Source organism: Micromonospora polyrhachis, from assembly GCF_014203835.1.
Classification (GTDB): domain Bacteria; phylum Actinomycetota; class Actinomycetes; order Mycobacteriales; family Micromonosporaceae; genus Micromonospora_H; species Micromonospora_H polyrhachis.
Window position 1 is genome coordinate 3,714,526 of the sequence record NZ_JACHJW010000001.1, and the last position, 458,518, is coordinate 4,173,043.

Here is a 458,518-nt window from a genome sequence, read left to right on the forward strand (position 1 = left end):
CACATGCGCGGCGCCGGATGCGTCCGGCCGGACCGCGCCGGTGAGGACGAACCGGGCCGAGCCGCTGGTGAGGACGTACTCGGCGTAGTCGCGGTAGCCCTGCTCGGGACCGCGGTAGGCGACACAGGTCATCCCGAACGCGGTGGAGTAGTAGTGGGCGGCCTGCTTGGCGTTACCGACCATGAAGACGACATGGTCGAGACCCTTCACCGGGAAGGGGTCACGGTTGATGTCGTGGTCGACCGCGCCGATCAGCCGGTCGACGTCCACCTCGTCGGTGCTGTGGGGTCGGTCAAGCGCGCTGGTCATCGGCCACTCCCTCCATTTACCGCCCGCCGGGTCTCGGCGTCCGGTATGCGGTCTTGCGGGGAGGATCGCGGTGCCGGTGTGAGCTGTGCAACTGTCCAGTGAATCAATGGTCAGTTTGTACATTCAGTATGGTGGTTGGTCGTGAATCCTGTGCAGGATGTCCAGCTCGATCAGCTTGATGTCCAGTTGATCGAACTACTATCGGCGGAACCCCGGATCGGGGTGCTGGAATGCTCCCGGCGGCTGCGGGTGGCCCGAGGCACAGTCCAGGCCCGGCTGGACAAGCTGCTGGCCCGGGGCGTGATCTCCGGGTTCGGACCGGAACTCTCACCGGCCGCGATCGGCTTCGGGGTGACGTCGTTCGTCACGTTGGAGATCAGCCAACGGCACGGGCACCACGCGGTGGCAACTCACCTGTCGAAGATCCCGGAGGTGCTGGAGGCGCACACCATCACCGGGTCGAGCGACCTGCTCTGCCGGATCGTTGCCCGCTCCAACTCCGACCTGCAACGGGTGATCGACCAGATCCTGTCGTACGAGGGCATCGGCCGGGCCTCGACCATCATCGCGTTGGCCGAGCAGATCCCGTACCGGGTGCTGCCGCTGGCCCGGTCCACACTGTCGGCTGAATCCGCGAATGATGACAAAGCTCGCAAAGGTGACGACACGGGCAGCTGACCTTAGCGCTTCCGGACGTGGGCCGTCGTTACGGTGACCGGGTGGCGAAGGGGAGCGCCAGAAGCCGGCGCGTGAAGGGCTTTCTCGCCCTCGCGTTGGTGGCGCTCGTCGCCCTGGCCGCGACCGGCGTCTGGAACCCGTTTCCGGACGTATGGCAGTGGGTCAACCGCAGCGAGCCGCTCTCCGAGCCGGACGTCGTCTGGCAGCAGCGGGTGGACGGCACCCCGAAGAGCGTCACGATCGCCGGCAACACGGTCGTGGTCGAACACCGTACGTCGGTGGAGGCGCGCAGCCTGGCCACCGGCGTACGACTCTGGGACCGCAAGGCGGACTGGGTCGCGGTGGCCGGGGGCGAGCATGATCCGGTCATCGCCGTCGGGAAGCTGCTGGTCAAGGGCTACGAACTGATCGACCCGGAGACCGGTGCGGTACGCCGCAAGGACAACCGGGCGATCGCCGTCTGGACGTACCGCAACGCCCTGCTCGACGCCCGGTGCCCCGAAGCCCGGGAATGCACGCTGACCGCCTGGGACCCCCGGGGGGAGAAGCCGATCTGGACGGCCTTCCTGCCCGGGGTCAGCGCCGGACTCTTCGCCGACAACCCGGAGTTGCTGGGCACCCGACGACTCACCACGGACGGCGTACACCCGGCGGCCGGTGGTCCGGAGCCGATGCCGGCGCTGCTGGCCTTCCCCGTCGACGGCCGGGTACATGTCGTCGACACCGCCACCGGGCGGCTGGTCCAGGACCTGAAGGTCGGCAGCGATGCCCGGCTCGTGGCGGTCGGTGGCCGGGTGCTGCGTGTCGAGGCTCGCTCCGCGGACGGCACCTGCTATTTCATGGTCATCGCCCAGGACCCGATCACCGGTCAGGAGGTCTGGCGGCGGGCCGGGATCAACCTGCGTACCGCCAGCGGCGCCGGCTGCGTGCAGCGGGAGGACCCGCAGGGCGGCCGGAGCGTCATCGTCGGCGTCGGCCCGGACACCCGCGAGGCGGTCGTCGACGGCTACAACGGGCGTTATCTCTGGGTCGGGGTGGAAGGCGAGAAACTTCTCGCCGTCGACGACCGGTACGCGCTGGCCCGAAGCGCGGACAAGGCGGCGGTCACCGGACGCGCGCTGCCCAGCGGACGGTCCCAGTGGACCCGAACGATCAACCCCGATGGCGGGGCGGCGCTCGCCCGCGAGGTGGCGGTGATCGTGGACCGGAAACCCAACCGCATCGTCGTCCTGGATCCGCGTACCGGCCACGAGCTGCTGAACCTCCGCTCGTCGGCGGAAGTGCTCGCCGTGGGCCCGGCCGGGTTGGTGATCGGCGAGGGGCGGGACATCGGATACGCGCGGTTCGGCGCACCGGTCGCCCCACCCGACGGCCCCGAACCCGGTGCCGGGGTGCCCGACAACGGTTCGCCACCGGACGGCGGCGGTAAGGACGGCGGTGGCAAGGACGGCGGCGGTAAGGACGGCTGAGAGCGTCGTCCCAGGAGCGACCGGCGGGTACGACTCCTCCGGTAGCCTGCCCTAGGCTTTGCGGTTATGAGCAGTGCCGCCGACTTCTCCTACGCCCCCCTGCTGCCAGTGAGTGGCGACCAGACCGAATATCGCCTGGTCACTGATGAGGGCGTCGACGTGGTACACGGTCCGGGTGGCCGGCGGTTCCTCACCGTGGAGCCCGCCGCGCTGACCGCGCTGACCGCCGAAGCGATGCACGACATTGCCCACTACCTGCGTCCAGCGCACCTGGCCCAGCTCCGGGCCATCATCGACGACCCGGCCGCCTCGCCGAACGACCGCTTCGTCGCGCTCGACCTGCTGCGCAACGCCAACATCGCGGCTGGTGGTGTGCTGCCGATGTGCCAGGACACCGGCACCGCGATCGTGATGGGCAAGCGCGGCCGGCACGTGCTCACCGACGGCCTGGACGCCGAAGCCATCAGCCGGGGCGTCTACCAGGCGTACACCCGGCTCAACCTGCGCTACTCGCAGCTCGCCCCGATCACCATGTGGGAGGAGCGCAACACCGGCAGCAACCTGCCCGCGCAGGTGGAGATCTACGCCGAGGACCCGGACGGGCACCCCGACGCGTACAAGTTCCTCTTCATGGCCAAGGGCGGTGGCTCGGCCAACAAGTCGTACCTCTACCAGGAGACCAAGGCGCTGCTGAACCCCACCCGGATGATGCAGTTCCTGGAGGAGAAGCTGCGGCTGATTGGCACCTCGGCCTGCCCGCCGTACCACCTGGCGATCGTCATCGGTGGTACCTCGGCCGAGTTCGCGCTGAAGACCGCCAAGTACGCCAGCGCGAAGTATCTCGACAACCTGCCCACCTCCGGCTCGATGCAGGCGCACGGATTCCGGGACCTGGAGCTGGAGGCGCAGGTCCTGGAGCTGACCCGCCAGTTCGGCATCGGGGCACAGTTCGGCGGGCGTTACTTCTGCCACGACGTACGGGTGGTGCGGTTGCCCCGACACGGCGCGTCCTGCCCGGTGGCGATCGCCGTCTCCTGCTCGGCCGACCGTCAGGCGGTCGCGAAGATTACCCCGTCCGGGGTGTGGCTGGAGCGCCTCGAAACCGACCCGGCCCGCTTCCTGCCGGACGTCACCGACGCCCAACTGGACCACTCCGCCGAGGTGGTACGCGTCGACCTCAACCGGCCGATGGACGACATCCGGGCCGAGCTGTCCAAGTACCCGGTGAAGACCCGACTCTCGCTGACCGGACCGCTGGTCGTCGCCCGGGACATCGCCCACGCCAAGATCGCCGAGCGGCTGGACGCCGGCGAGCCGATGCCGCAGTACCTACGCGACCACGCGGTCTACTACGCCGGTCCGGCCAAGACGCCCGAGGGGTACGCCTCCGGCTCGTTCGGGCCGACCACCGCCGGGCGGATGGACGCCTACGTGGAGAAGTTCCAGGCGGCCGGCGGCTCGCAGGTGATGCTCGCCAAGGGCAACCGCTCGGCGCAGGTCACCCGCTCCTGCCAGCAGCACGGCGGCTTCTACCTCGGCTCCATCGGCGGCCCGGCGGCCCGGTTGGCCCAGGACTGCATCAAGCACGTCGAGGTCCTGGAATACCCGGAGCTCGGCATGGAGGCGGTGTGGAAGATCGAGGTGGAGGACTTCCCGGCCTTCATCGTGGTCGACGACAAGGGCAATGACTTCTTCGCCGAGGTCACCAAGCCGGTCCTGACCGTCGGCCGCCGCTGATCCGACTCTAAGTTCTTAAAGGAGGGGAGATTCTCCTCAGCGTTCGGCCTCCTCGACTGCTACCGTCCAGTGCGAGGAGGTGGTGTGATGCCGAAAATCGAGGTGGACGAGTCCACCGACAGCTACCTTGCCTTCGCGGCCGGTATCGCCGGGCTGACCAAGGGGCAGGTAGTGGCGCAACTGGTTGCGCAGGTCCAAGCCGCTGTGGTGCCGCCGATAGCTTCGGGCGACGGCGACGAACCGGTTCCGGTGCGGATCTACGCTGACTACGCCGGCCATCGGACCTATGCGTCCTTTGTGCCTGGCCCGGGACGCATCGAGATCGCATCCGGCCCGCTGACTGGTCGGTCCTTCCGGACCCCGAGCGAGGCGGCTCGGGAGATCGTCAAACACTACAAGCCGGAGGTCAGTCCGCACCGGAACGGATGGGACTTCTTCTATGTTGTCGCTACGGGGGTGCCGCTACAGAGCCTCAGGCGCCGGTCAGCCTGAGGAGGGACTGAGTGCGGCCGCACGTGTTCGTGGATGAGACAAGGAGCGGGGGGTTCCTGCTTGCCGCCGCAGCGGTCGCCTCAGGTCGACTCAATGAGGCGCGACAGGCGATCAAAGGGTTGATTCTTCCGGGGCAGCGCAGCATCCACTTCTGCAAGAAAAGGGACGACCGCCGCCGCATCCTCGGCGTCATTCGTAGCCTGGATGTGCAGGTAGTGATCTACAACGCGACCAGGTACGGGCATGTCAAGTTGGCCCGTGACGCATCCCTTGCCGGGCTGGTGACTGACGCCGCGAAGATAGACGCAGAGCGCTTGGTGTTCGAGCTCGACGACTCGGTCCTGAAAGCCGATCGGAGCCTGCTTAGGGAGAAGGTGCGGTCGGCGGGGGTTGAAAGCCGGCTCAGGTACGACCACATGCGTTCACACGAGGAGTGTTTGCTGTCGATACCGGACGCCGTCGCCTGGTCTTGGGCAAGGGGAGCGGAGTGGCGTGCCGGCGTTCGGCCGGTCGTTACGGATCTTCGGGAGGTGTGAGACGATCCGACGTGTGTGACACCGGTCTTGGAAACGCGAAACCCGGCCCACCCACCGTCCGGAAGGCTACCGGGTTCACTTCCACGGAGCCACTGCCCCGGGCAGCCTCGACGCTACCAGCGTGAGCGGGCGGGGGCAACGTGTTCGCGTCAAAGGAACTGGCTGACCTGCAGCGGTGGGCTTCGGCAAGGAGTTGGATGTGAACACCGGTCCGTGGGAGCTGATCTTCCAGGATGCGAGTACGGACAAGGCGACGCTGGCGAAGTACGACCGGCGGCCCGAGCTGGACTGAACCTCGCTCCGGCTGACGGTTGGCTGGCGGCGCTGACACGCGTACGTCACGCAGGGTGGTTGAATTTCGTTGGTGTGATTTAACGTGGCGCGGAGAAAACGTGGAAAGCGGCTCCATATGGAGGTCCAGCCTTGAAAAGCTAGGCCTGGTTTTCAAGTTTCTCGTGGTTTACTTCAAATCATGGACGACGCTATGTTCCGATCGTCACCAGCGGGTCACTTGTCCGGATAACCGGCTGGGATCCTCGGTTCAACGAAAGTTATGACTGCTCGGCCTTCGTCCCCGACCCGCTGCCAGCGAAGCTCGACCTGGCGCAGGAGACGTACCTGGCAGTCACCAACGCCGCAGTCGCGGTGGCTCGCCTCGACCAGGCAGCCTTTCGGCTACCAAACCCGGGGTTGCTCGCGCGTCCCGCGATCCGGCAGGAGGCCGTCAGTACATCGGCGCTTGAGGGCACCTATGCGGCGCTTGACGATGTCCTCGAAGCTGACTTCCTCAAGCGTAACCAGCTCACCGCGTCGGTCGCGGAGGTCCACAACTACGTCGAGGCTGCGGAGCTTGCGTTTGAGTGGATCAAGGAGCGGCCCATCACGGTGGGGGCGCTGGAGCAACTACAGAAGATCCTCGTGCGAGGGACCCGAGGGGATTCGCCTGAGGCCGGCCGTGTCCGGACGACTCAGGTTTTTATTGGTGCCGACGGAGGGCGAGTCACCGATGCGCGGTTTGTGCCGTCCCCTCCTGGCGATCAGTTACGTGCCGGTGTTGACGCCTGGGCGTCATGGCTCACGGCCGAGGACACCTTTCCCTTGGTGATCAAGATGGCTCTCGGTCACTACCAGTTCGAGACCCTGCATCCCTTCAACGACGGCAACGGCCGGCTCGGTCGCCTCGTCTGCGTCCTGCAACTGGCCTACCATGGCGAGTTGCGCGTGCCGGTGTTGAACCTCTCTCCCTGGCTCGAAGGCAGAAGGCGCCAGTACCAGGACCATCTGCTGTCGGTCAGTGCCACCGGCGACTTCGAACCCTGGGTCCGGTTCTTCTCCGAGGCCGTACGTGCGCAGGCGGTTCGCGGGGTGGAGAAGATCGACGCTCTGCACGACTGGCGAGATGAGGCGTTGACTCTGCTGCTCGGTGCTGACGTCCGCGGTGTGGCTGTGCGGATCGTCGAGGACCTGCTCGGGTACCCACTGATCACTGCGACGCCCACCGCCGAAAGATATGGGGTCTCGTATCAGGCCGCGAACACAGCGATCAGGCGCCTCGTCCAGTTGGGCATTCTGGAGGAACGCACGGGCCGACGGTACGGGCGCGTTTTCGCGGCACGCCGGGTCTTGAACATCATCAACGCCGCTTGATTTTCGAACTGGTGACAGTGGTACACCAAGCAGGCTGAGCAACCCTGCCGTGGCTGCACCACCCAAGTGTTGTCACCTTCCTGCGAGTCCTGGCCGGGCGGGGCAGGATGGAACGCGTGACGACTCCTGAGGCGACTGGCTACCGGATCGAACGCGACACGATGGGCGAGGTCGAGGTGCCCGCCGAGGCGCTGTGGCGGGCCCAGACCCAACGCGCCGTACAGAACTTCCCGATCTCCGGGCGTGGCCTGGAGCCGGCGCACATCCGGGCGCTGGCCCAGATCAAGGGGGCCGCCGCTCTGGTCAACGCCGAACTCGGCGTGATCGACACCGACGTGGCCGGGGCGATCGCCACCGCTGCCGCGCACGTGGCCGACGGCACGTACGACGACCACTTTCCGATCGACGTGTTCCAGACCGGCTCGGGAACCTCGTCGAACATGAACGCCAACGAGGTCATCGCCACCCTGGCCGCCCGGGAACTGGGCCGCGAGGTGCACCCCAACGATGACGTGAACGCCGCACAGTCCAGCAACGACGTCTTTCCGTCCTCGATCCACCTGGCGGCCACCCAGGCGGTCGTACATGATCTGTTGCCCGCGCTGCGTCATCTCGGTGACGCGCTGGCGACCAAGGCCGACGAGTTCGCCGTCGTGGTGAAGGCCGGGCGGACGCACCTGATGGACGCCACCCCGGTCACCCTCGGCCAGGAGTTCGGCGGGTACGCCACACAGGTGCGTTACGGCATCGAACGACTGGAGTCCTGCCTGCCCCGGCTGGCCGAGCTGCCGTTGGGTGGCACCGCCGTCGGCACCGGGATCAACACCCCGCTCGGCTTCGCCGCCCGGGTGGTCGCCAAGCTCCGCGAGGAGACCGGGCTGCCGGTGACCGAGGCGCGTAACCACTTCGAGGCGCAGGGGGCCAGGGACGCCCTGGTGGAGGCCTCCGGTCAGCTCCGTACCATCGCGGTCGGCCTCTACAAGATCGCCAACGACATCCGGTGGATGGGGTCTGGCCCGCGTACCGGCCTGCGCGAGTTGCAGATCCCCGACCTCCAGCCCGGATCATCGATCATGCCCGGCAAGGTGAACCCGGTGGTCTGCGAGGCCGTACGCCAGGTCTGCGCGCAGGTGATCGGTAACGACGCGACGATCGGGTTCGCCGGTTCGCAGGGCGACTTCGAGCTGAACGTGATGCTCCCGGTGATGGCCCGCAACCTGCTCGAATCCATCCGCCTGCTGGCCTCGTCGAGCCAGTTGCTCGCCGACCGCTGCGTGGTCGACCTGGTCGCCAACGCCGAGGTCTGCCTGGCGTACGCCGAGGGCTCACCCTCCATCGTGACCCCGCTCAACCGCCACCTCGGGTACGACGAGGCAGCCTCGATCGCCAAGGAGGCGTTGGCGAAGGAGGCGACCATCCGGTCCGTGGTGCTCGCCCGGGGCCATGTCGACAATGGACGCCTCACCGAGCGGCAGTTGGACGAGGCGCTGGACGTACTCCGGATGACCCATCCCTGACCGCGTTTGGTCCCTGATCACGTGGATCATCGATGGGTGCGCGTTCGGGTGGGCGGGTGGAAAGATTGATAATCCGGGCAGGCCCCTAGCGGACTGCGACCTGATCAGGTGTGATGCTCCCACTAACCCCCAACGAGAGGATCCTCTGTGGTGAGCAGAAGATTCACCGCCGGAGCCGTCGCTGCCGCAACGACTCTGGCCTTCCTGGTTACCGTGCCCGCCAACCCGGTCACTGCCGCCCCGACCACCGTCACCGAATACACCGTGGTGGCGGAGGACGGCGTCGCCGCCGACGCGGCCATCGCCGCCATCCAGGCGGCTGGTGGCACCGTGGTGTCCCGTACCGACGGTGTGGGCATGTACCAGGTCACCAGTGATCGCAGCGACTTCGCGAGCCGGGTCACCGCAGCTGACGCGCTGGTCGGTGCCGCGGAGAAGAAGCCCATCGGCTGGGCCCCGAAGAAGAAGATGGACCAGGTCACGCAGGAGAACCTGCGGGCTGCGGCGAAGGCCACGGGCACCAAGCCGGCCAAGGGCAAGAAGCCCGGCAGCAAGGTCGACCCGCTGGACGAGAAGCTGTGGGGCCTGGAGATGATGCGGGCCTTCGACGCCCGTAAGAAGGAGCCCGGCAAGCGCGGCGTCACCGTCGGCATCCTGGACACCGGAGTCGACGCCAGCAACCCGGACCTCGCCCCCAACTTCAGTTGGTCGCTGTCGCGTAACTTCGCGCCGGACATCGAGGAGATCGACGGTCCGTGTGAGGCGGCGGGCTGCCTCGACCCGGTCGGTACGGACGACGGCGGGCACGGCACGCACGTCGCGGGTAGCGTCGGTGCCGCCGCCAACGGCTTCGGCCTCTCCGGCGTCGCGCCGAACGTGACGCTGGTCGAACTCAAGGGTGGCCAGGACTCCGGCTACTTCTTCCTCGACCCGGTGGTCAACGCCCTGGTGCACGCAGCCGACGTCGGCCTCGACGTGGTCAACATGTCCTTCTACGTCGACCCGTGGGCGTACAACTGCCTGAACAACCCGGCGGACTCGCCGGAGGAGCAGGCGGCGCAGCGGGCGACCATCCGGGCGATGCACCGGGCGCTCGACTACGCGCACTACCGGGGCGTGACCCTGGTGGGCGCGCTCGGCAACAACAACGAGGACCTGGCCGCGCCGCGGGTGGACACCTCCAGCCCGAACTACGGCGGTACGCCGCGCCCCCGGCCGATCGACAACGCGACCTGCTGGGACCTGCCGATTGAGGGCCCGCACGTGATCGGGGTCTCCTCGGTCGGCCCGTCCAGCAAGAAGGCGGACTACTCCAACTACGGCACCGAGCAGATCTCGGTCGCCGCGCCGGGTGGCTGGTTCCGGGACGGGTACGGGACGCCGAGCTTCCGTACCGACGCCAACATGATCCTCTCGACCTACCCGAAGAAGGTCCTCCAGGAGGAGGGGTCGGTCGACGCGGACGGCAACATCGTGCCGGGCTTCGAGGAGTCGGTGTTCAAGGAGTGCAAGGCCAGTGGCGAGTGCGGCTACTACACCTATCTCCAGGGCACCTCGATGGCCGCACCGCACGCCTCGGGTGTAGCGGCGCTGATCGTCAGCAAGTTCGGCAAGCGTGACTTCCGGCGGGGCGGGTTGACCCTGGACCCGGACAAGGTGGAGAACCACCTCTACCGCACGGCTGCCGAGCACGCCTGCCCGACGCCGCGCCTCCAGCAGTACCGCAACGAGGGCCGGGACGAGACGTACGACGCGTACTGCGCCGGCGGCGAGAACTTCAACGGCTTCTACGGGTACGGCATCGTCGACGCGTACGCGGCGGTGACCACCCCGTTGCAGCCCTGGAAGCGGCCGTAGTACCACCGCTCTGAATAGTTGATCAGGAGGTTTGCGTCGCCGACGAGGGCTTCCGGTGACGCAAACCTCCTGATCAACGCGGGGCAGCGCAGGATCAACGCGGGGCAGTGCAGGTTCGACGCGAGAAGAAGGTCGGTCAGGACAGGGCGCGGCTGACCGCCTGCGCGGCCGACAGGACCTGCTCGCCGACCGTGGCGACGTCCAGTGGGGCGAGCGCCACCACGCCGACACTGGCCTCCAGGCCCGACACGCCCAGCACCGGTGCGGCCACCCCGTACGCGCCGGGTTGCAACTCGCCGCTGGTCGAGACCGGCCGGGACTGCCCGGCCCGCCCGGCCAGGATGGCCTGGCCCGCGGCCCCCCGGTCCAGCGGATGCCGCGACCCGGTCCGGTAGGCCACGTGGAACGCGGTCCAGGTCGGCTCGACCACCGCGAGCGCCACTCCCTCGCCGCCCTCCACCACCGTCAGGTGCGCGGTCGCGCCGGCCTGCTCGGCGAGCCGCCGCAGGGCCGGCAACGCACCCTCGGCGAGCAGCGGTTGAGCCCGTCGGGCCAGGTGCAGCACCCCGACCCCCAGCCGGAGCCGGCCAGCACCGTCCCGGCGGAGCATGCCGTGCCCGGTGAGCGGGCCGACGAGCCGGTAGACCACGGCCCGACCGACGCCGAGCCGGGCCGCCGCCTCGGTGACGGTGAGCCCGTTCGGTGCGTCGGCGACCAGGTGCAGCAGCCGTAACCCTCGGTCGAGGGTCTGGGCGGTCTCGCCGGCTCTGTCCGCGGTTTCCACAGCAGGCAGCGTACGACCGTGCAGGGCAATCATCGGAATGCGTGACCGTTACCCTTGTACGGTGACGCTACGCCTGTATGACACCGCCACCAGATCGGTGCGGGACTTCGTCCCGCAGGAACCCGGCAAGGTGGGGATCTACCTGTGTGGTCTCACCGTCCAGTCTCCGCCACACATCGGCCACCTTCGTTCCGGCGTGAACTACGACGTACTACGTCGCTGGTTCCTGCACACCGGTTACGAGGTCACGTTCATTCGCAACATCACCGACATCGACGACAAGATCCTGGCCAAGTCGGTGGAGCAGGGCCGACCGTTCTGGTCGATCGCCTACACCAACGAGGTGATCCTCGGTGCCGCCTACCGGACCCTCAACGTGCTTCCGCCGACGTACGAGCCGAGGGCGACCGGGCACATCCTGGAGATGCAGGAGCTGATCCAGAAGCTGATTGCCGACGGGCACGCCTACCCGGCCGAGGATGGCTCCGGCGACGTCTACTTCGACGTCCTGTCCTACCCCGAGTACGGTGCCCTCTCCGGCCAGCACCCGGAGGCGATGCTTTCCGCCGGTCAGCGCCCGGAGGCCATGCAGGCCGCCGGGGACGCTCCCGACCGGGGCAAACGGGACCCGCGTGACTTCGCGCTGTGGAAGGGGATCAAACCCGAGGAGCCGGCCGACGCCTCCTGGCCGTCGCCATGGGGACCCGGCCGACCGGGCTGGCACATCGAGTGCTCGGCGATGTGCCGCCGCTACCTCGGGGCCGAGTTCGACATCCACGGTGGCGGGGTCGACCTGACCTTCCCGCACCACGAGAACGAGATCGCCCAGTCGAAGGCGGCCGGGCTGCCGTTCGCCCGCTACTGGGTGCACCACGGGCTGCTCAACCTCGGCGAGACCAAGATGAGCAAATCCCTGGGCAACGTCCTCGACCTGGTGCACGTGGCCGCGCTCGGCATCCGCCCGGTCGAACTGCGCTACTACCTCGTCGCGCCGCACTACCGGTCCCGGATCGACTACTCGGACGAGTCACTACGCGAGGCCGCGGTCGCCTATCGGCGGATCGAGGGCTTCGTGCGCCGCGCGGCAGAACGCCTCGGCCCCGGCGAGATCGGCGGCGCTGAGGGCGTCGAAGGCTTCGGTGACCTTCCGGCCGCGTTCGGCGCGGCGCTGGACGACGATCTGAACACCTCGGCCGCGCTGGCCGTGCTGCACGACACCGTACGCGATGGCAATCTGGCGCTGGCCGATGGCGATGACGCCGCCGCCGGTACCGCGCTGGTGGCGGTCCGGGGGATGCTGGATATCCTCGGTGTCGACCCCCTCGACGAATCCTGGTCCGGTGACGGCCAGGAGGACAGCCTGCGCGGGGTGGTCGACGCGTTGATCGCGTTGGCGCTGGAGCAGCGTACCCAGGCTCGGGCCCGCAAGGACTGGGCTGCCGCCGATGCGGTGCGCGACCAGCTCAAGCAGGCCGGTGTGGTGGTCGAGGACACCCCGCAGGGACCCCGTTGGACAATCGGAGAGCAGGACTGATGGCCGGCAATTCGCAGCGCCGTGGCCGGCGTGCCACCCCCAAGAAGGGCGCCGCCGCCGGTTCCGGTGGCAAGAACCGGGCCAGCCTCGCCGGCCGGGGCAGGACTCTGCCCGCCGACGAGCGGCCGTGGCACAAGGGCTACTCGGGCACCGAGAAGCTGCCGCAGCGCACCGCCTGGAAGCAGGAGAAGGAGCGTCGCACGGCGGCCGAGGAGGGCCGGGCCCCGAAGATCGGCACGCCGGGTTCGAAGGACACCACCTGGGGTGCCGGCTCGGCCACCGGCAAGGGCGGTCGGGGTACGGGCGCTGGTCGTACCGGTGGTCGGGGTGCCGCGCCCACCCGGGGCGCGGGTGGCCGGGGTGCCGGTGGCAAGGTGCCCACCCGGACCGGGCCGCGGGTCGCACCCGGCCGTAAGTCCATGCCGCCCAGGGACGCCCCCGAGCTGCTCGTCGGGCGTAACCCTGTGCTGGAGGCGCTACGCGCGAACGTGCCAGCGACCGCACTGTACGTCGCTCAGGGCATCGAGATCGACGACCGGGTCAACGAGGTGGTCCGCACCTCGGCGGACCGGGGCATCGCGATCATGGAGATCAGCCGGGCCGAGCTGGACCGGATGACCGGTGGGGTGCTGCACCAGGGCCTGGGACTGCAGGTGCCGCCGTTCGCCTACGAGCAGTTCGAGGACCTGGTCGCGGCGGCCCTGGAACAGCCCGCCCCGCTGCTCGTCGCACTGGACGGGGTCACCGACCCGCGCAACCTCGGTGCGGTGATCCGCTCGGCGGCGGCCTTCGGTGCCCAGGGGGTCTTCGTACCGGAACGGCGGGCCGCCGGCATCACCGCCACCGCGTGGCGGACCAGCGCCGGTGCCGCCGCCCGGGTGCCGGTCAGTCAGGTGACCAACCTGACCCGGGCGATCAAGGCATGCCAGCAGGCCGGCTTCATCGTGGTCGGGTTGGACGCCGACGGCGAGACCGACCTCTACGACCTGGAGGTCGCGGTCGGTCCGCTCGTGGTGGTGGTCGGCTCGGAGGGCCGAGGGCTGTCCCGCCTGGTCGGGGAGACCTGTGACCTGCGGGTCGGCATCCCGATGGCCTCGACGGTGGAGTCGCTCAACGCCAGCGTCGCCGCCGCCGTGACGCTGGCCGAGGTGGCCCGCCGCCGTACCGCCTCCTGACCGTCACCGGCACCGGCCGCACCGGGTTCGTCACCTTCCGACGCTGACATTGCCGCCCTGCTCCGCCCACTGATCGAGATCGCTGGTTCTGATCAATGGGCTGGGCAGGGCGGGTGCGTCGTCCCCGTAACATGCAATGCCGGGCATCCCCTCGCCCCGGAGGAGACGGCACATGGCATGGCAGGCCGGCGGTTACGCGATCGGCGTCGACCTTGGTACGTCCAACATCGTGGCGGTGCTCCGCTGGCCGGACGGTCGTACCCGACCGCTGCTCTTCGACGGACAGCCGATCATGCCGGCCGGCGTCTACCTCGACGAACAGGGCCGGCTGCACGTCGGCCGCGATGCCGCCCGGCTTGCCCAGACCGACCCCGGGCGCTACGAGCCCAACCCGAAGCGGCGCGTCGACGAACCAGCCGTCCTGCTCGGCGACCATGAAGTGCCCACCGTGGACCTGCTCGGTGCGTTGCTGCGTGCGGTGGCGCAGGCAGCGGTCGAGGCGGTTGGCTTCCTCCCGCCCGCCGTGCTCACCTATCCGGCGAGCTGGGGCGTACGCCGTCGCGGGGTGCTGGCCACAGCGGTGAGCCGGGCCGGCTGGCCCCCGGCCGATCCGACCACGACCCCGAGTGGTGCGGCAGGTGCGCTCGGCGGCACCGTGCTGGTGCCCGAGCCGGTCGCGGCGGCCCGCTACTTCGCCGACGTGCTGCGCCGCCCGGTGCCGGTCGGGTCCGCCATCGCCGTCTACGACTTCGGCGGGGGCACCCTCGACATCGCGCTGGTTCGCAACGAGGGCGTCGACCAGACCGGCCGGGCCCGGTTCGCCGTCATCGGCTCCGGCGGGCTGGCCGAACTGGGCGGCCTCGACCTGGACGCGGCCATCGTCGAGCACCTGGGCACGCTGATCGCCGCCACCGATCCACAGGCGCGGCAGCGGCTGACCCTGCCGGAGACGACGACCCAGTGGCGGGACCGGCGTCGGTTCTGGGACGACGTACGGGGTGCCAAGGAGATGCTGTCCCGGGCCACCGTGGCCCCGATCGCGGTGCCCGGGGTGGAGCAGGCGTTCCATCTCACCCGCGACGAGTTGGAGCGGCTCGCCACGCCGCTGCTGCACCGGGGGGTGGCCGAGGCGGCCTCGGTGATCGCGCAGGCGGGACTGGTGCCGCACCAGCTCGCCGGCCTCTTCCTCGTCGGCGGTTCGAGTCGGGTGCCCCTGGTCGCGCGACTGTTGCATGCCGAGCTCGGTATCGCGCCGACCGTGCTGGAACAGCCGGAACTTCCGGTGGCCGAGGGGTCGCTGGCGGAGTTGGCCGTCCTGGCCGGCAGTCCACCAGCGGGGAGTGCCGCCCCGCCGGTCGGCGTGCCGCCGTCCGTACCGGCTGGTCCACACCCGGTCTCGCCTGGCGGCGTACCCCAGGTCCCGCCCGGCGGCCCGTCGTCGCTTGCCGCGGCCGGTCCGGGCTGGTCCGGCCCGCCCGCGCCGCCCCCTGCGCCACCGGCCGCCGGGCTGCGTGGCCTGGTCCGACGACGGTCGGTGTGGATCGGGGCCGGTGCCACGTTGGCGCTGGTCGGGGTGGTGGCCGCCGCCGTTCTCTACTTCACCCGGGGCGGCTACGCCGACATCGCCTTCCAGCCGTTCAGCGAGATCGGCTCGGTGCCGACCGGCGACCAGCAACCGACCCGGATGAGTACGACGCTCGCCGGCGACCGGGCCTATCTCGCCTACGAGCGCGACGACGACCGGTTGCAGGTGGTGGCCGCCGAGGCAGGCTCGGCCAAGGTGCTGTGGCAGTACGAGACGAGCAGCACCGCCGACCAGTGGGTCGGCATCTACGCGGTCCGGGACAAGGGCATCGGAATCCTCGCCGCCGCGTCGAACAGCCGGCAACCCCGTGACCTGATCGTCATAGACCCGACCAGCAAGGGCCGGGAGTTGTGGAAACGCAGTGTCACCGGCAACGACACCATCGCCTTCTACGACGAGCTGGTGGTGATCGCCGACCGGACCGCCCACCAGTTGGTCGGGCTCGACCTGCGTACCGGGAAACAGAAGTGGGCGACGGAGCTGCCGAAGGACAGCCGGGGCGAGGCCGACGTGTCGGTCTACCGGGTGACGACAACCGAGATGCTGGGCGGACCAAGTAATGTCGACAGTGGGACGCGCGACCCGTACCACGGCGACGAGCAGCGGCTCGTGCGGATCGGTGCGGACCGGTCGGTTGCGGTCATCGACGCGAAGACCGGTAAGGAACTGAAGAGCCGCCCCAACGTCGCCGACCGCGACGACTACGTGGTCGCTCACGACGGCCGGCTCTACGTCGCACCGAAGGACGGCGGCTACCGCCTGGTGTCGTACGACCTGGCGAGCATGGGCGAGCCGACGAGCCTGTACACCGCGCCGGACAAGGAACACACGGCAAAGGCGCTGGCACCCTGCGGCCAGGACCGGGTGTGCCTGCTGGAACGGAAGGGGTACGAGGCGGCCAACACCATGCTGGTGGCGGTCAGCACCGACAAGGACGTCAAGCCGTGGCGTAAGCCCACACCGTCGGCGGAGACGATCCTCTCCGTCGGCGAGCACGTTTCTACCCGTACGGCCGGGTCGCCGGCCAAGACCACCATCTTCAAGCCGGACGGCGGGCAGTTGCTGTCCCGGGAGGGCCGGACGGTACGTGTGGACGGGGGAAACCTGCTGCACTTCGCCGAGAACCTGTCGGACTACCCGGACAACGTCAGCGTTGCTGGCCTGCCGGTTGGTTCGGGCGAGAAACCGGTCGAGCTGGGGTCGTTGAAGGAGATCCGGTCGGCGAGCTGTTCCTGGAACACGTCGGTCATCGTCTGTGGTGCGAGGGCGAAGTTCGTCTTCGTCCGGTTTGCCGACGCCTGAGCCGACACCCGGGTTCGCCAGGACCCGACCGGGACACGGAAGAGGGCGGCCCGCCGATCGCGGACCGCCCTCCTGTCGTACGCCTGATCGTCAGATGCGCGTGCCGTTCACCGCGTGGAAGGCGTGGTTACGACCGGCGCGCGGCTTGACGTGGACGGTGTCGCCCATGTTGGGCATGTGCTGCCGGTCGGTACGGACGACGAACCGCTCCGAGGCACCGTCGAGCGCGGCGTGCCCGTAGATGTTGGCGTCCGAGCCGAGGTCCTCGACCAGCTCGACGACGACCGGCATGCCGCCCTCGGTCGGGCTGACCAGGTCGCAGTCCTCGGGACGGAAACCGACGGTCACCTTGCCGTTGCCACCGTCGGCCTTGGCGGCGGCCACCTGCTCGCGGGTGAGCGGAACGACCATCTCGGCGAAGAGAGCACCGTCGTCGGTCAGCGAAACCGTCTTGATGTTCATGGCGGGCGAGCCCATGAAGCCGGCGACGAAGACGTTGGCCGGGGTGTCGTAGAGCGCCCGGGGGGTGTCCACCTGCTGGAGTACGCCGTCGAGCATGACCGCGACCCGGTGACCCATGGTCATGGCCTCGATCTGGTCGTGCGTGACGTAGACCGTGGTGACGCCGAGCTTGGCCTGCAACGAGGCGATCTGGGTACGGGTCTGCACCCGGAGCTTGGCGTCGAGGTTGGACAGCGGCTCGTCCATGAGGAAGACCTGGGGCTCCCGGACGATGGCCCGGCCCATCGCGACTCGCTGGCGCTGACCGCCGGAGAGGGCCTTGGGCTTACGGCCGAGGTACTCCTCCAACTGGAGCAGGGCGGCGGCTTCCTTGACCCGCCGGTCGATTTCGGCCTTCGAGGTCTTGCGCAGCTTGAGTGCGAAGGCCATGTTCTCGTAGACCGTCATGTGCGGGTAGAGCGCGTAGTTCTGGAAGACCATGGCGATGTCGCGGGCCTTCGGCGGCAGGTGGGTGACGTCCCGGTCGTCGATGTGGATCGAGCCCTGGTCGACGTCCTCCAGGCCGGCGAGCATGCGCAGACTGGTGGACTTGCCGCAACCGGAGGGGCCGACGAGGACGAGGAACTCGCCGTCGCCGATTTCGAGGTCGAGTTCGTTGACCGCAGGCCGCTCGGAACCGGGGTAGATCCGGCTGGCCTTCGAGTAGGTGACCGTAGCCATCGCTGGGTGCTTCCTTTCACCGGCAGGAACGTGCCGGACGATCCGAGTGAAGGAGCGACCGGCACGACGTGTGCCGGTCCCACGGGACACCCCGGGCGACCGGGGGGCAGCTTCGGAGTGTCGTTCGTGTCACGTCACCGTAAACGGCATCGGCCCAACTGCCAAGGTCAGGTCCCGTTTCTGGGACGCACCGCATTCACAATTCGGTCATCCGAGCACGGCAGGACATCAATCGCCGTTGGGGGCGTAGCGCTGCGTAACTGGCGGCGACGTCGGCGGTGTGTCGTAGCAGATGATCTCGTTGGCCGGGGCCCCTGGTTGCCGTGATAATCGGACGTCAGTGGCTATGCTGACGTCGAACGCACGCCCCTGTAGCTCAGTTGGCCAGAGCACTCGCCTTGTAAGCGAGATGTCGCCGGTTCGATCCCGGCCGGGGGCTCCAACACCACCAGGCCTTCCGGCGTCCCGCCGGCCCGTCTCAGTGGCGTGACAGCAACGCTGACAGCAACCGGCTTCACGACAGCCGCCCGTCGAGCTTGCCGAGCTGAGCGCGTCGGCATTGCCCATGTCGCTGTGTGTGTACCGCGATGGAGGTCAGTGGCCGCTGCCATGGTGATGGGCGTTTCGGGCGCGAACGGCGGCCTCCAACCGTAGGCCAGTACCGACGAGGACGAGCAGCAAGGCCAGAATGAATGGACGGTCAGTGGTGGTGCCGAGGGTCAATACGGCGATGAGCAGTCCGACCACGATGGCAGCCGTGCCGACGTTCCGCAGAGTGATGGTGATCAACACGCCACCGAGTGTGCCAGAGCAGCAGTTCCTTCCCTTCTGCCGCTGACCGTGCGATTCGTCAATCATCTGGTCGGACGTGACTGTCGGGCATATCCCGCGACAGGGCCCTATGTCCGGAGCGTAGTGCGAACGATGGCGAGCGGCTGCAACCGAACGACCTGGGCCGTCCAGCAGTCAGACGATTGGGTCGCGAGTTCTGCCCCACAGCTACACACCAAGTTGGGGCCGTCGAGACCGTCGAGGCCACAGCAGCCGTTACGGCGACCGGCGTTCGGGTGCAGACGGCGTACAAGCAGGTCGGCTGGATTGATCAGGACAGTGTTACGGGGCCCTGCGGAAACTAGAAGCCGCTCATCCGTGGCGCTCGGCACGTGGGGCGGCCCGAACGGGTCGGGGTCGACGGCGAACTTGCCTGCTGGCAGCCATGCTGGACATGGTTCGCCGGGTTGTAGATCAGAAGGCGCGACGGGTTCCGGCAACTCCGCAAACTGCACCTCGTCCAGGTCCTTCGTCTGAGGAGTCTTGCAGCGAAGGCACGTGAACACCGTCATGGAACCACTGCCTCTGCTGTTGGTGATTGAAGTTTCGCGGCTGTCGCCTGAGACCAACCCAGATACGCAAAACAGGGCCGGAGGCGTACTCCGGCCCTACATCGCACGCGGGTCAGGCTAGCAGGCTGTGCGCAGTCGACGTACCGTCCGAAGCGGCACCAGCGCCGTACAGGCCTGGACCACCTCGTGTAGGAGGAACTCGCCATGCCAGCGCGCACTCGGACCATTGTCGACCCTCGATGGCATGCCATATTCGCCCGACTACGTCGACAACAGCGGCTCTCACTTCGGGACCTGGCCCGAAGCGTGCACTACAGCAAGAGCCATCTACACGACTTGGAGACCGGCCGACTCCGGCCCACCGTCGAAGCTGCTGAGGCGCTCGACGCAGTGCTTCAAGCGGACGGTGCTTTGGCGGCGCTTGTCGTTGACGCCACAGTCGAAACCACCCCGGATGATGACCAGCGGATCGCATACGCGATCTCTCACCCGGCGCGATTGGATGCCCAGGCAGTGAACCTGCTCGCGGACATCCTGGCAGCGCAGCGGCGGCTGGATGACACCGTGCCCGTAGCGATGATGCTGCCGTGGGCAGTGCCGCACTGGAGAGCAGTGCAAGACCTTGCGGCGTCCGCCCGAGGGCCGCACGCACCGGCAATCCGGGTGGTCGCTGCGGAGTCCACTCAGTTTGTTGGGTGGCTGTATGCCGAGGCTCGGTGTGACGCCGACGCGGTACGGATGCTGGTCGAGGCGGCGACCCAGGCGGACGCGGTGGACTGCGGGGTGCTGGCCGCCCAGGCGAGCAACTTTCGGGGCTACGTGGAGCGGCAGCGGGGGAACCCACGCGGGATCGTGAGGCACTTTCTGGCCGCCTACCAGACACCGGGGGCAGCGCCGCTCCAGCGTGTCGGAGATGCGGCGCAGGCCGCGCACGGGTATGCGCTGCTGGGTGAGCGCGCTTCTGCCCTGCGGTTGCTGGGTGACGCGAGCGAACTCGCCACAGCGGCGGCCGACACCGAGCCGCCGTCGACCGCGTACTGGTTGAGCACCACGTTCGGCTACTTGAACTTGGGGCTGGCGTACCTGGGGCTCGGCGATAGAAAGGCGGCGGCGGACAATCTCCGGGCTGGCCTGGACGGGCTACCTGCGGATCAGTGCGATGCCGAGTGGACCGTCGAGTATCGAGCAGCCCTCACCACCGCCCGGGCCGGCTAACGTCCGGAAGGTGTCCGGAAGGTGTCCGGACAGGTACTGGACACCATGTGTCTTTACCCCGTGTAATCGCTGCCCCACTCTGTGAGGGGCGGCGGTGCATCCATCTCGGCCACACCGAACCTGCACGCCGTGCCCACCACCAGCGGCGTGGTGCCTTAGCTCCCCCTTCCGTTAGGGCACCACGCTCCGAGCTGGGTGCGGCGGTCCGGTCCCTCCGCTTGACCGCCGCACCCTCTAAACCCGGAGGTATGCGCGATGAAGTGGCGGAAGAAGGCCAGCGACAACAGCGACGACACCATCCGTGAGGCGCGGCTGATGGAACTCGCTCGCGGAGCCGTTGCCGATCACGACAAACGCAGCCGTCCGTGGGCCCACCATCTCATCTGCCCGCAGTGCGACCCGGAGGGGTGCTTTGTCGACGACTGGGCACGCGAGGTCTTGAAGTTGCCATTGCGGTGGCGGCTGGCCCACCAGCCGGTCCGGCCGGCGTGGTCGTGTGACTCCTGCCCCGAACCGTGGCCCTGCCCGGCGGCCCGTTCCGACCTGGCCGTCGGGTACGCGGACGACCAGGTCACCCTGCTGGTCTACCTGTGCCACATGCTGAGTCAGGCCGCCGCTGACCTGGACGGCATCACCGCAGACGAGCTGCGCAGCCGCTTCCTGCCGCTACTCCTGCCCGAGGTTCCGGCCGGTACCCGTTTGTACCTGGCCCCGGCCGACTGGTACCACCCAGGCGGGGACCGGCCCGGAAGTCACTATCGGGACATCGTCGTCGCCCGGGTGCACACCGGGCAGGCCCACGCCACCCACCTGTCGGTCTGGGTCAGCGGTCACGAACTGGACTGCACCTGGCCCAACGCCGACCCGCACCCACCCTGTGTCGAGCTACGCGTCCGCGCCGACGCGATCCAGCGAGCGGTCCAAGCGGGGCCGCCGCCGTGATGGACGACGGCTACAGTCCGCACGTGGCGACTGCCGGAGCACGACGCGTGATCGCCACCCATCCGAACGGCCGGGCCCGTTGGTGTGAGGGCTGCACACGACATCCCGGGGCATGCGACCTGCTCCAGTGGGCACGCGATCACCTCGCCAGCCGGCAGGCCCGGGGGTGAGAGGGGGGTCAGGAGCCGAGCGCCGCCGCCGACCGGGACTATAGGCTGTATCGGCACTCTGAGCAGCCCAAATCCGCCACAAGATCGGGTCAGACGCGATGCGGGATGCTGAGCTGTTGGACTTTCTGGCCGCCCTGTTCCATGCCGCCGAACACGGGCTATCTGTCGATCGTGAAGCCCCAGGCCGGGGGCGATGATGCGCGTCGCTTGTTTGATCGTCGAGTGCACCAAGGAGCTGCTGGCTGCTGGTCAGCATCCCGATATCGCCAGCGTCGACACCCACTCCGATCCGGGTACGCAGATGAACCCCTACGGCCTGAAGGTCACGATGCGGGACGGCAGCGCCGTGTACCTGAAGTTCACCAGGACGTCGTCGCCGAGCGGCGACGACGTCCGCACGGGGGAGCACATCCCGTATCCGGACTACCTCGTCCCTGAGGGAGTCCGCACATGTCATCAGACAGTAGGTGCAGCTGGTACATGTCGGTAGTCTCGCCGGATGCGTGATCTACCGAAGGCCGAGTTCGGCTTTCCTGGCCCTCTGCGCGACAAGTTGGTCGCGGCGATCCTCTCCGGCGACAAGACCTCGACCACCGGCCTGCTCGCCGACTATGAGGTCGAGGGCGAGCCGCTGCCCGAGGTCGGCCAGCGTTCCGTGGTCGTCGACTCCGCCGACCAGGCTGTCGCCGTCATCGAGATCACCGAGGTGCGGGTGGTCCGGCTCGGCGACATCGACTTGGCCCACGCGGTGGACGAGGGAGAGGGGTACGAGAGTGTCGCCGCCTGGCGAGCCGGGCACGAGACGTTCTGGCACGGCCCCGAGTACCGGGCTTTCCGTGGTGACCACGCCTTCGTGGTGGACGACGACACGCTCGGGGTGGCCGAGCGGTTCCGGTTGGTCGAGCGACTGTGATCCGAAGCCGTGACCAATGAGCACGTACTCCTGGCGGAGTGTACGGATTCGTGGGTGACGAATGGGTGTGGATACTGCCGGGTTCAAGAACCGGCTCAACCTAGCTTTTCGAACTCTGTAGCGGGAGATCGGGTCCATTCCGGCGTCGCCGTGTCGGCTACGTAGCCGACCGGTCCTGGCGGTCGTCGTGGCCCGGGCGGCAGGATGCGCGGATGGCCGTGAGCTTCCAGCGTTCCCCGTGCCCGTGAACTGCCGGCCGGCGATCGGCTCGGGCACGCCTGGGCGGGCTGGCGGGAAACCTCGACGGACGACGAGTTGTGGGAACTTCCGGCCGAGACCTGGTTCATCGTCCGCCGGGAACGCCAGCACCCGGATTGCACGGGGGCGAGCGGCCTGGGGAACGGGCCGGGCGTATCCCGACACCACGCCCCAGGCCGACTCAACAGCTGTTGCGGAGGGCTGTTCGGGACGAGTTTTGTGGCAGCGCCCCGAACAGCCCCGGATGGATTAGACGCCGAATGGTGCCGGGTAGATGATGGTGCCGCTCGGGACTGGGAGGGTGTTGTCGAATACGAGCGCCATCATGGCCTCATCGGGCACCTCGAAAGACGGGCGGATCCCGTAGGCGGAGGCCCGGCTGAACCCGAACCGTGGGTAGTACTCGGGGTGGCCGAGTACGAGGACGAGGTTTTCGCCCATGGTGCGGGCGGCCTTCAGACCGGCCCGGATCGCGGCTGAGCCCGCGCCCTGCTTCTGGTAACGGGACAGGACGGCGCAGGGGCCGAGTGCCAGGGCCGGGGCGTCGCCGACGTGGCAGCGGGTGAATAGTGCGTATCCGCCGACGGTACCGTCGGCACCTTCGGCCACGATGGACAGCTCGGGTAGCCACGCTGGGTCGCTGCGCAGCGCCTCAATCAGGTCGGCTTCCAGCGGGGTGGGGAAGGCGTCGAGGGTGACCTCGCGGATCGCGGTGATGTCCTGGTCGGTTTCGGGTCGAGTGGTCCAGCTGTGGGACATGTTGGATATTCCTTCGGCGTTCTTAGGGATGGAAACGTAGGCGGTGCAGTGAGGTTCGGGCCGAGAAACATCGTGTTCTGCGGCCGACTGGCTCACGACTGTCTCTGCTGGTCGCGGAAGCTGTAGGTTTCGCGCAGAGATCGGGTAATGGCCTTCCTGTGATCCTCGCGTTGGGCGCGTAGCCGTGCGTCGCTGCGAGAAGTTGCCCAGGCGTTCTCCCGCTGGAGCTTGCGGTAGCTGTCCAGGCGACGCTCGCCCACCTCGCCGGCGGCGATCGCGGCTTGGACGGCGCAGCCGGGTTCGGAGTCGTGGCCGCAGTCGCTGAACCGACACTCCTGAGCGAGCTGCTCGATTTCGGCGAAGACCTGCTGCAGGCCATCGTCAGCGTCGAACAGGCCGATCCCGCGCAGGCCCGGGGTGTCGATGAGCACGCCGCCGTTTGGCAGCGGGACCATCTGACGGCGGACTGTCGTGTGGCGACCTTTGCCGTCTTGGGCTCGCACGGCGCCGGTCACCAGTACTTGAGTTCCCAGCAGTGCGTTGCCCAACGTCGACTTGCCGGCTCCGGACGGGCCGAGCAGTACCACCGTGCCGGTAAGCGCGGCCGTAAGTAGTTCCAGGCCGTCACCATTGGCGGCGCTGGTGGTGATGATCTCCACACCGGGGGCCAGTTGGGTCAGCTCGGCCGTGGCCGTGCTGGGGTCGGCTGACTGGTCGGCCTTGGTCAGCACGATTACCGGGAGCGCGCCACTCTCCCAGGCAAGGGCCAGCAGCCGTTCGATGCGGCCCAGGTTCAATGGGACCTCGATAGAGACGACCAAGGCGGCCGTGTCGATGTTGGCGGCCAGGGCCTGACCATGCGAGGAGCGTGAGGCCGAGGACCGGACGATGACACTGCGACGTGGCAGCAGAGCGGTCAGCTCGGGCTCATGGCCCGAGCGCAGGGCGGCCCAGTCGCCGGTACACGGAGCCGAGACAGGGTCCGATGTGCCCACCAATGAGGTGCCGGCCCGCAGCAGGCCGGTCTCGGTGATGACGTCACAACTGCCGCGATCGACGCCGATGATGCGTGCAGGGATGAGACCTGCGGCGCGATGCGATGTGAAGGACCGTTCGAGCTTTGTATCCCAGCCGTATGCGGAAAGGCCGCCGCCGGAAGATGGTCTAGGAGAAAAAGGATCGGAAGACAACAACGTAAAACCCTTGCGAAAAGGGACCCTGCGAAGCCCTGCGTTGCGTCCGCGAATTCGTCGCGGACGTCACGGAAGGATTCAGGCGAGGGGTCGGGACGTGAGGATGGACCGGACGCTGCAGGCAGCAGCCTTCATCGCGACGGTCATCAATCTCACCTCCCTCAAGAGTTTCCGGTTGTCCCCTAGGTGAGGAACAGCGGCTACTCTAGCACATGTCGCCGACTCTTTCTCAGCTCTGACAATCATGGCCGCAGTCCAGGCGCAGCGGGCGTCGCTCGACTCTCTATCGCGACCCTGCGCGCTTGCTCGCTCCAATCCGAACTTGCGGCGCCTTCGCCGCTGTCTGAGCAGGCCGGGCTGCTGGCGCTGGCACTGAGCCAGTGCCGGGTTGCGGTCAACATCCGCTCACTGCGATCCGCGCTCATCCCTCCGTCTTCCGGTGAGACAACGCAGTCTGTAGGTCATCGTGTACCTGGCTCTGCACTCCAAGCCGTACGCCGAAAGTGCTCCGGCTATTTAGCGCGGAGGCCGACGTAAGTGCCGCGCGTCGCGGCGGTGGCCTTGGACCACTTCGCGGCGGCACCAACCGACAGGCCGATCTGGTCGGCGAGCAGTGCTGGGGGGTAGTTGGTCGGCGAGGGCCGCGAGCGCGCTGTTGCGGGCATGGACTGCGTTCGTCAGTCCGAGCTTTGCGGCTCGGTCGCGGAGACGTTCTCCGGATAGAGGCCGGTTGCCCTGGCTGCTGGGGAACAGCCAGCGTGAGCCGGTCCTGCGGGAGTGGCCGGCAACCTCGCGGGCGAGTCCGGCGAGGGGTTCGCGGAGTCGGATGAGGGTGACGGCCAGAGTCAGGGTGGTCCGGCTGTCTGTCACGGTGACGGCGTCGACGTCGAGTGCAGCCAGGCGGGTGATGCGTTGGCCGAACAGTAGGACGAGGACGGCCGGGAGGCGTGCGGGTGGATCGTCGAGTTGGTCGCGCAGGAGGCGCTGGGCCAGGGCGAGGCGTTCCTCGTCGTCCAGCAGCGCGCGTTGTTCCCGGATGATGCTGGCGGGGACGTGTGCCGGATCAGGTTCAGCTCGTGCGTTACCCGCGCCGGCGTGGCGTCGAAGTGCGCGGGCGCCCACTCCCACGGCCACGCACCGGAGGCAGCCCGGAGCTGACGTGCCAGCCGTTCCCGACCACGCCGGGTGTCCGTGGCGGGCCTGCGTGCCGCCTGTTGGCGATCGAAGCCCTCCAACATCGCGTCGAACGCCGCTGCGGCAGGTCCATGTGCACAACGGATGAGTCCAGGAACTCCGCAGCGCCGAGGTTCGGCCCGGACGCGCACTGCGCCCGAGCGACGGTCAACGGCGACGCTCCTCGTACCACGCCACGCATCGTTGTCGCACCTGGTGCAACACCGTCTAGTTTCAGGACTGTGCGGCGGCCGGCAGCCGGACCAGGGTGACCGAGTAGGGCGGGAAGGTCTCGGCGAAGCCGTTCGCCGCCACCGGGCGTTGCCACTCGGACAGGGTGACCGCGCTCGGGGTCGCGACGTCGTTGTGGCTGGTGAAGTGGCTCGGGGCGACGCGCCGCACGGTGGCGGTGCCGGAGCCGACGAGGCCGTGGAGGACCACGTCGGCGGTGATCGCGTCGCCCTCCACCGGTGATCGGTTGACCACCATCAGGTAGACCGTACCGTCCGGTGCCCGGGTCGCCGTGACGTTGAGTTTCTCGTACGCTCCGGTGCACGACGCCGGTGCGCCGCCGTCGCACATCACGGCGTCCGGTGGGTCCCGCAGCGGGTTGCCGGCCACGATGTGCCGGATCCGCTTCCCTCGGGCCGCGAACATCGGCGTGACCGCCTCCCGGGCGACCGCTTCGGCGGAGCGGAGGAATCCGCCGCCGGCCGGGCCGAGCAGGGTGTACCAGGCGTGCGAGACGAAGTCGTTCCCCTCCGCCCAGGGGATGCCCAACTCCAGCCAGTGGATCCACTGACTGGCCATGTAGAGCACGTGGGTCATCGAATAGGCGTACTCGGGAAACGGGTTGCCGACCTCCGGACCCCACAGCGCGCCGTACTCGGAGATCGCGATGTACGGGTGCGGCGCGGAAGTGTTGGCGTTGACTGCCTGGCGCAGTTGTGCCACCGACTCCCGTTCGTCCCAGGCGCTCATCATGTGCCAGTCGTGCGCCTCCAGGGCACTGTCCCAGTCGGCCTTGCCACCCCCGGTGAAGTGGGTGTACGGGTGTGCGGCGAGGCAGTCGTACCGGCTGCCAGCCGGGGCCAGCTCCGCGAACAGCGCCGGGAAGTTGGCCCGATCCCAGGCGGCGCAGACGTCGATGGTCGGGTCGACCGCCTTCATCCGCCGGTAGAAGTGGACGAAGCCTCGGTGCTCGGAGGTGTAGTCCGCCACGACGTCCGCGCCGGCCGGCGGGATCGCGCCATGTGTCCCGTCGCCGAACTGCACCTCGCCGATGTGCGGACGCAGCAGGAACACCCGGTCGGCGGGGCCGGCGGAGGCGAGGTTCTCCACCCGCCGCCAGGTCACGCCGTCGACCCGTAGGGCGAAGGTGTCGACTGCCGCCGACGGATAGCGGAAGTTGAAGACCTGTCCCGGCGTGCCGTCGCTGGCGACCCCCGCCGTGGAGCCGGTGCAGCTACGGTTGCCCGCCGCGTCGCGCAGGGTCAGCTTGCCCAGTCGCTCGCCGGTGAGTCGCCGGCTGCCGCCGTTGACGTACTGGGTGATGGCGGCCCGAGCAGGCGGGTTGACGCCGGTCTGGTTCTGGGCCATCCAGTAGCGCTGGTTGGTGTGGTAGTTCTCGTTACCGAGTTCGAAGAACCGGACCCCGTACGGGGCGGGGTGCCCGTTCGCCGCGCGCACCTCGGCCCAGTCCGGACCGTCGTTGGGGTTGACCCCGTCCCCGGCGGGCGTGTTCAGGTATTCGACCAGATCGGCGGCGTCGATCGCGTTGCTGATCGCCATCGGCACCATGATCTGCGCTTCCGCCCCGACAGCGGTCACGAACGCCAGATGTTCGTCGAGGCCGTAGGCTGGGTAGCGGGCCGGCATCACGTCGTCGGCGGGGTTGCCCACCTCGCCCAGATCCGTGATCCGGCCGTCGCGTTGGCACATCCGGTCGGTGCCGATCGTGCCCTTCCACCAGACGGTGTTGCCGACCGTGCCACCCGGCCAGCGGAGCACCCGCATTCCCATCTGCCGCGTCTTGGCCACCACGTCGGGGCGTACCTGGCCGGCGGCCGGGTCCCAGGTGTCGTAACCGTTGAAGGTGTATCGATGATTGGCGCCGAGGATGTTGGCGAAGACACTGCCGACGTCGTCGCTCCCGCCTCCGGCGTAGACGGTGATGGTGGCGCTGGCCGCCGCGGCGGGCGACCCGCCGACCAGCGACGTCGCCGAGACGACGGCAGCGATGACGAGCGCGGCCAGCCTGAACCGGCGAGGTCTGATCGGTGGGTGCACCGTTGCCCGCACCGAAGCACCTCCTGGTGAAACGACGATCAGGACACGCGCAGGGTCACCCCTGTGGAATCGCCCAGCATACGGGAGATCAATCGATAATGATACATCTCTACATCTGGGACTCATCGGCTTAGCATCTCCTCAACTGATGCATGAGCATCGATCGATGCGCCGTCGGCGCTCGATCAGTCAGCAGAGGGGAACAGGGGAGATGACAGTTGCACGTACGTCCCGGCGCCACTGGCGCTACGGGGCGGTGGCCGCCGCGACGGTGGCCGTAGCGGCGTTCGGCACACCCGCCGTAGCCGCGCCCGCCGAGGGGCAGATCCTCCAGGCGGGCGGTGCTACCGCCATTGCCGATTCGTACATCGTGGTGCTGAAGGACCCCATGGTGGCGCGGGGGAACATCAGCAGCAGCGCCACGGCGCTAGCGGACCGGCATGGTGGCACGGTGGCCCGGACCTACCAGCACGCGCTGCGCGGGTTCGAGACGAAGATGACCGCCGAAGAGGCCCGGCGGTTGGCGGCCGAGCCGTCGGTGAAGTACGTCCAGCAGAACCACACCGTGAAGATCTCCGGTACCCAGAACCCGACCCCCTCCTGGGGGCTGGACCGGATCGACCAGCGGAACCTGCCGCTGAACAACTCCTACACCTACCCGAACACCGGAGCGGGTGTACGGGCGTACATCATCGACACCGGCATCCGCTTCTCACACAGTGACTTCGGCGGACGCGCGGTGACCGGCTTCGACGCGATCGACGGCGGATCCGCCGACGACGGCAACGGCCACGGCACCCACGTCGCCGGCACGGTCGGCGGCACCGCCCACGGCGTGGCCAAGACCGCGACCCTGGTTGGCGTACGGGTGCTGGACAACTCCGGTAGCGGCACCTACGCGCAGGTCATCGCCGGTATCGACTGGGTCACCGGCGACCATGACCCGGGTGAGGCCGCGGTGGCGAACATGAGCCTCGGCGGCGGCTTCGACCAGGCCACCAACGACGCGGTGACCGCCTCGATCGCCGACGGCGTCACCTACGGCCTCGCGGCCGGCAACGACTACTCCGCCGATGCCTGCAGCGGCTCGCCGGGCAGCACCCCCAACGCGATCACGGTGGGCGCGACCGAGTCCAACGACGCGAAGGCCGGCTACTCCAACATCGGCACCTGCCTGGACATCTTCGCCCCGGGCAGCGGGATCACCTCGGCGTGGAACACCAGCGACACCGCCACCAACACCATCAGCGGTACGTCGATGGCGACCCCGCACGTGGTCGGCGCGGCGGCGCTGGTCCTCGTCGCGAACCCGTCGTACACCCCGCAGCAGGTGCGCGACAAGCTCGTCAACGACGCCACCAACGGCGTGGTGACCAGCCCGGGCGCCGGCTCGCCGAACAAGCTGCTCTACGTCGGCAACATCACCCCGCCGACGCAGGACTTCTCGATCAGCGTCACGCCGAACTCCGGCACGGTCAACCCGGGTAGCTCGGTTACCGCGACGGTCGGCACGACCACCACGGTCGGCGGCGCGCAGACGGTCGCCCTCAGCGCCAGCGGCCTGCCCAGTGGCGCGACGGCGAGCTTCAGCCCGTCGTCGGTCACCTCCGGCAACTCCGCCAGCCTGACCATCAGCACCACCGGCAGCACCGCACCGGGCACCTACTCGGTGACCATCACCGGTACGGGCACGGTGACCACGCAGAGCACGACGTACACGCTGACGGTCAACGGCCCGCCGGGCTGCTCGCAGACCAACGGCACGGACGTCACCATCTCCGACAACAGCACGGTGGAAAGCTCGATCACCATCTCGGGCTGCGCCGGCAACGCCGGCTCGGGCAGCACCGTCGCGGTCGACATCGTGCACACCTACATCGGTGACCTGGTGGTCACCCTGGTCGCGCCGGACGGCAGCACCTACCCGCTGCACAACCGGACCGGCGGCTCCACCGACAACATCAACCAGACCTACACGGTGAACCTCTCCAGCGAGGTGGCCAACGGCACCTGGAAACTGCGGGTGCAGGATGCGGCCGGCGGCGACACCGGCTACATCAACAGCTGGACGCTGAACCTGACCGGCGGTGGGACCCCCGGCTGCACCGGCACCAACGGCACCGACGTCACGATCCCGGACAACAGCACGGTGAACAGCACCATCGCCATCACCGGCTGCTCTGGCACCGCCTCGGCGACCAGCACCGTGGCGGTGAACATCGTGCACACCTACATCGGTGACCTGGTGGTCAGCCTGATCGCCCCGGATGGCAGCGCGTACGTGCTGCACAACCGGACCGGCGGTGGGACCGACAACATCAACCAGACCTACACCGTCGACCTCTCCTCGGAGACCCGCAACGGCACCTGGACCCTGCGGGTGCAGGACGCCGCTTCGGCGGACACCGGCTACATCAACACCTGGACGCTGACCCTGTAACCCGAAACAGCGATCAGTGTCGCCGGGGCTCCGACCTATGGTCGGGGCCCCGGCTCTGTCGGTGGCCGATGGCGTTGGTAGTGCCGGGCAGCGCGAGCGCGGTTGCCGCAGGACGCCTTGCACCACTCCTGCCGACCGTGTTCCTTGACGAAGTAGCGCACACATCGGGGTGCGGTGCAGGCCCGCAGCAGGGTCCGCTGTGGACCGGTCAGGAAGTCGATGGCGGACCGGGCCAGGGTGGCGGTCAGTCGGATGACCGGATCCGGTTCGGTGGACCGGAGTATCGACTTCGGGGCACCGTCCTCGGGCCAGTCCAGCATCGGGGTGACCGGTTGCCGGGCGGTGGCCGTGTTGATCCGGGCGAGCGCCTGGTCGACCGGGAGTAGCCGGCTCGCGTCGGCCGGGCTCGGGGGACCGGGCCGCACCGCACGGGCGAACAGGGCGCGGACTGCCGCGCGTACCGCGACCACCTCCGACCGGGCCGCCTCGCCCACGGTGATGCTGTCGGTGTCGTTCCAGTCGGCCAGCAGATCCGCCTGGTCGCGGAGCCAGGTGGTCAGCCCCTGTGTGTCGGCCAGGTCGTCGATCACCCCACCGTGGCCGTCGTGGCGGATGGTGCTCGCCAGTTCGAGGGCCAGGTATTGGTTCACAGCCGTCCCCTCCGTCGGTGTCGTCCCTGCGGTGACTTGCCCGCCGCCTCGGCCTTAGTCTAGCGTTCTAACGGGTCAAGAAATTTTACCGTTAGAACGGGTGGTTCTCATGATCCTGCTGGCACAGATCAGCGACCTACATCTGGACGGCACCGAGCGTGCGACCAAGCGCGCCGCCCGGGTGATGAACTACCTTCGGGCGCTGCCCCGGCCGGTGGACGCGGTGCTGGTCACCGGCGACATCGCCGACAACGGCGACCCCGACGAGTACGCGGAGGCCGCACGACTGTTCGATGTGCCGTTCCCGGTGCTGCCCTGCCCGGGCAACCACGACATCCGGGCCGCCTACCGCGCGGCACTGTTGGGGGAGCCCGCCGCCGACGGACCGATCAACCGAGTGCACCGGATCAGCGACACGGCGATCCTGATGTGCGACTCCACCATCCCCGGCAACGACGAGGGGCGGCTCGACGCCGAAACCCTCGACTGGATCAACACCACGCTCGACGAGTTGAACGGCGGCTCGCCGGCCCTCATTGCCTTCCACCACCCGCCGGTCGACCTGCACCACCCGCTGCCCGACGCCGGTCGACTGCGGCCGACCGGCGAGTTCGCCGAACTGCTGGCCGACCATCCCGAGGTCGTCGCGGTCCTGACCGGGCACGCGCACACCCCGGCCGTATCCACCTTCGCCGGTCGACCCCTGCTGGTCGGACCTGCGATCACCTGGACCCTGCGCCTGCCCTGGGAAGGCGACAAGCCGGCGGACCTGGACCAGCCACCGGGGATCGCCTTCCACGTGCTCGACGACGAGCAGAGGTTCACCACCCACTACCGGGTCGTGCTCTGACCAGCACTCCGAACGAAAGCCGGAGGTACGTAGATGCGCGTCGCCGCCATCCTGGGATTCATGGCGGCGGTCCTGCCGTTCGTCGTGACCCCGGGAGCGAGTCTCACCCTGCTCACCCAGCGGGTCGGCAGCGTCGGCCGACGAGCTGGCCGACCGGTGATCCTGGGCGCCACCACCGGCCTGTACGTCCATGCGGCGCTCGCGGCGGTAGGCCTGTCCGCGCTGGTCATGCGCTCCAGTCAGATGTTCACGGCGGTCAAGCTGGTCGGCGCGGTCTACCTGGTGGGGCTCGGCATCTGGACCTTGCACCTGGCTGCCAGGTCCCGGAAACCCATGCGGGAACCGGCTGTGCCACCCCCGCCCCCGGAGTCGACCGAGGCACCCCGGACCGGTCGGGCCACCGTCACCCCGACCGGCCGGGCCACCGTCACCCGGGCCAGCCAGTCCACCTATCTCCAGGCACTGTTCGGCACGGTGCTCAACCCCAAGGCCGCCTCGATCTATCTCACCCTGGTTCCGCAGTTCCTCGACCCGGATCGTCCCGTGGTCGGTCCGGTCCTGGCCCTCGCCACGGTCCACGCGCTGCTCGTCGGCACCTGGCTACTGCTCTGGACCGTGCTGATCGGCCGAGCGACCCGGATCCTGAAGTCCCCGAAGTTCAAGGTGGTGCTCAACCGGATCACCGGCAGTGTGCTCATCGCGCTCGGGTTGCGTACGGCACTGGCCTGACCGGCTTGGATGTCGTGTTGACCGGACATGCGGAACCCGGAGATCCGTTCGGGGAACGGTCTCGGATCGGTGCCGATGATCCCTCCCGACCACCCGCACCGATCCGACGACTGCTCAGCCCACGGCGACCAGGGACCGGTGGTGCTTCGGAGTCAGGGCCTCGTCGACCAGGGCGACGGCGAGGTCGGCGTACGAGAATGGGGCCGAGTCCGCCTCGGCGGGCAGCACCTGGTTTCCACCGGTCCGGTACCGGCCGGTGCGCTCGGCCTCGGCGTCCAGCACGACCGGCGGTGGGGCGAGCACCAGCCAGTCGACCTCGGTGTCCGCCGCACGCAGCACCTCGAACTCGGCCGCGTGCCCGAGGGAGAACGCCCGACCTTCCGCCGGGAAGCCAGGCGCGTCGTGCACCGGCATGCCGGGCGCGGCCTCCAGCGTGGTGCCGATGCCGACCACCACCAGCCGGCCGACGCCAGCGCGCCCCAGACCGGCCAGCAGAGCGCGGGCCGCGCTCACGTAGAACTCCTCCGACGGGACGTCGAGTCGGGCGGCCGTACTGATGGCGGCGTCATGCTCGGCGGCGACGGTCGCGACGCTTTCCGCCTCGGTGACGTCACCGGCCACGACCGATACGCCGATGCCGGCCAGGTCGGCATGGCGGGCCGGGTCACGTACGACCGCAGTGACCTGGTGGCCCCGGGCGACCACCTCGGCGACCGTACGGCGGCCCGCCCGTCCACCGGCCCCGAAGACGACGATTCTGCTCATGGAGATGCTCCGTCCAGACAGTGCCGACGGCATCGTCGTCGGCGAGTGTCGGGACGGTAGCCCCGCAGGCCATGGTTTCCGCAACGAAAGTGTCGTAGCTTTGGCGCGGTGAGCCAGCCACTCGATTCCGACATGTTCGTCGGGTGCGCGTCCGGCACCCCGTTGATCCGGGTCGGCGACAAGTGGACCGCGAAGATAGTCGTCTGCCTGCGGGACGGGCCACGTCGGTTCTCGGAACTCCAGGTGCCGCTACGGGGCATCACCGCGAAGGTGCTGACCGAATCGCTGCGCTCGATGGAACGAGACGGCCTGCTCACCCGGACCGCGTACGCCGAGATCCCGCCCCGGGTCGAATACGCGTTGACTCCGCTCGGCCGTAGCCTGCTGGTGCCGATGGCGGTCGGCTGCGCCTGGAGTCGGGAACACCAACCGGAACTGCTCGATGCCCGCCGGGCGTACGACCACCAGACGCCGACCGGATAGTTGCCTAACCGAGGCGGCGGATTCTGAGCCGACCCTCGGTGTAGAACAGCCAACTCGGCGCGGGTTCGGCGGTGTGGCCGAGGTAGCCGACCCAGCCGTCGGCGGTGGACTGGGCCAGAATCCACTCGACCAGTTCCATGACATGTCCGAACTCGTCCTCGTGCACGCAACTGCGTACGGTCAGCAGCCAGTGCGGCCGTTCATCGGGGTACATCCGGTTGGTGGCGGGCACCATGGCGGTCACGTCGGCTCCGTCGAAGGCGTGGCTCTGCCCCGTGCCGGTGAACAGCGGGTACGGCGTCTCACCGCCCTCCTCCGGGAAGGCCGACGAGTGGAGGCGGGTGGGCGGTTCGTCGGTGAGCCGCAGATGCCACCGGATCTCGTGCATGACCTCGTCGGGCAGATCGGGCTTCAGTTCAAGCGACAGGAACAGGTCGTAGTAGTCGCTCATGCGAGGGCAGCCTAGCCCTCCGTCCACAGTGGTTGATAGCAGTACGTGACCTCGTTGCCGTTGGGAAGCGGTGGTGGTGGTATTGTCGACCGCGTAACTTAGGGGGCCTAAGTTATTTCCTAATCTAGGAAAGGTCCGCATGCCACGACAGGGATTGACGAGTGAGCGGGTCTCGGCCGCCGCCGCCGAGCTGGCAGACGCGGTCGGGTTGTCACGGTTGACCGTCGCGGCAGTCGCTCGGCACTTCGGGGTCTCGGACGCCGCGCTGTACACGCATGTCGGCAGTCGCGATGCCTTGATCGAGCAGGTCGCGGTTCGGGGGGCGGCCACCTTCGCCGACCGGCTTGCCCTCGCCGTGGCTGGCCGGGCGGGGCGGCAGGCCCTCAGTGGCTTTGCCGACGCCTATCGCGCTTTCGCGGTGTTGCATCCGGGGCAGTACGCCGCGACTCAGCTGCAACTGCCCCCCGAGGTCGGTACGAATTCGGGGGGGCATCTCCGCATGATCGAGCTGAGCTACGCGATGCTTCGCGGGTACGGGCTCGACGAACCGGGCCTGACCGACGCGGTGCGCTTCGTGCGCAGCACCTTCCACGGGTTCGCCACGCTCGAAACTACCGACGGATTCGGGCATCCCCGCGACGTCGACGCGTCGTGGAACCGCATCCTCGACGCGGTGCACGCCACCCTGAGCAACTGGCCGACCGGCACGAAGGAGGAGCAGGAATGAACAACCATCAGAGCCACGACCAGTACGTTTGGTCGGCCGACGGCACCCGTCTAGTGGTCCGGCGCATGGGTTCCGGTGACCCCGTCGTCCTCGTACACGGCTCGGGAGGTGGGCTGCATTCCTGGGGCATCGTCGCCGACCAACTCGCCGCCGGCTACGAGCTGTGGCTGCCGGCCAGGCGCGGCTATGGTCCCAGCGACGTCCCGTCCGGTATCAAGTCCTTCAAAGTCGAGGTCGCCGACCTGATCGCTGTCATCGAGGCGGCCCGTGAGTCCTCGGGTAGGCCGGTGCATCTCGTCGGGACCTCCTACGGAGCGACTCTGTCGTTGCACACCGCCGCGACAGAGTCGCGCGACCTGCGCTCGTTGGCCATCTTTGAGGCCCCGCTCTTCGCAGCCGGGCCGGAGATCGTACCCATGCTCGATCGATACCGTGCCGCCTTCGATCGGAACGATGACCAGGCGATGGCTGCGGCGTTGAACGAGGTGACGCGGGTTCCGGCCGAGATCGTCGCGGCATTCGCCGCCGCAGCGGGTGACCGGACCCCCGACCCGGCCGAGGCGCGACGCTCGGCAATCGGCTGGCTACACGACCTCGAAGCACTCGCCGAGGACAGCACCGACATCGCCCGGTGGTCCACGATCACCGTGCCGACCCTGCTGATGCAGGGTGCTGACACCTGGGAGCCGATGCCCACCACGATGAACGCCCTCGCCGAGACGATTCCAGGAGCGCGTCAAATCATCTGGCCGGGACAATCGCACTTCGCGACCATGACGGCACCTGCCCTGGTCGCCGACACCCTGGGGCAGTTCTTCACCGAAGTCCCCGCATAGCCGTTGCGGGGAGATCTGGCCCGAGGCCGGCGGGCCCCCCGTTCCCGCCGGCCGGCTCAGGTGTTCCCTGTGTTACGTCAGGAGGTGGACCAGCCCTCATCGAGCCAGCGCGGCCCAGGTGGGGACCGCCGGGTCGCCGTAACGGATGGGCATGCCCGCCTCGGCGGGGGTCCGGTCGCCCTTGCGCTGGTTGCAGTCGTAGCAGGCGGCGATCGTGTTCTGCCAGGTGTTCCGGCCGCCGCGCGAGCGGGGCAGGACGTGGTCGATGGTGGTGGCGGGTGCGGCGCAGTAGCCGCACCGGCGGTCGTCCCGGGTGTGTACGCCGGACCGGGACCAGGCTGGTCCCGACGAGAACCGCCAGCGGGGCACCAGGTAGCGGACGAGCCGGACGACGCGTGGCATCGGGAAGATACCGATGAGCCGGTCCGGCTCTGCCTCGTGTATTTCTGCCACCCGGCGGCACAGCATCCGGATGGCGTGCTTGACGCTGACCCGGTGCAGTGGGCCGAGATCGGCGTTGACTACGAGTACGGCGGTCATCGGGCCCTCCCTTCGATGTCTGGATACGAATGAGCCACCCGATTCGATCGTCGAATGGGTGGCTCCGTTGGTCGACGGAGTCCTATTCGTGGTGCTCGTTAAGTTCGTGCTGGTAGTGGCGTCGGCTGCCGGCCTGGGTCGCCAGACTTGGCCGGTCGTAGCTGGCCAGGTCAAGCGGTGACGATGCGTGGCGAGAACACGGCATTGACCGTGTCGATTCGCTCGACGTGTATCGCCACATGGCTTGCTCCGTTGTCGGTTAGGTGACCGTGCATGCGTACGGTAGATCGTTTTGCCGTTGTGGGGCAATGGATTTCAAACGACCCTTCCTTACATCTGGGCGGGGCGGCAGGTGGGTGGGCGGTCCGACGGGGGCCAGACGTACGGCAGGTCGTCGGGGAGGTCGCCGAAGAGGGGGCGGTAGAAGTCGGGGTCCTTGCGAAGCAGGGACGATCGGTGGCTCAGGTGAAGGTCCTCCCGGCCGAGCCAGGGTGGCAGTTCGTGGGCGGCGGCGAGTTCGGCCTGGGGGCGTACGAGGGTGGTGCCGCAGGCGGCGGCGTAGTCGCCGACGATGCTGGTCGCGCAGGTGTCGGCGCGTCCCGGCTCGACCCAGACCGAGCAGATGTCCAGGCCGTACCGGACCAGGCCCTCCTCGTATCCGGCCCACATCTTCACCGCGGGATGGTTTCGCCAGCCGTACTTCGGCCAGGTCAGGGCGCGGAGCACCTGCAGCGTCTCGACCCGCTGCTTGCCGAGCCGCCGAGGATCGAGACTCCGTGCGCTGAGTACGAAGTCCGAGTACGGCAGGAATGTCTGCATGGTTCGGTTTTACCCGATATAAGGGGCAGCATGCGCTCCGCAGGCTCATGATCGAACGGGCTGCGCGAGGATGATCTCAACGAATACGATTCGGACATGGTGGACCCCTGGCGCTTCCGGGCGCGGCGCGCGGTCGAGACGAAACTGCGCGACGGACTGCGCCCGAACGGCGACCCGCGTCCACATTATGTGGTCTGTGGACAGGATGCCCTGGCGTTCCACCTGGTCAACACGTTGCTCGGAGACGAGATGCAGGCAGGCTCGGTGCGGGTCACCGTCATCGTGCCGCATCGCCGCCGGGTGGACGGGCCGGACGTCCGGACCATCCGAGGCATCCGGCTGATCAAGTCGGACCGGCTGGACGAGGAGACCTTCCGGGCCGCCGGGCTGGTCGGGGCGAGTGGCCTCGCGCTGTTGCATCAGGACGACGTGGGCAACATCCATGCCGCGCTCTGCGCCCAGGAGGTCGAGCCCCGCCTGCGGGTGGTGATGCGCATGTTCAACACCAGTCTCGGCCACGGTATCCGCCAGCTCTTCCCGGACTGCGCCGTACTCTCCGATGCCTCGATGGCCGCCCCCGCCTTCGTCGCGGCAGCGCTGGGCGAGGTGGCCCCGACCTACTTCCGGCACGGTGGCCGGACGCTCTACGTCGCCCGGCGGGCGGACGTACGGCCCGAGCAGGTGGTCTGCGGCCTGGCCGACACCCGCGACAACAACAACCTGCGGGTGCTACCGGAGGACGAGGAACAGGACGACCTGGTGCTGGCCGAGGCAGTCGGCCAGCCCACCGGCACCGAGCTGGCCGCCCGCCGGATCTGGCTGCGGCGACAGCGCCGCCGCCGGCAACGACCGTGGAAGCTGTTTTGGCAGGCGGTACGGTCGTTCGCCACCCGCAAGATCGGCCTAGCCACCATCGTGGTGCTCGGGGTGGTCGCGCTCTTCGGTGTGGTGCTCTCCTGGGCCGAGCACGTAAACGTCTGGCAGGCGCTCTACCTGACCCTGGTGACCACGGTGAGCGGGGCCGACCCCGACGTGCAGAAGAGTGACGCCGGGCAGGTGATGCAGGTGGTGCTCACCCTCGCCGGCCTGGCGCTCATTCCACTGATCACCGCGGCCGTGGTGGACGGCATGGTCAACGCCCGGTTGGCGTTGGACGCCGGCCGGCTACAGACCCCGCGCGAGGGCCACGTGATCGTGGTGGGGCTGGGCAACGTCGGGACCCGGGTGATGGGCCAGCTCAACGACCTCGGCATCGAGGTGGTGGCGATCGACAAGGACCCGGCCGCCCGAGGCGCGGCGCGGGCCCAACGGTTGAACATCCCGCTGATCATCGGGGACGGTGCTCGGGAGGAAACCCTGCACGCCGCCTCGGTGAACACCTGCCATGCGCTGGTGGTGGTCTCCACCGACGACGTGACGAACCTCCAGGCAGCCCTCAACGGGCGGGCGGCCAACCCGGACCTGCGGGTGGTGCTGCGCCTGTTCGACGGTGACTTCGCCGCCCGGATCCAGAAGGCGTTCAACATCGGTACCTCGCGCAGCGTCTCCTACCTCGCCGCGCCGTCGTTCGCCGCCGCACTGCTGAACCGGGCAGTGATCGCCACCATCCCGGTCGACCGGCACGCCCTGCTGGTCGCCGAGGTGCCGGTTACGGCCGGCTCTCCGCTGGCCGGCGGCAAGCTCGGCGCGGTCAGCCAACCCCAGGGGGTACGCGTCATCGCGGTCACCCGGTCCGGTCAGTCCCGCCTCGACTGGTCACCGTCGGCCGAGGAACTGATCAACCCCGGTGACCGGCTGACCGTGGTGGCCCGTCGGGCCGGGCTGACCTGGCTGCTCCGGCAGGCGAGCCCGGCGCTGGTCGTACCGGCCCAGGCGAGGGGGCCCGCCGAGCCCGGTGACTCGTCTGGTCAGTAGACCGCCGCCCGGGGGCGAGTTGCTCGGTCAGTAGACCGGTGCCGGCACCTCGACGCCGAGGACGGCCTGCTCGTCCGGACGGTGCACCAGCACGTCGGAGAGGAACGACTGCACCGCCGGGGCCAGCCCGACGTCCCGGCCGGCCTGCTCGGAGAGCCGCCACCGGTGCTCGATGACCTGTGCGAACAGCTCCGCCGGCTCCAGCTTGCCGCGCAGGTGTGCCGGTACGGCCCGGACCACCGGCTCGAACACCTCGGTCAGCCAGCGGTGGGCGGCCTGCTGCTCGTCGGTCAGGTCGCTCTCCGCCCGGTAGGTGTCCAGGTCGTTGAGGAGTCGTCGGGCCTGGTTCTCCTCCGCGTCCAGGCCGGTCAGTCGGATCAGCCGGCGGCAGTGGTAGCCGGCGTCGACCACCTTGGGGCGGACCAGGTACCGCCCTTCGTCCATCATCGACATGGCAACCTCGGCGACGTCGAAGCCGAGTTCGTTGAGCCGGCGGATCCGGCCTTCGATGTCGTGCCGGGCCTGCCGTTCGACCTGCTGCTCGTAGGTGATCTCGTGCCACAGCCCCTCGTAGCGGCGTACCACCTCCTCGCAGACCACCTCGGGATCGATGGACTCGTGCAGCAGGCCGGCGGCCTGGAGGTCAAGTGCCTCCCCGAAGATGTTGACCCGGGCGATCTCCAGGTCCTCCCCGCGCTGGCCGTTGGAGAGTTGCCGGTGCAGGGCACCGGTCTCGGCGTCCACCAGGTAGGCGGCGAATGCCCCGGCGTCCCGTCGGAACAGCGTGTTGGAGAGCGAGCAGTCGCCCCAGAAGAAGCCCGTGAGATGCATCCGGACGATCAGGGCGGCGAGCGCGTCGAGTAGCCGGCTCATCGTCTCCGGGCGCAGCGTGCCGGAGAACAACGCCCGGTACGGCAGGGAGAACTGGAGGTGCCGGGTGATCAGCACCGGGTCGAGGGGTTCGCCGTCGGCGGTGTGTCGGTCGGCAACGATGGCGACCGCCTCCACCGACGGGAAGTCGATACGTTCCAGTGCGCGTAGCAGGTCGTACTCCCGCTCGGCGACTCGCTCGCCGGTTTCCTTGACCGCGTACACCGTGCCGGCTAGTCGGACGAATCTGACGATATGCCGTGAGATGCCTTGAGGGAGGGCCACCAGATGGTCTGCGGGCCACTCCTCCAACGGAGTCGACCACGGTAGGTCGAGCAGCGCCGGGTCAACGAGGGCCGATGTGATCCGCACGAGAACAAGCATGCCGGTTCATGTCTTCCGGCGCTCGTCGCCGTGGTTGGGCACACACCCTTCAAGGTCGGCGGATGTGGAGATCCTGGGGAGGAGGCGTGCGGACCTGCTGCGCGGATCGGGGTGGGCGGTAGCGTGGTCCGGGTGCGAAAGACCATGACAGCGCCACGACGGGTACGTCTCCGTCCGGTCCGGCCAGCCGGTTGGTGGTTCGACGGCCTGCTGCTGGTCGGGTTCGTGGCCCTGACCCTGGCCCTGGTCAATGGTTACCTGCTCGGAACCGACCTGGTGGTCCGTGACTGGGTGGATGCGCATCGTCCCGATGTCGCGTACTGGATCGCCCGGGTGTTCAACTACCTCGGCCAGGGTGGCTGGCTACTGACGCCGGTCGCCAGTGTCTTGGCCGTCCTGGTCTCCCTCCGGACCCGGTCGATCCGGCCGCTGCTCGTCGTGGCGGCCGCGTTCCTGTTGACCTACCTCACCATCGGACCGCTCAAGTTCCTGCTGGTCCGGGGCTATCCGCACAACTGGGACCTGGCCCACCCCGAGCAGTTGTTCAGCGACCCGGAGAACGGTTCAGCCTATCCGTCGGGGCACGTGGCCAACGCGATCGTCTGGTACGGGGTGATCGCGCTGCTGCTCGCCGCGCTGCTACGTACGCTGGGCCGCCCGGACGTTCCACCGAAGCTCTACCAGGCGATCCGGATCGCGCCACCGGCCATCGTCTTCGTCACCACCACCTACCTCGGCTTCCACTGGCTGACCGACTCGATCGCCGGCCTGCTGCTGGGATGGTTCCTGGACCGGCTGCTGGCCCGGGTGCCGTGGGACGACCTCCCCCTGCCGGCCCTGCCCAGAGGACTGGGCCGGGCCGGGGTTTTCACCACGGGAAGTTAGCCGACGCGGGGTCAGACCCAGGCGCCGGCCCGCATCACCCGGATGATGTTCAGGTCGTCGTCGAGCACCACCAGGTCGGCCCGGCAACCGGTGGCGAGCTTGCCGACCCGGTCGCCGAGCCCGATCGCCCGGGCCGGCGTGAGGGTCGACATCCGGATCGCGTCCGGGATGGACACCCCGGCACCGACCGCCTGGCGTACGGCGGCGTCCATGGTCAGCGTGCTGCCGGCGATCGCACCGTCCCGGGCCAGCCGGGCCACCCGGTCGGCGACCACGACGGCCTGCCCGCCGAGTTCGTACTCGCCGTCGGGCATCCCGGCGGCGGCCATCGCGTCGGTGATCAGGACGGCCCGGTCGGGGCCGGCGGTGGCGGCGACGAAGGCCAGCGTGCCGTCGTGCAGGTGGATCCCGTCGGCGATCAGTTCACAGGTCACGCCGGGTGCGCCGAGCAGGGTGAGCACCGGTCCGGGTTCGCGGTGGTGCGGGGGGCGCATGCCGTTGAAGAGGTGGGTGGCGACGGTCGCCCCGGCGTCGATCGCGGCTCGGGTCTGGTCGTACGTGGCGTCGGTGTGACCGACCGCCGCGACCACGCCCCGGGAGACCAGTAGCCGGATCGCGTCCAGCGCACCGGCGCGCTCCGGGGCGATGGTGACCATCCGAACCGCGCCGTTGCCGAGGTCGAGCAGTTCGGTCAGCTCGTCGAGGGACGGGTCGCGCAGGAAGTCCGGGTTCTGCGCCCCGCACCGCACCGCCGACAGGTACGGACCCTCGTAGTGGACGCCGGCCAGCACCCCCTTGTCGACCAGGGGCGCGAATGCGGCGGTGGCGTCCCGCATCAGCTCGTACGGGGAGCTGACCAGGCTGGCCAGCAGGGTGGTGGTGCCGTGGGCGAGGTGGAAGTCGGCGGCCTCCCGGGCCGCCTCGGCATCCCCGGTGGTGAAGGTGTGCCCGCCGCCACCGTGGGTGTGGATGTCGACGAAGCCCGGCACGATCCAGTGCCCGTCACGGTGGGACGGATACTCGGCGATCGCGGTGATCCGGTCTCCGTTGATTTCCACACAGCCCTGCTGGATGACTCCCGTCGGGGTCACCACCCGGCCACTGACCCGTACCGTCATCGGACCTCCACGTTGTCGAGCATGAGTAGATTGTCCAGGGCGAGTAGGGCGGCTCCGAGGCAGCCAGCCTCGTCGCCGAGGGTGGCCGGAACGAGTCGGGGTTCCCGGTGGAAGGTGAGCCGCTGACGGAGTGCGACGCGCAGCGGTTCGAGCAGGTCGTCGCCGGCCTCGGCGAGCCCGCCACCGATCACGATCCGCTCGACGTCGAAGAGGGCCTGGGCGATGAGCAGCCCGTCGGCGAGTGCGTCGATGGTCTCCCGCCATACCCGGGTGGCCAGCTTCTCCCGGCCGACCAGGCCAGCGACCTGGGCCGCGGTGGCCGGTACCCCGGCGAGTTCGGTGTACCGCCGCCCGACGGCGGCGGCGGACGCGACCGCTTCGAGGCAGCCGACCTGGCCGCAGCCGCAGCGCGGGCCGTCGGGACGTACGACGATGTGCCCGATCTCGCCAGCGGCACCGTGCGCGCCGGTGAGGGCCACGCCGTCGACCAGGTGCGCGGCGGCGATTCCGGTGCCGACGGCGACAAAGAGCAGGTGCCGGTCGTCCCGGCCGGAGCCGAGCCGCGCCTCCGCGATCCCACCCACGCGTACGTCGTGGCCGAGCGCCGCCGGTAGCCCGAGCCGCGTCGTCACCAACTCTCGCAGGGGTACGTCCCGGAAGCCCAGGTTGGCTGACCAGACGGCGGTGCCGGTGGTCTCGTCGACGACCCCCGGTACCGCGATGCCCACGGCTACCGGGGTGAGGCCGTCGGCGGTGGCCCTGCTGGCCAGTCCTTCGGCGATGCCGAGGATGGTTTCGATGACGGTTGCCGGCCCCTGTTCGGCCCGGGTCGGGTGCCGCTCGGTGTGGTGGCTGGTGCCGTCCCGGCCGACCAGGGCGCACTTGATTCCGGTCCCGCCGACGTCGAGCGCGACGACGACGTCGGTCTTGTTGCCGTCTCGGGTCAAGTCAGGACCACTGAGCGGGTGAGGTGCCGAGGGGCGTCCGGGTCCAGTCCCCGGCTGGTGGCGAGCGAGACGGCGAATCGCTGAGCCAGGATCAGGTCGGCCATCGGGTCGAGCGGGGTACGCCCGGCCGCCCAGCCGCCGATCATGGCGTGCCAACCGTGGGTACGACTGTGCACGAATGCGGCACCGGTGGCCATGATGTCCTCGGCCAGTCCGGGCGGGATCTCGCCGAACGCCCAGACCAACCGGCCGGGGCCGGCGACCGAGATCGGGCCGTGTCGATAGTCCATGGCGGGGTAGGCCTCGGACCAGAAGGTGGCCGCCTCACGGCACTTGAGTGCGGCCTCGTACGCGAGCCCGACGGTCCAACCTCGTCCGAGGAAGGTGACCTGCTCGATGCGGGCCGGGTCGATCGGTAGCGGTGTGCGTACGGCCACCTCGGCGTCGGCGGCCAGTGCGCCGACGTTCTCGCCGAGGTGGGCGCGGAGCAGCGCGAGGGCACTGGTGGCGAAGCGGGTCTGCACCACGGAACGCTCGTCGGCGAAGGGCATCGCGACCGCCTCGGTGGCGAGGTGGGCGGCGGGCGAGTCGCCGTCCCCGACGATGGCGATGCTGGTGGTCCCCGTGGGCAGCGCGGTGAGCAGGTCGACCACCTCGGTGGTGGTGCCGGATCGGGTGATCGCCATGACCCGGTCGTAGCGCCGGCCCGTGGGGAACTCGGAGGCCTGGAAGGCGTCGGTCTCGCCCTGACCGGCCTGTTCGCGAAGTGCGGCACACGCCATGGCGATGAACCAGGAGGTGCCGCAGCCGACGACGGCTACGCGCTCGCCGGGCTGCGGTAGGGCGGCGGCCCGTTCGACCGCGAGGGCGGCGGCCTGCCGCCAGCAGTCGGGTTGGCTGGTGATCTCCGTGTCGACGTATGCCATGGGTGCTCCTCGCGGACGAGATGCTGCGCAATACGGTTCGGTTGGACCTTCTTTCGAGCGTCATTCTGCGCGAAACAAGTAGGTCGTGGCAACAGTGTGCAGGATCGAGCAGGAAGTCGGTTTGCGTGGGGTAGTTTTGCGCACTATCGTGCAGCAAACTCATCACCGTACGCGCATGGAGGCCGCGGTGGACCGGTACGCGAGGTGGAACGCGCTGCTCGAACTGCTGACCGAGAGCGGTCGGGTCAGCGTGGAGGACGCGGCTGCCCGGCTGGACGTCTCCCAGGCCACCATCCGGCGGGACTTCGACCAGCTCGCCCAGCAGCAGATGATCACGCGCACCCGGGGTGGTGCGGTCGCCAACGGCGTCTCGTACGACCTACCGCTGCGCTACAAGACCGCCAAGCACTCCGCCGAGAAGCAGCGGATCGGGGCCGCCGCCGCCGCGCTGGTCTCCTCGGGGATGGTGGTCGGCCTCAACGGCGGCACCACCACCACCGAGGTCGCCCGGGCGTTGGCCATCCGGCCCGACCTGAACACCAGCGCCGACGGGGCACAGCTGACCGTGGTGACCAACGCGCTCAACATCGCCAACGAGCTGTTGGTCCGCTCCCGGATGAAGGTGGTGGTCGCCGGTGGGGTGGTCCGCCCCCAGTCGTTCGAGCTGGTCGGACCGCTCGGCGGGGCGCTGCTGCGGGAGGTGACTCTCGACGTGGCGCTGCTCGGGGTGGACGCCATCGACCCGCAGTTGGGGGCGGCGGCCCACCACGAGGGGGAGGCGTCGATGAACAACCTGATGGTGGCCCGGGCCAAGCGGGTCGTCATCATCGCCGACTCCTCCAAGCTGGGTGGCCACGCCTTTGCCCGGATCTGCCCGGTGGACAAGGTGGAGACCTTGGTCACCGACTCCAACGCCGACCCAACCGTGGTGGCCGCCTTCCGGGACGCCGGGGTGCACGTCGTCTGCGCCTGACCAGCCGGCCGCTGCTGCGCCTGGGCCGGGGTGGGTGCTGCTGTGTCCGACCCAGCCGCCGCTGCTGCGCCTGGGCCGGGGTGGATGGCACTGTGCCCGACCCAGCCGCCGCTGCTGCGCTTGGACCGGGGTGGGTGGCGCTCCGGTTATGAAGGTTTGGTGTGGATCGGCGCGTCGCCGTACCACTATTACGCATAGCGCAGTATCGTCTCTGGCGTCATACACGCCTGTGTCCATACGCATGAGCGGGGAGGCCAGCTTTGCCGGCGGTCTTGGAGATAGAAGGTCTACGTAAGACGTACAAGAGCAGACGTCGGGGTACCCGGCAGGCGCTTGACGGTTTCGACATGCGGGTCGAAGAGGGCCAGGTGCACGGCTTCCTCGGCCCCAACGGGTCGGGAAAGACGACGACCCTGCGTACGCTGCTCGGGTTGATCAAGCCCAACGGCGGTCGGATGGCGATTCTCGGCCAGGAGGTGCCCGTCGCCCTGCCGGTGGTCGCCGGCCAGGTCGGCGCGATCGTGGAGAGCCCACAGTTCTTCCCGAACTTCACGGCGCAGGACACCCTCTCGCTGCTGGCCGGTGCCGGCGAGGTGCCCCAGCAGCGGGTCACCGAGGTGCTGGAACTCGTCGGTCTGCGCGACCGGGCCAAGGATCGGGTCAAGACGTACTCGCTGGGCATGAAGCAACGGCTCGCCGTGGCGTCGGCCCTGTTGAAGAACCCGAAGCTGCTGATCCTCGACGAGCCGGCCAACGGACTCGACCCGGGCGGCATCCGGGAGATGCGGGCGTTGATGCGTAACCTCGCCGAGTCGGGAATGACCGTGGTGCTCTCCAGCCACATCCTCGGCGAGGTACAGCTGATCTGCGACTCGGTCACCATCATCTCGTTGGGCCGCCGGGTCGCGGCCGGTCCCGTGGCCGAGGTGCTCGCCCAGCACTCCGGCGGTGGCCTACGGGTACGCCTGGAGGCGGTCACCGACCTGCCGGCGGCCGCCGACGCGCTCACCCGGGCCGGCGGGCAGGTGACCACCCAGGACGACCACCTGATGGTTCGGGGCATCGACAAGCCGGCCCTGGTCACCCGTACGCTCGCCGGCCACGACCTCTACATCAGCGAGCTGGCACCGGTCACGGTGGACCTGGAGAGCGTCTTCCTGGAGTTGACCGCCACCGCCCCGGTGCCCGGTCAGCACCGCCAGGTCGACCAGTCCGCTGTGGTCGGCCAGCCAGGGGCTGGTGCCCCGTCCGACCCGTCCGCACCAGGCCAGGGAGGTTGGGGAGTATGAGCCTCTACGTCACCGAACTACGTCGGCTCTTCAAGCGCCGGGTGACCCGGGTCATGCTGGCCCTGCTCGTCCTCGGCCTCGCCGGGATCACGGTCTCCTTCTCGGTCGCCAGTCACAAGCTCGATCCAGCCAAGATCGCCACTGCCGAGGCGCGCGCCGAGCAGGAGTTCCAGCAGCAGCTGGTATACCACGAAAAGTCCGTGGCGGAGTGTGAGGCGGCCAAGGCCCGGGGGGAGAACGTCGACGACCGGTACGGCCCGGACTGTGGCAAGGAGTACCCGCCGCTGCGGGAGCACTTCCAGGCCGAGTGGTACCTGCCGTTCCAGTTCGAGTTCCGTAGCGGCTTCGGCATCTTCATCTCGGTCTTCTGCGGCATCCTGGCGCTCTTCGCCTTCATCGTCGGGGCCTCCTACGTGGGGGCCGAGTGGAACACCGGCGGAATGATGAACCTCCTGCTCTGGCGGCCGAAGCGGCTGTCGGTGCTCCTCACCAAGCTGGGTGCCCTGCTCAGTAGCGTGCTTGCGATCGGCGTGGTGCTCGGCGCCCTCTGGACGACCGCGTTCTGGCTCATCGGGAAGTACGACGGCATCACCGGCAAGATGACCCAGGGCGTGTGGGAGTCGTTCGCGATCAGCGGGGTGCGCGGGCTCGGCCTGGTCCTGGCGGTCGGGGCGATCGCCTTCGGACTCGCCTCGCTGGGTCGACACACGGCGATGGCGCTCGGGGTCGCGGTCGGCGTCGGTGTGGTCAGTGAGATCGGCCTGAGGATCGCGTTGCAGATCGCCGGGGTCCGGTTCGGCGACCGGTATGTCCTGTCGACCTATGCGATGGCCTGGTTCGAGAAGAAGTTCACGCTCTACGACTACCGCGCGTGCGACTACTCGATGGGCGGGTGTAATCCGGCCGAGTTCCTGATCACCTGGCAGGATTCCGCCCTGGTCTTCGGGGTCGGTACGGCGGTGGTGCTGGCAGCGGCCATCTGGGCGATGCGCCGACGGGACATCACCTGAGCGGTTAGGGCATTACCTGCGGCGGGGGGTCGCGACGGGCGGGGTGGAGCAGACTGCTCCACCCCGCCCGTCCAGTTGGTCCGCAGGGCGGTCCCAGGCGGAGAGATGTTTCCGACAGTTCTGCCCGGCAACCGTCCGATGCGCTCCTGAGCTGGTGCCGCTAGGCTGGTGGAGCCCGCTGGCACGTTCGTGCTTATCGATGTTTTGGGGAGCGCCATGAAGCCCGTCGTTGACGCTACGGCGGTCGACGGTCCTCCGGTGGTGCCGGCACCGCGCAGCGAGGCGCTACCGGTCGCCGACGAGGTTCCGGCCCTCGCCGACGAAGAAGATCTGTCCGCCCCGGCCGACGTCGAAGTCGCCCCCGGCGCGGCGTCACTATCCGGTGCCACTGCCCTGACCGAGCGGGAACGGGAGATCCTCGCGTTCGAGCGGCGCTGGTGGAAGCACGCTGGGGCCAAGGAGCAGGCGATCCGCGACGCGTTCGACCTTTCGGCCACCCGTTACTACCAGTTGCTCAACGGCCTGCTGGACAATCCGGCCGCGCTTGCCGCCGAGCCGATGCTGGTCGCCCGGCTGCGGAGGCTGCGCGCGTCTCGTACCCGCAACCGTCGGCGCTGAGCCGGGCGAGCCCAGGCTATTTTTCGTACGTGCGCAGGCCGTTGCCGAGCGCGAACAGGGTGGGTGCCCACTCGCCGACGAAGATGCCCCATCGGTCGGCGCGTTCCACCTCACCATTCTGGTGCTGTCGGCACACCGCCCAGCTCAGGAACGAGATGCCGATGCTGACCACGCCTGCCATGTAGCAGTGGTCGGATGTCAGGCCCATGTCGTGCAGCTTCTTCAACATCGTGCGATCCCCCTGTCGCCAGCCTGCCCGTACACCTGACGCTAACCCTTGGTGACGGGTCCCGTACGTGAGTTCGCCGAGTGTGTGCGCGGCGGCTGCCCCATCTTGCTGTTGACAAGATCTGCTTCTCCGGGGAATCTTGACGATGACAAGACCCTCTTGGTGTGTCGCCGTCACCGTCCCGCTCTCTTGGAAGGCAACCGAGATGTCCCCCGAAACCCGTGTCACTGTGGCCATCCTGCTGATCACCGTCTGCACGATCGCCTTTGGCGGACTGTCATTACTTATGCAGATCGTTCGGCGGATCCCGGGCTACCTGGACAATCCCGCTCGCCGCGCGCTCTGGACGGCCGGGCACGCCCACGCCGGCGTGCTGGTGCTCTTTGCCCTGGCCACACTGCCCTTCGTGGACCAGGCCGGCTACTCCGACGGGCTGCGTACGCTGATCCGCGTACTCCTGGTGGCCGCCCCGATCCTGATGCCGCTCGGCTTCTTCCTGTCGATCGTCCGGCCCACCGCCACCCGGCCCAACAAGCTGATCTGGCTCACCGGGGCCGGTGGCCTCTGCCTCGTCGTCGCCACGTTGCTGCTCGGCGTGGGCCTCCTGGTCTGAGTCGGCGCTGGCCGACCGCACCGGGTGTGCGATCGGCCAGCGCCGGTCGGGGAGGGGCGAAAATCATGCCTTCTGGTCGGCGGTCAGCGCCTTCGTGGTGGCGGCGGGCCGAGGAGACGGGTGGTGTCGATCCGCTCGACGCGCGTGCGGGTGCCGAGGCGGAGCGAGCCCCACCGGTTGCGCAGTGCCAGGCGGAATCTGGTCGGACGGTGGACGACGTAGTCGGGGTTGAGGGTCATGTCGCAGCGTCCCTTCGTCCGGGGCGGATGCGGCGGGTCGCTACCGCTGGCCGGGTCGCGCCGAGCCGCGTCCTGCGTCACCTCCATCGTCGCGAGGAATCAGGACAACCCCATGTCCGCGTTTCCGAAGCAGTCGAGACTGGTCCGAGCCGATCCGGAGTGCCGCAGGATGAACGGTCGGGCCGGGGCGACCTCGGCGGTCGGAACGGCCTGGCGGATCCGGTCCAGGCGGAACTCCCGTACGCCGGCCCGCAGCCGACACCAGCCGACCAGGTACCACTGGTTGTCGGAGCCCAGCAGCCCCAACGGCTCCACGTCCCGCCGCGACGGGGCACCCCGCTGGTCCACGTAGTCGAGCACCAGCACTGCGCGTCGGTGCAACGCCTGCTCGGCGACGGCCAGAATCCGCCGATGTGGACCGGGGGACGGGCTCGGAGTGGCGGTGAGTTGGATCCGAGCCGCGACCTCCCGGACCGCCTCGACGTCGTAACCGGGCAGCACGGTGATCAGTTTGTGCAGGGTCGAGCGGGCGGCGTCGAGGAACGGGGTGCCGGCGAGCGCGTGCAGCGCCACCGCCATGGCAATCGCCTCCCGGGGAGTGAAGTTGATCGGGGGCAGGGTGTGTCGCTTGTCGAGGACGTAGCCGCCGTACCGGCCCGGTTCCGCGTAGATCGGCACACCCGTCTGCTGTAACGCGTCGATGTCTCGTCGGATGGTGCGCTCACCGACCGTGAAGCGCTCCGCCAGCCAACGTGCGCTGCGGGGACGTGGTGCCACCGCACGCAGCTCCTCCACAAGGCCATAAAGCCGATCAGTTCGGTTCACAATGGAACATTAGTCGCGAGGTATGACATTTTCGGTCTCGCTTCGGCCGTCCCCGACGAGCACCGGCAGCCGACCCGACTGTGCTGCCGCAGCCAGTCGCAACACCAGCGAGGATAGGACCAGCGCGCGACTGTCCCGGCCCGCGACCAGCCGGGTGGCCTGCTGGCGGGCGGTGTCGGCGGACACCGGGTCGCCGAGCGTCCCGTACGCGTGGGCGAGCACCGCCAGGGTCGTGGCCTGCGCCGACCGGGAACCCATCGTCCGGAACGTGCGCAGACAGCGCCGCAGCGTCGCGACGGCCTCGTCGACCTGCCCGTCGCCGATCCGGCTTGCCGCGAGGTCCCGCTCCAGCCCGGTTGCCCCGATCCGGTCACCCAACTCGACGGCGATACCGTGGCCCTCGGCGAGCAGTCGTACCGCCTCCTCCCGACGATCGAGACCGGCGGCGGCCAGCGCGAGATGGTGCAACGCCGGGATGAGTACGTAGCGTTCGCCGCTGGCCCGCAGCAGGCGTACCGCCCGGTCCGCCGTCGTGTACGCCTCGGGCAACTGCCCGATGAGCAACCGGGTCAGGGCGAGTGCGTTCAGGCAGCGGGCCACCACCACAGGGGCGACGTCGAGTTGCACGGCGCGACCGGTGGCGGCCTGATCGATCACCAGCGCCTCGCTGAGCCGGCCCAGCTTTCGCAGGGCGGCAGAGAGCCCCGGGGCGGTCAGGATCGCAGCGAGCGGATCGCCCTCGGCCTCGAAGAGCTCGATCGCGCGTCGGGCCATCCGTACCGCCTCGTCGGCCCCGTCCTGGTAGTTGCTCCGCAACACCGCCTGATCGGCGAGTACGCAGGCCAGACCGTGCCGGTCGGCAAGCTGCTCGAACGCGCTCCGGCTGGCGGCGAGGCTGCCGTCGGCGGCGGTCACGTCCCCCGCGACGAGGCTGAGCACCCCGGCAACCAGATCCATCCGGGCCGTTTCCCGATCATTGCCGGTGCGCGCCGCGACCCGCCGGGTCACCCGCTGCACGCTGCGCAGGTCGGCCCAGTGACCGCCGATCCACAGGTACGGGGCCAGCTGCTCGGTCAACTGGAGAACGGCCCGGTCGGCTCCCTCGGTCTCGGCGGTGGCGACGACGGCCACCAGATACGCCCGTTCGGTGTCGAGCCAACCAAGCGGGTCGCCGGCCGGCTGCTCGGTCGTCTCGGCAGGCAGCGGTGCGCCGGTCGACTGCCGGGCCGTGTCCGCAGACAGTGGTGGGTCGGGCGGCGACTTGGTGGGGCGGGACCAGGTCAACGTACGCGGGAGTCGGGCGGCGGCCGTTCCGATCAGGAAGACGGTCGTGGCCAGCAGCCGCTCCAGCGCCGCGGTCCGGCCCACGTCGCTGTTCCGGCCAAGTTTGCCTGTCCGGCCAACGTCCAGCGCGTTGGCCCGACCAACCATGCCTGTCCGGCCAACGTCCAGCGCGTTGGCCCGACCAACGTCGTCCGTATCGTCGGCGTCGACCGTACCGGCCAGCTCGGCGCTGTAGACCCGGAGCAGGTCGTGCAGGCGGTATCGGGTCCCGCCGCCGTCAAGGTGGACCGGTTCCAGGAGGCTGGCCTCGACCAACTCGTCGAGGACCCGGTCCGCATCCGGTCGACCGAGCAGCGCCGCCACCGCCCAGCCGGCGAAACTGACCGGCCCGAGCAGGTGCAGCAGCCCGAACGCCTTCCGGGTCGGGCCGGTGAGTGCCTGCACGCTCAGCGCGAGGCTGGCGCGTACCTGCTGGTCGCTGACGGCCAACTCGGTGAGCCGGCGGTGCTGGTCGTCGAGCCGGTCGGCGAGGGTGGCGACGCTGGACATCCGGGTGGCCAGCCGGGTGCCGGCGATGCGCAGCGCGAGGGGCAGGTTTCCGCAGGCGGTGGCGATCCGAGCCGCCTGCCCGGGTTCCCCGGCGACCTGCTCCGGCCCGGCGACCTGGCGGAGTAACTGGTGGGCTTCGTCGTCGGTCAACGGCCCCAGTTGCAGGTGCGCGGCGTCGGTGAGCCCGGAGAGCCGGCTGCGGCTGGTCACCAGCACCGCGCTGCCGGGGGTGCCGGGCAGCAGGGCCCGGACCTGGGCCGGGTCGGCGGCGTCGTCCAGCACGACCAACACCCGGCGGTCGGCGAGCCGGGCACGGTAGGCGTTGGTCAGGGCCGGGAGGCTCTGGGGTACGGCCGCTGCCGGCACGCCGAGCGAGTGGAGCAGGTCGGTCAGCACCGCCGATGGATCGCGGCGGGCGGTGGCCCCGGTGAGCTGGGCGAAGATCTGCCCGTCCGGGAAGCTGGTCCGGAGCTGGTGGGCGACCCGGACGACCAGGGCACTCTTGCCGATGCCGGGCGGCCCCGAGATGGCCAACAGCGGTACGGCGTTCGCCCGGGGTGTCACCAGCCGGACCACCTGCTCGACCACCTCGGTACGTCCGACGAACCCTGCCACCGGTGGCGGAAGCTGGCACACCGGGAACACCGACTGGGGCCGGTGTGCCGGGCGACCGGACTGGATGGCGAATGTCACGTCCTCGCCGCGCAGGATCGCCTGGTGCAGTCGACGCAACTCCGGGCCGGGCTCGATACCCAACTCCGTGATCATCACGTTGCGGACGCTCTGGTAGGCCGCCAGGGCGTTGGCCCGCCGGCCGGCCAGGCAGAGCGCCACCATCAACTGCCCGTGCAACCGTTCCCGGAGCGGATGCTCCACGACCAGTCCGTGCAGCTCCGCCAGCAGCTCGCTGCGGTCGCCGCTGTCGGCCAGGGTGAGTTCGGCGTCCACACAGTCCTCGATCGCGCCGAGCCGTTCGGCCGAGAGCTGGGCGAACTGTGGGTCGAGCGGGTCGATGGAGAGGTCGGCGAGCGGCTCGCCGCGCCACAGGGCGAGACCCCGCCGGAACCGGACGATGGCCGCCGCCGGATCGTCCTCGGCCAGCGCCGCCCGGCCGGCGGCGAGTTCCTGCTGGAAGATCAGCAGGTCCAGGTCGTCGGGCTCGACCTGGATCCGGTACGCGCCGTTGACCTGCTCGATTGCGACGTCCGGCAGTCGGCTGCGCAGCCGGGACAGGTAGGTGTGCAAATTGGATAGATAAGATGCCGGCGGACGTTCCGACCATAGGGTCGCCACCAGCTGGTCGGCGGTGACCGGCTGTCCGACCCGGAACAGCAGGATGGCGAGCAGCGTGCGTTCGTGGCGACTACGAATCGGCACATCCGCCCCGGCCGGTGTACGGACTCGCATCGGGCCGAGGACCTCGAACCTCACGCGTCATTCCCCCCGGGTTTCGGCCGACCCAACCTACTACGGACCTCGGCTGGCCCCGCTCGACGTATGACGGCCATGTGGTGGCTGTGTGGCCACGATCCCCAGACTTCTTTACCTTGCGGATGGCGGCCGACGGATGCCCGTCGCGCCACCGCATGGTTCCTGGTCGGACGAGTCGCTGGTGCGCCAGTGGGAGAAAGGTAGTCGATGCATTCCCTTCCCGGAAACCCGTCGACCGTCGGGCGACCGGTTGGCGACCAACAGGGTCCGATGTCTGCCACCTACCGGGTAACGCTCTGTCGGAGTGGGGCACCGACCGACGGCCCGGCAGGAGACGGGACGGTGACCACGGACGACCGGTCGCCGGAAGGCATTGGGACAGCCCGCGAATTGGTGTTCTACATCGCGCCGATCGGGTAGCCGCACCGGGTACGGCACAGAGGGGGGCGGTACGGCGGCGTCGGGGAACCAGCGCCACCGTACCGGTGTCGAACGGATGCGTTCTGTGCCCGGGCTCGGGTCGGTTGCCATAGCATCGGGGCATGGCGGCCTACCGGGAGGCTTCTGCGCAGGGGGGAGCCATGAGCGAAGCTGACTGGTCCACGCTGCGCGACCGCCGGGCGTCCGATCCGGGGGTCGGTGACGCCTACGAGGCGGCCCGGCTCGCCGCCGAACTGGGGCAAGCCGTACGCGCACTGCGGGAAAGCCGGGGCTGGTCGCAGGCACAGCTTTCCCAACTGGCCGGGATGACCCAGTCGGCGCTCGCCCGGTTCGAGGCCGGTGGCACCATGCCGACCCTGCTGATCCTGGTCCGGTTGGCCCGCTCGTTGGATGCCGGCCTCGCCGTCCGGCTACAGAGCACGGGTCCAGCCAGGTGACCGGGTCGCTTCGGCCCCGCTCGCCGATGCGGGTCAGCGTGGCGACCGATCCCGCCCCGGACCAACTGGAGAACGAGGACCAGGTGTTCCAGTACGGCGAACTGGTCGGCGTACTGGATGGGGCGACCGTACCGGAGGGTTTCGAGACCGGATGTGTCCACGGACCGGCGTGGTACGTCCGGCAGCTCGCCGCGCGGATCGGGCTCGCCGCCGCCAGGCGGCCGGCAGCCACCCTGATGGGCAACCTCGCGGCGGCGATCCTGGCGGTCCGGGCCGATCACGACGGGCAGTGCGATCTCGATCATCCGGGCACCCCGTCGTCGACGGTCTGCCTGCTCCGGCACGGCGGCGACCACGTCGACTACCTGATCCTGTGCGACAGCCCGCTCGTGGTCGACCTCGGTGACGAGGTGCGGGTGATCTCCGACGACCGGCTGGTGGCGGCGATGGCCGAGCTGCGGCAGACGGCCGCCAGCGGTCCGGTGGGGTCCGCCGACGCCGATCCGGCGACCCGGTTCCACCGCAGCGTGCTGCTGCAACGGCAGCAGATGAACCAGACCCACGGCTACTGGGTGGCGGCGGCCAATCCGGATGCGGCGTACCACGCGGTGACCGGCACGTTTCCGCTGACGGGTCCGGGTCGTATCCGCCGCGCCGCGCTGCTGACCGACGGTGCCTCGGCCGCGGTCGAGGAGTTCGCCCTGCTGGACTGGGCCGGGCTGCTCGACATTCTGAGCCGCCACGGGCCGGACGAGTTGATCCGCCGGGTCCGGCGGGCCGAGGAGGACGGCCGGGGCCGCCGTCGACACAAGGCGTACGACGACGCGAGCGCCGTACTGTGCCACTTCGACGGCGACTGACCGACCGTCCTTCTCCGCTGGTGCTTGTCGAGGTCAGAACGCGGCCAGCACCGCGCCCTGGTACTTCTCCTCGATGAACTTCTTCACCTCGGCCGAGTGGAGCAGTTCCTCCAGCTTGACCACCCGGAGGTCGGTCTCCCCGCCGGTACGGACGACGAGCAGGTTGGCGTACGGGTTGTCCTGTCCCTGCTCCAGGGCGAGCGCGTCGGTGGCCGGCTTGAGGTTGGTCTCGATCGCGTAGTTGCCGTTGATCACGGCGAGCGCGGCGTCGTCCAGGCTGCGCGGCAGCTGCGCCGCCTCCAACTCCTTGAACTCCAGCTGCTTGGGGTTGTCGACGATGTCGCGCTGGGTGGCCTTGACCCCGACGCCGTCCTTCAGCTTGATCAGCCCGTTCTTCGCGAGCAGGTTCAGCGCCCGACCGGAGTTGGACGGGTCGTTCGGGATCGCGACGATGCTCTTGGCGGGCACGTCGGCCAGGCTCTGCACCTTCTTGGAGTAGACGCCCAGCGGCTCGATGTGCACCGGCTTCAGCGCGGTGAACTTGTAGCCCTTGGCGGCCTTCTCCTCCTCCAGGTAGGGCAGGTGCTGGAAGTAGTTGGCGTCCAGTTGCTTCTCGGCCAGCGCCCGGTTGGGCTGTACGTAGTCGGTGAACTCGACAAGGTCGATCTTCAGACCGGCCTTCTCGGCCAGGTTCTCCTTGACGTACTTGAGGATCTCGCCGTGGGGGACCGGGCTGACTCCCACCTTGAGCGCGGCGTCCGGCGGGGTCGCGGTGCCGTTGTCCTCGGCGTCCGCCCCGCAGGCCGCCAGGCCCAGGACGAGCGCGGCCGCGGTGAGCGTGACGGTTAGGGCGCGTCGCACGAGTTACTGCCTCTCTGTTCTTGCCGCCCACGGCTTGCCCCGCAGGCACGGCTTTGGTGTGAGGAGGGGCCCCTCTTGTCGCTTCCTGTGTAGGAAGGGCCCCTTCCTAACCCCCTCCGGCGATCACCGGTGGGACAGTCGACGGGCGACCAGGTCGCCCAGCATCTGGATGAGCTGTACGAAGATCACCAGCAGTACGACCGTGGCGATCATGACGTCGTCCTCGTAGCGCTGGTAGCCGTAGCGCAGGGCGAGGTCACCGAGGCCGCCGCCACCGACCACGCCCGCCATCGCGGAGTAGCCGACGAGCGCGACGATGGTGATCGTCAACCCCGCCACCAGGCCGGGTCGGGCCTCGCGGAGTAGGACCTTGACGACGATCTGCCAACGGGACGCTCCCATCGCCCGGGCTGCGGAGATCACATCCCGGTCGACCTCTCGGAGCGCCGTCTCGACGATGCGGGCGTAGAACGGGATGGCGCTCACGGTGAGCGGCACGATCGCCGCCGTGGTGCCGATGGTCGTACCGACCACGGTCCGGGTGAACGGGATGATCACCATCAGCAGGATGATGAACGGCAGGGAGCGGCCGACGTTGACGACAAGACCCAGGAGCGCGTTCACCGGCTTGGCCGCGAGCAGGCCGCCCCGGTCGGTCAGGACCAGCAGTACGCCGACCAGCAGGCCACCGACGGCAGCCAGCGCGGCGGAGGCGCCGACCATGTACGCCGTCTCCTCCAGCCCCTGCCAGAGCAGCGGGACCAGGTCCGGGGAGATCATCGGACCACCTCCACGGGCAGCCCGGCGTCGCGCAGGTGGCGCAGCGGTCCCTCGTGCTGTTCGGCAGCCCCCGGCAGCGCGACCCGGAGCCGACCGGCCCGGGTGCCGGCCAGGGTCTCGACGGCACCGCCGATGATCCGGACGTCCAGGTCGTACCGGCGGCTGAGGGTGGCGACGAACGACTCGTCGGCGGTCCCGGTCAGGGTGACGTCCAGGATCGTCGTGTCCGGCAGTTCCGGTACGGGGCCGAGCGGGAACAGGTCTCGGGCGAGTTCGGAGTCGGGGCGGGCGATCAGCTCCGGTACCGGACCGGACTCGACGATCCGACCGTCGCGCATGATCGCGACCGAGTCACAGAGCCGCTTCACCACGTCCATCTCGTGTGTGATCAGCAGGATGGTCAGGCCGAGCCGCTGGTTGAGTTCGCGCAGCAGGGCCAGCGTGGCGGCGGTGGTCTCCGGGTCGAGCGCCGAGGTGGCCTCGTCGGAGAGCAGCACCCGGGGGCGGCCGGCGAGGGCGCGGGCGATGCCGACCCGTTGCTTCTGGCCGCCGGACAACTGGGCGGGGTAGGAGTTGGCCCGGTCGGCGAGCCCGACCAGGTCGAGCAGTTCGCGCACCCGGGTGGCCCGCTCCCCGCGCGGCACGCCCATCACCTCCAGGGCGAATGCGACGTTGCCGGCGGCGGTACGGGAGCTGAGCAGGGCGAAGTGCTGGTGGACCATGCCGATCCGCTGTCGCGCCGTGCGTAGCTTGTCCTCCCGCAGCGCGGACAGTTCCACCCCGTCGACGGTGATCGTGCCGGTATCGGGGCGTTCGAGCAGGTTGACGCAGCGCAGCAGGGTGCTCTTGCCAGCGCCGCTCCGACCGACGACACCGAAGACCTCTCCATCACGTACGGTGAGGTCCACGTTGTCGACCGCGGTGACGGTACGGCCACGGGAACGGAAGGTCTTTCGGAGACCTTCGATGCGGATCACGATGGGTCCTTCTCGGGCGGGGAGGGGTGGGTTGACCGTGTTGCGGGTCCGGGTCTGCCCGTCATCTACGGTCGACGGTCAAGGATATGCGCTGCTCAGCAACATGCCGAGATTGTCTATTGTTTTGGTAGGTTAATGGCTTGCGTGGGTGGTGGCACCACAACGTGAGCCGAAACACTTTCCGGTCGGGTGCGCCAAACCGGTGGACGGAACCCTCCCGGGGCGGAAGACTCCGGCACGTGACGGGCAAGGTGTGGCTGGCGCCGGTTGATGAGCAGAACCTGGAGTCGTTGCTGTCCGTAGCTGTCGCGGAGGCCGAGCCGGATGAGGTGATGCCGCCCGTGACGGCCCCGGCCGGCTGGTCCCAGGCGCGTCGTGACGCGTTCCGTGAGTTCCACCGGGCCAGCTTCGGCGGATTGTCCGGCCCGACCGGCACGCTGATGTATGCCGTGGTCAGTGACGCAGGGGTGCTCGGCGTGATCCGGATGGCGCGCCGCGACCCGGAAACCGTGGAGACCGGTATCTGGCTGGGGCAGTCTGCCCGGGGTCAGGGCATCGCCGCGACCGCCCTGCGTCTGCTCTTCGTTGAGGCGGCCCAGATCGGCGCACGTCGAGTCGTCGCCGACACCACGGCGAACAATGCCGCCGCGCTCGGTGTGCTCCGCCGGGCGGGTGCGGTGCTCCAGTCGGACGACAGCGGCGCCGTACGCGCCGAGATCCACCTCCCCGCCTGATCCACCTCCCCGCCTGATCCACCTCCCTGGTTGACCCACCTCCCTGGTTGACCCACCTCCCCGCCTGATCCGCCTCCCTGGTCGATCAAGAGATTTGCGCCATCCGGAGGCCCCTCGGATGACGCAAATCTCTTGATCAACATGGCGCAAAAAGATCGTGGTGATCTGGCCGGTCCAGGCCGACCAGATCACCACGATGCAGGGGGAGGTCAGGCGAGGATCAGCTCGCCGTGTCGGTCAGTTCACCGGGACGTTCTTGAGGATCGCGGGGAACTGCTCGCCCTCGGCGAACCCGACGTACCCGCCGGCGAAGACGGTGTCGCTGCGCGGGTCGGTTGCCAGGTCCTTGATGCTCATGCCGTACGGGTTGTCGACCGCAGGGAAGGCCACCTCGCTCCACTGACCGTTGGTGAGCCGGTAGAACTGGGAGTAGGTGCCGACCCAGACGGTGCCGGCCCCGTACGCCACACCGTGGACGTACTTGGTGATGCCTGGCATCTGCTCGTGCACCCAGGTCGTCCCGTTGAAGCGCAGGTAGCCGGGGGCGGTGCTGGTGCCGAAGACGTAGAGGTTGTTGGCGGAAGCCGCCACCGTCTCGTGGAAGTACCCGGTGTAGGTGGTCGGCAGCGTGCCCTGCGTCCAGGTCGACCCGTTCCACCGGTACGCCACCTTGGTGCGGGACGAAGTCGACTGGTAGCCCAGCAGCCAGAAGTTGTTGGTCGCGGTGCCCACCATGACCTTCGGCTGGATCGTGGGCATGGTCACCGCCTGCCAGGTGGTGCCGTTGAAGCGGAACCCCTGGCCCTTGATCGTGTCGAAGGCCCAGATGTCGTTGGCGGCGAAGGCGCGGACGATTCCGATCGAATATTGACTGCCGGCCGCCGCATTCGACCAGGCGGTGCCGTTCCAGTGCCAACGCTGCGGAATGTCCTGTGCGTCGAACAGGTAGAAGTTCGTGCAGGAAACGCCGCCGAGCGCGGAATACCTTTCGGTTGTCGGAATGTTCGGCTGGGGAATCTGGGTCAATGAAGAACCATTCCAACAGCGGATGCCGGCCTGGTATTCGTCGGCGAACAGAACGTCACCGGAGAGGGTCGGCTCGACGTAGTCGTACCCGTTGGGCTTGGGTACCGTCGGCGCTGGACCCACCTCCGCCACCTGCCAGTTTCCGGGCTGTGCAGCCTGGATGGTGGGGGTTTCGGCGGCGTGGGCGGGAATGGAGAATGAGGCTAGTCCGACGAGTAGGCTGCCGGCGGTTGCCAGGCGGCCCCAATTCTGTAGACGCAAAATGCTTCCCCTCATTTGCGCAGGCCACGAAAGACCTGACTCAACAGGTCTTGTTGTGACTGATCCCCCGTGGCCCTCTTGTTTATCGGGCTAAACAAAATCCTAATCGGATGATGATCGAGATACCAGGGTTGACATTTGTCAGCGAGCGGCCTGCTTTTCGGCGTACGCGGCCAACCAGGCGACCTGCGCCGAATCGAGGGACGGCCGAACGCGTTCCCTGGCCGAGGCCACGTGCGCAGCGGTGACGGTGGACGCCTCCAGCGACTCCCGCATCGCGGCCAGCGCCGCCTCCCGGACCAGCGCGGCGCAGTCGGCCGCCGAGAAGCCGTCCAGCGACTCGGCCAGTGCTGGCAGGTCCACGTCCTCGGCCAGTGGCACGGCTCGCGACGCGGCGCGCAGGATCTCGCCCCGGGCGTCGCCGTCCGGCGGTGGCACGTAGACCAGCCGCTCCAGCCGTCCGGGCCGCAACAGCGCCGGGTCGACCAGGTCGGGCCGGTTGGTCGCCCCGATCACCACCACGTTGCGCAGCGACTCGATCCCGTCCAACTCGGTGAGCAGGGCGGCCACCACCCGGTCGGTGGTGCCACCGTCACTGGCCTGACCGCGTACCGGGGCGAGGGCGTCCACCTCGTCGAGGAAGATCAACGTCGGGGCGGCCTCCCGGGCCCGGCGGAACAGCTCGCGTACCGCACGCTCGCTCTCGCCGACCCACTTCGACAGCAGCTCCGCCCCCTTGACCGAGAGCACATTCGCCCGACCGGTACCGGCCAGCGCGGTGACCAGGAAGGTCTTGCCACAACCGGGCGGGCCATAGAGCAGCACGCCACGCGGCGGCTGCACGCCGAGCCGGGCGAAGGTGTCCGGGTAGGTCAACGGCCACAGCACCGACTCGGTCAGCACCTCCTTGACCGCCGCCATGTCGCCGACGTCGTCCAGCGTCACCGAGGCGACCTCCAGCGTGGACGACGCCATCGAGGTGGGGCGGACGACTTCGAGGGCCGCCGTGAAGTCCGCCATCGCCACCACCGGCGCGGAGGCGGACTTCTGCCGCAGCGCCGCCCGTACCCCGGCCTCCCGGACCAGCGCGGCCAGGTCGGCGGTGACGAACCCGGGCGTACGACCAGCCACCTCGTCCAGTCGTACGTCATCGGCGAGCGGCATCTCCCGGGTCAGTACGGCCAACTGCTCGCGGCGCAGCGCCGGATCCGGCAGGGGTACGGCGATCTCCAGGGACAGCAGGTCAGGGGCGCGCAGCGACGGGTCGACCGACTCCGGACGGCTGGTCGTGCAGACCACGGCGGTGCCGACGCGTACCGCCTCGGCCAGGGTCTGCCGGAACACGGTGGCCACGGGCCCCGGCTGGTCCCGGGGTGCCAACGCCTCGACATCGGAGATCAGCAGTACGCCCGCCCCGGCGGCCCGTACCGTTTCGGCGGCCTGCCGGAGTCGGCGGGCGGCCGCATCGTTGGTGAGCGCGGCGATCTCCGGGGCCCACAGCGTCTCCACCCGGGCCCCCACCTCCCCGGCGACCGCCCGGACCAGCGCCGACTTGCCCGAACCAGCCGGGCCGGTGATCAGCACGCCGAGGGAGACCGTGGTGCCCAGCCGGCCCAGCACCTCGCGGTGGTGGAAGCCGAGGTCGAGCAGTTCGGTCAACTCGTGTGCCTGTGCCTTCAGGCCGGGCAGGTCTTCCAGGCTGGGCGTCGGTTCGGCGGTCGGAGCCGGAGCCGGCCCAGCGACCGGGGTGCCGACGGTTCCCATGCCGGGCTCGGCCGTCGCTCCGACGCCCGACCCGGCCCCGCCTCCCGCTCCGGCCGTGGCTCCCGTAGGCGGGGCGACGGTGGTTCCGATGGCGGCCCGGGCCGGGTTGGCGGGGCGTACCTCGGCACCGGTGGAGCCGTGGGTGACCTGCCCGGCCTGCCAGCCGACGACGGTGTCCATGGTGACCAGGGCCGCCTGCGCCGGTTCGGCGGCGACGACGGTGAGCAGAGTGCTGGTCCAGGCGTAACCGAGGGTGTTGGAGAGGCTGCGTCGGGCTGCCTCGACCAGCGTACGGGCGGCCGCGTCGGGCAGGACGTCCTGCGGCAGCAGGGACACGTCGTCGCCGGCGGTGACCATCTTGCCGAGCAGCGCCAGGCGCAACATCTCCGGCGACACAACGGCGGTGATCTCTGGTGGTCCGGTCAGCGTCACCCGCTGGGCGGCGATCACCGGGGCGGGGCTGATCGTCACCTGACCGCCGTCCCGGATCCCGAGGTTGCCCAGGATCAGGTCGTCGGCGTAGAGCAGGGCCCGGCTGGCGGTCGCCTCGGCCCGGGCGGCGATCCCGGCGGTGACCCGTCGACCGGCGAGCCGCACGGGGGCACCCGGGTGCAGGCCCAGCGCGGCGAGTACCTCCGGGTGCAGCCGGACGATGCCCCGCCGGGCATCCAGGGCCGCTGGCCGCAGGTTCGCGGTGAGGGTGAGATCGGGATCCGCCACGCCGCCGAGCGTATCCGTCTGGGCCGACACCACCGGGTCACATCAGTCGACGGTGGTGAGTTCGGCGTACGGCGGGATCTCAGGCACTCCACAGCAAGCGGCCCGTAACGTGATCCCATGCCTTCCCCGCTGTCGGCGCGGCTTCGCCGTGCCCTGCCCCGGATGACCCGGCGTCGGGTCGTCACCGCCTCGGTGGTGACCGTCCTGCTCGCCGGGGCGGTCGTCTGGGCGGTGTGGCCCGAGAGTAAGAGCTTCGGCGTACGAGATCAGGTGATCACTGTGCGGTCTGGACCCGCCGGTGACCAGCCTGTCGATCTTGACACCCGGTTCTTCCTGCCGGATGGTGCCTCGGCCGAGCACCCCGTACCGGCGGTGTTGCTGGCGCACGGGTTCGGCGGGACGAAGGAGACGGTCCGCTCCGACGCGGAGGACCTGGCCGAGCTGGGGTACGCGGTGCTGACGTACACCGCGCGGGGGTTTGGCCGCAGCGGTGGGCAGATCCATCTGGACAACCCCGACTACGAGGTACGGGACGCGTCCCGGCTGCTCGACTGGCTGGCCGCCCGGCCGGACATCCGTACCGACGCTGCGGGTGACCCCCGGGTGGGTGTGGTCGGTAGCTCGTACGGCGGTGGTCTGGCCCTGATGCTCGCCGCGCAGGACCCCCGGGTCGACGCGATCGTCCCGATGATCACCTGGAACGACCTGCCGCGGGCGTTCCTGCCCGAGTCGACGGGCAGGTCCCCGGTCGACGGGGTGTTCAAGAAGGGCTGGGCGGGGCTGTTCTTCGGCAACGGCAGCAGCGTCGGCGGGCCGGGTATTCCGGGTGCCGGCGCGGACTCGGCTGACCAGCCCGGTGCCGGCGCCGACTCGGCGGGCGCACCGGATTCGGCTGGCGGACCGGACTCGGCGGGCGGCTCAGGCCAACCCGGCGCACCGGGAATCCCTGGTGTCGCGTCCGGCGGGCTCGACCCGGCGTGTGGCCGGTTCGCCGCCGACGTCTGCGCGGCGTACCTGGAGATCGCCGCCACCGGTCGGGCCACCGAGGCTTCGGTCGAGTTGCTGCGCCGGTCCAGCCCGGCCAGCGTGCTCGACAAGATCAAGGCCCCGACCCTGCTGATCCAGGGCACGGCGGACACCCTCTTTCCCCTGGCCGAGGCGGAGGCGAACGCCCGGGGCATCGCCGCCAACGGCACGCCGGTACGGGTCGCCTGGTTCACCGGTGGGCACGATGGCGGTTCTGGACCGGACACCGACCAGGACCGGCTCAAATTGCTCACCGCCCAGTGGCTCCACCACTACGTGAAGGGTGAAGGGGCCACCCCGGAGAACAGCTTCACCTGGTCGCGGATCGCCGGCTTCGACGCGATGGACCGGGGACTGGTGGCCACCGGCTACCGCACCGCCGACTATCCGGGCCTGGGCGGTCAGGCCACGACACCGGTGAGCGTGGCCGGTCCGCCGCAGCGGATCGCCAACCCGGCGGGTGGCAACCCGGCGGCCATCTCGTCGCTGCCGTTGGCCGGCGCGTTCTCCTCACTGCTCGACGGGGTCGCCGGTGACCTGCCCGGCCAGCACGCCCGGTTCGAGTCCGAGCCGTTGGCCGAGGCGGTGGACGTGGCCGGTGCGCCGACCGTGTCGATCCGGGCGGCGTCGCCGACCGGCGAGGCGGTGCTCTTCGTCAAGCTCTACGACGTCGACCCGAACGGCCCGGCAGCACTCTCCAACGGCCTGGTCGCCCCGGTACGCCTGACCGGCCTGCCCACCGACATCAACGCCGCCCAGCCGGTGCAGGTGACCCTGCCGGCGATCGTCCGCCGGTTCGAGGCCGGGCACCGGCTGCGGATCGTGGTCGCCACCTCCGACCAGGGCTACGCCACCCCGAACGCACCGACCGTCTACTCGGTGGCGCTCGGCGGTGGCCCGGTCACGCTGCCCACGGTCAGCGGAGAGCCGATCCCCACCACCGCCGCGCTGTGGCGCTGGGTCCTGGTCGGACTGCTTGCCGCGATCGTGGTCGGGCTCGTCGGGGTCGTCCTGGTGGTCCGCCGCCGGCACCGTCGCCACGACACCTCGGTGACCGCCGAGTACGCGGACACCCCGCTGGTCGTCCGGCAACTGCGCAAGGAGTACGCGGACGGCTTCGTCGCCGTATCCAACGTGGACTTCACGGTGGCACGGGGACAGGTGGTCGGCCTGCTCGGACCGAACGGTGCCGGCAAGACCACCACCCTGCGGGTACTGATGGGACTGACCCAACCGACAGCCGGGGAGATCTACGTCTTCGGGCATCGGCTGGTCCCCGGCTCCCCGGTGCTGTCCCGGATCGGGGCCCTGGTCGAGGGGCCCGGATTCCTGCCGCACCTGAGCGGCCTGGAGAACCTACGGGCGTACTGGCGGGCCACCGGACGACCGCTCGCCGACGCGCACTTCGACGAGGCGTTGGAGATCGCCGGCCTGGGCGACTCGGTCCACCGCAAGATCCGGACGTACAGCCACGGGATGCGGCAACGGCTCGCCATCGCGCAGGCCATGCTCGGTCTGCCCGAGCTACTGGTGCTCGACGAACCGACGGACGGCCTCGACCCACCACAGATCGCCGAGATGCGGCGGGTGCTCAAGCGGTACGCCACCGACGGCCGAGCGGTGCTGGTCTCCAGCCACCTGCTGGCCGAGGTGGAGCAGACCTGCACCCACGCCGTGGTGGTCAACAAGGGCACGATCGTCGCCGCCGGACCGGTCGAGGAGATCGTCGGTGAGTCGCCCAGCGTGCTGTTCGACGTCACCGACCCGGCCGCCGCGCGGGATGTGCTGGACCGGCTGGAAGGCGTACGGGTGCTGCCCGACGGGGACGGTGGGCTGGTGGTGGACACCAACGGCACCGCCCGCAGTGAGGTGGTGGCCGAACTCGTCCGGGCCGGGGTCGGAGTGGACCGGGTGGTGCCACGACGCCGCCTGGAGGACGCGTTCCTCGCCCTGGTCGGCGAGAACTCTCGGGGAAGCGGGGACCGCTGATGTCAACTGCCGCAGCCAAGCCGTCCGACCGGCCTGGCCCGGCCAACGGGTCCGGCCCGACCGATCCACTGGTGGCGGCCGGGGCCGCACCCGGCTACCGCCCCTCGGCGACCCTGCCCATCTGGGCCGAGTTCCGCCGGCAGGCGTCGCGTCGTCGTACGCAGTTGGCGCTGGCCTTCATGGTCCTGCTGCCACTGATCATCCTGATCGCGTTCCAGTTCCCGCAGGACGACGACGATGGCCGTAACGGTGGTGGCGAGTTCAGCAGCCTGGTCGACCTGGCCACCGCCGGTGGGCTCAACTTCACCCTCTTCGCGCTCTTCGTCTCGGCGTCGTTCCTGCTGGTCGTGGTGGTCGCGTTGTTCTGCGGGGACACCGTGGCCAGCGAGGCGAGCTGGGGCAGTCTGCGCTATCTGCTGGCCGTACCGGTGCCCCGGGCCCGGCTGCTGGCGGTGAAGCTGGTGGTCGCGTTGGCGTACTCGGGGTTGGCCCTGCTGTTGCTGGCCGGCACCGCGTTGCTCGCCGGCACCTTGCGGTACGGCTGGTCGCCGTTGCAGAGCACGGTGGCGGCGCAGATCCCGGCGGGTGACGGCCTGCTGCGCCTGCTCGCGATCCTGGGCTACCTGGCGGTGGTGCTACTCACGGTCGCCGGCCTGGCGTTCCTGCTGTCGGTGCTGACCGATGCGGCGCTGGGCGCGGTCGGTGGGGCGGTGCTGCTGTGGATCCTCTCCAGCATCCTCAACCAGATCGAGGCGCTCGGGGTGCTACGGGAGTTCCTACCGACGCACTACAGCAATGCCTGGCTGGGACTGCTCTCGACCCCGATGCAGACCGACGACATCGTCCGGGGCTGTATCTCGGCGATCTGTTACGCCACGCTCTTCTGGTCGCTCGCCTTCTGGCGGTTCACCCGCAAGGACGTCGTCTCCTGACCAACCCCAGGATCTCCGTGCCCGGCATACCGCTGCCGTTCGGTACGCCGGGCACGGAGATCCTGCAAGTGGTGACGCGGCTGCTCAGCCGCAGTTACCCCAGGTGTACCGGCCGTTTATGGCGTAATCCGACCCGGTGGTGATGATGCCGTCGTACTTGACGCACTTGCCGCTCGCCGAGACCCGCACTGCGGCGTAGTAGTTGTAGTACCCGGAGTCACGCTTCCAGTCGCTGGCACCCTGGACGTACACCCGGGCGTCCATGCTGCTTCCCGTGCCGAGGAACTTCGTCTTGACGGTGGTGACGCAGTTGGCACCGGTCGCCCGGTTGTACATCAGGTAGACGTCGCCCCACTTCGCGCCGGAGTATTCGGTCGTCAGCGTCCGGTGGCCGTCGGACGTCCGACTCCAGGTGCCGCCGAACTCGGCCGAGCAGGCGGCCTCCGGCGTGTACGCGGTGGCGGCGTGTCCCGGTGAGGCGACCGACAGTGTCAGCAGGACTGCCGAAGCGCTCACGATTCCCAGTCGACGTACAAGCTTTTTCACGCGGCGACCGTACGTGCCGGAGCGCTGCAGATGATCATCGCCAGCCGATTCTTGAGCTTTTCTTGAGATCTGATCCGGTTGTCGGCTGGTGCTGCCGAATAGACGTGGGACGGCCCGGCACTGGTGAAGTGCCGGGCCGTCCCACGTCGGGTGCCGTTACGAACAGCGAACCCAGACACCCTCGGAGGCGTCGTAGACACATGCGTTGAAGGCGAGCGTGCTGTCCTCGTAGTAGTTCTTGTTGCACACGCCCCACTTGCCACTGCCCAGGCCGTTGCGGCAGCCGCCCTTACGGTAGAGCGAGCCGTTACGGTAGTTGACCCAGTTCGCCACCGCGGATGCGCTGTCGCTGGAGGTGTCCTTCACCCACCACTTGTCGCCGTTGGCCTGGAAGCAGGCGATAGCCCCGGTGGTCGACACGCAGGGGATTCCGGACGGCGGGCTGCCCGCCTCGGCGGTGTTCCACTCGTACGACACCATCGGCTGGATGTCCGACGGCGAGGCCGACGCCGGTGCCGACGTCAACACGCCGCCGACGAGGATCGCCGAGGCGACGGTGGCGAGCGCCTTCATCGATCGTTTCATGGAGTTGGTTTCCTCTCTGTGGCGGTAAGGCTCAGCTTGGATTGGCCGGCTCCTCGCCCAGCATTTCCAGATCGATGACTTTGCGTCAATGATGGTCGATGCTTTACGTCTGTCGCATTAATTACTCATTGCGTAGAGCGATAGTGTCGATGGATTGGCCAAGATCGGTGGGCGCAGCGACGGTGCGGTGCTTGCCGAGAGCGGCGTCGGTGTGAGGGGGAGGCGGATCGGGCACGGGAGGAGCCCGATGGCCTCGGCCTCTTCGTTCGACCCCTGGTCGCGCTGGACCGATAGGCCGCCCATAGCGGATTACCGAAATGCTCACTCACTGGAACACCAGGTACGTCATCCGCGCCAGATGACGTACCTGGTGTTCCAGTCACGGCTGGTGCCGAGTCGTCGAGGGGCGAACAGCGACCGCTCGCGTACCTCCGTGAGTGCTGGAACAGAGCGGTAGTTATCGGCCGCTTCCAGTCCTCGTAGCGCGAGTCGAATGGTGTGTGCCGACCGTCTCCCCGCCGGTGAGCGCGACCTCATATCGGCCTAGCGCCGTCCGGTTCCAGACCGGGTTGGACCGGGGCCGTGATCGAGTTGGGCCGGGCCGGGATCGGGGTAGCGTGATCTCGTCCGCCTGCACCTCATCGGCCGTTTGGGAGAGTTGACGTGATCTTTATTGCCGCGAAGTTCCGGATCCTGCCCGAGTACGCGGAGCAGTGGCCGCAGATCGCCGACGGGTTCACCCAGGCGACCCGGGCCGAGCCGGGCTGCCTGTGGTTCGACTGGTCCCGCAGCGTCGACGACCCGACCGAGTACGTGCTGGTCGAGGCGTTCCGGGATGACGCGGCCGGCGCGGCGCACGTGCAGTCCGAGCACTTCAAGAAGGCGCAGCAGACCCTCCCGCCGTACCTGGTCGAGACGCCGCGCATCGTCAACACGACGGTTCCGCAGGACGACTGGTCGCTGCTCGGTGAGATGGCGGTGCCCGACCGGGCCTGAACCGGCTGTCACCCGTCAACCGGGGTACACCAGGGCTGAACGATCAGCCCTGCTCGGCAGGGACGGTGGCCAGGTTGGTCCTGACCCGGTCCAGCAGGCTGACGAGCTGTCCACGCTCGTCGGGGTCGAGTCCGGCGGTGGCGGTGTCGGCCAGCTTCTGCCACAGCGCCTCCACCTGCGGGACCACTGCTCGCCCTTTCTCGGTGAGCTGGATGCGCACCGCCCGTCGGTCTCCGGGCACCGGTTCCCGGGTGAACCAGCCGCCGGACTCAAGTCGGGCCAGGGTACGGGTGACGGTTGGCGGCTCGACGCCGAGCCGGTCGGCGATCTCGTTGACGAGTAGCCCCGCCGGTGCCTGGCCGAGGTGCCACAACACCACGTCCTGACCGGGGTGCAGACCGAGTTCTGCCAGCAGTGTGGCCTGTGCCCCGCGATAGAGCTTGGCCACCTTGACGAGGGCCTTGTTCGTGGCGATGACCTCGGCGAAGTCCATTCGATGAGTTTAGGAGTGGTTGACAGACTGTCCAGCGGTGATGCATAGTCGGCTAATAATTAGCCGGCTAATGAAAGGCTTCCTGTGGAGACAGACCTCAAGGGCAGGGTCGCGTTCGTCAGCGGCGGCTCGGGTGCGATCGGGCGAGCCGTCGCCATCGGCCTCGCCGCCGAAGGAGCGGCCGTCGCCGTGTCCTGGCACTCCGGCCAGGAACGGGCGCAGGAGGTGGTCGACACCATCTCGCAGGCTGGCGGCCACGCCATCGCGGTCCGCCTGGACCAGAGCGACCACTCGTCCGGGCACACCGCCCTCGACCAGGTACGACAGGAACTCGGCCCGGTGTCCGTACTGGTGGCCAACGCGGTGCAGTGGCCCTCCCGGGAACTCGGGGAGATCGAAGGGCTGACGGCATCACTGACCACCAACACCATCGGTACGGCGGCCCTGATCGACGCCGCGTTGCCCGAGATGCGTGCCGCTGGCTGGGGCCGGATCGTCATCGTCTCCACGGACATCGTGGAGCAGCCGATGGCCGGTCCGCTCAGCTACGCCGTCGCCAAGGGTGGGCTGGAGACGGCAGCCCGGGTGCTCGCGGTCCGGGAGGCGCGGCACGGCATCCTCACCAACGTCGTACGACCCGGGTTCACTCTCACCGAACGGGCTCTGACCACGCCCTTCCTCGGCCAGAAGGCGGTGGACAGCGAGTCGGCGAAGACACCCACCGGGCGGATCTGCACCCCGGAAGACGTCGCCTCGGCAGTGCTCTACCTCGGCTCCGGTGCCAACGGCCACGTCAACGGTCAGGTGCTCTCCGTCGCCGGCGGTCGGGAACTCGTCCGCTGACGGTCGGGAACTCGTCCGCCGACGGCCGGGGCGGAAGCCCTGGGAAATCGGTCACACCCCGGCCAGAAGGTGGGATGACCTTCCAGGGAAGCGGACGGTGAGTCGTAGACTCGTCGGCAACACAACTGAATACCTCATCCAGAGGGGCTGAGGGATACGGCCCGTTGACGCCCCGGCAACCACTTCGCGGACTCGATGATCGAGGCCAGGCGAGGCAGGTGCCAAATCCGTCCCCGTCGCACCGTGCGGCGTGGGAAAGATGAGAGGACGGCCTCGACATGACGTCGATCATCGACGCGACCCCCACCCAGCCCAGCACCGCCGCCAACCCCGCGCGGGCCCTCGTCTGTCGCGGCTGCGGTGCGGAGTATCCCCTGGTCGCCCAGCACGCCTGCTACGAGTGCTTCGGTCCGCTGGAGGTCGGCTACGACCAGGCGGCGCTGGCCCGGGTCACCCGCGCCGACATCGAGGCCGGCCCACAGAACCTGTGGCGGTACGCCGCACTGCTGCCCGCCGGGCAGGACCCGGCCAGCCGGGTCACCCTCGATCCCGGCCTCACCCCGCTGGTCGCCGCCCCCGGACTCGCCGCCGAGCTGGGCATCCGAGCCCCCCTCTGGGTCAAGGACGACAGCGCCAATCCCACCCACTCGTTCAAGGACCGGGTGGTCTCGGTCGCGCTGACCGCCGCCCGAGGGCTCGGCTTCACCCGGTTCGCCTGCGCCTCCACCGGCAACCTGGCCAACTCGGTCGCCGCCCACGCGGCCCGCGCCGGCGTACCGTCGATCGTCTTCATCCCCGGTGACCTGGAACAGGGCAAGGTGGTGACCACCGCCGTGTACGGCGGTGACCTGGTCGCCATCGACGGGTCGTACGACGACGTCAACCGGCTCTGTAGCGAACTGGTGGAGACCGACGAGTTCGAGGACACCGCGTTCGTCAACGTCAACGTGCGGCCGTACTACGCCGAGGGTTCCAAGACCCTCGGGTACGAGGTGGCCGAGCAGCTCGGCTGGCGGATTCCCGAGCAGGTCGTCATCCCGATGGCCAGCGGCGAGCTGCTGACCAAGATCGACAAGGCGTTCAGCGAGTTGGTCGAGATCGGACTGGTCGAGGCACCGGCCAACGGCTGGCGGGTCTTCGGGGCCCAGTCGGCGGGCTGCAACCCGATCGCCGCCGCCCTGCACGCCGGCACCGACGTGATCACCCCGGTCCGGCCGACCGGCATCGCGAAGTCGCTCAACATCGGTGACCCAGCCGCCGGGCTGTACGCGTTGGAGGCGGTGCGCCGTACCGGCGGCTGGATGGAGTACGCCGACGACGACGAGATCCGCGACGCGATCCAGCTGCTGGCGCGTACGACGGGGGTGTTCGCCGAGACCGCGGGCGGTGTCACCGTGGCGGTGCTGCGCAAGCTGGTGGCGAGCGGCAAGCTCGACCCGGAGGCCGAGACGGTGGTCTACAACACCGGTGAAGGGCTCAAGACCATCGACGCGGTGGCGGGTCAGGTCGGCCCGACGTACCGGGTGAAGCCGTCGTTGCGGGCGGTGCGCGACGTCGGTCTGCTCGGCTGAGTGTTCCGGCCGGCTCGGCTGGCGTTCCTGACTGTCCAGCCGGGAACGCAACTGTCCAGCCGGGAACGCAACTGTCCAGCCGGGAACGCAACTGTCCAGTTGAGTGCGCGGCTTCGCCCGGTTCACGTTAGAAGTTGCACAAAGCGAATGCCGTACGTAGTTGCTTCTTCTCCGTCGGTAGAAAAATAGCCCGCCGAGGGGTTGACGGTGGCACCTGCGCGGCGCAAGATGCTCGGTGCGGGGGGACGCATCGCCGTAGACTTTCGAGTTCTTACGACCCGACGCCGGAGGCGTTGTGCGAGCGTCCCCTCGACCAAACTTCTCAGAACTCCTACTGGCTCGGCCTCGTTGCCGCCAGGCCCAGCGCCGTCACTTCCATGGCCAGTTTCCCTGCACGCCCTTGTAGCCGGTCATCCGTACCGGCGGGCTGATGTAGCCCCAGATCAGCTTGTTCGCGCCCGCCCGGGCCGTTCTCGGGTCGATCCGCTGCTTCTTCACCGCGCCCGGCCGGCCGCGATTGCCGCCGATCGTGGTGATGGTGCCGTCCTTGTGGACCTTGGTAACGAACTCCACGTGGCCGTCGCTGCCCGGCTTGCCGAAGACCACGATGTCGCCGGGCCGGGGATCACTGTGTTTGCCCTTGTTCCTGCCCCAGTTGGTGGCCCAGGCGGCACTGCTCGACGGAAGATCCTTCGGGTTGACCCCGGCCTTGACCAGGACCCAGGTGGCGAAGACCGCACACCAGGCCGTCTCCGCATTCGCGTTCTTGAACCAGTCGCCGAACATCTTGGTGTAGAGCTTCTCACCGAGCATCTGCCGGAGTTCCTTGTAGTACTTGTCGAACTCGCGCTCGGGGATGTTCTCGAAACCGCCGTACTTCTTGGCCAGCTTCTGGGCTCGCTTCCACTCCTTCTCGGCGATCTTCACGATCCGCTCGCGTAGCTCCTGGTCCTTCTTCCCGACCAACCGCGGATCGGGCTTCGGTTCCGGCTTTTTGGCCTTCTTGCGGGCCGCACTGGTGGTCAGCAGGCCGTCCGGGTCGGTGAAGGTGGTCGGATTGTTGTTGGCGTAGGCGAAGCCGTCCATCTGCTGTGGATCGTCGGTGTCGATCAGCGGGTCGACCGAGATGAACCGTCCGGTCTCCGGGTCGTACTCGCGGGCACCGAGATGGGTCAGCCCGGTCGGATCGACGGTGCCGCCGACGAAGCCACGTTCCCCGGGCCAGTCCGGCACGGCACCGCCGCGTGGACCGCCGAACGGCAGCAGGTAGCGCCGGGTGACCTGGTGGGTGGTCGCGTCGATGGCGAGCTGCCCGGTGCCGTGCTGATCCGGCACCAGCCAGGTCAGCTTTCCGCCGGTACGCACCCCGACCGTGCCGCCGCCGAAGGTGTAGTAGCGGGTCCCGGCCACCGAGCCGTCGGCCAACCGCAGTTCGGTGTCGCCGAGGTAGACGGTGGTGCCCTCGGAATCACGGCGGATCAACCGGTTGCCGTCCGCGTCGTAGAGATACGACGTGGTGCGCCCCGCCTCGGTGACCGTGACGAGGTGCCCCTCCGCGTCCCAGGACAGCTGCTGCCCGATCCCGGCCACGGTACGGCTGGTGGTGTTGCCGTCCGGGTCGTAGGCGTAGCTGTCCGTCCGTGGGCCGCCCGTGCCGCTGGTGACGACCGTGCGCAGCGTATGCGGCTGGGGCTCGCCGGCGGCCGGATAGGTGTAGGACCGGGTGGTGTCCCCGCTGGTCGTGTGCCGGACCTCGGAGGTCCGGTTGCCGACCTTGTCGTAGCCGTACGAGTGCCAGTACGCCGCCGGCCCACCCAGCGCGGCGACACTCGGCTCCGCCGCACAGTCGCCCGAGGCGGGAGTCCAGGCCGCGACCAGCCGCCGAAGCGCGTCGGACCGGAAACACTGGACGTCGGAGACGGCGGTGTCGGCGATCCGGGTCACGTTGCCGGCCGGGTCGTAGTGGTAGCCGACCGAGGAGACCGTCGTCTGCGTGGTGCCGGTCGTCAACCTCGTCTGCGCCGTCGCCTGCCGTCGGGTGTCCGCCTCGTAGCTGAACTCCCGTACCACCTGCGCCGACGCGGCCCCCAGGGTCACCGACCGCAACTCGGCCAACTCGGTGTACGCCGCCGACTGGACGAGAGCGGTGGACCCCGTACCCAGGGTCGTCGGCAGGCTCACCGGCCCGGAGCTGTAGCCGTGTCGCAGGGTCTCCGCCGGCAGGTCACCGGCGGCCGGCAACTGCGCGGTGGTGAGTTGACCGGCCAGGTTGTAGCCGAACCGGGTCTCGTACCGCCCCGCCAGGGCCCCCTCCGCCGCCGGTATCACCACGGCGGTGCCGGTCGGCCGACCGGTCGCGTCGTAGCCGAGCACCTCGCTGCGGTAGGCGTTGCCACCGGAGTAGCGGACCGCGCCGGCGACCAGCCCCCTTCCACCCGGGGCCGTGTCGTAGCTCCACTCGGCCAACTTCGGCCCGGTCGTCGTGCCCTCGTGGGTGGCGGTCCGGCGACCGAGGGCGTCGTAGGTGTAGGCCAGGGTCCGACCCCGCCCGTCGGTGGCCGAGGTCATCCGATCCTCGTTGTCGTAGGTCGAGACGTTCACCCCGGCATCCGGGTCCTCGGAACGCACCTTACGGCCGCGCAGGTCGTAGAAGTGCCGCCATACGTTGCCGGCCGGATCGGTGACCGTCGCGATCTCTCCGGCCCGCGTGTACGTGTAGCGCGTCGCCTCGTACGGGCCGGTCGGCGTGCCGCCGGTGTACTGGCGTAGCTCGGTCACCCGATCCAACCCGTCGAGGATCTTCGTCGTCGCCGGCTCCCCGGCCGGTGGGGCGGTGGTCACCGAGTTGTGGCCGTACGAGGTGGTGGTCCGCCACTTCTCCACACCGGTGGCGAGGAGGATCTCCGCCACCTCGCGGTTCGCACCGTCGTAGAGGTACCTCGTCTGGGCCGGCACCGCCGAGTCCGCCACGTTCACCAGCGTGCCGCCCGGCCCGCCCTGGTTGTTCCAGTACGGCGCGTTGACCCGGTCCACCCGGCCGTAGTGGTCGTATCGGTGGTCGGTGACGATCCGCCCTCCGGACGGGGAGGGCGACTGCGTCTGTCGCTCCCTGAGCAGGCCGTCGTAGAGGGTGAAGCTGCTCTGGTAGCCGCTGCCGTCGGCCAGCAGTGCCTTCGTCTCCACCACCGAGGGGCCACTCGTCCGGATGGTGTAGACGAACTCCGTGGTGGGACTCTGGCTCGCCCGGATCCGCCCCGGTGCCCAGGCCCGGGACATCCGGCCGAGCGGGTCGTAGGTCATCTCGGTGACCTGGTTGTTCGCGTCGGTCGTCTTCACCGGCAGCCCGAGGAGCCGGTCGAAGGTGGTCGTGACGACGTGGCCGAGCGGGTTCGTGACCGTGGTGACCGTGGGCTGCGCGCCGGTCGCCGGCTGGTAGGTGGTAGTGGTCTTGTTGCCCACCCCGTCGTACTTCTCGACCACCCGACCGTGTGCGTCGTACGCCATCCGCTCGGTCTCGACGTAGACCGGCCCGTTGTCGTACGAGGTCGCCTCCTCGACCCGGGTCACGTCGCCGATGCTGGGTGGCGTGCCCCAGACGGTCGCCCCGTCGTAGTAGAAGCGGCTGTCGGCGACGAGGTCGGCGGGGTACGACGGGTCCTGGTCACACCGTACGCCCACCTTCTCGACCCGGGCCTCGGCGTCCAGGACCCAGCCGGTCGCGTTGTCCACGTAGGTCACCCGAATGCAGAGGTCGTCCTCGGCTACCGAGACGTCGCCCAGGTCGGTGGTGCGGATGAGCCGGCCGTGCGTGTCGTACTCGTTACGGACCTCGGTGGTCCGGGTGGAGTTGGCCGACGTGATCGTCTTCTGGCTCGTCTTCTCGCCGGTCAGGTAGGCGTCCAACGCGCCGATGCTGCGGTTACGGCTGGCCGTCCTGCGGATCTGCATCGGCTCGGAGAGCTGCCGCTCCACCGCGCTGCCGCCGACCCCGTTGAAGATGATCGTCTCTCGTACGGCACCCCGCCAGTACGGATGGTCGTCGACACTGCCGCCCTGCGAGTCGACGACCTTGACGTTCTTCACCGTCCCGTCGCGGTTGCGGTCGCCGTTCATCCCGCGCAGGAACAACTGCTCGGTGAGGGCCTGGGTGCCCAGGGCCGGGTTACCGGTGCGTACCCGTACCTTCTGGTATCCGCGCCACTGGTTCCAGTTCCGGTCGGCTGTGGCGGTGGTGTCCGAGTCGTCGTACCGCCATGCGGCGCCGCCGACGTACTCGTAGTCGGTCACCTGGTCCGGGTTGCCGCCCACCAGGTCCCGCTGCGTGACCCGGTTCACCACGTACTTGTAGAACACGTCCGGACCGCCGTAGGGCGCGGGGAGGTCGCTGTGGGGATAGCAGCGGCTCACGTTCTGGTCCGGGATGATGTACGGTTCGCCGCCGCACTGTGGGTTCGAGTAGGTCACCTCGACCCGTCCGCCGCTCTCGCTGTTGATCGCCGACACCCGCCACTTGTAGAGGGACGGAAAGCTCTCGTTGGAGTTGTGCCGGTTGGCCAGGGACACGCCAGCGAAGGTCACCTCGGGGAGACTCACGGTGCCGCCGACGTGTCCGGTGTGCACGATGCCGTTGAGCCACAACGACCGGCTCGCGTCGTTCTCCTCGCCCCAGGGCTCGCTGGCCGGGTACGGGTCGGGGTACGTCTGGCGCAGGGTCCACGAGTCGACGCTGGCGTAGCCGGAGCCGTCGTGCACCTGGGTGGTCACCGAGGCCAACCGCTTGCCGGTCCAGAAGGTCGGTTCCCAGTAGTACGTGCACGAGCTGGCACAGTGCTGGTCCCAGGGTGTGTCCGGCCAGTTCTTCCAGTTGGCCGAGTTCGCCGGGTCGCAGGCGGTGCCCGAGGTACGGCATCGGTCGGCCGCCGTGAACACCACCCGGGCCGGGGCCGTGGTCGTGTAGACCGCGCCGTCGCGCTGCCCGTAGTCGATCCGGGTCAGGTAGCCGCCCCGGGTGTAGGCGGTGGTCTGCCCGAAGTAGGGGTTGCCGTTCCAGCGGCCGTAGGAGTTGCTCTCCTTCTGGTAGTGGTACGAGAGCACGTCACCGTGCCGGTCCACCACGTAGTCCAGGTTCCACCGGTACGCCTGCTGACACCAGGAGGTGGCCGGGGTGCCCGTCCGGCACGGCTCGCCCGCGTGGTTGCCGAAGACCGGTGCGGTCCAGGTCGACTGGGTCTCCGGTCGACCACTGCTCCAACCCGGCAGGCGGTTCAGCCCGAAGTAGTACTGCGTGCCGTCCCGTGAGGTCAGCCGCCAGTACTCGCCGTCGTTGTCGCCGTTGGTGGCGCCGGTCAGCAGCTCGACCCGCCAGCCGCTGTCCTCCTGTGCGCGCCAGGTGCCGGTCGCGTCGTCGCGGACGAGTTCGCCGCCCACGCCGCTGAAGACCGCCGTGGCGTTGTGCGAGACCCAGCACTGGTCCTGCGTACCCGCATTGCCGCCGGTGTCCTTGTGGCACGGTCGGTACGACCGCTGGATGTAGCCGGGCGCGAGATCGAAGCCCTCGCCCACCCAGGAGGGCTGGTTGTTCGAGGAGCCCATCCGTCCGTCCACCCCGCCCGACGAGTACGACAGCGCGAGCTCGGGCTTCGGACCGGGCATGACCGGCACCTTGAGCGGGTAGGACCAGGTGAAGTCGCCGGACTGTAGACCGACCTGCCAGCGTGCCGACGGGGTCAGTTCGGCGGCGGAGAAGGAGCCGGTGCTGCCCGAGGGGGCGGCGAGTACGGCGTAGAGGACCGACCCGGTGTTGGGAACCTCCACCCCGGCGCTCAACCGGCTGGTGGTGAAATGGTTACGGGTCTCGACTTCGCTGGTCTCGCCGGTGCAGTTCGGGGTCAGGGGGCCGGCTGGGGTGTCGAGGATGGTCTGTAGCACGCAGCCGGGTAGTCGGATGAGTCGAAGCCGAGCAGCGAACTCGCCACCGACCGCCGCCCGGAAGGCGGAGTAGTCCACCTCCAGCGGGACGCGACTCGGCTTGTCGACGGTGGGAGTGGACTCGCCTGACCGGCTCAGCCCGATCAGCAGCCCGGTGATGCCGAGGCGACGCGACTGGTCCTGTCCGAACACCTCGACCCGGACCCGGACCTTTCCCGTGTCGGACGTACCCAGCCAGATCGGCAGGTCGCCGGCCCGGCTCCGCGAGGGAGTCCCTGCTCGGGTGGCTGCGGCTGGCGTCGTGAGTTCCGCCGTGCCCGCCCTGGGCCAGCTGGCTACCGGGCTGGGACCGTTGGCGGCCAGTCGGGCCGGGTCCGGCGGTACGGGTTTCGCGGGCAGGGTGGTGCCGGTCACCGGCATCATCGTGGGGATACGGGTCCCGTCGGTACGGGCGGTGGTGGGAGCGCCGAGGGCGGGCGCGCCGCCCAGCGCCAGCGCTAACGCTGTCACGATGCCGACAAATGATGATTTTCTACGTGTGGACTGACTCCCGACCATGCCGCATCCCCCGGAGGTGTCTCGAAAATATCCGCTCCGATCGATGCTATTGGTGTTGTTCGTGCTGCCTAGACGGCCAGTGCGGACAGGTGGCCACAAGTGGCCGCCGGGGAGACGTCGTCGTTCAGACCCAGCCTCGGCGACTCGCCTCTATGCCCAGGGTCAGCCGGTTGACGGCGCCGACTTCCCGTTCCAGCGCGTCGATGTGTCGCCGGACCGACCGGGTGCTCAGACCGAGAGTGCGAGCGATGGCCTCGTCCTTCAGTCCGGTTGCGGCGAGTCGGAGCACCTCCCGACGGCGGGCCGGAATCGTCCCTGTCTCGTCGGGCGGGCTGAGCGCGGCGGCGCGCTGCCACAGCATCTCGAAGTAGTCGCCCAGCGCGGCGACCACCACAGGTGCCTGGATCAGCATCGCCGCCTCTACGCCGATCGGTGTCAGGGCAACGAGGGCCGTGTCGTCGGCGAGCACCATCTTCATGGGTAGATCGGGGAGAACGCGGTACTCCTCGCCGGCGGCCAGAGCGTGCCGGATCAGTCCGCGACAGGTGTCGTCGGCCAACAGCGCGTCGGTGCAGATGCTGCGATGCCGTACGCCGCCGGTCCGGGCCGTGGCCGGTGCCGTCAGCGTCGCCCGGTCGGTGGGCCATACGGTGAAGTGATGGGTCTCCAGGTTGCGGCATTCGCGACGGGCACCCAGCACGAGTTCCCGCTGGATGCCGATGATCTCCGTACGGTCGACGTGCAGCGTCACCCCCAACCGGGTCTGGTCGGTCAGCCGGATCGCGGACCGCCCATCCAGACCCTCCAGCCAGGCGGCGTGCGCCAACATGCGGAACTGCTGTGCGGCGGCGTCCTGTCGCCACTGCACGAGCAGCCGCCGCAGCGCGGTCGACGGGGTGACCGGATGCACGACGACCGGCAGGTCCACCGATTCCCAGATCAGGCCGCGCTCGCGCAGTTCGGCCAACGCTTCACGCTCGACCGGATCAGTGATCTCTGCGAGTGTTCGTCCGCCGATCGTCAACAGTCGTTCATAGAACCGGCGGGCCTCCTCAGAGAACACCGTCTATTTATAGCTCAGACTTCGGTGGTTCCACCCCATCGTCGACCCGTCGACATCGGTGCGAAAACCGATCGCGATGGAGACGCCCAGGTGTCAGGCTCGGCCTGTGGAAATCCGTGTCGTTCCCCTGGACGTAACCGACGACGCTGCCGTCGAGCGGTCGTACGAGATCGTGGCGGCCAGTGATGCCACCGACATGCCCGACCTTCCCCCACTTTGTCGCCAAGGGTTCATTGCCGGACTACGACATCCGATGCCGGGTAACCAACCGTGGCACGGGCAGGCCCTGCTCGACGGGATGACGGTCGGCCACATCAGCGTCGAGTTGCCGACCATCGAGAACACCGACAACGCCGGATTCGAGCTGCGCGTACACCCGAACCATCGGCGGCAGGGCGTGGGCCGGGCGCTGTACGAGCACGCGCGCCGGTTGGTTCTCGCGCGAGGCCGGAAACGGATCGTCGGTTCGGTCGTCGCCGGGCTGCCCGGCGGGCCGGCGTGGTCCGAGGCGGGGTCGACGTTCGCGGCGGCCATGGGCGCGAAGGCGGTCCTCACCGAGGTACGCCGTCGACTCGACGTCACCGCCGTCGACCAGCCGGCGCTGGACCGGGTGTTGGCCGAGGCGCGACGCAAGGCCGAGGGATATTCCCTGGTCCAGTGGGCCGGGATGACCCCTGATGCGTACCTCGACGACGTCGCCTATCTCGACGGGCGACTGCTCCAGGACGCCCCGATGGGCGATCTGGAGTGGGAGCCGTCCAAGGTCGACGCGAACCGGATCCAGGCGGCGGAGCAGGTGCTCGCGCTGCGCGGCATCCGCCACTACCACAGCGGGATGCGACACGACGCCTCCGGTCGACTGGTCGCCTGGAGCCTGCTCAACTTCGCCGCTACCAGCCCGTGGCACGCGTACCAGCAGATCACCATCGTCGACCCCGCGCACCGTGGTCACCGACTGGGCGCGATCGTCAAGATCGAAAACCTGCGGTACGCCCTGGACGCCGAGCCCGAACTGTCAGTGGTGGACACCTGGAACGCGGCGGCCAACGATCACATGATCTCGATCAACGAGGCGATGGGTTTCCGACCGGTCGACAACTGGACCAACTGGCAACAGGCCCTCTAATCCCTGGTGGCGAGACCTTTTGGTCCCGGGTGGCAGGCACTCTGATCCCCTGCTGGCAGACCCTCCGATCTCGGGTGGCAGACCCTCCTATCCCGGGCCGACCTGCGGCATGATGGCGGCATGACGGAGACCCCGCACCCCCTGTATGCCAAGCATGCCGACACCCTGGCCAAGGCGCTGACCGCGATCAAGGATCGCGGCTACTGGTCCGCCTATCCGGAGTCGCCCAGCCCCCGGGTGTACGGCGAGACCGCCGCCGCCGAGGGGGAGGCGACCTTCCGGTCCTACCTGGATGGCGACTTCCCCCTCGACCAGCCCGGCACCGGGGAACGGGTCGCCACCGAGGTCAGCCCGTTCGGCATCGACCTCGATGTGCGCTACCCGCACGCCACCCCGGACGCCCTGCTGACCGCCGCCACCACTGCCCTGCCGGCATGGCGGGACGCCGGGCCGCAGACCCGGCTGGGCGTGTGCCTGGAGATCCTCGCCCGGCTGCACGCACACGTCTTCGAGATGGCCTACGCCGTACAGGCCACCAGCGGGCAGGCGTTCCTCATGGCTTTCCAGGCCGGTGGGGCGCACGCGCTCGACCGGGCACTCGAAGCCCTCGCCTACGCGTACGCCGAGATGACCCGGCACCCGGCCACCGCCGAGTGGGAGAAGCCGGCCGGCAAGGGTGATCCGCTGCGGATGACCAAGACGTTCCACGTCGTGCCCCGAGGGGTGGCGCTGGTGGTCGGCTGCAACACCTTCCCGACCTGGAACTCCTACCCGGGTCTCTTCGCCTCGCTGGCCACCGGCAACCCGGTGGTCGTCAAGCCCCACCCGCGAGCGGTCCTGCCGCTGGCGATCACCGTGCGCTACGCCCGGGAGGTGCTGGCCGAGGCCGGGTTCGATCCCAACCTGGTGCTGCTTGCCGCCGAGGCACCCGGCGAAGGGCTCGCTTCCACGCTGGCCGTACGCCCCGAGGTCAAGATCATCGACTTCACCGGCTCGACCGAGTACGGCGACTGGCTCGAAGCCAACGCCCGGCAGGCGGTCGTCTACACCGAGAAGGCCGGGGTCAACACCATCGTCGTCGACTCCACCGACGACTTCGTCGGCATGTGCCGCAACATCGGCTTCTCGCTGACCCTCTACAGCGGACAGATGTGCACCACCCCGCAGAACATCCTCATCCCGGCCGGCGGCATCAGCACCGACCAGGGACACAAGAGCTTCGACGAGGTCGCGGCCGGTATCGCCGCGACGGTCGGCAAACTGACCGTTGACCCGGCCCGCGCCGTGGAGATGACCGGCGCGATCGTCAACGACGGCGTACTCGGCCGGCTGGACGAGGTCGCCGGGCTCGGCGAGGCGGTGCTGGAGTCGCGGACGATCGAGCACCCGACCTACGTGGGGGCAGTGGTCCGTACCCCGACGATCGTGAAGCTCGGCGCGGACGCCGCGCAGACCTACGGCCGGGAGTGGTTCGGGCCCATCTCGTTCGTGATCGCCACCGACTCCACCGAGCACAGCCTGCGGATCTTCCGGGACACCGTCGGCGAGCGGGGCGCGTTGACCGCTGCGGCCTACGCCACCGACGAGAAGGTGCTGGATGCCGTCGAGACGGCAGCGGTGGAGACCGGCGTGCACCTGTCCTGCAACCTGACCGGGGGCGTCTTCGTCAACCAGTCGGCGGCCTTCTCCGACTTCCACGCCAGTGGTGCCAACCCGGCAGCGAACGCCGCTCTGACCGACGGCGCGTACGTGGCCAGCCGGTTCCGCGTCGTACAGTCCCGCCGGCACACCGCCTGAGGTGCCAGGACGGCCCCTTCCTATCGCTCTCTGCCGTGGAAGGGGCCCTTCCTGACGTCGAAGCGGGGCGGTCAGGCGCTTGCCGTACGGGCGGACCGGCCGTCGCTGCTCGGCTGCGGCGTCGAGTCGTACACCATCGGAGCGCGCCCGGTCGACGCCCGGTGAGACGGTCGAGTGCGGCCGACGTGGCGTCGTCGGCGGGGAGGTAGACGACCAGTTGCTGGCCATCAGCGCCAGGTGGGTCGAGCCTCTCGTAGGCCAGTCGCAACTCGCCCACCTCGGACGAACGCTGGCCTGTGTCCTCGGGCTAGTACTCCAACGTCACTTCGCCTGTCTGTGCTGGTAGTGGGATCGTCGGGCTCGGGCTTGCGATGTTCGCCGCCAGATCGACCAGCGCAGGGTGTGTGCTGGCGGTAGCGATACGGCGAGGACGAAAACGTTGAGGAGTCGGCGGATCTCGGGGACGGTCAACGCGATGAGCTCCGGATTGGCGTCGGACTGTTGCGCGGTGGCGGCGAGGATGGTCAGGACGGCCAAGGCGAGCATGGTCAGGGTGATGTGGCGGTGCCAGCCGGTCCAGCCGCGGACCTGGTAGTGGTCCAGGCCGACCTGCCCTTTGCCGGTCTGGAACAGTTCCTCGATGCTCCAACGGGAGCCGGCTACTCGTACAAGGGTGTGTAGCGGCACCGGGTGGGGCGTCCAGCACAGGTAGAAGGCCAGCTCACCGGTGGTGCGGTTGCGGCGGATGAGTAACCACCGATGCTCACCCTGGTTGGTGGCGGTGGTGATCCACGCCCACAGGTAGTCACGGGGACCTTTCGCCCCTGGCCCGCAACTGTGTAGCTGCCACTGGCTGGTGGGGATCCGTTCGGCGAGATCGTCGACGCGGACCAGGGTGCGGCCGTCGTTGACCGCCACGCGTCGGTCGCAGCCGACCGCCAGGACATAGCCGATTGCGCGGTGTTCCAGGTCAGCGCGTAGGCCGGGGTCGGCGCCGTAAACCTCGTCGCCGGTCACCCAGCCAGCCGGAACACCAGCGTCCAACGCGGCCGTGATCATCTGCCGGGCCAGGGTAGGTTTCGTAGCGAACCAGACCTCTCCCTCGGGGACACCAGCGGCGGCGAGACGGTCCGGCCGGTCACACCAGGTTGTCTCGGGTAGGTAGAGCCTGCGGTCGATCATCGCCCGCGTGGCAGGCGTCACGTAGGCCAGAAACACCCCGACCTGGCTGTTCTCCACCCGGCCGGCGGTGCCGGTGTACTGCCGCTGCACCCCGACCGAACACACGCCCTTCTTCAGGAACCCCGTCTCGTCGACGACCAGGACCGCATCGGGGTGTCCGAGATGCTCCACCAGCCAATCCCGCACGTCATCACGCACGGCGTCTGCGTCCCACACCGCCGTACGCAGCAGCCGCTGCATCGCCTGCGGATCAGCGTGACCAGCCCGTTCCGCCAACGACCAGCAGGTCTTACGTTCCACGTCCGACAGCAGCCCTTCCACGAACTGCCCGGCCGTCTGGCGTGGCTCCGCCCGCACGAACCGGCCCGCGACACGCGCCTTCGCCTCGTCCAGAATGACCCGCCACCCGGCAGGGTCTACGCTATGGCCCACGGCCACCGCACGATCTTCGATTGTCCTCACAAACCATCGATGATCTACGCGGTGGCCGTCCTCATACCCACGCCACGCCCAACGCCAAAGCCAAGTGACGTTGGAGTACTAGGCGGTACGGCGCATCTGGAGTTCGGTGAGTGTCGGCAACGTCGGGTGCGGTACGCGTACCCCGGTGTCGACGAAACCGAGCCGTTCATAGGCTCGGACCGCCCGGTCGTTGCCGACCACCACCTCCAGCATCAGATTCGGCCGCCCGACGGACCTGGACCAGGCCGCCACGTCCTCGATCAACTCGGCGAGCAGGCCTCGGCCCCGCCAGCGCGGAGTCAGATAGACGCCGAAGATGATGGCCAGTTCGGGATCGTCCGGTGCCGGGAAGCCGGCCGCGTGCCCCACGAGGCGACCGTCGTGCTCGGCGATCGACCGGACGGATCCACGGGCGGTCGAATCGTTGGCGATGCGGGCCGCGAACTCGTCATGCGGGCGTGCCGCCGCATCCGCCAGAGTCTCCAGGAAGGCGAGCGGCGAATCGGCGAGCATCTCCAGCCGCAGCGCCCGCATCCGGGCTGCGTCGGCTGGCCGGATCCGACGTACGACCACTCTGTCATCGGTGAGCCGCCCCCGCCCTTCGCTGGCCTCGATGACGGTTCGGGCCGAGTCGACGGTGCCGTCGGCCGGTTGGCTACGGCGGCGGTGTGTCGGGCCGATCGGCGCGGCGGCGTGCTCCGAAGCGGCAGCCCGTGTGCTTGTCATGAGGCATGCCTACCGGGACCCGGGGCAGCCGGCAACCTGATTCGGTAACGCCGTCCGGGCCGGTACGCACTTACAAAGACGAGCGCCAATAGGTGAGCCTGTTTTCTCAGGTAGAACGGGTGGTCGCGGGTGGCGCTGATGCTCTCATCGGAGAAGCGGATGGGGATGGCTTTATCAGGCGGATCGTCATGTCCGATTTGGGGTAGTGCGGAGCTGAGAGGGCTGGTGTACCGTGCGATTTCGACCGCTGATTCGACGGGTCGTACAGGTTTGCCGAACGGGCGGTCCCGGCAGGCGTACGCCGTGGTCGGGGGTTGTCGTTGACCCAGCACCAATCGAAGTGAGGAAGTGCACCGTGGCACAGGGCACCGTCAAGTGGTTCAACAGCGAAAAGGGCTACGGCTTCATCGCGGTCGACGGCGGGCAGGACGTCTTCGTCCACTTCTCCGCGATCCAGATGGACGGTTACAAGGCATTGGATGATGGGCAGCGGGTGGAGTTCGAGATTGCCCAGGGTGAGAAAGGCCCGCAGGCCGAGAAGGTACGCGTCATCGCCTGATCGATCTTGGTATCGCGCGACTCGGCGTCGCGTGCTTACTTGAATGAGATCTACCATCGGTTCATCCGTATCCGATCCGGCAGGACCGTGACCTGCTCCAGGTCACGGTCTGAGGATCATTGTCACGGCCGACGTGGGCTATTTCTGCCCGGTGCATCTGTGATGCCTACTCGGTGATCCGGGCGGCTGATTCCTGCGTAGCGATCTGTGGCACTCCGTCTGGCCGTTGCGGGTGCACCTCTGCGCCTCGGCCGTCTCTCTGCCCCTCGACCCCGGGCGAGCCTCTGCCCCTGGGTCCAGGGTGAGCCGCTGCCCCCGGGCCCCGGGAAGCCGCGTTTCCGATGCACTTCTCCGTGCCGGGTGTCTCCCGGGCCAGCGCGACTGCCCTGACGCGCTTGCACTCGGTAGGGGAGAGTGCTAAAAACAGGGTGTTGGCACTCGCACCCCGTGAGTGCCAAAGGTCGGGGCGGTAGGGCCACGGTCGCGCAGCCGATGGAGACGGATGTGCGGCACATGGCCGGTCGTCGCGGGCTGTCCGCCCGGCCGGCGGACGTCATTGTCGCCAGGTAGTGACGTCCGAAGGTGCGTAACCAGGCGGCCCATCCGTAGACCAATCGGGATCGGGTGGCCGTGAGTGTCCAGGAGGACAACGCCGTATGGCCAAGATGATCGCGTTCGACGAGGAGGCCCGTCGTGGCCTCGAGCGGGGCATGAACACCCTCGCTGACGCCGTAAAGGTGACGCTGGGCCCCAAGGGCCGCAACGTCGTGCTCGAGAAGAAGTGGGGCGCCCCCACCATCACCAACGATGGTGTGAGCATCGCCAAGGAGATCGAGCTCGAGGACCCGTACGAGAAGATCGGCGCTGAGCTGGTCAAGGAGGTCGCCAAGAAGACCGACGACGTGGCCGGTGACGGCACGACGACGGCGACCGTCCTGGCCCAGGCGCTGGTCCGCGAGGGCCTGCGCAACGTCGCGGCCGGTGCGAACCCGATGGCCCTGAAGCGGGGCATCGAGGCCGCCGTCGGCGCCGTGGCGGAGGAGCTGGCCAAGCTCGCCAAGGACGTCGAGACCAAGGAGCAGATCGCCTCCACCGCGTCGATCTCCGCCGGTGACACCACCGTCGGTGAGATCATCGCCGAGGCGATGGACAAGGTCGGCAAGGAAGGCGTCATCACCGTCGAGGAGAGCAACACCTTCGGGCTGGAGCTTGAGCTCACCGAGGGCATGCGCTTCGACAAGGGGTACGTCTCGGCGTACTTCATGACCGACCCGGAGCGGATGGAAGCGGTCTTCGACGACCCGTACATCCTGATCGCCAACAGCAAGATCTCCGCGGTCAAGGACCTGCTGCCGATCCTCGAGAAGGTCATGCAGGGCGGCAAGCCGCTGGTGATCATCGCCGAGGACGTCGAGGGCGAGGCGCTGGCCACCCTGATCGTCAACAAGGTGCGGGGCACCTTCAAGTCCGTCGCCGTCAAGGCCCCGGGCTTCGGCGACCGCCGCAAGGCCATGCTGGGTGACATCGCCATCCTCACCGGTGGCCAGGTCATCAGCGAGGAGATCGGCCTCAAGCTCGACGCCGCCAACCTGGACCTGCTGGGCCAGGCGCGCAAGGTCGTCATCACCAAGGACGAGACCACCATCGTCGACGGTGCCGGTGACGCCGAGCAGATCCAGGGTCGGGTCAACCAGATCCGGGCCGAGATCGAGAAGAGCGACTCCGACTACGACCGCGAGAAGCTGCAGGAGCGGCTGGCCAAGCTGGCCGGCGGCGTTGCGGTCATCAAGGTCGGCGCGGCCACCGAGGTCGAGCTGAAGGAGCGCAAGCACCGCATCGAGGACGCCGTCCGTAACGCCAAGGCGGCCGTCGAAGAGGGCATCGTCCCCGGTGGTGGTGTCGCGCTGGTGCAGGCCGGCAAGACCGCCTTCGACAAGTTGGACCTCACCGGTGACGAGGCGACCGGTGCGCAGATCGTCAAGATCGCGCTGGACGCCCCGCTGCGGCAGATCGCCGTCAACGCCGGCCTCGAGGGTGGCGTCGTCGTGGAGCGGGTCCGCAACCTGGACGCGGGCCACGGCCTCAACGCCGCCAACGGTGAGTACGTCGACCTGCTCAAGGCCGGCATCATCGACCCGGCCAAGGTGACCCGTTCGGCGCTGCAGAACGCATCGTCGATCGCGGCCCTGTTCCTGACCACCGAGGCTGTGGTGGCGGACAAGCCGGAGAAGACCCCGGCTGCCCCGGCCGCGCCGGGTGGCGGGGAGATGGACTTCTGAGTTCAGAGTCCACCACGTAGGACAAGGAAGGGGCGGGCCGCGCGAGCGGTCCGCCCCTTCGTCATGTCGGCGTCAGTTCGATGGCTCGGTCATGCTGCTGTCACGTCCTCGGTCGCCCCGGTCTCACGTCGGAAGTGGCCGTTGGTTCCGCCGCTTCTCGGCCCGGGTGAATGGTTGCCGGATCTGGATGGGCGCGTCGACCATTTCGATTGGCTCGTCGTACGGGTCGTCGACGCCGTTCATCTCGACGAGCTGGTCCGCGTCCCCGTAGTCGAGCCGGCTGATCGGAGCCTCTCCGGGCAGATCCGGCAACCGGGCCCAGGTGTCCGATTGGAGATCGTCACTAGCTTCCTCGTCGTTCGCCATGACCTCCTCCTCTCAGCCACACGGTAGGGCCTGGTTACGGAGGAGTACGGCAGAACGGGGTAATGTGCCGGTTTAGCCCATTACCTATTTGGTGTCGAACTGGCGGCTGGTCATCCGGTGTCAGAGTTGCTTGCGGTAGAGGAAGAACACCCGCTCGATCCGGGCCCCAGCACTGCCGGAATAGAACGGCACCGGACCGACCCAACCGATCTGCGCCCGCTCGTGGCCGGCTGCTCGCTGGTCACGCAGACAGCGCCGAAGCAGCACACCACCGATCCCCAGCCCTTCGGCAGCGGGGGCCGTACCCATCGGACCGAACCAGGTCGGCCGAGACGATCCGTACGCGGCGAAGCCGAGCAACTCGCCATCGCGTACGGCCAGGTGGCAGCCGCCCTCCGCCCGGCTGATCGCGTGCCTGACCTCGTCGGTCCATGCCCCGCCGAAGTGCTCCCCGATGAGCGCGGCGAGTGCCGGGACGTCCTCGGGCGTCGCCCGACGCACCGTGATGCCGGACGCGGCCAGCCGCTCCTCGGCCGCCCCGGTCGACCGCAGTGCCGGCGAATCGTCGTACGACAGGTCGGCGGTCATGTTCCACGCCGTACGGTCCTGCTCGTAGCCGAGCTTCAGAGCCGCGCAGACAGCCGGTGTGTATCGCACGTCGATGCCGGGCCAGGCGTAGTACGGCGGGTTGCCGGCGAGGCGTACCTCGGTCGCACCGCGCTTGGCCAACCCTTCCTCGGTGCGGGTGAGTAGTGCCCGGCCGATGCCCCGACGGCGGGCCGACCGTCGTACGGCGAGCAGGTCGACGTGTCCCCGGCCCGGATCCTTCGCGCTGATCGAGCTGAGCGCGACCCCGACGACGGTGTCGCCGACCATCGCGACGAGCCCGGCGGTACGCCCGTCGGTGGGGCGTTCGCGCAGCCGGGCGACGATCTGGGCCGCCTCGGCGGCGTCCTCCGGCAGGTCCAGCGCCTCGCGGCACAACTGCACCACGGCGGGGACGCCGTCGTCGGTCAACTCGACGAGCACGTGATCCACAAGCGCGACCCTAGGGCATTGCTTCGGTGTTAGGAAGGGACCCTTCCCATGCAGAAAACGATAGGAAGGGTCCCCTCCTTACGTCCGGGCGGCGCGGACGGCGGCGTACGCGTCGACCAGGCCGGCGCCTTCGACGTTGGCGGTAGCGTCCTTGGTGTTCGCGGGGGCACCGCAGCCGGTCGGGTCCGCGCCGGGACTCACCGGGCTCGTGGTGGAGAGCAGGATCTCCCAGGTGCGGTCCAGGTCGCCGATCAGCGCCGGATTCGCCGACCACATCAGGGCGACCACACCGGCCACGTGCGGGGTGGCCATCGACGTACCGTCCAGGGTGGCGTAACCGCCGTCGGGCATGGCCGACAGGATGCCCGCGCCCGGGGCGACCAGGTCGGGTTTGACCGTCCCGCCCGGGGCCGGTCCGCGACTGGAGAAGTCGGTGACCGTCCGCTGGCGGTCGACCGCGCCGACGGTGAAGACGTCGGGATAGGTGGCGGGCGGGTCGTCCACCGAGCCGCAGAACGGGCCGGTGTTGCCGGCGGCTGCCGTCACGAAGATGCCGGCGGCGGCCAGTGCGGCGGTGGCCGGGCGCAACGCGCCCGGGTCGCAGCCCTCGATCGTCGGGCAACCCCACGAGTTGGTCAGGATCTGCGGTGCCCGTTCTGGCCGTCCGTCGGTGAACGGGTTACCACCGGTCGGGAACGGCGCGAGCATGAACTGTAGGCAGTCCAGGTAGCGTGCCGGGTTGCCGAGATTACGGTCGAGGTTGACGCAGCCGACCCATTGGGCACCGGGGGCCACCCCGACGCTGTTCCCGCCAACGGCGGTGGCGAGGGTGTGCGTGCCGTGGCCGTTCTGGTCGTCGGGGGAGCGGGTGGCGTTCCACGGGTCGTACCAGGAGTCGTCGCCACCCCGGAAGCCGGCCGCCAGTGCCGGATGCTGGCCGTCCACACCGGAGTCCGAGCCGCCGACCACGATCCCGTCGCCCGTGACGCCAAGCTGTGACCAGACCCGGTCCGCGCCGATCAGGCTGAGATTCCACGGTACGGAGGTCGGGGCGGTCGCGTCGCCGTGGGTCACGCCGATCGGGGCGGGCAGGGGGCGTAGCCGTTGGCTCAGCAGTACCCGGGCAACCGCGTCGTGCCGGGACAACCAGGCCCGTACCGCCGGTCCACCGTCCACCTCGATCGCGTTGACCAGGTAGTACGGTGTGAAGTCCAGCCCCAGCCGGTCCAGGTCACGGCGCAGTCCCGCCTGGGAGCGGTCGGCGGTGGCGACCAGCCGCTGGTAGACCTCGCGAACCCGGGCGTCCCGTCCGGCCTGACCCGGTTGGCCGGTGACCGTACTCAGGTCGGCCTGTTCCTTGAGCACTACGAAGAGCCGTTCGCCGTGCAGTCCGGGTTGGCCGAGGCCGACGTACACGCCGGTGCCGGCGAGCAGGACGACGGCGGCGGTGATCGCACCGAGCCACCGCCGGGGGAGCCCGGCCCGGGGGCGGGCGAAGCTGAGGGCGTACCCGAGAGCGAGCAGCAGCGCGACGGCGAGTGAGCTGCCGGCGGCGACGGCGACCCAGAAGGGGACGTCCCGGCCGGTCACCAGCAGCAGGGAGATCTCCTCCGGGTCGGCGAAGGCCAGGGGCCCGAGGGCGGCCAGCCCGATCAGCCAGCCGCCCGGCGCCGATCCACTCGGGCCGGCACTCCGGTACGCGGCGTATCTGCGGGGCAGCCTGTTGCTGAGAGGCCGCAGCGCGGCAACGGCGAAGCCGGTCGGCGGTAGGACGAGCAGCAGGGCGAGCTGGGTGCCCGGTTGCCCGATCCCGGCGGCGAGCAGCACCAGCGCCACCCCCGCGACCAGGCCGCCGAGCAGCACCGGGCGGGCGCCGCTGGTCGGTCGGCCGGTGCCAGGCCGTTGGTACGCCGTCCAGAACCGCCCGTCGAGGAGGGTGGCGGCGAACCAGCCGGTAGCGGCTGCGACGGCGACCGCCAGTACGGTTTCCAGTAGCCCGCCCAGCGCGCCCACCCAGGCCCAGGGCAGCAGCAGTGCCAGCCCGGCGGCAATGCCGAACCCGACAGCGGGTGACTTGCCGGTGGGCTCGACGACGGCGGGCGACTCGGCCCGCGACTCGACGGCGGTGGACGGCTGCTGGGCCGCCCGCTTAGCGCGCCGGGTCAGCCAGCGGAGCAGGATACCGGCCAGGGCGATCGAGCTGGCCAGGACGGCCAGGTAGGCCTCGTGGTGCGGTAGCGGGATCGCCCGGAGCAGCCCGAAGACACCAAGCCCGATGCCGGTGAGCAGCCAGACCCGCCCGGCGGTCCGGACAGCGGGCGAGCGGGGTAGCGCGGCCAGCAGCCCGGCGGGGAGCGCGACCAGGGCCGCGTTGACCAATCCGACCAGCGGCCACAGCCAGGCCGGCTCGTCCACCCCGGAGGCGAGCAGCACCTGTGCGATCAGCCAGCCGATCGCCTGGGTGCCGACGGTCAGTCCGACCGCCCAAGACCCGACCAGTACGGCGGCTACCACCGGCCACGGTCCGGGGCCTGCCGGGGCTGGGGCCGGGGTGGGAGGCCACGGTGGTGGCCAGGGCTGAGGATGGCCGTGCGGTTGCCAGGGACCGGACTGCATTCCCGAAACAGTAGTCAGCCGCAGGGCGCTGCGGGAGCGCCGGAGAGCGGTCAGCCGGCACCGAAGCTGCGGACCACCAGCTCGAACACCTCGTCGATCTTCTCCGGGTTCTGGGCGTTGAACGCCTTACCTCCCGATGCCTTTGCGATCTTGTCCAACGCGGCCAGATCGGAGTCCTTGTCAAAGGCGATGCAGAAGACCTTTACCGGCCGCTCCGGGTCCAACCTGATGTCCCGGAGCAATGCGGCGAGGTCGTTGTCGACCGGGTCCGTGTTCTCGCCGTCGGTCAACACCACAACCGCGTTGATTCGGTTGGGATCGTACTTCTTGAGCAGGTGCTGGTGGGCTGCTCGCACCGTTGCGTAGAGCGCGGTATCGCCCTCGGCGCGTAGCTCTGCGAGTTTGCCGGCGAAGACCCCGTGGTCGAACTTCGAGAGCGGTATCCGCTCACTGTAGGGCGCCTTCGGGTGCTGCTTGGACGAGAACGACCACAGCGCGACCCGGTCCTCGGCGCCCAACAGGGCGAGACCCTTCCCCGCGGCTTCGGTCGCCTTCTGCAACCGGTACGGGTTGTTGGGATCCTTCATCGAACCAGAGGTGTCGATGGCGAAGAGGATGTTCGCCTTCTTGCTGAGCTTCTTCCAGTTTTCCAGGATCGCGTTTACCACAGCGGGGTCCGGCTCGGCGAAGTATGCCCGCGCCGGGGCACCGTACGCCTCCATCGACTTGATGGCGTCCGCCGAGGCGTTGCCGTTCCGATCACGGAGACCGCTGTCACGGACAACTTTCTGCTGCTGCTCCTCCTGTAGGAACTTCCGGAAATCGTCAGCGGCCAGCCGCTGCTCTTCGTTCAGCCCGGGCAGCACCACGTACGGATGGTTGAGCTGGTACGTCCCCTCCCGGGGATGGAGTACGGCCAGCGGCATCCTGGGCGGCACGCCCTCCGGGCTCAGTTTTCCCTTGTTGTACAGGTAGACCAGCGACTCCTGCATCACCATCGCGCTGATGTCGGCCCGGGTGCTGTCGTCCCCGCGCGACAGGTCCGCCTCGGCGCGACGCCTGAGCAGGTCGACGACGTCGTCGGTGTAGTGCGAGACGTTGGCCTCGATGCCGCGCACGAACTGGGTGACCTCGGGCCTGTTCAGGTCGTTCACGGTCAGGTCACGGGTCTTCTTGGTCGCCGCATAGTACGTCGCGATGGTGGCTGCCAGTCCAGAGGTGGACAGGGCGGGGTTGTCCTTGCTGAAGGCGAACTTTCCCCACTCGGGGTGCCCGAAAGTGGCCCAGCCGTCCTGGTTGGACACGCCTAGGACATCTCCCCAGCCGAACCCTCCGCTGTGCTTCTGGAGCGCGGCGCCCTGCTCCTTCGGGATGGCGATGACCAGTGGGCTGTTCGCTATCGACGGATAACTGCCGAGCGGAAGGGCGTCCGGGTTCCGTAGTGTCAACTGCTCGGTCCAGAGGGTGGAGGTCGGCAGCCAGACCTGTGGTCTGCCGTCCATCTCCGTGCCGTCCTTCTTCCACCCGACCGCCAGCGCCTCCATCGCTTCGCCCGAGTTGAGACCGTGCACGGTCACGGCGGCGCAATGCCCCCCGAAGCGTCGGTCCTTGCTGTTGTAGTCCTCGGCGATATCGCTGATCAGTGAGCTCTTCTCCGAAGAGGAACTGACCACCAGTGGAACGCATCCGGTCGGGTCCGGCCGGACGACCAGATAGGTCGCGGTGATGACCCCGAGCCCGGCGACCACGGCCACTACGTACGGCAGCCAGGAGCGAGTGGCTACTCTGCCGGAAACCATCGAACCTCCACTAGCTGGGTGTCGGGAACGAACACGGTCATCCGTCCCGCGAGTCAGGACCTGAGGTGGACGGCGGCGCGGAGGTGGTTTGCCTGGCGGTCGAAAGGGTGCTGGTGGAATCTGCCCGGCCGCCCAGCGCGGTGGCGACCAGGACGCGCACTCCGTAGACCACGGCGAACGTCACGGCGCCGGTAGTCGCCGCGGTGCTGGCCTCAACGGACGCGGCGTAGCCGACCGCCGTCCCGACCATTCCGAGGAAGATCGCGGTCGAGATGCCCCAGACGTCCGTGCACTCCCGACGCAACCGTCGGGACCAGGTGCTTCGTCGTACGGGCTCGGGCTGGGTCCGGATGGTCGGTGTCAGGGTCGGCGCCGGGGCGGTCTGTGCTGGTATCGGGGCCGGCATGGTCTGCGCCGGGGTGGTCCGCGCCGGCCGACTGGCCGTCGGGTGGGCGGGTACCGGTGCGGTGGCCCGGACGTTGCCTTCCCGGAGGACCGCGTCAAGCGGCATGGTCGTTGAGGATCGGGCGGTGTATCCGAGCAGCCGCAGCAGAACCTGCTCGGCGGTGGGGCGGAACTGTGGGTCCTTGTGCAGGCACTCCCTGATCAGCTCATGGAGCGCATCGGGTAGTCCGGGTAGGTCGGGCGGAGCGTAGAGCACCCGTTGCATCACGGCACTGATCGAGTCGTTGCCGAACGGCGGTCGGCCGGATGCCGCGTACGCCATGGTCGCCGCCCAGGCGAACACGTCACTCGCGGGACCGACATCGTGGTTGCGGAACCGCTCCGGGGCCATGTACGGCGCGGTGCCCATGATCTGCCTGGTCATCGTCTCGGTGAGGTCGAGAGCCCGGGCGATGCCGAAGTCGATGACCCGTGGGCCGTCCACGCCGAGAATGACGTTGTCCGGCTTCAGGTCGCAGTGGATCACGTCCGAGCGGTGGATCGTGGTGAGTGCGGTGGCGATGCCGACGGCCAACCGGTGCAACGCGTTCCCGGAGATCGGACCCTGCTCCCGGACGTGCCGGTGCAGCGTGGGCCCCTGGATGAACTCGCTGACCACATATGGTGAGTCCCCGTCCACCTCGGCGAAGAGGATCTGCGCGGTACAGAAGGACGCGACCCGCCGGGCAGCGGCGATCTCCCTGACGAACCGTGACCTGGCTCGGGGATCCGGGCCCAGGTTGTTGATCACCTTCACCGCGACGCGCTGCCCCGTGCCGTCCTGCCCCAGGTAGACGACGCCCTGTCCGCCCGCACCCAGCCGGCCGAGCAGGCGATATGGCCCGACCGACCGTGGATCATGCGAACTCAGCGGTGTGATATCCGGCATCGCCACCCCTGTCCGCCCGACCATCCAGGTCAATGTGTCCGTCGGCCAGGCAGGCCAAGCTGTGGACGACACGGGTATGGTGCCACGTTCGCGCCACTGACGAGAATATATGTGAGAGGGGTGGCGGCACCGGCTCAGCCGGGTCGGGGCCGAGGCGGAGAGCCCCGACGTCTGGATCACACTGCACTGCCCGACGGCCGGCGGGCTACCGTGGAGGGGTGCGTGACCCCAACGTCTCCCGGTACGTCGCTGGCCAGCTCTCCCCGACCCGACGCGCGGCCGATCTGCGGCGACTGCGCAGCGAACGTTTCGACGTGCTCGTCATCGGTGGCGGGGTGACCGGTGCCGGCGCGGCTCTGGACGCCGCCTCCCGGGGCCTGAAGGTTGCCCTGGTCGAGGCGCGTGACTACGCGGCTGGCACGTCCAGCCGGTCCAGCAAACTGATCCACGGCGGGCTGCGCTACCTGGAGCAGTTGGAGCTCGGGCTGGTCCACGAGGCGCTCACCGAGCGGGGGCTGCTGGCCACCCGGCTCGCCCCGCACCTGGTCCGCCCGGTGCCGATCCTGGTGCCGCTGCCCGCCCACGCCGGGGCGTCCGGGCTGGCCGCCCGCGCCTGGCAACGGTCCTACTACGGTGCCGGGGTGGCGGCCTACGACGCGTTCGCCGGGGTCTTCGGCGGAGGCCGGGGCATGCCGCTGCATCGCCACCTGACCCGCGAGGGGACCCGGCGCGTCTTCCCGGGCCTGCGGCCGGACGCGGTCGCCGGGGCGATCCGCTACTACGACGGTCAGGTCGACGACGCCCGGCTGGTGGTCACCCTGGCCCGTACCGCGGCGAGCCTCGGTGCGACCGTCGTGACCAGTGCCCGCGCCGTCGGCCTGCTGCGGCAGGCGCGCGAGGTGACCGGGGTGCGGGTCCGCGACATGGAGGCCCGGCCGGGCTCACCCGACGCCGAGTTCGAGGTGCGCGCCCGTACGGTGATCGCGGCCACCGGCGTCTGGACCGACGACATGTCGCGGATGCTCAACGACGTGGGGCTCCGCCCCGGCCTGCGGGTCCGGGCGTCCAAGGGGGTGCACCTGGTGGTGCCCCGTTCGGCGATCAGTGGCGAGGCGGGGCTGATCCTGCGTACGGCGACGTCGGTGCTCTTCGTCATCCCGTGGGGCGGGCACTGGATCATCGGCACCACGGACACCGACTGGCAACTCGACCGCTCCCACCCGGCGGCCTCGGCCCACGACATCGAATACCTGTTGAACCAGGTCAACCCGGTCCTCGAACGACCGTTGTCCACATCGGACATCGAAGGCGTGTACGCCGGGCTGCGTCCGCTGCTCGCCGGTGAGGCCGACTCGACCTCCAAGCTCTCCCGCGAGCACGCGGTCTTCGAGCCGATGCTCGGCCTGCTGCTGGTCGCCGGCGGCAAGTACACCACCTATCGGGTGATGGCCGCCGACGTGGTGGACCAGGCGGTTCGGCGGCTCGGTGCTGGACGCCCGTCGCGTACCGCCGATCTGCCGCTGTTGGGGGCGGACGGCTACGCCACGATGTGGCGGGACCGGGCCGACCTGGCTCGCCGGCACGGCACGCCGGTGGGCGTGGTGGAACACCTGCTGGAGCGCTACGGCACCCTCACCATCGAGTTGCTGGACCTGATCGCGGCCGAGCCGCTGTTGGGATCGCCGCTGGCCGGGGCACCGGAATACCTGGCCGCCGAGGTCGCGTACGCGGCTCGGGCCGAAGGGGCACTACACCTGGACGACGTGCTGACCCGGCGTACCCGGATCTCGTTCGAGACCACGCACCGGGGCACCGAGTCGGCCGAACACGCGGCCGAGATCATGGGAGCGGTGCTGGGCTGGGACGACACCGTACGGGCCCGGGAGGTCGAGCACTACCTGGCCCGGGTGGCGGCGGAACGGCAGTCGCAGCAGATGCCGGACGACGCCACCGCGGACGCGGCTCGGCTCGGTGCGCCGGATGTCCGGGGCTTCGCCGCCGACCGGGGAATCGAGGAGGGAGTGCCCGAGGGGCAGCAGCACTGAGTTGCCTCTCCACCCGTCCACGCGCCGGGCGGCACCGCACCGTCGACGAGTTGCCGTACGGTGGGCGAATGGGCATTCATCGCGGGCGATATCTTCTGCCGTTGGCCGTCACCGGCGCACTGCTGGTGCTCGTAACGGCCGGATGCACGGGGGGTGGGAACCCGTCGCCAGCGCCGGGTGGCTCCACTCCGACCCCCGAGCCGTCGACGAGTACCCCGTCCGGGCCGGTCGGGACCTCACCCGGTCAGCCGCCGGTCGGGACCTCACCCGGTCACCCGCCGGCCGGTGACGGCGCGGTCACGATCGTCCGTACCGGCGGTTTCGCGGGCGTCTGGCAGTCCCTGACCGTTGCCGGCGACGGTAGGTGGACCTACCACGATCGCCCGAACGACCGGGACGTGGAGACCGGTGCGCTCACCGCCGCACAGCGGACGCGACTGCGTACGCTGCTGGCCGACCCGGCCCTGGCTGCCGAGGCCACCCGCAAGCCCGGCCCGCCCGCCTGCGCTGACGGCTTCTCCTACACCCTGACCACCGGTTCGTCGACCGTCTCCTGGCTGGATTGCGGCGACGCCCCGAAGACCGCCGGCTCGGTGGTCCGGCTGTTGGAGGACGCTACCGCCCTGTAGCTCCAGCGCTGATGGATTAGAGAATCTTGCCCGGGTTGAACAGACCGGTCGGATCCAGCGCCGCCTTGATCGCCTGGTGCACGCGTACCCCCACCGGGCCGATCTCCTGGGCCAACCACTCCCGCTTGAGCAGGCCGACCCCGTGCTCGCCGGTACAGGTCCCGCCCATCGCGAGCGCGAGCCGCATGATCTCGTCAAAGGCCCGCCGGCCCCGCTCGACGCTGGCCGGGTCGGCCCGGTCGACCACGATGTTCGGGTGCATGTTGCCGTCCCCGGCGTGCCCCACCACCCCGATCGCCACGCCACACTCCTCGGCGATGCGCTCCACCCCGTCGAGCAGGGCGGCCAGCGACCCCCGGGGGACCGCCACATCGTCGATGATCAGGCCACCGTTGCCGCCGGGGAACGCCTCGGCGGCGAACCGCTCCATCGCCGGATGGGCCATCCGCCGGGCCTGCAACAACGCGGCGGCCTCGATCTGGTCGGTCGCCGCGAACACCTCGTCCGCCCCGGCCGCCTCGCACACCTCGGCCAGTCGTTCCAGGTCCGCCGCGGCCCGGGGACCGGTGTCGGACGCGGCGAGCAGCAGGGCACGGGCGTCCGTACGCAACCCCATCGGCTGATGTGCCTCGATTGCCCGCAGGTGGGTCTGGTCCAGCAACTCCAGCAGACTCGGGGTGAGGCCCCGGGCGGAGATCTCGGCCACCGCCGTCCCGGCCGCCGCCGTGGACGGGAAGACCGCGACCAGGGTCAGTGACTCCTCCGGGGCGGGCCGCAGGGCGACGGTGATCTCGGTGATCACCCCGAGGGTGCCCTCCGAGCCGACGAAGAGCCGGGTCAGGTCGTAGCCGGCGACCCCCTTGGCGGTACGACGGCCGGTGCGCAGCACCTCACCGGAGGCGAGCACCACCTCCAGCCCGAGCACGTACTCGGTGGTCACGCCGTACTTGACGCAGCACATGCCGCCGGCGTTGGTGGAGACGTTCCCGCCGATGGTGGACGACTCCCAGGAGCCCGGGTCGGGCGGGTAACGCAGGCCGAGCTTGCCGACCTCGCCCGCCAGCACGGCGTTGACCACGCCCGGCTGTACCACGGCGATGCGGTTGACCGGATCGATCTCCAGGATCTCGGCCATCGCGGCGGTGGAGAGGACCACCGCACCATCGACGGCGTTGGCCGCACCAGCCAACCCGGTCCGGGCCCCCTGGGGCACCACCGGAACCCCGTATCGCGCGGCGGTCTGGACCACCGCGACGACCTCGGCGGTGTTGCGGGGGCGGGTGACCACGGCCGGCATCCCGGCCACGCACAGATCCGCCTCGTCCCGCTGGTAGCCGCGGAGCAGGTCAGGATCGGTCAAGACGCCGTCGTCGCCGAGGGCAGCCCGGAGGTCGTCGAGCAGAGGGGTACCAGTCACGCCTGAAGAGGCTATCCGGCAGATACCGACTCGACCATCGCCGGTCCCGCCGGGGTCGTCGGCACTGTGGGGTTGCTTCCGTCCGGACCACCAGCTATCCGGTCCCGCCCGGACCACCAGCTATCCGGTCCCGCCCGGGGCACCAGCCTGTTGGTCCAGGCGGGCTGTCGAGGCAGGGACAGGCGTGGCTGACGATTCAGCCGGCTTAGGGCGGGTAGTCCCGGCTCATGGCCACGCGGAAGGAGTCGAGGGAGTCGAAGGAGCGGAAGGGCAGGTCGAGCAAACTACACATAGACGGAGTCGCGCTCGACACCGACGCCCAGCGCATCTCCGAGGCCGTGACGCAGTTGCGTCGTAGGTCCGTCCTGACACTGGAGGACCGGGTCTACCGGGTGCGGATCAATTTCGGCCTCGCCGCGCAGGCCGCTCTCGCCGCCGCGCTGGCCTGGACCGTCGGCCACGAGGTGCTGGGCAATCCGGAACCGGTCTTCGCCCCGATCGCGGCGGTCGGCACCATCGCCTCCTCACTCGGCCAGCGGCTGCGCCGGACCTTTGAACTGATCGTCGGGGTGGCGCTGGGCATCGCCGTCGGCGACGGACTGCTGATCGCCATCGGCACCGGGCCGTGGCAACTCGGTCTCATCGTCGGGCTCTCCATCATCGTCTCCATCGCGCTAGGTGGCGGCCCTGCGGTGGTGACCCAGGCGGCGGCCACCGGCGTGCTGATCGCCACGCTCAGCCCGACCACTCGGAACCTGGAGTTCCCCCGGGTCATTGACGCCCTGGTGGGCGGGATCGTCGGGCTGCTGGTGGTGGCGGTCCTGCTGCCGGCCAATCCGTTGCGGCTGGTGGACAAGACCGCGCGCCGAGCCCTCGACATCCTGACCAAACAGCTCTCGACAACGGCGGACGCGCTTTCCGCCGGGGATGCCAAGCAGGCGCAGCATGCCCTGGACTGCCTCCAGGAGGTCGAGGAGCGGATGGACGAGTTGCAGGACGCGCTGGAGGGCGGGCGGGAGACCGTACTCCTTTCTCCGGTCCGCTGGCACCGGCGCGGTGCCCTGGTGCGATACGTGGAGAGTGCCGAGTTCATCAACCACGCGGTGCACAACAGCGGCACCCTGGTCCGGCGGGCGGTCACCGTGCTGGAGGACGGTGAACCGGTGCCGCCGACCCTGCCGCTGGCGGTGTCCAACCTCGCCGACACGGTGCGCCAACTGGTCCAGGAACTGGGCCGGGGCGCCAGACCCGAGGCGACCCGGGAGTTGGCGCTGCGCGCGGTCAGCGAGGCCGGCCGGGCCTACGAAGACGGGGTCGGCTTCTCCGGCAGCGTGGTGGTGGCGCAGGTCCGGACCACCGCGAGCGACCTGCTCCGGGCCACCGGTCTGGAGCGGTCCGAGGCCAACCAACTGGTACGCCAGGCGATCGGCAACGCCACGCAGTCCACGGCGGAGATGTCCCCGCACACCCACACCGAGGACTTCTGACGGTGCGGCTCAGCCGACGGTGGGCAGCGCGTCGAGCAGCCGGTCGATCTCCTCGGCGGTGCTGCCCAGGCCGATGCTGGCCCGTAACGCGGTTGCCGGCAGGTCGGCGCGCCCGCTCCGGGCCGACGCTTCGGCGAGGAGTCGTCGGGCCAGCGGATGAGCGCAGAAGAGACCGTCCCGTACCCCGATGCCGTGTTCGTTGGCGAGTACGGCGGCCACCTCCGCGGAATCCCGACCGGCGACCACGAAGGACACGATGCCCACCCGGGGCGAGTCGGGGGCGAACGTGCTCAACTCCACCACGCCGGGGAGGGCGGTGAGACCGCTGCGAAGCCGACTGAGCAGGGCCTGCTCGCTGGCGCAGAGCGCGGCCCGGTCCGCCGTGTCGAGCGCGGCACAGACCGCGCCCAGGGCGACCGCGCCGAGCAGGTTGGGGGTGCCGGCTTCGTGCCGGCCCGGGCCGGTGTTCCACCGTACGTCGTGGGTCGCGGCACCGACGTACGCCGTGGCCCCGCCCCCGGCCAGGTACGGCGGTGCGGCGTCGAGCCAGTCCGCCCGTCCCACCAACGCACCGGTCCCGAACGGTGCGTAGAGCTTGTGTCCGGATATCGCCAGGTAGTCGACTTCGAGGTCGCTGACACTTACCGGCACGTGGGGGGCGAGTTGGGCCGCGTCGACCGCGATCCGTGCCCCGTGCCGCCGGGCGATCAGGGACAGTTCGGTGACTGGCCAGCACTCTCCGGTGACGTTGCTGGCCCCGGTCACGGCGACCAGGATCGGTGCCGTGCCGTCCGTACCCCGGCGTAGCTCGCGTAGCGCGGCGTCCAGCGCCCGGACGGCGGATCCCGGGGAGGCGGGCACCGGTAGCCGTACCGTGCCGATGGGCCAGGGCAGCAGGTTGGCGTGGTGCTCGCCGTCGAAGGTGACCACTCGGGTGCCGGTGGGCAGCACCCGGGCCAGCAGGTTCAGCGCGTCGGTGGTGTTGCGGGTGAAGACGACGTGGTCGTCGGGGCGGGCTCCCAGGAAGTCGCCTACGGTCTGTCGGGCCCGCTCGTAGGCGAGGGTGCAGCGTTGCGACAGCGCGCCAGCGCCCCGATGCACGCTGGCGTACCAGGGGAGTAGCTCGGCCACCGCGTCGGCCGCCACCTGCGCGCACGGCGCGGTGGCCGCGTAGTCGAGGTTGATCTGACCGGCGACCCCGAGGACGCCGAGCGCACCGGGTCGGGCGGGGGCCTTCGGACCGGTACGGCCGAGGCGGCGGCGCGGTGCCGTCCACGGTACGGACACAGCGGGCAGGGGGGAACGAGAAGTGCGCATCGGGGTGACCCTCCGGCAGTCCAGGGACCCCGGGTGCAAAGGGGACGGGGTCCGCGCTTGCCCAGCACACGGATCGGGCTGGGCCCGGTCATCACCCGGGGCACCCCACCGCGAACCTCTAGGAGGGTTGCCGGCCAGCAAGCCGGGGCTTCGACCACCGGCCGACAGGCGATGGGCCTGGGGGCGGTGATCGTTGGTCGCTGGCACTCGTGACCTGCGCTGGAGCATAGCGGGCATGGATGCGTCCCGGAAACCCGGTGGTGGGTGGATACGCTGACCGCATGGCCGACACCCCACCCGGCGGTGCCCCGCACCCGTCGCCGCCGCCCTCACCCGCCGGTCCGACGTATCCGTCGGCCGCACCGCAGCCGGCTACCGGCCCGGTGGTGGTGCAGGCGCGCAAGAGTGGACTGACCTGGTTGCGTGTCCTGGTCATGGTGGGCGCGATCCTGTTCATCGCCGCCTGCGCCGTCTACATGCTCTTCGAACTCGGTGAGAGTCTCGGGGTCACCGCGCTGCTGATCGGTCTCGGTGCGGCGATCCTCCCGGTTCCGGTACTGGTGGCCTGCTTCCTCTGGCTCGACCGGTATGAGCCCGAGCCGATGAAGTACCTCGTCTTCTGCTTCGCCTGGGGGGCGTTCGTCTCCACCGCCGCGTCGTTGAACGTCAACGGCTGGGCGGCGAGTCTCTTCTCCGACTGGGGACTGCCGGACGCGCTGGTGGCGGTGCTGGTCGCCCCGTTCATCGAGGAGCTGACCAAGACCCTCGGGCCGATCCTGCTGCTGATCTTCCGGCGGCGTGAATGGTCCGGCATCACCGACGGTCTTGTCTACTGTGGACTTTCGGCGGTCGGGTTCGCGATGGTGGAGAACATCCTCTACCTCGGCGGGCACGGCTACGCCGCCGGTGCGGAGCAGTACGGCCCGGCCACCGGGGCACAGCAGGTATTCCTCATCTTCATCATGCGGATCCTGCTGTCCGGGTTCGCCCATCCGCTGTTCACCTCGATGGCCGGGGTCGGACTGGGGATCGCCGCCCGGTCGGCCGACCGCCGGGTCCGGTTTCTCGCCCCGGTGGCCGGGCTGCTGCTGGCGATGATGCTGCACGGCACCTGGAACCTCGTGCCGTCACTGGTCCAGGCCACCGGCGAGGCGTTGATCCTGCTCTACGGCTACATCGGGCTGATGGTGCCGATCTTCTTCGGCATGGTCGGGCTGGCCATCTGGCTACGCGGTTGGGAGGGACGGCTCGTCGAACGCACCCTGCCCGACTACGTCCACGCCGGCTGGCTCACCCCGCCGGAGGTCGCCTCACTCGCCAGCCTCGGCCGGCGACACTCGGCCCGACGCTGGGCCCGCCGGGTAGCCGGGGACGCCGGTGCCAAGGCGATGCAGGGCTACCAACTCGCCGCGACCCGACTGGCCCTGCTCCGCGACGGGCTACGGCGGGGGCTGGACACCAAACCGGCCGCCCTCGCCCGGATCGCCCAGGAGGAGCAGCAGTTGCTGGCCGAGATATCCGCCTGCCGGCAGGTCTTCGTCGGCCGCGACCCACAGGCACCGGTCGGTATCTGGGACGGTGTCCGCTATCACCTGGTCTTCCCGGATGGCGTCAGGCGTGCGGTGGCCGCCCCGGAGGAGCCGGTGGTGCCGGTACCGGTCGTGCTGGCCCCACCGCCGATGCCAGCCACTCCCGGTGGCTACCGGCCACCGGCCGGGCCGTACGGTCCGCCGTACCGCGTCCCGCCGCCGGGCGGGCTACCCGTCTCGCGGCCCACCGGGAACTGGGGAGCCCCGCCGACATAGCGGTTACGGATCTCCACCACAGAGAAATCGAGAGCTGCTGTGCCAACCCATGAGCTGGTCATCTGCCCGGCGACAGCCGGGGATCTGGACGTGGTTGGCGACATCTACGCCCACTACGTCACCAGCAGCGTCGCCACGTTCGACGAGAATCCACCCGAGGCCTCCGACTGGCAGCGCAAGCTCGACGATCTGAACGCCCGCCACCTTCCGTTCCTGATCGCGAGAGCCGGCGACGAGATAGTCGGATTTGCCTACGCCGCTCCCTGGCGCGTGAAACCGGCCTATCGGTACTCGGTCGAGGACACGATCTACCTCGCACCCGACCGGACCGGCCGTGGAACGGGCCGTGCGTTGCTGGATGCCCTGCTGCGCCAATGTGCGGCAAGCGGCGTACGGCAGGTCATCGCGGTCATCGCCGACACCGGCAGCGACGCGTCGGTCACGCTGCACCGTTCCGTCGGTTTTCGCGAGGTGGGCAGACTGACCGGGGTGGGGCACAAACACGGTCGCTGGATCGACACCGTACTGATGCAACTCGACCTGACCGACCAGAGCTGACGGAGCTGACGTCTCCGCTGGGCCCGCTCACCGGCGTTGGTGAGGCACCGGCACGTCAGAGGTAGAGGCCGGTGGAGTCGGGCTCGACCCGGGCGGCGGCCACCGCGTGCACGTCCCGTTCCCGGAGCATGACGTAACCCCGCCCGTGCAGTTCGACCTCCGAGCGGTCGTCCGGGTCGAAGAGCACCCGGTCGCCGACCACGATGGAACGTACGTTGGGGCCCACGCCGACCGCCGACGCCCAGGACAGCCGGCGACCCATCGAGGCGGTCGCCGGAATGACGATGCCGGCGGTGGAGCGACGCTCACCCTCGTTGCCTTCGAGCTGGACCAGGACGCGGTCGTGCAGCAGGCGGATGGGCAGGCCAGCGTCGTCGTGGTGCGAAACGGCGGTCACGCCCCGAACGCTACCGTGTGCCCCGAGCGAACTCCGATCGTGGTCCGCTCCGACGACGGTCCGGCGGACTTGGCGCGGAAGCGATTACCCGACGGCGGCGCGGGGCAATGTCGGGGAGAAGTCAGGGTTGGCCAATTCCGTTCGGTTTGGCGCTGCCCAGTTAACGTAGGAAGGCCGCAATCAGCCAGGAGGTGCACTTGAGCCGCTTCGAGCAGCTGTGGGCGAGAGTCCGCCGTGCGTACCAGTCGAGTCGCGGCTCAGTGCAGAATGCCGCCCAGGCCCGTCGGCAAATTGGCGCATCTTCCACCGACGGTCCGTTACCGGCCACCCTTGAGGGAGCGGAATCGTCGCTCGCCGACGCGGAGCCGCCGGCCGAGGTTCATCCCTCCACCTCCAGTCGCGACGACGCCGACGTGCCCCACGGCCTGCGTATCGCCGCCGCCTGGGCCTGGCGGCTCGGGGTGATCGGCGTCGTGGGCTGGGCGCTGATCGAGGTGATCGGGACCATCCGGATCGTCGTGATCCCCCTGGCCATCGCAATGCTCCTCTCCGCCCTGCTCGCCCCGGCGGTGGGCTGGTTGCTGCGCGCCCGGTTCCCCCGTTCGCTGGCCACGGCGCTGGTGCTGGTCACCGGACTGGCCGCGGTGATCGGCACGCTCACCCTCGTGGTCAACGAGTTCATTCGGGGCGTCCCGGCGCTGAGCAAGGACGCCACCAAGGGCGTACGGCAGATCCAGGACTGGCTCAAGACCGGCCCCCTGCACCTGTCGGACCGGCAGCTCAACCAGTACATCGACCAGGGGCAGAAGTGGGTGGACGAGAACACCCAGTCGCTGACCAACGGGGCCCTCTCCACCGCCACCACCGTCTTCGAGGTGCTCACCGGCTCCCTGCTGGTGCTCTTCGCCACCTTCTTCTTCCTTCGCGACGGTGGCCGGATCTGGAAGTTCCTGGTCCGGCTCCTTCCCTCCGTCGCCCGTTGGCGGGTGCACGAGGCGGGCAAGGCGTCCTGGGAGACCCTGGTCGCCTACGTCCGAGCCACCGTGCTCGTCGCCTTCATCGACGCGGTCGGAATCGGCATCTTCCTGGTCGTCTTCGACATTCCATTCGCGCTTCCGCTCGCCGCGCTGGTCTTCCTCGGCGCGTTCATCCCGATCGTCGGGGCCACTCTCTCCGGCGCGGTGGCCGTACTGGTGGCGCTGGTCGACAGCGGCTGGGTCACCGCCCTGATCATCCTCGGCGTGGTGGTCGGCGTGCAGCAGATCGAGGGACACATCCTCCAGCCGTTGATCATGGGACGGGCGGTGGCACTGCACCCGCTCGCCGTGGTCATCGCGATCACCGCCGGAGTGGTGCTGGCGGGGGTCGTCGGCGCGTTGGTGTCCGTGCCGCTGCTCGCCGTACTCAACACCGCCATCCGACGGCTATCCGGTCAGCAACGGCCCACCCCGCCACCGGACTCGGTGGTGGTGGCCGCGAAGGCCCCCGGCAGCTGACTCGTCGCCACCGGGGGCGGACGATCACTCGCGTCCCAGCCGCTCCAGGGCACCCCGCGCGATGTCCGGCCGGGTCGTGTACCAGAACGGCGGCAGCGAGCGACGCAGGAACGCCCCGTAGCCGCGCGCGGTCTCCAGCCGGGAGTCGAGCACCGCCACCACGCCCTTGTCACTGGTGGCACGGATCAACCGGCCGACGCCCTGGGCCAGTCGGATCGCGGCGATCGGCACGCTCACCGCGGCGAACCCGGACCCACCGGCCGAGTCGACCGCCGCCGCGCGCGCCGCCGCCAGCGGCTCGTCCGGGCGCGGGAAGGGCAGCCGGTCGATGACCACCAGCTGGCAGGAGTCACCCGGCACATCCACCCCCTGCCAGAGCGACATCACCCCGAACAGGCAGCTCGACCGCTCCTCCCGGAACCGCCGGACGAGCAACGGAAGGGCCTCCTCGCCCTGGAGCAGCACGGGCAGGTCGGTGCGAGCGCGGAGCAGCTCCGCCGCCTGCTGCGCGGCCCGGCGGGACGAGAAGAGCCCAAGGGTACGACCACCGATCGCTTCGACCAGCGCGAGCAACTCCTCGCCGGCCGGCTCGGGCAGCCCGGAGGCGGCCGGTCGGGGCAGGTGCGCCGCGACGTAGAGAATGCCCTGCCGGCCGTAGTCGAACGGCGACCCCACGTCCAGCGACCGCCACCCCGGCCCCTCGTCGGCCCCGGTGGTGCTCGTGTCGGGCGCGGTGGCCTGCTTGGACCGGGTCGCCTTGGTCACCCGTCCGGTGGAAGCGCCGGCAGCGGTCGAGGCGGCCAGCGCCGCTGCCGCAGGGGACGGCTCCGGGGCGGGGGGTGCCTCCAGCCCGAGTGCTCGGGCGACCGTGTCGAACCGGCCGCCGAGGGTGAGCGTGGCGGAGGTGGCTACGACGGTGCGCTCGTCGTACAGGTGGGTGGCGAGCGTGCCCGCGACGGAGAGTGGGGCGACCACCAGCGCCCGGCGTCCGGTGCCGCCGATCTCCGTCTTCTCGACCCAGGCCACGTCGTGCTCGGCCTCCTCCAGCAGGCGCTGGGCGGTGCTGGACAGCTCGTCCAGCACCGCCTTGGCCTGCTGCTTGCGTACCGGGTCCGGGTCGTCGGACTTGATGTCGCCGATCTCGTCGAGCGCGGTGCGGGTGGCGGCGTCGAGCAGCGTGCAGGCCTCCTGCAACGGGGTGGGCAACCCGGTCACGAGCCGCCCGGCGCTCGCCTCGGTCAGCCCGACCGAGAGCGCGTCCCCCGCCTCGGTGAGCAGTTCGGCCGTTTCTGGCCGCAGCACCGGGCGGGCTCGGCGGGCCGCCCGGTCGATCGCCTCCGGGGTGAGTTCGGCCTGGGCGGCCGAGGAAACCCGGTCGGCCAGCTCGTGCGCCTCGTCGACGACCAGCAGTTTGTGCGGCGGCACGATGTGCCGGCCGGCGAGCATGTCCACGGCGAGCAGACTGTGGTTGGTCACCACGATGTCCGCCTCCCGGGCGCGCGCTCGGGACGCCTCGGCGAAGCACTCGTCGCCGTACGGGCAGCGGGCCGCGCCGACGCACTCGCGGGCCGGCATCGACGCCAGCCGCCAGGCTTGCTCGTCCACCCCCGGGTCGAGTTCGTCGCGGTCGCCGGTCACGGTCTCCAGGGCCCAGTCCCGCAGGCGCTGGACCTGTTTGCCCAACCGCCCCGCCTCGCCGAGCCATTTCGTGCCGCCCTGTGCCGATGTCTCGAAGAGGGTGTCCGTCGGCTCATCCTCTGTGGAGTTGTCCAGCCGGGCCAGACACAGATAGTGGTGGCGGCCCTTCAGGACCGCGAACGTGGGGCGGCGGCCCAGCACCGGCTCGACGGCGTCGGCCAGCCGGGGCAGATCATGCTCGACGAGCTGCGACTGTAGGGCCAGCGTGGCGGTGGAGATCACTACCGGACCGTCCACGGTGAGCGCCGGGGCCAGGTAGGCGAGGGACTTCCCGGTGCCGGTACCGGCCTGCACGAGCAGATGGTCGCCGGAGGCGATGCACTCCTCGATCGCCGTGGCCATCTGCTGCTGGCCGGGTCGGGCCGCCCCACCGGGGACCGCGCCGACGGCGGCGGTGAGCAGCTCACCGCTGCTCGGGCGGTCCGACCGGGCGCGGCGGGACTTCCTGACTGTCTTGGTCCCGGGGGTGGTCGAGGTGCTGGTGGCGGTGGTCGGCGCGGTCACCCTGCGACGGTACCGGGCCGTCCTGACAGCGCCGCGCTCATCTGTTGGGAGGGGTGCTTCCTATACAGAATCCGATAGCAAGGGCCCTTTCGTCAGGACGGTCGGGAGTGGCGGGAATCGGTTAGGGTGCGGGAATGCCGAGTGATGTGGTGCGAGTCGTCTACCGCAAGTACGACGGCACCCAACACCGGGACTACCCCGCCCGCCGACTCGCCGAGGACGACCTGGGCGTCTGGCTCGGAGTCGCCAAGGGGACGGAGTCGATCTATCACGGTCGACCGTCGGTGGAGATGATCCCGTTCGTGTTGCTGGTGCCACACGACGCCTGGTGGACCGGGATGTTCAACCCGCCGCCGAGGACCAGCGAGGTCTACTGCGACATCGCCAGTCCGGCCCGGTGGGAGGACGACACGGTCCACCTGGTCGACCTCGATCTTGACGTGGTGCGGCGCCGGACCACCGGCCTGGTCGAGTTGCGCGACGAGGACGAGTTCGCCGAGCACCGGGTGCGGTTCGGCTACCCGGATGATCTCGTCGAGCAGGCCGAGGCGGCGGCGGCCTGGCTGCACGACGCGCTGGGCGACGGCACCGAGCCCTTTGCCACCGCCTACCGGAAGTGGCTCGCTCTGATCGTCTGACCAGGGCATGATCGGCCAACCAGCCGTCAACGGGCTACCCCGTCGGCAGTCGTCCTGTCGTACCCTCACGTGATCTTGATTTTGGGCGTTCGGATCTTCGGCTTTCGCCCCTCCGGGACAGCCGACTGGCTTAGATGAACGTTAGGTGAACGATGGGTTAATCGGTTTTGACCAGGGGTAGGCCGCAGGAATCGGCGTTTTCGCGTTCCCTAGCATCTCCCGAGGCAGGCTCCTCCTATGGCCCGTCCCCCGTCCACCGACGCAACGAGGTCCGACCCGTGAAGTTTTCCTTCCGCCCCACCGAGGGCGCCTTCTACGAGCTCTTCACCAGGGCCGCGAAGAACCTGGTGCGGGGTACCGAGCTGCTCAACGAGCTGGCCCTGCCCGGAGTCGACGTGCAGTCGGTGAGCGAACGGCTGACCGAGGTCGAGCACGACAGCGACCAGATCACCCACGAGCTCTACAAGAAAATCAACTCCACCTTCATCACGCCGTTCGACCGGGAGGACATCTACCGGCTCGGGTCGTTGCTCGACGACGTGATGGACCACCTGGAGGCGGTCGGCAACCTGCTCTACCTCTACGGCCTCACCAAACTGCCCTCCCTGCCCCGGGAGATGCACGAGCTGGTCAACGTACTGGACCAGCAGGCGCGGCTCACCGCCGAGGCGATGCCCCGGCTGAAGTCGATGAAGGATCTTGAGGACTACTGGATCGAGTGCAACCGGCTGGAGAACGAGGGCGACCAGGCGTACCGGATGCTGCTGGTCCGCCTCTTCTCCGGCGAGTACGACGCGCTGACGGTGCTGAAGATGAAGGAGGTCGCCGACGAGCTGGAGGCCGCCTGCGACGCCTTCGAGCACGTGGCCAACACGGTCGAGACCATCGCGGTCAAGGAGTCCTGAGTTCGTGGACACCACCCTCATCGCCGTCATCGCGGTGATCATCGCGGCGATGGTGTTCGACTACACCAACGGCTTCCACGATGCGGCGAACGCCATCGCCACCAGCGTGTCGACCCGTGCGCTCACCCCGCGCCGCGCGCTCCTCCTCGCAGCCGTCGGTAACTTCGTCGGCGCGCACTTCGGCGCCGGGGTAGCCAAGACCGTCGGCGACGGTCTGGTGACCCTGCCCACCGGGGTGGAGAGCCTGGGTGTGGTCTTCGCCGGGGTCATCGGTGCCATCACCTGGAACCTGATCACCTGGTACTTCGGCCTGCCCTCGTCGTCGTCGCACGCCCTCTTCGGTGGTCTCGTCGGGGCGACCCTCTTCGCCGCTGGCGGCGTCGTCCAGTGGATGAACATCATCGAGAAGGTCATCATTCCGATGGTGGTCTCCCCGGTGGTCGGTCTGGTCCTGGGCTACCTGGTGATGCTCGCCATCCTGTGGATGTTCCGGAAGGGGAACCCGGGCAAGCTCGGACGGGGCTTCCGCTGGGCGCAGACCGCTTCGGCCGCCGCCATGGCGGTCGGACACGGCATGCAGGACGCCGCCAAGACCATGGGCATCGTCGTGCTGGCCCTGTACACCGGCGGCTACCAGAGCGACAAGGGGCACATCCCGGAATGGGTGTTCTGGACCTCGGCTGCGGCGCTCGCGCTCGGGACGTACGCCGGTGGTTGGCGGATCATCCGTACCCTCGGTCGGAAGATCATCGACCTCGGGCCGGCCGAGGGCTTCGCGGCCGAGACCGTGGCCAGCGCGGTCCTCTACTTCAACGCCCTGGTGCTGAAGGCGCCGATCTCGACCACCCATACGATCACCTCCGCGATCATGGGTGTCGGGTCGACCAAGCGGCTGTCGGCGGTGCGCTGGAACGTGGCCGGGAACATCCTGATCGCCTGGGTCACCACGTTCCCGGCGGCGGCCCTGATCTCCTGCATCGCCTACTTCATCGTCCGCCCGATCTTCGGCTGAGCGTCCTCGCCTCAACCGCACCCGATCCACGCTAAGAGCGGCCATCCCCGGCTGAGGGTGGCCGCTTTTACCGTCGCAGGCACGGTCATGAAACGGTGTAAATCCGGCGAAGCTCGGCTGCGCCGCGCAGCCGAACGCCGGAGGTCACTTCCGCGCGTCCGGTTGTCGCTTTTCCGCTAGTCTTCCGAGGCGCACGGTCGTTCGGTGCGCAGGTACCGTAATCGCTCGTGTCCAACGGTCCACAAAGTTTGATCGCCGATCGGTACCGGCTTGTCAGTCCCCTCGGGCAGGGGGGCATGGGACGGGTCTGGCTGGCCCGCGACGAAATGCTCCGCCGGGATGTGGCGATCAAGGAACTGGTGCCGCCACCGGGCCTGACGGACGACGAGCGGCGTGAGATGCGCGAGCGGTCCCTGCGCGAGGCGCGGGCGATCGCCCGGCTCGACCAGGGCAACGTGGTGCGCATCTTCGACGTGCTGCATGCGGACGGCGAGCCATGGATCGTGATGGAGTTCGTTCCATCCCGGTCGTTGCAGGCGGTGCTGGCCGAGAACGGCCCAATGCCGCCGGCCGAGGTGGCGCAGATCGGCCTGGCCGTGCTCGCCGCGCTACGCGCCGCACACCGCGCCGAACTGCTGCACCGCGACGTCAAGCCGGCGAACGTGCTGCTCGCCAATGATGGCCGGGTGGTGCTGACCGACTTTGGACTGGCCACCACGTCTGACGACCCGAGTATGACCCGAACCGGGGTCGTGCTCGGATCACCCTCGTACCTCGCGCCGGAGCGGCTCACCGAACGCGTCATCGGTCCCGAGGCCGACCTGTGGTCGCTCGGCGCGACGCTCTACGCCGCAGTGGAGGGGCGACCGCCGTACGCGCGATCGTCGGCGGTCGCGACGGTGGCCGCCATCGCGACCGATCCGCCGACGCCACCGGAGCGCGCGGGTGCGTTGACGCCGGTGCTGGAAGGTCTGCTGCGCAAGGACCCGAGCCAGCGGATCAGCGCGGAGGAGACCGCACGACTCCTGCGCCAGGCGATCACCGAGCAGCCCGCCCCGGCACCCGCAGCGGTGCCGACAGGTACGCCGCCCGCGGGTACGGCGCTGCCAGGTGAGCCGTCCCGAACACCGGCCGCCACCAGCACTGCCGTCCCCGCCACCAGCACTGCCGCCCCGGCCGACCCTGCCAGCGCCGCCACCAGCACTGCGACCGCCGCCAGCGCCGCGACCAAGAAGCGAAGGTACGGCTGGCTGATCGCCGCCGTCGTGGCGGTGGGTCTTGTCGGGGTCCTCGCGATTCAACCGCTCCTCAACAACGCCGTGGCCGACGACGGCAAACCCGACCCGGTACCCGGCACCTCGATGTCACCGACCCCAGCGACGAGGGCTGGTTGGCACTACTACACCCAGGATCCCCGCTTCTCGGTGCCGGTTCCGGACGGCTGGCAGCAGCTTCGCGACGGCAGGCGCGTCGAGTTCCGTGAACTGGAGGGCCGCCGGGTGCTGGTCGTCGAGGCGCTCGGCGCGCCCAAGGCCGACCTCCTGGCGGACGCCAGGGCCGCAGAGGCGGCGGACCGCAAGACCGAGAGGTATTCGAAGTACGAACGCGTCCACCTCCGCGAGGTGGACTACCGGGCGCGGGCGGTGGACCGCGAATGGACGTACACCGAACCCGACGGGACCCGGATGCATGCCCTCACTCGCAGCTTCGTCGCCGAGAACGGCCAGGCGTACAGGATCCAGTGGGTCACGCTGGATAGCGCGTGGACGGCCGGGCAGGGTGATCTCGCACTGGTCCTGGAGGGCTTCCGCGTGCCGCAGGCACCGGTGTCACCGAGCGCAGGATCGACGTCTGCCGGGCCACACAAGAGCGTTCCGGCCAAGACACCCGGTGCCACCAAGAGCAGCACGCTGGCAGCACCCCGGTTCACCGACCGACCCATCGTCAACAACGGCAGCGGCAAGTGCATCGACGTGCCCGACAGCAATCGGAACACCACCGCCGAAATCCAGATGTGGGACTGTCATGGCGTCGCTGGCGAGAAGTTCACCCTCGGCGCGGATTTCACGCTGCGGGTGTTGGGTAAGTGCCTTGAGCTCAGAGGCACCAGCAACGGCTCCAACCTACGGATCGCCACCTGTACGGGCAGCGCCACGCAGCGGTTCGACCTGAACCGCGCGGGCGACCTGGTCAGCCTCGGCCCAGTCAAGTGCGTTGAAGTGACTGACGCAAACCCGGGCAACGGTGTCTGGCTCCAGATCTGGGACTGCAACGGCCGCGACCACCAGAAGTGGCACCTTGGCTAGCCGCAACCCGTGTTCGCCGCCGTCAGCAGTTGATCAAAGAGGGGTGGCAACTGCCGCTAGGGGTAACTGACGCCGATCTGCTCCCGTACGGCGTCCAGCAGCCCCAGCACCTCCAGGGTGGCCGCGTGCGGCACCAGCGGGCTCTCCCGTAGACCCGCCGCGAGGCAGCGCTGCACCTCGGCCGCCTCGTACTGGTAGCCCCCACCGACCAGCGGATCGGCGAAGACCTCCGGCTCGGCGTCGACCCGGTGCAGGGTGAACTCGGCGGGGCGGAAGAAGAGGCTGGGCAGCTCGATCCGCCCCCGAGTGCCGGTGATCGTGGCGACCTGCGGCGTCGCGCCGAGCATGCCGCAGGTCAGCGAGGCGAGCGCGCCCGAGTCGTACCCGAGGATGATCGCGGTGTTCTCGTCGACCCCCTCGGGGCTCAGCTTCGCCCAGGCTTTCACCTCGTCGGGTGCGCCGAGCAGGAGGTGGGCCAGGCTGACCGGATAGATGCCGAGGTCCAGCAGCGCGCCGCCGCCCAGCGTCCGACTCCGCAGCCGGTGCTCCGGTGGGAACGGCCCGGCCAGACTGAAATCGGCCGCAACGGTGGTCACCTCGCCGATCGCCCCATCGGCTATCAACGCGAGCATGCGCAGGATGACCGGGTTGCAGCGCATCCACATCGCCTCCATCAGGAAGACGTCGTGGGTGCGGGCCGCCTCGACCAGCTCCATGCTGCTCGCCCGGTCCAGGGTCATCGGCTTCTCGCACAGCACCGCCTTGCCGGCGGTCAGGCAGGCCAGGGCCGCATCGTGGTGGGCGATGTGCGGGGTGGCGACGTACACGACGTCGAGGTCCGGGTCGGCGGCCAGTTCGGCCCATGATCCGTACGCCCGGGGGATCTGGTGCCGGTCGGCGAACGTCCGCGCCGCCTCGGCGGAGCGGGAGCCGACCGCGACGACCTCGGCGTCGGGCAGCAGGCGAAGATCTTGGACGAATCGTGCGGCGATGTTGCCGGTGGCCAGGATGCCCCAACGTGTCATGCCGGCACGCTAGCCGAGAGCGCTCCCAAGGTGCCCGCCTGCCCCGGTCGACTCGGCGTGCCCCGGTCGACTCGCCTGCCTTGGTCGACTCAGCCTGCCCCGCTGACTCGCCTGTCCCGATGGGCGGAGGCGCGAACTAAGCTCACGGGATGACGATCCGCGACTGGACCACGGCGCTCGACTGGTCCAAGGCCCCGGCACCGCTGGTCGAGCACGCCCGCCGCTTCCGGGCCGAGGGCGGTGTGCCGGCACCCGCGCGGGTTGCTGCCACCGTCCTGCTGTTGCGGCCCGCCACCACCGGCTTCGAGGTGTACGTCATCCGCCGGGTCGCCGCGATGGTCTTCGGCGGCATGTACGCGTTCCCGGGCGGCGGGGTGGACCCGTCCGACTCGCAGGTACGCCTCGACTGGTCCGGGCCTTCGCCGGTTTCCTGGGGCGAGCGGTTGGCCTTGGAGCCCAGCGCGGCGCAGGCGGTGGTCTGTGCGGCGGCGCGGGAGGTCTTCGAGGAGGCGGGGGTCCTGCTGGCTGGCCCGACGACGGACACGGTCGTCGGCGACGTGAGCGGGGACGACTGGGAAGCGGCCCGGTCGGCGCTGGTCAAGCGGCAACTCCACTTCGCCGACCTGCTCGCCGAGCGGGGATTGGCGCTCCGCTCCGACCTGTTGGTGCCGTGGAGCCGGTGGATCACCCCGGAGTTCGAGCCGCGCCGCTTCGACACGTATTTCTTCGTGGCGTTGCTGCCCGACGGGCAGCGGACCCGGGACGTCTCCGGCGAGGCGGACCACACAATGTGGATCAATCCGGAGGAGGCGCTGACCCGCGCTGTCGCCGGGGAGATCGCCATGCTGCCGCCGACCATGCTGACCCTGGCCGAGGTGGCCGCCTGCGCGGATCTGTCCGCCGTACCGGCGGCAGCCGCCGAGCGTGACCCCGCGAAGCCGATCATGCCCCGCCTGGAGTTCCCGTCCGACGGCAGCGAGCCCCGCTTCCTCCTCGACTGACCATCGCGGCAACGAACCTTCACCCCCCTTCCTGACATCTCAGCCGAAGCGGCCGGTGATGTAGTCCTCGGTCTTCTTCACGCTCGGGTTGCTGAAGATCTTTTGGGTGTCGTCGTACTCGATGAGTCGACCGGGGTCACCGGTGCGCTCGATGGAGAAGAACGCCGTACGGTCGGAGACCCGGGCCGCCTGCTGCATGTTGTGCGTGACGATGATGATCGTGAACCGGTCCTTCAGTTTGAACATCAGGTCCTCGATCGCGAGGGTGGAGATCGGGTCCAGTGCCGAGCAGGGCTCGTCCATCAGGACTACCTGCGGCTCGACCGCGATGGTCCGGGCGATGCAGAGCCGCTGCTGCTGACCACCGGAGAGACCGGCCCCCGGCTTGCCCAGCCGGTCCTTCACCTCGTCCCACAGGTTGGCTGAGCGCAGCGCCTTCTCGGCCGCCTCGGTCAGCACCGACTTCTTCTTCACGCCGTTGAGCCGCAGCCCGGCGACCACGTTCTCGAAGATGGACATGGTGGGGAACGGGTTGGGCCGCTGGAAGACCATGCCGATGGTGCGCCGGACCGCCGTGACGTCCACGTCGCGGTGGTAGATGTCCTGGTCGTCGATGGTCAGGCTGCCGTCGACCCGGGCACCGGGCAGCACCTCGTGCATCCGGTTGATGGACCGGAGGAAGGTGGACTTGCCGCAGCCCGAGGGGCCGATCAGGGCGGTGACCGTCTTCGGCTCGACGGTCAGGTTGATGTTCTCGATCGCCTTGAACGAGCCGTAGTAGGCGGTCACGTTCGTCGCTTCGATGCGCTTGGCCATGATTGCGTTACCTCCGAGGATCAGCGGCTCAGCCGGTTACGGCGGGCCAGCAGCTTCGCCGCGATCGTCAGGACGAGGACGAGGGCGACCAGGGTGAGCGCCGCCGACCAGGCCCGGTCCGGCGCGTACTTGGAGGCGTCTCCGGCCTGCTGGTAGACGAAGAGCGCCAGGGACGACTGGTTGTTCTCGAACGGGTTGAAGTTGATCGCCGCACCGCCGCCGGCGACCAGCAGTACGGGCGCGGTCTCGCCGGCCGCGCGGGCAATCGCCAGCATCACGCCGGTGACGATGCCGGGCAGCGCGGTGGGCAGCACGATCCGCAGGATGGTCTTCCACTTCGGCACCCCCAGGGCGTACGACCCTTCGCGCAGCGGGGCCGGCACCAGGCGCAGCATCTCCTCGGTGGAGCGCACGATGGTCGGCAGCATCAGCACGCTCAACGCCAGCGCGGCGGCGAAACCGGAGTAGCCGGGGCGGCCGTCGTTGAAGACGGGGGTCACGATCAGCACCCAGAAGGCGAGTACGAAGAGCCCGGAGACGATGGACGGGATGCCGGTCATCACGTCGACGAAGAACCGGATCGCGAAGGCGAACCGGCCCCGGCCGTACTCGACGATGTAGATCGCGGCGGCGATGCCGAGTGGCACGGTGATCAGCGCGGCGATGGCGACCTGTTGCAGGGTGCCGACGATCGCGTGGTACGCCCCGCCGTTCGGGTCCCGCGCCCCGATGTTGTTCATCGAGGTGAGGAAGAAGTCGGCGTCGAGGCGGGCGGCACCCTGGCTGACCAGGGTCCAGACCACCGAGGCCAACGGCAGGACGGCCAGCACGAAGGCAGAGTGGATCAGCGCGCTCCAGGTGCGGTTGCGTGCCTGCCGCCGACCCTCGACCGCGTGGCTGGCGGCGTAGAGGCCGACCAGGTAGAGCAGTGCGCCGAGGACGACGACCAGCACCGGCCCGCCGATGCCGGTGCCGTAGACGACGGCTGCCGAGACAGCCAGCGCGGCCACCGCGACACCCAGGATCGCGGGTACGGCCAGCCGGCGGGCCCGGAGGTCGCCGATCGGCGCAGGCAATGAGCTGGTGGTCATGTGGAGGGCTCCGTAACGGTCATGCGGCGGCCTCCGTGAACTCCCGGCGGCGGTAGAGGATCGCCCGCGCGGTGATGTTGACGATCAGCGTGATGGCGAAGAGCACCAGTCCGGAGGCGATGAGTGCACCGCGCCCGACGTCGTTGGCCTCGCCGAAGGCGTTGGCGATGTTGGCGGCGATGCTGTTGCCGCCGTTCTCGATCAGGTTGACCGAGATGCCGAAGGTCATGTTGAGGGTCAGCGCCAGGGCGATGGTCTCGCCCAGCGCCCGGCCCAGCCCGAGCATCACGGCGGCGACCACGCCTGGCCGCCCGTACGGCAGCACGGCGGTGCGGATCATCTCCCACCGGGTGGCTCCCAGGGCGAGTGCGGCCTCCTGGTTGGCGGTGGGGGTCTGGAGGAACACCTCCCGGGACAGGGAGGTGATGATCGGCAGCACCATGATCGCCAGGACCAGCGAGCCGAGCAGGACGGATCGGCCGAACGGGCCGTCGCCACCGAAGATCGGCAGCCAGTTGAAGTACTTGTTCAACCAGGCCGACAGGTCGCGTACCGGCTGGTAGAGCACCTCTCGACCCCAGAGGCCGAACACCACGCTCGGTACGGCGGCCAGCAGGTCCATCAGGAACCCGAGGCTTGTACCGATCCGGCGGGGGGCGTAGTGGCTGAGGTAGAGCGCGATGCCCAGCGCCACCGGCACGGCCATCAGCAGAGCCAGTACGGCGGAGAGCACCGTCCCGAACGCCAGCGCCCCGATGCCGAACTTCGGCTCGGGGTCGTTGGGGAACCAGCCCTGGAAGGTGAAGAAGTTGACGGTGTTGGCCCGCAACGCCGGGACCGCTCGGGCGACCAGGAAGATCGCGATGGCCACGATGATGGCCAACACGGTGGCACCAGCGGCCAGGGTGAGGATCCGGAACGCCCGCTCGGCCCCGAAGGCCCGGTGCCGGGGCAGCGCCCCGCCGCCGCCCAGCCCGCTCGGCACCGGATTGCCGGACGGCTCAGGGGCCACGATCGTGGTCACGGGTGCGTCGGCGGAGTTCGTGGTCACGGGTGTGTCGGCGGACGGCACCGAGGCGCCAGCGGGCCGAGCGTGACTGGTGGTCACGCCCGACCCGCCGACGCCGGGGCCGGCCGAGCGGGGAGCGTTGTCGCCCATCTGCGCTCGCTTAGGTTGACGGAGGTACGGGGACAGGGCTGGGGGACGCTTCAGGAGATGTTCTTGACCGCGGTCTCGACCTTGGCCCGTACCGACTCGGGCAGCGGGGCGTAGCCCAGCTCGGTCAGCTCCGCCTGGCCGGCGGTGCTGGCGGCGTGCGTGAGGAAGCCCTTGACCAGCGGCAGCTTGTCGGCGGGTAGGCCCTTGCTGCACACGATCTCGTAGGTCACCAGGACGATCGGGTAGGCCCCGGCCTCCTTGGTGTTGTAGTCGATCGACAGCTTGAGGTCGTCGCCCTCACCGGTCAGCTTCGCCCCGGCGATGGTCTTACCGGCCGACTCGGCGGTCAGCGCGGCGAACTCGCCCGCCCCGTTGCCGACCTTGGCCATCTTCAGGGCCGAGTTCTCGGCGTACGACCATTCGACGTACCCGATGGCGCCGTCGGCCTGCTTGACCGCGCTGGCCACACCGTCGGAGCCCTTGGCGCCGGTGCCACCGGGGGCCTTCCACGCCTTGGCCTTGCCGAAGGTCCAGTCGGCCTCGGCGGTCTTGGACAGGAAGTTGGTGAAGTTGTCGGTGGTGCCGGACTCGTCGGAGCGGTGCACCGCCTGGATCGTGGTCGACGGAAGCTTGGCACCCGGGTTGTCGGCCTGGATCGCCGCGTCGTCCCACTTGGTGACCTTGCCGGCGAAGATCTTCGCCAGGGTGGCCGGCTTGAGCTGGAGGTTGTCCACGCCGTCGAGGTGGTAGACGATGGCCACCGGGCCGATCACCATCGGCAGGTGGATGGCCTTGCCGCTGACGCACTTCGCGTCGGCCTTGGGCTGCTCGTCCTCCTTGAGTACGGAGTCGGAGCCGGCGAAGTCGGCGGTGCCCGCGATGAACGCCTGGATTCCGGCACCGGAGCCGGAAGCCTCGTAGTTGATCGTGGTGCCCTGGCACTTCTGCTGGTATGCCTTGATCCACTCGGCGACGGCGTTCTTCTGCGCGGACGAGCCCTGCGCGTTGAGCGTGCCGGTGGCGCAGTTGGCGGAATTGGTGGTCGAGGACCCGGTGGGCTCGTTGTTGTCCGAGCCGCACGCGCTGAGGGCGAGCGTCGCAGTCAGAGCGAGGCAGGCGAGGGTGCCGTGCCGCTGGAGCTTCACCTGAGGTGTTTCCCTTCACATGGACGGAAGCGCCGGGATCCCTGAGCACCCCGGGAGCCGACTGTCGAACCGGCTAGTAGGGAAGTTAGGAGTGCCAGGTAGCCGGCTTGCCGGTCACAAGTGAACGGGGGGTGAACAGGTGCGGCCGGGTAGGTGACCGTCAGCTAAGGGTGAGTTGTCCGTTTCGTGAACTGGCGTGACCTACGCGCCCGGTGTCGGGTCACGCCCTCCGGTAGCCGACGTCGATCGACCGGCGGGCGAAGCCGAGCCGGCTGTAGAGACGCACCGCCGAGGTGTTCGACTCGTCGACGTAGAGCATGGCCCGGGTCAGTCCCTGGTCGCGCAGGTGACGTAGGCCGGCGGTAGTGAGCGCCCGGCCCAGTCCCAGCCCGTGTGCGTCCGGCTCGACGCCCACCACGTACACCTCGCCGATCGGGACGGACCCGTCGCCGGCGTGCACCTTGGTCCAGTGGAAACCGAGCAGCCGCCCGGTGGCATCCTCGGTGGCCACCAGGAAACCGGCCGGGTCGAACCAGGGCTCGGCCATCCGGGCGTGTAGGTCAGCCAGGGTCCACCGGCCCTGTTCCGGGTGGCTGGCGAAGGCGCGTCGGTTGACCGCGACCCACGCCTCGTCGTCCACACCGGGGCGGAAGGCGCGGATCGACATCCCCGCGGCGAGCCGGGGCTCGGGTAGTGGGGTGGACAGCGGTAGGCGCATCTGCCACAGCACGCGGACCCGCTCGAATCCCAGGTCGAGCGCGAGGGCCGCGGCCGACGGGTGGTCGCCGTGTGCCCAGACGTACAGCGGTCCGCCAGCGTGCGCGGCGGTCGCGGTGACCAGCGCGCGGCCGAGACCACGACGGCGGCGGGCCGGGTGTACGACCAACTCCGCGGTCGCGTCGCCGGTACCGACCGCCTCGGCGGAGGAGGTCGGCTTGTCGTCGGACGGCGTGGTCGGCTCGTCGGTGCTGGCGGGTTCCAGGTGGGCGTATCCGGTCAGTTGGTCGTCCGGGCCGTGGATCAGCAGGTGGGTGCCGTGTCCCTGGCGGATCCGGAGCAGGGTGTGCTCAGAGAACGGGTTCGCACCATCGGTGACGGCAGCCGCCTCGGCCAGCGCCAGGACCTCGCGGACCAGGTCCTCGGTCAGCTCCCCGACAATTCCAACCTGGACACTCGTTACGGCGGCTCTGCTGGTCATTTCGTTACGGTAGCCCGCGTTACCGGCCCACTCGCCAGTGATCTGCGTCCAACCTGGAAGCGCGGTTGCTGTCGGTGCGTGGAGAGACGTGACACCGTCGACTATTCCGCCTCGATCCGGGACCGGGTGGGCAGAGCTTCGAGATAGAAACGTTGCAGCAGGTTGGGCAGGATCGCGTACAGCGCGGCCATGGTGCCGCGACGGTCGCCACCGGCATCGTGCAGCAGCACGATGTCCCCGGCGCTGGTGCTGCCGGTCACGGTGTCCACGATGCTGCTGGCACCTGGCAGCGTCCAGTCCCGGGGATCCACCGTCCAGTGCAGCGGGGTCATACCGAGTTCGACGGCAACTTGGACCAGCCCGGAAGTCCAGTTCCCGCCAGGCTGGCGGTAGTAGCCGATCCGGGCATCCGGTACGGCGGCCCGGATCGCCTCGTTGGTGCTGACCAGATCCGCCTCGATCTTCTGACGCGAACGGGCACCAAGACCGACGTCGTGGCTCCACGAGTGGTTGCAGAGGGTGTGCCCGTCGGCGACGATCGCACGCACCAGATCGGGATGGTTCAGGGCGTTCTGGCCGACCAGGCAGAAGGTCGCCTTGACGCCGTAGTAGCGCAGCAGGTCGAGTGCCTCCGGGGTGTAGTTCGGGTCGGGACCGTCGTCGAAGGTGAGGGCCACCTCCCGGGTACCGGTGGTCATCCGGCTGCCGAACGGGCCGCTCTCCTCCAACGGCAGCGGCAGGCCGAAGAAGCTCGGGTCCGGTGCGGAAGTGGGCGGTTGGCTCTCCGTCGGGGTGGGACTGGGCGACTCCGGCTCGGTGTCGTGGCCGAGGTGATCGCTGCCGACGACGTCAGGACGTGTGGTCGGCCCACCGGTGGTCGCCGTACGTGTCTGGTGGCGTTTGTCTGGATTGTGGTTGATGCCAAGCGCGTAACCACCGACCAGGATCGAGACCAGGAGCGTGGTGGCGACGCTGAGGACGCGTACGGCGGAGAGCTTGGCCGCCATCAAACTGCCCACAGTCTGCTGCTGGTCGGCCCACTCCGAGCCACATGATCCGTCGCCGACGCCACCGTCGCCCCCTTCGCACGTTCCTGAGCCGCCAGGATATGCGCGTATTTTGGGGATAAGGGAGGCTTTCTAGCATTCAGCCCTATTCGTTGGAGTGACCCGGAGGGCGGGCAGGGCGGACAGCAAGGACGCCACCCGGACGGTGGCCCAGAGTGGCGTCTGGCAGGGGCAGGTGCCCACGTGCCGGCTGGCTGGCGTGGTGCTGGCGTGGTGCTGGCGTGGCTCCGGCCAGCCTGCGATGGCTCGCGTCAGACCGGCAGGCGGGTTGAACCGTTGGCGGGCCGGCGGGCGGAGGTGGCCGGGCTGCCGGCCGGTTCGGCGTCGGGCAGGGACCGCGACGACGGTACGACGAACTTGTAACCCACCTGGCGGACCGTGCCGATCATCGACTCGTACTCGGAGCCGAGCTTGGCGCGTAGCCGGCGTACGTGCACGTCGACCGTACGCGTGCCGCCGAAGTAGTCGTAGCCCCAGACCTCACGGAGTAGTTGGTCACGAGTGAAGACCCGCCCCGGATGCTGAGCGAGGAACTTGAGGAGTTCGAACTCCTTGTAGGTGAGGTCGAGCGGGCGGCCCTTCAACTTGGCGGCGTAGGTGTCCGGGTCGATGGTCAACTCGCTGGCCCGGATCAGTCCGCTCGCCCCGGTGGTCGCGCTGTTGAGTCGACCAACGGTCAACCGCAGCCGTGCCTCGACCTCGGCCGGTCCGGCTCCGGTGAGGATCACGTCGTCCACGCCCCAGTCGGAGTTGAGGGCGATCAGCCCCGCTTCGGTGACCACCGCGATCAGCGGTACCCCGAGCCCGGTGGAGTGCAGCATCCGGCAGGTGGCGCGGGCGTCACTGAGTTCCGAGCGAGCGTCCACCAGCACGGCGTCCGGGCTCGGTCCGGAGACGAGGGTGCGGACGTCACGCGGAGCGGTACGCACCGAGTGGGGGAGTAGGTCGAGGGCCGGGAGTACGGCCGAAGGCTCGGCTGCCCGCGCGGTCACCAGTAGCAGGAGCTCCACGCAATCACCTCCGTCCCGGCGGCAGGGCCGCGCGGTGGCCAGCGGAGTTCCGGCTCGCGGGTGCCCGCTGGAGACTGGTGTGGGTCCCGGCGGCGCTGACGGGCAAGTCGGGCTGAGCTTAACCGATTCTCCGACCACCCCAGTGGTGAGAAATCGTCTTTGTCGTCTTTGTCGATTTGGCTGGGCAGGTTTTTACGTGGTGGAAACCGTGACCGGCGCGTACCCCGTCCGGTCTGGCACGATCAGGGCGTGCACCCCTCGATGCCCCCCGAGACCGGTCGCGACTCCTGGGCCGACGGCGGCCGACCCGAACCACCGGGTCGCGATCGGCCTGGAGCGCCTGGCCAGGATCGGCTCGGACCGCCCGGCCCGGACCGGCGGCCCGTACCCCCGGGCCGTGATCGGCCGGGCCCGCCCGGTGGTGATCGGTCCGTACCCCCGGGCCAGGGTCGGTCCGTACCCCCGGGCCAGGATCGACCCGGACCACCCGGCCAGGGTCGGTTCGGACCGCCCGGCCCGGAGCGACCCGTACCGCCCGGCGGTGATCGGCCCGTAGTGTCCGGTCCGGATCGGCGGCCTGGTCCGCCCGGCGGTGATCGGCCCGTACCTCCGGGTCGTGATCGACCCGTACCGCCCGGCGGTGATCGGCCCGTAGCGTCCGGTCCGGATCGGCCCGGCCCGCCCGGCCGCAGCCGCGTACCGGATTTCCACGGCCCGGCCGACGTCGGACCGGGTCGTCCGCCCCGAATGGTCGACCACCCGTCCGACCGGGTGGACGACGAGTGGAGTGAGTTCGGTGTCGGACGACGCACCCGGGGGGAACTGGTGCCCGGACCCCCGCCAGCCGACGACGAGCTGGACGAGGAAGAGATCGAGGTCGTTCCGGTCCGCCGCTCGCTGGCACTCGCCATCGGCGGTTTTGCCGCGCTGCTCGGGATCGGATTGGTCTTCGGGGCCCAGTTGGCTGGCCCGGGCAGCGCCCGGGTGCCCTTCGCCATCGTGGTCTTCGGGGTGCAGGTCCTCTTCGTTCTCGCCTGGACCATGGCGATGCGTCCACCCGCGTTGTTCCTGGTCGCCGGGATCGCCGTCGTGGCGGCGGCCATCGCCGACGTCGCCGCCGTCACGGCCGAGATCGCCGGCCTGGCCCCGCTCGGTTACGTGGCGGTGGGCGGCTTCGTCGCCGGGGTGCTCGGCCAACTCATCCGGCCCGCCGACCGCGCCCGTGTCACCGATTCCCTCGGCTCCACTCTGCTCATCGTGGTCGGTGTCGTAGCGCTGGGGACGCTCATCGTGCTCACCCGAGTGCCGATCGGTACTCAAGCGATCTTCGTGTGCCTCACAGCGGCCGGGGTTTCGTTGACGGTGGCCCGGTTGACCGACGCGGTGCTGCCATGGCCCAGGTTGGCTCCGCAGGTGCCCCGAGGGGCGGCCGGCGTGGTCATCGGCTCGATGGTCGGCACGCTCGCCGCCGGGATCATCGGGATATACCTGGTCGGTTTCACCCCGACCAGTGCCGCTGTGATCGGCCTGGTCACCGCAGCCGCCGCTGCCCTGACCGACCTGGCGGTCGGTTACGCGGAGGCGGGTCGGCTGATGGCCGGTGACCCCCCGACGATGTGGGTCGCCCGGCACATGCAGGGTCCACTGGGCGGGTTCGCGCTGGCCGCACCGGCCGCATACGCGATGAGCGTGCTCTTCCTCTGATCCGCACCGATGGGATCAGGCTGATCCGCACCGATTGCGGATCAGGGAAGTCGGGTACATGACGGTGCGGCGATCGGTGGCACCGGACGAGTCAGGAGGCGGCGTGGCAGACAGCTATCAGACGTACCCGGAGCAGCCGGTCCGGCGGCGGCGGCGGGGCCGCCGGCTGCTGATCACATTGTTCGTCCTGTTGCTCGTGCTGGCCGGTGTGCTGGTGGTGGCTGACCGGTTGGCCGTCGGGATCGCTGAGCGCGCCATCACCGAGCAGGCCGAGCGGGAACTCACCCGGCAGCAGATCACCTCGTCGCAGCCGGACGTCAGTGTGCACGGCTTCCCGTTCCTTACCCAGGTGGCCGGCGGCCGGTACGAGTCGATCACCATCAAGGTCCGGGACGCCGAGGGGCCGGTCCGGGGACAGAGCGTACGCCTGCCTGAGATCAACATTGATGCGCGTGACGTCGACGCGCCACTGGACACCCTGCGTTCCGGGCAGGGGACGATTACCGCCAAGACGGTGGTGGGCACCGGAACCGTCTCCTACGACACGGTCGCACAGTTCATGGGCAAGCCCGGGCTCACTCTCTCCGAGCAGGGCGGCAAACTTGCCGTGGCCGGGCCGTTGGAGATCCTCGGTCAGGAACGCATGCTGCGCGGCACGGCGGACCTGAGCATCGTGCAGGGACAGGTGGCGATCAAGTTCGACACCCTCGACGTCGAGGGCCTGACCGTGAATCCGCTGGCCGAGGCGCTGATCAAGTCGTACGCCCGGCAGATCTCCATCAAACTGCCGCTGCCGGCCATGCCGTTCCAGCTCGACGTGCAGGAGGTCCGGCCGGAGCCGGAGGGCCTGGCCGTCCGGGCGACCGCCACGAACGTGCCGCTCAACGGGGCCTAGCCGCGTACTGCCCAACGGGGCCTGGACGAAGGCGCACACCATCCGGGACGACTTGGACAGCGTCCCGGATGGTGGTCTGTCCTGGGGCAGTGGCCTGAACCGCTGGTAAGCTCCGTGGCCATGGGGACGCTCCTCACCAAACGGCGCGCGGTCGACCTGTGTCGCGTGGCCACCTGCCTGTGTCGCTCTGCCATCTGACGGCAGAGCTGCTCGTTGCGTACCCTCTGACATTCTCCCCACGCCCGGCAGCGGCGCCGTCGCACAACCCGTGATCCGTTCCGTTGGGTCCCGCGTGTGAAGTGCGACCAGTGCACAGCGTCCTACACGCGCTGACTCACACCACCATCCTCACCAGGGAGTGAACTGATGAGTCGCGACACCGCGCTCGTCTCGGCTGACTGGGCCGAGAAGAACATCGACACCCCGGGCGTCGTCTTCGTCGAGGTCGACGAGGACACCGCCGCCTACGACACCAACCACATCGCCGGTGCGGTCAAGCTCGACTGGCGGACCGACCTCCAGGACCCGGTCCGCCGGGACTTCGTCAACAAGTCGCAGTTCGAGGCGCTGCTCTCCGAGCGGGGCATCGCCAACGACGACACCGTCATCCTGTACGGCGGCAACAACAACTGGTTCGCCGCCTACGCGTACTGGTACTTCAAGCTCTACGGGCACGGCGACGTACGCCTGCTCGACGGTGGCCGCAAGAAGTGGGAGCTGGACGCCCGGCCGCTGGTCAGCGACCCGGTCTCCCGCCCCGCCACCCGGTACGTCGCGCAGGAACCGGACACGTCCATCCGGGCGTTCCGCGACGAGACAGTCGCTGCGATCGGCGTGCAGAACCTGGTCGACGTGCGCTCGCCCGACGAGTACGCCGGCCGACTGCTCGCCCCGGCCCACCTGCCGCAGGAGCAGGCCCAGCGGGCGGGGCACATCCCAACCGCGGTCAGCGTGCCGTGGTCCAAGGCGGCCAACGAGGACGGCACCTTCAAGTCCGACGACGAACTGCGGGCGATCTACGCGGCGGCCGGGCTGGACGACAGCTTGGACACCATCGCCTACTGCCGGATCGGCGAGCGTTCCTCGCACACCTGGTTTGTGCTCAAGGAACTGCTCGGCCACCAGAACGTGAAGAACTACGACGGATCCTGGACCGAGTACGGCTCGCTGGTTGGCGTGCCGGTCGTACTCGGCGACGAGCCTGGGGAGGCCTGAGCATGACTGCACCAGTTTCCGCTGCCACCACTGCCGCCGCTAGCACTGCCGCCGGTTGCGCGGCTCCGGACCAGTCCGCCCCGCTGCCCGCCAGCCTGGACCTGGAGAAGGAGACCGTCATCACCGGCGTCGTACGCATCGACTCTGGCGAGCCGGTGCCCGGGGCGTACGTCCGGCTGCTCGACTCCACCGGTGAGTTCACCGCCGAGGTGGTCACCTCGCCGGCCGGCCAGTTCCGGTTCTTCGCGGCTCCGGGGACCTGGACGCTGCGCGCCCTGTCCCGGCATGGCAACGGCGACCTGGCCGTCACCGCTGGCCGGGGCTTCAACGAGGTGGGCGTGACCGTCGTCGCCTGAGACATTTCTCTGTCGACAGTGGACGCCGTCCGGACCTGACTCGGTCCGGGCGGCGTCCACCCCCGTTGGCGGCGTCCACCCCCGTTGATCAAGAGATTTGCGTCGACCGGATCGCCCTGGCCTGACGCAGATCTCTTGATCAACGCGAGGGGGCGATCAACGCGAGGGGGTGGGGGCAAGCAGGTGGGTGATGAAGGTCGACCAGGCGGTGGGGGTGAAGGTGAGGATGGGACCGGTCTGGTCTTTGCTGTCGCGTACGGCGACGATGCTGGTGAGGATGTCGGCGACCTCGACGCACTCGCCACCGTTGCCGCCGCTGCGGGTGCTCTTGCGCCAGCGGGCCTGAGAAAGACTATCCATGGTGGACCTCCCCGATGATCCGCCACACCTTCTGCCGGGTGCACTCCAACGTGGCCGCCGCGCCGTCGAGCGTGGCACACGATTCGTCCCGAAGCGCGCGGAGCATCCGGCCCAGTTGTCGCCGGGGCACCGTAGAACCTGTTTCATCGGTCATCTGATCACTCCCGCCTCGATTCTTTTAACGTCGGCTGGTTGTCTTTTGCAACATGTGGTGACGGCTGGTTGGGGATTGGCGAAAGGTCAGCTCATCGACCATTTAGCTGTGCTGCTCGGACAATACAAGGCGGGCGTCGTCAACGGGATTAGCGTTGTCGCGAATACGATTTTCGCCGACGTACGTGGTCATTAATCAATCGACGGGTGGGGGCGCGTCCCAGGGCACGAGGCGAAGACTGCCTGTCCGCGCGAGGCAGTGCTCAGCCGCCATCCCGCCGCTGCCCAGCACAGTCCCCAGAGCAGGAAGAACGGCGACCACAGCAGCAGATCCCAACGCGCCAGCATATGAGCCAGCTCGGCGTGCTCGACCGACGCCGGGCGGACCCCGGTCAGTAGCAGTATGTCGCCGACGAAGCCGCCCCCCAGCGCCCCGATCGACCGGGCGATCATGAAGGTCGCCAGCGTCCAGGCGATCGTGAGCAGCAGCCGGCGCGGGACTCTCGTACCCCAGGGCCGTACGGTGGCCAGCGCGACGATGACACCGACCACCGCCGCACCGGCCAGCAACCAGTGGCTTGCCACGAACCAGGGATCACGGGCGAGGAGTTGTTCGCGCAGGTGTGGCGGCAGCGGGTCCTTGTCGGCCAGCGCATTGGCCCCCAGTGCCTGGGCGAGCTTCATCGATCCGTACGCCGCGGCGCACACCGCAGCCCCGTACCCACCCACCCGCGCCCGATCAGGCCGCGACATGTCTCGTCGCCGCCGCGTAGGACCGGACCATCTCCAGGAACAGTCCGATCACGAGGATGCCAAGGAGTCCGTGGTGCCACTGCCAGCCCACACCCATGCCGACGAACCCGTCCACGATCATGATTCCCGCGCCGCCGCCGACGGCCACCAGCATTCCGAGTAGCACGAGCAGCATCAGCTTCCGCGGCACCCGGCGCCCCAGTGCCGTGACCGTGGCGATGGCGACGCATGCCCCCAGCACGCCGGACGCGGTGGCGAACCACTGGGCGGTGGCCGCGTCCAGGAAATAGCTTTCCGTCTCGGCCGCCGACACCGGCGGACCGCCCGGGAATCCGAGCCGGGCCTGTAGCGCGAAGGCGGCCTTCCCCACGGCGTAACCGAGGAACAGCACCGCAACCGCGTAGGCCGGCCAGCGTCGCGGTCGATCAGTTTCAACCATGACTGCGACCGTAGGCGTCGTAGACTGGGCCTCCCTCCCCATCGCGAGGGAGGCGCTTCCCCTACCCGGGTGACTCTCCCTTCCCAGGTGGGCGGGCCACGCCGAACGGGTTGTCGATCACGTATCGCCAACGACCGTCGGAGCCACACCGGCCGACATCGGTGGCGGTGCCAGCGAGGCGCACCGGCTCGTCGGCGGGTGTCGTGCCCTCGATGACGTAGTCGACGATGAACAGTGCCAGGTCTCCGCTGACATAGATGTGGCGTGGCGCGACCCGGATCGGTACCCGCCACTCGAGGAACCGGGCGTTTGCCGCCAGCCGTTCGAGTCCGCTGACGGTCACGCCGGGTTGGGGCACGAAGACCCCCGCTGGCTCGTAGAACCGGTCGACGATCACGGGATCGAAGGTGTTGAAGGCCCGGGCGAACGCGTGGGGGTGCTCGGCGGCCTCGGTCGCCAGCGGCACACTGGTGGAATGGGTCATGCTGCCAGCCAAGCCGCTCCGGACGTAGGTCACCAAACGGAAACCTTCGGCACATGGGATCTGGAGCTGGTCCCGGACGGACGGGGTGCCACCGCTCGACCCGATCCGTCCTGTCCCGTCGAGGTCGCGCTCAGGGCCGTCTCCGGGCGTTGGACGACACTGCTGCTCCGTGAGCTGATGGACCGGCCGCTCGGCTTCACCGACCTGCGCGACCGCCTGCCCGCGTTGTCCGCCAAGGTGCTCGCCGATCGGCTTCGCGAGTTGCAGGGCCAGGGGTTGGTGGTGCTGCGCCGGCACCGAGGTTTTCCGGTGCGCTCGGAGTACGCCCTCACCGAAGCGGGGCGGGCCCTACGACCGCTGCTGGTCACCCTCTACACGACCGGCGACGCCCTACTCCGGATCGCCGAACACAATGGACGGACCCTACGCCACCAGTAGGTAGGTCGGGGTGGCGATCAGGATGCCGGCGATGAAGCCGGTGACGACCTGCATGGGAGTGTGGGCCCGGAGCTGGACACGGGACCAACCCACGGCGATGACGATCACGAACGCGGCGAGCAGCGCGGGACCGAACACGATCACCAGTACGCTGGCGCAGCCGGCCGCCACCGCCGTGTGCCCGCTCAGCTTCCAGAACATGTTGACCACGGCGATGATGAGCACCACGCCGAAGATCACCACGATCATGGCGATGAGCGGGCGGGGCGCACCGAGAAGGATCAACAGGGTCAGGCCGACGAGCACCGAGGCGAGGCCCAGGAGCAACGGCTTGCGGCGCTGTTCGCGCTTGCCGATGTGGTGGTCGGTGAGGTGGCCCCGCCGGACGCCGAGCCAGATGATGCCGTAGGGGATCACGGCGGAGAAGAACACCGCCAGAGCCGCCCAGCCGAGCCCGACCAGCAGGTCGGTGCTGGCGTGCAGGGCGATGATCAGGGGTAGCAGTGCGGCCAGGATGGCCGGCGCGAACGTCTCGGTGATGACCGAGGCGACCCGGTGGGTGGTCGGACGGATGGGCTGCTCGGGGGCGGTGCGGGTCGTCACAAATAGATCATTTTAGCTGGCGGGTGTGAGGAGGCGGGCCTTGCCGTCACTGAGCTGGTAGGACATGCCCACCACGGCGCATCGGCCCTCGGTGACCGCCTTGGCGAGCTTGTCGGAGAGGCGTACCAACTGCCCGACGGTGCGCTGGGTGTGGATGTCCACGATCTCGTCCACGTCGTGGACCTGCTGGCTCATCGCGTGCTGGACGCTGGGAACGACGGCGTCCACGACAGTCCCCAGGAAACCCGAGGGGGTGTCCCCGGTGGCGACGGCGTCGCAGGCGGCCCGTACCGCACCGCAGGAGTTGTGGCCGAGTACCACCACCAGCGGCGTGTTCAGGATGGTGACGGCGTACTCGATGCTGCCCAGCACCCCGGCGCCGGCGGTGTGTCCCGCGGTGCGGACCACGAACAGGTCACCCAGGCCCTGGTCGAAGATGATCTCGGCGGCCAGTCGGGAGTCCGAGCAGCCGAAGATCACCGCGAACGGGGTCTGCGTCCTGGCCAGGGCGGCCCGATGGTCGGCGTCCTGGTTCGGGTGTTTCGCCGTACCCGAGACGAAGCGTTCGTTGCCGGCGCGTAGTTCGGCGATGGCTTGGGCAGGTGTCGTGGGCCGCACGGTCATGATTCGCAGGGTACGGACAACACCCCGGAATTCTGGGTATTCGTCGCCGAGATCATGCGAGACGAGATTCACTCCGGTTAGCGGGGCGACCGGCTGGCAGACCTGGACACCAGGCTTCGCGTCGCCAACCACCCGTCCCCGGGCGGGGCCCACAACCCCTGGAGACAGGCGGTGGCCGCCGGACCCCGGGGGCGGGTCCGACGGCCACCAATCTGGTGTCAGGCGACAGGTCCGATCAGTTCAGATCAGATCCCGCCCACCCGGTTCCCGCACGGGGAGACCGGTTCGAGGGTGAAGTCGACGGTCGACACGAAGCCGGCGTCGAGCTGTACCCGCTGGACCTCGGGGATCCAGCCATCCTTGGCGACGATCACCTCGTACTTGCCCTTCGGCACCCAGTACGCGTACCGACCCTGGGCGTCAGCGGTCAGCGTGTAACCGTTGGCCCCCGAGTTGAGACGTACCGTCGCCTTGACCCCCACCGTGGCACCGGCGCAGGTCTTGCCGACCACGGTGCCCTGGATCTTGCCCCAGGTGGCGGGCGGCTGGACGTTCATCTTCACCGCCACCGACGGCGTCTGGTACGGGCTGTCCGACCGGATGCCCAGCTCGGCCGTGTAGGCACCGGGCTGGAGAACCCCGTTCTCGGCGGTGGCCGTCAGGGTGACGGTCACCGTCTTGCTGGCCCCCGGGGCCATGGTGAACGAGGTCGGGTTGGTGGAGAGCCAGGCCACGTCCGCACCACCGGCGTCGTCACACTGCTCAAGGCCACCGAGGAGTTCAGTCTCCTTGGAGCCGACGAACGACGACGGCGAACCACCGATCTTGTACGCGCCGCACGCGGCGGCACCCCGGTACCGGCTGAACTGGGCGTTCGGCAGGTCCCGCCAGGCTCCGGCGGCCGGGTCGTACGCCATGGTGCGGTTGGAGACGGCGGTCGAACCGTCGGTGACCCCACCGGCGAGCACGAGCAGGCCACCGGCGGCGGCGTACTGCGAGCCCCACAGTTCGGCCGGCATCACCGGCAGCGCCGTCCACTCGTTGGCAGCCGGTGAGTAGACGTAGCCGTCGGTGTACTCCGTCGCACCCGTGCCACCGGCGCAGTAGACGTTCTCGCCGATGCCACCACAGGCGATCCAGGACACCGGGTGCGGGTAGTTCGCACCGGTGCTGAACGAGCCAGCCGCCGGGTCGAAGACCACCAGCTTGTCGGAGTCGGTGCAGTTACCGTCCAGGCAGCCACCGGTCAGGTAGATCTTTCCGCCGGCCACGGCCGTACCCGCCGCCGAGGTGGGCGAGGGGTTGGTGACCCCGGACAGGGTGCTCCAGGTGCCCGCCGCCGGGTCGAAGACGTCGACCGTGGCGACCGGCGTGCCGCCGCTGGCCCAGCCACCGAGCACGTAGATCTTGCCGTTCACCGCCGCTGCGGACGGCTTCGCCCGCGCGCTCGGCATGTCGGGCAGGGCGCTCCACGTGTTGGCGTCCGGGTCGTACACCCAGATCTTCTTCTCGTTGCCGCTGCCGCTACCGCCACCGATGGAGTAGACCTTGCCATCGACGGTCACGGCCGCGTTGTCGAAGACCGCCGCCGGGAGGTCGGCGACCCGGGTCCAGGACTCGTCCGCGAGCGGTGCGGCCTGGGCCACGTTGCCCGCCGCGCCGTACGCCGTCCCGTGCTGGGTCTTGCTGATCCCCTTCACGGTGTGCTCGACCAGCGGCGCACCCTTGCGGGTGAAGAGCGGGCCGAACTGTCCGGTCCGCTCCAGCATCTCGACGTCGGTCGGGGCGCTACCGGTGTTCTTGATGGTCACCTTCGTGGTGCGGGTGCTGCCGTACGGCTGGTGCGACTCGACCGAGGTCGGGGTGACCGTCAGTCGACCCGCCTTGAGGGCGAAGTCCGCCTTCTTGGTGCCGTTCGCGACGACCGTCACCGACTTGGTCAGCGCCTGGTACGGCGCCTTCGTGGCGGTGAACGGGTGCGCCCCGACCTGGCTGGAGAACAACCAGTAGAAGCCGTCGGCGATGTTCGGGTCGTCCGGCGTCGCGACGGACGTGCCCTTCTCGGTCGGCGCGTCCCCACTGGTCACCGTCACGCCGTTGAGCGCCGCGCCGGTGTTCTTGTCGGTGGTGAAGCCGGTGACCAGGCCACCCGCCACCGTGCTGCAGAGCCGGTTGACGACCTGCACGTTGTCGACCTGCCACCACCAGGCGTAGGAGCCCTTGTAGCGGAAGCGCACCTGTGCGCTCGCCGCACCGGCGGCCGGGGTCAACGCGACCTCTTCGACGACCGGACCACGCCGGCTGGCGGTCTGGTTCCAGACGTTGGTCCAGGTCGCGCCGCCGTCGACAGTGACGTCGATGTCTGCCGGGCTGCTGAGCGCCCGGTAGTCGCTGTTGAAGCGCAGCAGCGGGGCGTTCACCCCGGTGAAGTCGAGCGCCGGGGTGACCAGGTCGGTGTCCTGGGTCTTGCCGCTGCCCAGCTTGTCACTGTCGATGTTGGCGAAGCCACCGGTGCCACCGGTCAGGTTGCCCCGGTTACCGATGTCCTGGAAGCCCCAGCCACCGCCCTCGGTCCGGTTCACCACCGACCAGCCGGCCGGGGTGCCCGTACCGTCGAAGGTCTCCGACAGCAGCGGGTCACTCAGGCTGGCCTGGTAGCCGGGCGCGGTGCAGCCCGCGTCGATCGGCACCGCGACGTTGAGGGTCTTGGCCGCCGCGCCGACCACCAGGTCACTGGTGACGGTCTGGTAGCCGGGAATGTTGGCCGTGGTGGTCAACTTGTAGGTGCTGTTGCCGGGGACCGTGAAGGAGTACTTGCCGGTCACCGGGTTGGTGTAGACCGGTGCGCCCGGTCGACCGGCCACCTCGATCTTGGCGTACAGCGGCCAACCGTGCCCGGAGCCGTCGGTCACCTTGCCGGTGACCGTGACCGTCGGCGACGCCACCAGAGCGAAGTTCTGGCTGACGGCGCTGCCTTCGGCGACGGTCACCGTGACGGTCTGGGTGGCGAAGCCGTATGCGCTGGCGACCACCTCGTGCTCGCCAGCCGGCACGGTCAGCCGGTACCGGCCGTCCGCACCGGTGGTGGCGCTACGGTTGTCCACGGTCACCGTCGCGCCGACGATGGCAGCGCCCCCGGCCGAGTTGGTGACGGCACCGGTGATCTGGCCGACCGCTCCGCGCGGGGCGGTGTTGACCGCCTGGTACGCGTTGAGCCGGCCCTCGCCGAAGACGTTGTTGTCGTCGACGGTGCCGCCGCAGGTCAGGGCGTTGACGTCGGTGGCGGTGTCGTCGAGCAGCGTCTCCGTGGCGGCGATGTCACCGCGCAGGCTCGGAGCCGCCGACCAGATCAGTGCCACCGTGCCGGAGACGTGCGGAGCCGCCATCGAGGTGCCGTTGAACGCCGAGTACCCGCCGCCCGGAACGCTCGACCGGACGCTGACACCGGGTGCCGAGATGTTCGGCTTGATCGCGCCGTCGACGCTGGACGCGCCCCGGCTGGAGAAACTGGCGATGTTGTTGTTCACGTCGTACGCGCCAACCCCGTACGCGTTGGGGTTGTCGCCGGGCGAACCGGCGGTGCCGCAGGCCGGGCCGTTGTTGCCGTTGGAGAAGCTGGGGAACATCCCGGCGGCCCGCCAGGCGGCGATGGTCTGCTCGTACCACAGGTCGCCGCCGCCGCCGCCCCACGAGTTGTTGACGATGTCGGCGTGCAGGTCCGGCCGGGGGTTCTGGCCGTTGAGGTCGGTGGGCGCGAGCACCCACTGTCCGGAGGCGAGCAGCGACGAGTCGGAGCAACTGTTGCTCTCGCAGCCCTTGGCGGCGATCCACTTGGCACCCGGCGCGACGCCGATCTGGTTTGCCGCGCCGTCGTCACCGACCATGGTGCCCATGGTGTGGGTGCCGTGGTCGTTGTTGTCACAGGGCGCGTCGCTGGAGCAGATGCCGGCCGGGTCGAACCAGTTGTAGTTGTGGTCGAAGGTCCCGTTGCCGAGGTTGCCCCGATACTTGCCGACCAGCGCCGGGTGCTCGTAGTCGACGCCGCTGTCGATGTTGGCGACGACGATGCCCTCACCGCGTACGCCGAACTCGCTCCAGACCCGGGGTGCCTCGATGTTGGTCAGGCCCCACTCGGCGGCGTTGGTGCCGGCCTTGGCGACGGCCGGTGCCGGCTGCGGCTTGATCAACTTGTAGCTGCGGACGTGGTCGATTCGTTCCACCTCGGGCCGGGCGGCGATCTCGTCCACCAGGGCCTTGTCGCCCTCGACCCGCAGTGCGTTGGCGATCCAGTATGCCGTGTACGGGCTCTTCCGCTCGTCCAGTTCGGCCCGCAGCCCCTGCTGGCTCCGCTGTGCGGTGCCGGTGAGCTGCTGGAACACCTCGGTGGCCCGGGCGTCCGAGCCGGTCTTCGTCGCCGCCTTGCTCAGGTCCCCGCGCTCACGCAGGTAGACCATGAAGCTGGTGGTGCCCTTGGTCGACAGCTCCGTGACGAGTTGCGGGCTCACCGTCGCCGACGCGCCGGGTTCGGCCGCAGTGGCGATGGCCGGTTGTGCCGAGATGCCGAGGACCACCGCCGCTGCCACGGCGAATGGTCGCCAGAATCTGGAACGCTTCGCGCTCCAGGGATCTGGGGATTTTGACATGCTTCCTCCCCACTGTTCCGGCGACCCGAATCGGGACGCCGACCGCAGCCCCGGGATGTCCGGACGCTGCCAGCCCATGTGGAAGCGCTCTCGGGTGACAGCTGGTGGCCCCCACATCAGCCTGGAGTCATGCTCGGCCAGTCCAGTGGAAGTGATCAATGGATGCGGCCGATCAGTATCCGATCAGTAACTGGGCGTAATTCGGGCCGCTGTCGGAAATTGGTCCGCATCGCTGTTGACTACCTTGATCTAAAGGCGTTGGCTTGTGCTCACTGGCAACGGGGGGAGGGCGCGGGTGACCACTGTCGAGATGCCGCTCGTCGTCTGCGTGTCGAACGACGCCAAGGTGCGCGAGCGGGTCGTACAACGGTTGAACGACTTTGGGCCGGTCCTGATCTGTGCTGACCTGTCCGAGTTGCGCGCCATGCTGTTCCCGCTCAAACCGGACGGGACGCGCTCGCCATCCGCACCGGTGAGTCTCGGCGAACTCTCGGTCGACCCGGCCGACCATCTCGTCACCTGGCGCGGCGAGCCCCTGGCCCTGACCCGGTTGGAGCGCGAACTACTCGCCCGGCTGGCCAGCCCACCGGTCGGTGTCTGGACGTACGAGCGGCTCTTCGGTTCGGTCTGGGGCGGTGCCTACCTCGGTGACACGGCGATTCTGCACTCCGCGGTGAAGCGGCTACGCCGCAAGCTGCGCGCCGTCGAGGACGGGCCGCAGGTGCACACCGTACGAGGGGTTGGCTATCGGCTCGCCCTCGCGCGCTGACCGCTTCCGGTACGTGTCACCATGGCGGCGTGACCGAGCCCAATGAGCGAGCCGGCCAGCCGGGTCAGGACCCACCGCCACCCCCACCGATCGCCGGTCCGCCGGTTCAGCCGGCTCAATCGTGGCCGGCTGGTCAGGGGGCGCAGGTCGATCCCCCGGTTCAGCCGTGGGTGGGCGATCACCCGGCGACGCCGCCGAACCGGAAGCGGCGGACCTGGCTGATCGCCGCCGTTGCCGCCTGGGCCGCGCTGCTGCTCGTGGTCACCTACCTCTCCGTACGCTGGGACGAGCCCACCGTGCGCGAGCAGCGCGACATCGCGCAGGCCGTCCCGGTCGTCAACCGGGCGCTCGGGGAACTCGTCGTAGCCGCCGGCCCGGACGTCGCCGTCGAACTCTCCGCCCCCCGCCTGACGCAGGGGTGCCGGCTCAGTCTGATCCGTGATGGCGCGACCCTGGAGCGGGACGTCGTCTTCCGTACCGTCGAAGCGCAGGAGCGGGCGCTGATCAGCCGGATCGCCCAGGGACTGCCCAAGGACTATCGCGCCCGGAGCCGGACAAGCCTGGGCACCCTACGGGCCGACGCGGGCGAGTTCGTCGGCATCAAGGGCGGCCTGACCGACCCGGGCACGGTCAAGCTGACCACGAGCACCGGATGTCGCCCCATGCCGGCCGGATATGCCATTGCCGATCCGTTGATAGGGCTACGGATCGACGACGAGCCGGGCCGGGTGCTCGTCGCGCTCGGGGTGTCGGAGCATGGCCCGGTCGACCGGACGAGTGTGCCGTGTCCGGGCAGCGGCTGGGTGCACACCGCCCGAGCTGTCGGCCGGGGAGCGGTGTCGAAACCGCTGGACGTGACGCTGCGCCCGGTGGCCGACGCCGTCGTGGTCGTCGACCAGACCGACCGGTACGCCTACCGCAGCGGGTCGCGCAGTGTCGTGGTGGAGGCGCTCGACGGCGAGATTCGGGTGGCGGTCACCGAGTCGGGCTGCGCCGTCTAGGTTTCTCGCCGCAGACCTTGGATCATCGCGGCCCACCCCGGGGCCACAAACGTCCAAGATCTGTGCGGCGGAACCGTTACCGGCAGCGGACGGGTTGGTGGCGGCCGAGATTAGTCAGTAGATGAGGGCCTGGACGCCGTCGGCCAGTGACTCCTCGACGAACACCGCTGCCCCGGCGATGCGTACGCCGGGCAGCAGGTCGGATTCGGTGATCTCGCGGCGGGCGGCGCACTGGGTGCAGACGGTCACCCGACCGCTGGTGAGGATCACGTGCAGCAGCTCCGCCAACGGTGCCGAATGTGGTAACTCGAACTCGGCGGCCCGGCCGGGCAATCCGAACCAGGAAGACTCGCCGGTCAGCCACAGGGAGACATCCACCCCGGAGGCGATCGCGGTGGCGGCGACGGTGAACGCCTGCGCGCAGCGCTCGGGGGAGTCCGTGCCAGCGGTGACCTTGATGACGAGAGAGCGTGCCATGCCGGCCAGCATAGGATGATCTGACGATGGTTACCGAGATTGGGTTCGTCAGCCTGCTGGTGGCAGGCTTCGGCGTGCTCGCCGGCGGCCTGGTCTATCTGGCGGTACGTGTGTCACGGGGCCGTTGGTGAGCGCGAGGAGTGAGCGAGCGCAGCGAGCGAGCCCCGCAGTTGCGAACGGATGGTTTGTTGGTGAGCGCGAGGAGTGAGCGAGCGCAGCGAGCGAGCCCCGCAGTTGCGAACGGATGGTTTGTTGGTGAGCGCGAGGAGTGAGCGTAGCGAGCCTCGCAGTCGCGAACGGAAGGTTTGTTGGTGAGTACGAGTCCGCAAGAGAACCCGTTGCAGCCGCCGTGGCTTAACGCGCCGCCGGTCGACCCGTACCCGTTCGAGGAGACCCACGATCTGCGGGTCGGTCCGGATCTGCACCCGGCTCTGCTGGGTCTGCTGCCGTATATCGGGGTGTGGCGGGGGCGTGGCCGGGGCGGCTACCCGACCATCGAGGACTTCGACTACGCGCAGGAGATCCGGATCAGCCACGACGGACGGCCGTTCCTGCTCTACGAGTCGCGGTCCTGGCTGCTGGACGAGCAGAGTCAGCCGATCCGGCAGTCGGCCCGGGAGGTCGGCTGGTGGCGACCGGTGATGAACGGCGACCGGGCTACCGACGATCTTGAGGCGATGATGACCAGCCCGACCGGCATCATGGAGCTTTACCTGGGCAAACTGACCGGCACTCGGGTCGAGTTGGCCACCGACGCGGTGGTGCGTACGGGCACCGCCAAGGAGGTCACCGGCGGGCATCGGCTCTTCGGCATCGTGGAGGGCGCGCTGCTCTACGCCCAGGAGATGGCCGCCATGGGGCACAGTCTTGCCCCGCATCTGTCCGCCCGGCTCATCCGCGTCGGCGGCTGACCAGACGGTGGCTGAAGATTCCGGCTCAGACGGTGGCTGAAGATTCCGGCTCAGACGGTGGCTGGAAACTTCGGCTCAGACGGTGACGGGCAGTCCGGCCGGGGCAGTGTGCCCCCGACCGGGCTGCCGGAAGTCAGAACAGCGTCTCGATCCGGGCTGCGCCGCCACGCTCCAGCCAGGTGGGGAAGTCGAGCAGGCCGGGGTGCTGCTTCCGTAGTGCGGGAATGTCCGCCCGCCAGAGGCCCTGCTCGCCAGTGAACTCCGCGACGATCGCGTCGCTGAGTCCCACTTCGGCAGCGGTGGCCTGTCGATAGGTGAGCGTCCGGTTCAGCGTCCGACCGATCAACGTGACCGTCTCGGTCGGGGTCAGTTCGTCGCCGGCCAGTTCGATCGCCTGCCCGAGATGGCGATGAGGGTCGGCGAAGGCCAGAGCGGCGAAGACACCGATGTCGTCGGCGGCGATGAGCTGCACCGGCGTGTCTGGTCCGAAGAGATGGACGAGGACACCGTCCACGATTCCGCCGAATGGTAGGCCTGGAATCGTGTGGTTCTCCATGAACCGGGCTGGCCGGAGCATCGTCGCGGGCAGCCCGACGGCGCGGATGTGTTCCTCGATCGCCCACTTGCTGCGGTAGACGGGGACGCTGCTGCGCTCGGCCGCTCCGACCGAGGCGAAGACGAAGTGTTCGACGTTGGCCGCCGCAGCGGCGTCGACCAGGTTTCGGCCTCGACGTACCTCCTGATCTGGGTCGGCGTTGTCGGGCGTGACACCGAAAACGCCGTACGTTCCGGCCACGGCGGCGTGGAGGGAGTCCGGGGCGTCCAGGTCGCCGAGAGCCAGCTCGGCCCCGGCTCGGCTCAGTTCCCGGGCGGCGGGGGCGTCTGGATCGCGTACAAGGGCACGCACTCGCCAGCCGTCGGCGAGCAGGTGACGGGCGGTGGCGCCGCCCTGTCGTCCGGTCGCGCCGGACACCAAGATGATCTTGCTCATGTGGCCCCTCTCGATCGGCGATGACCAGCCTCAAGCGATAAGATGAGGCGGCCTCCGAAATATAGTGAGGGTGCCTCCGTTTAGCAAGGAGACGTGAATGGCCACAGGCGGGACGCCAGCGCCGCAGCGGCAGATGCGGGCCGACGCTCGGCGCAACTACGAACGTCTGCTCGACGAAGCCCGGGCGGCCTTTGCCGAGCAGGGCGTCGGGACGTCACTTGAGGAGATTGCCCGGCGGGCCGAGGTGGCGATCGGCACGCTCTACCGGCATTTCCCGACCCGTCACGCCTTGCTGGAGGCCATACTGCGCGACAGCATGACCGGGCTCAGCGACCGGGCCCGGGAACTGCTCGACCATCCCTCCCCGGCGGCGGCCCTGACCCTCTGGTCCCGCGCCGCCCTGATCCACATCACCGTCTACCGTGACCTGGCCCCCACCCTGATGAGCAGCTTCGATGACGAGACGTCGCCGCTCCACTCCGGTTGCCAGGCGCTCGTCGCAGCCGGTGAGCAACTACTCGACCGAGCCCGGCAGGCGGGTGTCGTCCGTGCCGATGCCCAGGCGACAGACCTGTTTGCCCTGCTGAACGCCGTTGCCTGGGTCAGCGACCAGGTCCCCGATGAGCAGGCAGATCGACTGTTGTCCTTCGTCGTCGACGGGCTCCGGCCGCGGCAGGACCAGGCGTAGCCGAGCACCCCACCCGCGTCGCCGTGGCCAGCGTCACATGAGCCGAGTGGTGACCCCGGCGGGCCCGGTCTGGAAGTCCGAGACGGCGAAACCGAGCAGTTCCCGTAGGGCAGTCGTGTGCGGTGAGGCAGGCAGCGACATCCCGTCCAGGGCGCGTACCTCGGCCAGGCCCCGTACCGACGAGGTGAACCACACCCCGCCGATCGCTTCGCGGAGTTCGGCCGGCGTGACGAGCCGTTCGGCAGTGGAGAAGCCCAACTCGCCGGCGTGGGCCAGCAGCCAGCAGGCCGTCACACCGGGCAGGATTCCGGTGGAATCGGCCGGTACGGTGCACAGCGTGTCGCCGTCCAGCCAGACCACGCTCGCCGACGGGCCCTCCAGGGCGTAGCCCTCGGTGGAGGTCCACAGCACGTCGTCCACGTCGTTGGCGACCGCCCAACGTCGGGTGGCGGCGCTGACCCCGTACGAGATGGACTTGACCCCGGCCAGCAGCCAGGACGTACCGGCGCGGACGTTGGCAGCGACCCCCAGCGGCAGCGTGGCGACGGTGATGCCGGCCTGGCGGGCCCGGCGGATCGCCGGCGACACTTCGGTGAGCGTGGTGAAGACGGTAGCTGGTCCGCCACCCTCCGGCCCTCGGGTGCAGACCAGTCGCAGTGCACCCTCGGTGTCGGCCGGCCAGGCGGCGCAGGTCGCCTCGATCAGGTCGGTCAGTTCGGTGGTGTCGGGCAGCAGCAGGTCGAGGGTTTCGGCGGAGTGGGCCAACCGGGTCAGGTGCTCGTCGCGCAGCCACGGCTGACCGGCCCGGACATGCATGGTTTCGAAGAGTCCGTCGCCGTGTAGGACCCCGAGGTCGTCGGCGCGTACCACCGGCTGGTCGGCCGGGACGACACCCCGGCCCAGGACGGCGACGATCTGACGGCTCGACACGAGAACTGAGACTAACGAAACGGGTACGGCGTAGCCCGGAACTTCCGCAGTAGGTGCACCGGTTGGGGCCCGGCACGCTTCGTTGTATCCTCGGCGGCAGCGTCGCGTACCGGTGGCAGGCCGTGCCAGGTATGGAGGCGCCGAATCGAAGGGAATACGACGATGATGATCGTTGTCCCTTCGCCCTCCACCTGTGCGTGAGGGCGAGAAGCCCAGGCTGGTGGCCTGGAGCCGAGAAATGCGCAACGTCCATGACCGACTTCGCGCAGCGTTGGCGGTGACTCGGCAGGCCCTGGCAGATGGGGAGCCGGCGGAGCCAGCGACCAGAGACCTGCTGCTGTTCTGTCACGGGTTCTGCACCGCGTTGACCGCCCACCATCAGGGCGAGGACCGTGACCTGTTTCCTGCCATCGCAGCGCAGCACCCCGAACTGCGAGAAACGCTGCGCTACCTGCAACAGGACCATTCGATGATCGCGCACCTGCTGGCCGGGCTGAAGGCTGCCGTGGCCCGGACCGCCTCGGCAGCCGAGCTGGATCAGCATCTGGAGGGCCTGGCCGCGATCATGGAGTCGCACTTCAGCTACGAGGAGCGTCGACTCCTGACAGTGCTAGAGACGCTGGCCCTGGACGCGGACCCCGACGCCGTGCTGGGCCCGCTGTGACCGCCGGGCGCAGGGTGGTGCGCAAGCTTCACTCGGCTGGTACCGGGTCAGTCAGCCGGGCGGCTGCGGTCAGTCGGCCCGGCTGGTATCGGTTGCCGTGCGGGTACCATCGTCACCTTCGGCCTGGCTGGTACCGGTTTCCGTACGGGCATTGTCACCTTCGGCCCGGGTGAATCGGGCTCCCCAGTCGTGGACCTGGTGGAGCAGTTCAGGCGGGCTGATGACCTGGAAGTCGGCGCGAAGCGTGCCCAGTGCCAGGATCACCCAGTCCAGCGAGTCGGTGGTGAGGTTCACCCGGCAGTGCTCGGCATCGACCTCCTCGATCCTGCTCCAGTTGCCGATCCGCTCCTGCACACGCGCCGCTGGGGCGTTGACCAGGACCTCCACCCGGTATGACCGGGGCAGGCTGTCGAGGCGGGCGCGGACGAAGGCTGCGGCGTCGGTGGCGGGCAGGTCACGGGGGCGGAACCGGAACCCGGTGCCCTGCGGCGTGGTGAGCCGGTCGACTCGGAAGCTGCGCCAGTCGTGCCGGGTGAGGTCGTAGGCGACCAGGTACCAGCGGCGACCGAGCCACACCAGTCGATGTGGCTCGATGTGCCGGTCGCTGTGTCGGCCGTCGGCGGCGGTGTAGGAGAAGCGGAGCTGCTCACCGTCCCGGCAGGCGAGCGCGACCGCAGTGAGCACCGCCGGCTCGACACCGGCCCTGGCCGGGCCGTTCCAGGTGACGGGCTCGGTCATCGCGCGCAGCGCTTCGACGCGACGGCGCAGCCGGGCTGGCATTACCTGCACTACCTTGGCCAGCACCCGTACCGACGACTCGGCGATCCCCTCCACCGCGCTCTGGGCGGCGACCTGTAGGCCAATCGCCAGGGCGACCGCCTCCTCGTCGTCGATCACCAACGGTGGTAGTGCCGCCCCGGCGGCGAGCTGATAGCCGCCATCCACACCACGTTGGGTCTGGACCGGATAGCCCAGCCCGCGCAGCCGGTCGATGTCCCGACGCAGGGTACGGGCCGAGACGCCCAGCCGCTCAGCCAACTCGCGGCCCGGCCAGTAGCGCCGGGCCTGGAGTAGGGACAGCAGCCGGAGAGTTCGGGTGCTGGTGTTCGCCATGTTCTTATTCTGGTTCGCGATTCAGGTCAGAAAGTGGCCGCTACGGTCCCTAGCGTGGGTATCGATCGATGGAACACAACCGGAAGGCAGCGAACCCATGACCGTCAACGAGTTGACCACTGACGACAACACCGACGCGCCAACCGTGCACACCACCGCCGATGTCACCGGCGAGCACGCTGACCTGTTGGCGATGCTGGCCCAGTATCGACACTTCCTGCGCTTCACCACCCGAGACCTCACCGACGAGCAGGCCGGGCAGCGCACCACCGTCAGTGCGCTGTGCCTGGGTGGCCTGATCAAGCACGTTGCCGCCGTCGAGCGGAACTGGGTCGGCTTCATCCTGGATGGTCCAGCATCGATGGGCAACCTTGACGACATGACCGAGGCCGACTGGGCCCAGCGGGCCGACGAGTTCCGGATGCTGCCCGGTGAGACGCTGGCCGGGGTGCTGGCCGACTATGCCGACACGGCCCGTCGCACCGACGAACTGGTGGCCAGCCTGCCCGATCTGGGCGCCACGCAGCCGCTGCCGGAAGCCCCGTGGTTCGAGGCCGGTGCGCGGTGGTCGACCCGGCGGGTGTTGATGCACATCGTTGCCGAGACCGCGCAGCACGCCGGCCACGCCGACATCATCCGTGAGTCCCTTGACGGGGCCAAGACCATGGGCTGACAGCGGCCCGGCCAGGGCACGTCGCGACTCGGCTACCACGGCCTAGTATTGGTTCGGTGTCGGACTCATCCCTGGCTGAGATGCTGCGCTCCCGCGGGCTGCGGCTGACGGCTCAGCGGCAACTGATCCTCGAAGCCGTTCTCGACCTGAAGCACGCCACCCCGGAGCAGGTGCACAACGCGGTCCGCGAGGTCGCCGCCGGTGTGAACATCACCACGATCTACCGCACCCTGGAATTGCTGGAGCGGCTCGGTCTGGTTACCCATACACACCTGTCGCATGGGTCGCCGACCTATCACGCGGCCGGGCCGGACCAGCACGTCCATCTCGTCTGCCGCAACTGTGGGGCGGTGGAGGAGATAGAGCCGGAGCTGCTAGGCCCGCTCGCCGACCAGTTGGTCGACCAGCGTGGGTTCCTGGTCGACATCGGGCACGTCTCGTTGTTCGGTGTGTGCGGCAAGTGCGGGGAGCAGAAATGATCGAAATCGCGGGTGCGGTAGCAGTCGAGGCGATCGACGAGGAATCCCGGGACCAGCCCGAACCGGCGCACGCCGCTGCCGGCGTGGCCGGGGTGGCAGCCCACTACGGCGACCCGATGCGGGAACAGCGGATCCTCGCCACCGATGTGGGCCTGGTCGACCGGTCGCACCGGGGCGTACTGGCAGTGCCGGGCGTGGAGCGGGCGAGCTGGCTGCACACGGTGACCACCCAGCACCTTGCCGAGCTGGCCGACGGGCAGGGCACCGAACTGCTGGTGCTCTCCCCGCACGGGCACGTCGAGCAGCACGCCATGGTCGCCGAGGTCGACGACGCCGTCTGGCTGGACACCGAGCCGGGCGGCACCACCGACCTGCTGGCCTACCTGGAGAAGATGCGGTTCTTCAGCCAGGTCGATCCGCGTGACGTGACTGCCGACTGGGCGGTGCTCTCCCTGGTCGGGCCGGGTGCCGTCCGGGCGGCGGGCACGCTCGGCGTGGTCGATCTGGCCGAGCCGGACGTCGTCGAGGTGCCGGGTCCGAAGTTCGCCGCCGGGTCGGTGCCCCGCCGCCCCACCATCCGGTACGACGTACGACCGCTGCCCGGTGGCGGTTGGGCCCGTCGGGTCCGGCTCGGGGTCGACCTGCTGGTGCCCCGGGCCGACCTGGCCAAGGTGGTGGGCGAGTTGACCGACGCCGGGGTTCCGCTGGCCGGACTCTGGGCGTACGAGGCGATGCGGGTGGCCGCCCGGCTGCCCCGGGCCGGCTTCGAGACCGACCATCGCACCATTCCGGCCGAGGTGGACCTGATCGGGCCGGCAGTGCACCTGGACAAGGGCTGCTATCGCGGCCAGGAGACGGTGGCCCGGGTACACAACCTCGGCCGTCCGCCCCGACGACTCGTACTGCTGCACCTGGACGGGGTGACCACCGACGAGCTGCCGGCGGTCGGCGTGCCGGTCACCACCGACGACGGCCGTACGGTGGGCTTTGTCGGTACGGCGGTGCGCCACTTCGAGTGGGGGCCGATCGCGTTGGCAGTGGTCAAGCGCAACGTGGCCGACGACGCCCGGTTGCTGGTCGGGGAGAGCGCGGCAGCCATCGATCCGGCTATCGATCCAGCCTGAACTGGCGTTCAGTGGGGCTGACCGGACCGGCCGGGCAGCGTCTAGGATCGCCGACATGACGACAGGGACGTTGATCACGGTTGCTCCGACCGGCGCGGAGTCCACGAAGGCGGACGTACCAGCGTTGCCGGTGACCCTCGACGAGCTGGTGGTGACCGCCAAGGAGTGCGAGGCGCTCGGTGCCGCCGTGATCCACGTCCACATCCGGGACGACGAGGCGCGGCCGACCCTGGACCTGGGTCGGCTGCGGGAGACCGTGGCGGCACTGCGGGACAGCACCGACCTGATCGTGCAGCTCTCCAGCGGTGGTGCGGTGACCGACCCGGAGTCCGACCGGCTGGCCGTGCTCGACGCCGCGCCGGACATGGCTTCCTGCACCATGGGCACGGTCAACTTCGGTGACGACGTCTTCATGAACCGGTGGGAGTTCATCGTCGACCTGCACACCCGGATGCAGGAGCGGGGTGTCGTCCCCGAGTACGAGATCTTCGACCTGGGGCAGCTCACCTCGTTGCAGCGGCTGCTCAGCAAACACGGGTTGCCAGCCGGTGGGCACGTACACGTGGATTTCGTGATGAATGTCCCCGGCGGCCTGCCCGGTACGACGGAGGCCCTGGTCGCCTGCCGGCAGGCCCTGCGTGACCTGCCGGACGGTACGACGTTCTCGGCCACCGGCATCGGCCGGAGCACCATCCCGGTGCTGCTGGCCTCCCTCTCCGCCGGTGGTCACCTGCGGGTCGGTATGGAGGACACGATCACCTACGCCAAGGGTCGGCCGGTCGAGTCGAACATGCAGTTGGTCGCCCGGGCGGTCGGGTTCGCCCAGCTGGCCCAGCGCACCCCGCTGACGCCAGCGGAGGCCCGCGAGCTGCTGGGCATCCCGACCGCCGGGTAGGCGCGGCACCACCTGCCTACGCCGTCACGCCGTTCGCCTTGGCGCACCTTCGCGGCACGCGGCCAGCGCCTCGGTCAGCCAGGGGCGCAGCACCGGTAGGACACTGGCGGGCTGCATGGCCTGGGTGTGGTCGAGCCCGTCCAACACCTGGACCGTCCAGCCGTACGCTTCGATCTCCGCCCGGTGTCGGACGAGCGGGCCAGCCAGGTCGACGCGGACGTCTCCCCAGTTCTCGTCGTACTGGATGATGTCGGCGGAACCCGCGAAGCACAGCCGTGGGCAGGTGAGCCGAGCCTGGGCGGTGCGGTCGTCGAAGCCCTGTAGTGCCTGGTAGAGCGTGACGAACTGCCTGGTCTGCGCCTCGTTCAACGTCATCTCGACGGTGGACCAGTCCGGTTGGTCGGTCGAGGTGTCGGTGGTCGGGTCGGCTGTTCCTGCCGGTGCCGTTGCCGGGGTGGGCGTCGGCTCGGCCGATGCTGGCTTGTGCCGGGCTGCGATCGACATTTCGTAGGTGGTCATGGTGACCCGCAGCATTTCGGCATACGGCCCGTGTAGTGGTGGAAAGCCGCCCATCACCAGCGCGGAGAGCCGGTCGGTGCGCAGCGCCAGTTGCAGCCCGCTCAACGCCAGCCAGGAGTAGCCGTAGTAGGCGAACTGCTGGGCGTCGACCGCGTCGGCGACGGCGAGGAGGTCGCTCGCGAGGTTGTCGGGGGTCAGGGTGTCTGGTTTCGGGTTGGCCAGGACGTGTCCCTCGTAGTCGAACGCCACCACCCGGAAGTCGTTCCGCAGGCCGTCGATGAGTGTCCGCCCGAGGGCGGGATCCATGCCCCACCTGCGTAGTTCGTCGGCCCGGGAACCCTCGGCGGGATGCGGGTTCACCGGTAGGAGCAGGGTGGGGCCGGTGCCGTCGACCGTCAGGTCGATGACCGCCCCGTCGTGCAGTTCCGCTTCGGCCATCTTGTCTTCTCTCTTCTCTGTCGACGTCAACCTCGACGTTTGTGTCGGTGTCGGTGTCGGTGTTTGTGTCGGTACCGGCACGGCACCGGCACGCCATCTCCGTATCGGATAAAGTAATGCGTAAGGCAAGATAGCTTATATCGTAAGGAGTTGCCAGGAATGGTCGTCTACGCCGGGCAGAACGATCCCGCCTGGTCGATGTCCCGACTGTGGCGTTCGGCTCCTGCGGAGCGCTCCCGACCCGCGCCTGGGCCCAAACCCGGGCTGAGCCTGGAGGTGATCGTGGCCGCCGCCATCGACGTCGCCGACCGGGACGGCCTGGTCGGACTCTCCATGAAGGCGGTGGGGCAGCGGCTCGGCCGGACCGCGATGGCGCTGTACACCTACGTGCCCGGAAAGAACGAACTGATCGACCTGATGCACGACGCGGTGCACGCCGAACTGCCCGACGACTACGACCTCGGCGCGGGCTGGCGGGCGGCGACCACGACCTGGGCGCGTCAGCTACTGGCATTCCACCTGCGGCATCCGTGGACATTGCAGGTGTCGTATGCCCGGCCGGTGCTCGGCCCGTACGAGCAGAACGTCGTCGAGACCCTGACCCGCATACTTCGCGAGAGCGGACTGCCGGCCCGGACGATCCGACGCGTCAGCGGTGTCCTCCTGCACTTCGTACGCGGCACGGCGCAGACCATCGCCGAGGCGCGGCTCGCTGCTGCGGAGACCGGTACCTCGGATCAGGAATGGTGGTCCGCCCGGTCCGCCCAGTTGGCGGCGGTCGCCCCGGACTTCGCCACTCGTTTTCCGGCCCTGACCTGGCTGGCGAGCCAGGAACAGGCCGAGGGGGCGACGCGCCCCGCCGATGCCGCAGGCGGGTCGGCGGTCGACGGTGCCGGTGCGCCGGTGGTCGACGGTGTGGATCCGCAAGTTGGCGCTGGTGCGCCGGTGGTCGACGGTGTGGATCCGCAAGTTGGCGCTGGTGCGCCGGTGGTCGACGGTGTGGATCCGCAAGTCGGTGCTGCTGACGATTCGGCGATCGATGCGCGGCCGTATCTGGAGCATGAGACGGCGGAGATGTTCGCGACCGGGCTGGCCGTCCTGCTGGATGGGATCGAGGTGACCATCGGCCGGTCCGAATGAATGTCGGCGGCTCGTTCGTGGGGGTAGATCTCACTCCTGAGGGTTCCCTAAGGTCGGTCCGGCTCGGCTCGGTACCGTCCACGTCATGGGAAAGATCTACAGGGGTGGGGTGCCACTCGCCGAGGTGCTGCGCTCCGGTTTCGTGGAGGGCACACACCATGGCTCGGTCGTGGTGCTGGACTCGACCGGAGCGGTGCTGGCTGCGGCCGGCGACATCGAGTCGCCGATCTTCCCGCGTTCGGTCAACAAGCCGATGCAGGCGATCGGCATGCTGCGGTCCGGTCTGCGTCTGGCTGACGCCGCCGACCTCGCTCTGGTCTGCGCCAGCCACCACGGTGAGGACTTCCACCTGACCCGGGTGGAGACGCTGCTGCGCAGCGCCGGCCTGACCGAGGCAGCGCTGCACTGCCCGCCGGCCCTGCCCCTCGGGGAAGCGGCCAAGTTGGCTCTGTACCAGGCTGGCGGCCAGCCGAGCCGGTTACACATGAACTGCTCCGGTAAGCACGCCGGAATGCTCCTGACCTGCCTGGCGGCGGGCTGGCCGACGGAGGGTTACTGGCGTCCGGAGCACCCGTTGCAACAACGGGTACAAGCCGCCGTCGAGCAGTTGGCCGGGGAGGAGACCTCAGCGGTCGGCGTGGACGGCTGCGGTGCTCCGGTGCTGGCGGTCTCGCTGACCGGGCTGGCCGGGGCGTACCTGCGGTTGGTCTCGGCCGCCCCGGGGTCTGCGGAGCGGACCGTGGCGGACGCGATGCGTACCCACCCCCTGCTCGTGGCCGGCACCGGCGCGGAGGACGCCCGCCTGATGACCGGGATACCCGGGTTGCTGGCCAAGAGCGGGGCGGAGAGCGTGATCGCGGCTGCCCTGCCGGGCGTCGGTGCGGTCGCCGTCAAGGTCGATGATGGGGCCATGCGGGGCCGGTTGCCAGCACTGGTCGCCGGCCTGCGCCGGCTGGGCGTACGGGCCCCGGTCCTGGACGAACTGGCCGACGTGGTCCAGCCCGACGGCACCCACATCCTTGGTGCACGGAAGGGCCCCTTCTTATCGCTTTCCGTATAGGAAGGGCCTCTTTCTAACCACGTAGCGCAGGTGGGGTGCGCTGGATCGTGTGGCAGGCACGGGGTGTGCTGATCGTGTGGCAGGCACGGGTGCGCTGACCCGTGCGTGTCACGCCGGCGGCAGGAACGCCAGCAGCGCCTCGTTGACCGGGCCGGGGCGTTCCAGCGGCAGTAGATGCCCCGCATCCGGAACGTCGGGCAGCCGTACCGCACCCGGCACCTCGGTCACGATCTGATCGGCCAGCCGGGAGATGTCCGGGATGTCGGCCGCGCCGGCACCGACCAGCACCGGTACACGGATCTCGCCGAGCCGTCCGATGGCCGGCGGGTCGAGCTGGCGTACCGGCACCTCGGCCAGCGCATGCTCGGCGGCCAGTGCCCGGCGGTTCAGCTCCCGGGCGAAGTCGAGCAGGTCGGCGTCGATGTCCTCCGGCCGGCGGCCCGGACCGACCACCCAGAACCGCACCTCGGCGTCGGCGTTGGCCTCGATGTCGTCGTCGGCGATGTCCCCGTTCAGTGCGTCCCACAGGTCGTCCGCCTCGGCGGACCACTGGTGACCGGAGACGGCGGTGCCGAAGAGGGCGAGGGCCCAGACCCGGTCAGGGTGGGCGAGGGTGGTGTCGATCGCCACCGCCCCGCCGAAGGAACAGCCAACCAGCGCGGCCCTGGGCACTTCCAGCGCGTCGAGCAGCCCGGCCACGTCGTCGTGGTTGGCGAAGGCGGTGCCGGGCGCGTCGGACTCGCCGTATCCGGGAAGGTCCAGGTTGATGACCCGGTGGCGAGCAGCGAGCGCCTCGATCTGCCCGCGCCACATCCGCCGGTCGGCGATGCCGGCATGCAGGAGTACGACGACAGGTCCGTCGCCGCCGGTGTCGTCGTACGAGAGTGCGGTTCCGTTTACTTTGATCTTCGGCACAGGTCGACCGTAGGTAGTCGTGGCGACATATTGCAACAGTTTTACCTGATCGTCCGGTAAGCGCCTTGGAATGATCTGTGTGCTAGCTCTCGCAAGCATTTTGCTTGCAGAAGCTAGCAGTGCGACGTACGGTTGGCACATGGCCAACCCCAAGGATCTCCCTCGCGACATCGGGGGATTCATCCGTGATTTGCGCCGGAACGCCAAGATCTCGTTGCGGCAGCTCGCGGAGCAGGCCGGCGTCAGTAACCCGTACCTGAGTCAGGTCGAGCGGGGGCTGCGAAAGCCAAGCGCTGAGGTGTTGCAGCAGCTCGCCAACGCGCTGCGGGTTTCGACGCCGGTGATGTACCTGCGGGCCGGCCTGCTTGACGACAAGGACGGGCAGGGGGTTCTCGCCGCCATCGCGACCGATCCCGACCTGACCCTGGCGCAGAAACAGTCGCTGAGCCAGATCTACGAGACGTTCCGCCGAGAGAACATTCGGCACCGGGCCGAGGCTGCCGAGCCCAGCGCCGAGGCCGTCAGTCCCGAGGTTACGACCGGCTCGACGGGGCCTGCCGAGCCCACCGCAGCGGCTGGTGGCGCCGCCAGGACCACGGCCGGGATGCCGGTGGACGGCGTACTCGAATCCGTGACGGTCACCGAGACCAGTGCAACCCCGACCCCCCAAACCGAATCCGAGCCGGTGCGCACGGTTGGTGAGACCACGCCGGCACCCGAGGAGGAAAAGCGATGAGCCAGACCCGAATCCCCACCCCGCTCTATGCCGCCGCCGGTGTCGGCGACCTGGCCTACGAGCGGGTACGCCAACTGCCCGAGCTGGTCACCGAACTGACCGCGAAGACCAACGTCACCAGTGCCGAGCTGCGAGAGAAGGCCGCTGCCACCACCGTCGAGCTGCGCGAGAAGGCGGCAGCGACGCTGCGCTCGGCCAACACCGCCGCAGAGGGCCTGCGTACCCGGGCCGCTGCCGGCGAGATCGACCGCAAGTGGCTGCGTACGACCGCGATCCGCAACGCCGCCGTACTGGTCGCTGGCGCGCAGACCGCCCAGGAGCGGGCTCGTGCCGCGTACGACGCGATGGTGACCCGTGGCGAGAGGGTCATCGGATCCGGCGTCGTGCGGGCCGCCGACACAGTCAACGCCGACATGGAGGTCACTGAGCCGGCTGCGGTTACGGCGAACTCAGCCGAGCCCACTGCGGTGACGGCGACCCCGGCCGAAGTGGCCGAGGTGGAGCCGGTTTCGGCTGCCGAGCCAGCGGACGTGTCCGAGTCGGCGGACGTACCGACGGCCGAGCCGAAGTCGGCCCGGAAGCCGGCGGTGAAGGCCACCAAGCGGGTCGCCGCGAAGACGGTGAAGCCAGCGGTGAAGCCAGCGGTGAAGGTGGCCAAGCCGACCGTTTCCAAGACCCCCAAGCCGACCGTGGTGAAGGCGACCAAGCCGGCGGCGAAGGACACCCCACCGGCTGCCGAGTAACCAGCAACGTAGCCCACGAAGTAGCGCCAGTCGGTCGTCCCGGGAGCGGCATGCCAGCCGTACCCGGGACGACCGACATAAGCTTCAGGGCATGGTCTCTGCCGCGCCGCTGTTCTACGCCGATGTCCGGGGCATCATCGATCTGGTGCTGCTCGTCTTCGCCCTCGTCATCGAGAGCGTCGCGTTCGTGCACTGCCTCACCCAGCGGTCCGACGCGTTCCCGGCAATCGGCACACTGCCCAAGGCGGGGTGGCTGGCCATTCTGGGCATCTGCCTTCTCCTGACCCTGCTCGGCTTCGGCGTGATCAGCATCTTCGGTCTGATCGGCATCGCCGCCGGCATGATCTACATGCTCGACGTCCGACCCGGACTGCGGGACCTGAGTGACGGCAAGGGCTACTGGTGAGAGACTTTCGCTGGCCGCCGCCGCCCGATGCCGGCCCTCGGACGTACGGCCCCGGCCCGAGTGCGCCGCGCAGCGGTCGGCCAGCCCTGCCGGAGCCGGAGACCGAACTGGTCGCCACCCCACACGGCGTACGCCTTGAGCGGCTCGTCACCGGCAGCGGCGACCCGGTGACGGTGTTCGCCCACGGCCTGGGCAGTGGCATCGCGACCACCCGACCGCTGGGCAGTGCGGTGCACGGGCGCAAGGTCTTCTTCCAGTTCCGAGGGCACGGGCGGTCCGACGCCCCGACCGGACCGTGGAGCTACCTGGATCTGGCCCGGGACCTGCGGGCCATCGCCGACCTCGGCAGTGCCACCCGGGCCGTGGGGGTCAGCCTCGGTGCCGGCGCCCTGTGCCGGCTGCTGGTGGAGAGCCCGGAGCGCTTCGACCGTCTGGTGTTTTTCCTGCCAGCCGTGCTCGACCAGCCCCGGCCGCCGGCCGTACGGGAGCGGCTGTCCAATCTGCTCGACGCGATCGAGGCCGGGGACGCCTCCGCGCTGGCCGAAGAGGTCTCCTACGAACTGCCGCCAGCGGTGCGTAACACCCCGCCTGGATGGGCGTACCTGCGTCAGCGGTTGGACCAGTTGCTGCGCGACGGGCTCGCCCCGGCGCTGGCCACCCTGCCCGAGCAGGTGCCGGTCCGGGACCGGGCGGCGCTGGCCCGGGTCACCGTTCCGGCGCTGGTGATCGGCTGTGTCGCGGACGACCTGCACCCGGTCCCGGTCGCGGAACAGCTCGCCGCCGCTTTGCCGAACGCCACGCTGCACGTCTACGACAAGCCCGGGGTCCTCTGGACCGAGCGCGCCGACCTGCGTACCCGGATCTCCGACTTCCTGAACGGCTGAGCCCACTGCTTCCTAACTCCTCGGCAGGTGAGCGGCGCGTACGGCCAGCAGCCAGCGTTCCACCGTCGACTCGTCGGGGTGCTCCGGCAGGGGCGTACGGATCGTGTCGAAGTCCCGTTCTGTCTGGGCGAGCAAGTCGCGTGCCTCGGCGAGCTGACCGGCGGCGACCCGTTCGCCGAAGTCCAGGAAGGATCGTGGATCGTCGAGCCGGATCGGCAGGTGGCCGGTGGCGTACAGCTCGCGGCCCTGGTGCAGCAGTCGGGCCAGGTGGCGGGCGTGCTTGGCGGTACGGCGACGGGTGTCGGCCGAGAATGTGCCGTCGCCGCGCGACTCCAGTTTCCGAAACTGCTGGCCGGCATAGCCGAGGTAGGCGGCCCGTACCCGGGGCGCGGACAGGAATGCCGAGCGGATGGCGATCAGCTGGTCACCGAGTTCGGTCCGGGTCTCGTACAGCTCGTCCGGTAGCCAGGCCAGTTCGGTCGCGGTCGGGTTACCGGACAGCGCCAGCCGGCACCACTTGCCGGCCTCGTGATGGGTCACGTCCGGATCGGTGGTGACGATCGACTCCTGCGGCCCGCGCAGCCCGTGGAAGGCGACGGTCGGGGCGGCGAAGATGCCGATCCGGTCGACGTCGGAGTCGGGACCGGCCAAGCCGTACGCGGTGGAGCCGACGATGCCGGCGAGCAGCAGATGCACCCGGCCAGGATGCCGCAGCCGTGGTCAGGTACGACACAGGATTTCGCCGTGCAGGATGACGAACCAGCCGTCCTCCGCGTCGGCCCATTCTTGCCAGCTGGCCGCGATGCGATCGAGGTCGGCCGGGGTGGCCGCGCCGGTCGTCACCAACTGACGGGCCAGGTCGGATTCGCGGATCCGGTCGGCCCACATGCCGCCCCACCAATGTCGGTCCTCGGGCGTGGCGAAGCACCAGGTGCTGGCGGTGGCGGTGACGTCGGTGAACCCGGCGGTGCGGGCCCAGGAGAGTAGCCGGCGTCCGGCGTCCGGCTCGCCCTGGTTGGCGCGGGCGGCCTGCCGGTAGAGGTCGAGCCATTCGTCGAGCGCGGGTACGGCCGGGAACCAGGTGAACGCCGCGTAGTCGCTGTCCCGGGCGGCGACCAGTCCACCGGGGCGGCAGACCCGGCGCATCTCGCCTAGGGCCTGGACCGGGTCGGCGACGTGTTGCAGGACCTGATGCGCGTGGACCACGTCGAAGCTGTCGTCGGGAAAGTGCAGATCGTGTACGTCGGCGAGGGCGAAGTCGATACTCTCCAGGCCACGGGTGGCGGCCTCGGCGCGGGCGAGCCCGAGTGCGGCCTCGACGGGCTCGACGGCGGTGACCCGGCCGGGGGCCACGCGAGTGGCGAGGTCGGCGGTGATGGTGCCGGGGCCACAACCGACATCGAGCAGGGACATGCCGGGGGCGAGGTGGGGCAGAAGGTAGGCGGCGGAGTTTTCCGTCGTACGCCACCGGTGTGAGCGGAGTACGGACTCGTGGTGACCGTGGGTGTAGACGTTCGGGGTCGCCGTCATCCCCTGACCCTAACGCCGCGTCTCGAAATGCGGGAAGATTGTCTCGAAATATGAGACGGAACTAATTGGCCGAGGTGGCTGAGAAAATCAGACACCGGTTGTCAGGTTTTGTTGGCAGGGTCAGCCGCATGACGAAAGACATGGCGAAGGACATGGTGATTGACTCGGCGAAAGACATAACCGGAGCGCTGGCCGGGAAGGTGGCGCTGGTGGCCGGGGCGACCCGGGGGGCCGGCCGGCAGATCGCCGTACAACTGGGGGCGGCGGGTGCGACCGTCTACGCCACCGGACGCAGCACCCGGGAACAGCGCTCCGAGATGGACCGGCCGGAGACGATCGAGGAGACCGCCGAACTGGTCACCGCAGCCGGCGGGGTGGGCATCGCGGTGCCCGTCGACCACCTGGTCCCCGAGCAGGTACGCGCCCTGGTGGAGCGGATCGACGCCGAACAGGGGCGACTGGACGTACTGGTCAACGACATCTGGGGTGCCGATCCACTCATCACCTGGCACAAACCGGTGTGGGAGCAGCCGTTGGAAGCCGGGTTCCGTACCCTGCGACTGGCCATCGACACACACATCATCACCAGCCACTATGCGCTGCCGCTGCTGATCCGCAACCCGGGTGGGTTGGTAGTGGAGATGGGGGACGGCACCACCGAATACAACGCCACCAACTACCGGCTGTCGGTCTTCTACGACCTGGCGAAGACGTCGGTCAACCGGCTGGCCTACAGCCAGGCCCAGGAACTGCGCGAACACGGGGCCACGGCGGTGGCCCTCACGCCGGGGTGGATACGTTCGGAGTTGATGCTCGACCTGTTCGGCGTCACCGAGGAAAACTGGCGGGACGCGACGGTGAACGAGCCGCACTTCGTCATCTCGGAGTCCCCGGCGTTCGTCGGGCGGGCGGTCGCCGCGTTGGCCGCCGATCCGGACAAGGCACGCTGGTCCGGCCAGTCGCTCTCCAGCGCACAACTCGCCAAGGTGTACGGCTTCACCGACCTGGACGGCAGCCAGCCCGACGCCTGGCGTTACATCGTGGAGGTGCAGGACCCCGGCAAGCCGGCCGACGCGACCGGCTACCGCTGACCGGGCTACCGGTTGCCGGCTACCGCTGACCGGCCCGCTCAATTGGCGTACAGGCTGGTTAGTCGGCGTACAGGCTGGTCAGCCGGCGGGCGGCGGCGGCCATCCGGGCGCGTAGCTCCGGCGGGTCGAGTGCCTCCGCCTCCGGGCCGAGCTGGAGCAGTTGGTGGTAGGCGACCTCGATGGACTCGACGGGTAGCCGGGTGGTCACCCACCCCTGCCCGTCGGGCTCGCCAGCCCCCGCGATCGCCTCGGCGACGGCCGGCGGTTCGGTGACCGCCCACAGCGCCCGCAGTCCGGCCGGGCTCAGTCGTACGGTGACCTGATCGGCGAGCATCGTCCGAAGGAAGTCCGCCGCCCGATCCGCCCAGAAGCCCGCCAGGTCGAACGTCTCGTCGCGGACGAAGGTCGACTCCTCGACCTCGACGTCCTGCACCCGGTCGACCCGATAGGTACGGTGACTGTCGCCGACCCGGCCCACGAGATACCAGACACCGCCCTTGAGCACCAGGCCGTACGGCTCCAGTGTCCGGGTCACGGTCCGTTCACCCCGGCGGTAGTCCAGGCGTACGACGCGGTCCTGCCAGACCGCCTCGGCGAGGTCGGCGAGCGACGGTGGCGGATCGGCTTCCCGGAACCAGCCGGGGGCATCGAGATGGAATCGCTGGCCGGCGCGGGCCGAGGCATCCCGCAACCCGGGTGGCAGCGCCGCGAGCACCTTCAGTTGGGCGGCGGCCACCGGCCCAGCCAGTCCCATCTCCCCGGCCGGACCGGGCAGCCCGGACAGGAACAATGCGTCAGCCTCGGCTCGACTCAACCCGGTCAACCTGGTCCGGTAGCCGCCGAGCAGCCGGTAGCCACCGGCCCGGCCCCGGTCGGCGTACACCGGCACCCCGGCGGCCGAGAGCGCCAGCACGTCCCGGTAGACGGTCCGCTCGGAGACTTCCAGTTCGCCGGCCAGTTCGGTGGCGGTCATCGTCTCCCGGGACTGCAACAGGAGCACCAGGGAGATCAGCCGGGCAGCGCGCACCAGGCAATCCTGCCCCGAGGCTCGTTGGCAAGCTGGCAGTAGGCTTCCGGACCGTGGACGTTTCCAGGGTCACCGCACCGGCGATGAGTACGACCAGACAGTTCTTCTCCGGGGTCGGGCTGCTCCTGCGCGGGCTCAAGCTGTACGTCCGCAGCCCCAAGATGATGCTGCTCGGCATCATCCCGGCACTGATCTCCGGCGCGCTGTTCATCGGCGCGTACGTGACCCTGATCTACTTCTCCGGTGACCTGGCCGAGTGGGTCACCCCGTTCGCCGACGACTGGTCGGACGGGGTACGCCAGGCTACCCGCCTGATTGTCGCGATCGCCTTCCTCGCGGTCGGCGGGCTGCTCGCCGTACTCACCTTCACGGCGGTGACGCTGCTGATCGGCGACCCGTTCTACGAGAAGATCTCGGAACAGGTGGAGGCCCGGTACGGTGGCGTGCCGAACGAGGTCGAGCAGCCCTTCTGGCGCTCGCTCGGGCGGAGCATCGTCGACTCGTTGCGACTGGTGGGCCTGTCGGTTCTGATCGGACTGCCGCTCTTCCTCGGTGGGTTCATCCCGGTTGTCGGGCAGATCGTCATTCCGGTCATCGCCGCTGTCTTCGGCGGCTGGATCCTCGCCCTGGAACTGGTGGCGGTCCCGTTCCAGCGGCGCGGGCAGCGGTTGCCCGGCCGGCGGGAGGCGCTACGGGCCAACCGGCCCATCGCGATGGGCTTCGGGGTGGCGGTCTTCTGCTGTTTCCTGATTCCGCTCGGCGCGGTGTTGATCATGCCGGCGGCGGTGGCCGGCGGTGCGCTGCTCGCCCGCCGCTCCCTCGGTCTATCCATTGAGGAAAACGGGTCGGCGGTCTCTCGCGCCTGAACTCATCCGTGCTCGGCGGCCCGCTGCTGCAACGTGGCGAGGATCTGTCGGGCCTGTGTCCAGAGTAGGGAACTACCCTCGGCTGGGAGGAGATGGCGACGGGCGTTTGGCAGCCGGTTCACCAGTGTCTCGCCGAAGTCTGGTGAGTGCACAGGACTGGTGTCGAGTCCGCCGTACCAGAGGTCGACTGGCACGGTGACCTGCTCCACGGGGATCGGCCACGGGCGGATGACGATGGCGAGGTCCCGGGCGTAGCCGCCCGCGCCCTGGCTGAACCCTTCCGTCAGGGCGCGCCGGTAGGCGGACCCGAAGCCGCTCTCGGTGTAGTAGGCGCGGTCCCGCTCGCTGGACATGCCGATCACCATCTCCCACAGGCCATCGGCCGTGGCAAGCTCGGTGAAGCGGCGTTCGAATCTGGCCGGGTCCTGCTGCGCCGCCCGGACCATCCCGGCGACATCTTCGGAAAGCAGATGGGTCACTGTCGCCAGGTCGTCCTGGCCGGCGACCACCGCGACCGCCCGAGCGACCCCAGCCCCGCCGAGGGCGAGCGCGAACGGTGCCCCCTGGGAGAAGCCCACCGTCGTTACCCGGTCCAGCTTGTGCTGCTCGATGAGATGGCGAACGTCCGCGACCCAGGTCTCCAGGGTTTTGCCAGGGCACGGCGAGGAGCGGCTGAGCCCCGGCCGGTCGACGGCGATCAGTCGTAGCCCCAGCTCGGCCAGGGCCTCGGCACCGAAGCCGAGGGAACCGCTCATGCCCGCACCGGTACAGAAGATCACCGGTTGGCCGTCCAGCGGACCCCACTGGGACCAGGCGAGCTGGCGGTCGTCGGGCAAGGTGGTCGTACCGACCAGGTCGGCGGGAACAAGGCTGTCCACGAAGCGACGATATGAGCCTCGGCAACCGATTTACCGGGACGTCATCCAGCGTTGGGCCCGCCCGAGGAGGGCGGCGAAGCCGATCAATGCGGCGTACCACCAGACGTCGCCGTCGCGGGTGGTCAGCTCGCCGTACCGGTTGGCGAGGAAACCGGTGAAGACCAGGGCCGCGACGCCGGCCACGCCGATGGTCGCGCGAAGATCCGGTACGACTGCCGCGTACCCGCCGACGACCACCGCGACTATCAACAGTCGGCCCGGTATGGCATCCCCCGGGAAGACCGCGGCGGCGATGATTGCGGCGACTACGACGATCATGCAGCCACCGGCGAGGCCGATCCCGATCGGCGTACGACTGGTCTCCTGAGCGGCGTCGGTTCCGGTGGACACGTCGATACTTCCTTCACCAGCACTGGCCTCTTCGGTCTGGGCCGACTGAGGCAATGCCAGCGCGGAGCACGGTGTCCGGTCACGGATCTTGACACACCCGATACGCCCCGGTGGCAAACTCCTACGCGGCCGTAACAGCGGCCGTAACAGCGGCCGTAACGGCCGTCGGGTTGGGGGAGGCGTCGATGGGTGTCGCGCTGGTCCAGGGGGACATCACCGGGGAACAGGTGGATGCGATCGTCAACGCCGCCAACTCGTCCCTGCTGGGCGGTGGCGGAGTGGACGGGGCGATCCACCGACGCGGCGGGCCGGCGATCCTCGACGAGTGCCGGGCGCTGCGCGCCTCCCACTACGGTCGGGGTCTGCCGACCGGGAAGGCGGTGGCGACCACCGCCGGCAACCTGTCCGCCCGCTGGGTGATCCACACCGTCGGCCCGGTCTGGTCCGCTGCCGAGGACCGGTCGCAGTTGCTACGCGACTGCTATCGCAACAGTCTGCGGGTCGCCGACGAACTGGGTGCCACCACCGTCGCGTTCCCACTGATATCGGCCGGCGTCTACGGCTGGCCGGTCGACGACGCCGTACGACAGGCGCTGACCGTACTGCGGGAAGCGGCGTCGACCGAGGTGCGCCTGGTGCTGTTGGGAGCCGACGCGTTCGCCACGGCACAGAGAGTCGCCGCCACGTTCGTGACCGACTGACAGCGGCGTGGCGAAGACCGGCCAGCGAGGGTGGCCGTGCTGGGCGACGGTCGAACCGCTGACCGAGCCTGGCTGAGATCTCCGCAGGGGTGCTTCTCGGTCGACGCTGTCAGTGGGTGGCCCACATGGCCTCGTAGTGCCGAGGGTCCGGTGGAGGACTTGGTAGCGGCGTGGCGTTGTGGGCCCTGAGGCCGTCCACAGCGATTGCCAGCAGGCGGAACCGGGCTGCTTCCTCGGCTTGTTTCGAGGGAGCTGGCCCCGGCCGGCTGAACTGTCCGATGAGCAGCGAGATGTCCATGGTGGTCACATCGGCGCGAAGGGCTTTCGCGCGGTGGGCCCGGGTGATCAGAGCGTTGGTGAACCGCTGGGCTTGTTCGGCGGCCTCCTGCATCTGCGGTGTGATGTCGATGGTTCCCGCCAGCGGGGCCAAGGCGCCGAAGCCGAACCGCACGCATTCGACGATGTGGTGGATCAGGCCCTGCCACGGATCATCGATCGCCAGTGCGGCGCGAGCCGTCTCGGCGAGGTGTTGCAGGGAGTCGGCGCACAGTCGTTGGAGCAGTTCCTCCTTGGTGCGGTACCGGCGGTACAGGCTGCCCATTCCCACCCCGGCCCGCTCGGCGACGGCCGAGACCGGAGCGTCGAATCCCTGGGCGATGAAGACCTCGCGGGCCGCCTCGATCAGCGCCTGGTCGTTGCGTGCGGCGCGGGCTTGGGGCCCACGCTTGCGGGGCGTGTCGGACATACGCCAAGCGTACCTATTGCGGAGTGATCTTCTCCGAGTTAACTTATTCGGAGCGAGTTGCTCCGAATAAAGAGAGGGTATCCATGTCTGATTCCGATGTCATCCTGGTCACCGGCGCGACCGGCAACCAGGGCGGTGCCACGGCACGCCAACTGCTGGCCCGTGGCTGGCAGGTCCACGCGTTGGTACGCGATCCGGGCAAGCCGGCCGCCCAGGAGTTGCAGGACCAGGGCGCGGTACTGGTCCAGGGCGATCTGGAGGACCCTGACTCCCTCCGCAGGGCGATGGACGGCGTACACGGGGTCTTCAGCGTCCAGGCGCTGGCGTACGAGCCGCACACCCTGGCCGCAGAGGTGCGTCAGGGCAAGGCAGTGGCCGACATCGCCAGCGAGATTGGCCTCGCGCACCTGGTCTACAGCTCCGTCGGCGGTGCCGAACGCAACACCGGCATCGACCACTTCGAAAGCAAGGCCGAGATCGAGCGACACATACTGAACCTCGATCTGCCCGCCACCATCGTGCGCCCGGTGTTCTTCATGAACAACCTGCTGCACTACGCCGACGCGCGAGGCGAGCGGGTCCTGTCGCTGCCGGTCGATCCCCACAAGCCGATGCAGGTCATCGCCGTCGACGACATCGGTGTCTTCGTCGCCGACGCCTTCGACCACCCGGGCCGGTCCATCGGCCGCCAGATCGAGCTCGCCGGTGACGAACTCACCTTCCCCCAGGTCGCCGAGATCTACCAACGGGTCACCGGTACACCAACCCGTCTTGAGGTGCTGCCCATCGAAGAGCGCATGTTCCAGTGGTTCGCCGAAGCCGGCTACCAGGCCGATATTCCCGCACTGCGCCGCCAGCATCCGGAACTGCTGACCTTCGAGCAGTTCCTGAGCCGACGACTCGCAGCACCCACGCATACCAATGGACGACAGGGAGCCGATCGATGAACAGGCAGAGCGACGAAGACCGGATCGCCGCCATCAGGCAGGTGGTGGCCGACGCCGAGAAGTACCAGAACGATCCTGAGCCGTTTCTCGCCCTGCACACCGCCGAAACGATCATTGTCAACATTGCTGGCCGGCGGGTCCTGGGCCGGGACGCCCTGCGAGCAGCCATGACGGCAGCCCTGGCGAGCCCGCTGGCGCAGGTGCGCACCAGGCAGGAGATCGTGGACGTGCGCTTTCCCGCCCCCGGGGTCGCGCTCGTCAGTTGCACCAAGCACGTGTCCGATGACCGGGATGCAGTGGTGAAGGACGCCAGCGGTGCTGGTCTGCCGAAGTCGGGCAGCCTCACCTACATCCTGGTCGAGGAAGCGGACGCCTGGCGCATTGCTCTTGCGCAGACAACTCCGATCATGGCTAGCTAGCTAGCCGGCGGGGCGGCCAGGCGGCGGAAGGTTGACGCGGTGAACTCGTCGAGTGGATAGAACAACTCGATCCCCAGCTCCGACAGTGTCACGTCGGCTGGGGCGCCGAAGGTGGTCATGGTGCCGAACATCGACAGCTCGCCCAACGGCGTACGGACCCGGAGCGGCACCTGCACCGGACACGGTCGGGTCGCCGGTACATCCGCCCCGGCGCTCGGCTCGGTGACGACGGGATAGCCGCACACCTCGTCGTACAGTTTGCCCAGCTCGGCGTCCCCGGTGGCCTGGACCTGGCGGAGCAGCCGCTCCAGGAAGAGGGCGCGGACCTGGCTGAGGTTGACCAGGCGCGCGGCGAGCCCGTCGGGATGCAGGGTCAGCCGGAACACGTTCGGCCGTGGCTCCAGGACGTGCGCCGGGATGCCGTCCATGAGTACGGACATCGCCCGGTTACCGGCCACCACGTTCCAGAGCCGGTCGACCACGACGGCCGGATACGGCTCGTGCGTCGTCAGCATCGTGTCGAGCGCGGACCGGATCGAGGCCATGCCCTCGTCGTCCAGGCTGCTCTCCTGGTACGCCGGGGCGTAGTCGGCGGCCAACAGCAGAGTGTTGCGTTCCCGCAGTGGTACGTCCAGGACGGCGGCCAGATGCAGCAGCATTGCCCGGCTCGGTCGGGCCCGACCGGTCTCCACGCAGGACAGATGCCGGGCCGAGCTGTCCGCCCGGATGGCGAGTTCGAGTTGGCTGAGCCGACGGCGCTGACGCCACTCCCGTAGCAGGGTGCCCACCCGGGACGGCTGGTCGGAGTTCATGGCGGGAAGGGTAGTCATCGTTGGATCAGCGGGGCCATGACCTCTGAGGTCATTGAAGTCATGGTCCCGGGCTGCCACGGTCTCCACAACAGCCGGGCCAGCGCAGGCCAGGGCTGACCGAGTGAGGAGACCGAAATGACCACCCCAACCATGACCGCCCAGTACGCGGTGGACGGCAGACCACCATCGTCCCTGCTGCGTACCGTCCTGCTGATCGACGCCTGGAGCACCCTCGTCTTCGGTGTCTTCCTGCTGGCTGGTGGCTCGTGGCTCGGCGGCCCGCTCGGTCTGCCGATCACCTGGTCGGTTCCGATCGGCGTGGCGATGCTGGGCGGGGCCGCCGCGCTCGGCCTCATCGCGGGCTATCCGCGGATCCCGGCCCGGCTTGCCCTGACCGTCGTCGCGGGCAATCTGCTCGGCGGGGTGGCGCTCGTGCTGCTCACGGTCTCGGACCTGCTGCCGCTGACCGGGTTCGGCACTGTCTTCGTGTTGTTCGGTGCGGTGTTGGTCGTGGTGGGCGCGGCGCTGGAGTTCATCGGCTACCGGCGTTACCAGGCGGACGGTCGTTGACCGATGCTGATCACCGTGTTCGGGGCCACCGGGGGCACCGGCCGGCTCGTCGTCATGCAGGCGCTGGAAGCGGGACACGAGGTACGGGCGGTCGTCCGCGACCCGGCCCGAGTCCCGTTGGAGCACCGGAACCTGCACGTCCACCAGGCCGACGTCTTCGATCCGGCGGCCATCCGGCCGGCCCTTGCCGACGTCGATGCGGTCGTCTCCGCACTCGGTGCGCCGAGCCGCAAGGACACCTCGATGGTCTGCGCGAGGGGCGTACGCAGCATCCTGACCGCCATGGAGGCGACCGACGTACGCCGGATCGTGGCGATCAGCGCCCAGCCGGTGCTGCGGAACGGGAGCGGGGATCCGCTCTGGTTTCGTAGCACGGTGCTTCCGATCGTGCGGGCGCTCCACAAGAACGTCTACGTCGACCTGGCCCGCATGGAGCAGATCCTGGTCGCCAGCGCTGTTGAGTGGACGATCGTGCGGCCGCCGATGTTGACCGACAAGCCTGGCACCGGTCGCTACCGTTCAGCGATCGAGGCCAACATCGCCGGCTCCAGCCTGACCCGCGCCGACCTGGCCACGGCACTACTCGACGTATTGGCCGACCCGACCACCATCCGAGCCGCGATCGGCGTCACCGGTCCGTGAGGGCCAGTTGTCTATTCCGGGATCAGCCTGTGGCTGGTGGAGTTTGGGTGCATCCAGTGCGGCTCTGCGGGCTGTTGCGAAATGAAGTTGGGGGCGGTTGATCTCCTTTTTGTGCATATTTAGATAGAATGGTGGTATGGCAAAGGGGTACCGACCCGTTGATCGTGATCAACAGTTTCTGATGCCGCCGGATATGCGGCAGTGGCTGCGGGCTGATCATCCGGTGTGGGTGCTGATCGAGGCGGTGCGGCTGTTGGACACCACGCAGATACATGCCCGGTGTCGCACGGGTGGGGTGGGTCGGGCGGGCTTCGACCCGGACATGATGCTGACATTGTTGTTCTATGCCTACGCGCGGGGGATCCGCTCGTCACGGCGGATTGAGCGGCTGTGCTGGGAGGACGTGGGGTTCCGGGTGATCTGCGCGCAGGACGTGCCGGATCACACGACGATCTGGCGGTTCGCTGACATGGCCCCGCAGTTGGTGGAGAACTTGTTCGCCGAGGTGCTGCTGCTGTGCGCGAAGGCGGGGATGGGGCGGCTGGAGACGATCACGCTGGATGGGATGAAGATCGGCGCGAACGCGTCGATGAAGGCCAACCGCAGCGAGGAACGGATTCGCGCCGAGTTGGCCGAGGTGGCCGCCGAGGCGGTGGCCGAGCACCGGGCCACGGACACGGCCGAGGATGCGCTGTTCGGCGGCGCCTGCGGCGGTGACCAGCTGCCCGAGGAGTTGGCCGATGAGCGCTGTCGTGGGCCGCGGCTGCGGCGGGCATTGGCCGAGCTGGAGGCCGAGCGGACCGCCGGACAGGCCGAGGCTGGGGCTAAGGCGGATCAGTATCTGCAGCGTCAACGTCGCGGTGAGCGTATCCGCGGTAACGTGCCGGTCAACGCGGAGGTTGCCTCGGCCAGGCTACGGCTGGAACAGGCCATCGCCGCTCGGCAAGCCACGATCGCCGAGTGGGAGCAGCGCAACGCCGACAAGATCGCCGCGACGGGTAGCGGGCTGGTCGGTGCGCGGCCCCGCCCGGTCGATGAACACTTCGCGGTCGTGCGGGCGCGTACGTGGTTGGACAAGGCGCTGGCGCGGGCGGCCGAGCGGGAACGCCAGGTGGCCGATCAACGGCCGCGGGTGCGTAACGTCACCGACCCGGACAGTCGGCTCATGCCGACCAAGTCCGGGTTCATCCAGGGCTACAACCCGCAAAACGTGGTCTCGGCCGACCATCTGATCATCGCCACCGAACTGACCCAGGACACCGGTGATGTTGAACAGGCAAAGCCGATGATGGCCGCCGCCGAAGACGCCGCCAACCTCATCACCGGTGCCCATCGCGACCAGGCCGAAGCAGCGCAACTGACCTGCACCTGCCCACCAAAAGACAGCCAGGACTCACCGCCAACACCAACCGCCTCGCCGGCCACCGGTGCGACCCGCCGATCCTGTCCGCGCCACCCGAACGGGATCGGCACAATGGTCATGGACGCCGGCTACCTGTCCGAGGAGAATCTCACCGCCGCCGGACCCGACCGGCTCATCGCCACCGGCAAAAGCCACGACGTGGAGAAATCGGCCCGTACCCAACCCGCCGACCCGCCACCGGATCCCGACCAGCCCCACCACACCGATCCGGTCCAGCAGATGGCCCAGCGGTTACGCACCCCCGAAGGCATCGCCACCTACCGCCAACGCGGACACATCGCCGAGACCCCCCACGGCCACATCAAACACAACACAGGCATCCGCACCCTCACCCGCCGCGGTCTGGACCGTGCTACCGCCGAATGGAAGTTCATCTGCGCCACCTACAACATCAACCGGCTGGTACACACCCTCCGCACCACCGGCCATCTCCTACCCGGCAAGGCATAGCGCAGCCAGTCCACGAACCACCCCAACCCGCCGGCCACACCCCACAGGCCCCAACAACATCAAACCCCGAATACCACCAGCACCCGCTAACACCCCCCAACTTCATTTCGCAACAGCCCGTCTGGCAGCAATGGATGCACCCAAATCCGGCTGTTGTCGTCGGTCTGCTCGGCTCAGTGGAGCTTTCGGGCATGGACTCGTTCGATCACACCCCTGGCCAATCGCTCGGTCTCCTCGATGGTGACGTCAAGCCCGCGCAGGATGGTGACCGGCCGGCGGGTGTAGTGCTCGCCCTGTAGGGGGATGCTGGCCAGGTCGACGACGTGTTGCAGGGCGCGTAGCGGCCAGAAGGAAGCGGCGACGTGGTCGACCAGCAGCAGGCGTCCGCCTGGCCTTAGGACGCGGAGCGCCTCGACGAGAGCCGCGCGTTCGTCGGGGATGCAGCAGAGGGCGAAGGTGCTGACAACGGTGTCGAACGTCGCCGTCGGAAACGGAAGTGCAGTTGCGTCGGTCCGGCTGAGGGCGACCGCCCGACGGACCCGTTCGGCCTGGTGACGTGCGATGTGAAGCATGGCGGGGCTCCAGTCGATGCCGGTCAGGTCGACATCGCCAGGGTAGTGGGGGAGATTGGCACCGGTGCCAATGGCAATCTCCAGCGTGGTGCCGTGCGCCCGGCGGCATACCCAGGTTCGGCTGTCGGCGAAGAACCGGCGTTCAAGCCAGGCCATTCGTGTGTCGTAGCTGGGTGCCTGCCGGTTCCAGCAGCCGACAAGCCTTCCGGTTGATCGAGTCACGGCGTGACGGCTTTCGGTGAGTTGGTGATGGCGGGCGTCGATCCAGATCGTTGAAGCGTAGTCCCGGTCCTGTTAGGTCTGCGGTGAATCCCGCAGAGCCCGGAACGGCTGGCAGCGTTTGTTCCCCGACGAGATCCTGCCTCACGCCACTTGCCAACGAGACGCAGACGACAATCCCAGAAGCAGCCGGTGTGCCGATGCTCGTGACGGCCACCGGCACACCGGGATTTCGCATCGACAACCGTTTCAGGCCGCCTACGTCATGCCACGGCGATGGCCACCTGCAACTCCGCGTCGACCAGGGTCAGCTGGCGTAACCTAGCCCCGGGTCTTCACCAGGAACGCGTAGCCGACGACCTTCTCGCCCTTCCAGTCGTACATCTTGTAGCACGGCCCAGGCACCGTCCACGACGAGTAGTACGTCGGGCGGGCGTTGTTGCACGCCTTCAACGTCGAGTAGAGCGGGCTGGTGTAATCAGCGGAAGCGGGCGTGGCCATGGTCAGCACCAGACCGCCAGCTACCGCAGCGGCGGCGATGAAGCTACGGGCGCGCGGCCGGCGCAGGATCTTCCTCATCTTGTCTCCGTTCCTCACTGGCCGGTTCAAGCAGGAACCGGCTGTCAAGATCGTAAACGGGTCTGTCCAGTCCCATACATCGAGCGATCACGGTCGATTAGCTGGGTCAGGGGCGGCTGCCTCGGCGCTCCTCGGGCGCCGCCCACGAGGCTTCCCAGGGCAGCGTCCTACGCGTGCTCGAAGTGCTCGGCGATCTCGTCGCTGGTGGTCAGCCAAATGTCAGGCTGCGCTGCGAGGAACTCCAGCGCCTGGTCGAGGTACTTGTGCCGGAAGGGCTGGCCGATCGAGAACGGGTGCAGGGCCAACGCCATCACCCGGCCGCTGTGCTCGGAGTCGGCGCGCAGTTGCTCGTACTGGTCCTTGACGATCTGTACGAACTCTGGCCCGGTGGTTCCCTTGCCGAACAACATCAGGTCGTTGAGCTCGACCGAGTACGGAACGCTGATCATGTCGGGCACGTTCAGCCGGTACGGCTGGTCGTCGTTGGTCCAGTCGAGCAGGTAGCTCAGGCCGAGTTCGGCCAGCAACTTCGGGGTGTTGAAGGTCTCGGTCAGTCCAGGCCCCATCCAGCCGTGCGGCCGCTGCCCGGTGGCGTCGGCGATGGTGTCGACGACGTCGGTGAGGAACCGGCGCTCTTCGTCGATGGGCATGTTGGCCTGGAGGATCGAGTTGGTTCGCCCGTGCGCGAGCCAGGCCCAGTTGCGGCTCAGGCCGGCCTTGATGATCTGGGGGTAGTGGGTGGCGACATCAGAGTTCAGCAATACGCTTGCCCGGATACCGTGCCGGTCCAGGCTCTCGATGGTGCGCCAGATTCCGACTCGGGCTCCGTAGTCGCGCCATCCGTAATTCAGCGCATCGGGAACCAGGTCCACCGTGCCCGGCCAGATGCTGGTTGACGGGCGGTCGAGCAGGAAGTGCTCCACGTTGAGCCCGAGATAGAAGGCGACCTTGGCGCCACCGGGCCAGTTGATGGCTGGACGCTCGGTGATCGGGCGGTAATCGAAAAGGGCGTTCTCCACGGTGCTTGGCATGCCGGTACGGTAATAGTTGACACCAATGTCACGTTCAATGGTCGAGTCGGATGCGAGTGCGAAATGCGGATTGGCGAGCTGGCGCGACGTACCGGGGTCAGCGAGCGGTCGCTGCGCTACTACGAGCAGCAGGGCCTGCTACCGGCCGACCGTACGTCCGGTGGTCAGCGGGAGTATCCCCCAACGGCGGTCGACCGGGTGATCCGTATCCAGGAGCTCTTCGCTGCTGGTCTGAACAGCAAGAAGATCGCTGTGCTGCTCCCATGCATGCGCGACGCAGACGGGGGTCCCTCCGAGATCGCCACTCCACGGCTGGTCGCAGACCTTGTCGCCGAGCGGAACCGGATCGACCGGATGATCGTCGAACTCGCCAACTCTCGTACCGTGCTCGACGACGTGATCAACTCAGCGTCGGAGCAAGTTCGGTAGCCCAAGCGAATATTTCGATTACCTGTCAAAAGGCCACCCAGGGCTTTGGCCGGGTGATCCGGCGGCGTGACTGGCCCACCCACCAGGGGTGGGCCAGGCTCGACGGCTGCCAGCTCGACTCGACCATGATCGCAACGCCCGCCCGGCTCCTGCCAGGCAGATCCAGGTGCTCCGAAGCGACCGTGAGCGTGGCTACCGACGTTCATGCGGGACGCCTACCAGCGCGGCATCCTGCGCCAGGCCGGTGCGGTCTACCAGTTCCGGCACAGCCGGCTGCAAACCTATCTGGCCCAGCAACACGTTCCGCAATCGGCACCAACGCGATGACCGCCCCGCTCGGCTGATCACGGAAACATCGATGAGCCGTGCGGTTGGGCCTTCCGGGCTGCCGCAGCGGAAGTGCTGGCGTCGTTCCAGTCGTCGCCGATCTCCGGAGCGGTACCTTCAACTACGCGTACTCGTCGGACACGCACGGGGTGCAGGACACCTGGTACACCGATGTGGAGTGGCGCGAGCAGGCGCCTGCTTGTGGTGTTCGTCAGGCGGAGTCGCGTAGGACGAGTTCGGTGGAGAGCACCACGGGTGCCTCGGTCGGCTCGTCGGCGGTCAGCCGCAGCAGCATTCGGGTCAGCTCCCGGCCGATGTCCTGGATTGGCTGACGCACGGTGGTCAGCGGCGGATCGGTGTAACGGGCCATCCCGATGTCGTCGAAGCCGATCACGGCCACGTCGTCGGGCACCCGCCGTCCAGCCTGCCGCAGCGTACGCAATGCCCCGTGCGCCATCAGGTCGGAGGCGACGAAGACCGCGTCCAGGTCGGGTGCATCATCGAGCAGTTGGCGCATTGCCAGCAGCCCGGACTCCCGGGTGAAGTCGCCGTACGCCACGATCGGGTGACCACCGGCGGCCCGCAGCTCCCGCCGGTAGCCGGTGAGCCGTTCGATACCGGCGACCATGTCCTGCGGACCGGCGATGGTGGCGATCCGCTGCCGACCCGAGTCGAGCAGGTGCCGGACCGCCCGGGACACCCCGCCGACATGGTCGACGTCCACGTACGGCACCGTGATGTCGCCGAGCGGACGACCGCTGCACACCACCGGCACACCGGCCCGGACGATCCTGCTGGGCAGCGGGTCGGCCCCGTGCAGCGAGGCGAGCAGCACCCCGTCGACGTGCCCGCCGGTGACGTACCGTTCGACCCGCTCGTGCCCTGCCGGTGACCCGGCCAGCATCAACACCAGTTGCTTACCGGCGGCCTCCAACTCCTGACTGACTCCCCGGATGATGCCGGGGAAGACCTGGTCGTCGGAGAAGACCCGGGTGGCGGCCTCCGGCAGGATCAGCGCGATCGAGTCGGTCCGTTGGGTGACCAGGGCACGGGCCGCCTGGTTGGGCACGTAACCCAGTTCGCGAACCGCCCGGCGGACTGCCTCCTGGATCGGCCCGGCCACCGTGGTGGCGCCGTTGACCACCCGGGACACGGTCGCCCGGGACACCCCGGCCCGCCGGGCCACCGCCTCCAGGGTGGGCCGCTGCCGGGCCATGGTCATGCCGCGCTCCTTGCCGCTCCTCGCCGGTCCGGTCGTCACAGACCGTTGCGCCGGATCACTTCCCGATACCAGTGGGCGCTGTCCTTGAGCACCCGGCGTTGGCTCGGGTAGTCGACGTAGACGATGCCGAAGCGCTTGCGGTAGCCCTCGGCCCACTCGAAGTTGTCCAGCAACGACCAGACCAGGTAGCCGCGTAGGTCCACCCCGCGCGCGATGGCCGCGTGCGCGGCGCGCAGATGACCGTCGAGATAGGCGATCCGGTCGGCGTCCGGGACCGCCCCATCACCAGTGACGGTGTCCGGGGCGAGTTTGTCGGCGAAGGCGGCACCGTTCTCGGTGATCATCAGCGGTACGCCGGGGTAGTCCCGGGCGATCCGTGCCAGCAGGGCGGTCAGACTGTCGGGCTCGATCATCCAGCCCATCTCGGTGAGCGGCCCGGTCGGCTCCGGAAACTCGATCCCCTCGGTGCCCGGATAGGCCCCACCACCCCCGGCCGCGCCCGGCCGGTCCGCCACGTAGGTGGGCGAGTAGTAGTTGACGCCGAGCAGGTCGATCGGGGCGGCGATGGTCTGCTCGTCGCCGTCGCGCAGATGCGCCAGGTCGGTGAAGCGGGCGACGTGCTCCAGCACGTCCGCCGGGTAGCGTCCGCGCAGCAGCGGATCGAGGAAGATCCGGTTGTGCAGGCCGTCGACGAGGCGTACCGCTGCCTGGTCGGCGGCGCTGTCCGGGTCGACGGGGCGGACCGCGGCCGGGTTGAGGGTGATCCCGACGGTGGACGCGCCGGCCGCGCGCAGCGCCCGCGCGGCCAGCCCGTGCCCGAGCAACAGATGGTGTACGGCGGTGAAAGCCGCCGCCGGGTCCTGCCGTCCCGGTGCGTGCACGCCACTGCCGTAGCCCAGGTAGGCCGCGCACCACGGCTCGTTGAGCGTGGTCCACGTTCCGACCCGGTCGCCGAGTCGCCGATGCACCACGGCCGCGTAGTCGGCGAACCGCTCGGCGGTCTCCCGGGCGGTCCACCCGCCCCGGTCTTCGAGCGCCTGCGGCAGGTCCCAGTGGTAGAGCGTGATGATCGGATCGATGCCCTGGCCGCGTAGCTCGTCGACAAGCCGGTCGTAGAAGTCGAGCCCGCGCGGCTCGACAGCCCCGGAGCCGGCGGGCTGGATCCGGGGCCAGGCAACCGAGAAGCGGTACGCCCGCAGCCCCAACTCGGCCATCAACGCCACGTCCGAGGGATAGCGGTGGTAGTGGTCGCAGGCCATGTCGCCGGTGTCTCCGGCGTACACCTTTCCTGGCGTACGGCTGAAGGTGTCCCAGATCGAAGGCCCCCGGCCGTCCTCGCCGGTCGCGCCCTCGATCTGGTACGCGGCGGTGGCCGCACCCCAGACGAAACCCTCGGGGAACGTGATCGGCTTCGGGTCGAGACTGTTCAAGGGGTGACCACGCCTTTCGTCGGTCAGTTGGCGGGTTGTCCGACGCGCAGACCCTCCAGCAGACTCGCGTCACCGGTCACGTCCAGGACGTCCAGGCCGATCCGGCCCCAGAGTGCGAGCATGAGATCGCTGGCCGTGCCGGTGGCGTGCACCCGGGCGCGTGGGTCGTGGGTGTCCAGGATCGTGTCGGTGTCGAGCAGCGCGATGCCACTGCCACGCAGCCGCAGATACCACCGCTGGTCGGTGTCCGCGGCGACGAGTTGCACCACGCCGTGGAACTGCTGGTCGGAGGAGCGCCGTCCGGCCGGCAGGAAGGTGTCCACCACCTCGCTCACCCCGTCGGCCGCGAGCTTGGCCTCGATCGGGTCACCGGCCGCGATCGCCATCTGGGCATCCCACCGGTGGATCACCGTCTCGTGGGCCATCCGGCGGGGCCAGAAGCCGGCCTTCTTCGGTTGGGGAGCCCAGTTCCACGCGGGTGCCTCCGGGTCGAGCTCGTCGAGCAGCATGATGAGCTGGTCGAACTCCCGTTGCCACAGGTCCAGGGCAGAAACCCCCGGCGCCGGGTCTTCGAGTTGCCGGAAGGCGGACGGCTGCTCGGTGCTGCCCGAGGTGACGAAGCCGCGTACCCCGTAGTAGACCTGGGCGAGGTGGCGGACCAGATCGGTCACGGTCCAGCCGGGACAGGAGAGCACCGGTGTGTCGGGGGGAGCCTCGGCGACGGCGGCCCGGAAGGCCGGTCCTTCGACCCGCAACGCCCCGATCCAGAAGTCCTTGCTGCCATGGGGTCTGCTCATGATGTCCTCCCGTGCGACCGGTCTACCAGTGGGCGATCCGGCTGTCCCTCAGCCTAGGGTGAAGGGTGTGCCAGACGTTAGTGCCCAATTGGGCTTCGCCGTAGACCCTGCCGAGCCGGGATTGCTGGCGAGGTTCACGACGCTGGGCCTCGGGGGAACGCCGCGCCAGCTCGTCGTGGCGGAATATGCGGATGAAATCGCACAAAGTGTAAGGGAAGCCAAGCGTCAGAATCAGCCAGTGCTGATTCTGGCCGGCGGTAGCAACGTGATCATCGGCGACGCCGGCTTTCCCGGCACCGTTGTTTTGGTTCGCTCCCGAGGCTTCCGGATCGTCGCCGAAGACGAGACGACGGTGACCGTACGGGTCGAGGCCGGCGAACCCTGGGACGACCTCGTCGCCGCCACCGTAGAGGCCGGCTGGTCCGGACTGGAATGCCTCTCCGGCATCCCCGGCTCGGCCGGGGCCACTCCGATCCAGAACGTCGGAGCGTACGGCCAGGAAGTCGCCGAGACGGTCGTCTCCGTCGAGGCGTACGACCGGGTCACCGACGAGATCGTCGAGCTGACCGCCGAGCAGTGCGGCTTCGCCTACCGGTCCAGCATCTTCCGACACAGCGACCGCTGGGCCGTGCTCACCGTCGACTTCAAACTGGTCCGCTCACCACTCTCCACCCCGATCCGCTACGCCGAACTGGCCCGCGCGCTCGGCGTCGAGGTCGGCGACCGGGTGCCGCTCGCCGACGCCCGCGCCACCGTCCGTCGGCTGCGCGCCGGCAAGGGCATGGTGCTGGACCCGAACGACCCCGACACCCGCTCGGTCGGCTCGTTCTTCACCAACCCGGTGCTCGACGACGCGGCGTACGTGGCACTGGTCGCCCGCGCCGAGGTGCTGGGAGTCGGCGAACCGCCGTCCTGGCCCGGTGCCGGGGGCGTGGTCAAGGTCAGCGCCGCCTGGCTGATCGACAAGGCCGGGTTCAGCAAGGGCTATCGGGGCGCGGGCGGAGTGGCGATCTCCTCCAAGCACACGCTCGCCCTGACCAATCGGGGCAGCGGTACGACCGAAGCACTGCTCGGGCTGGCCCGGGAGATCCGCGGCGGCGTACACGACCGGTTCGGCGTCACCCTGCACCCGGAACCGATCATGGTCAACTGCCAGATCTGACCGCTGGTTGGTCGTCGACCGTCGGCCTGTCGTTGGTGGCCGTCGGCTCGACCGGGCGGTGCCAGTCGGGTTCGGCGCGGCCCTGGGCGAGGCTGTCCTCGTACATCTGCACCTTGCGGTTGATCAGGGCCAGGCATTCGGTGAGTGCGTCGATCTGTCGGCGTACGTCCGCCCGGTGCTGGCGTAGGACGGCGAGCCGGTCCAGCTCGTTGCCCGCACCGCGCCGGACGAGTTCGGCGTAACCACGGATCGCGGGCAGTGGCATGCCGGAGGCGCGGAGCCGGGTACAGAAGACCAGCCAGTCCACGTCCTGCTCGGTGTAGACGCGGTGACCGCCGGGTCCGCGTTGTACGGGACCCGCGAAGATCTGCTCGCGCTCGTAGAAGCGCAGAGCATGCACGCTCAACCCGGTGCGCTCGGCTACCTGGCCGATGCTCAGCCCCGGTGTGATCTCAGCCATGGCGGCCAGCCTAACGGCTTGACCTAGAGTCGACTCTAGCTCCTAGGGTCTGCGCCCATGACCAACTCTCCTGTCACCCTGATCACCGGCGGCTCCAGCGGAATCGGCGCGGCAACCGCCCGGAAACTGCTGGACCAGGGGCATCGGGTAGCCGTCACCGGACGTGACCAGGGCCGGCTCGACCGGTTCGCCGAGTCGCTCGACCGACCAGCCGACCTGCTGACCTTCGCTGGCGATGCGGCCGACTACGACGCGGTGGCGTCGGCGGTCGAGGCCACCGTCAAGAAGTTCGGCCGGCTGGACACGGCCGTCGCCAATGCCGGCTTCGCCACCCACGACGACGTGGCCACCGGTGACCCGGCTGGCTGGCGCGAGATGGTGCTGACCAACGTGCTCGGGCCGGCGTTGCTGATCAGGGCGGCCCTGCCCGCCCTGAAAGAGACCCGTGGGCGGATCATCCTTGTCGGCAGCGTCGCCGGTTTCATCCACACGCCGGGCAACATCTACGGGGCGACCAAGTGGGCGGTGACCGGCCTCGCCGAGAACACCCGGCGCATGGTTACCGGCGACGGGGTCGGCGTGACCCTGATCGCGCCGGGTCGGGTGGAGACGCCATTCTGGGACGGTCTCGGCAGTTTGCCCGACGGCGCGTTGCTGACCGCCGAACACCTCGCCGACTCGATCACCTGGGCGATCAACCAGCCGAGCGGCGTCGACGTCAACACAATGGTGGTCCGGCCGATCGGGCAGCCGCGCTGACCAGCGGCTTACGCGGGCGCGACGGCGGGTCGCACCGTTGTGGCGGCGGTGGATCAGCGGGGTGCGACGGCGGACCAGTCGACGGTGATCTCGCCGAGCCGCCACCGGTTCGGTCGGTCCCGCACCGGCCAGCCAGCCACCCGTACGGCTGTGACGGCGTGCAGCCAGCGTTGACGCGGGCCGAAGGTGGCGTACGGGGCGGCGTCGCGCCAGCCGTCGTCGAGCGCCCGGAGCAGGGCATGCACTCCCTCGCCGGGTACGTTGCGGTGGATCAGTGCCTTGGGTAGCCGCTCGGCCAGGGCCGCCGGACTGTCGAGTGTGGACAGCCTGGCAGCCAGGGTCAGCGAGCGTGGGCCGGTGGCGTCGATGAGCAGCCAACTGGCCAGCCGGCCCAGCTCGTCGCAGGTGCCCTCGACGATTACCCCGTCGGGCGCGAGCGCGTCGATCATCGTCTGCCACGCCGAGGCGACCTGCGACTCGTCGTACTGGCGGAGGACGTTGAAGGTACGGACGAGGGCAGGACGGAGCCCGGCCAGCTCGAAGCCGCCCCGGGCGAAGGTCAGGCCGGGTGGGTCGGCGGCGGGCGCGGCGGCGGCGACGCGTACCGGATCGATCTCCAGCCCGACCACCCGGATGTCCGGGCGGACCGCGGCGGCCAGCCGGCCGCGCAGCTCCACGGCGGTGATCGGGGTGGCGCCGTAGCCGAGATCCACCACCAGCGGGTCGGTGGCGTCGCGTAGCAGGTCACCGCAGCGCCACGCGATCCAGTTGTCCACCCGGCGCAGCCGGTTGGGGTTGGTGGTGCCTCGGGTGACCACTCCCATCGGCCGGCGGGTGGTCACGTCAGCGCACCCGGTGCACCTTGTGCTGGGCGGCCTGGGCCAGTGGGCGGACCACCAACCGGTCCACGTTGACGTGGTGCGGCCGGGTGGCACACCAGGCCACGCAGTCCGCCACGTCCTCGGCGACCAGCGGCTCGGCGACCCCGTCGTAGACGGCCGCCGCCCGCTGCGCGTCACCGTCGAAGCGGACCAGCGAGAACTCGTCGGTCTGGACCATGCCCGGGTCGATTTCGATCACCCGGACGGGTCGCCCGCAGAGTTCCAGCCGCAGGGTGCCGGCCACCGCCGTCTGCGCGTGCTTGGCGGCCGTGTAGCCGCCACCGCCCTCGTAGACGGTGAAACCGGCGGTCGAGCTGATCACCACGATGGCGCCGGCTCCGGACGCCTCCAGGGCGGGCAGCAGTGCCTGGGTGACCCGGAGCGTGCCGAGCACGTTCACGTCGTACATCCACTGCCAGTCGCCGATCGAGCCCGACTCGACCGGGTCCAGCCCACGTGCCCCACCGGCGTTGTTGACCAGCAGGGTGACCGGGCCGGGCAGGCTGCGCGCGGTTTCGGCCAGTGCGGCCACCGACTCGTCCGAGGTCACGTCACACACCACTGCGGTCGCCGTGCCACCGGCCGAAGTGATCTCCTCGACCAGGATGTCGAGCCGGTCCTTGCGGCGGGCGGCGGCGAGCACGTGGAAACCCTCGGCTGCCAGCCGGCGGGCGGTCGCGGCACCGATCCCGCTGGAAGCGCCGGTGACGATCGCGATAGGGATCATCGGACCATTCTTTACCACCGGTTGCTGCCCCCCGGCCATCTGGCGTCGGGATGAGGTCGGTCACCTCCCGCGGACGCCCGGAAGCATGCTCATCACTCGATCGGGAAGATGACGTCCGGCTGCGAGGTTGATTCAGAACGCCGGTCGTGCGAACGGCATATCACGTGACAAGAGGAGCGGATGTGTTGGAGAAGCACACCGGCGTAGCCCGTCAGCGGGGCACCCAGCCATGGCCGACGCCCCGACGGATCGCCACGATCTCCGTACACACCTCGCCGCTGGATCAGCCCGGCACCGGGGACGCGGGGGGCATGAACGTCTACGTCGTCGAGGTCGCCCGTCGACTGGCGGATGCCGGCGTCGAGGTGGAGATCTTCACCCGGGCCACCGCGAGTGACCTGCCGCCCCTGGTGGAGATGGCCCCTGGCGTACATGTCCGGCATGTCACCGCCGGCCCGTTCGAAGGGCTGGCCAAGGAGGAGCTGCCCGGCCAGCTCTGCGCCTTCACGGCCGGGGTACTGCGGGCCGAGGCGGCCCGGCCGCCCGGCTTCTACGACCTGATCCACTCACACTACTGGCTCTCCGGGCAGGTCGGCTGGCTGGCCAAGGAACGGTGGGGGGTGCCGCTGGTGCACACCGCGCACACCCTCGCCAAGGTCAAGAACGCGCAGCTCGCCGCCGGGGACCGGCCCGAACCGAAGGCCCGGCTGATCGGCGAGGAACAGGTGGTGGCCGAGGCCGACCGGCTGGTCGCCAACACCGGCAGCGAGGCCGACGAGCTGATCAAGCACTATGGTGCCGACCCGGCCGAGGTGACAGTGGTCGAGCCGGGTGTGGACCTGGACCGGTTTACCCCACCCCCCGCCGGGGACCGGGCCGTTGCCCGGCTCGTCGCCCGCCGTCGGCTCGGGCTGCCACCCCACGGGTACGTCGTCGCGTTCGTCGGCCGGATTCAGCCGCTCAAGGCACCCGATGTGCTGCTCCGGGCCGTTGCCGCACTGCGCCGACGTGACCCACGGCTGGCGGCGGAGTTGACCGTGGCGATCGTCGGCGGCCCCAGCGGCAGTGGACTGGATCGACCCACCGCGTTGATCGAGTTGGCCGCCTCGCTGGGGATCTCGGACACCGTACGGTTCCTGCCGCCGCAGACCGGCGACGACCTGCCGGCCGTCTACCGCGCGGCGGACGTGGTGGCGGTGCCGTCGTACAACGAGTCCTTCGGGCTGGTCGCCTTGGAGGCGCAGGCGTGCGGTACTCCGGTGCTCGCCGCTGCGGTGGGTGGTCTGGTCACCGCCGTCCGGGATGGGGTCAGCGGGGTGCTCGTCGACGGCCACGATGCGGAGGACTGGGCCCGGGCGCTCGGCACCCTGCTCACCGAGCCGCGTCGCCGGGCGGAACTGTCCCGTGGGGCGGTTCGGCACGCGAGTGACTTCTCCTGGGCCCGTACCGCCTCCGGGCTGCTGACCGTCTACCGTGAGGCGGTGGCGGAGCACCGGAGCAGACTCGTGTCGAAGTTCTCCGATGGCTCGACCGTGCAGCCGGCAGGTGCCTGTTGACCGGGTCGGCGAGCAGGGGCGAGGTTGCCGGGCGGCGGGGCGAGGTTGCCGCGCTCATCGAGGCGGTCTGTGCCGACCGGGAGTTGGCGTGCGAGTCGACCGGAGAGTTCTCCTACGCGGTCACCCTGCCCGGTACGCACAAGCTGAAGACCGTCTGCAACCTGATCGTCGGTGAGCACGCGGTACGGGTCGAGGCGTTCGTCATGCGGCAGCCGGACGAGCGGCGCGAGGAGCTGTGGGCGTGGCTGCTACGCCGCAACTCCCGGATGTACGGGGTGGCGTTCTCGATCGATGGCGTCGGCGACGTCTATCTGACCGGTCGGGTCGGGCTGACCGGTTTTGGGGAGGATGAGCTGGACCGGCTGCTCGGTGCGGTCCTCACCTACGCCGACGAGTCCTTCGACTCGATGCTGGAAATCGGTTTCGGTACGGCGATCCGCCGCGAATGGGAATGGCGGGTGAAGCGTGGTGAGTCGACCGCGAACCTCGCCGCTTTCGCGCACCTCTTCGAGTCGCCGGAGCCGTCCGGTCCGGGTTTGGACGAGACCTGACGGGTAACCGACGGTAGCGGCGTGGGTGGGTCGGACCTGTTCCGATGGCCTCTGTTCCCCGCCGCCTTGCCGAGGACAGACTGTCGAGGGAGCGTGAGCAGTCATGGCCGCTCAGCGGAGCAGTTCAGGTCGCGGCGGGGCCGCCACCGCGATGAAGAATCGGACAGGTAACCGGACTCCGGACACGCCGATGATCTCGGAAACCGAGATCGGGCGGCTCAAGGTCGACGACATTCGCGGTCGACTCAAGAAGCACGGGGTTTCTGGCATTTCCGCCATGCGCAAGGACGAACTGGTCAAGACGCTCGTGAAGACGTTGCGGGCGGAGGGACGACGTACGGCGTCCGGCAAGCCGAGCCCCGGTCGGGCGGGCAAGACCGGTCCAGCGCGCGGCAGCGCCACGCGAGCGAATACCACGCGAACGAGTGCGGCGCGAACGAGTGCGGCGCGAGCGAATACCACGCGAGCGAGTGCGGCGCGAGCGAGTACGGCGCGAGCGAGTACGGCGCGAGCGAGTACGGCGAAGCCAGGGGCGGCGAAGCCGAGTGCGGCGAGGTCAGGGGCCGCGAAGCAGAGCGTGGCGAAGCCGGGTGCGGCGAAGTCGGCTGGCACCCGACGCAGCACGGCCAAGCCGACGGTGGCGAAGCAGGGCAAGGCCACGACCGGCGCGGGTGGTATCCGCCAGGGCGGGAACATGTCCAGGTCCCTGAAGTACGCCCAGGTGATCTCGTCGCCGTCCGACCGGCCGGAGCGTCCAGGGCGGAGTCTGGTGACCACGAACCATGATGTGATCCAGCGTTGGGCTCGGGCGCGCAACGCCAAACCGGCCACCATCCAGGGCACGGAGCATGACGGCCGTCCCGGTGTATTGACTTTCAACTTTCCCGGATGGCGGGAAGGTGGAAAGATTCAGCAGATCACCTGGGATGACTGGTTTAAGACATTCGATGCCCGTCGGGTCAATTTCATCTACCAGGAGCAGAAGTCCGACGGCCGGCAGAGCAACTTTTTCCGGACCGAATCCCCGGACCGGCAGGATGCTTGACCACCTGTCGGGAATGTCGGGACGTTCGGCGTGGTTGGACCAAGCATGGCTGGTCACGCACAGTGTGATCGGTAAAACATGCGCTGAAGTTGTGTCGGCAAAGGGCCGCGATCTAACGTTATTGCACGCGCCGCGCTCGTAAATGTTCGGGGGAGCAGCGGATCGATCAGATCTGCGCATCGAGCTGGGCGCATAGGGGACGGGTGGCAGACGTCGGGGGACGTTGTCACCTGTAGAACCGGCGGTGTGTGCGGGTGACGCTTACGGGGGTGAGCGTCACCCGCCGCCGTCGGGGCGTTCGTACCGCGCCCGGAGCCGTGAGTTTCGATCCCTACGCGGCCGACAGGGACGTGTCCGGTGTGACCGACCGGATCTTCGTCATCCGCCGTTCCCGGAATGGGCCGGCGAGCAGGTGCCCGCCGACGGCGAGCAGACCCATCCCGGCCGTGATCACCCAGTGCCAGTCGCCCAGGTGCTTCAGGCTGACTCCGCCGAGCGCCGGGGCGACGAATGCCGCCATCGGGAAGACCAGGTAGAAGACCGACTGGTAGCGAGCCCTGAGGGTCGGCGGCGCAAGCTCGGCGTTGATTTCCGCGTTGGGGGGTGCCGCGAGCATCGAGCCGATCGTCCAGATCGCCGAGGCGGCGAGGTAGAAGGCGAGATGGTCGGCGAAGGCCAGCGCGCCGAAGCCTGCTGCGAGGAGTCCGGTCGACACGGCCAGCACCCGGTGCTTGACGTATCCGTCGATCAGTCGGGGCACGAAGAGTTGGCCCACCACGATCAGCGCGCCGCCGAGCGCCACGACTGTCCCGTACGCCGACGGGCTGAGGCCGTCCGCCCGCATCGACAGCGGCATGATGGTCGAGGTCTGCGCGGTCATTACGGCCTGGACCAGGGTGAGCCCGACGAAGACCAGGAACGTCCGGTCGGTCAACGCGGTGCGTAGTCCGGGCCGACGCTGCCTGGCCCGGTCGGTCTTCTGGGCGGACTTCTGCGGCGTGCGATGGCGGACCAGGGTCTCCCGTACCTTCCAGGCGACGATCAGCGCGGTGGCGAGGGTCGCCGCAGCGTCCACGAGGAACAGTGCGGTGAAGCTGGCCCGGGAGAGCAGTCCGGCCAGCAGCGCCGCCGCCGCCATGCCCAGGTTGTGCGCCCAGAATTGCAGGTTGAACGCTCGGGAGCGGCGCTCGATCGGCACCACGTCGACGATCGCGGCGACGAACGCCGGGCCAGGCATGCTGTGTGCGATACCGACCAGGGTGGCGAGGACCGCGATGGTGGCGAGGCTGCTGGTGAAGGCGAGAGCGACCATGAGCGCCACCGTGGCCAGGTGGGACGCGAGCAGGGTGGCCCGGCGCCCCCAACCATCGGCCAGCACTCCACCGAGCAGGACGCCGGCCACCCCGCCGGCACCGTACGCCCCGACCACCAACCCGGCCAGCGCCGTGTCCGCGCCGCGTACCTCGGTGAGGTAGAGCGAGAGGTACAGCATCGCGAACGCGCCGGTCCGGTTGATCAACAGTCCGGACCAGAGGTACCAGAAGGTGGCCGGAAGGCCACCCGCGGTGTCGTGCAGCCAGATCCGCATGCCCCGCACGAATCCTCCAGGAAGGATTATTTACAGTCGATTTGTCGCTGATGACCGTAGGGGCGAGTGGATCTATACGCCAGTGTGTCCCTCGTCACGGGACGCTGGTGAGCCTGCTGGTCGGCGGCTGTTGGTTGGCGGCGATCTCCGGCAGCGTCGCGTCCGGGGCGGGGTGCGCCGTCAATGGCTCCTCGTCCGTCGTCGACGACTCCGGAGCCCGGGTGGTGGGAGCGAGCGGGGTGGCGGTCACCGAACGCAGAACCGCCGCCCGCCGTTCCCAGACGTGCCCGAAGGACAGGTAGCAGACGGCGGCGACGCCGGTGACCACCGCGCAGCCGAGCCAGAGAGCAGAGTTGCCGAGATGTTCGCGGGTCAGGCCGCCGAGCACCGGGGCGAACGCGCTCGCGCCCTGCCAGGAGAGGGAGAAGACGCCCTGGTAGCGACCGCGCAGCGCGGCCGGGGAGAGTTCCGCGACCAGGCTGGAGTTGGACGGGGAGCTGAGCATCTCGCCCATCGTCCAGATCAGCACGGTGCCGGCGTAGAGCCAGGCGCTGCCGGCGAAGGCGGTCAGCCCGAATCCGAGGCCGGTGATGACCGCCGCCAGCGCCAACACCTGGGGCCGGCCCCGGTCCTTGATCAACCGGGGGATGAAGAGCTGGCCGAGGACGATCAGTACGCCGTTGAGTGCGATCACCGAGCCGAAGGTGGTCGGGCTCAGGCCGTCGTCACTCATCGCGATCGGCAGCATCGAGATGTGCTGGAGGAACACCATCGCGATGAGGAAGTTGAGCAGCATGAAGCTGACGAACGCCCGGTCCCGTAGCGGGGTCAGCATGTTGCCGCTGGACTTCGTACCGGACTTCGTGGCCGTGGCCGTGGCTGCGGCCCGGCGCGGTTCGCGGACCTTGACGAAGATGATGAGCGCGGTGATCAGGATGGTGGCCGCGTCGATGGTGAAGACCAGCAGGTAATCGGCCTTGGCGGCGAGCCCGGCCAGCAGCGCGGCGCAGGCGAAGCCGACGTTGATCGCCCAGTAGTTGAGCGAGAAGGCACGCAACCGGTCCTTCTCCGGCACCACGTCGATCATCATCGCGCTGAACGCCGGCCGGGTGCCCTCGGCGAAGAAACCGAGGAGCAGCGCGGCGGCGATCACCATCGGCAGGTCCCGGGCGAAGCCGAGCGCCACCATGAGCACCGCAGCGCCGAGGTGGGCGGTGAGCAGGGTGGGGCGACGGCCCCACCGGTCGGCGAGTACCCCGCCCAGCATGGTGCCGACGGCACCTCCGACACCCCAGGCGCCCAGCGCCAGACCGGCCTGCGACTCCGAGAAGCCGCGCTCCTTGGTCAGGTACATGGCCAGGAGGATCAGGACGAACGAGCCGAGTCGGTTGATCAACGTCCCGGTCCAGAGGTACCAGAATGTCTTCGGTAACCCGCCGAAGGTCTCCGCCAACCAGCCCTGTACTGTCCGCATTGCCCTGTCCCCCGTGTGTAATGACCTACTGCTTTAAAGCGCCTTACAACCTAGTGGTGGCACTTCACGCTGGTCATGCGCTTTACCACGTGGTGGTCGTCACGACGGGTCTGCGCGTGCCCGGCCGCGCGGTCGGGCAGGATGATCCCCATGACTGCGAGCGCGAGGAGTGAGCCCGTCGCGGGCGAGGGGGCCACGGTGGGGACCCTGGTCCTGCTGCGGCACGGCGAGAGCGACTGGAATGCCAAGAACCTCTTCACCGGCTGGGTCGACGTGGACCTGACCGCCAAGGGGGAGTCCGAGGCCCGGCGCGGCGGGGAACTGCTGCGCGAGCATGGGCTGCTACCCGACGTGGTGCACACCAGCGTGCTGCGGCGGGCCATCCGTACCGCCGAGTTAGCGCTGAACGCCGCCGACCGGCACTGGATCGCCGTCCGCCGGTCGTGGCGGCTCAACGAGCGGCACTACGGCGCCCTCCAGGGCAAGAACAAGAAGCAGACCCTCGACGAGTACGGCGAGGAGCAGTTCACCCTCTGGCGCCGGTCGTACGACACGCCGCCCCCGCCGATCGCCGACGGCGACGAGTGGTCCCAGGTGGGCGACCCGCGGTATGCGCTGCTGCCGCCCGAGGTGATGCCCCGCACCGAGTGCCTCAAGGACGTCGTCGAGCGGATGCTGCCCTACTGGTACGACTCGATCGTGCCGGACATCCTCGCCGGTCGTACCGTCCTGGTGGCGGCGCACGGCAACTCGCTGCGGGCACTGGTCAAGCACCTGGACCAGATCTCCGACGAGGCGATCGCCAAGCTGAACATCCCCACCGGCATCCCGCTGCGCTACGACCTGGACGCGTCGCTGAGTCCGCTGGTCACCGGCGGCAGCTACCTCGACCCGGAGGCCGCGAAGGAGGCCGCTGCCGCGGTCGCCAACCAGGGCCGCTGACGTGTTGGAGGGCCCCTTCCTGTCGCATCTTGCCGTGGAAGGGGCCCTTCCTGACACTCAGATGGTGTCGCCGGTGACCCGGTAGACGACCTGCCGGCCCGCGTTGACGGCGTGGTCGGCGTACCGCTCGTAGAAACGGCCGAGCAGGGCGCCGTCGATGGCGGTCTCCGCCCCGTACGGCCAGTCGTCGTGCAGCAGCACCGCGAAGAGTTCCCGGTGCAGGGCGTCCATCGCGTCGTCGTCCCGGTCGAGTTCGGCCGCGAGGTCGGCGTCGGGCCTGGAGAGCACCTTGGCGATCTTCTCGGCGATCCGGTCGGCGACCTCGGCCATCTCCGTGAACACACCCCGCAGTTCGGCCGGCACCGCCGGCGAGGGGTGCCGGCGCAGTGCGGTCTTCGCCACGTGGTCGGCGAGATCACCCATCCGCTCCAGATCGGCGGCGACCTGGAGCGCCGTCACCACGGTACGCAGGTCGGAGGCGACCGGTGCCTGCCGGGCGAGCAGGTCGTAGACCCGGTCGTCCACCTGTCGGTAGAGACCGTCGACCTCGGCGTCCCGGGCGATCACCGCCTCGGCGGCGTCCCGATCCGCGGTCAGCAGCGCCTTGGTCGCCTTCCGCATCGCGGCCCGTACCGCCTCCGCCATGTCCACCAACAACTGGCTGACGATCTGTAGGTCGGCCCGGAACTCGTCGCGCATCATCACATCCTGTGGTCGTCGGGCGGCCCGCAACCCGGCAGGTGCCCTGGTTGCGGGCCAACCGTAGGGCGCTGGAGCGGCTACGAGGTAAACAGTGGTGAACGCCATCGGGCCGGATGGTGAACTCTCGCCGCCGCGCGTCCGTTTTGCCGTTGTTCGCCGGGTCGGTCGGTCAACCCTGGCCCTACGATCGCCACGTGCAATGGGAGATCGTCGCCGGTGTGGCGGGAGGCTTGGCGGTGGGACTCTCCGCTGGTCCGGTCCTGGTGCGTCGTTGGCGGCGGCCACCGCCAGCAGAACCGGCCGTCGGCCGCACCCCCGATGACGCGCGGCCGGAGGTGACTGGTCCCGCCGACCAGGTACGGCCGGCGGCGACTGGCCACCCCACCGATCACGTACGACCAGTCGAGGCCATCTCGACCGCTCAGACCGGGCCGCCCGAGGAGAGCAGTAACAGGGGAAGACCGGCGATGGCCAGCGGTCGGCAGGTCACCCTCACCAACCTGGGTCGTAAGACGATCGACGCGTTGCGGGTCGGAGTCGTGGTGCTCGACCACGACGACAGCCCGATCCTGGTCAACCCGGCCGCCCGTGCGATGGGTCTGCTCCGCGCCGGAGGCGGCCCAGGTACGGTCGCCGCGCACCCGATCGTCCGTACCCTGGCCGGCCAGGTGCGTCGCACGGGCGTGCGTCGCGAGATCGAACTCGACCTGCCCCGGGGCCGCGAGGGGGTTTCCCACGACCCGCTCGGCGTGCACCTGCGGGCGATGGGGCTGGGCGGTGGTTTCGTCGCCGTCGAGGCGTCGGACGCGACCGAGTCGCACCGGGTCGCCCGGGTACGGCGGGACTTCGTCGCCAACGTCAGCCACGAGCTGAAGACCCCGATCGGCGCGCTTCAACTGCTGGCCGAGGCCCTCCTGGACGCCACCGAGCCCGCCCTGCACGCCACCGAATCCGCCCTACTGGATGCCACCAAGCCAACTGGTGCGGATGGCGGGGAGGTGGGACCCACCCCGTCCGAGGACGTCCGGGCGGCCCGTCGGTTCGCCGAACGGATCCAGCACGAGTCGACCCGACTCGGTCGGCTGGTCAACGAACTGCTCGAACTGACCCGGCTTCAGGGGGCCGAACCACTACCCGCGCCCGACCCGGTCGCCGTTGACTGGGTGTTGGCCGAGGTGGTCGACCGGACCCGGACCACCGCCACCGCGCGCCGGATCGAGGTCACCGTCTCCGGGCAGGCCGGGCTCACCGCGTACGGCAGTGACAGCCAACTCGCCACGGCCGTGGCCAATCTGGTGGAGAACGCCATCGCCTACTCGGACGAGGGCACCACCGTCGCGGTGGTGACCCGCGGGAACGTCGAGCACATCGAGATCGCCGTCACGGACCAGGGCCCCGGTATCGCCCCGGACGACGTGGAGCGGATCTTCGAACGGTTCTACCGGGCCGACCAGGCCCGCTCCCGGACGACCGGCGGTACGGGGCTCGGGCTGGCCATCGTCAAGCACATAGCGACGAATCATGGCGGTCGAGTGGAAGTATCCAGCACTCTCGGGGGAGGATCGACGTTTACCCTGCGGCTGCCGGCACGTCCACCGGACGCCTTCCTGCCGCCAACGCCGCCTGTTGAGATCGAGACCGGTCCGGCCGAACAGAGCCAGATCTGACAGTCGATCGACCTGACCGTCAGACTCCGTTCACATCCGTTCCGGCGGAGGAAAGGAAGAACCGTTGAGCCGCGTTCTTGTGGTTGAGGATGAAGAGTCGTTCTCCGATGCCCTCTCCTACATGCTGCGCAAGGAAGGGTTCGAGGTGTCCGTCGCGGCCACCGGGCCGGAGGCACTTACCGAGTTCGACCGGACCGGCGCGGACATCGTGCTGCTCGACCTGATGCTGCCTGAGATGTCCGGTACTGAGGTGTGTCGTGAGCTTCGGCAACGGTCGCGCGTGCCGATCATCATGGTCACCGCCCGGGACAGCGAGATCGACAAGGTGGTCGGGCTGGAGATCGGAGCCGACGACTACGTCACGAAGCCGTACTCGCCGCGCGAACTGGTGGCCCGGATCCGGGCGGTACTGCGTCGGCACTCCACCGAGGCGGCCGACGCCACCCCGACCCTGGCAGCCGGCCCGGTACGGATGGACGTCGAGCGGCATGTGGTGACCGTCGACGGCAGCGTCGTACAGCTTCCGCTCAAGGAGTTCGAGCTGCTGGAGTTGCTGCTGCGCAACGCCGGCCGGGTGTTGACCCGGGGGCAGCTCATCGACCGGGTCTGGGGGGCCGACTACGTCGGCGACACCAAGACCCTCGACGTACACGTCAAGCGACTGCGTTCCAAGATCGAGCCGGAGCCGTCCGCGCCGCGCTTCATCGTCACCGTCCGGGGGCTGGGCTACAAGTTCGAGCCGTGAGCCGTGAGCCGTGAGCCGTGAGCCGGGGTGCAGGGGTGTGGTGAGCGGTGAGCCGGGGTGCGGGTGAGGTGTAGGGAAGGGCCCTTTCCCAGACGGAAAGCGATCGGAAGGGGCCTTCCCCCCTACAGCTCAGTGGTGGCGGGGTGTGGGGCTACCAGGCCCAGGCGGGCGCGTTCGGCGCAGAGATCGGCCAGTTTGGCGTACGCCGCCGCGCCGATCAGCGCCGTCAACTCCGGCCCGTACGACAGGTACATGGCCTCCGTACCGACGTGCGCCTCCGGCGACGAGGTGCACCACCAGTCGAGGTCGTGGCCGCCCGACCCCCAGCCCCGTCGGTCGAACTCGGACAGCGTCGAGACCAGCACCTTCGTGCCGTCGGGGCGCTCGGACCAGTCCTGGTCCCGGCGTACCGGCAGCTGCCAGCAGACATCCGGCTTGTATTCCAGCGGGTGTACGCCGTCGCGCAGCGCCTGGGCGTGCAGCGCGCAGCCCCCACCACCGACGAAGTCGGCGTCGTTGAGGAACACGCACGGCCCCTCCTCACCCTGGGTGGCGGTACGCCGGGCCGGGCTCTTCCCGTCGATCGTGTCCAGTTCCGTGTAGTTGCTGAACCCGCGCCGGTAGTGCTGCCAGGTCTTCGAGGTGAGCCGCTTGGCAGCGGCCCGTACCCGCTTCTCGTCGTCCGCGTCGGTGAAGAACGCACCGTGTGAGCAGCAACCGTCGGCCGCCCGGCCCGCGATGATGCCGTGGCACGCCTTCCCGAAGACGCACGTCCACCGGGACAGCAGCCAGGTCAGGTCGGCGCGGATCAGGTGCTCGCCGTCGGCCGGATCGACGAACTCGATCCACTCCCGGGGAAAGTCGAGGGCCACCTCCCGGCTCCGGGGATCCCCTGGATCCTCGACGAGTACGCGGAGCTGCTTGCGGCTGGACACCTGGTCAGCGTACGCCCGGAGGGTCCTCGGAGCCCGCTGGCTGGGGTTTCGTGGCGAGCTGTTCGCCAATCGTCGCCACGGGCGTAACCGGTCGGCGCTTCGGTCGCTCTGGTCGGTGAGGCCGGCTGGCTAGTCTGCTCGGATGCGGCTGGGTGTGCTCGACGTCGGCTCCAACACGGTCCATCTGCTGGTGGTGGAGGCCCGTCCCGGTGCTCATCCGTGGCCCGCGCACTCGGAGAAGAGCATGCCGCGCCTGGCCGAACGGATCGGGCCGGACGGGGCGTTGACCCCGGCGGGCATCGACGCCCTGGTGACCGCGGTCGCCGAGGCGAAGGCGTCGGCGGACCGGCTGGACATCGAGGACCTGGTCGCGTTCGCCACGTCGGCGGTGCGGGACGCCACCAACTCGGCGTGGGTCCTGGACCGGGTACGCGGAGAGACCGGTGTGCACCTGCGGGTGCTCTCCGGTGCGGACGAGGCGCGGATGACCTTCCTCGCGGCCCGGCGCTGGTTCGGGTGGTCGGCCGGTCGGCTGCTGGTGCTGGACATCGGCGGCGGCTCGCTGGAGGGAGCGGCGGGTATCGACGAGGACCCCGCTGTGGCACTGTCGCTGCCGCTCGGTGCCGGGCGGTTGACCCGGGAATGGCTCGGGCCGGAACCCGGCGGGGGCGCGCCGTCGGCCAAGGCCGTCGAAGACCTTCGGGAGTACGTCGACGCGGCGCTGCGGCCGATGGTGACGGAGCTGACCCGGGTCGGCTGGGACAGGCCGGTGGCCACCTCGAAGACGTTCCGCATGTTGGCCCGGTTGGCCGGGGCGGCACCTTCCGGGGCGGGACTCTGGGTCCGACGGAAGCTGACCCGGAGTGATCTGCGTCAGGTGCTCGACTTCACCCGGCACATCCCACCCGCCCGACTGGTCGAGCTGGACGGGGTGAACGCCGGTCGGGCTCCCCAACTGCTGGCTGGTGCGGTGGTGGCCGAGACCGTCATGCGCCGGCTCGGCGTGCAGTCGTTGGACATCTGCCCGTGGGCGTTGCGGGAGGGCATGATCCTGGATCGGCTGGCGCACCTCGCCGCGCCGTGACGGCGGCTGCGCTCTGTCAACCCGTGACGGCCACCACGTATGGTGGGGTCGACCTGCGCCGGGAGGATCCCTGAACGGTAGGTAGTGGCCGTTTTAGGATGATCATTCCGGTGCTGCGAGCGGATCAGAGCTACCCTGATAACCGTGACTTCTCGTGTGCCCTTCGCAGATTCCGAGGCGGCCGCAGACCACCCTCGCCGCCCCCGTATTCCCGTTCTCCTCTCCAGCTCGTCGGTGTTCCCCGAACCGACGGCGGCTGCCTTCGAGATGGCCGCCACCCTCGGCTACGACGGCGTCGAGGTCATGGTGTGGACCGACAAGGTCAGCCAGGACGCGGGCGCGCTGCGCGGACTCGCCGACCATTACGGCGTGTCGATCGGCTCGATCCACGCCCCGTGCCTGCTGGTGACGCAACGAGTCTGGAGTTCCGACCCGTGGGAGCGGCTGCGCCGGTCGGCTGTGTTGGCCGAGACGCTGGGCGCCCCCACCGTCGTCGTACATCCGCCGTTCAGCTGGCAGCGGGACTATGCCCGCACCTTCGCAGACGGGCTGAACCGGCTCACCGCCCAGCATCCGGACGTACGGTTCGCGGTGGAGAACATGTTTCCGGTCCGGATGGCGGGCCGGACGTTCGTGCCGTACCAGCCGGGCTGGGATCCGACCGACATCGGATACGACGCCTACACCCTCGACCTGTCGCACTGCGCCGCGGCGCATACCGACGCGTTCGAGCTGGCCGACCGGATGGGGGACCGGCTGACCCACATCCACCTCGGCGATGGCACCGGCGAGGGGCGGGACGAGCACCTGGTGCCCGGCCGGGGCAACCAACCCTGTGGTGAGCTGCTGGCGTCGCTTGCCGGGCGGGGCTTCACCGGGTCGGTGGCGGTCGAGGTGGCGACCCGTCGGGCGAAGAGCCGGGCGGTCCGGGAGGCAGACCTGGCGGCGGCGCTGGAGTTCGCCCGGCAGCATCTCGACGTGCCCGCGCCGGTGGCGGCCAACTGACCGCCGCCGGCGCGGGCACGAACCCGGTGTCGGTGGGTCGGGAACCCGAGTGTCAGCCGGTTGGGAACCCGGGTGTCGGAGGGTCGGGAACCGGTACTGGCCGCTAGGACAGTAGGTCGATCAACGCTCAGCCGACCGGGGTCAGCGGTGGCGGCTCGACCATGGCGGCACGCTTGCGGGCCCGATGGGCGGCCACGTGCGACCGGGTTGCACAGCGTTCCGAGCAGAAGCGACGGCAGCAGTTCGACGAGGTGTCCAGGTAGACGTTGCCGCACCGGCGGTCGGCGCAGACCCCGAACCGGGCACTGCCGTATTCGCACAGCCACACCGAGAGCCCCCACACGGCACCCGCGAGATACTCCGAGCTGACCGAGGCACCCCGGCTGGTCACGTGCATGTGCCAGTCGCTGGAATCGTGCCCGGAGATCCGGGGCTGTACGGGAAACGCCTCCAGGAGCGCGTTCAGTTCGGTCACCGCCTCGGCGTCCCGGCCCGAGGTGCCGTACTCGAAGACATCTCTGAGGCGCTTCTGCGCGCGGCGGAAGATCGCCACGTCCCGATCCGAGACTTCGTCCCGCATCCAGGCCTGTTCGTCGGTGAAGAGGGCCTTCAAGTCGTCGAGGTCGTCCAGCGGCGCGTTGACGAGGTCAACTCCGGTCCGGGCGTACGCGTCGAAGTTCACGCGTTCAACCGTAGACGACTTCCGCTGCTCCGGCTCGGTCGCGTAGCCGAGGGGAAACCAGGCGTAGCCATCGGTATCCGGACATGCGGTGCCCGCCGTCCGGCCTGATCCGGGCCTGATCCGGGAGCATCCGGCTGACCCGCTGCCCGATTCTCGACACCCGGTCCGCGTTACGCTCCCTGCATGCTGCGTTCGGTCATTCTTGCCGCTTCCCGGTCATCTCGGATGGAACGCCTTGTCGAAACGGCCCCGTACACCCGAGGCGTCGTACGCCGGTTCGTCGCCGGTACGACCAACACTGACGCGTTGAGTGTGACCCGGACTCTGGTCGATGACGGTATGACCGTAAGCCTCGACTATCTGAGCGAGGACACGGTCACCCCCGAGCAGGCGGTTGCCGCCCGGGACGAATACCTTGCCCTGCTGGCCGCCCTCGCCACTGCCGGGCAGACGCCAGCGGCCGAGGTCAGCCTGAAACTGTCCGCCCTGGGTCAGGGGTTCGACGAGCAGTTGGCCTACGAACACGCCAGGGCGATCTGTGCGGCGGCCGTCGAGGCGGGCACCACGGTCACCCTGGACATGGAGGACCACACCACCATCGACTCGACGTTGGACACCCTGGTCCGGCTGCGGCACGACTACCCGTCGACGGGGGTGGCCCTGCAGGCGTACCTGCGGCGTACCGAGTCCGACTGTCGGGAGCTGGCCACCGTTGGTTCCCGGGTACGACTGTGCAAGGGCGCCTACCGGGAGCCTGAGTCGGTGGCCTACCAGTCGATGCGGGACGTGAACAAGTCCTACGTACGGTGCATGAACATCCTCATGTCCGGCCCGGGCTACCCGATGGTGGCCACCCACGATTCCCGCCTGATCGCCATCGGCGAGGACCGGGCCCGCTGGTTCGACCGCGGGGCGGACGAGTTCGAGTTCCAGATGCTCTACGGGATTCGCCCCGACGAGCAGGCCCGGCTGGCGGCCGAGGGCTACACGGTGCGGCTCTACCTGCCGTATGGCACCGACTGGTACGGCTATCTGATGCGTCGGATCGCCGAGCGGCCCAGCAACCTGGTGTTCTTCGCCCGTGCCCTGACCATGAAGGGGTAGCGCTGGGCAGGATTAGCACCGCGTAGAGATAGCACGTAGAGATAGCACCGGGCAGGGGTAGCGCCACGAAGGAGTGCAGTGCCGCTCGGCGCGGGGGAGTCCCCCGAGAGAGCCGACGCGGGGCTCAGGGCAGCGGCCGTACCCGGGTGTTCTGGAAGGACGTGAACAACCACTTCCCGTGCTGCTTGACCGCCACGTTGGTGTTGATGGACAGTGCCTCCGCCGTGCAGGTCACGTCACCGGGCCAGAGCACACAGCCGGTACGGACGATGACGGCCAGATCCGGCTGCGGGAACCGGACCTGTTCGGTGACGGTGGTGAGTCGGGTGCCCTGCAGGTAGGTGTCGAAGTAGCGCTGCATGCCGGTGGCGATGCCGTTTCTCGTGCGCAAATGGTCCCCGCTGAAGGTGACCACGTCGGCGTCGAGGGTGTGGATGGCGGCGTACGCCGTCCCGTCTCCGCGTGCCCAGGCGTCCTCCTGCTGGTCGCGGAGCTGCCGCAGCGCGGCCAGGTCACGATCGTGACCCGCCGCCGACTCGGCGACGGTGGAACCGGCCGTCGTGATGCCTGGCGTCGTGGTGGCCGGTGTCGTGGCGGTCGCCGACGCCGCGTTGCCCGTGATGGCCAGGCCGACGACGGACACCAGGCCGACGACGGCCAGCAGGCTGCCCAGCCCGGTACGGCGCAAGTGTGCACTGTTCATCGCATCCTCCGAGGTCAACTGGTTTCTCGACGGAGGACACGGTATGGATGATGATCGCTTGCTGGCGACGCCCGAGAGGAGGATCTGGCCGTACCTCCGAGGGGGTAGCCCGGTTTGCGAGAATTGTGATTATCTACAGCAATCAGTGAGCTTTTCGCGATTTAAGGTGTTAGCGAGGTGAAAAACGTATGGTGAGGTAGTGCGTCCCGTTTCGTCAGACCGGATCTCTGCCGTGACCCGTCCCCGGCTGTCCGCCCTCCTCGTGGCCGGGGTCGTCCTGATCGGCTTCGTGACCACCCTCGTCGTCGACGATGACCGACTGCCCGTCACGCTGACCGGGGCCACCCGGGGAACGATCGCCGAGACGGTCGACATACCGGGAAACGTGACAGCGCGCGCCTCGGCCACGCTCACCGCTCCTGCCGACGGCACCCTGACCGCGTTGCGGGTCCGCGCCGGGGACACCGTCCGGGCTGGTCAGGTCCTTGCCATCATTGACTCGCCGGTCGCCCGGAAGCGGCTCGACCAGGCCCGGCAGGCGCTCGACGACGCGAAGCGGGCGAGCCGGGGGCTGCGGAACAGCGGTGACCTCCGCCGCCGGCACGGAGCAACCGACAAGGCAGCGACAGTGGCCTTCGCGGACGCCCGTCGGGCGATCGACGAGATCTCCGACCCGGAGGTACGGGCTGCCCTGCTGGCCCAGTTGGCGGCCGCACATCGGCAGTACGAGGTGGCGACAAGGGCCGCCGACGACGCGGTCCGGGCGGTCCAGCGTGGCGTCGCCGGCGTGAACTCGGCGGTCGGTGCGCTCACCGCCGCCCAACGTGTGCAGGCCCAACAGGCGTACGACCTGACGAAGGCCACCGTGGACGCGTTGACGCTGCGGGCACCGATCGACGGCGTGGTCCAGATCGGTGGCGGCGCGGCACCCAGTGCTCCCACCGACGGGCTCGCCGGCCTGCTGCGCTCGGCCGGCGCGCTGACCGGTGGGGCGAGTCTGCTGGCCGGGAGCGGAATCGGAGGAGCCGTCGCGGCCGAGGGCAGGCCGGTCGGCGGCGACGGAATGGTCGGCGGAGGCGGGACGGCCCAGGTGGGCGACCGGGTCGGCGCCGGGACCGCCATCGTGACCGTGGTCGACGTCTCGGAACTGGGCCTGATCGCAGAGATCGACGAGACCGACGTGCTTTCGGTGGCGCCCGGGATGACGGCGACGGCGGAACTGGACGCGGTGCCCGGGGCGACCTACCCGGCTCAGGTGCGCTCGGTGGACCTGCTGCCGGGCACGTCCGCGCGGGGCGGGGTCGCCTATCGGGTACGCCTCTCGCTGGCCGCCGGTCGATTCGCCGCCGGCCACGCTACCGCCGGTCGACTCGCCGACGCGAGCGATGCGCCCACCCCGCGCCCCGGCATGAGCGCCCTGATCCACCTGCGGGTCCGGGAAGCGGCCGACGCGGTGACCGTACCGTCGGCCGCCGTCCGGTCGGTCGCCGGCCGGGACGTGGTGTGGGTGGCCCGCGCCGGCCGGGCCGAGCAGGTGCCCGTGACGCTCGGGGTGCAGGGCGAGGAGCTGGTGCAGATCGTCGACGGCGTGCAACCGGGCGACCAGGTGGTGGTACGCGGTGCCGACCGCGTTCGTATCGGGCAGCAGTTGCCGTGACCGGCCGTGGAGCCGCTGCCGGGCGGCCCGGTTCCGAACCCCGACAGGCCGACCCCGCCACCTTGCCGGCGGTCGAGGCGGTGGAACTCACCCGGACGTATCGGACGGACGGCTTCTCCGTGGCCGCGCTGCGCGGCGTGTCGCTGACCATCGCGCGGGGCGACCACGTCGCGATCGTCGGACCGTCCGGTTCCGGAAAGTCGACCCTGATGCACCTGCTGGGCGGCCTGGACCGGCCCAGCGGAGGGCGGCTCGTGATCGACGGCCGGGACGTCGCCACCCTGACCCCGGCGGAGCTGGCGACGCTGCGCAACGAGACCATCGGCTTCGTCTTCCAGCAGTTCCACCTGCTCCCTCGTACGTCGTCGGTGGAGAACGTGGCGTTGCCGCTGGTCTACCGGGGGGTGGGGGCCCGCCGCCGCCGGGCGTTGGCGGTGGCGATGCTCGACCGGGTCGGGCTTGGCCATCGCCTCGACCACTGGCCCAACCAGCTCTCCGGCGGCGAGCAGCAGCGGGTGGCCATCGCTCGGGCACTGGTCACCGAACCGGCGTTGCTGCTCGCCGACGAGCCGACCGGCAATCTGGACAGCGAGACCGGACGCGCGGTGCTGGCGCTACTCGAAGAACTCAACGCCGCCTCGGGGGTGGCGGTCGTGCTGGTGACCCACGATCGGGAGGTGGCGGCCCGGGCCCGGCGGCAGATCGTCATGCGGGACGGGGTGATCGTGCCGGAGGAGCCGGTGGTGGCGGGAGCCCGACCGGGACCTGAGATAGTTGACGTCGCTCCCAGCGCGGAGCCCCGGTTCGCGTCCGGAAGCGACCCGGGGCACCCGCCCGGTGGCTCCGGTGGCGCCGCCGGAGCCACCGGGCGCCTTCCGCGCCAGTCGGTCGAACCACCCCGGGACCTGAGGTGAGATTCACCGAGGCCGGGCGGGTGGCCCGGGACGCGTTACGCGCCAACCGACTGCGCAGCGGACTCACCATGTTCGGGGTGGTCATCGGGGTGGCCGCGGTGGTGCTGCTGGTGGCGATCGGCAGTGGCACCCGCCGTGAGGTGGAGCGGCAGGTCGAGGGACTCGGATCCAATCTGCTGGTGGTGGTGCCCGGCCGACTCGACTTCGGTTCGGCCCCTGCGGCATCCCGGCTCTCGCTGGCGGACGTGGACGCGGTCTCCCGGATGGTGGGTGATCCGACGCGGGTCGCGGTGACGGTGACCTCCGGCGAGACGGTACGCGCCGGTGCCCGCTCGGCGTTCGGCACGGTGCAGGGGGTCCTGGAGACCACCCCGCGTGTCTTCGTCCGGGACGTGGCCCAGGGGGCGTACCTGTCGGCATCCGACGTGGCTGCCGCCCGGCGGGTCGTGGTGCTCGGCGCGACGGTGGCGCGTACGTTGTTCGGCGACCGGGATCCGGTCGGTCAACGGGTTACCGTGGCCGGGGCCCGGTTCCGGGTCGTCGGGGTGTTCGCCCCGATGGGTCGCAGCCTCGGGGTGGACCGGGACGGTGAGGTGCACATCCCGGTGACCGCCGCGCATCGGCTCTATGGCACGCAACGGATCGACGGGATCGCGGTACGGGCGCCGGACCGGGAACGGATTCCGGAGCTGGGCGACCGGATCGTCGAGGAGTTGTCCCGCCGCCATCCGGACACCGACTTCAGCGCGGTCTCCCAGGACCAGGTGCTCGGGGTGCTGGGCAACATCCTCGGGATGCTGACCGGAGTGCTGGCCGCCATCGCCGGCATCTCGCTCTTCGTCGGTGGGGTGGGTGTCTCCAACGTCATGTTGATGTCGGTGCGGGAACGCACCCGGGAGATCGGCCTGCGAAAGGCGGTGGGTGCCCGATCCCAGGACGTCGGTAGGCAGTTCCTGATCGAGGCGGTGCTGTTGACCACGCTCGGCGGGCTGACCGGCATGCTTCTGGGGGTGGCGGCGGCGTGGCTGCTGGCGGCCGTCTCGCCGGTCCCGGTGGCGGTCACCTGGTGGTCGCTGGCGCTGGCCTTCGGCGTGGCCACGATCGTGGGCATCGTCTTCGGTGTGGTGCCGGCTCGACGGGCTGCCCGGCTGGATCCGGTGGTCGCGTTGCGTACCGACTGAGTCGGCTCGACACCGATTGGGTCTCCTCGACCCTGTCATCCGCTATTTCGGCAGAAGCGAAGGATCATCGGATCGATCTAGATGTGCGATCGTCCAGACAATGATCAACTGTACGAAGGGATCGCGCCGGTAACAGCCGCCCCGCTACCGTACTGGTAACACGCGCGTTGACCGGCGCGGTGCGGACGCATCCCGCCGCGCGGCACGCGCCGGGGATGGGATTGGTTGGTGAGCCATGGCAGGATCACCACAGGCCGACGGCCGGCTGTCGGAGGTCAGGTTCCTGACCGTCGCCGAGGTGGCGACGCTGATGCGGGTGTCGAAGATGACCGTCTATCGCCTGGTGCACTCGGGTGAACTCACCGCGGTCCGGGTCGGGCGGTCGTTCCGAGTGCCCGAGCACGTGGTGCACGAATACCTGCGGGGTGCCTTTCAGGAGTCCGCCTGACCCGCTCGGGTGAACCATCGGAACCGAGCCACCCGAATGCCGGTGGTTGATGGAAACCTGGCGTGACAGGTGTCCATGGCACCCGCGTTGGTCCGGCACATCGGCTAGGGCTACCCTGGACCGCGACCGTTTTCCCACTCAGGTGCGTCCGACACCAGCAGGCGGGTCCGGTCCGTTGTCCAGATCGGTTTCCGGCACCACCCCCGAGGGTAGGTTCCGGTCCGACCCGCAGGTTTGTATCGAAAGGCTGTCGTATGGGCTCGGTGGTCAAGAAGCGCCGCAAGCGCATGGCTAAGAAGAAGCACCGCAAGCTGCTGCGCAAGACCCGCGTCCAGCGTCGCCGTCTCGGCAAGTAGTCCCCGGCCGGGCTCCCGCCCGAGCCGCGCGGACCACTTGCCGCCTGTCGACCCTCGGAGGCCAGGTGAGGCCCAAGTGCTGAGGTCGCGACGATCCAGGGCCGTGCTGTGCCCTCCGTCGAGGGGTCTGAGATGACCCCCGGTAGTGCCTATGGCGCTCCGGGGGTTGTCGTGGTTACCGGAATCAGTCGCTACCTCGGTGCCAACGTTGCCGCCCGCCTCGCCGCCGATCCCACGATTCGGCGCGTCGTCGGATTGGACGCCACCGATCCGCCCGCCGAGCTGGCAGGCCTGCTGGACGGCGTCGAGCGGGTACGCGCCGACACCGAGATGGCGGGCACGGTGATCGACGACCTCGCCGCCGACTCGGTGGTGCATCTCGCCCTGGTCACCGCCCCCGACCAGCGGGCTGGCGGCCGGGCGGCGATGAAGGAACAGAACGTCATCGGCACCATGCAGGTACTGGCCGCCTGCCAACGGGCACCCCGGCTACGCAAGCTGGTCATGCGTTCCTCCACGGCGGCGTACGGTGCGTCGTTCCGCGATCCCGCCATATTCACCGAGGACACCGAACCCCGTGAGGTGCCCCGGGGCGGGTTCGCCCGGGACATCCTCGACATCGAGGGCTACGTACGCGGCTTCCGTCGGCGTCGCCCGGACGTCACCGCGACGGTGCTGCGCTTCGCGCCGTTCATCGGGTCGACGGCCAACACCACGTTGACCCGCTACTTCCGGCAACCGGTCGTGCCGACCGTGCTGGGCCGGGACCCCCGGCTCCAGTTCCTGCACATCGACGACGCCCTTGAGGTGGTGCACCGGTCGGTGGTCGAGGACCATCCGGGCACCTACAACGTCGCCGGCCCCGGTGTGCTGACGCTCTCCCAGGCGATCCGCCGCGCCGGTCGAGTGGCGGTGCCCGTACTGGAACTCGGTCTCTCCGGGGCGGCCGGTCTCGCCCGGGCGCTCAACGTGGGCCGGTACGGGCTGGACCAGGTTGACCTGTTCGTGTACGGCCGGGTCGTCGACACCACCCGCCTCACCACCGAGTACGGCTTCACCCCACGATCCACCGCCGTGGCGTTCGACGACTTCATCAAGGGCCACAGCAGCGGTACGGTGCTCACCGCCGACCATCTCGCCAACGCCGAGGCGTTGATCCGCGAGGGCATCCGGCAGGTGCGGGCCGCAGCCAGGAGCGACGATGACTGACGACGGCAATCCGCCGCCGATCGGGCCGGTGGTGGCCGACCAGCCTGGCGACGTCTGGGACCGGCGGGTGGCCTCGGCGCTGGCGTTCCTGCGACGGCGGCTCTCCGGCGACTACGAGATCGACGAGTTCGGCTTCGACCCGGAGATGACCGAGAAGGTCTTCCACCCGATACTGCGTCAGCTCTACCGCGACTGGTTCCGTACCGAGATCACCGGAGTGGAGCACCTGCCGGCGGAGGGTGCGGGCCTGGTGGTGGGCAACCACTCCGGTGCCATCGCGCTGGACGCGCTGATCCTGTCGGCGGTGCTGCACGACGAGCATCCCGCTCATCGCTACCTTCGGTTGCTCGGCGCGGACCTGGTCTTCCGGCTGCCGGTGGTCTCCGAGTTGGCCCGTAAGACCGGCGGCACGATGGCGTGCACCCCGGATGCGGAGCGGCTACTGCGTCGGGGTGACCTGGTCGGGGTGTTTCCGGAGGGGTTCAAGGGCGTTGGCAAGCTCTACGCCGACCGCTACAAGCTGCAACGCTTCGGGAGGGGCGGTTTCGTCTCCGCCGCGCTGCGCACCGGCACCCCGATCATCCCGGTGGCGATCGTCGGCGCCGAGGAGATCTATCCGATGCTCGCCGACATCAAGCCCCTGGCCCGCCTGCTCAAACTGCCCTACTTCCCGGTGACCCCGACGTTCCCGTGGCTTGGGCCGCTCGGGATGGTGCCGCTGCCGAGCAAGTGGCTGATCGAGTTCTGCCCGCCGATCCCCACCGTCGATCTGATGGATTCCGCCGACGATCCGATGGTCGTGTTCAACCTGGCCGACCAGGTACGGGAGACCATCCAGCAGACGCTGCACCGGCTGCTGGAGCGCCGTCCCGACGCGTTCGGCCCGTGACCGGGCCCTAGTCACTCGTGGCTTGCGGGGTCAGCCCAGGGTGCGCAGGTCCAGCGTGTGCCAGGCGGTGGTCTCGTTGTTGCCGGTCGACCACCAGAGCACCCCGCCCCGGCAGAACACTGAACCGACCCCCTCGGCCACCACCACCGTCTGGTTACGCCGCAGGTCGTACAGGAGCAGTTGCTGGGTGTTGGTGACCGTCCGCTGTACGTCGGAGAGGGACAGCACCTCAAACCGGTCCAGCACCGCGACGTCGATCACGGAGGCGGTGGCGGCACCATCGGCGATCCGTCGCCGATCTTGGCCGTCGGGACGCATCAGATCGATCCGGGACGGTCCGTCGTTCCCGAGCACGAGCACCCGGCACCAGGTGGGGCTACAGCTGACCAACTCGGCACCGGCGTCGACGTCGACCACCTCGCGGGCGTCGAGGTTGCGTAGCCGGATCGGGCCGCTGGCCCCGCCGCCGGCGCTGGCCAGCCACGGCCAGGCCGACATCGCCCACGCGCCCGGCTCACGGCGTACCTGGACCGGGCCGCCGGCCAGCGCCACCGAGCGCACCTCGGTCACCGGCTCCGCTCCGGTGGTCACCGCTGCCGGGGACGCCTCGGGAGGTGCCGCCGCCCAGTAGAGCCGATCTTCGTGGATCACCATGTCGTACTGCGAGTTGAAGAACAACACGTCGCCGGTGTCGCGGGTGAGCCGTTGCGCCGGGTGGTTCGCGGTCAGGTCGACCGTCCACATCTCGGTCCGGGTCCGGCCGTCCTCGGTCGAGGTGGACTCTGCCCAGGCGAGCCGACTGCCGGTGGTGGTCAGGGCGCTGAACTGGGGCGTACCGGTGAGCGGCAGCCGGCGCAGCTCGTGCACCGCGCCGTCGGCGGACCGCACCACCAGGCGCAGGTGGGTGCCGCCGGGATTGGGGGCGGTGCCGACCGAGGTGCGGGCGTCGAGGAAGAGAGCGGGACTGTACGCCGGACCGTCCACCAGCCCGACCGGGAAGTCCGCCCGATGGGCGTCCGGCCAGACCTCGTCGACGCCGGCCGGTTGGGTCTGGTCGGGCGCTCGGGGGGTGGCCCGGGGCAGCGCGAGGAGGGCGATCGATGCGGCGAGGGCGGCCCCGAGCGCCACCAGTCGGCCGATCCGGTGTCGTTGCTCGGGGCGGCGCTGCTCGGGGACGGTCACTGGACGCGTCGCCGACGACGTACCGCCAGGGCCGTGGTCACCACGCCGGCCAGCAACCCGATTGCGGCTGTCGACGGTACGGCGATTCGGGCGGCCCGCCGGCCGGTACGAAAGTCGCGCACCGCCCAGCCCCGCAGCCGGGCCTCCCGGCGCAGGGCAGCGTCCGGGTTGACCGCGACGGCCCGACCGACGGCCGACAGCATCGGCAGGTCGTTGGCGGAGTCGCTGTAGGCGGCGCAGCGGTCGAGGTCGAGCCCTTCCACCTCGGCGAGCTGGGTGACCGCATCGGCCTTGGCGGGACCGTGCATCAGGTCACCGACCAGCCGACCGGTGTACGCGCCGTCGCGGATCTCGGCGACCGTCCCGATTGCGCCGGTCAACCCGAGTCGCGCGGCGATGATCCGGCCGATCTCGACCGGTGCGGCGGTGACCAGCCACACCCGCTCACCAGCGTCGAGGTGTGCCTGGGCCAGGGCCCGGGTGCCGGGCCAGATTCGGGGGGCCATCAGCTCGTCGAAGATCTCCGAGGTGAGTCGTTCGATGTCGTCGACCCGCCAACCTTCCACGAAGGCGAGTGCGGCCTCCTTGGCGTGCGACATGTCGCCGGCGTGCTCGGTGGCGAGCAGCCGGAAGCGCAGTTGCTGCCAGGCGAACCGGGCCAGGTCGCTGGAGGTGAAGTACTTGCGGGCGGCCAGGCCTCGGGCGAACCAGTAGATGGAGGCGCCCTGCATCATCGTGTTGTCGACGTCGAAGAAGGCGGCACCGTTGTCGTCCGGTGGTGCGGCTGGTGCGCTCGCCAGTCCGGTATCGGCCCAGCCGGCGGTGTGACCCTCCGCGTCCGTACTGACGGTCACCTTTCGGGTACGGGCCAACGCGCGGACCTCCCTCCACTCGATGAACGCGACGCGTCTCCAGCGAGGGTAGCCGGACCGAAGCAGTGGTAGGCAGGTTGCCGAAGAGCCGGTGGAGGCGAGAACGGTGGCGGCGAGAACGGTGGCGGCATGGCCCCAGGAAGGCCCGACCGGTGCGCGAACCTATGGGCCGATCGATCAGTCGGCCGGCCGACTGATGATGGGTTCGGTGAGTTTGCCCGGGTCGGTGTCCACCGGTGTCGACGGGGTGATTCCCGGCAGGCGGCGCGACCCAGCCGGCTCGCCGGTGACCTGCGAACCGGGCTGCGGCGTGTGCGGAGTACGACCAGTGGGCCGGGATCCCTCGCCAGCCCCTGCGGGCTGCCCGTTCTGCAACCCTCTGCCGGCCGGACAACCCGCCGGCACCGGCCCGAGGTCGTCGCTCCGCATCGCGGCGACCGAGGCGCAGCGCAGTGCGGTACGCAGGTTGTCGGTCCGCTTCCCGATCGATTCGAGCAGGGCGAGCGAGGCGCCGGTGCGGTGGCGTTCGGTGGCGCTCGTCGACTCGTCGAGCAACCTTGACACCTGGCCGCGCTGGCCGGTCAGAAAGCTGCCGATGGCGTCGAGAGCTGCCTCGTCCCGGTGCTGGAGCGCCGAGGTGGTGAGCAGCTTGACGCCCTGCCGGGTGTGTGCGTCCATGTCGTCGAGCGCGGCGGTGAAGTCGTCAGGTTTACCCCGTACCGCCTCGGCCTCGGTGAGCCTGGTCCGGGCGAAGTCGAGGAAGAGCTGCCCCCGGCTCAGGTCGGAGTTGGTCAGGGCGAGCTGGGCCCGCTCGGTGGAGCGTTTGACCGCGTAGAGCGCGTCGCCGGGAACGGCGCTGGCCGCCGCCATACCGGACAACGCGATGGCCCCGACGGCTGCCCCGATCGTGAAGGCACCCCGGGCCCGGGACTGTCGGTTGCCCAGGGTTGGCCGGAGCAGTTCCTGAGCGGGCTGTCGGACCGGTGGGGACGGCTTGGGTGGTGCCGCCACCGGTTCGGTGCTGGCGGTGACGCCGATTCCGTCCCGTTCGGCGGTCGCGATCAGCATCGCCCGCAGCCCGGTACGAAAGTCGGGGTGGACCTCGGCCGGCGGTTGGGCGGCGGATATCTGGTCGCTGAGCGACACCAACCCGGCCAGCTCCTGGTCGAAGTGGGAACGGACATGGTGGCGACGGCCGCCGTTGGCTTCGTCGAGAAGTTGCGCGAAGCGCTCGGCGCGCCGGCGGTAGAAGACGGTAGTGGTCACCGCCGGCACCTCCTCTCGCTGGTCACGGCCAAGCGGCCGGCGTCTTGCCGGCGGGCGGATGGGCGGCTCGACATCCGACCGCGACAGTCGTAGCCGGATGAGCTGCCCGGCTCGCCGGGCCCGGAGGGATGCCGAGGCAATCACCGGTCGCATCGAGAGAAACGGTTAAGGGGGTCAACTGGTTACGGTACGGCAGGCCGCGAAAACTTGAACCATTCGGGTCTTGCCAGACGACCTACCGGGTTCTCCTGCTCATCGGTACGACAGCGGACCGAGCTGTGCCTGCTCATCGTCGGGTCCGACAGCACCCGAGCTATGCCTGGAAGCCGTCGGGCAGCAGTCGGGCCAGAGCGCGGACGGCGCGGTACTGCAATGCCTTGATCGCGCCCTCGTTCTTGCCCATGGCCCGCGCCGTCTCCGCCACCGAGAAACCCTGGAGAAACCGGAGCACGATGCACTCCTGCTGCTCGGCGTTCAACTGCTTGACCGCGGTGAGCAGGGCGACGTTGGTGATGTGCTCGACGACCGCCGCCTCGGGACTGCCCTCCGGACCTCGGTCCTCGCGGTCGGCGTCGAGTACGTCCCCGGTGGTGACCTCCAGGCGGTAGCGCCCGGACTTGAAGTGGTCCGCGACGAGGTTCCGGGCGATGGTGACGAGCCATGCGCCGAGGTCTCGGCCCTGCCAGGTGAAGCTGCCGATCCGTTTCAGCGCCCGAAGGAAGGTGTCCGAGGTCAGGTCCTCGGCCAGTTGCCGGTTGCCGACCCGGAAGTAGACGAAGCGGAAGACGGTATCGACGTACCGGTCGTAGATCAGCCCGAACGCCTCCGACTCGCCCGCCTGCGCCCGTTCGACCAGTGTCCACACCTCGGTCGCTGGATCCGACGGGTCAGGGCGGCTCGGGTAGCCGGTCGGCGAGCGGTCGGGGGTGGGCGGCTGTGGTGTCGGGGAAACCGCCGGCAGGATGGCGGTCTCGGTGTTGGTGGCGTCCGGCGCGTTCGGCGGCTCGGTGGCCGTTGGGGTGTCCGCTTCGGCGGGTGGGCTCTGCCCCGGGCCGGGCTGTTGAGCCGGCATGGCGGGGCGGGTTGGCGCCGCCAACCGACCGCCACCGCTGGCCGGTTTGCCATTGCCGCCGGGTGACACCTGTCGGGCACCGGTCTCGCTGGCGTGCGGCCGGTCGCCGGTCTCGTTGGTGTGCGGCCGGCTGCGAGTGTGCCGGTCGCCTCCCACGCCGCGTACGGCGACGCTCAGCATGTCGTCCACCGACGACCGGAGCAGCGTCAGTCCGTTGGTCAGTGCGACCTGGACGTCCCGTAGGTCGCTATCGGCTGGTCCGTCGTAGCCGTAAACAGTCACTGGCCCTCCCCAACCCACATCTGCACCGGCTGGTCCGTCCCGTGGGACCCGGCGGCGGTAACGGCCCGTGGGTCCAGCCGGGCATGGCCGGCCACGGCTCGGGCGGGGTGCGCCGTTGGACGGCACACACCCTTGAGGTGCTGGTGCAGTGCGCTGACAGGCACTGGCTGCCTCCTCGGGCTGAGGGGTGTCGACTCACGGCAAAAGGGGTGAGCCGACCCGAGTGATGATAGGGCCAACGTCACCCATGCGTGGCGAGTCCGTTACAGAGAGCCAAAGTATTTCCCAGATCTGCCCAACCGGGTCGCACAGGTTGTGCGCTGTCAGGGACCCGACAGTCGTTAGGGCAGCGCTCCCACGCAGGAGAAACACCATCGACACGCCGAAATGCGACACGGCTTTGGCGTGTCGCGGGTAGGAGTGCTATGGGGCGCTTATGGCGGAACTGTGTCTGCGGCAGGGTGCGTAGCGGTGTCGACCGAGGTCACCCGCGTGAGAGGTCCTACCGTCGTCCGGGCCGACCGTGGACCACGATCGCGCCGATGGCGATCGGGAAATGCCGGCCAGGGCGAGCCCTACGGGATGAGTCCCGTCAACGGTACCGTGGAAGTTGCATAGAAGTCGAGAATCCTCGGATGGCGGTGCCAGCGTAGGCGGGACCATGCCCGCTGTGCCAGACTCAGCGACCGTGCAGGACCACACCAGCACCCCCACCCCCGATGGCGTCCCGCCCTTCGCCACCCTGGCGGATCGGGTGCGTCATGCCGCAGCCGCCCGCCCCGACCAGCCGGCACTGATCTGGCAGGGACGGTCGATTACCTGGGCCGAGCTGGACGACAGCATCGACCAGGCAGCCGACGGCCTGTCGGACGCGGTGCGTCCGGCTTCCGCCGGACTGTCGGACCGGGTGTGTCCGGCTTCCGCCGGACTGTCGGACATGGTGCCTTCTGACTTCACCGGCCATCCTCCCCGGATCGCCATCGCCCTGACGAACACCCCCGACTTCGTGGTCGCGTACCTGGCCACCCTCCGGTCCGGCTTGGTCGCCGTACCGGTGGATCCGGCGTCCAGCGCGCGCGAGTTGCGGCACGTGCTCGCCGACTCCGCGGCGGCGCTGCTCATCGGCACCGAACGGGTCCGCGACCTGGCCGCCGGTCTCGTCGGCGAGCTGCCGGCGCTGCGCGCCGTAACCGATGCGGCACCGACCGGGCCCGGCCGTCAGCCGACGCGGGACTCCCGCCCCGGCAGCGACGACCTGGCGGTACTGCTCTACACATCCGGCACCGAGGGGCGGCCGAAGGGCGCGATGCTGTCGCACCGGGCGCTACTGGCCAACCACGAGCAGATCAGCCAGATCGAGCCGGCCGTGGTCGGGCCGGACGACGTCGTTCTGCTCGCCCTGCCGCTGTTCCACGTCTATGGCCTCAACACCGGGCTGGGCTCGGTCATCTACCAGGGGGCCTGTGGCGTGCTGGTCGACCGGTTCGATCCGGACGCGACGTTGGAGATCGTCACCGGGCGGCGGGTCAGCGTGCTGGTTGGCGTACCCACGATGTACCTGGAGTGGTCGACCCGGCCCGAGCTCGAAGCGGCGATGGGTACGGTCCGGACCGCGGTGTGTGGCGCCGCGCCACTCGATCCCGCCGTCGGCGAGCGCTTCGTCGCCGCGAGTCACCGTCCGCTGCACGTGGGGTACGGCCTGACCGAGACCGCGCCGGTGCTGACCTCCACCCTGGCCAGCGGTACGACGAAACCCGGGTCGATCGGGGCCCCGCTGCCCGGTGTCGAGGTCCGCCTGGTCGGCGCCACCGGGGAACTCCTCTGGCAGGGAGACGGCACCACCGGTTCGGTCGAGGAAGACGACGGCGACGACCTCGACTTCGACCTTTCCTCGCCGGGTACCGATCCGGGCGAGATCGTGGTACGCGGCGCGAACCTCTTCTCGGGTTACTGGCCCGACGGGCGGGACGGCCCCGACTCGGCGGGCTGGTGGGCGACCGGTGACGTCGCCTACGCTGACCCGGACGGGGACCTCTTTCTGGTCGACCGGTTGGGCGAGCTGATCCTGGTGCACGGCTTCAACGTCTATCCGCGTGAGGTCGAACTGGTGCTCGACGCCCATCCGGAGGTGGTCGAGTCGGCGGTGCTGGGCCACCCGCATCCGCACAGCGGGCAAGCCGTCACGGCCTATGTCGTACGGGTCCCGGCCGGCACGGTCACCGACCAGGAGTTGCGCGCACACTGTGCGCGTAACCTGGCCCGGTTCAAGTGCCCCAGCGTCGTGGAGTTCGTCGAGGAACTACCGCACTCGTTGCTGGGCAGGGTACGCAAGACGTTGCTCCGACCGGTATCGGAGCGCGGTGCGGGAGGAGATGTGACCGATGGATGAGCCCCGGTTGACCCTGATCACCCGGCCGGGTTGCCACCTCTGTGAGGTCGCGAAGGAGGCCATCGACCGGGTGGTGGCGGCCACCGGTGACCGGTGGGTCGAGGTGGACGTCACCGGTGACCTCGAACTGGAGCGGGACTACGGCGACCGGCTGCCGGTCGTACTGCTCGACGGCCGGGAGCATGGCTACTGGCGGGTCGAGGAGGAGCGGCTACTGCGGGACCTGGCAGCGCCCCGACGCCCGGTGGGGTCCTGACATGACGGCCACCGGCACCCACCTGGTCTGGGACTGGAACGGCACCCTCCTCGACGACCTGCACCTGGTGGTCGACTCCACCAACCGGGTCTTCGCCAGCGTGGGCGGAACCGCGGTCACCCTGGCCGAGCACCGGGTACGGTTCCGCCGGCCGGTCGCCGACTACTACGCCGACGTGCTGGGCCGCTCGGTGACCGAGGAGGAGTTCGGCCGGCTCGACATGATCTTCCATGACGTCTACCGACTCGGGTTGACCACCTGCCAACTGGCGGCCGACGCCGACGCCGCGATCCGCTCCTGGACCGGCACCCAGTCGCTGCTGTCCATGTGGTTCCACGACGAGTTGGTCCCGACCGTCGAGACGTACGGGTTGACCGGCTCGTTCAACCGGATCGACGGATTCCGGGGCACCACCGCGGGCGACCGCAAGGCCGCCCACCTGGCCCGGCACCTGACGGAGTTGGGCATCGACGGCGGTTCCGTGGTGCTCATCGGCGACTCGCTCGACGATGCGGACGCCGCCGAGGCGGTGGGTGCCCGCTGCGTTCTCTACACCGGCGGATTCACCGACCCGGACCGGCTGCGCGCCTCCGGCCTTCCGGTGGCCGACACGCTCGCCGAGGCGGTCCGCCTGGCCGGGCCGGCGGCGCACCCGCTGGGCCCAGCCCCGCCGGTGTACCCGCCGGACCCCGCCTTGTCGTGAGATCTCGCTGGGCTCAGCCCTGTAGGTAGGCCAGCACGGCGAGCACGCGCCGATGCTGCTCCTCGTCCGGGGGGAGCTGCAACTTGGTGAAGATGTTGCGGACGTGCTTCTCCACCGCCCCGTCGCTGACCACCAGGGCACGTGCGATAGCGGTGTTGGACCTTCCCTCGGCCATCAGGCCCAGTACCTCCCGTTCCCGGGGAGTCAGCCCGCGCAGCGGGTCGTCGCGGCGTCGCCGGACGAGCAGCTGGCCGACCACCTCCGGGTCGAGGACGGTGCCGCCGTTGGCCACCCGGCGTACCGCGTCGAGGAAGTCGTCGATGGCGGCGACCCGGTCCTTGAGTAGGTAGCCGATCCCGCCCCCGGCGGTACCGCCGGTCGGCTTGACGGTGGCCAGCAGGTCGTCGGCGTACGACACCTCGACGTACTGGGAGAGGACCAGGATTGGTGTACGGGGCACCAGTCGCCGGGCCTCGACCGCTGCCCGCAGCCCCTCGTCGGTGTGTGACGGGGGCATCCGTACGTCGACGATCGACACGTCGGGTTGGTGTGCCACCACGGCCTCGACCAGGGCGGTCCCGTCACCGACGGCGGCGACCACCTCGTGGCCGTTCTCGGTCAGGAGCCGGACGATGCCTTCCCGGAGGAGGACCGCGTCGTCGGCGATTACTACGCGCATGGGACCGGTGTCTACCACCTCATCGACCCACATTCCAGCGCCGCCGGGCCGTGCCGGCTGGTGTGACCCGTTTCCCACCTGGGGCGATCCGTCCAGGGGATGATCGACATCCGGGTTGTCCGGCGGGGGACTGCCGATCAGCATGGCAGCTCGGCCCGGACCTCGGTGGGGCCGCCGGCCGGGCTGACCACACTCAGCGTGCCGCCGTTGGCGCGTACCCGATCGGCGAGGCCGGCCAGGCCGTGGCCCTTGGACACGTGTGCGCCACCCTCGCCGTCATCGGCCACCACGATCACGATCCGGCTGTTGGTACGGGTGACGGTCAGCCAGCATTCGGTGGCCCGACTGTGCTTGGCGACGTTGGTCAGCGACTCCGCCACGACGAAGTAGGCGGTGCTCTCCACCGCCGGGTCGAGGCGGCCGCCGGGGGTGCCCAACTGTGGGTCGACGGTGAGATCGATCGGGATGAGCCCGCGACCGGCCAGCGCGGCCAGGGCGCTGGGCAGGCCCCGGTCGACCAGGATCGGGGGTGCGATCCCCCGGGACAGGGATCGGAGTTCGGCGAGCGTGTCCCGGGTCTGGGTGAGTGCCTCGTCGATGGTCTGCCGGGCCAGGTCCGGGTTGGAGTTCAGTTGCTGCTGGGCCCGGCCGAGGTCCATGGCGAGTCGGACCAGTCGCTGTTGCGGGCCGTCGTGGATGTCCCGTTCGAGCTTGCGCAGCGCGGTGGCCTCGGCGGAGGCGGCGGCGCGCTTCTGTTCTTCGAGCACGATGATCCGGTTGCGCATCTCGGCGACGCCGGTGAGCAGCGTCCGGCTGAACCGGGCCCGCAGCAGGGCGCAGCCTCGGACCACGATCGGCAGGGTGAGTAGGAAGAAGATGCCGATTGCGCTGTTCAGCACGATCCGGGCACCGGCCGAGTCACCGAGACCGAGCAGTTCGGTGAGTTCGATGTTGTCCGGGTCGTACGGCAGCATCCAGTCGTACGCCCAGTAGAGCGATCCGGCGGCGGCGGCGACCCACCAGACCAGCGTGAACGCGAAGGCGATGAGTGAGGTGATCAGGTTGAGTACGCCGTGGGCCAGGTCGAGCCAGGACTGCGCGTCGGTGATCGGGGTGAAGATCCGCCGCCAAACGCTGGCCCCGGGCTCGGCGGTGCGGTAGACCGGGCGGATCCGGGGCTGGCGCAGCACCGGAGCCATCCGGAGTCGTTCGATGTCGGCCCAGACCCGCGCCATCCGGAGCGTGCCGGCGAGGATCGGTAGACCGATCACCACCACCGCCAGTCCGACACCGGCGGCGAAACCGACGACGAGTACGACGAAGCTGGCCAGCGCCAGGGGAAAGCCGAGAAGGACGTATCCGGAATCGGTCCCCAATTGGCGCAGGAGCCCTCGGCTGCCCACGTTGGTGGTGGCGGTTGCGGTGGTCATGGCATCGAGCCTAGGTTTCCGCCGGTCGTGCTCCCATCCCGGCGGCCTGCCTCTCGGTGGTAGGGCTGTCCCCACCCCGCAGAACCGGCCCGCCCTCGGGGCTGATTCCGCCCCGGGGCGTGGTCGACCGCCACACCGAAGGCTCTATCGACGCTCGGCGGTTGGTCAGAGAAGTCGGAATTGAGCAATAATCGCCAGACGGTCATCTGCCGTTACGAAAGCGATCTTGTGAATGGAGTTGCTGGTGAAGCCGTGTGGCGGTCTTACAAGATCGCGATTTGTGCACGTCTTCACAAGCGCCTACTCTGATACTCCGACGAGGCCCGTTAACACAGCCGGTTATCGACGCTGTCGGCGGGATTACCACAACGACCCGCTTGTCCGGCTGGTCGAGGATCGCACCGCACGGAGTCACATGAGTCAGCACCGCCCGACAGGCGCGCCCGGCCGCGCCAGCGTCGTACCGGCGCTCCCGGATCTTCCCGAGGCGACGGTTGCCCGGCTCCCCGAGTATCTCCGTGCCCTGCACCACCTCGCCGAGCAGGGCAACGACACCGTCTCCAGTGAGGGACTGGCCGCGGCGGCCGGCGTCAACTCCGCCAAGCTCCGCAAGGACCTCTCCCACCTCGGCTCCTACGGCACTCGGGGTGTGGGCTACGACGTCGCCCTGTTGATCGAGCAGATCGAATTCGTGCTCGGTCTCACCCAACGCCGGGCGGTCGCGCTCGTTGGCGTGGGTAACCTTGGTCACGCCCTGGCGGGATATGCCGGCTTCGCCAGTCGCGGGTTCCGCATCGTCGCGCTTCTCGACGCCGACCGCGAGCGGGTCGGCGAGGAGATCAACGGTCTGGTCGTCCGACACATCGACGACCTGCCACGGATCGCCGCCGAGGAGCCGATCGCGATCGGCGTGATCGCCACCCCCGCCACCGCCGCGCAGAGCGTCGCCGACCAGTTGGTCGCCGCCGGGGTGACGAGCATCCTCAACTTCGCCCCGTGCGTACTCTCCGTCCCCGAGGGGGTGGACGTACGCAAGGTGGACCTCGCCATCGAGTTGCAGATCCTCTCCTTCCACGAGCACCGCAAGGCCTCCCTCACCGCCCTGCCGGCCACCCCCGGACCGGGGTTGCCGTCGGTGCCGATCGGGCTCACCGGCACCGGGGCACAGGAAGCGGTCGCCACGTGAAACTGCTCGTCGTCGGCGCGTCCTACCGCGCCACCCCGGTCGCCACGCTGGAACGGCTGGCGGTTCCTCCGGGAGACCTTCCCGACATGCTGCACCGACTGGTCGCCCAGCCGTACGTGGGCGAGGCGGTAGTGGTCTCCACCTGTAACCGGGTGGAGGTCTACGCGGCCGTCTCCGGCTTCCACGGTGGCCTCGGCGACATCTGCGCGGTACTCGCCGCCCAGGCCGGCTGCGCCCCGGCGGTGCTGGCCAACCACCTCTACGTGCACTACGACGGTGCTGCGGTCGACCATGTCTTCCGGGTCGCCGCCGGGCTCGACTCGATGGTGGTCGGCGAGGCGCAGATCCTCGGCCAGCTTCGGGACGCCTACCACGTCGCCACCGCCGCCGACTCGGCCGGCCGCCTGCTGCACGAACTCATGCAACAGGCGCTGCGGGTGGGGAAGCGGGCCCATGCCGAGACAGACATCGACCGGGCCGGCCAGAGCGTCGTCACCGCCGCGCTCGACGTCGCCGCCACCCACTTCGCCGACGGGCTCGCCGGTCGTCCCGCGCTGGTGATCGGTGCCGGCGCGATGGGCGCGTTGACCGTCGCCACCCTCTCCCGGCTCGGCGTCGGCCCGCTGACCGTCACCAACCGGGGGGCCGACCGGGCCGCTCGGCTGGCCGAGTCGTACGGGGCGACGGCGATACCGTTCACCGAACTGTCCGGCGCGCTGTCCACTGTAGACATCATAGTGGCGGCCACCGCGTCCACGGAACCGGTGCTCACCCAGGAGTTGATGGCTGAGGCGGTGAGTCGACGCACCGCCCACGGCGCGGCTCCGCTGGTCGTCATCGACCTCGCACTGCCCCGCGACGTCGAGCCCGGGGTCGGCACCCTGCCCGGCGTTGCCGTCGTCGACATCGACGGGCTGGCCAGCCAACTCGCCGACAGCCCGGCCACCGCCGACACCAGCGCCGTCGCCCAGATCGTCACCAGTGAGGTGGAAACCTTCCTGGCCTGGCTGCGGGGTGCCGACGTGGCGCCGACCGTGGCCGCCCTGCGGGGTCGGGCCGACGACGTGGTCAGCGCCGAACTGCGCCGACTCCACCAACGTCGACCGGATCTGACCGACGACCAGCGGGCCGAGGTGACGCGTACCGTGCACCGGGTGGTGCAGCGGTTGCTGCACTCGCCGACCGTGCGGGTCCGGCAACTCGCCGCCGAACCCGGTGGTGACCAGTACACCGCGCTGCTGCGCGAACTGTTCGACCTTGAAGTGCCGCAGAGCGCACCGGCCGACACCGTTCCCGACCTCGGGATCGGCACCGTCTCCGGCTTTGCGCCCGGCACCGCTCCAGACCAGTCCGGAGGTGGACGATGAGAGCACTTCGGCTCGGTACCCGAGGCAGCGCATTGGCAGTGGCCCAGTCGCAGCGGGTCGCCGACGCGGTTCACGCCGCCACCGGCCGGGAGGTCGAGCTGGTGACCGTCCTCACCGCCGGTGACCAGTCCAGCGCACCCGTGCACCGGTTGGGCGTCGGGGTGTTCGTCTCGGCGCTGCGCGACGCGCTGGTCGCCCAGGAGATCGACTTCGCGGTCCACTCGTACAAGGACCTGCCCACCGCCGGTCACCCGGGTCTGCACATCGCCGCCGTGCCGCACCGGGAGGACCCGCGCGACGCACTGGTCGCCCGCGACGGCCGTACCCTGGCCGAACTGCCCCCGGGAGCCACGATCGGCACCGGGGCGCTCCGCCGGATCGCCCAACTGCACGCGCTCGGGATGCAACTGTCGGTCACCCCGATCCGAGGTAACGTCGATAGTCGGCTCGGCCGGGTGCTCGGCCCGGACGCCGACCTCGACGCGGTGGTGCTGGCCCGTGCCGGCCTGACCCGGCTCGGCCGTACCGGCGTGATCACCGAAACGCTCGATCCGATGCTGATGCTGCCCGCGCCGGCCCAAGGCGCGCTCGCGGTGGAGTGCCGGATCGACGAACCTGACCTGGTCGAGCTGCTGGCCGTACTCGACCATGCACCGACCCGGGCCGCGGTCACCGCGGAGCGGGCGATGCTGGCCACCCTGGAGGCCGGGTGCAGCGCACCGGTCGCCGCATTCGCCGAAGTCGCCGAGGGCGACGACGGCGATGAGATCTACCTGCGCGGGGCGGTGATCAGCCCGGATGGGGCTCGTGACCTCCGGCTGTCCCGCACCGGAACGCCCGCCGAAGCGGCGGAGATCGGCAAGGCACTCGCCGCCGAACTCCTCGACCTCGGCGCCGACTCGATCCTCGACCCGCACAACGACGCCGGCGCGAGGACCCAGCAGTTTGGGAGCACAGAATGACCCGCACCACCCGTAAGCCCGCAGGTCGCATCGCGTTCGTCGGGGCCGGCCCCGGCGACCCGGGCCTGCTGACCCGCCGGGCGCACGACGCCCTGGTCGAAGCGGACCAGGTGGTGTACGACCGGGGCGTACCCGAGTCGCTGCTCGACGCCATCCGCGCCCAGGCCAAGGAGGACGCGCAGTTCACGCCGGCCGAAGGCGCCCCCGGCGACGTGGCGAAGGTGCTGCTCTCGGCGGCCCGCTCCGGCCTGTCGGCCGTGCACCTGGTCGCCGGTGACCCGTTCGGCCACGACGCGGTGGTCAAGGAGGTGCAGGCGGTCGCCCGTACCGCCGCGCACTTCGAGGTGGTGCCGGGTGTCGGCCAGGCCGAGGGCGTCGCCACCTACGCCGGGGTGCCGCTGCCGGGCGTACGGACGGTGGCCGACGTCGACGACGTCGCCGGACTGGACTTCGAGGCGCTGGCCGCGGCGATCGGCCGAGGTTCGCTCGCCCTGGCGGTGGACGCCGGTGACCTCGCCGCGATCCGGGACGGCCTGCTGGCCGTCGGGGTCGACGGCTCGACCCCGGTCGGCGTGACCGGCGACGGCACCGGCGAGACGCAATACACCACCACGTCGGTCGTGGACAGCTTCGTGGCCGCCGCGCTCGGTTTCACCGGTCGCGTCGTGCTCACCCTCGGCGAGGGCGTCACCGAACGCGACAAGCTGAGCTGGTGGGAGAACCGCCCGCTGTACGGCTGGAAGGTGCTGGTGCCCCGCACCAAGGAGCAGGCCGGCGTGATGAGCGCCCGGCTGCGGGCGTACGGGGCGATCCCGTGCGAGGTGCCGACCATCGCGGTCGAGCCGCCCCGGACCCCGGCCCAGATGGAGCGGGCGGTCAAGGGCCTGGTCGACGGCCGGTACGCCTGGGTGGTCTTCACCTCGGTCAACGCCGTACGCGCGGTGTGGGAGAAGTTCGCCGAGCACGGGCTGGACGCCCGACACTTCGGCGGCGTCAAGATCGCCTGTATCGGTGAGGCTACCGCCGAGGCGGTCCGCGCCTTCGGTATCCAGCCGGAGCTGATCCCCTCCGGTGAGCAGTCCTCCGAAGGGCTGCTGGCCGAGTTCTCGCCGCACGACGAGATCCTCGACCCGGTTGGTCGGGTGCTGCTGCCACGCGCCGACATCGCGACCGAGACCCTGGCCGCCGGGCTCACCGAGCGGGGCTGGGAGGTCGACGACGTGACCGCCTACCGCACCGTACGGGCTGCCCCGCCGCCGGCCGAGATCCGCGACGCGATCAAGTCGGGCGGGTTCGACGCGGTGCTCTTCACCTCGTCCTCGACCGTACGGAACCTGGTTGGCATCGCCGGCAAGCCGCACGCCCGTACCGTGGTCGCGGTGATCGGCCCGAAGACGGCCGAGACGGCTACCGAGTTCGGTCTGCGGGTCGACGTCCAGCCAGGGCACGCGTCCGTGCCCGACCTGGTCGAGGCGCTCGCGTCGTACGCGGTGGAACTGCGGGAGAAGCTGGCGGCGATGCCGGCCAAGCAGCGCCGTGGCTCCAAGGTGCAGGGCCCGACCGCACTGCGATTCCGCTAGGAACCCTTGTTGTAGGAGGCGCATCACCATGTCCTACCCGGACATCCGACCCCGTCGGCTACGTCGTAGCCCGGCGATCCGGCGGCTGGTCGAGGAGACCCGGGTGGCGCCGGCCGAGTTGGTGCTGCCGATGTTCGTCCGGGAGGGGCTGACTGAGGCTCGGCCGGTCGCCTCCCTGCCGGGCGTCGTGCAGCACTCCCGGGACTCGCTGCGCAAGGCCGCCGTCGAGGCGGTGCAGGCCGGCGTCGGCGGCATCATGCTCTTCGGCGTACCGGAGACCCGGGACGAGACCGGCTCGGCCGGCTGCGACCCGAACGGCATTCTCAACGTGGCCATCCGGGATGTGGTCGCCGAGGTCGGCGACGCCACCGTGGTGATGAGTGACCTGTGCCTGGACGAGTTCACCTCGCACGGGCACTGCGGGCTGCTCACCCCGGACGGTGGCGTGGACAACGACGCGACGTTGGCCGCGTACGCCGAGATGGCGGTGGCCCAGGCCGCCGCCGGGGTTCATGTGGTCGGGCCCTCCGGCATGATGGACGGCCAGGTCGGCGTGGTACGCCGGGCACTGGACGCCGCCGGCCACCAGGACGTCTCCATCCTGGCGTACGCGGCGAAGTACGCCTCGGCGTTCTATGGACCGTTCCGTGACGCGGTCGAGTCGGCGTTGGAGGGCGACCGGCGCAGCTACCAGCAGGATCCGGCCAACCTCCGGGAGTCGCTGCGTGAGGTGCGGCTGGACGTCGCCGAGGGTGCCGACCTGGTGATGGTGAAGCCGGCCCTGCCCTACCTCGACGTGCTCGCCGCGGTGCGGGCCGAGGTGGACGTTCCGGTCGCCGCCTACCAGGTCTCCGGGGAATACGCGATGGTCGAGGCGGCTGCCGCGAACGGCTGGATAGACCGGGAGCGGGTCATTCTGGAGACACTGACCTCGATCCGCCGGGCCGGGGCGCAGATCATCCTCACCTACTGGGCGATCGAGGCCGCCCGCCTGCTGCGCGAGCGCTACTGACCGCCTCTGGCCCCGATGGTCGGGGACCGGCCGGTCAGCTCTGGAGCGAGCGCACGTCGCGGACCACCTCCGAGATGCCGACCGGGTCCAGGGTGGCGACGTCACCGCGAAGCCCGGTTAGATACTGGGGAAGGTCCGGTTCCTGCCAGTGGTAGCCCGGCCTGAACCCGACCTTGATCGTGACGCCGCCCGGCCAGTCCCGCAGCAGCGATTCGTGACCATCACCGAAGCGCCAGCCGCGGGCGGCCAGCGCGTACAGCCGGCGGCTCTCGACCTGGCGGCCGACGGCGGCATACAGGTCGAGGTCGGCGAGGCCGAACAGTTCCCGGCCGATCTGCGGGAACGGCTGGATGATCGCGTAGTCGGCGAAGGTCTCCGCCCAGGCCGTCCGGTCGGCGTCGAAGTGCCACGGGTGGGCCAGGCCGACCGTCGCGGCCGGTTCGAGCGTCCAGGTCTTGTCGTCGACGTCGGCGAGGCTACGGTCCTCAGCTACGCGGAACGTCGTCACCACCCGGCCCTGCTCGTCGAAGGTGGCCCACACCAGCCGGCGGGTGAGTTGCCAGTGCAGGGGGTGGTCGACGAAGAACCGCCGGAAGTCGACGCCAGTCCAGCGCCGGTTCGAGGCCATCGCCTCTTCGAGCGCCCGGGCGCGTTCCCCGGCGATGGTCTTCACGTCCTTCTTCAGCTCGGCGAACCGGCGGTGGGCGGCCGGCGCGAGGGCCGGGTCGTCCGCAGCGGCCGGCCGGGGAAGCCGGGCTAGACGCCGGCCCTGCTGCTCGGTGATCGTCGGTTGGAACTGCTCGTCGAAGCCGACGGTGAACCGCCGCGGACCGTAGTCGAGCACGATTCGGCCGTCCAGGTCGAGGCCGAGGTCGGGCACGATCCGGTCGGTGAGCTGGGCGGGTTCCAGCCCGCGCGCTGCTGCCGCGTCGTTGAGGCGCTGCTCGGCGAACCCGCGGATACCGGTGGTCTTCGCCTTTCGGGCCAGCCGGCCGAGCTGGGTGAGCGCGACGTCGGTGCCGATCGCGGCGAGCACGTCCATGCCGGTACGCACCCGCATGCTGACGTTCGCCCAGTCCGGGAAGAGCGCGACCAGCGGCGGCACCGTGTTGTCGTCGCCGAGCACGGCCAGCGCCACCATCGCCAGGTTGCTCTTCGTCGGGTAGTGCGCCGCCTGCCACTGCTCGAAGATCGCCCAGGCGAAGGTAGCGAGATCGCGCTGCTCGCCGATCGTGCGGACCTCGGCGACCCCGGGGTGCGCCTCCGCGATCCTGGAGACGGCAAGCAACTCACACAGGTGGCGAACGGCGTCGGCGGAGAGCGGGTCGCCGCCGACGCGCAGGGTCACCGGCGGCAGGGTGGCCAGGACCAGCCAGTCTGGCAGGTCGGGTACGCGCATCGGCTTGCCGTCGGCGCGGCGGGGTGGCCCGGCGAGTACCGGCGGCGTCGTGCCCGTCGCCGCTGCCGCCGGCTGCGCCAGCCCGCTGATCGCCTCCACCCGGGCCCGGGCCTCGCCGTCGAGGCTCGGCAGGGTCTCCGCGACCGCCTGCGGGTAGGCGAGCACGTGGTTGCGCAACAGCTCGGCGACGGTCTCGTTGGTGGCCTTGGCCGCCAGCACCCGCAGCGCCAGGGCGGGGTCCCGCTGGGCGGCGGTGAGCAGCGCCGGCCGGAAGTTCTTGCGCTCGATGCGGTCCACGACCAGGCCCAGTGCCTCCTCGGTCGGGATCGCGGCCAGTGCGACAACCGCCCGTTTCTGCTCTTCGGCGTTGGCGAGGTGCGGCCCGTTCCAGCGCTCGTGGTCGTCGAGCGTCTGCGCCCAGGCGGCGCCGATGCCCACGCCGCCGGCCGCGATCTGCTTCGCCCGCTCGCGCGGCGCGGCCGGCAGGGACTCCGCGACGGCCGGCAGCAGCCTCGGCTCGGCCAGCACGTGGCTGCCCAGCACGGCGGTGTACAGCGGGTTGTCCCGTTCCGCTTCCATCTCGGCGAGGATCCGCAGCGCCCGTACCGGGAAGCGGGTCAGCACCTTGGACTTCAGCACCAGTGCCGGTCGCCGCGTCTTGCCTTCGAGGGTCTCCTGGAACAGTAGCCGCAGCGCGTCGTCGGTCGGGACCTCCGCGAGCAGCCGGATCGCGTCCGCGTTGAGCCGCTCGCTGGTCTTCCAATTGTCGTCGTTGAGGTAGAACAGACTGCGGTAGGACGCGTCGTCAAGGACGGCGGGGACGGCAGCCGTGCCGACCCCGTCCAGGATGGTCCCCACCAGACCGTGGTCCTTGTACCCGACGAACTTGTTCATGATCTTGCCGCGGAGCTGATCGAGATGTTCGACCGTGCTGGCGGCGGCGAGCAGAATCCCGCTCAGGGCCCGATGGTCACCCCAACTGAAATCCTCGCCGCGATCCGGTACGCCCGGCCAGCCGGCCGTGGTTGCCGCGCAGTCCTCGTCGACCCACGCCACCTGCGTCGGCACCAGGAACGACGTCAGGATGCGGCCCACCGGCGTCGTCCGGTATCCGGCAAGGGTTTCGCAGGCCCACCGATACTCGCTGTCGGACGCGACGGCCAGCAGGCTCCGCAGCACCCGGGCCACCGCCACGAGGTCCGCGAGGTCGTCGCCGCGCCACAGCCGTTCGTAGTTCTTCTCCGGAGCCGGGTCGATCACCCACAGTGCGCCGTCGGCAACCAGCCGGCTCATCTCCCCGGTGGCCCGCACCGCGAACTCCAGTCCGAACCGGAACACCCACGCATGGACGAGCCGCCGGTCCATGTCGTAGATCGAGGGACGAACCAGCAGCGCGGCTGCCGCCGCCGCGCGCGGGTCCGGTGTGCCCTCGGAACCGCCGACTGCCCGCCAGCCGTCCAGGTGGTTCTCCCCGGCGGCGAGCAACTCCGGGTCGAGGATCACCGTCCGCTCGCGGACCCTGGCCATGCTCTTCACCACGTCCGGGTCCGCCAGCCCGGTGCGTAACTCGTCGGCTGCGTCGGCCGCAACAACGCCCTGGCCCGGCGCGGTCAGCCCGCCCCGGCGGGGACGCAGCCTCGCACGCCACAGCGTCGGCAACGTCCAGGCATGTTCGTCCGGCAACACGAACCTACGCACCAAACTTCTCCCCTGGTCGATCCTCAGCGCGCAGGGAAGGTTAGCCCATGTGCACGACAGAATCGCCCGTTACCTAATGAATCCGAACGGCCCGTCGCGGCTCGCGGGATGCCTGCCCTTACCTGACCTATGAGGTCTGCAAAAAGATCGGGAGAGGGCCGAGACGAACCGTGACGGTGGTGGTCCGGCCCGCTGCGTGTATGCCTACACACCTCTGGGCCTGCGAGGCCTCGTGCAAGACCGGCGGACCCGCGTGGTAGCCGGACCACCACCGTGACGGGCAGCATGTTGATCGTGGTCGCAGCCCGCCTGCACGGGCACACACCTCGCGAACCGGGAGCCGACGAGCTCTGACAGCGAAGACCAGCACCGTGCGGGTCGCTGGGATCGCGAACGGCTCATCGGAGGGTAGGCCACAGAGCCTCGTCATTAGGGCGCCGCGCGTTCCTGCCAGGGTCGCCACCAGCAGTAGAAGGGAGAGGAGTGCAAGTTGACAGTGTTCTGTGGCATCGACTGGTCCGAGCGACACCACGACGTCGCCCTCGTTGATGAGCACGGCCAGTTGGTTGGTAAGCGCCGCATCAGCGATGACCTGGAGGGCTTTACGACGCCGCTCGGGATGCTGGACGCCGCGGGCGACAACGGCGACGAGCCGCTCCCAGTAGCAATCGAGACTCCGCGAGGGCTGCTGGTCGCGGCTCTGTGTGCCACCAGCAGGATGGTGTACTCGATCAACCCGATGGCGGTTGTCCGCTACCGGGAGCGGCACTCGGTGTCGCGGAAGAAGTCCGACCACGTCGACGCGATGGTTCTTGCCAACATTCTGCGTATCGACGCTCACGTGCACCGGCCGCTGCCCGCTGACAGTGAGCTCGTGCAGGCTGTCGCGGTGCTCGCTCGTGCCCATCAGGACGCCACGTGGCGGCGTACCCGGGCGTCCAACGAGCTGCGGTCGCTGCTGCGAGAGTGCTTTCCCGTCTTCCTCGCCGCGTTTGCCGGCCGGAAGGGGCACCTGACCAGCCCCGAGGCCCGCGCCGTGCTAGCCATCGCTCCCACGCCGGCGGTCGCCGCTACGCTGTCCCGGGCCCGGATCGACTTGCCGCCGCCGGCTACCTCTGGGCCTTCGTCGCCGCCACCCACGCCCCACCAGCCAAGCAGCACTACCAACGCCGGCGCGACCATGGTGATCGTGATCGCCACCCAGATGCGTTCCGCAACCTGTTCAACCGCCTGCCTGCACCACTGTCTCGCGGCCGGCCAGCTCTACGACCCGGCCAAGGCGTTCATCCTGACGCAGCCCTGCACATAGCTGAGCCGCATACGGCGGCGTCTAACCTTCCAGGTGACCTCGCGCCTCCCGCCACAGCTTCTCGAACTCAGTGACCGACACAACCTGCCAGTCGATCAGCTCATCCGGTGCCAGCGGCACTTCGGCCACGACGCCGTACGTCGTCTGATACTGCTGGATACGGCCCGCGTCGAGCTCGCGCATCCACTCCTGCAGCGACGCCGCTACTATCGGCACCCGGCCGGAACCCTGCAGCTCAAGATGGCGGGTCACCCAGCCGTCATCATCCAGCTCGAGGTAGAACCAGATGTCTTCCTCATTCCAGTGCCGCCGCACAAACCGAGCCACGGATCAGATCCTTCCACCAGGATCAGGCTTGACCGCTGGGGAGATCGGAGGTCTTTTTGATCATCCCTGGCCGGACTGCTCAGTCGCTCGGGCTGGTACGACCTACCCGGCCGATCGGGACGCGCGACGTGGCCGGAACCAGTGGTGGGGGCAGGTCGCGCAGATTCGCCGCGTCCCGCCCCCACCACGGATGGATCTGGGTTACTTGTCCTCGTTGAGGATGAGCTGGCTAGTCGTCGTTCACGATGGTGCCGAAGGCCAGTGGGTCGGTCAGCCGCAACGACGGCTCACCGACGACGGTGAAGAGCAGCTTCTCGTTCACCTCGCGCTTGCGATCACCCTGGACCGTCACCGTGAAGGTGACCGAGGTCTGCCCGGCGGGCAGCGTGCGGCACTCGGCGAACCACTTGAAGTCAATGCCGGGCAGGGCGGTCACCCCCAGTGCCGTCGCGCAGAGGCGTACCGGCTGGGACAGTGGGCGCGACACCTCGACCGTGAAGACCATCGGGGTGCTGCCCTGGTCGCCCTCGACCACCGAGACGTCGGCCACCGACAGCGCCGGCCGGGAGTGGAACCGGGCCACCTGCGGATCGTGGTCGCTGGAACCCCGGGACCCGTCACCCGCATGCTCGGCTGGCCAGTCGGCGTTGACGTGGGCGGCCCGCATCTCGATCAGGTCGCCGTACAGGGGACCGTTGACGAACAGGTGGTCCAGGGTCTGTGCGTGCCCGTCGAAGACGTACGAGTAGGCCGAGGCCGGGGCGTCGGCGGCCAGGTCGTCCCAGAGGTTACGCAGGCCCGCGTCGTAGAGCGGGGCGAGCTGGTCGGACGGGGTCGGGTTGGTGGCGGTAGCAATGGGATCGTCCGGGCGGGGGAAGACGTTCAGGTCCCCGCCATACACCACCCGGGCGTGCGCGTCCGCCGCCTCGATCGCCTGCACGATCGCCGTGCCGTACGCCGCCTGCTCGCGGCGCTGCCCCACCCGGCTGTCCGGCCCGGACGAGTAGTGGTTGCTCACCGCCCAGAGGGTGAACCGGTCGGCTGAGCCGGGAGCGGCGGCCACCGAGAACCTGGCCACCTGGGGTGCCCGGGTGAAGACGTTGGAGCCGTCCACCCCGGTCGAGCGGTCCACATCCTCCGGCAGGACCGCGTTGAGGGTCTTCGGGTTCTGCACCTCGGCGTTGCTGGGCAGGCCGGCGGACCGGTACTGCACCGTCGGCGTCGCGCCGAGCACCGGGTCGGCCGCGTCGGCCGGGGCCAGCGACAGCCGGTCGGTGCGGTAGAGGAATCCCGAGGTGATACCCCGGGCGTCAGCGCCGCTGCGGTCGTACGTCGCCGCGTAGGCAGGTCCGCCCGCAGCCGCCACGGCCAGCGCCAACTCCTGGAGGGTGTCCGGCGCACCGTCGGCGTCGTTGGTGTCCCCGCAGACCAGCGTCGTCCCGGAGACCGAGCAGATGTCCTGGTCCTCGGCCTCCTGTACCAGCAGCAGATCCGGCGCGTGCAGGTCCTTGACGATCTGGTCGGCGAGCGCGGCCAACTGTGCGGCGTACTCCTCGGCACTGGCCGGGACGTAGTCGAACGGCGGACGTACCCCGGGGCATCCGCTGTTGCCGGTGAAGTCACAGCCGTCGAACGGGTCGTCGCGGTAGTCGTACAGGTTCTCCACGTTGTACGTCGCGACGGCCAGCTCGCGGTTGCGGTCGGCCGGGCGCGGCGGGTGGTTGGCGGCGGGGTCGGCCCCGGCGCCGAAGTTCGCCTGCTCGACCTGTACGCCGTACTTCTCGAACGAGTAGTAGAGCCCGCCCACCGCGTCGGCGGTGAGCTTGTCGAAGGTACGGGCCGGCGGGAGAAGCGTCGTGTTGTCCCCGGTACGACCCTTCACACCCATGCTGCCCAGCATGATCCGCTGACCGTTGCCGTCGTCGAAGAGGCGGCTCGGGTCGTTGTCCAGCGGATGGGCGTCCCGGAAGACCCGGGCGGCGTACGGATCGGCCCGGTCCAGCAGCGGATCGTCCCGGTCGACCAGCCAGATCTCCGCGTCAGCGGTGGACGCGAAGACGTTCCGGCCACTGACCGCGCCACTGCCGGCGCGGACCCGGAGCCGGGCCCCCTCGTGCCGTTCCCAGAACCGCTCGGCGGCGGCCAGGTCGGCCGGCGGCACCGTGTCGGTCACCTCGACCTCGGTGTCCACGTCGAGGCCGGTAGCGAGCCGGTTCACCAACGAGGCGCCGGAGAGCTGGGTCATGTTGTAGTACTCGGACACCCGGGCACGCAGCACCACCTCGTCACCGACTGTCGGCACGTAGCCGCCGATCAGGCTGGTGTTGGCGCCCATGAAGACGTAGATGCCGTCCGAGGTGGTCGGGTCACCGTCCCGGTCGGAGAGCCGGCTCTGCAGGAAGAACCCGTGCTGGTCGACCCCGGCCGAGGTGCGGGCCAGGGTGCGCTGGGTGATGACGCCCCGGACGTCGTAGCGGTCGCTGCTGCTGCCGTTACCCGAGGCGGGGGCCAACGGGGAACGGTCGGCCGGGCCGGACTCGGTGTCCAGGGTCTGCCCCTGCACCTCGCCGACGGTCAGCACCGTCGTCACCTGGACGGTCAGCGGACAGCTGCTGGTCGTACCGTCGGCGTCGGTCGCGGTCACGGTCACCGCGTAGGAGCCGGCGGGCAGGTCGGCGCTCGCGGTGAGCACCGCCCGCGCCGTGCCACCGACCCGGTCGGCGGGGGTGAGCGAGGTACGGGAGATCGAGCCGGTGGCGGGCGTCGGGGTCACGGCGGTGACCGCCAGGTCGACGATGGTGTCGTCCGGGTCGGTCGCGGTGACCTCGCGGGTCGCCGCGGTGCCCAGCGACGTGACCAGGGTGTCGCCGCAGATCAGGGTGGCCGGCTGGTCGACCGGACCACCGTTGTCGATCGTGTGCGTGCCCAGGCCGTCGAAGGTGTCAGCCGGCAGACCGGTCCACTGCGTTGCCGGGTCGAAGGCGTCGGTCGGGTCGGTGTCGCCGGTGGTGACCGAGGACTTCCGGCGCAGTGTGTTGTCGGCGGTGCTGGTCAACCCGCTGCCCCACTCGCTGCCCGGGTCGGTGCCCACCTGGCCGAGCGAGTCCACCAGCCGGTCGCCGGCCCGCAGTACGACAGCGTCGTCCCCGTTGAACAGGCCGGTCCCGGTGGTCTGGTCGGCTTGGGCCAGGATGGCCCCCGCCGAGGCGGAGTGTGCGAAGACGAACACGTCACCGGCGGCGACCGTGCCGGTGAGTGGAAAGTCGGTCGGGTTGGTGGACCCGTTGAAGTAGAGCTGCAACCGGTACCCGGCGGCGGCGAGGTCGATGGCGGCACCGGTGCCGTTGTACAGCTCGATGGCCTTGTTGTTGGAAGAGCCTTCGACGTACTCGGAGATGAACAGATCGGTCGGGGCGGCGCTGGCCGCGACCGGGCTCAGTCCCACGACGGTGAGACTGGCGGCGGTGACGGTGGCCAGCGCGGTGAGCGTTCGGCTCGGACGTCTGGATGACGTACGTCGCCCGGACAGCGACGAGTGGGTATGGCGACGCGGGCGCATACGGCCTCCACAGGGTACGGACAAAACCTAGAGCACGTTAAGGCGTGGCTTCAGTCGACGTCCATCCCTGGGCGGTGCCGGTGGGGCGGTGTCGGGGTCAGCGGGTGGCGCCCAGGTGGTGTACCAGGACGGCGACGTCGGCGGCGTACTCGCACCAGTCCCGATCTGGCTGGAAGCCGAGTTCGGCGTTGACCTGGATCATCGCCTCGTTGGACTGGGCGTTCCAGGTCTGCACCTCTGCCAGTTCCGGTTCGGCCGAGCGGAGTTCGAGCAGCATCCGTGCCTTGATCGCTCGGTCGATGCCGTGCCCGCGGTGCTGCCGGACGACGATCGTGTCGTACTGGTCGGCTCGGGTGGGATGCTGGGCCGGTACGACGACCTCGGTCAGGCCGGCCACCACGCCGCTGCTCTCCTCGATGGCGAGCACGATGTAGGGCTTCATGCCCCGGCGGTGCAGGCAGTCGAGGCTGTCCCGCAACCGTTCCGGGTCGACCGAACTCGGCCGGAGGTCGAGGTCACCATCGTCGACGTCGCGCAGCTCCGCCTTGGCCCGGGCGTACGCCTCGACCAGTGGGTCGGGTGGGCCGCCGGGGTAGAACTCGACCCGATATCCATCGCCGATGCCGCCGGCCATCTTTTCCAGTGCCGGCCAGTCCACGCTGGACAGCTGAAGGACGCTGCGGGTCTCCAGGAATTCCCGGTCGAAGCCGAGGGCTTCATAGAAGCTGACGGCCGGAGTGCCGCCGACCACCTCCACGCCGAGCGCGGAAAACCCCTCCTGGTAGGCCCGTCGGGCAGCGGTGGCAAGCAGTTGCCGACCCAGTCCCTGGCGTCTCACCTCGGGGTGCACCAGCACCTCGATGACCCCGATGTCCCCGAGTAGTAGGACGTGGACGTAGCCAAGGATGCGGCAGCCCACTTGTTGCGGCTCTGGTTCCTTCTCGGCGATCCAGGCGATCCGTCGGGAACCGGGCATCACCTCGACGAGGTACTCCCGTAGCGAGCTTGCCTGCCAGGGGGGATCGTCTGGAAGGTCCGCCGCCAGCGCCGCGTTGAAAGTGTGCAGCAATGACTCGATCGCGTCCGACGACGCGGTCCGAGGGTCCCACTCGCGCACCATCACCAGTACAGCTTGCCGCTAACCGGAGCCGGGCGGAAGTGCCCAGTTCTCCAAGGTGTGCGAGTGTTCACGCTAAGTGCGGCTGGCTATGCCGTACCGGTTGGCGGTATCGAACACCGACTGGGCGTATGCCCGCACGTCGTTGTAGGAGAGGATGGCGTTCCACCAGTCCCGAGCGGTGGAAAGGTCACGGCCACCGGTGCACAGATAGTTACCGGCCGCAAGCGCCGCATCGTTGATGTTGTGCGGGTCCTTCAGCCCGTCGTTGTCGGCGTCGGCACCGTTTGACTGCCAGGTGGTGGGGATGAACTGCATCGGACCGACGGCCCGGTCGTAGGTGGTGTCACCGTCCAGAAGACCACGATCGGTGTCCATGATCTTCTGGGTGCCGCCGGTGCCGGTCAGCGGCGGGCCGAAGATCTTGGGCAGCGCCTGTCCGTTGGGCTGGAGCTGGGCGTTGTTGTGTTGGCCGTGGTTGGACTCGACCGAGCCGATCGCCGCCAGCGTGGTCCAGCTCAGCCGGCACGAGGGGGTGGTCCGGGCGAGGGCCAGTTCGGCGTACCCGTACGCCTGCATCGCGATCGGCGAGACGTTGATCCGATTACCGATCTGCTGGGCCCAGCTGGCGAGCAGGTCGATGCTACGGCCGCTGGTCCCGCCGGTGGGCAGGGCACTGGGCGACCCGGTCGGACCCACCGGCCCGGGGGACAGGTCGGGGTCCAGCGGTACCGGCCACTGGGCACCAGCGTCGGTCGCGGTGGGGCTGGCCGCGATCCTGGGCGCGGAGGCGGTGGCCGGGACGAGGACCGCGCCGGCCGTGCCGGTCGCCGCGACGAGCGCGAGCAGCATGAGGGCGGGTAGGGTCAGCCGGCCGCTGGGCCGTCGGGACCAGGCGCGTACGGCCCGGCCGGTGGTGACGGCGGCCTGTCGTGGCGGCGGGATCCGGCGTACGGCATGGGCGAAGGGCACCCGGACGCGCCGACGGCGTCCACCGGCTGCCGAATCCGCAACGGGCGCTACGTCCGGAGCCGCTGCTGCCTCGGCTGGCTTGCCGTCGTTCGACTCAACGCCGGCCGACTCGGGTTCGGCCGGCTTTTCTTCGTCCGGCTTGCTGCTGTCCGGCTCTGTTTTGGCCGGCTTCGCGTCATCCGGCTCTGATTTGGCTGGCTCGGCACCAGCCGGCTTTACTTCGTCCGGCTTTACTTCGTCCGGCTTGCTGCCGGCCGGTTTCGGGTCCGCCCGCTTGGTGTCGTGCTCGGTGCTGCCAGGATCGGGATTCGCTCTGACCACTGTCGCATCGGCTGCCGGTGCGCTGGGACGCAGGTGCCGAACCTTCGGGGTCTCCTCGCCGTCCGCCACGCGTCGAGTATTACCTATTGCGGCGATGCCGTCAGGTCCGGTCGTACCCTTGTGGGCATGCCCCGGTACGAGTTCCGCTGCCGAGCCTGCGGCGACACCTTCGAAATCGAACGTCCGATGGCGCAGTCATCCGCGCCGGCAACCTGCCCGCAGGGGCATGCCGACACCGTCAAGCTGCTTTCCACGGTTGCCGTGACCGGTCGGGGCGGTGTCGGACGGGAGTCGACACCACGTGGCGGCGGTGGTTGTTGTGGTGGAGGTTGTGGCTGCTGACAGCGCGACGCCGGTCGGTCAATGGCCGTAGCGTTCCGAACACAGTGGGTTGATTCCAATTCGCTCTGTCCGCACGTCGTCACCGGTTGGCACCTTGGGTCGGGCCCGCGCGTCCGTTCTTACGATGCGTAATCGCATGGTCATGCGGCAGCATGAACGCGACTCCAGGGGCGGAGGTTCCACGCATGTCGGCACGGATCCACCTGCCGAGTGGGCTGGTGACATTTATGTTCACCGACATCGAAGGCTCCACCAGGCTGGCCCAGATGCTCGGTACGGGCTATCGCCCGGTGCTCAGCGAGCATCGGCGACTGCTCCGTGACACGTTGACCGCGACCGAGGGCACGGAGCTGCTGACCGAGGGCGACTCCTTCTTCGTCGCGTTCGACCAGGCCACCGCCGCACTCGACGCGTGTCTGGCCGCGCAGCGGGCACTGTCCAACCACGAATGGCCGACGCCGGAGGCAGCTCCCCGGGTCCGGATGGGACTGCACACCGGCCACGCCGAGCCGCTGGCCGGTGAGTACGCCAGCGCCGAGGTACACCGGGCTGCCCGGATCGCCGCCGCCGCCCACGGCGGGCAGGTGCTCTGTTCCGGTGCGACCGCCCGGCACGCCGCACCACTGCCGGCCGGTGCCACCCTGCTCGACCTCGGCCTGCACCGGCTACGTGGTTTCGACGACCGGGAACGGCTCTTCCAACTGGTCGCACCGGGCCTGGAACGACGGTTTCCCCGACCCCGTACCGCCGAGTCGGTGCCGCACAACCTGCCGATCCAGGTCACCTCGTTCGTTGGTTGGCAGGCGGAACGGATCGAACTTGCGCGGCTGGTGAACGACCACCGCCTGGTCACCGTCGTCGGTGCGGGTGGGGCCGGCAAGACCCGGCTGGCGGTCGAGCTGGCCAGCGGAGTCGTCGACACGTACCCGGATGGGGTCTGGTTCGTCGACATCGCGACGGTGACCGACCCGGGGCTGGTCGCCTTCGCGATCGCCGCCGTGCTCGGCCTGCGCCCGGAACCGGGTCGGCCGATGGCCGAAACCCTCGTGGAATACGTAGCGTCCCGGCGGATGCTCATCCTGCTGGACACCTGCGACGCGCAGCCTGCGGCATCGGCCGAGGTCGCCGCGCGGCTGCTCACCGGTGGTAGCGGGGTGCGAGTGTTGGCCACCAGCAGGGAGCCGCTCGGCCTGCCCGGGGAGGTGGTGTGGCGGATCCCGCCGCTGTCGGTGCACCCCGGACCGGGCGGTACGCCGAGTGACGCGATCGCGTTGCTGCTGGACCGTACGGCGGCGGCCCGGGGCGGCCGACGAGCCGGCCCCGCCGAGGCGGTCGACCTGCAACGGGTGGTGGCCCGCCTGGACGGGCTGCCGTTGGCGATCGAACTCGCCGCCGCCCGACTACGGGTGCTTTCCGCCAGTCAGCTCGCCGAACGGCTGGACGACGTGCTGGGCACGTTGGACGCCGGGCGGGAGGAGCCAGAGCCGCCACCGGCGGCCAATGGTCGATGGGTGGCCAATCAGCATGACACGGTCGAGCTGACCGCTGCGGCGTTCGGTGCGGTGCCCCCGCCGGACGCCCGAGCCGCCCATCGGACCGCAACCCAGCGGCACGTCACGATGGAGGCGACCGTCACCTGGTCGTACCGCACCCTGGGGCCGCGTGCCGCTCGGCTGCTGCGCTGGCTGGCGGTCTTTTCCGGGCCGGTCGATCTGGCGACGGTGGAGTGGTTGCTGAACGACGATCCACTCGACCCACTCTCGGTGCTGGTGGACAAGTCGATGCTCCAGGCCGAGCCGACCGCCTCCGGCATCACCTATCGGATGCTCGACCCGATCCGGGCCTACGCCGCCCGCCGGCTGGTCGACGCAGGTGAGGAGAAGACCGCCCGGGACCGACACGTGGCCTGGTCGCTGAATGCCGCACAACGGGCCTACCTCGGCCCGGACGAGCGGCCGGTGACGCTGTCGTTGTACGCGCTCGATCCGCTCGCCGACGAGCTGCGGGCCGCGCTGCGGTGGACGACCACCGGCGGCAGCGCCCGGTACGGGTTGCAGCTGGCCGGGGTGCTGGATCAGTGGTGGCGGGAACGTGGGCTGGCCCGGGAGGGACGGTTGTGGTTGTTCCGGCTCTACGGGCGGATCGCCGAGACCCGGGAATCGATTCCCGACGCGGAACTGGCGATGGCGTACCACATGCATTCGATGCACGCCGGGGCCGACGGCGAGTTCGCCGAGGAACTGCGCTTTTCGAAGCGGGCGGAGAGTGCCGCTCGGCAGGCGGATGATGCCGGTCTACTCGCCCGGGTGCTCGCCGGTCGCGCCTCGCCATTGATCGACATGGGGCAGCGGGTCGAGGCGGAGCGGGTCTGTCGGGAGGTCATCGACTGGGGGCGGCGCAACGACGTCTCCGGGGACGCGCTCTTCGCCGTCTACAGCCTCGCCGAGTTGCTCTGGCATCGGGGTGCGCTGGACGAGGCGGCCGAGTTGCTGGGGGCGGCCCGCCCGGTGGAGGCGGCCCGGCCGGTGGAACGGGCCCGGCGCTCGGTCGACATGCTGCTCGGCATGGTGGCGCTGGCCCGGGGGGACCTGGTGGCCGCACACGACCATCTGGTGGTCGCGTTGCGCTCCCGGATGAGCCACGGCTTCCACGGGCGGGCCTGCGACACGGTCAACGCGATCGCGGTGCGGTGTGCGGCCGGCGGTGAGCCGGTGACGGCCGCCCGGCTGTTCGGGGCGGCTGCCCGGACCCGGTCGGTGATGCACCGCAGACCGGGGGTGTTCGGTGCCTACTGGTTGGCGGAGCAGGCCAAACTTCGTACGGAGTTGGGAGACCTGACCTTCGACGCCGCCTACGCCGAGGGTATGGAGCTGAGCCTGGCCGAGGCGGCGGCCGTCGCGCTGGCGGTGGAGCATCCCGACCTGGTGCCCGGCTCCATCCGGTTCTCCGTGGTCGAGCCACCAGCTCCCCGGTCGCGGCCCTCGTCGGACGTGCCGCCTCGGGTCGCCGAGCGGCGGGAGCACAAGGAACCACGTTGAGGCCGGACCAGCCAGGACGGGCGGCCAACTCCGACACCCGGGGAATATCCAGATCGCTCAGGCCGGTATCAGGAGGTGGGCCGGGCCGGGCCCCGGGACTTCACAAATCTCGGGGTCCGGCCCGGCGTCGGTCAGCGGACGAAGCGCGGCAGGCTCGGCGTGCTCTCGTTGTAGAGCCGGTCGAGCGTGGTCACCTGGTAGGTGTAGCGCTTGCCCGGTTCGGCGGTGGCGTCCAGGTAGGACTGTGCGCCCGTGCCGGTGGCCCGTACGGTGCCGACCAGGTGCGCGGCGTCGGCGAAGCCGCACTTGCCGGGCACGGTGATGCCGTCGAACCGGTAGACCGCGTACGAGGTGGCCTTGCCGAACGGGCCCAGCCCGTCGGCCGGCTGCTGCCAACGCAGCCGGACCCCGTCGGCCTGCCGGGTCGCCCCGGTGACGACCGGGAACAGCAGCGGCTTCGCGGCCAGGCGCGGCATGGTCGGCACGAGTGCCGGCCGGGAGTAGTGCTCGGCGGCGTAGACGTCGGTCGCGCCCAGCTTGTTCATCCGGATCTGCGTGGCGTTGAAGTGGATGTTGCCAGCCACCTCGGGGTAGTCCCGGTTGAAGGTCAGGTGCCGGGACATCTCGGCCGGGTCCTGCCAGGCGGCCGGCTGGCCGGGCTCACCGATCTTGTAGTCGGCCTGTCCGATGTAGAGCTGGACCTTGGTGCCGCGGACCACCTCGGACCACCACGGTACGAGCTTGGCGTAGTCGGCGACGGCCAGGCCGATGTTCCAGTAGACCTGCGGCACGATGTAGTCGATCCACTCCTCCTTGACCCACTTGCGGGTGTCGGCGAAGTTGGCGTCGTAGGACTGGGTGCCGTTGGTCTCCGAGCCGAGCGGGTCGGTGCCCTTGTTACGCCAGATGCCGAACGGGCTGACCCCGAACTTCACCCACGGCTTGGCGGCCTTGATCTTCTGGCCCATCTCCTGCACCAGCAGGTCGATGTTGTGCCGCCGCCAGTCCGCCTTGTTGGTGAAGTCGCCGCCGTGCTGCTCGAAGGTGGCCTGGTCGGCGAAGTCCTGCCCGGCCGCCGGGTACGGGTAGAAGTAGTCGTCGAAGTGCACGCCGTCGATGTCGTACCGGTTGACGGCGTCCATCATCGCGGTCTGCACGAACTGTCGTACCTCGGGAATGCCCGGGTTGTAGTAGAGCCGCGAGCCGGCGGCGTTGACCGGGTAGGCGACCGCCCAGTTTGGGTTCTGCCGGGCCGGGTGGCCGGGGGCGAGCTTGTCGAGGTCGGCACCGGCACCGTCCGGCATCGAGATCCGGTACGGGTTGAACCAGGCGTGGAACTCCAGGTTGCGCTTGTGTGCCTCGTCGACCAGGTAGGCCAGCGGGTCCCAGCCCGGGTCCTGGCCGCGTACCCCGGTCAGGAACTCCGACCAGGGCTCGTGCGGCGACGGCCAGAACGCGTCGGCGGTGGGGCGGACCTGCACGACCACGGCGTTGTGGTTGAGCTGCTGGGCGAGGTCGAGCCAGCCGGAGTACTCGGCCTTCTGGGTGGCGATCCGGTCCGGCGCGGTGTAGGACGCCTTGGTCGGCCAGTCGATGTTGACCACCGAGGCGATCCACATGGCCCGGAACTGCCGCTTCGGCGTGGCCGGGTCAGGCTGGCAGGTGGTGCTGTTGCTGCTCGGGTCCGGTGCCGCGGGCGCGGGGGCGGCGCTCGCGGGCGTGGCGGCGACGAGCGCGCCGAGGAGCGCTACGGCCACCCCGGCGGCTCTGAGCCGATTTGCCTTCATGCGGTGTGTCCCTTCATTGGGGCTCCCGGTCAGGGTTGGGCGCGGCGGGCCGGCTGGACCGGAGGTCGACCCCGGGCTGCCGGGCCGACTCGGCAAGATTCGCCGTTCGGCAACCATCGCTCAGAAGGAAATTTTCATAGAGTTCGGTGGAACGCAAGCCCTCCTCGGTGTGACCCGGCCGGCTGAACGCGGCTTGCGACACGGGTACGGACTATGGTGTGCACGTGCAGGCGCGAGCGGGGGCGGAGCGGGACGAGAAGTGATCCACTTTCCGGTCGTACGCAAGGGGCCCCTACGCGCGTTGAGCCTGCGGCTCTTCGCGGCGCTCGTCCTGGTGCTGGTCATCGTCGGGGTCGTCTACCTCGACCGAGACGGCTATCGGGACGTCAACGAAGACGGCATGACCCTGCTCGACTGCTTCTACTACGCCGTGGTCACGCTCTCGACCACCGGGTACGGCGACATCACCCCGGTGTCGGACAGCGCCCGATGGGTGAACGTCCTGATAGTTACCCCCGCCCGGGTGCTCTTCCTGATCATCCTGGTCGGCACCACCCTGGAAGTCCTGACCGAGCAGTACCGCACCAGCCTGCGCACGACGCGGTGGAGGAGGAACGTGAAGGACCACGTCATCGTCTGCGGCTACGGGACCAAGGGCCGCAGCGCCATCTCCGCCCTGCTGGAGACAGGCTTCGACAAGTCACGCATCATCGTGGTCGAGCGCAACCCCACCGTCGTACGACAGGCCACCTCGGCTGGGCTGGTCGCGATCGAAGGATCAGCCACCCGGTCGGCGGTGCTCGACGAGGCCCATGTCCGCAACGCCAAGGCGGTGATTATCGCGGCGGACTCCGACGACGCGTCCGTGCTGGTCACGTTGACCGTACGGCAGCTCACCGTCGGGCAGGTCCGGATCATCGCCGCCGTACGGGAGGCGGAGAACGCGCCACTGCTCAAGCAGAGCGGGGCGCACCACGTCATCGTCTCCTCGGCGACCGCCGGTCGACTGTTGGGGCTGTCCACCTCGGCACCGCCGCTCATCGACGTCGTCGAGGACCTGCTCTCCCCCGGCCAGGGCATGGCGCTGGCCATGCGCTCGGCCAACCGGGACGAGGTCGGCCGCTCCCCCCGGGAGTTGGAGACCCTGGTCATCGCCCTGGTTCGGCGCGGCAAGGTGGTCTCGCTGGCCGATCCGGGCGGTGGGGCGATCGAGACCGGCGACATGCTGGTCTACGTCCGCGACGACCGTTCACCCGCCCCGGCCGCCAGCTGATCCACCCCTGCCGAGTTGACCAAGAGGTTTGCGTCCGGTCCGAGCAGGGACCATGACGCAAACCTCTTGATCAACGCTGCGGTTCGGAGTTAGTTGATCGTCCAGGTGTCGCCGGAATGCAGCAACTCGGTGAGCAGTTCTTCCGGCGTACCGGTGGCCTCGGCCTTGGCGGTCTCCACCTGCTCCTGCACCACCTCGTCGTAGGAGGGGCGTTCGACCTGCCGGAACACGCCGATCGGGGTGTTCCGCAGGTCGAGGTCGGGTAGCCGGGACAGGGCGAAGGCGTACGCCGGGTCGGCCACCGCCGCGTCGTGGGTGAGGATCTCGTCGGGTGACACCGAGGCGGTCTCGCGGACCGCCAGGCCGAACCCGCCCGGTGGGTGCACCACGCAGAACTGCCCGTCCTTGCCGAAGGTTATCGGCTGGCCGTGCTCCAGGCGGATCAGGTAGTCGTCCCGGGTCGCCGGCTCCTTGAGCTGGTCGAAGGCACCGTCGTTGAAGATGTTGCAGTTCTGGTAGATCTCCACGAACGCCGAGCCCTTGTGCTCGGCCGCCGCCCGCAGCACCGACTGGAGGTGCTTACGGTCCGAGTCGACGGTGCGGGCCACGAAGGTGGCCTCCGCGCCCAACGCCAACGACAACGGGTTGAACGGGGCGTCCGCCGAACCGACCGGAGTCGACTTGGTGATCTTCCCGACCTCGGAGGTGGGGGAGTACTGGCCCTTGGTCAGCCCGTAGATCCGGTTGTTGAAGAGCAGGATCTTCAGGTTGACGTTACGACGCAACGCGTGGATCAGGTGGTTGCCACCGATCGACAGCGCGTCGCCGTCACCGGTCACCACCCAGACCGACAGGTCCGGCCGGGACACCGACAGCCCGGTGGCGATGGCCGGCGCGCGGCCGTGGATCGAGTGCATCCCGTACGTGTTCATGTAGTACGGGAAGCGCGACGAGCAACCAATTCCGGAGACGAAGGTGATCCGCTCGCGGGGGATGCCCAACTCCGGCAGGAACGACTGCACCGCGGCGAGGATCGCGTAGTCACCGCAGCCGGGGCACCAGCGCACCTCCTGGTCGGACTTGAAGTCCTTGGTGGTGAGCTTGACAGCGACAGGCTCAGGCATTCTTCACGACCTCCTCCAGCATCGTCTCCAGCTCGGTGGCGGTGAACGGCAGACCACGGACCTGGTTGTAGCCGACCGCGTCGACCAGGTAACGGGCCCGGATCACCTGAGCCAGCTGGCCGAGGTTCATCTCCGGGATCACCACCCGGTCGTACGACCCCAGCACGTCACCGAGGTTGGCCGGCAGCGGCGAGAGATGCCGCAGATGGGCCTGGGCGATCGCCGAGCCCCGCTGCCGCAGCGCCCGGCAGGCCGCACCGATCGGTCCGTAGGTCGAGCCCCAACCGAGCACCAGGACACGGGCGTCACCGTCCGGGTCCTCCACCTCGACGTCCGGCACCGGGATCGACTCGATCCGGGCGGCCCGGGTCCGCACCATGAAGTCGTGGTTGGCCGGGTCGTACGAGATGTCGCCGGTCTTGTCGGCCTTCTCCAGGCCACCGATGCGGTGCTCCAGCCCCGGCGTGCCGGGAATGGCCCACGGCCGGGCCAGGGTGACCGGATCGCGCAGGTAGGGCAGGAACGTCTTGCCGTCCTCGCCGTTGGGCTCGGTGGCGAACTCGACCGTCAGCTCGGGCAGGGAGGCCACGTCGGGCAGCAGCCACGGCTCGGAACCGTTGGCCACGTAGTTGTCCGACAGCAGGATCACCGGCGTGCGGTAGGTCAGCGCGATCCGGGCAGCTTCCAGTGCCGCGTAGAAGCAGTCGGCCGGTGACCTCGGGGCGATGACCGCGATCGGTGCCTCACCGTGCCGGCCGAAGAGCGCCATGTTGAGGTCGGCCTGCTCGGTCTTGGTGGGCATGCCGGTCGACGGTCCGGCCCGTTGCACGTCCACGATGACCAGCGGCAGTTCGAGCGCCACCGCCAGGGAGATGGTCTCGCCCTTGAGCGCGACGCCGGGGCCGCTGGTGGTGGTCACGCCGAGCGCGCCACCGTACGACGCGCCCAGGGCCGCCCCGACGGCGGCGATCTCGTCCTCGGCCTGGACGGTGGTGATGCCGAACCGCTTGTGCTTGCTCAGCTCGTGCAGGATGTCCGAGGCAGGGGTGATCGGGTAGGCACCCAGGAACACCGGCAGCTTCGACCGTACGCCGGCCGCGACCAGCCCCAGGGAGAGGGCCGCGTTACCGGTGATGTTGCGGTAGGTGCCGGTCTGCATCCGAGCTGGCTTGACCTCGTAGCGCACCGCGAAGTCCTCGGTGGTCTCACCGAAGTTCCAGCCGGCCTTGAAGGCGGCGGTGTTCGCCGCGACCAGTTCCGGCCGCTTGGCGAACTTGCGTTCCAGGAACCGGATCGTGGAGGCGTACGGCCGGGAGTACATCCAGGAGAGCAGGCCGAGGGCGAACATGTTCTTGGCCCGCTCGGCGTCCTTCTTGGAGATGGCGTGTTCGGCCAACGCGCCCACGGTCATCGAGGTCAACGCGACCGGATGCACCGCGTAACCGTCGAGTGAGCCGTCGTCCAGGGGACTGACCTGGTAGCCGACCTTGGCCAGGTTGCGCTTGGTGAACTCGTCGGTGTTGACGATGATGTCCGCGCCTCGGGGCAGGTCGACCAGGTTGGCCTTCAGCGCCGCCGGGTTCATCGCCACCAGCACGTTGGGCGAGTCACCGGGGGTGAGAATGTCGTAGTCGGCGAAGTGCACCTGGAAGCTGGACACTCCGGGTAGGGTGCCGGCGGGGGCCCGGATCTCCGCCGGGAAGTTCGGCAGGGTCGAGATGTCGTTGCCGAGTTGGGCGGTTTCCGAGGTGAATCGGTCCCCGGTCAGCTGCATACCATCACCGGAGTCGCCTGCGAACCGGATGACCACCCGATCCAATTGCCGGACCTGCTTGGTCACAGTCGCACCTCGCTCCGCTCGGCTCCGCCCCGGTGGGGGAGCCCGACGGTGACCTCGCGTTGCTCGGTCACATGACCTCCTTGAGCACTGGCGGCGGCGGGGTGACGCGCTCGCGGCCCGCTCTGCCCTTCACCCCAGAGCCTACGTCGGATCCTTAGGTAATCCTTCCCCCAGGTCCGCCGTGTGGGAAGCAAGAATCGATGCATTTGTCGGTTATCTAGCATGTGATCCCGCTGGTGTCGTAACTCAGATCACCACCATGGGCCGATTGATCGACCGGATACGGTGGCTTTCACCGTACGGGCGTACGGCACGAGCCGACCGCGATCCGGCTGTGCGTGGCGGCCGTGGATCCGACTACGCGTGGCGGCCCACGGCCAGTGCCGGGCGGGTAGGCTGCCGCCCATGGATGGGTATCTGGGGTCATACGCGACACTCGGGATCCTCCTTCTGGTCAGCGTCGTGTTCTTCGTCGTCGCGTTCGGCGCGAACCGGCTGCTCCAGCCGGCCCGGCCCGCCGAGCCACCGGGTAAGCGGGCGACCTACGAATGCGGGCTCGACCCGGTCGGTGGCGACTGGGCGCAGATGCAGATCCGCTACTACGTCTACGCGTACCTCTACGTGCTCTTCGCCGTGGAGTCCGTCTTTCTCTTCCCCTGGGCGGTGGTCTTCGATCGGCCCGGATTCGGTCTGGTGACCGTGGCCGAGATGGGGATCTTCGTTGCGGTGCTCGCGCTGGGCATCCTCTACGCGTGGCGCAAGAACATCCTCCGCTGGACCGACTGAACCCGTACTCGACAAGATCGATGGGCTCGACTGCGGTTGGCAAGATCGATGTAGGGTTCGATCGATGTGTGCGCGATGGGTCAGTGAACTGACCGGCGCAGCGGCTGCGGATGGGAGTACCCCTTGACCTTCAAACATCGAGTACGCACGGCCGCCCTCCTCGGAGTCGTGGCCGTGACCGCCCTTCCCGCCACCTCTGTCGCAGCCCGGGACGTGGCACCAGCGTCCCTGGCTGGCGATGCCGCGTCAGTGGAGGTGGTGACCGCAGCTGCCGACCGGGTTCTGCGGGTCTACAACAACAACATCGAGAACCTGGTGACGAACAACTCGGACGGGACGTGCACCCGCATCTCCGGTCCGGACCACCTCACCTCGATGCTGGTGGACGACGCCGGAAAGACCGGGACCACCGGCGTGGCGGCCCCCGACATCCTGATCGTGCAGCAGGTGCGGGGCACCGGGCAGGCTGAGGCGTACGCGGACCAACTGGCGGCCAAGTTCGGCTATCCGGCGGGCACCTACGGGGCGATCGTGGCGTGGAGCGACCCGGAGCCCTGGGGGAGTTCGCACCATTGCAGTTCCCAGGCGCTCGGCGACCTGAAGAAGAAGCAGACCAACGCGATCATCTACAACACCCGGACGCTCAGCCTGGCCGCCGGCGACATCTCGAAATACTGGAGTGCCGGCTGGTTGAAGCCCGGGACGGCCTACAACAACGGGGCCGGATGCACGCTCTACAAGCCGCCGAACAGCGACCCGGACAGCACCGACTACTACAAGTGGAAGCGGACCAGTGCCATCGCGGCACGGTTCACCATCAAGGCGACCGGCACCACGGTGTTCGCCGCGACCATGCACCTGCCGCAGGAGAACCGGCAGAACGCCTGCGCCGGCGCTGGTTACACCGGCATCGCGAACACCGGAATCCACATCGGGGCGGACGCCACCAGCCTGATGAACGCCTCGACGATCCGGGTGGTGGGGATCGACGCGAACCGTACCGGGATCGCGGCCAGCACGCTGAGCGGCTTCGGCATGACCGGCTACGGCACGGCGGCGACGCACGGCTCAAGCAAGATCGATTACTTGTTCATCAAGGGCAGCGTGCAGCCGTCGAGCGTCGGGCACACCGTCACCGGCACCAAGTCGAACCACCGGGCCCTGTACGGCTTCATCACCTACTGACGCCACACCGGTGTGGTCCGGGGCCGGATCTGGACCCGGGCCACACCGGCCGGCGTCGGGGACGGTACGACTACACGGTTGCCATCACGTTCAGAATCCAGTCCCGGCTGTCCGGCACGGTGGCCCAGTAGTCACCGTTGCCCGCGCACGACGAGTCGCCCCAGGAGAGGACGCCCACCTGGTAGCGCAGGCCGTCCACGAGCTTGAACAGCGGCCCGCCGGAGTCGCCGAAGCACACGTTGCCGTTCGCGCCCAGCGTGCGGATGGCCCGGCCGCCGTACAAGTCCAGCTGCCCGTTGATGTGGGTCACCCCCTGGGTCGCCCGCCGCACGATGGGGGCCGGTGTGCAGGACAGGCAGGTACGACCCCAGCCGAAGGCGTACGTGGTGGCTCCCACCGTCGTCGTTGCGGTCGGCAGCCGCACCGACTCGGCGTTCGCCGATCGGTTGAGCTTCAGCATGGCGATGTCGTGGTTGGCGCGCACCCGGGAGGTGGCGACCTGGACGACCCCGCCCCCCGTGTACCAGTGGATACTCTTGACCCGGACGCTGATGCGACTGTCGGCGATCCGGGTGCTGCCGGAGTAGAGGCAGTGCCGGGCGGTGAGAATCCAGTAGTTGCTCACAATGGATCCCGTGCACTGGTAGCCGCCGTCGATCAGCACGGCGGCGAGACCGTCGGCGTCGGTCTGGTTCTCACCCCCGACGATCGGGGCGGGAGCCGCCGCTGCGGGTGCGCCCGCCAGGGGAATGGTCACCAGGAGCGCGGCGAGCACGGCCGCGAGGCGGGCGATGCGCCCACCCCCGGTGCGGTTGCTCCTCGCTGACGTGTCGAACACCGTCGTCAACCAGTTCATCGACCCTCCATCGATCAAATAGATTTTGAAGATTTTCGATTGAACTGATCGTGGCGGACAACCCGGTTTACGGCGCGATCCCAAAAAGATCGAAGAGTGTCGACAGGTCCTGCCGCTACGGCCGCGACTGATCTTCCACATGCCGGGAAGGCGGCTGACCAGGCTTGGCCGACGCGCGCAGGAAACCAGCCCCGTGCCACAATCGGCTCTCAGGGTCGATCACGCCCCCGTCCGTAGACGACGTAGAGGGCGCTCCATGACCGAGAATTCCCCCAAATCGCGTTCCCGTTGGTCTCCGTGGAGCCTGCACGGCGACGGCCGGTCCGTCCGCCCGGGTGACGTGGTGCATCCCGACGAGCGGCTCTCCTGGCCCCGTACCCTCGGCATCGGTGTGCAGCACGTCGTGGCGATGTTCGGTGCCACCTTCACCGTGCCGCTGATCACCGGCTTCCCGCCGGCGACCACGCTCTTCTTCTCCGGGCTCGGCACCCTGTTGTTCCTGGTGATCACCGGCAACCGGCTGCCGTCGTACCTCGGCTCGTCGTTCGCCTTCATCGCCCCGGTGCTGGCCGCCAAGGCCGGCGGGGACATCGGCCCGGCGCTCGGGGGGATCGTCGTCGCCGGCATCGCGCTGGCCCTCGTCGGGTTGGTGGTGCAACTCGCCGGATCGCGCTGGATCGACGCGCTGATGCCACCGGTGGTCACCGGCGCGATCGTCGCGCTGATCGGTCTCAACCTCGCCCCGGTCGCCTGGGACGGCGACGGCAGCGGCACCGGCGTCAAGGCCCAGCCGCTGATCGCGGTCGTGACACTGGCGGCGATCCTGCTCACCACCGTGGTCTTCCGGGGCTTCCTGGCCCGGCTCTCCATCCTGCTCGGGGTGGCCGTCGGCTGGGCGCTCACCGCCGCCCTCGGCAAGCTGGACCCGGCCGCGGTCACCACCCTGCGTGAGGCGGCCTGGATCGGGCTGCCGGAGTTCCACACTCCCGAGTTCAGCATGCGCGCCGTCATCCTGGTGATCCCGGTGATCCTGGTGCTGATCGCCGAGAACGCCGGGCACGTCAAGGCGGTGGCCGCGATGACCGGCCGCAACCTGGACAAGGACATGGGACGGGCGTTCATGGGCGACGGCCTGGCCACCATCCTCGCCGGCTCCGCCGGTGGCTCCGGCACCACGACGTACGCCGAGAACATCGGCGTGATGGCGGCGACCCGGGTCTACTCCACCGCCGCGTACTGGGTGGCCGGGTTGGCTGCCGTGCTGCTCGGGTTGAGCCCGAAGTTCGGCGCGCTGATCCTCACCGTGCCGGCCGGGGTGCTCGGCGGTGCCACCACCGCGCTGTACGGCCTGATCGCCATCCTCGGTGCGCGGATCTGGATCGAGAACCGGGTGGACTTCCACGACCCGGTCAACCTGATGACCGCCGCCATCGCGGTGATCATCGGCGCGGCCAACTACACCCTCACCGCCGGGGACCTGTCGTTCAACGGCATCGCGCTGGGAACCGCCGCCGCTCTGCTCGCCTACCACGGCATGCGGCTGATCGCCCGCCTGCGTGGCACCACCCCGGCCACCCGCCAGGGGCCCGACGCCGAACTCTGAACCGCTGCCGCTCCGGACGGGGCCCGTCACCGCTCAGGTGCGGGCCCCGCTGCCATGCGGCGTCGACCAGGCGCAGATACGGGTCCGGCTGCCATGCGGCGTCGACCAGGCGCAGGTACGGGTCGGTTCAGGCGAGGGCCCGGCGGGACAGCGCGGGAGGCCGGACCCCCTGGATCGAGGCGACCATGTCGAGCACTCGACGGGTTGGTCGTACCTGGTGGGCCCGGAACACCCGCGCGCCGAGCCAGGCCGAGACGGCGGTCGCGGCGAGAGTTCCCTCCAGTCGTTGGTCCACCGGCAGGTCGAGGGTCTCGCCGACGAAGTCCTTGTTCGACAGTGCCACCAGCACCGGCCAACCGGTGGCGGTCAACTCACCCAACCGGCGCGTGATTTCCAGCGAGTGTCGGGTGTTCTTGCCGAAGTCGTGCGCCGGGTCGATCAGGATCCCGTCGGGACGTACGCCGAGCGCCACCGCGCGGTCGGCCAGTCCGGTGACCGTCGTGACGACATCGGCCACGACGTCGTCGAAGGCGGTCCGATGCGGCCGAGTACGGGGGGTGAGCCCACCCGCGTGCGAACAGACCAGCCCAGCGCCGGTCTCGGCGGCGACCTGGGCGAGGGCCGGGTCGGCCCCGGCCCAGGTGTCGTTGAGCAGGTCCGCCCCGGCGGCCACCGCCTCGACGGCGACCTCGGCCCGCCAGGTGTCGATGGAGATCACCACGTCCGGGAATGCGGCCCGTACGGCGGCGATGGTGCCCACCGTCCGGCGGATCTCCTCGGCGATGTCCACCTCGGCGCCCGGCCCGGCCTTGACACCGCCGATGTCGACGATGTCGGCCCCCTCGGTGACGGCCTGATCGACCGCGCGTAACGCGGCGTCCTCGGCAAACGTCGCGCCCCGATCGAAGAACGAATCCGGCGTACGGTTCACGATCGCCATCACCGCCAGCTCACCCGGCGCGAACGTACGCCCACCGAGTCGTAGCGCTCCCGCCATCTGTGCCTCCTCGTCCCGCCGCTTCGCGGGTCGACGCTAACCCTGCCGTACCGCCGTAACGAGCAAGGGCCGGGACGGCCGCGTGGCGGGGTCGCCCGGTACCCGGCCGGCGTGCCACGATCGGCCCCATGGATCAGCTACTGCTCCTCCTGGTCGTGGCGTTGACGGTCGCGGCGGTGGTCTTCGGCGTCACGGTGTTGGTAACCGGCGGTGACTCGGGGCTGGTGCCGGCCGAGCCAGACGGCCGGGCGGTGCCGCTGCCCGGTGGTCGGCCGCTGGTGGAGGACGACGTGTCCGATGTCCGTTTCGACACCACGTTCCGGGGGTACCGGATGGCCCAGGTCGATCAGGCGTTGCGCCGGGCGGCCTACGACATCGGCTACAAGGACGAGCTGATTGGTGTGCTGGAGGCGGAGGTCATCGCGTTGCGTGAGGGACGTACCGCCGATGCCGACGTGCTGCGGCAGGCGCGGGAGGCCGCGCTCGCCCCGGCCGGGGCGGCGACTCGCCAGCCGAGCGAACCGGCCCGATCCGCGGACCAGCCGAGCGAATCGACCCGATCCGCGGACCAGCCGGCCGTGTTGGGCCCGGCCGAGGACGGACCGCGTGACGTGCCGCCGGCGACCGGGGGACTGCCGACGATCGGTCGGCTGCCGCAGATGGGACGGCAACCCGAGTCCGCTGCCGGCGGCCAGACCGTCGGAGACTCCGCTACAGCCGAGGACTCGGCGGCGGTGGAGGTCGCGCAGGATCGGCAACGCACGCAGGAGCGGGAGGGCGCAGAACCGCAGGACGTCGCGCGGCAACCGGAGACCAAGCAGCAGCCGGCGACCGGACCGGTCGAGCGGGCCGACGGATCGGTGGCGGAGCCGGACCCGACCGCGACCCGGTCGGAGCGGGCGTGAACCGACCGGCGGATGACGACCGGGGTCCGGTCGGGCCGGACGACGACCCGGGTCGGACCGAGGCGGATGGTGCGGAGGGGCTCCGTTCGGCAGCCCAGCCCGGTGCCGGCGAGGTAACCGCCACGGTCATCGTCCACGCGCCGGCCGATCGGGTGTTCGCCGCCTTCACCGCCTGGGAGCGCCAGTCGGACTGGATCCCGTTCACCCGGGTACGGGTGGTCGACGGCGACGGCGGTGAGGGCAGCCTGGTGGAGGCGGTCACCGCGATCGGACCGGTGGTGGTACGTGACGAGATGCGGGTGGTCCGGCTGGATGTCCCGTACGAGGTTCGAGTCGTCCACTGTGGTCAGATACTCCGCGGGCCGGGCGTACTGCGCTGCACCCAGATGGACCGGAACCGTACCCAGGTGGTGTGGCACGAGTGGTTCCACCTGCCCGGGGGCGCGGCCGGCCGGATGGCCTGGCCAGTGCTGTGGCCCGGTTCCAAGTTCGGCCTGACCCAGGCGTTGAAGAGATTCGCCCGACTGGTGGAGCAGGGAGCCCTGCCCTGAGCTGTACCGCCCTGAGCTGTGTCGCCGTGAGCCGTCCCGGCCGGACCTGTGCCGTGCCCTGACCGTCCGGGGCGTACGCCTCGCCATCGGCCAACCCGGCGGACACCGCCGCCGGTCGGCCGCCTACCGTTGGTGACGTGACTGACCTGGTGATCGGAGCCGACGGGCGGGCCCGCTGCGGGTGGGGGGCGAGCACGCCGGACTACGCGACCTACCACGACGAGGAGTGGGGCCAGCCGGTACGCGGTGACGACGCGCTCTACGAGCGGCTGACCCTGGAGGCCTTCCAGTCCGGCCTCTCCTGGCTCACCATCCTGCGCAAACGGCCGGCGTTCCGGGCGGCGTTCGACCAGTTCGACATCGCCACCGTCGCCGGGTACGGCCCGGCGGAGGTGACCCGGCTCATGGGTGACGTCGGTATCGTCCGGAATCGGGCCAAGATCGAGGCGGCGATCGCCAATGCCCGGGCCGCGCTGGAGCTGCCGGACGGCCTGGCCGCCCTGCTCTGGTCGTACGCGCCCGAGTCCCGACCGGCCCGACCCGGATCCGGGGCTGACGTGCCCGCCCTCACGCCGGAGTCGACCGCCCTGGCCAAGGCGCTGAAGAAGCGCGGCTTCCGGTTCGTCGGCCCGACCACCGCGTACGCGTTGATGCAGGCCACCGGGATGGTCGACGATCACCTCGCCGGTTGCCACGTGATCCGTGCCGCCGCACAACCCGTGATGGGATAGAGAAATGACCGAGTCAATCAGCCGGATCGGCACATGGGCCGTGCTCCTGCCGACCGGACGGTACGAGGCGGAGCGGCTCTTCCACCACGACACGCTGGAGTTGACCGGTGTCGAGGCGGACCGTTGCCCGGCCCCCGGCGACCAGGTCCTGGTGGTGGTCGAGGAGGAGCAGCCCCTCGTGGTGGCCCTGGGGCGGGTCACCCAAGCGCCCGGCGGGGTGACCGATCCGGACGATCCGCAGGCCGGCGAGGTCGAGGAGACGCCGCTCGTCGTGACGTACACCCAGCGGGCCTTTGACGAGCCGGTGCCGGCTGACCAACTAGCTCTGGTCGGGCCGGTGACCCCGATCGACGCGGTGACCTATCGCGAGCTGGCGGCCCGGATCGGTCCGGCTCTCGACCGTCGGGCCTGGCTGGTCAGCCTGGATCTGCCGATCGAGGCAGCCACCCCCGCCGAGGCGGTCCGCCTGTTCTGGTCGTACGTGATGGAGCTGGGGCCGCGCGAGCTGCCCACTTTCGTTTCGCCGGTCGGCAACGAGCTGGCCATGCAGGCGTTCGTGCTGGGGGTGGAGGCGAACCAGGACCCGGAGGAAGACGACTGAGCGGTCAGGAAGAGCCCCTTCCCGAGGCAGAATCCGATAGGAAGCGGCTCTTCCCCACACTCAACGCCCCTCGTAGACCGCCTTCTGCTTGTTGACGAAGGCGAGCGTGGCGGCCCGGTGGTCGGCGGTAGCGCCGCAGATCGACTGGGCCCGCGCCTCGGCGGCCAGCGCCTCCGACAGCGTGCCGGCGTCGCCGATCGAGAGCTGTCGCTTTATCGCCCCGTAGGACACCGTCGGACCGGCCGCGAGTCGGGCGGCCAGTTCCTGGGCGGTCGGCAGCACCTGCTCGTCGTCGTCCACCCGCCGGGTGAACAGACCGAGCCGGTCGGCCTCGTCGACGCCGACGGGCTCGGCCAACATCAGCAGCTCGACCGCCTTGGCGTGGCCGACGAGCCGGGGCAGCGACCACGAGGCGCCGGTGTCGGCGGCCAGCCCGACCCGGGCGAAGGCCATCAGGAAGCTGGTCCGCGGGCCGCCCACCCGGAAGTCGGCCAGGAAGGCCAGCGACGCGCCGGCCCCGGCGGCCATGCCGCGTACCGCCGCGACCACCGGCTTGGGCAGGTTGGCCAGCCGTGCCGCGATCGGGTTGTAGTGGGCATGCACGGTACTGAGCGGATCCTGGCTGCCGGACTCCAGGATCTCGACGTGTTCCCGCAGGTCCTGCCCGGCGCAGAAGTTGTTCCCGGCACCGGTGAGCACCACCGCCCGGCAGGAGCGGTCGGTCTCCAACTCGGCCAGGGTCTCCCGCAACGCCTCCTTGAGGGCGACGTCCAGCGCGTTCATCGCGGCAGGCCGGTTCAGGGTGAGGGTGACGACGGCGTCGGTACGGTCGACCAGCAGCGGCTCGGTCACGGTTTGCGGCCCTTCTTTTGTCCGGCTCGGTTACCGGTGTCGAGGCAACGCTCGACATACCGGTCGGCAGCGGGGCGCAGTCGGGCGGCGTGCCGATCGAAGAATGCCGCCGCGCTGGTGCCGGGCCATCGTTCGGGAAGCAGCGCCGGTGGTAACTGCGGATCCCGGAAGAGGAACGTACGCCACGCGTGTACCAGCCGGAACCGGGCGGCGTACGCCTCCATGTCCCCGCTGCGGGCGGTCACGGCGGCCAGCAGCGGTCGCTGCTGCGTCACGAAGCGTTCGTAGGCCCTGCCGATCTCGGCGAGGTCCCAGGCGCGTCGGACCAGCGCCATCGCACCGGAGGTGCCGGCGGCATGGGTCGCGGTGAACCGCTCGTAGCGCATCCCGGTCTCGGCGAGCAGCCCGTCGATGTCCTCGCCGGTCCGGGTGGCGACCCAGGTCTGCTCGTCGAGTGTCCCGTAGCCGAGGAAGGCGAGGTGGGAGGCGAGACGCTGCCGTTCGCGGCGGGCGGCTGGCGGCTGGAGCACGATCAGGTCGAATCGGCCGTCCCAGCCGATGCGGGTTGTCCGGTAGATCCGGGCCGCCGCCTCGTCCAATCGACGGGCGGCTTTCGGGGTGATTAGATATCCCGGTCCGGCGGCGAGCCGGAGCGGGTGCAACCAGCCTTGCCGCACCATCCGAGAAACCGCCGTACGCACCGCCGGGGGGGCGATCCCGAGGGGGGAGAGCAGTTTCACCAGGGCGGCGACCGGTGCGCGGCCACCCCGGGAACGGAGGTGGTCGCCGTACAGGTCGAAGAGCGCCGACCGTGCCTGCATGACCGCACATTGTGACAGCCCAGTGCAAGATATGCTAGACGCTGTTACAGACGTGCTGGTTCGGTTTGGGTCCGGCGGTGTTTATCAGGGAAAATCGTTGGTCGACACCACAGGGCTTGCGCGCGGTGGTGCTGACGAAGTGGCTGTGGGGTAATCCACCGACCCTGCTATAGGTCTGAGGGGAGACAACATGGCGGCGATGAAGCCGCGGACGGGCGACGGTCCGCTGGAAGTCACCAAGGAGGGCCGGGGCATCGTCATGCGGGTTCCGCTGGAGGGTGGTGGCCGACTCGTCGTCGAGATGACTCCCGACGAGGCCAACGCGCTCGGCGACGCGCTGAAGAACGTCGTCGGCTAATCGATCCATCACGGTCCGGGTGCGAACAGCGCCCGGACCGTTTCGTCACCCCTGGACCAGCGACTCGTTGCTGGTGCAGGGTTTGCTCCGGGTAGCTGGGTCCGGTGGGATCCACTGGCGGCCCGGTTCGTCCAAGAACCTGGAGGTACGGTCGGCGTGCTGGCCATTCGTCTCGTGGTCGATCCGACCGGAATCGACGCGCTCGCCCTGCCGGTCCGCCCCGTCGAGGGGGCGGTTGTCGGTGAACCGTCGGCCGAGGTCGTCTCGACCGCGCTGGCCGTTTCGGCCGATCTTCTCAGCGAGGCCGCCGCGCTGCTGCCCGAGGTCGATCACACCGGCGCATCAGGGGTGTCGCATCGGTCGATCCGACCGTTGGGTAGCCCGAGCCGGCTCTTGCTGATCGGGGTCGGTGCCGGCGAGGAGGCCGACTGGCGAGCCGCCGGAGCGGCGATCGCGCGGACTGGCGTACGTGAGAGTTCAATCACTTTAGCGATGTCGGCCGATGCTTCCCCGGCTGCTGTGCGGGGCGTGGCCGAAGGGCTGTGGCTGGCGTCGTACCGGTTCCGGATGCCGGACCAGCCGGCGGCGGCCGAGGATGACGCGCCAACCCTTGGTGAGGTGCTGCTGGCGGTAGCCGACCCAGAACGCTACGAGGCGGCACTGGCCACGGCCCAGGCCACCGCCGAGGCGACCCGCTTCGCCCGGGACCTGACCAACATGCCCTCCTCGGTAAAGAGCCCGCAGTGGTTCGCCGAGCAGGTGGCCGCGGCTGCCGCCGGTCACGACGGGCTGACCGTCCGGGTCCGGGAGCCCGAACAGCTCGCCGCCGAGGGCTTCGGAGGCATCCTCGCCGTCGGTGGCGGTTCGGCCCGGGGACCGCGTCTCGTGGAGCTCACCTGGCAGCCGGCCGACGCCCAGACGCACGTGGTGCTGGTCGGCAAGGGCATCACCTTCGACACCGGGGGCATCTCCATCAAGCCCCGTGACGCGATGAAGCTGATGCGCAAGGACATGGGCGGGGCGGCGGCCGTCATCGCCGCCACCATCGGAGCCGCGGCCCTACGCCTACCGGTACGGGTCACCGCGCTCGCCCCGCTCGCCGAGAACATGCTCAGCGGTTCGGCGTTCCGCCCCGGTGACGTGGTGCGCCACTACGGCGGGCTGACCAGCGAGACCACCAACTCCGACGCGGAAGGTCGACTGGTCCTCGCCGACGCGATGGCGTACGCGGTGGAGCAACTCGCGCCCGACCTGCTCATCGACCTGGCCACCCTGACCGGGGCCAACGCGGTGGCGTTGGGCAAGCGCACCGGAGCCCTCTACAGCGACAGCGACGAGTTGGCCGACGCGATGCTGGCGTCCATCCGCGAAGCCGGTGAGTCGGCCTGGCGAATGCCGTTGCCGACGGACTACGTCGAATACCTCGGCAGCGAGTTGGCCGACTTCTACAGCACCCCCACCCAGGGGGCGGGTTCGGTGCTCGCCGCGCTCTATCTGCGGGAGTTCGCCGGTAAGCTGCGCGACCGCTGGCTGCACATCGACATGTCCGCGCCGTCCTGGGCGGAGGCCGACTCGGCCGAGCTGACCAAGGGAGCCACCGGCTGGGGCGTCCGTACGCTGCTGCGCTGGCTGGCCACCTCACCGACGGCCGGCTGACGAGAGACCAGTGGTGGAGCGGGCAGCCCGGCTGATCCCGCTCCACGCAGCGGTCGACGTGCCCCGGCTAGGCCCGCTTCACGGCGGCGAGTAGGCCCTCACCAGTGGGCAGCAGCGCCGGAACCCATTCCTCCGACTCGCGTACCGCCTTGATCATTTCCCGTACGGTGATCGTCTCCAGGTCCCGGGCGGCCGGGTCGGCGATCCGGCCACCCACCAGCGTGCCGTTGACCGCGAGCACCCCACCGGGGCGCAGCAGCCGGAGGGCCTCGTCGACACAGGCGGTGTTCTCGGCGGCGTCGGCGTCGATGAAGACGAGGTCGTAGACCCCGTCGGCCAATCGGGGCAGCACGTCGAGCGCCCGGCCGGCGATGATCCGGGTACGCCCGGAGGGGAACCCGGCCTCCAGGAAGATCCGTCGGGCGATCCGCTGGTGCTCGGCCTCCAGGTCGATCGTGGTGAGTACGCCGTCGGGGCGCATGCCGCGCAGCAGCCAGACGCCGCTCACCCCGGTACCGGTGCCGATCTCCACCACCGCCCGGGCACTGCCGGCGGCGGCCAGCAACCGCAGGGCGGCACCGACGCCGGGGGTGACGGCATCGAGGCCCACCTCGTTGGCGAGACTTCGTGCGGTGCGAAGGACCAGGTCCTCGGCGACGTACGTCTCGGTGAACTGGAGTGCCTGCGTGGTCATCGGATTGACTGACCGGGCGACCGTGGCGATGGGACACCTCCGGGCGGCGGGAAGGGGAGTGGGACGGGTTGCGAGTATGAGCCTAGAGGCGGCGCGACGAGATCGGCAGCCTGTCGTACGGGCACCGGTCTACAGGCGAGGCAAGCATCGAATGCTTTCCGGGTATCCGTGTAATCCTGGATGCGGAGATCCGACCGCCCGACCGCCGGGGGAGATGCCACCGGCGGCGAACGGCGTCCGGTATCTGGGACGGACTGGGAGGCCCTTGACGTGACCGACGGCTGGAACTGGCGCCAGCCCGACGGAACCCCGATGCCGGCGTATCCGCCGACCTCGGTACCCCCGTCGGCCGCCCCACCCGCAGCGACTCCGGGTGCTCCGGCTCCCGGGGCCTCACCCTGGTGGTCCGACGCGCTCAGCGACCCGTGGCGTGATCCACGGACCCCGGCGGCGGTGGTGGTGACCCCGGTAAGACCGAGCGGCAGCATCGACCCGGAGCCGGTCGTGGACCCGGATGTCGGCCCGCGTCGGGGACTGGCCCAGATTCTCCTGGTGCCGTTGATCACTGCCCTGCTGGCCGGTGCCCTGGGCGGTGCGCTGGGGTACGGCTTTTCGGTCCGAAATGGAGCCGGCGGGGGTGCCGTACTCGGCGCGCAGGGCAGTGAGGCGCCGGCCGCCGCGCAGCGCCGGCCCGACTCGTTGGCGGGGGTCGCCGAGCGGCTGCGACCCAGCGTCGTGACGGTACGGGTCGGGGGACGCGGCGGGTCGAGCCTCGGGTCCGGTTTCGTGGCCAGCGCCGACGGTTACGTGATCACCAACGACCATGTAGTCGCCGGGGGGTCAGGTTCGGCGACAATCGTCTTCAGCGACGGTTCGACCTCCCCGGCCAAGTTGGTCGGCCAGGACCCGGAGTCGGACATCGCGGTGCTCAAGACGTCCCGGACCGGGCTGTCCCCGGTCGAGTTCGGTGACTCGGACGCGATCGCGGTGGGGGATCCGGTGCTGGCCTTCGGGTCTCCGCTCTCGCTCGCCAACACGGTCACCGCCGGCATCGTCAGCGCGCTGGACCGGACCATCCAGGCCGGGGAGCCGGGTGGGACCACCCGCTACTACGCCGCCATCCAGACCGACGCGGCGGTCAACCAGGGCAACTCGGGTGGACCGCTGGTCGACGGGGCCGGACGGGTGATCGGCGTCAACTCGGTGATCAAGTCGTTGGCCAGCGACGAGCAGGAGGCGGGCAACATCGGCCTGGCCTTCGCCATCCCGATCAACCAGGCCAAGCGGCTGACGCAGGAGATCATCGACACGGGCAAGGCCCGGCGTACCGTGATCGGTGCCCAGGTCACCAACGCCGGAGCCGGTGCCGCTGTCGGCGTACGCCTCTCCGCCGTCGACCGGAGCGGCCCGGCGGCGGCGGCCGGACTGCGGACCGGCGACGTGATCCTCAAGTTCGACGGCCGGCCCCTCACGGAGCCGGGTGATCTGATCGCTCTGGTCCGCAAGTACGCACCCGGCTCGGTGGTGACCGTCGAGTACCGGCGGGGCAGCGCCCAGCAGAACGTGTCGGTGACGCTCGCGGCGGACGTCAAATAGTGGTCATGCGTCGGGTTGGCCGGCGCGCACCCTCTCCCATGATCGGTGGCGACGTGCGTACTCTTGCGCAGGGGGATGGCATGAGGAGGGTCGGCAGGTGTTCGAGAACCTGAACATGTGGGAGGTCGGCGGGCTGCTGCTCGTCGCCCTGCTGATCTTCGGCGACCGACTGCCCCAGGTGATCGGCGACGGGCTGCGGATGCTGCGCAACCTGCGGAACATGGCCCGCAACGCGACCACCGACCTGAGCCGGGAACTGGGCACCGACATCCAACTGGAGGACCTGCACCCAAAGGCGTTCATCCGTAAGCACCTGCTCAGCGAGGAGGACGAGGAGGCGCTGCGGAAGCCGTTGCAGAGCGTCTACAACAACGTACGCTCCGACATCGAGGGGGTGCGGGGCGAGTTGAAGGACGTCGCCTCGGGGATGGACCTGAAGTCGGCAGAGGGTTCCTCAGCCAAGGCAGGCCCGGTGGATGGTGGCGGTACGACCGCACCCGCACCGCGCGGTGCCGCCGTCGACCTCGACGCCACCTGACCACGCCTGACACTGATACGTCTGCCTGTAAGAAAGGCCCCCTCCTGCAGGAGGGGGCCTTTCCGGACAGCTCAGCGACCGGCGGGGCGCAGCCCCAGCGGCTTGCCGAGCAGCGACTCGCGCCGGACCGCGAGGCGGTCGGCCACCTGGTTCAACGCGACGGCGGCCGGGGCGGACGGCTCGGCCAACACGATCGGCGTACCAGCGTCGCCGGCCTCGCGTACCCGGGTGTCGAGCGGGATCTGGCCCAGCAGCGGCACCTGCGCGCCGACGACCTGGGTCAGTGACTCGGCAACCGTGGCACCGCCACCCGAACCGAAGATCTCCATCCGGGAGCCGTCGGGCATCTCCAGCCACGACATGTTCTCCACCACGCCGACGAGACGCTGATGGGTCTGTAGGGCGATCGCGCCGGCCCGCTCGGCGACCTCGGCGGCGGCGGCCTGCGGGGTGGTCACCACCAGGATCTCGGCGTTGGGCAGGAGTTGGGCCAGGGAGATGGCCACGTCGCCGGTGCCCGGCGGCAGGTCGAGCAGGAGTACGTCCAGCTCGCCCCAGTAGACGTCGGCGAGGAACTGCTGCAACGCGCGGTGCAGCATCGGCCCCCGCCAGACGACCGCCGCGTTTCCGGCGGTGAACATGCCGATCGAGATGACCTTCACGCCGTGCGACTGCGGCGGCATGATCATGTCCTCGACCCGGGTCGGGCGGGCCTCGGTACCGAGCATGCGCGGCACGGAGTGACCGTAGATGTCCGCGTCGACCACGCCGACCGAGAGTCCCCGGGCGGCCAGGGCGGCGGCCAGGTTGACCGTCACGCTCGACTTGCCGACGCCGCCCTTACCACTGGCCACGGCGTAGACCCGGGTCCGCGAACCGGGCTGGGCGAACGGGATGACCGGCTCATCGGTCGCGCCGCCACCGCGCAGTTTCGCCTGGAGGGACTGGCGCTGTTCCGGGCTCATCACGCCGAACTCGATCTCCACCCCGGTTATCCCGGGTACCGCGCCGACGGCGGCGGTGATGTCCGTGCGCAGCTTGTCCTTCAACGGGCAGCCGGCCACGGTGAGTAGGAGTTCCACCCGTACCACGCCGTCCGGGCCGATCACGGCGGAGCGCACCATGCCCAGATCGGTGATGGGACGGCGGATCTCCGGGTCGTTGACGGTGGCCAGGGCGGCCTGGACCGCTTCCTCGACGGTGCTGGCAGGTGCAGACATGCCCGCAATGTTACGTCGCGACCCCGGCCAGACCGCCGTTCACCGGCGACCGGGGGGAGTGATGACCACGACCCTCCCGGCCCGGCACGGTGCCCGCTTCCGCTGCCGTTGAGTAGGAGGTGGCCGTTCGTAAGTAGTCTGTCCGATCTGCGTAGGCAGCTGGGGGTGCTGATTTGAGGCTGGACGCCGTACCAGGGGGGTGCGACGATCGTTCAGGATCGCCGCGCGCCTGGCCCCTTGAGGCGCGCGGCGACTTCTCTCGGGTAGCCAAGGTCACACCGGCGGTGGGTCGCCGTCGACCTCGTCTCGCGGCTCGTCGATCGGGTCCGCCCCGGTCTCCGTACGCCTCCTCGTCTGACCGGTCCCGGTCTCCGTACGCCCCGTTGTCTGACCCGCCCGCAGCTTCCGCCGGTCGAGCCGCTGTCGACGCTGGGCCTGCTCGTCGAGTTCCTCGGCGAGCCGGGACAGCTCCGAACGGACGAAGTCGCGGGTGGCCACCTCGCCGAGCGCGATCCGAAGCGCGGCGATCTCCCGGGTCAGATACTCGGTGTCCGCCTTCTGCAGGGTCGCCCGCCGCCGGTCCTCCTCCGCCGCGACGCGGTCCCGGTCGGCCTGCCGGTTCTGTGCCAGCAGGATCAACGGTGCCGCGTAGGAGGCCTGGAGGGAGAGCACCAGGGTCAGGAAGGTGAAGGTGTACGGGTCGAAGCGCCAGTGCGCCGGAGCCAACGTGTTCCACCCCAACCAGGCCAGGATCACGATGCTCATGTAGACGATGAACTTCGCGGTGCCCATGTACCGGGCGATCCCCTCCGACCAGCGGCCGAAAGCCTCCGGGTCGAACCGGGGCAGCCTGATCCGGCGCGGCTCCCGGGGCTGGTCGAGACGTTCCATCCGGCGCGGCTCAGCCATCGGGGCCGCCCGTCGGTCCGGCCCCGGGGGCCTGGCCCGGGGTCGTCCCCCCGCCCGACTGGTCGTCGTCACCGGTCCGGTCCCGCCAGTCCCGAGGCAGCGACTGATCGAGTACGTCGTCGACGGTGACCGCGCCGACCAGCCGGTTGTTGGTGTCCACGACCGGCATCGCCACCAGGTCGTACATCGCCATCCGGCGGGTGATCTCCGGCAGCGGGGTGCCCGGCTGGAGCGGGTCGAGATCGTTGACCACCATGGCACCGAGCAGTTCGGCCGGGGGCTCCCGCAGCAGCCGCTGGAAGTGCACGATGCCGAGGTAGCGGCCGGTGGGGGTGGCCATCGGGGCGCGGACCACGAAGACCTGGGCCGCGACCGCCGGGGAGAGCTGCGGCTCTCGAATCCGGGCCAGCGCCTCGGCGACCGTGGCGTCCGGGGGCAGGATCACCGGTTCGGAGGTCATCACACTGCCGGCCGTACCCGGCTTGTACTTGAGCAGTTGCCGGACCGGGTCCGCCTCGTCCGGCTGCATCAGGTCGAGCAGTACGTCCCGCTCCGGCAGCGGCAACTCGCTGAGCAGGTCGGCCGCGTCGTCCGGGTCCATCTCCTCCAGAACGTCGGCGGCCCGTTCCCGGCCCAGCGCGGTGAGGATCTCCACCTGGTCGTGCTCCGGTAACTCGCCGAGGACGTCGGCGAGGCGGGCGTCGTCCAGGGCGGCGGCCACCTCGTTGCGGCGGGTGTCGGACAACTCCTGCAACGCGTTGGCCAGGTCCGCCGGTCGCATGTCCTCCAGTACCGCCAGCAGGTTGGCCGTACCCCGGGCCTCGGACGCCCCGGTCAGGCCCGGAGCCATCTCCCAATCCAACTGGTGCAGTTGGCCTCGGCGGGTGAGCCGGCCGGTCTGTTCCCGTACGGCCACCCGGGTCAGGGACCATTCGCCGCTACGACTGGACTCCATCGCCACGTCGACGACGACACCGGTGCCACCGGTCGACTCGATCCGTACCCGTCGGTCGAGTAGCTCTTCGAGGACCAGCAGTTCGTTGGGGCGCTTCTCGAAACGGCGCAGGTTGAGCGTGCCGCTGCCCAGTACCACCGCCTCGGAGTCGATCGAGGTGATCCGGTTGATGGACAGAAAGATCCGTCGACGCAGGGGCATCTCCGCGACCAGTCCGACGACCTGGGGGGAATTGGCCGCGCCGCGTAGCCGCGCCACCGCGTCGCGGACCCGGCCCACCTGGTCACCGTTGGGGTCGAACACGGTGAGGCCGGCGAGCCGGGCGATGTAGACCCGGGTGGGCATGGTCACGGTTCAAGCCTAGGTGGCCTAGGTTTATCACCATGTCGACGTTGGCTTACGAGATCGTGGACGTCTTCACCGACCGACCGTTCGCGGGTAACCCCCTCGCGGTGGTCTTCGGTGCCGAGGAGTTGGCGACCGGGCAGTTGCAGGCGCTGGCCCGGGAGTTCAACCTGTCGGAGACCGTGTTCGTCCTGCCTCCGACGGTCGCCGCTGCGACCTACCGGGCCCGGATCTTCACCCCGGAGCGAGAACTGCCGTTCGCCGGGCATCCCAGCGTCGGTGCGGCGGTGACCGCCGCGCGGCGGGGCTGGCTCTTCGGCGGGTGGACGCTGCCCGGCACGGTCGTCCAGGAGTGCGGTGCCGGCCTCCTGCCCATCGAGGTCGTCGGTCAGGCGGCGACCCTGACCGGGGGTACGGCGACCCTCGGTCCGGAGCTGGACCCGGAACTCCTGCTTGCCGTCGTCGGGCTGACCGTCGACGACCTGGTCGGCCCGCCGCCCCGGCTGGCCGGATGCGGGCTGGAGTTTCCCTATCTGCTGGTCCGCCCGGATGCGGTCGCCCGGGTACGGCCCGACAGTGCGGTAGCGCATCGGTCGGGTGTGGGGCAGATGAGCGTCTTCGCCTGGCTGCCCGACGAGCGGGTGGCGCACGCCCGGGTGTTCGGCTTCGAACTGGGGGTGCCGGAGGACCCGGCCACTGGTTCCGCCGCACTCGGCCTCGGGGTCTGGCTGGTGGCGAGCGGGCTGCTGCCCGGGGAGGGCCGATCGGCGTACGGCGTACGGCAGGGCGTGGAGATGGGGCGCCCGTCCTGGCTGGAGTGCACGGTGACCGCCGCCGCCGGGGTGGCGGTCGGGGCCACGGTGGCCGGTGCGGTGCAGCCGATAGCGCACGGCGAGATCGCCGTTCCTCCGTTCATCGGCTGACCAGTCCACGGGCTCCTGGTTCCCGGTGATCGACTGGCTCAACCCTGCGGGTCACCGGAAGGTCGGGGTGAGTCCCGTCTCAGCGGCGGCGGACCCGGTGCAGTCGGAACGGCTTGCGGGTCGGTCGGGCCGCCGGGGTCGGCCGGGGCGGGGCGGCGAGCGATCCGTCGGGCACCGAGTCACCGGCCGCCACCGGAGCGCCCACCGGGGCCAACCGGCTGAGCGCGCACCCGTCCGCCCACCGTTCGACCAGTTCGGCCGCGCTGCCGGAGGCGTTGAGTCGCTTGGCGGCGACCTGGGGAGCGATGCTCGTCCACTGCTCGCTGTCGGGCCGTACCCGGCTCACCTCGGCGGACCAGGTCACGATTTGCCCGCCGTGGTCACCGCGCAGGGTCACCATGGCACTCGACGCCTCGGCGAGTCCCGGGGCGGACTGCTCCCCGGGACCGCTGACGAAGTAGAGCGCCCCGTCGATTGGCACGCACCAGAGGGCGAGTGCTGGTCCGCCGTCGACCGCCACCCAGGCCACGGCTGCCTTCTTGATCGCCTCGTCCACCAGCGGCGACGTCGCCCGCTCGGTCACGTCCTCAGTCACCTCTGCATCCTGCCGTAACCGCGATGCCGGCGACATCCCAGCGGGCCCCGGAGGCGACTCAGATGTCCTTGACGAAGACGATGGCGTCGATCTGGTCGGTGGTGGCCGGATCGAGGGCAAAGTAGGTGTGGTCGGCCGGGACACGGGGCGTCAGCTTGCGATCGATGCCGGCGGCGAGGCGGCCGGGATCAACGACGCTGCGGGCGTGGGGGAGGGTCGACAGGAGCCCTTCGAGGGTGTCGGGACGGGGGACGTCGGAGCCGCGGCTGCCGAAGGTGGTGGCGGCGAAGGCGTACTGGTCACCGAGACGGGTGGCGATGATGGCGCCCGCGCTCCACCACTGCAGCGGCTGGTCGGCAAACTGCATCTGACTCCGGTGACGCTGCAGGTGGGCGTTGTGGGCGAAGGCGAGGGTGGGGCCGCGACGGGCCTCGCGGCGGACGATGGCGTCGAGGTTGTCGGCCATCATCGCATCGCGCAGGCACACGAGCGTGCCGAAGCGGGTGGGCGTGGTGTCGGCCATGCCGGCGTGGTAGCGCAGCAGCCCGGCGGCGGTGCGGGCGTGCAGGTCGGCATGCCACCAGTCGTCGGGGGAGGTGGCGGCCGTCAGGTGGGGGGCGTGCGCGGCGAGCAGCGTGCGCAGGTCGTCGGCGATCAGGCGCAGCTTCTTGGCCTCGGGGGTGCGGCCGACGGACCGGGCGGGATCCATCATGGCGGCCGGATTGGTCCAGCGTTCGTCAGGGCCGACTAGCTCGTCGAGCGTCTCGCGACTCCAGGCCAGATCGAGGTGGGCGGCGAGGTGGTCGTGCAGTGCGGTCAGGGCCGGGCGGGGGCTGGCGGCGCCGGCAGTCTCCAGGGGGCCGTCGAAGCCGTAGAAGCGGAGCCGCTCGTGCGGGGGGCGCTGCTCGTTGTAGGCGCGCATCCAGCGCAGGAGTTCGCGGTTGGCGGGCATGGCGCTGAAGCCGTGGCTGAAGCCCCGACTCGTCGCATCGTCGAGGGTCCCGATGCCGTCGTTGACGTACGCGTCGGCGATCAGGGCTGACAGGCAGTCGCTCTCCAGGGTTATCGAGCGGTAGCCCTCGTGTTCGACGAGGTGGCGAAAGAGTTCGTTGCGCAGCTCGGGAAAGGCTTCGACGCCGTGGGTGGGCTCGCCGAGGCCGAGCAGGCGGGTGGCGGGGGACAGGAGCGCGGTGAGGGCCTCACCGGTGTAGGGACGGGCAGCGTCCCGGATCAGGGCGGTCATGCATTCAACCGTATCGTTGAACCTTCGGTGTAAACTTTGACAGAATTTTCTGCTGTCGGTTAGGACGTACCTTCAAATGCGGTTGCGGCCCATCGATCTGGCGCGCGAGCACGGCCTGTCCACGCAGGCGGTGCGCAACTACGAGGAGGCAGGGATCCTGCCGCCGGCCGGACGCTCGCCGCACGCCTACCGCGTCTACGCTCCGCGCCATGCGGTGGCATTGCGGGCGTTCCTGGCGTTGATCCCCGCGCACGGCCACGCGGCCGCCGGGGCGATCATGCGGGCGGTGAACGGCGGAACGGTCGAGGAGGCGCTGCGGCTGATCGACGAGAGCCACGCACAGCTGGCCGACGACCGGCGCACGCTGGAGGCCGTGGAACGAGCGCTGCGCGACCTGGTGCCACCGCGTGAGCTGGAGCCGGGCGTGACGTTCATTGGGCCGTTGGCACACCGGCTCGGTATCCGGCCGGCGACGTTGCGCAAATGGCAACGGGCCGGGCTGATCGTGCCCCGACGCGATCCACGCACCGGTTACCGCGTCTACACCTCCGCCGACGTGCGCGACGTGTTGCTGGCCCACCAGTTGCGACGGGGCGGGTACGGGCTGACGCAGATCGCCCGGGTGTTGGACCAGGTACGGACAGCGGGCGGACCGGAGCCCCTGCGGGCGACGCTGCGGGAATGGCACGACCGACTCACGGCGCGGGGCCGGGCGATGTTGGCGGGCGCCGCCGCGCTCGACGCCTATCTGGGCAGCCCTCCAACGCCCCGCCAGGCGGAGACGGCGACGGGCAGCAAGCCCCTGACAACCAGACGGGGCTAGACCCGGGCGTACCGGTGTTCCGGGGCGAGCAGTCCACGATCCAGGAAGGTGGGCCACGGTCCCCCGACGATCCGTCGGAGGAGGGGTCCGGCCGTCGGGATCCGGGGGTGGTCGACCAGTTCGATCACCTCGCTGAGCGAGGTCAGCATCGGACCGTCCCAGCCGGTGTCGGAGTTGAAGACGAGATGCCCGCCGAGGTCGGGGGCGGCCAGCCGGACCGCCGCCAGCCCGGCTCGGGCTGCTCCGGTCAGTTCCTGGCTGCCGCCGTCGCCGACGTACAGGCACTCCCACGGGGGTACGGCCAACCGGGCGCAGGCCGCCAGGTAGAGAGCGGGATCGGGTTTGCAGGCACCGAGTCGTACCGAGAGGACCTGGGCGTCGAGCAGCGGTGCCACCGGAAGTCGGGGGAGGAAGACCGGCAGTTCGTGCGTACAGTCGCTGACCAGCCCGATCCGTAGGCCCCGCTGGCGGAGCGCGCGCAGCACGGGCACCGCGTCACTCCGTAGCCGGGTGTCCGCGTGGATAGCCGCGAACCGCGCGGCGACCGCCGCGCGCAACGCCCCCGCCGACGGGCGGACCCCGGCCCGATCGGCGACCCAGCGCAGGGTGGCTTCGGTGTCGCCGATCGCCCCGGTGGCCCGCTGGTAGAACGACTGGTCGAGTATGTCGACCAGGGTGTCCCGGGAACAGCCGAGGGCGTCGGCGACGGCGGTGTGCCGCCAGCCCCGTTGCACAGGGCAGGTGAGGGTGCCGAAGAAGTCGAACAACACAGCCCGATATCTGGGCACGGTGAACCAGGCCTCCGGAGGGTGAGGGGCTGCCGAGGCGGAGATCGAATGATCGTAACGGCATGTCGATCTTCTCGTGTCCCCGAGTGACAACCGGGGATCTTGTTCCTGGTTGGCCGGAGGATGGCGATGCCGACGAAGCGGATGATGCCGCCATCGGGGGGACAACCGGCACAATGACTGCGGTGTACGGGGGAGGGGAGGACAGGTGCGCATCCTGCTGGTCGAGGATGACACCCGGGTGGCCGCCGCGATGGTCTCCGCGTTGACCCGTCGTGGTTACGACATCGAACACGCGGCGACCGCCGCTGCCGCCCTGGCTGCCGCCCCCTGCGATCTGGCGCTGTTGGATCTGACCCTGCCCGACGGGGACGGCATGGAGGTGTGCCGGAGACTGCGGGAACGCAGCGCCCAACTCGGCATCATCGTGGTGACCGCTCGGGGAGAGGAACGTGAGCGCGTGCTCGGCCTGCGGATGGGCGCCGACGACTACGTGGTGAAGCCGTTCTCGATCGTCGAGTTACAGGCTCGGATCGAGGCGGTGCTACGGCGCGCGGCGATCGCCGCGCCCCAGCACACCGTCATCGACCTCGGCCGGGTCCGCATCGACGTGCCGGCCCGCACGGTCACCGTCGACGGGGAGCCGGTGACGTTGACCCGTAAGGAGTTCGACATCCTGGTTTCCCTGGCCCGGCAGCCGGGACTGGTCGTACCCCGGGACCGGATCCTGTTGGACGTCTGGCAGACCACCTGGGCGGCCCGGCACACCGTGGAGGTGCACGTGGGCTCGCTCCGGGCCAAGCTGGGCGATCCCCGGCTGGTGGAGACGGTACGCGGGGTCGGCTACCGGCTGCGCGGCGAGTAGCGGGAACTGCGGTGCGCCGACGCTTGGTCACCAGCTATCTACTGCTGATGGTCCTGGTGCTACTCGCGTTGGAGACCCCGTTGGCGATCACCCTGGCCAACCGGGAGACCGACCAGGTACGCGCCGACCGGCTCGCCGACGCGACCCGGTTCGCCTCCCTCTCCGGGCCGGCGCTGCGCAGCGGTGCGGTCGGGACGCTCCGTGCCGAGCTGGAGCGCTACGACGAGTTGTACGCCATCGGCGTCTCCGTGGTCGACCGGGAACACCGGACGGTCCTGGTCACGGCGCACTACCCGGGCACAGCCGCCCCGGTCGAGCCAGCGGCCCGGGCCGCCCTCGCCGGGCAGCAGTTCACCGCGCCGGCGGCGGTCTGGCCGTGGAGCGCCGGACCGCTGGTGGTGGCCGTACCGATCGCCGACGGTGGAGAGGTGCTGGGGGCGGTGGTCATCTCCTCGCCGATCATCCGGGTACGCAACACGGTGCGAAACTGGTGGTTGGTCCTGGTCAGCGTCGGGGTGGTGGCCGTACTGGCCTGTGTGCTGACCGCGTTCCGGCTGGCCGGGTGGGTGCTGCGGCCGGTCACCGTGCTGGACGCGGTGACGCACGAGATCGCCGGCGGCGACCGCGACGCCCGGGTGCAGCACCAACTCGGGCCACCTGAGCTGCGGCGGCTGGCGGCGAGCTTCAACGACATGGCGGATGTGGTCTCCGACGCGATGGAACGGCAACGGGCCTTCGTCGCGCACGCCAGTCACCAACTGCGCAACCCGCTCACCGCGCTCCGGCTGCGGGTGGAGGAGCTTGGGCCGAGCCTGACCGACGAGTACGGCCGTACCGAGCACCAGTTGGCGCTGGAGGAGACCGACCGGCTGGCCGAGGTGTTGGACGGGCTGCTCACGTTGGCAAGGGCGGAACGGGGCCGGGACCGGCTGGTGGTGGTGGACGCCGGTGCCGTGGCGGTGTCCCGGGCCGTCGCGTGGCAGCCGCTGGCCCGCCACCGGTCCATCGCACTGGAGGTCGTCGTGCCGGAGCACCCGATGCCGGCCCGTACCGTGCCGACAGCGGTGGACCAGACACTGGACGCGCTGATCGACAACGCGGTGAAGTTCACCGAGCCGGGTGGTCGGGTCGAGGTGACCGTGGCGCAGGTCGACGATGGCGTGGCGGTGACCGTACGCGACACCGGGCGGGGGATGACCGCCGACCAGCTCCACCAGGCGACCGAGCGGTTCTGGCGGGCTCCCGACGCCCAGAACGTCAGCGGCGCGGGGCTCGGCCTGACCATCGTCGCGGTGCTGGTCGACGTCTCCGGCGGGCGGCTCACCATGCGTTCGGCGCAGCCGCAGGGGCTGGCCGCCACCGTTTGGTTCCAGGCCCCCGAGGACGAATGATCACTGCCCGGGGCTGGGGCTTGCCGGACCGGAAGGTCAGGGTTTGTTGGATCGGTAGTAGCGGGCCGCACCGGGGTGCATCGGCAGTGGCTCGGTGGCGATCGCCGACAGCGGGCTCAACCGGGCGGCGGCCGGGTGGGCGGCGGCCAGTTCGTCCCGGCGCTGCATCAGCAGCCGGGTCAACTCGTACACCAGGTTCTCCGGCAGGGTCGGGCCGACGATGAGGAAGTTGGGGTTGGCGATGGTGGTCACCGGGTCCAGCCCGTACACCGAACGGGGGACGTCGCGGGCGACGTACACCTCCCGGTAGGCGTTGCGCAGCGGTTCGATGTACGCGTTGAGGTCGACGAGCCGGACCGGGGTGTCGGCGGCAAGTTCGTGGATGGCGTTCACCGGCAGGCCACCGGAGAAGAAGAAGGCGTCGATACTTCCGGCGCGCAGCGCGGCCACGGAGGCGTCCAGCCCCAACTTCTCGGTACGGATCACGCCGGTCAGCCCGGCGACCGCGAGGAGGCGGTTGGCGGTGACCTCGGTGCCGGAACCGGAAGCACCCACGGAGACCCGACGATCGCGGATGTCCGTCAGCTGGTGGATCGGATCGTCGGCCCGGGTTACCAGGTGCAACAGGTCGTCGTAGACCCGGGCCATGGACGACACCTGGTAGCCGCCGGTCGGCGTGATGGGCAGGACGTCGGCCTGGGTGAAGCCCAACTCTGCCGTTCCGTTGGTGACCATCGTGACGTTCTGCGCCGAGGCGGCGGTCACCAGGACACTGGCCCGTACGTTGGGCAGTTCGCGGTTGAGGATCGTGGCCAGTGACTGCCCGAAGGCGTAGTAGACCGCGGTGGGGCTGCCGGTCGCGATGCGGATCTCGATCGGAGCCGCCTCGGTGGGGCGGCAGCCGGTGGTCAGCAGTGCCGTCGCCGTCAGCAGCGCCGTCGTGGCGAGCAGGGCGGCGGCGGTGCGCAGCCACGGCGAGGTACGGATCACGTACGACACACTCCGGCGACGGTCGGGGACGGCGTCGCCAGTCTCGCCTACTTGGCCGCTCGCTGCATACCGTGCGAACGGCGGACCAGTCCTCGGCGGGTCAGGAGGAGGTCACCAGGGGGGACCGGTATGCGGTGTTCTGCATGATCCGTCGCTTGTCCACTCCGGCCGGCACGCTGACCAGGAAGCAGCCGGATCGGCGGTCCAGCGAGGCCGTCGCGCCGAGCAGTTGGGCGCTGCGGACGAGTACCCCGGCGAGGTCCTGGTCGCTGACCCGTACCCCGAGGATGTGCTTGTGGATGTGTCGGCCGGCGCCGAGCAGCACCGCGCTCCAGGCGGCGGCGGCCAGCCGGGGGCGCCACTGCTGCCGGACGGTCGAGGTGCCGGCGGTGATCGGGCTGTGCAGCGCCTCTCGGGCCTGCCGCCAGGCCAGGTCGATGGTGGCGGTGTACTCCGCCTGACATCGCGCCGGTACTCCCAGTCGGTGCACCGTGTAGCGCCGCCGCAACCCGGCGGTGACCGTCTCCTCCTCGACCGGGATCTCCAGGCGGGCCATCAGCTGACGCATTCGTTCGGCAGCGGTCGGCTGACTGAACTCGACCAGGGTCCGTGCGCCGGCCAGTGCCCGAGGGAGGGGTCGCTGGCTGTACTGCGTCATGGCGGGCCGCGCGGGCATCGACGCGCACCGCAGCAGGCAGGCCAGCTCGAACGCGTCGACCAACGTCGACCAGGCCAGCCGGGTCGGGGGAGTGCTGTTGCCGGGCGGGGCGGTGCCCAGGGCGAGGTGGGCCGACATCGTACGCTCCTAGGGTCGTTCGGGGGTTTCCCAAACGGTGCCGGTTGCATGCGCGCGGCGGTACCGGTTAGAGCCAGACTTGAGGGAAACTTGCGGACCGGGGCGGCCCGATGCACACATTACGGCGCTGACCTGGGCTGCTGGCGGTGGGTCTCCTGCTGGATCCAGGTCAGGTAAGCCGGATTGCCGCCGGTGATCGAGGTGCAGATCACCTCCGGTACGTCGTACGGGTGGGCTGCGCGCAGGTGTTCGATCAACGCCTCAGCCCGGTCCTCGGTCGTCTTGAACAGCACCAGCCACTCCTCGGCGTCCTGCACCTCGCCGTCCCACCAGTAGGTGCTGATGATCGGGCCGACGACCTGGCCGCAGGCGGCGAGCCGGGCCTGTACGGCGGAGCGGCTCAACTCGACCGCTGCCGACCGGGCGTCGACGGAGGTGGAAACCTGCTGGTAGCCGGTCATCGGCGGCACTCCTTCACGGGCTGGCTCGCGGCTGTCACCGGACGCCAGTCTGCCCCGTGGTCGAGGGCAGTGAAATCCTGCACAGGTTGGTTCTCTCGCATCCCTCGGCGCGGTTACCGTGGCGTAACAACCACCTTATGATCGTTAAGTTGGGCCGGGATGCGCGTCCGGCCGACGAAAGGAGCCTGCGATGGCCAACCTCGGACGCCCCCGCCGGTCCTGTCTGGCCGTACCCGGGTCGAGCGTGAAGATGCTCGGCAAGGCCCAGGGACTCCCGGCCGACCAGGTCTTCCTGGACCTGGAGGACGCGGTGGCCCCGCTGGCCAAGCCGGAGGCGCGCAAGAACATCGTCGCGGCGCTCAACGAGGGGGACTGGGCCGGCAAGACCCGGGTGGTACGTGTCAACGACCTGACCACGCCCTGGACCTATCGGGACGTGATCGCGGTGGTCGAGGGGGCCGGGGCCAACCTGGACTGCGTCATGCTCCCCAAGGTGCAGACGGCCGCGCACGTCGAGTGGCTGGACCTGACCCTCACCCAGTTGGAGAAGACGCTCGGGCTGCCGGTGGGTGGGATCGGCATCGAGGCACAGATCGAGAACGCCGCCGGCCTGGTCAACGTGGATGCCATCGCCGCCGCGTCGCCCCGGGTGGAGACGATCATCTTCGGTCCCGCCGACTTCATGGCTTCGATCAACATGAAGTCACTGGTGGTCGGCGCATTGATTCCGGACTACCCGGGCGACCCCTACCACTACATCCTGATGCGGATCCTGATGGCCGCCCGGATGTACGACAAGCAGGCCATCGACGGGCCGTTCCTGCAGATCCGCGACGTGGACGGGTTCCGGGAGGTGGCGAAGCGTTCGGCGGCCCTGGGCTTCGACGGCAAGTGGGTGCTGCACCCCGGCCAGATCGAGGCGGCCAACGAGGTCTACTCACCGACCCAGGACGACTACGACCACGCGGAACTGATCCTCGACGCCTACACGCACTACACCTCCGAGGCGGGCGGTCGGCTGGGTGCGGTGATGCTCGGCGACGAGATGATCGACGAGGCGTCGCGCAAGATGGCGCTGGTCATCGCGGCCAAGGGGCGGGCCGCCGGAATGGTCCGTACCCGCACCTTCAGCGTCGAGGAATAGGCTGCTCCGTAGCGGGGCGTGTCGGCTGTGCTCCGTCTGCGCCCCGCTACGCCGCGGTCAGGCCTGCTAGCCGGAGGCAGCCGTGCCGGCGATGAGCGTGCCCATGAGTACGAAATAGCCGACCAGGAACAGGGCCGTGATCACGCCCAGTCCGACCCCGATCCAGCCGACGATGATCCCGGCCAGGGCCAGGCCGTCGCCCTCCTCGCCGGTGTTACGGATCTCGGCTCGGCTCCGGTTGCCGAGGTAGACGGCGATTCCGCCGAGCAGTGTGCAGGTGAAGAGGCTGGCCAGCGCGACGACCAACGAGGCGATCGCCATGTTGTTCGTCGGACGGCGTATGACGAACTGCGGCTGGGGATAGGGCGGTGGCGGGTACGGCGGCGGTCCGGGGGACAGGAACGATCCGCCTGGCCCGTCCGCAGCGGGTGACCCACTGGTGCTGGAACCCGGGGGAACTTCTGGAGTCTCCACCGGACCTCCTCAATACGGTCGGGTCAGTCAGTGGTGCCGTAGTCGGTGGTCGGTTCGTAGTTGGCGGCCCAGACGATGAAGCCGATGATGGCGAGGGTGGCGATCAGCGCGATGGCGGTCGCGATCCAGCCGACGATGATCCCGGCCAGTGCCATGCCGTCGCCGCTCTCCCCCTTCTCCCGGATCTGCCGTCGGGAGACGTGGCCGAGGATCGCGCCGATGATGCCGATGTAACCGCCGAGCCCATAGCCGCAGAGGCCGAGGATGCCGACGATGGACACGACCAGCGCGGCGATCGACATCCCGTTCGTCGGCGGCGCGGCGGCGATCATCGGGTAGCCGTACCCGGGATAGGCCCCAGCGGGGGTGCCATCCGGGTTGACCGGCTGCCCACTGACCGGGTATCCGCTGATCGGCTGGCCACTGACCGGGTATTTGCTGACCGGCTGGTTCGGATCCGGGTAGCCAGCGGGCTCCTGGGTGCCCTGGGACGGGTCGTTCCAGTTCGGATAACTCATTTAAGGATCTCCGTCTGCGAGGGGTGCGCCGCCAGGGTAGTCGTTCACTGCCAGTGACACTGCCCCCGTTTCGCGGAGTGTGCGTTGCCCGTACCAGCGGAAGAGGGCAGGATCGCGGCATGGCATTCGATGCGCGTGCCGGGGACAGGTCCGTCAGCCGCCTTCGGCGGGACGCGACCCGCCCCGGGCTGGCCCGCCGCCACCGCACCGTCCCGTCCGGCGTCGACCCGATGGGCGTCGAGGCTTCGGTGCCCGAGCCGGAGCCGGTCACCATGCGGCTCGACGGCCGGGTGGCGCTGGTTACCGGTGCCGGCAGCCCCGACGGGATCGGGTACGCGACCGCCCGCCGGTTGCGTGACCTGGGAGCCCGGGTGGCGATCGTCTCGACCACCCGGCGTATCCACGAGCGGGCCACCGAACTGGGCGCGACCGGCTTCGTCGCGGACCTCACCGACGAGTCGGAGGTGGGCGCACTCGCCGATGCGATCGCCGAGCAGCTCGGCGAGGTGGAGGTGCTGGTCAACAACGCCGGGCTGGCGAGCCGGGCGAGCCCGGAGGTGCTGCGGCCGGTCGCTCAGCTCTCCTTCGAGGAGTGGCAAGCGGAGATCAACCGCAATCTGACCACAGCGTTTCTGTGTAGTCGGGCGTTCATCGGTGGGATGGCCGAGCGCGGCTGGGGGCGGATCGTCAACCTCGCCGCGACCGCGGGGCCGGTCAACGCGTTACCGACCGAGGCGGCGTACGCGGCGGCCAAGGCGGGGGTGGTCGGGTTGACCAGGGCGTTGGCGATGGAGATGGTCGCCGACGGCGTGACGGTCAACGCGGTGGCCCCGGGCACGATCTACACGGCGGCGTCCACGATGGCGGAGTTGAAGCAGGGCCTCGGCACCCCGGTGGGACGGCCGGGTACGCCGGATGAGGTGGCTGCAGCCATCGCCTTCCTCTGCTCGCCGGCGGCCTCCTACATCACCGGTCAGATGCTGGTGGTGGATGGCGGCAACAGCGTCCGCGAGGCGCAGTTCCGCTAGCCAGACATCCCAGTTGGGTCTCCGACGTCCCTAGTAGGTCGTGCCGCTGTCCGAGCCGGCCCAGAAGATCAGCACCACCCAGGCGCAGCAGGCGACCAGATACAACGCGGTGAAGATGTAGCTGAGGATCAGGCCCCAGAAGGCCAGCTGGTCGCCCTGCTCGCCGGTCTGCTTGATTTGCTTGCGGGCGATGTGCCCGAGTGCGATGCCGGCCGGAGCGAAGACGAACGCGAAGACCAGCGACAGGATCGCCAGGACGTTCATGCCCCGGTGTTGCCCCGGACCGGGCGGGGGATAGCCCGGCTGCCCGTACTGCCCGCCGGGCTGCCCGTACTGGCCGTACTGGCCGTGTTGCCCGTATTCACCGCGCTGGCCGCCGTACTGGCCGGGCTGACCGTATTCGCCGGGCTGCCCGTGCTGGCCGCCGTACTGGCCGGGCTGACCGTGCTGCCCGTGTTCACCGTGCTGGCCGCCGTACTGGCCCGGCTGGCCGTATTCGCCGGATTGACCGGGCTGCCCGTACGGCGGCTGAGGAGTACCCGGCTCGGACGGCTGTTGCCCGTATGGGTCGGGTGGTCGTTGTGGATCTTGCGGTTCATCCGGATGTGGATAGGTCATGACTATCGTCCTCCTTGTCCGGACGCTACCGGCAGCCGTGAACCTTTTCACAGCGGATGCCGGGACTCGCCGCCTTGGCTGTCCTCTCCCTCGCCGCGATACTTATCGAGCGTTCAGTTACTCGTCGGTACGTCGTCTGCGTTTCGACCGACGCCCGTGAATCTTCGGAGGCTGACATGGCCCGACTCGCCCAGACTCCCGGCCTGACCGATGTGCAACGGTCGATCCTGGAGACCGTACGGGAGTTCGCCGATCGGGAGATCATCCCCAATGCGCAGCGGCTGGAACGGGCCGACGAGTACCCCGCGGAGATCGTCGACGGCATGCGGGAGATGGGGCTCTTCGGGCTCACCATCGACGAGGAGTACGGCGGTCTCGGGGAGTCACTGCTGACGTACGCCCTGGTCGTAGAGGAACTCTCCCGGGCCTGGATGTCGATCTCCGGGATCGTCAACACCCACTTCATCGTGGCGTACCTGATCTCCCGGCACGGCTCCGAGGAGCAGAAGCGGTCGCTGCTGCCCCGGATGGCCACCGGCGAGGTACGCGGCGCGTTCTCCATGTCCGAGCCGGGCTGCGGTTCCGACGTCTCCGCCATCCGGTCCAGGGCGGTACGCGACGGCGACAACTTCGTGCTCAACGGGCAGAAGATGTGGCTGACCAACGGGGCGTACTCGTCGGTGGTGGCCACGCTGGTGCGTACCGACGTCGGCGCCGACTCGGTCTACGGCAACATGACGACCTTCCTGGTGGAGAAGGAGCCCGGCTTCGGTGAGACCGCTCCCGGGCTGACCATCCCGGGCCGGATCGAGAAGATGGGCTACAAGGGCGTCGAGACCACCGAGATGATCCTCGACGGGGTGACCGTGCCGGCTTCGGCCGTACTCGGCGGGGTCGAGGCGGGCCTCGGCCGGGGCTTCTACCAGATGATGGACGGCATCGAGGTGGGCCGGGTCAACGTGGCGGCCCGCGCCTGCGGCATCTCCATCCGCGCCTTCGAGTTGGCCGTCGCGTACGCCCAGCAGCGGCAGACCTTCGGCGCGCCGCTGACGAGGCACCAGGCCATCGCCTTCAAGCTCGCCGAGATGGGTACGAAGATCGAGGCCGCCCACGCGCTGATGGTCAACGCGGCCCGGCTCAAGGACTCGGGAGCGCGCAACGATGTCGAGGCCGGCATGGCCAAGCTGCTCGCCTCCGAGTACTGCGCCGAGGTCGTCCAGGAGTCGTTCCGCATCCACGGCGGCTACGGCTACTCCAAGGAGTACGAGATCGAGCGGCTGATGCGCGAGGCCCCGTTCCTGCTCATCGGCGAGGGCACTTCGGAGATCCAGAAGACGATCATCTCTCGGGGCCTGCTCAAGGAGTACAAGCTCTGACCGGTGGTGGTGGGGCAGGTGATTCCCCACCACCACCACCACCACCGAGCCAGCTCATCGGAGCTTGGCGAAGAACCTCCGGATGTCGGCGGCGTGGTGCGTCGGTACCTCCATGGCGACGAAGTGGCCACAGCCCTGGTTGTCCATCGGCCAGTGGATGATCTTGTTGTGCTCCTCGGCGAGCCGCTTGAACAGCGCCGGCCCGCCCCCGTAGACGCCACTGGGCACCAGGTTCTGCCCCTGTGGCCAGAAGAACTCGCTGTTGTCGTACATGAACCAGGACGAGCTACCGGCCGTCCCGGTCAGCCAGTACAGGGTCGCGTTGGTGAGGAGCTGGTCCCGGTCGATGGCCTGCTCGGGCAGGTCGACGGTGATGCAGAACTCCTGGAACTTGTGCATCAGCCAAGCCAGCAGGCTGACCGGAGAGTCATTCCAGCCGTACGCGAAGGTCTGCGGCGCGGCCCGCAGGAGCGTGTGGTGGTCGAGGCCGCCAGTCGACCATTCCTGCATCTGCGCGTAGTCGGCCCGCTCGGCCTCGCTCATCCCCGGCACGTCAGCCTCGGTGGGAAACCCGAACCCACCGTTGATGTGCACCCCGACCACATGCTCTGGAGCAACCTTGGCCACCTCGGGAGCGAGGTAGGCACCAAGGTCCCCGCCCTGGGTGCCGTACCGGTCGTAGCCGAGCCGGGCCATCAACTCGGCCCAGATCCGGGCCACCCGCTCGACGCTCATGCCGGTCTCGGTCGGTGCCGAGGAAAAGCCGAACCCGGGGATGGAGGGGGCCACCACGTGGAATGCCTGAGCTGGGTCACCGCCGTGGGCCCGGGGGTCGGTCAGCGGCCCGATCAGCTCGGTGAACTCGACGATCGAGTTCGGCCAGCCGTGGGACAGGATCAGCGGCAGCGCATCCGGTTCGGGGGAGCGGACGTGCAGGAAGTGGATGTCCAGCCCGTCGATCTCGGTCATGAACTGCGGGAACTCGTTCAGCCGGTCCTCCTGCGCGCGCCAGTCGTAGCCGGTGCCCCAGTACTCGGCCAGGTTCCGGAGGTAGTCGACCGGCACACCCCGGCTCCACCCGGCACCGGGGAGCTGGCGGGGCCAGCGGGCCCGAGCCAGCCGGTCGCGCAGGTCGTCGAGGTCGGCCTGCGGGATCTCGATCCGGTACGGGCGGATATCGCTGTTCATCAGGTTCTCCTTCGGGTACGTCTGTCGTCGCCGCTATCGGGCGTGGAAACGCCATCCGGTGCGACGTGGAGAACGGTAGACAAGATGTAGGTCAGCTCCTGTCACACATGACTGGCATCCTTTGCGTCATGACCGACACCCCGGGGCGACTGCTGAATCTGCTGTCGCTGTTGCAGACTCCGCGCGAGTGGCCGGGCGGTGAGCTTGCCGACCGGCTGTCCGTCAGCCTGCGGACCATCCGGCGGGACGTCGAGCGGTTGCGTGACCTCGGCTATCCGGTGCGGGCCACGATGGGCGCGACCGGCGGCTACCGGCTGGTCGCCGGCACGGCAATGCCGCCCCTGCTGCTCGACGACGAGGAGGCGGTGGCGATCGCGGTCGGCCTGCGGACGGCGGCCGGGCACGCGGTGGCGGGCATCGAGGAGTCCTCCGTACGGGCGTTGGCGAAGCTGGAGCAGGTCCTGCCGTCCCGGCTGCGGTACCGCGTCGGCACCCTCAACGCCGCGACGGTGCCGATGCCGACCGGGGACCGGTCGAAGGTCGATCCAGAGGTCCTCACCGTGCTGGCGGCGGCGATCGCCAACCGGGAGCGGTTGCGCTTCGACTACCGGGACAACGACGGTGGTGGGAGCCGGCGGCTGGTGGAGCCGCACCGCCTGGTGGCGGCCAGCCGCCGCTGGTACCTGGTGGCCTACGACAACGATCGGAACGATTGGCGGACCTTCCGGGTCGACCGGATCGGACAACCACAACCCACCGGTGTACGGACCCCACCCCGCGAACTGCCCGCTGCGGACGCTGCCGAGTACGTCACCCGCCGGCTCTACAGTGTCGTCCCCACCTACCGGGCGGTGGCCACCCTGTACGCGCCGGCAGACGAGGTCAGCGGCCGGGTGGGTGACGGGCCGGGGGACGTGGAACCGATCGACGAGCACAGCTGCCGGCTGCACAGCCACACCGACACCTTGGAATGGTTGGCGTTCCGGCTGGTCATGCTCGGTTGCGAGTTCGAGGTGCACGAACCGCCGGAACTGGTCGACTATCTGCGTGCGATGGGTGCCCGAGCCGTCCGGGCAGCGGGCTGACCTGGGTCAGGAAAGGTGGGCGAGGTTGCCGGCGGCTCGCTCGATCACCAGGCACCGGTCCTCGACGTAGTCGACCCCGGCCTCCTCGGCGGTACGCCGCGCTTCGGGCGAGACGATGCCCAGTTGCAGCCACACCGCCGGTGCGCCGATCGCAACCGCGTCCCGGACCACCGCCACGGCGTCCGCCGCCGGCCGGAACACGTCGACCAGGTCGACCGGGTGCGGGATGTCGGCCAGGGAGCGGTAGACCTTCTCGCCGAACAGCTCGTCGGCCTCCGGGTTGACCGGGATGATCCGCCAGCCGTACCGCTGCATCTCCTGCGGTACGCGATATGCCGCCTTCGCCGGGTTACGGGACGCGCCGACGACGGCGATCACCCGGGCATCGGCCAGGATCTGCTGAGGAGTACGCACCCGGCGACTGTAACGCCGTCGGCGGGCTGCCCGTCATGGGTGGCCTACAGCAACGTCAACCGCTCGGCCCCGGATCCGCGTGTCGGGGAGCGGGCGGCCCGACGTAGCCAGTGGATCGGGCGGATTCGTTCCAGCGACAGGAAGCTCGCCATCGCCACCAGGTGAGGGGCGAACGAGATGGTGATGGTGGAGACCGTCACCAGATGAAACGAGTAGAAGAAGGCCACCAGCACCCGCCGCCACCGCTCGGAGACCAGGAACACCGCTGGGCTCAACAGTTCGAACGCGATGATCCCGAACTGGGCGACGATCAGTAGGTAGGGCACCTGAGCGATCAGGTCGGCGAGTTCGGTACCGCGACGGATGATTGCTCGGGCGAGCACCGAACCAGTCAGCCACTCCAGACCACCGAAGCGGAGCTTGGCCCAGGCGGCGAGGAAGTAGGTGCAGACCACGGCGATCTGGGTGACCCGCAGCGCCCAACCACCGGCCTCGGTACGGGTCGCATCACCGTGCCGGGCCCGCCCGGCGGTGGGCAGCACCGCGAGCGCGATCAGGAAGGCGAACCGGTCGTGGTCCACCTTTCCGCAGCTCATGGCGATGATCATCCACTCGAAGTAGAGCAGGAAGATCGGCCAGCCCAGAGCGCGCGGTGCCCGACCTGTGGCGGCGACGAGGGAGAAGGCCAGCAGCGCCCAGAAGATGGTGTCGACCAGCAGCGGGGTCGGGGTCGGCAACGGCAGCAGCCGCCCGATGAACAGGGGCTGATAGAGCGCAGCCCCGGTGTCGCCGTGGTGGCGTATCCACGGGGTGAAGATGACGAGGTCGGCGGCGACGAAGAGGTAGACCAGGGTGCGGAAGGCGGCGATCCGACCTTGCGGAACCGCGGCGGTCAGCCACCGTCCGGCCGCGGCCGACCAGCGTCGGGCCCTGGTCAGGATGCTGCTCGCCACGACACGATGGTCTCGTCGGTGAACTTGCCGGTCGGCCGGCCGGCGGTGATGCCGTACCAGCGGATCACGATGCGCACCTCGACCATCGCCGGCGCTTCGGGATGACGTCGTGCGTACGCGTCGGCCAGTTGACGTAGCAGGGCCGGTTCCGCCGCGTACCGGGCCTGCTGGCCCTCGATCTCAGCCCGCCGGATGCCGGTGCTGCCCTGATCCAGGGCGATCAGCGTGCCGGTGCTGTCGACCCCCTCGACACGGGTGTCCGGTGCCGGGGCGTTCGGTGGGTTCGAGGTGGAGTACATGCGGAACGGGCCGAACGGAAAGTGATCGTCCTGTCCCCAGACCGTGCCGACGAGCAGCACAGCAAGTCCTATTGCGGCCCCCCACACGCGGGTGGCTCTGCCGCGACCTGTCAACGTGTTCATCGCGCGTCGGTCCGAGGGCAAGTCAGTTGCCGATGGTGGCTTTGGACGAGCGGCGGTTCCGGGCGGACGACACCGCCCCCGGCCGGGCCCGTGTCAGGTCCGGCCGGGGGCGGGTACGGGCAGCGAGGGAACGGCGACGGACACGCGGGGTCAACCGCCGGCCCGGGCGAACCGCCGATGATCCTCGGCCCGGTCGCTGTCAACTCTGGCTGGCGAGCTGCCTGCGGACGTCGTCCATGTCCAGGGCCCGGACCTGCTCGATCAAGGACTCCAGGGCGGACTCGGGCAGGGCTCCCGGCTGGGCGAAGACGATGATGCCGTCTCGGACCGCCATGATCGTCGGAATCGACCGGACGTCGAACTTGGCCGCGAGTTCCTGCTGGGCCTCGGTGTCGACCTTGCCGAAGACGATGTCCTGGTGCTTCTCCGAAGAGCGTTCGTAGATCGGGGCGAACCGAACGCACGGGCCGCACCAGCTTGCCCAGAAGTCGACGAGGACGATGCCGTCCTGGCCGGTCACCTCGTCGAAGTTGGCCGTGGTCAGTTCAACGGAAGCCATCGATCTCTCCGATCGCTGGGAATCATCTACGTCTGGGAAAACCTCTGCGTTGGCCCTGGAATTCCCGACGATCCAGCACTGAAACGCCCAGCCCGGACCGATCAGCGCTCCCGCCGCCATCGACGGGTGTTTGTGGCCTAGCTCACGCGGGTGCTGCGGTACGCCGTGTCGCCGCTCACCGTTCCGTGGTGAGAGCGCTCCCATGAGTTGGTGATTGGGTGGCTGGCGGCTGCCGACAATTGCTCGGCGACTAGGGAGAATTTCTCTCGTGACGATCGGTTACGGCGAGATCAGCTCTTACGTTAAGTAACGTTACAAAGGGGTAACGCTGACTGGTTTTGCTTGCCGCCCCCTTTCTTTGCGCGGTTCTGGTCAGGCAGAATCCTGATATCAGAGCGTGGGCGGCGGGTGCCGGGGAGGGCCCCGCCGTTCATTGCGTCCAGGCTCGTTTCGGGGCGCGGTTCGGCTCGAATCCTATTTCGTCCAGGTGTCCTGACCCTGGATGACCTGCCTGGTAGCCGGTCCCCTGGCCGTCGTGGAGTGGTCTGATCGGGCACGAGTCAAGCAATGTGACAAACCTGGGCTGCTTCTCGCCTGCGGTATTGACTTAACGGTCGATAAGGCATGCTGTGGTGTACTCCATCGCCATCTGTCGAAGGGCACCAGGATGCAGTTTGGGCGCTACTACGAGGAGTTCGAGGTCGGCGCGGTGTACCGGCACTGGCCGGGCAAGACGGTCACCGAGTACGACGACCACCTTTTCTGCCTGCTGACCATGAATCACCATCCGTTGCACATGGACGCCCACTACGCGGAGACGTCGAGTCACTTCAAGCGCAACGTGGTGGTCGGCAACTACATCTACTCCCTGCTACTCGGCATGTCCGTGTCGGACGTCAGTGGCAAGGCGATCGCCAACCTGGAGGTCGAGTCGCTGCGACACGTGGCCCCCACCTTCCACGGGGACACGATCTACGGCGAGACCACCGTGTTGGACAAGCGGGAGTCCAGCTCGAAGCCGGACCGGGGGGTGGTGTCCGTGGAGACCCGGGGCTACAAGCAGGACGGCACGCTGGTCTGCGTCTTCCGTCGCCGGGTGATGGTCCCGACCCGCGCGTACGCCGTCGACGCGATGCCGCCCGGAGTCGACCCGGAACGCCCCAGCTTCCCCGAGCCGAAGTGAGGAACGGCCCTTTCCTGTCGTTTTCTGCATAGGGAGGGGCCCCTTCCTAACCCCCGGGCTGCCGCTGGACACATATGCTGGCGGTCGGGAGGTCCGATGAGCCACTCCGCCTCCGGCGAGCCGCCCACCACCGGCAGCCGCCTCGGTGCACTGGACACGGCGACTTTTCCGGCCAGCGAGTGGCGGCTGCTCACCCGACTCCCGGGTCGGGTCATCACCGCCGCACTCTCCACCGAGATCGACCGTCCGGGGCGTACCGTGCGGGAAGGGTTGGCCGGCCTGGAGGGCATCGCCGCCGGTCGGGCCTTCGACAGCGAACTCGTACGGGCGGTGGTGGCCAAGATCTACGCCGAATCGGACGACGATCGGGGCGGGCCCTCCGGGAGGAGCGCGGGACCGCCGGGCGAGCCGACCTACGCGGGTGCGGCCACCAGCATCACCGAACTCTTCGAGGCCTGCCGGGCGGCGGTGCGGATCCTGGCCAGACGGGCCGATCCGGCCGACTCGGCGGCGTACCGGCAGTGGGTGCAGTCGGTCGCGGCCCGGGTCTGCCAGGCGACCGGTCCCACCGGGTCGGTTTCGCCGACCACCGACCCGGTCGATCCGGCGGACCGGCGGTTCCTCGACGATCTGGGAACGGCGCTGGGCCTGGGCTGAGTCGTCCCGGCGACGGGCCGTACGCTCTGCAGACCGTGGAGGCGTCGATGGTCCGGGACAACCCTGAGGTTGTTGAAGAGGTCGGGGTCGGGCCCTGGCAGGGCGACCCGCCAACCGACCCGCGCTACGACCCGGAACTGCTCGCCAACGGTGATCGGCGCAACGTGGTCGACCGCTACCGGTACTGGCGTCGGGAGGCGGTCGTCGACGACCTCGATCAGCGGCGGCACACGTTCCACGTGGCGATCGAGAACTGGCAGCACGACTTCAACATCGGCACCGTCGTGCGCAACGCCAACGCCTTTCTCGCCGCCGAGGTGCACATCGTCGGCCGGCGCCGGTGGAATCGGCGAGGCGCGATGGTGACCGATCGCTACCAGCACGTACGGCACCACGAGACGATCGAGGCGTTCCTGGACTGGGCGCGCGCCCACGACCTGCCGATCGTGGGGATCGACAACCTGCCCGGTTCCCGTCCGCTGGAGACGGTGACCCTGCCTCGCGCGTGTGTGCTGCTCTTCGGTCAGGAGGGACCCGGCCTTTCCGAACCAGCCCGATCCGCCTGTGACCAGCTCTTCTCCATCGCGCAGTACGGCTCGACCCGATCGATCAACGCCGGAGTGGCCAGCGGCATCGCGATGCACGCCTGGATCCGCGCGCATGCGGGGCCGCCCCCAGCCGAGGATGGAGAATAGGGCAACAGGGGTAATTAGCCGCACAAGCGGCGAAAGCGCCTTACGTGGGCGGTAACGGGCAGGTCGCTCCGGAATTTCAAAATCTGATGTTCGGGACAATCCCGGAAAGAGGTGACCGAAAAGGCCGGTTCGCTGGACGCTGCGGCGCTGATCCGGGAACTCTGGTCTCGTGGGGATCACGGTGAGTTGCCCGCAGTGCGGCGGCCCGGTACGGGCACCGGACCTGATGCACAGCGACTGGCGATGCGACGCCTGTGGCTCGGTGTCGCCGCTGCACGTGCCGGACCACATCGGCCCCGAGATCATGGCGACCGTCGTCGCCCGTACGAACGCCGACGCCGCCAGGACGAGCGACGGTGGCGCTCGTCCAGACGGTGCGTCGACCGTCGAGGCGCAGCGCCGGGCCGTACCGCTCTGGTGCCCCTGGCCACTGCCGCTGGGCTGGACGACGACCGGGGTGGCCTGGGCCGGCGACGACCGTACGGGCGTACGGGCAACCGTGGTGGCCTGTAGCGGCCCGGCCCCGCTGAGCGGTGGCCCGGCCGACTTCGTCTTCGTCGCCGAGGAGCCGGGGGTCGGTCTTGGTACCCGGTACGCGGGTATCCCCGGTCTCGACCCGGGAGTGCTCCTGATCGACACGATGACCGATCCCATACCCGGCCGCGCCGAACAGCCGCCACACGTGAAGGTCCGGGTCAGCGGCCATCCCACTCCAATGTGGGCAGTAAAATCTCCGACAGATCGAAGCGCGTACGCCGGCGAGGCTCGGGGAATGTGGCTCTATGCGATAGCCTGGCCTGCGAGCGCGGGTTACCTCCTCTTGGCGGAGGTCGTCCTACACGACCTGACCGAGTGGTTGCCGCCCGAGCTCGTGTACGGCGCGCCCTCTCCGTACCTCCACGGAAAGGTCTGATCCCCGGACCGTGACGGCAGAGAGCGCGAAGCAGTTGATTCACCAAACGACATCTGACTGATACTCTGGGTACTGCTGCGGTACGGGACCCGGCGCCGCACGGAGAGGATGGCCCGCAATGGTCAAGAAGGTCCTCACCTGGGGCGGAATCGCCTTCCTGATTTTCTTCATCGCGTTCCGGCCCAACTCCGCCGCTGACGTGTTCAAGTCGCTGGGTGGCGGCATCGTGGACATCGCGCAGGGCTTCGGCGAGTTCGTCACCAACCTCGTCGCCTAGCGTCCCATGGGTAATCCGTCAGGCGAACCCCCCGAGCCCGACGACGAAGCCGAACGTCGGCGCCGGGAACGCGACACCGAGCCCATCCCACGTGCCCGCCCCGATCTCGGGCCGGACTTCGACGATGGACTCTCCTACACCGACGGTCCGTCCTACGCCGGTCCCTCCTATCCGGACGACGACGATGTCTACGGCCGCGAGGAGCGCCGCTCCGGGACCCGGGCCTGGGTCCGTGACCCGGACGACGACATCCCGCCGCAGATCTCCGAGGACGAGCTGGCCGGCCTTCGGGTGGATGCCTCGGGCATGCCGACCGGCACCCGCCGCGTGCTCCCCCTGGAGGACGAACCGACCTCCCTGGTCGCCCGCTACCTCTTCCCGACCGAACGCTATCGGGGTGAGTGGAAGCGGCACTGGGTCCACCTGACCACCCCGCTGTTGATCGGCATCGCCGCCACCTTCGTACTGGGCTACCTCTCGGGTTTCCTGGCCGGGCAGCAGGACTTCGGGGCGTTGACCTCGATCGCGGTGATCCTCTGGTTCGGCGTGATGGGCTGGGTGGCCTGGCAGGTGGCGGACTGGTACTACGACCGGTTCATCCTGACCAACAAACGGGTGATGGTGGTCAATGGCATCATCACCCGGCGCGTCGCGATGATGCCGTTGGCCCGGGTCACCGACATGAAGTACGAACAGTCCCCCCTGGGGCGGACCCTCAACTACGGCACGTTCGTACTGGAATCGGCGGGTCAGGAACAGGCGTTGCGGGAGGTCAAACACCTTCCGAACCCCAACGAGCTCTACCTCCGCGTCGTCGAAGAGATGTACGAGCCGCAGGCGGTCGAGGCCCGGCTGGGCAAGGAAGCAGACGAGGCCAACGACGACGGGGCGTGAGAACTCTGTCCGAACATCGGATGAGGCTCGCGACCGTTCCGGCGTAGACCGTTCATCCCCACCATGACAGCCTTCAGTGACACGGAGGGCAGGGGAGGCGACCGGTGGCGGCGAGGCACGCCATGGAGGAGGAGTTCCACGACTTCGTCGTGGCCCGATCCGCTGCCCTGCTGCGTACCGCCTATCTGCTCGCGGGTGACTGGGCGACCGCCGAGGACCTGCTCCAAACCGCCCTGACCAAGACCTACCTGGCCTGGAAGCGCCTCGGCGAGATCGAGGCGGTCGAGCCGTACGCCCGGCGAGTCCTGGTCAACACGGCGACCAGTTGGTGGCGGCGGCGGTGGCACGGTGAACGCCCCACCGAGAAGCTGCCCGAATCCGCCGGCCCGGACCGGATCGAGGAACAGCTCGAACGCGACGCCCTGTGGCGACATGTTCGGGCCCTGCCGGTACGTCAACGTGCCGTCCTGGTCTTGCGCTTCTACGAGGATCTGTCCGAGGCACAGACCGCGGCCATGCTCAACATCTCGATCGGCACCGTGAAGAGCCAGACCGCACGGGCCCTCAAGACCCTCCGGCAGCGGATCGGGGGCAGCTCGACCGACGGGATCGTCCTGTCCGGCGGCATTCGTCGGGCAGCCAGCCCGGATCCGGCACCAATGGGCCAACCAGCCCCGTCATCGACCGGCCGACCAGTCCCGTCATCGACCGGCCGGGCCGCCACCCCGGCATCCGCCCCACAGCCAGCCAGCGGGGAGCAGCCCCTGACCGCCGGCCCGCGACCGCCATCGGCCCGTACGCCGATTCGGCCGCGTCCGGCGAACCCGGTACCGGCGCCCGCGCTGCCCACCGCAGGAATGGAATCCCGGTGACGCGGCCAACGGAGGACAACTCACGGCCGGGGTTCGGGCGTTCAATGACTGTGACCCCCGACGATCTCGAACAGGCGCTGCGGGACAGCCTGTCCCGGCAGGTTGCCATGCCGCCGGGTACCTTCGACCTGGCCGCCGCCACGATCCGCCGGGCGAACCGAGTCCGTCGACGTCGGTCCTTCGCGGGAGCGGCGTTGGCGATCCTGGCGACGATTGCCGGAAGTGCGGGAATGGCCCAGTTCGGTGGCGGTGGCCCGGCCGACCAGTCGGAGCCGATCGTCGTACTGGGAGATCCGCCCACGGCGACCGAGTCGGCTTTCCCGAACCGATCCGCTGCGGCGACGCCGGGCCCCGACGGCCGGCGGGGGAGGATCCCCACCGACGCGCCGCTGGTCGACATCGTGGTCGCCACCGACCTGAGCACCGCCGGCGGCGAGGCGCTCGACCTGGCCCCGATCGGAGAGGTTGTCCGGGCCCAACGTGTGTCGGGTGGCTGGCTGGTGGTCGGCGCTGCCTCCGCGAGCACGCAAACGCTTTGGTTCGTCACCCGTTCGGGCCCGCCGAAGGCGGTCGTCTCCGATGTCGACGTGGTGACGCTGTCGCCGGATGGGCAGCGGATCGCCTGGCGGAAACAGACACAGCTCTACGCGGCGACCGTTGCCAACGGGCAGGTGAGTACCGGGGTCCAGAGTCCGGCACCGGCCGAGGCGACACCCGTCGGCTTCGTCGGTGTCGCGGTCCTGCTGCGACGCGACAGCGATGCCGGTGCCACCGGGTACGACCTGTGGTGGCCGAGTAGCCCGGAGCCGTACCAGCCGGGGTGGAACACCACGATGGTCGGCTACCACGGCGTACTGCCGGACGGCCACACCGTGGTCGGACGGGTGTCGATGGCGGGATCCACTCGGCCCTGCCTGGGCCTGCTGGACGCCGCCCGAGATTTGGCGCCGGTCCGAACGACGTGCGCCCTGCCGCTCGACCCGGACGGTCGGGGCACCCTTTCGCCGGATGGCCGCTGGCTGCTGGTAGATGGAGAATCCGCCCCCGATGCCCGGGTGACGGCGTTGGCCGTCGACCTCAACACCGCGTTCGAGCGGACACCGGCGGTCCGGCCCGCCGGCTCACCGGTCTCGGACGCCACGGTCTGGACCGATTCCCGGACCGTGGTCCACTTCGGGGAGCAGGGCGAACTGGTACGGGTGGCGCTGGACTGGGCCGTGGCCGGTGTCGACGGCGGGGTACAGCGATTCCCCGGTCCGAGCCTGCCGCCTGGCAGTCGACCGGTCCTGGTCAGCGGTCCGGTCGACTGACCGAGGGGAGCGTTCGCCCGGCGGCCGGTAGCCTCGGCCCGGTGATCGATCTGCACACGCACTCGACGGCGAGCGACGGGACACTCACGCCCGCGGAACTCGTCCGGGCCGCCGCAGCCGCCGGCCTCGACGTGGTGGCCCTCACCGACCACGACACCACCGCCGGCTGGGCTCCGGCGGTCGCGGCGTTGCCACCCGGCCTCACCCTGGTACGCGGTGCCGAACTGTCCTGCCGCTGGTACGGCGCGCAGCCGTCGATCCCGCTGCACCTGCTCGCCTACCTGTTCGACCCGACGGAACCGGAGTTGGTCGCCGAGCTGACCCGGGTACGTCTCGCCCGGGAGTTGCGCGGGGAGCGCATCGTCGAACTGCTGCGGGCCGACGGTATCGATGTGACCTGGACCGAGATCCGGGACAATGCCCAGGGCGGTACGGTCGGCCGACCGCACATCGCCCAGGCGCTGATCCGGGCCGGTCTGGTGGCGACCACCACCGAGGCCTTCGCCCCCGAGTGGCTGGGCGAGCGTTACCGGCTGCCAAAGGACGACATCGACGTCTTCACGGCGGTGCGACTGATCCGGCAGGCCGGCGGCGTACCGGTCTTCGCCCATCCCCGGGCCAGTCGACGGGGCCGGATCGTGCCCGATGAGTTGATCGTGGAGTTGGCGGCGGCGGGGTTGGTCGGACTGGAGGCCGACCACGAGGACCACTCCCCGGCGGAACGGGAGCACGTCCGACGGCTCGCCGCCGAGCTGGGTCTGTTGATCACCGGTTCCTCGGACTTCCACGGCACCCACAAGACGGTCCGGTTGGGGGCGTTTACCACCTCGCGCGATTCGTACGAGCGGATCGTGGCGGCCGCGAGGGGCGTGACTCCGATCGCTTCGGAGCGTGCCTGACCAGCGGCGCGGCTACCGTGACCGAGTGGATCTGAAGCTGTTCGGGGAGGTCTTCGTAACCCTGCTGGTCATCACCGACCCGCCGGGGATGATGCCGATCTTCCTTGCCCTGACCGGGCCGTTAGCGGCCCGAGACCGTCACCGTGCCGCCTGGCAGGCGGTGGCGCTCGCGCTCGGGGTGATCGTGGTGTTCGCGGTGGCCGGCCAGACCCTGCTCGACTACCTGCACGTCGACCTGCCGGCCCTCCAGGCCGCGGGTGGGCTGCTGCTGGTGCTGGTCGCGCTGGAGTTGCTGACCGGCAAGTCGGACGATCCCCAGCAGCAGACGACCTCCAACATCGCCCTCGTCCCACTGGGTACGCCGTTGCTGGCCGGACCCGGTGCGATCGTCGCCACCATGCTCTTCGTACAGCAGGCCGACGGGGTGGCCGACTACACGTCGATCGCCACCGCCATCATCGCCGTGATGGCCGCCGTCTGGATCGTGCTGCGGTTCTCCGGTGGCATCGTGAAGGTGCTCCGGCCCGGTGGCATCGAGGTGCTGACCCGGATCGCCGGGCTGCTGCTGGCGGCGATCGCGGTGCAGCTCATCGCCGACGCGGTGGCCGCGTTCGTCACGGCGTACATCCATCCGTCCTGACCTGTTGTTCTCCGGGTCCGGGCGGCGACGTGATGCTCGTCGTACGGATGCCCGAGGTGCTTGTGGGGTGGCGACCCCGGGTTCGTCGTACCGGGATGGCAGGATCTGGGCCGTGCGAAGGCCGACCTCTTCCGGTAACCGGACCCCTCGGTCCCGTGCCGCCAGCCAGCCAGAGCAGTTGGGGTTCGAGGGCATGCCGGAACGGCTCTTCGTGTGCACCCCCAGCAAACTCGGTGCCTACGCGGACTGCCCACGCCGATACCGCTACACCTACGTCGACCGGCCGACGCCCCCGAGGGGCCCGGCCTGGGCGCACAACTCGCTCGGCGCCAGCGTGCACACCGCGCTACGCAACTGGTACGGCCTGGCCGCCGACCGCCGCCGCCCCGAGGCGCTGCCGATGCTGCTCAAGGGCACCTGGGTGCGCGACGGCTATCGCGACGACGAGCAGGAACGAGCCGCCTACCGGCGGGCCCTGGATTGGCTCGAAGCCTATGTGGACAGCCTGGATCCGGCCGACGAGCCGGTGGGGGTGGAACGGGTAGTCGCGGCCAAGACCTCGGTGCTGGCCTTCAACGGCCGCGCCGACCGGATCGACTCCCGGCCGGGTCCGGACGGGCCGCAGCTCGTGATCGTCGACTACAAGACCGGCCGTACCGGGCTGGACGCCGATGATGCCCGGGGTTCGCAGGCACTTGCCCTCTACGCGTACGCCGCCGAGCGGGTGTTCCGCCGGCCGTGTCGACGGGTCGAGCTGCACCACCTACCGACCGCCACCGTGGCGGCGTACGACCACACCCCCGAGTCGATCAACCGGCAGGTGGGTCGCGCCGAGGACGCCGCTCGCGACATCGTCGCCGCCGAGAAGGCGGTGGCCGCCGGTAGCGACCCGGACGAGGCGTTCCCCACGACTCCGGGCACGCTCTGCGGATGGTGCGACTTCCGGGCGTCCTGCCCGGCCGGAGTACAGACCCCAGCGAAGGAGCCCTGGGCGGCGGTCGAGCGTACGCTGCTCCCACCTCCGCCCCTTGACGGGCAGGAGCAGCGCGAGGATCGGTGAGCGCGACACACCGACGCGCCGGTCAGTTCGTCGGATCGAACCGCGCCGGTCAGCTTCTGCCGGGCCAGCCCCGCCGGTCAGCTTGCCGGAGCCAGCCGGGCGGCTCGGGCCTTGGCCGCCTGGTACAGCGGGCCTTCGAGGTAGCGGCGGGGCACTGCGGCCAGGGCGAGCCGCAGGGTTCGGATGCTCAACTCTGCCGACAGCGCGGTGGTCGGCAGGCCCAGGGTGCCGTGCATCCGGCGGGCCCAGGCGGGGAGTAGCCCGAACGCGGTGCCGGCGACACCGAAGTAGGCCAGTCGGGCGGGGCCGAAGTCCAGACTCAGCCGCACCGGCAGGCTCAGCTTCCAGGGCAGCGGCGGCGCGGTCAGGAAGAGGGCGGTCTCGGCGGCGTCCCGGGTCATCCGCAACTCGCCGCGGATCTCCCGGTAGTAGTCGGCGACCTCGGCCGCGGTACCGGGGACGGTCGACGGATCGAGGCCGACCAGGGCGGCAGCTCGCCGCTGCTCGGTGTAGTAGGTGTCGACCTCGGTCGTGGTCAGGGCCAGCCCGGCTCGCCGGGCGGTGCTGACGAAGGACTCGACCTCGGTGACGTGCACCCAGCGCAGCAGGTCCGGTTCGTCGATCCGGAACCGCTCCCCGGTGGTCGGGTCGGTGGCGCTCAGCCGGGCATGCCGCGCGGTGAGCCGTCGACCGGCCGCCTCGGCCTGCCGAGTGGTGCCGTAGATCGTGGTGGCCACGTAGGTGGCGGTACGGACCAACCGACCCCAGGGGTCGGTCTGGTAGTTGCTGTTCTGCGCCACACCGGCCATGGCCCGGGGGTGCAGGGCCTGGAGATAGAGCGAGCGCAGGCCGGCGACGATCAGGATCGGTTCCTCGTGCACCTTCCAGGTGACCGAGCCGGGGCCGAAGAGACCGAGGTCGTCATCGTCGGAGTCCATCGCCCAAGAGTGCCACGGGCTGAGGTCGGCCGGCCGGTGTCAGCCGCTCACACGTCAGCGGCGCGGCGGACCTGGCAGGCCGGACACAGCCCCCAGAAGGTCACTTCGGCCTCGTCGACATCGAAACCGTGTGCGGTGTCCGGGTCGAGGCAGGGGGCGCTGCCCACCGCGCAGTCGATGTCGGAGATCTCGCCACAGCCCCGGCAGACAACGTGGTGGTGGTTGTCACCAGCCCGGGCCTCGTAGCGGGCGGGGCTGCCGGCCGGCTCGATCCGCCGGGACAGGCCCGCCCGGGACAGGGCACCGAGCACGTCGTAGATCGCCTGCGTGGAAACCGAGTCGAGGCGCTGCCGGACCTGCCGGGTGATCTCGTCGACCTCCAGGTGGCCACCACTGGCCAGGACTTCCAGTACGGCGAGGCGCGGTCGGGTGACCCGCAGGCCCCTCGACCGAAGCAGCTCTTCACCCCTGGACATGAGGTAATAACAGCACGGGTCCCACGAGCCAACAAGTCGGCGCCTCGATGCCGTGGCCCGGACCACAGCGACACTTGGCCCAGGTAGGGGCGAATTACCACGGGGAACCGGATTGAACCCTATCGCCATGGTCCTCGTGTAGGGAATCAGGGATCCGCAGCGCCACCGCGATCCTGTACGCCCGTGAGCAACGTCCGTACGCTGGCCCTCGCCGCCAGCTGTGACAGGAGGTGTCGGTGTTCAAGGAGATTATGGGCATCCCCGCGCACGCCCTGCTGGTGCACGCGGCGGTGGTGTTCGTACCGCTGCTGGTGCTGTTCGCGCTCGGCTATGCGCTGCTGCCCCGGCTGCGGGCCCGGATCGGCTGGGTGGCGGCGATCCTCGCCGTGGTCGCCCCGGCATCGGCGCTGGTCGCCAAGCTTTCCGGCGAGGAACTGAAGCAGGTGCTCGTCGAGAAGGGGTATCCGCCCTCGATCCTGGATCAGGTGACCGAACACCAGGAGTACGGCGACCTGATGTTCTGGTACGCGTTGGGTCTCGCTGTGGCGACCGGATTGCTGCTCTTCGCCACCAGTGGGCACCCCAGGGCCCGCGCCCTGCCGACCTGGGTGAACCTGGTGCTGGCCGGGATCGTCGTGGTGCTCGGCGTGTTCGCCGCCGCGTACGTCTACCTGACCGGAGACAGCGGGGCACAGGCGGTGTGGGAGGGCGTCCTCTGAGGTAGGCCGGGGACACGCCCTCGTCCGCCCCAGTCGGATGCTCAGAATGGCAACCGGGAACAGACGCTCAGAACAGCAGCCGGGAACAGAGCAGACAGACCACCACGACCAGCGCCGCGCCGGCGATCAGGCCGACGCCGTACGTCACCGTACGCGCGCCGCGTTCCGCCTCGTCCAGCGCCGGCAGGTCCTGGGCCGGCAGTTGGCGTGGTGGTGGCGGCTGGAGATGGACCGGCGGGCGCCAGCCCGGTGGCGGCGGGGCGGCCTGGGGCGGTCCCGGATAGCTGGGCGGCGGCGGTACGGGGTGCGCGGGCGGAGGTGCCTCGGCCGCCGGGTCGGCTGGTCGGCGCCAGAGGCTGTCGTCGGGGGTCGCACCACTGGGCGTCGTCACGCCGTCCGACGCTACCAACCGACTGTGATGCGGACACGGGCTGGCGCGCCCAGATCGTCGAGTCGGCTAGGCTGGTCCGCTGTGAGCAGGGTGGACAAGCCGCAGGATGCGGATGCGGGCCCGGATCGGGCAGCCGACCGGCGGGTCAGCCCTGCCGGCGGCAGGTTCGTACTGCCCGAGCAGTCCCGGGACGACACCGACCAGGGCTGGGGCGAGCGACCGTACTCCAACGACGAACGGCTGCTGGCCGATCGCCCGCCGCACTGGGATTGACGTCGGAACGACCAAGCCCTAAGGCCGCGACCATGACGGTTTGACGTCGGACGGAACGCTTTGACGTCGGACGGGATGGTTTGCCGTCGGACGGGTGACAGCGTTGCGGCGGGAAACGACGGCTGAAGCCGGGGCGGCGTGGACTGGCGATCATGGCGGAGACCGTCGTCAGGGCCGCACGATGATCGAGAAACGGACGTCCTCCGGCATGCCCACCACCCGGTTCGCCTGATCTGGCGGCAGTGCCAGATAGAGGGCGCTCGTCCCGTCGGCGGCCGGAGCCGAACCGATCACGTCGAGCACCAACGCCCGGGCGGCCAGCAACGTCGGTTCGGATGATCGGGCAGCTGACCCGGTGCCGCCCGGTACGGCCAGCAGGTCCACCCGAGCCCCGGGGTGTACGACCGCGAGGGCGGCGGGCTCGGCGAGCCGCACCGGCACTCCGACGGTGCCGATCGGCACGGCGAGCCGGTCCGGAACTGGCGTCGGGGCCAGCTCGGGGCCGGGACCGCCGTTCGCCGGACCCACCCGGGTATCGGACCCGCTGGTGGGTGGCGATGCTCCGGGACCAGAACCGCCCGCCGCCGGGACGGCAGCGGGACACGACTGCCGGGTCTCCTGGGCGTAGAGGATGCCAGCTGCCAGCGCGAGCAGCGCTGCGACCAGCGCTGTCCGGAGGAGGGTCGCCCGGCGGGGCAGGGTCGCCCACCGGCTCGGCCGCAGCGTCGGCTCACGCCGTCTCACCCTGCGCTCGATGGTCATGGCCAGCCTCCTCGCGGGCCGGCGACGCCGTGGCGGTTCGGGCGTCGTCCGGTGCGTCGGAGGCTAGCCAGCCGACGATCGGTGACGCAGCCGACAGCGACCCGCCTGTGGATAACTTGCCGACCTGTGGAAAACCGGCGGTCGGGGCCAGCAGCCGTGGTGCCGTCGCGCCGCGTTGCCGCTGAGCAGTAGCGGGGGTGTAGGGCTGCTGGGTTGCGCCGTCGTCAGGCCGCGCTGCTGGACGACGACGAGGAGGACGACGAGGACGAGGACGCGGAGGAGCCCGAGCCGCCCGTGCCGGTGGACGCCTTCTCCTTGGTGCCGGATCCGTTGGCGCTGCCCGTACCGTTGCTGGTCGCGGCGGCCGAGTCGGCGCTACCCGTCGTGGACGACCCCGACTTGCCCGAACTGCTCTTGCCGCCGCCGGTGGCGGACTCCGACCCGGAGGACCGCGAGTCGGTCCGGTAGAAGCCGGACCCCTTGAAGACGATGCCGACGGAGTTGAACACCTTCCGCAGCCGGCCCTCGCACGACGGGCACACGGACAGCGGCTCGTCGCTGAAGGACTGCACCGCCTCCAGTTGGTGTCCGCACTCGGTGCATGCGTACTGGTACGTGGGCACGGTCTCCTCCGGATCTTGCAAGCCTGGTTGGCACTCGACGTATCCGAGTGCCAATGGTGCGCCATCGTCGCCCATTTCGTCCAGCCGGACCCGTCATCCGGGCGGTCGGTCGGTCGTCAACAGCCGCAGTCCGGCCGCCGGGGTGATCACTGCTCGTACGCGCTGGTCGTGGGGAAGGGCTGGAGTCTCCTCGATCAACTCGCCGTCGTGCAGCAGCGCCACGGTCAGCGTACCCACGCCGGCCCGGGCCAGCGCCCGGTCGTACGAGCCACCGCCCCGGCCCAGGCGCACCCCCCGGGTGTCCACCGCCACCGCTGGCACCACGATCAGGTCGGCGGCACCGACGGCGGTCACCCCGAGCCGCGGGCCGGTCGGTTCCCGCAGCCCGCGACCGGCCGGCACGAGCGATCCCGGCCCCGAATAGGTGGCCCAATCCAGGTCCAGATCGGGACACAGTGCCGGCAACAGCAGTTGCCCGGCCGGTCCGAGTGCGGTGCGAAGGACATCCGGAAGGTCGCCCCCGCCCGGCTCGGAGCCCACCGGAACGTAGCTGGCGGCCAGGTGCGGGCGCATCCGGCGTACCAGATCGACGAGCTGAGCCTGGACGAGCCCGGCCGCCGCGATCCGGGTTTCCGCTGGTAGCGACCGGCGGCGGGCGAGTAGTACGGCGCGAAGTTCGGTCTTGGCCGCCACGACCGCTTCCGCTTCATCCGAAAAATCCGGCACGCAACACTCCTGGAGCAACTCCTGGCTAATCGATGGAGCTGTGTCAGCATCGCAGCAACCGATGCGGAACCTCCGGGGGGACGAGTGACGCTGCGTGGACGGCTGACCATCGCCTTCCTCGTGGTCGTGCTCGGCCCGGTCCTGCTCGGAGCCTTCTTCGTCGGCGGCACCATCGCCACGGTCAGCCGCAACCGCTCCGAGGAGCAGCTCAGGATCGCCACGGCAGCGGTCCGTACCTCGATCAGTGCGCTGTGTCGACAATTACACGCCGCCGCCGACACGGTCGCGGTGGTGACCGACCCGGCAACGCGGGCCGGTACCGCCGGCCAGGTGGTTGCCCGAGGGTTGGCGACCTCGATTTCGGTGACCGACGTCACCGGGACGATCGTCCACCAGACGCTCGGCGCACCGCCTGGCCCCTGGGTGGACTGTGCCAGCCCCGACCCGCCCGACCAGCGGGTACGTGCCCTCGCGGCGCGGATCGAGCTGCGCGACGCAGCCGGCACCGGGACCGGTTCGGTGATCGCGACCCAACTCATCGACGCCGCGTTCGTGTCCCGGCTCGCGGGAGCCGTCGGGGCTGCCGTGACCCTGCTCGGCGGCCCCGCCCCGACCGACGGGGTGGAGGCCAGCACCGAGGCGCCGGAAGACCGTGACGCAGTGGTCACCGCTGCCCGGCGGATCCGAGGTGACCGGGGCGTTGCCGCAGAGGGGGACCGGTACGTCCGGCGGGTCACCCCGGCACCGGGCCAACCCTTGTCGCTGGTGCTGTCGGTGCCGTACGACCAGCCCCAGGGCCGGTACGCCGTCCTCGTCATGGCCGTACTGCTCGCCGGCCTGCTGGCGGTGCTCGCCGCGTGGCGACTGGCCCGGAGCACCACCCGGCCACTGGCCGAACTTGCCCGCGCGGTGACCCGGGTCGCCAGCGGGGACCTGACCGTCCGGGTACCGGTCCGGACCCAGGACGAGATCGGTCGGCTGGCCAGCACCTTCAACCGGATGACCCGGGAGACCCAGGCGTACGTGCAGGCCCTCACCACCAGTCGGGACCAACTGCGTGGCCACCTGGCCGTGCTCGGTGACACCCTCTCCAGCACCCACGACCTACACCGGATCCTCCAGGTGATCCTGCAGACCGCGCTCGCCGCGACCGGGGCTCGGGCCGGCGTGGTGCTCCTGTTGGACCAGGCCACGGGCACCCTGGTCGGCCAGTGTGCCGAAGGGCTCGAAGAACGCTGGCCGGCCCGGGTCGAGTTGCCGGGTGGAAGGCCCGTGGGGCCCGACTCGCCGAGCGCAGGCTCGGTGGGGTCCGACTCGCCGGATGGAAGGTCGGTCGGGGTCGAATCGGCCGGTGCTGGGTCGGCTGATGCCGGATCGTTCACCGGCTCGCCGTCGGCCGATGATCCGATCGAATCGGCGTTCAGCGACCCGACCGCGTTGCGGATCCCGATCGGGGTCGGCCTGCTCGGGATGGTCGCCGCGACCGGTGAGCCGCAACGGGGACGGGTCGGCCGGGACAGCACCCCACTGTCCGGATTCGAGCCCCGGTGCGAGACCTTTGTGGCCGTACCCTTCTCGGCCCCGGCAGCCACCATGGCCGAGGCGATGCCCGTACCGCAGCCCCGCTCCGGTGGCGGCCAGCCGGGGGCGGTCACCCCGATCGTCGCGCTCGGCGTACTGGCGCTCTACGACCGACTCGGTTCCGACGAGTTCGACGACGCGGACCTGGTCACCCTGCGGACCTTCGCCGGGCACGCGGCGGTGGCGGTGGACAACGTACGGGTGCACGAGGAGGCCCAACGGCTCTCGTTGACCGATCCGCTGACCGGGCTGTGGAACTACCGCTACCTGAAGGAGTCGATCCGGCGGGAAGTGGAACGAGCCAGCCGTTTCGGCCGCATGCTCAGCGTGCTCGCGCTCGACCTGGACCGGTTCAAGGAGGTCAACGACACGTACGGGCACCCGGCCGGGGACGCCGTGCTGGCCGAGTTCGCCCGACGCGTACGCGGTGCGCTGCGCGAGGTCGACCTCGCCTTCCGGCAGGGCGGCGAGGAGTTCGTGGTGCTGTTGCCGGAAACCGACGCCCGGGGTGCCGCCACCGTCGCCGACCGCCTCGGGGCCGCCATCCGGGACAGCCCGATCGCCGTCGACCCGAATCCCGGCCCGGGTATGACCGCCGCCCGCTGCCTCATTTCGGTCACCGTCTCCATCGGTATCGCCGTCTTCCCCGACCACGCGACCACCGGGGCGCAGGTGCTCGACGCCGCCGACGACGCGCTGTACGCCGCGAAGGCGGCCGGTCGGGACACGTACCGGGTGGCGGTGGCCGCCGAACGTCCGGTCGGTGCGGAGATTCCGGTCCGGGCGGGTGCCGCCACCCCCGAGGACGGCCTCCCGTGGGCGGGCAAACCGCCAGGTGGCCGCCCGGGCGGCGCGTCTTCCGGGCCACACCCGCCACGACAGAGCCGTGGCCGATAGTCTCGCGACATGTCGGATGCCTCAACGACCCAAGCCACGTCCACCGCACCGGCTGGACAGCGGGCGGTGAAGGCGGTCATCCCGGCCGCTGGCCTCGCCACCCGCTTCCTGCCTGCCACCAAGGCCGTGCCCAAAGAGCTGTTGCCCGTGGTCGATCGACCGGTGCTGCAGTACATCGTCGAGGAGGCCGCCGCAGCGGGCATCGGCGACATCCTGCTCGTCACCGGCCGGGGCAAGACCTCGATGATCGACCACTTCGACCGGCAGCCCTACCTGGAAGCCAGACTGGAGGAGAAGGGCGACACCGAGCGGTTGGCCGCCATCCGGCGTCCCAGCGAACTGGCCGAGATCTACACCTGTCGGCAGGGCGAGCCGCTCGGCCTCGGACACGCGGTGTCGTACGCCGAGTCGCACGTCGGCGACGAGCCGTTCGCCGTACTGTTGGGCGACGAGTTCGTCGACCTGTCGGAGCCGCTGCTTCCGGCCATGCTCGACATCCAGGCCCGGACCGGCGGCATCGTGCTCGCCTTCCTGGAGGTCGCTCCCGAGGAGACCAAGCGGTACGGCATCGCCTCCGTCGAGCCGGCCGACGGCAACCTGTCCGACCTCGGTGAGGTGGTCAAGGTGACCGGGCTGGTGGAGAAGCCGGACCCGGCCCAAGCCCCGAGCAACCTCGCCGTACTCGGCCGGTACGTCCTACCCAGCCGCATCTTCGAGGCGATCAAACGGACTGGGCCGGGCAGCGGCGGAGAGATCCAGCTGACCGACGCGATGGGGCTGCTGCTCAAGGAAGGGGTGCCGGTGCACGGCATCGTCTACCGGGGCACCCGCTACGACACCGGAATGCCATTGGGCTACCTCCAGGCGGTCGTACAGATCGCCTGCCAGCGCGACGACCTGGGCCCGGAGTTCCGGCGGTGGCTCGGCGAGTTCGTCGGCAGCTTCGGGCGGGGTACATGACCAGCCTCTCCCGTTGCCGGTCACAGCGGACGATCCGAAGAACCGGCATACCGGATCGGGTGAGGTGACGATGTGACCGCGACGGCCGATGCCGAGGCGGCCGCCAACGAGCTGACGCCGCTCGCCGACTACCTGGGCAGCGTGCTGCGCAGGTTACGCGCGCTGCCGCCGCTCGACCTCGACCTGACCCAGGCATACGGCAACGTCCTCGCCGAGGACGTCGTCGCGCCGAACTCCTATCCGGCTTTCGACCAAGCCGCGATCGACGGGTATGCGGCCCGTTGGGAGGACATCTCCGGTGCCGGCCGGGGCGACTACGCCCCGGCCGGCACCGCCGCCTACAGGCCGGTTCGTCGGGACGGCTCCCGCCCGGTCCGGCTCAACGTCGTCGGCGACCTCGGTGCGGCGAGCTGGCGGCCAGTCCGGCTGACCCAGGGTTGCTGCTTCTCGGTCGCCGCCGGGGCTCCGCTGCCACTGGCCGCCGACGTGGTGGTGCCGGTGGAGTGGACCGACCAGGGCATGGCCGCGGTGGAGATCTTCCGTGCGCCCAAGCGCGGGTACGGCGTACGCCGAGCCGGTGAGGAACTACCGGCCGGCACCCTTCTGGCGCGCTCCGGCACGTACGTCTCGCCGGCCCTGGTCGCCGTCTTCGCCGCGACCGGGATCGGGCATGTCGTGGTCCGACCCAGCCCCCGTGTGGTGATCGTGGCCACCGGTGACGAACTGGTCGACGTCGGTCGGGCCAGCCAGCCCGGCCAGGTGGTCGACGCGAACTCGCACGCCCTCACCGCCGCCGCCGCCGAGGTGGGCGCGGTCGCCTATCGGATCGGCATCTGCGACGACGATCCCGAGGGGCTGCGCGGACTCCTTGAGGACCAGACTCTTCGAGCCGACCTGATCATCACCACCGGAGGCACCGGTACCGGCCCGGGTGACATGGTGCGGCGCATCCTGTCCCGCAGGGACGGTGGTCGGGCGGGCCCGGTGTCCTTCACCAAGGTCGCGCTCTACCCGGGGGCCGCGCTCGGCTTCGGTACGGTCGGCGCGGAGGAGGTGCCGGTCGTCTGCCTGCCCGGTGAGCCCGGGGCTGCGTTGATCGGGTTCGAGGTGCTGGCCCGGCCGGCGATCCAGTTGCTCGCCGGTGCCGAGCCGGTGTTTCGGCCCAGTGTCCGGGCACATCTACTGGAGACGGTGCCGTCTCCGGCGGGACTGCGCGAGTTTCGCCCCGCACACGTCGCCGAGCGGCGTGGCGGTGGCTACACGGTGCAGCCACTCAGCGGTGGGCCGTACACGCTCTCCGGCCTGGCGGAGGCGAACGGGCTGCTGGTCCTCGGCGAACGGGTGACCACCGCGACGGCCGGATCCACGGTGGACGTCCTCTTGCTGGACCGTCGTCGATGAACCGGTACGGTGATCGGTCCGGCCCGACTGCTATGGGGCAGGTCAGGCCGCGGTGCGTGCGGCAGTTTGTCCGGCCGGATCGATAGCTGGAGGCGGTGTCATGAGACTCAGGGTGGCGATGGGTTGGCCGGTGATGCTCGCCGACGGGCCGGTGTTGCTGCGCCCGTACCGGCGGTCGGACGCGGCGGCCTGGTCCGAGGTCCGGCGCGCCAACCAGGCGTGGTTGGCGCCCTGGGAGTCGATGCCGGTCGGCAACTGGGCCGACCTGAACTCGCCGGCCGCGTTTCGTTACGTCTATCGCGACCTGCGTCAATCGGCTCGGCGGGGCGAGGGGATGCCGTTCGCGGTGTGCCTGGTCGAGGAGGGGCGCGAACGGCTCGTCGGCCACCTCAACCTGGGCAACATCGTGCGACGGGCGTTCTGCTCGGCGTACGTCGGTTACTGGGTCGACTCGCGGGTGGCGGGTCGAGGCATCATGCCCACCGCGTTGGCACTCGTCGTCGACTACGCGTTCGGACCGGGCGGGCTACACCGCATCGAAGTGAACATCCGCCCAGAAAACGGGCCTTCGCGGCGCGTCGTGGAGAAGCTGGGCTTCCGGGAGGAGGCGTACCACCCCCGGTACATGCACATCGACGGTGCTTGGCGAGATCACATCGGATACGCGATGACCAGCGAGGAGATCGTGCCCGAAGGTGGGCTGCTGGCCCGCTGGCACCGGCTGCGGGCCCTCGCTACTTGATCTTCTTCCCGCCCCGCTGGTCGGCGCGGCGCACGATGTTCCTGGTCGAGGGCCCGTAACCTCAAGTAACTGGAACGTGCGGTAACCACGCCGGACCTGCCCGATCTGCGCGCTGAGCGAAACTGTGCGGAGATCTTGCCGAGCCGGTGGGTTGCCCGATGTGGGTGACGGGAGGGGTGAGGGTGCCGACCTCGGTGCTCCTCGCCGTCCTCGCCGCAGCCGGTCTGCTCGCCCTCGCGCCGGCGCTGGTTCGCCGGTACGACGCCACCGAGCGGCTGGTGGCGGAGCGGGCGCAGTCGACGGCGCGGGTGCTACAGCGCCGCCGACGGCGGCGTACTGTCCCCGGCCGGATCCCGGTCAACCCCCGCCCGGTGCGGGTGGTGACTCGTCGTGTCGACGGATCAACGGCGGAGCCAGGAAGCGCCCCGGTCGGGCCGGCCTCAGGCGTCTCCGACCGGCCCGTCTCCGGTCTGCCCGTCTCACCAGGTGCGCCTGCCTCACCGGGTGGGCCGGTCTCAGGGCGTGGGACTGTCTCCGGTGGGCCGACGGCGGTTCGCCGTGCCGGTCGACTCCGCTCGGTGCCCCGGACCTCGCCCCGCGGGCGTCGCCGACCCAACGCGTACCGCCACACCCCGGCGGTCTACCGGCGACGGCGGGTCTTCGCCGCATTGCTTCTGCTCAACGTCGTCGAGTTGGTCGGTGTCACGGTGGTTGGTCCAGGCTTCTGGATCGGTTTCCTGGTCACCGGGACGCTGCTGGTCGCCTATCTCGTACACCTGCGGCGGCGGGCGATCACCGAACGCCGCCGGCGGCGGGCGCAGGCCCGGGACGCGGCCTGGTTGGCCGCGCGGCAGGCCGAGGTACGCCGGGAGCAGGCCCGGCGGGCGGCGGCCCGGCGGGAGGCGCAGCGGCGGTTGGCCGCCCAGCGCGAGGTGGTGCGCCGGGCGGCGATGGGTCTGGACGGGGCTGCCGACTTCCCGTCAGCCGCCTCGGGCGGCGGGCGGGCGGGCGGCTCGGTGTCGTATCGCCGCTCCGGTGGCCTCCGGGGTCGACCGTACGAGGCCGGTCGAGGCTCCCACTCCGCCTGACCCACCCCGTCCTCCCCTGTCCTCCCTCTGACCTTTCTTGCCGATCATGAAGTTGTGACAGGAAATTGTCCCTTTTGTCTGCTATAACTTCATGATCGACGGGGGGGTCGTGGCGGGGTGGCGGGGTGGATTCGCCCTGGCGGTCCCCGACCTGTTAGCCTTGTCGCCGGCCCGCAACGAGTTCCGGTGGCGGGCCGAGGGGCTGTGGCGCAGACCGGTAGCGCACCTCGTTCGCATCGAGGGGGTCAGGGGTTCAAATCCCCTCAGCTCCACCAGTAACACCGTTGACCAGTGAAAACGCTGATCGCTGATCATCTGGCACAAATTCGGCACAACTCAGCTTGGAAGAGCCGATCCAGATCGGTTCCCGGCAGCCTCGGTCCGGTACACGGCTGGCGTACACCGCCAGAGTCATCGCCGCGATCCTCGTCATGAACGGAAGCCACCGGGTCTGGCTGTACACGCTCGTTCCCGGATTCGGCGGCCTCCTCGCCGCCCATATCGCAGCAGCCGAACGGCCGGAAACCTGGACGCCATAAGACGGGCTGCGGCCACTCCGGACCAGTCCTGCCGGTGCGGGATCGGTGATGACGTACGCCACTGCGGCGCTGGCCGGGGGTTAGGCTCGCATCATGCCCGACCAGCAACAGCCAGCGTCCGCGCCGAACCTGTGCACCACCTGCTTCGGGGCTCGCAAGGTGTGGGGATACGCCCTGGTCGACGGTCGTACCCAGGCGGTCTGGGTGACCTGCCCGGGGTGCAACGCGCCGACCCGCCCGGTCGCCGGCCCCGAGTAACACATGAGGACGGTCAGCACCGTCTTTCGGCTCGTCGCGAACATCCTCGCCACTGGTCATCGGTCGGTCGTATCGTCACCGGATGACGGAGACCGCGTTGGTGGTCGGTGCTTCCGGACAGATCGGCCGGGCTGCCGTACGCGCCCTGGTCGGGGACGGCTGGCAGGTCCGAGCCGGGGCCCGGGGCGTACGGGCCAGCGACCCATGGCCGGTCGACTGGGGTGTCGAGTCGGTCCGACTCGACCGGGACGACGACTCTCAGCTGGCCGACGCCCTCGGTGACGGGGTCGACGTGGTCGTCGACACCATGGCGATGAATGCCTCGCACGCCCACCAACTGCTCCGGATGGCCGATCGGATCGGCTCGGCGGTGGTGGTCTCCACCGCCGCCGTCTACCTCGACGACCAGGGCCAGGGGTTCGGCGAGGAAGGGGTCCGGTTCCCCGTACCCATCGTCGAGAGTCAGCCGACCGTCGAGCCGGGCGAGGGCAGCTACCCGACCGAGAAGGCCGCGATGGAACGAGAGCTGTCGACTGCCGGAGTCACCCTGCCGACGACGCTGCTCCGGGCGGGTGCGATCCACGGTCCACATACGAGGCATCCCCGTGAGTGGTACTTCGTCAAGCGGGCGCTCGACGGTCGGCCGGTCCGGATCCTGGCCTACCGGGGGCAGAGCCGGTTCCAGCCGGTGTCGACCGTCAACCTGGCGGAACTGATCCGGCTCGCCGCCGCCCGGCCCGGCTCCCGGGTGCTCAACGCCGCAGATCCGCAGGCCCCGACCGTACGGGAGATCGGCGCGGCCGTGCACGCGGTGCTCGACCACGACGCCGAGGAGGTCCTGGTCGACGGACCGTCGCCGGTGTTCCCGGTCGGCATCACTCCGTGGACCGTGCCGGAACCGGTGGTGCTGGACATGGCAGCGGCGGAGCGCGAACTAGGCTATCGGCCGGTGAGCAGCTACCTGGACTCGCTACCGGAGACGGTGGCCTGGCTGGTGGCTGCCGCTCGGGGCCGGGACTGGACGGACGTCTTTCCCGATCTTGCCCACAACTACCAGACGGACTTTTTCGACTACCCGGCCGAGGACGCCTGGCTTGGCCGATAGTCGTCATCTTTCCACGTCGATATAGACGAGGCCGGGTCGGGCATCCCACAGGTAGGTTGCGACGGGGTTTGACGTGCGCCATCGGTGGGCTCAACCAGCGGTGCCGAGCAGAGCCATGGCACCGAGGGCAGTCGGAACCAGGACCGCCCAGCGGACCACCGCTCCGGCCGACGGTGCCGGTCCGTCCCGGAGCACGCGTACGCCCAACGGCACCAGGGCGGCGGCGAGGCCGAGGACCGCGATGACGGAGAGCGGTGTCGTGCCCTTGAGCACGCCGAGTGGCAGGGCGCTCATCGCGGCCAGGGCGATCGCGCGGAACGGGCCGAGGACCCGGGCCCGCCACGCGCCGATCGCCAGCACCACCCACCCCGCCATGATCGCGACAGACAGCGCACTGAGTACGTAGTACGCGCCGTAGGCGTCGCCCACCGTGCGGGTCGCCACCTCCACCCCCTGAACCCGTACCAGTTGGAAGGCGAGGTGGTCGACGCCGGCGTGGAACGTCCGTTGGAACAGCCCGAATATGGCGAGCGCCCCACCGCACAACGCCCAGCCGGGGCGGGTGACGCCGATGCGCTGGGCGAGGGCTGCGACGGCTGGCCAGAGCAGGACGTTGCCCACCACGAAGGCGCTGTAGGCGGTGAAGATCAGCGCCGGATGCCGGTCGTAGGCGGCGAGTTGGTCGGGGAAGAAGAAGTGGTGCCCGGCACGGAGCAGCACGCCGGTGAGCATGAGCAACGGTCCGAGGATCAGGGCGCAGCCGCCGAGCCAGCGACCCGGAAAGCGGTTGTCAGTCATGACCACCACGATCGTCCGGTAGGGCTGGCCTGCCATCGGTCCACGGACCGGACCTCCGGGTCCGACCCAGGTATGACAGGCCGCAGTGGGACGCCGACCAGAGGCGGTACGGATACCGTCGGGCCATGCTCCCGATCAACGTACGTCGTGCGGTGCTCCTCCTCGGCGACCTGGTCGCCGGGGTGCTGATCACGGTGGCGTACCTGACCTTCGCCGAGCTCGACGGAACCGACGGCCTTCCTGCCTTCAGTGGGCCGCCCTGGCTCGGATGGCTGGTGGCTGCCGCCGTCGGCCTGCCGCTGGCAGCCCGGCGGATCCGGCCCCGGACGGTGCTCGCTGCGGTGACAGCCGCCACGGCCACCGCCACGCTGCTCGATCTCACCCGGGAGCCGTACGTCGCCGTCGCGTTCGCGCTCTATCTTGTCGCGCTGCGGGAACCAGTGCGCTGGTCGGTGTCGCTGCTGGCCGCCACCCTGCTGGTGAGCACCGCGGGGGTGTACCTCGGCGAGGCGGTGCTCACCCCCAGCGGAAGCGTCGCCGACGCGATGCCGACGATCGGCCTGGTCTGGCTCGTGGTCGGCGCAGGTTGGGTGGTCGGTGTGGTGACGCGCCACCGGCGGGCCCGGGCTGATCAGGCCGCACATCGGGAGCGGGAGCGGGACAAGCAACAGATCCAGGCTGCGGAACGACTGCGCATAGCGCGGGAGATGCACGACATCGTGTCGCACCACCTGAGCCTCATCGCGGTACAGGCCGGTATCGCCAACCACGTCGCCGAGGAGCATCCGGCCGAGGCTCGCGAGGCGCTTCGGGTCATCGAGACGACCAGCCGCGGCGCGCTCACCGAGATGCGCGGCATGCTCGGGGTACTCCGAGTCGACCCGGAGCGGGCGGCGACCACGCGGAAACCCGCCCCGGGACTCGCCGGACTGTCCGAACTCGCCGATCGGGCCGCCGCCGCCGGGGTCACCGTCGAACTCGACGTCACCACCGTCGGCACGCCACCGCCGCCCGGGGTGCAGTTGGCGACGTACCGGATCGTGCAGGAGGCTCTCACCAACGTCGTCAAGCACGCGGCACCGGCCCACTGCGCCGTACGGGTGGTGGCTGGAGACGGGTTGATGACCGTGGACGTGACCGACGACGGGGTACGACCAGCCAGGAACGGTTCCGGTGGGCACGGTCTGATCGGCATGCGCGAGCGGGTGACGATGTACGGCGGGGATCTCACCGCCGGACCGTGTCCCGACGCCGGCTTCACGGTGTCCGCCCGTATTCCGTATCTGAGCAGGGAGAACGCGTGAACATCCGGGTACTGGTCGCCGAGGATCAGGCGCTGGTCCGCAGTGGCTTCCGACTGCTGGTGGACACCGCACCCGACCTGATCGGGGTGGGCGAGGCCAGCACCGGCGCCGAGGCCGTCGAGCTGGCCCGCCGGGTACGGCCGGACGTGATCCTCATGGACATCCGCATGCCCGAGCTGGACGGTATCGAGGCCACCCGGCAAATCTGCGGTGATTCCGCGACGGGCGGCGTACGGGTTCTGATCCTGACCACCTTCGATCTGGATGAGTACGTCCACGCGGCGCTGCGCGCCGGTGCCAGCGGTTTTCTGCTGAAGGACACCCCGCCGGCCGGACTGCTGTCGGCGATCCGGATCGTGGCGCAGGGGGAGGCGCTGCTCGCCCCGTCCGTGACGCGACGTCTCATCGCCGAGTTCACCCGGCGGCCCGAACCCGCCCAGTCACCAGCTTCGCGGTTGGACGGGTTGACCGATCGCGAACGCGAGGTGCTCATCCTCATCGCGCACGGCCTGTCGAACCACGAACTCGCCGTCCACCTGCACCTCAGCGTCGCCACCGTGAAGACCCACATTGGCCGGCTGCTGGCGAAGCTGCACGCCCGGGACCGCGCACAGCTAGTGATCACGGCGTACGAGAGCGGTCTGGTCACGGCTGCGGTCAGGGGTTGATTCGGCCGACGGGCGAACCAGGCCACCGAGATTCATCGCCATTGCGCCCAGGGAATCGTCGTGCACGACGTACAGCCTGCTACACCTCGAACCGACTGGCTGGCTGGATCGTCTTACCCCGGTCACCGCTCCTAGCGTGGAAGGTGCCCATGCGGCCGATCACGTAAGGAGTACGTCGTGCCGGACCCGTATCGACTTTCCGAGACGTCCGAGACGTCCGAGCCGCCAGGCGCCGTACCACCAGCGGAATCGCGGGGCACGGTGGTCCGTCCGCTGCTGTGGTTGGTGCTGGTGGTCAGCATCGCCGCCAATGTGGTGAGTTCAGCCATCGGCGTCAACGTCTTCATCGGGTCCGGGTTCGGGCTGGTCGCGTTGGCCAGTGGCGTGGCGCTGATCGTCCACCACTACCGGCGGCGGCGTCGATGAGCACCGCGAGCATCGGACGACGTACCGCAACGGAGACCGGGCAGACGACCGCCGTACTGCTGGAACAGGTCACCAAGATCTATCCCGGTGGGGTTCGGGCGCTGGACCGAGGTTGCTCGGGATCGCCAACAAGCTCGTCGCGACCACCGTCCAGCGCCGCAACGAGGTCGCCATGCTCCAGTTGATCGGTGCCACGCCCGTCCAGGTCCGATCGAGGATGCGGCGGGAGGCGAGCTTGGTCTGCGCGGTCACGCTCGGTACCGGCTCCGGATTCGGGCACAGCAGCGGCGATTGACCAATCCTGACCGATTGGGCTAGGGTTTGACCATGCGGTCAAATTCTGCGGCGGGAGTGCCCCTAACACGTACGCAGCGTGCCCGTCGCGACGACATCGTGGCGGCGACCATCGCCATGATCGACAGGGAGGGCTATGCCGCCGCAACGACAGAGCGGATAGCGAAGCAGGCCGAGACAAGCAAAGGCACTCTCCTCTACCACTTCAAAAGCAGGGAAGCCATTGACGAAGCGGTCGTGCGTGCGCTCTACGACAACGGTGCCGCCTACATGACCACACGCATCACGGCCGTGGCATCCTCCCGCGACAGGCTGCGCGCCTACCTGTCATCGAACCTGCGCTTCATCGCGGAAAACACCGCACACGTCAACGCCGTCCATCGCATCCTCGACAACACCGGCGCCCATATCGACATCCCCGACGGCGTTCCGGGGTTGCGGCAACTGCTGACCTCGGGGCAACTGAACGGCGAGTTCGACTCGTTCGACGTCGAGGTCATGGCGCTGTCTATCCGTGCCGTCGTCGATGCGGCGTCCCGCCACTTCGCCGCCAACCCCAACCTCGATGTCGACCACTACATCGACCAGGCGTCCCGAATTTTCGACAAGGCAACCACGTCTTGATCGCACCCGTGTGAACTACGCGACCGCCCGAAACTCCCGACACCAGAAGCGAATCCCCGGTGGGCAACGCCGAGCTTCCCAGTCATCGTCGCCGCAATCTCGATCACGACAGTCGTCTTTTGTCGTTGTGGCGACCCCAAGCGTTACGCGCGCCGAGAACCAGCGTTCTGAGCATCCTCAACCTGAGGGCAAGCCAGGACGAGGAACCGAAGGGACACAACATGTTCACGGGTGTCGCTGGGCGGACATACGTCGTGACCGGCTCGGCATCTGGCATCGGTGCGGCGACCACGAGACTGCTCGCCGAGCGCGGTGCCAAGGTGATCGGTTGTGATCTCAGCGACGCCGACATCCAGGCTGACTTGTCCACGCCTGACGGACGACAGTCGCTTGTCGACCAGGTCGCCAAGCGCGGGCGTATCGACGCTGTGCTCGCCGTCGCCGGGGGCGGCAAAACCGGCCTTCTTGCGACAAACTACTTCGGTACCATCGCGACGCTCGAAGGGCTGCGACCACTGCTGGCACAGAGCTCGGCTCCCCGAGCGGTGGCCGTCTCGTCGACCTCGTCGCTGGCGCCCGCAGACGAGCGCGTGATGCAGGCCTGCCTTGATGGCGACGAGGCCGCTGCCCTCGCGTATATCGATGCGGATCCCTCTCTCGGAGGTGTCGCGGGTGCGTATGGCATCGCCAAGCGTGCGCTGAACCGCTGGGTACGTCGGTCCGCCACAACATCCGAGTGGGCAGGAGCTGGCATCGCTCTCAACGTCGTTGCCCCCGGCGTCGTCGATACCCCTGCGGCTTCCTACATTCTGACGAGCGAAGAAGTGCGCTCCGCCGTCGAGGCCTCCGCGCCACAACCGTTCGGAGGCTTTCCGGGTCGACCTGAGTGGGTTGGCGAGCTCATCTGCTGGCTTGCCAGCGCGGCCAACCAATTCGTTACCGGGCAAATCATCTTTGCCGATGGGGGTTCTGAAGCGTCGTTGGTCAAAGATGTTCACTGGCGCTGACTAATCTCGATGGTGGGCACCATGCTCGGGCCGTTGGCCGACCTTCCGCGTTGGCTGACCTTCCGCGTTGGCCGACCTTCCGCGTTGGCTGGCCTTCCGCGTCGGCAGCCCACCGAATGCTCCATCGCCAAGGCCATGGAGGCCATCGGTACGCGATCGGCGATGTTGATTGTTCGCGAGGCGAGGTACGGCACCACGCGGTTCGACGACTTCACCAGCCGGGGCGGAATCAACGACACGGTCGCGGCGGCGCGCCTGAAACAAACTCGAAGCTGAACCGCGGCGGTAGGCATCGAAACGGCACGCCGCCAGTACAGGGCCTCCTGTGCCGGCGGCGGCGTGCGGCAGTGGAAACAGTGGGCGTGGCGCGTTCGCCGGTACCCCCAGGTACCCCTGGCTATACCTCGGTTCGGGTGTCCACGGTAGAGACCCGCGGCCCAGCCGCTGCTGGACTGACTAGCGATAGCAGCACGCCCTTCTGGAGGACGAACGTGGTCGCAGTCAATGATCGAGCGGTCGTCGGCGGCATCGCCGACCGTACCGGCGACACCGGGATTCGAGGTTTCGTCCGGCGTCGCCCCTTGCTCAGTTTCTTCCTGATGGCGAACCTGCTGAGCTGGGTCGCGTGGACACCGTACGTGCTGTCGGCCACCGGGTTGGGGGTCTGGGACTTCCACTTCCCCGCACTTCTCGGCAGTACGCAGACCGTCGGTGTTCTCCCCGGCGCCTATCTCGGCCCGATCATGGCGGCGTTCGTCGTCACGTTGGTCGCCGACGGAAAGCCCGGACTGCGCCGATGGGTCGGCCGGATGCTGCGATGGCGGATCAGTTGGGTCTGGTACGTGTCGATCGTCGTCGCCGTTCCCTTCGCCCTCACCTCCACCTCCCTCGGGCTGTCCGACGGTGCCGTCCAGATGCCGTCCGTCGCGGTGCTGGTGGCCTACATACCGGTGATGATCTTCCAGATGCTCACCACCGGCTTGGCGGAGGAGCCGGGGTGGCGGGACTTCGCCACGCCGCGCCTCCAGAAGCGGTACGGGCCGATCATCGGCATGCTGATCCTCGGGCCGATGTGGGGCGTGTGGCACCTTCCGCTGTTCTTCAGTGAGTGGGGCGGGTGGCCCGACGTGACCGCGCTGAGGGTCCTCGAGTTCATCGCCTCGTGCTTCACCCTCAGCGTGGTGATGACCTGGGTGTTCAACCGGACCAAGGAAAGCCTGCCGCTGGTCATGCTGTTGCACGTCAGCGTCAACACCTACTTCTCGGTTGCCTGGGAGGAGATGTTCCCGACGATCGCCACCGCCGAGAACTCGACGCACATCCAGTTGATGACCACCGGTGTGGCGGCGGCCATCGTGCTCATCGCCACCCGGGGACGTCTCGGCTATCAACCGGCGGTCGAGCCCTCCGCGACGCAGGGTGCCGCTGCGCTTCCCGCGACACCGGGTGTGGTCGAGCCCTCCGCGACGCCGGGTGCGACAGAGCCGCCCGCGACGCGGGATGCCAAGGTGGATTGAGCGAAGACCGGGACGTGGTGGGCCGGCATCGACCGCAGGAGGTTGCTAGTGCTCGACGGCGACCAGCGGGACGCCCACGGCGTCTCATCCCGTAGCCGGAGGCCCGCCCGTCGGCGGTTGGTGGTCGACCGTGCCCGCGTCACGCTGGACGCACTCGAACACCTCGTTGGCGGGCTGGGCACCGGCATCCTCGCCCTGACGGCACTGATCTGTCTCGTCCTCGCCGCACTGGCCTGTCTTGTCGGCGTCGGTCTGCTTATGATGCCGGTCGCGTTTCGGGTTCTCCGCGTCGTCGCTGATCGGGAGCGGGCCCGACTGTCCCGGTGGGGACCGGAGATCATCGGCCCGGAGCCGGTGCCGGTACGGCTGGGAGATGCGGTGCGAGATCGTGCGGTGCAGCGGGAACTGGGCTGGGTGGCCTGGCATGCGACCGTCGGACTCTGCCTCGGCCTCTTCGGAGCCACCCTGCCCCTCTACGTGGTGATGAACGGAACCTTCCCGTTGTGGTGGTACCTGGTGCCACCAACCGACGCCTCCGACACGTTGGGGCTCGTGACGGTGCACGACACGCAGAGCGCTCTGCTGGTGGCCCTGATGGGCCTGGGCTGGTTCGTTGTCGCCGTGGCCGTCACGCCGGTGATGGCCTGGCTACAGGCGTGGCCGGGCCGCCGCCTCCTGTCGCCCGATCCCGGTGCCGACCTCACCCTGCGGGTTGCGCAACTGACCGCGACCCGGGCGGCCGTGTTGGACGCGCACGCCACTGAGCTGCGGCGGATCGAACGGGCCCTGCACGACGGCACCCAGAACCGGATCGTCGCCGTCAACGTGCTGCTCGGCGCGGCCCGTCGGGCGGCGGGCCGGGACCCGTCCCAGGCCGAGGCCATCATCGACCGCGCCCAGGACGCCGCTGAGCAGGCGCTCGCCGAGCTGCGTGCGGTCGTACGCAGCATCCTGCCACCGGTGCTGACCGATCGCAGCCTGCCCGACGCCCTCACCGCCCTGGCCGCTGACTCGCCGGTGAACTGCCGGATCGACGCCGATGTGCCTGACCGGTGCGCGGCGTCCGTCGAGGCGACCGCCTACTTCGTCGTCGCCGAGGCGTTGACCAACATTGCCCGACACAGTCACGCCACGCAGGCCGCCGTTATGCTTCGTCGTCGTGGGGATCAACTGTTCGTGGAGATCACCGACGATGGCCAAGGCGGAGCGGACGAGCACAGCGGGTCGGGGCTGGCCGGCATCCGCCGCCGGGTCGAAGCGCAGGATGGGACGTTCACGCTGGTCAGTCCGGCCAGCGGGCCCACCACCCTCACCGTGAGCCTGCCATGCGGATTGTGATCGCCGAGGACGACCCACTGCTGCGGGAGGGGCTGGCGCTGCTGCTGCGGGCGGAATCCCTGGACGTGGTCGCCACCGCCGGTAACGCCGGGGACTTCCTGGTCGCCGTCGACACGTACCGGCCGGATGTGGCCATTGTGGATGTTCGGATGCCGCCAACCCACACCGACGAGGGGATCGTGGCGGCGGTCGAAGCCCGACGACGGCACCCCGAGATGGCCGTACTCGTGCTGTCCGCGTACGTCGAGCAGGCGTTCGCCACCGACCTGCTCGCCGACGGTGGTGCCCGGCTGGGCTATCTGCTCAAGGAACGGGTGGGGCGGGTCGAGGAGTTCCTGGACGCGCTGCACCGGGTGGCCGGCGGCGGCACCGCCATCGATCCGGAGATCGTCGCCCAGTTGCTGACCCGCAACCGGCCGGGCCGACGCCTGGACCGGTTGAGCCCTCGGGAACGTGACGTGCTGGCGCTGATGGCCGAGGGGCTGGGAAACACCGCCATCGCGGAACGGCTCTTCGTCACCGACGGTGCGGTGCACAAGCACATCCGGAGCATCTTCGCGAAGCTGGATCTCGCGCCCACCGATCGCGCGGATCGACGGGTCACCGCCGTTCTGCAGTATCTCGAAGACGCCAACCGGCGGGGCTGACCCGATACGACACGTGCACACCGGCCGGCCACCCCGACGTACGGGTGACCGGCCGGCGGCGTGCCGATCGGGGTTACCGGGCGGTGCCGGCGTACGGCTTGAACCGGCGTAGCCGCAGCGAGTTGCTGACCACGAAGACCGACGAGAACGCCATGGCCGCGCCGGCGATCATCGGGTTGAGCAGGCCGGTCGCGGCCAGCGGCAGGGCAGCCACGTTGTAGGCGAACGCCCAGAACAGGTTGCCCTTAATGGTGCGCAGCGTGGCTCGGGACAGCCGGATGGCGTCGACGGCGGCCATCAGGTCACCCCGGACCAGGGTGAGGTCGCTGGCCTCGATGGCGACGTCGGTGCCGGTGCCCATCGCCAGGCCCAGATCGGCCTGGGCGAGTGCGGCGGCGTCGTTGACCCCGTCGCCGATCATCGCCACCACCTTGCCCTCGCCCTGGAGCCGCTTGACCACGTCGACCTTGTCGGCCGGCATGACCTCGGCGATCACCTCGTCGATGTCGACCTCGGCCGCGACGGTCCTGGCGACGGTGGTGTTGTCGCCGGTGAGCAGCACCGGGGTCAGGCCGAGGGAACGCAGCCCGGCGATGGCCGCCCGGCTGGTCGGCTTGACCACGTCGGCCACCACGAACGCGCCCCGCGCGGTGCCGTCCCAGCCGGCGTAGACCACCGTACGACCGGCAGCTTCGGCGGCGGCAGCGGCGCGTTCCACCTCGACGGGCAGGGTGAGCCCGCGTTCGGTCAGCAGGCGGGCCCGGCCGATGGTGGCGGTGTGACCGTCGACGGTGCCGGTGACGCCGAGTCCTTCGACGTTGGCGAACCCGGCGACGGCGGGCAGTTGCCCGACCCGCTCGGTGGCACCGGTGGCGATGGCCTGGGCGATGGGGTGCTCGGAGGCGGACTCCAGCGCTCCGGCCAGTCGCAGCAGCTCGTCGGTCTCCTGCCCGTCACCGACGATGGTGTCGACCAGGGTCATCTTGCCGGTGGTGACGGTGCCGGTCTTGTCCAGCACGACAGTGTCGATCTTCTTGGTGGACTCCAGGGTCTCCGGCCCCTTGATCAGGATGCCGAGCTGGGCGCCCCGGCCGGTCCCGACCAGCAGCGCGGTGGGCGTGGCCAGGCCCAGCGCGCAGGGGCAGGCGATGATGAGTACGGCGACCGCTGCCGTGAACGCGGCGCTGATGCCGTCGCCGGTGCCGATCCAGTAGCCGAGGGTCGCCACGGCGAGGGCGATGACGATCGGCACGAAGACCCCGGAGATCCGGTCAGCCAACCGCTGCACCTGAGCCTTGCCGGTCTGGGCCTGTTCGACCAGGGTCGCCATCTGGGCGAGCTGGGTGTCCGCGCCGACCCGGGTGGCCCGTACGACGAGCCGCCCGCCGGCGTTGACGGTGGCGCCGACGACCTGGTCACCGGTGCCGACCTCGACCGGCACCGACTCGCCGGTGAGCATGCTGGCGTCGACCGCCGAGGAGCCGTCCTCGACGATCCCGTCGGTGGCGATCTTCTCCCCGGGCCGTACGACGAACCGGTCGCCGACGGCGAGGTCTGCCACCGGGATGCGGGTCTCGACCCCGTTGCGCAGCACGGCGACGTCCTTCGCGCCGAGTTCCAGCAGGGCGCGCAGGGCGGCTCCGGCCCGGCGCTTGGAGCGGGCCTCGAAGTAGCGGCCGGCGAGGATGAACAGGGTCACCCCGGCGGCGGCTTCGAGGTAGATGTTGCCGGCACCGTCGGTGCGGGTGATGTCGAAGCTGAACGGGTGGGTCATGCCGGGGGTGCCGGCGGTGCCGAAGAACAGCGCCCACAGTGACCAGCCGAAGGCGGCGATGGTGCCCACTGACACGAGGGTGTCCATGGTGGCCGCGCCGTGCCGGAGGTTGACCCACGCGGCCCGGTGGAACGGTAGTCCGCCGTAGACCACGACCGGTGCGGCCAGGGTCAGGGAGAGCCACTGCCAGTATTCGAACTGCCAGGCGGGCACCATGGCCAGGGCGATCACCGGGATGGTGAGCACCAGCGACACCCACAGTCGGGTACGCAGTCCGTGCAGCTTGTCGGCGGGCTCGGCGGTTTGCGCGTCGGCGCTCGCCGCGCTGCCCGATGGGGCGGGTGGTGGCGGCAGTTTCGCGGTGTAGCCGGTCTTCTCGACCGTGGCGATCAGGTCCTCGGCGGTGACCGTCTCGTCGAAACTGACCGTCGCCTTCTCGGTGGCGTAGTTGACCGTGGCGGTCACCCCGTCGAGCCGGTTGAGCTTCTTTTCGATCCGGGAGGCGCAGGAGGCGCAGGTCATGCCACCGATCGCCAACTCGATCTGGTGTGGTGCCGTCTGCAACGGCCTGGTGACTGATGACATGGGACTCTCTCCTGCTCAGTTGTGCGAGTGACCGGTCGGGGCCGGTGTGGCCGGGCCGGTCGAGCTGGGGGTTTCTTCAGTGACGCCGGTCGGGTGGGGGGTCTCGCCGGTCGGGCCGGCGGTCAGGGTGAATTCGGCGGTACGCACGACGCCGCCGTGCTGGAAGTCCAGGAACAGCCGGTACGTGCCGGAGGACGGCACCTCGGTGTGGAAGGTGATGGCCGGTCCGGGCTGCGTCTTTCCGTCCCCAGGGGTGCCGTCCGGGTGGACGTGCAGGTAGGCCAGGTCACCGTCGCGGAGGGCGACCAGGTGCCCGTACGCGCCGAGGTAGGGCTGGAGGTCGGTGACCGGGTCACCGTCGCGGCTGACGTTCAGGGTCAGTTTGCTGGTCGTGCCCGGGGTCAACGTGCCGTCGAGGGTGACGGTGTAGCCGTCCACGGTGGCGGTGGTCGTGGGCGTGGGCAGGGGCTTCGGGGTGAACGCCCCGGGTACGGCGACGTCGACGCCGAGGGTCAGTGCCTCTCCGCCGGTGGGTTTGAAGTCGGCGAACGCCCGCCAACTTCCCGGTTTACCCAACGGCGAGGTGACCCGCCATGTTCCGTCCGGGCTCAGCTCGGGGTGCACGTGCCGGAAGCCGGACAGGTCCCGTCGGGCCACGATCAGATGCATCCGCTTCTCGTGTTCGACGTCGAAGGCGGTGACGGGCTGCCCGTCCGGACCGATGATCCGGAAGGCGAACTCGCCCGCGGCGGCGGTGGCCGGGGTGAGGGTGTAGCCGCGGTCGGACACCATCAGGCCGCCGGGGCGGATGCCGCCGGTCGGGTCGGAGGTGGCTGGGACGTCGTGGCCAGCGTTGTGTCCGCCGGAGTCTTTGTCATGTGCGGGCTCGACGGGGGCACCGGGGCCGACCAGTTGGCCGGCCCCGTACGCGCCGCCGAACACCACTACGAGGCCGAGTGCGAAGGCACCCAGTTTCGTCGCCGTGTTCATGCGTTTACCTCGTTTATCGTTGTTGTTGCTGTTTGTCAGGCAGTGACGAGTTCGTAGCCGGCCTCGTCCACGGCTGCGGCAACCGCCGCCGGGTCGAGGGCCGCAGCGCTGGTGACGGTGACCTCGCCGGAGGCCAGGTCCACCGCTACCTCGGTGACGCCGGGGATGGTGCCCACCTCCGTGCTGACCGAGTTCACGCAGTGCCCGCAGGTCATTCCCTTGACCATGTATTTCTCGGTGACCATGACCGACTCCCTTCCTTCTCCCTCACTATATACCCCAGGGGGGTATGCGCAAGGCGGTGTGTGCTGGATTGCTCTTGGCTGTGGGTCAGGAGGTGCTGATCTGGTAGCCGGCGTCGGTGACGGCGGAACGGATGTCGCCGTCGCTGGCGGCACCCGTGACGGTGATGCGACCTGCGGCGAGGTCCACCGTGACGCCGGTGATCCCGGGTACGGCGGTGACCGCGGCGCTGACCCGCGTGGCGCAGGGCTGGCAGGTCATGCCGGCGACGAGGTAGTCGCGGCTGTCGGTGGCCGATGTCTCGATGGTCTGGTTGGTCTGGCTGGTCTCGCAGCCGCAACCACAACCGCAACCGCTCACGATGGGCTCCTCAATACTCTTACCCTGTAGGGGTATCAGACGTCGAGGACCATACTATACCCCCCGGGGGTTGGGTATCATTGCTGGCATGACGACACCTACGGACAAGCCGACCCGGGGCTACACGGCCACCAAGGATCAGCTGCTCGCCCGGCTGCGCCGCGTCGAGGGGCAGGTCCGCGGGATCGAGCGGATGGTCGACGACGACCGGTACTGCATCGACGTACTCACCCAGATCTCGGCGATCCAGGCCGCCCTGGACAAGGTGGCCCTCGGACTGCTCGACGGTCATGCCCGGCACTGCATGCACCAGGGTGCTGCGGAGGGACGTGCCGACGAGGTTGCCACCGAGATGATGGCCGCCGTCGGACGGCTGATGAAGCGCGGCTGACCCGGGGGCAGTCGGACGAAAAGCGGCCCCCGACCAGGGGCCGCTTTCGCGTACGGGGATCCACGGGGCCGGGGAGTGCCTAGCGGACGCCGATCACCGCCGCGTCGCGGTCAGTACGGCGTCGTAGCCGTCCCGCGAAAGGGCGTTCACCCACTGCGACGGCGTACGTAGATCGGCGGTGACCACGGTGGTGCGTTCTTCCAGTGAGGCGCGGGCGATGGTCAGTAGCGCCGGGTCGATGTCGACCAGGGTGGTGTTCGCGTGCGGAAACCGGCGCAGGGTCCGCAGCGAGATGGATCCGGTCCCGCCCGGCCAGGTCGAGTACGGCGGGTGCCGGTGAGTCGGTGGTCGCGGCGACGGTGTCGAGCAATGCGGTGAATGCCGGTCGAGACTTGACGATGCGGGGCCCGGGGCCCGGGGCGCGGCGGGCTCAGCGGTTCGTCGGTTTCCCGGCTGTCCGGGGAGCGTTGGCCAACACCAGGAATCGGAAGGCCGGGATCGAGCCCATCCAGCGAATCACGTAGGTTGCCAATGGGGTCAGGGCGATCACGGTGGCCGCGGTCACCGCACCGCCGAGGACGAAGCCGGCGAGTACGTCGTGCGGGTAGTGCACCCCGGCGAGGACCCGCAGTGCCGCCGCCAGGGCCGCCAGTGGAAGGGTCAACGCCGCGATCCGGGGGGCCACCACCGCCAGCCCGACCGCGAGCCCGGCGGCGATCGTCGTGTGGTTGCTCGGGAACGACCAGTCGCCGATGCCGGGACAGGTGACCACGGTCTCGACCCCGGAGAGGGCGCGGCACGGCCGCTCCTCGTCCACGATCAGTTTGAACACCTCGCTGGTCAGGTAGGCGGAGGTCATGCCGAGGCCGACCAGCACCGTGCCACCGACGATCTGGGCACCCCGCCGTCGACCCGTCCACCAGGTCCAGACCAGCAGGAACACGAGGATCAGCACGCTGCCCTCGGTGGCCAGCTCCACGAGCATGTGCAGCCAGTCCGGGCCTTCCCCGACCAGATCGGTGATCAGGCGGTACGTCGCCGCCGAGGCGCCGTTCGTGACCTCCACCGGGCGGGGGCCGGTCCACCCGGCCGGGGTCAGCCAGAGTAGGAGGCCGGCACCTACCGCCAACACCGCCAGGGCCGCCAGGAGGCGCCCCGGGACCAGCAACCGCTGCTGTGCAGGGTGCTCGCTCACCACATCGCTGTTCCGCATCGAGCCAGATTCAACACGCTTCGCCATTCGACGACCGTACGGGGGGTGCCCGTAAAAACCATGACACGAAGGGCGAGTCCCAAACATGACGATTGTCAGGGTTGACAGCCCGGATCCGCTGCCCCACGCGTTAGCCCCCTGCCCTCGGGGGTACCAGCACGAGGACGAGTAACCGGAACGAACTGCCCGAGGCGGCAGTCGGGAGGAACGATCATGGGAAACGTGAGCGCGATGCTGGATACCTACCCGGCCGATCTGGGTCACGTGGACCGAGCCAAGCTGACCCAGTGCATCGAGGCCTGCTTCGAATGTGCGCAGACCTGCACCGCCTGCGCTGACGCCTGTCTGAGCGACACCGGCGTGGTCGAGCTGATCAAGTGCGTGCGGTCGAACCTGGACTGCGCCGATATCTGCGAGACCACCGGCCGGGTGCTGTCCCGGCACACCGGCTACGACGCCAATCTCACCCGGCAGATGCTCCAGGCGTGCATGACGGCCTGTAAGGCGTGTGGGGACGAGTGCGCCAAGCACGCCGACATGCACGAGCACTGCCGGGTGTGCGCCGACGCGTGTCGGGCCTGTGAACAGGCCTGCAAGGAATTGCTGGCGGCACTCGGCTGACGCCACACCGCGGCTCATCCCTCCGTCGGGGCGAGGCGTACCCGGCGGAGCAGTTGCGCGTTGAGCGCCACCACGATGGTGGAGGCGGACATCAACACCGCCCCGGCGGCCGGACTGAGAGCGATGCCGGCCCAGACCAGCACGCCGGCGGCGAGCGGCAGCGCCACCACGTTGTAGCCGGCGGCCCATGCCAGGTTCTGGATCATCTTGCGGTAGGACGCCTTGGACAAGCGGATAATCCCGGTAACCCCGCGCGGGTCGGACGAGGCGAGCACCACCCCGGCCGACTCGATGGCCACGTCGGTGCCAGCGCCGATCGCGATTCCGACATCGGCGCGGGCCAGGGCGGGAGCGTCGTTGACCCCGTCACCGACCATCGCCACCGTCAGACCACGACCCTGCAACTCGCTGACCGCGTCGTCCTTGTCGGCTGGCAGCACCTCGGCGAACACCTCGTCGACCCCGGGCTGGAAACCCAACTCGGCGGCGACCGCCTCGGCGACCGGTCGGGCGTCACCGGTGATCATCACGATCTTCTTGACCCCCTGCTGGCGCAGTTGCGCGATGGCCTCGCGAGCCTCGGGGCGTACCTCGTCCTCCAGCGCGAACGCGCCGAGCACCCGCCAGGATCCAGCGTAATCCCGCCGTACCAGGTGCAGCACGGCTGCGCCGCGCCCGGACCACTGCTCGGTGGTCCGGGTCAGCTCCTTCGGTGCCCGGACCTGGAGTTCGTTGAGCAGGGCGGGGCCGCCGACGGCGTACTCGGTGCCGTCGATCTCGGCCTGCACGCCGCGTCCGGTCAGCGCTCGGAAGTTGGTCGCCGTCGTTGGTCGTCCCCGGTCCGTGGCGACGGCCACGATTGCCCGGGCCAACGGGTGCTCGCTGTCCGACTCGACCCCGGCGGCGAGCCGCAACACCTCGTCGTCGCTCACCCCGGCGGCCGACGCCACGGCGGTCACGGTGTGCGCGCCCTTGGTCAGCGTGCCGGTCTTGTCGAACAGCACCGCGTCGACGGTACGCATCCGCTCCAGCGCCAGCCGGTCCTTCACCAGGATGCCGGCCTTGGCCGCCACCGCCGTCGAAAGCGCGATGACCAGGGGAATCGCCAGGCCGAGGGCGTGTGGGCAAGCGATCACGAGTACGGTCACCGTGCGTACCACGGCCTCGTCGACGTCGCCGAAGGCCCACCACGCGCCGAAGGTGACCACGGCGGTGGCGGTGGCGATGTAGAACAGCATCGCGGCGAAGCGGTCGGCGAGCACCTGGGCCCGACCACTGGACTGCTGTGCTTGGGCGACCAGGCGTTGGATACCGGCCAGGGCGGTGTCCTCGCCGACCGCGTCGATCTCGACCCGGATCGCCGAGTCGGTGGCCACCGTGCCGGCGACCACCCGATCACCGATACTCCGGCTCACCGGTCGGGACTCGCCAGTGATCATGGACTCGTCGAGTTCGGCCGTGCCATCGACGACCCGACCGTCGGCCGGCACCCGGGCTCCCGGGCGGACCAGTACGACGTCGCCCACCCGCAGATCGGCCGCGGAAACGCGGTGCACGCCACCGTCGGGGTCGACCCGTTCGGCGTCGTCGGGCAGCAGGGCGGCCAGCGCCGACAGTGCCCCCTGGGCCTGGCCGATGGCCTTCATCTCCTGCCAGTGGCCGAGCAGCATGATGGTGACCAGCGCGGCCAGTTCCCACCAGAAGTCGAGGTGGAACGCGCCGAGGCTGGTGGCCAGCGATGCGACGTAGGCGACCGTGATCGCCATCGCGATCAGCAGCATCATGCCCGGCGCTCGGTCGCGGACCTCCCGTACCCCGCCTACCAGGAATGGCCAGCCACCGTAGAGGAACACCATGGTGCCCAGTACCGGCCCGACCAGGTCGATGCCGGGGAAGTCGAGTGAGTAGCCGAACCAGTCCATGATCATGTGACTGGTGACCACGATCGGTACGGTCAGCGCCAGGCTCAGCCAGAACTTGCGTCGGAAGATCTCCGGATCGTGTCCGGCGTGCTTGTCATGGCCCTGGTGCCCGGTGTGGCCGTCATGGCCCTGGTGCCCGGCGTGGCCGTTATGTCTGTTGTGTTGGACATTGTGAGCGTCAGTGTGGGCGGTCGGACGGTGGCCGGGTTCGTGCTGCATCTCGAATCGCCTCCTCGCGGCGAACGTATCATACCCCCCTGGGGTATTGCGGATGTTTGCTTCCTGCTGGTCCCGCCGACCGGATCGACTAGCATCTCCGGGGTGACCGTCACCAGCCGTGACCCGGCCCGCCATTCCGGCGGGTCGGCAGTGCGGCGGTGGATGCACTGGGGTCTGCTGCTGGCGACCCTGGTCGGCCTGGTGGTGATGCACCAGCTCGCCGGAGCTCGGGACCCTGGGTCGACATCCCACGCGGTGTCCATGACCGCTGCTGCGGAGATCGCCGAGGGACACTGTTCGGCACCGGATGGCGGGTGCCAGGATGGCGGCCGAGAGGTCAACCAGGACCACCACCGGGAGCATGACCGGGACGACCCCCGGCACGGACACGCCGGTCAGGTCTGCCAGTTCACTCCACCGGCAGGCGGGCCGGTGTCCACGCCGGTGCTCGTGGTCACGCCCGGTGGAGTGGCCTCGACCCCGATGTCGATCTCGCCCCGGACCGCCATCGGAGAGGCGGCGAACGGGTCCGGATGCGGGCCGCCTTCACTGTTCCAGCTGTCCATCTTCCGGATATAGGCCGACTCCTAGTCGGCGCACGCCTTTGCGTCCTCGCGGCGGCGTACGCCAACACGCTCGTACCCCGATTCGAGTTGACCAAGGAGTCGATCCACCATGCGTAATCTTCCGACGATCCGCCGTGCCACCGGTGCCGCAGTCGCCGCAGTGGCAGCCCTCGCCTTTGCCGCCGGCTGTGGCGACGACTCGCACGACAGCGGGCACGACGGCGGGGCCAACCCCACCGTGAGCACCTCCACCCAGGCCGGTGCGGAGCAGCACAACCAGGCCGACATCAGCTTCGCCCAGGGCATGATCCCGCACCACCAGCAGGCCGTCGAGATGTCGAACCTGGCCGAGACCCGGGCCGGTGCCGAGGTCAAGGCGCTCGCTGCCAAGATCAAGCAGGCGCAGGCGCCGGAGATCCAGCAGATGACCGACTGGCTCCGTCAGTGGGGTGCCCCACTGCCGTCCAGCCCGGCCGGCGGGCACGGCCAGACCAGCGACGGGCACGGCTCGCACGGCGGCGGTCACGAGGGGATGACCGGAATGATGACCGAGCAGGAGATGACCGAACTGACGGCTTCGACCGGTGCGAAGTTCGACCGGATGTTCCTGGAGATGATGATCCGCCACCACGAGGGGGCGGTGCAGATGGCCACCACCGAGCAGCAGCAGGGCCAGAACCCGGCGGCGAAGAAGCTGGCCGGAGAGATCATCGCCGCCCAGAACACCGAGATCCAGGAGATGCGGGCACTGCTGGCCAAGCAGTAGCCCCGGCAGCGGGCCCGGCGCGGGGCGATGTCGCCCCACGCCGGTCCTCTGTCCTCAGTCCGTCCTGATCCTCAGTCCGTTCTGATCCTCAGTCCGTCCTGATCGTCATCTGGAGTTCGGTGCCGGCGTACGCGCCGAGACGGGCAACCTCTGCCTCGATCCCGTCCGTCGGCACCGGACCGGACTCGGCGAAGAGCGCGACGTCGAGCGCCCCGTCCTCGACGTCCCAGGTGCCGGCCACCCGGCCCCGGTGCACCACCACGGGGGAGATCCAGCCGGCCGCACGGCTGACCGCACCTCGGCGCGCGGCCGGGATGAGCCGGGTGTCGTTCGTACCCGGGCCGAGCACGTAGTGGTCGAAGGCGGGAAGCAGGCGTACGTCATCGAACCGTTCGACACCGGCGATCTCGTCCACGTCGGCCGCCCGTGCGTACGCCGGTTGGTCATCCACCTCGACGTGCACCACCGTGCCGGCGTCGACCAGGCCGCCGAACCAGCCCCGCAACGTCGCCTTCTTCGTAGCGCCCCGACAAAGCCACTGGTCGAACACCTCGGGGGTGGCCGGTCCGTACGCGCCGAGGTAGTTCGGAATGACGGTCTGTGCCGCCACGTCCGGGGCCGGCAGCCCCGACCAGCCGTCCAGCCACGTGTCGGGCCGGGTGAAGGTGACCCGGTTGCCCTCGCTCGGCCCGTTGACCAGCAACCCCTGCCAGGCCAGCGGCTTGAGCACCGCACCCCAGCCAGAACCGAGATGTGCCTGGAGCGTGGCGTCCCCGGTGCGCTCGACGATCTCGGCGGTCAACTCTTCCCGGGTGAGCACCCGCCCATCCAGTGCCTTCAGGGTCGCCTCCGCGATGGCGTCCAGTTGCGCCACGGTGACGAAGGTGCGTTGCCAGGAGCCCTTCTCCCAGGTCCGCGCGGCGGCCAGCAGCGACAGGTAGGCGGGGGCGTCGGCCGGCGTGAGAAGGTGCAGGGTGCCGCGCATCGCCCAGGTCTTGACCAGTCTGCGGTCGGCGAGTGCCTCGGCCACCAGGCCGGGCCGGACGACCGGCAGCCGAGCGGCGACCGCGCGCTCGGCTGCCGAGATGACCTGGGCCTGCAGGCCACAGAGCCGCCGTACGACCTGTGTGGTGTCGACCTCCACCACCCGGTCCAGGTAGTGCCGACGCATCCGCCAGGCCAGCACGTTGTCCGAGGTCAGATTCACGTCACGGCTCCGCTTCCCGATGTCTGCCGATCAGACCCTACGGGTTGGCTCCGACAGCACGACCCCGGTCGGTACGGCGGGCCGGAGCAGGTCGGCGATCCTGACCCGTAGCGGATCGGCGTCCGGGTGCCCCAGCTCGTCGAAGACGACCAGGGCGTCCCGCCAGGCGAGCAGCGCCGCCTCGACGTGACCAGCGGCCCGGTGGGTCTCCCCGAGGTTCACGAGCACCTCCGCCTCGTCGTACCGGTCACCGAGCGTGCGATGCAGGTCGAGCGCCCGTCGGTAGCACTCGGTGGCCTGGTCGTACTGGCCGAGTTCGTGGTGGACGTAGCCCAGGCTGTCCCAGGTCAGGGCGGCACCGTGCCGATCGCCGGTCTCCTTGTGGATCAGTAACGCCTGGCGACACGAGTCGAGCGCCAACCGGTGTTCCCCGAGCCGTGCCTGCAACCAGCCGAGGTTGTTCAGGGCCTTGGCCTGCCCCACCTGGTAGCCGACGGCCCGATAGAGGGCGAGCGCCCGGCTGGTCTGGTCGAGCGCGTCCCGGTGCCGGCTCTCTCGGGCGAAGACCCAGCACAGTCCGAGATGCGTGTGCGCCTCCCCGGTACGGTCACCCAACTCGCGGTACAGGTCGAGATCCCGCTGGTAGTGCCGGTGTGCATCCTGGTGCCGACCCAGCCAGGTGGCGGCGATGGCGAGTCCCCGGTGCGCCTGGGCCTGGCCGAGCGGATCGGCCCGCTGCTGCGCGGCGTCCAGCGCCGTACGCTGCACTGCGGCGAGTTCATGCCAGTGGCCCCGACGGTCCAGATAGGTGGTGGACGCCGCCGCCAGGCGCCAGGCGTGCCCGTCGAACCCGTACCGGGCCGCCTGCTCGACCGAGGCCAGCAGGACGGGGTGCTCGGCGGTGAACCAGTCCATGGCCCGGGTATGGTCCGCCGGGCCGTCCACGAGTGCACCCGGTCTCGGCTCGGTGATCGGCACCGGATGCGCCAGCCGGTAGGGGTCCAGCAGTTGATCGGCTACCTGCGTGACGTGTAGGTAATGGTCGAGGAGGCGGTGCCGGGCCGCCCGGCGTTCCGGGACGTCGTCGACGGTGTCACACAGTTCGGCCGCGTAACTGCGCAGCAGGTCGTGCTGGCTGTACCGCCCGGGAAGCTGCTCGGTGATCAGGTGTGCCCGGGTCAGGGCGGCCAGCAGCGGACGTACCCGGGACAGCGGCAGGCCGACGAGACTGGCCGCCGCCGGACCAGCCAGATCCGGGCCCGGGTGTAGCCCCAGCAGCCGGAACAGCCGGCCGGTCGGGGCGTCGAGCGCCCGGTAGGACCAGGAGAAGACCGCCCGTACGTCGGTGGCCGGGTCGCCCACGTCCAGCGCCGCCAGCCGGCCAGCCTGGGCGTCGGCCAACTCGGCGGCCAGGGCGGCCAGCGGAAAGCCGGGTTCGGCGGCGGCCCGCGCCCCCACCACGGCCAGCGCCAGCGGCAGTCGGGCGCACCGCTGGACGATGTCGTCCACTGCGCCGGGCTCGGCCGCGACCCGCTTGCGGCCGATCCGGCGAGCCAGTAGCTCCCGCGATTCCGAGGTGGACAACAGGTCCAGGGTCAGCGGGCGGGCCCCTTCCGCGGCGACCAGTCCGGTGAGCCGGTTTCGGCTGGTCACCACCACCAGGCAGGTTGACGAACCGGGCAGCAGGTCCCGTACCTGCGCCGGCTCGCGGGCGTTGTCCAGCAGGACCAGCACCCGTTTTCCGGCGAGCAGGGTGCGGTAGAGCGCGGCCTGTTGGGGCAGGTCGGCGGGGAGCCGCTGGGCGGGCACGTGCAACGCTTCCAGGAATCCCCGCAACGCCTCGCCGGGGGTCACCCCTCGATCCTCGATGTCGAAACCGCGCAGGTTGACGTAGAGCTGCCCGTCCGGGAACCGGTGCGCGACCCGATGTGCCCAGTGCACCGCCAACGCCGTCTTGCCGACGCCGGCCGTACCGCCGATGGCGGAGATCACCACCGCTGTGCCCGTCGAACCATCGTCCCCCGACACCAGGGCGTCGAGTTCACGCAACTCCGGCTCGCGCCCGGTGAACCCGGCGACATCGGCGGGCAGCTGCGCCGGGACCGGTGCACCGGCAAGGGCCCCTTCCAAGGCAGGAAGCGTCAAGGAAGGGCCCTTCCCAACCCCAGCCGGCGCGGTGACCTCATTGCGCAGGACGCGCAGTTGCGCCTCCGCCAACTCGGCGGACGGCTCCACCCCCAGCTCCTCGACCAGCCGGGCCCGGGTCTCCGCGTATACCTGCAACGCGCGGGCCTGCTGACCGCTGCCGGCCAGGGCGAGCAGGTAGCGGGCCACCAGGGCCTCCCGCAGCGGATGCGCGGCCACCAGCGGTTCCAGTGCCCGAACCACCTCGTCGTGGTGCCCCAGCGCGGATTCGACCGAGGCGAGCAGTTGGTGCCCGACGAGGTACTGCTCGTCCAGGGTGACGGCCGCCGCGTCGACGAACGCGCCGGCCGCTCCGGCCAGCGCCGGTCCCCGCCACAGGGCCAGCCCGGCCCGCATGATCTCCGCCGCCGCCGGCAACCGTCCCGCGTCAACGGCCACCCGGGCCTGGGCCAGTGCGGTGTCGAACGCGGCCAGGTCGAAGTCGCCGTCGTCGACCGCGAGCCGGTAACCACCCGCGCGGGTCGCCAGCACGCCGGCCAGGTCGGCGGTACGCAGGGCGGCGCGAAGCTGCGACACACAGACCTGGATCTGGGTACGGGCACTCGCCGGTGGATCGTCGCCCCAGAGGGCTTCGGTCAACTGCTCACCGGAGACCACCCGATTGGCGTTGAGGAGCAGCAGGGCCAGGACCGCACGCTGCTGTGGTCGATGGATCCCGAGTACGCGTCCGGCAGCGGTCACCTCGACCGGTCCGAGGATGCGCCACCTCATCTGCTTCCTTACTCCACGGGACCAGTCGATGCCATCGTAGGGGCGCAACCATCCCGGCGACCCCTGCCTAGCGGTCGGATAGTGGACGCCAAGCGCCACCGCACACGCTGATCCCAGCTAGCAGGACGCAGGCGGGTGGGGCTACCGAGGTCGCCGTCGTCCTGTCCGGAACCGAGGGGGAGACAGCAATGCGTACGACGGTAGGTAGGTATGGGGTCACGGGGCTCGCCACAGCCGTGGCCGCGCTCGTGGTGACCGGGATCGGCCCGGCCGCACCGGCCTCGGCGGATCCGCCCGGGCTGGAGATTGTCTCGGCCACCTCGGCCGATACCAGCGCCGACAAGACGATCACGGCGAGCTGCCCGACGGGCAAGGTGGTCAGCGGAGGCGGTGGCTACCTCGCCGGCTCGGCCGGAGCGAAGGCACACGTCGCCCTCGACCGGCTGGAGCCGCTGGCCAACGGCACCGGTTTCGCGGCGACGATGCGGGAGGCCGGTCCCGGTAGCTACGGGGACGACTGGATGGTCAGCGCGGTGGCGGCCTGTGTCACCCAGCCCGCCGGCTACCAGGTGGTCGCGACCACCGGGGCGGCCGAGACCGAGTACGTCACGGCGAGTTGCGGGACGAAGAGCGTCATCGGCATGGGGGGCCGCGTCAACAGCGGTTTCGGGGACGTGGTGCTGGACCAGGTCGTTCCCTCGTTCGACCTGAAGTCGGTGACCGTCCGGGGTGTGCCGGTGCAGGGCTCGACCCGGACCGGGTGGAGTGTGACCGCGTTCGCCGTGTGCGCCAACACTCCTGCTGGCCTGGAACGGATCACGACCGCGCCGTCGAGCAGCAACAGCAACTCGGGCCAGTCGCGGCTGTTGTTGTGCCCGACCGGTAAGGCGCTCTACAGCGCGGGCGCGGACATCAACGCCGGAAACGGACAGGTACGGCTGACCGCGGTGAACCTGGTCGCCACGGACCGGATCGGTGTCGGCGCGGACGAGGACAGTGACGGCTACGGCGGCAACTGGGCCCTCGACGCGTACGGCATCTGCGCGTAGTGGACCAACCAGCACGGCCGTGACCGGCCCATCGTCGTTGGCGGTGGGCCGGTCTGGGCTGCCCAGGTTGGCCGCCGCCGGTCAGTCTGTCCACGGTGTCCTTCCAGCCGGCGTCGTAGGGCCCGGGTACTTCGGCTGATCACCTCGAACGGGTCCGTGACCAACCCCGACAAGCTCTCCCGGATCGGTGCGAACTGAAACCTGGACGGGATGGTCACACCCGATGCCTACGCTGAGAGATCTGCCATGGCGCACGCCGGCGGTGAGCGGCTCGTCGCGGCAGAGCCTTTCCGCCCGCGGGTTCGGGTCGCGCCGGCAGGGCCTATCGGCAGGGTGGTTCAGGGCGTGTCGGCAGGCCTATCGGCCGGGCGGTTCAGGGCACCGACGTCGACTAAGGGGGAGCGGATGACACACGCTACGTCGCAGGCCGGGCTGGATCGCCTGCGGGAGGAGATGACGGCTCGGGTCGTGCAGGGTGAACTGCCCGGCATGGTGTACGTCGTGGCCTGCGGCGATGCGGTGCGGGTCGAGGCGATCGGGGAGAAGTCGTTCGGCAGTGGCGATCCGATGCGCCGTGACACGATCTTCCGTATCGCGTCGATGACGAAGCCGATCCTCGCCGTCGCGACGATGATGCTGGTGGCGGAGGGGAGACTGGCCCTGGACGAGCCGGTCGACCGACTGCTGCCCGAGTTGGCCAACCGTCGGGTGCTCCGGAACATCGAAGGGCCGCTCGACGACACGGTCCCGGCGATCCGCCCGATCACCGTCGAGGATCTGCTGACCTCACGGATGGGCTACGGCCTCGTCGTCGAGCCCAGCTTCGACCCGCCGTACCCGGTGATCACCGCTGCCGCCGAGCTGCAACTGACCCTGGGGCCGCCGGATCCGCGTACGCCGCACGACCCGGACGAGTGGATGAAGCGGTTCGCGACACTGCCCTTGATGTACCAGCCGGGCCAGCGGTGGCAGTACAACGTCGCCTCGCTCGTGCTGGGGGTCCTGGTGGCCCGGGCCGCGGGGCAGTCGCTCGCGGACCTGCTCCGGACCCGGATCTTCGAGCCGTTGGGCATGACCGCCACCGGTTTCTCGGTTTCGGTCGAGGACGCCGGCCGGCTACCGGGTTACTACCAGACGAACACCGAGTCCGGGCAGTCGGAGTTGCAGCGGCACTCCGCGGCGAGCGAGTGGACGGTGCCGCCGGTATTCCTGTCCGGGGCGAGTGGGTTGGTCTCCACCGTCGACGACTATCTCGCCTTCGCCCGCCTGCTTCTGGCCAGGGGGACGTACCAGGGCCGGCGGCTGTTGTCCGAGCGGGCGGTCGAGTTGATCACGACCAACCACCTGACACCGGAGCAGGCGGTTGGCAGCGGATTCCTGCTGGACGGGAACGGCTGGGGGTACGGCGTGGGCGTGGTGACCAGGCCGGATGAGGTCTCGCCGACCCCCGGCCGGTACGGCTGGACCGGTGGTTACGGCACCGCGTGGTCCAGCGACCCGACCCGGGGCCTGGTTGCCATCGTTCTGACGCAGCACACCGACTTCCTGTTCAACGGCGGCTGGACCGAGTTCGAGAAGTTGGTCTACTCCTAGATGATTGAGTCCTAAATCCCTGCTGGTCAATGGTCGTATGCGATGAGTGATCTTGGGTTGGGTGCGCCGATGTTGGTGTTGTGCCAGATCACGGCAGCCAGGGCGAGTAGGCGTTGACCGACGCGGGCGAACAGGCCGTCGTGTCGGCGGGCTCCGTGTCGTTCCAGGGAGAGTTGGCCTTTCAGGCTCTGGAAGATCGACTCGATCCATTGGCGGGCGCGGAGCAGGGCTTTCTCGGCCGGGGTGCGTGGGGCGTCGGCCTTGGCGTTGGCGCGTTTCGGGCGGACCAGGTGGATGCTCCGCAGGTCGCAGAACTGGTCGAACTCCGGGCTGGCGAAGCCACGGTCGGCCAGGATGACCTGCCCGTCGGCGATTAGGTGGTGGTCGGCCTCGATGAGGGCGGCCATCACCTCCCGTTCGTCGAGTTTCGGGTTGGCCAGGCACCACAGCACGGGCATGCCCTCGGCTGTGGCCAGTAGATACAGGCGCATGCCCCAGAAGTAGCGGGAGTGTGAGGCGCTGTAGCCGTAGCCGGCGTCCCCGGCCAGGTCCGAACGTTTCGTGGTCTCCCGCGAGGTGCCGCACGGTACCGGGGTGGAGTCGATCAACCTGAGGATCGGGGCACTGGTCGGGGTGACATGGGCCAGGGCCCGGAGCACGGTGGCGATGAGCTGACCGCTGCCGCGGACCCGTTTGCCGTAGCCGGACGCGGTCGGCAGGTACGGGAACATGTCGCGCAGGTGGGTGCCGGCCCAGCGGATCCAGTGCCGTTCACGAGGGAAGTCGAACAGGACCTGGGTGATCATCAGGCAGACCAGTTCGGCGTCGGACAACCGCTGGGGCCGGCCGGGACGGCGGCGACGCGGTACCAGGTGATCGTCTACGAACACGTACAGTGCGGTCAGAAGGGTGTTGATGTCAGCTGTCACGAGCAGACAACGACACCCTTCCCTGTACCAGTACGCCGGCACCTCCCACCAGCAAAGATTTAGGACTCAATCATCTAGTCGGTCCGCAACCCGAACATCCACGGATCTCGCTCGCCGCAAGCTCCCCTGCTACCATTTGGACAATCGCCCAGGGCGAGTGTCCAAATGGTCGGAGGGAGAACGATGGCGGAGGCAGCATCGACATCGGCGGACCGGGGGCGTCAGATTCGTGACCGACTGACGAGGGCGGCCGTCGAACTCATCGCCGAACGCGGCTGGGCAGCGGTGAGCACCCGAATATTGGCCGAGCGGGCTGGGGTGGGCCCCGGCCTCGTCCACTACCACTACGCGTCACTGCCGGCGCTGCTCACCGAAGCGGCGATTGGTGTGATGCGTACGTTCGTCGATGCTCTGGAACCGCTCCTCGATGCGGCCCGGACACCCGACGACGCGTTGGCCCTGCTCCTCGGGGAACTCGACCGCTACGACGGCAGTGATCCCACGTCACGGGTCTTCGTCGAAACCTACCTGGCCGCGAGCCGGGACGAACAGCTCCGCCAAGCGGTCGGGGCGCTGCTCGCCGAATTCGACGGACGGTTGGCCGGATGGTTGGGCGAGCGCCGGGTAGCGGCACCGGCCGAGACTGCTGCGGTGCTGGTCGCTGCGATCGATGGCGTCCTGTTGCACCGGGCACTGCGGCCCGGCCTGACCGCTGCCCGTGTGCTGCCGGTCCTCCGGCGCACCCTGACTCCCGCCGCCCTCCCCGACTGGGGACAGCACCCCGAGGGAGGGCAGCACCCCGAGGGAGGACAGCGGTCGGGCCGGGGCGGTGCGGACCGATGAGGGCGGTGGTCTGTGGGGCCGGGATAGCTGGACTCGCTCTCGCGCAGCGACTCGACGCCACCGGCTGGGATGTCGTCGTCCTGGAACGGGCGGATGGCCCCCGAGGTCAGGGCTACATGATCGACTTTTTCGGGCCGGGCTACGACGCCGCCGAGGCCATGGGCGTGCTGCCCCGGATACGGGAACTGGGCTACCAGGTCCGGGAAGTGGCCTACCTGGATGAGGCCGGCCGCCGGCGAGCCAGGATCGACTACGGACAGTTCGGGCGTGCCGTGCGGGGTCGGCTGCTGAGCATCATGCGCCCCGACCTCGAACGAGCACTTCGGGAGCACCTTTCCGCCGATGTGGAACTGCGCTTCGGTGTCAGCCCGCGTCATGTCGAACAGCACCCCGACGGCGTACGTCTGACCCTCGACGACGGGACGGTCCTCGACGCCGATCTGCTCGTCGGTGCCGACGGAATCCACTCGACGGTACGCAGCCTGGTCTTCGGTCCCGAATCACGCTACCTGCGCTATCTGGGGTTCCACACCGCCGCCTTCGTCTTCGACGATCCGAGCGTCCATGCGCAGGTGGACGGCCGGTTCTGCCTGACCGACACGATCGACCGCCAGATGGGCTGCTACGGGTTACGTGACGGGCGCGTCGCCGTCTTCGCCGTGCACCGTACCGCCGATCCGACCCGGCCGGACGACGCGCGGGCCGCGATTCGCCAGGAGTACGCCACCCTGGGCTGGCTCGCGCCCCGGGCATTGGCGGCTTGCCCGTCCGCGAGCGAGGTGTACTACGACCAGGTAGCCCAGATCGAGCTGCCGCAGTGGCACCGGAACCGGGTGGTCCTGGTCGGCGACGCCTGCTTCGCGGTGTCGTTGCTGGCCGGGCAGGGCGCCTCGCTCGGCATCGCCGGAGCCTTCGTGCTCGCCGAGCAGTTGGCCCGGGCCGGGTCGATCGAGGAAGGGCTGACCCGATATGAACGGATGTGGCGGCCGGTGGTCACCGATCGGCAGCGGGTCGCCCGCCGGGGGGCCCGGTGGTTCCTGCCGGAGTCGCGATGGCAGTTGCGGGCGCGCCGTGTTGCCCTGCGGCTGGCCCGGCTGCCCGGTCTCGATCGTCGGCTGGCGACCTCGCTGACCGGCAAGCCGACGGCAGCGGTCATGCGGCTGCGTGCCACCGACGGTTAGACCGGCCCTGCACCCTTCCCAACAATCTGGGCATGTTGCTGACGCTGCGGCCGAGGTGCCGGGACGGCGATGCGCATGGGCAGTGAAGTGGGCGCATGGTGCCCCCTCGGGGGCTATGTCGGACTGGTCCGGACTGTTCCACGGTGCTCCGGCTGGAAATCTGACCAGGGGTGACCTGTTGTGCAGGTGATCCAGGGGTGGTTAAGCTCATCATGCGCGCCCCAATCGCCCGCTTCCCCCGTGGCAGGCGATCGGGGCGCGCATCTTTGTCTGCCCACGAAACTCCTCCCGTTGATCATGGAGTTGTCGCCAGGATTTCGCCGCCACATCGGCGTCGATAACTTCATGATCAACAGTGCGAGGGCGCGGGGGCAGGCGTGGGGCGACCGGGTGGTCGGATCCAGCGACCGCTGCGGGTCAGATCCAGCGACCGCCGAGCCACATCCGGGCGGACCAGTCCGCGTACGGGATCGACACACCGGTGTAGATCGGATAGAAGTAGGCGAAACAGATCGCCACCACCAGCACGTACGCCCCGGCGAAGATGGCACCGATCATCCGGCGGTCCACCGTACCGGTGCGGTTGACCGGTGCACTGCCTTCCACCTCGACGGCGGGAGCCGGCGACATGATCGCACCGAGCACGTAGACCACCGCCAGCACCAGGAACGGCAGGGCCGGGGCGGCGTAGAAGAAGAACATCGTGCGCTTGTCGGCGGCATAGTAGAACCAGGGCAATAGACCGGCGGCGACCGGGAGCAGGATTGCCGCACCCCGCCAGTCGCGTCGGGCGATGCCCAGCCAGGTCAGCGCGGCCAGGGCGGGCAGGAACGACCACCACAGTATCGGCGTACCGAGCAGCAGCACCTCTTCGGCGCAGTTGGCGGCCCCGCACGGGCCCGCATCCGACCAGTGGAAGGCCACCGGCCGGCCGAGCAGCAGCCACTGCCAGGGCCAGGACTGGTAGGTGTGCGCGGTGGTCAGCCCGGTATGGAAGGTGAGCGCCTGCTTGTGGTATTCGAACAGGCTCCAGAGCGCATTGGTGACCGGGTCGCCATCGCTCTTGAAGCCCCGGTAGAAGCCGCCGTCGGTCAGTAGCCAGCCCGACCAACTCACGATGTACGTGACGACGATCAGCACCCCGCTGAGCAGGAGCCAGCCACTCTCGTCAAGAAGGGTGTCCCGCCAGGGGCGGCGTACCCCGACCGATCGGCGGGCACCCACCTCCCAGAAGATCACCAGTACCGCGAAGGCGAGCACGAAGGCGAGCGCGCTCCACTTGACGGCGACGGCGCACCCGAGCAGCACCCCGGCCAGCAGCCGCCACCAGGGCACGCCCCGGAGGGAGAAGGGCGGGCGGCCGGCGCGTCCGGGCCGGCTCGGGTCCAGGCCCTCCTCGATGGCTTGCAGCCAGCGGCGACGACGGGCGTCCCGGTCCAGCACCAGCGCACCGAAGGCCGCGAAGACGAAGAACAGCAGGAAGATGTCGAGCAGCGCGGTGCGGGACAACACCAGGTGGAACCCGTCCAACGCCATCAGCAGCCCGGCCGCACAACCGAGCGCGGTCGACTGGAACAGCCGGCGACCGACCCGTACGACGAGCAGCACCGAGAGCGTGCCGATCACGGCGGCGGAGATGCGCCAGCCGAACTCGTTGTAGCCGAATGCCCACTCACCCAGCGCGATCATCCACTTGCCCAGCGGCGGGTGCACCACGTACGCGGCGGTGTTGTTCTTCTCGTCCCACTCGAAGCCGCGGGTAAGCAGGTTGTGCGCATCGGTGGCGTAGTAGATCTCATCGAAGATCTTGCCCTTGGGGTGTGCCAGGTTGACCAGCCGCAGGATGGCCGCGATCGCCACGACCACGGCGGTGGCGATCCACGACCGCCGGTCGAGCCGGGCGTCGAACGGGGCCAGCCGGCGCCGGATGATCGGGGGAACGCCTCGGCTGGTTCGGTCTGGGTTGCCGCTCTGCGCTGTCGCCGCCAGGGTCACCCCGTGATCGTAGGCTGCGAAGGTGCACAACGGCGTCCACCATTGGACGTTCCCGGCCAGGGGCATCGATAAGGGAGTCGGTTCGTGGGTGAAATGTCAGGTAAGGGAAGGCTGCTCCTGCTCGGTGCGCCACTCGGCAATTCCGCCGATGCGTCGCCCCGGCTCCGGGACGGTCTGGCCAGCGCCGACATCGTCGCTGCCGAGGACACCCGGCGGCTCGCCCGGCTCGCCCGTGACCTGGACGTCACCATCGCCGGCCGGGTGGTCTCCTACTTCGAGGGCAACGAGGAGCGTCGTACGCCCGACCTGGTCGCCGCCATCGGCGACGGTGCCGTCGTCGCCCTGGTGACCGACGGGGGCATGCCCAGCGTCTCCGACCCCGGCTACCGGCTGGTCCGGGCCACCCTCGACGCCGGTGCACCGGTCACCGCCGCCCCCGGCCCGAGCGCCGTCACCACCGCCCTGGCCCTCTCCGGGTTGCCCTGCGACCGGTTCTGCTTCGAGGGATTCCTGCCCCGCTCCGGCGGGGCCCGCCGGGCCCGGCTGCGGGAACTGGCCACCGAGCCCCGCACCCTGGTCCTCTTCGAGGCGCCACACCGGGTGGCCAGCGCCCTCGCCGACCTGGCCGCGACGTTCGGCGACGACCGACCGGCCGCCGTCTGCCGCGAGCTGACCAAGACGTACGAGGAGGTGCTGCGCCGGCCGCTCGGCGCGCTCGCCGAGTGGGCCGCGTCCGGGGCGCCACGTGGTGAGATCACCCTGGTCGTCGCGGGTGCGCCGCCAGCCACCTCGGCCGACCGGCCAGCCGACGACGAGTTGCGGGCCGAGGTGGCGAGCCGAGAGGCCGGCGGCACCTCCCGGCGGGACGCCATCACCGCCGTCGCCAACGAGTACGGCCTGCGTCGACGCGACGTCTACACCATCGTCCACCAGGGCTGAACCGCTCCGGCAGGAGCTGCCGAGCCGAATCGCTCCGGTCGGAGCTGCCGAGCCGAACCCGGCAGGAGCGGCTGGGCCAACTGTTCAGAACGCGGCGACCAGGAATCCGACGACGATGAGGAACTGGCCGGTCAGCCCGGCCAGTACGGCGACCCGGCGGGCTCTCGGGTCGGGCAGGCGAAGTGCCCCGGTCGACCACCCGATGCCGGCTGAACAGAGCGCCACCAGGGCTAGGCCGAGCAGCCAGCGCAGGTGCCGGGTGACGGTGTCCCCCTCGACGTACGCCGTGGCGGCGTCCGGATCGACCATCCGGGCCACGAGCGTGTTTCCCGGCGTCCGATGCCGCCCGTCCACCCCGGCCAGCCGTACGTCGGTGACGAGACCGGCAGGGGTGACACTTTCGTCGCCGGGTTCCCCGTCGGCGTGGTCGGAGATCACCGGATCCGGGGTGGCCGAGGGCCCGCCGTCCGGGGCGTTGGTTGCCGAGCCCTGACCGGCGGTGGTGTCGTCGTCGGCCACGAACGTGCCCCGGCACCGCAGGCCGATGCCACTACCGGTGCAGCTCAGCACGGTGGCGGTACCCCGGTCGCCGTGCCCCACCGCCAGCCACAGGGGCTCGGCGCTCACCCAGGCGAAGAAGCTGCTGAGCAGGGTCAGGACGAGCAGACCGGCCAGCCCGAGCACCGGGTGGCGTGGGGGCTTGGCTGGCCGGCCGGTCGTCCCCCGCAGGCCGAGGCCCCGCCGGCTCCGGTCGTGTCCGGCGGGGCGGTCCGCCGCCACCGGGGTCCCGTCCCAGTGGACCTCCTCGATCGGTAGCCAGAACGCCGGTTCGTCGGCCGAAGCCTGCTGCGGTACCGAAGCGCGTACGGACGGCCCCGGCCCGTCCCGTGCGGAATCCGCCCGGCTCGGTGGTACCCGTAGCGGTGCCCGCTGGGGAAGTGCGGTGAACGGGGCACCGGTGGTCGGCTCGATGAGTGGGACGGTGTCCTCGCCCTGCTCCCCGAGGGGGTGCTGCTCGCCTGTTCGCCCGGTCACACTGCCCATTCCACAACGAGTGACCGAGTCGACACGACAAGCTAATGCGCGTGTCGGCGGTAAACCGGGCAAAGAGCGGTCGGGCGGGGCAGACCCAGCCGGCCCGGTTATCCCTTCGCAGACGCCGTAGGCCGGTCACTAGGCTTGACAGCCATGAGTCACGTTCTCGCGGCGGTCGCCTGGCCCTACGCCAACGGCCCGCGCCACATCGGCCATGTCTCCGGCTTCGGAGTGCCCTCCGACGTGTTCAGCCGGTACATGCGGATGGCCGGGCACGACGTGCTCATGGTCTCCGGCACCGACGAGCACGGCACCCCGATCCAGGTGCAGGCCGACAACGAGGGGGTCAGCCCGCGCGAGCTGGCCGACCGCTACAACCGGGTCATCGTGGAGGACCTGCACGGCCTTGGCCTCTCCTACGACCTTTTCACCCGGACCACCACCGGCAACCACTACGCCGTGGTGCAGGAGATTTTCGAGACGCTCTACCGCAACGGCTACATCGTGCCCAAGGTCACCATGGGGGCGATCTCCCCGTCCACCGGCCGTACGCTGCCCGATCGCTACATCGAGGGCACCTGCCCGATCTGCGGCTACGGCAGCGCCCGGGGCGACCAGTGTGACAACTGCGGCAACCAGCTCGACCCGATCGACCTGATCGATCCCCGATCGAAGATCAACGGCGAGACGCCGCAGTTCGTGGAGACCGAGCACTTCTTCCTCGACCTGCCCGCGTTCGCCGAGGCGCTCGGTCGGTGGCTGGACAGCCGGGAGGGCTGGCGGCCCAACGTACTGCGGTTCTCCAAGAACCTCCTCGACGACCTGCAACCACGGGCCATCACCCGGGACCTGGAGTGGGGCGTACCGATCCCGCTGGAGGGCTGGCGGGACCGTACCGACAAGAGGATCTACGTCTGGTTCGACGCGGTCATCGGCTACCTCTCCGCGTCGATCGAGTGGGCCCGCCGCTCAGGCGATCCGGAGGCGTGGCGCAGGTGGTGGTCCGCCGACGACGCGCTCGGCTACTACTTCATGGGCAAGGACAACATCGTCTTCCACTCGGTGATCTGGCCGGCACTGCTGCTCGGCTACTCCGGGGCCGGCGACCGGAACGGCGAACCGGGCCAGCTGGGGGCACTCAACCTGCCCACCGAGGTGGTCTCCAGCGAATACCTGACCATGGAGGGACGCAAGTTCTCTTCCTCCCGCCGGGTGGTCATCTACGTCCGCGACTTCCTGGAGCGCTACGACGCCGACGCGCTGCGCTACTTCATCGCCGCCGCCGGGCCGGAGAGCAACGACACCGACTTCACCTGGGCCGAGTTCCTGCGCCGCAACAACGACGAACTGGTCGCCGGCTGGGGCAACCTGGTCAACCGGTCGATCTCGATGGCGGCGAAGAACTTCGGCGCGATCCCGGAGATCGACGCCGCCGGGCTCACCGAGGCGGACGAAGCGCTGCTGGCCGTTGCCCGGGCCGGCTTCGACACCGTCGGTGACCTGATCGCCCGGCACCGGCAGAAGGCGGCGATCGGCGAGGCGATGCGGGTGGTCGCCGAGGCCAACAAGTACCTTTCCGACCAGGCGCCGTGGAAGCTCAAGAGCGACGAGGACAAGCCCCGGATGGGCACCATCCTGCACGTCGCGTTGCAGGTGGTCAGCGACGCCAACACGCTGCTCACGCCCTTCCTGCCGCACTCCGCCCAGAAGATCCACGAACTGCTCGGCGGCACCGGCGTACACGCTCCGATGCCGTCCATCGTGGAGGTCGAGGATCTCGACGGAGGGCCGGCGTACCCGGTGCTGACCGGGGACTACACGGTCGGCGCACGCTGGGAGTCCGTACCGGTGGAGGCGGGTCGACCGCTGGCCGCGCCGAAGCCGGTCTTCCGCAAGCTCGACCCGTCGATCGTCGAGGAGGAACTGGCCCGGCTCGGCGGCTGACGTCGGTCCCGATCGTGACATCGGTCCCGACCACGTCGAGGCGACCGACGACGAGCCCGATCACGACGGAAGCGGCCCGGTCCTGGAGCATCCAGGGCCGGGCCGCCTTCGTTCGTTCCGTCCCACCGTCGGCAGGGCAGCGGTCGCCGCGCCCGGCCGGGACTCAAAGCATCGACACGTGTACGTGGTCGGTGTGATCGCTCGCCCCACTGTACGAGCTCCAGCCGGTCGCCGGCATCCAGATCTGCTTGTACCAGATCACGTAGTAGATACCGAGGCGGTCGGCGTTACGGACCAGGAACGCGGTGAGGTTGTTGCCGTACATCCGCTGGTCCTGGTTCTGTGCGGAGACGAAGCCCCGGTTGATCAACGACCAGTCGCAGGCGCGGCCCTTCGGGTGCTCGTACGGGCCACCTGAGCGGTAGCAGCCCACGAACCGGTTGAACCCGGCCTTCTTGACCTCCTTGTACATGTGCATCGTGCGTGGCGTGATGCAGCCGGAGGTCGTCGGGTCGTCCTGGTTGCACGACTCGCTCGGCCAGTCGCCGCTGGCCGTACGCGGGGCGGCCTTGGCCACCGGCGAGGTCGCGGTGACGAACCCCTTGGTCAGGCTCATCCCGCCGACCAGGGCGAGCGCCTTCTCCGCTTCCTTCTTCTGCTTCGTCATGATGGTCAGCTGCTTGTTCTGCTCCAGGATCTCGGCGTCGAGCTGGGCCTTGGCGCGTTCGGCGATGTCCCGGGCCTCGGTGAGTTCGCGCAGCTTCCGGTCGTTGAGCCGGTTCAGCTCGTCCAGCCGGCTCGCCCGCTCGACGAACGAGTCGGGGCTGTCACTCTCCAGCAGTACGGCAATTGCGCCGATCTTGCCCTGGCGGTAGGACTGGGCCGCGATCTGAGCCACCTGCGGGGCGAGTAGGTCGAGCCGCTCCTGGGCCTTTTGGAGTTCGAGGTTGAGAGCCTGTTGCCGCCGCTTCGACTGATCCAGCTTGGCCTTCGCCTGAATGTAGCCCCGGTTGGTCGACTCGATCACGTCGCGGAGCAGCGGCGTCTCGGTCTCGTTGGGAGTCTCGTTGGGTTCTGCCCAGGCCCGCTCGGCGGGTGCCACCAGGGCCACGGCGGTGAGTAGCGCCAGGATCGTCGTCAGCCAACCGCGCAGGGGTGCGGTCAAGATACCTTCCTTCCGTCGGCCGCCGATCGGGTTAGCTGACGGGTTCGGGGCGGAAGTGGCCCCTACCGCTTACTGCGGATTCACCCCACGAACACGGTTCCCCGATTCGCCCGGTCAGGCGATTAGGCGGCAGCCTCGCCGGCACCCGATGACGTGCCTTCTGGCGATTGCCGCCAGCGAGCCTACCCGACACCCCGGCAGGCCATCTATTTCGCCGGCACCGGCGAGAAAAGCGTTATCAGCCAGCGCCTTTCGGTAACCGTCTCGCTCTGTGTCGGCCTGCTGACACATCGGTCTTTCGTAATGTCGGCGAATGTGTGAAGTGGACACACGGCATCGACGTTCCGTTCTCGATTGGCGGCAGGGGCCCGCTCCCGGCTGGTTGCGCCGGATGGCGTACCTGGATATGTGATGCTGACGGTGATGAGCGATCAAACCGAGTCCCGCCGCCAACGCGCCGCGCGCCGGGCGGGGGAGTTTCCGTCCCCACCCGAGCCGCTGCCCCGTACGGTGATCGACAGCCACACCCACCTGGACATCACCGTGGCCGAGGCCGGGGTGACCGGCGGCCCGGCCGGTGCCGGTGACCCGTTCGCGGCGGGATCGGGCGACCCGGTCGCCGCCATGATCGAGGTGGCCGCCGGGGTCGGGGTCGACCGACTGGTGCAGGTCGGGGTCGACGTGGCCTCGTCCCGCTGGGGGGCCGAGGTGGCCCGGCAACATCGAGCGGTGGTCGCCACCGTCGCGCTGCACCCCAACGAGGCACCCCGACTCGCCGACCTGGACGAGGCGCTGCGCCAGATCGAGGCGCTCGCCGCCGAGGAGCGGGTACGCGGTATCGGCGAGACCGGGATGGACTTCTTCCGTACGGGGGACGAGGGGCGGGCCGCCCAGGAGCTGAGCTTCCGGGCGCACATCGCCATCGCCAAGCGGTACGGCAAACCCCTGGTGATCCATGACCGGGACGCGCACGCCGACGTGCTGCGGGTCCTCGACGAGGAGGGTGCCCCGCAGACCGTGGTGCTGCACTGCTTCTCCGGCGACGCCGAGTTCGCCACCGAGTGTCTCCGCCGGGGGTACGTGCTCAGCTTCGCCGGCACGGTCACCTTCGCCAGCGCCCACGCGCTGCGGGCAGCCGCCCGGATCACCCCGCTGGACCAACTGCTGGTCGAGACCGACGCGCCCTACCTCACCCCCACGCCGCATCGGGGTCGGCCCAACGGGTCGTACCTGATTCCGCTCACCGTCCGGTCGCTGGCCGAGACCACCGGGGCGGACCTGACCGAGCTGTGTACGGCGATCTCCGCCACCGGCGAGCGGGTGTTCGGCCCATGGTGACGCCACAAGGGGTAGGAAGGGACCCTCTACCTGCGGAAAGCAACAAGAAGGGGCCCTTCCTCACCCCCGGGGAGATCCGGGAGCTGGCCGCCCGGCTGGGCGTGACCCCGACCAAGAAGCTCGGCCAGAACTTCGTGCACGACCCGAACACGGTCCGGCGCATCGTGACCGCCGCCGGACTGAGCCCCGACGACGTGGCGGTGGAGGTCGGCCCGGGACTTGGATCGCTCACCCTGGCACTGCTGCCAGCCGTGGCGCACGTACACGCGGTGGAGATCGACCCGGTGCTGGCCGAGGCGTTGCCGCAGACCGTGGCCGACCACTGCGGGCCGGACGTCGCCGGGCGGCTGACCGTGCACCGGGCCGACGCGCTGCGGGTCACCGCCGCCGACCTGGCCGACCCGGCACCGACCGCGCTGGTCGCGAACCTGCCCTACAACGTGGCGGTGCCGGTCGTCCTGCACCTGTTGGCCGAGCTGCCCAGCCTGCGGCACGGCCTGGTGATGGTGCAGAAGGAGGTCGCCGACCGGCTGGTCGCCGGCCCCGGCTCCAAGGTCTATGGCATTCCGTCGGTCAAACTCGCCTGGTACGCCACCGCCCGCAGCGCCGGCAAGGTGCCGCCCAACGTGTTCTGGCCGGTGCCCAACGTCGACTCCGGGCTGGTCGCCTTCACCCGGCGCGAGCCGCCCCGACCGGACGTACCCCGGTCCCGGGTCTTCGCGGTGGTCGACGCGGCGTTCGCGCAGCGGCGCAAGACCCTGCGGGCCGCCCTCGCCGGCTGGGCCGGCGGTGCCGACCGGGCCGCTGCCGCCCTGGTCACGGCGGGGGTCGATCCCAGCGCCCGGGGTGAGTCGCTCACCGTGGAGCAGTTCGCCGCGATCGCCGCGTCGGCTCCATCGGGTACGTCGGGTGCCGAGTAGGCTGTCGCGGTGCCCATGACGAGGTCTGCGCAACCGTCCGACATCCGGCCCCGGATCCTGGGCATCGTCCCGTGACCGAGGCGTGGCGGCCGGACGACGATGACGATCAGCAGCGACGGGGCGCGGCCGGCCCGGTCAAGGTACGGGTACCCGCCAAGATCAACCTGCACCTCGGTGTCGGCCCGGTACGCCCCGACGGCTACCACGAGCTGACCACCGTCTACCACGCGATCTCCAGCTACGACGAGCTGACCGCCCGACGCGGCGACACCCTCACCCTCACCATGGCGGGCGAAGGCACCGGCGAACTGGCCCTCGACGAGTCGAACCTGGTCATCCGGGCGGCCCGGGCCCTGGCCGCGTACGCCGGCGTGCCCGCCCACGCCCGGCTGCACCTGCGCAAGCAGATCCCACTCGCCGGCGGCCTGGCCGGCGGCAGCGCCGACGCCGCCGCCACCCTGGTCGCCTGCGACACCCTGTGGGGCACCAACCTGTCCCGCGAGGAACTGGCGGCGATCGCCGCCGGCCTCGGCTCCGACGTGCCCTTCCTGCTGCACGGCGGCACCGCGCTGGGCACCGGTCGGGGCGAGGCGGTCAGCCCCGTCCTCGCCCGACCCACCACCTGGCACTGGGTCGTCGCCGCCGCCGACGGTGGCCTCTCCACCCCCGCCGTCTACCGGGAGCTCGACCGGCTCCGCGCCGAACGGGACGCCCCCGCACCGCTGGGCAGCCCGGACTCCCTGCTCGCCGCGCTGCGCCAGCGCGACCCGAAGGTGCTCGCCGCGGCGCTCGGCAACGACATGCAGATCGCCGCCCTGTCGCTGCGCCCCAGCCTGGCCGCGACCCTGGCCGCCGGCGAGGCGGCCGGGGCGCTCGCCAGCATCGTCTCCGGCTCCGGACCGACCTGCGTCTTCCTCGCCGCCGACGAAGGCCACGCCGGCCGGATCGCCGCCGAACTGGCCAGCTCCTCGGTCTGCCGGACCGCCTACCCCGCGTACGGGCCGGTCCCCGGAGCCCGAGTGGTCTGACCGGAGCCCGGATGCTGTGACCGGGGCCCAGGTGCTCTGACCGGAGCCTCGGTGGTCTGACCCGTCGGCCGAGGCGTACCCCGCGTAGGCTTGTCGACTGAGGCGCCCTCCCGGGCCGGCGTCACCGTACGACGCCCCCCGCCGATCTTCGGTTGATCGGCACCGCCCAGCCCGGCGGGCGCCTCGACCATGGGAAAGGCAGGTGTGGTGGCCAACATCGTCAACCTGGACCGCGCGTCCAAGGGCTACGGCGCGGTCGGGCAGCTGCTCACCGACGTGTCCCTCGGACTGGACAGCGCCGACCGGATCGGCGTGGTCGGGCTCAACGGTGCCGGCAAGTCCACCCTGCTGCGGCTGCTGACCCGTGCCGAGGAACCGGACAGCGGCCGAGTCACCCACCGGCGCGACCTCCAGGTCGCCTCACTGCCGCAGACCCTCCAGCTCGACCCCGAATACACCATCCGGGACGTGGTGCTCGGCACCGCCTGGCTGGCCGAAGGCTTCGGCGCCGAACACGAATGGGCGGGTGACGCCGGGGTTCGCGCCATCCTCGACGGACTGGGCATGCCCTACCTGGGGCTGGACCAGCCGGTCGGGCCGATGTCCGGCGGTGAACGGCGGCGGGTGGCGCTCGCCGCGCTCCTGGTCCGCACGACCGACCTGCTCATCCTGGACGAACCCACCAACCACCTCGACGTGGCCGGAGTCGACTGGCTGGCCAAACACCTGGTCACCCGACGCGGTGCCCTCGTGGTGGTCACCCACGACCGGTGGTTCCTGGACGCGGTCTGCACCACCACCTGGGAGGTCGCCGACCAGACCGTGCGCGTCTACGAGGGCGGCTTCGCCGCCTGGACCCTGGCCCGGGTGGAACGGGAGCGCGTCGCCGCCGCCACCGAGGCACGCCGACAGAACCTGCTCCGCAAGGAGATCGCCTGGCTCCGGCGCGGCCCGCCGGCCCGTACCTCCAAGCCTCGCTTCCGGATCGAAGCCGCCAACGCCCTCATCGCCGACGTGCCACCGCCGCGCGACACCATGTCACTCCAGCGGCTGGCCACCGCCCGGCTCGGCAAACAGGTGTACGACCTGGAAGACGTCACCCTCAACGCCGGCCCAAAGGTGATCCTGAAAGACCTCACCTGGCAGGTCGGCCCCGGCGACCGGATCGCCATCCTCGGTGCCAACGGCGCCGGCAAGACCACCCTGCTCCGGATGCTGGCCGGGGTCACCCAACCCGACCAGGGCCGGCTGACCACCGGGTCGACCGTCCGACCCGCCTTCCTCTCCCAGGAACTGGCCGAACTACCCGGCCAGCTTCGGGTGCTGGAGGCGGTCGAAGAGGTGGCCCGCCGGGTCGTCCTCGGCGACCGCGAACTGGCCGCCTCCCAGCTTGCCGAGACGTTCGGCTTCGACGACCGCCGGCTCTGGACCCCGGTGTCGGACCTGTCCGGTGGCGAACGCCGCCGCCTGCAACTGCTCCGCCTGCTCGCCGCCGAGCCCAACGTGCTGCTCTTCGACGAGCCCACCAACGACCTGGACACCGACACCCTGGCCGCACTGGAGGACCTGCTCGACTCCTGGCCCGGCACCGTGATCGTGGCCAGCCACGACCGGTACCTGATCGAACGGGTCACCGACGCCGTCTACGGGATGTTCGGCGACGGTCGGCTGGTTCACCTGCCCGGCGGAGTAGACGAATACCTCGCCCGTGCCGCCGCCGGACAGGAGGCCCGGGAGCCGGCCCCAAGCACCGGCCAGGCACGGCCCAAGGTCCCCGAGCGTACGGAACCGGGGCTCTCCGGCGGCGAACTGCGGGCCGCCCGCAAGGAGCTGACCCGCCTCGAACGGCAGGTCGGCAAGCTGGAGCAGCGGGAGGCGCAGCTGCACGACCAACTCGCCACCCACGCCACCGACTACGTCAAGGTCGCCGAACTCGACGGCCAACTGCGCGCCGTACGGGCCGAGCGGGAACAGGTCGAGGAAAGTTGGCTGCTCCTGGCCGAGCAGGTGGGGGAGAGCTGAGCCGACCCGGAAACCCGGGCGGTGGTGGTGATCGATAGGGCACCGGTAACGCCGGGTCGGGGGTGTGCGGCGTCACCCCGACCCGGTGCGGGACAATCGGCGCCGACCCCTCATCAGCAACAGCCTTGGAGACTCAGAGACCATGGCACACTTCCCCGTCAACCACCCCGCACGCCCCATCTACCGGGCGATCGGCGGGCTCACCGGCCTCTACCTGGCAGGTTTCGGTGTGCTCGGTGTGATCGAGAACAGCGGTGCCGAGTTCTTCGCCCAGAATGACACCCAGGTCCTCGGCCAGGGGGCGAATCTCGGATATTCGGTCATCTCGGTGATCCTCGGAGTGATCCTGCTGCTCGCCGCCGTGATCGGCCGCAACGTCGACGCGACCGTCAACAAGTTCTCCGGCTACGCCCTGATGGTGTTGGGCCTCGCCGAACTCGCCGTAATGCGCACCGACGCCAACTACCTCGACTTCTCGGTGGCCACCGTCATCGTCTCCATGACCCTCGGACTGGTCCTGATGACCGCCGGTCTGTACGGCAAGGTTGGCACGGACGAGGAGACCCACGCCTGGCAGGAAGCCCGGCTGCTCCTCTGACCGGCTGGCTCGCCGTGCGGCGGCCGTGCACCGGCCGGTACGGCCCGGGTCCGCCCGATCGGCTGATCCGCCGGTCGGGCGGTGGCGACGGAAGCGACGAGATTCTCCGTTCGCCAGGCGCTTCCTGCGCTCCTCGGGGACAATCCGGAAAAAGGGTTGCCCAACCGCGCAGGAGGAGCCATGGCACACATCCCGGTCAATCATCCGGCGCGAACGCTGTACCGGATCTTCGCTGCGCTGATCGGGCTCTACATCCTGGTCTTCGGAGTGATCGGAGTCATCCAGACCTGGGGTGAGCCCCTCTTCGACCGTGGTGACCACTGGGTGCTCGGGCTACGGACCAATCTCGCCTTCGCGCTGATCTCCGTCATCTTCGGCGCGGTGATCATCATCGGGACGGCGCAGCGGGGCAACCTCGGCCACTTCATGAACCTCACCATCGGCGTGATCTTCATGGTCACCGCGTTGCTGATGATGGCCGTCCTACAGACCGAGGCCAACTTCCTCAACTTCTCGATGTCCACCGTCATCGTGTCGATGATCTTCGGACTGCTGGTGCTCGCCACCGGCCTCTACGACAAGGTCGGGCCGCCAGCGGAGGCCGCCCGGGCGCGGGCGTACCCACACCGACCGGTCTCCAGCCCCGCCCCGGACCGTCGCCGCTGAGGCACCCGTACCGGAGCGATGCGGTAGCCGGTCAGCGGATCCGCCGGGTGATCAGCGTGGGCTTGGCGTCCAGGTGGGACAAGCCGTTCCAGGAGAGATTGACCAGGTGGGCCGCCACCGTCTCCTTACGAGGCTTGCGAACCTCCAGCCACCAGCGGCCGGTCAACGCCACCATCCCCACCAACGCCTGGGAATACAACTCGGCCAGCTTGGGGTCGTAACCCCGGCTCTTGAACTCGGCACCCAGAATGTGCTCGACCTGGTGCGCCACGTCGTTCATCACACTGCTGAAGTTGCCGGTCGCCGACATCACCGGCGACTCCCGGACCAGCACCCGGAACCCGTTGGTCTCCTCCTCGATGTAGCCGAGCAGGGCCAAGGCCGCCTGTTCCAGCAGTTCCCGAGGATGTCCGGCGGTCAGCGCCGTGGTGATTCGGTCCAGCAGGGAACGGACCTCCCGATCCACCACGACCGCGTAGAGCCCCTCCTTGCCGCCGAAGTGCTCGTAGACCACCGGCTTGGAAACCTTGGCCCGAGCCGCCACCTCCTCTATGGAAGTGGCGTCGAACCCGCGCTCGGCGAAGATCTGCCGCCCAATGATGATCAGTTGTTCTCGGCGCTGGGCAGCGGACATGCGTACCCGGGAACTCGGTTTGGCGGACGCCGGGGCCGGTGCCGGCGTCCGTCTGCGCCCGTTCGTGCTCGGGCTCTCTGCCACGTTGTCACCCTGCTGGCGTCCCGCGACGCCGTTTTGTCCAGTGTCATGCCTGATGGTGCCCTCGCTGCGCTCGGTCACCCGGCCATCCTGCCAGGCCAGGCCGACAACCCGACCCCCTGGCATGACACTGGCTACCGGGGTGCAGCCGGTTTCACCAGTTTTGCCGCGATCCGCTCCGGCTTCGGCCAGCGTACGTCGGACGCCAGCCCCAGCTTCTCGAAGATCCAGATGACCCGTGCCGAGATGTCGATCTGTCCCCGGAGCACCCCGTGCCGCGCACTTGTCGGATCCGAGTGGTGCAGGTTGTGCCAGCTCTCACCGAAGGACACGATCGCCAACGGCCAGAAGTTCGAGGCCTTGTCACCCTGTCGCACCTCGAAGGGGCGCTCACCGTAGACGTGGCACACCGAGTTGACCGACCAGGTGACGTGGTGCAGCAACGCGATGCGTACCAGGCCGGCCCAGAAGAAGGCAGTCAGGGCACCCTGCCACGACCAGGTGACCAGACCGCCGATGACGGCCGGGGCGAGCGCCGAGATGACGACCAGCACCGGGAAGAGCCGGTCGACGCGGCTGATGTCCCTGTCGGCCAGCAGATCCGGGGCGAACCGTTGACGGTTGGTGAGTTCCCGGCGGAACAACCAGCCCATGTGCGCGTGGAACAAACCCTTGGTCAGACCCCAGAAGCTGCCCCCGAAGCGCCACGGCGAGTGCGGATCGCCCTCCACGTCGGAGAACGCGTGGTGCCGCCGGTGGTCGGCGACCCACTGGGTGACGCTGCCCTCGATCGCGAGCGAACCGGCCACCGCCAGGGTCACCCGGAGCCACCGCTTGGTCTTGAACGAGCCGTGGGTGAAGTAGCGGTGGAAGCCGACCGTGATGCCCAGCCCAGCGACCACGTACCAGACCAGTGCGATGGCCACATCCGTCCAGCTCAGCCAGCCACCCCAGGCCACCGGTACGGCGGCGAACAACGCCAGGAACGGGATCACCACGAACGACCAGAGGCCGATCAGGATGCCAGGTGACTGCGGCCCTTCGGTGAGCGGCTTGGGGCCGGATGGCCTGACGGTGTCTGGTGGTTCGAGAAGCGTGGACGGGGACATGACACCTCACAGCGACAGGGTGGGGAAGATCAGTAACTTACGCCTACGTCACCGTAACCTACGGTGCCGTAGTTTGCTACGGGCGAGTATCCGGCAAATGGCTGGCGAAGATCGACGGGTGTTGTCGTATCCGCACCCTAGGTTGCAGCTCATGACCGACCCGCTCGCCGCCGAAGCCCACCGCCTCCGCACCGTCGAACAGCTCTCCCTGAGCCAGATCCAGGACCGGCTGGGGATCGGCAAGGGCCGGCTCTACGAACTGCTGCGGGGCGTACCGCCGCCAGAGTGGACCCGCCGACCAAACGCCAAGGACGAGCTGCGGAGCCAGGCGGTGGCGTTACGCGAGGAAGGGCGATCCGTCGTCGACATCGCCCTGGCACTCGGCATCGCCAAGTCCACGGCGTACCAGTGGGTCAGACATCTTCCGCTCGATCCCGACTCCGATGCCGCGCGCGCCCGGCAGCACGCCCACGCCGCGCGGATGCGGGAGGCGCGGTGGGCTCCCTACCGCGAGGAGCGAGACCAGTCCAGGGCGGCCGTACGCGCCGAAGCGGCGGAGCAGGTCGGCCCGCTGGACGACCGGGACCTGCTCTTGCTCGGTGCCGCCATCTACTGGTCGGAGGGGGCCAAGTCCAAGCCCTGGCGTCGCAGCGAGCGAATCCAGTTGATCAACAGTGACGTGCGGTTGCTCGCGCTCTTCCTGCGCTTTCTCGAATCCATCGGGGTCGACCGCACAGTGCCGAGCTATCGGGTCAGCATCCATGAGTCCGCTGACGTCGAGGCGGCGGTCGCCTGGTGGATCGAGGCGCTCGACCTGCCGGCCGACCGATTCCACCCGGCCACACTCAAACGCCACCAGCCCAAGACGGTCCGACGCAACACCGGTGTGGACTACCGCGGTTGCCTGATCATCGACGTCCCGCAGAGCCGGAAGGTCTACTGGTTGATAGAGGGAGTGGTCGATGGCTTGGTCGGGCCGGGGGATAAGGGTGTGAGCGACGATCGGTGAGGCGCTACCCTGACGGGGAAACCTTCGGCCGTGGTGTAATTGGCAACACGGTGCCCTTTGGAGGCACTTTTCCAGGTTCGAGTCCTGGCGGCCGAGCTTCTTAGGTTCGGGGCACATCGCTTCTTAGGTTCGGGGCGCGTCGGGTGACCTGTGCCTTTAGTCCGATTCGGGGTTCATCCGGGGGGAACGGGCGACTCGCCCGGGACGCGCGGCTAGCATGAGGCCGCAGATTGCCCAGCCATCCCGACGGGAGCCCGCCCGTGTCCCAGTCCCGACCCCGTACCGTGGTCGTCCTCGCCGCCGGCGAGGGCAAGCGGATGAAGTCGGCGCTACCGAAGGTGCTGCACCCACTGCTTGGCCGCACCCTGGTCGGTCATGTCCTGGCGGCCGCCGCGCCGCTGGCCGCCGAGCGCACGCTGGTGGTGGTGGGCCACGGTGCCGACCAGGTCGCCGCGCACCTGTCCGAGGTGGCCCCGCAGGCCACCCCGGTCCGGCAGACGGAACAGTTGGGCACCGGGCACGCGGTCCGGATCGCCCTGGACGCCGTAGCCGACCTCGCCGGCACCGTCGTCGTGCTCAACGGCGACGTGCCGTTGTTGCGGGCCGAGACGGTCACCGCCCTCGTCGAGACGCACGAGGCGGCCGGGGCGGCGGCGACCGTACTGGCCGCCGAGGTGGCCGACCCGACCGGACTCGGCCGGATCATCCGGGACCCCGCCGGGCACCTGGAGCAGATCGTCGAGGAGCGCGACGCCACCTCTGCCCAGCGGGCGGTTCGGGAGATCAACGCCGGGATCTACGCCTTCGACGCGGCGCTGCTACGGGACGCGTTGAGCAAGATCTCCACCGACAACGACCAGGGTGAGGAGTACCTCACCGACGTCTTCGGGCTGCTGGTCGCCGCGGGCGAGGCGGTGGCCGTACACGTGGCGGCGGAGGCGACCGAGACGCTGGGCTGCAACGACCGGGTGGAGTTGGCCGCGTTGCGCCGGCTGCTGCGGGACCGGGTCAACGAGGGCTGGTTGCGCTCCGGGGTCACCCTGTTGGACCCGATGACGACCTGGATCGACGTGACGGTCACGCTCGACCGGGACGCCGTGGTGGACCAGAACACGCAGTTGCGGGGTGCGACGACGGTCGGGGCGGCGGCGGCCGTCGGGCCGGACGTCACGTTGATCGACACCACGGTCGGCGCGGGTGCGGTGGTGCTGCGTAGCCACGCCGTGGGTGCGGAGATCGGACCGCAGGCCAGTGTCGGCCCGTACGCCTACCTGCGGCCGGCCGCCCGCCTGGCGGACAAGGCCAAGGTCGGCACGTTCGTCGAGGTGAAGAACTCGGAGATTGGTCCGGGTGCGAAGGTGCCGCACCTGTCGTACGTTGGGGACGCGACGATCGGGGCGCGGGCCAACATCGGTGCGGCGACGATCTTCGTGAACTACGACGGCGTGGCCAAGCACCACACCACCGTCGGCGAGGCGGCCTTCGTCGGCTGCGACACGAACCTGATCGCTCCGGTCGAGATCGGGCCGGGCGCGTACGTGGCCGCGGGCAGCGCCATCACCCAGGACGTACCGCCGGGAGCGCTCGGGGTGACCCGGGCTTCGCAGCGCAACGTCGAAGGTTGGGTGGCGCGGCGGCGAGCGGGTACGAAGTCGGCGGAGGCCGCGGAGGCGGCGCTCACCCGGCAGGAGGCGGAGCTTGCCCGGCAGAGGGCTGTTGACGCAAGTCAGGGTGAGGCATTCCACGGCCTTGGCGACACGGCTGGATACGACGCCGACCCGGGGGATACTGCAACCGAATAGTCCCAGGTCCCCAGCCGGGAACCACCGATCAACGGGAGCAGACGAGCCGATGGGCAGCATCGTCGCCGAAAACCGCAAAAGTCTGATGCTCTTCTCGGGGCGGGGCTTTCCGGAACTGGCCCAGGAGATCGGCGAGGTGCTCGGCGTGGCACCGACGCCGGCCGACGCGTACGAGTTCGCCAACGGCGAGATCTTCGTCCGGTTCAAGGAGTCGGTACGTGGCTCGGACGCGTTCGTGGTGCAGTCGGTCACGCACGGCGTGAACAAGTGGGTCATGGAGACCCTGATCATGATCGACGCGTTGAAGCGCGGGTCGGCGAAGCGGATCACGGTCGTGTTGCCGTTCTACCCGTACGCCCGGCAGGACAAGAAGCACCGGGGTCGGGAGCCGATCTCGGCGCGGCTGGTGGCGGACCTGCTCAAGACGGCCGGGGCGAACCGCATCCTCACCGTGGACCTGCACACCGCGCAGATCCAGGGTTTCTTCGACGGGCCGGTGGACCACCTGTTCGCGATGGACATTCTGGCCAACTACGTGGAGCGCCGGTACGCCGGGCGGCCGATGACGGTGGTGGCACCGGACTCCGGTCGGGTACGGGTGGCCGAGCGGTGGACGGACCGGCTGGGTGGCTGCCCGCTGGCGTTCATTCACAAGACTCGCGATCCGCTCAAGCCGAACCAGGTGGTGGCGAACCGGGTGGTGGGGGACGTCGAGGGCCGGGTCTGCCTGATCGTTGATGACATGATCGACACTGGTGGGACGATCTGTAAGGCGGCGGAGATCCTGCACGAGGCGGGGGCGGCGGACGTCGTGGTGGCGTCGACCCACGCCCTGCTGTCGGACCCGGCTACGGAGCGGTTGAAGAACAGCCAGATCAGCGAGGTCATCGTGACCAACACGCTGCCGTTGCCGCCGGAGAAGCAGTTGGACAAGCTCACGGTGTTGTCGATCGCGCCGCTGCTGGCGCGGGCGATCCGTGAGGTCTTCGACGACGGTTCGGTGACCACGCTCTTCGGCGGGCTCAGCTGACGGTCGTTCTTCCCGGGGGTGGCGGCGGTCGGCCTGCCCGGGGCGGTCGAGTAGTAGTGCTGACCGGATAGCGGGACGGTGGCGGCCGGGAGCGGATGGCTTCCGGTCGGCGTGCCGCATTGTGCCGCCGCTGGTGGTGCGGTGGTCCGGAAGGTGGGTGGTACGGGTCGGGGTGGGGTGCCGCTGACACGCCCCGGCCTGGCCTCCGGTAGACTAGTGCGGTTGCCATGGCGAGGGTGCCCTGCGGGCCGCTAGAGGAAATGCCGCACGGAGGCACCGTCATCGACGCGGTGCTCTGGGTAGAGCGTGAGAAGTTGAGCGCCCCAGCGAGCCCCTCGCCCAGCACCGCCAGCCGACGTTCCGCCGCAGCGACCGTATCAGGAGTTTTGTCGTGTCCGAGGTAAAGATCAGCGCCGAGCCCCGTACCGAGTTCGGCAAGGGTGGTGCCCGTCGTACCCGTCGGGCCGGCAAGGTGCCCGCCGTGCTGTACGGCCATGGCGAGAAGCCCAAGCACATCGCGCTGCCCGCGCGCGAGTTCGCCGCCGCTATCCGCAAGGGCGGTGCCAACCAGCTCTTCGCGATCGAGGTCAGCGACGGCACCCAGGCGCTGGCGCTGCCGAAGGCGATCCAGCGTGACCCGATCAAGGACACCTTCGAGCACGTCGACCTGCTGCTGGTCCGTCGGGGCGAGAAGGTCGCCGTGGAGGTTCCGGTGCAGCTGACCGGCGAGGCGGCTTCGGACACGCTGCTGGTGCACGAGCACGCCACGCTCGCGGTGACCGCCGAGGCGACGAAGGTGCCGGACCACCTGGAGGCCTCGATCGAGGGCATGGAGGCCGGTTCGCAGGTTCTCGCCAAGGACGTGGAGCTGCCGGGCGGGGTCGAGTTGACCGCTGACCCAGAGCTGATCGTCGTGGCCGTCACCGCAGCTCCGACCGCTGAGCAGATCGCGGCCGAGCTGGGCGAGGTCGAGGAGGAGCCGGCTGAGGCCGAGGCCGGCGAAGAGGGTGCCGAGGGCGAAGAGGGCGTCGCTGCCGCCGAGGGCGAGGAGTCCCCGGAGCGCGAGCGCACCGAGGCCTGACCGATTCCGTCTCGACAGGCACCCCCGACTGCTCGGGGGTGCCTGTTGGAGTTTTCGCCGAGGATGTGAAGGTGACGGACGAAGCGCAGCCGTGGCTCGTGGTCGGGCTCGGCAACCCCGGCAAGGAGTACGCACGGAATCGCCACAATGTCGGGTTCATGGTGGTGGATCTGCTCGCCGGGCGGATCGGTGCGAGGTTCGGCCGGCATCGTCGGGCGGTTGCCGAGGTGGCCGAGGGGCGGCTCGGGCTCGGAGGTCCGAGGCTGGTGCTCGCCAAGCCGTTGACGTACATGAACCTGTCGGGCGGGCCGGTTGCCGCGTTGGCCCAGTTCTTCAAGGTGCCGCCGGCTCAGGTGATCGCGGTGCATGACGAACTGGACGTCGACTACGGCCAGTTGCGGGCGAAGTGCGGTGGTGGCGAGGGTGGTCACAACGGGCTGCGTTCGATGAGCAAGTCGCTGGGGACGAAGGACTACCACCGGGTGCGGTTCGGCATCGGTCGTCCGCCGGGGCGGCAGGATCCGGCCGATTATGTGCTCTCGGACTTCTCCGCTGCCGAGCGTAAGGAGTTGGAGTTCCTCGTCGATCGGGCGGCGGACGTGACGGAGTCGATCGTCACTCGGGGCCTGGAGCCGACGCAGAACGCCTATCACGGCTCCTGACTCGGGCCGCCCATGGGGCTGTGGTCAATGGCGGAATGCTGCCCGCCACGTGCTCCCGGCTCGTTGCCGAGGTTGCCGTTGGGCGGTCGGTCGCGCTGCGCTTCGCGCCAGCGCCAGCGCCGGTAGTCTTCGGGCACGGGCGCGGACCGGTCTGTCGGCCGCGGGCGGATGCCCCCGCCGGTCGGTCCGGCGAGGAGGCGAATCGTGGGTGGGATGCGTACCCGTGTGGTGGTCGGCCGATGATGACGGACCCGCCGGGCAACGGCGACGACGCTGGTTTCGCCCGCTGGCTGGCGGCGTGGGCCGGGCGGGCGTTGCTCGACGTCCGGGCGGAGTTGGGCTACGCCGATCCCGGTGCGTTGAAGGCGGCCGGTGACAAGGTCTCGCACGAGGTGCTCCGTACGGAGTTGGCCCGGTGGCGGCCGGCGGATGCGGTGTTGTCGGAGGAGGATGAGGGATCTCGGCTGGCCTGGACCGCAGAACTGGGGAGGGCGGCGGTTCGCCGGCTGACCGCTGACCGGGTGTGGATCGTCGATCCGCTGGACGGGACGCGGGAGTTCGCCGAGGAGGGGCGGACGGACTGGGCGGTGCACGTGGCGCTCTGGGACCGACGGTCGGCCGGGACGGGTCACGGGTTGGTCGCCGGTGCGGTGGCGTTGCCGGCGCGGGACCGCGTGCTGGGGGCCGAACTGCCACCGCCGTACCCGCCGGTTGGGGAGGTGGCCGAGCCGGGCGGGACGATCCGGCTGGCGGCCAGTCGTAGCCGGCCGCCGGTGTTCCTCACCGACTTCGCGGCGGAGATCGGCGCGCGGCTCGTACCGATGGGGTCGGCGGGGGCGAAGATCACCGCGGTCATCGACGGCGAGGTGGACGCGTACGTGCACGCCGGTGGGCAGTACGAGTGGGACTCGGCGGCCCCGGTGGCTGTGGCGACGGCCACGGGACTGCACGCTTCCCGAATCGACGGATCCGCGTTGCAATACAACGAGGCGGATCCGCGCCTGCCGGATCTGCTGGTCTGTCGGACCGAGCTTGCTCCACGACTGCTTGCGGCGCTGCGGCGTCATACGGGGTAGTCTGTCGGCGTACTCCTGACTTAACCGATTGGAAAGGTCTGGAATCGCATGGACGAGCGGAGCGGAGTCGGCGTGTACCGGGTGTCCCACCTGGACGCGCTCGAAGCCGAGAGCATCTTCATCATCCGGGAGGTGGTGGCCGAGCTGGAGCGCCCGGTCCTGCTCTTCTCTGGTGGCAAGGACTCCATCGTCATGCTCCGGCTGGCCCAGAAGGCGTTCGCCCCGGCCAGCATTCCGTTCCCGGTCATGCACGTCGACACCGGGCACAACTTCCCCGAGGTGCTCGAATACCGCGACCAGCGGGTCGCCGAACTCGGCCTGCAACTGGTGGTGGCCAGCGTGCCCGACGCCCTGACGGCCGGGCTGGTCCAGGAGACCCCGGACGGGACCCGCAACCGGATCCAGACCCCCGTGCTGCTGGCCGCGGTGGAGACGTACCGGTTCGACGCCCTCTTCGGCGGTGCCCGGCGCGACGAGGAGAAGGCCCGCGCCAAGGAACGGGTCTTCAGCTTCCGCGACGACTTCGGCCAGTGGGATCCGAAGAACCAGCGCCCCGAGCTGTGGTCGCTCTACAACGGCCGGCACCATCCCGGCGAGTCGATCCGGGTCTTCCCACTGTCCAACTGGACCGAACTCGACGTCTGGCACTACATCGCCCGCGAGCGGCTGCCGCTGCCGTCGATCTACTACGCGCACGACCGCGAGGTCGTCGAGCGGGACGGAATGCTGTACGGGGTCAACGAGTTCCTCCGGCCCCGGGCCGGTGAGGAGACCGGCAAGGCGCGGGTGCGCTACCGGACGGTCGGGGACGCCTCGTGTACGGCGGCGGTCCGCTCCGACGCCGACACCGTGGAGCAGGTGATCGAGGAAATCGCGGCGACCCGGATCACCGAGCGGGGCGCGACCCGGGGCGACGACCGGGTCAGCGAGGCCGCGATGGAGGATCGCAAGCGGGAGGGGTACTTCTGATGTTGGCTGCGACGAACGCGGTACCGGCCACGACGATCGGCCCGGTCCCGGAGAGCCGGGCGATGGACCTGCTGCGGTTCGCCACCGCCGGCAGCGTCGACGACGGCAAGTCGACGCTGATCGGTCGGCTGCTCTACGACACCAAGTCGCTCTTCACCGACCAACTCGCGGCGGTGGAGGCGGTCAGCGCGGCCCGGGGCGACGAGTACACCAACCTGGCGCTGCTCACCGACGGACTGCGGGCCGAACGGGAGCAGGGCATCACCATCGACGTGGCCTACCGCTACTTCGCCACGCCCCGGCGGAAGTTCATCATCGCCGACACCCCGGGGCACATCCAGTACACCCGCAACATGGTCACCGGTGCGTCCACCGCCGACCTGGCGCTGATCCTGGTCGACGCCCGCAAGGGCCTGGTGGAGCAGTCCCGCCGGCACGCGTTCCTCTGCTCGCTGCTGCGGGTGCCGCACCTCGTCCTCTGCGTCAACAAGATGGACCTGGTCGACTGGTCACAGGAGGTCTTCGAGCGGATCGCCGACGAGTTCACCGCGTTCGCCGCCAAGCTGGACGTACCCGACCTGACCGTCGTACCGATCTCCGCGCTGCGTGGCGACAACATCGTCAGCCGGTCGGCGAACATGCCCTGGTACGAGGGCCCGTCGCTGCTGCACCACCTGGAGCACGTACACATCGCCTCGGACCGCAACCTGGTCGACGTACGGTTCCCGGTGCAGTACGTCATCCGCCCCCAGTCGACCACGGTTACCGACTACCGGGGATACGCTGGCCAGGTCGCCTCCGGCGTACTCAAGCCCGGCGACGAGGTGATGGTGCTGCCTTCCGGGTTCACCAGCCGGATCGCCTCGATCGAGACCGCCGACGGTCCGGTGCCGGAGGCGTTCCCGCCGATGTCGGTGACCGTACGGCTGACCGACGAGATCGACATCTCCCGGGGGGACCTGATCTGTCGACCGCAGAACGCCCCGACGGTCACCCAGGACGTGGAGGCGATGCTCTGCTGGATGGACGAGAGCCGGCCGCTGCGGGTCGGCGCGAAGTACGCCATCAAGCACACCACCCGGTCGGCGCGGGCGGTGGTACGCGGACTGCACTACCGGCTCGACGTGAACTCGCTGCACCGGGACGAGGCGGCCAGCGAGTTGACGCTCAACGAGATCGGCCGGGTGCGGCTGCGTACGACGGTTCCGCTGCTCGCCGACGAGTACCGGCGTAACCGGACGACCGGCGGTTTCATCGTCATCGACGAAGCCACCAACCGTACCGTCGGCGCCGGGATGATTATCGACACACGTTGAAGTCTTGGTCGGCTCGGATCGGGGTACGCCGGCCGCTGTGGTGTCTACCATCTATTGGCATGCGGGATTCTGGCAGTACCGGGCCCCGGCGTCGAGCGCCGGGGCGCACTCTGCGACGGCCCGGGCCGGTGGCCCGGGGCGCGGCCCGGCTCGTCGTACGCGGTGCGGACGCGGCCACCCGACTGGTGACGGCTCTGCTCGGCGCGAGCCCGGTCGCCGGCCGGGAACGGATCAGCGAAGCCGAACTACGTGACCTGGTAGCCGGGAACACCCTGCTCGATCCGGTGGAGCGCCGGATCATCGACGAGGTGCTCGTAGCCGGTGCCAGCCTGGTCCGGGAGGTGATGATGCCGCGTACCGAGGTGGTCTTCCTCGACGTGCGGTTGACCCTCAAGGAGGCGGCCCAACTGGCCCGGGCGGAGACCCACACCCGTTATCCGGTGGTCGACGGGACGCCCGACGACATCGTGGGTTTCGTACACCTACGGGACGTGCTGATCCGCCCCGATGACGACGGACTGGCCACGGTCGCGGAGATCACCCGGGAGGTCAAGCGGTTGCCCGGCAGCAAGCGGGTGCTGGCCGCGTTGACCGAGATGCGCCGGGAACGACAACACCTGGCGGTGGTGGTCGACGAGTACGGCGGCACCGCCGGCATCGTCACCCTGGAGGACCTGATCGAGGAACTGGTCGGGGAGATCCACGACGAGTACGACAGCGCCCCCGACCCGGTCCTCGGCGGACTGCCGGCAGTGGTGGACGGCAGACTCAACCTGTCGGACTTCGCCAAGCGCGCCGGGTTCACGCTGCCGACCGGCCCGTACGAGACGGTTGGCGGGTTCGTGATGGCGGCGCTGGGCCGGCTACCCGCCAGCGGTGACGAGGTCCACGTACCGGCAGAGGAACCGGAGCAGGGCGGCTGGATCCTGCGGGTGTTGACCCTGGACGGCCGTCGGGCGGCCCGGATCGGCGTCTCCTTCACCTACCTTCCGGGGCAGAGGAAGGGCCCCTTCTTGTCGTATCCGGTGGAGGAAGGATCCCTTCCTAACCGCTGAGCGCCGGTCAGCTGCTGAGTGTGGTTCCGTGGTGCCGGTGGGTTTGTCACCGTTCGGTGTGGCGACGGGTTGGTACGGGGGCGTCCCGCGTCGTGCTCCGGGTTGCTGACAGAATCGTCGGCATGTCCGACGTACCGGCCCGGCCTCGGGTTCTCTCCGGCATCCAGCCGACCGCCGACTCGTTCCACCTGGGCAACTATCTGGGCGCGGTGCGTAACTGGGTGGCGCTACAGGAGACCCACGACGCCTTCTACTGTGTGGTCGACCTGCACGCCATCACCGCCGGCCACGATCCGGTGGTGCTGCGGCGGCGGACCCGGGTCGCGGCGGCGCAGCTGCTCGCCGTCGGGTTGGACCCCGAGCGGTGCACGCTGTTCGTGCAGTCGCAGGTGCCCGAGCACGCCCAGTTGGCCTGGGTGCTGGATTGTCTGACCGGCTTCGGTGAGGCGAGCCGGATGACCCAGTTCAAGGACAAGTCGGCCAAGCAGGGTGCCGAGCGGGCCAGCGTCGGGCTGTTCGTCTATCCGATCCTCCAGGCCGCCGACATCCTGCTCTACCAGGCGGATGCGGTGCCGGTCGGCGAGGACCAGCGGCAGCACCTGGAGTTGACCCGGGACCTGGCGCAGCGGTTCAACAACCTCTTCGGCGCGACCTTCACGGTGCCGGAGGCGTACATCGTGCGGGACACCGCGAAGATCACGGACCTGCAGGACCCGAGCATCAAGATGTCCAAGTCGGCGTCGTCGCCGGCCGGCATCATCGAGCTGCTGGACGAGCCCGCCAAGTCGGCCAAGAAGATCAAGTCGGCGGTCACCGACACCGGCCGGGAGATCTACTACGACCCGGAGCAGAAGCCCGGCCTGTCGAACCTGCTCACCATCTACTGCGCGTTGACCGGACGCGCGATCGACGAGCTGGTCGAGGCGTACGCGGGCAAGGGGTACGGGGATCTCAAGAAGGACCTGGCCGAGGTGTTGACCGAGTTCGCCCGGCCGATCCGGGAGCGGACCCACCTCTACCTCGACGATCCGGCGCAGCTCGACAAGGTCCTGGCGGCCGGCGGCGAGCGGGCCCGCGCCGTCGCCTCGACGACCCTGCGCACCGTGTACGACCGGATCGGCTTCCTCGCGCCAGCGAGGAACGACTAGCGCGGTCTCGTGCCAGCGAGGAACGACTAGCGCGGTCTCGTGCCAGCGAGGAACGACTAGCGCGGTCTCGTGCCAGCGAGGAACGACTAGTCCGGTCTCGCGCCAGCGAGGAACGACTAGTCCGGTCTCGTGCCAGCGAACCGGTTAGCGTGGACATCGACGGTGGACGACTGGTGGGATGAGCGGAGCGTGGATCGAACGGATGGGATGAGCGGAGCGTGGATCGCACGGACGGGACGCCCGAGGTCGGCATCGCGATGACCCAGGTCGGCATCGCGGTGGACATTCCTGAGCCCTGGGGCAGCTACCTGACCCGTCGTCGGGCTGAGGCGGGAGATCCCCAGGCGACGTTCGTACCGGCGCATCTGACGTTGCTCGGCCCGACGGAGATCCCGCTGGCCAGCCTCCCGGTGGTTGAGGAGCGGCTGGCCGAGGTGGCTGTCGCGCACCCGTCGTACACGCTGCACCTGCGGGGGACCGGTACCTTCCGTCCGGTCACCGAGGTGGTCTTCGTGACGGTGGCGGCGGGGATCAGCGAGTGCGAGCAACTGGCGGCGGCCATCGGGGCGGTGCCGGAGCTGCAACGGGAACACCGCTTCCCTTACCACCCACATGTCACGGTGGCGCAGGACGTCGCACCGGAGGCGCTGGACCAGGTGTACGAGGACCTGGCCGGTTTCTCGGCCCGGTTCGAGGTGGCCGCGTTCACCCTGTTCTCGCACAGCGGGGAAGCCCGTTGGCAGCCCCGTCGAGACTTCCGGTTGGGTGGGTGACAGGCCGCCACCGGTGGGCAAGGATGACGGCGTGAACGCCTTCGATCGGGCGGTGGCCGGCATCGCGGATCGCCTGGCGACGGCCCGCCGTCGGTCCCGGGCGTTCGACCATGTCTGGCGGGCGGGGCAACGCTACGTGGACGTGCTGGGTGGTCGACTGGCTGCGGCGATCGCGTACTACGGGTTCTTCGCGGTGTTCGCGCTCGGCCTGGTGGCGTACTCGATCTTCGGGGCGATCCTGGAGGACGCCGACGAGATCAGCTTCGCCGTCGCGGACTTTCTCGACCAGAACCTGCCGTTCCTCGATGCCCAGCAGATCGAGGAGAGCAGCGGCAAGGTGGGTGTCGTCGGCCTGATCCTGCTGGTGATCACCGGGGTGGGCTGGGTGGAGGCGATCCGTTCTTCCCAGCGGCTGGTCTACGGCCTGGAGCAACAGCCGGGTAACCCGTTGGTGCGGTGGCTGGTCGACTTCACGGTGCTGATCGGGGTGTTCCTGCTCCTGGGTCTGTCGGTGGCGGCGATCGACGCGTTGGAGTCGTTGCTGCGTTGGCTGCTCAGCAGCACCGGCTCGGTCGGCCTGCTGATTGTCAGCGGCGTGCTGAGTGTGCTGGTCAACGTCATTCTCGCGGCGGCGTTGTTGATCGCCGTGCCCCGGCTGCGGATGACCGTACGGCGGTTGCTGCCCTCGGTGCTGCTGGTCGCGCTCGGCATCACCCTGCTCAACACGATCGGCCGCTACTACGTGGTGCGGACCGAGCGGAACCCGGCGTACGCGGTGGTGGCCGGCGCGGTGGGACTGTTGCTCTACCTGTATCTGCTCAACCAGTTGCTGATCTTCGGTGCGGCGCTGGCCGCGACCAGCAACCGGGGCCGGGTCATCGACCTGGCGACCGGCCGCCGGCCGCCGCTCGCCGAGGCCGAGGCCGAAGACCCCAGGCCCGGCCCGGCCGGGTGAGTAGCCTGCGGCGGCAGGCTGCTGGTCGGTGTGCGGCTCGCTGGGGCGGACTCACGCCGGATCCGGCAGGTCCATCAGCGCGAGCTTGGCCGGGTCGATCACGACCGTGATGTCGGTGATCCGGCCGTTGACGACGGTGAACGCGACGACCGAGAGCGGGGTGCCGTCCTTGCGCCAGGAAATGATCCCTGGGAGGCCGTTGACGAGCGCCGCCCGCCCCTGTGCGGCTGCCTTGGCGGACAGTTGTGCGCCGGTTGCGACCTTGGTGGCGCCGAGGGTGACGACTACGCCGGACGGGGTGTCGACGGTCAGTTTCACCTCGGGGTCGAGTACCCGCAGCAACTCCTCGAAGTCGCCGTGCCGAGCCGCCGCCAGGAAGGCCTGGACCACCTCTCGCTGCTCCCGTCCGACGCTCGTCGGCCGCTCAATTGCCTGCACCTTCCTGCGGGCGCGGCTGGCGAGCATCTTGGTGGCGGCAGTGGACTTGCCGAGGATCTGGCCGATTTCGTCGAACGGCACCGCGAACAGGTCGTGCAGCACGAACGCCAGCCGCTCGCTCGGCCCGAGCGACTCCAGGACGACGAGCAGCGCGAGCCCGACCGAGTCGGCGAGCACCGCGTCGTCTTCGGGAACGGGACTGTCGTCGAGCGTCACCACGAGGTCGGACAGGCGGTCGTCGTAGGAAGCCTCGGGGCGGGCCTGGCGCGATCGTAGGACATCGAGGCTGATCCGGGAGACCACCGTGGTCAGCCAGCCGGCGAGGTTGTGGATGGTCGCCCCGTCCTGGCGGGAGAGGCGTAGCCAGGCATCCTGGACCACGTCCTCGGCGTCGGCGTGCGATCCGAGCATGCGGTAGGCGACGGCCCGTAGCTGGTCACGCTGGGCCTCGAACGCCTCGGCAATCAGGTCTGCCGGGCTGGTGTCGGACATGTTGTTACCTTCCTTGGCGCTGCTCCGTCATGGGTGATGACGGGCCCGAGGGGGCTCAGGTAACCGATGAGGGAGCAACACCGATGGAAGCACGCATGAACGGCGCGGCGAACCCCGACGTGATCACCGCGATCCAGCACCTCTACAAGGCGATTCATGCCGGGGGCGTCGACAGGCGCCTCCTGTCGTTGGTACATCTGCGTACCAGCCAGATCAATGGTTGTAGCCCGTGCGTATTCGCCTCGATCGAGTCGGCACGGAAGGCTGATGAGACGGACGAGCGGCTGCACAACGTGGTCGCGTGGCGCGATACGCCCTTCTACACGGAGGAGGAGCGGACAGCCCTTGCCCTGACCGAGGCCGCCACCCGGCTTCAGGACGGCGCACCGGGCGTGACCGACGAGATCTGGGACGCCGCCGCCGACCATTTCAGCGAGGAGCAACTGGGCGCGATCATCCTGGAGATCGCGATGACCAACTTCTTCAACCGGATCAACCGTACGGTCCGGGAGCAGGCTGGTAAGACCTGGTAAGCCGGGCGGGATCGGCCCTCCGCTCTACAGGTGGGCAATTGGGGCAAATGCTGCCAATGCCTCGGGTTTGCTCGCGATGATGAGCGGGTGGGCGCACTTGTGACATTGGAGCTACCGGACGACTCGCCGCTGCTCGACCTGCCGTGGATCATCACGTTCGGCCCCATCGGCGAGGACGACGAGTGGGAGCCGGTGGTCTGCGGTCCGTACGAGCGACCGCACGCGTTGGCGCTGGCCGAATCGGTGGTGGCCGACGAGGAACTGATGGCGGTGGTCGAACCGCTGCTGCCGGCGGTCTCCGCCGACGAGATCCGTGGCGAGATCGTCTCCGCCCGGACCGCCGCCGAGGACGAGTTGGCCCAGGTCGAGGCGGCCGATCTCTACGGCGACTTCGAGGACACCGTGGACGAGGAGCTTGCGGCGATCACCGAGACCGACCAGGCCGGGGCACCGGTGACCCTGCCTCCGACCGAGCAGGAGTTGCGGGCCGGGTTCGCCCGCATCGCCGCCCGGCTTCCCGGGGTGGCGGGCTGAACCTGCCGTCGGCACGACTGGTTCGCCCGCCTCCCCGGCCTGGAAACGGCCCAGCCGCCCGTTGGCGCGGAGCACAACGGACGACCAGGTAATAGCGGACTACCCGAATCAGGGCCGTTCGAACCAGGCCGCGGCGTCGACCGGCAGCATCGGCTGCCCGCTGGACTCGTCGAGCGGCTCGCTGGCGAGGATCAGGTTGCCATGGTCGGCGACCCGGACCGGGGCGTCACCGAAGTTGACCACGCAGACCAGCGCGGGCGCGTCGGGCGTTGCCGCCCGGCTGAAGGCCAGTACCTCCGGCTCGGTGGTCAGCCAGGCCAGGGCGTCGGTCCCGGTGTCGGTGGTCGGGCCGTCGACCAGCGCCGGGTGACTCCGGCGAATCCGCAGCGCCGCGCGGTAGAGCTCCAGCGTCGAGGCCGGGTCGCCGGTCTGGGCGGCCACCGACAGGTTCGCCCAGGTCGTGGGGGCCGGTAGCCAGGAGAGTTCGCAGCCTGCCGGTCCGAAGCCGTACGGGGGCAGCTCGCCGCTCCACGGCAGTGGCACCCGGCAGCCGTCCCGGGTCTGGCCGGTACGCAGGAAGGCCGGGTCCTGGCGTAGCTCGTCGGGGAGGTCCAGCACCTCCGGCAGGCCCAGTTCCTCGCCCTGGTAGAGGTAGGCGCAACCGGGCAGGGCGAGCATGAGCAGGGCGGCGGCGCGGGCCCGGCGCAGCCCGACCGGGCCGTCGCCGTACCGGGTGACGTGCCGATGCTTGTCATGGTTGGAGAGCACCCAGGTGGTCGGTGCACCCACGATGGTGGACTCGGCCAGTGCGGTGTCGATCACCTTGTGGAATGAGTCGGCCGACCAGGTGGCGTCCAGGAAGTCGAAGTTGAATGCCTGGTGCAGCTCGTCCGGCCCGATGTAGCGGGCCAGTCGCTGTGGGGTCTCGGCCCACGCCTCGGCGACGGCCATCCGTCCGCCGGGGTAGCTGTCCAGGATGGGCCGCCAGGCGCGGTAGATGTCGTGCACCTCGTCCTGGTCGAAGTAGGGCAGCCGGCCCCGGCCGAGCAGTTCGATCTGGGGTGAGCCGTCGGCGGAGGTACGGCCGACGTCCGGCAGTCCCTCCTGCTTGATCATGCCGTGGGCCACGTCGATGCGGAAGCCGTCCACGCCCCGGTCCAGCCAGAACCGCAGCACGTCCTCGAACTCGGCGCGTACTTCCGGGTTGCGCCAGTTGAGGTCGGGTTGGGCGGGATCGAACAGGTGCAGGTACCACTGCCCGTCGGGCACCCGGGTCCAGGCCGGTCCGCCGAAGATGGACTCCCAGTCGTTGGGCGGTAGTTCGCCGTTGTCGCCCTTGCCGTCGTGGAACATGTAGCGCTCCCGCTCGGCGGAGCCGGGCGCGGCGGCCAGGGCCTCGACGAACCAGGGGTGCGCGTCGGAGCTGTGGTTGGGCACGACGTCCACGATGAGCCGCAGCCCCAGGGCGTGCGCTTCCGTGATCATCTCGTCGAAGTCGGCGAGGTTGCCGAAGATCGGGTCGACGTCGCGGTAGTCGGCCACGTCGTAGCCGCCGTCGATCATCGGAGAGCGGTAGAACGGGGTCAGCCAGAGCGCGTCCACCCCGAGGTCCCGCAGGTACGGCAGCCGCTCACGGATGCCACGCAGGTCTCCGACGCCGTCCCCATTGGAGTCGGCGAAGCTGCGTACGTACACCTGGTAGACGACTGCGGAGCGCCACCAGTCGACGTCGGTGGTGGAGGGGGTACGGCTGCTGGTGGCAGTCATGGTTGCCTTTCCCGTTCTGCTGCGACGGAGGGGACGCCAATGCAGGATGCCGGGCAAGCTCTGCAAGAGTCAAGCAATTCTTGCGCAAGAAATTGCTGTTGTCAGGCGGGCACGGCGACAGTGGGCTGGGTAACCGCCTGTGGTGCCGGGACAGCCGATCGGCTCGGCGCGACCGCGGTCGACTTCCGGGCCACCAGTTCGGGTCGGAAGACGTACTCGGAGTGGGGTGCCCCGTGGCCGTTGATCTCGTCCACCAGGGCCCGGACCGCGGCCACCGCCATCGAGATCACCGGCTGTCGCACGGTGGTCAGCGGCGGGTCGGTGAAAGCGATCAGCGGGGAGTCGTCGTAGCCGACCACCGACAGTTCGCCCGGCACCGACAGGCCCCGGTGTCGGGCGGCCCGGATCGCGCCGAGCGCCATCAGGTCCGAGCCGCAGACCAGACCGGTGACTCCTCGGTCCAGCAACCGGCCGGCAGCCGCCTCGCCACCCTCCACGCCGAAGAGTGACAGCTCGGTCAGCTCGTCGAGCTCGGCATCGTCCACCCCGACCAGTCGGCGCATCGCGGCGGTGTAACCAGCGAGCTTGCGTTGTACCGGGATGAACCGGGAGGGGCCGGTGATCAGTCCGATCCGACGGTGGCCGAGGGCCACCAGGTGTGCCACCGCCAGCTCACCGGCTTCCCGGTCGTCGCAGGAGACGAAGGGGGCCGGGATCCCGGGTGCGAACCCATTGATCAAGACGATGGGCAGCGGCCGGGCGAGCAGGGTGCGGTAGCGCTCGTGGTCCGCGGCGGTGTCGGCGTGCAGGCCGGAGACGAAGACGATGCCGGAGACCTGCCGGTCGAGCAGCATCTCGACGTACTCGTCCTCGGTCACCCCGCCCGGGGTCTGGGTGCACAGCACCGGCGTGAAGCCGGTCTGGGCCAGCGCGGACTCGATGCTCTGGGCGAAGGCCGGGAAGATCGGGTTGTCCAGCTCCGGCACTACCAGGCCGACCAGGCCGGCGCTGCGCTTACGGAGCCGGGCCGGGCGTTCGTAGCCGAGAACGTCGAGGGCGGTCAGCACGGCCTGACGGGTCTCCGGGGCGACTCCCGGACGGTCGTTGAGCACCCGCGACACCGTCGCCTCGCTGACCTGAGCCTGTTGGGCGATGTCGGACAGTCGTGCGCGCATGGCGGAACTGTAACCCAGGGGCATCTTTCGATGCAGGCGCCCTGCAAGGACTTCCAAAATCTGAAAACTCTTGCTAACGTCCCGGAAACATCCGGGAGTAGCGGCGTGGCAACCGGCGCCGACGGCAAGAACATCCCCCAAAACCCCCTGGTCGGGCCGTCCCGGCGGATCCCGCCACTACGACAGGAGTACCGATGCGCATCCGTACTGCGGGTGTCGTCGCCGCCGGGCTTGCCCTGGTGCTGGCCAGCGCCGGCTGCGGCGGCGGCGACGAGCCGGCCGACGACAAGGCCGCCAAGACCGACGGCGGCAAGCTGGTGATCTGGGCGGACGACAAGCGCACCGCCGCCCTCAAGCCGTTCGCCGAGAAGTTCGGTCAGGCCAACGGGGTGACCGTCGAGGTGCAGGCCGTCTCCAAGGATTTGCAGACCAACTTCGTCACCGCCTCCCAGCAGGGCAGCGGTCCGGACGTGGTGGTCGGCGCGCACGACTGGATCGGCAACCTGGTGCAGAACGGCGCGATCGACCCGGTGCAGCTCTCCGCCACGCAGAAGAGCAGCTTCAACGAGAAGGCGATCACGGCCACCACCTTCAACGGCCAGATCTACGGCGTGCCGTACGCGATGGAGAACCTGGCTCTGATCCGCAACACCGAGCTGGCCCCCGAGGCGCCGAAGACCATCGAGGAACTCGTGGCGACCGGCAAGAAGCTCCAGGCGGAGAAGAAGGTCAGCGAGATCCTGTGCCTACAGGTGGGGCAGACCGGCGATTCCTACCACATCTACCCGTTCTACACCTCGGGCGGCGGCTACCTCTTCGGCACCGCTGCCAACGGTGACTACGACCCGAAGGACCTGGGGGTCGGCAAGCCCGAGTCGATCGCGGCGTTCGAGAAGATCAAGGCGCTCGGTGAGAAGGGCGCGGGGGCGTTCAAGCGCTCGATCACCGGAGAGAACTACAGCGCCACCTTCACCGGCAAGAAGTGCGCCTACATGGTCTCCGGGCCGTGGGTGGTGCCGGACGTGAAGAAGGCGAACATCAGCTACGACATCACGCCGATCCCCGGCTTCGCCGGCGGTAAGGAAGCACAGCCGTTCGTCGGTGTGCAGGCGTTCTACGTAGCGGCCAAGGGCAAGAACAAGGCGCTGGCCCAGGAGTTCGTGGCCAACTACACCACCCAGCCGGAGTTGGCGGTGGCGCTCTACAACGCCGAGCCCCGGCCGCCGGCGCTGACCGCCGCGCTCGACCAGGTCAAGGGCAACGACCCGGACCTGGCCAAGTTCCAGGAGGCAGGCAAGAACGGTCACGTCCTGCCGGCGATCCCAGCGATGGCCGCCATCTGGGACCCGTTCGGCAAGGCCGAGGCAGCGATCGTCGGTGGGGCGGACGTGACCAGCACGCTGACCGGTGCCGCCAAGGCCATCTCCGGCCAGATCAAGTAACGACGTGAGTACCCAGCTTGCCGAGCCGGGGTCCGATCTTCGGACCCCGGCTCGGGGGGTGGCCCGCCGCGAGCGGCCCGTCACCGCAGCCGGTCTCCTGACCAAGGCGATCCTGCTCGGCCTGGTCGTAGCCATCGCGATCTGGGCGGCCATGCCGCTGATCGACGCCGGGGCCTGGGTCGGGCTGGCCGTGTTGGTGGTCGGCACCGTCGGGCTGTGCTACCTCTACCTGACGCCCCGGCACATCCCCGCGAAGTACCTCGTCCCGGGCACCCTCTTCCTGCTGGCCTTCCAGGTCTTCCCGGTGCTCTACACGGCCAGCACGGCGTTCACCAACTTCGGTGACGGGCACCGGGGGAGCAAGGAGGACGCGATCGTCGCGATCCAGACCTCCTCGGTGACCCAGGTGCCCGGCTCCACCGAGTACGCCCTCTCCGTCGCCACCACCGGTGACCCGGCCACCGGCCCGCTGGTCTTCCTGGTCACCGACCCGACCACCGGTGTCGTCTCGGCCGGCGACACCGAGGGGCTGCGGACGCTCTCCGCCGCCGACGTCACCGTCGCTCCCGGCGGGAAGGTCACCGCCGCCGACGGCTACACCCTGCTCAACTTCGGCCAGGTGAACGCCCGCAGCCAGGAGGTCACCGACTTCGCGGTCCCCACCTCGGGTGGGGCCATCCGCTCCAGCGGACTGTCCCGCGCCTACGAGGGCAAGGCACTACGGGCGTACGACGCCGGCTGCGACTGCGTACGCGACACGGTCACCGGCAAGACCTGGACGGCGGACGCCGACCTCGGGGCGTTTGTGGCCGCCGACGGCGAACGACTGATCCAGGGCTGGCAGGTCAACGTCGGGCTGAACAACTTCGCCCGGCTGATCACCGATTCCACCATCTCCGGCCCGTTCCTCAGCACCCTGGTGTGGAATCTCGTCTTCGCGATCGGCTCCACCGGGGGCACCTTCGTACTCGGGCTGCTCTGCGCCCTGGCGCTGCACTCGCCCCGGGTACGCGGTCGCAACATCTACCGGGTCCTGCTGATCCTGCCGTACGCCATGCCGGCCTTCGCCATGCTGCTGATCTGGCGGGACATGTTCAACACCGACTTCGGCCTGATCAACAACCTGTTCGGGCTGGACGTGGACTGGTTCGGGCAGGAGTGGTCGGCCCGGCTCGCGGTGATCGGCGTGCAGCTGTGGCTCGGCTACCCGTACATGTTCCTGGTCGCCACCGGTGCGTTGCAGGCCATTCCGGCCGAGCTGACCGAGGCCAGCTCGATCGACGGCGCATCCCCCTGGCAGTCGTTCCGGCGGGTCACCCTGCCACTGCTGCTGGTCGCGCTCTCCCCGTTGCTGATCTCGTCGTTCGCCTACAACTTCAACAACTTCAACGCGATCCACCTGACCTCGGAGGGCGGGCCGTTCCCCGCCGACAATTCGAGTGTGGGGGCGACCGACCTGCTCATCACGTACACCTACCGGCTGGCCTTCGGTGCGGCCGGCGCCCAGTACGGGTTCGCGGCGGCCGTCTCGGTCTTCATCTTCGCCCTGGTCGCGATCATCTCCGCGGTCAGTTTCCGGCGTACCAGGCAACAGGAGGAGGTGTACACGTGAGCGCCGTCGATTCGTCGCGGGCCCGACGTGGTCGGTGGCTGACCCAGGTCGGCTGGCGGCATCTGGTGGGGCTGGTCGCCGTCGTGTTCTCGCTCTTCCCGATCGTGTTCGTCGTCTCCGCCGCGATCAACCCGCTGGGCACGCTCTCCTCCACCGAGCTGCTGCCGACCGGAGCGTCGCTGGACAACTTCGTCAACCTGTTCCGCGACACCGAGTTCGGCCGCTGGTTCCTCAACTCGATACTCATCGCCGGACTGGCGGCGGCGGCGTCGGTGTTCCTGTCCGCGCTGGCCGCGTACGCCTTCTCCCGGATGCGGTTCCGGGGCCGGCGGGTGGGGCTGCTGGCCCTGCTGCTGATCCAGATGTTCCCGCAGTTCCTGGCGATCGTGGCGATCTTCCTGATCTTCACGAAGGTCACCGACCTGTGGCCGGTGATCGGCTTCAACACCTCGTGGGGGCTGATGCTGCTCTACCTCGGGACAGCGCTGGGCGTGAACACCTGGCTGATGAAGGGGTTCTTCGACACCCTGCCCAAGGAACTCGACGAGTCGGCCACCATGGACGGTGCCAGCCACGTCCAGGTCTTCTTCCGAATCATGTTGCCGCTGGTGGCGCCGATCCTGGCGGTCGCCGGGCTGCTCGCCTTCATCAGCACCATCAACGAGTTCCTGATCGCCAACGTCTTCCTCACCCAGGCCGAGAGCAAGACCCTCGCCGTCGGCATGTACGGGCTGGTGGCCGGGGAGCGCAACGCCAACTTCGGCATCTTCGCCGCCGGCACCCTGCTGACCGCCGTACCGACCGTGGCGGTCTTCCAGTTCCTCCAGCGCTACATCGTCTCCGGCCTGACCGCGGGCGCGGTCAAGGGGTGAAACCGGAGGGGTGGCCGAGCCCGTGTCGTCGACAGGTCGGGTGGCTGCCCAACAACCAGACCAATGTTTCGGAGGCCGAATGTGATGGCGCACCATGACGGCTCGGCGTTCTACGTGCCGCAGCAGACACCGGCGCTCGGCGAGACCGTTTCGGTCTTCGTCCGCGTGCCGGAGGCGGCGGCGGTACGGCGGGTCTTCGTCCGGACCACCCCGGACGGCGAGCCCAAGTTCGCCCCGGCGCAGGTCGACCGACGCGTCGGCGGTGAGGTCTGGTGGCGGGCCGAGGTGGTGGTCCGCAATCCGGTCAGCAACTACCGGTTCCTGCTCGACCACCCGGACGGCAACCGGTGGCTGACCGCGCTCGGTGTGGTCGACCACGACGTGCCGGACGCCACCGACTTCAAGCTGGTCGCCTACGACCCGCCGCCCGGCTGGGCCGCCGACGCGGTGATCTACCAGATCTTCCCGGACCGGTTCGCCCGGTCGGCCGCCGCCGCCGACCGACAGCCGCCGGACTGGGCCATCCCGTGTGACTGGGAACGCACACCGGTAATCGGTAGCGGACCGGAGACGCCGTACCAGTTCTATGGCGGGGACCTGGACGGCATCACCGAACGGCTGGACCATCTGGACCGACTCGGTGTCAACACCGTCTATCTCACCCCGGTCTTCCCGGCCCGCTCCAACCACCGGTACGACGCGGCCAGCTTCGACCGGATCGACCCGCTGCTCGGCGGGGACGCTGCCTATGCCCGGCTCGCCGAGGCGGTGCACGGTCGGGGCTGGCGGCTGCTCGGTGACATCACCAGCAACCACACCGGTGACGGGCACGAATGGTTCGCCGCCGCGTCGTCCGAGGTGGACGCGCTGGAACGGGAGCTGTACTACTTCGACCCGGAGACCGGCGACTACGAGTCGTGGAACGGGGTCACGTCGCTGCCGAAGCTCAACTGGGCCAGTGCCGAGCTGCGGCGGCGGTTCGTCGAAGGGCCCGGCTCGGTGTTGACCCGCTGGTTGCTGCCGCCGTACGGGCTGGACGGCTGGCGGGTGGACGTGGCCAACATGACCGGCCGGCGCGGGGTCGACGCGTACACCCACGAGGTGGCGGCGCTGCTGCGCGCGGCGGTGGCCGGCACCCGCCCGGACGGGCTGGTGGTGGCCGAGCACGGGCACGACTACACCCGGGACCTGGACGCCAACGGCTGGCACGGCACGATGAACTACCCCGGTTTCACCGATCCGGTGTGGAGTTGGTTGGTCGGTGACGGGGTGGAGCTGCCCAACTTCCTGGGCGTGCCGGGCGGCGTACGGCGGCGGGACGGCGCGTCGATGCTGGCCGCCATTCGGGGCTTCAGCTCGCTGGTGTCCTGGCGGGCGTACACCCACTCGTGGCAGCTGCTCGGCTCGCACGACTCGGCCCGGATCCGCAGCGTCGTCGGGGACGCCGACCGGCAGGAGGTGGCCGCCGGGCTGCTCTGCACCATGCCCGGCACGCCGATGATCTTCGCCGGAGACGAGTTGGGGCTGACCGGCACCAACGGCGAGGGCTCCCGGACGCCGATGCCGTGGCACGCGCCGGAGAGCTGGGACACCGGCACGTTCGCCCGCTACCAGCGGCTGATCGCGCTGCGGCGGGCCGAACCGGCATTGCGGCACGGCGGGCTGCGCTGGGCGTACGTCGATGCGGACACCCTGGTCTTCCTGCGCGAGGCACCGACCGGCTCGGTGCTGGTGCTGGCCCGGCGGTCAGCCGGCGAACCGGTCAGCCTTTCCGGCCTGCCGGCGGCGGTGAACCTCTACGGCGGTGCCCCCGACCTGCGTCCCGATGGTGCGGGTGCGGTGGCCCTGCCCGGCGACGGTCCCACCTTCCAGGTGTGGCGGCTTGCCGCCTGAGACGCACGAGATGGCGCCGGGGTGGATCAGGTGCGGGTCCGCCCCGGTGTGCCTGCGAGCAGTGCCCGGACCCCCGCCAGGTAGGTCTCCTTGTCCGGGCCGGCGGCGAGGATGCGTTGCAGGAAATAGCCGGGGATGATTCCGAAGAGGGCGGCCCCGACCGCCTCTGGGTCGGCGTCGGCGGGTAGTTCGCCGGCAGCCTGGGCCCGCTGGGCGAGCACCACGAACCGGGCCCGGAACTTGCCGTATATCCGGGCGACGAATTCGGCCAGTGCGGGATCGCGGAGCGACTCGGCCCAGACCTGTACGGCGATGCGGAGCACCCCGTCCGGGCCGGACTGGGCGTCGACGAAGGTGAGCGCCCGGTCCATCGCCTTGATCAGCGGTAGTGGCGGCTCGTGTGTGGCCAGGTCCTCGAAGACGTGCTCCGCGCTGCCGATGACCGCCTCGGCGATGGCGGCGATCAGGTCGTTCTTGCTCTTGAAGTAGCGGTAGACGGCACCGACCGAGAGTCCCGCCTCACTGATCACGTCCTGCATCGACGTGACATGGAAGCCGTTGCGCAGGAAGCAGCGTTGAGCTGCTTCGATGATCTGACGGCGGCGGGCGGCAAGGTGTTCGTCGGAGACGCGTGGCACGCCCCACAGCCTAAAACGAACGCTCGTTCCTTGACGCGGCGTCGCGCAGGGGAGGACGCTTGCCCAGAAAAGAGAACGAGCATTCGTTTTATGAGGAGTGAAAGTGATCCAGAGACTGGCCCGGTTCCGATCGCCGCTGGCCCTGGCGCTTCTGGTGGCCGCCGCCGTGGTGTTGATACAGGCGCTGCTCGTACCCCTGTTCGCCGGACCGGCGGTCAACCAGGCCCCCCGGGACCTGCCGGTGGTCGTTGCCGGGCCGCCGCAGGCCATCGCCGGGCTGACCCAACAACTGGCGGCCGAACAGCCGTCAGCCTTCGAGATTCGGACCGTGCCCGACGCGGCAGCGGCCGAGCAGGCGCTACGCGACCGCGAGGCGTACGCCGCCTTCGTCGTCGGGGCCGACGGCCTGACCCTGCACACCGCCTCGGCCGCCAGCCCCACGGTGGCGGCCCTGCTCGCCCAGGCAGCCGCCGAGTCGCCCGCCGGAACGCCGGTACGGGTGGTCGACGTCGTACCCGGCGATCCGGACGACCCACGCGGAGCCGGCTTCGGGTCCGGGTTCCTGCCCCTCGCGCTGACCAGCGTGCTCGTCGGAGTGGTGTTGACGTTGCTGAACCTCGGTCGGGCCGCCCGGCTGACCGGCCTGCTCGCCTACGGCGTCCTCGCCGGACTCGTTGGCGCTGCGGTCCTGCAAGGTTGGCTCGGCGTGCTCTCCGGGACGTACCTGCTCAACGCCGCCGCGCTCGGGCTGTTCACGCTCGCGGTGTCGGCGACCGTGGCCGGGCTCGGCGCGGCGCTCGGGCCGGCCGGTCTGGGCCTGGGGACCCTGCTGGTGTTCCTGGTCGGCAACGCGCTCTCCGCGATCGCCTCGGCACCGGAGTTGCTGCCCCAGCCGTGGGGGACCCTCGGTCAGTGGCTGCCGATCGGCGCGGGCGGCACCCTGCTGCGCTCGACGGCGTTCTTCGACGGTGCCGGTGCCCTGGTCCCCGGCCTCATCCTGGCCGGCTACGCGATGGTCGGCCTGGCACTCACGCTGGTCAGGAAGGGCCCCTTGTTGTCGGATTCTGTTGCGTAAGGGGCCCTTCCTGACCGGGACCTTCCTGGCCGACACACGGGTCTTTCGGCCCTAGTGTCGAAGGTATCTACTACGATGCGTCGTTGACGTGACGATAGGGAGGATGCCTTTCATGGAAGCTTTACGACTCGTACTGCTCTACGTGCATTTGATCGGGTTCGCGCTGCTGCTCGGTGGCGGGATCGCGCAATACGTGACCGGCCGGCTGCGGATCAACGCCGCGATGCTCTGGGGCGCGATCATCCAGGTGATCTCCGGCATCGGCCTCGCCGCGCCGCTGCGCGACGGCAACGAGCCCTCGCCGGCAAAACTGGCCACCAAGCTGGTGCTGGCGCTGGCGATCTTCGTGATGGTCTTCTTCTCCCGGAAGCGGGAAGAGGTCAACCGTGGTCACTTCCTGGCCATCGTCGGATTGACCCTGGTCACGGCGGCCGTGGCGGTCTTCTGGCGATAACGGTCTGAACTGCAAAAACGCCCATTGTCGGGCATCCGGCGGGACACTCCGCCAGGCGGAAAGTGACCTTCGGCACGCTGAGGGTTACGCCGGGGTAACAGGCATCCAACAGTCCTGCACGATTGTCGGTCGGTAGGTGGGCGGGGGCGTACGCTCCCGTCCGTAATGTGGGATGCCGGTGGGCATGGCGCAGGCCGGCTTGGGCTGCCACCGCGACGGGCGGTGTGCAATGGGAAGGAGACCGTCTTGCGCTCTGTGCGTGGGATGCGGGCCGTCTCGGTGATCGCGGTAGGTGGGCTCGCACTGGGTCTGGCCGCCTGTGGTGAGGCTCCGGAGGACGAGAAGGGCGGCGACAACGCCGCGAAGAAGTACAGCGCCTGCATGGTGACCGACGTCGGCGGCATCGACGACAAGTCGTTCAACACCTCGGCCTGGAAGGGCCTGGAGGCGGCGAAGGCCCAGGACAGCAACATCGACATCAAGTACGTCGCGTCCAAGGCCGAGGCCGACTACGAGCCCAACCTGACGCAGTACGTCAACCAGAAGTGCGACTTCATCCTGGCCGTCGGCGGCCTGATGAGCACCGCCACCTCGAAGATCGCCAAGGCGAACCCGAACCAGCAGTTCGGCATCGTCGACGCGAAGGTCGAGGAGACCAACGTCTTCCCGATGGAGTTCGACACCGCGCAGTCGGCCTTCCTGGCCGGCTACCTCGCGGCCGGGATGACCAAGACCGGCAAGGTCGGCACCTACGGCGGTATGAAGATCGCGCCGGTGACGATCTTCATGGACGGCTTCGTCGACGGCGTCGCCCACTACAACAAGACCAAGGGCAAGACGGTCCAGGTCCTCGGCTGGAACAAGGAGACGCAGAACGGCGCGTTCTCCGGCTTCGAGAAGCAGGACGAGGGCAAGAAGCAGAGCGACACCCTGGTCGCCCAGGGTGCCGACATCATCATGCCGGTCGCCGGTGGCGCCGGCCTCGGCACCACCGCCGCCGCCCAGGCCTCCAACGGCAAGTTCACGGCCATCTGGGTGGACGTCGACGGCTGCGAGAGCACGCCCAACTGCCCGGCGCTGCTGACCACCGTGGCCAAGAACATCTCGGACGCGGTCAAGGACGCGGTGCTCAAGGCGGCCAAGGGCGAGAAGCTCACCGCCGCCCAGGGCACCATCGGCACGCTGGCCAACAACGGTGTCTCGCTGGCCCCGTACCACGAGTTCGACAGCAAGGTGCCGGCGGAGCTGAAGGCCGAGGTCGAGAAGCTCAAGGCCGACATCATCGCCGGTACGATCACCGTCACCTCCCCGGCCCAGCCGAAGAAGTGACCCCCGGCCGAGCGACCCGTGGACCCCTCGGGGCCGGTCGGCTGACCTGGTAACACCACCGGTACGACGGTCCGGCCGTCCCGCTCTCCCCGACGATCCGTCCGGGAGCCGGGGCGGCCGACCCGTCCCACCCCCTCTTCCCATCCGGCCCGGTCAGATGGTCTGATGGTCCGCTCGGCTGGCAGCTAGGCTGCACCATCGCCCGTACTCCAGGAGGTTGCGCTGAGACTCGAACTGCGCGGCATCACCAAACGGTTCGGTGACCTGGTCGCCAACGACCACATCGACCTGACGGTGGAGCCCGGAGAGATCCACGCGCTGCTCGGCGAGAACGGCGCGGGGAAGTCCACGTTGATGAACGTCCTGTACGGCCTGCTCCAGCCCGACGAGGGCGAGATCCTGGTCGACGGCGAGCCCCGACGGATCAAGGGGCCGGGCGACGCCATCGCCGCCGGGATCGGCATGGTGCACCAGCACTTCATGCTGGTGCCGGTGCTGACCGTGGCGGAGAACGTCATGCTCGGCGCCGAGCAGGTGCGCGGCGGCATCGTCGGTCTGCTCGACCGGCGGCGGGCCCGTCGTCAGGTGTCCGAGGTATCCACCCGGTTCAACCTGCAGGTCGACCCGGACGCCGTGATCGAGGAACTACCGGTCGGCATCCAGCAGCGGGTCGAGATCGTCAAGGCGCTGACCCGCGACGTCGACCTGCTCATCCTGGACGAGCCGACCGCCGTACTGACCCCGCAGGAGACCGAGGAACTGCTCGCGGTCATGCGGTCGCTCAAGGAGTCCGGCAAGTCGATCGTCTTCATCACCCACAAGCTCAAGGAAGTCAAGGCGATCGCCGACCGGATCACGGTGATCCGTCGGGGTCGTACGGTGGGCACCGCTGACCCCCGGGCCAGCGAGGACGAGTTGGCCGCGCTGATGGTCGGCCGTTCGGTGCAGTTGCGGGTGGAGAAGGCCCCGGCCGAGCCGGGAGCGCCGGTGCTCCAGGTGGAAGGGCTCGTGGTCGACGACGACCGGAGTGTCCGGGCGGTCGACGGGGTGGACCTGACCGTACGGGCCGGCGAGGTGCTCGGTATCGCCGGTGTGCAGGGCAACGGTCAGACCGAGCTGGTCGAGGCGATCATGGGCCTGCGTCCGCCGCTGGCCGGTTCGGTGACCCTGGCCGGGCAGCGAATCGACGGCTGGTCGCCGAAGAAGGTGCTCCGCGCCGGGGTCGGCTACGTCCCCGAGGACCGCAGCGTCGACGGCGTGGTCAAGGAGTTCAGCGTCGCCGAGAACCTGGTGTTGGACCTGTACGACCAGCCGCCCTTCGGCTCCGGCCTCGCGCTCAAGCTCGACGCCATCGCCGACTCGGCCAGGGAACGGATCGCCCAGTTCGACATCCGTACCCCCTCGGCCGATGCCCCGGTCAGCACGCTCTCCGGCGGTAACCAGCAGAAGGTGATCGTGGCGCGGGAGATGTCCCGGCCGCTGAAGCTCTTCGTGGCCGCGCAGCCCACCCGGGGGGTGGACGTCGGCTCGATCGAGTTCATCCACCGGCAGATCATCCACGAGCGGGACGTCGGTACGGCGGTGCTGGTGGTCTCCAGCGAACTGGACGAGGTGCTCAATCTGGCCGACCGGATCGCCGTCATGTACCGGGGCCGGATCCTCGGCATCGTCGGCCCGGACACCCCGCGCGAGACGATCGGCCTGATGATGGCCGGCATCACCGGGGACGATGCCGCCGCCGGCGCACCCACCGCCGGGGACGATGCCGCCGCCGGCGCACCCACCCCCGGGGCCGGCTCCACCGCCGACGCACCTACCACTGGCGACCCGTCCACCGATGCCCCGACTACCGGCGACCGGTCCACCGGCGCTCCGGGCAGCAGCGAGGAAACGTCATGAGCAAGGTCAACCCCGAGGCCGACTCCCCGTCGCCGGACAAGGACCCGGCCACCGAATCGGTACGCGCCGACCAGGAGGTCGCGGGTGCCGAGGCGGCGGTCGCCAAGCGGGACCAGGAGCCGGTCGCCAAGCGGGACCAGTCGACGACCGGAGCGGCACCGGACCAGAAGCCGGCCGAACCGCAGGGCGGTAGCTCCTTCGGGCAGCACTTCCTACAGAGCCTCTGGGCAGCCAACACGGTCACCGTCACCGCGCTCGCGCTGCTGCTGGCGATCGTGATCGGTGCGGTGCTGATCATCATCTCCGACCCGGACGTGCTGGCCACGTACGGCTACATCACGGCCCGCCCGTCCGACGCGATCAACTCCAGTTGGGCCGTGGTCAGCGACGCCTACGCCAACCTGTTCAAGGGCGCGGTCTTCGACCCCGAGGCGATCAGCGGCTGGCTCAACGGGACCAACGACTGGAAGCCCGTCTTCGCGCCGATCTCCGAGACGCTGACCTACACCACTCCGCTGGTCTTCACCGGACTCTCGGTGGCGCTGGCCTTCCGGGGCGGCCTGTTCAACATCGGTGCCCAGGGCCAGGCGATCCTGGGCGTGGTCCTCGCCGCGCTGGCCGGTTTCCTGCTGCCGCTGCCGCCGGTCGTACACCTGATCGTGGCGCTGGTCGCCGGGGCGGTCGGTGGCGCGATCTGGGGCTTCATCCCCGGCTTCCTGAAGGCGCGTACCGGGGCCCACGAGGTGATCAACACGATCATGCTCAACTACGTGGGCGTCTACTTCCTGGCCTGGATCATCCTGCAGAACGGGGTGAAGGAGCCCACCCGTACCGACGCGATCAGCCGGTCCGTGGACAGCTCGGCACAACTGCCCCGCCTGCTCGGCGACGACCTGCGGGTGCACTCCGGCATCCTGCTGGCGGTCCTGGCCACCTGGCTGGTCGCCTGGCTGCTCAACCGCTCCACCTTCGGCTTCGAGCTGCGGGCCGTGGGCGCCAACCCGGACGCCGCACGTACCGCCGGGATCAGCGTCGCCAAGACGTACATGGTGCTCATGGCGATCGCCGGAGGGCTGGCTGGGCTCGGCGGGGCGAACATGGTGCTCGGCAGTACGGCCAGTGCCCTCACCCCGCTGGTGGCCGCCGAGATCGGATTCAACGGCATCCTGGTGGCGCTGCTCGGCCGGGTGAAGCCCTGGGGGGTCGCGCTCGCCGCGCTGCTCTTCGGCGCGTTGCAGGCCGGCGGTAACCGGATGCAGTCGTACGCGGGTGTCTCGCTCGAACTGGTCACCGTGCTCCAGGCGCTGATCGTCATCTTCATCGCCGCTCCGGCCCTGGTGAAGGCGATCTTCCGGCTCCGCGCCGCGCGGGCCGCCCGGTTGCAGACGAGCCTGGCGAAGGGTTGGTGACCGTGACCGTGAGCGCGAGGAACGAGCGTTCCGGGGTGGCCCGCGGGACCGGAATGCGGGTAGAGCTTGCGAGTCCCGCAGTCGCGAACGAAGGGGGGATCTGACATGTCCACCATGGCTGTCGAGGACGTCGCGGTCGCCCCGGTCGACCACGGCTTCTGGACCCGTAACCGCAAGACGGGTGCCGTGCTGGCGGTGCTCGGGGTGATCGCGGCGGTGCTGTTCGGGGCGTTGGCCACCGACCAGGCGGCCCGGTTCACCCTGAGCGAGGATTCCGCCGGTGCCGCGCTGGAGATCAACGGTACGGTCGGCGCGATCATCTTCGGGCTGGTCGCCGTGGCGGCCGGTGCCGCCTTCCTGATCGGGGTACCGGAGCGGTGGTTCGGGCTGCTGGTCGGGGTGGGCGCGCTCGGCTTCGTGTTCTCCTTCCTCTGCTGGCAGGTGTCGACCGCGCCGACCGGGCAGAACTTCATGCCGATGGTCAACATGGTCCGGGGTACGTTCCTGCTCGCCCTGCCACTGATCTTCGGGGCGCTCGCCGGCGTACTCTGTGAACGCTCCGGTGTCGTCAACGTGGCCATCGAGGGCCAGTTGCTGATGGGAGCCTTCTCCGGGGCGCTCTTCGGATCGATCAGCGGAAGCGTCTGGGTGGGTCTGGTCGCGGCGGCCGTGGGTGGCGCGTTCATCTCGCTGCTGCTGGCGGTCTTCAGCATCCGCTACCTGGTCGACCAGGTGGTCATGGGCATCGTGCTGAACCTGTTCGCGGTGGGCGTGACCGGGTTCCTCTACGAGCGGCTGATGCAGACCAACGCCGCCAAGTACAACCAGCCGCCCCGGTTCACCACCTGGGAGATCCCGCTGCTGTCGGACATCCCGGTGCTCGGGCCGGCGCTGTTCCGCAGCAACATCTTCCTCTACCTGGCGCTGATCCTGGTCTTCGTCATCCACATCGCGCTGTTCCGTACCCGGTGGGGGCTGCGTACCCGGTCGGTGGGCGAGCACCCCACCGCCGCGGACACCCTCGGGGTGAAGGTGCTCCGGCTGCGCTACCGCAACGTGCTGCTCGCCGGGGTGGTCGCCGGTATCGGTGGTGCCTCCTACACGCTGGCGCTCTTCACGTTCACCAAGAACATGATCGGCGGCAAGGGGTTCATCGCGCTGGCCGCGCTGATCTTCGGGCGGTGGAGCCCGACCGGTGCCCTGCTGGCCGCGCTCTTCTTCGGCTTCGCCGACCAACTCGCCACCTACCTCAGCGCCATCGACAGCATCATCCCCAGCCAGTTCCTGTCGATGCTGCCGTACCTGGCGACGATGCTGGCGGTGGCCGGACTGGTGGGCAAGGTACGGGCACCCGCCGCCAGCGGCAAGCCCTACGTCAAGGGCTGACCCGTCAGGTGCAGGCTGGAGGCTTTGACAGGTGCAGGATGGAACAGTGACGAACCAGGTCGATTGGGCGCGGCTGCGAGCCGCTGCCACCGAGGCGATGCGCCACGCATACGTCCCGTACTCGAAGTTTCCGGTCGGTGCCGCCGGGCTGACCGACGACGGCCGCGTGGTGGTCGGCTGCAACGTGGAGAACGCGGCGTACGGCGTGGTGCTCTGCGCCGAGTGCGGCGTGGTCTCGGCGCTGTTCGCCAGCGGCGGTGGCCGGCTGGTCGCGCTCTCCTGCGTGGGGGCGACCGGTGAGCCGCTGATGCCCTGCGGGCGCTGCCGGCAACTGCTGTGGGAACACGGTGGCCCGGAGTGCCTGGTCGAGGCCGACCCGGCTCCGCTGCGGGTGAGTGACCTGCTGCCACACGCGTTCGGCGTGGCGGACCTGGAGGCGCTCGAGGCGGAGAGGTCGCTGCCGACGGTGCCGGAACGGCTGGCCGCCTGGCGGGGGCGGGGCACGGTCTTCGTGCACCCCGACGTCTCCGCCGGCCAGCAGGTGTGGACCGCCTACTGGGAGCGGTCCGGCGGCGACGAGGGTGCCGAGCCGGGGGTCCTGGAGGAGGGGCCGAACTGGCCCGCCGTGGACGAGGCGGTGGCCTGGGGGCACGCCCGTACGCCCCGGGTCGTGGTGGTCGAAGCCGACGGGACGATGCTCTGGGCTGGCGAGGGGGACCCGCCCACCGAGATCCCGGATCGTTGGGTGGGCTGAGCTTTTGGTGTTAGGAAGGGCCCCTTCTTATCGCTTCTTGTATAGGAAGGGGCCCTTCCTGACACCTGGACAGTACGGACGGCCCGGCATACCGCAGGGCCAGGGAAGGACGAACGTGAGTGGGTTCGCGGCGGTCGACGTGATCCGGGCCAAGCGCGACGGTGGGGTGCTCTCCGACGCGCAGATCGACTGGGTGGTGGACGCGTACACCCGGGGGCAGGTCGCCGACGAGCAGATGTCGGCGCTGGCCATGGCGATCCTGCTGCGAGGCATGACCGGGCCGGAGATCGCCCGGTGGACCGCCGCGATGATCGCCAGCGGGGAACGGCTCGACCTGTCCGGGGTGGGTCGACCCACCGTCGACAAGCACTCGACCGGTGGCGTCGGCGACAAGATCACGCTGCCGCTCACCCCGCTCGTCGCCGCCTGCGGCGCCGCCGTACCGCAGCTCTCCGGGCGGGGACTCGGCCACACCGGCGGCACGCTGGACAAGCTGGAGGCGATCCCCGGCTGGCGGGCCCGGCTGAGCAACGACGAGTTCATCGCCCAGCTGCGCGACATCGGCGCGGTGATCTGCGCGGCCGGCGAAGGGCTGGCCCCCGCCGACCGCAAGCTGTACGCGCTGCGCGACGTCACCGGCACCGTCGAGGCGATCCCGCTGATCGCCAGCTCGATCATGAGCAAGAAGATCGCCGAGGGTACGGGTGCCCTGGTGCTGGACGTGAAGGTCGGCTCCGGTGCCTTCATGACCTCGGTCGACGACGCCCGCGAACTGGCTCGCACCATGGTCGAACTCGGCACGGCACACGGCGTGAACACCGTCGCCCTGCTCACCGACATGTCCACCCCACTCGGCCTGACCGTGGGCAACGCCGTCGAGGTGGCCGAGTCGGTCGAGGTGCTTGCCGGTGGCGGCCCGGCCGACGTGGTGGAGCTGACCCTGGCCCTGGCCCGGGAGATGCTGGTCGCGGCGGGGCTGCCGGACGCCGACCCGGCGGCGGCGCTGCGCGACGGACGGGCGATGGACTCCTGGCGGGCCATGATCCGGGCGCAGGGCGGTGACCCGGACGCGCCCATGGCCACGGCCAACGAGATCGAGGTGGTACGCGCCGACCGGGACGGTTTCGTGGACACCATGGACGCGTACGCGATCGGGATCGCCGCCTGGCGACTCGGTGCCGGCCGGGCCCGCAAGGAGGACCCGGTCAGCGCCGCCGCCGGTGTGGTGCTGCACAAGAAGCCCGGTGACCCGGTCCGGGCCGGTGAACCGCTGCTCGAACTGCGGGCCGACGACGCGGCCCGGATCCCGGCGGCCCGGGCGGACGCCGATCGGGCGGTCACCATCTCCGCTACGCCGCCCAGCCGTACGCCGCTGGTCATCGACCGGATCGCCTGATCCCTCTCCCGCCGACCCGGTTCGTGTCGTCAGCGGACCGGGCCGGCGGGACCGGGTCGTCAGCGGACCGGATCGTCAGCGGACCGGGTCGACGGTGCCGCGCGGCACCCCGGGACGGCATCGACGTACCCGTTCGGCAGCCATCCGCCCGCCCACCGCCATCCCGTACCGCTCCACCGCGGTCAGCCCGTACGCCCCGCAGGTCAGGGTGAACCGGCACTGCCCCGGCCAGTGTGGTGACAGCCAGCGGCGATAGCCACGAATCGCTGCCCGGCCCGCACGGTCCAGGGCAGGTGCCCGGCTCGCACGGTCCAGGGCAGGTGCCCGGCCCACCACCGCCGCCGTGGCCGAGCCGAACAGCAACAGGGCGGGGAACAGCCCCAGGTCACCGTAGTCGCAGCCGTAGATCGGCTCGGTGGGCTTGCGCTTCCTGGATTTGGCGTACTTGTTTTGCGGCCGCCGATTCTTCCGGGCGGTCTCCCAGATGCGCCTGAACATATGATCATTTTCTGCCAGTGATGAAACCAGATTGTTGCCGGCGTGCCCCAGCGTGCTCGCATGCCGGCGCTGCTGGCACCCTCTGCCGTTCGCTGGTGGATCGTGGGCGAAGGCACACCTCGACCGGCCCAAGGACCGCGCGGACCCGCACGCGACGGTGCTGGACCAGGCAGCCCGCGAGTGGCTGGCTGACGCGTTGGAGTTGCTGGGCCACGATAGTTGGGCCCGGTGGAGGCGGACCGGGGAGAGCGGCCAGGTCGTGGGCGTGCCCGGCTCCTCAGCTGTGGGGCACCGGTTATCCTGCCTCGCCAAGGTGATATTCGGTCGTGCCGGGAGTGGACACCCGAGCTGACCGTCGAGATGGCGGCATCCGGCCGCCAGCCGCCGTCAAGCAGCGAGGACCAGGAAGCCGTGAGCGTACCCGCGCCCGATCCGCGTGCCGTCCGGGCAATGAGCATCGAGCAGTTGCAGCGTCTCGGGCTGCCCCTGCCGCCGGCCGAGTTTCCGCTGGTGTGGGAGCCCGGGGACGAGGTCGAACTGCGGCCCACCGGTGAGATCGAGGCCCGTACCGCCGTCCTGCAACTGATCATGGCGCGGTGTTTCGGGATGATCCCGGAGACGGCCATGAGCTGGCTGACCGCGTCGCGTCTGACGGAGATGGTCACACCGCCGGAGTGGGACTTCATCGCGTCGGGAAAGGGCGACCATCGGTCGTTCGTGTTGCATCATGACGCGGTCTTCGCGTTGTGCTGGGTGCTCGGGCTGACCCGCGAGTTCGATCCGACGGTGCCGAGTGACCAGCGGCTGCTGGCTCAGCTGCCAAACCTGACGGTCGGGGAGACGTTCATCGACTGGCGGTCACGTTCTCTGGCAGCGCCCCGGGGGCCGGTCGAGGTCGCCGCCATGCTCGACCTCCACTACTGCCTGGACTGGGGCTACCTGGAGGCGGAGCGGATAGGGGCTCCGTTGCCCGGTCTGATCGACGCCAACGCGATCGGGCAGCGCCGTTGGGCGCTGGAGTGGACGGTGGTCTTCCGTGGGCCGTACCACGATCCACCCGGTGGCTGGGAAGAGGTAGATCTCTCCATCTGAGCCTTCCTACCTCAGCACGGGTGGTAGACCCCCAGCCGTACGGCGGCGGTGACGCTGACCGGCTCCGGCAGGGCGGCGATCCGGTCGGCGAGGGTGGCCGGGTCGGTGTGCCAGGCGCTGGGACCCATTCCGACGAGGGTGCGCACCTCTCGTCTGGTCAGCCGCAGGCGATTGGTGTGGGCCGTCTGCCGGGCCAGGTCGAAGTGGCCGACCAGGCTGTCGGCGACCCGCTCGGCCTTGTCCGGATCGACTCGTAGCAGGTCGAGCCCGCTGACCAGCTCGGTGAGATGGTCGGGGGCGGGGGTGACCACCAGCAGGGCACCGTCGGGCCGTAGCACCCGCCGGAACTCTGCTCCGTTGCGGGGGGCGAAGACGTTGAGGAGTACCGTTGCCGCCCCCTCGGCCAGGGGGAGCGGCCGCCAGGTGTCGGCCAGGGCGGCCCCGGCGCGTGGGTGGACCCGGGCCGCTCGACGTAGCGCCGGTTTCGAGACGTCCAGGGCGAGACCGACGGCGGCGGGCCAGGCGTCGAGCACCGCAGCCAGGTGTCGGCCCGTGCCGGCTCCCGCATCGACCACCAACGGCGGGTACGACTCCCGCCCGCCCTGGTCGATGTCGGCCGGGGCCGCGTCGCCCTGGTCGGTCTCAACGCGCGTGGCTTCGAGGAGGGCTGCCTCGGCCAGGGCGGTGGAGATCGGCTGGTAGTGGCCGGCGGTAAGGAACTCCTCCCGGGCGGCGACCATCTCCGGGCTGTCCCCGACGTGCGGGGCTCGGCCGGTCAGCAGGTTGACGTACCCCTGCTTGGCGATGTCGAAGCTGTGTCCCCGGGGGCATCGCACCGAGGTTTCGGCCAGTGCCAGCTCTAGCCCGCAGACCGGGCAGCGCAGGGGCCGGAGTACGGCGTCGGTCAGCATGCGGGGTCACCTTCCGAGGTGGCGATGGACGCCACCGGCGAGCGCGGTACGGACGAGGAAGGTGGGCTCCCGCATGAACATCCTTGGACCATAACGATGATCTGCGGATTCGCCACCCGTGTCGGCTGTGTTCCAGGGGCAGGTGCGGCGTCGGCTCAACGGATGCCTGCGGCGTAGAGCTGTCGGGTGGCGGCCCGGTCGATACAGATCCGTACCGCCGAACCGGGCACCGCCGCCGATCCGGTAGTGAACGCGCTCGACATCACCGCGATGAACAGCAACGGCATGAGCGCCGTTCGGACCAGCATGGCCCAGCATGCCTTGAAACCGACTCGGCCACCGTCCCTGAACCGCACGAGCTGCGTGCCGGTGAGGACCGCGCCGAGCGCCCGGCCGTTGCCGTAGCAGAGACCGTACAGAATCGGCACCACGAAGAACGATGAGAGCGCCAGCAGGGTGACCGCATCGTCGGAGAGGTCCTTTGCCTTGGCCACCAATGCCAAGGCGACGACACAAACTCCGATCCCGAAAACGAACACCATCACGTCGATGAGCCAGGCGAGGAACTGTGCTCCCGCGCCGGCCCGAACGTACAGGGTGCCGTTGCGGAACGCCTCGACCCGTTTGGCGGTTCCCGGTCCGAGTGTGCGCCCCGCGTACTCCCTGGCGGTCTCTAGTCGGGTCAATGGCCGGCCTGCTCTTGGGACTGTCACCGCACACTCCTGTCGTGTTGTCGGCATAGTGTGCGGTAGCTCCGGAGCGTGACCAGGCGGGGTCCATTCAGCGGGCAACTCGTCAGGTCTCCTGGCCGACCGGCGATGCACGAACACGACGGTGAGGAACTTCTTCCGGGGCGGCCATCTCTCCGGGCTGCCCCCACGTGCGGGCGAGGCTGGTCAGCGGGCCGGGCCGGCTTCCGGGCCGAGACCGGTGATCGGGCGGGCGACGGCTCGGTCGCGTCCGATGGACAACCCGAACGCGCCGATCAGCAACAGGCCGCCGAGCACGGCAGACGGGCGGGCCAGGACGAAGTCGTAGCCGACCCACGAAGGTGGCGGCTCGGCGGCCATCCTGAAGTTCAGCATCACGACCACATTCGACAGGGCTAGCAGATTGAGCAGGCAGGCGGGTGCGGAGGCGGCGACCCCGAAGGCGGCCAACCCGGCCGCACCGGCCCGGGTGACAGGTGACCGTCGGCGGGTACGGGCGACGGCGGCGGCGGTCAGCAACCAACCGGTGAGCAGCCCGAGCACCGTTCCGAGGACCGCGAGGACGTACGCCACGCGGGGCGCCGCCGGGCGGATCGATACGACGACGTCGTCGCTTTCTGCCGTCCGACCGACGTGTCGCAGGCTAAGGATCATCCCGTCCCGCTCGCCGATGACCAGGCCCCGGGTGATGGACGTACGCCATCCGTCAGCGGCAAGGCGTGCCTCGGCGGCCTGGCGGGCGTTCGAAAGGTCGACCACGGCGGGCTGGGTGTAGCTGAGGTGCACGCCACCCGGCTCGAGTTCCGGGCTGCCCATAACGGTCAGCAGGGCTGAGTCGAGGGGGGAACCAGGCTGTCCCGGACCGATCGGGTCGTCGTGTCGGGTGACGCTGTCGGGGATACCGGTCGGTAGGACCGGGGCGGCGAGTGTCCGCGCCTGTTCGACGGTGGGCCAGTCGGCCGAGCTGGCCGCCCAGCCGAGGCGGCCTCCGGCGGCGGCGAACGTGCCAGCGGCAACCAGGCTCAGGAGGATCGCCAGGACCCGTGGCCCGGCACCGGTGATCCGCAGCCGGCACCGCAGGCCGTCCAGCACCAGCCCGACGGCCTGCCGGGTTGGCACCCCGGCTGGCGCTGGCCCGAGGGTTGCCGCGTCCAGCAACGTGGTGATCATGTCTTCGCCGTGTATCCGTCGGTACCAGCGGGGATGGGCCAGCAGTAGCCGACCGTAGCGTTGAGCTAACCGGTCATGGCCGTCGTCAGGGGACATGATGTCGCGCTCCTCGCTGGTCATGCCGGGTGCGGGACCGGGGCGGTGGCGGAGGGGCCGCCGAGTGCGGAGAGCCGTCGTACGGCGATGCCGGCGAGCCGGCGGCGGTGCTGTGCCTCGGTGTGCAGCATCTGGGAGCCGTGCGGGGTGAGCTGGTAGTAGCGGCGTAGTCGCCCGCCGCTGGTGTGCTCCTCCCGGGCCACCTCGACGACGCCCTCTCCCGTGAGCCGGTCGAGGGCGGCGTAGAGCGTGCCAGGGCGGATGGTGACGGTGCCGTCGGAGAGCTCGGCGACCGCCTGCATGATCCCGTAACCGTGTAGCGGCGGGCCGGCGAGCGTGGTGAGGACGAGGAAGGTGGGCTCCTGCATGGACACCCCTGAACTATAACGATGATCTGTATATCCACAATCCGACTCAGCTGTGTTCCAGGGCCAGCCGGGGCAGTCGCCGGTCGAGCCGGGCCGGCAGCCACCAGGCCCGGGCACCGAGCAGCCGCATCGCCGCCGGGAGGATCAGGCACCGGATGACGACGGCGTCGAGGAGGATCGCCACGGCGAGACCGAGGCCGAACTGCTGGAGCATCCGGTCCGGGCTGAGCAGGAACGCCCCGAAGACGACGACCATGATGGCGGCGGCGGCCGTCACCACCCGTCCCGTGGTGGCCAGACCCTCCCGGACAGCCAGGCTCGCGTCCCGGCATTGCTCCCAAGTCTCGTGCATCCGGGCCAGCAGGAACACCTCGTAGTCCATGGAGAGCCCGAAGACGATCGCGAAGATCATCACCGGTACGAACGCCTCGATCGGCCCGGGCTGCACCCCGAACATGCCGTGCTGGAAGACCAGGGTGATGGTCCCCATCGCCCCACCGACGCTGAGTAGGTTGAGCAGTGCGGCCTTGACCGGAATGAGCAGTGACCGGAAGACCAGCAGGAGCAGCAGCGCGGAGAGGCCGACCACGATCGCGATGAAGAGCGGCAGTCGGGCGGTGACGGCGTCGGCGAAATCCACCGTGGCGGCAATGCCGCCGCCGACCAGGAAGGTCGCGCCGGTGTCGCGGGCCACCGACGGCAGTACCTCATCGCGGAGTCGGTTCACCAACTCCCCGGTCCGGGCGTCCTGCGGCTTCGTGTCGGGGAAGACCAGCACCGTGGCCAGGTCCGAAGTGGAGGCCATCGGCGGTACGGCGGCGGCCACACCGGGGGTGGCGACCAGCGCCCGGTACGCGGCCTGCGCGGCCGGACCACCCTCCGGTGCACCCGGCCCACCATCCGGTCTTGCCGGTCCGTCGCTCGATACGGCGTCACCGCCCTGTACGACCACGATCAGCGGACCGCTGAACCCGGGGCCGAATCCCTCGGCGAGCAGATCGTAGGCCCGCCGGTTGGTCGACGACTCCGGGTCGTTGCCCGCGTCGGCGAAGCCGAGTCGCATGCCGAGCGCCGGCGCGGCCAGGGCCAGCAGGGCGGCGACCGGCAGCAGCAGGGCCAACCAACGGTGCCGCTCCACCCCGACCGTCCACCGCTGCCAGCCCGCGCCCTCGGTGGCCGCCCCTCGGCGCTGCGCCCGACGCCGTACGCCGCGCTCGATCCGGCCACCGAGGATGGCCAGCAGGGCCGGCAGCAGGGTCAGCGCCGCGACCATGGTGACCAGGACGGTGACCGCGATGGCCACGGCGACCCCCTGGAGCGAGCCGAGGCCGAGGGCGACCAGGCCGAGCAGGGCGATGATGACCGTGCAGCCGGCGAAGACCACCGTCCGGCCGGCGGTGTCCAGGGCGGTGCGGGTCGCCTGCTCGCGATCCGCACCCGCGATCAGTTCCGTGCGATACCGAGAGAAGATCAGCAGGGCGTAGTCGATGCCGACACCGAGCCCGACCAGCATCATCAGCGGCACGGTGAAGTCGGCCACGGTGGCCGCCCGGGAGGCGAGTGCCAGCAGGCCGACCGTGCCGCCCACCGCGAAGATCGCCACGACGATCGGCAGGCTGGCGGCCAGCAGCGAGCCGAAGAGCAGCACCAGGACCACCAGGGCGGCGAGCAGCCCGACCCCCTCGGCCGGTCCACCCCCGCCCGCCTCGGCGTTGCGGACCGCGTCGCCGCCCAACTCGACCTGGAGACCGTCGGTCCCGATCGCTCGGGCGGTGTCGACGACCGTACGGACGGCGTCGGGTGGCACCTCCTGCGCCGTACCGTCCAGCGTGACCGTGGCGTACCCGATGGTGCCGTCCGGGGAGACCGAGCTGGGACCGGCGTACGGGTCGACCACCGTCACCACGTGTGGCAGTCTCCGTACCTCCTCCAGCATCCCGGTCACCCGGGCCCGGGTCTGCGCCTCGGTCAGCCCACCGGTGTCTCGCAGCACGATCTGCACGCTGTCTCCGGCGCGGGCCGGTGCCCGGTCCCGGAGCAGGTCGGCGGCGCGTTGCGACTCGGTGCCCGGCAACGAGAAGTCGTTGCGGTAGTCGCTGCCGACCAGTTGTGCGGCGACCGTGACGATGGCGAGTACGACCATCCACAGTGCCAGCGGCCACCAGCGGTGCCGGTACGACCAGCTGGCCAGTCGTTCGAAGACGCTGGCCCGTCGGCCGGTGTCCGGCGCTGCTCCGGTGGCGGATCGGGTATCGGTCTGGTGCACGGCTGCCACGGTTGTCTGACCTCCCGGATCGATTTCTTCGACTGCCTTCGGGACGCTAGGAATCTGCGGCAGTCGGCGGAAACGCCCGCCGGAGCGATATCGGCGTACCCCCGAGGAGGGAGGCCGACCACCCCCGGCGAGTGATTCCGGGGCGGCCGACGGCGGCCTACCCTCGAACGGTGACGCGGCGGAATCTGACGATCGATGCCGGGGTCGCCGGGCTGGTGTTCGGCGCCACCCTCGCGCTCCTCGCCGCGCGGGGCTTCGGTTCGCCGTACCCGGGGGCCCGGGGGCTCGACGTGACCGGGGTGGTCCTGGCCGCCTTCGCGAGCCTGCCGCTGGCCGTACGGCGGATCCGTGCGCTCACCGCCTACCTGGTCATCGCCGTGGCCACCCTGGTGCTGCTCTGGCTCGGCTACTCGCTGGACGGGCCGTTCGGGGTCGCGGTGGCGACGTACGGCGTCTCCGTCGCCTACAGCGGTGACCGGCGACGGGCTCGGCGGGCGGTTGCGATGCTGGCCATCGTCGGTTTCCTGGTGGCGGTCGCGGTCGGCTACGCGGCGGCCGGTCTCTCCGGTCGGGCGATGGTGACGTTGCTGCTGGTCTGGCCGGCGTTCTTCGTCGGGCTGTGGATCGCCGGTGACCGGACCAGGTTGCGCCAGGAGCGGATCGCCGCGCTGGCTGAGCGGGCCCGACGGGCCGATCGGGAGGCGCAGCGGGAGCGGCGGCTGGCCGCCGCGCGGGAACGTACCCGGATCGCCCGGGAGCTGCACGACTCGGCTGGGCACGCGATCAACGTGATCCTGGTCCAGGCCGGTGCCGCCCGGCTGCTGCACGACCGCGACCCGGAGCGGTCGCGGGCCGCGATCGGAGCGATCGAGCAGGTCGCCCGGAACATGATCGGCGAGATCGACCGGCTGGTCGGCGCGTTGCGGGAGGACGACGGGACCGACGGCTCGTCGGTGCCGGCGGATCCGTCCGCGCTCGACGAGCTGTTGGGCCAGTACGAGGCCGCCGGGTTGCAGATCACCGCCGACGTCAGCGGCACCCGGGGCGTACTGCCGCCGAGCGTGGCCTGGGCCGCGTACCGGATCTTGCAGGAGGCGCTGACCAACGCGGTCCGGCATGGCACCGGCACCGCCGACGTCGCCATCGAATTCGGTCCCGAGGCGGTCGAGATCGCCGTGGCCAACCCGGTACGGCGGGGTGGGGATGCCGACCGGTTGGGCGCGGAGGGGGCGGTTGGCCGTGCTGGCCACGGCATTGTGGGGATGCGGGAGCGGGCGCTGCTGCTGGGCGGCACTCTCGACGTGGCCGGCGACCGTCGGAGCTTTCGCCTCGCCGCGCGGCTACCGCACGCTCGACCAGCGGAGGGGTTCCGGTCGGCAGCGCCGGTTCGGTTGGCGGCGGAGCTGCGGCCCGTCGGTGAGCTGCGGCCCTTCGGTGAGTTGCGGGACGATGCCGGAAGACGGGAGGTCGCGTCGTGACGCCACTGCGGGTGCTGGTGGTCGATGACGACGACCTGATGCGGGCCGGACTGCGGGCGGTGCTCTCCAGCGACGAGACGATCGTGGTGGTGGACGAGGCCGCCAACGGTCTCCAGGCGATCGAGCGGACCCGGCAGCATCGACCGGACGTGGTGTTGATGGACGTCCGCATGCCGCAGTTGGACGGTATCGCGGCGACCCGGGAGATCGTCTCCGCCGTACCGGGTGCCCGGGTGCTGGTCCTCACCACCTTCGAGGACGACGACTACGTCTTCGGCGCGTTGACCTCGGGTGCCTCGGGGTTCCTGCTCAAACGCACCCAACCGGAGCAGTTGATCGCCGCCATCCACACCGTCGCCGCCGGTGACTCGCTGCTGTCGCCGTCGGTGACCCGTACGGTGATCGACCGGATGGTCCGTACGCCACAGCCGGACCCGGTGGCCAGCCGCCGGCTGCGTGCCCTCACCCCGCGCGAACGCGACGTGCTCGAACTCGTCGCCCGGGGGCTGTCCAACGCGGAGATCGCCGCCACGCTGTTCGTCGAGGAGTCCACGGCCAAGACCCATATGAAACGAATCCTGGGGAAACTGGGGCTCCGGGACCGGGTCCAGGCCGTGATCCTGGCGTACGAGACCGCGATGGTCCGCCCTGGCGAGCGGTCTTCGGTACGCGACTGACAGCCGGTCCGGCCGGTCCGGCCGGTCCCGTGTCGGACTGCGGCTGTCGAGGTGCGCCGGCCACGCGCCTCGGTTTCGTCGAGTCAGCGCGGTTTGCCCATGCGCTCAGCCTCTCCTTTTGTTGACATGTCATTGAGTTGGGCCTAGATTGGTGACACGTCAACAAAAGGGGCTCGCCGTGAAGCTCACCCTGTTACGCCTGTTCAACCTGTACGTCGGCCTCGTGCTCTTCGGAGTGAGCATGGCGCTGATGATCCGGGCCCAACTGGGGCTGGCGTCCTGGGACGTCTTCCACCAGGGGCTCGCCGACCGGACCGGGCTGCCCTTCGGATGGCTCGTCATCGGGGTCGGTGCAGTGGTGCTGCTGCTGTGGATCCCGCTGCGCCAGCGGCCCAGCCTCGGCACGGTCAGCAACGTGGTCGTGGTCGGCCTGACCGTGGATGTGGCCCTTCCCTTACTGCCCCAACCCGGCCAACTCGCCGTACGGGCGGGGCTCCTGGCCGCCGGCATCCTGCTCAACGGGGTGGCGACCGGCCTCTACATCGGTGCTCGATTCGGGCCGGGGCCCCGGGACGGCCTGATGACCGGCCTGGCCGCGCGTGGTCACTCGATCCGGGTGATGCGTACCGCCATCGAGTTGACCGTCCTCGCGATCGGCTGGCTGCTCGGCGGCACCGTCGGGGTGGGGACCGTGCTGTACGCGGTCGCCATCGGCCCGTTGGCGCACTACTTCATCCCCAGGTTCACCGTGCCCGTCGCGGAGAGCCGCCCGTCCGCAGTTCTCAATGCGCAATCCTGATCCATCGAAGGAGCACCATCGTGACGTACCGTCTGACCGTCCTCGTCGCCAGCACCCGTCCCGGCCGGGTGGGCCGCCAGCTCGGCGACTGGTTCGCCGAGCTGGCCGTCGAGCACGGCGGTTTCGAGGTGGACCTGGTCGACCTCGCCGAGGTTGCCCTGCCGTTCCACGACGAGCCGCACCACCCGTCCGAGGAGCGCTACCTGCACCAGCACACCCGGGACTGGAGCGCCACCATCGACGCGGCGGACGCCTTCGTCTTCGTGATGCCCGAGTACAACTACGGGTTCAGCGCTCCGTTGAAGAACGCGATCGACTACCTCTACCGAGAGTGGCAGTACAAGCCGGTGGGGTTCGTCAGCTACGGGATGACCTCGGGCGGCCTGCGCGCGGTCCAGATGATCAAGCAGGTGGTCACCACGCTGAAGATGATGCCGCTCAACGAGGCGGTGACCGTCTTCCTCCGGCAGGCGCTGGACGCCGACGGTCGGCTCATCCGTACCGAAGCCCTGGACGGAGCCGCTGGCCAGATGCTCGACGAGCTGGGCAGACTCGCCCCCGCCTTCGCCTCGGTCCGGGCGGCCGTGGCCCACTAGTCTCGGAGGATGGTCGGAATCGGTTACGAAGAAATTGTCCAGGCCCCGAAGGCGCTGCTGCACGACCACCTCGACGGTGGACTACGCCCGGCCACGATCATCGAGCTTGCCGAGGCGATCGGGCATCCGCTGCCCGCCACCGATCCGGCCGAACTCGGTCGGTGGTTCGTCGACGCGGCGAATTCGGGCTCCCTGGAGCGATACCTGGAGACGTTCGCACACACCGTCGCGGTGATGCAGACCGTCGACGGGCTGCGCCGGGTGGCCCGGGAGTGCGCGTTGGACCTCGCCGCCGACGGGGTTGTCTACGCGGAGGTGCGGTTCGCTCCCGAGCAGCACCTGGAGCAGGGACTGACCCTGGACGAGGTGGTCGACGCGGTCCAGGCCGGGTTCGTCGAGGGGACCGCCCAGGCCGCTGAGGCCGGGCGGTTCATCCGGATCGGCACCCTGCTCACCGCCATGCGTCACGCCGCCCGCTCACAGGAGATCGCCGAACTCGCCGTACGGCACCGGGACCGGGGCGTGGTGGGCTTCGACATCGCCGGAGCCGAGGCGGGTTTCCCGCCCACCCGGCACCTGGACGCCTTCGAATACCTCCAGCGGGAGAACTTCCACTTCACGATCCACGCCGGCGAGGCCTTCGGGCTGCCGTCGATCTGGCAGGCGATCCAGTGGTGCGGTGCCGACCGCCTCGGCCACGGCGTACGGATCGTCGACGACATCACCCCGGGGGAGCGGCCGGTCCTCGGTCGGCTCGCCGCGTACGTCCGGGACAAGCGCATCCCGCTGGAGCTGTGCCCCTCGTCCAACGTGCAGACCGGGGCCGCCCCCTCGATCGCGGAGCATCCGATCGGACTCCTCCGTGACCTGCGGTTCCGGGCCACGGTCAACACCGACAACCGGTTGATGAGCGGCACCTCGATGTCCCGGGAGATGGCGCTGCTGGTCGAGGCGTTCGACTACGGCTGGGCCGAGTTGCAGTGGTTCACCATCAACGCGATGAAGAGTGCCTTCATCCCGTTCGACGAGCGTCTGGCGATCATCAATGACGTGATCAAGCCGGGATACGCCAAGCTGCTGCCCTGAGCCGCTGCGGCCTCTGCGTACTGCTGCTATGGCCTTGTGTGCCGCGGCGGCCTTGTGTGCCGTTGGGGCCTTGTGTGCCGCTATGGCCTTGCGTGCTGTTGGGGCCCGCTGACGTGGGTGGTGCCGACCAGGTCGGCGACCCGCCGGACGACCTCGTTGCCGCCGGCGGGTCGACAGCCCAGCCCGGTCTGCCGGCGCAGCACGATGGGCTCCGCGCGGAGCAGGGCGAAGCCCCGGCGGATCAGCACCCCCGGGGCTTTGCGCCGCTCGGCCAGGTCCCGCAGCAGTCGCCGGAGGAACGTGGTCCCACGCGGCCGACGGAGGGCGTACGCATCCGCCAGTAGGCCGAGCCGGCGGCATTCGGCGACGATTTCTGCGGCAAATATCCCTTCGGCGATAAAGATTGGCGATCCATTTAGATCAAGCGTCCGACTGCCTACCCGACAATCAGCACCAATCGCATAAATCGGCACTTCGGCTCGGCCATCCCGAAGCAGTCGGGCAATCGTCTCCACCGCCGCCACCGCATCCCAGGCCTGTGGTGAGTCCCAGTCCACCGTGCCGCCCGAACGCGGCAGGGTGGGGTCGTCGCCCTCCTTGTAGAAATCATCGAGAGGCAGCACGGGAAGCCCGGTACGACGGGCTATGTAGGACTTTCCGGACCCGGAAGGGCCGGCAAGGAGGACGACTCCGAGGGGGCGTTCCATCACGTTGGGTGACTCCGGGCCTAGGAATTGCTGTCAAACCGCCCCAGCATCCCACTGTGCCCCAGGTGAGGTGCAACCTGGGCTTTCTCTTTGCCCTATGGCGTGATGGAATCTCGGAGGTCCGATCCGCCTGGATCGGCAGCGCAGCGGTGCCCAAGACAATCCAAAAAGGCGCCGAAACGGGAAGGCGGTGACGTGAGCAAACGGCCGAAGGCGACAAAACACTTCTTCGCAAGTCTCCGTCGGCCGTTCGGTCGACCCCGCGATATGCCGATCTGGTCGAAACTAGGTCTCATCATGGTCGTACCGACCATCGCGACGGCGGTGGTCGGCATCAACGGCCTGATGGACCACTACCAGACCTACAGCGACGCCGACCGCGCCGGCACCCTGGCACACCTGTCCCAGGCCTCCGGTGAGTTGGTCAACCAGTTGCAGGACGAACGTGCCGCCGCAGTGCTGTTGTTGGGTGCCACCGACACCCAGACCAAACAGCGGTACCGTACCGCGTTCGATGGGCTGCACCCCGACGTCGACCAGGCCAAGGTGCCCTACTCACAGCGCCGGGGTGAACTCGACGAACTCCCGGCCAACTTCACCGAGCTGCTCAACCGGATCGACCAGGGCCTCGGCGACCTGCCAGCCACCCGTAGCCAGATCACCAACGCCAAGGTGCTGCTCGTCGACGCCGTGCAGGCGTACGAGACGCTGATCGTCGACCTGCTCGACATGCGTGACTCGGCCGCGCAGCTCGCCGCCAACCCGGCGCTGGGCGACCGGATGCGGTCCGCTGCCGCCATCGCGCGGTCGAAGGAGTTCCTGTCGATGCGGCGCGTGGTCGTGCACCGCGCGATCATCCACGGTGCGTTGAGCCCTTCGCTGCGGACCGAGTTCATCGGTACCGAACAGGGCCAGCAGCAGGCGTTGCAGAACTTCAAGTCGGTGGCGACCAGCGCCGAAACCCAGCTCTACGACCAGACCGTGTCCGGCTCCGATCAGCGGGAGGCCGAGACCTTCAGCGGCTGGGTACGCAGCAAACCCACCGAGACGATGAAGTTCGCCCCGTTCAGCGCCGACGAGTGGGACGCGGCGATGGTGCGCAACGCCAAGTTGATCCGGACGGTGGAGGCGGAACTCGACTCGGATCTGGTCGCCGAAGCCAGCCGGGTCCGCAGCGACGTGCAGCGGCAGGTCCTCATCGAGACCGGCGTGCTGATCGGCATGCTGATCCTGGGGATCGTGCTGGCGCTGATGCTCGCCCGCTCCATGGCCCGCTCGCTGCGTGAGCTCAAGCACGGCGCCTTGTCGATCGCCGAGCACGGCCTACCGCACGCGGTCGCCCGGCTACGCGATCCGCAGTTGTCGGCGCAGCTCTCCCCGGTCCAGTTGGCCAACCAGATCGCCGAGCCGTTGCCGGTCCGTGGCAAGGACGAGTTCGGCCAGGTCACCGAGGCCTTCAACGCGGTCCACCTGGAGGCGGTGCGGACGGCCGCCGAGCAGGCCGCGTTGAGGTCCTCCGTGGCGACGATGTTCGTCAACCTGGCCCGCCGGTCGCAGATCCTGGTCGACCGGCTGATCGGCCACCTCGACCGGCTCGAACGCGGCGAGGAGGACCCGGACCGACTGGCCGAGCTTTTCCAACTCGACCACCTGGCCACCCGGATGCGGCGTAACGACGAGAACCTTCTGGTGCTCGCCGGGGCCGACTCGACCCGCGTGCAACGTCAGCCGGCCGCGCTGATCGACGTGCTACGGGCGGCCCAGTCCGAGGTCGAGCACTACACCCGTATCGAGTTCGGGATGGTCGACCGGGACATCGAGGTGGCGGCGCACGCCGTCAACGACCTGGTCCACCTCGTCGCCGAGCTCTTCGACAACGCCACCGCCTTCTCCCCGCCGGACTCGCCGGTGATGGTCGAGGCCCGCCGGGTCGGTGACCATGCCTCGCTGTACGTCGAGGACCGGGGCATCGGAATGTCGGCCGATCAACTCGCGGAACTCAACGAGCGGCTGGCCACTCCACCGATGGTCGACGTCGCGGTCTCCCGGATGATGGGCCTGGTCGTGGTTGCCCGGCTGGCCACCCGGCATGGCGTCCACGTCGAACTGCGACCGGGGACCGAACGCGGCACTGTGGCCGATGTCATGCTGCCTACCTCCGTCCTCGTGCCCCGGGCACTCTCCGGCCGGGCACAGCACTCGGGTGCGTTCCCGGCCCTGCCCGAGGCCAAACCGGCAGCAGGTACCGCCCCGCTGGCGTTGGAGAGCGGACAGTTCCGGGATACGCCACAGACGAGCGGGCGCGGTCCGGCGCCGGTGGTGCCGGGCCAGTGGCAGGGAATCCCAGCTGGCTCGGAATCCGGTCCGTTCGAGCGCACCTCGCCGACCGGACCGATGGGGGCCGGACCGATGTCGGCCGAACGTCCCGTGCCGACGCGGTCGATGCCCGCCTGGTCCGACCTGACCGGCGTGAAGCTGAGCCGCGAGGGGGCCGAGGCCTTCGTCCCGAAACCGGCCGGTGGCCGCGGGGCGGAACCGCTGCCCCAGCGTCGGGCCAGCTCCGACGGCGACGCGACCGGCGTCATCCCCCGCCAGATCCCGGCCAGTCCGGAGGTCCGGCCGAGCGGGGCAGGGCCGATCGATGCGACGCTTCCCGCTACCGCGCCCCCGGTGATCTCCGCGCCGCCAATGGCGTCCACGCCCCCGGTGATCTCCGGCCCGCCGATGACCTCCAGTCCACCGTGGTCCGAGGGTGCGTCGTGGTCCGGAGGTGCGTCGTGGTCCGGAGGTGCGTCGGCCACCCCGCACGTCGGGGCGCCACCCGCGTGGCCCCCGGTGGCGGTGCCCGACCGAGAGGTAGCCCCGCCAGCGGTGCCAGAGCGGGAGGCAGCTGCGCCGGTCGTACCGGAGCGGTTGGCAGCCGCGCTCGACCTGACTGCCGAGATGCCCAGGGTGTCGCGTAACCCCACGGAGACCCCGGCTCCGGGCCAGCCGGCCGTCCCGGCGAACGAGCCTCGGTACGCCGATGAGACCATGGAGTTGCCGATCTTTCGGGAGCTGGAATCAGCCTGGTTCCGGACCCGGCGACCGGCACCGGAGGAATCGGGTGGCACCACGCCATCAGGTTTCGCCGCCGTACGGGCGGTCAGCAGGCCGACCACGCGGTTCGCCATGGCTGACGCCACCCGGAGCGGGGGGCAGGAGACCTCGACAGGGGCAACAGGCAATGCGGCGATGGCAGAAATCCCGACGTCCACGGGGCAGCGCCGCGGTTCGGAGGCGACGGTGATCCACCAGGGGACCCCAGCAGGTCGTGGCGATGCCTCCGCACCTCGATGGGGCGATACGCCAAGCGGTGGCTGGCAGACGGCAGCCGATGACGGCTGGCGCGCGGCCAGCGCGGCGACCGACGTCCCGGTCACCGAGACCACCCAGACGGGGCTACCCAAGCGGGTGCCGATGGCGCAACTGGTGCCCGGCGGTGTGGAGAAGCCGGCGGCCTCCGTGCAGCGACGCAGTCCCGAAGCGGTACGCGGCCTGCTGGCGGCCTACCACCGAGGGGTACAGCGTGGTCGTACCCGCCCCACGGATGACCATTCGACCAACCCGGAGGCAACTCCGGGCGGGCAGTCCTCGCAGTCTGGCTCCGGCTTTACGGTCCGGGGCAGGCAGAAGGAGCATGAAGGATGACATCTACGCAGGATCTTGGTTGGCTGCTCGCCAACTTCGCTGACCGTGTGCCCGGGGTCGCTCACGCGATCGCGGTGTCCGCGGACGGACTGCTCCTCGCGTCGTCACGGGACCTTCCACGCGACCGGGCAGACCAGCTCGCCGCGATCGCGTCCGGCTTGGTCAGCCTTACCCAGGGCGCGGCGCGCTGTTTCGAGGGCGGGGCGGTGTTGCAGACTGTGGTCGAGATGGACAATGGGTTCCTGTTCCTCATGTCCATCTCGGACGGGTCCTCGTTCGCCGTGCTTGCCGCTCGCAATTCGGACGTGGGTCAGGTTGGATACGAGATGGCACTGCTCGTCGACCGAGTGGGCGACGCGCTGACCCCGGCACCGCGTGCCGCGATGGGGATGCGCGGCTGACCACACCCGGTTCGTCGATCGAGCGTCAACGGACGACGACAACGAAGAAGACGGGTTTTGACGGATCGAGCTGTGCGGCAGATACGAGGGAGGTGAGCCGCGATGGTCGAACACGATGAGCCAACTGGTGCCTTGGTCCGGCCATACGCGGTCACCCGAGGTCGTACCCGCCCTCGGCTCGACATCGCCCTGGAAGCGCTCGTCGAGACCACGGCCCGGGGTCGTAGTGCCGGAAACGGTCACGGTGGCCAGGGTCGGGAGCACCAATACATCGCCGCGCTGTGTGATGGTCGGTTGCAGTCGCTAGCCGAGATCGCGGCGCGGATGCAACTGCCGCTCGGAGTGGCCCGGGTCATCATCGCCGACATGGCCGCCGACGGCCTGGTCGCGGTGTACGAACCGACATCCCTGGAAGACTCGAACGACGCGGTGGGCACTGAACTGCTGGAGAGGGTGCTGAGTGGACTTCGCAGGCTCTGACATGTCGCAGCGTCCGACGGTCGGGCGCGTCACATCGGCGAAGATCGTCATCGCCGGTGGTTTCGGCGTTGGCAAGACGACGCTGGTCGGCTCGGTTTCGGAGATCACGCCGTTGACTACCGAGGCGATCATGACGTCGGCCGGGGCGGACGTCGACGACACGAGACAGGTGCCGGGTAAATCGACCACCACGGTGGCCATGGACTTCGGCCGGATCTCGATCGACCGTGATCTGATCCTCTACCTGTTCGGCACACCTGGCCAGACTCGGTTCTGGTTCATGTGGGACGAGCTGGTACGCGGGGCGATCGGTGCCGTCGTCCTGGTCGACACCCGTCGACTGGCCGACTGCTTCGCGGCGATCGACTTCTTCGAGCACCGGCGGCTGCCGTACCTCGTGGCGATCAACTGCTTCGACGGGATGCAGTACCACGACCCGCAGGATGTGCGGGACGCGCTCGCCATCTCCAGCGAGATTCCGGTTGTCGCGTGCGATGCGCGAAACCGGGAGTCGACCAAGCACGTGCTGATCTCGCTGGTCGAGTACGTGCTCACGATGCGGCGGTCGCGGGCCGTCGCACCGGCCTGACGATCGATCCGTAAACCGCCCGACGGGGTATCCCCGTCGGGCGGTTCGGCTGTGCCGAGGAAGCTCATCCGGTCAACGGGGTACGCGCACGTCGTTGACCGACTCGCCATCGCCGATGGGGGTCTGAGCCGGTGCTTGATCCTCGACCGGTCTGGTGAGCCGACGAACCCCCGGGACGGCTGCTGTCCCCAGACAGGCAGCGGCGACGACGACGGCCGCCACGCTCAGCGGTACCTCTGCCGACCAGGCCGAGGCCGCCAACGGGGCGAGGGCGTAGCCGACTGGCGTGGCGGCGAGGGAGACCAGCCAGTCGTACGAGGTGACTCGGGCGAGCACATGCGGGGGAACCTCCCGCTGGACCACCGTGTGCCACACCGGATTGAGGAAGCCGAGCGCCGCCATTGCGACGCCGTAGGCGGTGATGACAGCCGGTGCCGGGGCACCCACCGCGAGCAGGGCCAGCGGGAGGGCGTACGTCGCCAGGCCGAGGTTTGCGACGAGGACGGGACGCTTGGGGCGGGCCCGTCCGGCCAGCAGCGAGCCGCCCAACAGCCCGATCGCACCGGCCTGCAGGATCAGTACCCACACCTGCTCGCCACCGAGTTCGTTGATCGCGACGGCAGGGCCGAGGGTGAGCAGTACTGCTGCGACACCGTTCCAGGCGGCGTGCGCGAGCAGACTCGTCCAGTACCAGTCCCGGGATCGGACCTCGGCCCAGCCTTCGAGCAGGTCGGCCCGGAGTGACCGGCGTTCGATCGGTGTACGCCCTATCCGGATGAGCGACAGCAGGGCGGCGCTGGCAGCGAACGACGCGGCGTCGAGAACGAAGGCCCAGCCGGGGCCAGCTGCCCAGATGAGCACACCGGCCAGCGCCGGCCCGGCCAGTTGGGTGCCGCTGGATGCGGCCGCCAGTACCGAGTTGGCCTGCTGGCGGCCGGGACCGGCCACCAGTCCGGCGACCAGGGGCGAGCTGGTCGGCATGGCGAAGGCCGAGGCGCAGCCGGTGACTGCGGAAGCCACGGCGATGGGCATCAGCGCCGGATCACCGCTGAGGAGTTCTATGCCCACCAGGAGTTGCGCGACGCAGCGTACGAGGTCGGTGATGAGGGCGATCCGGCGGGCGTCGAATCGGTCGGCCACCACGCCGCCCAGCGGTAGGAGTAGCAGCTTGGGCACGGTGGCACAGGCGAGGACGAGGGCTAGTGCCGAGGTCGAGCCGGTGGCCCGCAGCACGGCGAGCGCCAACGCGGCGGGGATTACGGCGTCGCCGAGCGAGGAGAGCGTACGGCCGAGGAAGAGTAGCCGGAACGCCCGGAGCCGGAGCGGATGCGTCATGCCCGAAAATTTACTTCGACAACGAATTGTTTGACAACGAATAATTAGCTGTCGACGTAGACTCGCGGCGTGGAGGAGCCTCGCGACTGGACCGACGGACACGTCGAACGCTGGTTGCCGGTCCTGCCGGACATCGATCCCGATGTCGAGGGCGCGGTGACGCGGGTGAAGATGCTGGCCAAGTATCTACGCCAGGTACGCGAGAAGTCCCTCGTCGACTACGACCTGCAACGGCACGAGTTCGACACCCTGCACGCGTTGATGGGGCGGCACGGCCGGGCCGCACCATCAGAACTCGCGGAGGACCTCGGCATGCCGGCACCTTCGGTCACCGCCCGCCTCGATGCCCTGGAGCGTCGAGGCTTCATCCGCCGGACACCGTCGACCGTCGACCGCCGCCGCGTCGACATCGAGGTCACCAAAGCCGGTCGGTCCACCTGGCTGGGCGCCATGGACGTCCTGGGACACGAGGAATACCGTCTCCTCGGCGTGCTCGACGCCGCCCAGCGCAAGGTCCTGTCCGACCTGCTGCGCCGCATCATGCTGGTCGCCGAGAACCGTACCGGCGACGCGGGCGGGGCGGGAAACGCCAGTGGGACGGGACATCGGGACTCGGGTCCAAGGCTAGGTGGTGCCGCGCGCTCGTAGGGGCCGGGAATGACCGATCCCTACGAGCCGCTACGCCGTTGCTGTACGAGCCGCTACGCCCTTGCTCTACGAGCGGTAGCCCGCCGTTGTCTCAGGAGCGGTAGCCCGCCGACCGGTACTCGTACTCCTGGCTTTCGTCCCGGTCGCCGTGGTCGCGGCTGAAATCCCAGCCGGCGGCAGATTCCCGGCCGGGGCGGCCACCGACCGCGAAGCCACCGATCTCCTGGCCCCGGCGCCAACCCTGGAAGTAGCCGGTGGTGCTTTCGGCGATGGCTGCCGCATCCCGAACGATCCGCAACGGACGTTCCTCGCGTAGCGGCGAACCGGGCACCAGGTTGGCCTGCGGCACCCGCTTGGGCAGGCCGGCGCGGGTCTCGGCTCCGACCGCCGGATGCGCTGCCTGCTCCGCCGCCCGCCAGCCACTGTCGGCCATGGACGACCAGGCCGTCTCGGACTCCTCCGGCTGATCGGTGAACCAGGCCGAGCTGACCGCCGCGAAGATCAGCAGGTCGCCGTCCCCCTCGTCGGTGACCGGGGGAGCGCTGTGCTCTCGTACCGTCGGCTCCGGACGGACCGGCTGGCCCATGTTTCGAGTGGTGTCCTGCGGTTCGACGGCCCGCAACGGCGGTTCGTCCACCATCGACGGGGCCGGAATGTGCGAGCGGTCCTCCCGGGGAGGGCGCTGCGGTAGCGGTGCCCGTTCGGTCGGTGATTCGACGAGCCGTAGTGCCGGAGGTTCCTGCGGTAGGTCGTCGGAGAGCCACGGGGGCTTGATGCGACTCTCGCCGCCTCCCGGATCGGTTGGCGCATCCAGGGTGCCCGGTGCCCGGTCGCCGGACGAATACGGCATCGCCGATCCGGGGGCGTCGTCGTCCTGCTTGTCAGCGGGATCGACCAGGGGCCAGTTCGCCCGGGACCCGGGCGGTGCCGGCTCTGGCTCCGGCTCCGGACGGGCCGCCGGTACCGGCAGCGTGAGATCAGTCGGGCTGAAGCCGTTCGCCGGGGCCTTCGGGCCGAAGGCCTCCTCCGGGGACTGAGGCTGGTTGCGGGGCGGCCGAGGTGGGATCGGGGTCAAGCGCTGACGTTGTTCGGCCCGAGCGCTGTTGATCGCGGCCGTGGTGAGGGTGGCTCGGAACGGCTCGCCCGCCTCTGCCGGGGAACTCTTGCCCCGGGGCGCGGCCGGCATCGGCATCATGCCCGGCGGCGGTGGTGGCGGTGCGGAGACGGGCCGGTTCGCCGGCTGGTCACCCTGGGCGACCGCCGGGATGGGGCCATCCTCGGGCGTACGGATCGACGGCGGGCCGGAGGTCGGCTGGCCCGGTAGGGACAGTGCCGCAGCCGGGGCGAGCGGGGTGACCGGTGGCGGTGCCGTCGGTGGTGGAGTGAGCGGCGCGGGTGCCACCGGCGGAGGCGTGATCGGCTGCGGAGCGACCGGTAGCCGGGTCTCGTCCAGGTGGTCCGGCCGGCTACGGCGTCCGCCGGTGGGCCGCGTCTCCCGCCTCGGCAGCTGGCTGGTGGGCGCGTCTATGCCGGACGACGCGGCGACGGGTGACGGTGGAGCCGGCTGTTCCGTCGGATCGTCGGAGTTGGCGGCCCGCCGCCCCCGGGGCAGCGGGGTCGCCGGTGGCATGGTGACCCGGGACAGCGGGGTCGCCGGTGGCGTGGTTGTCCGGGCGGCCAGGGTTGCCACGAGCGCGTCGCAGCCCGCGTCGCAGGCGCGAACCGCCGCGACGGCCTGTCGTACGGTCTCGGCGACGGCGGAGGTGAGTGCCTTGTTCGGCATGCTCCGCTGGGAGGTTTCGGCGATGGCGATCCGCAGCGCGGTGACCGCCTCGGTGATGGCATCGGGGTCGGCTACCCCATCGGCGGTGAGATGTGCGGCGATCGCGTCAGCGGCCACGGTCGTGTCTCGGCCCCGTGGCCCGGCACCGGTCAGCATCCCCGGTTCGGGCAGCGCGTCCAGCACGGCGAGTGGCACCGTCTCGGCCGGATCGGGATAGGCGCGCAGGGCGGCGGGATAGAGCTCGCGGAGCACCTCGCGCAGGGCGACGGCTGCCGCGTGCCGGCCACTGGCCAGCGCGGCGTGGGCCGCCAGTACGGGCTTGTAGCCGGCCAGGTCGCGGGGGGCCGGCAGGGCGGCCGCGGAGAGCGCCCCGGCCTGTAGCGCCCGGGCCAGCCCCACGGCCCGCCGCTGGACCGGGGGAGCCTGCATCTCCTCCAGCGACTCGTCATCGGCGAATCGTTCGGCGAAGTCGTCGACCGAGTCGTCGTCGGCGATGGCCAGCGGCCGTCCACCCGCGCTCAGCAGTGAGGTGACCAGGTGGTCGTCGCTGTCGGCGGCGATCGCCGCACCGCTCGGTCCGCCCGAACGCTCGACGAGCAACGCACCCAGTCGCGCGTAGCCCGCCGGGTCGTCACTGATCTCGCAGACATGCAGCAGTCGGCCTGCGTCGTCGACCACAGCGGACGTCAGCGTCGACGCGGCCGAAGCCGGTCGGGCGGCCGAATCCGCCGAGGCCAAACCGCAGTACACCCGCACGAGCGCCACGGCGTCGTCCTCCTCCCCGGGACCCAGGTCGTGTGGTTCCTGACTGATGCTCCCTGGTGAGGGTCAGTCGCGCCAGTCCACGGCAGCAGAGATCTTGCCGATGATCGTGCGCCACCCCAAACTCGCCGTTTGTGCCCCGATCTTCTTCAACCGGCGGCGGCCCAGGAAGCCGCCGAGACCGCCGTTGACCGTCGATCGAAGCGCTTCGTCCAGGTCGTCCAGGCTGGAACCAGACGAGAGCATGTCCAGAACGGACGGCAATCGTAGCCCGTACGCAAGATCGCGAGCCACCTCGCCGGCCTCGATGATCAACGTCGGGTCCCAGACGTCATGGCCGCCGCGCAGGTTCTCCACCACGAGGTCGAGCTCGTAGGAGTCCTCGTCCAGCGGGGCGACGTGCGCCGGTTCCAGGCGTTCGACCAGCTCGTCCCAGGTGTCCAACTGGGTCAGGTCGTTCGGCGCGCCGGAGCGCACGAAACTGACCAACCCTTCGGCGCTCTTGAAGAGCAGCAGTTTGCCCCGGTGGCTGAGGAAGATCGGAACCTCCTCGGGCTCCGCCTCGGCTTCGGCCTCCTCGTCGTCCTGGTCGTCCTCGTCTAGCTCTGCCTCGGTCTCGTCCCGGTCGGTCTCGTCCTCATCCTCGTCGGTGCGGCTGCGGCGTCGGGCCGCCCGGTCCGTACGGGTCTCCTCCGCCTCCTCGTCCAGCGCGGCGGCGAACTCCTCGTCGAGGATCACCACCTCCTCGTCGTCCTCCGTCACGGCGGCTCGGGCCAGGAACGGATCGTCGTGGTCACGGTCGCTGGTGTCGGTCGGGGTCAGCTCGTTGGACAGTCGGTAGGCCCGGAGGGTGAAGCCGGCTCCGGCCGGTAGGGCGATCTCCACCGGATCGATGCGAACCTCGTCCCACAGGGACCGATCCACCTCGACCACCTCTACGGCGTCGATGTCGTCGGTCTCGTCGGGGTCGGCCGGTCCGGTGGTCTCGTCGAGCTTCGTCTCGGGCTCGTCGGCATCGGGTCGCTGGGACGACTGGCGGGCCACGCTGACCTCCGTGTGCAATCAGGTTCGCGGCCTCGACCCGGGAGGGTACCGCCGCATGGGTGACTCTGCGCACATACCCTAGTCGGCTACCTGGGGGGTCCGGTGCCCGCACCCCGTTGGAGATCTGGCCACCTACTAGTAGCCTTTCTACTTATGAAGGCGCAGGCGCTGCACGGTCATCTCGACGCACTCCTGCTCGCGGTGCTGGAAGGTGGTGCCCAGCACGGCTACGCGATCATCGAAGCGCTCAAGGAGCGCAGCGGCGGCACCCTCACCCTGCCCACCGGCACCATCTATCCGGCGTTGCGGCGGCTGGAGCGAGCCGGTTACGTGGAGAGCAGTTGGAGCACGGTCAACGGGCGGGAGCGGCGCACCTATCAGCTCACCGATGCCGGTCATCGGGCCCTCAGCAGCGAGCGCAGCAGCTGGCAGGAGTTCAGCTCCACCGTGGGCCGATTCCTCGGTGCCACCGCCACCCCGCCGGCGACCCCCGCATAGAGGCCGGACGCCCGCTCGCGCCAGCCGCCGTAGGTCAGACGGGGTCAGCGGGTGGCGATCAGGCAGGATCGGGCCGTGACCACCAGCCAGGTGTAGGCGGCGAACATCACAATCCCGCCGATGGCCATTGGCGGCCATGTGATCGCGCTGTCCCAGAGGCTGAGCGACCAGCCGTACACCGCCGCACCGAGGAGACAACCCACCCCGAGCGTTCCAGCCAGGGTGCGACCCAGCGCCCGGACCAACCGGACCGGACCGGGGTGTCCCCGCCGGGCCGACCAGGTCAGCCACAGGTAACAGGCGATCGACAGCAGTCCGGTGACGATCCACACCCAGTTCAACGCCGTGGAGAACAGCACATAGCCGGCGGACGGCCGGGGGGCCGACCAGGGGGCGCCCCGCCACATCAGGTCCGCCGAGGACGCGAGTAGAAGCCACACCGCGAAGATCCGAAGCGCCAGCGTACGAACCATGGTCGCGGTCAACTCCGCCTGGTACTCGGCCGCGAGGGCTCGCACGGCACCGAACTCGGTCACCGCCAGCCGATCGGCTTCCGTTGCCGGCATGCCGTCGGTCCGGTACCCCTCGGCCGCGTCGAGCAGGCTGTGCCGGGCCTCGGTCAAGAGATCACGCTTGAGCCGTACCGGGCCGTGCAGGGCGCGGTCGAGACGCTGGACGTACTCGTCGATCACCGAGACGGCCACAGAACCGGACATGGGCATCAGACTGCCATGCCGCACCGCCGGTTGGACCTCCGGATCTACCCGGTGTCGACCCTGAGAGATCGGTCCGGTGTCGACCCTGAGGGGGCTCAGGGAGTGAGCGCCAGGTATCCCCGTTCGGCGGCCTCCTGGAGCAACCACTGGTCCCGGTACCAGCCCGGAGTGCCGATCAGCTCATCGTGCCGGCCCCGCTGCACGATCCGTCCGGCGTCCAGTACGACCACCTCGTCGTACCGGTCGAGACCGGCGAGCCGATGAGTGACCAGGACCACCGACTGCTCCCGACGGGTGGCGGCAGTGGCGGTGGCGAGCACTTGGTCGGCCGCCGCAGGGTCCAGCCCTTCGGTCGGCTCGTCCAGCACCAGCACCGCCGGAGCGGCGAGCAGGGCTCGGGCCAAGGCGAGTCGCTGCCGCTGGCCACCGGAGAGTTGACCACCCTCCTCACCCACGATGGTGTCCCAGCCGACTGGCTGCTGCCCTACCCAGTCCAGTAGGCCGGCGGCTGCGGCGGCGGTGGTCAGCTCCGCCTCGGTGGCAGCGGAGCGGCCGAGCATCAGGTTCTCCCGGACCGACGCATGGAACACGTGTGCCTCGGCGAGCAGCCCACTGACGGCCCGGTGCAGCCGATCCGCCGGGTAGGCGGACAGCTCGGTACCGTCCAGAGTGACCTGGCCACCGTCCGGCACCACCGTGCCGGTGAGTACGCCCAGCAGGGTGCTCTTGCCCGCGCCGCTCGGCCCGACCACGGCCAGCCGCCGGCCCGCCGGCAGGTCGAGGCTCACTCGGTCGAGTGCCGGGGGCGCTCCCTCTCGGTACTGGACGGTGACCTCGTGAAGATGACAGTCGACCGGGCCGAGGGTGGGTGCCGGTTGCGCCGGACTGGCCGGCTGGACAGGCGCGGTCAGGTCGGTCGCCGGCTCGGCGGCGGATGTGGCCGGGCCGGTGACCGGCTGGACAAGCGTGGCCAGATCAGCGGCCGGTCCGGCGGGGAGCAGGTCGGCGACCCGGCGTAGGCCAGCCCGGAGCTGAGCCCACTGTCGGGCGGAGCCGACCAGGGCCAGGGTGGCCTCCACCGCGGTGAGCGTGGCGACGCCCAGCACTCCGACGAGGACACCGTCGACGTCGGCGGCCAGGGCCGCGCCAACGACCGCCGCGCTGGTGACTCCGGCGAGCAGTACCCCAGCCCCGTCCACCGCCCAGCCGGCCGAGGTCAACCGCCGCTCCAGCCGGGCCAACTCGCGGGCCCGGGCGTCGGCCTGCGCCAGCGCCGTCCCGGTGGCACCGAAGGCAGCCAGGTCGGCCGCACCGTGGGTTAGGTCGATGGCGTCGGTGGCGAGCGCGCCGCGCAGCGGGGCCACCCGATCGGCCGTACGTCGGGTCAGCGCGGTCGCCGCCGCCGGTAGGGCGAGACCGGCAACCAGCAGCCCGACGGTGAGCGCCAGCGCGGCGGCGGGGGAGACGACGGCCGTACCGGCGATGGCGAGCACGCCCACGGCGGCGGCTGCCGCACCCGGCACCAGGACCCGCAGCAACAGGTCCTGGACCGCCTCCACATCGGAGACCAGCCGACTGAGCGCGTCCCCGGTGCGCTGCGGCACTCCTGTACGGCGGGTGGCGAGGGTGCCGAAGACCCGGGCCCGTACGTCGGTGATGATGCGCAGGGTGGCGTCGTGCCCGGCGAGCCGCTCGGTGTAGCGCAGGACGCCCCGGCTGATGGCCAGGGCCCGGACGGCGACGATGGCCACCGTGAGCGCGTCCAGCTCAGGTCGCCCGGCGGCCCTGATCAGTAGCCAGGTAGCGGTCGCCATCAGGGCCAGTCCGGCCAGTTCGGTGCTGGCGGCGAGCAACCCCGCCCCGATCAGCCGCCCCAGGTAGGGACGGGCCAGCCGCAGCACCTTCCGTTCCGGCTCCAGCCCGGTGCTCATGCCCCCACCTCACTGCGTTCGGCGGTGGCATGAGTTTTCCGGAGTTGGCTGATTCGCTCGCTGCGCTCGCTCATGCCCCCACCTCACTGCGTTCGGCGGTGGCCTGAGTGTTGCTGGGCTGGCTGATTCGCTCGCTGCGCTCGCTCATGCCCCCACCTCGCTGCGCTCGCTCATGCCCCCACCTCACTGGGCGTATTGGTGGCCCCGCCAGCCGTACGGGTCGGGGTGAGCTCGGTCAGCCGTCCGTCCTCGATCCGCAGGATCCGGTCCGCCTCGTCCAGCAGGGCCGGCCGGTGGGCGACCAACAGGGCGGTACGACCAGCCACGAGCCGCCGAGTGGCGTCCAGTACGGCTGCCTCCGACGCCCCGTCGAGTCGGGCGGTGGGCTCGTCGAGCAGCACGATCGGTGCGTCGCGCAGGAAGGCGCGGGCCAGCGCGACCCGCTGCCGTTGTCCACTGGACAGGCCGTGCCCCCGCTCGCCGAGCAGGGTGTCGAGACCCTCCGGCAACTGGGCGATCACGTCGTCGAGTGCGGCGGCCTGGATCGCTTCGGCCAGCCGCTCCGGTGGCGTGTCGGGCGCGCCGAGCCGGATGTTGTCGGCCACCGAGGCGGCGAAGAGATGGGCCCGCTGTGGCACCCAGGCGATCTGACGTCGCCAGCCGTCGAGGTCGACCGTGGCGAGATCGACATCGTCGACGACGACCCGCCCGCTGGTCGGGGTGACGAAGCCGAGCAGCAGGCCGAGCAGAGTGCTTTTGCCAGCGCCGCTGGGCCCGATGATGGCGATTCGCTCGCCCGGCCGGATGGTCAGCGATACGTCCCGGAGCGCGGCGCCCCGCTCGTATTCGACGGTGACCGACTCGAACCGGATCTCCCCCGCCCCGGATGTGAGGAGAGGGCTCTTCCTATCGTTTTCTGCCTTGGAAGGGGCCCTTCCCAACACGGAGAACACGTCGTCCAGTGCCGTCAGCCCCTCCATGCTGGCGTGGAACCGGCTGCCGGCGGCGCGCAGCGGAAGGTAGGCCTCGGGGGTGAGCAGCAACACCAGTAGGGCGGTCTGTAGGGCCAGCCCGCCGCCGAGTAGGCGTAGACCGACCGGCACCGCGACCAGCGCCACCGACAGGGTGGCGACCAGTTCGAGCACCAGCCCGGAGAGGAACGCGATACGCAGGGTCTTCATGGTCGCGGCCCGGTGGCCGTCGGCCATCCGGCGGACCACCTCGACCTGGGACCGGGCCCGGCCGAACGCGCGCAGGGTGGGCAGCCCAGCGACCATGTCCAGGAAGTGCCCGCCGAGCATGGAGAGGCGTCGCCACTGTCGCTCGGTGGCGGCCTGGGCCTGCCAGCCGAGCAGTGCCCCGAAGATCGGGATCAGTGGCAGGGTCAGCACGACGATGAGAGCGGAGCTCCAGTCGGCGAAGACCAGCCGGGCGAGCACGGCCGCCGGCACGGTGACGCTGAGCACGAGTTGGGGCAGGTAGCCGGTGAAGTACGCGTCGAGCGCGTCCAGACCACGTCCGGCCAGGGTGGCCAGTCGCCCGGCCTGCTGCCCGGCGAGCCAACCCGGCCCGCGCTGACCGACGGCGTCGAGTAGGTCGGTGCGGAGTGCTGCCTTGACTGTCGCCGCCATCCGCCCGGCCACGGTGCCCTGCGCCCAGACCAGGAGGGCCCGACCGGCGACGGTGGCGACGAACGCGGTGAGCGCGACCCGGTCCAGCCGCCCGTCGGCGGCGGCGGTCAACACCACGGCCAAACTGGTGGCCTGGGCGATGACCAGCGCGGCGGCCAGGATCCCGAGGAGCGCGAGCACAGCGAGATGGCGCCGGGTCGCGGGGACCCGGCGCAGCAGACGTGGGTCGAAGGGGCGGCGGTTCACCAGTACACCGGTGTCCTGCCGTCGATCCGCCCGCGGAACACCCACCAGCACATCAGTTGAAAGCCTAGTAGGGCCGGAAGCAGCGGTAACAGCAGCCAGGTCAGTAGCCGTAGGGTCGGCTCGCTGGCGGCGGCAGCGGTCACCGGGAGGCTCGCCGCCGGATCGATGGTCGAGACCAGCGCGTAGGGCCAGAGGGCCGCGCCGACCAGCAGCACCGGGGCGGCCAGGGCCACCGTGGTGGCCGTGAAGGCGATGCCGGGCCGCCGTCGGGCGAGCGCGCTGTGGGCGACCAGCAGCGCCCCGATCAGCAGCGCCGGCAGGAGTACGGCGACCGCCGGCTCTTGCACGGTGTGCCGTACCCGGTCGGAGAGCAGGCCGGCGACGGTGGCCAGGGCGAGCGTGGCGAGTGCGACCGGCACCAGTTTGCGGCCCAGTTGGGCGTATCGCTGTGCCGGCCTGTCGGGTAGCCGCAGTGCGAGGAAGACCGCCCCGTGTACGGCTACCAGCGCGATCAGGGCCAGGCCGCAGGCGGCGACGAACGGGGTGATGATGTGCGTCACCCCCTCGACGTGACCGTCCGCGTGCAGCGGCACTCCCTGGAGGAGCCCGGCGAGGACGGCTCCCCAGCCGAGCGCGGTCAGGGCGCAGCCGATTACTGCGATGCGGTCCCAGACCGTACGGCCCCGGTTGCCGACCGGCCGGCTGCGTAGCTGTACGGCGGCAGTGACCAGGATCACTCCGGTGACGGCTGTCACCACGGCGGGATAGAGCCCGGTGAGGAGTTCCCCCTCCAGCATCGGAAAGGCCCCGAAGAGGATGCCGACGGCGGCGACGAGCCAGACCTCGTTGCCGAGGAAGAACGGGCCGACGGCGGTGAGGATGGCCCGGCGCTGGTTCGGGTGTTTGGCGCCGGCGAGCAGTAGGCCGACGCCGTAGTCGTAGCCGCCGAGGACGAGGTAGATGGCGAAGAAGAGGCCGAGCAGGATGTACCAGGCGAGTTCCATGGTCGTCTCGTCTCCTTATCTGGCGAGGACGGGTTGGACCGCGGGTTGGCCGATCGGGGCCTCGGGGTGATCGTCCAGATCGCCGGGCGGTCGACCCAGGGCGAGGTCGTGGGCACCTCGGCGGGCGTTCCGGGCCATCAGCACCCAGTTGGTGACGGCCAGGGTGCCGAGCAGCAGGGTGAAGCCGATGAACGAGGTGAGCAGCACGCCACCGCTGACCGGGCTGACCGCGTCTTCGACCTTGAGTAGCCCGTACGCGGCCCAGGGTTGGCGGCCGACCTCCCGGGCCAGCCAGCCGAGGATCGCCGCGACGAACGGCAGCGGTACGGCCAGCAGCATCAGGTAGAGCGGGAACCGCAACCGGATGATCCAGTCCCGGTAGAGCAGGGGCAGGAGCAGGACGCCCCAGGCGAGGGCGAAGCCGATGAGGATCATGAAGCCGAGCCCCACGTTGGCCAGGACCGGCGGGGTGTAGTCGCCGGGACCGAACCGGGCGACCCAGTCGGCGACGATGGCGTCCTTGGCGGCGCTGTTGCCGTACTTGGTGGGCTGCACCGGGCTGATCGCGGGGAACTGGGCGAAGCCGAAGCCCAGCACGAAGACGCTGGCGGTCGTTGCGGTGACCAGGCCGATCCGCAGTGAACGGCGGAACAGGGCGTAGTCGGGGGTGCGCCGGATCAGGTGCCAGGAACTTACCCCGGCCATCAGCATTCCGCCGGTCAGCAGCGCGGCGGAGACGACGTGACCGAGGGCCATGCCGAGGGTGGGGTTGGTGAGCAGGGCGGAGAAGTCGGTCAGGTGGGCGATGCCGTCGCGTACTTCGTAGCCGACCGGGTTCTGGAGGAAGGAGTTGGCGACCATGATCCAGAACGCCGAGGCGTACGCGGTGAGGGCCACGCCCCATAGCAGCGCCAGGTGTACGCCCCGCCGCAGCCGGTGCCAGCCGAAGATCCACATGCCGAGGAAGGTGGATTCCAGGAAGAACGCCACCAGGGTCTCCATGGCCAGTGGTGCTCCGAAGACGTTGCCGACGTAGCGGGACAGGCCGCTCCAGTTCAGTCCGAACTGGAACTCCATCACGATCCCGGTGGCGATGCCGAGCACGTAGTTGATCACGTAGAGGGTGCCCCAGAAGCGGGTGAGTCGCTCGTACTCGGGGTTGCGGGTGATGAACCAGGCGGTCTGTAGGTAGACCAGCAGCGCGACGAGTCCGAGCGTGACGATCACGAACAGGAAGTGGATCGAGGTCGTCGTGGCGAACTGGAGGCGGGCGAGAAGGAGCGGATCCATGGCCCCCCTTAAGCAGTAGGCGTCCTTTTCGTAGCGACCCTACATGTAGTTTTCCTACTTATTTCTACTACAGAGCGTAGTAATTGAAGTCGCGAGCCGGGACCATGGCATGGCAAGGGGATCAGCTCAGTTCAGGAAGAGCGAGATGGGCAGAGTGAGGGTCGCGATGGCCGCCGCGAGCGCCATCGCGCCGCGTACCCGGGGTGGCCGGCGGGTGACGAGCAGCCGGTGGACCCGGGCATCGATGTCACGGTCGGCGATGCCGAGCGTGCCGGAAGGGGCGATCCGCGACCCGGCGGTGTCGAGGGTGCCGGCGGGGCTGATCCGTGCCTTGGCAATGCCGAGTGTGCCCGCCGGAGTGATTCGCGACCCGGCGGTGGCGAACCGCAGCAGGGCGGCGGCCAGCGGGCCGTCGGCATGCAGGCGGCGGGCCTTGTCGTCGGCGCGCATCTCGACCAGCAGGGCGACCATGTCGTGGGCCCGGTGCACCCACCGCGCCCACGGCAGGGCGCTGCACAGCGCCGTGAACGGGAGCAGCACCAGATCGTGTCGCTCGTCGGCGTGGGCCCGCTCGTGACTGAGTACCGCCGCGAGTTGGGCCCGGTCGAGCAGGCTCAGGGTGCCGGCGCTGACCACCACGCGGGGCCGTACCCCGGGCAGGCAGTAGGCGGCGGCGCTCGGATGATCGAGCACCAGCGCGCCGGGGGCCGCCGGGTCGTCCCGGGCGACCAGGGTGAGCAGGTCGCGGTGGCGGCGCTGGGCGCGCAGCGCGGTGAAGAGGCTGCGGGCCGTCGTGCCGAGCAGCACCGTGGCCACCCCGAAGCCGACCCCGACCAGACTGAGCTGTAGGACGCCCAGCCCCGGGGGCAGTTCGCCGCCGAAGAGGTCGCGGCCGAGGCGGACCAGGGCGCTGCCGGTGGGCAGGTCGTAGGCGATCAGACCGAGCGACAGTGGTACGCCGATCGCGCAGAGCCCGAGTGCGAGCCCGAGCGCCTGCCAGGACACGATGGCGACGCGAGGGCTGCGCCAGCTCCAGGTGGAGCGGGTCAGTATCTGGACGAGGAGGTAGCACGCCAGGGCGGCGCCGGCGAAGTGTGCGGCGTACACCATGGTCGCATCAGCCCTGCCGGTCCGCTGCCTCGTCGGCGAGGGCCGCGCGGAGCACCTCGGCCTCGTTGCCGGTGACCGAGCGGGCGAAGCGCACCAGCGCGGCGTCCCGGCTGCCGGCCAGGTCGAGCGCGTCGAGCATCAGCTTGGCGATGTGTGCCTCGCGGGTGGCGGCCGGTCGGTAGCTCCAGGCCCGGCCGTCGCGCTCGCGTTCGACCATGCCCTTGCCGGCCAGCCGGTCCAGCACGGTCATCACAGTGGTGTAGGCCAGCTCGCGGCCCGACAGCGCGTCGGCCACCTCGCGTACCGTGACGCCCGTTGTCGTGCCGGCGGTCCGGTCCCAGAGGACGTCCATCACCGCACGTTCGAGGTCACCCAGTCGCGTCACACCGCCAAGCCTACCGCTTGTAGTAGTCCTCCCCTCGGTCGCCGTTCACCCGCACGACATCCGGTTCCCGCCACTCGCGGTGATCGGACACCGTTGCGGGCGACCGAGGTGGCCGGCAGCGGCGACGGTACGTCGCACACCGCCGGCCAACCCGGTGGATTCATCGAGCGGGACGCCACCAGGGCGTGGTGCCGCTCAGATCGCGCTGGACGTTGGTGACGCAGTGGATGTCGCCGCCGGCCGTACCGACGTAGTGCGAGTAGTCCCAGTCCTCGATCCAGTGGACGCGTACGCCGGCCCGGCCCAACGCCTCCTCGGTGGCCCGCTGGAACACGTCGTACCCGCCCTGCCGCGGCCCGTGCTGGGCCGGAGCCAGGTATCCGCCGGTGCCCGTGCTGATGCCGTTGGCGGCGTCCGGCAGGTACGTGACGGTCAGGTCCTTGCGCGGGTAGTCGTCGGGAAGATCGATCTTGGCGAACAGCGCCGGAACGCGGATGATGTCCTGTTCGGTGATGCCGGCCTGCTCGCGCAACTGCCGCAGCGCCCGGTTGACACCCGCCGCCGCGATGCGGGTGCCGTTCACCAGCTCCGGCTTGGCCAGGGCCTGGGCGACCGTGAGGTGGGGGAACTGCGTGTTGGCCGGGGCGATGCCCCCCACCAGCAGTTGCCCGCCGCCACCGCTGCCGGCGACCTTCTTCAGCAGGTCCATGCCCAAGTGCGGATCCGCGATGACCATGGACCAGCCCTTGCCTCCGCGCCTGGGCACGAAGTGGAGGAACTCGTCGAGGTGGCCAACGCCGAGCCAGCTCGTGTCGACGGCGATCGGGTCCTGGTAGCCCTGAGCCTCCAGCATCCGGATGAACGTCGCGTCAGGCGCGAACTTGCCCTCGCCGCCGTACACGATCCGCCCGGTGCGGTACTTGCCGTACGGCGGGATCGTCCCGAAGTTGCCGCTCGAACTGGCCGATCCGTAGTACAGGTTGTCGTCGGGGCGGTCGACCGCCGTGGCGTCGAACTGCTGAAGACCCGCGACACCCGGTCCGCGCATCATGGTGAACACCGGTCGGGACGCGTCTCGTAGCGGGCGGTCGCGGGCCGGGAAGTCGGGGGTCACGGCCGGGGACCTGAGGTTGACCACGATGTGGTGCTCCCTGCCGTCCGGCCCCGGCATGGACGCGTAGCCGGCCTTGAACATGTCGCCCATCCACTGGTCGCCTCCGGCCGGAGACTCGATGAACGGTTCGCGCAGCCCTTCGGCGTCCAGGGCGCGTCGCAGGTCGCGCCGGTACGCCTCCTGACCCTTGACGGGCTTGTCTGGCGCGGTTCCGTCCTCAAGCGTCACGGGTGCCTTGGGGTTCGCCACGACCGCGCGGTGCAGGGGCAGCAGGTCGTGTTGGAAGAGAACCGGTGCCACCCGCAGCCGGACGGTGTCGGTCCGGGTCCGGCCGCGGTCGGTGACCGTCAGCGTGAGGTCGCTGAAACCGGACCAGACGTCCGGGTCGCGGACGACGTCGCGCGCCTCGACGGCGAGCCGCACCCCGCGGCGCAGCTCGTCCGGGCGGATCCCACTGTCCGCGTCGAGTGCCGTGAGGCGTCCACCGCGCTGGATGAAGATCCGCACCTGGTCCCGCGACGGGCCGTCGGGCCGCAGCGTGGCTCGCGCGGAACCGGACACGCCCACCATCGCCGGAATCTCCAGCGGTGCCAGATCGGCTTCGTCGGCCGCGCCGTTCACCACCGCGTCCGTGGCGTCGTTGCACGCCGCCAACGCCGCATCGGTGAGCCGCTCGCCGTTCTTGCCGGTGGTAGGGCAGCGAGCGGCGTCGTCGTCCAGGTTCGGCAGCATGATCGCCCCACGGTTGACCGTCCACGCCCCGCGCCGGGCGTCGTCGGCGGGTGAGAGCCGGCCATCACGATCGGTGTCGGCACGCAGCAGCGCCCGGGAAGACGCTGCCGATGGTGTGCCCACCCAGGCGCCCTCGACTGCGAGACCACCCGCCGCGAAACAAGCCACCGTGGCCGTGGCCAGCCCGGCTCGTACGATTCGTCTGTGTTCGGTCATGGGGACAAGCTTCGGCGCGGCGACCCTGTCCGGGCATCTGCCGTCCCGCAGATCTTCCCGGCGGGTGGCTCTGCCGAACGGCAGAGCCACCCGCGCATCCTCGTGGCCGGGGCGGTGATCGCCGTGCTCGCGCTGGCCGCCGTCGCCGGCATGCCGGGAGTGGGACCGGTGGTCACCGGTTCGGCCTGGCTGACCGGTGCCGCCCTGGTCCTGCTGCTCGCCTTTCCGGCTGCTCGGCCGGGCGCGGTCGTGGGCGTGGCGGCGGCCGGCTCGCTGGTGGCGACCCTGGTCTACCGGGGGCCGGCCGACAACCGGACCGCCGGCTGGTGGCTGGTGGAGACCGTAGCCGCGACGGTGCTCCTCCACCTGGTGGTACGGCGGGCGGGGACCCGGCCCGCCGCGATCGCGGGCGTGATGACGGCCGTTGCGGTGACCGCGCTTCCGCTGCGGCTGACCCTGCACGTCGTCCCGTCCGCCAGCGCATGGGGCGCGCTGGTCGGCTGCCTGCTCTGCGGATTCGGTGCGACGGCCGCCGTCGGTACCGGGCTTTACCTGCGGTTCCTGGACGCGCGGCGGTCCCGGTCGGTGGCCGAGGCGCGCCGCGCACAGCGTCTCGACCTGGCGCGCGACCTGCACGACTTCGTTGCGCACGAAGTCAGCGCGATGATCGTCCAGGCGCAGGCCGCCCAGATCGGCGGTGACGCCGAGGCGGCACTCAGGCGGATCGAGGCGGCCGGGATGCGCGCGATGGCCTCGCTGGACCGCACCGTCCACATGCTCCACGACGACGGTCCCCGGGACGGGCCGTACTGCCTGGACGAACTGCCCGCACTGGTGGACCGCTTCCGCGAGTCGGGCGCGGCCCGGGTTCGGCTGACGATGGAGGCGGGTACTCCGCCTCCCGAGGTCTCGGCGACGGCGTATCGGCTGGTCGTCGAGGCCCTGACGAACGTCCGACGGCACGCCCCGGACGCGACCACCGTCGACATCGCTGTTACCGCGACCGGTCCCGACCTGCGCGTCACCGTCACGGACGACGGCCGTACGGGTCGGACGAGCCTGCTGCGCGAACGGCACCGTGGCGGCCTCGGGTTGCCCGGGATCGCCGAGCGCGTCGAAGCTCTCGGCGGCCTCTTCGGCGCCAGCCCCACAGGTGACCGCGGCTGGCGGGTCACCGCCAAGATCCCGCTACGATCGTCGTCATGACCACCCGGATCGTCATCGCCGACGACCAGGACGACATCCGTGGCGGTTACCGCATCATCCTGGATGCCCAGCCCGACATGCAGGTGCTCGGGGAGGCGGCCGACGGCGTCACAGCCGTCGAACTGGCTCGGCGGCTACGTCCCGACGTCGTCCTCGTGGACATCCGGATGCCTCGCATGAACGGCCTGGAGGTCACCCGGCTGCTGGCCGGCCCCGACGTGCCCGACCCGCTCCGGGTGATCGTCGTCACCACGTTCGATCTCGACGAGTACGTGCACACCGCCCTGCACAACGGCGCCTGTGGCTTCCTGCTGAAGCGCGCCGGTCCCGCGCTCCTGGTGGAGGGCGTCCGCGCGGCTGCGGCGGGCGACGCGCTCATCAGCCCGTCGATCACCACTCGGCTGCTGCGCCACTTCGCCGCGCCCCGTCCGCGCGCCGACGACGGGCGTCTCACCGGTCGCGAGGCCGAGGTCGCGACCCTCGTCGCGAGGGGTCGTACCAACGCGGAGATCGCCGCCGAGTTGTCCATCACGCCGGGCACCGCCAAGACCCACGTCGCGAGCATCCAGCACAAGCTGGGGGTCCGCAACCGGGTCGAGATCGCCGCGTGGGCCTGGCAGAGCGGCCAGGCCCGTCCCTGAGCCTCGTGGGCCTGGCAGACCGGCCGGGCCAGGCCAGTCCCTGAGACTCGACCAGCCGCCATCCCGGGCCGTCCGGCTGGCTCGGGCGGGACCCGCGTCAAGCCCAGATCGGGACACCGGATCCGCGTCAGGTCTTCCGACATCGGCCGACACCCGGTCGGAGGTGAGCATCACCGACCGGGCGTCGCTGGCCTGTCACAGGTTCGACCCGCAAACGCCTTGTGGTCGCGGATCAGACGCCCTTGGGGTGCCAGACGGTCTTGGTCTCCAGGAACGCGGTGATCCGGGTCAGGCCGGGATCGGCGGTCCAGTCGACCGGTGTCGCGGCCGGGCGGAGGACCCGCTTGAGGTTGCCGGCGGCGGCCTGCTCCAGCTCCACGGCCAGGGTCGGGTCGGTCACCCCGGTCAGGTCGATGGCGTTCACGTCCAGGTGGCTGGCCAGCGTGGGCGCCGTCTCGGTGATCCGGCCGGTGAGGATGTTGACCACCCCGCCCGGCAGGTCCGAGGTGGCCAGCACCTCGGCCAGGGTGATCGCGGCCAGGGGCGCGTCCTCGGCGGCGAGCACCACCACCGTGTTGCCGGTGACGATCGCCGGGGCGATCACGCTGACCAGGCCGAGCAGCGCCGAGTCGGCCGGGGCGACGACACCGACCACGCCGGTCGGTTCCGGGGCCGACAGGTTGAAGTACGGGCCGGCGACCGGGTTCGCGCCGCCGTACACCTGGGCGATCTTGTCGGCCCAGCCGGCGTACCAGACCCAGCGGTCGATCGCCTCGTCCACCTCGGCGACGGTCAGGCCGAGCCCGACGAACTGGTCCCGCCGGCCCTCCAGCATCTCGGCGATCCGGTAGAGGATCTGCCCCCGGTTGTACGCCGTCGCGCCGGACCAGCCCTTGACCGCCGCGCGGGCGGCCAGCACCGCGTCCCGGGCGTCCTTACGCGAGGCCAGCGCCACGTTGGTCTCCTGCACGAGATACGACCGCCCTGACTCGCTGCGCGGGAACTTCCCGCCGATGAAGAGCTTGTACGTCTTCCGTACCGCCAGCCGTTCAGACATCGAGGTACGCCTCCAGCCCGTGCCGACCGCCCTCACGGCCGTAGCCCGACTCCTTGAAACCACCGAACGGCGAGGTCGGGTCGAACTTGTTGAACGTGTTCGCCCACACCACCCCGGCCCGCAGCCGGTCGGCCATCCACAGGATCCGGGAACCCTTCTCGGTCCAGATCCCGGCCGACAGGCCGTACGGCGTGTTGTTGGCCTTTTCGACGGCCTCGGCCGGGGTGCGGAAGGTCAGCACGGACAGCACCGGCCCGAAGATCTCCTCGCGGGCGATCCGGTGCGCCTGGGTGACCCCGGTGAAGATCGTCGGGGCGAACCAGAAGCCCTGCTCGGGCAGGTCGCACGGGGGCGACCAGCGCTCGGCACCCTCGGCCGACCCGATCTCGGACAGGGTACGGATCCGGTCCAGCTGCGCGGCCGAGTTGATCGCGCCGATGTCGGTGTTCTTGTCCAGCGGGTCGCCGACCCGCAGCCGGGCCATCCGCCGCTTGAGCGACTCCAGCACCGGCTCGTAGACCGACTCCTGCACCAGCAGTCGGGAGCCGGCGCAGCAGACGTGCCCCTGGTTGAAGAAGATCCCGTTGACGATGCCCTCGACCGCCTGGTCGATCGGCGCGTCGTCGAAGACGATGTTGGCGGCCTTGCCGCCCAACTCCAGGGTGAGCTTTTTGCGGGTGCCGGCCACGGATCGGGCGATGGCCCGACCGACCTCGGTGGAGCCGGTGAAGGCGACCTTGTCGATCCCGTCGTGCGAGACCAGGGCCTGCCCGGTCGCGCCCGCACCCGTGACGATGTTGACCACGCCGGGCGGCAGGTCGGCCTGCTGGCAGATCTCGGCGAAGAGCAGGGCGGTCAGCGGGGTGGTCTCGGCCGGCTTGAGCACCACCGTGTTGCCGGCGGCCAGCGCCGGGGCGATCTTCCAGGCCAGCATCAGCAGCGGGAAGTTCCACGGGATTACCTGCCCGGCGACCCCCAGTGGCTTCGGGTCGGAGCCGCTGCGTCCACTGGTCGGCGTCCCGCCGCTGCGTCCACTGGTCGGCGTCCCGCCGAACCCGGCGTGCGGCAGCTTGTCCGCCCAGCCGGCGTAGTAGAAGAAGTGGGCCGCGACCAGCGGAATGTCCACGTCCCGCGACTCGCGGATCGGCTTGCCGTTGTCCAGCGACTCCAGCACCGCCAGCTCCCGGCCGCGCTCCTGGATGATCCGGGCGATCCGGTAGAGGTACTTGGCTCGGTCCCGGCCCGGCATCGGACCCCAGACCTGCTCGTACGCCCGGCGGGCGGCGCGTACCGCCCGGTCGACGTCCTGCGGCCCGGCCTCGGCGACCTCGGCCAGCACCTCCTCGGACGCCGGGTTGACGGATTTGATCACTCCGCCGTCGCTGGACTCGACGAACTCACCGTCGACGAAGAGTCCGTACGACGGTTTGAGGTCGACCACCGATCGGGACTCGGGTGCGGGCGCGTACTCGAACGCGCCAGGGGTGTTCTCGGGCATCGTCAGCTCAGTCCAGGGTGAAGTAGTCGGGGCCGGGGTAGCTGCCGCTGGTCAGCTTGGTGCGCTGCATCAGCAGGTCGTTGAGGAGGGTGGAGGCGCCGAACCGGAACCAGTCCGGGTGCAACCAGTCCGCCCCGACCGTCTCGTTGACCATGACCAGGTATTTGATCGCGTCCTTGGTGGTCCGGATCCCGCCGGCCGGCTTCACCCCGACCTGGCGACCGGTGGCGGCCCGGAAGTCGCGTACCGCCTCCAGCATCACCAGCGTGACCGGCAGGGTGGCGGCCACGGGCACCTTGCCGGTCGAGGTCTTGATGAAGTCGCCGCCGGCCATCATCGCCAGCCAGGAGGCCCGTCGGACGTTGTCGTAGGTGGCCAGCTCGCCGGTCTCCAGGATGACCTTGAGGTGGGCGTCACCGCAAGCCGCCTTGACCGCGACGATCTCGTCGTAGACCTCGCGGTAGCGGCCGGAGAGGAAGGCGCCCCGGTTGATCACCATGTCGATCTCGTCCGCGCCGGCGGCGACGGCCGCCTCGGTGTCGGCGAGCTTCACGGCCAGCGGTGCCTGCCCGGACGGGAAGGCGGTCGCCACGCTGGCCAGATGAACGCCAGATCCACGTAGCGCCTCGGCGGCGACCGGGACCATGGCCGGGTAGACGCAGACCGCGGCCACCGCCGGGCAGGTCGGGTCGGCCGGGTCGGGTCGCCGCGCCTTCGCGCTCAGCGCCCGTACCTTGCCGGGGGTGTCCGCGCCTTCCAGCGTGGTCAGGTCGACCATCCGGATCGCCAGGTCGATCGCCCACGCCTTGGCGGTGGTCTTGATCGATCGGGTGCCGAGCATGGCCGCCCGCTGCTCCGCCCCGACCTGGTCCACACCGGGTAGGCCGTGCAGGAAGGCACGCAGCGTTGCCTCGGAACGCCCCAGGTCGGACAGGTCGGCCCGGTCCGACGTCGTTGTCGCCGTCATGACAGGGAGTTTACGCACCCCGACGCGACGTGATCTTGGTCACCGACGTAGGTTGGACGTTCGTGGACGTACTCGTGGTTGACCATCCCCTTGCCCAGTCGCGACTGACCGCGATGCGCGATGCCCGTACCGACTCGGCATCGTTCCGCGCCGCACTGCACGAACTCACCACCATGCTGGTGTACGAGGCGGCACGCGCCTTCCCGGCCGAGCGCTACCCGGTGCAGACCCCGGTGTCGCTGACCGACGGCACCCGGCTGGCCAACCCGCCACTGCTGGTGCCGGTGTTGCGGGCCGGCCTCGGCATGGCCGACTCGGCGCTCGCCCTGCTGCCCGAGTCGTCCATGGGGTTCGTCGGGCTGGCCCGTGACGAGGCGACGTACGAGCCGCGCGCATACATGGAGTCGCTGCCACGTGACCTCAGCGGTCGCCCGGTGCTGGTGCTCGACCCGATGCTGGCCACCGGTGGCTCGCTGGAGCACTGCTGCCGGATTCTGGCCGACCGGGGCTGCACGGACATCACCGTGGTCTGCGCGTTGGCCGCGCCGGCCGGGGTCGAGCGACTGGAGCGCTCGGGACTGCCGCTGCGTCTGGTGACCGCCTCGATCGACGAGGGGCTCAACGAGCACAAGTTCATCGTGCCGGGGCTCGGCGACGCCGGTGACCGCCAGTTCGGCGGCATGCCCCGATTCTGATAGGCACCTTTTGACCGGCAGCCTGCCTCAGTTCTGACATGCGGCATGCCCCGGTGCTGACGGGTAGCCTGCCTCAGTTATGGCCGGGCGGCCTGCCCGGTTCTCTGGCCCGGAGCCTCACAACTCGGTGTAGCTCCAGGTCAGGGCTTTTCCGTTGGCGTACGGCTGGACGCCGTGGAAGACCCGGGGGCGGTCGGCGAAGACCAGCGGCAGGAAGTGCCGGTCGCTCTCCCACATCGGCACTGCCCCGGCGAGGATGTCGGACAGCTCGGTCCAGACCAGGGTGCCTTCTGGACAGTTGTCCTGTGGCTGGCCGGACCACTCCGGTATCCGGAACAGGAAACCGAACCAGTTCTCGCCGCCCCGGCCGAACCCCGGCCAGGAGATCGTGCCGGCGAGTTCCAGGCGTAGGCAGTCCAGCCCGGACTCCTCCCGGATCTCCCGGCGCATGCCGGCCACCACGTCCTCGCCCGGGTCCAGCTTTCCGCCCAGCCCGTTGTAGTAGCCGAAGTGCAGGTCGTCGGGGCGCTTGTCCCGGCGCAGCATCAGCACTCGGCGCCGGTCCGGGGAGAGGACGTAACCCAGCGTCGCGATGATCGCCTGCATCCGGACCACCTTACGGCCCGGATACATGCGCGACTGGCGCGCAACGGATACCGTCTCGGGCCATGACTGGTGTTGCGCTCGCCGAAGAGCTGCTGCTGCTCGCCTACGACGACGAGTCCGGTAAGGCGACCGGATCCCGGATCGGACTCGACCTCGCCATGGCCGCCGCGGTCCTGGTCGAGTTGGCGCTCGCCGGCCGGATCGCGTACTCCGACGGGTCGATCGTGGTGGTCGACCCGGCACCGACCGGCCAGCCGGTTCCCGACGAGGTACTCGCCCGGCTGGCCACCGAGCCGTTGAACACCCCGACCGCCTGGGTACAGCGACTGCGGCACGGCTTGCGCGACCGGCTCCTCGCCGACCTGTGTCAGCGGGGAGTCGTGCGGGACGTGGGCGAGACGGCGCTCGGGTCCATCCCGGTGCACCGTTACCCGGCGGCCGACGCGTCGGTGGAGGCCGACATCCGGCGTCGGCTGACGGACGCGCTCACCGCCGACCGGATCCCGGACGAGCGTACGGCCGCACTGGCCACGCTGGTCGCCGCAGCCCGGATGGAACCGAGCCTGGGCGTGACCGGCCCGACCGCCGTCGACGCGCATCGGCGGCTGGACGAGATCGCCGGTGGCGCGGGCTTCGCCGGTAGCGTCAGCATGGAGGAGTCGACGGTCCGTCCGTCGGTGGCGTTGGTGATCGCCGCGCTGACCCGGGCCGTCGATGCGGCCCTGGGCGCTCGGGCCTGAGCCACCCGCCGGTCCCGGCCGGCTGAGGTCGGTGCGACCTCAGCCGGCAGCGCCCCGACTACCGGTCTCAGGCGATGCCGAGCGCCCCGGCGATCTCGGCCCGTAGGTCGCGCACCCGGTCCGCCGCGCGGCCCCGTGCCGCAGCCAGGCCACCGTCGGCCACCGGCTGGACCACCTCGAGGTACGCCTTCAGCTTCGGCTCGGTGCCGGACGGCCGGATCACCACCCGGGCCGATCCGGTACGCAGGATCACCACGTCCGAGGCGGGCAGTAGGTCCTCGACCGAGGTGACCGGCTCACCGAGCAGGCTGGTCGGGGTCGTGGCCCGGATCCGGGTCATCGCGGTGGCGATCTCGCGCAGGTCGTCGACGCGTACGGAGAGCTGGTCGGTGTGGTAGACGCCGAACTCGGCGGCCAACTCGTCGAGCCGATCGGTGAGACTGCGCCCCTGGGCCTTCAGCCCGGCGGCCAGCTCGGCGACGGTGAGCGCGGCGGTGATGCCGTCCTTGTCCCGGACGTGCTCCGGCGCGACACAGTAGCCGAGCGCCTCCTCGTAGCCGAAGACCAGCGGGGCGTCGTCGGCGGCGGCCCGTACGATCCACTTGAATCCGGTCAGCGTCTCGTCGTACGCCCGGCCTCGGGCCACGCACATCGCGCGCAGCAGCGACGACGAGACGATGGTGGTGGCGTACAGCCCGGGTACGCCCCGACGCATCAGGTGGTCGGCCAGCAGCACGCCGACCTCGTCCCCGCGCAACATCCGCCAACGCTGACCATCGTCCGGTACGGCGACCGCGCACCGGTCCGCGTCCGGGTCGTTGGCGATGGCGATGTCCGCCCCGATGGTCCGGGCCAGTTCGACGAGCAGATCGGTCGCGCCCGGCTCCTCGGGGTTGGGGAAGGCGACGGTGGGAAAGTCCGGGTCGGGCGTGGCCTGCTCGGCCACCACCCCCGGTACGGCGAAGCCCGCCCGGCTGAACGCGGCGGTGAGCACCGAGGCACCCACGCCGTGCATCGGGGTGTAGGCCACCACCAGGTCCCGGGGGCCGTCCGGATCGATCACCTCGGCGGCGGCACCCACGTAGGCGGCCACGACGTCGTTGCCGAGCACCTGCCCGGGGGCTCCGAGAGGCACCTTCGACGGCGGACCGACCGCCCGGATCGCGGCCTCGATCTCGACGTCGGCCGGGGGCACGATCTGCGCACCCGCCCCGCTCGGGCCACCGAGTTCGGCCCCCAGGTAGACCTTGTAGCCGTTGTCCTGCGGCGGGTTGTGACTGGCGGTGACCATCACCCCGGCGGCACCGCCCAGGGCCCGGACGGCGTACGCGAGCACCGGGGTGGGCAGCGGCCGGGGGAGCAGCAGGGCGGGCCGGCCGGCCCCGGTGGCGATCTGGGCGGTCCGCTCGGCGAACGTCTGCGAGCCGTGCCGGGCGTCGTACCCGATGATCAGTGGGCCGGTCGCCCCACGGGCGGCGAGCCAACCGACGAGTCCCGCCGCCGCCTGGGTCACGACGGCGAGGTTCATGCCGTTGGGGCCGGCCCGCAGCGGGCCGCGCAGCCCGGCCGTGCCGAAGGTCAGTGGGCCGGCGAACCGGTCGGCCAGTTCGGTCGCGCTGGCCGGTAGCCGGTCGAGGACCTGTCGCAGTTCGTCCTGTGTTGCCGGGTCCGGGTCGTCGGCCAGCCACGCCTCGGCCAGGTCACGCAGTTCGTCGATCGTCGTCATCTCCGCCGCCATGCCGTCGTTGATAGCACGGCGACGGTTCCGCTGCCCGTCGTCCCCCGGCCGCAGTGGCCCGGGGTACGCCCGCTAGCCGGCCTCGGTGAGCTGGAACGACCGGGCCATCTCGTCGAAGATCGGCTTGCTCTCCTCGAAGCGAGGGTCGGACGAGGTCAGGTAGAAGGAGTACGCTTTCCCGCCGCTGATGACCCCCCGCCAGACCCCGTGTCGCATGCTGTCGCCCTCGCCGCACTTGTATTCGAACTCGGCGGCCGGCTTGCCGGCCAACTGCTGGTCGGTGATGTCCGACGGGTCGTACGGCCGGGTGCAGGTCTTGGTGTTCTTTTCGAGGCCGTTCGAGGCGATCTCGGCCCAGCGACGCGGATCGTCGCCTCTGAAGTCCTCGACGATGACGCGTACCCGGCGACCACCGTCCTCCGGGTCGACGTAGTCGACGTACGACGCGCCGCCCGACTTCTTGGTCCACCCCTTCGGGACGTTGACCGAGACACCCTTCTCGGCGTACACCTGGGTCTCCATCGCCCCGGCCTGGCCGGACGGGGGGCCGGCCTGCGGCACCGCCGGCGGGGTCGGCTCATCGCCGCCACTGAACAGCACCAGGCTGAGCACGAGCACGAGTACGACCGCCACGCCCCCGGCGACGCCGAGTTGCACCTTGCGGGGCCACCCCTTGATGGCGGCGACGAGGCCTCCACCGTTGCGGCCGGCCGGGTCGCCGTTGCTGAGCTGCCCCGCGCCCGGATAGCCGCCGGCTTGACCATTGCCGTCGTAGAACCCGCCGGGTTGGCCGGCACCGCCGTAGAACCCGCCGGGCTGACCCTCGCCATAGGTCCCGCCGGGTTGGCCGGCACCGCCGTAGGCACCACCCGCACCGCCGTAGACACCGTTGGGCTGGCCGCCGAACGGCCCACCCAGGGCCGCGCCGGTGGGATGGACCCCGCCGGGAACGCCGCCGACCGGGTAGACGCCACCTGGGCCGGAGCCGGTCGGGATGAACCCGGTCGGCCCCGCCGCACCCGGTCCGGGACTGGTCGGGCCGGGACTGGTCGGGCCGGGACTGGTCGGGCCGGGACTGGTCGGGCCGGGCACGATGGTGCCGGTCAGCACCCGACCGTCGGCCACCAGTCCGGTGGGCTGGTCCCAGCGATGGGTGGTGGCCGAAGAGTCGGCGGTAGGGCCGGGCATCACTCCGGTCGGCTGCTGCCAGGACTCACCGCCGGCCGTGGGTTGGGCAGCCAGCGGGCCGCCGGCCGGACGGTGGGCCGCCGTGGCGTCGTCGGCCGTAACTCCGCTGGTGGCCGTAGCTTCGGCGGTCGGGGCGGGCATCGCCCCGGTGGGCGTACTCAGGGCGACGGCGGCCACCGCCGCGCTCGGCTGGCCACCACCGGTGTCTTCGGCCGGCAGGTCGTCGGAGCCAGCCGCCTTGCGCTTGCGCAGTTCGGCCAGGCGATCGGTGAGTGACTCGCCCGGAGCGAGCATCGCCCGGCCGCCGATCTGTCCGGTCGGCTTCGGCGCGGCGGGAGCCGGAGTCGGAGCCGGAGCCGGAGCCGGTGGCTGCCACTGTGGGCGCTGCACCGGCACCACCGCGTACGGATCGGTCATCTGGTCGGTCGGAGCCTTGCCCAGCGGGCCGCTGAGCAGCTCCCGCAGCATGCTGCGGGCACTGTGCACGTTGATCCGCTGGGCCGGATCCTTCTCCAACAGGCCGAAGAGGACCCGGGTGAGTGGGCCGGAGCGGACCGGCGGGGCGGGTTCGTCCTCGACCACGGCGTGCATGGTCTCGATCGGGTCGCCCTTGTCGAACGGGGGCCGCCCTTCGATGGCCGTGTAGAGCGTCACGCCGAGCGAGAACAGGTCGCTGGGCGGACCGAAGTCCTGGCCCAGGGCACGCTCGGGGGAGATGAAGTGCGGCGAGCCGAGCACCATGCCGGGGGTGGTGAGCTGGACGTCGGTGGGCATCCGGGCCACCCCGAAGTCGGTCAGCACGCAGCGCCCGTCGGCGCAGATCAGTACGTTGGCCGGCTTGACGTCACGGTGCAGGACGCCGATCGCGTGGGCGACCTCGAGCGCGCCGAGTAGCGCGATCCCGATCTTGGCGACGGCGCGGGGTGCGACCGGCCCGTCCTCGATCACCATGTCGGCGAGGCTGCGGGCTTCCAGCAGCTCCATAACGATCCAGGGGCGGCCACTTTCGGTGACAACGTCGTACACCTGGACCACGGCGGGGTGCTGGATCGCGGCGGCGGCGCGGGCCTCGCGCAGGGTGCGTTCGTACATAGAGTCACGGTCGCTGGGGGCGAGCCCGGGTGGGAGTACCACTTCCTTCACCGCGACATCGCGACGGAGCAGGGTGTCGACGGCCTTCCACACCGTCCCCATGCCGCCGTGGCCCACCGCCGTCCGTAGCTCGTAGCGGCCACCGATGATGGCACCGGGGGCTGCGCGTCCGTTGGGGGGACTGACTTGTCCCCCGTTCCACGTAGGGATCTGAGTCACAGGATTAGCCACCGGAAAGAATCGAGGGGCTGGGACAGAACCCCCCTATATTGAGGGTTCCGATGCCAGAAGGGAAAGCCGACCCGGCGCGGCATTCGGTAAGTCAACCGTACGTGCTTACCTACTCACCGTATGTGCTTAATTTGGGCCGCAATGTGCGAAATCCCGCACCCGATCAAGCGGGTCGAGGTCCTACCATCCGGTAATGAGTGAACGGCGGTTAAGTGAATCCGGTTTCCCGATCAAGCCTACCTACGGGCCGGCGGATGCGCCCGACGGGTTGCCGGAGCGGCTCGGCGAGCCAGGCCGATTCCCGTACACCCGTGGCGTCTATCCCACCATGTACACGTCGCGTCCGTGGACCATGCGCCAGTACGCCGGCTTCGGCACCGCCACCGAGTCCAACGCCCGCTACCACCAGCTACTCCGGGCCGGCACCATGGGACTCTCCGTCGCCTTCGACCTGCCCACCCAGATGGGGTACGACTCCGACGACCCGATCGCGCACGGCGAGGTCGGCAAGGTCGGGGTGGCGATCGACTCCATCGAGGACATGCGGCTGCTCTTCGACGGCATCCCACTCGACCAGGTCTCCACCTCGATGACGATCAACGCACCCGGCTCGGTCCTGCTGCTGCTCTACCAGCTGGTGGCAGAGGAGGCCGGGGTGCTCGGCTCGGCGCTCAAGGGCACCATCCAGAACGACATCCTCAAGGAGTACATCGCCCGGGGCACCTACATCTTCCCGCCCAAGCCGTCACTGCGACTGGTGGCGGACACCTTCGGCTACTGCCGTACCGAGGTGCCGAAGTGGAACACCATCTCCATCTCCGGCTACCACATGGCCGAGGCCGGAGCGAGCCCCGTACAGGAGATCGCCTTCACCCTGGCCAACGGGCTGGACTACGTACGCGCCGCGCTCGCCGCCGGGCTGGCCGTGGACGACTTCGCCCCCCGGCTGTCGTTCTTCTTCGTGGCCCGGACCACCCTGCTGGAGGAGGTGGCCAAGTTCCGGGCGGCCCGGCGGATCTGGGCCCGGCTGATGCGCGACGAGTTCGGGGCGAAGGACCCGAAGTCGTGGATGCTGCGCTTCCACACCCAGACGGCGGGCGTGCAGCTCACCGCGCAGCAGCCCGAGGTCAACCTGGTCCGGGTCGCCGTCCAGGGGCTGGGCGCGGTGCTCGGCGGCACCCAGTCGTTGCATACCAACAGCTTCGACGAGGCCATCGCGCTGCCCACCGAGAAGGCCGCGCGGCTGGCTCTGCGTACCCAGCAGGTGCTCGCCTACGAGACCGACCTGACCGCCACCGTGGACCCGTTCGCCGGCTCGTACGTGGTCGAGGCGATGACGGACGAGATCGAGTCGGGTGTGCTGGCACTGATGGACCGGGTCTTCGAGTACGGCTCGTCGGTCGACGCGATCGAGGCCGGCTTCCAGAAGCGGGAGATCGAGACCTCCGCCTACCGGATCGCCCAGGAGATCGACTCGGGGGAGCGGGTGGTGGTCGGGGTGAACCGGTTCACCGTGGACGAGGAGGAACCGTACGAGCCGCTGCGGGTCGATCCGACCATCGAGGCGGCCCAGGCGGAGCGGTTGGCGAAGCTGCGGGCGTCGCGGGACGCCTCCGCCGTCGAGCGGGCGCTGGCCGACCTGCGCGCGGCAGCCTCGGGTACGGAGAACGTGCTCCCCCCGATGAAGGAGGCGCTGCGGGCCCGCGCCACCATCGGCGAGGTCTGCGGGACCCTGCGCCAGGTGTGGGGGACGTACCGCCCGACGGATCGCTTCTAGCCCACCCCGCCCTGGTGTGAGGACGGGCCCCTGCACATCGATTTCTGCCGGTGCAGGGGCCCGTCCTGGCATCTGGGCAAGGTTAGACGGACAGCCTGTCCGGGCATCTACGACGATGGCCCGCACCATGGAAGGCGGAGTGGCGAAGCCGGGAGACGTGACCGAACAAAACCGTCACGCGTTGTAGGAGGTACAGGACGCATGTCGGCGTTCGACGACGATCAACGTCCCGTTTCATCCGTTCCCGAGCGCTGTCACCAGGCCTTTCGTAACGCAGTGCGGTCTGACCGCTACCGTAACGAGGTTGCGCAGCGTCACCGCCGGAGGTCTAGGCTGTCCGAGTCCCATCCCATCCACAGTGATCGAGTATTCGACGTGACGAGTGCGTTGACGCTGCCGCCTGGCGGGCAGCTGGCGTCGTCCTGGCTGGAGACGCCGACCGAATCCCAGACCCTGCCGTGCGAGTTGGACCAGCTACTCGCGTTGCGGGTTCCCGACCTGATCGCCACGCGTCGATTTATCCACGCGCATCCCGAACTGTCCGGTCAGGAGTACGGCACCGCCAAACTGATCGTCCGTGAGCTGACGGATGCCGGACTCAGGCCCCGTCTGCTGCCCAAGGGCAACGGTGTCATCTGTGACATCGACGGTCGGCCGAGTGGCCCCGTCATCGCCCTGCGGGCCGACATCGACGCGCTGCCGCTCCAGGATGCCAAGGACGTTCCCTACCGTTCGACGGTGGACGGCGTCTGCCACGCGTGTGGGCACGACGTACACGCCACCGTCCTGTTGGGAGTCGGGCTCCTGCTGGCTCGGCTCGCCGAACGAGGCGAACTGGACGGCCGGGTTCGGTTGATCTTCCAGCCGGCCGAGGAGATCCTGCCCTGCGGGTCGCTGGAGGTGATCGAGGCCGGTGGGCTGGAGGACGTCGCCCAGATCTTCGCGCTGCACTGCGACCCCAACCTGCCGGTCGGGCAGGTGGGGCTGCGGGTCGGCCCGATCACCGCGGCGGCGGACAACCTCACCGTCAAGCTGACCGGGCCGGGTGGGCACACCGCCCGCCCCCACCTCACCGTCGACCTGGTCGACGCGCTTGGGCGACTGGTCACCGAGGTGCCCACGCTGGTGACCCGGCGAGTGCCGGCCAACAGCGGGCTGCTCCTGGTCTTCGGCCATGCCTCGGCCGGGACGCAGTACAACGTCATCCCGACCGAGGCGATCGCCTCCGGCACGCTGCGGGTGCTCGACCGGGGTACCTGGGAGGCCGCTCCCAAGATCGTGACGCAGATCGTCCGGGATGTGATCGCTCCGACCGGGGCCACCGTGGACATCGAGTACCTGCGGGGTCGCCCGCCGGTGGTCAACGATTCGCGGGCCATCCAGGTCCTCACCGCAGCCACCACCGCCGCGCTCGGTGCGGCCGGGGTCGCGGAGACTCCACAGAGCATGGGGGGCGAGGACTTCTCCTGGTACCTGGAGTATGTCCCCGGGGCGCTGGCCCGGCTCGGCGTGGGACGTACGGCGGCCAACGTGGACCTGCACCGCGCGACCTTCGACGTGGACGAGCGGGCCATCGGGGTCGGCGTCCGGCTGCTCGTGCACACCGTGCTCACCGCCCTGGTCGACTGAGCCACCGGCGTCTGCTCGGCCGAGCACCAGGCCGTGGCCACCGAGCCGGTGGCCACGGCCCGAAGCGGTGACGGGGTCCCGAGCCGATGGCGCCCGGGAGCGGCGGAACGTCGTACTAGGCGAACAGCAGCAGCGGTTCGGCCGGCCCCCGGACACCCAGGAAGCAGGCGGCGGTGACCCGGACACCCCGCTCCACCCGGCGTACGCCATGCACCCGGGCGGCGTCGAACATCAGCAGGTCACCCTGTCCGGGCAGGACGGAGAAGTGTGGTGCACCCAGGGTGGCCCGGTCCAGGCCGTAGTCGGGGCGCTTCTGACTGACGTACTCCGCCTCGTCGGTGAAGAGGCCCCAGAAGTCGATCTCGCCGCCGTTGCCCGGCTCGGGGACCTGGAGATAGACGTTCACGCCGACCCGGCGGATCAACCGGTAGGCGTCGAGCAGGGGGATGTCCCGCTGGTCGATGTGCGGGTTGGCGTGAGCGCCGCCGGGCCAGCGCCGGATGATGCCGGGAAGCATGGTCCGCCCCTGGTGTCGGGCGACCGTCGCCCCGTACGGCCAGAGCTCGTCGGCGTCGAGTCGGAGCAGGTCGGTCGGGGACAGTTGCCCGTCGAAGATCTTGTGCCGGATGAGCGCGGTGGTCTCAGCCGCGGTGGCGAGGTAACGGGCGGCGTTGCTCTCGTTCTCGGCCGCCTCGCCGAGCGAGGTGCCCAGGCTCTGGAAGTCGTCGGTCAGCGTGTAGCCGGCCGCCTCGCACTCGGTGGCGATCCGGGGTAGGGCCTGCTCGCACAGGGCGGTGGGGTAGTAGCCGCGATGCCAGATCAACTCGATCTCCCCGTTGATCAGTTGGGCGAGCGAGCTGGCGGTCAGTTCTTCCTCGTGGCTCAGGGCGATGGTCATGACGGCTCCTGTCGACGAGTTGCGCAACGGGGTGGGCGTCGAGCGCGGGCGTAGCCGGTCAGCCGGTGAGGGTGCCGTGTACGACGGTGACCGCCTGCCCCGCCAGCGTCACCCGGTCGTTCCGTAAGGTGATCCGCAGCGAGCCACCCCGGGGGGACGCCTGCTCGGCGTACAGCTCCGCCTGGCCGAGCCGCGGAGCCCACCAGCTGGCCAGGGTGCAGTGTGCCGAACCGGTCACCGGATCCTCCGGCACCCCGACGTTCGGATAGAAGCACCGGCTCACGATGTCCGGGGAGCCGTCGGCCGCCGCCGTGACGATCACCCCACGGACCGGCACCCGGGCCAGTGCCGCCAGATCGGGCTGGAGGGCGCGGACCTCGTCCGCCGAGGACACCTGGACGAGTACGTCGGAGACGCCCCGCCCGACCGCGACGACGGACGCGTCGCCCACCCCGTCGAGGATGTCCGGGGACGGTTCGACAAGTTCGGCCGGATCGGCGGGGAAGTCCATCTCGATCCACCCGCCATCCCGGATCGAGCAGGTCAACCGGCCACTGCGGGTCTGGAACACGGAGTCGACGCCCAGCGCGTGCGCGGTCGCCAGCGTGGCGTGTCCGCACAGGTCCACCTCGGCGACCGGGGTGAACCACCGCAATGGACGTACGCCCTCGCCGTCGGCGGGTCCGACGAAGGCGGTCTCCGAGTGTCGCAGCTCCGCCGCCACCGACTGCATCCACGCGTCGTCACGGGGAGAGTCGAGCAGCACGACGCCGGCCGGGTTCCCGCCGAACGGGGTGTCCGTGAAGGCATCTACGATGAAGAGATCCAGGTTTGTCATCGTGGTCGCGGCCGCCATTTCCGTGCCGGTCGGATGGCCCGCCGCTCCTCCTCTCGGTACGCCTGCCAGGTCGCCAGCTCGCCCATCATCCCGCAGGCATCGTCGTATCACTATCCCCAGCCGTACGGATCGTCCGCCGTTTTCTACCGGGAGTATCGGCACCGTGCGCTCAGTCGCCCGCTATGTCGTGATCACCGGGGGTCCGGGCTCGGGTAGGAGCAACTTGCTCGACACGCTGCGCCGGGCCGGGTCCGCCTGCGTCGAGGAGGCGGGCCGGCAGATCATTCAGGATCAGACCGCGATCAGCGGGCGGGGCCGGCACACCGACGACGCCCGCCTCTTCGCCGAGCTGATGCTCTCCTGGGAGATCCGCTCACACCGGCAGGCCGGTGGGTACGGCGGCACCGTCTTCTTCGATCGGGGTATCCCCGACGTCGTCGGCTATCACCTGCTCCACGGCTGGGACGTCCCGCCGCACGTCTCAGCCGCAGCCGACCTGTTCCGTTACCACCTACGGGTCTTCGTCGCCCCGCGCAGGATCGGAAACGGTCCCGGCCGGCGCGCGGAGCATCGCCAACTCGTCCAGGGTGCGCCGGGTGTCCGGATGGGCGTCGCCGAGCACCCGACGCCGGTCGTCGGCGAGCCGGCCCAGTTCGTCTGCCGCCTCGGTGTCCCGCCCTTCGGACAGTAGGGCGTGGGCGAGGATCTCCCGGATGGTGAGGATCTCCGACCGGTGTCCCTGACCGGTGCGGGCGGCGACCTCAAGGATGTTGCGCAGCTCCTCCCGGGCCCGGAGGTCCTTGCCCCGGGCCAACAGCACCCGCGCCAGGCTCTGCCGGACCGCCAGCGTCTCCGGATGGTCCGGCTGACCGAACTCCTGCCGGGTACGGAGGATCGCCTGAAGCTGCTCCTCCGCCTCCTCGATGCGTCCCTGGGAGAGCAGCGTCTTGGACAGGCTGTGCCGGACGACGAGGGTGTCCGGATGGTCGACACCACGGGCCCGCTGCTCACCGGCGAGGATCACCCACAGCTCCTGCTCCGCCTCGACCCAGCGGCCCTGCTCCATGATGGACCGGGCGAGCTTGTGTCGACTGGCCAGCGTGTCGGTGTGCTCCGGCCCGAGCAGCCGTTCCCGGGCCGCGATCACCTTGCGGAGTTGCCGCTCGGCCGCCGGGAGCCGGCCCTGCTCCAGGTCGGCGCGGGCACGCTCGTGGCGCAGCGCGAGCATGGTGAACTCGTCGACGTCAAGCTCCCGCACGTTGTCCAGGCAACTGTCCAGGAATGCCGCAGCCTGCCGGGGCAGGCTCACCGCCAGCAGATAGCGAGCGGTCCGCCGAGCCACCGTCAGGGTCAGTGCGGTGGTCTCCGGTGCCCGGGGCCGGCTGTTGCCGGTGGCCAGATAGTCGATGATCGGTCCGCCGCACTGCGGGGCCAGTACGCCCCACCGGTGCCAGCATTCCGGCTCGTCCGGATCGAGGTCGGCGGCGGCGCCGGCCAGCAGATCCATGATGAGCAGGTGGTATTCCGGCTCGCGCTCGATCACCTCGGGGAAGTTCCGGGTGATGTGCCGGACCAGCGGGTGCAGGGTCAGTGCGTGGGCGAAGTCCGGCTCGTCGACGTCGTCGACCATGGCCCGGTCGATCAGGCCGAGGTCGGTGAGGGCGTCGAGCACCTGCGGTAACCGGTCGTCGTCGAGCTTGGGAAAGAGGGGAGACCGGGCGAGACGGTCGGGGGCCAGCAGCGCGGCGTACGGGATCGGGGCCTCTGCCAGGCAGGCGAGCAGGCAGAGCAACTGCCGGGCGTACGGCATGCCCCGCCCGGCGAGCAGGTCGAGGGAGAGTTCCCAGGCCTGTCGTACCAGCTCCTCCAGGCGCAACGGCTCGCCCAGGTCCGGGCCGACGGAGGGCACGAACGGGTTGGCGAACCGGCGATCCAGCGCCACCCGGTATTCGTCGAAGGTGCGGATCGCCGTGCTGCCCCGGAGCGCCGGACCCCGGCTGGCCGACTTCAGGTAGGAACCCGCGCCCCGCAGGGCCAGCGGCAGCCCGCCCAGTCGGGCACCGAGGGCCCGGGCCTGCGCCAGGCTTCCGGCGCGGGGTGTGGCGAAGTCGAGCAGGACGCGGGCCGCGTCGTCGTCGGACAGGGTCCGGACCGGGTGCCGGACGATCCAGCGACCCCACGTCTCCTCGTTGCCCTCCCGGGTGGTGACGATCACCGATCCGTGCCGGTTGGTGGGGGCACGGAGCCACCCGTTGCCGTTGACCACCTGCCCGTCGACCGGGGCGAGTAGCGCCGGGTCGTCGGCGTTGTCGAAGACCAGGAGCCATGGTTGGTCGGACTGGTCGAGCAGGTCCCACACCATGTCCATCGGCGACCTGGCCTTGCCGGACCAGACCAGGTCCAGCTCGGCGGCGGAGGCACCCAGCCGCCCGGCTATCTCCCGCATCGCGGCGCTGATCTGGGCCGGTCCTACCGCCGGCACCCACCAGACCAGCAGGCCCGCGTCCCGGGCCTGTCGGGCGATCTCCAGTGCGACCTGGCTCTTGCCGCATCCACCCAGCCCGTGCAGCACGTGCACGGCCGGGGCGGTGACCGGGGTGCCGTCCAGCGGCGGCACGATCTCCCGCACCAGGTGTCGGCGTCCCCGTAGCGGACGGTCCAGTCGGCCGAACGGTGGGTCGACGGAGATCCGGCTCGCCCGTTCGGTGGCCGCCGGAGCGTTCGCGTAGAGGTTGAGCACGTCGCGGGCCGCTACCGAGACGTGCGACTGGTCGTACGCGTCGATCCGTTGCTCGAAAATGGGATTCCGATCGACGGGGGTCGGGTCTTCCAGTGGCGCTTCGGAGTCGCCCTCGGTCACCGGTGCTCCGCCGGTCCGAAGAAGTTGATCTGATCGCGCCCGGCGATGTTGGCCTTCGCCTGGTCCTGGAGGGTGATCTGCTGCCCGATCCGCGAGGCGCTCGCGACCGGCCCGGAGAAGTCGGACACGAACTGGCGTAGCTCGTCGAGCGCTTCCGGGTGCCGGCCGACCAGGCTACGGATCGCCCCGCGCCATTCGCTGCGTACGTCGTGGGCGATCTCGGCCTGCCGGTCGGCCGGGGCGGCCTGGAGTTGCCGGTGGGAATCGGCCAGGTCGTCCATGGTCCGAGTGGTGTCGGCGGTGTCACCCCGGCCGAAGATCTGCCCGATCCGTAGGCGGGCGTCCGCCCAGAGATCGGTCACCATCGCCGATGTCAGGGTGGTGGCGGCGGTCGCGACGATGCTGTCGATGATCTCGTTCACGTGGTCTCACCGGATCCTCGGCGTCGATGTCGAAAGCAGGGGGTCGTCGCCCTGTGTCGACCGGTCCCCGCCGCTGGAAACCCTACCGTGTGAGATCCACCTGTCACGATGAGTCGATCAAGCGACTCTCCGCTGTCCGGCCGGCGGCTCCGGTCGGCCGGACAGCGGGGTCGGATGACGGTTCGGGCCGGCGGCCGTCAGTCCTTGCTGGTCGGTGCGGCTGATGCCGGCGGGGTGAGCGGTGGCACGGTGACCGCCGCCCGCCGCCGGCGCTGCCCCCGACGGGCCAGCCAGATGATCCCGACGACCGGCACACCGAGTACGACGAGCCAGGGCAGCAGGGCACCCAGTACGGTCAGCAGGACCCCCGCCGAGGCCACGAGCGCCGCCCAACCGCCCTTGAGGCCGGCGAGGAAGCCGGTATCCGGCTCGTCGTCCTCCTGCTCCGCCTTCGGGCCGAGTAGCACCACGTCGATGGTGGAGAGCGCGGTCAGGTCGGCCAGCCGGCGCTTCTTGGCCTCCAACGCGGCCAGGTCGGCCTCCCGTTTGGCCAACTCACTTTCCAGCATCACCAGGTCACTGAGGCTCTTGGCCTGGCTGAGCAGCCGCCGTCCGCTCTCCACCCGGGCCCGCTGGGTGGCGAGTCGGGCATCGAGGTCCAGGGTCTCCTCGGTGACGTCCTGGGTCTCGATGTTCCGGCGTTCCTGCCGGCCCAGCGTGGCCAGTTCGTCCACGACCGAGGCGAACTTCGCCGCCGGCACCCGCAGCACGAGCTTCGCCCGGGAGGAGGAGGTGTTGCTGGTGCGCTCGTCGCCGCCGACGAAGCCACCTGCCGTGGTGGCGATCGTGGCGGCCCGGGAGCCGGCCTCGTCGACGTTCTCGACGCGTACGGTGATCGAGCCGGTGTAGATGATCGTCCGCTGGTCGACCCGCAGGTCGGCCTTGTTGGCGGTGGTGTCCTGCTGGCCAGGTTTGTTCGCAGCGCCGGGCGCGACCTGTTGTCCGGGCCCGCCCTTCTGGTCGAGCCCAGCCGCAGCGGGGGCCGCCCCGCTGGACTCGGCGGAGTCCCGGCTCGGCTTGGCGCTACAACCAGTGGCCGACAGGACGGCAGCGAGCGCCAGCGCGCCCATGATTGCCGCCGGCCCTCGCCGGTCGATCCTGTTCATGTCCCCTCCCGTACCGGGTGTCAATGGCGGAGTGTTCTGTCAGACGTGCCGCGACGCCGCGCGGGTTCCGGCAGACTGCGCGTGGGACATCACGATTCGGCATTCAGGGAGTCACGATGCGATTGACCAAATACAGCCACTCCTGTGTACGGGTAGAGCACGACGGCGGCGTGCTGGTCATCGACCCCGGGGCGTTCGCGGAGCCGGCTGCCCTGGACGGGGTGGACGCGGTGCTGATCACACATGAGCACTTCGACCACCTCGATGTGGACAAACTCGCCGACCTGCTCGGCAAGCGACCGGCGGTGACGGTCCACACCCACCCGACGGTGGTGTCCAAACTGGAGGGATTGCGGGGGGTGGTCACCGCGGTCGAGCCGGGGGACACCTTCACCGCCGCCGGCATCCCGGTCCGGGCCTACGGCGGACTGCACGCCGAGATCCACCCGGACCTGCCCCGAGTGCCCAACCTGGGGTTCGTCGTCAACGACTCCGTCTACCACCCGGGCGACTCGTTCGACGTGCCGGACGACGTGCAGATCGATACCCTCTTCGTACCCGTCTCCGCGCCGTGGCTCAAGCTCGCCGAGTCCATCGCCTTCGTCCGGGCGATCGCGCCGCGGCGGGCCTTCGCGCTGCACGACGCCTTGCTCAGCCACGCCGGTCATACCGTCACCGACGCCAACATGAGTCAACTCTCCGGTTGCGAGTACGCCCGACTCGAACCCGGAGCGAGTCTCCGCTGAGCAGGTCGGTGGGCGGGATGGTGGAGGTGGATCGGGAACTGGTCGACGCGCTCTATGCCCGGCATCCGGACGGGTTCGTGGCCGCCCGCGACGAGGCCGTGGCCGCCCGCCGGGCCGCCGGTGACCAGGCCGGGGCGCGGGAGATCGCCAAGCTGCGTAAGCCGACGGTGGCGGCCTGGCTGGTGAACCTGCTGGCGTTGCGCCGGCCCGAGTTGGTGACGGAGTTCGTCGAACTCTCCGTCGCGCTGCGGGCTGCCCAGCGTGACCTGCGGGGTGCCCGGCTGCGGGAGCTTTCCGCCCAGCGCCGGGACGCGGTGGTCGCGCTCGTCGCCGAGACCCGGGCCCTCGCCATCGAGGCGAGCGGCGGTACGCCGAGCGGGAAGCTGCCGCTGGCCGAGGTGGAGGCGACGCTCACCGCGGCGCTCGCCGACGCCGAGGTGGCCGAGCGGGTGCGTTCCGGCCGGCTGATCCGCGCGGCGAGCTACGCCGGGTTCGGCGAGGTGCCCAGACCGCAGCTGCGGCTATTGACCGGGGGAGCGGGGGAGGAGGAGCTAGCCGGTGCCGGTGCCGGTGTGGTCGAGGTCGAGACTGCCGCCCGACCGAGGACCACCCGCCCGGCTGGTGAGCGGGCGGGTCGAGATCGGGCGGTCGGTGAGCAGACGGTCAGGGACCGGGCGGGTCGAGAGCGGACTCAGGCGGCTGAGGACCGGGCGGAACGGGCCCGGGCGGGCCGGGAGCGGGCCGAGCGGGCCCGGCAGCGGCGGGCCCTGGGTAAGGAGTTGACCCGGGCCCAGCGGGAGCAGGAGCGGGCGGAGCAGGCCCTGGCCGAAGCGGTGACGGTGGCACAGGAGGGCAGCAACCGGCTGACGGAGATCGAGGCGGCTCTGGCCGACCTGGAGCGGCAGCGGGCGGCGGCCGAGGCGGAGACCGGGCGACACCGGTTGGCCCGGAAAGCGGCGGAGCGCGACGTCGTCGCGGCGCGGCGACGGACCGGCGAGATCGAAGCGGCCGTCGAGGCGCTGGACGCCGAGGAATCCGCGGAGGCCGAACCCAGGCGACGGGACACCTGATCCTCACCACGTAACCAGTATCGGTAACCCGGAACGGTCCACGCAGGCGAGGCGACCGGCGGAAAATCCGGCGACAGGGCGCACCCGCTGGCGGTTCAATGCCGGACGTGAACTTCCCGGACGGCTGGACCGCGCGACGGCCCACTCTTGATGACATTCCGGCCATCCTGGCGGTGGTGCACGCCAGTGACATCGCCTCGGTCGGACAACCCGATTTCAGCCCCGAGGACGTACGCGAGGCGCTGACCGCGCCGAACGTCGATCCGGCGGACGACTCCTGGCTGGCACTCGACCCGGACGGTGCCGTGGTGGGCTGGGCCTACCTGGAGAACCCGGCCCGGTCGCGCCGCGACTTCGTCGAGGTCTACGTGCACCCGGAGAAGGGTGTTCCGGCTCAGGTGCCGCTGCTGGCCCGCCAGTTGGCCCGGGTCTCGGAGCGCGCTGCCGAGTTCGGCTATCCCGAGATGACCGCGCGATCCGGCGCGATCCCGACCGAGGAACGCTGGATCGCCGCCCTGCGAGCCGCCGGATTCGCCTTCGTCAAGCGGTACGCCCGCATGCGCCGGTCCCTGGCCGGGGTGTCGACCGTACCGCCGTCACCACCGCAGGACGTGCTGATTCGGCCGGTCCGGCCGACTGATGATGCCGACCTGCGCGAGTTCCACCGCATCCTCGACACCGCCTTTCGGGACACCCCGGACTACGTCCCGATCTCCTACGAGCAGTGGCGGGAGCAGATCGCCAACCTGCCCAGTGTCGCCTGGGACGAGTGGCTCGTGGCCACCGTACGGGACGAGCCGGTGGGCATTCTCCAGTCGGCGGACCAGGCACTGGACCAGAACGAGGGCTGGGTCAAGAACCTGGCGGTGCTGCGGGAGCACCGGCACCGGGGCGTCGGCCGAGCCCTGCTTGGGCAGGCGTTCGCTGCCTACGCTGCCAAGGGACGCGACTACGCCGGGCTTGGGGTGGACCTTAGTAACCCGACGGAGGCGGCCCGGTTGTACCGGTCGGTGGGGATGGCCCCGACCTACGAGGCGGACATGTTCGAGCGGACCGTCGTGGCGGCCCGCTGACCCGTACTGCTGATCCTGCCGCCGGGGCTGCCCGGGCTGCCCGGTTTCCCGGCGCGGCCCGGGCAGCTTGCTTTTCGGACCGGGCGGCTCTCGGTGCGGCCCGAGTGGCTGGCTGTTTGGCCAGCAGGCTTCCTGATCGGACCGGGCGGCTCGCGTGATCCGGGGTGGGCCCTACGCGGAGGCGGTCTTGGTGGGGCGGGAGCGCAGTTCGACCACGTAGTCGTCGGGCGCACCGGCCTTCTCCGCCGCGTTGGCGATCTCCGAGAGGTACCACGCGGTCGGCATGCCGCCCTCGTAGCCGGCGAAGACGTAGACCCAGGCGGTGACGTCGCCATCCAGGGTGCTCACCCGTAGGTGCAGCTTGCGGTAGGTGCCGGCGTCCACCCCCTCGATCTCGTCGAGTTGGGCGGCGTCCCAGGCGTGTACGTCGTAGAGCGCGACGAACACGCGGTCACCGGGGGACTCGACGATGGTGGTGACGGCACCTTCCCAGCCGAGGACCCCCTCACCAGCGAAGGTCAGCCGCCAGCCTTCGAGCCAGCCGGTGCCGACGAGCGGAGAATGCGGACAATATGCCCGCATTCGGGAGGGATCAAGGTTTGAGCCGTACGCGGCGTAATGACGCACAGCGATGACGATAGCTTGGCAGGTGGGTAGTGGAGAATACGACGGTGCGTGTCGGATGAGTCGGAGAGAAGAAAGTCACTGTGAGCATTGACGAAGGGCGGACGCGGTGAGTCGGATCGTGATCATCGGCGGGGGGCCGGCCGGCTACGAAGCCGCGCTCGTCGCCGCCCAACTGGACGCCGAAGTCACCGTGGTCGAGGCCGATGGGGCGGGCGGTGCCTGCGTCCTTTCCGACTGTGTGCCGTCGAAGACCTTCATCGCCAGTTCAGAAGTGGTCACCGGTTACCGCGACACGGATGAGTTCGGGATCCTCTCCGACGGCCTGGAGGCGGTGACCGTCGACGCGGTGGCCGTACACCAGCGGGTCAAGCGGCTCGCGTTGGCCCAGTCGGCCGACATCCAGGCGAAACTGATCAAGGCCGGGGTGACCTTCGTACACGGGAGTGCGCGGCTCGGTGAGGACACGCTCGGTCACCTGCACCGGGTGATCGTGACCCCGGCCGGCGGTGACTCGGAGTACTCGATCGACGCCTCCACGGTGCTGATCGCGACCGGTGCGACCCCCCGGGTGCTGCCCACCGCCGTACCGGACGGGGAACGGATCCTGACCTGGCGGCAGGTGTACGACCTGCCGGAACTACCGGATCGGCTGATCGTGATCGGCTCCGGTGTCACCGGAGCCGAGTTCGCCAGCTCCTACCTCGCCATGGGAGTGGAGGTGACCCTGGTCTCCAGTCGGGACCGGGTCATGCCGCACGAGGACGCCGACGCGGCGATGGCGATCGAGCAGGTGTTCCGCAACCGGGGCATGTCCATCCTCAACAACTCCCGCGCCGACGCCGTCCGCCGTACCGAGGACGGGGTCGAGGTGACCCTCTCCGACGGCCGGGTGGTGTACGGCTCACACGCCCTGATGGCGGTCGGTTCGGTGCCCAACACGGCCGGACTGGGGCTGGCCGAGTACGGCGTCGCCGTCGCCCCCGGCGGCTACGTGACCGTGGACCGGGTGTCGCGTACCAACGTGCCGGGCGTCTACGCCGCCGGTGACTGCACCGGGGTGCTGCCACTGGCCAGCGTCGCCGCCATGCAGGGCCGGATCGCCATGTGGCACGCCCTGGGCGAGGCGGTCTCACCGCTGCGGCTGCGTACGGTCGCCGCCAACGTCTTCACCAACCCCGAACTCGCCACCGTCGGGGTCTCACAGGACGAGGTCGACTCCGGGCGCACCCCGGCCCGGCAGGTGATGCTGCCGCTGGCCGGTAACGCACGGGCGAAGATGGACGACCTCTCCGACGGGTTCGTCAAACTCTTCTGCCGGCCCGCCAGCGGTCAGGTCATCGGTGGTGTGGTGGTGGCTCCGAAGGCCAGCGAACTGATTCTGCCGATCACCATGGCGGTCGAGAACCACCTGACCGTGAACCAGCTCGCGCACACCATCACGATCTATCCCTCGCTGTCCGGTTCGATCACCGAGGCGGCGCGACAGCTGATGTTGCACGAGCTGGAGTGACCACCGGTGCCGCCGGCAGGATGGTTGACGGTGCCGCCGGCAGGATCGTCGGCCCGGCTGGAGCGGAAGGGACCCCGGCGGCGGTGGGCACTGACGCGACGGCAGCTGGTCGCCGACCGGCGACCAGCGCCAGTGCCCAGCCACCAGCGGCGAAGACGGCCGCCGCTGCCCCGGCGATGAGCGCCAGCAGCCATCCGGACCCGGCCAGTGCCGAGCCGCCAAGGTGGCCGACGAGCCCGCCGTACGCGGCCCAGCCGACCGCCGCCATCGCCTCGTACGTGAGGAATCGGCGGTACGGGTAGTGGCCTCGGCCGGCGTGGTAGCAGACGAGCATCCGGCCGCCGGGAACGAACCGGCAGAGCAGGATGACCAGCGGTCCGGGCTGGCGCAGGTGGTGACCGTACCGGTTGGCTAGTTGCCGGGCCCGGTTCGCCGCCTGCCGGCCGCGATTGGACTGGGACAGCGGGGCCCGGTTCGTCATTCGGCGCCGCTCGGCCTGCTCCCGTCGGCGGCGGTGTCCCCGCCGGCCGAGTAGGTAGCCGGCCAGGTCACCGGCGAAGACACCGAGCGCACCGGTGACGATCGTCACCGGCAGGCTCAGTCCGCCGTAGATGGTCAGGGCACCCCCTGTGATCATCAGCGCCTGGGTCGGAATGATCGGCACGAACACGTCGATAGCCAAGAGCCCGACCAGGGCCAGATACGCCCAGAGGGGTGACGTCATGCCCGTGAGAAACTCGGACACACTGGTCACCTCCAACGTTGTTTGGTCTGGGCGGGTCCCTCCAGCCTGACCATAGGATTCAACCTGATGTGGTCGGGCGGCATTACGGGTGACCTCCGACACTTGACAGCGGCCAGTGCCGTGGTGAGCTGAGGACGCGTGGCGTCGATGTACTCGACGGTCCCTGGCCGGTCCGTGCGATCTTCAGTAGTCGTCCGGTCGACGTGGTTCGGTCGTCGTCCGGCACCGGTGTGCTGAGGCGTGTGGCCCGGCGTACCGTTGTCGGAGCGCGCTCCCGGCACCTCAGGTCCCCCCGGTGCTGACGTGTCGGGACGCCCTAGGGCCGCCGGCAGGTCCCGTGCCGGCGGCCCCAACAGATGTAAGGAAGGGCCTCTTCTCATCGCTTTCTGCGTGGGAAGGGGCCCTTCCTGGCACCCCAGCGGTAATGCGGGTGCGTTTCGCGGCGGGCGGGCGTACTGTGGCCACCATGCGTAGCGCAGCCATGACGACGACGCCGGGACACCCCGGCGTGCTGCGCTGACGCGACAACCGTCAAGACCGGCCCCGGGGCTTCCGCCCCGGGGCTTCGTCGTTCTCCGGGTCGGAACCTCTGGGCGGTCACCACCCGCCGGTACGCACCGACGAGTCGTACCCGATCGAGGAGACCGACATGGTCGACCACCGCAAGCTTGGCCGCGAGCTTGAACTGTTCCACGCCGATCCGCTCGCCGGAGCCGGCCTGCCGATCTGGCTGCCGGCCGGTGCGGCGGCCCGGCACGCCGTCGAGGAGTACGTCCGTGAGCTGGAACGCCGGGCCGGCTACCAGCACGTCTATTCGCCGCCGCTGGGCAAGCGCGAGTTGTTCGAGTTGTCCGGACACCTGGGCTACTTCGCCGACGACATGTTCCCGGTCATGCGGCTCTCCGCTGACGACGAGTTCGTGCTGCGGCCGGCGCTCTGCCCGCACCATGCCCTGGTCTACCGGGCGCGGGGCCGGTCGTACCGGGAGCTGCCACTACGGATCGCCGAGCTAGGCGGAATGTACCGCTCGGAGCGATCCGGCGTGCTCGGCGGGCTCAGCCGGGTACGCGCCATCTCGCTCAACGACGCGCACAACTTCTGCACCTTCGAACAGGTCGGGCAGGAGGTCGCCGAGATTCTCGACCTGATCCGCGCGGCGCACTCGGCGTTGGGCGTACGGCCCGCCGGTTTTCGGCTGTCGCTGCGAGGGCCGGGGGAGAAGTACCTCGGTGACGACGAGGAGTGGCAGCGGGCCGAGGGGCTGCTGCGCTCGGCGCTGTCCGGAGTGTCCTATGTCGAGGCCGAAGGGGAGGCGGCCTTCTACGGGCCCAAGATTGACATCCAGATCCGGGACGCGGCCGGTCGGGAGTCGACCCTCTCCACCATCCAGCTCGACTTCGACAAGCCCGAAAGGTTCGACCTGTCCTACATGGATTCCGATGGGTCGAGGCGGCGTCCGGTGATGGTGCATCGCAGCCTGATCGGCAGCATGGAGCGACTCTTCGCGTACCTGATCGAGGTGCACGCCGGAGCCTTCCCCGCCTGGTACGCCCCGGAGCAGGTGGTGGTGCTCCCGGTCGGCCCGGATCAGGCCGATGCGGCAGCGGAGTTCACCCGGAACTGTGTGGTGGCTGGACTGCGGGCCCGGTCCGTATCGGATGGTTCGGTCGGTGCGCGCATCCGCGAGGCGATCCAGCGAAAGGTGCCGTACGTGGCCGTACTCGGTGCGCGGGAAGCCGCCGAGGGGCGGATCTCGCTCCGGCTACGGGACGGCCAGCGTCTCGACCCGATGGCCGCTGCCGACGCGCTCCGCCTGATCACCGGAGTGGTGGCCAGTCGCTCCGCCATCCTGCGGTGAGGAAGGGGCCCCTTCCCATCGATCCCCGGATGAGAAGGGGCCCCACGTGACGCCTCGGTGCGGGTCCAGACCGGACGGTCGTACCAGGGAACTGCTATCCGACCGGCGACCGGGGGCGCAGCGTACCGGTCACGGCGCTCGCGCCGACGACGTCCGACTCGGCGTCGCCGCCGTCAGCCTCGGCCACCGGTTGCGTGAACTGCGCGTGGTAGAGCCGGTGGTAGGCGCCCTCGGCGGCGAGCAGTTCGCTGTGCGTACCCTGCTCCACGATCCGACCGCTCTCCATGACCAGGATCAGGTCGGCGTCCCGGATGGTCGACAGCCGGTGGGCGATCACGAAGCTGGTCCGGTCGGCCCGCAGCGCGGCCATCGCATGTTGCAACAGCACCTCGGTACGGGTGTCCACCGAACTCGTCGCCTCGTCCAGGATCAGCAGCGACGGGTTGGACAGGAACGCCCGCGCGATCGTGATGAGCTGCTTCTCACCGGCACTGACGTTGCTGCCCTCCTCGTCGATGACGGTGTCGTAACCGTCGGGCAGGCTGCGGACGAACCGGTCGACGAAGGTCGCCTTCGCTGCTGCGACGATCTCCTCCTCGCTGGCGCCCGGGTCGCCGTACGCGATGTTGTCCCGGATCGTGCCGCCGAACAACCAGGTGTCCTGGAGGACCATGCCGATCTCGCCGCGCAACTCGTCCCGGCGCATGGTGGTGATGTCCACCCCGTCGAGGGTGATCCGCCCGGCGTCCAACTCGTAGAACCGCATGACCAGGTTGACCAGGGTGGTCTTGCCCGCCCCGGTCGGCCCGACGATCGCCACGGTGTGTCCCGGCTCAGCGACCAGGGACAGGTCCTCGATCAACGGCTTGTCGGGCTCGTACCGGAAGGAGACCTGCTCGAACTCGACCCGACCGTGCGGATTGGTGACCCGGGCCGGTTCGGCCGGATCCGGGCTCTGCTCCTGCGCGTCGAGTACGGCGAAGACCCGTTCCGCCGAGGCGACCCCGGACTGGAGCAGGTTCGCCATCGACGCGACCTGGGTCAGCGGCTGGGTGAACTGCCGGGAGTACTGGATGAACGCCTGCACGTCGCCGAGGCTCATCGCCCCGGACGCCACCCGCAGGCCACCGACCACCGCGATCGCCACGTAGCTCAGGTTCCCGATGAACATCATCGACGGCATGATGATGCCGGAGATGAACTGCGCACCGAAGCTGGCCTTGAACAACTCGTCGTTCTTGGTGGCGAAGGTCGCTTCGATCTCCCGCTGCCGGCCGAACACCTTGACCAGCTCGTGCCCGGTGAACGCCTCCTCGATCTGTCCGTTGAGCGCCCCGGTGTGCTGCCACTGGGCGATGAACTGGCGTTGTGAGCGCTTGGCGATCTGTTTGGTCACCACCACCGACAGTGGCACCGCGACCAGCGCGATCACCGCGAGCAGCGGCGAGATGACGAACATCATCGTGAGTACGCCGACGACGGTGAGCAGCGAGCTGAGCAGCTGACTCAACGTCTGTTGCAGACTCTGGGCGATGTTGTCGATGTCGTTGGTTACCCGGCTGAGCAACTCCCCCCGAGGCTGCTTGTCGAAGTACGGCAGGGGAAGCCGGTGCAGCTTCTCCTCGACGTCGGCGCGCAGCCGCAGGATCGCCCGCTGTACCACGTCGTTGAGCAGGTAGCCCTGCCACCAGGAGAGCAGGCTGGAGGCGACGAAGAGGACCAGTGCCAACGCCAGGACCTGGGCCAGGCGGGTGAAGTCGATCCCCACTCCGGGTATGACGTCCATGCTCGCCAACATGTCGGCGAACGTGTCGTTGCCGGCTGCCCGGGCCTGGGCGACCGCCTGGTCGAGGGTGGTCCCGGGCGGCAGTTGCTGACCGACGACCCCGGAGAAGATCAGGTCGGTGGCCATACCGAGGATCTTCGGTCCGATGACGCTGAAGCCCACGCTGAACACGGCCAGCGTGACGATCCCCATCAGGTGGGCGCGGTACGGGCGGAGCCGGCCGAGTAGTCGTTTGGCGGACGGGAGGAAGTTCATGGACTTCTCGCCGGGCATGCCGACGTTGAAGTGCGGCCCGCCACCGCCCCTACCGGCGGCCGGTAGCCGTTTGGGCGTCGTCTCCGTCGTACCCGCCTCGGGGGTCTGCTCCTGCGTCTGTCCGCCGCTCATGCCATCCTCAGTCGTCCGGCTGTGCTCGCTTATACCCCTCTCGCTCATGCCGGCACCGCCGAGCTGAGCTGGGATGCCACGATCTCCGCGTACGTCGGACAGGTGTCGAGGAGTTCGTCGTGTCGTCCGCGGCCGACGATCGCGCCATCGTCGAGGACGAGGATCTGATCGGCATCCATGATCGTGGAGACCCGCTGGGCCACGATGACCACTGCGGCGTCGGCGGTGATCGGGCGCAGTGCCGCCCGTAGCCGAGCGTCGGTGCCCAGGTCGAGTGCGGAGAACGAGTCGTCGAACAGGTAGATCTCCGGGCGGCGGACCAGGGCGCGGGCGATCGCCAGCCGTTGTCGTTGTCCACCGGAGACGTTGGTGCCGCCCTGGGCGATGGGGGCGTCGAGCCCCTCCGGCATCGCCTCGACGAAGTCCCGGGCCTGGGCCACCTCCAGCGCCACCCACAGTTCCTCGTCGGTGGCGTCCGGATTGCCGTAGCGCAGGTTGCTGGCGACCGTGCCGGAGAAGAGGTACGGCCGTTGCGGCACCAACCCGATCCGGCTCCAGAGCAGGTCCGGGTCGAGGTCGCGGACGTCCACCCCGTCCACCCGTACCGAGCCGGCGGTCGCGTCGAAGAGCCGGGGAACCAGGGACAGCAGTGTCGTCTTGCCGGCGCCGGTACTACCGATGATCGCGGTCGTTCTGCCCGCTTCGGCATGGAAGGAGATGTCCCGGAGTACGGGTGCCGCCGCCCCCGGGTACTGGAACCGCACCCCGGTCAGCTCCAGGTCGCCCCGGAGACCGACCTCGGTGACCGGCTCCTGCGGCGGGGCCACTGACGACTCGGTGTCGAGCACCTCCACGATCCGTTCGGCACAGACCGCTGCCCGGGGCACCATCATCGTCATGAAGGTGGCCATCATGACCGACATCAGGATCTGCATCAGGTAGCTCAGGAAGGCGGTCAGCGCGCCGACCTGGATCTCGCCAGCGTCGATCCGGCCCGCGCCGAACCACAGTACGGCGACGCTGGAGAGGTTGAGCACCAGCATCACGATCGGAAAGATCAACGCCATCAACCGGCCGGTACGCAGGGCGGTGGCGGTCAGCTCCGCGTTGGCCGTGTCGAAACGTTCGGTCTCGTATGGCTCGCGGACGAACGCCCGGACCACTCGGATGCCGGTGATCTGCTCGCGGAGCACTCGGTTGACGACGTCGATCCGGGTCTGCATGAGCCGGAACTGCGGGACCATCCGGCGGACGATCGAACCGATGGCCAGGGCCAACACCGGCACGCTGACCAGCATCAGCCAGGAGAGGCCGACGTCTTCCCGGAGCGCCATGATCACGCCGCCGACGCACATGATCGGTGCCGCCACCAGCATGGTGCAGCTCATCAGTACGAGCATCTGCACCTGTTGCACGTCGTTGGTGTTGCGGGTGATCAACGAGGGGGCACCGAACTGGGCTACCTCGCGGGTCGAGAAGCTCAACACCCGATGGAAGATGAACGATCGGACGTCCCGCCCGAAACCCATGGCGACCCTGGCACCCAGGTAGACCGCGACGATCGAGCAGGCGATCTGGAGACCACTGACCAGGAGCATCCATCCTCCGGTACGGAGGATGTAGCCGGTGTCGCCCCGGACGATGCCCTGGTCGATGATGTCGGCGTTGAGGCTCGGCAGGTAGAGCGAGGCGATGGTGCCGACCAGCTGGAGCAGCACCACGGCGGTGAGTGCCCCTGTGTAGGGCCGTAGGTGGGTGCGGAGTAGTCGGGTCAGCACCGGTGCCCTCCGGAGTCACTTGGATACGTCAGGACGCCAGAATCGCAGCGTCGGAACGACCTGTCGTCCGAATTTCCCCGCACCGGGTGTCGTCTACCCGGTCCGCGTCGTACCGATCCGGTCGGCCCGCATCGGCCTGGTCCGGTTGGCCCTCGTCGTCGGGTGGCTAAGCGCATCTGTCGTTCTCCCCGTTGGACGTCGTCTTGATCAGTTCGAGTAGGAACTCGCGGATCACGGCCGCCTTTGCCGGGTCGGCGTCGACCGACGTGAGCGGCGGGTTGCGGTGGATGACCGTGAGCAGTGCCTGGATCCGGTCCGTCCCAGCTGGAGTGAGAGTCAGCTGCACCGTACGCCGGTCGGTCTCGCTCCGGTGCCGTTCGACCAGCCCGTCCCGGGCGAGGGTGTCGACGACGCCGGTGAGGGTGGCCGGGCGTACGAAGCATCGGGCGGCGACCTCGTGGTGGGGCAGATTTCCGTGCTCGGCGAGGGTGATCAGGGCGACCATGCCGGCTGGCGTGAGACCGTGATGCTCGGCCAGGTAGCGATGCCACTGTTGCGACATCAGGTGCCCGGCTACGGCGACGAGTCGACCGATTGGTGCGTTGTGTAGGTCGTGCCGTGGATCCATGCCGCGTATGTTAGCTCCCTAATCATTAGGACCCAAACAAGACGCCGAGCGCCGCCCCGACGAAGGCGACCTGGAGCGCGGTCCGGGGCACCAGCGGCGTCGCCGGTCGGCCGTCCACGGTCAGCTTGCGCCGGGCGGCGGAGACGTTCGCCGGGAACATGGCCAGCATCAGCAGGGCCAGTGCGCCCGCCGCCCACGGAGCGGTGGCCGCGATCAGCAGGCCCACCGCCCCGACGAGTTCCAGCACGCCGGTGATGGTCACCAGTAGATCCGGCCGGGGCAGGGCGGGCGGCACCATCGCGATCATTTCCGTGCGCCGGGTGCCGACGAAGTGGACGACGCCGGTGAGGGTGAACATCAGGGCGAGGCCGATCCGCAGGGCGGGCAGCCAGTCGTCGAGGGCGTCGACGCCGAGCAGGCCGGCGGTGCGGGCGGCGACGAATCCAACGATCAGGGCGATCAGCGGGGCCACGAAGACTCCAATCAGGGAGCGCAATCTTGTCAGTGGAAAGACTGACTCGACGGGTGGCATCTTGTCAACGGCAAGATATGCTGCTGGGCATGGCAGGAGAGAGTTCCGCAGGCCGGACGTACCACCATGGCGACCTGCGGCGGGCGTTGCTGTCGGCAGCCGTCGAAGCGATTGGGGAGTACGGCCCCACGGCGCTGAGCCTGCGCGACCTGGCCCGCCGCGCGGGCGTCTCGCACGCCGCCCCCGCCCACCATTTCGGGGACAAGGCCGGGCTGCTCACCGCACTGGCCGCCGAAGGGTTCAACACCCTCGCCGACGACCTGTCCCAGGTGACCCGGGAGACCGGCAGCCTGCTGGAGACCGGGGTGGCCTACCTTCGGTTCGCCATCGAACACCGGGCCCACTTCGAGGTGATGTTCCGCCCCGACCTCCATCGCAGCGACGATGCCGAACTCGTCGCCGCCCAGCGCCGGGCCGGCGAGGCGCTCAGCGCCGGCGTGGCCACGCTGCCCGCCGCGCCCAGCGGGCTGGATGCCCGGTTCGCCGGGCTGTCCGCCTGGTCCATCGTGCACGGCTTCGCGACGTTGTGGCTGGCCGGTGCACTCCCGGACGACGTGGTGGGTCCGGATCCCGAGTCAGCCGGTCGAGTCGTCCTCCAGCGCCTCTTCCCCGACTGAGGCGTCCGGAAGGGACCCTTCCTGACGTCAAAGATCCCTCACCAGCTTGTCGGCAGCGGCATTCCCTCGGCGTACCCGGCCCGGCTCTGCACTCCGACCAGTGCCCTCGCGTGGAACTCGGACAGGTTGGCCGCCCCGGCGTACGTGCACGCGCTGCGTACCCCCGCGACGATCTCGTCGATCAGGTCCTCGACTCCCGGGCGGTGCGGGTCGAGGAACATCCGGGCCGTCGAGATGCCCTCCTCGAAGACCGCCTTGCGGGCCTGCTCGAACAGGCTGTCCTCGCCGGTACGGGCGCTGACCGCACGCGCCGACGCCATTCCGAAGCTTTCCTTGTAGCGTCGCCCGTCGACGTCGGTGTAGAGATCACCGGGGGACTCGTAGGTGCCGGCGAACCACGAGCCGATCATCACGTTGGACGCCCCGGCAGCCAGTGCCAGGGCGACATCTCGTGGGTGGCGGATGCCGCCGTCGGCCCACACGTGCCGACCGAGCTGGGTGGCGGCGTCGGCACAGTCGAGTACGGCCGAGAACTGTGGTCGGCCGACCCCGGTCATCATCCGGGTGGTGCACATCGCGCCCGGCCCGACCCCGACCTTGACGATGTCCGCGCCCGCCTCGACGAGGTCCCGGACCCCGTCGGCGGTGACGACGTTGCCGGCGGCGACCGGCACCGGTGGGTCGAGCGCCCGCACCGCTCGTAGGGCGGCGAGCATCCGTTCCTGGTGGCCGTGCGCGGTGTCCACGACCAGGGTGTCCACCCCGGCCTCGACGAGTGCCGCGGCCTTTCCCGCCACGTCGCCGTTGATCCCGATCGCGGCGGCGACCCGCAACCGGCCCTCGGCGTCCACCGCGGGCCGGTAGAGGGTGGCGCGTAGTGCGCCCTTCCGGGTCAGTACGCCGACCAGCCGCCCGTCCTCGTCGACCACGGGGGCGAGGCGCCGCCGCCCCCGGGACAGTACGTCGAACCCGGCGCGCGGATCGGCCTCGGCCGGTACGGTGTGCAACTCGGTGGACATCACCCGATGCAACTGGGCGAACCGGTCGACGCTCTCACAGTCCGCCTCGGTGACCACACCGATCGGTCGCTCGTCGTCATCGACCACCACGACCGCACCGTGCGACCGCTTGGGAAGCAGGTGGATCGCGTCACCGACGGTGTCGTGCGGACCGAGCGTGATCGCCGTGTCGTGCACCAGATGACGCTGCTTCACCCACGCGACGACCTCGGCCACCACCTCGATCGGGATGTCCTGTGGCAGGACCGTGATTCCACCGCGCCGGGCCACGGTCTCGGCCATCCGACGCCCGGCCACGGCCGTCATATTGGCGACCACGATCGGAATCGTGGTGCCGGTCCCGTCGACCGTAGAAAGATCGACATCGAGCCGTGATCCGATGCTGGACCGGACCGGGGCCATGAAGACATCGTCGTACGTCAGGTCGTGCGCGGGGGCCGCGCCGGAAAGGAACCGCACCCGCCCATCATGCCCGTGACTGATCTAGCCGGCATGCTCGCCGGGAGATCTCGTGAACCGAGACACCGCGAAGAGGTTCCCCGAGTACGACCTCAGGCCGGGGGCGGGGTGATGGCGCAGATCGCCGAGCCGGCGGTGATCACCGCGCCCACCTCGGCGGAGAGGCCACTGACGACACCGCTGCGATGGGCGTTCAGCGGTTGCTCCATCTTCATCGCTTCGAGCACCACGACCAGGTCACCTTCGGCGACCAGGTCCCCGTCGGCTACCGCGATCTTGACGATGGTGCCCTGCATCGGCGAGGTGAGCGTGTCGCTGCTGGCCCCGCCGCCGCCCTTCGTGCCGGCACCCCGTCGGGCGGGACGGCGGCTACCGGTGGCGGTGTTACCCGGGGCGCTGGCCGTACCCGCTCCCATGCCGGCCGGCAGGGTCACCTCCAGCCGCTTGCCACCCACCTCGACCACGACGGTCTCGCGGGCGGCGGGTGCCTCCACTGGTGCGGCGGGGGCGGTGAAGGGCGGCACGGTGTTGTCGAACTCGGTCTCGATCCACCGGGTGTGTACGGCGAAGGGCGCGGCGGTGAAGGCCGGGTCGCGGACCACCAGCCGGTGGAACGGCAGCGCGGTGGCCATTCCGGCGACCACCATCTCGTCCAGGGCACGCCGGGCGCGTTCCAGCGCCTCGGTCCGGGTCTCCCCGGTGATGATCACCTTGGCGAGCAGCGAGTCGAAGTTGCCGCCGATCACGTCGCCGGCCGAGATGCCGGTGTCGACGCGTACCCCGGGGCCGGAGGGCAGGCGCAGCGCGGTGACCGTGCCGGGGGCGGGCAGGAAGCTGCGGCCCGGATCCTCGCCGTTGATCCGGAACTCGATGGAGTGTCCGCGCGGCGTCGGGTCCTCGGTCAGCCGTAGCTTCTCACCGTCGGCGATGCGGAACTGCTCGCGGACCAGGTCGATGCCGGCGGTCTCCTCGGTGACCGGGTGCTCCACCTGCAACCGGGTGTTGACCTCCAGGAAGGAGATCGTCCCGTCCGCGCCGACCAGGTATTCGACCGTGCCGGCACCGTGGTAGCCGGCCTCCCGGCAGATCGCCTTGGCGCTGTCGTGGATCGCGGCGCGCTGCGTCTGGGTCAGGAACGGCGCGGGGGCCTCCTCGACCAGCTTCTGGTGTCGGCGTTGCAGGGAGCAGTCCCGGGTGCCGACGACGACCACGTTGCCGTGCTGGTCGGCCAGGACCTGGGCCTCGACGTGCCGGGGCCGGTCCAGGTAGCGCTCGACGAAGCACTCACCCCGACCGAAGGCGGCCACCGCCTCCCGGGTGGCCGACTCGAACAGCGCCGGGATCTCCTCCATGGTGCGGGCCACCTTGAGCCCGCGTCCGCCACCACCGAACGCCGCCTTGATGGCGACCGGCAGACCGTGGTCGATGGCGAAGGCCATCACCTCGTCGGGGCCGCCGACCGGGTCCGGGGTGCCGGGCACCAGAGGAGCGCCGGCCCGCTGGGCGATGTGCCGGGCGGTGACCTTGTCACCCAGGTCGCGGATCGCCTGCGGGGTGGGGCCGATCCAGGTCAGGCCCGCGTCGATGACGGCCCGTGCGAAGTCGGCGTTCTCCGAGAGGAAGCCGTAACCCGGGTGTACGGCGTCCGCGCCGGACCGCTTGGCGAGGTCGAGGAGCTTGTCGATGCGCAGGTACGTCTCGGCGGCGGTGTCGCCGCCCAACGCGTACGCCTCGTCGGCGATGGTGGCGTGCAGCGCGTCGCGATCGGAGTCGGCGTAGACGGCCACGCTGCCCAGCCCGGCGTCCCGGCAGGCGCGGATGACCCGGACGGCGATCTCGCCCCGGTTGGCGATGAGTACCTTGCGCACGCTGTTCCCCTTAGCTGGCTTCGTGACCCTCTGGTTCGTGAGTGCGGGCACCGAGAAGTTGGCTCCTAGAAATTACTGAACGGGAGTTTAGTGGTCACGTTGATCAACTTGATCGGTCGGCGGTGTGGGATGTTGCACTGGTCAACAGATGTTAGTCAAATTTGGCTATTACGCTGTTCGTCGTGTCAGCAACTCGAATGATGATCCTCGGACTGGTCCAGTGGATGCAGCCGGTGCACGGCTACGACGTGCGGCGTGAGCTGCTCAGCTGGGGTACCGACCGGTGGGCGAACATCCAACCGGGGTCCATCTACCACGCGCTACGCAAATTGACGGCCGAAGGATTGCTGCGGGAGGTGGCTACCGAACAGGTCGGTGGCCGGCCGGCACGTACCACGTACGAGATCACCAGCAAGGGTGTGGACGAGTTCGAGACCCTGCTCCGCGATCAGTGGTGGCAGTTGCACTCGCAGCCCGACCCGTTCATCTCGGCGTTCTCGTTCCTGCCGGCGCTGCCCAGGGAAGAGGCCGCGGCGGCGCTGCGCAACCGGGCCCGCGTCCTGCGGGCCGGTAACGAGTCGATGCGTGCCTCGTTGGACTCGGATTGGATCCGCAAGTCCAAGCCGGTGCATGTGGGCTGGATGTTCGAGCTGTGGTGCGCCCGGGCCCAGGCGGAGATCGGCTGGTGCGAACGGATCGCCGAGTTGATCGAGTCGGGTGTGCCGTACCTGCCGACGGGGCTGGTGGCGCAGGAGGGCTGGGACGGGTGGCAGGACCGAGACGCTGACGGGGCGGAGACGCGCAATAGTCAACGTTGACTAAAAAACTTATATCGCGTTAGCCTCGGCGGGAAGCGTTGGGGTGGCCGCCTGCTGCGTGGTCCCCGGGGGAATCACGGTCGGCGGGAACCCGTCGGCCTTGGCTGACCAGGAGCAGAAATGATCGAGACCAGGGGGTTGCGGAAGTCGTTCCGCTCCCGCCAGGGCAAGGAGAAGAAGACCGTCGACGCCGTACGCGGGGTTGACCTCACCGTCGCCGCCGGTGAGATATTCGGCTTCCTCGGCCCCAACGGGGCCGGCAAGACCACCACACTGCGCATGCTCGCCACCCTCATCGAGCCGGACGGCGGCGAGGCGATCGTGGCCGGTGCCAACCTGCGCACCGACCCGGCCGAGGTGCGCCGCCGGATCGGTTACGTCGCCCAGGGCGGCAGCACCTGGGACGAGTCCACCGCCCGCGAGGAACTGGTGCTCCAGGCCCGGATGTACGGCATCGGCAAGGCCGAGGCGCAGCGCCGGGCGGTCGCCTCGTTGGCCGCCTTCCAGCTGACCGAGTACGCCGACCGCAAGTGCAAGACGTACTCCGGTGGTCAGCGCCGCCGCGTGGACATCGCGCTCGGCATCATCCACGAGCCGAAGATCGTGTTCCTGGACGAGCCGACCACCGGCCTCGACCCGCAGAGCCGGGCCCACATGTGGGACGAGATCCGCCGGTTGCGTACGGCCGGCATGACGGTCTTCATCACCACGCACTACCTGGACGAAGCCGACGCGCTGTGCGACCGGATCGCCATCATGGACCACGGCGAGATCGTGGCCGAAGGCACGCCCGGCGAACTCAAGCGGGAGATCTCCGGCGACGTGGTGCTCGTCGGCATCGACGGAGCCGCCCCGCAGGCCGCCCAGGTGCTGGACAGCCAGGAGTACGTGACCAAGCTGGAAACCCCCGAGGAGGGGGGCCTACGCCTCTACGTCGACGACGGTGCCACGGCCATCCCGCAGATCCTCCGGGTGCTCGACGGTGCCGGCCTGGCGTTGCGCTCCATCGAGCTGCACCGGCCCAGCCTCGACGACGTGTTTCTCACCAAGACCGGCCGCTCGCTGCGCGAGTCCTGAGCACCGCGTACACCCAGGAGACCACCATGAAACTCGTCCGCGACACCTGGCTGATCTTCCAACGGCAGACCCTGCTGCTGGTCCGCCAACCCGTCTGGCTCATCGTCGGCGTCTTCCAGCCGGTGATGTACCTGCTGCTCTTCGCGCCACTACTCAAACCGGCGCTCGCGCCGCTCGGGGCCGACACCGACGCCGAGATGTACCGGATCTTCATTCCCGGACTGCTCGTACTGCTGGCCATCTTCGGCGGCCTGTTCCAGGGCTTCGGCCTGATCGCCGAACTCCGGGCCGGCATCATCGAACGGTCCCGGGTCACCCCGGTCAGCCGGTTCGCCCTGCTGCTCGGCCGGTCCCTACGTGACGTCGTCTCCCTGCTGGTCCAAGCCGTGATCATCACCGTGCTGGCGCTGCTGCTCGGCCTGCGGGTGCAGCTCGGCCACCTGCTGCTGGCGTATCTGCTGTTGGCCCTGATCGCGTTGATGACCGCGACCGTCTCCTACGGTGTCGCGCTCGTGGTCAAGAGCGAGGACGCCCTCGCCCCGCTGATGAACACCGTGGCCCAACCGGTCCTGCTGCTCTCCGGCATCCTGCTGCCGCTGGCCTTCGCCCCCAGCTGGCTCCAGCGGGTCGCCGACTGGAACCCGTTCTCCTGGGCGGTCGACGGCGCCCGGGCGCTGTTCGCCGGCGATATCGGCGACCCGTCGGTCTGGCAGGGGCTGACGATCATCGGAGTGATCACCGTCCTGGCCGTGATCTGGGCCGCCCGCGCCTTCGCCCGCAGCGTCCGCTGACGTACCCCGGGAGCTGTCCCTGTGGCTCGCGCCGGGGCGGCTCCCCGCGTGAGCTGGCTTTCGACGTGAGCTGACTCCCCGAACCGGCGGGGCCGGTCAAAGCGCTTGTAGCGTAACGACCGTGCCCCGCCTCATCCATGACCGAATCACCTGGTTGACCTACGCCCAACTGGGCGTGTGGGGCTTCTTCCTCTACGGGTTCGGCCCGGTCGTGCCCCTGCTCCGCGACGAGCAGGGCACCAGCGCCGCCGTCGCCAGCCTGCACAGCACCAGCGTCGCCCTCGGTGCCCTGATCGGCGGCTACCTCTTCCCGCTCCTGACCCGGCGGTTCGACCGAGGACCGGTGCTCTGGTGCAGCCTCGCCGGGATCGCCGTCGGTGCCATCGGACTGACCACCCTCCGACCCCTGCCCGCCACGCTCGCCGCCGTCGTCGTCGCGGCCACCTTCGGCACGATGGTGGTCTGCGGGGTGAACACCGTACTCGCCGACCACCACCGGTCCGCCGCACCCGCCGCGATCAGCGAAGCCAACGCCGCCTGCGCCGGCCTGGGCGTACTCGCCCCCCTCGTCATCGGCCTCGCGGTCAGCGCCGGTATCGGCTGGCGACCGGCGCTCGCCGTCGAGGTCGCCCTGATCGCGCTCGTCGCGCTCGCCGCCGTCACCTTCCGGGTACGCCTACCGCAGGCCGCCTCCGCTGCCGCGGCTGCCGAAACCGGGTCGAGGCGTCTGCCCCGGGCCTACTGGCTGGCCTGGGCGCTGATGAGCGTCACCGGCTCGATCGAGATCTGCCTATCACTCTGGGGAGCCGACGTGCTACGCACCCACGCCGGCCTGTCCCGGGGAGCAGCCTCTGCCGCGCTCGCCGCGATCGTGGGCGGCATGTTCCTCGGTCGGCTCGTCGGTGGGCGGATCGCCCTCCGGGTCGCCCCCGTGCCGCTGCTGCTCGGCGCGTTGTCGGTCTCGCTGCTCGGCTTCACCCTGTTCTGGGCGTTCCCGGTCGGCTGGATCGCAGTCGCCGGACTGATGATCATGGGGCTGGGCAACGCCATGCACTACCCGCTGGGCATCTCGATCGCCCTGGCCGCCGCCAAAGGTCAGGCTGACCGGGCGGCAGGCTACTCGTCGTACGCGATGGCGGTGGGGTCCGGGATCGCGCCGGTCGTACTCGGGTGGGTGGCCGACGGCGTCGGACCGCACCTGGCCTTCCTGCTGCTGCCGGTGTTCATCGCGGTGTCCGCACTGCTCGCCCTGCGCCTCGGCCGGATCCTGCGCCCCCGTGTGTCGGCCACCCCACCACCGACCCCCGCCCCGGTGTAGCGACGCCGGTCAGCGTCGGCGCGAGCACTCGTCGGACGACGTTGACGATAAATTGATCATCTACATATATTAATCGGCGTGCCTTCGATGCGTGAGCCCACGTTCCTGATCCTGACCGCGTTGGCCGCTGGTCCTCGTCATGGGTACGGCATCATCCAGGACGTCGCCACCCTGTCGGAGACTCGGGTCAGCCTGCTACCAGGCACCCTCTATACCGCGCTGGACCGGCTGACCGCCGAGGGACTGGTCGAGCGCGACCACGAGGAAACCGTCGACGGGCGGTTACGCCGCTACTACCGGCTGACCTCCGCCGGGGTCGAAGCCCTTGATGTCGAGACCGCTCGGCTACGTCAGCTCGCCACCGCAGCCGAGACACGTCTGCGCAGCATTCGGCCCCGTACCGCCTGATCGCCGTTCCCACATTCCCTGCCACGAGGGGAAGGCCATGCCTGGTGACCTGCTCGCCCGCCGCTATCGCCGGCTGCTGGTCTGCTATCCGCGCGCCTACCGGCGTTCGCGGGGTGAGGAGATCGTCGACACGCTGCTCGACAACGCCCCACCTGGACGTACTCGGCCCACCGTCCAAGAGTCCGTGAACCTGATCCGGCACGGTCTGCGGGCCCGGCTTGGTCGCCCGGCCAGCCGTACCGTGGTCTTCTGTTCCGTCCTCACCGCCGTCATCTGCGCGCTGTTCACCGCCGCTGCGGCCACCCGGGTCGCCTGGGAGACCTCCCCACCCCAGCCCAACCGCGCCGAGGCCACCGCCATCTTCAGCACGATCCTGCCCGACCACAACCTCGACGACATCTCGGTTCCGCCCGCACTATTCGTCATCTACGGACAACCCCTCGACGGTGGCGAATACGCGCTGGGCGCCACTGCGGCGTACCGCAATGGCGTTCCCCCGGTCGACCAGCGGCACACGCTCGCCCTGGCTCAGCAGCGCCTGCGCGAGACCGGCTGGCGCGTCTACGAGCCGACGGGCCGCAACTCCCCCCAATGCGAAGGTCCGTCGTGTGACCTCGCCACCCTGCCCACGGATACCACGCTTCTCGCCCGTCGTGGCGACACCATCCTTGAACTGACGTTGACATCCGACTTCGCGTACGACAGCGCCTATCTCAGCGTCAGCCTGCGCCCGGCGACTCCGGCCGCTGTCTACCCGGCTGGCGTCCTCGGCGGCCTGTTCGGTGCCGTCGCCGCGTGGCTGCTGTTTGCCTGGGCCAGCCGGCGTACCGAACGGCACCCCGGCCGTGAAACCATCACCGCCCTGTTCACGGCCACCATGCTCCTGTGGTGGCTGCCAGTCCTCCCGGTTGCCCCCGGCATGATCCACTACGGGTTCGGTGCCCCGCGACCACAGTGGCCTGCCCTGTGGGAGTTCCTTGGCCAGCCCACCTTCTTCCTGTCCTTCCTCGCCGGCTGTGCCGGTGCGCTGCTCGGACTGGCCCTTGCCGCGCTGCCGGCCCAGTACGGTCGGAGAGCCCGGAGGCCACACCGATCCGCCTGAGCCGGCCCCGACGATGGCGAGACAGCCCCATGAGGGGACAGACGCGGCGCGTCGCAGTGAAGCGCCAGCCTTTGGTCATGGTCACGACCCGGCCAGCCCTGGCTCGCTGGACTACTGCAAAGCCCGACGGCAGGTACGGATCAGCGGCGGCGGCCCAGGGTCAAACCATCGGCCACCGGCAGCATCACCAGGTCGACCCGCTCGTCGGCGCGGGCCATGTCGTTGAAGGCGGCGATCGCGCGGTCGCTCTCGTCGCGTGGGGCCAGCACCCGGCCGCCACGGAGTACGTTGTCCACCGCGATCAGGCCGCCCGGCCGCATCCTCGGCACCAACTCGTCCCAGTAGACCGGGTAGCCAATCTTGTCCGCGTCGATGAAGGCCAGGTCGAGGTACGGCTCGGTCGGCAGCGCACGCAGAGACTCGGCCGCGGGGCCGATGCGTAGCTCGATCCGGTCGCTCACGCCAGCCCGGTCCCAGTACCGCCGAGCCACCGAGGTGAACTCGTCCGAGATGTCGAAACAGGTCAGCTTTCCGTCGGCGGGTAGCCCACGGGCGATCGCCAGCGACGACATGCCGGTGAAGGTGCCCACCTCCACCGCCTGGCGTGCGTCGACCAGCCGGGTGAGAAAGGTCAGCAGCGCTGCCTGCTCCGGAGCGACCTGCATCCGTGCGTCCTCGGGTAGCAGGGCGATCGTCTCTTCGGTCAGCGCCTGGGCGATCTCGTCGGGTGGCGACCCGTGCGCCACCAGATAGGTGTGGAGTTCCTCGGTCAGCGGCAGTGGCTTCATGGTCACGATCAGACGCTAATCGAGTGGGGCGGAACCGAGTGGCCCGGGCCCGGGTGGCGGCCAGGCATTCGCCCACAGGTCGACGATCCGCAGGTCGAGGTCGCGGAGCATCCTGCGCAGTAGCGGCAGGGACAGGCCGACGACCGTACCGGGGTCGCCCTCCACCCGCTCGACGAACGGCCCGCCCAGACCGTCGATGGTGAACGCGCCGGCGACGTGTAGCGGCTCACCCGTCGCCACGTACGAGACGATCTCGTCATCGGAGAGGTCGGCGAAGTGCACGGTGGTGGCGGCGACCTCGGCCACCCGCCGGCCGGTCGTCACGTCGATCAGGCAGTGCCCGGTGTGCAACACCCCACTGCGGCCCCGCATCCGTTCCCAACGCTTGGTGGCATCCGCCGCGTCTGTCGGCTTGCCAAGGATCTCGCCGTCGAACGCAAGCACGGAATCACACCCGAGTACGAGAGTGCCCGGCTCGCTGGTCGACCCGATCCGCTCGGCGACCGCCTCCGCTTTCAGCGTCGCCAAGGTCAGGCTCAGGTGGCCCGCCCCCCGGGTGGGGTCTGCCGTCGATTCGTCCACCCCGCTGACCAGCACATCGGGTTCGATTCCGGCGGCCTGCAGCGTCTTGAGGCGCGCCGGGCTCGCCGAGGCGAGGACGAGGCGGGGTCGTGTGGTCGTACGCACAGCGACTCACGCTACCTGGTCAAGCCGCGTACACCCCTGGCAGACCAGAGCTGGGATACAGCGTCGAGATTCATCTGTCGAAGTCCTTGTGAGGAGGGGAACTGTGGGATGAATCCTCCTTCGAACGAGCCTCCTCCTGTTCGACGGTGCTCAACAAAGCGGCACGAGCTTCGGCGCTTAACTGTCGGTAATGATCAACGAGCTTGGCGGCGCGATCTTGGAGGTGTTCTCGGTAAGTGTCTGCCTGAAGAAGGTCGCGTCCTCGGATCCGACCGTTAGCAATCTCACGGCGAATCTCGTCGGTAAGTGGATTGCCGCTCGGAGAGAGCGTCTCAGCTTGGCGGCGGATCAATGCGTGCGCACGTTCGATGCGCGTCGAGGGAATCGGAACATTGGGTGGGCTGAAGTTCAAGTTGTCACCTCGGGACAGGTATGTAGATGCAGTTTCGGCCGGCTGGATCTGGGTCGGAGAGCAAGAGCTTCGGGAGGTCAGAAGGAGGCTCAACGCTGGGCATCCCGATAACTGCTGCGGCAAGCTGCCAGCCATGGTAGAGCTGTCGGAAGAAGTCGACGATGAACATGACGGCATCAGCGGCTGCGATTATTGCGTCAATGATGGTTCCCCAGCCGCCACTAAAGAGCCCAGTGAAGATTCCGATGGATTCCAGTGCTAGGTCAATGAGTTCTCCAACTAGGTAGTTCAGTATCTGGTAGCCCCAATAGGCGACCTCTACGTAGCCTTTGCAGATATCAAAAAGATAGTCATAGAAATCCTTTTCGAGCTTCATCGCGTCGGTGAGCTGTTGGAGGTAGAAGATGGCGTTGTCTGCGGCGTTTCCCGACCACGACCAGGCCAGGGCGTCGTCAACGTATTCGATATTGCTGCGAAGATCGCTTACGGCACCCCCGGCGCTCAACCAAGCGTGGCCGTAGCGTGCGAACACTTGCCAATCACCGGAGAATATTTGAAGGACTTCCTCTATGGGATCCCTCCCGTACATCTCCTTTATGACCTCGCGTAGCCACCAGTTCATGCTGACTACATCATTGATGTTGCCAATCCACTTTGCGATCTCCGCGACTTTGGGCTGCATGCCGCTTACGTCGCTCGGCGGGCCATGGTGCAAGTTGTCCAGAGGGTCGGCGACATCTTGGAAGCTGGCGGCCGTGCGTGCATGACTCGGCCACCGGTCTGGCGTGGTGGGAGGTGTTGGAGGGTGAGATGTGTGAGGAAGCTGGTTGTCCATATTCGCGGCGACGGACCTATCGGTCCTGCGGTAATCGGCGGCGCTGGCTGCAAAGTTGACCGCCGCGCTGTGCCAAACCCGAGATACCCATTCAAGCCGTTCTTCGGCTCGATGTACCAGGTCATCATGATTGAAGGTGAACCATGCTGGTAGGCCTTGGCCTCCTACCTGCTCCGCAGTTCCCTTCGCGAGATGTCTGTCTATGTATCCCGTGATTTCTGGTACGCGTTCGCGGTTTCGTTGTAGTAACGCAGAGACGCGTTCAATTGCCTCTGGGTCAACGGTGAATGTCATCTTCGTCCTCTGTTACGTTAGCCGTCGCCAACTCCCCTTGACGAGTCTGAGAAGATAGCTCTGTGACTAAGCTTCTAACGCTGCGTTCGGCTGTTGATGCCTGGTTTTACGGGCTATTTGGGGTGACGTGTGCGGCCACGACACTAAGTGCGGCTTTCGTGATTATTGTCGACGGAGACTTCGGATCTTCCCTTGGTCAGATGCTAATCGCATTGGTAGCTCTGGTTGTCATGTCGGTGGCATTATTGCGGATGGCGACGCTGCGCGTAGTGGTGCATGGCGACCATTTGCAACTGGTCAATCCTTTGCGCAGTTATCGCATTGCCTGGGGGGATATCGAGAAGGTCGAGCTTGTGAGTGATCGTGGTTGGCATGTCCTGGTATGGGTTGGCGATGCCCCGATTCGTGCCTGGGGTCTATCGAAGTTTGGTCGGTTCGGAGCTGCTGCCAACAGTGCCTATGATGACCCGAATACGGACGCGCCTCGGTGGCTCCGAGAAGGTCATGCGACGCTTCGTCGATACTGGCGCAAGCACCGATGAATTCTTGGGGGAGATCGCCCCCCGCTCCGTTAGCGTTGATTGCTTTGACTTGGAACCGTCAGACGGATTGTGAGTGCCGGCCCAAAGCATAGTTTCAGGGAGGACTCAACGTCTCCTTTCGATCGTCGCCCGGCGGAGGTAGAGCACCAAGACGATGACCATGAGTCCGACCGCTAGGGCAGCGAGTGCCGTGAAGGTGATGACTGTGGAACTGATTCCGTTGCCGCCCGAGGCGCCGGTGTCAGGTAGGGCAGTTGGATTGGTGCCTGGAGGAGTCGGAGCTGCGCTATTCTGCACCGGCTTTAGCGGAGGAACGTCTGCTGTCAGCGCTGCGACCAGGTCGAGTACGCCGTAGCCGTACTCATCGTCGCGGCCGGGCGCGCCCTTGTCGATGGCGGTGGAGGTCAACCTGTGCACGGCCTCTTCGGCAGACAGCTCGGGGTACTTGCTCCGTACCAACGCCGCCGCTCCGGCCACGATTGCTGTTGCGTCGGAAGTTCCGGTCCCCCTGGTGTATTTCCCATTAATGCTTGTGCTGTAGATATCGACACCCGGGGCCACTATATCCAACTGTTTCCCGGTGACTGATACGCTTGATCGATTACCAGTCCTATCCGTTGCCCCGACCGCGACAACTCCTTCAAGCATTGCGGGGAAGACTACCCCCAGATCGTCGGGTTGGTTCCCCGCTGCGGCAATGATCAGGATATCCGCCGAAATGGCCGAGCTTATGGCCGATCTTAATCTCGGAGATGAAGCCCCGCCTGCGGATATGGATATCACCCTCGCCTTTTTCTCAATGGCCCATTCCACTCCCTCGGCCAGGTCGTCGTTTATGCCGACGACACCAGGCTTCGAATATCGGACGGGGAGGATTTTGGCTTTGGGGGCAATGCCCAACGCTCCGTTACTTGATCCACGGCTATGGGCTGCTATGAGTCCAGCCATTGCAGTGCCGTGACTGCTGTAGTCATCCTGGCCGTCTCCGGACTCCCCTTGGGCGGTGACGGTTCCGGGTAGGAGGTTATTGCGCAGATCTGGGTGAGGGGCGACTCCGCTGTCGATGACAGCTACTTTCACACCTTCACCCTGGCTGATTTTATGGGCTTCGGCTGTGTTCAGGAAGCGAAGGTGCCACTGGTCCTCGCGGATGCGGTCGGCTTGAGCTGGCCTGGCGGGCAGTGCTGTAGCCATTGTGGCGCAGATGACAGCGAGTGTGACGCTTAAAATGCGACTCTTCATTTTTTGTGTCCGATGGCAGGGCCAGGATCGATTTGTCCGGGATCGGAGGGCGGCACAACGATAGGGGCTACTCCTTCATCTGTTTCCCAAAGGTTGTCAGGATCCCAACGGCGATCGATCTCGTCCTCGCGACGAGAGCGTCCATCGCGGCGAGGGCCGATCGAGTTTTTCGCCCCGCCGGCTTGCCTTACTCGGCTTTCACCGATTACGCCACCCACCGGATTCGTCTGACGGATGGGTGGACGCGCTCCAGGTTGGCCCAGTCCTCCGCCTGATTGGCCACCGATTAGCCCGCCAGGTGCCATTGCGCGAGGGGGGCCGGCTATTGCGCTTCCGCCAGACTTGGTGTGGGCGCCCGGGTGGAAAGGCGAAACGTTAGGTCCAGATGAAAACGGCGGCACGAGCGCCGCGCCAATTGAGCTAGCGGGGCCAGGTGGCGGGATAGCTCCAGGTGGAGCAACGGTGCCTGGATGTGGAATCGCCAATGGTGGGCTGGTACCGCCCAGCACGGGACCGCTGGTGGGTGCTGTAGGTGCAGGTAACTGGACGCCTGTTGGTGGAGCGTTTACCGCTGGTTTGGTGACCAGGCTTCCGCCGGTGACCAAAATTGGCGGAATGACAGGTGGTGCGGAAGGCTCTCCGTAGATGTCGTCATCGCCGATCGGCCTTTTGCCGGATGCCGGCTTGTACGGAGTGGGCTGCCTGATCTGGACGCGAGCCTCGATCAGCTCGCCGCTCAAGCCGCTCATCAAACTCCGCGCTTCCCGGTTCAGCTGCTCCAGTTCCGCATCGGTAGCCGGAGGTTTTCCCAGGGAAGCGCCGGGAACGTTCTTCAGCGTTGCTGTCTGAAGTTCGTAGCTGAACTTCTCCTGCCTCTTTGCCGCGTATTTCTCGTAGAGTTTTCGAAGCTTTTCTCGCGTCTGGCTGATGGCGGTGGTGGCGGTGGAGAAGATGGTGTAGTTCGCCTGAGCGGTGTCGTACGTCTGCTGGACGTTCTCGATGAGCTTGTCCAAATGGGCAACGTATAGACTTGCAGCCTCGCTCTTCTCCGGCGGCCAGGATTCCGTCAGGCTGACCCGATATTGCTTCAGGCGGGACAGGTGGGTCCACGTCAGCTCATATGTCTTGCGCCAAGCCGCGACCTGTCGCCAGTGGTTGTCTGTGTGGTGGTTCTTTACCAAATCCCAGAGCTGGGAAACGTCGTAGTGCCGCCAGTTGACTCCCGGCGGTAGACCACTACCATCATTCTTGATCATCATGTGGTCCCAGTGGGCGTGGTGGTCGGACCATCAGGATCCCGGAAGCCCTTCAGGTTCAGCGCTGCCTCGACGTCCTTCACCTGTGCAGCCGAGAATGCATCGCTGGTCGCGTAGTTCTCGCTGATTTTTTTGGCAGCGATGGCGAACCTGTTTGTCTCGTTCTGGTAGAAGTGCACCAAGTCGCTGGTGTTCACCAACGACTCGCGATGGTTGACCAGGAAGGCGAGAAGTTCCTGGAACTGGACGTCCACGGGGGGCAGCTCGACGGATACGTCGTCGCTGATGAGCTGCAGGTGCGGGATGTAGTTCTTGATCAGGTCGTTGCGCAGGTTGGCGGCGAACTCGTCCATGCGGCTGATGTCGGCTTCGATGTCACCGTAGCCGCGCAGCCAGCGTGGTCCTTGATCCTCCTCAGGAATCATTGGCCCTCCCCAAGCCCAACGACGATCCTGCCGCTCACTGAGGTTAGTCGGTTACGGCCAGTGTCGGCAGCCCGTATCGGGGCTCAGGTAGGGCGACCGGAGAGCCGCCAGGCATCGACGCCACGCTCCACCGGCAGGGCGGCTGCGCTAGCGGTTCGGGGGCGTCCGCTGCGTACCCAGGTCGATGCGGCCGGTGGCGCTGGTGGCATGGTGGGTCGGGAACGGGTGGCGAACGCGCCGACCAGGGCGGCGAGTTCCTCTACCGTCGGTACGCCACGGACTACCCGAAAGACCGGCTCCTGCGAAGACATATGACGAGAGTACGACGTTGCCAGTTGACGGACGCCTCACAATGCGCGTGCCGCGAGTGTGACCAAGCTCCGCGCCGGGTACCGTCCACGGGATGTCCGACGCGCTTCCTCAAATTGTTGCTGACCGTTACCGGCTCGTGAAGCCGCTCGGTCAGGGCGGCATGGGTCGTGTGTGGATGGCCCGTGACGAGGTGTTGCACCGCGACGTTGCCATCAAGGAACTGGTGCCGCCACCCGGACTAACCCCGGAAGAGCGTCGGGAGATGCGCGAGCGGTCTCTCCGCGAGGCGCGGGCCATCGCGCGACTCAACCACATCAACGTGGTCCGGGTTTTCGACGTACTTCGTACCGATGGCGATCCCTGGATCGTCATGGAGTACGTCCCGTCCCGCTCGTTGCAGGACGTTCTCGCCGACGATGGGCCGGTGGCACCGGCTCGCGCCGCCGAGATCGGCCTGGCCGTGCTCGGGGCGTTGAAGGCGGCACACAAGGCCGGCATGTTGCACCGGGATGTCAAGCCGGGCAACGTGTTGATCGGTGACGACGGCCGGGTGGTGTTGACCGACTTCGGGTTGGCGACCGTTCCCGGCGACCCGACCGTGACGCGTACCGGACTGGTGCTCGGGTCGCCCGCCTACATCGCCCCTGAACGGGCCAGGGACGGTACGACCGGCCCCGAGGCGGACCTGTGGTCGCTGGGCGCGACCCTGTACGCCGCAGTGGAGGGGCAATCGCCGTACGCCCGATCGTCGGCGATCGCGACGTTGACCGCGCTGGCGACGGAACCGCCACCACCCCCGAAGAACGCCGGACCGCTCAAGGCCGTACTCGCCGGCCTGCTCCGCAAGGATCCGACGCAGCGGATCAACGCCGAGGTGGCGGAGCGGCTGCTGCGCCGAGTCACCAGCAAGCGGTCGCGGGGGCCAATCTCACTGCTTGACGGCGTACGTCGGCCTGGGCCGAATGGTCCGCGCGAGGCGCGCCCGACGGTTGTTCCCGCACCCCGCCCCGCCGAGACTCCACCGGCACAGAAGCCGTCACCGCCGCCGGCCCAGAAGTCGGTCCAGAAGTCGTCGCCTCCAGCCGTACCCCCGCCGCCGGCCGCCAAGACAACGGTCCTGCCATCGGCTATCGCACAGACACCGTCTACCGGGTCGTCTCCGGCTGGCGCATCGTCTCCGGCTGACGAGGAGACGAAGCACACCCCGACAGCCGCACCAACCGCCCGGATGCCCGGCCCGGCGTCCGGCAGTGCTCCTGTGTTAGGAAGGGCCCCTTCACAGGCAGAAAGCGATAACAAGGGGCCCTTCCTAACCGGAAAGCGGTGGGTGTGGGTGGCGGGCGGCGTCGCGGCGCTGCTGCTCGCGTTGTTCGTGATCGTGCCGCTGGCCAACCGTGACCCGGACGATAACCAGGAGCCGGGGACCGGAGCGGGTGCGACGAGTTCGGCGGGCAGCCAGTCGGCAGCACCCCAGACCTCGACACCCGCGCAGACCCCGAGCGCGACGCCGTCGCCGACTGGACTGCCCGAGCCCGTCGTGCCGGCCGGCTGGTTCCTGCACACGGACAAGACCGGGTTCCGGATGCCGTTGCCCAACGGCTGGAAGGAATACAAACGGGAGCCGAACGGACCCGGTCCCGAGGATCAGCGGGTGTACTTCCAGGACGGCAAGGGCCGGTGGCTGCTCATCGACCAGACCACGACCCCCAAGGGTAGAGCCCTTGCCGATTGGATCAAGCAAGAAAAGACTCGCAGCAAGAGTGAGCAATATATTGCTCGAAAATACAGCTTAGTGTCGATTAAAGAGGTCGACTACCACTGGGAGAACTGCGCCGACTGGGAGTGGACGGAGACCGATGGTGGTCGGCGGATGCACGTACGTAACCGTGGCTTCGTGACCGCGAAGGACAAGGGGTACGCGATCCGCTGGAATGCTCCGGCCGAGCAGTGGGACGCTGACCTGGCCATTTTCAACGTCATCGCCGATGGGTTCCGGCCTGTTCGGGACGGCCGCGTATAAATCCGCTCTCCTCTGGGTACCAGTGACGGTACGACGAGAGGAGGTACGACATGAGCAACCGATTGAACCCGACGAAGCCCAGCGTGGCACTGTGGATGCTGATCGCCGTCGGGGACGTGGCGCTGATTATCGCCAGCGCGGGTATGGTCGCACTGATCGCCCTCGCGAGCGTCGTAACCGTGGCCGCCGCCACGGTAGGTGCGTGGCTGATTCTGCGGCGTAGCGTTCCCGCTCGGAATGCCGCACCCGCCCGCGTCGCCGTACCGGCCCGGATGCCCGTACACACGTCCCCGCGACAGCGGTTTCCGATCCGCTGACTCGTACCCGCCACCCCTGTTACCCGTTGATCAAGAGATTTGCGTCATTCTGGGGCTCCCAGCCTGACGCAAATCTCTTGATCAACGCGTGAGGGGCGATCAGGCAGGGACGAAGCGTACGTCCGCCAGGTCGCCGTGGACGACGATGCGTGCCCAGGTGTCGGCGGCCAGCGTCGTCAGGTCGCTCCGTCGGATGGTCGCGCCCCAATCGGTACGCGCCGCCACCGCCGTGCGGAACGCCATCAGCTCCAGGCCATTCGCGTCCGTCGCGCTGCGTCCGCATGGCGACAAACATCGGTACGACCGAGGCTGGCCGTCCTGTTGGGCCGGCTGCATCGGTTCCTCGCAGTAGCCGCAGTGCACCAGACCACGCAATGCCCAACGGTCAAGGTCGGCAGGGGTGGTCACGACGTACACCGGCGGGCCTGGGCGCGAATGATCGCGGCGATGTCCTCGCGGTCGTGGCTGAGCAGCGCGGTTCGGGCCTGGTCGTACGGGCCGCAGGGCCAGCGGCGACGGCAGTAGCGGCAGCGCGGGATGCGCAGCAGCCGCCACAGCGGGGAGGGTTGATGTCGGCGGAAGATGACGAGTGCGCGTATGCGCTCCACCCGGTACCTCCTGGGGAGTCGAGGTGGCGCGCGACGGCTCGCGGGTAGCGCTTGGGGAGAAACGCGAGCCGCCGCGCGCGAGGGGACCGATTCCGCCAGGTTGCGGACCAAGGGGATCGGCCATGTGCAACCTTATGCATAAGGGGAACTAAGGGCAAGACCTGATGCATCC

General features: G+C 69.5%; 428 protein-coding genes, 3 tRNA genes, 9 pseudogenes and 3 riboswitches (1 of these 443 cut by a window edge). Of the genes and pseudogenes, 244 read left to right on the forward strand and 196 right to left on the reverse strand.

The genetic code is table 11. From position 1 onward, the window contains the following. Positions 1-309, reverse strand: partial view of a 4-hydroxyphenylpyruvate dioxygenase gene (gene hppD / locus FHR38_RS16190; RefSeq protein ID WP_184535458.1) — the 5' portion only. Its footprint begins 897 nt before the window's first position; 309 of the gene's 1,206 nt are visible here — the first part of the coding sequence; the start codon lies at positions 307-309; its stop codon lies off the left edge, out of view. A gap of 141 nt (positions 310-450) precedes the next feature. On the opposite strand from hppD, the gene FHR38_RS16195 reads away from it, so the two are divergent. The 9 genes and pseudogenes from FHR38_RS16195 to FHR38_RS16235 all read left to right on the forward strand — a co-directional run bounded on the left by FHR38_RS16195 (position 451) and on the right by FHR38_RS16235 (position 10,242). Next, complete coding sequence (locus FHR38_RS16195; protein WP_184535459.1) at positions 451-987, forward strand: Lrp/AsnC family transcriptional regulator; 537 nt, start codon at positions 451-453, stop codon at positions 985-987. A 41-nt stretch (positions 988-1,028) separates the two neighbouring features. After that, on the forward strand, positions 1,029-2,456 hold the full coding sequence (locus FHR38_RS16200) for an outer membrane protein assembly factor BamB family protein (protein WP_376771410.1): 1,428 nt from the start codon (positions 1,029-1,031) through the stop codon (positions 2,454-2,456). 66 nt (positions 2,457-2,522) lie between these two features. After that, positions 2,523-4,193 carry a fumarate hydratase gene (locus tag FHR38_RS16205; RefSeq protein ID WP_184535460.1) on the forward strand — a complete coding sequence of 557 codons (1,671 nt, stop codon included), beginning with the start codon at positions 2,523-2,525 and terminating at the stop codon, positions 4,191-4,193. 87 nt (positions 4,194-4,280) lie between these two features. Further along, positions 4,281-4,685, forward strand: a complete 405-nt coding sequence (locus FHR38_RS16210; protein WP_221449046.1) for a hypothetical protein — start codon at positions 4,281-4,283, stop codon at positions 4,683-4,685. Positions 4,686-4,696: 11 nt separating this feature from the next. Beyond that, positions 4,697-5,221 carry a hypothetical protein gene (locus tag FHR38_RS16215; protein WP_184535461.1) on the forward strand — a complete coding sequence of 175 codons (525 nt, stop codon included), beginning with the start codon at positions 4,697-4,699 and terminating at the stop codon, positions 5,219-5,221. A gap of 175 nt (positions 5,222-5,396) precedes the next feature. Beyond that, positions 5,397-5,513 (forward strand): annotated as a pseudogene (locus tag FHR38_RS16220) (XRE family transcriptional regulator); the annotation flags it as partial. A 326-nt stretch (positions 5,514-5,839) separates the two neighbouring features. Then, positions 5,840-6,868, forward strand: coding sequence for a Fic family protein (locus FHR38_RS16225; protein WP_246447406.1), 1,029 nt, complete (start codon positions 5,840-5,842; stop codon positions 6,866-6,868). A gap of 116 nt (positions 6,869-6,984) precedes the next feature. After that, a complete protein-coding gene (locus tag FHR38_RS16230; protein ID WP_376771411.1) occupies positions 6,985-8,385 on the forward strand; it encodes a class II fumarate hydratase in 1,401 nt (466 codons plus the stop codon). 150 nt (positions 8,386-8,535) lie between these two features. After that, on the forward strand, positions 8,536-10,242 hold the full coding sequence (locus FHR38_RS16235; protein WP_184535464.1) for a S8 family serine peptidase: 1,707 nt from the start codon (positions 8,536-8,538) through the stop codon (positions 10,240-10,242). Between the two features lie 136 nt (positions 10,243-10,378). Here the strand turns inward: FHR38_RS16235 and FHR38_RS16240 are convergent, their stop codons facing one another. Further along, positions 10,379-11,026: an IclR family transcriptional regulator gene (locus FHR38_RS16240; RefSeq protein ID WP_312882194.1), complete on the reverse strand. Its 648-nt coding sequence runs from the start codon at positions 11,024-11,026 to the stop codon at positions 10,379-10,381. Between the two features lie 61 nt (positions 11,027-11,087). Here FHR38_RS16240 and cysS point away from each other — a divergent pair, with 61 nt between their 5' ends. The 3 genes from cysS to FHR38_RS16255 all read left to right on the forward strand — a co-directional run bounded on the left by cysS (position 11,088) and on the right by FHR38_RS16255 (position 16,622). After that, positions 11,088-12,560 carry a cysteine--tRNA ligase gene (gene cysS, locus FHR38_RS16245; protein ID WP_184535466.1) on the forward strand — a complete coding sequence of 491 codons (1,473 nt, stop codon included), beginning with the start codon at positions 11,088-11,090 and terminating at the stop codon, positions 12,558-12,560. Then, positions 12,560-13,735 (forward strand): 23S rRNA (guanosine(2251)-2'-O)-methyltransferase RlmB, encoded by a 1,176-nt coding sequence (gene rlmB / locus FHR38_RS16250; protein ID WP_184535467.1) that lies wholly within the window; start codon positions 12,560-12,562, stop codon positions 13,733-13,735. Before cysS ends, rlmB begins: the two co-directional genes overlap by 1 nt. Positions 13,736-13,907: 172 nt before the next feature. Next, positions 13,908-16,622 carry an Hsp70 family protein gene (locus tag FHR38_RS16255; RefSeq protein ID WP_184535468.1) on the forward strand — a complete coding sequence of 905 codons (2,715 nt, stop codon included), beginning with the start codon at positions 13,908-13,910 and terminating at the stop codon, positions 16,620-16,622. Between the two features lie 90 nt (positions 16,623-16,712). On the opposite strand, the gene FHR38_RS16260 is transcribed toward FHR38_RS16255, so the two are convergent. Continuing rightward, entirely contained in the window at positions 16,713-17,804 is a 1,092-nt protein-coding gene (locus FHR38_RS16260; RefSeq protein WP_184535469.1) for an ABC transporter ATP-binding protein, read from the reverse strand. Between the two features lie 365 nt (positions 17,805-18,169). Between FHR38_RS16260 and FHR38_RS16265 the strand changes: the two genes are divergently transcribed. Next, positions 18,170-18,246, forward strand: a tRNA-Thr gene (locus FHR38_RS16265). A 152-nt stretch (positions 18,247-18,398) separates the two neighbouring features. On the opposite strand, the gene FHR38_RS16270 is transcribed toward FHR38_RS16265, so the two are convergent. Then, positions 18,399-18,596 (reverse strand): hypothetical protein, encoded by a 198-nt coding sequence (locus FHR38_RS16270; protein WP_184535470.1) that lies wholly within the window; start codon positions 18,594-18,596, stop codon positions 18,399-18,401. A 755-nt stretch (positions 18,597-19,351) separates the two neighbouring features. On the opposite strand from FHR38_RS16270, the gene FHR38_RS16275 reads away from it, so the two are divergent. From FHR38_RS16275 to FHR38_RS16290, 4 genes are all read left to right on the forward strand, one after another. Then, positions 19,352-20,362 (forward strand): helix-turn-helix domain-containing protein, encoded by a 1,011-nt coding sequence (locus tag FHR38_RS16275; protein WP_184535471.1) that lies wholly within the window; start codon positions 19,352-19,354, stop codon positions 20,360-20,362. A 255-nt stretch (positions 20,363-20,617) separates the two neighbouring features. Further along, positions 20,618-21,304 carry a hypothetical protein gene (locus FHR38_RS16280; protein WP_184535472.1) on the forward strand — a complete coding sequence of 229 codons (687 nt, stop codon included), beginning with the start codon at positions 20,618-20,620 and terminating at the stop codon, positions 21,302-21,304. A gap of 363 nt (positions 21,305-21,667) precedes the next feature. Further along, a complete protein-coding gene (locus FHR38_RS16285) occupies positions 21,668-21,964 on the forward strand; it encodes a hypothetical protein (protein WP_184535473.1) in 297 nt (98 codons plus the stop codon). A gap of 9 nt (positions 21,965-21,973) precedes the next feature. After that, positions 21,974-22,387 (forward strand): ASCH domain-containing protein, encoded by a 414-nt coding sequence (locus FHR38_RS16290; protein WP_184535474.1) that lies wholly within the window; start codon positions 21,974-21,976, stop codon positions 22,385-22,387. Between the two features lie 507 nt (positions 22,388-22,894). Here FHR38_RS16290 and FHR38_RS16295 read toward each other — a convergent pair. The 4 genes from FHR38_RS16295 to FHR38_RS16310 form a co-directional block, all read right to left on the reverse strand. After that, the gene (locus FHR38_RS16295) at positions 22,895-23,404 is read right to left on the reverse strand and encodes a GNAT family N-acetyltransferase (RefSeq protein WP_184535475.1); all 510 of its coding nucleotides are present in this window, start codon (positions 23,402-23,404) and stop codon (positions 22,895-22,897) included. A gap of 92 nt (positions 23,405-23,496) precedes the next feature. Further along, on the reverse strand, positions 23,497-24,597 hold the full coding sequence (gene rsgA, locus FHR38_RS16300; protein WP_221449049.1) for a ribosome small subunit-dependent GTPase A: 1,101 nt from the start codon (positions 24,595-24,597) through the stop codon (positions 23,497-23,499). Between the two features lie 516 nt (positions 24,598-25,113). Next, positions 25,114-25,731, reverse strand: a complete 618-nt coding sequence (locus FHR38_RS16305; protein ID WP_184535476.1) for a hypothetical protein — start codon at positions 25,729-25,731, stop codon at positions 25,114-25,116. Positions 25,732-26,004: 273 nt separating this feature from the next. Then, the gene (locus FHR38_RS16310) at positions 26,005-28,071 is read right to left on the reverse strand and encodes an alpha-L-arabinofuranosidase family protein (protein WP_184535477.1); all 2,067 of its coding nucleotides are present in this window, start codon (positions 28,069-28,071) and stop codon (positions 26,005-26,007) included. Between the two features lie 199 nt (positions 28,072-28,270). Here FHR38_RS16310 and FHR38_RS16315 point away from each other — a divergent pair, with 199 nt between their 5' ends. Beyond that, positions 28,271-30,499, forward strand: coding sequence for a S8 family peptidase (locus tag FHR38_RS16315; protein ID WP_184535478.1), 2,229 nt, complete (start codon positions 28,271-28,273; stop codon positions 30,497-30,499). A 35-nt stretch (positions 30,500-30,534) separates the two neighbouring features. On the opposite strand, the gene FHR38_RS16320 is transcribed toward FHR38_RS16315, so the two are convergent. After that, positions 30,535-31,149, reverse strand: a complete 615-nt coding sequence (locus FHR38_RS16320; protein WP_184535479.1) for a CGNR zinc finger domain-containing protein — start codon at positions 31,147-31,149, stop codon at positions 30,535-30,537. A gap of 109 nt (positions 31,150-31,258) precedes the next feature. Between FHR38_RS16320 and FHR38_RS16325 the strand changes: the two genes are divergently transcribed. Both FHR38_RS16325 and FHR38_RS16330 read left to right on the forward strand, forming a co-directional pair. Continuing rightward, on the forward strand, positions 31,259-31,999 hold the full coding sequence (locus FHR38_RS16325) for a metallophosphoesterase (protein ID WP_184539753.1): 741 nt from the start codon (positions 31,259-31,261) through the stop codon (positions 31,997-31,999). Between the two features lie 33 nt (positions 32,000-32,032). Further along, positions 32,033-32,728: a LysE family translocator gene (locus FHR38_RS16330; RefSeq protein WP_184535480.1), complete on the forward strand. Its 696-nt coding sequence runs from the start codon at positions 32,033-32,035 to the stop codon at positions 32,726-32,728. 114 nt (positions 32,729-32,842) lie between these two features. Here FHR38_RS16330 and FHR38_RS16335 read toward each other — a convergent pair whose 3' ends face one another. Further along, the gene (locus FHR38_RS16335; protein WP_184535481.1) at positions 32,843-33,493 is read right to left on the reverse strand and encodes an NAD(P)-dependent oxidoreductase; all 651 of its coding nucleotides are present in this window, start codon (positions 33,491-33,493) and stop codon (positions 32,843-32,845) included. Between the two features lie 108 nt (positions 33,494-33,601). Here FHR38_RS16335 and FHR38_RS16340 point away from each other — a divergent pair, with 108 nt between their 5' ends. Beyond that, entirely contained in the window at positions 33,602-33,976 is a 375-nt protein-coding gene (locus FHR38_RS16340) for a winged helix-turn-helix transcriptional regulator (protein WP_312882197.1), read from the forward strand. A 4-nt stretch (positions 33,977-33,980) separates the two neighbouring features. Here FHR38_RS16340 and FHR38_RS16345 read toward each other — a convergent pair whose 3' ends face one another. Continuing rightward, positions 33,981-34,427: a hypothetical protein gene (locus FHR38_RS16345; RefSeq protein WP_184535482.1), complete on the reverse strand. Its 447-nt coding sequence runs from the start codon at positions 34,425-34,427 to the stop codon at positions 33,981-33,983. Positions 34,428-34,566: 139 nt separating this feature from the next. Between FHR38_RS16345 and FHR38_RS16350 the strand changes: the two genes are divergently transcribed. Both FHR38_RS16350 and FHR38_RS16355 read left to right on the forward strand, forming a co-directional pair. Then, positions 34,567-35,154, forward strand: coding sequence for a TetR/AcrR family transcriptional regulator (locus FHR38_RS16350; protein WP_184535483.1), 588 nt, complete (start codon positions 34,567-34,569; stop codon positions 35,152-35,154). Continuing rightward, positions 35,151-35,990, forward strand: coding sequence for an alpha/beta fold hydrolase (locus tag FHR38_RS16355; protein WP_184535484.1), 840 nt, complete (start codon positions 35,151-35,153; stop codon positions 35,988-35,990). Before FHR38_RS16350 ends, FHR38_RS16355 begins: the two co-directional genes overlap by 4 nt. A gap of 96 nt (positions 35,991-36,086) precedes the next feature. Here the strand turns inward: FHR38_RS16355 and FHR38_RS16360 are convergent, their stop codons facing one another. Next, entirely contained in the window at positions 36,087-36,530 is a 444-nt protein-coding gene (locus FHR38_RS16360) for an HNH endonuclease (protein ID WP_184535485.1), read from the reverse strand. A gap of 330 nt (positions 36,531-36,860) precedes the next feature. Then, complete coding sequence (locus tag FHR38_RS16365; RefSeq protein ID WP_184535486.1) at positions 36,861-37,349, reverse strand: MSMEG_6728 family protein; 489 nt, start codon at positions 37,347-37,349, stop codon at positions 36,861-36,863. A 96-nt stretch (positions 37,350-37,445) separates the two neighbouring features. Here FHR38_RS16365 and FHR38_RS16370 point away from each other — a divergent pair, with 96 nt between their 5' ends. After that, entirely contained in the window at positions 37,446-39,263 is a 1,818-nt protein-coding gene (locus FHR38_RS16370; protein ID WP_184535487.1) for a potassium channel family protein, read from the forward strand. Positions 39,264-39,290: 27 nt separating this feature from the next. On the opposite strand, the gene FHR38_RS16375 is transcribed toward FHR38_RS16370, so the two are convergent. Then, on the reverse strand, positions 39,291-40,517 hold the full coding sequence (locus tag FHR38_RS16375) for a DUF4032 domain-containing protein (RefSeq protein WP_184535488.1): 1,227 nt from the start codon (positions 40,515-40,517) through the stop codon (positions 39,291-39,293). A gap of 123 nt (positions 40,518-40,640) precedes the next feature. On the opposite strand from FHR38_RS16375, the gene FHR38_RS16380 reads away from it, so the two are divergent. After that, the gene (locus FHR38_RS16380; protein WP_312882198.1) at positions 40,641-41,402 is read left to right on the forward strand and encodes a phosphatase PAP2 family protein; all 762 of its coding nucleotides are present in this window, start codon (positions 40,641-40,643) and stop codon (positions 41,400-41,402) included. 11 nt (positions 41,403-41,413) lie between these two features. Here FHR38_RS16380 and nagA read toward each other — a convergent pair whose 3' ends face one another. From nagA to FHR38_RS16395, 3 genes are read right to left on the reverse strand one after another with little or no spacing between them, the layout of a single operon-like run. Further along, a complete protein-coding gene (gene nagA, locus FHR38_RS16385) occupies positions 41,414-42,520 on the reverse strand; it encodes an N-acetylglucosamine-6-phosphate deacetylase (protein ID WP_184535489.1) in 1,107 nt (368 codons plus the stop codon). Beyond that, positions 42,517-43,467: an ROK family protein gene (locus FHR38_RS16390; protein WP_184535490.1), complete on the reverse strand. Its 951-nt coding sequence runs from the start codon at positions 43,465-43,467 to the stop codon at positions 42,517-42,519. The genes nagA and FHR38_RS16390 overlap by 4 nt, the downstream gene beginning before the upstream one ends. Further along, positions 43,464-44,393 (reverse strand): SIS domain-containing protein, encoded by a 930-nt coding sequence (locus tag FHR38_RS16395; protein ID WP_184535491.1) that lies wholly within the window; start codon positions 44,391-44,393, stop codon positions 43,464-43,466. Before FHR38_RS16395 ends, FHR38_RS16390 begins: the two co-directional genes overlap by 4 nt. 187 nt (positions 44,394-44,580) lie before the next feature. On the opposite strand from FHR38_RS16395, the gene FHR38_RS16400 reads away from it, so the two are divergent. From FHR38_RS16400 to FHR38_RS16415, 4 genes are all read left to right on the forward strand, one after another. Next, positions 44,581-45,366, forward strand: a complete 786-nt coding sequence (locus tag FHR38_RS16400; protein WP_184539759.1) for a DeoR/GlpR family DNA-binding transcription regulator — start codon at positions 44,581-44,583, stop codon at positions 45,364-45,366. A 260-nt stretch (positions 45,367-45,626) separates the two neighbouring features. Then, the gene (locus FHR38_RS16405) at positions 45,627-46,655 is read left to right on the forward strand and encodes an ATP-binding cassette domain-containing protein (protein WP_281384865.1); all 1,029 of its coding nucleotides are present in this window, start codon (positions 45,627-45,629) and stop codon (positions 46,653-46,655) included. Then, positions 46,652-47,665: an ABC transporter permease subunit gene (locus FHR38_RS16410; RefSeq protein WP_184535493.1), complete on the forward strand. Its 1,014-nt coding sequence runs from the start codon at positions 46,652-46,654 to the stop codon at positions 47,663-47,665. The genes FHR38_RS16405 and FHR38_RS16410 overlap by 4 nt, the downstream gene beginning before the upstream one ends. A 216-nt stretch (positions 47,666-47,881) precedes the next feature. After that, a complete protein-coding gene (locus tag FHR38_RS16415; protein ID WP_184535494.1) occupies positions 47,882-48,283 on the forward strand; it encodes a DUF3263 domain-containing protein in 402 nt (133 codons plus the stop codon). A gap of 16 nt (positions 48,284-48,299) precedes the next feature. Here FHR38_RS16415 and FHR38_RS16420 read toward each other — a convergent pair whose 3' ends face one another. Continuing rightward, positions 48,300-48,512 (reverse strand): hypothetical protein, encoded by a 213-nt coding sequence (locus FHR38_RS16420; RefSeq protein WP_184535495.1) that lies wholly within the window; start codon positions 48,510-48,512, stop codon positions 48,300-48,302. Between the two features lie 205 nt (positions 48,513-48,717). On the opposite strand from FHR38_RS16420, the gene FHR38_RS16425 reads away from it, so the two are divergent. Continuing rightward, positions 48,718-49,125 (forward strand): hypothetical protein, encoded by a 408-nt coding sequence (locus FHR38_RS16425; protein WP_184539761.1) that lies wholly within the window; start codon positions 48,718-48,720, stop codon positions 49,123-49,125. A gap of 83 nt (positions 49,126-49,208) precedes the next feature. On the opposite strand, the gene FHR38_RS16430 is transcribed toward FHR38_RS16425, so the two are convergent. From FHR38_RS16430 to FHR38_RS16440, 3 genes are read right to left on the reverse strand one after another with little or no spacing between them, the layout of a single operon-like run. Further along, complete coding sequence (locus FHR38_RS16430) at positions 49,209-49,451, reverse strand: hypothetical protein (RefSeq protein WP_184535496.1); 243 nt, start codon at positions 49,449-49,451, stop codon at positions 49,209-49,211. 12 nt (positions 49,452-49,463) lie between these two features. Then, positions 49,464-50,189, reverse strand: coding sequence for a helix-turn-helix transcriptional regulator (locus tag FHR38_RS16435; protein ID WP_184535497.1), 726 nt, complete (start codon positions 50,187-50,189; stop codon positions 49,464-49,466). Between the two features lie 9 nt (positions 50,190-50,198). After that, positions 50,199-53,453, reverse strand: a complete 3,255-nt coding sequence (locus FHR38_RS16440) for an AfsR/SARP family transcriptional regulator (RefSeq protein ID WP_184535498.1) — start codon at positions 53,451-53,453, stop codon at positions 50,199-50,201. 581 nt (positions 53,454-54,034) lie between these two features. Between FHR38_RS16440 and FHR38_RS16445 the strand changes: the two genes are divergently transcribed. After that, complete coding sequence (locus FHR38_RS16445) at positions 54,035-54,331, forward strand: helix-turn-helix domain-containing protein (protein WP_184535499.1); 297 nt, start codon at positions 54,035-54,037, stop codon at positions 54,329-54,331. After that, on the forward strand, positions 54,328-55,191 hold the full coding sequence (locus FHR38_RS16450) for a hypothetical protein (RefSeq protein ID WP_184535500.1): 864 nt from the start codon (positions 54,328-54,330) through the stop codon (positions 55,189-55,191). The genes FHR38_RS16445 and FHR38_RS16450 overlap by 4 nt, the downstream gene beginning before the upstream one ends. A gap of 33 nt (positions 55,192-55,224) precedes the next feature. On the opposite strand, the gene FHR38_RS16455 is transcribed toward FHR38_RS16450, so the two are convergent. From FHR38_RS16455 to FHR38_RS33225, 3 genes are all read right to left on the reverse strand, one after another. Next, the gene (locus tag FHR38_RS16455; protein ID WP_184535501.1) at positions 55,225-56,052 is read right to left on the reverse strand and encodes a MetQ/NlpA family ABC transporter substrate-binding protein; all 828 of its coding nucleotides are present in this window, start codon (positions 56,050-56,052) and stop codon (positions 55,225-55,227) included. Positions 56,053-56,175: 123 nt separating this feature from the next. Next, positions 56,176-56,832 carry a methionine ABC transporter permease gene (locus tag FHR38_RS16460; RefSeq protein WP_184535502.1) on the reverse strand — a complete coding sequence of 219 codons (657 nt, stop codon included), beginning with the start codon at positions 56,830-56,832 and terminating at the stop codon, positions 56,176-56,178. Further along, a complete protein-coding gene (locus FHR38_RS33225) occupies positions 56,829-57,809 on the reverse strand; it encodes a methionine ABC transporter ATP-binding protein (RefSeq protein WP_184535503.1) in 981 nt (326 codons plus the stop codon). The genes FHR38_RS16460 and FHR38_RS33225 overlap by 4 nt, the downstream gene beginning before the upstream one ends. 239 nt (positions 57,810-58,048) lie before the next feature. Between FHR38_RS33225 and FHR38_RS16470 the strand changes: the two genes are divergently transcribed. Continuing rightward, complete coding sequence (locus FHR38_RS16470) at positions 58,049-58,543, forward strand: GNAT family N-acetyltransferase (protein WP_184535504.1); 495 nt, start codon at positions 58,049-58,051, stop codon at positions 58,541-58,543. Between the two features lie 237 nt (positions 58,544-58,780). On the opposite strand, the gene FHR38_RS16475 is transcribed toward FHR38_RS16470, so the two are convergent. Next, a complete protein-coding gene (locus tag FHR38_RS16475; RefSeq protein WP_221449052.1) occupies positions 58,781-59,692 on the reverse strand; it encodes a hypothetical protein in 912 nt (303 codons plus the stop codon). Between the two features lie 279 nt (positions 59,693-59,971). Further along, complete coding sequence (locus FHR38_RS16480; RefSeq protein ID WP_184535506.1) at positions 59,972-62,314, reverse strand: AAA family ATPase; 2,343 nt, start codon at positions 62,312-62,314, stop codon at positions 59,972-59,974. A gap of 117 nt (positions 62,315-62,431) precedes the next feature. Between FHR38_RS16480 and FHR38_RS16485 the strand changes: the two genes are divergently transcribed. Further along, a complete protein-coding gene (locus FHR38_RS16485; RefSeq protein ID WP_184535507.1) occupies positions 62,432-65,329 on the forward strand; it encodes an alpha/beta fold hydrolase in 2,898 nt (965 codons plus the stop codon). Then, complete coding sequence (locus tag FHR38_RS16490; RefSeq protein WP_184535508.1) at positions 65,329-66,261, forward strand: ABC transporter permease; 933 nt, start codon at positions 65,329-65,331, stop codon at positions 66,259-66,261. The genes FHR38_RS16485 and FHR38_RS16490 overlap by 1 nt, the downstream gene beginning before the upstream one ends. Before the next feature lie 84 nt (positions 66,262-66,345). Here FHR38_RS16490 and FHR38_RS16495 read toward each other — a convergent pair whose 3' ends face one another. Then, entirely contained in the window at positions 66,346-66,777 is a 432-nt protein-coding gene (locus FHR38_RS16495) for a hypothetical protein (protein ID WP_184535509.1), read from the reverse strand. Positions 66,778-66,963: 186 nt separating this feature from the next. Further along, positions 66,964-67,392, reverse strand: coding sequence for a hypothetical protein (locus FHR38_RS16500; RefSeq protein WP_184535510.1), 429 nt, complete (start codon positions 67,390-67,392; stop codon positions 66,964-66,966). Between the two features lie 663 nt (positions 67,393-68,055). On the opposite strand from FHR38_RS16500, the gene FHR38_RS16505 reads away from it, so the two are divergent. Continuing rightward, positions 68,056-68,388, forward strand: coding sequence for a putative quinol monooxygenase (locus tag FHR38_RS16505; protein WP_184535511.1), 333 nt, complete (start codon positions 68,056-68,058; stop codon positions 68,386-68,388). Between the two features lie 43 nt (positions 68,389-68,431). Here FHR38_RS16505 and FHR38_RS16510 read toward each other — a convergent pair whose 3' ends face one another. After that, positions 68,432-68,881 (reverse strand): MarR family winged helix-turn-helix transcriptional regulator, encoded by a 450-nt coding sequence (locus FHR38_RS16510; protein ID WP_184535512.1) that lies wholly within the window; start codon positions 68,879-68,881, stop codon positions 68,432-68,434. 84 nt (positions 68,882-68,965) lie between these two features. Between FHR38_RS16510 and FHR38_RS16515 the strand changes: the two genes are divergently transcribed. Together FHR38_RS16515 and thrC are read left to right on the forward strand one after the other, a co-directional pair. Next, entirely contained in the window at positions 68,966-69,724 is a 759-nt protein-coding gene (locus FHR38_RS16515) for an SDR family NAD(P)-dependent oxidoreductase (RefSeq protein ID WP_184535513.1), read from the forward strand. 131 nt (positions 69,725-69,855) lie between these two features. Further along, positions 69,856-69,990, forward strand: a riboswitch (SAM riboswitch). Between the two features lie 12 nt (positions 69,991-70,002). Then, on the forward strand, positions 70,003-71,295 hold the full coding sequence (gene thrC / locus FHR38_RS16520; RefSeq protein ID WP_184535514.1) for a threonine synthase: 1,293 nt from the start codon (positions 70,003-70,005) through the stop codon (positions 71,293-71,295). A gap of 369 nt (positions 71,296-71,664) precedes the next feature. Here thrC and FHR38_RS33230 read toward each other — a convergent pair whose 3' ends face one another. Together FHR38_RS33230 and FHR38_RS33235 are read right to left on the reverse strand one after the other, a co-directional pair. Beyond that, positions 71,665-77,733: an RHS repeat-associated core domain-containing protein gene (locus tag FHR38_RS33230; RefSeq protein WP_184535515.1), complete on the reverse strand. Its 6,069-nt coding sequence runs from the start codon at positions 77,731-77,733 to the stop codon at positions 71,665-71,667. A gap of 172 nt (positions 77,734-77,905) precedes the next feature. Continuing rightward, positions 77,906-78,844, reverse strand: a complete 939-nt coding sequence (locus FHR38_RS33235; RefSeq protein WP_184535516.1) for a helix-turn-helix transcriptional regulator — start codon at positions 78,842-78,844, stop codon at positions 77,906-77,908. Positions 78,845-78,950: 106 nt separating this feature from the next. On the opposite strand from FHR38_RS33235, the gene FHR38_RS16535 reads away from it, so the two are divergent. Both FHR38_RS16535 and paaN read left to right on the forward strand, forming a co-directional pair. Next, positions 78,951-79,970: a GNAT family N-acetyltransferase gene (locus FHR38_RS16535; RefSeq protein WP_376771412.1), complete on the forward strand. Its 1,020-nt coding sequence runs from the start codon at positions 78,951-78,953 to the stop codon at positions 79,968-79,970. A 120-nt stretch (positions 79,971-80,090) separates the two neighbouring features. Further along, entirely contained in the window at positions 80,091-81,767 is a 1,677-nt protein-coding gene (gene paaN / locus FHR38_RS16540) for a phenylacetic acid degradation protein PaaN (protein WP_184535517.1), read from the forward strand. Positions 81,768-82,088: 321 nt separating this feature from the next. Here the strand turns inward: paaN and FHR38_RS16545 are convergent, their stop codons facing one another. Both FHR38_RS16545 and FHR38_RS16550 read right to left on the reverse strand, forming a co-directional pair. Next, positions 82,089-83,387, reverse strand: a complete 1,299-nt coding sequence (locus FHR38_RS16545) for an IS701 family transposase (protein ID WP_446685674.1) — start codon at positions 83,385-83,387, stop codon at positions 82,089-82,091. Positions 83,388-83,489: 102 nt separating this feature from the next. Beyond that, on the reverse strand, positions 83,490-83,945 hold the full coding sequence (locus tag FHR38_RS16550; RefSeq protein WP_246447420.1) for a GNAT family N-acetyltransferase: 456 nt from the start codon (positions 83,943-83,945) through the stop codon (positions 83,490-83,492). 547 nt (positions 83,946-84,492) lie between these two features. On the opposite strand from FHR38_RS16550, the gene FHR38_RS16555 reads away from it, so the two are divergent. After that, entirely contained in the window at positions 84,493-84,696 is a 204-nt protein-coding gene (locus FHR38_RS16555) for a cold-shock protein (RefSeq protein ID WP_184535519.1), read from the forward strand. Between the two features lie 656 nt (positions 84,697-85,352). Next, entirely contained in the window at positions 85,353-86,975 is a 1,623-nt protein-coding gene (gene groL, locus FHR38_RS16560) for a chaperonin GroEL (RefSeq protein WP_184535520.1), read from the forward strand. Positions 86,976-87,098: 123 nt separating this feature from the next. Here groL and FHR38_RS16565 read toward each other — a convergent pair whose 3' ends face one another. The 5 genes from FHR38_RS16565 to FHR38_RS16585 form a co-directional block, all read right to left on the reverse strand. After that, complete coding sequence (locus FHR38_RS16565; RefSeq protein ID WP_246446575.1) at positions 87,099-87,341, reverse strand: hypothetical protein; 243 nt, start codon at positions 87,339-87,341, stop codon at positions 87,099-87,101. Positions 87,342-87,461: 120 nt separating this feature from the next. Next, complete coding sequence (locus FHR38_RS16570) at positions 87,462-88,379, reverse strand: GNAT family N-acetyltransferase (RefSeq protein WP_184535521.1); 918 nt, start codon at positions 88,377-88,379, stop codon at positions 87,462-87,464. 78 nt (positions 88,380-88,457) lie between these two features. Beyond that, positions 88,458-90,995 (reverse strand): S8 family serine peptidase, encoded by a 2,538-nt coding sequence (locus FHR38_RS16575; RefSeq protein WP_184535522.1) that lies wholly within the window; start codon positions 90,993-90,995, stop codon positions 88,458-88,460. A 50-nt stretch (positions 90,996-91,045) separates the two neighbouring features. Then, entirely contained in the window at positions 91,046-92,794 is a 1,749-nt protein-coding gene (locus tag FHR38_RS16580; protein WP_184535523.1) for a vWA domain-containing protein, read from the reverse strand. 37 nt (positions 92,795-92,831) lie between these two features. Then, positions 92,832-94,151, reverse strand: coding sequence for a serine/threonine-protein kinase (locus tag FHR38_RS16585; RefSeq protein ID WP_184535524.1), 1,320 nt, complete (start codon positions 94,149-94,151; stop codon positions 92,832-92,834). 194 nt (positions 94,152-94,345) lie between these two features. On the opposite strand from FHR38_RS16585, the gene FHR38_RS16590 reads away from it, so the two are divergent. Both FHR38_RS16590 and FHR38_RS16595 read left to right on the forward strand, forming a co-directional pair. Beyond that, positions 94,346-96,172, forward strand: coding sequence for a glycerol-3-phosphate dehydrogenase/oxidase (locus tag FHR38_RS16590; protein ID WP_184535525.1), 1,827 nt, complete (start codon positions 94,346-94,348; stop codon positions 96,170-96,172). 68 nt (positions 96,173-96,240) lie between these two features. Continuing rightward, positions 96,241-96,801, forward strand: coding sequence for a protealysin inhibitor emfourin (locus FHR38_RS16595; protein WP_184535526.1), 561 nt, complete (start codon positions 96,241-96,243; stop codon positions 96,799-96,801). 16 nt (positions 96,802-96,817) lie between these two features. On the opposite strand, the gene FHR38_RS16600 is transcribed toward FHR38_RS16595, so the two are convergent. After that, positions 96,818-98,218 (reverse strand): FAD-binding oxidoreductase, encoded by a 1,401-nt coding sequence (locus FHR38_RS16600; protein WP_184535527.1) that lies wholly within the window; start codon positions 98,216-98,218, stop codon positions 96,818-96,820. Between the two features lie 227 nt (positions 98,219-98,445). On the opposite strand from FHR38_RS16600, the gene FHR38_RS16605 reads away from it, so the two are divergent. Further along, positions 98,446-99,705: an FUSC family protein gene (locus tag FHR38_RS16605; protein ID WP_184535528.1), complete on the forward strand. Its 1,260-nt coding sequence runs from the start codon at positions 98,446-98,448 to the stop codon at positions 99,703-99,705. A gap of 9 nt (positions 99,706-99,714) precedes the next feature. On the opposite strand, the gene FHR38_RS16610 is transcribed toward FHR38_RS16605, so the two are convergent. Beyond that, positions 99,715-101,022: an aminotransferase class V-fold PLP-dependent enzyme gene (locus FHR38_RS16610; RefSeq protein ID WP_184535529.1), complete on the reverse strand. Its 1,308-nt coding sequence runs from the start codon at positions 101,020-101,022 to the stop codon at positions 99,715-99,717. Between the two features lie 48 nt (positions 101,023-101,070). Beyond that, a riboswitch (SAM riboswitch) is annotated at positions 101,071-101,237 on the reverse strand. Positions 101,238-101,261: 24 nt separating this feature from the next. On the opposite strand from FHR38_RS16610, the gene FHR38_RS16615 reads away from it, so the two are divergent. Beyond that, positions 101,262-102,827: a PrsW family intramembrane metalloprotease gene (locus FHR38_RS16615; RefSeq protein ID WP_184535530.1), complete on the forward strand. Its 1,566-nt coding sequence runs from the start codon at positions 101,262-101,264 to the stop codon at positions 102,825-102,827. 39 nt (positions 102,828-102,866) lie between these two features. Beyond that, the gene (locus tag FHR38_RS16620) at positions 102,867-103,385 is read left to right on the forward strand and encodes a GNAT family N-acetyltransferase (protein WP_184535531.1); all 519 of its coding nucleotides are present in this window, start codon (positions 102,867-102,869) and stop codon (positions 103,383-103,385) included. A gap of 55 nt (positions 103,386-103,440) precedes the next feature. Here FHR38_RS16620 and FHR38_RS16625 read toward each other — a convergent pair whose 3' ends face one another. Further along, entirely contained in the window at positions 103,441-103,782 is a 342-nt protein-coding gene (locus tag FHR38_RS16625; protein WP_184535532.1) for a GroES family chaperonin, read from the reverse strand. Positions 103,783-103,979: 197 nt separating this feature from the next. Between FHR38_RS16625 and FHR38_RS16630 the strand changes: the two genes are divergently transcribed. Next, positions 103,980-105,278 carry an AI-2E family transporter gene (locus tag FHR38_RS16630; RefSeq protein ID WP_184535533.1) on the forward strand — a complete coding sequence of 433 codons (1,299 nt, stop codon included), beginning with the start codon at positions 103,980-103,982 and terminating at the stop codon, positions 105,276-105,278. A 24-nt stretch (positions 105,279-105,302) separates the two neighbouring features. Here FHR38_RS16630 and FHR38_RS16635 read toward each other — a convergent pair whose 3' ends face one another. Beyond that, the gene (locus FHR38_RS16635) at positions 105,303-107,378 is read right to left on the reverse strand and encodes an ATP-dependent DNA helicase (protein ID WP_221449757.1); all 2,076 of its coding nucleotides are present in this window, start codon (positions 107,376-107,378) and stop codon (positions 105,303-105,305) included. A gap of 236 nt (positions 107,379-107,614) precedes the next feature. On the opposite strand from FHR38_RS16635, the gene FHR38_RS16640 reads away from it, so the two are divergent. From FHR38_RS16640 to FHR38_RS16655, 4 genes are all read left to right on the forward strand, one after another. Beyond that, on the forward strand, positions 107,615-108,118 hold the full coding sequence (locus tag FHR38_RS16640) for a DUF402 domain-containing protein (RefSeq protein ID WP_184535535.1): 504 nt from the start codon (positions 107,615-107,617) through the stop codon (positions 108,116-108,118). Between the two features lie 278 nt (positions 108,119-108,396). Then, entirely contained in the window at positions 108,397-109,023 is a 627-nt protein-coding gene (locus tag FHR38_RS16645; protein ID WP_184535536.1) for a DUF47 domain-containing protein, read from the forward strand. Positions 109,024-109,027: 4 nt separating this feature from the next. After that, positions 109,028-110,035, forward strand: coding sequence for an inorganic phosphate transporter (locus FHR38_RS16650; RefSeq protein ID WP_184535537.1), 1,008 nt, complete (start codon positions 109,028-109,030; stop codon positions 110,033-110,035). A gap of 227 nt (positions 110,036-110,262) precedes the next feature. Further along, the gene (locus tag FHR38_RS16655; protein WP_376771413.1) at positions 110,263-112,341 is read left to right on the forward strand and encodes a protein kinase domain-containing protein; all 2,079 of its coding nucleotides are present in this window, start codon (positions 110,263-110,265) and stop codon (positions 112,339-112,341) included. Between the two features lie 56 nt (positions 112,342-112,397). Here FHR38_RS16655 and FHR38_RS16660 read toward each other — a convergent pair whose 3' ends face one another. Further along, positions 112,398-113,366, reverse strand: coding sequence for a Gfo/Idh/MocA family protein (locus tag FHR38_RS16660; RefSeq protein WP_184535539.1), 969 nt, complete (start codon positions 113,364-113,366; stop codon positions 112,398-112,400). Positions 113,367-113,515: 149 nt separating this feature from the next. Between FHR38_RS16660 and FHR38_RS16665 the strand changes: the two genes are divergently transcribed. Then, positions 113,516-114,367 carry an NUDIX hydrolase gene (locus FHR38_RS16665; protein ID WP_184535540.1) on the forward strand — a complete coding sequence of 284 codons (852 nt, stop codon included), beginning with the start codon at positions 113,516-113,518 and terminating at the stop codon, positions 114,365-114,367. Between the two features lie 39 nt (positions 114,368-114,406). Here the strand turns inward: FHR38_RS16665 and pstB are convergent, their stop codons facing one another. From pstB to FHR38_RS16705, 8 genes are all read right to left on the reverse strand, one after another. Beyond that, entirely contained in the window at positions 114,407-115,183 is a 777-nt protein-coding gene (gene pstB, locus FHR38_RS16670) for a phosphate ABC transporter ATP-binding protein PstB (RefSeq protein ID WP_184535541.1), read from the reverse strand. A 20-nt stretch (positions 115,184-115,203) separates the two neighbouring features. Next, the gene (pstA, locus tag FHR38_RS16675; RefSeq protein ID WP_184535542.1) at positions 115,204-116,274 is read right to left on the reverse strand and encodes a phosphate ABC transporter permease PstA; all 1,071 of its coding nucleotides are present in this window, start codon (positions 116,272-116,274) and stop codon (positions 115,204-115,206) included. A 19-nt stretch (positions 116,275-116,293) separates the two neighbouring features. Beyond that, complete coding sequence (gene pstC, locus FHR38_RS16680) at positions 116,294-117,433, reverse strand: phosphate ABC transporter permease subunit PstC (protein WP_184535543.1); 1,140 nt, start codon at positions 117,431-117,433, stop codon at positions 116,294-116,296. Positions 117,434-117,483: 50 nt separating this feature from the next. Further along, positions 117,484-118,578 carry a phosphate ABC transporter substrate-binding protein PstS gene (pstS, locus tag FHR38_RS16685; protein ID WP_184535544.1) on the reverse strand — a complete coding sequence of 365 codons (1,095 nt, stop codon included), beginning with the start codon at positions 118,576-118,578 and terminating at the stop codon, positions 117,484-117,486. 220 nt (positions 118,579-118,798) lie between these two features. Then, positions 118,799-119,776, reverse strand: coding sequence for a mycothiol synthase (mshD, locus tag FHR38_RS16690; protein ID WP_184535545.1), 978 nt, complete (start codon positions 119,774-119,776; stop codon positions 118,799-118,801). A gap of 101 nt (positions 119,777-119,877) precedes the next feature. After that, a complete protein-coding gene (locus tag FHR38_RS16695) occupies positions 119,878-120,783 on the reverse strand; it encodes a polysaccharide deacetylase family protein (protein ID WP_184539766.1) in 906 nt (301 codons plus the stop codon). Between the two features lie 311 nt (positions 120,784-121,094). After that, on the reverse strand, positions 121,095-121,853 hold the full coding sequence (locus tag FHR38_RS16700) for a winged helix-turn-helix transcriptional regulator (RefSeq protein WP_184535546.1): 759 nt from the start codon (positions 121,851-121,853) through the stop codon (positions 121,095-121,097). A 192-nt stretch (positions 121,854-122,045) separates the two neighbouring features. Beyond that, positions 122,046-122,612, reverse strand: coding sequence for a hypothetical protein (locus tag FHR38_RS16705; RefSeq protein ID WP_184535547.1), 567 nt, complete (start codon positions 122,610-122,612; stop codon positions 122,046-122,048). Here FHR38_RS16705 and FHR38_RS16710 point away from each other — a divergent pair. From FHR38_RS16710 to FHR38_RS16725, 5 genes and pseudogenes are all read left to right on the forward strand, one after another. After that, positions 122,561-123,557: pseudogene (locus FHR38_RS16710) on the forward strand (hypothetical protein); the annotation flags it as partial. The gene FHR38_RS16705 and the pseudogene FHR38_RS16710 overlap by 52 nt on opposite strands. Before the next feature lie 103 nt (positions 123,558-123,660). After that, on the forward strand, positions 123,661-124,452 hold the full coding sequence (locus tag FHR38_RS16715; protein ID WP_312882209.1) for an LmeA family phospholipid-binding protein: 792 nt from the start codon (positions 123,661-123,663) through the stop codon (positions 124,450-124,452). 120 nt (positions 124,453-124,572) lie between these two features. Next, positions 124,573-124,650 carry an Ms5788A family Cys-rich leader peptide gene (locus tag FHR38_RS33240; RefSeq protein WP_312882565.1) on the forward strand — a complete coding sequence of 26 codons (78 nt, stop codon included), beginning with the start codon at positions 124,573-124,575 and terminating at the stop codon, positions 124,648-124,650. A gap of 168 nt (positions 124,651-124,818) precedes the next feature. Continuing rightward, on the forward strand, positions 124,819-125,667 hold the full coding sequence (locus tag FHR38_RS16720) for a sulfurtransferase (protein ID WP_184535549.1): 849 nt from the start codon (positions 124,819-124,821) through the stop codon (positions 125,665-125,667). Positions 125,668-125,669: 2 nt separating this feature from the next. Then, entirely contained in the window at positions 125,670-126,023 is a 354-nt protein-coding gene (locus FHR38_RS16725; RefSeq protein WP_184535550.1) for a DUF1416 domain-containing protein, read from the forward strand. Between the two features lie 156 nt (positions 126,024-126,179). On the opposite strand, the gene FHR38_RS16730 is transcribed toward FHR38_RS16725, so the two are convergent. The 5 genes from FHR38_RS16730 to FHR38_RS16750 all read right to left on the reverse strand — a co-directional run bounded on the left by FHR38_RS16730 (position 126,180) and on the right by FHR38_RS16750 (position 128,212). Then, the gene (locus tag FHR38_RS16730) at positions 126,180-126,383 is read right to left on the reverse strand and encodes a DUF397 domain-containing protein (protein ID WP_184535551.1); all 204 of its coding nucleotides are present in this window, start codon (positions 126,381-126,383) and stop codon (positions 126,180-126,182) included. Further along, a complete protein-coding gene (locus FHR38_RS16735; protein ID WP_184535552.1) occupies positions 126,376-126,537 on the reverse strand; it encodes a hypothetical protein in 162 nt (53 codons plus the stop codon). Before FHR38_RS16735 ends, FHR38_RS16730 begins: the two co-directional genes overlap by 8 nt. A gap of 191 nt (positions 126,538-126,728) precedes the next feature. Beyond that, positions 126,729-127,289, reverse strand: coding sequence for a DUF3995 domain-containing protein (locus FHR38_RS16740; protein ID WP_184535553.1), 561 nt, complete (start codon positions 127,287-127,289; stop codon positions 126,729-126,731). Further along, positions 127,276-127,728, reverse strand: a complete 453-nt coding sequence (locus tag FHR38_RS16745) for a hypothetical protein (protein ID WP_221449054.1) — start codon at positions 127,726-127,728, stop codon at positions 127,276-127,278. The genes FHR38_RS16740 and FHR38_RS16745 overlap by 14 nt, the downstream gene beginning before the upstream one ends. Before the next feature lie 61 nt (positions 127,729-127,789). Further along, positions 127,790-128,212 (reverse strand): YybH family protein, encoded by a 423-nt coding sequence (locus tag FHR38_RS16750; RefSeq protein ID WP_184535555.1) that lies wholly within the window; start codon positions 128,210-128,212, stop codon positions 127,790-127,792. Positions 128,213-128,278: 66 nt separating this feature from the next. Between FHR38_RS16750 and FHR38_RS16755 the strand changes: the two genes are divergently transcribed. Continuing rightward, positions 128,279-128,650, forward strand: coding sequence for a winged helix-turn-helix transcriptional regulator (locus FHR38_RS16755; RefSeq protein ID WP_312882566.1), 372 nt, complete (start codon positions 128,279-128,281; stop codon positions 128,648-128,650). On the opposite strand, the gene FHR38_RS16760 is transcribed toward FHR38_RS16755, so the two are convergent. The 3 genes from FHR38_RS16760 to FHR38_RS16770 all read right to left on the reverse strand — a co-directional run bounded on the left by FHR38_RS16760 (position 128,636) and on the right by FHR38_RS16770 (position 134,520). Then, positions 128,636-129,253: a phosphatase PAP2 family protein gene (locus FHR38_RS16760; protein ID WP_184535557.1), complete on the reverse strand. Its 618-nt coding sequence runs from the start codon at positions 129,251-129,253 to the stop codon at positions 128,636-128,638. The two genes, FHR38_RS16755 and FHR38_RS16760, sit on opposite strands and share 15 nt — an antisense overlap. Before the next feature lie 12 nt (positions 129,254-129,265). Then, positions 129,266-129,877 (reverse strand): carbonic anhydrase, encoded by a 612-nt coding sequence (locus FHR38_RS16765; RefSeq protein ID WP_184535558.1) that lies wholly within the window; start codon positions 129,875-129,877, stop codon positions 129,266-129,268. A gap of 245 nt (positions 129,878-130,122) precedes the next feature. After that, a complete protein-coding gene (locus tag FHR38_RS16770) occupies positions 130,123-134,520 on the reverse strand; it encodes a S8 family serine peptidase (protein ID WP_184535559.1) in 4,398 nt (1,465 codons plus the stop codon). Positions 134,521-134,830: 310 nt separating this feature from the next. Here FHR38_RS16770 and FHR38_RS16775 point away from each other — a divergent pair, with 310 nt between their 5' ends. Together FHR38_RS16775 and FHR38_RS16780 are read left to right on the forward strand one after the other, a co-directional pair. Continuing rightward, a complete protein-coding gene (locus tag FHR38_RS16775) occupies positions 134,831-135,289 on the forward strand; it encodes a winged helix-turn-helix domain-containing protein (RefSeq protein WP_184539770.1) in 459 nt (152 codons plus the stop codon). 29 nt (positions 135,290-135,318) lie between these two features. Next, positions 135,319-136,290 carry a hypothetical protein gene (locus FHR38_RS16780; protein WP_184535560.1) on the forward strand — a complete coding sequence of 324 codons (972 nt, stop codon included), beginning with the start codon at positions 135,319-135,321 and terminating at the stop codon, positions 136,288-136,290. Between the two features lie 114 nt (positions 136,291-136,404). Here the strand turns inward: FHR38_RS16780 and FHR38_RS16785 are convergent, their stop codons facing one another. Then, entirely contained in the window at positions 136,405-136,779 is a 375-nt protein-coding gene (locus tag FHR38_RS16785) for a DsrE family protein (protein WP_184535561.1), read from the reverse strand. A gap of 14 nt (positions 136,780-136,793) precedes the next feature. Between FHR38_RS16785 and mtfM the strand changes: the two genes are divergently transcribed. Next, positions 136,794-136,898, forward strand: a complete 105-nt coding sequence (gene mtfM, locus FHR38_RS32865; RefSeq protein ID WP_275412949.1) for a small membrane protein MtfM — start codon at positions 136,794-136,796, stop codon at positions 136,896-136,898. A gap of 180 nt (positions 136,899-137,078) precedes the next feature. Then, positions 137,079-137,678, forward strand: a complete 600-nt coding sequence (locus FHR38_RS16790; RefSeq protein WP_184535562.1) for a heme-binding beta-barrel domain-containing protein — start codon at positions 137,079-137,081, stop codon at positions 137,676-137,678. Positions 137,679-137,811: 133 nt separating this feature from the next. Here FHR38_RS16790 and FHR38_RS16795 read toward each other — a convergent pair whose 3' ends face one another. Further along, the gene (locus tag FHR38_RS16795; RefSeq protein WP_184535563.1) at positions 137,812-138,669 is read right to left on the reverse strand and encodes an NmrA/HSCARG family protein; all 858 of its coding nucleotides are present in this window, start codon (positions 138,667-138,669) and stop codon (positions 137,812-137,814) included. 97 nt (positions 138,670-138,766) lie between these two features. Between FHR38_RS16795 and FHR38_RS16800 the strand changes: the two genes are divergently transcribed. Then, positions 138,767-139,357 carry a TetR/AcrR family transcriptional regulator gene (locus tag FHR38_RS16800; protein WP_221449056.1) on the forward strand — a complete coding sequence of 197 codons (591 nt, stop codon included), beginning with the start codon at positions 138,767-138,769 and terminating at the stop codon, positions 139,355-139,357. A gap of 33 nt (positions 139,358-139,390) precedes the next feature. Here FHR38_RS16800 and FHR38_RS16805 read toward each other — a convergent pair whose 3' ends face one another. Further along, the gene (locus tag FHR38_RS16805; protein ID WP_184535564.1) at positions 139,391-140,287 is read right to left on the reverse strand and encodes an aminotransferase class IV; all 897 of its coding nucleotides are present in this window, start codon (positions 140,285-140,287) and stop codon (positions 139,391-139,393) included. Between the two features lie 238 nt (positions 140,288-140,525). Between FHR38_RS16805 and FHR38_RS16810 the strand changes: the two genes are divergently transcribed. Further along, positions 140,526-140,951, forward strand: coding sequence for a hemerythrin domain-containing protein (locus FHR38_RS16810; RefSeq protein ID WP_221449057.1), 426 nt, complete (start codon positions 140,526-140,528; stop codon positions 140,949-140,951). Positions 140,952-141,020: 69 nt separating this feature from the next. On the opposite strand, the gene FHR38_RS16815 is transcribed toward FHR38_RS16810, so the two are convergent. Then, entirely contained in the window at positions 141,021-142,064 is a 1,044-nt protein-coding gene (locus FHR38_RS16815) for a helix-turn-helix transcriptional regulator (RefSeq protein ID WP_184535566.1), read from the reverse strand. Between the two features lie 97 nt (positions 142,065-142,161). Here FHR38_RS16815 and FHR38_RS16820 point away from each other — a divergent pair, with 97 nt between their 5' ends. From FHR38_RS16820 to FHR38_RS16835, 4 genes are read left to right on the forward strand one after another with little or no spacing between them, the layout of a single operon-like run. Further along, the gene (locus tag FHR38_RS16820; RefSeq protein ID WP_184535567.1) at positions 142,162-142,737 is read left to right on the forward strand and encodes a DinB family protein; all 576 of its coding nucleotides are present in this window, start codon (positions 142,162-142,164) and stop codon (positions 142,735-142,737) included. Between the two features lie 56 nt (positions 142,738-142,793). After that, the gene (locus FHR38_RS16825; RefSeq protein WP_184535568.1) at positions 142,794-143,216 is read left to right on the forward strand and encodes a Fur family transcriptional regulator; all 423 of its coding nucleotides are present in this window, start codon (positions 142,794-142,796) and stop codon (positions 143,214-143,216) included. Beyond that, positions 143,213-144,340 (forward strand): CAF17-like 4Fe-4S cluster assembly/insertion protein YgfZ, encoded by a 1,128-nt coding sequence (ygfZ, locus tag FHR38_RS16830; RefSeq protein ID WP_184535569.1) that lies wholly within the window; start codon positions 143,213-143,215, stop codon positions 144,338-144,340. Before FHR38_RS16825 ends, ygfZ begins: the two co-directional genes overlap by 4 nt. Before the next feature lie 55 nt (positions 144,341-144,395). Next, positions 144,396-145,235 carry a beta-keto acid cleavage family enzyme gene (locus FHR38_RS16835; RefSeq protein WP_184535570.1) on the forward strand — a complete coding sequence of 280 codons (840 nt, stop codon included), beginning with the start codon at positions 144,396-144,398 and terminating at the stop codon, positions 145,233-145,235. Positions 145,236-145,259: 24 nt separating this feature from the next. On the opposite strand, the gene FHR38_RS16840 is transcribed toward FHR38_RS16835, so the two are convergent. Then, the gene (locus tag FHR38_RS16840) at positions 145,260-146,192 is read right to left on the reverse strand and encodes an alpha/beta fold hydrolase (protein WP_184535571.1); all 933 of its coding nucleotides are present in this window, start codon (positions 146,190-146,192) and stop codon (positions 145,260-145,262) included. A gap of 159 nt (positions 146,193-146,351) precedes the next feature. Between FHR38_RS16840 and FHR38_RS16845 the strand changes: the two genes are divergently transcribed. Both FHR38_RS16845 and FHR38_RS16850 read left to right on the forward strand, forming a co-directional pair. After that, entirely contained in the window at positions 146,352-147,332 is a 981-nt protein-coding gene (locus FHR38_RS16845) for a TetR/AcrR family transcriptional regulator C-terminal domain-containing protein (RefSeq protein ID WP_184539774.1), read from the forward strand. Positions 147,333-147,417: 85 nt separating this feature from the next. After that, positions 147,418-148,392, forward strand: a complete 975-nt coding sequence (locus FHR38_RS16850) for an asparaginase (RefSeq protein ID WP_184535572.1) — start codon at positions 147,418-147,420, stop codon at positions 148,390-148,392. 108 nt (positions 148,393-148,500) lie between these two features. On the opposite strand, the gene FHR38_RS16855 is transcribed toward FHR38_RS16850, so the two are convergent. Continuing rightward, entirely contained in the window at positions 148,501-149,307 is an 807-nt protein-coding gene (locus FHR38_RS16855) for an alpha/beta fold hydrolase (protein ID WP_312882211.1), read from the reverse strand. 139 nt (positions 149,308-149,446) lie between these two features. Here FHR38_RS16855 and FHR38_RS16860 point away from each other — a divergent pair, with 139 nt between their 5' ends. From FHR38_RS16860 to FHR38_RS16875, 4 genes are all read left to right on the forward strand, one after another. After that, on the forward strand, positions 149,447-150,043 hold the full coding sequence (locus FHR38_RS16860) for a helix-turn-helix domain-containing protein (RefSeq protein WP_184535574.1): 597 nt from the start codon (positions 149,447-149,449) through the stop codon (positions 150,041-150,043). Beyond that, positions 150,040-150,786, forward strand: coding sequence for a hypothetical protein (locus tag FHR38_RS16865; RefSeq protein WP_184535575.1), 747 nt, complete (start codon positions 150,040-150,042; stop codon positions 150,784-150,786). Before FHR38_RS16860 ends, FHR38_RS16865 begins: the two co-directional genes overlap by 4 nt. 91 nt (positions 150,787-150,877) lie before the next feature. Beyond that, positions 150,878-151,192: a DUF2516 family protein gene (locus FHR38_RS16870; protein WP_184535576.1), complete on the forward strand. Its 315-nt coding sequence runs from the start codon at positions 150,878-150,880 to the stop codon at positions 151,190-151,192. Continuing rightward, a complete protein-coding gene (locus FHR38_RS16875) occupies positions 151,189-152,076 on the forward strand; it encodes an alpha/beta fold hydrolase (RefSeq protein WP_184535577.1) in 888 nt (295 codons plus the stop codon). The genes FHR38_RS16870 and FHR38_RS16875 overlap by 4 nt, the downstream gene beginning before the upstream one ends. A 12-nt stretch (positions 152,077-152,088) precedes the next feature. On the opposite strand, the gene FHR38_RS16880 is transcribed toward FHR38_RS16875, so the two are convergent. Next, positions 152,089-152,772 carry a nucleotidyltransferase domain-containing protein gene (locus FHR38_RS16880; RefSeq protein WP_184535578.1) on the reverse strand — a complete coding sequence of 228 codons (684 nt, stop codon included), beginning with the start codon at positions 152,770-152,772 and terminating at the stop codon, positions 152,089-152,091. Between the two features lie 24 nt (positions 152,773-152,796). Further along, the gene (locus FHR38_RS16885) at positions 152,797-153,606 is read right to left on the reverse strand and encodes a methyltransferase domain-containing protein (protein WP_184535579.1); all 810 of its coding nucleotides are present in this window, start codon (positions 153,604-153,606) and stop codon (positions 152,797-152,799) included. Between the two features lie 152 nt (positions 153,607-153,758). On the opposite strand from FHR38_RS16885, the gene FHR38_RS16890 reads away from it, so the two are divergent. Further along, positions 153,759-154,697, forward strand: coding sequence for an SDR family oxidoreductase (locus FHR38_RS16890; protein WP_184539776.1), 939 nt, complete (start codon positions 153,759-153,761; stop codon positions 154,695-154,697). A gap of 58 nt (positions 154,698-154,755) precedes the next feature. Here FHR38_RS16890 and FHR38_RS16895 read toward each other — a convergent pair whose 3' ends face one another. After that, positions 154,756-155,724, reverse strand: a complete 969-nt coding sequence (locus FHR38_RS16895; RefSeq protein WP_184535580.1) for a helix-turn-helix transcriptional regulator — start codon at positions 155,722-155,724, stop codon at positions 154,756-154,758. A 53-nt stretch (positions 155,725-155,777) separates the two neighbouring features. Between FHR38_RS16895 and FHR38_RS16900 the strand changes: the two genes are divergently transcribed. Then, positions 155,778-156,590, forward strand: coding sequence for an EI24 domain-containing protein (locus FHR38_RS16900; protein WP_376771414.1), 813 nt, complete (start codon positions 155,778-155,780; stop codon positions 156,588-156,590). 2 nt (positions 156,591-156,592) lie between these two features. Here FHR38_RS16900 and FHR38_RS16905 read toward each other — a convergent pair whose 3' ends face one another. After that, positions 156,593-157,468, reverse strand: a complete 876-nt coding sequence (locus FHR38_RS16905) for an alpha/beta fold hydrolase (RefSeq protein ID WP_312882214.1) — start codon at positions 157,466-157,468, stop codon at positions 156,593-156,595. 30 nt (positions 157,469-157,498) lie between these two features. Next, the gene (locus FHR38_RS16910; protein ID WP_184535581.1) at positions 157,499-157,858 is read right to left on the reverse strand and encodes a hypothetical protein; all 360 of its coding nucleotides are present in this window, start codon (positions 157,856-157,858) and stop codon (positions 157,499-157,501) included. A gap of 185 nt (positions 157,859-158,043) precedes the next feature. Here FHR38_RS16910 and FHR38_RS16915 point away from each other — a divergent pair, with 185 nt between their 5' ends. Continuing rightward, complete coding sequence (locus FHR38_RS16915; RefSeq protein WP_184535582.1) at positions 158,044-158,559, forward strand: O-acetyl-ADP-ribose deacetylase; 516 nt, start codon at positions 158,044-158,046, stop codon at positions 158,557-158,559. Between the two features lie 109 nt (positions 158,560-158,668). Here the strand turns inward: FHR38_RS16915 and FHR38_RS16920 are convergent, their stop codons facing one another. After that, on the reverse strand, positions 158,669-159,304 hold the full coding sequence (locus FHR38_RS16920) for a TetR/AcrR family transcriptional regulator (protein ID WP_184535583.1): 636 nt from the start codon (positions 159,302-159,304) through the stop codon (positions 158,669-158,671). Positions 159,305-159,327: 23 nt separating this feature from the next. On the opposite strand from FHR38_RS16920, the gene FHR38_RS16925 reads away from it, so the two are divergent. Then, entirely contained in the window at positions 159,328-160,251 is a 924-nt protein-coding gene (locus FHR38_RS16925) for an NmrA/HSCARG family protein (RefSeq protein ID WP_312882215.1), read from the forward strand. Continuing rightward, the gene (locus tag FHR38_RS16930; RefSeq protein ID WP_184535584.1) at positions 160,248-160,670 is read left to right on the forward strand and encodes an SgcJ/EcaC family oxidoreductase; all 423 of its coding nucleotides are present in this window, start codon (positions 160,248-160,250) and stop codon (positions 160,668-160,670) included. Before FHR38_RS16925 ends, FHR38_RS16930 begins: the two co-directional genes overlap by 4 nt. On the opposite strand, the gene FHR38_RS16935 is transcribed toward FHR38_RS16930, so the two are convergent. After that, positions 160,667-161,482, reverse strand: a complete 816-nt coding sequence (locus tag FHR38_RS16935; RefSeq protein WP_184535585.1) for a helix-turn-helix domain-containing protein — start codon at positions 161,480-161,482, stop codon at positions 160,667-160,669. The two genes, FHR38_RS16930 and FHR38_RS16935, sit on opposite strands and share 4 nt — an antisense overlap. Before the next feature lie 135 nt (positions 161,483-161,617). Here FHR38_RS16935 and FHR38_RS16940 point away from each other — a divergent pair, with 135 nt between their 5' ends. The 3 genes from FHR38_RS16940 (at position 161,618) to FHR38_RS16950 (ending at position 164,567) form a co-directional block, all read left to right on the forward strand. Next, entirely contained in the window at positions 161,618-162,052 is a 435-nt protein-coding gene (locus FHR38_RS16940) for a hypothetical protein (RefSeq protein WP_184535586.1), read from the forward strand. Positions 162,053-162,055: 3 nt separating this feature from the next. Continuing rightward, positions 162,056-162,694: an NAD(P)-dependent oxidoreductase gene (locus FHR38_RS16945; RefSeq protein WP_184535587.1), complete on the forward strand. Its 639-nt coding sequence runs from the start codon at positions 162,056-162,058 to the stop codon at positions 162,692-162,694. Positions 162,695-162,830: 136 nt separating this feature from the next. Further along, positions 162,831-164,567 (forward strand): transposase, encoded by a 1,737-nt coding sequence (locus tag FHR38_RS16950; protein WP_184534137.1) that lies wholly within the window; start codon positions 162,831-162,833, stop codon positions 164,565-164,567. A 173-nt stretch (positions 164,568-164,740) separates the two neighbouring features. Here the strand turns inward: FHR38_RS16950 and FHR38_RS16955 are convergent, their stop codons facing one another. The 3 genes from FHR38_RS16955 to FHR38_RS16965 form a co-directional block, all read right to left on the reverse strand. Then, complete coding sequence (locus FHR38_RS16955) at positions 164,741-165,295, reverse strand: class I SAM-dependent methyltransferase (protein ID WP_184535588.1); 555 nt, start codon at positions 165,293-165,295, stop codon at positions 164,741-164,743. Positions 165,296-165,679: 384 nt separating this feature from the next. Next, on the reverse strand, positions 165,680-165,937 hold the full coding sequence (locus tag FHR38_RS16960) for a hypothetical protein (protein WP_184535589.1): 258 nt from the start codon (positions 165,935-165,937) through the stop codon (positions 165,680-165,682). Between the two features lie 167 nt (positions 165,938-166,104). Further along, positions 166,105-166,968 carry a polysaccharide deacetylase family protein gene (locus FHR38_RS16965; protein ID WP_184535590.1) on the reverse strand — a complete coding sequence of 288 codons (864 nt, stop codon included), beginning with the start codon at positions 166,966-166,968 and terminating at the stop codon, positions 166,105-166,107. Between the two features lie 63 nt (positions 166,969-167,031). Here FHR38_RS16965 and FHR38_RS16970 point away from each other — a divergent pair, with 63 nt between their 5' ends. Continuing rightward, positions 167,032-167,397 (forward strand): MerR family transcriptional regulator, encoded by a 366-nt coding sequence (locus FHR38_RS16970; protein ID WP_184535591.1) that lies wholly within the window; start codon positions 167,032-167,034, stop codon positions 167,395-167,397. 204 nt (positions 167,398-167,601) lie between these two features. Further along, the gene (locus tag FHR38_RS32870) at positions 167,602-167,724 is read left to right on the forward strand and encodes a hypothetical protein (protein ID WP_281384867.1); all 123 of its coding nucleotides are present in this window, start codon (positions 167,602-167,604) and stop codon (positions 167,722-167,724) included. 211 nt (positions 167,725-167,935) lie between these two features. On the opposite strand, the gene FHR38_RS16975 is transcribed toward FHR38_RS32870, so the two are convergent. Genes FHR38_RS16975 through FHR38_RS16985 form a run of 3 tightly spaced genes read right to left on the reverse strand, consistent with a single transcriptional unit; the run spans position 167,936 to position 171,173 of the window. Beyond that, entirely contained in the window at positions 167,936-168,946 is a 1,011-nt protein-coding gene (locus FHR38_RS16975; protein WP_184535592.1) for a LacI family DNA-binding transcriptional regulator, read from the reverse strand. 35 nt (positions 168,947-168,981) lie between these two features. Further along, positions 168,982-170,376, reverse strand: a complete 1,395-nt coding sequence (locus FHR38_RS16980) for a GH1 family beta-glucosidase (protein WP_221449059.1) — start codon at positions 170,374-170,376, stop codon at positions 168,982-168,984. Between the two features lie 23 nt (positions 170,377-170,399). After that, complete coding sequence (locus FHR38_RS16985; protein WP_184535593.1) at positions 170,400-171,173, reverse strand: maleylpyruvate isomerase family mycothiol-dependent enzyme; 774 nt, start codon at positions 171,171-171,173, stop codon at positions 170,400-170,402. 67 nt (positions 171,174-171,240) lie between these two features. On the opposite strand from FHR38_RS16985, the gene FHR38_RS16990 reads away from it, so the two are divergent. Continuing rightward, the gene (locus FHR38_RS16990; RefSeq protein ID WP_376771415.1) at positions 171,241-172,335 is read left to right on the forward strand and encodes a UDP-N-acetylmuramate dehydrogenase; all 1,095 of its coding nucleotides are present in this window, start codon (positions 171,241-171,243) and stop codon (positions 172,333-172,335) included. On the opposite strand, the gene FHR38_RS16995 is transcribed toward FHR38_RS16990, so the two are convergent. After that, the gene (locus FHR38_RS16995) at positions 172,319-172,795 is read right to left on the reverse strand and encodes a MerR family transcriptional regulator (protein WP_184535595.1); all 477 of its coding nucleotides are present in this window, start codon (positions 172,793-172,795) and stop codon (positions 172,319-172,321) included. The genes FHR38_RS16990 and FHR38_RS16995 overlap by 17 nt on opposite strands. A 57-nt stretch (positions 172,796-172,852) precedes the next feature. On the opposite strand from FHR38_RS16995, the gene FHR38_RS17000 reads away from it, so the two are divergent. Further along, complete coding sequence (locus FHR38_RS17000; RefSeq protein ID WP_184535596.1) at positions 172,853-173,554, forward strand: SDR family oxidoreductase; 702 nt, start codon at positions 172,853-172,855, stop codon at positions 173,552-173,554. A gap of 53 nt (positions 173,555-173,607) precedes the next feature. On the opposite strand, the gene FHR38_RS17005 is transcribed toward FHR38_RS17000, so the two are convergent. Together FHR38_RS17005 and FHR38_RS17010 are read right to left on the reverse strand one after the other, a co-directional pair. Then, positions 173,608-174,378, reverse strand: coding sequence for a class I SAM-dependent methyltransferase (locus tag FHR38_RS17005; protein WP_184539784.1), 771 nt, complete (start codon positions 174,376-174,378; stop codon positions 173,608-173,610). Between the two features lie 19 nt (positions 174,379-174,397). Further along, entirely contained in the window at positions 174,398-175,162 is a 765-nt protein-coding gene (locus FHR38_RS17010) for an SDR family oxidoreductase (protein ID WP_184535597.1), read from the reverse strand. Positions 175,163-175,344: 182 nt separating this feature from the next. Here FHR38_RS17010 and mshA point away from each other — a divergent pair, with 182 nt between their 5' ends. The 3 genes from mshA to FHR38_RS17025 all read left to right on the forward strand — a co-directional run bounded on the left by mshA (position 175,345) and on the right by FHR38_RS17025 (position 178,314). Beyond that, positions 175,345-176,718, forward strand: a complete 1,374-nt coding sequence (gene mshA, locus FHR38_RS17015; protein ID WP_184535598.1) for a D-inositol-3-phosphate glycosyltransferase — start codon at positions 175,345-175,347, stop codon at positions 176,716-176,718. Then, on the forward strand, positions 176,715-177,269 hold the full coding sequence (locus FHR38_RS17020; RefSeq protein ID WP_184535599.1) for a type III secretion system chaperone family protein: 555 nt from the start codon (positions 176,715-176,717) through the stop codon (positions 177,267-177,269). The genes mshA and FHR38_RS17020 overlap by 4 nt, the downstream gene beginning before the upstream one ends. A 103-nt stretch (positions 177,270-177,372) precedes the next feature. Next, on the forward strand, positions 177,373-178,314 hold the full coding sequence (locus FHR38_RS17025) for a hypothetical protein (protein WP_184535600.1): 942 nt from the start codon (positions 177,373-177,375) through the stop codon (positions 178,312-178,314). 331 nt (positions 178,315-178,645) lie between these two features. Here FHR38_RS17025 and FHR38_RS17030 read toward each other — a convergent pair whose 3' ends face one another. After that, positions 178,646-179,902, reverse strand: coding sequence for an MFS transporter (locus FHR38_RS17030; RefSeq protein ID WP_184535601.1), 1,257 nt, complete (start codon positions 179,900-179,902; stop codon positions 178,646-178,648). A 94-nt stretch (positions 179,903-179,996) separates the two neighbouring features. Continuing rightward, entirely contained in the window at positions 179,997-181,376 is a 1,380-nt protein-coding gene (locus tag FHR38_RS17035; protein ID WP_184535602.1) for an MDR family MFS transporter, read from the reverse strand. Positions 181,377-181,526: 150 nt separating this feature from the next. On the opposite strand from FHR38_RS17035, the gene FHR38_RS17040 reads away from it, so the two are divergent. Then, entirely contained in the window at positions 181,527-182,318 is a 792-nt protein-coding gene (locus FHR38_RS17040; RefSeq protein ID WP_184535603.1) for a phosphoglyceromutase, read from the forward strand. A gap of 57 nt (positions 182,319-182,375) precedes the next feature. Here FHR38_RS17040 and phoU read toward each other — a convergent pair whose 3' ends face one another. Beyond that, positions 182,376-183,017, reverse strand: a complete 642-nt coding sequence (gene phoU, locus FHR38_RS17045) for a phosphate signaling complex protein PhoU (protein WP_184535604.1) — start codon at positions 183,015-183,017, stop codon at positions 182,376-182,378. Between the two features lie 413 nt (positions 183,018-183,430). Between phoU and FHR38_RS17050 the strand changes: the two genes are divergently transcribed. Continuing rightward, positions 183,431-184,687 carry a sensor histidine kinase gene (locus tag FHR38_RS17050; RefSeq protein WP_312882567.1) on the forward strand — a complete coding sequence of 419 codons (1,257 nt, stop codon included), beginning with the start codon at positions 183,431-183,433 and terminating at the stop codon, positions 184,685-184,687. A 64-nt stretch (positions 184,688-184,751) separates the two neighbouring features. Then, entirely contained in the window at positions 184,752-185,432 is a 681-nt protein-coding gene (locus FHR38_RS17055) for a response regulator (protein WP_184535605.1), read from the forward strand. A gap of 122 nt (positions 185,433-185,554) precedes the next feature. On the opposite strand, the gene FHR38_RS17060 is transcribed toward FHR38_RS17055, so the two are convergent. Then, positions 185,555-186,367, reverse strand: coding sequence for a DUF3109 family protein (locus FHR38_RS17060; RefSeq protein ID WP_184535606.1), 813 nt, complete (start codon positions 186,365-186,367; stop codon positions 185,555-185,557). Positions 186,368-186,509: 142 nt separating this feature from the next. On the opposite strand from FHR38_RS17060, the gene FHR38_RS17065 reads away from it, so the two are divergent. Both FHR38_RS17065 and FHR38_RS17070 read left to right on the forward strand, forming a co-directional pair. Next, positions 186,510-187,451: a Ppx/GppA phosphatase family protein gene (locus FHR38_RS17065; RefSeq protein ID WP_184535607.1), complete on the forward strand. Its 942-nt coding sequence runs from the start codon at positions 186,510-186,512 to the stop codon at positions 187,449-187,451. 144 nt (positions 187,452-187,595) lie between these two features. After that, positions 187,596-188,456 (forward strand): sugar phosphate isomerase/epimerase family protein, encoded by an 861-nt coding sequence (locus FHR38_RS17070; protein ID WP_312882218.1) that lies wholly within the window; start codon positions 187,596-187,598, stop codon positions 188,454-188,456. Positions 188,457-188,583: 127 nt separating this feature from the next. Here FHR38_RS17070 and FHR38_RS17075 read toward each other — a convergent pair whose 3' ends face one another. Continuing rightward, complete coding sequence (locus FHR38_RS17075) at positions 188,584-189,138, reverse strand: CGNR zinc finger domain-containing protein (RefSeq protein WP_184535608.1); 555 nt, start codon at positions 189,136-189,138, stop codon at positions 188,584-188,586. A gap of 183 nt (positions 189,139-189,321) precedes the next feature. Here FHR38_RS17075 and FHR38_RS17080 point away from each other — a divergent pair, with 183 nt between their 5' ends. Beyond that, the gene (locus FHR38_RS17080; RefSeq protein ID WP_184535609.1) at positions 189,322-190,242 is read left to right on the forward strand and encodes a proline dehydrogenase family protein; all 921 of its coding nucleotides are present in this window, start codon (positions 189,322-189,324) and stop codon (positions 190,240-190,242) included. A 124-nt stretch (positions 190,243-190,366) separates the two neighbouring features. Here the strand turns inward: FHR38_RS17080 and FHR38_RS17085 are convergent, their stop codons facing one another. Then, entirely contained in the window at positions 190,367-190,945 is a 579-nt protein-coding gene (locus FHR38_RS17085; protein WP_184535610.1) for an SgcJ/EcaC family oxidoreductase, read from the reverse strand. Positions 190,946-191,177: 232 nt separating this feature from the next. Here FHR38_RS17085 and FHR38_RS17090 point away from each other — a divergent pair, with 232 nt between their 5' ends. From FHR38_RS17090 to FHR38_RS17120, 7 genes are all read left to right on the forward strand, one after another. Then, entirely contained in the window at positions 191,178-192,602 is a 1,425-nt protein-coding gene (locus FHR38_RS17090; protein WP_312882220.1) for an efflux RND transporter periplasmic adaptor subunit, read from the forward strand. Between the two features lie 62 nt (positions 192,603-192,664). Further along, positions 192,665-193,516, forward strand: a complete 852-nt coding sequence (locus tag FHR38_RS17095) for an ABC transporter ATP-binding protein (protein ID WP_184539787.1) — start codon at positions 192,665-192,667, stop codon at positions 193,514-193,516. Beyond that, positions 193,513-194,697: an ABC transporter permease gene (locus FHR38_RS17100; protein WP_184535612.1), complete on the forward strand. Its 1,185-nt coding sequence runs from the start codon at positions 193,513-193,515 to the stop codon at positions 194,695-194,697. Before FHR38_RS17095 ends, FHR38_RS17100 begins: the two co-directional genes overlap by 4 nt. 235 nt (positions 194,698-194,932) lie before the next feature. Continuing rightward, positions 194,933-195,145, forward strand: a complete 213-nt coding sequence (locus tag FHR38_RS17105; RefSeq protein ID WP_184535613.1) for a helix-turn-helix domain-containing protein — start codon at positions 194,933-194,935, stop codon at positions 195,143-195,145. 254 nt (positions 195,146-195,399) lie between these two features. Beyond that, on the forward strand, positions 195,400-195,501 hold the full coding sequence (locus FHR38_RS17110; RefSeq protein WP_007465623.1) for a 30S ribosomal protein bS22: 102 nt from the start codon (positions 195,400-195,402) through the stop codon (positions 195,499-195,501). A gap of 132 nt (positions 195,502-195,633) precedes the next feature. Next, positions 195,634-196,710 carry an NAD-dependent epimerase/dehydratase family protein gene (locus tag FHR38_RS17115; protein WP_184535614.1) on the forward strand — a complete coding sequence of 359 codons (1,077 nt, stop codon included), beginning with the start codon at positions 195,634-195,636 and terminating at the stop codon, positions 196,708-196,710. Beyond that, on the forward strand, positions 196,703-197,599 hold the full coding sequence (locus tag FHR38_RS17120; protein WP_184535615.1) for a lysophospholipid acyltransferase family protein: 897 nt from the start codon (positions 196,703-196,705) through the stop codon (positions 197,597-197,599). Before FHR38_RS17115 ends, FHR38_RS17120 begins: the two co-directional genes overlap by 8 nt. 30 nt (positions 197,600-197,629) lie before the next feature. Here the strand turns inward: FHR38_RS17120 and FHR38_RS17125 are convergent, their stop codons facing one another. The 4 genes and pseudogenes from FHR38_RS17125 to FHR38_RS17140 all read right to left on the reverse strand — a co-directional run bounded on the left by FHR38_RS17125 (position 197,630) and on the right by FHR38_RS17140 (position 202,171). Continuing rightward, the gene (locus FHR38_RS17125) at positions 197,630-198,781 is read right to left on the reverse strand and encodes a hypothetical protein (RefSeq protein ID WP_184535616.1); all 1,152 of its coding nucleotides are present in this window, start codon (positions 198,779-198,781) and stop codon (positions 197,630-197,632) included. Beyond that, positions 198,778-199,653 (reverse strand): HAD family hydrolase, encoded by an 876-nt coding sequence (locus FHR38_RS17130; protein ID WP_184535617.1) that lies wholly within the window; start codon positions 199,651-199,653, stop codon positions 198,778-198,780. Before FHR38_RS17130 ends, FHR38_RS17125 begins: the two co-directional genes overlap by 4 nt. Positions 199,654-200,031: 378 nt before the next feature. Next, positions 200,032-200,928: pseudogene (locus FHR38_RS17135) on the reverse strand (DUF5667 domain-containing protein); the annotation flags it as partial. A 304-nt stretch (positions 200,929-201,232) separates the two neighbouring features. Further along, a complete protein-coding gene (locus FHR38_RS17140; RefSeq protein WP_184539788.1) occupies positions 201,233-202,171 on the reverse strand; it encodes an ECF subfamily RNA polymerase sigma factor, BldN family in 939 nt (312 codons plus the stop codon). Between the two features lie 763 nt (positions 202,172-202,934). Between FHR38_RS17140 and FHR38_RS17145 the strand changes: the two genes are divergently transcribed. The 3 genes from FHR38_RS17145 to FHR38_RS17155 are packed head-to-tail and all read left to right on the forward strand — an operon-like array spanning position 202,935 to position 205,621. Then, complete coding sequence (locus FHR38_RS17145) at positions 202,935-204,662, forward strand: AMP-binding protein (RefSeq protein WP_184535618.1); 1,728 nt, start codon at positions 202,935-202,937, stop codon at positions 204,660-204,662. Then, positions 204,655-204,918, forward strand: a complete 264-nt coding sequence (locus FHR38_RS17150; RefSeq protein ID WP_184535619.1) for a glutaredoxin family protein — start codon at positions 204,655-204,657, stop codon at positions 204,916-204,918. Before FHR38_RS17145 ends, FHR38_RS17150 begins: the two co-directional genes overlap by 8 nt. 1 nt (position 204,919) lies before the next feature. Continuing rightward, positions 204,920-205,621 carry an HAD family hydrolase gene (locus FHR38_RS17155; protein ID WP_184535620.1) on the forward strand — a complete coding sequence of 234 codons (702 nt, stop codon included), beginning with the start codon at positions 204,920-204,922 and terminating at the stop codon, positions 205,619-205,621. Positions 205,622-205,634: 13 nt separating this feature from the next. Here FHR38_RS17155 and FHR38_RS17160 read toward each other — a convergent pair whose 3' ends face one another. Together FHR38_RS17160 and FHR38_RS17165 are read right to left on the reverse strand one after the other, a co-directional pair. Continuing rightward, the gene (locus FHR38_RS17160; protein ID WP_184535621.1) at positions 205,635-206,300 is read right to left on the reverse strand and encodes a response regulator transcription factor; all 666 of its coding nucleotides are present in this window, start codon (positions 206,298-206,300) and stop codon (positions 205,635-205,637) included. Positions 206,301-206,437: 137 nt separating this feature from the next. Next, positions 206,438-207,730 carry a sensor histidine kinase gene (locus FHR38_RS17165; protein WP_184535622.1) on the reverse strand — a complete coding sequence of 431 codons (1,293 nt, stop codon included), beginning with the start codon at positions 207,728-207,730 and terminating at the stop codon, positions 206,438-206,440. Positions 207,731-208,145: 415 nt separating this feature from the next. Between FHR38_RS17165 and FHR38_RS17170 the strand changes: the two genes are divergently transcribed. From FHR38_RS17170 to hemB, 5 genes are read left to right on the forward strand one after another with little or no spacing between them, the layout of a single operon-like run. Further along, a complete protein-coding gene (locus FHR38_RS17170; protein WP_184535623.1) occupies positions 208,146-208,916 on the forward strand; it encodes a redox-sensing transcriptional repressor Rex in 771 nt (256 codons plus the stop codon). Next, positions 208,913-210,283 (forward strand): glutamyl-tRNA reductase, encoded by a 1,371-nt coding sequence (locus FHR38_RS17175; RefSeq protein ID WP_184535624.1) that lies wholly within the window; start codon positions 208,913-208,915, stop codon positions 210,281-210,283. The genes FHR38_RS17170 and FHR38_RS17175 overlap by 4 nt, the downstream gene beginning before the upstream one ends. Beyond that, entirely contained in the window at positions 210,280-211,245 is a 966-nt protein-coding gene (gene hemC, locus FHR38_RS17180) for a hydroxymethylbilane synthase (protein WP_184535625.1), read from the forward strand. The genes FHR38_RS17175 and hemC overlap by 4 nt, the downstream gene beginning before the upstream one ends. Beyond that, positions 211,242-212,825: a bifunctional uroporphyrinogen-III C-methyltransferase/uroporphyrinogen-III synthase gene (locus FHR38_RS17185; protein WP_184535626.1), complete on the forward strand. Its 1,584-nt coding sequence runs from the start codon at positions 211,242-211,244 to the stop codon at positions 212,823-212,825. Before hemC ends, FHR38_RS17185 begins: the two co-directional genes overlap by 4 nt. 28 nt (positions 212,826-212,853) lie before the next feature. Continuing rightward, a complete protein-coding gene (gene hemB / locus FHR38_RS17190) occupies positions 212,854-213,837 on the forward strand; it encodes a porphobilinogen synthase (protein ID WP_184535627.1) in 984 nt (327 codons plus the stop codon). 34 nt (positions 213,838-213,871) lie between these two features. Here hemB and FHR38_RS33245 read toward each other — a convergent pair whose 3' ends face one another. Further along, complete coding sequence (locus FHR38_RS33245) at positions 213,872-216,934, reverse strand: DUF4132 domain-containing protein (RefSeq protein WP_184535628.1); 3,063 nt, start codon at positions 216,932-216,934, stop codon at positions 213,872-213,874. A 490-nt stretch (positions 216,935-217,424) separates the two neighbouring features. Here FHR38_RS33245 and FHR38_RS17200 point away from each other — a divergent pair. After that, positions 217,425-218,027, forward strand: a pseudogene (locus FHR38_RS17200) (IS110 family transposase); the annotation flags it as partial. A gap of 237 nt (positions 218,028-218,264) precedes the next feature. On the opposite strand, the gene FHR38_RS17205 reads toward FHR38_RS17200, so the two are convergent. The 4 genes from FHR38_RS17205 to FHR38_RS17220 all read right to left on the reverse strand — a co-directional run bounded on the left by FHR38_RS17205 (position 218,265) and on the right by FHR38_RS17220 (position 224,608). Further along, the gene (locus tag FHR38_RS17205) at positions 218,265-218,570 is read right to left on the reverse strand and encodes a hypothetical protein (protein ID WP_184535629.1); all 306 of its coding nucleotides are present in this window, start codon (positions 218,568-218,570) and stop codon (positions 218,265-218,267) included. Between the two features lie 229 nt (positions 218,571-218,799). Then, positions 218,800-222,129 carry a lamin tail domain-containing protein gene (locus FHR38_RS17210; protein ID WP_184535630.1) on the reverse strand — a complete coding sequence of 1,110 codons (3,330 nt, stop codon included), beginning with the start codon at positions 222,127-222,129 and terminating at the stop codon, positions 218,800-218,802. Between the two features lie 97 nt (positions 222,130-222,226). Then, positions 222,227-223,249 (reverse strand): GNAT family N-acetyltransferase, encoded by a 1,023-nt coding sequence (locus FHR38_RS17215; RefSeq protein ID WP_184539790.1) that lies wholly within the window; start codon positions 223,247-223,249, stop codon positions 222,227-222,229. A gap of 72 nt (positions 223,250-223,321) precedes the next feature. After that, on the reverse strand, positions 223,322-224,608 hold the full coding sequence (locus FHR38_RS17220; protein WP_312882223.1) for a lytic transglycosylase domain-containing protein: 1,287 nt from the start codon (positions 224,606-224,608) through the stop codon (positions 223,322-223,324). Positions 224,609-224,665: 57 nt separating this feature from the next. Between FHR38_RS17220 and FHR38_RS17225 the strand changes: the two genes are divergently transcribed. Further along, positions 224,666-224,881 carry an FmdB family zinc ribbon protein gene (locus FHR38_RS17225; RefSeq protein WP_184535631.1) on the forward strand — a complete coding sequence of 72 codons (216 nt, stop codon included), beginning with the start codon at positions 224,666-224,668 and terminating at the stop codon, positions 224,879-224,881. Between the two features lie 185 nt (positions 224,882-225,066). After that, entirely contained in the window at positions 225,067-227,919 is a 2,853-nt protein-coding gene (locus FHR38_RS17230) for an ATP-binding protein (protein WP_184535632.1), read from the forward strand. 131 nt (positions 227,920-228,050) lie between these two features. On the opposite strand, the gene FHR38_RS17235 is transcribed toward FHR38_RS17230, so the two are convergent. Continuing rightward, positions 228,051-229,706: a glycoside hydrolase family 10-like protein gene (locus FHR38_RS17235; RefSeq protein WP_184535633.1), complete on the reverse strand. Its 1,656-nt coding sequence runs from the start codon at positions 229,704-229,706 to the stop codon at positions 228,051-228,053. Between the two features lie 259 nt (positions 229,707-229,965). On the opposite strand from FHR38_RS17235, the gene FHR38_RS17240 reads away from it, so the two are divergent. Further along, positions 229,966-230,979, forward strand: a complete 1,014-nt coding sequence (locus FHR38_RS17240) for a potassium channel family protein (protein WP_184535634.1) — start codon at positions 229,966-229,968, stop codon at positions 230,977-230,979. An 89-nt stretch (positions 230,980-231,068) separates the two neighbouring features. Here the strand turns inward: FHR38_RS17240 and FHR38_RS17245 are convergent, their stop codons facing one another. Together FHR38_RS17245 and FHR38_RS17250 are read right to left on the reverse strand one after the other, a co-directional pair. Continuing rightward, positions 231,069-232,103, reverse strand: a complete 1,035-nt coding sequence (locus FHR38_RS17245; protein WP_184535635.1) for a 2-oxoacid:ferredoxin oxidoreductase subunit beta — start codon at positions 232,101-232,103, stop codon at positions 231,069-231,071. After that, positions 232,096-233,943, reverse strand: coding sequence for a 2-oxoacid:acceptor oxidoreductase subunit alpha (locus FHR38_RS17250; RefSeq protein WP_184535636.1), 1,848 nt, complete (start codon positions 233,941-233,943; stop codon positions 232,096-232,098). Before FHR38_RS17250 ends, FHR38_RS17245 begins: the two co-directional genes overlap by 8 nt. A gap of 405 nt (positions 233,944-234,348) precedes the next feature. Here FHR38_RS17250 and ndhC point away from each other — a divergent pair, with 405 nt between their 5' ends. Then, positions 234,349-234,729 (forward strand): NADH-quinone oxidoreductase subunit A, encoded by a 381-nt coding sequence (ndhC, locus tag FHR38_RS17255; RefSeq protein WP_184535637.1) that lies wholly within the window; start codon positions 234,349-234,351, stop codon positions 234,727-234,729. 123 nt (positions 234,730-234,852) lie between these two features. Then, the gene (locus FHR38_RS17260; protein WP_184535638.1) at positions 234,853-235,914 is read left to right on the forward strand and encodes a hypothetical protein; all 1,062 of its coding nucleotides are present in this window, start codon (positions 234,853-234,855) and stop codon (positions 235,912-235,914) included. Positions 235,915-235,984: 70 nt separating this feature from the next. Here FHR38_RS17260 and FHR38_RS17265 read toward each other — a convergent pair whose 3' ends face one another. Then, positions 235,985-236,770, reverse strand: a complete 786-nt coding sequence (locus tag FHR38_RS17265; protein ID WP_184535639.1) for a S1 family peptidase — start codon at positions 236,768-236,770, stop codon at positions 235,985-235,987. Between the two features lie 256 nt (positions 236,771-237,026). On the opposite strand from FHR38_RS17265, the gene FHR38_RS17270 reads away from it, so the two are divergent. After that, positions 237,027-238,373 carry a uracil-xanthine permease family protein gene (locus FHR38_RS17270; protein ID WP_184535640.1) on the forward strand — a complete coding sequence of 449 codons (1,347 nt, stop codon included), beginning with the start codon at positions 237,027-237,029 and terminating at the stop codon, positions 238,371-238,373. 127 nt (positions 238,374-238,500) lie between these two features. Here FHR38_RS17270 and folP read toward each other — a convergent pair whose 3' ends face one another. After that, positions 238,501-239,370: a dihydropteroate synthase gene (gene folP / locus FHR38_RS17275; protein ID WP_184535641.1), complete on the reverse strand. Its 870-nt coding sequence runs from the start codon at positions 239,368-239,370 to the stop codon at positions 238,501-238,503. A gap of 128 nt (positions 239,371-239,498) precedes the next feature. Here folP and FHR38_RS33730 point away from each other — a divergent pair. The 4 genes and pseudogenes from FHR38_RS33730 to FHR38_RS17295 all read left to right on the forward strand — a co-directional run. Next, positions 239,499-239,871: pseudogene (locus FHR38_RS33730) on the forward strand (DivIVA domain-containing protein); the annotation flags it as partial. Positions 239,872-240,271: 400 nt separating this feature from the next. Continuing rightward, positions 240,272-240,826 (forward strand): SRPBCC family protein, encoded by a 555-nt coding sequence (locus FHR38_RS17285; protein ID WP_184535643.1) that lies wholly within the window; start codon positions 240,272-240,274, stop codon positions 240,824-240,826. Positions 240,827-240,963: 137 nt separating this feature from the next. Next, positions 240,964-241,557 carry a DNA-3-methyladenine glycosylase I gene (locus FHR38_RS17290; protein ID WP_184535644.1) on the forward strand — a complete coding sequence of 198 codons (594 nt, stop codon included), beginning with the start codon at positions 240,964-240,966 and terminating at the stop codon, positions 241,555-241,557. 4 nt (positions 241,558-241,561) lie between these two features. Further along, the gene (locus tag FHR38_RS17295; protein WP_184535645.1) at positions 241,562-242,158 is read left to right on the forward strand and encodes a hypothetical protein; all 597 of its coding nucleotides are present in this window, start codon (positions 241,562-241,564) and stop codon (positions 242,156-242,158) included. 60 nt (positions 242,159-242,218) lie between these two features. On the opposite strand, the gene FHR38_RS17300 is transcribed toward FHR38_RS17295, so the two are convergent. Further along, a complete protein-coding gene (locus FHR38_RS17300; RefSeq protein WP_184535646.1) occupies positions 242,219-243,010 on the reverse strand; it encodes an enoyl-CoA hydratase/isomerase family protein in 792 nt (263 codons plus the stop codon). Further along, positions 243,007-243,831 (reverse strand): PaaX family transcriptional regulator, encoded by an 825-nt coding sequence (locus tag FHR38_RS17305; RefSeq protein WP_184535647.1) that lies wholly within the window; start codon positions 243,829-243,831, stop codon positions 243,007-243,009. Before FHR38_RS17305 ends, FHR38_RS17300 begins: the two co-directional genes overlap by 4 nt. Before the next feature lie 190 nt (positions 243,832-244,021). Here FHR38_RS17305 and FHR38_RS17310 point away from each other — a divergent pair, with 190 nt between their 5' ends. Both FHR38_RS17310 and FHR38_RS17315 read left to right on the forward strand, forming a co-directional pair. Beyond that, entirely contained in the window at positions 244,022-244,189 is a 168-nt protein-coding gene (locus tag FHR38_RS17310; protein WP_184535648.1) for a DUF3117 domain-containing protein, read from the forward strand. A 156-nt stretch (positions 244,190-244,345) separates the two neighbouring features. Then, entirely contained in the window at positions 244,346-245,845 is a 1,500-nt protein-coding gene (locus FHR38_RS17315) for a leucyl aminopeptidase (protein ID WP_184535649.1), read from the forward strand. Positions 245,846-245,912: 67 nt separating this feature from the next. On the opposite strand, the gene FHR38_RS17320 is transcribed toward FHR38_RS17315, so the two are convergent. Beyond that, complete coding sequence (locus FHR38_RS17320) at positions 245,913-246,539, reverse strand: O-methyltransferase (protein ID WP_184535650.1); 627 nt, start codon at positions 246,537-246,539, stop codon at positions 245,913-245,915. A gap of 312 nt (positions 246,540-246,851) precedes the next feature. Here FHR38_RS17320 and FHR38_RS17325 point away from each other — a divergent pair, with 312 nt between their 5' ends. Further along, entirely contained in the window at positions 246,852-248,135 is a 1,284-nt protein-coding gene (locus tag FHR38_RS17325) for a S1C family serine protease (protein WP_246447466.1), read from the forward strand. A 97-nt stretch (positions 248,136-248,232) separates the two neighbouring features. Then, positions 248,233-248,673: a twin-arginine translocase TatA/TatE family subunit gene (locus tag FHR38_RS17330; protein ID WP_184535652.1), complete on the forward strand. Its 441-nt coding sequence runs from the start codon at positions 248,233-248,235 to the stop codon at positions 248,671-248,673. Positions 248,674-248,744: 71 nt separating this feature from the next. Here FHR38_RS17330 and FHR38_RS17335 read toward each other — a convergent pair whose 3' ends face one another. The 3 genes from FHR38_RS17335 to FHR38_RS17345 form a co-directional block, all read right to left on the reverse strand. Further along, on the reverse strand, positions 248,745-249,893 hold the full coding sequence (locus FHR38_RS17335; protein WP_184535653.1) for an Mrp/NBP35 family ATP-binding protein: 1,149 nt from the start codon (positions 249,891-249,893) through the stop codon (positions 248,745-248,747). 273 nt (positions 249,894-250,166) lie between these two features. Continuing rightward, the gene (locus FHR38_RS17340) at positions 250,167-250,802 is read right to left on the reverse strand and encodes a DUF1003 domain-containing protein (RefSeq protein ID WP_184535654.1); all 636 of its coding nucleotides are present in this window, start codon (positions 250,800-250,802) and stop codon (positions 250,167-250,169) included. After that, complete coding sequence (locus tag FHR38_RS17345) at positions 250,795-252,108, reverse strand: magnesium transporter MgtE N-terminal domain-containing protein (RefSeq protein ID WP_184535655.1); 1,314 nt, start codon at positions 252,106-252,108, stop codon at positions 250,795-250,797. Before FHR38_RS17345 ends, FHR38_RS17340 begins: the two co-directional genes overlap by 8 nt. A 32-nt stretch (positions 252,109-252,140) precedes the next feature. Here FHR38_RS17345 and FHR38_RS17350 point away from each other — a divergent pair, with 32 nt between their 5' ends. Next, positions 252,141-253,025, forward strand: a complete 885-nt coding sequence (locus FHR38_RS17350) for a PhzF family protein (RefSeq protein ID WP_184535656.1) — start codon at positions 252,141-252,143, stop codon at positions 253,023-253,025. 79 nt (positions 253,026-253,104) lie between these two features. Here FHR38_RS17350 and FHR38_RS17355 read toward each other — a convergent pair whose 3' ends face one another. Continuing rightward, the gene (locus tag FHR38_RS17355) at positions 253,105-253,656 is read right to left on the reverse strand and encodes a hypothetical protein (protein ID WP_184535657.1); all 552 of its coding nucleotides are present in this window, start codon (positions 253,654-253,656) and stop codon (positions 253,105-253,107) included. 22 nt (positions 253,657-253,678) lie between these two features. Beyond that, positions 253,679-254,863 (reverse strand): erythromycin esterase family protein, encoded by a 1,185-nt coding sequence (locus tag FHR38_RS17360; RefSeq protein WP_184535658.1) that lies wholly within the window; start codon positions 254,861-254,863, stop codon positions 253,679-253,681. Positions 254,864-254,939: 76 nt separating this feature from the next. Between FHR38_RS17360 and FHR38_RS17365 the strand changes: the two genes are divergently transcribed. Beyond that, positions 254,940-255,686, forward strand: coding sequence for a TioE family transcriptional regulator (locus FHR38_RS17365; RefSeq protein WP_184535659.1), 747 nt, complete (start codon positions 254,940-254,942; stop codon positions 255,684-255,686). Here FHR38_RS17365 and FHR38_RS17370 read toward each other — a convergent pair. Continuing rightward, positions 255,683-256,474 (reverse strand): HAD family hydrolase, encoded by a 792-nt coding sequence (locus FHR38_RS17370; protein WP_184535660.1) that lies wholly within the window; start codon positions 256,472-256,474, stop codon positions 255,683-255,685. The genes FHR38_RS17365 and FHR38_RS17370 overlap by 4 nt on opposite strands. A gap of 208 nt (positions 256,475-256,682) precedes the next feature. Here FHR38_RS17370 and FHR38_RS17375 point away from each other — a divergent pair, with 208 nt between their 5' ends. Continuing rightward, positions 256,683-257,339: a response regulator transcription factor gene (locus FHR38_RS17375; RefSeq protein WP_184535661.1), complete on the forward strand. Its 657-nt coding sequence runs from the start codon at positions 256,683-256,685 to the stop codon at positions 257,337-257,339. A gap of 11 nt (positions 257,340-257,350) precedes the next feature. Then, on the forward strand, positions 257,351-258,730 hold the full coding sequence (locus FHR38_RS17380; RefSeq protein ID WP_184535662.1) for a sensor histidine kinase: 1,380 nt from the start codon (positions 257,351-257,353) through the stop codon (positions 258,728-258,730). Between the two features lie 36 nt (positions 258,731-258,766). Here FHR38_RS17380 and FHR38_RS17385 read toward each other — a convergent pair whose 3' ends face one another. The 3 genes from FHR38_RS17385 to cutA form a co-directional block, all read right to left on the reverse strand. Beyond that, positions 258,767-259,717: a TAXI family TRAP transporter solute-binding subunit gene (locus FHR38_RS17385; protein WP_376771483.1), complete on the reverse strand. Its 951-nt coding sequence runs from the start codon at positions 259,715-259,717 to the stop codon at positions 258,767-258,769. A 103-nt stretch (positions 259,718-259,820) separates the two neighbouring features. Beyond that, positions 259,821-260,516 carry a hypothetical protein gene (locus tag FHR38_RS17390; RefSeq protein WP_184535664.1) on the reverse strand — a complete coding sequence of 232 codons (696 nt, stop codon included), beginning with the start codon at positions 260,514-260,516 and terminating at the stop codon, positions 259,821-259,823. Positions 260,517-260,635: 119 nt separating this feature from the next. Further along, positions 260,636-260,977: a divalent-cation tolerance protein CutA gene (cutA, locus tag FHR38_RS17395; RefSeq protein ID WP_184535665.1), complete on the reverse strand. Its 342-nt coding sequence runs from the start codon at positions 260,975-260,977 to the stop codon at positions 260,636-260,638. A gap of 190 nt (positions 260,978-261,167) precedes the next feature. Here cutA and FHR38_RS17400 point away from each other — a divergent pair, with 190 nt between their 5' ends. Further along, positions 261,168-262,121 carry an HpcH/HpaI aldolase/citrate lyase family protein gene (locus tag FHR38_RS17400; protein WP_184535666.1) on the forward strand — a complete coding sequence of 318 codons (954 nt, stop codon included), beginning with the start codon at positions 261,168-261,170 and terminating at the stop codon, positions 262,119-262,121. A gap of 66 nt (positions 262,122-262,187) precedes the next feature. On the opposite strand, the gene FHR38_RS33250 is transcribed toward FHR38_RS17400, so the two are convergent. Both FHR38_RS33250 and FHR38_RS17410 read right to left on the reverse strand, forming a co-directional pair. Beyond that, entirely contained in the window at positions 262,188-262,595 is a 408-nt protein-coding gene (locus tag FHR38_RS33250; RefSeq protein WP_184535667.1) for a DUF4190 domain-containing protein, read from the reverse strand. A gap of 23 nt (positions 262,596-262,618) precedes the next feature. Then, positions 262,619-263,113, reverse strand: a complete 495-nt coding sequence (locus tag FHR38_RS17410; protein WP_184535668.1) for a DUF4190 domain-containing protein — start codon at positions 263,111-263,113, stop codon at positions 262,619-262,621. A 188-nt stretch (positions 263,114-263,301) separates the two neighbouring features. Here FHR38_RS17410 and FHR38_RS17415 point away from each other — a divergent pair, with 188 nt between their 5' ends. Next, positions 263,302-264,141: an SDR family NAD(P)-dependent oxidoreductase gene (locus FHR38_RS17415; RefSeq protein WP_376771484.1), complete on the forward strand. Its 840-nt coding sequence runs from the start codon at positions 263,302-263,304 to the stop codon at positions 264,139-264,141. Positions 264,142-264,171: 30 nt separating this feature from the next. Here FHR38_RS17415 and FHR38_RS17420 read toward each other — a convergent pair whose 3' ends face one another. Next, a complete protein-coding gene (locus FHR38_RS17420) occupies positions 264,172-264,759 on the reverse strand; it encodes a DUF4190 domain-containing protein (RefSeq protein ID WP_184535670.1) in 588 nt (195 codons plus the stop codon). A 176-nt stretch (positions 264,760-264,935) separates the two neighbouring features. Here FHR38_RS17420 and FHR38_RS17425 point away from each other — a divergent pair, with 176 nt between their 5' ends. Continuing rightward, complete coding sequence (locus tag FHR38_RS17425) at positions 264,936-266,135, forward strand: acyl-CoA dehydrogenase family protein (protein WP_184535671.1); 1,200 nt, start codon at positions 264,936-264,938, stop codon at positions 266,133-266,135. Between the two features lie 54 nt (positions 266,136-266,189). Here FHR38_RS17425 and FHR38_RS17430 read toward each other — a convergent pair whose 3' ends face one another. Next, positions 266,190-267,323 (reverse strand): epoxide hydrolase family protein, encoded by a 1,134-nt coding sequence (locus FHR38_RS17430; RefSeq protein ID WP_184535672.1) that lies wholly within the window; start codon positions 267,321-267,323, stop codon positions 266,190-266,192. A 128-nt stretch (positions 267,324-267,451) separates the two neighbouring features. On the opposite strand from FHR38_RS17430, the gene FHR38_RS17435 reads away from it, so the two are divergent. Next, complete coding sequence (locus FHR38_RS17435; RefSeq protein ID WP_184535673.1) at positions 267,452-268,408, forward strand: helix-turn-helix transcriptional regulator; 957 nt, start codon at positions 267,452-267,454, stop codon at positions 268,406-268,408. 6 nt (positions 268,409-268,414) lie between these two features. Here FHR38_RS17435 and FHR38_RS17440 read toward each other — a convergent pair whose 3' ends face one another. The 4 genes from FHR38_RS17440 to trxA form a co-directional block, all read right to left on the reverse strand. Then, on the reverse strand, positions 268,415-268,822 hold the full coding sequence (locus FHR38_RS17440) for a CoA-binding protein (protein ID WP_184535674.1): 408 nt from the start codon (positions 268,820-268,822) through the stop codon (positions 268,415-268,417). Positions 268,823-268,866: 44 nt separating this feature from the next. Then, complete coding sequence (locus FHR38_RS17445) at positions 268,867-269,775, reverse strand: HTTM domain-containing protein (protein WP_312882224.1); 909 nt, start codon at positions 269,773-269,775, stop codon at positions 268,867-268,869. Next, on the reverse strand, positions 269,757-270,134 hold the full coding sequence (locus FHR38_RS17450; RefSeq protein WP_312882225.1) for a hypothetical protein: 378 nt from the start codon (positions 270,132-270,134) through the stop codon (positions 269,757-269,759). The genes FHR38_RS17445 and FHR38_RS17450 overlap by 19 nt, the downstream gene beginning before the upstream one ends. A 262-nt stretch (positions 270,135-270,396) precedes the next feature. Further along, positions 270,397-270,756 (reverse strand): thioredoxin, encoded by a 360-nt coding sequence (trxA, locus tag FHR38_RS17455; RefSeq protein WP_184535676.1) that lies wholly within the window; start codon positions 270,754-270,756, stop codon positions 270,397-270,399. A 649-nt stretch (positions 270,757-271,405) separates the two neighbouring features. Here trxA and FHR38_RS17460 point away from each other — a divergent pair. The 11 genes from FHR38_RS17460 to FHR38_RS17510 all read left to right on the forward strand — a co-directional run bounded on the left by FHR38_RS17460 (position 271,406) and on the right by FHR38_RS17510 (position 280,156). Next, a complete protein-coding gene (locus tag FHR38_RS17460) occupies positions 271,406-271,939 on the forward strand; it encodes a MaoC family dehydratase (protein WP_376771485.1) in 534 nt (177 codons plus the stop codon). Positions 271,940-272,035: 96 nt separating this feature from the next. After that, positions 272,036-272,596, forward strand: coding sequence for a hypothetical protein (locus FHR38_RS17465; RefSeq protein ID WP_184535678.1), 561 nt, complete (start codon positions 272,036-272,038; stop codon positions 272,594-272,596). 47 nt (positions 272,597-272,643) lie between these two features. Further along, entirely contained in the window at positions 272,644-273,291 is a 648-nt protein-coding gene (locus FHR38_RS17470; protein WP_184539796.1) for a TrmH family RNA methyltransferase, read from the forward strand. Positions 273,292-273,460: 169 nt separating this feature from the next. Beyond that, positions 273,461-274,204, forward strand: a complete 744-nt coding sequence (locus tag FHR38_RS17475; RefSeq protein WP_312882226.1) for a DUF6758 family protein — start codon at positions 273,461-273,463, stop codon at positions 274,202-274,204. A 118-nt stretch (positions 274,205-274,322) separates the two neighbouring features. Then, complete coding sequence (locus FHR38_RS17480; protein WP_184535679.1) at positions 274,323-274,481, forward strand: hypothetical protein; 159 nt, start codon at positions 274,323-274,325, stop codon at positions 274,479-274,481. Between the two features lie 6 nt (positions 274,482-274,487). Next, complete coding sequence (locus FHR38_RS17485) at positions 274,488-275,375, forward strand: PH domain-containing protein (RefSeq protein ID WP_184535680.1); 888 nt, start codon at positions 274,488-274,490, stop codon at positions 275,373-275,375. 104 nt (positions 275,376-275,479) lie between these two features. Continuing rightward, entirely contained in the window at positions 275,480-276,247 is a 768-nt protein-coding gene (locus FHR38_RS17490) for a SigE family RNA polymerase sigma factor (RefSeq protein ID WP_312882227.1), read from the forward strand. A 44-nt stretch (positions 276,248-276,291) separates the two neighbouring features. Further along, the gene (locus FHR38_RS17495) at positions 276,292-277,557 is read left to right on the forward strand and encodes a hypothetical protein (RefSeq protein ID WP_184535681.1); all 1,266 of its coding nucleotides are present in this window, start codon (positions 276,292-276,294) and stop codon (positions 277,555-277,557) included. A 41-nt stretch (positions 277,558-277,598) separates the two neighbouring features. Next, positions 277,599-278,456, forward strand: a complete 858-nt coding sequence (locus FHR38_RS17500) for a PHP domain-containing protein (RefSeq protein ID WP_312882228.1) — start codon at positions 277,599-277,601, stop codon at positions 278,454-278,456. Between the two features lie 25 nt (positions 278,457-278,481). Next, positions 278,482-279,096, forward strand: a complete 615-nt coding sequence (locus FHR38_RS17505) for a MarC family protein (protein ID WP_184535682.1) — start codon at positions 278,482-278,484, stop codon at positions 279,094-279,096. Positions 279,097-279,289: 193 nt separating this feature from the next. Next, positions 279,290-280,156, forward strand: a complete 867-nt coding sequence (locus tag FHR38_RS17510) for a RecB family exonuclease (RefSeq protein WP_184539804.1) — start codon at positions 279,290-279,292, stop codon at positions 280,154-280,156. Between the two features lie 77 nt (positions 280,157-280,233). Here the strand turns inward: FHR38_RS17510 and FHR38_RS17515 are convergent, their stop codons facing one another. Both FHR38_RS17515 and FHR38_RS17520 read right to left on the reverse strand, forming a co-directional pair. Then, a complete protein-coding gene (locus FHR38_RS17515; RefSeq protein WP_184535683.1) occupies positions 280,234-281,094 on the reverse strand; it encodes an oxygenase MpaB family protein in 861 nt (286 codons plus the stop codon). 47 nt (positions 281,095-281,141) lie between these two features. Next, the gene (locus tag FHR38_RS17520) at positions 281,142-281,570 is read right to left on the reverse strand and encodes a Fur family transcriptional regulator (protein ID WP_184535684.1); all 429 of its coding nucleotides are present in this window, start codon (positions 281,568-281,570) and stop codon (positions 281,142-281,144) included. A gap of 236 nt (positions 281,571-281,806) precedes the next feature. On the opposite strand from FHR38_RS17520, the gene FHR38_RS17525 reads away from it, so the two are divergent. After that, on the forward strand, positions 281,807-282,289 hold the full coding sequence (locus tag FHR38_RS17525) for a DUF2231 domain-containing protein (protein WP_184535685.1): 483 nt from the start codon (positions 281,807-281,809) through the stop codon (positions 282,287-282,289). 67 nt (positions 282,290-282,356) lie between these two features. Here the strand turns inward: FHR38_RS17525 and FHR38_RS32875 are convergent, their stop codons facing one another. Further along, positions 282,357-282,680 carry a translation initiation factor 2 gene (locus FHR38_RS32875; RefSeq protein WP_184535686.1) on the reverse strand — a complete coding sequence of 108 codons (324 nt, stop codon included), beginning with the start codon at positions 282,678-282,680 and terminating at the stop codon, positions 282,357-282,359. A 90-nt stretch (positions 282,681-282,770) separates the two neighbouring features. Between FHR38_RS32875 and FHR38_RS17535 the strand changes: the two genes are divergently transcribed. Further along, positions 282,771-282,953 (forward strand): hypothetical protein, encoded by a 183-nt coding sequence (locus FHR38_RS17535; protein ID WP_376771486.1) that lies wholly within the window; start codon positions 282,771-282,773, stop codon positions 282,951-282,953. Between the two features lie 168 nt (positions 282,954-283,121). Here FHR38_RS17535 and FHR38_RS17540 read toward each other — a convergent pair whose 3' ends face one another. Then, the gene (locus FHR38_RS17540; RefSeq protein ID WP_246446586.1) at positions 283,122-283,715 is read right to left on the reverse strand and encodes a flagellar biosynthesis protein FlgA; all 594 of its coding nucleotides are present in this window, start codon (positions 283,713-283,715) and stop codon (positions 283,122-283,124) included. A gap of 213 nt (positions 283,716-283,928) precedes the next feature. On the opposite strand from FHR38_RS17540, the gene FHR38_RS32305 reads away from it, so the two are divergent. Continuing rightward, positions 283,929-284,183 (forward strand): hypothetical protein, encoded by a 255-nt coding sequence (locus FHR38_RS32305; RefSeq protein WP_246448074.1) that lies wholly within the window; start codon positions 283,929-283,931, stop codon positions 284,181-284,183. A 62-nt stretch (positions 284,184-284,245) separates the two neighbouring features. Here the strand turns inward: FHR38_RS32305 and FHR38_RS32310 are convergent. Next, positions 284,246-284,413: pseudogene (locus tag FHR38_RS32310) on the reverse strand (FmdB family zinc ribbon protein); the annotation flags it as partial. An 18-nt stretch (positions 284,414-284,431) separates the two neighbouring features. After that, positions 284,432-285,064, reverse strand: a complete 633-nt coding sequence (locus FHR38_RS17550; protein WP_184535689.1) for a 5-formyltetrahydrofolate cyclo-ligase — start codon at positions 285,062-285,064, stop codon at positions 284,432-284,434. An 84-nt stretch (positions 285,065-285,148) separates the two neighbouring features. On the opposite strand from FHR38_RS17550, the gene FHR38_RS17555 reads away from it, so the two are divergent. The 9 genes and pseudogenes from FHR38_RS17555 to FHR38_RS17590 all read left to right on the forward strand — a co-directional run bounded on the left by FHR38_RS17555 (position 285,149) and on the right by FHR38_RS17590 (position 293,635). Continuing rightward, the gene (locus FHR38_RS17555; protein WP_312882229.1) at positions 285,149-287,542 is read left to right on the forward strand and encodes a diguanylate cyclase; all 2,394 of its coding nucleotides are present in this window, start codon (positions 285,149-285,151) and stop codon (positions 287,540-287,542) included. Positions 287,543-287,551: 9 nt separating this feature from the next. Then, positions 287,552-288,502, forward strand: coding sequence for a UTP--glucose-1-phosphate uridylyltransferase (locus FHR38_RS17560; RefSeq protein ID WP_184535690.1), 951 nt, complete (start codon positions 287,552-287,554; stop codon positions 288,500-288,502). A 72-nt stretch (positions 288,503-288,574) separates the two neighbouring features. Then, positions 288,575-289,903, forward strand: coding sequence for a molybdopterin molybdotransferase MoeA (locus FHR38_RS17565; RefSeq protein ID WP_184535691.1), 1,329 nt, complete (start codon positions 288,575-288,577; stop codon positions 289,901-289,903). A gap of 100 nt (positions 289,904-290,003) precedes the next feature. Continuing rightward, entirely contained in the window at positions 290,004-290,645 is a 642-nt protein-coding gene (locus tag FHR38_RS17570; protein ID WP_246446588.1) for a GNAT family N-acetyltransferase, read from the forward strand. 182 nt (positions 290,646-290,827) lie between these two features. Beyond that, entirely contained in the window at positions 290,828-291,733 is a 906-nt protein-coding gene (locus FHR38_RS17575; RefSeq protein ID WP_184539813.1) for a hypothetical protein, read from the forward strand. 198 nt (positions 291,734-291,931) lie between these two features. Further along, positions 291,932-292,008: transfer RNA gene (locus FHR38_RS17580), tRNA-Ala, on the forward strand. A 40-nt stretch (positions 292,009-292,048) separates the two neighbouring features. Continuing rightward, positions 292,049-292,272: pseudogene (locus FHR38_RS32315) on the forward strand (hypothetical protein). Positions 292,273-292,365: 93 nt separating this feature from the next. After that, positions 292,366-292,530, forward strand: coding sequence for a hypothetical protein (locus FHR38_RS17585; protein WP_184535692.1), 165 nt, complete (start codon positions 292,366-292,368; stop codon positions 292,528-292,530). Between the two features lie 82 nt (positions 292,531-292,612). After that, positions 292,613-293,635, forward strand: a complete 1,023-nt coding sequence (locus FHR38_RS17590; RefSeq protein ID WP_184535693.1) for an NAD-dependent epimerase/dehydratase family protein — start codon at positions 292,613-292,615, stop codon at positions 293,633-293,635. Between the two features lie 90 nt (positions 293,636-293,725). Here FHR38_RS17590 and FHR38_RS17595 read toward each other — a convergent pair whose 3' ends face one another. Continuing rightward, positions 293,726-294,433: a hypothetical protein gene (locus FHR38_RS17595; protein ID WP_221449067.1), complete on the reverse strand. Its 708-nt coding sequence runs from the start codon at positions 294,431-294,433 to the stop codon at positions 293,726-293,728. A gap of 125 nt (positions 294,434-294,558) precedes the next feature. Here FHR38_RS17595 and FHR38_RS17600 point away from each other — a divergent pair, with 125 nt between their 5' ends. The 10 genes from FHR38_RS17600 to FHR38_RS17645 all read left to right on the forward strand — a co-directional run bounded on the left by FHR38_RS17600 (position 294,559) and on the right by FHR38_RS17645 (position 302,258). Further along, positions 294,559-295,737, forward strand: a complete 1,179-nt coding sequence (locus tag FHR38_RS17600; RefSeq protein WP_184535695.1) for a sensor histidine kinase — start codon at positions 294,559-294,561, stop codon at positions 295,735-295,737. Then, positions 295,734-296,405, forward strand: a complete 672-nt coding sequence (locus FHR38_RS17605) for a response regulator (protein ID WP_184535696.1) — start codon at positions 295,734-295,736, stop codon at positions 296,403-296,405. Before FHR38_RS17600 ends, FHR38_RS17605 begins: the two co-directional genes overlap by 4 nt. 177 nt (positions 296,406-296,582) lie before the next feature. Beyond that, on the forward strand, positions 296,583-296,831 hold the full coding sequence (locus FHR38_RS17610) for a hypothetical protein (protein ID WP_184540507.1): 249 nt from the start codon (positions 296,583-296,585) through the stop codon (positions 296,829-296,831). Positions 296,832-296,943: 112 nt separating this feature from the next. Beyond that, a complete protein-coding gene (locus FHR38_RS17615) occupies positions 296,944-297,126 on the forward strand; it encodes a hypothetical protein (protein ID WP_184540509.1) in 183 nt (60 codons plus the stop codon). A 98-nt stretch (positions 297,127-297,224) separates the two neighbouring features. Further along, the gene (locus FHR38_RS17620; protein WP_312882231.1) at positions 297,225-297,749 is read left to right on the forward strand and encodes a TetR/AcrR family transcriptional regulator; all 525 of its coding nucleotides are present in this window, start codon (positions 297,225-297,227) and stop codon (positions 297,747-297,749) included. A 59-nt stretch (positions 297,750-297,808) separates the two neighbouring features. Next, on the forward strand, positions 297,809-298,756 hold the full coding sequence (locus FHR38_RS17625; protein WP_221449068.1) for an SDR family oxidoreductase: 948 nt from the start codon (positions 297,809-297,811) through the stop codon (positions 298,754-298,756). A 21-nt stretch (positions 298,757-298,777) separates the two neighbouring features. Further along, positions 298,778-299,032, forward strand: a complete 255-nt coding sequence (locus tag FHR38_RS17630; protein WP_221449069.1) for a winged helix-turn-helix transcriptional regulator — start codon at positions 298,778-298,780, stop codon at positions 299,030-299,032. Between the two features lie 215 nt (positions 299,033-299,247). After that, positions 299,248-300,273 (forward strand): CPBP family intramembrane glutamic endopeptidase, encoded by a 1,026-nt coding sequence (locus FHR38_RS33255; RefSeq protein ID WP_221449070.1) that lies wholly within the window; start codon positions 299,248-299,250, stop codon positions 300,271-300,273. A 48-nt stretch (positions 300,274-300,321) separates the two neighbouring features. After that, on the forward strand, positions 300,322-301,611 hold the full coding sequence (locus FHR38_RS17640; RefSeq protein WP_184535698.1) for a sensor histidine kinase: 1,290 nt from the start codon (positions 300,322-300,324) through the stop codon (positions 301,609-301,611). Next, the gene (locus FHR38_RS17645; protein WP_184535699.1) at positions 301,599-302,258 is read left to right on the forward strand and encodes a response regulator; all 660 of its coding nucleotides are present in this window, start codon (positions 301,599-301,601) and stop codon (positions 302,256-302,258) included. Before FHR38_RS17640 ends, FHR38_RS17645 begins: the two co-directional genes overlap by 13 nt. Positions 302,259-302,331: 73 nt before the next feature. On the opposite strand, the gene FHR38_RS17650 is transcribed toward FHR38_RS17645, so the two are convergent. The 4 genes from FHR38_RS17650 to FHR38_RS33260 form a co-directional block, all read right to left on the reverse strand. Beyond that, the gene (locus tag FHR38_RS17650; RefSeq protein ID WP_184535700.1) at positions 302,332-304,617 is read right to left on the reverse strand and encodes a heavy metal translocating P-type ATPase; all 2,286 of its coding nucleotides are present in this window, start codon (positions 304,615-304,617) and stop codon (positions 302,332-302,334) included. Between the two features lie 15 nt (positions 304,618-304,632). After that, a complete protein-coding gene (locus tag FHR38_RS17655; RefSeq protein ID WP_246446590.1) occupies positions 304,633-305,607 on the reverse strand; it encodes a DUF8832 domain-containing protein in 975 nt (324 codons plus the stop codon). Between the two features lie 35 nt (positions 305,608-305,642). Further along, a complete protein-coding gene (locus FHR38_RS17660; RefSeq protein ID WP_184535701.1) occupies positions 305,643-305,852 on the reverse strand; it encodes a heavy-metal-associated domain-containing protein in 210 nt (69 codons plus the stop codon). 85 nt (positions 305,853-305,937) lie between these two features. Beyond that, a complete protein-coding gene (locus FHR38_RS33260) occupies positions 305,938-306,210 on the reverse strand; it encodes a heavy-metal-associated domain-containing protein (protein WP_312882232.1) in 273 nt (90 codons plus the stop codon). Between the two features lie 88 nt (positions 306,211-306,298). On the opposite strand from FHR38_RS33260, the gene FHR38_RS17670 reads away from it, so the two are divergent. Further along, positions 306,299-306,601: a metal-sensitive transcriptional regulator gene (locus FHR38_RS17670; protein ID WP_184535702.1), complete on the forward strand. Its 303-nt coding sequence runs from the start codon at positions 306,299-306,301 to the stop codon at positions 306,599-306,601. 430 nt (positions 306,602-307,031) lie between these two features. Here the strand turns inward: FHR38_RS17670 and FHR38_RS17675 are convergent, their stop codons facing one another. Continuing rightward, positions 307,032-307,841 (reverse strand): phosphatase PAP2 family protein, encoded by an 810-nt coding sequence (locus FHR38_RS17675; RefSeq protein ID WP_246446593.1) that lies wholly within the window; start codon positions 307,839-307,841, stop codon positions 307,032-307,034. 186 nt (positions 307,842-308,027) lie between these two features. Between FHR38_RS17675 and FHR38_RS17680 the strand changes: the two genes are divergently transcribed. Further along, a complete protein-coding gene (locus FHR38_RS17680) occupies positions 308,028-308,435 on the forward strand; it encodes a four-helix bundle copper-binding protein (RefSeq protein WP_184535703.1) in 408 nt (135 codons plus the stop codon). A 14-nt stretch (positions 308,436-308,449) separates the two neighbouring features. Here FHR38_RS17680 and FHR38_RS17685 read toward each other — a convergent pair whose 3' ends face one another. Further along, the gene (locus FHR38_RS17685) at positions 308,450-310,576 is read right to left on the reverse strand and encodes a heavy metal translocating P-type ATPase (RefSeq protein WP_184535704.1); all 2,127 of its coding nucleotides are present in this window, start codon (positions 310,574-310,576) and stop codon (positions 308,450-308,452) included. Positions 310,577-310,678: 102 nt separating this feature from the next. Here FHR38_RS17685 and FHR38_RS17690 point away from each other — a divergent pair, with 102 nt between their 5' ends. Continuing rightward, a complete protein-coding gene (locus FHR38_RS17690; RefSeq protein WP_184535705.1) occupies positions 310,679-311,155 on the forward strand; it encodes a DUF6153 family protein in 477 nt (158 codons plus the stop codon). 96 nt (positions 311,156-311,251) lie between these two features. Continuing rightward, positions 311,252-311,908 (forward strand): DUF305 domain-containing protein, encoded by a 657-nt coding sequence (locus tag FHR38_RS17695; RefSeq protein WP_184535706.1) that lies wholly within the window; start codon positions 311,252-311,254, stop codon positions 311,906-311,908. A gap of 88 nt (positions 311,909-311,996) precedes the next feature. Here FHR38_RS17695 and FHR38_RS17700 read toward each other — a convergent pair whose 3' ends face one another. Next, positions 311,997-313,115 carry a winged helix DNA-binding domain-containing protein gene (locus FHR38_RS17700; protein WP_312882233.1) on the reverse strand — a complete coding sequence of 373 codons (1,119 nt, stop codon included), beginning with the start codon at positions 313,113-313,115 and terminating at the stop codon, positions 311,997-311,999. A gap of 30 nt (positions 313,116-313,145) precedes the next feature. Beyond that, positions 313,146-316,031, reverse strand: coding sequence for an AfsR/SARP family transcriptional regulator (locus tag FHR38_RS17705; protein ID WP_184535707.1), 2,886 nt, complete (start codon positions 316,029-316,031; stop codon positions 313,146-313,148). Between the two features lie 188 nt (positions 316,032-316,219). On the opposite strand from FHR38_RS17705, the gene FHR38_RS17710 reads away from it, so the two are divergent. Continuing rightward, positions 316,220-317,080 carry a hypothetical protein gene (locus tag FHR38_RS17710; protein WP_184535708.1) on the forward strand — a complete coding sequence of 287 codons (861 nt, stop codon included), beginning with the start codon at positions 316,220-316,222 and terminating at the stop codon, positions 317,078-317,080. A gap of 405 nt (positions 317,081-317,485) precedes the next feature. Beyond that, a complete protein-coding gene (locus tag FHR38_RS17715; RefSeq protein ID WP_184535709.1) occupies positions 317,486-318,673 on the forward strand; it encodes a serine hydrolase domain-containing protein in 1,188 nt (395 codons plus the stop codon). A 26-nt stretch (positions 318,674-318,699) separates the two neighbouring features. On the opposite strand, the gene FHR38_RS17720 is transcribed toward FHR38_RS17715, so the two are convergent. Continuing rightward, the gene (locus FHR38_RS17720; RefSeq protein ID WP_184531708.1) at positions 318,700-319,602 is read right to left on the reverse strand and encodes an IS982 family transposase; all 903 of its coding nucleotides are present in this window, start codon (positions 319,600-319,602) and stop codon (positions 318,700-318,702) included. A 183-nt stretch (positions 319,603-319,785) separates the two neighbouring features. Here FHR38_RS17720 and FHR38_RS17725 point away from each other — a divergent pair, with 183 nt between their 5' ends. Together FHR38_RS17725 and FHR38_RS17730 are read left to right on the forward strand one after the other, a co-directional pair. Beyond that, positions 319,786-320,445, forward strand: a complete 660-nt coding sequence (locus FHR38_RS17725; protein WP_184535710.1) for a TetR/AcrR family transcriptional regulator — start codon at positions 319,786-319,788, stop codon at positions 320,443-320,445. Further along, positions 320,442-321,626, forward strand: a complete 1,185-nt coding sequence (locus tag FHR38_RS17730) for an FAD-dependent monooxygenase (protein WP_184535711.1) — start codon at positions 320,442-320,444, stop codon at positions 321,624-321,626. The genes FHR38_RS17725 and FHR38_RS17730 overlap by 4 nt, the downstream gene beginning before the upstream one ends. A 417-nt stretch (positions 321,627-322,043) precedes the next feature. Here FHR38_RS17730 and FHR38_RS17735 read toward each other — a convergent pair whose 3' ends face one another. Then, positions 322,044-323,687 carry a dolichyl-phosphate-mannose--protein mannosyltransferase gene (locus tag FHR38_RS17735; RefSeq protein ID WP_184535712.1) on the reverse strand — a complete coding sequence of 548 codons (1,644 nt, stop codon included), beginning with the start codon at positions 323,685-323,687 and terminating at the stop codon, positions 322,044-322,046. Between the two features lie 27 nt (positions 323,688-323,714). Here FHR38_RS17735 and rsmI point away from each other — a divergent pair, with 27 nt between their 5' ends. After that, positions 323,715-324,560 (forward strand): 16S rRNA (cytidine(1402)-2'-O)-methyltransferase, encoded by an 846-nt coding sequence (gene rsmI, locus FHR38_RS17740; RefSeq protein WP_184539825.1) that lies wholly within the window; start codon positions 323,715-323,717, stop codon positions 324,558-324,560. 84 nt (positions 324,561-324,644) lie between these two features. On the opposite strand, the gene FHR38_RS17745 is transcribed toward rsmI, so the two are convergent. Beyond that, entirely contained in the window at positions 324,645-325,595 is a 951-nt protein-coding gene (locus FHR38_RS17745) for a hypothetical protein (RefSeq protein ID WP_184535713.1), read from the reverse strand. A 153-nt stretch (positions 325,596-325,748) separates the two neighbouring features. On the opposite strand from FHR38_RS17745, the gene metG reads away from it, so the two are divergent. Continuing rightward, the gene (gene metG / locus FHR38_RS17750) at positions 325,749-327,539 is read left to right on the forward strand and encodes a methionine--tRNA ligase (RefSeq protein WP_184535714.1); all 1,791 of its coding nucleotides are present in this window, start codon (positions 325,749-325,751) and stop codon (positions 327,537-327,539) included. Positions 327,540-327,702: 163 nt separating this feature from the next. On the opposite strand, the gene FHR38_RS17755 is transcribed toward metG, so the two are convergent. Further along, the gene (locus FHR38_RS17755; protein ID WP_184535715.1) at positions 327,703-328,704 is read right to left on the reverse strand and encodes a coiled-coil domain-containing protein; all 1,002 of its coding nucleotides are present in this window, start codon (positions 328,702-328,704) and stop codon (positions 327,703-327,705) included. Between the two features lie 4 nt (positions 328,705-328,708). Then, a riboswitch (cyclic di-AMP (ydaO/yuaA leader) is annotated at positions 328,709-328,843 on the reverse strand. 272 nt (positions 328,844-329,115) lie between these two features. Between FHR38_RS17755 and FHR38_RS17760 the strand changes: the two genes are divergently transcribed. The 6 genes from FHR38_RS17760 (at position 329,116) to FHR38_RS17785 (ending at position 335,276) form a co-directional block, all read left to right on the forward strand. Continuing rightward, the gene (locus tag FHR38_RS17760; protein WP_184535716.1) at positions 329,116-330,042 is read left to right on the forward strand and encodes a TatD family hydrolase; all 927 of its coding nucleotides are present in this window, start codon (positions 329,116-329,118) and stop codon (positions 330,040-330,042) included. After that, positions 330,036-330,962: a 16S rRNA (adenine(1518)-N(6)/adenine(1519)-N(6))-dimethyltransferase RsmA gene (rsmA, locus tag FHR38_RS17765; RefSeq protein ID WP_184535717.1), complete on the forward strand. Its 927-nt coding sequence runs from the start codon at positions 330,036-330,038 to the stop codon at positions 330,960-330,962. The genes FHR38_RS17760 and rsmA overlap by 7 nt, the downstream gene beginning before the upstream one ends. Positions 330,963-331,033: 71 nt before the next feature. Continuing rightward, the gene (locus FHR38_RS17770; protein ID WP_184535718.1) at positions 331,034-331,990 is read left to right on the forward strand and encodes a 4-(cytidine 5'-diphospho)-2-C-methyl-D-erythritol kinase; all 957 of its coding nucleotides are present in this window, start codon (positions 331,034-331,036) and stop codon (positions 331,988-331,990) included. Positions 331,991-332,197: 207 nt separating this feature from the next. Further along, the gene (locus tag FHR38_RS17775; protein WP_184539827.1) at positions 332,198-334,012 is read left to right on the forward strand and encodes an ABC-F family ATP-binding cassette domain-containing protein; all 1,815 of its coding nucleotides are present in this window, start codon (positions 332,198-332,200) and stop codon (positions 334,010-334,012) included. Between the two features lie 142 nt (positions 334,013-334,154). Further along, complete coding sequence (locus FHR38_RS17780; protein ID WP_184535719.1) at positions 334,155-334,610, forward strand: DUF4383 domain-containing protein; 456 nt, start codon at positions 334,155-334,157, stop codon at positions 334,608-334,610. Positions 334,611-334,790: 180 nt separating this feature from the next. Beyond that, the gene (locus FHR38_RS17785) at positions 334,791-335,276 is read left to right on the forward strand and encodes a DUF4383 domain-containing protein (protein WP_184535720.1); all 486 of its coding nucleotides are present in this window, start codon (positions 334,791-334,793) and stop codon (positions 335,274-335,276) included. 31 nt (positions 335,277-335,307) lie between these two features. Here FHR38_RS17785 and FHR38_RS17790 read toward each other — a convergent pair whose 3' ends face one another. Together FHR38_RS17790 and FHR38_RS17795 are read right to left on the reverse strand one after the other, a co-directional pair. Then, positions 335,308-335,910 (reverse strand): TetR/AcrR family transcriptional regulator, encoded by a 603-nt coding sequence (locus tag FHR38_RS17790; protein WP_221449794.1) that lies wholly within the window; start codon positions 335,908-335,910, stop codon positions 335,308-335,310. A 215-nt stretch (positions 335,911-336,125) separates the two neighbouring features. Next, entirely contained in the window at positions 336,126-337,100 is a 975-nt protein-coding gene (locus FHR38_RS17795) for an acyl-CoA desaturase (protein ID WP_184535721.1), read from the reverse strand. A gap of 151 nt (positions 337,101-337,251) precedes the next feature. Between FHR38_RS17795 and FHR38_RS17800 the strand changes: the two genes are divergently transcribed. The 13 genes from FHR38_RS17800 to FHR38_RS17860 all read left to right on the forward strand — a co-directional run bounded on the left by FHR38_RS17800 (position 337,252) and on the right by FHR38_RS17860 (position 349,976). Continuing rightward, positions 337,252-338,109 carry a helix-turn-helix domain-containing protein gene (locus FHR38_RS17800; RefSeq protein WP_184535722.1) on the forward strand — a complete coding sequence of 286 codons (858 nt, stop codon included), beginning with the start codon at positions 337,252-337,254 and terminating at the stop codon, positions 338,107-338,109. A gap of 24 nt (positions 338,110-338,133) precedes the next feature. Next, positions 338,134-338,205: transfer RNA gene (locus tag FHR38_RS17805), tRNA-Gln, on the forward strand. A 164-nt stretch (positions 338,206-338,369) separates the two neighbouring features. Then, the gene (gene glmU, locus FHR38_RS17810) at positions 338,370-339,911 is read left to right on the forward strand and encodes a bifunctional UDP-N-acetylglucosamine diphosphorylase/glucosamine-1-phosphate N-acetyltransferase GlmU (protein WP_184535723.1); all 1,542 of its coding nucleotides are present in this window, start codon (positions 338,370-338,372) and stop codon (positions 339,909-339,911) included. 49 nt (positions 339,912-339,960) lie between these two features. Continuing rightward, positions 339,961-340,941, forward strand: coding sequence for a ribose-phosphate diphosphokinase (locus tag FHR38_RS17815; protein WP_184535724.1), 981 nt, complete (start codon positions 339,961-339,963; stop codon positions 340,939-340,941). Positions 340,942-341,332: 391 nt separating this feature from the next. Continuing rightward, entirely contained in the window at positions 341,333-342,022 is a 690-nt protein-coding gene (locus FHR38_RS17820; protein WP_184535725.1) for a 50S ribosomal protein L25/general stress protein Ctc, read from the forward strand. Between the two features lie 71 nt (positions 342,023-342,093). Next, positions 342,094-342,684 (forward strand): aminoacyl-tRNA hydrolase, encoded by a 591-nt coding sequence (pth, locus tag FHR38_RS17825; RefSeq protein WP_184535726.1) that lies wholly within the window; start codon positions 342,094-342,096, stop codon positions 342,682-342,684. 242 nt (positions 342,685-342,926) lie between these two features. Beyond that, positions 342,927-343,760 (forward strand): 3'(2'),5'-bisphosphate nucleotidase CysQ, encoded by an 834-nt coding sequence (locus FHR38_RS17830; RefSeq protein WP_184539832.1) that lies wholly within the window; start codon positions 342,927-342,929, stop codon positions 343,758-343,760. A 48-nt stretch (positions 343,761-343,808) separates the two neighbouring features. Then, positions 343,809-344,729: a sulfate adenylyltransferase subunit CysD gene (gene cysD / locus FHR38_RS17835; protein ID WP_184535727.1), complete on the forward strand. Its 921-nt coding sequence runs from the start codon at positions 343,809-343,811 to the stop codon at positions 344,727-344,729. Continuing rightward, positions 344,729-346,045 carry a sulfate adenylyltransferase subunit CysN gene (gene cysN / locus FHR38_RS17840; RefSeq protein ID WP_184535728.1) on the forward strand — a complete coding sequence of 439 codons (1,317 nt, stop codon included), beginning with the start codon at positions 344,729-344,731 and terminating at the stop codon, positions 346,043-346,045. Before cysD ends, cysN begins: the two co-directional genes overlap by 1 nt. 59 nt (positions 346,046-346,104) lie before the next feature. Further along, complete coding sequence (locus FHR38_RS17845) at positions 346,105-347,100, forward strand: hemolysin family protein (protein ID WP_184535729.1); 996 nt, start codon at positions 346,105-346,107, stop codon at positions 347,098-347,100. A 122-nt stretch (positions 347,101-347,222) separates the two neighbouring features. Beyond that, positions 347,223-348,248 carry a tryptophan--tRNA ligase gene (trpS, locus tag FHR38_RS17850; protein WP_184535730.1) on the forward strand — a complete coding sequence of 342 codons (1,026 nt, stop codon included), beginning with the start codon at positions 347,223-347,225 and terminating at the stop codon, positions 348,246-348,248. Between the two features lie 257 nt (positions 348,249-348,505). Then, complete coding sequence (locus FHR38_RS17855) at positions 348,506-349,021, forward strand: 2'-5' RNA ligase family protein (protein WP_184539834.1); 516 nt, start codon at positions 348,506-348,508, stop codon at positions 349,019-349,021. 31 nt (positions 349,022-349,052) lie between these two features. Next, positions 349,053-349,976, forward strand: a complete 924-nt coding sequence (locus tag FHR38_RS17860) for a YihY/virulence factor BrkB family protein (RefSeq protein WP_184535731.1) — start codon at positions 349,053-349,055, stop codon at positions 349,974-349,976. Positions 349,977-350,027: 51 nt separating this feature from the next. Here the strand turns inward: FHR38_RS17860 and FHR38_RS17865 are convergent, their stop codons facing one another. Beyond that, positions 350,028-350,906, reverse strand: a complete 879-nt coding sequence (locus FHR38_RS17865; protein WP_184535732.1) for a sigma-70 family RNA polymerase sigma factor — start codon at positions 350,904-350,906, stop codon at positions 350,028-350,030. Positions 350,907-350,989: 83 nt separating this feature from the next. Between FHR38_RS17865 and FHR38_RS17870 the strand changes: the two genes are divergently transcribed. Both FHR38_RS17870 and FHR38_RS17875 read left to right on the forward strand, forming a co-directional pair. Continuing rightward, positions 350,990-351,439, forward strand: coding sequence for a carboxymuconolactone decarboxylase family protein (locus FHR38_RS17870; protein ID WP_184535733.1), 450 nt, complete (start codon positions 350,990-350,992; stop codon positions 351,437-351,439). Positions 351,440-351,526: 87 nt separating this feature from the next. Next, positions 351,527-351,973: a hypothetical protein gene (locus tag FHR38_RS17875; protein ID WP_184535734.1), complete on the forward strand. Its 447-nt coding sequence runs from the start codon at positions 351,527-351,529 to the stop codon at positions 351,971-351,973. Positions 351,974-352,081: 108 nt separating this feature from the next. Here the strand turns inward: FHR38_RS17875 and FHR38_RS17880 are convergent, their stop codons facing one another. Further along, complete coding sequence (locus tag FHR38_RS17880) at positions 352,082-353,740, reverse strand: glycoside hydrolase family 13 protein (protein WP_184535735.1); 1,659 nt, start codon at positions 353,738-353,740, stop codon at positions 352,082-352,084. A 101-nt stretch (positions 353,741-353,841) separates the two neighbouring features. Then, positions 353,842-354,915 carry a LacI family DNA-binding transcriptional regulator gene (locus tag FHR38_RS17885; RefSeq protein ID WP_281384875.1) on the reverse strand — a complete coding sequence of 358 codons (1,074 nt, stop codon included), beginning with the start codon at positions 354,913-354,915 and terminating at the stop codon, positions 353,842-353,844. 194 nt (positions 354,916-355,109) lie between these two features. Here FHR38_RS17885 and FHR38_RS17890 point away from each other — a divergent pair, with 194 nt between their 5' ends. From FHR38_RS17890 to FHR38_RS17905, 4 genes are all read left to right on the forward strand, one after another. Next, on the forward strand, positions 355,110-356,357 hold the full coding sequence (locus FHR38_RS17890) for a sugar ABC transporter substrate-binding protein (protein WP_184535736.1): 1,248 nt from the start codon (positions 355,110-355,112) through the stop codon (positions 356,355-356,357). A 4-nt stretch (positions 356,358-356,361) separates the two neighbouring features. After that, complete coding sequence (locus tag FHR38_RS17895; RefSeq protein ID WP_376771416.1) at positions 356,362-357,969, forward strand: ABC transporter permease subunit; 1,608 nt, start codon at positions 356,362-356,364, stop codon at positions 357,967-357,969. Beyond that, complete coding sequence (locus tag FHR38_RS17900; protein ID WP_184535737.1) at positions 357,966-358,841, forward strand: sugar ABC transporter permease; 876 nt, start codon at positions 357,966-357,968, stop codon at positions 358,839-358,841. Before FHR38_RS17895 ends, FHR38_RS17900 begins: the two co-directional genes overlap by 4 nt. Before the next feature lie 84 nt (positions 358,842-358,925). Continuing rightward, entirely contained in the window at positions 358,926-360,734 is a 1,809-nt protein-coding gene (locus FHR38_RS17905) for a glycoside hydrolase family 13 protein (RefSeq protein ID WP_246446595.1), read from the forward strand. Between the two features lie 26 nt (positions 360,735-360,760). Here FHR38_RS17905 and FHR38_RS32880 read toward each other — a convergent pair whose 3' ends face one another. Further along, the gene (locus tag FHR38_RS32880; protein ID WP_184535739.1) at positions 360,761-361,372 is read right to left on the reverse strand and encodes a TetR/AcrR family transcriptional regulator; all 612 of its coding nucleotides are present in this window, start codon (positions 361,370-361,372) and stop codon (positions 360,761-360,763) included. 103 nt (positions 361,373-361,475) lie between these two features. Between FHR38_RS32880 and FHR38_RS17915 the strand changes: the two genes are divergently transcribed. The 8 genes from FHR38_RS17915 to FHR38_RS17950 all read left to right on the forward strand — a co-directional run bounded on the left by FHR38_RS17915 (position 361,476) and on the right by FHR38_RS17950 (position 371,074). Then, positions 361,476-362,447 carry a hypothetical protein gene (locus FHR38_RS17915; RefSeq protein WP_312882235.1) on the forward strand — a complete coding sequence of 324 codons (972 nt, stop codon included), beginning with the start codon at positions 361,476-361,478 and terminating at the stop codon, positions 362,445-362,447. A 112-nt stretch (positions 362,448-362,559) separates the two neighbouring features. After that, a complete protein-coding gene (locus FHR38_RS17920) occupies positions 362,560-362,901 on the forward strand; it encodes a hypothetical protein (RefSeq protein WP_184535740.1) in 342 nt (113 codons plus the stop codon). Between the two features lie 264 nt (positions 362,902-363,165). Beyond that, the gene (locus FHR38_RS17925) at positions 363,166-364,230 is read left to right on the forward strand and encodes a BMP family lipoprotein (RefSeq protein ID WP_184539842.1); all 1,065 of its coding nucleotides are present in this window, start codon (positions 363,166-363,168) and stop codon (positions 364,228-364,230) included. A 282-nt stretch (positions 364,231-364,512) separates the two neighbouring features. Further along, a complete protein-coding gene (locus tag FHR38_RS17930) occupies positions 364,513-366,129 on the forward strand; it encodes an ABC transporter ATP-binding protein (protein ID WP_312882569.1) in 1,617 nt (538 codons plus the stop codon). Continuing rightward, positions 366,126-367,538 carry an ABC transporter permease gene (locus tag FHR38_RS17935; protein WP_184535741.1) on the forward strand — a complete coding sequence of 471 codons (1,413 nt, stop codon included), beginning with the start codon at positions 366,126-366,128 and terminating at the stop codon, positions 367,536-367,538. Before FHR38_RS17930 ends, FHR38_RS17935 begins: the two co-directional genes overlap by 4 nt. A 105-nt stretch (positions 367,539-367,643) precedes the next feature. Continuing rightward, a complete protein-coding gene (locus FHR38_RS17940; RefSeq protein ID WP_184535742.1) occupies positions 367,644-368,924 on the forward strand; it encodes an ABC transporter permease in 1,281 nt (426 codons plus the stop codon). A gap of 46 nt (positions 368,925-368,970) precedes the next feature. Then, positions 368,971-369,678 (forward strand): cytidine deaminase, encoded by a 708-nt coding sequence (locus FHR38_RS17945; protein ID WP_312882238.1) that lies wholly within the window; start codon positions 368,971-368,973, stop codon positions 369,676-369,678. 115 nt (positions 369,679-369,793) lie between these two features. Then, positions 369,794-371,074: a thymidine phosphorylase gene (locus tag FHR38_RS17950; protein ID WP_184535743.1), complete on the forward strand. Its 1,281-nt coding sequence runs from the start codon at positions 369,794-369,796 to the stop codon at positions 371,072-371,074. 75 nt (positions 371,075-371,149) lie between these two features. Here the strand turns inward: FHR38_RS17950 and yidD are convergent, their stop codons facing one another. Then, entirely contained in the window at positions 371,150-371,572 is a 423-nt protein-coding gene (gene yidD / locus FHR38_RS17955; protein WP_184535744.1) for a membrane protein insertion efficiency factor YidD, read from the reverse strand. A 450-nt stretch (positions 371,573-372,022) separates the two neighbouring features. On the opposite strand from yidD, the gene FHR38_RS17960 reads away from it, so the two are divergent. Beyond that, entirely contained in the window at positions 372,023-372,664 is a 642-nt protein-coding gene (locus FHR38_RS17960) for a DUF4272 domain-containing protein (protein WP_246447493.1), read from the forward strand. Positions 372,665-372,675: 11 nt separating this feature from the next. On the opposite strand, the gene FHR38_RS17965 is transcribed toward FHR38_RS17960, so the two are convergent. From FHR38_RS17965 to FHR38_RS17985, 5 genes are all read right to left on the reverse strand, one after another. Continuing rightward, positions 372,676-373,575 (reverse strand): putative RNA methyltransferase, encoded by a 900-nt coding sequence (locus FHR38_RS17965; RefSeq protein ID WP_184535746.1) that lies wholly within the window; start codon positions 373,573-373,575, stop codon positions 372,676-372,678. Positions 373,576-373,730: 155 nt separating this feature from the next. Next, positions 373,731-374,261 carry an RDD family protein gene (locus FHR38_RS17970; protein WP_246446598.1) on the reverse strand — a complete coding sequence of 177 codons (531 nt, stop codon included), beginning with the start codon at positions 374,259-374,261 and terminating at the stop codon, positions 373,731-373,733. A gap of 210 nt (positions 374,262-374,471) precedes the next feature. After that, positions 374,472-375,575 (reverse strand): hypothetical protein, encoded by a 1,104-nt coding sequence (locus tag FHR38_RS17975; protein ID WP_184535748.1) that lies wholly within the window; start codon positions 375,573-375,575, stop codon positions 374,472-374,474. Then, positions 375,572-375,919: a PadR family transcriptional regulator gene (locus FHR38_RS17980; RefSeq protein ID WP_184539848.1), complete on the reverse strand. Its 348-nt coding sequence runs from the start codon at positions 375,917-375,919 to the stop codon at positions 375,572-375,574. The genes FHR38_RS17975 and FHR38_RS17980 overlap by 4 nt, the downstream gene beginning before the upstream one ends. A gap of 46 nt (positions 375,920-375,965) precedes the next feature. Then, positions 375,966-378,185 carry an MMPL family transporter gene (locus tag FHR38_RS17985; protein ID WP_312882239.1) on the reverse strand — a complete coding sequence of 740 codons (2,220 nt, stop codon included), beginning with the start codon at positions 378,183-378,185 and terminating at the stop codon, positions 375,966-375,968. Between the two features lie 179 nt (positions 378,186-378,364). On the opposite strand from FHR38_RS17985, the gene FHR38_RS17990 reads away from it, so the two are divergent. From FHR38_RS17990 to FHR38_RS18005, 5 genes are all read left to right on the forward strand, one after another. Further along, positions 378,365-379,672 (forward strand): sensor histidine kinase, encoded by a 1,308-nt coding sequence (locus tag FHR38_RS17990; protein WP_184535749.1) that lies wholly within the window; start codon positions 378,365-378,367, stop codon positions 379,670-379,672. Then, a complete protein-coding gene (locus FHR38_RS17995; RefSeq protein WP_184535750.1) occupies positions 379,669-380,349 on the forward strand; it encodes a response regulator in 681 nt (226 codons plus the stop codon). Before FHR38_RS17990 ends, FHR38_RS17995 begins: the two co-directional genes overlap by 4 nt. 178 nt (positions 380,350-380,527) lie before the next feature. Next, positions 380,528-381,148 carry a membrane protein YczE gene (yczE, locus tag FHR38_RS31610; protein WP_312882240.1) on the forward strand — a complete coding sequence of 207 codons (621 nt, stop codon included), beginning with the start codon at positions 380,528-380,530 and terminating at the stop codon, positions 381,146-381,148. Positions 381,149-381,168: 20 nt separating this feature from the next. After that, on the forward strand, positions 381,169-381,744 hold the full coding sequence (locus FHR38_RS31615; protein ID WP_312882242.1) for an NADPH-dependent FMN reductase: 576 nt from the start codon (positions 381,169-381,171) through the stop codon (positions 381,742-381,744). 9 nt (positions 381,745-381,753) lie between these two features. Continuing rightward, positions 381,754-382,830, forward strand: a complete 1,077-nt coding sequence (locus tag FHR38_RS18005; RefSeq protein WP_184535752.1) for an adenosine deaminase — start codon at positions 381,754-381,756, stop codon at positions 382,828-382,830. Positions 382,831-382,910: 80 nt separating this feature from the next. Here the strand turns inward: FHR38_RS18005 and FHR38_RS18010 are convergent, their stop codons facing one another. Beyond that, positions 382,911-383,453 carry an ATP-binding protein gene (locus FHR38_RS18010; RefSeq protein WP_312882243.1) on the reverse strand — a complete coding sequence of 181 codons (543 nt, stop codon included), beginning with the start codon at positions 383,451-383,453 and terminating at the stop codon, positions 382,911-382,913. Between the two features lie 279 nt (positions 383,454-383,732). Between FHR38_RS18010 and FHR38_RS18015 the strand changes: the two genes are divergently transcribed. The 4 genes from FHR38_RS18015 to FHR38_RS18030 all read left to right on the forward strand — a co-directional run bounded on the left by FHR38_RS18015 (position 383,733) and on the right by FHR38_RS18030 (position 388,697). Further along, positions 383,733-387,227: a sensor histidine kinase gene (locus FHR38_RS18015; protein WP_184535754.1), complete on the forward strand. Its 3,495-nt coding sequence runs from the start codon at positions 383,733-383,735 to the stop codon at positions 387,225-387,227. Continuing rightward, positions 387,224-387,628 carry a roadblock/LC7 domain-containing protein gene (locus FHR38_RS18020; RefSeq protein WP_184535755.1) on the forward strand — a complete coding sequence of 135 codons (405 nt, stop codon included), beginning with the start codon at positions 387,224-387,226 and terminating at the stop codon, positions 387,626-387,628. Before FHR38_RS18015 ends, FHR38_RS18020 begins: the two co-directional genes overlap by 4 nt. A 102-nt stretch (positions 387,629-387,730) precedes the next feature. After that, positions 387,731-388,108 (forward strand): DUF742 domain-containing protein, encoded by a 378-nt coding sequence (locus tag FHR38_RS18025; RefSeq protein WP_184535756.1) that lies wholly within the window; start codon positions 387,731-387,733, stop codon positions 388,106-388,108. A gap of 1 nt (position 388,109) precedes the next feature. After that, positions 388,110-388,697, forward strand: coding sequence for a GTP-binding protein (locus FHR38_RS18030; RefSeq protein ID WP_184535757.1), 588 nt, complete (start codon positions 388,110-388,112; stop codon positions 388,695-388,697). Between the two features lie 72 nt (positions 388,698-388,769). Here FHR38_RS18030 and FHR38_RS18035 read toward each other — a convergent pair whose 3' ends face one another. Next, on the reverse strand, positions 388,770-390,032 hold the full coding sequence (locus FHR38_RS18035) for an MFS transporter (protein ID WP_184535758.1): 1,263 nt from the start codon (positions 390,030-390,032) through the stop codon (positions 388,770-388,772). A gap of 69 nt (positions 390,033-390,101) precedes the next feature. On the opposite strand from FHR38_RS18035, the gene FHR38_RS18040 reads away from it, so the two are divergent. Beyond that, a complete protein-coding gene (locus FHR38_RS18040) occupies positions 390,102-390,680 on the forward strand; it encodes a MarR family winged helix-turn-helix transcriptional regulator (protein ID WP_221449073.1) in 579 nt (192 codons plus the stop codon). Between the two features lie 91 nt (positions 390,681-390,771). On the opposite strand, the gene FHR38_RS18045 is transcribed toward FHR38_RS18040, so the two are convergent. Both FHR38_RS18045 and FHR38_RS18050 read right to left on the reverse strand, forming a co-directional pair. Next, complete coding sequence (locus FHR38_RS18045; RefSeq protein WP_312882246.1) at positions 390,772-393,228, reverse strand: transposase; 2,457 nt, start codon at positions 393,226-393,228, stop codon at positions 390,772-390,774. 63 nt (positions 393,229-393,291) lie between these two features. After that, entirely contained in the window at positions 393,292-394,287 is a 996-nt protein-coding gene (locus tag FHR38_RS18050; RefSeq protein WP_184535759.1) for a SatS C-terminal domain-containing protein, read from the reverse strand. Between the two features lie 135 nt (positions 394,288-394,422). Here FHR38_RS18050 and FHR38_RS18055 point away from each other — a divergent pair, with 135 nt between their 5' ends. Beyond that, complete coding sequence (locus tag FHR38_RS18055) at positions 394,423-394,767, forward strand: PadR family transcriptional regulator (protein ID WP_184535760.1); 345 nt, start codon at positions 394,423-394,425, stop codon at positions 394,765-394,767. A gap of 44 nt (positions 394,768-394,811) precedes the next feature. Here FHR38_RS18055 and FHR38_RS18060 read toward each other — a convergent pair whose 3' ends face one another. The 8 genes from FHR38_RS18060 to FHR38_RS18095 form a co-directional block, all read right to left on the reverse strand. Continuing rightward, positions 394,812-395,483 carry a permease prefix domain 1-containing protein gene (locus FHR38_RS18060; protein ID WP_184535761.1) on the reverse strand — a complete coding sequence of 224 codons (672 nt, stop codon included), beginning with the start codon at positions 395,481-395,483 and terminating at the stop codon, positions 394,812-394,814. A gap of 95 nt (positions 395,484-395,578) precedes the next feature. Continuing rightward, entirely contained in the window at positions 395,579-397,414 is a 1,836-nt protein-coding gene (gene cydC / locus FHR38_RS18065; protein WP_184535762.1) for a thiol reductant ABC exporter subunit CydC, read from the reverse strand. A 170-nt stretch (positions 397,415-397,584) separates the two neighbouring features. Then, entirely contained in the window at positions 397,585-399,291 is a 1,707-nt protein-coding gene (gene cydD / locus FHR38_RS18070) for a thiol reductant ABC exporter subunit CydD (protein WP_184535763.1), read from the reverse strand. After that, positions 399,288-400,295 (reverse strand): cytochrome d ubiquinol oxidase subunit II, encoded by a 1,008-nt coding sequence (locus FHR38_RS18075; protein ID WP_184535764.1) that lies wholly within the window; start codon positions 400,293-400,295, stop codon positions 399,288-399,290. The genes cydD and FHR38_RS18075 overlap by 4 nt, the downstream gene beginning before the upstream one ends. Positions 400,296-400,310: 15 nt before the next feature. Beyond that, complete coding sequence (locus tag FHR38_RS18080; protein ID WP_184535765.1) at positions 400,311-401,585, reverse strand: cytochrome ubiquinol oxidase subunit I; 1,275 nt, start codon at positions 401,583-401,585, stop codon at positions 400,311-400,313. Between the two features lie 126 nt (positions 401,586-401,711). Next, positions 401,712-402,695 (reverse strand): M56 family metallopeptidase, encoded by a 984-nt coding sequence (locus tag FHR38_RS18085; protein WP_184535766.1) that lies wholly within the window; start codon positions 402,693-402,695, stop codon positions 401,712-401,714. A 7-nt stretch (positions 402,696-402,702) separates the two neighbouring features. Continuing rightward, complete coding sequence (locus tag FHR38_RS18090) at positions 402,703-403,080, reverse strand: BlaI/MecI/CopY family transcriptional regulator (RefSeq protein WP_184535767.1); 378 nt, start codon at positions 403,078-403,080, stop codon at positions 402,703-402,705. A 160-nt stretch (positions 403,081-403,240) separates the two neighbouring features. Continuing rightward, entirely contained in the window at positions 403,241-405,142 is a 1,902-nt protein-coding gene (locus tag FHR38_RS18095) for a protein-arginine deiminase family protein (protein ID WP_184535768.1), read from the reverse strand. Between FHR38_RS18095 and FHR38_RS32325 the strand changes: the two genes are divergently transcribed. Both FHR38_RS32325 and FHR38_RS18105 read left to right on the forward strand, forming a co-directional pair. Then, positions 405,131-406,348, forward strand: a complete 1,218-nt coding sequence (locus FHR38_RS32325) for a sensor histidine kinase (RefSeq protein WP_184535769.1) — start codon at positions 405,131-405,133, stop codon at positions 406,346-406,348. The genes FHR38_RS18095 and FHR38_RS32325 overlap by 12 nt on opposite strands. Further along, a complete protein-coding gene (locus FHR38_RS18105; protein WP_184535770.1) occupies positions 406,345-406,989 on the forward strand; it encodes a response regulator in 645 nt (214 codons plus the stop codon). The genes FHR38_RS32325 and FHR38_RS18105 overlap by 4 nt, the downstream gene beginning before the upstream one ends. 232 nt (positions 406,990-407,221) lie before the next feature. On the opposite strand, the gene FHR38_RS18110 is transcribed toward FHR38_RS18105, so the two are convergent. From FHR38_RS18110 to deoC, 3 genes are read right to left on the reverse strand one after another with little or no spacing between them, the layout of a single operon-like run. After that, the gene (locus FHR38_RS18110; protein ID WP_184535771.1) at positions 407,222-408,046 is read right to left on the reverse strand and encodes an aldehyde dehydrogenase family protein; all 825 of its coding nucleotides are present in this window, start codon (positions 408,044-408,046) and stop codon (positions 407,222-407,224) included. Next, positions 408,039-409,544, reverse strand: a complete 1,506-nt coding sequence (locus FHR38_RS18115; RefSeq protein ID WP_184535772.1) for an aldehyde dehydrogenase family protein — start codon at positions 409,542-409,544, stop codon at positions 408,039-408,041. Before FHR38_RS18115 ends, FHR38_RS18110 begins: the two co-directional genes overlap by 8 nt. Before the next feature lie 7 nt (positions 409,545-409,551). Next, entirely contained in the window at positions 409,552-410,511 is a 960-nt protein-coding gene (gene deoC, locus FHR38_RS18120; RefSeq protein WP_184535773.1) for a deoxyribose-phosphate aldolase, read from the reverse strand. Positions 410,512-410,573: 62 nt separating this feature from the next. Between deoC and upp the strand changes: the two genes are divergently transcribed. Continuing rightward, complete coding sequence (gene upp, locus FHR38_RS18125; protein WP_184535774.1) at positions 410,574-411,206, forward strand: uracil phosphoribosyltransferase; 633 nt, start codon at positions 410,574-410,576, stop codon at positions 411,204-411,206. Positions 411,207-411,323: 117 nt separating this feature from the next. Here upp and FHR38_RS18130 read toward each other — a convergent pair whose 3' ends face one another. Next, the gene (locus tag FHR38_RS18130; protein ID WP_184535775.1) at positions 411,324-411,812 is read right to left on the reverse strand and encodes an NUDIX hydrolase; all 489 of its coding nucleotides are present in this window, start codon (positions 411,810-411,812) and stop codon (positions 411,324-411,326) included. Positions 411,813-411,874: 62 nt separating this feature from the next. On the opposite strand from FHR38_RS18130, the gene FHR38_RS18135 reads away from it, so the two are divergent. Continuing rightward, positions 411,875-412,552 carry a GOLPH3/VPS74 family protein gene (locus FHR38_RS18135; RefSeq protein ID WP_184535776.1) on the forward strand — a complete coding sequence of 226 codons (678 nt, stop codon included), beginning with the start codon at positions 411,875-411,877 and terminating at the stop codon, positions 412,550-412,552. 67 nt (positions 412,553-412,619) lie between these two features. Here FHR38_RS18135 and FHR38_RS18140 read toward each other — a convergent pair whose 3' ends face one another. The 3 genes and pseudogenes from FHR38_RS18140 to FHR38_RS33780 form a co-directional block, all read right to left on the reverse strand. Next, positions 412,620-414,290 carry a phospho-sugar mutase gene (locus FHR38_RS18140; protein WP_184535777.1) on the reverse strand — a complete coding sequence of 557 codons (1,671 nt, stop codon included), beginning with the start codon at positions 414,288-414,290 and terminating at the stop codon, positions 412,620-412,622. Positions 414,291-414,362: 72 nt separating this feature from the next. Beyond that, a complete protein-coding gene (locus FHR38_RS33775) occupies positions 414,363-414,812 on the reverse strand; it encodes a serine/threonine kinase C-terminal domain-containing protein (protein WP_281385094.1) in 450 nt (149 codons plus the stop codon). Between the two features lie 570 nt (positions 414,813-415,382). Continuing rightward, a pseudogene (locus FHR38_RS33780) lies at positions 415,383-416,789 on the reverse strand (serine/threonine-protein kinase); the annotation flags it as partial. Between the two features lie 205 nt (positions 416,790-416,994). Between FHR38_RS33780 and FHR38_RS18150 the strand changes: the two are divergent. Together FHR38_RS18150 and FHR38_RS18155 are read left to right on the forward strand one after the other, a co-directional pair. Beyond that, positions 416,995-418,578 carry an acyl-CoA mutase large subunit family protein gene (locus FHR38_RS18150; protein WP_184535779.1) on the forward strand — a complete coding sequence of 528 codons (1,584 nt, stop codon included), beginning with the start codon at positions 416,995-416,997 and terminating at the stop codon, positions 418,576-418,578. A 375-nt stretch (positions 418,579-418,953) separates the two neighbouring features. Continuing rightward, positions 418,954-420,207: an amidohydrolase gene (locus FHR38_RS18155; protein WP_312882249.1), complete on the forward strand. Its 1,254-nt coding sequence runs from the start codon at positions 418,954-418,956 to the stop codon at positions 420,205-420,207. A gap of 115 nt (positions 420,208-420,322) precedes the next feature. On the opposite strand, the gene FHR38_RS18160 is transcribed toward FHR38_RS18155, so the two are convergent. Both FHR38_RS18160 and FHR38_RS18165 read right to left on the reverse strand, forming a co-directional pair. Continuing rightward, a complete protein-coding gene (locus tag FHR38_RS18160; RefSeq protein WP_184535781.1) occupies positions 420,323-421,105 on the reverse strand; it encodes a 2OG-Fe(II) oxygenase in 783 nt (260 codons plus the stop codon). Positions 421,106-421,163: 58 nt separating this feature from the next. Continuing rightward, entirely contained in the window at positions 421,164-421,943 is a 780-nt protein-coding gene (locus tag FHR38_RS18165; RefSeq protein WP_246446605.1) for a PhzF family protein, read from the reverse strand. On the opposite strand from FHR38_RS18165, the pseudogene FHR38_RS33270 reads away from it, so the two are divergent. After that, positions 421,921-422,418: pseudogene (locus FHR38_RS33270) on the forward strand (AAA family ATPase); the annotation flags it as partial. The gene FHR38_RS18165 and the pseudogene FHR38_RS33270 sit on opposite strands and share 23 nt — an antisense overlap. Before the next feature lie 36 nt (positions 422,419-422,454). On the opposite strand, the gene FHR38_RS33275 reads toward FHR38_RS33270, so the two are convergent. From FHR38_RS33275 to FHR38_RS18180, 3 genes are all read right to left on the reverse strand, one after another. Next, positions 422,455-424,803: a tetratricopeptide repeat protein gene (locus FHR38_RS33275; RefSeq protein WP_184535782.1), complete on the reverse strand. Its 2,349-nt coding sequence runs from the start codon at positions 424,801-424,803 to the stop codon at positions 422,455-422,457. Further along, positions 424,800-425,225, reverse strand: coding sequence for a hypothetical protein (locus tag FHR38_RS18175; RefSeq protein ID WP_184535783.1), 426 nt, complete (start codon positions 425,223-425,225; stop codon positions 424,800-424,802). Before FHR38_RS18175 ends, FHR38_RS33275 begins: the two co-directional genes overlap by 4 nt. A gap of 197 nt (positions 425,226-425,422) precedes the next feature. Then, positions 425,423-426,391 carry a DUF4349 domain-containing protein gene (locus FHR38_RS18180; RefSeq protein ID WP_184535784.1) on the reverse strand — a complete coding sequence of 323 codons (969 nt, stop codon included), beginning with the start codon at positions 426,389-426,391 and terminating at the stop codon, positions 425,423-425,425. A 116-nt stretch (positions 426,392-426,507) separates the two neighbouring features. Here FHR38_RS18180 and FHR38_RS18185 point away from each other — a divergent pair, with 116 nt between their 5' ends. The 3 genes from FHR38_RS18185 (at position 426,508) to FHR38_RS18195 (ending at position 429,280) form a co-directional block, all read left to right on the forward strand. Then, a complete protein-coding gene (locus FHR38_RS18185) occupies positions 426,508-427,137 on the forward strand; it encodes an MBL fold metallo-hydrolase (RefSeq protein WP_184535785.1) in 630 nt (209 codons plus the stop codon). Positions 427,138-427,154: 17 nt separating this feature from the next. Continuing rightward, positions 427,155-428,207: a hypothetical protein gene (locus FHR38_RS18190; RefSeq protein ID WP_184535786.1), complete on the forward strand. Its 1,053-nt coding sequence runs from the start codon at positions 427,155-427,157 to the stop codon at positions 428,205-428,207. A 98-nt stretch (positions 428,208-428,305) separates the two neighbouring features. Then, complete coding sequence (locus FHR38_RS18195) at positions 428,306-429,280, forward strand: GNAT family N-acetyltransferase (RefSeq protein ID WP_184535787.1); 975 nt, start codon at positions 428,306-428,308, stop codon at positions 429,278-429,280. A gap of 171 nt (positions 429,281-429,451) precedes the next feature. Here the strand turns inward: FHR38_RS18195 and FHR38_RS18200 are convergent, their stop codons facing one another. Further along, positions 429,452-429,907: a gamma-glutamylcyclotransferase gene (locus FHR38_RS18200; RefSeq protein ID WP_184535788.1), complete on the reverse strand. Its 456-nt coding sequence runs from the start codon at positions 429,905-429,907 to the stop codon at positions 429,452-429,454. Between the two features lie 106 nt (positions 429,908-430,013). Between FHR38_RS18200 and FHR38_RS18205 the strand changes: the two genes are divergently transcribed. Further along, a complete protein-coding gene (locus FHR38_RS18205; RefSeq protein WP_184535789.1) occupies positions 430,014-431,417 on the forward strand; it encodes an NAD(P)H-quinone dehydrogenase in 1,404 nt (467 codons plus the stop codon). Here FHR38_RS18205 and FHR38_RS18210 read toward each other — a convergent pair. Then, the gene (locus FHR38_RS18210) at positions 431,374-432,162 is read right to left on the reverse strand and encodes a DedA family protein (RefSeq protein ID WP_184535790.1); all 789 of its coding nucleotides are present in this window, start codon (positions 432,160-432,162) and stop codon (positions 431,374-431,376) included. The genes FHR38_RS18205 and FHR38_RS18210 overlap by 44 nt on opposite strands. Positions 432,163-432,796: 634 nt before the next feature. Between FHR38_RS18210 and thrS the strand changes: the two genes are divergently transcribed. Continuing rightward, entirely contained in the window at positions 432,797-434,020 is a 1,224-nt protein-coding gene (gene thrS / locus FHR38_RS18215; protein ID WP_312882570.1) for a threonine--tRNA ligase, read from the forward strand. A gap of 94 nt (positions 434,021-434,114) precedes the next feature. On the opposite strand, the gene FHR38_RS18220 is transcribed toward thrS, so the two are convergent. From FHR38_RS18220 to FHR38_RS18235, 4 genes are all read right to left on the reverse strand, one after another. Next, positions 434,115-436,193 carry an ABC transporter ATP-binding protein gene (locus FHR38_RS18220; protein ID WP_184535792.1) on the reverse strand — a complete coding sequence of 693 codons (2,079 nt, stop codon included), beginning with the start codon at positions 436,191-436,193 and terminating at the stop codon, positions 434,115-434,117. Between the two features lie 44 nt (positions 436,194-436,237). Continuing rightward, positions 436,238-437,971: an ABC transporter ATP-binding protein gene (locus tag FHR38_RS18225; protein ID WP_184535793.1), complete on the reverse strand. Its 1,734-nt coding sequence runs from the start codon at positions 437,969-437,971 to the stop codon at positions 436,238-436,240. A 166-nt stretch (positions 437,972-438,137) separates the two neighbouring features. Then, a complete protein-coding gene (locus FHR38_RS18230) occupies positions 438,138-438,599 on the reverse strand; it encodes a MarR family winged helix-turn-helix transcriptional regulator (protein WP_184535794.1) in 462 nt (153 codons plus the stop codon). 25 nt (positions 438,600-438,624) lie between these two features. Further along, a complete protein-coding gene (locus tag FHR38_RS18235; RefSeq protein WP_184539858.1) occupies positions 438,625-439,071 on the reverse strand; it encodes a DoxX family protein in 447 nt (148 codons plus the stop codon). 89 nt (positions 439,072-439,160) lie between these two features. On the opposite strand from FHR38_RS18235, the gene FHR38_RS18240 reads away from it, so the two are divergent. Then, the gene (locus FHR38_RS18240; protein ID WP_184535795.1) at positions 439,161-439,748 is read left to right on the forward strand and encodes a TetR/AcrR family transcriptional regulator; all 588 of its coding nucleotides are present in this window, start codon (positions 439,161-439,163) and stop codon (positions 439,746-439,748) included. Positions 439,749-439,786: 38 nt separating this feature from the next. On the opposite strand, the gene FHR38_RS18245 is transcribed toward FHR38_RS18240, so the two are convergent. Next, positions 439,787-441,226 (reverse strand): GuaB1 family IMP dehydrogenase-related protein, encoded by a 1,440-nt coding sequence (locus FHR38_RS18245; protein WP_184535796.1) that lies wholly within the window; start codon positions 441,224-441,226, stop codon positions 439,787-439,789. A gap of 92 nt (positions 441,227-441,318) precedes the next feature. Further along, on the reverse strand, positions 441,319-443,094 hold the full coding sequence (locus FHR38_RS18250) for an acetyl/propionyl/methylcrotonyl-CoA carboxylase subunit alpha (protein WP_184535797.1): 1,776 nt from the start codon (positions 443,092-443,094) through the stop codon (positions 441,319-441,321). Between the two features lie 197 nt (positions 443,095-443,291). Here FHR38_RS18250 and FHR38_RS18255 point away from each other — a divergent pair, with 197 nt between their 5' ends. From FHR38_RS18255 to FHR38_RS18280, 6 genes are all read left to right on the forward strand, one after another. Then, positions 443,292-443,912 (forward strand): PadR family transcriptional regulator, encoded by a 621-nt coding sequence (locus tag FHR38_RS18255; protein ID WP_184539860.1) that lies wholly within the window; start codon positions 443,292-443,294, stop codon positions 443,910-443,912. Positions 443,913-444,032: 120 nt separating this feature from the next. Further along, positions 444,033-444,989, forward strand: coding sequence for an ATP-binding cassette domain-containing protein (locus tag FHR38_RS18260; protein ID WP_184535798.1), 957 nt, complete (start codon positions 444,033-444,035; stop codon positions 444,987-444,989). A 26-nt stretch (positions 444,990-445,015) separates the two neighbouring features. After that, complete coding sequence (locus tag FHR38_RS18265; protein ID WP_184535799.1) at positions 445,016-445,780, forward strand: ABC transporter permease; 765 nt, start codon at positions 445,016-445,018, stop codon at positions 445,778-445,780. A gap of 121 nt (positions 445,781-445,901) precedes the next feature. Further along, positions 445,902-447,098 carry an MFS transporter gene (locus FHR38_RS18270; RefSeq protein ID WP_184535800.1) on the forward strand — a complete coding sequence of 399 codons (1,197 nt, stop codon included), beginning with the start codon at positions 445,902-445,904 and terminating at the stop codon, positions 447,096-447,098. 87 nt (positions 447,099-447,185) lie between these two features. Next, positions 447,186-447,506, forward strand: coding sequence for a PadR family transcriptional regulator (locus FHR38_RS18275; RefSeq protein WP_184539862.1), 321 nt, complete (start codon positions 447,186-447,188; stop codon positions 447,504-447,506). Positions 447,507-447,543: 37 nt separating this feature from the next. Further along, positions 447,544-448,608, forward strand: coding sequence for a hypothetical protein (locus FHR38_RS18280; protein ID WP_184535801.1), 1,065 nt, complete (start codon positions 447,544-447,546; stop codon positions 448,606-448,608). Between the two features lie 140 nt (positions 448,609-448,748). On the opposite strand, the gene FHR38_RS18285 is transcribed toward FHR38_RS18280, so the two are convergent. From FHR38_RS18285 to FHR38_RS18300, 4 genes are all read right to left on the reverse strand, one after another. Continuing rightward, positions 448,749-449,402, reverse strand: a complete 654-nt coding sequence (locus tag FHR38_RS18285) for an O-methyltransferase (protein WP_184535802.1) — start codon at positions 449,400-449,402, stop codon at positions 448,749-448,751. 9 nt (positions 449,403-449,411) lie between these two features. Next, a complete protein-coding gene (locus FHR38_RS18290) occupies positions 449,412-450,083 on the reverse strand; it encodes a Maf family protein (protein WP_184535803.1) in 672 nt (223 codons plus the stop codon). Positions 450,084-450,153: 70 nt separating this feature from the next. Continuing rightward, positions 450,154-450,495: a hypothetical protein gene (locus tag FHR38_RS18295; protein WP_184535804.1), complete on the reverse strand. Its 342-nt coding sequence runs from the start codon at positions 450,493-450,495 to the stop codon at positions 450,154-450,156. Between the two features lie 4 nt (positions 450,496-450,499). Next, entirely contained in the window at positions 450,500-451,624 is a 1,125-nt protein-coding gene (locus FHR38_RS18300; RefSeq protein ID WP_184535805.1) for a hypothetical protein, read from the reverse strand. Positions 451,625-451,686: 62 nt separating this feature from the next. Between FHR38_RS18300 and FHR38_RS33280 the strand changes: the two genes are divergently transcribed. After that, positions 451,687-452,166: a PH domain-containing protein gene (locus tag FHR38_RS33280; RefSeq protein WP_184535806.1), complete on the forward strand. Its 480-nt coding sequence runs from the start codon at positions 451,687-451,689 to the stop codon at positions 452,164-452,166. Positions 452,167-452,271: 105 nt separating this feature from the next. Here the strand turns inward: FHR38_RS33280 and mycP are convergent, their stop codons facing one another. The 4 genes from mycP to FHR38_RS18325 form a co-directional block, all read right to left on the reverse strand. Then, the gene (gene mycP, locus FHR38_RS18310) at positions 452,272-453,408 is read right to left on the reverse strand and encodes a type VII secretion-associated serine protease mycosin (RefSeq protein ID WP_184535807.1); all 1,137 of its coding nucleotides are present in this window, start codon (positions 453,406-453,408) and stop codon (positions 452,272-452,274) included. Then, entirely contained in the window at positions 453,405-454,664 is a 1,260-nt protein-coding gene (locus FHR38_RS18315) for a hypothetical protein (RefSeq protein ID WP_221449077.1), read from the reverse strand. Before FHR38_RS18315 ends, mycP begins: the two co-directional genes overlap by 4 nt. Beyond that, complete coding sequence (locus tag FHR38_RS18320) at positions 454,664-455,089, reverse strand: hypothetical protein (RefSeq protein WP_184535809.1); 426 nt, start codon at positions 455,087-455,089, stop codon at positions 454,664-454,666. The genes FHR38_RS18315 and FHR38_RS18320 overlap by 1 nt, the downstream gene beginning before the upstream one ends. A gap of 83 nt (positions 455,090-455,172) precedes the next feature. Continuing rightward, positions 455,173-455,400: an acyl-CoA carboxylase subunit epsilon gene (locus tag FHR38_RS18325; protein WP_184535810.1), complete on the reverse strand. Its 228-nt coding sequence runs from the start codon at positions 455,398-455,400 to the stop codon at positions 455,173-455,175. Between the two features lie 92 nt (positions 455,401-455,492). Between FHR38_RS18325 and FHR38_RS18330 the strand changes: the two genes are divergently transcribed. After that, positions 455,493-457,421 carry a serine/threonine-protein kinase gene (locus FHR38_RS18330; RefSeq protein ID WP_184535811.1) on the forward strand — a complete coding sequence of 643 codons (1,929 nt, stop codon included), beginning with the start codon at positions 455,493-455,495 and terminating at the stop codon, positions 457,419-457,421. 50 nt (positions 457,422-457,471) lie between these two features. Then, a complete protein-coding gene (locus FHR38_RS18335) occupies positions 457,472-457,738 on the forward strand; it encodes a hypothetical protein (RefSeq protein WP_184535812.1) in 267 nt (88 codons plus the stop codon). A 99-nt stretch (positions 457,739-457,837) separates the two neighbouring features. On the opposite strand, the gene FHR38_RS18340 is transcribed toward FHR38_RS18335, so the two are convergent. Both FHR38_RS18340 and FHR38_RS18345 read right to left on the reverse strand, forming a co-directional pair. Continuing rightward, on the reverse strand, positions 457,838-458,146 hold the full coding sequence (locus tag FHR38_RS18340; RefSeq protein ID WP_184535813.1) for a recombinase zinc ribbon domain-containing protein: 309 nt from the start codon (positions 458,144-458,146) through the stop codon (positions 457,838-457,840). Beyond that, positions 458,143-458,346 carry a hypothetical protein gene (locus tag FHR38_RS18345; RefSeq protein ID WP_184535814.1) on the reverse strand — a complete coding sequence of 68 codons (204 nt, stop codon included), beginning with the start codon at positions 458,344-458,346 and terminating at the stop codon, positions 458,143-458,145. Before FHR38_RS18345 ends, FHR38_RS18340 begins: the two co-directional genes overlap by 4 nt. Between the last annotated feature and the right edge of the window lie 172 nt (positions 458,347-458,518).

Excerpts from the sequence above, each read along its gene's own strand:
- FHR38_RS16205 (WP_184535460.1), top strand. The coding sequence starts at position 2,523 with ATGAGCAGTGCCGCCGACTTCTCCTACGCCCCCCTGCTGCCAGTGAGT.
- FHR38_RS16210 (WP_221449046.1), top strand. The coding sequence starts at position 4,281 with ATGCCGAAAATCGAGGTGGACGAGTCCACCGACAGCTACCTTGCCTTC.
- rlmB (WP_184535467.1), top strand. The coding sequence starts at position 12,560 with ATGGCCGGCAATTCGCAGCGCCGTGGCCGGCGTGCCACCCCCAAGAAG.
- FHR38_RS16255 (WP_184535468.1), top strand. The coding sequence starts at position 13,908 with ATGGCATGGCAGGCCGGCGGTTACGCGATCGGCGTCGACCTTGGTACG.
- FHR38_RS16260 (WP_184535469.1), bottom strand. The coding sequence starts at position 17,804 with ATGGCTACGGTCACCTACTCGAAGGCCAGCCGGATCTACCCCGGTTCC.
- FHR38_RS16275 (WP_184535471.1), top strand. The coding sequence starts at position 19,352 with ATGCCAGCGCGCACTCGGACCATTGTCGACCCTCGATGGCATGCCATA.
- FHR38_RS16280 (WP_184535472.1), top strand. The coding sequence starts at position 20,618 with ATGAAGTGGCGGAAGAAGGCCAGCGACAACAGCGACGACACCATCCGT.
- FHR38_RS16285 (WP_184535473.1), top strand. The coding sequence starts at position 21,668 with ATGATGCGCGTCGCTTGTTTGATCGTCGAGTGCACCAAGGAGCTGCTG.
- FHR38_RS16290 (WP_184535474.1), top strand. The coding sequence starts at position 21,974 with ATGCGTGATCTACCGAAGGCCGAGTTCGGCTTTCCTGGCCCTCTGCGC.
- FHR38_RS16295 (WP_184535475.1), bottom strand. The coding sequence starts at position 23,404 with ATGTCCCACAGCTGGACCACTCGACCCGAAACCGACCAGGACATCACC.
- FHR38_RS16315 (WP_184535478.1), top strand. The coding sequence starts at position 28,271 with ATGACAGTTGCACGTACGTCCCGGCGCCACTGGCGCTACGGGGCGGTG.
- FHR38_RS16325 (WP_184539753.1), top strand. The coding sequence starts at position 31,259 with ATGATCCTGCTGGCACAGATCAGCGACCTACATCTGGACGGCACCGAG.
- FHR38_RS16330 (WP_184535480.1), top strand. The coding sequence starts at position 32,033 with ATGCGCGTCGCCGCCATCCTGGGATTCATGGCGGCGGTCCTGCCGTTC.
- FHR38_RS16335 (WP_184535481.1), bottom strand. The coding sequence starts at position 33,493 with ATGAGCAGAATCGTCGTCTTCGGGGCCGGTGGACGGGCGGGCCGCCGT.
- FHR38_RS16345 (WP_184535482.1), bottom strand. The coding sequence starts at position 34,427 with ATGAGCGACTACTACGACCTGTTCCTGTCGCTTGAACTGAAGCCCGAT.
- FHR38_RS16350 (WP_184535483.1), top strand. The coding sequence starts at position 34,567 with ATGCCACGACAGGGATTGACGAGTGAGCGGGTCTCGGCCGCCGCCGCC.
- FHR38_RS16355 (WP_184535484.1), top strand. The coding sequence starts at position 35,151 with ATGAACAACCATCAGAGCCACGACCAGTACGTTTGGTCGGCCGACGGC.
- FHR38_RS16360 (WP_184535485.1), bottom strand. The coding sequence starts at position 36,530 with ATGACCGCCGTACTCGTAGTCAACGCCGATCTCGGCCCACTGCACCGG.
- FHR38_RS16365 (WP_184535486.1), bottom strand. The coding sequence starts at position 37,349 with ATGCAGACATTCCTGCCGTACTCGGACTTCGTACTCAGCGCACGGAGT.
- FHR38_RS16370 (WP_184535487.1), top strand. The coding sequence starts at position 37,446 with ATGGTGGACCCCTGGCGCTTCCGGGCGCGGCGCGCGGTCGAGACGAAA.
- FHR38_RS16375 (WP_184535488.1), bottom strand. The coding sequence starts at position 40,517 with ATGCTTGTTCTCGTGCGGATCACATCGGCCCTCGTTGACCCGGCGCTG.
- nagA (WP_184535489.1), bottom strand. The coding sequence starts at position 42,520 with ATGACGGTACGGGTCAGTGGCCGGGTGGTGACCCCGACGGGAGTCATC.
- FHR38_RS16395 (WP_184535491.1), bottom strand. The coding sequence starts at position 44,393 with ATGGCATACGTCGACACGGAGATCACCAGCCAACCCGACTGCTGGCGG.
- FHR38_RS16410 (WP_184535493.1), top strand. The coding sequence starts at position 46,652 with ATGAGCCTCTACGTCACCGAACTACGTCGGCTCTTCAAGCGCCGGGTG.
- FHR38_RS16415 (WP_184535494.1), top strand. The coding sequence starts at position 47,882 with ATGAAGCCCGTCGTTGACGCTACGGCGGTCGACGGTCCTCCGGTGGTG.
- FHR38_RS16420 (WP_184535495.1), bottom strand. The coding sequence starts at position 48,512 with ATGTTGAAGAAGCTGCACGACATGGGCCTGACATCCGACCACTGCTAC.
- FHR38_RS16425 (WP_184539761.1), top strand. The coding sequence starts at position 48,718 with ATGTCCCCCGAAACCCGTGTCACTGTGGCCATCCTGCTGATCACCGTC.
- FHR38_RS16430 (WP_184535496.1), bottom strand. The coding sequence starts at position 49,451 with ATGGAGGTGACGCAGGACGCGGCTCGGCGCGACCCGGCCAGCGGTAGC.
- FHR38_RS16445 (WP_184535499.1), top strand. The coding sequence starts at position 54,035 with ATGAGCGAAGCTGACTGGTCCACGCTGCGCGACCGCCGGGCGTCCGAT.
- FHR38_RS16460 (WP_184535502.1), bottom strand. The coding sequence starts at position 56,832 with ATGATCTCCCCGGACCTGGTCCCGCTGCTCTGGCAGGGGCTGGAGGAG.
- FHR38_RS16485 (WP_184535507.1), top strand. The coding sequence starts at position 62,432 with ATGCCTTCCCCGCTGTCGGCGCGGCTTCGCCGTGCCCTGCCCCGGATG.
- FHR38_RS16490 (WP_184535508.1), top strand. The coding sequence starts at position 65,329 with ATGTCAACTGCCGCAGCCAAGCCGTCCGACCGGCCTGGCCCGGCCAAC.
- FHR38_RS16500 (WP_184535510.1), bottom strand. The coding sequence starts at position 67,392 with ATGAAACGATCGATGAAGGCGCTCGCCACCGTCGCCTCGGCGATCCTC.
- FHR38_RS16510 (WP_184535512.1), bottom strand. The coding sequence starts at position 68,881 with ATGGACTTCGCCGAGGTCATCGCCACGAACAAGGCCCTCGTCAAGGTG.
- thrC (WP_184535514.1), top strand. The coding sequence starts at position 70,003 with ATGACGTCGATCATCGACGCGACCCCCACCCAGCCCAGCACCGCCGCC.
- paaN (WP_184535517.1), top strand. The coding sequence starts at position 80,091 with ATGACGGAGACCCCGCACCCCCTGTATGCCAAGCATGCCGACACCCTG.
- FHR38_RS16550 (WP_246447420.1), bottom strand. The coding sequence starts at position 83,945 with ATGCGGGCGCTGCGGCTGGAGATGCTCGCCGATTCGCCGCTCGCCTTC.
- groL (WP_184535520.1), top strand. The coding sequence starts at position 85,353 with ATGGCCAAGATGATCGCGTTCGACGAGGAGGCCCGTCGTGGCCTCGAG.
- FHR38_RS16565 (WP_246446575.1), bottom strand. The coding sequence starts at position 87,341 with ATGGCGAACGACGAGGAAGCTAGTGACGATCTCCAATCGGACACCTGG.
- FHR38_RS16575 (WP_184535522.1), bottom strand. The coding sequence starts at position 90,995 with ATGCAGTCCGGTCCCTGGCAACCGCACGGCCATCCTCAGCCCTGGCCA.
- FHR38_RS16580 (WP_184535523.1), bottom strand. The coding sequence starts at position 92,794 with ATGGTTTCCGGCAGAGTAGCCACTCGCTCCTGGCTGCCGTACGTAGTG.
- FHR38_RS16585 (WP_184535524.1), bottom strand. The coding sequence starts at position 94,151 with ATGGTCGGGCGGACAGGGGTGGCGATGCCGGATATCACACCGCTGAGT.
- FHR38_RS16595 (WP_184535526.1), top strand. The coding sequence starts at position 96,241 with ATGGGCATTCATCGCGGGCGATATCTTCTGCCGTTGGCCGTCACCGGC.
- FHR38_RS16605 (WP_184535528.1), top strand. The coding sequence starts at position 98,446 with ATGGCCACGCGGAAGGAGTCGAGGGAGTCGAAGGAGCGGAAGGGCAGG.
- FHR38_RS16610 (WP_184535529.1), bottom strand. The coding sequence starts at position 101,022 with ATGCGCACTTCTCGTTCCCCCCTGCCCGCTGTGTCCGTACCGTGGACG.
- FHR38_RS16615 (WP_184535530.1), top strand. The coding sequence starts at position 101,262 with ATGCGTCCCGGAAACCCGGTGGTGGGTGGATACGCTGACCGCATGGCC.
- FHR38_RS16640 (WP_184535535.1), top strand. The coding sequence starts at position 107,615 with ATGCCGAGTGATGTGGTGCGAGTCGTCTACCGCAAGTACGACGGCACC.
- FHR38_RS16660 (WP_184535539.1), bottom strand. The coding sequence starts at position 113,366 with ATGACACGTTGGGGCATCCTGGCCACCGGCAACATCGCCGCACGATTC.
- FHR38_RS16665 (WP_184535540.1), top strand. The coding sequence starts at position 113,516 with ATGACGATCCGCGACTGGACCACGGCGCTCGACTGGTCCAAGGCCCCG.
- pstB (WP_184535541.1), bottom strand. The coding sequence starts at position 115,183 with ATGGCCAAGCGCATCGAAGCGACGAACGTGACCGCCTACTACGGCTCG.
- pstA (WP_184535542.1), bottom strand. The coding sequence starts at position 116,274 with ATGACCACCAGCTCATTGCCTGCGCCGATCGGCGACCTCCGGGCCCGC.
- pstC (WP_184535543.1), bottom strand. The coding sequence starts at position 117,433 with ATGGGCGACAACGCTCCCCGCTCGGCCGGCCCCGGCGTCGGCGGGTCG.
- mshD (WP_184535545.1), bottom strand. The coding sequence starts at position 119,776 with ATGACCAGCAGAGCCGCCGTAACGAGTGTCCAGGTTGGAATTGTCGGG.
- FHR38_RS16695 (WP_184539766.1), bottom strand. The coding sequence starts at position 120,783 with ATGGCGGCCAAGCTCTCCGCCGTACGCGTCCTCAGCGTCGCCACCACG.
- FHR38_RS33240 (WP_312882565.1), top strand. The coding sequence starts at position 124,573 with ATGGGGACGCTCCTCACCAAACGGCGCGCGGTCGACCTGTGTCGCGTG.
- FHR38_RS16720 (WP_184535549.1), top strand. The coding sequence starts at position 124,819 with ATGAGTCGCGACACCGCGCTCGTCTCGGCTGACTGGGCCGAGAAGAAC.
- FHR38_RS16725 (WP_184535550.1), top strand. The coding sequence starts at position 125,670 with ATGACTGCACCAGTTTCCGCTGCCACCACTGCCGCCGCTAGCACTGCC.
- FHR38_RS16730 (WP_184535551.1), bottom strand. The coding sequence starts at position 126,383 with ATGGATAGTCTTTCTCAGGCCCGCTGGCGCAAGAGCACCCGCAGCGGC.
- FHR38_RS16735 (WP_184535552.1), bottom strand. The coding sequence starts at position 126,537 with ATGACCGATGAAACAGGTTCTACGGTGCCCCGGCGACAACTGGGCCGG.
- FHR38_RS16740 (WP_184535553.1), bottom strand. The coding sequence starts at position 127,289 with ATGTCGCGGCCTGATCGGGCGCGGGTGGGTGGGTACGGGGCTGCGGTG.
- FHR38_RS16745 (WP_221449054.1), bottom strand. The coding sequence starts at position 127,728 with ATGGTTGAAACTGATCGACCGCGACGCTGGCCGGCCTACGCGGTTGCG.
- FHR38_RS16750 (WP_184535555.1), bottom strand. The coding sequence starts at position 128,212 with ATGACCCATTCCACCAGTGTGCCGCTGGCGACCGAGGCCGCCGAGCAC.
- FHR38_RS16765 (WP_184535558.1), bottom strand. The coding sequence starts at position 129,877 with ATGACCGTGCGGCCCACGACACCTGCCCAAGCCATCGCCGAACTACGC.
- FHR38_RS16770 (WP_184535559.1), bottom strand. The coding sequence starts at position 134,520 with ATGTCAAAATCCCCAGATCCCTGGAGCGCGAAGCGTTCCAGATTCTGG.
- FHR38_RS16775 (WP_184539770.1), top strand. The coding sequence starts at position 134,831 with ATGCCGCTCGTCGTCTGCGTGTCGAACGACGCCAAGGTGCGCGAGCGG.
- FHR38_RS16785 (WP_184535561.1), bottom strand. The coding sequence starts at position 136,779 with ATGCTGGCCGGCATGGCACGCTCTCTCGTCATCAAGGTCACCGCTGGC.
- mtfM (WP_275412949.1), top strand. The coding sequence starts at position 136,794 with ATGGTTACCGAGATTGGGTTCGTCAGCCTGCTGGTGGCAGGCTTCGGC.
- FHR38_RS16795 (WP_184535563.1), bottom strand. The coding sequence starts at position 138,669 with ATGAGCAAGATCATCTTGGTGTCCGGCGCGACCGGACGACAGGGCGGC.
- FHR38_RS16800 (WP_221449056.1), top strand. The coding sequence starts at position 138,767 with ATGGCCACAGGCGGGACGCCAGCGCCGCAGCGGCAGATGCGGGCCGAC.
- FHR38_RS16810 (WP_221449057.1), top strand. The coding sequence starts at position 140,526 with ATGCGCAACGTCCATGACCGACTTCGCGCAGCGTTGGCGGTGACTCGG.
- FHR38_RS16815 (WP_184535566.1), bottom strand. The coding sequence starts at position 142,064 with ATGGCGAACACCAGCACCCGAACTCTCCGGCTGCTGTCCCTACTCCAG.
- FHR38_RS16820 (WP_184535567.1), top strand. The coding sequence starts at position 142,162 with ATGACCGTCAACGAGTTGACCACTGACGACAACACCGACGCGCCAACC.
- ygfZ (WP_184535569.1), top strand. The coding sequence starts at position 143,213 with ATGATCGAAATCGCGGGTGCGGTAGCAGTCGAGGCGATCGACGAGGAA.
- FHR38_RS16835 (WP_184535570.1), top strand. The coding sequence starts at position 144,396 with ATGACGACAGGGACGTTGATCACGGTTGCTCCGACCGGCGCGGAGTCC.
- FHR38_RS16840 (WP_184535571.1), bottom strand. The coding sequence starts at position 146,192 with ATGGCCGAAGCGGAACTGCACGACGGGGCGGTCATCGACCTGACGGTC.
- FHR38_RS16845 (WP_184539774.1), top strand. The coding sequence starts at position 146,352 with ATGGTCGTCTACGCCGGGCAGAACGATCCCGCCTGGTCGATGTCCCGA.
- FHR38_RS16850 (WP_184535572.1), top strand. The coding sequence starts at position 147,418 with ATGGGAAAGATCTACAGGGGTGGGGTGCCACTCGCCGAGGTGCTGCGC.
- FHR38_RS16860 (WP_184535574.1), top strand. The coding sequence starts at position 149,447 with ATGGCCAACCCCAAGGATCTCCCTCGCGACATCGGGGGATTCATCCGT.
- FHR38_RS16865 (WP_184535575.1), top strand. The coding sequence starts at position 150,040 with ATGAGCCAGACCCGAATCCCCACCCCGCTCTATGCCGCCGCCGGTGTC.
- FHR38_RS16870 (WP_184535576.1), top strand. The coding sequence starts at position 150,878 with ATGGTCTCTGCCGCGCCGCTGTTCTACGCCGATGTCCGGGGCATCATC.
- FHR38_RS16885 (WP_184535579.1), bottom strand. The coding sequence starts at position 153,606 with ATGACGGCGACCCCGAACGTCTACACCCACGGTCACCACGAGTCCGTA.
- FHR38_RS16890 (WP_184539776.1), top strand. The coding sequence starts at position 153,759 with ATGGTGATTGACTCGGCGAAAGACATAACCGGAGCGCTGGCCGGGAAG.
- FHR38_RS16915 (WP_184535582.1), top strand. The coding sequence starts at position 158,044 with ATGGGTGTCGCGCTGGTCCAGGGGGACATCACCGGGGAACAGGTGGAT.
- FHR38_RS16920 (WP_184535583.1), bottom strand. The coding sequence starts at position 159,304 with ATGTCCGACACGCCCCGCAAGCGTGGGCCCCAAGCCCGCGCCGCACGC.
- FHR38_RS16930 (WP_184535584.1), top strand. The coding sequence starts at position 160,248 with ATGAACAGGCAGAGCGACGAAGACCGGATCGCCGCCATCAGGCAGGTG.
- FHR38_RS16935 (WP_184535585.1), bottom strand. The coding sequence starts at position 161,482 with ATGAACTCCGACCAGCCGTCCCGGGTGGGCACCCTGCTACGGGAGTGG.
- FHR38_RS16940 (WP_184535586.1), top strand. The coding sequence starts at position 161,618 with ATGACCACCCCAACCATGACCGCCCAGTACGCGGTGGACGGCAGACCA.
- FHR38_RS16945 (WP_184535587.1), top strand. The coding sequence starts at position 162,056 with ATGCTGATCACCGTGTTCGGGGCCACCGGGGGCACCGGCCGGCTCGTC.
- FHR38_RS16950 (WP_184534137.1), top strand. The coding sequence starts at position 162,831 with ATGGCAAAGGGGTACCGACCCGTTGATCGTGATCAACAGTTTCTGATG.
- FHR38_RS16955 (WP_184535588.1), bottom strand. The coding sequence starts at position 165,295 with ATGGCCTGGCTTGAACGCCGGTTCTTCGCCGACAGCCGAACCTGGGTA.
- FHR38_RS16960 (WP_184535589.1), bottom strand. The coding sequence starts at position 165,937 with ATGAGGAAGATCCTGCGCCGGCCGCGCGCCCGTAGCTTCATCGCCGCC.
- FHR38_RS16965 (WP_184535590.1), bottom strand. The coding sequence starts at position 166,968 with ATGCCAAGCACCGTGGAGAACGCCCTTTTCGATTACCGCCCGATCACC.
- FHR38_RS16970 (WP_184535591.1), top strand. The coding sequence starts at position 167,032 with ATGCGGATTGGCGAGCTGGCGCGACGTACCGGGGTCAGCGAGCGGTCG.
- FHR38_RS32870 (WP_281384867.1), top strand. The coding sequence starts at position 167,602 with ATGCGGGACGCCTACCAGCGCGGCATCCTGCGCCAGGCCGGTGCGGTC.
- FHR38_RS16975 (WP_184535592.1), bottom strand. The coding sequence starts at position 168,946 with ATGACCATGGCCCGGCAGCGGCCCACCCTGGAGGCGGTGGCCCGGCGG.
- FHR38_RS16985 (WP_184535593.1), bottom strand. The coding sequence starts at position 171,173 with ATGAGCAGACCCCATGGCAGCAAGGACTTCTGGATCGGGGCGTTGCGG.
- FHR38_RS16995 (WP_184535595.1), bottom strand. The coding sequence starts at position 172,795 with ATGGCTGAGATCACACCGGGGCTGAGCATCGGCCAGGTAGCCGAGCGC.
- FHR38_RS17000 (WP_184535596.1), top strand. The coding sequence starts at position 172,853 with ATGACCAACTCTCCTGTCACCCTGATCACCGGCGGCTCCAGCGGAATC.
- FHR38_RS17005 (WP_184539784.1), bottom strand. The coding sequence starts at position 174,378 with ATGGGAGTGGTCACCCGAGGCACCACCAACCCCAACCGGCTGCGCCGG.
- FHR38_RS17010 (WP_184535597.1), bottom strand. The coding sequence starts at position 175,162 with ATGATCCCTATCGCGATCGTCACCGGCGCTTCCAGCGGGATCGGTGCC.
- FHR38_RS17025 (WP_184535600.1), top strand. The coding sequence starts at position 177,373 with ATGGCCGCTCAGCGGAGCAGTTCAGGTCGCGGCGGGGCCGCCACCGCG.
- FHR38_RS17030 (WP_184535601.1), bottom strand. The coding sequence starts at position 179,902 with ATGCGGATCTGGCTGCACGACACCGCGGGTGGCCTTCCGGCCACCTTC.
- FHR38_RS17035 (WP_184535602.1), bottom strand. The coding sequence starts at position 181,376 with ATGCGGACAGTACAGGGCTGGTTGGCGGAGACCTTCGGCGGGTTACCG.
- FHR38_RS17040 (WP_184535603.1), top strand. The coding sequence starts at position 181,527 with ATGACTGCGAGCGCGAGGAGTGAGCCCGTCGCGGGCGAGGGGGCCACG.
- phoU (WP_184535604.1), bottom strand. The coding sequence starts at position 183,017 with ATGCGCGACGAGTTCCGGGCCGACCTACAGATCGTCAGCCAGTTGTTG.
- FHR38_RS17065 (WP_184535607.1), top strand. The coding sequence starts at position 186,510 with ATGCGGCTGGGTGTGCTCGACGTCGGCTCCAACACGGTCCATCTGCTG.
- FHR38_RS17080 (WP_184535609.1), top strand. The coding sequence starts at position 189,322 with ATGCTGCGTTCGGTCATTCTTGCCGCTTCCCGGTCATCTCGGATGGAA.
- FHR38_RS17085 (WP_184535610.1), bottom strand. The coding sequence starts at position 190,945 with ATGAACAGTGCACACTTGCGCCGTACCGGGCTGGGCAGCCTGCTGGCC.
- FHR38_RS17105 (WP_184535613.1), top strand. The coding sequence starts at position 194,933 with ATGGCAGGATCACCACAGGCCGACGGCCGGCTGTCGGAGGTCAGGTTC.
- FHR38_RS17110 (WP_007465623.1), top strand. The coding sequence starts at position 195,400 with ATGGGCTCGGTGGTCAAGAAGCGCCGCAAGCGCATGGCTAAGAAGAAG.
- FHR38_RS17115 (WP_184535614.1), top strand. The coding sequence starts at position 195,634 with ATGACCCCCGGTAGTGCCTATGGCGCTCCGGGGGTTGTCGTGGTTACC.
- FHR38_RS17120 (WP_184535615.1), top strand. The coding sequence starts at position 196,703 with ATGACTGACGACGGCAATCCGCCGCCGATCGGGCCGGTGGTGGCCGAC.
- FHR38_RS17140 (WP_184539788.1), bottom strand. The coding sequence starts at position 202,171 with ATGCTGAGCGTCGCCGTACGCGGCGTGGGAGGCGACCGGCACACTCGC.
- FHR38_RS17145 (WP_184535618.1), top strand. The coding sequence starts at position 202,935 with ATGCCCGCTGTGCCAGACTCAGCGACCGTGCAGGACCACACCAGCACC.
- FHR38_RS17150 (WP_184535619.1), top strand. The coding sequence starts at position 204,655 with ATGGATGAGCCCCGGTTGACCCTGATCACCCGGCCGGGTTGCCACCTC.
- FHR38_RS17155 (WP_184535620.1), top strand. The coding sequence starts at position 204,920 with ATGACGGCCACCGGCACCCACCTGGTCTGGGACTGGAACGGCACCCTC.
- FHR38_RS17160 (WP_184535621.1), bottom strand. The coding sequence starts at position 206,300 with ATGCGCGTAGTAATCGCCGACGACGCGGTCCTCCTCCGGGAAGGCATC.
- FHR38_RS17165 (WP_184535622.1), bottom strand. The coding sequence starts at position 207,730 with ATGACCACCGCAACCGCCACCACCAACGTGGGCAGCCGAGGGCTCCTG.
- FHR38_RS17170 (WP_184535623.1), top strand. The coding sequence starts at position 208,146 with ATGAGTCAGCACCGCCCGACAGGCGCGCCCGGCCGCGCCAGCGTCGTA.
- hemC (WP_184535625.1), top strand. The coding sequence starts at position 210,280 with ATGAGAGCACTTCGGCTCGGTACCCGAGGCAGCGCATTGGCAGTGGCC.
- FHR38_RS17185 (WP_184535626.1), top strand. The coding sequence starts at position 211,242 with ATGACCCGCACCACCCGTAAGCCCGCAGGTCGCATCGCGTTCGTCGGG.
- hemB (WP_184535627.1), top strand. The coding sequence starts at position 212,854 with ATGTCCTACCCGGACATCCGACCCCGTCGGCTACGTCGTAGCCCGGCG.
- FHR38_RS17210 (WP_184535630.1), bottom strand. The coding sequence starts at position 222,129 with ATGCGCCCGCGTCGCCATACCCACTCGTCGCTGTCCGGGCGACGTACG.
- FHR38_RS17215 (WP_184539790.1), bottom strand. The coding sequence starts at position 223,249 with ATGGTGCGCGAGTGGGACCCTCGGACCGCGTCGTCGGACGCGATCGAG.
- FHR38_RS17225 (WP_184535631.1), top strand. The coding sequence starts at position 224,666 with ATGCCCCGGTACGAGTTCCGCTGCCGAGCCTGCGGCGACACCTTCGAA.
- FHR38_RS17230 (WP_184535632.1), top strand. The coding sequence starts at position 225,067 with ATGTCGGCACGGATCCACCTGCCGAGTGGGCTGGTGACATTTATGTTC.
- FHR38_RS17235 (WP_184535633.1), bottom strand. The coding sequence starts at position 229,706 with ATGAAGGCAAATCGGCTCAGAGCCGCCGGGGTGGCCGTAGCGCTCCTC.
- FHR38_RS17245 (WP_184535635.1), bottom strand. The coding sequence starts at position 232,103 with ATGCCTGAGCCTGTCGCTGTCAAGCTCACCACCAAGGACTTCAAGTCC.
- ndhC (WP_184535637.1), top strand. The coding sequence starts at position 234,349 with ATGGATGGGTATCTGGGGTCATACGCGACACTCGGGATCCTCCTTCTG.
- FHR38_RS17265 (WP_184535639.1), bottom strand. The coding sequence starts at position 236,770 with ATGAACTGGTTGACGACGGTGTTCGACACGTCAGCGAGGAGCAACCGC.
- FHR38_RS17270 (WP_184535640.1), top strand. The coding sequence starts at position 237,027 with ATGACCGAGAATTCCCCCAAATCGCGTTCCCGTTGGTCTCCGTGGAGC.
- folP (WP_184535641.1), bottom strand. The coding sequence starts at position 239,370 with ATGGCGGGAGCGCTACGACTCGGTGGGCGTACGTTCGCGCCGGGTGAG.
- FHR38_RS17295 (WP_184535645.1), top strand. The coding sequence starts at position 241,562 with ATGACCGAGTCAATCAGCCGGATCGGCACATGGGCCGTGCTCCTGCCG.
- FHR38_RS17305 (WP_184535647.1), bottom strand. The coding sequence starts at position 243,831 with ATGCAGGCACGGTCGGCGCTCTTCGACCTGTACGGCGACCACCTCCGT.
- FHR38_RS17310 (WP_184535648.1), top strand. The coding sequence starts at position 244,022 with ATGGCGGCGATGAAGCCGCGGACGGGCGACGGTCCGCTGGAAGTCACC.
- FHR38_RS17320 (WP_184535650.1), bottom strand. The coding sequence starts at position 246,539 with ATGACCACGCAGGCACTCCAGTTCACCGAGACGTACGTCGCCGAGGAC.
- FHR38_RS17325 (WP_246447466.1), top strand. The coding sequence starts at position 246,852 with ATGCCGGCGTATCCGCCGACCTCGGTACCCCCGTCGGCCGCCCCACCC.
- FHR38_RS17335 (WP_184535653.1), bottom strand. The coding sequence starts at position 249,893 with ATGTCTGCACCTGCCAGCACCGTCGAGGAAGCGGTCCAGGCCGCCCTG.
- FHR38_RS17340 (WP_184535654.1), bottom strand. The coding sequence starts at position 250,802 with ATGGCTGAGCCGCGCCGGATGGAACGTCTCGACCAGCCCCGGGAGCCG.
- FHR38_RS17350 (WP_184535656.1), top strand. The coding sequence starts at position 252,141 with ATGTCGACGTTGGCTTACGAGATCGTGGACGTCTTCACCGACCGACCG.
- FHR38_RS17355 (WP_184535657.1), bottom strand. The coding sequence starts at position 253,656 with ATGTCGCCGGCATCGCGGTTACGGCAGGATGCAGAGGTGACTGAGGAC.
- FHR38_RS17360 (WP_184535658.1), bottom strand. The coding sequence starts at position 254,863 with ATGACCGCCCTGATCCGGGACGCTGCCCGTCCCTACACCGGTGAGGCC.
- FHR38_RS17365 (WP_184535659.1), top strand. The coding sequence starts at position 254,940 with ATGCGGTTGCGGCCCATCGATCTGGCGCGCGAGCACGGCCTGTCCACG.
- FHR38_RS17390 (WP_184535664.1), bottom strand. The coding sequence starts at position 260,516 with ATGTCGGCCCACCTCGCCCTGGGCACCGCCCCGCCCGGCAACAGCACT.
- cutA (WP_184535665.1), bottom strand. The coding sequence starts at position 260,977 with ATGACCGGCTACCAGCAGGTTTCCACCTCCGTCGACGCCCGGTCGGCA.
- FHR38_RS17400 (WP_184535666.1), top strand. The coding sequence starts at position 261,168 with ATGGCCAACCTCGGACGCCCCCGCCGGTCCTGTCTGGCCGTACCCGGG.
- FHR38_RS17410 (WP_184535668.1), bottom strand. The coding sequence starts at position 263,113 with ATGAGTTATCCGAACTGGAACGACCCGTCCCAGGGCACCCAGGAGCCC.
- FHR38_RS17420 (WP_184535670.1), bottom strand. The coding sequence starts at position 264,759 with ATGACCTATCCACATCCGGATGAACCGCAAGATCCACAACGACCACCC.
- FHR38_RS17425 (WP_184535671.1), top strand. The coding sequence starts at position 264,936 with ATGGCCCGACTCGCCCAGACTCCCGGCCTGACCGATGTGCAACGGTCG.
- FHR38_RS17430 (WP_184535672.1), bottom strand. The coding sequence starts at position 267,323 with ATGAACAGCGATATCCGCCCGTACCGGATCGAGATCCCGCAGGCCGAC.
- FHR38_RS17435 (WP_184535673.1), top strand. The coding sequence starts at position 267,452 with ATGACCGACACCCCGGGGCGACTGCTGAATCTGCTGTCGCTGTTGCAG.
- trxA (WP_184535676.1), bottom strand. The coding sequence starts at position 270,756 with ATGGCTTCCGTTGAACTGACCACGGCCAACTTCGACGAGGTGACCGGC.
- FHR38_RS17465 (WP_184535678.1), top strand. The coding sequence starts at position 272,036 with ATGAGCCACTCCGCCTCCGGCGAGCCGCCCACCACCGGCAGCCGCCTC.
- FHR38_RS17470 (WP_184539796.1), top strand. The coding sequence starts at position 272,644 with ATGGTCCGGGACAACCCTGAGGTTGTTGAAGAGGTCGGGGTCGGGCCC.
- FHR38_RS17480 (WP_184535679.1), top strand. The coding sequence starts at position 274,323 with ATGGTCAAGAAGGTCCTCACCTGGGGCGGAATCGCCTTCCTGATTTTC.
- FHR38_RS17485 (WP_184535680.1), top strand. The coding sequence starts at position 274,488 with ATGGGTAATCCGTCAGGCGAACCCCCCGAGCCCGACGACGAAGCCGAA.
- FHR38_RS17495 (WP_184535681.1), top strand. The coding sequence starts at position 276,292 with ATGACTGTGACCCCCGACGATCTCGAACAGGCGCTGCGGGACAGCCTG.
- FHR38_RS17510 (WP_184539804.1), top strand. The coding sequence starts at position 279,290 with ATGCCGGAACGGCTCTTCGTGTGCACCCCCAGCAAACTCGGTGCCTAC.
- FHR38_RS17515 (WP_184535683.1), bottom strand. The coding sequence starts at position 281,094 with ATGGACTCCGACGATGACGACCTCGGTCTCTTCGGCCCCGGCTCGGTC.
- FHR38_RS17520 (WP_184535684.1), bottom strand. The coding sequence starts at position 281,570 with ATGTCCAGGGGTGAAGAGCTGCTTCGGTCGAGGGGCCTGCGGGTCACC.
- FHR38_RS17540 (WP_246446586.1), bottom strand. The coding sequence starts at position 283,715 with ATGACCATCGAGCGCAGGGTGAGACGGCGTGAGCCGACGCTGCGGCCG.
- FHR38_RS17560 (WP_184535690.1), top strand. The coding sequence starts at position 287,552 with ATGTCGGATGCCTCAACGACCCAAGCCACGTCCACCGCACCGGCTGGA.
- FHR38_RS17570 (WP_246446588.1), top strand. The coding sequence starts at position 290,004 with ATGAGACTCAGGGTGGCGATGGGTTGGCCGGTGATGCTCGCCGACGGG.
- FHR38_RS17585 (WP_184535692.1), top strand. The coding sequence starts at position 292,366 with ATGCCCGACCAGCAACAGCCAGCGTCCGCGCCGAACCTGTGCACCACC.
- FHR38_RS17590 (WP_184535693.1), top strand. The coding sequence starts at position 292,613 with ATGACGGAGACCGCGTTGGTGGTCGGTGCTTCCGGACAGATCGGCCGG.
- FHR38_RS17595 (WP_221449067.1), bottom strand. The coding sequence starts at position 294,433 with ATGACTGACAACCGCTTTCCGGGTCGCTGGCTCGGCGGCTGCGCCCTG.
- FHR38_RS17600 (WP_184535695.1), top strand. The coding sequence starts at position 294,559 with ATGCTCCCGATCAACGTACGTCGTGCGGTGCTCCTCCTCGGCGACCTG.
- FHR38_RS17630 (WP_221449069.1), top strand. The coding sequence starts at position 298,778 with ATGCTCGGGCCGTTGGCCGACCTTCCGCGTTGGCTGACCTTCCGCGTT.
- FHR38_RS17645 (WP_184535699.1), top strand. The coding sequence starts at position 301,599 with ATGCGGATTGTGATCGCCGAGGACGACCCACTGCTGCGGGAGGGGCTG.
- FHR38_RS17650 (WP_184535700.1), bottom strand. The coding sequence starts at position 304,617 with ATGTCATCAGTCACCAGGCCGTTGCAGACGGCACCACACCAGATCGAG.
- FHR38_RS17655 (WP_246446590.1), bottom strand. The coding sequence starts at position 305,607 with ATGAACACGGCGACGAAACTGGGTGCCTTCGCACTCGGCCTCGTAGTG.
- FHR38_RS17660 (WP_184535701.1), bottom strand. The coding sequence starts at position 305,852 with ATGGTCACCGAGAAATACATGGTCAAGGGAATGACCTGCGGGCACTGC.
- FHR38_RS17670 (WP_184535702.1), top strand. The coding sequence starts at position 306,299 with ATGACGACACCTACGGACAAGCCGACCCGGGGCTACACGGCCACCAAG.
- FHR38_RS17675 (WP_246446593.1), bottom strand. The coding sequence starts at position 307,841 with ATGGCGAAGCGTGTTGAATCTGGCTCGATGCGGAACAGCGATGTGGTG.
- FHR38_RS17680 (WP_184535703.1), top strand. The coding sequence starts at position 308,028 with ATGGGAAACGTGAGCGCGATGCTGGATACCTACCCGGCCGATCTGGGT.
- FHR38_RS17685 (WP_184535704.1), bottom strand. The coding sequence starts at position 310,576 with ATGCAGCACGAACCCGGCCACCGTCCGACCGCCCACACTGACGCTCAC.
- FHR38_RS17695 (WP_184535706.1), top strand. The coding sequence starts at position 311,252 with ATGCGTAATCTTCCGACGATCCGCCGTGCCACCGGTGCCGCAGTCGCC.
- FHR38_RS17705 (WP_184535707.1), bottom strand. The coding sequence starts at position 316,031 with ATGAGGTGGCGCATCCTCGGACCGGTCGAGGTGACCGCTGCCGGACGC.
- FHR38_RS17710 (WP_184535708.1), top strand. The coding sequence starts at position 316,220 with ATGCGTACGACGGTAGGTAGGTATGGGGTCACGGGGCTCGCCACAGCC.
- FHR38_RS17715 (WP_184535709.1), top strand. The coding sequence starts at position 317,486 with ATGACACACGCTACGTCGCAGGCCGGGCTGGATCGCCTGCGGGAGGAG.
- FHR38_RS17725 (WP_184535710.1), top strand. The coding sequence starts at position 319,786 with ATGGCGGAGGCAGCATCGACATCGGCGGACCGGGGGCGTCAGATTCGT.
- FHR38_RS17730 (WP_184535711.1), top strand. The coding sequence starts at position 320,442 with ATGAGGGCGGTGGTCTGTGGGGCCGGGATAGCTGGACTCGCTCTCGCG.
- FHR38_RS17735 (WP_184535712.1), bottom strand. The coding sequence starts at position 323,687 with ATGCCCCTGGCCGGGAACGTCCAATGGTGGACGCCGTTGTGCACCTTC.
- rsmI (WP_184539825.1), top strand. The coding sequence starts at position 323,715 with ATGTCAGGTAAGGGAAGGCTGCTCCTGCTCGGTGCGCCACTCGGCAAT.
- metG (WP_184535714.1), top strand. The coding sequence starts at position 325,749 with ATGAGTCACGTTCTCGCGGCGGTCGCCTGGCCCTACGCCAACGGCCCG.
- FHR38_RS17760 (WP_184535716.1), top strand. The coding sequence starts at position 329,116 with ATGCTGACGGTGATGAGCGATCAAACCGAGTCCCGCCGCCAACGCGCC.
- rsmA (WP_184535717.1), top strand. The coding sequence starts at position 330,036 with ATGGTGACGCCACAAGGGGTAGGAAGGGACCCTCTACCTGCGGAAAGC.
- FHR38_RS17780 (WP_184535719.1), top strand. The coding sequence starts at position 334,155 with ATGGCACACTTCCCCGTCAACCACCCCGCACGCCCCATCTACCGGGCG.
- FHR38_RS17785 (WP_184535720.1), top strand. The coding sequence starts at position 334,791 with ATGGCACACATCCCGGTCAATCATCCGGCGCGAACGCTGTACCGGATC.
- FHR38_RS17790 (WP_221449794.1), bottom strand. The coding sequence starts at position 335,910 with ATGTCCGCTGCCCAGCGCCGAGAACAACTGATCATCATTGGGCGGCAG.
- FHR38_RS17795 (WP_184535721.1), bottom strand. The coding sequence starts at position 337,100 with ATGTCCCCGTCCACGCTTCTCGAACCACCAGACACCGTCAGGCCATCC.
- FHR38_RS17800 (WP_184535722.1), top strand. The coding sequence starts at position 337,252 with ATGACCGACCCGCTCGCCGCCGAAGCCCACCGCCTCCGCACCGTCGAA.
- FHR38_RS17815 (WP_184535724.1), top strand. The coding sequence starts at position 339,961 with ATGGGCAGCATCGTCGCCGAAAACCGCAAAAGTCTGATGCTCTTCTCG.
- FHR38_RS17830 (WP_184539832.1), top strand. The coding sequence starts at position 342,927 with ATGACGGACCCGCCGGGCAACGGCGACGACGCTGGTTTCGCCCGCTGG.
- cysD (WP_184535727.1), top strand. The coding sequence starts at position 343,809 with ATGGACGAGCGGAGCGGAGTCGGCGTGTACCGGGTGTCCCACCTGGAC.
- cysN (WP_184535728.1), top strand. The coding sequence starts at position 344,729 with ATGTTGGCTGCGACGAACGCGGTACCGGCCACGACGATCGGCCCGGTC.
- FHR38_RS17845 (WP_184535729.1), top strand. The coding sequence starts at position 346,105 with ATGCGGGATTCTGGCAGTACCGGGCCCCGGCGTCGAGCGCCGGGGCGC.
- trpS (WP_184535730.1), top strand. The coding sequence starts at position 347,223 with ATGTCCGACGTACCGGCCCGGCCTCGGGTTCTCTCCGGCATCCAGCCG.
- FHR38_RS17855 (WP_184539834.1), top strand. The coding sequence starts at position 348,506 with ATGACCCAGGTCGGCATCGCGGTGGACATTCCTGAGCCCTGGGGCAGC.
- FHR38_RS17865 (WP_184535732.1), bottom strand. The coding sequence starts at position 350,906 with ATGTCCGACACCAGCCCGGCAGACCTGATTGCCGAGGCGTTCGAGGCC.
- FHR38_RS17870 (WP_184535733.1), top strand. The coding sequence starts at position 350,990 with ATGGAAGCACGCATGAACGGCGCGGCGAACCCCGACGTGATCACCGCG.
- FHR38_RS17880 (WP_184535735.1), bottom strand. The coding sequence starts at position 353,740 with ATGACTGCCACCAGCAGCCGTACCCCCTCCACCACCGACGTCGACTGG.
- FHR38_RS17885 (WP_281384875.1), bottom strand. The coding sequence starts at position 354,915 with ATGCGCGCACGACTGTCCGACATCGCCCAACAGGCTCAGGTCAGCGAG.
- FHR38_RS17890 (WP_184535736.1), top strand. The coding sequence starts at position 355,110 with ATGCGCATCCGTACTGCGGGTGTCGTCGCCGCCGGGCTTGCCCTGGTG.
- FHR38_RS17905 (WP_246446595.1), top strand. The coding sequence starts at position 358,926 with ATGGCGCACCATGACGGCTCGGCGTTCTACGTGCCGCAGCAGACACCG.
- FHR38_RS17920 (WP_184535740.1), top strand. The coding sequence starts at position 362,560 with ATGGAAGCTTTACGACTCGTACTGCTCTACGTGCATTTGATCGGGTTC.
- FHR38_RS17925 (WP_184539842.1), top strand. The coding sequence starts at position 363,166 with ATGCGGGCCGTCTCGGTGATCGCGGTAGGTGGGCTCGCACTGGGTCTG.
- FHR38_RS17935 (WP_184535741.1), top strand. The coding sequence starts at position 366,126 with ATGAGCAAGGTCAACCCCGAGGCCGACTCCCCGTCGCCGGACAAGGAC.
- FHR38_RS17940 (WP_184535742.1), top strand. The coding sequence starts at position 367,644 with ATGTCCACCATGGCTGTCGAGGACGTCGCGGTCGCCCCGGTCGACCAC.
- yidD (WP_184535744.1), bottom strand. The coding sequence starts at position 371,572 with ATGTTCAGGCGCATCTGGGAGACCGCCCGGAAGAATCGGCGGCCGCAA.
- FHR38_RS17960 (WP_246447493.1), top strand. The coding sequence starts at position 372,023 with ATGAGCATCGAGCAGTTGCAGCGTCTCGGGCTGCCCCTGCCGCCGGCC.
- FHR38_RS17965 (WP_184535746.1), bottom strand. The coding sequence starts at position 373,575 with ATGCTGACCGACGCCGTACTCCGGCCCCTGCGCTGCCCGGTCTGCGGG.
- FHR38_RS17975 (WP_184535748.1), bottom strand. The coding sequence starts at position 375,575 with ATGACCAGCGAGGAGCGCGACATCATGTCCCCTGACGACGGCCATGAC.
- FHR38_RS17980 (WP_184539848.1), bottom strand. The coding sequence starts at position 375,919 with ATGCAGGAGCCCACCTTCCTCGTCCTCACCACGCTCGCCGGCCCGCCG.
- FHR38_RS18005 (WP_184535752.1), top strand. The coding sequence starts at position 381,754 with ATGGTCGGAATCGGTTACGAAGAAATTGTCCAGGCCCCGAAGGCGCTG.
- FHR38_RS18020 (WP_184535755.1), top strand. The coding sequence starts at position 387,224 with ATGACATCTACGCAGGATCTTGGTTGGCTGCTCGCCAACTTCGCTGAC.
- FHR38_RS18025 (WP_184535756.1), top strand. The coding sequence starts at position 387,731 with ATGGTCGAACACGATGAGCCAACTGGTGCCTTGGTCCGGCCATACGCG.
- FHR38_RS18030 (WP_184535757.1), top strand. The coding sequence starts at position 388,110 with ATGTCGCAGCGTCCGACGGTCGGGCGCGTCACATCGGCGAAGATCGTC.
- FHR38_RS18035 (WP_184535758.1), bottom strand. The coding sequence starts at position 390,032 with ATGACGCATCCGCTCCGGCTCCGGGCGTTCCGGCTACTCTTCCTCGGC.
- FHR38_RS18055 (WP_184535760.1), top strand. The coding sequence starts at position 394,423 with ATGAAGGCGCAGGCGCTGCACGGTCATCTCGACGCACTCCTGCTCGCG.
- FHR38_RS18060 (WP_184535761.1), bottom strand. The coding sequence starts at position 395,483 with ATGTCCGGTTCTGTGGCCGTCTCGGTGATCGACGAGTACGTCCAGCGT.
- cydC (WP_184535762.1), bottom strand. The coding sequence starts at position 397,414 with ATGAGCACCGGGCTGGAGCCGGAACGGAAGGTGCTGCGGCTGGCCCGT.
- FHR38_RS18075 (WP_184535764.1), bottom strand. The coding sequence starts at position 400,295 with ATGGAACTCGCCTGGTACATCCTGCTCGGCCTCTTCTTCGCCATCTAC.
- FHR38_RS18080 (WP_184535765.1), bottom strand. The coding sequence starts at position 401,585 with ATGGATCCGCTCCTTCTCGCCCGCCTCCAGTTCGCCACGACGACCTCG.
- FHR38_RS18085 (WP_184535766.1), bottom strand. The coding sequence starts at position 402,695 with ATGGTGTACGCCGCACACTTCGCCGGCGCCGCCCTGGCGTGCTACCTC.
- FHR38_RS18095 (WP_184535768.1), bottom strand. The coding sequence starts at position 405,142 with ATGACCGAACACAGACGAATCGTACGAGCCGGGCTGGCCACGGCCACG.
- FHR38_RS18105 (WP_184535770.1), top strand. The coding sequence starts at position 406,345 with ATGACCACCCGGATCGTCATCGCCGACGACCAGGACGACATCCGTGGC.
- FHR38_RS18110 (WP_184535771.1), bottom strand. The coding sequence starts at position 408,046 with ATGTCTGAACGGCTGGCGGTACGGAAGACGTACAAGCTCTTCATCGGC.
- FHR38_RS18115 (WP_184535772.1), bottom strand. The coding sequence starts at position 409,544 with ATGCCCGAGAACACCCCTGGCGCGTTCGAGTACGCGCCCGCACCCGAG.
- deoC (WP_184535773.1), bottom strand. The coding sequence starts at position 410,511 with ATGACGGCGACAACGACGTCGGACCGGGCCGACCTGTCCGACCTGGGG.
- FHR38_RS18130 (WP_184535775.1), bottom strand. The coding sequence starts at position 411,812 with ATGCAGGCGATCATCGCGACGCTGGGTTACGTCCTCTCCCCGGACCGG.
- FHR38_RS18135 (WP_184535776.1), top strand. The coding sequence starts at position 411,875 with ATGACTGGTGTTGCGCTCGCCGAAGAGCTGCTGCTGCTCGCCTACGAC.
- FHR38_RS18140 (WP_184535777.1), bottom strand. The coding sequence starts at position 414,290 with ATGGCGGCGGAGATGACGACGATCGACGAACTGCGTGACCTGGCCGAG.
- FHR38_RS33775 (WP_281385094.1), bottom strand. The coding sequence starts at position 414,812 with ATGGAGACCCAGGTGTACGCCGAGAAGGGTGTCTCGGTCAACGTCCCG.
- FHR38_RS18150 (WP_184535779.1), top strand. The coding sequence starts at position 416,995 with ATGAGTGAACGGCGGTTAAGTGAATCCGGTTTCCCGATCAAGCCTACC.
- FHR38_RS18160 (WP_184535781.1), bottom strand. The coding sequence starts at position 421,105 with ATGACCATCGCCCTGAGCCACGAGGAAGAACTGACCGCCAGCTCGCTC.
- FHR38_RS18165 (WP_246446605.1), bottom strand. The coding sequence starts at position 421,943 with ATGACAAACCTGGATCTCTTCATCGTAGATGCCTTCACGGACACCCCG.
- FHR38_RS18180 (WP_184535784.1), bottom strand. The coding sequence starts at position 426,391 with ATGAACAGGATCGACCGGCGAGGGCCGGCGGCAATCATGGGCGCGCTG.
- FHR38_RS18185 (WP_184535785.1), top strand. The coding sequence starts at position 426,508 with ATGCGATTGACCAAATACAGCCACTCCTGTGTACGGGTAGAGCACGAC.
- FHR38_RS18190 (WP_184535786.1), top strand. The coding sequence starts at position 427,155 with ATGGTGGAGGTGGATCGGGAACTGGTCGACGCGCTCTATGCCCGGCAT.
- FHR38_RS18195 (WP_184535787.1), top strand. The coding sequence starts at position 428,306 with ATGCCGGACGTGAACTTCCCGGACGGCTGGACCGCGCGACGGCCCACT.
- FHR38_RS18220 (WP_184535792.1), bottom strand. The coding sequence starts at position 436,193 with ATGAGCGGCGGACAGACGCAGGAGCAGACCCCCGAGGCGGGTACGACG.
- FHR38_RS18230 (WP_184535794.1), bottom strand. The coding sequence starts at position 438,599 with ATGGATCCACGGCACGACCTACACAACGCACCAATCGGTCGACTCGTC.
- FHR38_RS18240 (WP_184535795.1), top strand. The coding sequence starts at position 439,161 with ATGGCAGGAGAGAGTTCCGCAGGCCGGACGTACCACCATGGCGACCTG.
- FHR38_RS18255 (WP_184539860.1), top strand. The coding sequence starts at position 443,292 with ATGATGATCCTCGGACTGGTCCAGTGGATGCAGCCGGTGCACGGCTAC.
- FHR38_RS18260 (WP_184535798.1), top strand. The coding sequence starts at position 444,033 with ATGATCGAGACCAGGGGGTTGCGGAAGTCGTTCCGCTCCCGCCAGGGC.
- FHR38_RS18265 (WP_184535799.1), top strand. The coding sequence starts at position 445,016 with ATGAAACTCGTCCGCGACACCTGGCTGATCTTCCAACGGCAGACCCTG.
- FHR38_RS18275 (WP_184539862.1), top strand. The coding sequence starts at position 447,186 with ATGCGTGAGCCCACGTTCCTGATCCTGACCGCGTTGGCCGCTGGTCCT.
- FHR38_RS18280 (WP_184535801.1), top strand. The coding sequence starts at position 447,544 with ATGCCTGGTGACCTGCTCGCCCGCCGCTATCGCCGGCTGCTGGTCTGC.
- FHR38_RS18300 (WP_184535805.1), bottom strand. The coding sequence starts at position 451,624 with ATGACATTCACCGTTGACCCAGAGGCAATTGAACGCGTCTCTGCGTTA.
- mycP (WP_184535807.1), bottom strand. The coding sequence starts at position 453,408 with ATGAAGAGTCGCATTTTAAGCGTCACACTCGCTGTCATCTGCGCCACA.
- FHR38_RS18315 (WP_221449077.1), bottom strand. The coding sequence starts at position 454,664 with ATGATCAAGAATGATGGTAGTGGTCTACCGCCGGGAGTCAACTGGCGG.
- FHR38_RS18320 (WP_184535809.1), bottom strand. The coding sequence starts at position 455,089 with ATGATTCCTGAGGAGGATCAAGGACCACGCTGGCTGCGCGGCTACGGT.
- FHR38_RS18325 (WP_184535810.1), bottom strand. The coding sequence starts at position 455,400 with ATGTCTTCGCAGGAGCCGGTCTTTCGGGTAGTCCGTGGCGTACCGACG.
- FHR38_RS18330 (WP_184535811.1), top strand. The coding sequence starts at position 455,493 with ATGTCCGACGCGCTTCCTCAAATTGTTGCTGACCGTTACCGGCTCGTG.
- FHR38_RS18335 (WP_184535812.1), top strand. The coding sequence starts at position 457,472 with ATGAGCAACCGATTGAACCCGACGAAGCCCAGCGTGGCACTGTGGATG.